Here is a 461373-nt window from a genome sequence, read left to right on the forward strand (position 1 = left end):
AGAAACCCTCGACTGTGCGTTCGCCGGTGCAGAACGTGCGGTCGTTGGGATCGATGTCGCTGGTGAGCAGGTCGGCGGCCTCGGCGTCGGTCCGCGCCACGATCAGGGTCGGCACGCCCATCACGTCGGCGGCCAGGCGCGCGGCCGTGAGCTTTTCGATCGCCTCGCGCGTGGGCACCAGCACCTTGCCGCCCATGTGTCCGCACTTCTTGACCGAGGCGAGCTGGTCCTCGAAGTGCACGCCGGCCGCGCCGGCCTCGATCATCGCCTTCATCAGTTCGAAGGCGTTGAGCACGCCGCCGAAGCCGGCTTCGGCATCGGCCACGATCGGCTGCAGGTAATCGATGCTGTCGTCGCCCTCGGCATGGCTGAGCTGGTCGGCGCGCAGCAGGGTGTTGTTGATGCGCTTGACCACCTGCGGCACCGAGTTGGCCGGATACAGCGACTGGTCGGGATACATCTCGCCGGCCAGGTTGGCATCGGCGGCGACCTGCCAGCCGCTGAGATAGATCGCCTTCAATCCGGCCTTGACCTGCTGCATCGCCTGGTTGCCGGTGAGCGCGCCGAGCGCGTTGACGAAGGTCTCGCCGTGCAGCGACTTCCACAGCTTTTCCGCGCCCTGGCGGGCGATGGAATGCTCGACTGCAATCGTGCCGCGCAGCCGCACCACTTCCTCGGCGGAGTAGCTGCGGGTAACGCCGGCCCAGCGTGGGTTGTTGGTCCAGTCCATGCGCAGCTGTTCGGCGGTGGGGAGCGTGGTTTTCATGGCATGAATCCTTGGTTGGCACAGCGATGGGTTTGTAGGAGCGCCGCTTCGGCGCGACAACGACTCGGCTCCATCCGATTCCAAGGCCGCTGCGGCGGCCTGGGAGCAGTCGCGACGGCAGTGGTGTCGCGGCGCGGTCAATCGATGAGGTCGTACGCGGGCAGGGTGAGGAAGTCCTCGAGGGTGTCGCTCACGGTCAGCCGTTCGAGTAGGGCGATCGCCTGCGGCACCTGGTCCGCGCCGGGCATCGCCTCGCCGGCCAGCTTCGAAGGCAGGTTCAGCAGCGCGCGATCGAGCAGCACGCCATCGATCGGCGTGCCGTCGTCCAGCTGCAGGCTCCCGTGGTGGAGCCATTGCCATAGCTGGGTGCGCGCGATCTCCGCGGTCGCCGCGTCCTCCATCAGCCAGTGGATCGGGACGCAGCCGTTGCCCGCCAGCCACGCGGCCAGGTAGCGCACGCAGACCTCGATGTTGTTCTCGAAACCGGCGCGGGTGATCGTGCCCAGCGACGGGCGCAGCAGGTCGTCGCGGGTGACCGACACGTCCTCGCGCAGCACCGCGTGCTGGTTCGGTTGCGGCATGTGCGCATCGAACACCTCGCGCGCGATCGGGATCAGCGCCGGATGCGCGACCCAGGTGCCGTCATGACCCGCACCGACTTCGCGCAGCTTGTCGGCACGGACGCGTTCGAGCGCCGCCGCGTTCGCTTCCGGGTCGCCCGCGATCGGGATCTGCGCGGCCATTCCACCCATCGCGTGCGCGCCGCGACGGTGGCAGGTGCGCACCAGCAGTTCCGAGTACGCCTTGAGAAACGGCTGGGTCATCGTCACCTGCCCGCGTTCTGGCAGCACCCGGTCGCGGTGCGCGCGCAGGGTCTTGAGGTAGGAAAAGATGTAGTCCCAGCGTCCGCAGTTCAGCCCCACGATCCGCGTGCGCAGCGCGTGCAGGATCTCGTCCATCTCGAACGCGGCCGGCAGCGTCTCGATCAGCACGGTCACCTTGATCTGCCCGACCGGCAGCCCCAGCGCCGCTTCGATGTGCGCCAGCACGTCCTGCCACAGCGCCGCCTCTTCCATCGACTGCAGCTTGGGCAGGTAGAAGTACGGTCCGCGATCCTTCGCCGCGAGCGCATGCGCATTGTGGAAACAGAACAGACCCGCATCGAACAGCGCGCCGGACAGGCGTTCGCCATCGACCAGCACGTGCTTCTCGTCCAGGTGCCAGCCGCGCGGGCGCACGATCAGCACCGCCTGCTCGGCCTCCGGGCGCAGCGCGTAATGCCTGTTTGAAGCCGGCTTGTTTGAAGCCGGCTTGCCCGCCTCGCTGGCGAAGGTGAGGGTTCCGGCGATGGCCTCGCGCAGCGCCTGCTGGCCGGCGACGAGGTTGGCCCAGGTCGGCGAGGTCGAATCCTCGAAGTCGGCCATGTAGCAGTTGGCGCCGGAGTTGAGCGCGTTGATGACCATCTTCGGATCGACCGGCCCGGTGATCTCGACCCGACGGTCCTGCAGCGCCGCCGGAATCGGGGCCACCCGCCACTCGCCGGCGCGGATGGCGGCGGTGTCGGTCCGGAAGTCGGGCAGCGCGCCGGCATCGAACGCCTGCTGCCGGCGACGGCGCTCGGCCAGCAGCTCGCGCCGCCTGGCGTCGAAGGCCTGGTGCAGGGCGGCGAGGAAGCCGGTCGCGGCCGGGGTCAGGAGCGGAGCCTGGTACGGGGCGATTCCCGAGACGGTGACCTGTGGCGCGGGCGTTTGCAGGACTGCCGACATTCCGTGCTGCTCCGTATTGTTGCGGAGCAGCACCATCCTCCCCAATGACAGTATTTGACAAGACAGAGTTATCAATACATATCATTAATTTGCCAAATATAAATTGGTTATCATGGCCAAATCGCCCTCCCAGCCCCGTTTTTCCTACAAGGGGAGCCGCCTCAAGCCGCTGCGGGCGTTTTGCCAGGTCGCTCGCCTGGGGTCGGTTTCGCGCGCGGCCGAGGCGCTGTACCTGAGCCAGCCGGCCGTGACCCTGCAGCTGCAGGCGCTGGAACGCGAGGTCGGCCAGCGCCTGCTGGAACGCAATGGGCGGCGCCTGGCCCTGACCCGCGAGGGCGAAATCCTGTACGAGCTGGCGCGGCCGCTGGTCGAGGGCATGGACGGGCTGGAGGCCACGTTCCGCGAGCGCCTGCAGGGGCTCGACGCCGGCGATCTCAATGTCGCCGCCGGCAGCTCGACCATCCTCTACCTGCTGCCGCAGATCGTGGCCCGCTTCCGCCAGGCCCATTCCGACGTACGCCTGTCGCTGCACAACGTCACCGGCGCGGGCGGCCTGGACCTGCTGCGCTCGGATGCGGTCGACCTGGCGGTGGGCTCGATGCTCGACGTCCCCAGCGATCTCGACTACCTGCCGGTCTATCGCTTCGAGCCGATGCTGATCATGCCGCCGGGGCATCCGCTGGCGGACAAGGCGGAGATCGCACTGTCCGACCTGTCGCCCTATGGCCTGATCCTGCCGCCGCAGCGCCTGACCACCTACCGGATGGTCGACCTGGTGTTCCAGCAGGCGCGCGTGCCCTACACCGTGGCGCTGGAAGTGGGCGGCTGGGAGGTGATCAAACAGTACGTCGCCATGGGCATGGGCATCTCCATCGTCACCGCGATCTGCCTGACCGAGGCCGATCGCGCGCGGCTGGTCTCGCGTTCGCTGGCGAATTTCTTCCCCGCCCGCAGCTACGGCGTGGTGATGCGCAAGGGCAAGTTCCTCTCGCCGCAGGCGCGCGCATTCGTCTCGCTGATCAAACCCGAGCTGTTCACCCCGCGCGATGCCTATGCCGGTGGTCCGTCGGAACGCTGAGGCGCCGCGCTGAAGCCCGGCCACGGCCGCTCAGGCGTCCGCGTTGCGTTGTTGGATGGAACAGGGGGATCACCGATGAAGAACCACAATCCGGCCGGCGGCCACATCAGGTTCGCCAGCCTTACGCAACGGCTGCTGTCAGGCGTAGTCCTGCTGACGCTGGCTGCACTGATCTGGCTCGCGTGGAGCGGGCGCTACGACCGCGAAGTCAACCGGCTGGCGGCCTGGATCAGCCAGCAATACCACGCGATCGTTCGCTGAGTACCCGGATCGCCGCCCTTATGGGCAGCGATCCGCGCGCAGTTCGCAGAAGCGGTAGCGCAGGGCCAGGCCGAAGTTGCGGCCCTCGTAGCGACCGAACTCGTTGAGCCGTTCGCTGTAGCCCGCGCGCGCCACCAGCTGCCAGCGGGTGAAGATGCCGAGGGTCAGCTCCGCGCTGACGTCGCTGGCGCGCTTCCAGCTGTCGAAGGTGTCGTCGCGCTGCACGCCCACCGCGGCGGCCAGATACAAGCCGGCTTCCTCCGAGAGCTTGATGTAGCTCGACGCCATCGGCGCCAGCCGCACGTAACGGTCGGGACTGTAGTAGCCGTTGCCGGTATCGCGGGAATTGCCCTGCCACTCCAGCTGCGCGCCCAGATCCAGATTGGCGCGCGGGCCGCGATGGAACGCGCGACGGTATTCGGCGTCCAGCGTATGGCGGCGGTTGCCGTCGTTGAAGTCGTCGAAACCCAGGCGCGTGGTGACCGCGTCGCGCAGGCTGGGCTGCCATTGCAGGTTGGCGGCGGCCCCCGTGCGCATCACGCCGAGCGAAAGCGCACGCGGCGAGGCCGCGACACGATCGCGATCCACCGACAGCGCGTACCCGAAGGTATCGCTGGCCTGGTGGCTCAGGGCCAGCTGGCCGATGGTGTCGTCGTCGTCGAAGCCGTTGTCGCCGTCCAGCGCCGAACGCCCCAGCCACAGATCCACGGCCACGTCCGGCGTGGCGGAATAGCGCACACCGACCTGGGCACGGGTCTCGTCCAGGGAATCGCCGCCATTGACCGGCGCGAACGGGCCGGTCACCGGCGCGGAATGATCGCGTCTGGCACCCGCGGCCATCACACGCCAGGCATCGGACAGGCGCAGATTGCCTTCCAGGCCGACGCTGCGGATCTCGATGTCGTCCGAATCCTCGTACACCGAGGCCGGCAGCCCGACCGACGAGAACAGCGGAAGCCGGACCGACTTGGTCAGCGACCGGCTGTCGGGCCCATCGGGCTGCAGCCGGCGCACGGTCTCGAGCGGCGGCAGCGCGGTTTCCGGCCGATGCCCCAGACGCTCGGCCAGCGCCTGGGTCCAGGCGTAGTCGTATTCGTCCGGCGCGGCTTCGTACAGGGGCGTGTTGAGTGCGAGCGCGGCGTCGCGACGCCCGGCCCAGGCCATCACCCGTGCCCGCACGGCGCGCGCGTCGTCGTCGTCGGCGCCCAGTGCATCGAGCGCCTCGATCGCCGCGGCGTAATCGCCGTTCCAGGACAGGTAACGCGCACGGTCCAGTCGCGCCGCGCGGTCGTCGGGATAGGCCGCAAGGTGCTGGTCCATCAGCCGCAATGCTTCGGTGGTGCGCCCGGCCCATGCGGCCTCGCGCGCCTGCTGCGCGATGTCGGCTTCCTGCGCGCCGGCGGGCGCAAGGCACAGGGCCAGTGCACAGGCGGTTGCGGAAACCAGAATGCGCCGGCGGAACGGGCTGCGTTGGAGCTGGCTTACTTGCGCCATTTGCGGTTCCCCGTGATCCACAGATCGATTGCGAAGCGGCTGATGGTGATGGTGTCGGCCAGGATCATCGCGTAGCGCACCGGGGTCATCACGATGCCCTTGAGCACCATCTCCAGACGGCGACCCGTGCCGACCGTGAACAGCACGGCCAGCGACACGATGACCTCGGCAATGAGCGTCACCGCCAACGGTTCCCACATCCGCAGGATGGTCATGACGATCAGCGCGGTGGGAAAACCGATCTTCTCGATCGCCGACAGCAGCATCGCCCAGCCCACCGGACGGCCGTATTCCTTCGTGTACTGGTCGCCGAACGGCTGCCGGTACTGTTCCTTGATCAGCCGCAGCTCCTCGATCCCGCGCTGCTTGTCCTTGCGCCTCTTGCGCCAGCGCTTGAACGACTTGAACGGCGAGCGCAGCAGCGGGTCGAAGTAGTAGCAGCTCTGCAGGAACGAGGACGACCACAGATACACCTGGCGCGGCAGGCGCTGCACTTCCGGCTCTTCCGAGCGAGCCTGCACGTCCTGCAGCTGGATGTTGCGGTAGCCCTCGTTGTTGAGGGCGAAGCCGATGAAGATGTCCTCGGAGTTGGTCAGGTCATCGCCGAAGATCGGTTCGTACCGATCGAACAGGTCCTTGATGTACTTGCGGCGATAGGCGACCGCGCAGCCCACCGGGTTGGTGATGCTGCCGAAGAACACCATCTGGCCCTTGTAGACGAACCTCTGCAGGAACATGTACAGGCATTCGCGGTAGGCGTTGGTGATCCACCACCACAACGAATGCAGCAGGCCGCGACGGCGGTGCGGGTCGTCGTAGGTCGGCGCGCCGTGCCAGCGCTGGAACTCCTCGCTCTGCGCCAGCTCGTGCCGGTCCTTCGGCCGCATCGGCAGGACGACGCCGCAGGCGCTGGCGATGCCGATGCCCTGGTAGAGCTCCTGCACGCAGCGCTCGATGTAGTCGGGCGATTCGAGGAAGGTGTCGCCGTCGAGGATGAACTCGACGTCGGAATCGAATTCGCGCGCCTGGCGCTTGATCGTGGGCGTCTTGCCGATGGACGAGTTGCGCTCGATCACGACCAGATCCAGGCCTGCCGCCTGCGCGTATTCGCGCGCACGCGGCACCGTCTGGTCCTTGGAGCCGTCCTCGACCAGGATGATCTGGCGCGGGCGCACCGTCTGGCGCGCGAGCGACGCCAAGCAGTGGATGATGTTGTCTTCTTCCTTGTACGCAGGCACGACAACATCCACCACCGCAGTCCGCCAATCCTCGGCGGGCGTCGGGATGGTCTTGTCGGGCCCGCGCAGCAGGCCGATCGCGCTAAGCAGCGCGTTCGGACTTAGTACGAACCAGGGTGCAGTGGCCATCTTTTTCCCCCGCCATGTTGCGGCGTTCTGTGGCGATCAAATCGTCGATCGTGTCTTCAAGCTTGTGGCGGTGATGGAACCCGGTGAGCGTGCGCAGCCGCGCCAGGTCGGGACGACGACGACGGATGTCTTCGAAATCTTCGCCATAGGCTTCGCGCAGCGGTACGTCCTTGATCACCGAGTTGCTCTGTGCGCGCTCGATCACCAGCTTGGCCAGGTCACGAATGCTGATCTCGCGGTCGTTGCCGACGTTGGCGGTGACCGTCTGCCGGCCCGCATGGGTGGCCAGCGAATCGAGCGCGACCACGGTATCACGCACGTCGCAGAACGAGCGGGTCTGCAACCCACCACCGAACACGGTGATCGGCTCGTTGCGCACCGCCTGGGCGACGAAGCGCGGCACGACCATGCCGTAACGCCCGACCTGGCGTGGACCGATGGTGTTGAAGAAGCGCGACACGACCGCGGGGATGCCGAAGCGCTGCGCATAGGACAGGCCCAGCGCCTCGTCGGCGATCTTGCTGACCGAATAGCCCCAGCGCGTGCCCGCGCGAGTGCTGACGGTCAGGTCCTGGTCTTCGTGCAGGATGTGTTCGTCGTTGTGGCCGTACACCTCGGAACTCGAGGCGATGACCACCTGCGGCTTCCAGCCACCGTCGTGGGCGGCGCGCAGCAGGCGCTCGGTACCGGCGATGTTGGTCGCCAGGACCTTGGTCGGCTCGGCGATGACGCGATACACGCCCACGACCGCAGCCAGGTGATAGACACGGTCCGCCCAGCCCACGACGTGGCCCAGGCGGTCCCAGGTCAGCACGTCGGCCTGTTCGAACCGGAACAGCGGATTGTCTTCGTGCGCGATCAGGTTGGCGCGCACGCCAGTGGACAGGTCGTCCACGACCATGACCTGGTCGCCACGCGCCAGATGGAGGTCCACCAGGTGTGAACCGATGAAACCGGCGCCGCCGGTAATCAGGATATGCATTGCGCCCCCAAGGAAGGTGTGCCCGGGTCGCAGCGCGACCGGCCCGAGCAATGACGCAAGCTTTGTGCCAATCCGGTCACAGTCCCTGGATGGGCACATGGGCGCGGCCCGCGGCGGGCAGTCGCCTGGACCGCGAACCGGGGTTCTGCCGGGCGCTTGCGGGTGAACTGGGTCACAAATTGACCCTGGGCGACTAACGCTCGACCGCGATCTCGACGTTCCGGGCATCGACCCGGCCGTGGTCGTCGACCACCGAGAGCTTGAACCGCCCCTCGCGTTCAGGAATCCACTGGGCACTGCCGCCGCGCGTGGTCGTGGCGATATAGCTATTGCCGGCGAACCAGAACGCCCGCGACACGTCGGCATCGAGCGTGGCCCGCAACTCGATTGCCGATTCTCGCGGTCGCGAGAGCCGCAGCAGGTAGCGCGTCGCGCGCAGCGGCGACTGGATACGCGGGGCGTCGCCGACGCCGACGTCGGCCACATCGGCGCAGTCCGCATTGACCGGAGGCGCGCGGCGCGGAATGCCGGCCTGGGCGAAGGCCTGCATCAGGTCCGATGGCCAGAACTCGAACACCTGCATGCGCATCCGCGCCGGATCGAACGGGCCGCAGGCGGCCTGGCCGGTGACGCTGTCGACCGCGATCGCGCGGTGCACGGTGCTGGTGCGGATCGGCGACTTGCCCGGGATGAACCAGGTCCAGCCGCGCTGCGGGCACCAGGCATTCGGCAGGTCGCCGCTGGCCCGGCACACCTCGACCCGCTTCAGGTTCAGCGGCCAGCGTCGCGGCGGCTCGGCAAAGTCCACCCGCGCGGCGCGCAGCCCGTCGACGATCGAGAAGAACAGCGGCGCGGCCATGTCCACGCCGACCAGGGCCGGGTTCGGCGCGCCGTCGAAATTGCCCAGCCACACCGCCAGCACGTAAGGGCCGACCACGCCCACGCTCCAGGCGTCGCGGAATCCCCAGGAGGTTCCGGTCTTCCACGCGATCGGCTGCTCGCGCAGGCCGCTGGTCGCGTGCGCGTCGGGGCGAGGACCGCGCCGCAGCATGTCGCGCACGATGTAAGCGGCCTCGGCGCTGAGCAGCGCGGTGCCGCCTGCCTGCGCGTCTTCCTTGCGCAGGCGCAATGGCTTGAGCAGGCCGTCGTTGCCGAGCATGGCGTACAGCCGCGCGAGTTCTTCCATGGTCACCTCGCCGCCACCGAGCACCAGCGCCAGGCCGTAATGGCCCTCGCTGGCCATGCGCGCGATGCCGGCGTCGCGCAGGAACTGGTAGAAGCCGGGTTGCTGCAGCTGGGCGGCGACCGTCACCGCGGGGATGTTGCGGCTGCGCACCAACGCGTCGGCCGCCGTGACCGGGCCGAGGAATCTGCCGTCGAAGTTCTCCGGCGTATACGGGCCGAACGCGCTGGGCACGTCGCGCAGCACCGTGGCCGGGTGCAGCACGCCCTGGTCCAGCGCCAGCGCGTAGATGAAAGGCTTCAGCGTGGAACCCGGCGAACGCTTGCCCGTCGTGCCGTTCACCTGGCCGTGGAGACTGTCGTCGAAGTAATCGGCCGAGCCGACCAGTGCGCGCACACCCATATCGCGGGTGTCGACCAGCATTGCCACGGCGTTGTGTACGCCGCGCGCGCGCGCGCGCTGGATGTGGCTGCGCACCCGGCTTTCCAGCAGGCGTTGCAGGCGCAGGTCCAGGGTGGTGTCGATGCGCGGGCCGGCCTGCGCGTGCAGGAAGCGCTCGCCCAATACCTGCTCCACGAAATGCGGCGCGGCAAACGGCAGGCCGCGCGGCGTGCGCAGGGTGATCGGCAGCGCCATCGAGGCGTCCTGCGCGGCATCAGTGGCGTGCTCCTGCTGCCAGCGCGCGTAGAGCCGGGCCCGCGCGGCGGCCAGGCCGGCCCCGGCATAGCTATCGCCACGTTCGGCATCGCGCCGCAGCCGCCCGCGCCGGGTCGGCGCCTGCGGCAGCACCGCCAAGGTCAGGGTTTCCGGCAGGGTCAGCGCGGAGGCCGGCTTGTCGAAATAGATCAGGCTGGCCGCGCCCACGCCCTCGATGTTGCCGCCGTACGGCGCCAGGTTGAGGTAAGCCTCGAGGATGTCGTCCTTCGAATAGCTGGCCTCCAGCTGCAACGCCCGCGCGATCTGCACCAGCTTGCCGCCGGGCGTGCGGGTCTGCAGCCTCCAGCGCAGGCGCGCCAGCTGCATGGTGATGGTCGAGCCGCCCACGCGCGCGCCGCCGCCGGCATACGTGGTCCACGCCGCGCGCAGCAGGCTGGCCGGATTCACGCCCGGATGCCGGTAGAACCACGCGTCCTCGTGCAGCAGCACCGCATCGCGCAACGTCTGCGGCATCTCCTGCAAAGGCAGCCACAGCCGATAGCGCTGGTCGTCGGCCAGCACCAGACGCAGCAGCCGGCCGTTGTGGTCATAGACCGCGACCGATTCGGGCTGCCCCGCGGAGAGGGATGGGTGCGACCAGAGGCGGATCGCGAGCATGGCCACGACTGCGAGCGAGACAGCCACGCCGGCGAACTTCAGCCAACGACGAAGCCTTTCCCTGCCGCGGGAGCGACGTCTGGATTCATCGGCGGGAGTGCTAGGTGTCGACACACGTGAATCTTAGGGCGTCGAGGGAGTTGAGGATCTAGGCCCGAATCTAGGTATCAGATCGCGACAGCTTCAGAACCGAACAACGCCTCCATCCGTGTCCGATCGCCATCACCAACATGGGCCACGATGAGCTTGTCCTTGGCCCGCGAACAGCAGACGTAAAAAAGATTCCTCGTGCGCTTCAGCCGAGCGTCGCTAGTGTCGACTCCGGCCAAGAGATTGCCGAATGAGTACTGGTTCCAGTTGGCCCCGGCGTCGTCCAGAATTACTAAGACATTTTGGAACTCGTCACCCTTAACGCCGTGCTTGGTGGAGTAAGGCAGATGATTTTTCAGAACTGCGTGATAGTTGCTGAACTCCCGGTACGGACGAGCAAGCAGGGTCGCCATAAAGGTTTGATGCTTCGCTTCGGGCGTTTCGGGTTCCGCGGGTTTAGCTTCGCCGGACAGTGCTATTTCGAGGTCGTCCAGAAGAATCAGCAGTCTGGTCTCCCGGACATGTTGCAAGACTTGCCCGATGGTCACGTCACCTTCCGCCATAGCCGCCAGCTTATCTAGCGCAGCCGTTGTGCGGGCCTTTTCGTCGGCGGATGCAAGGCTTTTTCCTGACTTGGCAAGAAGCGCGACCGTCGCCCCAACCTTACCAGCCCGCCACCGCTCGATGACGGTATCGATATCTGACGCGAGAAACTGCGCAATAGGGTCTTCGCCCGCTTGGAAGCGCTCCTTCGCGAAGCCTCCACGATCGTTATACGCCGACCAGAGACCCTCATAGTCAGCCTTCCGGGCGATGAGCCTGTGGGTGAGAAACAACACCTTCAACTCCCCTTCAATTTCCCAGCCGAAGGTCTCTCGAATTTTCGCAAGAGCTGCGTCCGTGATGTCTGTGGCTGAGTCGATCCCGGCTAAGTTGACGTACACAGCGACGCCATCGGCATTGTCGCCAGCCGGAACCTGCTGGATATCGGTTCTCACCTTATTGAGAATCCCAATGACCGCTTTGGAGCAGCGATAGTTCTCTTCCTTCTTGATGATCACAAGCTGCGCTTGCCGGGCGTCGGATAGTTCGCCAACGCCGTCCGGGTAGATGCTCTGAACCTTGTCACCAAAGAATCCAATCAAGGGACGCGGATTGGCCGCCATGAGGTAGTCGAGAAGGATCTCGATCACGTCTATATGCGTGTCCTGATACTCGTCGACGAAAATGAATGGATAGCGCGCTGCGACGACTCTGGAGAGCATTGGGTGAGAGCGGAACATGACTTTGGCAACGCCGAGGAGATCATCGTGGTAGATGCGACCCTCCAAGAAGTTCGCGCCGCGATCCGAATAGGTGACGCTGGGAACGCCCTTTAGCGCTTCTTCCAGTTCCGCTTGATCCTGCTTTCGCCGGCTCTTGTCTGGCAGCTCCGCATTGAATGTCAGGAGCGCGGGCTTCAGTTCCTTTCTGAAAGGCTTGATGGCTCCCCAGAGGAAGTCGTGGATCGTCGAGACCTCAAAGAGCGGGTCGTGATCTGTCCGTTCGATGATCTCGTTCTTGGCGACGTTCGTGAAGGTGATACAGGCTACGCGTTGGCCGTCTTTGACCAGCTTCTTTCGCTCGGGTCCGCGAATGTAATCGAGCGCACGGACGAGGGAGGATGTTTTACCCGAGCCTGCCCCGGCGTCGATCAGAAAGCTCTGACGCCCTTCTAGACATTCGAAGATCTTCTTATCCGCCTCAGTCATACGTTGGCTCGATACTGAGCGAGCCAGACTAGGCCATCTTGGATGTATTTCGGGGTCGACCAGCCAGGGGTAGAGATCAGGTCGAGCGCAAAATCGACCTTTCCGAGCTTTCCGCTCAGTTCCCATGCGTCTGCCAGAAGATCCCTGTCTACCGACTTCTTAAGTGGTGTGGCGGTGGCCGTGAGCGTCGCATGATTATCCGTCAACCATTGGAAGTTGGCATAGATGAAGGCTTCCTCAAATGAGCGTCCGCAATGCCCACCTTCTTCGACCTGATAGGCGACCCGGATGGCTCCTTGCATCTTCGCGGCATCATCGCAGGCGAGCAGATCGGCGACCGCGGTCTTTCCAGGCAGCCAGTCCCGAAGACCGATATTGCTCGTGCGCTTCCCGTCGGAAACCTTGCACTTCTCGGAGTTGTCATCGACCGAGTCCAGGTCGGTGATGATCAGCGTTGGAATGCCGAGGAAGTCGATCAATGGCTTGAACTTGTGCGCGTAAGCCCCGCCTATCTCCGAAATGCTGATGTATTGGCTGGAGAAGTCGCCGCAGCCTTCGAGCTTGGAACAAGCCTCCACCATAAGTGGCATGAGGAGACGCTCCACCTGCCCTTCGATGAAGATGGCCTTGTCCGCGAAGAACAGGTCGCAATGCGTGAGCCGGATGTAGCGGCGCAGGAAGTCGAGGACGCCCGGCATGGTCGCCGGCAGTGGCAACTTCGACAGGTCTTTTACAATGACCTCCCTCCCTGCGCGCCTGAAGTGCCGCACCGGCTCGAACTCGGATTGAGCGATCATGTGAGAGGAATGGGTGGAAAGGATAACTTGCGCTGTCGTGCCCCCGTCGCCTTCCAGCGCCTTGGAAATCTCGCTGATGAAGACCGTCTGCATTTGCGGGTGGAGGTGAGCCTCCGGCTCCTCGATCGCAATAATGTGAACTCGTGGCTTCTCATCGGACGCGGTTTCCAGTGCGGCCCGAAAGGATTCCAGTTGTAAGACGATGTAGATGAGGTTCTTGTAGCCGAGTCCGTTGTACTTCTCCGGCAGCTCGAACTCCTCGATCACCCCTTCACGCCCGGCGTGCTGGCTGGCATAGAAGATGCGGGCATTGTCGCGATAGATTGTTTCGGCGCTCATTTGGGCACGAACACGGAGGTCAGGAGCCGACTGACCTTGCGGATAGCCAAAGCTCTGGAGACGAGTTGTAAGACGACCGAAGGCCGTGCCGTACTTTTGAGTGAGGTCATCCGCGCTAACCATGAGTGCATTCTCGATCGCCTGATACCCGGCCGCGTCATCTACCTTGTAGAAGCGCGTGTAGTGATCGTGCAGTAGCTTTGAGAGTTTTGCCGATCGACTCGTTTCGTCGTCGTCCACGTGCCGTTGCGCCGGCACGACATCGATCTTCAAAATTCTCCTGAGTGGACCGATGTCGTCGAGCTCGACGACCTCCGAACCGTCAGCAGACACCTTGTAGTAGGTGCGCTCGTAGTAGTGGCTGAAAGACCCTTTCAGGAAATCGCGAAGGGATTGCTCCGGGACCGCTCGGGCTTCAAATTCGTCTACGAGCTGCTTGGCCTTCTTGACACCATAGTCGATACGCAAACGAACCTGGTTGGTCCCCGCTGTGAGATCCATAAGCAGGTCCGTCGCGGCGATCAAGTCGGCGGCGTCATCTGTATAAGAGAAGGTCAGATCGATCCGCATGCGGGGCGCGAGCCTTCTGACGATCTCAGCTTTTACTGTGCCGTCAGCCGCCTTCGCAAGGAGCGCCTCGATCCTCTTGAAGTCTTTGTGGCGGAGCTGGGACAGATCATGGAACGACACGTCCGGCGCCTTCGCGCCTGTCATGCCAAACAACCGCAAGGCGTCCATGACCGATGTCTTACCGCTGTTGTTCGGACCCACAAGGATCGTGGTCGTCTTCTCTTTCGCCAAGTCGATCGAGAGCCGTCTCAGGAGCCGAAAATTCCGGATCGAGATTGTTTCAAGCCGCATGACGCCGCCCCATGAACGCGCTCCATCCCGTGCCAAGCACGGCCGTAAGATTGGTCACAAAATTTGTGAGCGGACAACAGCAGTCAGATTACCAATTCAAGATCTGTACTTTGACTACGGTTCCCACTCATGAATGTGTTAAACGACATCGCTTCTGGCAACTGAAGCGTTGGGGTGGCCACTTGGAAATATTTGATCTAGTCGAGCATTCAGATTGGTAACGTACTCTTTAACGTCATGATCCTTTGGACTTCCGTTCTTGCTGAGCTCCCAGATGATCCACGTTGCAATGTTTGAGACTTGCTCAGCGTTTGATGCTCTAAAGAATGCAAATCTCCACTCTACGCCTACATCCAGTTCCGGATGGTAGGTAGGAGCTTCAATCTTTCCGGATGGATGTACAGCCAAGTCTCTAAATCTGTAAATTTCCTTTAGATTGCCCCGAATCGCTTTTACAGCTTGAGGTTTAAGATTGAACGCGCGGCGCAAGACTTCCGTGACCTGCGAGTAGCGCGAAGTCCTTGTGGTGCGCCACTTCTTCAGCATGGAAGGAGGTATCAAGACGTGCTGCACAAGAATGGAATAAAACGCATCCAAAGCGATCGCCGAAGCCATGACTGCTTGCATGGAGAATTCAAATTCTCGCTCTAAAGCGGCCGCCTTTGCGTCTTCATCGGACTCCTTCCATACTTTCTCGCGATTCTTTCTCGCTTCCACTGATTTATCTGTGTGCTGTAAAGCCAGCTCCATCCATGTCGGACAAACGTCAAAACGAACATGCAGGGTCAAACTCTTTATCGTAAATCGCTCTTCTTCTGTGCCTATAACCATTCCACCAATAGGCACTCGAAGTGTCATTCCGCGAGAGATGAAGATGCCCGGCACGATGATTCACTCGCGATAAAACGAATAAAGTTCGCTATAACAGGCTAGACCAAGGACGCAAACTGTTTTGTCATCTTGTTGTCTCACCGACCTCGATGGTTTGACCGCCTTCACCTTGCGCATACACCCCCCGCTCATACATCGCCTCCGCATACACCGGCGGCACGGCGAACTTGCCGGCGTTGCCGGCGCGGATCCTGTACTTGAACTCCTGCATGCCGCTGCCGACGTTGCCGTAGAGCAACACGCGGTCCTCGCGCGGTTCGACGTGTTCGGGAACGAAGCTGCTGCCGGGTAGCGCGAGGGTGGGGGCGACCGGTTCGTCGCCGCAGTCTTCGCAGTCGGCGTCGTTGGCCGGCGGCGGGGTCTGCATCACCACTTCGAAACCGCCGGGCAGCAGGTCGACGATGGCGACGTCGCTGTAGGCGCGGTTGCCCAGCGCGCGCACGCGCAGGCGCACGGTGACTTCGCCGCCGATGGGCAGCTGCGTGACCGGCTTGCCGGCGGCGTCCAGGTACTCGCGCACCAGTTCGATGCCCTGGTCCTGCACCGCGGGCGACGGGGTGCGGTCGAAGCCGTTCTGGGTCAACGCGTACCAGGCGGTGGTGTTCTGCGCCGGCAGCACGCGCAGCGCGCGGTCGCCTGCGTTGAATGCACCTGCGCGCAGCAGGCCCGACACTTCGCCGATGGCGCGCGCCTTGTTGGCGGCGTCGGTGGCCTGCAATCCGGGCATGGTGCCCGGCCTGCCGCCGCGCGCTTCCAGCGCCAGCAGGGTCAGCGCGGACGACAGCGTGTTGTAGCGGTCGCTGCGCAGCGGTTCGAGCAGGCGCGCGATGGCGGTGCCGGTGATGCGCGCGGCGAGCTGCGGGAAGTGCTTGTGCAGCAGGTACACGCTCCAGCCCTGCGCGATGTCGGCGTCGTAGTACTCGACGAAGCCGGGCGCCACCGCCGACGCCTTCGCATTCGCGCGTTTCAGCGCGGCCTCGGCCAGCGGCGCCGCGGCAGCGTCCTGCTGCAGCAGCTGGTAGCTGGCGGCGATGAACAGCGCGGTGGCATCGTCCTGCTTCCAGGTCTTGGGATGGCTGGCCTCTAGCTGTTCGCGCACGGCGCTGAGCAGGTTGCCGGCGCTGCGGCCCTGGCGGACCAACAGGTACACCGCCATGGCGCGCGCACGCAGCTGCGGCAGCGTGGTCAGCGCGCGGTCGCCAGCCAGCGATTGCAGCCAGGCGTTCGCCGCATCCAGCGTATTCGACGGCACCGCGACGCCGCGCTCGCGCGCTTCGACCAGGTACAGCGCGCCGTAGGCCGACACGAACGGATCGACCTCGGGCGTGGAGCTCCAGCTGCCGAAGCCGCCTTCGCCGTTCTGCCGCGTGCGCAGCGCGTCCAGCGCGCGCGCGCTGCCCTGGGCGCCAGCCCCACGCAGCAGCCCGAACTCGGGATGCGAGGCGTCGACCAGCGCCGGGATGCCGGCGCTCACCAGCTGCTCGGTGCACAGGTGCGGATAGTCGGCCAGATACGCCGCGATTCCGTCGATCGCCACCAGCGGCGAGGACGATGCGGCGATCCGGCGCTTGGCCAGTTCCGGGAACATCGCGCGCAGCGGCTCGATCGCGTATGGCTTCGACGTGAAGCCGACGCGCAGGTCCTGGCGCAGGTGCACGGCCGGGCGGATCGAAACCTCGATCCTGCGCTGCGCGGCGTAGCGGCCAGACCTGGCGCTGATGCCGACGGCGAATGCACCAAGCCGCTGGCCCGCGCGCAGGCGCAGGCGTGCGGTGGCTTCGCGCCCCGGTGCGAGCTGCAGCGTGGCGTTCGCCGGGCCGACCAGGCTCAACCCCCGCGGCAACGACAGCGCCACGGTCACCGGCAGCGTCGCCTTGCCGCCGGCCACCGTGTTGGCGACGCCGATCGGCAGCTCGAACTCGTCGCCCGGCGCCAGGTGCGTGGGCAACGTGGGCGTGAGCACGAAGTCGCCGCGCGCGATCGCCGTGGTCTGGGCGATGCCTACGCGCGCGGGCGTCACCGCGATCGCGACCACGCGATAGCTGCCGTTGAAGTGGTCGGGCAGGCGGAAGCGCACGGTGCGTTCGCCGTCGATGTCCATCGGTCCGGACCACCAGACCGCCGGCTTCTCTGCCTTGCGCTTGAACGGGTTGAGGTTCTTCGCAAGATCGCCGCTGCCGTCGCCGCCCGGCGCGGAGCGGCCGACCAGGCGGCTGAACTCGGGCAGGATCAGGTCGAGGATCTGCGCGGTGTCCACCTGCAGCATCTTCTTGGCGAAGAAGGTGTCCAGCGGATCGGCCACCTTGTAGCGCGCGACCTGCAGGATGCCCTCGTCCACCGCAAACGCGACCACGCGCGCCTTGCCCTGGGTGGTGATGGTGAGCGGGACCTCGGCACCGGGTTTTGAAACCTTCGGCAGGCGGATCGACAGCGGCTGCTTGCGCGCGCTGCGGTCGATCCAGAACGGCGCCACGCCGTAGGACAGCGGGCTCATGAACACTTCGTCCGAATCCGGGTTGCGGACGAACTGCACGTTGACGTAGGCGTTGCCTTCCAGGCCCTCGGGCACGCGGATCTTCTGCACCGAGCTGTTGCTGTCCGCCTTGAACCAGGCGTGGGCATAGACCTTGTCGCGCTCGATCGTGATCAGTCCGGCGCCCGGATACGGGGCGCGCACGCTGATCTCGATCTCCTCGCCCGGCTTGTAGTTGTCCTTCGACAGCGACAGGGTCAGTTCCGCGTTGCGTTCCAGGTCGCGGGTCAGGTTGGCCTGCCCGGCCACGCTGTAGTCGACCCGGTTGAGTGCGAGGCCCTTGCCATCGCGGATTTCCAGGCGCCAGTCGCCGGGCTTGTCGGTCGGCAGCGTGTAGCTGCGCGGTTTACCGGCGAAGTCGAACGCGGTTTCGCTGCGGTCGTCCAGGCGCAATTGCGAGACGTATTTGTAAAGCCCGGAGTTCTGCTTGGTCAGCACCGAGACGTGGCGCCGCTCCACCAGCACCGCGCGCAGCCCCTGCGTCCGGATCGGTTTCGCGTCCGGACCGATGGCCACCAGCTGTGCGCTGCGCTGACTGCCGCGCTTGACGTAGCCCAGCTCATCGTCGCGCTTGATGCCGATGAGATAGGGGTTGTCGGACACCAGCGTGGTCGCGCTGGCGGCCACGTTGCGGCCGCTGCTCGGCTCGAACGTGCGCACCAACAGGCTGAGCTGGTAGGTGGCGCGGTCGTACTTCTCCAGGCCCAGCGGAATTTCGGCATCGCCCTGCGCATTGGTCTTGGCATCGGGCAGGCTGTCGTCGTAACCGTCCTTGGCGCGCTGCGGATCGTAGAAGTCCCAGCCCTTCCAGCTGGCGAAGTCGGGGAAGGCGGGGCGCAGCACCACGCTGGCTTCGACCTTGCGGTCCTGCGCGGGCGTGCCGAATAGGTTCTCGGCGTGGACCAGCGCCTTCAGCCCGGCCGGCTTGACCCAGCCTTCGGCCACCTGCTGGGAGAAGCGCGCCTGCACGCGCATCGTATCCGGCGCGAACTCGCGCACCTGGACCGTGGTGCTGCCGATCTCGGTGCGTTCGTCGTTCTTGCCGATCAAGTACAGCTGCGCGGTCCAGGTGCCGCTGGGGGCGGCGTCGGAAGGCGTGTAATCGAAAGTCTCGAAGCCGACATCGCCCAGCGAAAGCCGCTCGCGCCGCGCGATGGTGCCGCGCGGGTCGGTGATCAGCAGTTCCAGCGGCAGGCCCGCCAGCGGACGGCTCCAGTCGGCGGCGCGCACGATCATGCCCAGGTGCACGGTGTCGCCGGGCCGGTACAGGCCGCGGTCGGAGAACAGCGAGGCCTTGAGCTCGCCGGATTCGAGCGCGTTGTCCTCGCCGCCGATGTCGAAGCGCGAGTAGTCGAGCACCCGGCCTTCGGCATCCAGCGGCAGGAACGACAGGTCGCCGCCCTGCTCCACGGTGAGCATCACCGCCTGCTTCTCGCGCTTGAACGGCTGCAGCGTGGGCAGGCGGGCGCGGCCGTCGGTGTCGGTGGTGGCGGTGACCAGGGTCGAGCCGTTGCGGCCCACCGCGCGCACCGTAGCGCCCGACACCGGCGTGCCCGTGGCGATGGACTGCACGAACACGTCGCGGCTGCCATCCAGGGCGCGCTTGGCCAGCACGCCCAGGTCGGTGAGCACCACCAGGCGGCGGTCGTACTCGGAGCCCGCGTCGTCGGCGAGGGTTTCGCTCGCGGGCTTGGCGGCATCGTAGTCGCTCAGATCGCGCAGGCTCAGCAGGAACACGCCGCGCCGGCCCTCGGCCAGGAACGGGCCCAGGTCGATGCCTTCGTAGCGGGTCTTGGCCGGATCGCCCGGCGGGAAACGCAGCCGCGTTTCCTCGCGCTCGACCAGGCTGTCCTCGGACAGGTAATCGAAGCTGGGTTTGGCGTAGTCGCCACCGTTGTTCTGCACCAGCTGATGCAGCGCGCCGGGCAGCACGCGCGCCACTTCCAGGCGCATGCCGGACACGTTGCGTGCGGCCACGCTGACCCGGCGCTCGCCGCGCAGCGACAGCAGCGCGCCTTCGCCGACGAAGCGCAGCAGCTCCGGATACGGCGGCACCCGCAGCACTTCGAACTTGTTCTGGCCGAGGATGAAACCGCCGAAGGACTTCAGCCCCTTGGCCACGCGCACATGCACGAAACGGTTCGGCGGTGCCTTGTAGCGGAAGCCGTGGGTCTCGATGAACTCGCGCTCGGACGGCACCGCCGTGAGCGGGAGCAGCGGCGATTGCGCGAGCACGGTCTCGTCCACGTCGGCCGTCGACCAGTAGTGGCCGGGGCGACGCTCGGCGGGCGGCTTGCGCGGGTCGGCGTCGGGCAGCAGGCGCACTTCGATCGCGCGCGCCACGTCGCTGTCGCGCATGGCCTGGTTGAAGCCGAACACCAGGACCTGCTCGGGTTCGTAGCGGTCGTTCTCGGCCAGCGTGGCCTCGATGCTGTCGACGCTGACGCTATAGAGCGTGGGCAGGGCGACCGTGGCGGTCAGCGGGTCCTGCGTGCCCTCGCCGCCGAGCGTGCTGCGTACGCCTTCGTCCACCTCCAGCACCAGCTTGCCGCCGTTCTCCGGCAACTCGAGCGGGGCCGAATGGACCCAGGCCTTGAGCCGGTGCTCGTCGAAGGTGAGCGTCTTGCCTGGCGCCGGCAGCGCGCGGCCACCACCGTCGGCATAGGCGAAGCCCAGCTGCGCTTCGAGCGATGCGGCGTCGACCGGATGCGAGAAGCCCAGCGCGTAGACGGCCTTCTTGAGATTGGGATCCTGAGGGTCCTGGTAGAACTCGGCGCTGGCGACTTCGGCCTTGAACGGCGCGGTGCTGAATTCGAATTCGTCCTGCGCCAGCTTCACCTTCGGCGCGATCGCGGCCCTGGCATCGAGCGCGATGGTGAACGCGGTGCCGATCGGCCAATCCTTGGCGGGCGTGAACACCAGAGTGCGGTCGTCGCTCCACAGCCACTGGCCCGGATGTGCCGGTGCGAGCGTGACGCCCTTCGGCGCCTTGCCCACCAGCGCGATCGGCGCGACCGGCCCGGCGAAACGCAGGCGCAGCGGCGAGAACACGGGCGGGGTCTTGGTGTAGTCGGTGATCTCCGGGGCCGAGACCTCGGCCGTGACCGCATCCGGATCGATCACCTTCGGCCGGTTGGCCCACCACAGGCCGAGCAACAGCAGCAGCGAGATCGCCAGCGCGCCGCCCCACCAGCGCATCGGTTGCGCCTGCACCCGCGTGCGCAGCGCGCCGGTCCATGCCGGCGGCTGCCAGTCGATGCTGCCGAAGACCGCATGCGCACCTGCGGACGCGCGCTGGCGCCAGCGGCGTGCGCCGGCCGAGTCGGATCCTTGTGACTCCCCGTGTTCCATTGCATCCCCGCGCGATCCGGACCGAGCCCGCACCGCGGCCCCATGGGCCGTGATGCGCTCGCCAGCATCACGTCAAGCTTCGCACAAACCGGACACGGCAGTCGGCCGCCGGTCCGGGCCTAGACGTCGTGGTTGCGGCCCTGCGACACCTCGCGATACCAAGCCTGGATGCGGGCGATGTCGGCCTGCATGTCGTCCCCGGCGTGGAACAGCGGGCCGATGCCGACCACGCGCTGGCCGTAGTGGAAGTAGGCGGGCAGGATCGGCACGTCGGCGGCCTTGGCGATCTTCCAGAACCCGGTCTTCCAGCGCTCGACCTGTTTGCGCGTGCCTTCCGGTGCCAGGCCGTACCAGAACCGGGGGTTGCTGCGGATCAGCGCCACCGACTGCTCGACCACGCCGCGCGCCTTGCTGCGGTCGACCGGGATGATGCCCATGCGCCGCAGCACCGTGCCCAGCAAGGGAATGCGGAATAGCGAGTCCTTGCCCAGGATGCGGATGTCGAGCCCCAGGGCGAGCTTCGCGCACAGCCCCCATACCCCATCCCAGTTCGAGGAATGCGGCGCGCCGATCAGCACCAGTTTCGGGATGTCGGGGAAGCTGCCCACCATGCGCCAGCCGCCCAGGCGCAAGACCGTGCGCCCCAGCCAGCGCGTGAACGCATTCGGGCGCACGCGCGGGGCGTTGGGCGGCAACTGCAGCACCACGTCTGTTGCTTCGGCCATGCCGTGTCCTTCAGTCCCAGTCGCGGCTCGCGCGGCCGCGCTTGATCGTACTGCTGCGGCGCTTGGCATCCAGCCGGCGTTCCTTGGATGCGCGCGAGGGACGCGTCGCGACGCGCGGCTTGGGCGCGTGCAGGCCGGCTTCGATGAACGCATGCAGGCGCTCGCGCGCGTCCTGGCGGTTGCGCTCCTGGGTGCGGAAGCGCTGGGCGTTGATCACGAACACGCCATCGTCGGTCATGCGCCGGTCGCGCTTCGCCAGCAGCCGCTCGCGCACCGCCTCGGGCAGGGACGGCGAGCGCGCCACATCGAAGCGCAGCTCCACCGCGGTCGCGACCTTGTTCACGTTCTGCCCGCCCGGACCGGAGGCACGCACGAAACGCTCGATCAGTTCGGCGTCTGGAATGGTGAGGGATGGGGGCATCGACGACTCCTGACACCAGTGTACGGGCTGGATTGACGCTCCCGCTGGCGCGCGGGATCATGCCAGCACGACTCAAGGAGGATTCGTCATGCCGAGCACGCACCCACGCGCTCGCCGCCGCAGGGCCGCCCGGCGCGCCATCCCGGCTTTGCTGGCGATCCTGGCGACGGCCCAGGTCGCGATCGCACAGGATCCCGCCTATGTCGACAGCCCTGCAGGCCGTGTGCTCGATCCGGCGCGCGCGGATGGCGGTTCTATTCCGCCCGCGGATCCGCAGATGCCGCGGCCCGGAACTGGCGCCGGAACCGGGAGCGAGCAGGCTGCGTTGCTCCAGATGCAGATCGAGTTGACGCAACAGGCGATGGCCAGCGCGCGCGAGCAGGAGGCATCCGATGCCGCGCAGATGCAGGCAGCTGCCGCGGCGACCGGTCAGCCTGGCACGTCTCCCACGCCGATGCAGCAGGTCGGCAGCGGGCTGCTCCAGGATGCGGGCGGCCTGATCGACTCGGGGATACAACGGCAGATCGATGGATCGAACGGGAGCGCGATCGTGGCGCCGCCCTACCCGCAGTCGGGACTGTCGGGGCCAGGCCAGTTCGATCCGCTGGCCCCTCCTGCAACCGGCACCTGGTAGGGGCTCCCCTGTAGCTGATCCAGCCCCGGACCGGTTGCGTCCCGGGTTTCGAACAGGGCCAATGCCAGCGCGAGCTGCACGTCGAGCGGCGCGATCGCGCAAACCCGCGAGCCGGTCACCGGATGCACAAAGGCCAGCCGCTCGGCATGCAGCAGCATCCGATGGATCCCGAGCATACGGAAACTGCGGTTGTGGCGCCCGTCGCCGTGGCTGGTGTCGCCGATCAGATGGTGCGACATGTGTTTCAGGTGCCTGCGGATCTGGCGGAAGCGGCCGGTGTGCGGACGCGCGCGCAGCAGGGCGTAGCGCGACGTCGCGAACCCCTGCGACGCGATCGCAAGCTCGGTCGTTGCCAGACACTCGAACTCGGTGATCGCCGGTTTCTTGACCGGCTTGCCCGGGCCGCCGTCGAGCGGATGGTCGACGACGAAATGAGGTTCCGGCCATCCGCGGCAGACGGCCAGATAGTCCTTCTCGAAGATCCGCGCGGATTGCGCCTCTTCATCAACCCCCGAATCGAGGCCGTTGGCCATCACCATCCGCCCCAACGCGGACGCGGTGTCACGATCGAACGCCAGCAGCAGGCAGCCGCTGGTGGCGCGATCGAGGCGGTGGACGAGGAAGATCGGGCAGCCGAACTGTTCACGCAGACGGTCGGCGGCGAAATCGGTTTCGCCGCGCGCAAGTGCGCTGTCGTGGACCATCAGTCCTGCGGGCTTGTCGACAATGGCAAGGAACGCGTCGCGATAGAGGACCGACAGGTCCATGGCCTGCGTCCCACCAGCCGAACTGGCGGCTGGACTGCGATCGTTCTCGAACGGCCGGCCGCGCGTGTCCATGGCGCGCTGCGGCGCGGCGTGCATCATCGCCTGCGCGTTTTGTCGCGGCGCGGCCATGCCGCCAGCAGCGCCCACAGTCCACCGATGCCGGCGATCCAGGCCGAGACCGGCAGCGACAGCAGCCGGGGTCCGGCGGCTTCGAGCGCATACAGCACTGCCGCCGCGATCAGCAGCCCGGTGCCCAGCACCGCGGCGACCACGCGCTTCTGGCCTTCGCGCGCCACCCGCGCCAGCTCGGCGAGGTCGCGCGAACGCATCTGCAGTTCGTGCCGGCCTTCGACCTGCTGGGTGAGCCAGGCATGCAGCAGCCGCGGCATGTCCGGCGCATGCGTGATCAGTTCCGGCAGGCGCTTGCGGAACTCGGCGGCCAGGCGCTGCGGGCTGTAGCGCTCCACCAGGATGCGCTCGAGCACCGGCCGCGCCACCGCCCAGATGTCGAGCTTCGGATCCAGCTGCCGGCCCACGCCCTCGATGTTGAGCAGCGTCTTCTGCAGCAGGATCAGTTGCGGCTGCAGGGTCAGCTCGTAGCGCTGCGCGGTGCGGAACAGTTTCATCAGCACTTCGGCCAGCGAGATCTCGCTCAGCGGCCGGGTGAAGTACGGCTCGCAGACGCCGCGCGTCGCCGCTTCCAGCTCGTCGATGCGGATGTGCGAGGGCATCCATCCTGCCTGCACGTGCAGTTCGGCGATGCGCCGGTAGTCGCGGTTGAAGATCGCCATGAAGTTCTCGGCGAGGTAGTACTGATCCTCGCTCGAGAGCTGGCCCATGATGCCGAAATCCAGGGCGATGAAGCGCGGATTGTCCTTGCGCGTCGCATCGACCCAGATGTTGCCGGCGTGGGCGTCGGCGTGGAAGAAATTGTCGCGGAACACCTGGGTGTAGAACACACGCACGCCCTTGGCCGCAAGCGCCTTGCGGTCGATCCCGGCGGCGTCCAGCGCCACGATGTCGTCGCTGGGGATGCCATGCACGCGCTCCATGGTCAGCGCGCGCTCGGCGGTATGCGACCAGATGACTTCTGGCACGTACAGATCGGGCGAGTCCAGCCAGAAACGCCGCAGCACCGAAGCGTTGGCGCCTTCGCGCTGCAGGTCGAGTTCGGCGGCCAGCGTGTGCCGGATCTCGGCCACGATCTCGCGCGGACGGATCTTGTCGGCGCTGGGATGGGTGCGATCGACGATGCCGGCGATGTTGCTCAGCAAGGCGATGTCGGCGGCGACCTGGCGCTCGATGCCGGGCCGCAGCACCTTGACCACGACCTCGCGTGCCGGCGCGCCGTCCGTCGCCGCCAACACCGCTGCGTGTACCTGTGCGATCGAGGCCGACGCCAGCGGCGTGGTGTCGAAGGCCGTGAACGCTTCGCTGACCGGACGCCCAAGCGCCTGTTCCACGATTCTGCGTGCGGCTTCGCCATCGAATGGGGCTACCCGATCCTGCAGCAGCGCGAGCTCGTCGGCCACGTCCGGCGGCACCAGGTCGCGCCGGGTGGACAGGATCTGGCCGAACTTGACGAAGATCGGGCCCAGTTCCTGCAGCGCCATGCGCAAGCGCACGCCGCGTGGCATCGCCTCGACCTCGGCCGAAGCGCGCGGCACGAACGGCCGCATCAGCCTCAGCCAGCGCTCGGCCGGCGTATCGTCCAGCAGCGCATCCAGCCGATACCGCAACAGCACCCGGCCGATGCGCGCTGCGCGCAGCAGGGAACTCACTTGCCAGCCCCGAGTCGGGCAACGCGTGCGGCCATGCGTTCGACATCGTCGCGAAGCGCGTCCACATCGTCGTGGAACGCTTCGAGCTCGGCCTTCGGCACGATGTCGCGCGATTCCTCGGTCAGGTATTCGGCCGCCACTTCGGCGCTGTTGCCGGCGAACGTCCTGGCCTGCCGCAACGCTGCGGCGAAGGCATTGGCGACCTGCACCCCGATCACGTCGCCGAGCACCGCCGCGAACGGCCGCTGCCAGTCGGGGTCGAAATTCGCGGCCAGCTTCTGCAGCCGCCGCGCGAGCTCCGCATCGCCTTCGATCCGCAGCTTGCCCACCGGCGGCGCGGCGTCGTTGCGAAAGAACGGCAGCTGCGAGAGCAGGCCGCCGAGCGTGCTGCGCACCGACAGGTCGGGTTCGCCTTGCGTGGCGACCGGGCCGACCGCCAGGCGTTCATCCTCGACCGTCACCTGCAGTGCCATCGCGGGCGATTCGAGCCGGATCGCGATCCGCTGCCCTTCCAGCGCAGCCACCGCGCGCTGCGCTTCCTCGTCCAGCGACACGGCCCGGTTGAGCGCGGCTTCCAGCGCGCGACCGGCAAGGGGCTTCCAGCTGAGTGGCGCGGTATTCATGCGGGCATTGTAGGGCGCCGCGATCGGCCCCGACTGCCGTGCCGCTCCAACGCGCCGCAGCGCGCCAGGAGACCCATCAACCGCGCGATGTTCTCCCCCGGAAAGTTTCCGCCAGGCGCCCCAGCCCCTCCGCCATCGACACCCACGGCACATAGCCGAAATCACGCGTTGCAGGGGCCATGTCGTACCAATGCGCAGTACTCAACTGCTCCGCCAGGAAGCGCGTCATCGGCGGTTCGCCGCGCAGGCGCAGCAGCGGCCACAGCGTTTCGCAGGCCGCCCCGATCGCGTAAGCCACACCGAAGGGCAGGGTCTTGTGCACCTCGGGTGCACCGGCGGCACGCAGCAGGGCGTTGAGCAGCTCGCGCATCGGCATCGGTTCGCCGTTGCTGATGAAGTAGGCACGGCCCGCACAGGATGCGCCGGGAGCAAGGTGCTCGAAGGCGTCGAAGTGGGCCTGCGCGGCATTGTCGATATAGGTGCAGTCGACCAGGTTGTCGCCGCTGCCGACGATCCGCAGCCGCCCGCTGCGCGCGCGCTCGACCAGGCGCGGCAGGATCTGGTTGTCGCCCGGACCCCAGATCAGGCGCGGGCGCAGCGCGATGGTCGCCAGCGACGCATCATTGGCGGCCAGCACCGCCTGCTCGGCGATCAGCTTGGTGATCGCATACGGCGCCTTGAACCCCGATCCGTAGGGCACGCTGTCGGCCGTGCCGCCTTCGACCGGATGGGTCGCGCGATGGGTCACGCTCGGCGTCGAGGTGTAGACGAGCCTGCCGATACGGCGTGCGCGGCAGGCATCGAGCACGTTCTGCGTGCCGAGCACATTGGCCCGGTGATAGTCCTCGTACGCGCCCCATGCGCCCGCCTTTGCGGCATTGTGGAAGACCGCTTCGGCGCCGTCCGTCGCCGCCATCACGGCGTCGCGATCGGCCAGATCGCCGCGCAGCTGGCGCACGCCCAGCGCCTCGAGTTCCGGGTAATGGCCGCGATTGAAGCTGGCGACTTCGTGGCCGCGCGCGACCAGCCCGCGACACAGGGCCTGGCCGAGGAAACCGCCTCCTCCGGTGACCAGGATCTTCAAGCGCCCCCTCCCCCGGCCAAGGACTGTTTCGCCGCCCATGCCGCCAGCTTCTCGCGGCCGATCTTGGCGTTGTGGCGGATATCGACGGGAAACGGCTTCGGATAGCGCAGGAAACGCGCGACCTTCGCGGTGTGTACCTGGCCGTCGGCGAGGTGCCGCAGCTCCGAGGCGATGCGCGGCCACTGCGCGGCATCGACGCCCGATTCCAGTTCGACGCACAGCACCGGCAGCTGCGCACCTGGTTGCCCCACGCCCACCAGCGCAGTACGCCGGACGTGCGGATGGGTGTTGAACACCGGCTCCACCTGCTCGGTGCACAGCGTCGTCGATCCATCCACGACCACGCGCTGCGACTTGCGTCCGCAGAACCACAGCCGGCCTTCGCCATCGATCCAGCCCAGGTCGCCCATGCGGTGGACGATGCGGCCGCCGCCATTGGAGCGCTCGCGGATCTTAGCCAGGCGCGTCTGCGCGTCGCGATGGAAGTAGCTGTCGGTCGCCGTCGGTCCGGCCACGGTGATCTCGCCGACCTGTCCAGGCTTCAACTCGACGGCGTCGCCCCAGGTTTCGATGGGGGCATCGGTGATCGCGATGATCCGCACCTCGTTCGGCGGCACCGGCCTGCCGACGCAGGTGCCGCGACCGCGCTCGGTGTCTTCGCGCGTCCGGCTCAACTCACGGCCCTCGATGACCGCGACCGGCAGGCATTCGGTCGCACCGTAGGGCGTCCAGAATTGCGCGTCGTCAGGCAGCAGCGACTGCATCCTTGCCACCACGTCGGCCGGTACCGGCGCGCCGGCGGAGGTGATGCGCCTGACCGTGGGCAACGGCGCGCCATGCTCGGCCAGCACCCGCATCAGCGCGGGCGAGCCGAACAGCTGATCCACGCCGAAACGGGCGATGGCCGCGTGCAGCTTGCGCGGATCGGCCTTCGCGGGTCGGGTGGGATCCATGTCGGGGATGATCGAAGTCAACCCCAGCGCTGGGTCGAACAGCGCGAACGGCGGGAAGGTCGGCAGGTCGACCCCGCCGGGCGCGAAGCCGAACGCGCTGCGCATCATGTCGATCTGGGCGACGAAATGGCGATGGCGATAGACCACGCCCTTGGGCACCCCGGTCGAGCCGCTGGTGAACAGGATCGCGGCCACTTCGTCCGGCGCGGTGTCGGCGAGCTGCGCCGTTGCGCCGGCGCCACTGCGCTCGACTTCGGCCAACGTGGTGTCGGCCAGCCAGGCGCGTGCGCCGGTGGTAACGCGGATCCGCGCCGAGCGCGCCCATCTCAAAAGCATGCGCGCGAGGTGCGCCAGCGGAATGCCGATGAACGCCTCCGGCTGCGCCTCGTCTAGGCACTGCTTGAGCGCCCGTTTGTCGATGCCCGGGTCCACCAGCACCGGCACCGCACCGGCCTTGAACAGCGCGAACATCAGCAGGAAGAACTCTGGCGTCGGCCGCACCATCACCACTGCGCGCGTGCCACGCACGATGCCGGATCTGATCAGGCCTGCGGCAATGGCGTCGCTGCGCGCATCCAGCTGCGCGTAGGTGAGCGCGATGTCGTAGCGCCCGCCGCGCCCTGGGCAGCGCATCGCCACCTGGTCGGGGCGTTCGCGCGCCAGCCGCGGCAGCGCGGCGGCGATGTTGCACGGCTCGCTCATGTATTCATTGTAGGTCGGGCCTACGTGGCTGACGCTTGATTGCCGCGCATGCGCGTCGGGGACGTAGCCCCCACCTACAGCGGATTCGCATCGAGGAATGCCCGGATCGCCGGCACCAGCACTGAGTGCTTGTCCTCCAGGACGTAATGGTTCGCGTCCTCGAACGCGTGGACTTCGGCGCGCGGCAAGGCACGGGCGAAACCTTCCAGGAAGTGCCGGTCGAACACGAAGTCGCGCAATCCCCAGCCGATGAAGGCCGGTCGGTCGGCGAATTCGGGCAGCCGGCGCCCCGCCTGCTCCACCAGATCCCACGCACGATCGCCGGCAGCCAGCGGGATGTCCTGCATGAAACGCAGGGTCGCGATCCGGTGCGCCCAGTTGTCGTATGGCGCCACGTAGGCGCGTCGCACGGCGCGCGGCATCCGCCGCTCCACGCCGACGAACGAAGCCCCCGACGAGAACGCATTGAACGCACGGATGATGAAGCCGCCGAACCTCGAATCGCGGCCCAGCGACAGCTGCCACGGCATCGGCTTCGCCGCCGGCAGGGGGAACGCGGCGGTATTGGTGATGACCAGTCGCCGCACCTGGGCGGCGTGCGCCAACGCCCAGCCGAAGCCGATCATCCCGCCCCAGTCGTGTACCGCCAGCGTCACCGGCGTTGCATCGTCGATGCCTGCGTGCCGCAGCAATGCTTCCAGGTCGTCGATCCGCGACTGCAGCGTGTAGTCGTAGCGCGGCGATGCGGTGTTCGCATCGTCCGGCTTGTCGCTCAGCCCCATCCCGACATGGTCCGGCACGATGCAGCGGTACCTGTCGGACAGCCCGGACACCAGATGCCGCCAGTAATAGCTCCACGACGGATTGCCATGCAGCATGACAACCACCTCACCCGCGCGCGGGCCTTCGTCGAGGTACGACATCGCGATGCCGGGCCGCACTTCGAAACGCCGCGGCGTGAATGGATAGTCCGGGAGAAGCGGTGGGTTCATCGAGACGGGCTTAAAGACACGGACGGGCATCGGGCAGGACCGCAAAGGATACGGCAGGCGAACATCCGCATTGGCAGCGTGTCAGCTCAGGCCGCTGCCTGCGAACTCCGCCCACAGCGCATCGAAGCGTCCGGCGAACCAGCCCACCAGCTTCGCGTCGTCGGTGACCACCAGGTTCTCCTCGTTGCGGTCGGTGGCGCTACGAGTCCAGTTGAAGCTGCCGTTGGCCAGCAGACGGCCGTCGAACAGGGCGAACTTGTGGTGCATGTGGAAGGGAGTGTCATCCAGACGCACGGCGATCCCGGCGCGGTGCAGGCGAGCGACGTCGCTGCCTTCGTCGAAGCGCTTTTCGTTGTCGGTGAGTACACGCACCAGGACCCCACGCGCATGACAGTCCAGGATCTCCTGGGCCAGGCGGTCGTCGGAAATGGTGAACACGCAGATGTCCAGGCTGCGCCGTGCAGAGCGACACAGCTCGCGCAGCTTGCGCAGGCAGGCATCGCCGGGGGCGAAATAGGCTTGCGAAACCGTGGGCGACGGGGTCGCGGCGGCATCGAGCGTCTTCACCACCTGTTCCAGCCAGTGGAGCGCCTCGAGCGTACGTGCGGGCTGTTCGAGCATCAGCTCGCGGGCAAGGTCAAAGGCGCGGTTGCGCAGGTAGCGCACCCTGTCGATACCGGCGCCGGCGCCGATCTCGCGCAGTCCGAATTTCTCGCCATTGTCCAGCGACAGGTCGGCGAAGGTTTCACGAAGCCTGCGATCGAGTTCGACGAATTCCATGGAGAATGCCAGCCTGGTCGCAACCCGCGCTACCGCGCCAGTCGGCCTTCCAGCCGATCGGCGAACTCGTTGAGCGCACGCTGCAGTTCGCGCTGCTGCTCGGTCATCGCGGCGCGCGTGGGCGCATCGGCGACGTCGCGCTCGCCGAATTTGCGGAACAGGTCCACCAGCGCCTCGTTGAGCCGCACCTGACGTTCGGCATTGTCCTGCAGCCGCCCGACCAGTGGATCGAAGGCCTGCCGCAGCGAGGGACCGAGTTCTTCCAGCAGCGGGCCGAAATCGGTCGCAGCTGCTTTTGCCACCGGCTTGGCTTGCGCCTTGGCGACGCGTTCGAGCAGGACCAGCAGTTCTTCCCACGGTGCTGGCGCGGGCGCGACCTCCTTCTGCAGCGCCGATCGGCTGGCGGCCGCATCCAGGCCACGCACGCTTTCCACCAGATCGTTGAGCTGCGCGACCACGCGCGTGCCCACGTCGGCATCGCCCGCACCCATGGCCTTGTTGCGGGCGAAGTCGCGCTTGATCTGCGTCCAGCGCGCCTGCTCGGCCTCGGTCATGGTGCCGCGCAACTCGCCCAGCTTCAGCAGGTTTTCTTCCGCCCCGCTGGTGAGCAACTGCGCCTCGCCCAGGTAGTGGTCGGTCAGCAGTTGCTGCAGCTCATCCGCGTTCATCACCGGCGAGATCTTCTCGGCCAGCTTGTTCATGTTGCGATAGCTGCCCTGCAGCTTGAACGGCGGCTCGATGCGGTAGTCGTTGGCCTGCGCCGCGCTTGCGATGTACTGCTGGTTGACCTTGTAGACCACCTCGCGCACCTGCAGCAGGCGTTCGAGCGTGGCCACGATCTCGTTCACCTCCGCCCCGCTGTAGGCATGGCCAAGCGCATTGGCGGAGAACGACTTGCCCTGGGCCTTGTCGACCAGCTTGTACAGGTCGCCCATGTCGCGCGTGGCCAATGGCGCCAGCACCGGGTTGGAGGTCAGGCTGTTTTCGATGTAGCTGAGCTTGAACGCATCCTCCATGCCGCCGAGTACGTCGCCAAGATTGTAGATGTCGGCGCGGTTGGCGAGCATGTCGGGAATCTTGAACACCTCGCCGGACTCGGTGTAGGGGTTGCCCGCCATCACCACGCAGAACTTCCTGCCGCGCAGGTCGTAGGTGCAGGTACGGCCGTTCCACACGCCCTCGATCCGGCGCGTGCCGTCGCACAGCGAAATGAACTTCTGCAGAAACTCCGGATGCGTATGCTGGATGTCGTCCACGTACAGCATCACGTTGTTGCCCATCTCCAGCGCCAGGTTGAGCTTTTCCAGCTCCTGGCGCGAGGTGGCGTCGGGTGCCTGTGCAGGATCGAGCGATCGCACTTCGTGGCCCAGCGCGGGACCGTTGATCTTCATGAAAACCAGGCCCAAGCGGTGCGCCACGTATTCCATCAACGTGGTCTTGCCGTAGCCGGGCGGTGAGATCAGCATCAGCAGGCCCATCAGGTCGCTGCGCTTGCCTTCGCCGGCCGTGCCCATCTGCTTGGCGAGGTTGTCGCCGATGACGCCCAGATAGACGTCGTTGATCAGCTTGTTGCGCACGAACGAGCTCAAGGGTCGCGGCTTGAACTCCTCCAGCCGCAGGCGCCTGCGCTCGCGCGCGATGATCTGCTGCCGCAGCGCCTGGTAGCGCTGGAAACCGGGTACGAACGATTCGCGATGACGGCGCACGCGCGCCGACCAGTCGTCCACGGACAATTGCATGCGCCCTTCGACGATGCGCGGATGCTCGCCAAGCAGGCCTGTCACATGCGCATCCAGGTCGCTCTCGGTCGCCTTCGACGCGAAACGCGTATCGAGCACCAGCCATGCGGCGGCCTCGGCGGCATAGGGGGCGTGCCTGGCGAATTCGGACCGGCGTGCCAACGCCTCGACCCAGTGCATGGCCAGCGCCCAGCGTGCACCGATGCGCCCGTCGAGTCCCTCCAGCGCGGCGGAAAGGCCTTTCCACATGTGCGCAGCATCCAGTTTTTCCCGCAGTGCACTCGCAAGTTGGCTGGCGTAGCGGCTGAACACGAATTGTGGATGTTCCGCGGACAGCACCTGCACCAGATACTCGGCTGCACGCGGCATGAGCGATGGATCGATTGCCACCGCATGTCCGCTCGCGAAGGTTTCCATGGCCACCGCGACTTCCGCGCGCAACGCGCGCAGGCCATCGTCGCCGCCCAGCAGGTGTTGGATGTCGGCAGAGGTCCGGGCGCGTTCCGGCCACAACCCTGCGTCCTTCTCTTCAGCGACCTGTGACCAGTAGAGCGCCGCCCACGCCCGCGCAACTGGTTCGAATACCAGCGGTCCCGCGCTTGCGCGCAACGGCAGTAGCGCCTGCAGGATCAGCGCCGCATCGTGATCGTGAATGCCCTTTTCGTAGCCTTCGCGGTAGCGCGGCGCGGCGAAGTCCCGGAGCGTGCGTACCAGCGCTTCGGGCTGTGCGAGCTGCTGATGCAGCAGATCCAGGGTCAGGCCATCGCGATTCGCCTCTGCCGCTTCGATGATCAGTCCGGCCAGGTACTCGCCACGGTAGAGCTGCGGCGATTCCGAATCCAGCGATACCCCCCAGTACCCGCGCGCGGCATCGAGTTGGGGATCGTGCAGCGGCTCGAAGAAGTCGGTGCCGGTCAGGTGCAGGTTCAGCGCCTCGCCGCGCGGCAACAGCGTGAGGTCGAGCTCCTGCGAGTTGACGCTGAAGCGGTGGCGCGGGCCGAGCTTGATGACCTGGCCGCCTTCCTCGAAAAGCTCGCTGCGGTCGCGCAACGAGCGCACCGCCTGGTCCCGCGCGCCCTTCAAGCGCGCTTCGACGTCGTCGGCCTTGACGCTGTCCTTGAGCGCGCGCAGGCGATCGGCCAGTTCGCGCAACTTGAGGATGAGCGGGTCGCCGGCGAAGAAGGCATTGAGTTCGTCGGCGTTGGCCAAGCGCGCGGTGCGGCGGCCCAGGCCATCGAGGATGCGGGTGGCTGCATCCATCACCGCCTGCGCCTTGCGCTGGCGCTCATCGAGCAGGGCCTGCTTGTGACTATCGAAGGTTTCGAGCAGTTCCTCGCGCTTGGACAGGATGTCGCCGAGGAACGCCTCGTGCTCGCCGAACTGGCTCTCCAGCTCCTCCAGCTGCACCATCAGGCGTGAGAGCTGCTCGTCGGCCTTCTCCGGGTCACTGGCCAGCGCGAGCGCGTTGGCGATGCCCTGACCGAACAGGGTGAACTGCGCGCCGAATTGGGCCACGGATTCGGCCGAACCCAGTTGCCTGCGGCGCTGGTCGGCACGCGCCTTGGCCTGGTTGAGCTTGGCGTAGATCTCCGAGATCGCCTCGACCACGCGGGTGCGCTGGGTGGCGTCGTCCACCTTCAGCGTCGCCATCAGGCCGGAAAGCATGTCCAGGTCGGTCGACAACCGCTGCATCCGCGCCAATGGGTCTGCGAGCTGCGTCACGCTGCTGGCGGCCTGCGCCAGCGCATCGAGCGCCTGCAGCGTCTCCGATAGCGGCGCCAACGCCTTCGGATTCGCCAGGAATGCCCCGGTGGCGGCACCGATGCGTTCGTGCGCCGCAACCAGCGCCTGTTCCATCGCATCGATGGCGGAGGTATCGATATAACGGTACTCGCGGATGGTCAGCAGGTGGCCACGTTGCGCGGTCAGTGCGTTCAGCGCCTCGACGAAGGGCTGGACGGTGTCCCAGTTCTCCGGTTGCAGGCCGTGGAGCAGCGCTTTTTGCCGCACCTGCGCCTCACGCATGGCTGCGTCGGACTGGACCCGGATGCCTTCGACCTTCTCGTACTCGTCCAGCACAGCCTCGGCGGTCGATGCGATCTCGTGCAGGAGCGGCGCCACCCCGCCCGCCTCCGCGTCGCCGAACCAGTGGTGCGCGTCGAACAGCCGCCGGGTGTCTTGCGTCAGCAAGCCGTAACGCTGCGCCGATATTTCGCTGGACTCGATCTGCCGGCTCAGGCTGATCAGTTCCGACACGCCACGCACCAACTCGGCGTTGCCGATGCGGCCCATGAAGCTGTTGCCAGGCGGTTGCGCGGCCGCATGCTCCTCGCTCGCGTACGGCGTCTGCCACACCTGCATCGGATGGACACGGGTGGGCTCGTCGCTCTCGCTGGCGAAGATCACCATGCGCCCATCCGCGAGCCGCGCATAACCGTGACCCAATACCGGCGTCTGCAGGCGCCGTTCGATCAGGTTGTAGGTGAACAGCGCCACACGGCCCTGCTCGGGCTCGTAGAACACGTACAAAACGTCTTCGCCGTTGGGCGAGCGCAGGCTACGCTTGAAGCGCATGCCGTCCATCGCCTGGTCGAAGCGCTTGTGTTCGCCATTCTGCAGGTAGTAGCCGCCCGGGAAGACGATGCCGTGGTCCTCTGGCAACTGCAGGCAGGCCAGGCCAATCTCGTCGACGCGCAACACCTTGCGGGTGAGCGTGTTGTAGACGAGATACCGCCACTGTTCCTCACGGTAGGGCAAGACCTTGAGCAGAACCAGGCTGCCCACGCGCGCGAACTCCAGCTGCGCGTCGTCCAGCGATTGGGTCTTGTCCACCACCGGTTCGCGATAGATGCCATGCCCGTCCTCGGTGTTGTTCTCGACCTTGATCGTCAGGTCGCCGCCGAGGGTTTCGACGAAGACTGCGTCGAGAATGTTCAGATGAGGGTGGCGACCGTGGACCACCATCTCGCGGGTGGCCCGGCTCCACTCGAAGTCGTACTTCGCAGGCAGCGCGATGTCACGCTCGCCGCGGTTGTCGATGTAGTTCACCTCGCCTTCCGACGAAACCGACCAGCGGAATACGCGCAAGTCGGTGATGCGCTCACCGATCTGGAAAGCCGCCAGCAGCTGGCCGTCCTTGACCATCAGCTGGAGCAGGCGGGTGTGCTTGTAGTAGGCGTAAAGTTCGCGGAAGTCCTGTATGAAACCGGGCGCATCAAGGAAGGTTCCCTCAGGGTCAATCGGAGTAACGTCATAGCCCTCCGATCCCCGCACCAGGCGATAAAGGGAGAACACGTCGGTGGTTGCGGTTTCCTTCTTCAGCCCCAGAAACACGTTGTATCCGAAAAGCAGCAGGTCGCCGACCTGGACGATGTCACGTGCGACGCAATTGTTCTCGGTACGGATTCGGAAGCGACCGACCACTTCCATCCGGCTGCTGCCGAACTCGGCCAGACGGCGTTCGTTGAGCGACTTGGCGAGAGACCGCAGGCGCCGTCCCTGCTCACCCAGGCGTTTGCTGAGCACCTCGTAGGCGCCGCCCTGGGCGACGGCCTGGTCCAGGACCTGCATCGCCGGCGTGCTCTCGGGATCCTGCGTCGCTCCCCCCGGACTGACCGGGGCTGAGTCGGCGCCTGGCTTGTTCTCCACCATCCTTGACTCCGTGCCTGACTATTGCGCTGGTGCGCGCCGGATCGTTACGGCTTCAGCGCCGCCGTGTCGGATGCGTTGCCGTCGGTCCTTGCCAGGAACCGCTGCAGCAGCTCCTGCACGATCGGACTCTTGCCGGCCACCCCCTCGATGGCCTTGCCCACCGACAACGCCTTGGCGAAGTTGTCGAAGAACGCGCCTTCTCCGCCGACGATGTCGATATTGGCCTTGGACAACGCGGTCGCCAGCACGTCGGCCTGCTCGCGTGCGATTTCCTTGCCCGCCTCGATGCCGGCGATGGCCTGCTCGAAGCTCTTCTCCAGCTGCATGCGGAACTCCTCGTGCGCGCGCGCGGTATCGCTGAGCGCGTCCAGGGCTCCGAACTTTTCCGACAAACCCTCGGCTTCGCTGCGATATTTCTCGCGCATCACCTCGGCTTCCGACAGGCCCACGTCCTTGGCAGCCTTCGCCTTGGCCGCACCCATCTGCTCCTCGCCGCGGGCCTGCGCCAACATGCGCTCTTCCAACACCTTCGCTTCGGCCATGCCCTTGTCCTGCGCACCTTTGGCTTCGGCGCCCATGGTTTCGGCGACCACGCGCGCCTTGGCCAGACCTTCCTTTTCGATCGCCGCGGCGGTGACTTCGCGCACGCGCGCATCCGCCAGTCCCGGTGCGGCGCGCTCGGCTTCGATGCCCTCGGCGAGTTTCTTCTTTGCCTCGGCGGTTTTCGCCGCGGCTTCCAGTTCCGCCTGCGCCAGCACCACGCGCTCGCCGGCCTTGTGCTTGGCGGCGGTTTCCTCGGCCTCGGCCTGCTTGACCTGGCGCACCAGTTCCTCTTCGGCCAGCGCCTGCGCGGTCAAAACGGTGACCTGCTTCTGGCGGTCGGCCTCGGAGACCGCGCGCACTTCCTTGATCCGTTCCTCTTCCTGGGCGACGGTCTTCTCGACCGCGATGCGCTCACGGATGACGTTGGCGATGTCCTTGCGCTGTTCCTCCAGCGCCTTCTCCTTCTCGATCCGGTTGAGTTCCACATCGCGCTCGCGCGCCACGACCTCCAGTTCGCGGGCTCGGCTGACCTTCTCCACCTCGATCACGACGGCGCGCTGGCGGTTCTGTTCGGCGACTTCCAGTTCGCGCATGCGGTTCTGCTCGCGGACGTCCAGCTGTTCCTGCACTCCGATGCGCGTCTGCTCGGCCTTCAACCGCTCTTCTTCCTGGACTTTGAGCGTTTCGGCCTGTTCGCGCGCCTGGATGGTGGCGATCTCGCGCTTCTGCCGTGCTTCTGCGTCGGCCTGCTGCCGCTCCAGCGCAAGCATCGCTTCGCGGGTTTCAGTATTCTTCTTGGTGATGGCCAACTGTTCGTTTCGCTCGAGCTCGTTAGTGATCACGTTCTGCGCTGCGGTGAGCTCCGTGATCTTGCGGATGCCTTCGGCATCCATGATGTTGTTGGGATCGAGCGACGACTTGGGGGTCTGCTCGAGGTAGTCGATGGCTACGTCCTCGAGCACGTACCCATTGAGGTCGTTGCCGATCACCTCGATGATGCGGTCGCGGAATTCCTGCCGGTTCTCGAACAGCTTGACGAACTCGACCTGCTTACCGACCGTCTTGAGCGCTTCCGAGAACTTGGCGTTGAACAGCTCGTTGACCGCCGAACGATCGGATGCCCGCTCGGTGCCGACGGCCTTGGCCACCTTGAGCACATCCTGCTGGGTCTCGTTGACGCGCAGGTAGAAGGCCACGGTGATGTCCGCACGCATGTTGTCGCGGCAGATCAGCCCATCCTTGCCGCGCCGGTCGACTTCCAGCGTGATCAGGGAGATCTGCATCAGCTCCTTCTTGTAGATCACCGGGTAGACCAGCGCGCCGGTGAAATGGACCTTCGGCGTGGCCGACAGGTCGTTCACGATCAGCGCAGTGCCCTGCGGCACCTTGATGTAGAACGCCTTGAACAGGCCGAAGAAGCCCAGGATCAGGACGAACAGGACGCCGGCTCCGACCAGGAACGGCAGGATCTGGGCAAGGATCATCGGTGCATCTCCATGGCAAAACGACGAGGATTGGAAGCGAAACTGGTGTAGCTAAAGGCCGCCGAATTCGCTTTCGCTGACCACGCGATAGGCGTTGCGTTCGGCGAGATACTCGATCAGGACGACCCGGTCGCCGCGCCGGAAGCGGCCTGGCGTGTCATCGCGGGCCTGCAGGATCAGACCCGCACCCCCGTCCTCGACGCTGACCGTGCCTTGGGTGGCGGTGAGGTCCGGGCTGCGCACGACGGCGGACATACCCAACAGCGAGCGCAAGGGCGCTGGTTTGAGCTTGGCGAAGAACCTGCGCACCGGGCGCAATGCAATTGCGGTGAGCGGCACGGCGGCGATGAAGGCACCAGCCAGCACCAGCAGCCCGACACCCCAGCGCAACGTGGCGAACGGCAGGTGGCGCAGCAGCAGGTAATCGGCGAAGTAGCTGATCAGCCAGGCGATGAGGATCAGCACGGTGAATACCAGCGTGAGCGGCACGCCGCCCAGGCCGAAGCGCATCAGCGGGCCGGTGATGCCGCCCGGTTCGCCGGCGAAATCCTCCCCGCTGTCGGCACCTAGCCAGCCGTCAAGAGCGTCGATCTCTACCAGGCCGGTCGCAGCCAGCAGCCAGTACAGCACTGCCACCGCCAGCAGCATGCCGAAGATCACCGTCGGAAACGACAGTGCTATCTCGAGGAATGTCAACATTCGGCCCCCTTCTTGAACTCCTGCGCGGAGCGATCCCCTCGTCCGCAACGACGCCGGCCGCAGCAATATGGCTGCGTATCGCGGCGCGTACCTTCCTTACGCCGACGCCTTCTGCTTCAGCCGCTCCAGCACCGCATCGGCGCTGCGGTCGTCCGCGATGATGCCGGCTTCGCGCAGCTTCGAATCCACCGCGTCCTGGCCTTCGTCCTTGGCCAGTTCGGCTGCGGCATCCATGCGTGCGCCGCGTTCGGCCTGGCGCTGCTTGATGCGATCGAGCGATTCCACCGCGGTCTGCAGGCGCGACTGCGACCCGCTGTAGCGGTGCGCCACGGTGGCCTGCGCGCGCTGCACGCTCTCGGTAGCCTTCACCGTGTCGACCTGCTGCTTGAGTCGCCGGATGTTGCCCTCGGCCTGTGCGATGGCGCGGCGCAGATCGGCAATGCTCGCCGCGAACTGGGTCACCTGCTCCCGCTCGCCGTCGCGCAAGGTTTCGAGCGCGGCGATCTTGCCGGCCACTTCCCGCGCCAGCGCCTCATCACCCGACTCGAGAGACTTGATCGCATAACCCTCGTACTCGGCCACCTTTTCGTTGGAGGACTTCAACTTCTCTTCGGCCAGTTTGTGCTTGGCCATGATCTCGGCGAGCGCTTCTTTCGAACGTCGCAGCTCGAGGTCAGCGTCGCGGATCTCCTGGTCGAGGATGCGCAGCGCCTGGTTATCCACGACCGACTCGCCCACTTCGGCGGCGCCGCCGCGCAGGGCGGTCAACAGCTTGCTCCAGATGTTCATGCGATGCTCCGGCGCCGTCAGGCGGCGAGTTGCAGATGGGGTTCGTAGGCCTCGGTGGCCTTGATCACGTTGTCGGCCAGCATCTCGATCTCGAAGACGATGTCCGACAGCGTGGATGCACCGCTGAGCGATCCGAACATGATGTAGTGCTCGCCGCCTTCGACACCGGCCTGGATGCCGATCATCGACAGCGGGAACAGCTTGTGGGTGCGCAGCACTTCGCGGTTGAAGCGATCGGGGTCTAGCACCTGCTCCACCGGCCACAGCAGCGCCTCCACCACGATCTGCTCGCCGCCCACCGCCAGGAATAGCGGCAAGTCGCCGTATTCGTGCATGGTGATCAGCAGGCTGGGTTCCACGCCTTCCAGCAGCTCCAGGCCGATTCCTCCGGCTGCGGCCTGCTCGGTGGCCGATAGGGCTTCATACAAGCCCGTTGCGGTCCACAGCTTGGCTTCGTTCACGTCCGACCTCCCCAGGTTGTGCGCCGGCAGACTGACCGCACCGCGCGGCTGGCGCATGCGCCGCTCGGTGACCGCGAGTTCCTCCGCGTATTCGGGCAGCACCCAGACCTCTTTTTTGACCAGCCCCTTCTCCCGCAGTCGCTCGCGGTGCCGGCGTTGGTAGTAGGCAGAGGACTTGGCTTCCACAGCGCAAACTTTAGTTATCACATGTAACGTTCGCAAGAATCACATGTGATATGCCGACGAACGGTCAATCGCCCATTCAGGTCATAAAAAAGCCGCGCTAGGCGCGGCTTTCGACGGGAGTGGGCTGAGCCCTACAGCCCATGCAGCTGCCGGACTTCCCCGATCCGGGCCTGCACCTCAGCATCCACCCCATCCTTTTCGGCCCGGGCCAGGACGTTGGCCAGAACCCGCTTCTCCTCCGGATCGACGACTTGATCCTCGAGCGCGACGGCCAGCAGCCGGTCGAGCTCGGCCAGGTCCATACGGCCGTCGTCGGTGAACACCGGGATCGACGCCAGCGCAAGCTTCAGATGGCTGTCGAGTTTGGAAAGGGACATGCGCGGCTTCCTTGAGGTTGGAGCGCGAGTTTTACCAGACGACCTCGGCCATCGAACAGTTCAACCCCGAGCCGATGCCCAGCAGTGCGACGCGGTCGCCCTTCTTCAGGCGGCCCATCTCGCGCAGCTTGCTGAGCACGATCGGCACCGAGGCCGGGCCGATGTTGCCGTGCTCGCCGAAGATGGTCATCACCTTCTTGGGGTCGATGCCGAAGGCCTTGATGAAGGCCGCGGTGTGGGCCTTGCTGACCTGGTGGATCACGAACTCGTCCATTTCCTCCACCACCCAGCCGAGCGCGAGCTTGGCGGCGATGAAGGTCTTTTGCGCCAGCTTGAGGCCTTCGATCAGCAACATGCGGGTATCGGTGACCATGCGATCGAGGTTGCCGCGGCACAGCGAGTTCCACTCGGTCGCAGCGCGGGTCACGCCGCCGCGGTAGCGCGGGGCGCCCGGCGCCAGTTCGGCACGGGCCAGGACCATGCCCGCGGCGCCGCAGCCCAAGGTCAGCGTGGCCAGCTCGTTGCGGAACTGCTCTTCGGTGACTTCCGGCGAGAGCAGGCGTTCCATGGTCTTGTCGTAGGCCAGATTGGCGGTCTCGCCGTCCACGACCAGGGCGTAGTCGATCTCGCCGCGCTCGATCATCCGGCTGGCGATGTCCATGCCGTTGAGGAAGGCCAGGCAGGCGTTGGCCACATCGAAGTTCTGGCAGGTGTCGGACAGGCCCAGGTTGCCGCTGACGATGCTGGCGGTGGACGGTTCGAGGAAGTCGCGGCTGACCGAAGTGTTCACCAGCAGGCCGATGCGTGCCGGGTCGATGCCGGCGTCGGCCAGCGCCTTGACGCCGGCCAGGGTGGCCGCATCGGAGGCCTGCACGTTGTCGTCCCACAGGCGCCGGGCATGGATGCCGGCGATGTCCTGGAGCACGTCGGTCTTGATGTTGAGCCGGTCCAGGGTGGGCTTGAGCCGGGCATTGATCTCATCGCTCGACAGACGGCGCGGGGCGTCGATATGGGCGAGACCGGCAATGGCGACGTGCTGGAAGAGCATGGGCGATCCGGGCCGTCGTGCGGCCATCACGGGACAAAAGGGCGCATAGCGTAGCGGCTTCCCCGCCCCCACGCATGAAAATCAGCGTCTTGACCAGATCGCTTCAGGTTCGGCCTTTCCGGGGGCGCGGCGCCGGAGGCAGACGCATTCGCAGGAACGGCTGGGACTGCCAGCTCGGGTGCCGCGGAATACGGCCGCGACGGCGCGGGTCGCGAACCGGCGGTCAGCGCCCGCCACACCGCCAGGCGGCATAGCGCTGGCTGCCGTTGCTGGGCGGGCCCAGTGGTTGCACGGTATCGGCATTGATCCCGGGGGCCTCGTTGCGGGCGAGGGTTTCCAGTTCGTCGCGCACCTTGCGCTGGTTGCGGTCGTAGAAGGCCAGGTTGTGCCTTACCGACACCTCGATCTCGCCGCGGTTCTCGCAGCCTGCAGGCGGACCTTCGACCACCCGCACCGCGCTGGCGCCGGGGGCCATGTGCACCCAGGTGCAGGAGGTGGCGAGGGTTAGGGCGACAAGAAGCAATGGGATACGCATGTCCGATTCCTGGTGGTGGGTCGTGAAAAGGCGGCTGCCGGCCCGCACGACGCGGCGCACGGCCAACTTACCGCGGGCAAGCTGAAGGCCGCCGCCTGCAGCGATTGCGGCGGCAACAGGCACCTACGGGGTAGCCGCCACCGGCTTGCCATCGGCATCGACCACCGTCACCTCGCCCAGGTTGAGTGCGCGCACCTGCGATTCGATCTTGGACAGGTCGCCGACGATCACCCAGGTGAGCTGGTCCGGATCCAGGCCCCTGGCCGCAGCATTGGCCTGTGTCGGGGTGAACGCGGCCACTTCGGCGTTGCGCACCTGCACCCAGTCATCCGGGCGTCCGTAGCGGACGATGCCACCTATCGTGCCCATGACCGCGGCCGCGGTTTCGTAGGCGCCGGGCTGGCTGCGCAGCTCATTGGCCACGACCTTGTCCACTTCGGCCTGCGTCGCGGGCGTCTGGCCAGTGGCGTACTCGGCGACCTCGCGCTGGATCTCGGCCACCGATTCGGCGGTTTTGTCGATCTGCACCGGCGCCACCGCCAGGAACGGCCGCTGACCGAGCGCGCCCATCAGCATGGTGCGGGCGCCGTACGACCAGTGCTTCGTCTCGCGCAGGTTCATGTTGAGGCGCGAGGTGAACGACCCGCCCAGCACTTCGTTGGCCATTTCCAGCGAGACCGCTCCCGGGTCCTTGCTCGACGGGACCAGCTCGCCGGCATAGATATTGGCCTGGACCGCGCCAGGCTGGTCAATCAGGAACACGCGCGGCTTGGCCGGACGCGCGACGGTCGGAACCGGCACGCCTGCCTTGGCGGTGCCCTCGCCCGTCCAGTCGCCGAAATGCCTGTCCAGCAGCGGCACGATTTCCGCCAGCGTGGTATCGCCGACCACGATCACCGTGGCCTGTTCGGGGCGCAGCCACTGCGCCTGGTAGGCCAGCAGCTGCTCGCGGGTCAGCGCGCCGATCGCAGCTTCGGTGCCGCTGCCGGTGAACGGGATGCCATAAGGATGGCCATCGCCGTACAACAGCGGCGGCAGCACCCGCAGCGCCGCGGTCTGGGGCCGCGCCTTTTCCTGCGCGATGCCTGCGATCCACTGCGCCTTGACCCGCTCGATTTCGGCCTGGTCGAAGCGCGGCTGGCGCAGCATGGTCGCGAACAGCGCGATCGATGGGTCGAGCGTTTCCTTAAGCGCCGAGAGCGATGCGCTGGCGCCGTCGAGCGACGCGCCCGCACCAAGCTCGGCACCCAGCTCTTCCTTGCGCGACGCGAACGTCAGCGCGTCCATCTCGCCCGCGCCTTCGTCGAGCATTTCGGTGGCGAAGCCGGCCGTGCCGGCCTGCGCTGCCGGATCGCTGGCGTATCCGCCGTCGAATTCATAGCTGATGTTCACCACCGGGACCGCATGGCGTTCGGCCAGCACCACGGTGCTGCCGTTCTTCAGCCTGCCCCGCTGCAGCGCCGGGAACTTGAGCGACGGGAAGGTTTCGACTTGCGGGACTCCGGCCTTGCGGTCGATGGTGCTGGCGCTGGTGGTGTATTTCGGATCGGCCTTGGGCAGCGCGAACGGCGCCGGCTTGCTCGAGGCTTGTTCTGCCAACTCCTTGCGCACGCCGGGCTTGACCAGGAAGGTATGGCTTGGATGACCCAGCCATTTCGCACCGGCGGCGCGGACCTGCTCCGGCGTCGCCTCCGCCACCGCGCGCAGCGAATCGCGGAAGCAACCAGGGTCTCCTTCGTAGATCGCGCACGCCGCCAGCGCGTCGGCCTTGCCGCCGAAGCCGCCGATCCGTTCGATGCCGCGAATGAAGCCGGCGCGGTAGCTGGTCTTGGCCCGCGCCAGTTCCTCGGCGGTCGGGCCTTCGGCGATCAGCCGCTGCAGCTCCTCGTCGATGATCGCCTCGACCCTGGCCGGATCCACACCCTGCTTGACCATGGCGTTGATCAGAAAATTGCCGGACAGCTGCGCGCCGTAGTTGGCGGTGCCGACGCTGTCGACCAGCCGGTCGCGGTGGACCAGACGGGTATCCAGGCGCGAGCTGGCGCTGCCGCCGAGCACGTCGGAGAACAGGTCCAGCATGTCCGCCTCGCGCGTGCCCGCCTGCGGCACGTTCCACATCCGCCGCACCAGCACCTGCGGCACCTTGTCCTCGAGTTCGGTGCGGCCGGATTCGCGCAGCACGGCCAGGGCCACCTGCGGCTGGGCCATCGTGGGCGTCGCGGGGATGTCGCCGAAGTATTTCGCGACCTTGTCCTTCGCGGTGGCCAGATCGATGTCGCCAGCCAGCACCAGCACCGCGTTGTTGGGCCCGTACCAGGTGCGGAACCAGGTCTTGACGTCCTCGAGCGATGCGGCGTTGAGATCATTCATCGAGCCGATGGTGGTGTGGTGGTACGGATGCCCCTGCGGATACATCGTGGCACTGACCACTTCGCGCAGCTGCCCGTAGGGCTGGTTCATACCCTGGCGCTTTTCGTTCTGGACCACGCCGCGCTGCTCGTCGAGGGTCTTCTGGTCGATCGCGCCCAGCAGATGGCCCATGCGGTCGGATTCCATCCACAGCGCCATGTCCAGCGCCGTGGTCGGCACGTTCTGGAAATAATTGGTGCGGTCGGTGTTGGTCGTGCCGTTCATGTCGGTGGCACCGGCCTGCTCGAACGGCGTGAAATATTCGCCCGGCGCGTTTTCCGAGCCGTTGAACATCAGATGCTCGAACAGATGGGCGAAGCCGCTGCGTCCGACCGGCTCGTCCTTGCTGCCCACGTGGTACCACAGGTTCACCGCCACGATCGGCGCCTTGCGGTCGGTATGCACGATGACGCGCAAGCCGTTGGGCAGGGTGAATTCCTCGTAGGGGATGTCGACCGCGGCGCGCGCAGCGTCTCCGGATCCAGTCCGGGGCAGCTTCTGGGCGTAGGCATCGAAGGCCGGCCCGCAGCTGGTTGCGAGGGCGAGCGTGAGCAGGACGACACGGGAACGAGCAAAGGACATGAGACTCCTTGCGTAGCGATAGGGCAGACAGTCCCTCATGCTAGCCGGACATCGTGCGCCCTACACTTGCCAGAGGTCATCGCAAGGAGATTCACATGCCCAACGCCCTGGTCACCGGCGCCAATCGCGGTTTAGGTCTGGCCCTGGTGCGCGCGCTGCTCACCCGCGGCGATCGCGTCATTGCAGCCTGCCGCCATCCGGGCAAGGCAAACGATCTCAACCGATTGACGGGCGAGCATCCCGGGCGCCTGCACGTGCTGCCGCTGGACCTGACCGATCCCAAATCGCACCACGAACTGGCGCGCGAACTTCCGCTGGTGCTCGGGAACGATGCGGGCGAAGGCCGGATCGATCTGCTGATCAACAACGCCGGCGTGCTGCATTCGGGCGAGCGATTCGGCAAGGTCACGGCGGCGAACCTGGAGGACAGCTTCCGCACCAATGCGATGGGGCCGTTCCTGCTGACCCAGGCGTTGGCGCCGCTGCTGGCCGACGACGCCAAGGTGGCCAACATCACCTCGGAACTCGGCTCGATCGCCGGGGTGACCCGGTTCGGCACGCCCAGCTACAACATCAGCAAGGCGGCCTTGAACATGGCAAGCGTTTTGCTGAAGCATGCGCTGGCCGATCGCCGCATCACGGTGCTGGCATTGCATCCGGGCTGGGTGCGCACCGAGATGGGCGGCAACGAGGCGACGCTGCCGCCGGCACAGTCCGCCGAGAGCCTGTTGCGCGTGATCGACGGCGCCTCACTCGCCGATTCCGGAAAGTACCTCGACTGGAACGGCGAGCCGTTGCCCTGGTAGCTGCTGGATTCGCCGAGTCCATCTGCGCGTTGGCGAGGGCGCAATGCCCGTTTCCGCGAACGTTCATCGCGACAAAGCCATGCTGTCGCGCTAATGCTGCGCGGTGACGCGTGCATGCTGTTCGAACCCACGTCGTCGTCCAGACCATGGAGATCGCATGAAATCCCGCCTACTGCTGGCGGCCGCCATGTTGCTGTCGCTCCCCGCCCTTGCCGGCCGTCTCACCGATGCCGACAAGCTCAACCAGCTCAAGCCGGGCAAGACCACGGCCGCCCAGACAGTCGAACTGCTCGGCAAACCGAATCAGGAAAACCGCAGTCCGGACGGGCGCTACGCCTACATGTACGAATTCGACCTCCCCAACCAGGCCGATCCATCGCAGCCCAGCCTGCAGGGCGTGGCCGCACTGCTGTTCTCGACCGGCAACGTGCTGGAGGACGTGCAGATGTTCAAGAAGGCCGGTGCCGCGAAGAAGTAGATTGCCGTGGGGATTGACCGCGGCTGCGCGCCGCGGCGCAATGCACGGATGTTCGACGTCATCCTCCACCAGCCGGAGATACCACCCAACACCGGCAACGTGATCCGGCTGTGCGCCAATACCGGCGCGCGCCTGCATCTGGTCGAACCATTGGGGTTCTCGCTGGAGGATCGCCTGCTGCGGCGCGCCGGCCTGGATTACCACGAATACGCCGCGCTGCAGGTGCACAGCTCGCTGGAGGAGGCGATTGCGGCGATCGCGCTGGCCAACGGCGCGACACTTCGCCTGTTCGCGCTCAGCACCCGCAATGCAGTGCGCTACGACGCACCGGCCTATGCGCGCAACGATGCGTTCCTGTTTGGAAGCGAAACCCGCGGGCTTCCGGACGAAGTGCTGGCGCAGATCCCCCCGCAACAGCGGCTGCGGCTGCCGATGCAGCCGGGAAATCGCAGCCTCAACCTGTCCAATGCGGTCGCGGTGACCGTGTTCGAGGCCTGGCGCCAGCTCGGCTTTTCGGGCGCGACCTGAACCGCGCGCAAAAGTTCCTGTACTTGATAGTTCAGGATTCAGCCCCAGTTGATCGCCGCGACGCAGAATCCGCCGCCGAGGGGTGCTGTTAACGCAACCCTTCGAAAAAACAATCAGAAAGGAACAACCCATGAAGCGTCATTTGCTTGCCCCTACCCTGCTCGGTGCGACCCTGTTCGCCGCACTGCCTCTCGCCGCGTCGGCGCAGAACGCCAGCGGCCTGAACTACAACTATGTCGAAGGCGGCTATGTCGCCACCAACCTGGACAACGACAACGGCGACATCGATGCCGATGGTTTCGGCGTGAACGCCTCGGCCGCACTGTCCGACAACTTCCACATCTTCGGCGGCTACGCCTCGCAGGACACCGACACCTTCGAACTGGTCGATGGCGGCGAGCGGGTGAACACCGACGCCAACCAGTGGCGGATCGGCCTGGGCTACAACCTGCCGATCGCAGCCAGCACCGATCTGGTCGCACGCGCGGCCTATGAGAAGTTCGAGATCGACGACGTGACCGTGGATGGCGAGACCTTCGACATCAACGAAGGCGACGACGGCTACAGCGCCGAGGTCGGCGTGCGCACCGCGTTCACCGACAACCTGGAAGGTCACGCCTTCGCCGGCTACGAGGACTACGGCAACGACGCCGACGACTTCTACGGTAGGGTCGGCGCGCAGGTGAAGTTCAACCCCCGCTGGGGCATCAGCGGCGACGTGAAGTTCGCCGATGGCGATACCCAGTGGTTCGTCGGTCCGAGGTTCAGCTGGTAAAGGGACCCGCCCGCTACCGGGCACCGACGACAGCGTCATTCGCGACTGATTGTCTCTCTCCCCCTGACGTCGCGAGTTCACCCCGGCCTTTCGAGGCCGGGGTTTTTTATGCATGTGACGCAGAGCCGCGAACGTGGGCGTGGCCTAGCGCGATCGCCCTAACTTTCGACCGGATGCGGCGCGAGAGACATTCGCGGCCAGGGCCGCTCCCACAGTGCGCCGGCGCGGTAAAACGTTCCGATGATGCGAGTGTCCCGGGCCGCTGCGGCGGCGCGTAGGCAACGGCTGCGGAACGTCAGTCGCGACGCGGAAACAGTTCGACCGGATACTCGGCTTTCTGCTCGCGCGCGAGCAGCCGGGCCAGGCCCTCGGCCGGGGTGATATCGCCATGCAGCACGTCGCGGACATTGCTGGCGATGGGCAGTTCCACTCCGAACCGGTCGGCCAGCCGCATGACTTCATCGGCGGTCTGGATCGATTCGACCACCTGGCCGATCTCGCGCACCGCCTCGTCGATCGACTGCCCGCGCCCCAGCGCAAGGCCGAGTCGCCGATTGCGCGACAGGTCGCCGGTGCAGGTCAGCACCAGGTCGCCCAGCCCGGCCAGGCCCATCAGGGTTTCCGGACGCCCGCCGATGGCGATATTCAGACGCAGCATCTCGTTGAGTCCGCGCGTGATCAGTCCGGCGCGCGCATTGAGGCCCAGGTCCATGCCATCCGCGACGCCGGTGGCGACCGCGAGCACGTTCTTCATCGCCCCGCCGAGCTCGGCGCCGCGCATGTCGTTACCGGTATAGGCGCGGAACGCCGGGCCGTGCAGGGCATCGGCCACCGCCTGGCAGAAGCCCTCGTCCTCGCCATGCACCGTGAGCGCAGTAGGCAGGCCCGCCGCGACCTCCCTGGCGAAGGACGGGCCGGTGACCACGGCCAAGGGGACGTCCTCACCAAGCAGATCGCCGGCGACTTCGTGCAAAAAACGCCCGCTGCCGGGCTCGAAGCCCTTGGTGGCCCAGGCGACCCCCGCATGCGCCGCCCGCAACGGTGCGAGCGCGCGCAAGGTCTCGGCAAACGCGTGCGAGGGCACGACTACCAGCACCAGGTCGCAACCGGCCAGCGCGGCGTGCAGCTCGGTGCTCGCGGCGAGCGCCTCGGGCAGCGCGATGCCGGGCAGGTAGCGCGGATTCTCCCGGCGCGCCCGGATCGCGTCGATCACGGTGGCATCCCGCCCCCACAGCACCACCTCGTAGCCGTGGCGCGCGATCAGCGCGGCGAGCGCGGTACCCCAGGAGCCCGCGCCAAGGACGGCGATCGCCGGTTTGTGCTCAGCATCCACGCGTGAGCGCCGATGCCGGTTCAGGCGTTGCCGGCGGGCTCGGACGTGGCGAGGTCGCCGTTGCCCTGGGCGGCGCGCTGGCGCAGGCCTTCGGCGTACAGCGCCTCGAAGTTGATCGGCTGCAGCAGGAACGGCGGGAAGCCACCGGCCTGGATCAGCTCGCTGATGGTCTGGCGCGCGTAGGGATACAGCACGTTCGGGCAGTGCGTGCCGAGCATGCCGTCCAGCGTCGCCTCGTCGAACCCGGCCAGACCGAAGATCCCGGCCTGTTGCACTTCGGCCAGGTACGCGGTCTTCTCACCCGCGGTGCAGGTCAGGGTGATCCCCAGCACCACCTCATAGGCGTTGTCGCCCACGCGCTGCACGCGCTGGTTCAGATTCATCTGCAGCTGCGGCTGGGCCGGCTCGCTGAACACCTGCGGGGCATTGGGCACCTCGAACGAGACGTCCTTGACGTAGATCTTTTCCACCGTGAACTGCGGGCCATTGGTCTCGGCCGGACCGGCGGCACCGTCATTCATGCCATTCAGGGCTTCATCGGACATCGTTCAACTCCAACGCTGTGCGTCTATGCGAAAAAGAGGGCGATTATGGCATGGGCCGGATACGCAGGCAGGCGCCCGCCATGCCGCGGGCACGTCGGTCAGGGGCCAGGCAGCGCGTACACACAGCGCATCCCGATCGGTCAGCCGCGACCCTTGACCAGAGGCAGATCGGCCTGTTGCCAACCGGCGATGCCGCCGTCGAGCGCGTAGACATGTTCGAAGCCGGCCTTCTTCAGCCGCCGCGCGGCGCCGCTGGAAGCCTGCCCGTCCTTGCATACCACCACCACCGGTAGCGCCTTGGCGCCTGCGAGCTTCTTGTTCTCCGGATCGAACTGGCTCATCAGCACATTTTTCGCGCCTGGAATATGTCCCTTCTCGAAGTCGGCGGCCGGACGCAGGTCCACGACCAGCGCGTTCTCGCGATTGATCAGCGCGGTCAGCGCGGCCGGGCGCAGCAGCTTGAAACCGCGGAACAGCTGCGCGATCTCGTTGCCAATGATCGCCAGGGTGAGCACGGCCAGGCCGATGGACAGCAGGGGGTGACGGCCGGCGAAGGCCATCAATTCTTCAAGGTTCACGGGGGCCATGCGCTCCGGGTCGGGCCGGCATTGTCGCCTGCGCCGCCCGAGGCTGGCAAAAAACTACATTCCGGCCCAGAAATCCGGCAGGCCGGAGGTGATCCACCAGGTCTTGGTCGCCGGGTCGAAGCGCCACACCTCGGTGTAACGGATGCTGCGCTCGGTCATGGTGTGCTTGTTGATCACGCCGATCTGGATCTCACGCCGCGCGTGCAGCTTGTCTGCAGAAACCTCCGCGGCCAGATCGGTGTAGCCGGATATCTGGATCTGCTTGTAGCGTTCGAACTCGAGCGCGGTCTTGGGATATTTTGCGCGGATCTCTGGGTCGACTACCGACCAGGCGCCCTCGAAATCGCCCCAGCGGATCGCGGCTGAGTAGTCGTACTGGCGCTGCTCCAGCTCGCTGCGCTTGTCGCCGCCGGTCGCGCAACCGGCCAGCGCCAGCACCAACCATATCAGTACGCCCCAGTTTGCCGTCCGCATGTCCGCTCTCCCCGCAGTCGCGGCCATCCTACCCTTTGGCGATCGCCACGTAACGCCCCTCGGCGCGAACCGCGTCTCCGCCGGCGGGCATGAGCACGCAGGCGGCAATAATCACCGAGACGCGACCATGGGCACGCAGTGCGGCGGCGATGTCGGGCCACGCTTGCCCGGTCGCCAACCATGCGCGGGCTTCCAGATCGGCGTACAGCGGCGCGCGATAGCGCACCCGGGTGTCGGCGACGAAGACATCGGCGGAAAGCCCGGCTTCGCGCAGCTTGAGAGTGACCAGCCCCCAGCCTGCCAGGGTCATCAGCGACACCAGGCTCCCACCGAATGCGCAGTCCTTGTCGTTGACGTGCGCCGCCAACGGCGCGCGCAGCCGCAGCGTCTCGCCGTCGCAGGCCGCCGGCTGCAGCTGCAGCGCGGCCACGGGGGGCATCGCGCGGTAGTGCGCATCCAGCCAGCTCAAATCCGCTTGTGATTCCATCTATGCTCCTCGTATGCCACGCACTCCGGGTCATCGCCTGCAAGGATGCCATGTCGTCTCTCTACGTCCGGTAGGCGACCACGAGGCATTGCGGCGCGCAGCCGCGCGCGAAGGCGCGCGGCTGCTGGCCCTGTCGCCATGGCGCATCGAGCCGCGTGACGACGCGACGACCCGCGACCAGCTTCGAAAGGCGCTGCAGGCATCGCGCGTTGTGTTCACCAGCCCATCCGCGGTGCGCGCCGCGCTTGCGCTGCGGCCGCTGCGCACCCGACGTGGCCAGCTTTGGTGCGCCGTCGGCGACGGGACCGCCCTGGCGTTGCGGCGTGCGGGAATCGCGCGGGTGGAAGCGCCGCGACGGATGGACAGCGAAGGCCTGCTGGACCTGCCCGTTCTGACCGACGTGCGGGGCACCGATATCGGCCTGATCACCGCACCGGGCGGGCGCGACCGCATCGCGGCAGGCCTGCTCGGGCGCGGTGCCCGGATCCTGCGCGCGGACGTGTATGCGCGTGTGCCCGTCGCGCCATCGACAGCCGCACTGGCCCGGCTGCGCGCGCTGCGACGGCGTCCGTGGCTGGCGTTGAGCAGCGGGCAGGCGTTGCACCAGATTCTGGCGCAGCTGCCAGCGGCGGCGTGCGATCGCTTGCTGCGCGCACGCGTGGCGGCTGCAAGCACTCGCCTGGCGGCGCTCGCGCGGGAAGCTGGCTTCGACGACATCCGCGTCGCTGCCAGTGCCCGCCCGCGCGATCTGATCGCAGCCATGGCAGGCACTACCGGCTGACCGCGACCTCGATGCCATGCCGATCTTCGGCGCGTAGCCTTGCTGGCCGCATTTCCGGAACCGGTCCCTGCGTGCAGCTGCGACCCTCGCTCCGGTTCCGTTCAGCCAGTTCGACACGAACGCAACGCCCGGCAGGCTAACGTCGGGGCGGACAAGGAGATCGACATGAAACTCTTCGGCAACGTGCTGTTCTGGATCGTGCTGGTGCTGCTCGGCGCCCTGGCCGCCCAGTTCGTGCTGCAGGATCCGGGTTACGTGCTGGTGCGCTACCGCGGCATGGACTACACAACCACGGTGGCCATGGCACTGGCCACGCTGCTCGGCGCCCTGATCGCGCTGGTCGTGCTATGGAAGCTCGTCACCTTGCCGTTTCGCGCGTGGCGCGAACACGGCGACCGTCGCAGTCGCGCGCGCCTGGGCGAAGGCCTCGATGCCCTGCATTACGGCCAGTACGATCGGGCCGAGAAGCTGCTCGCGCAGGCTGCCGCTGACGATGACAGCATCGCCGCAAGCGCAAGGATTGCTGCCGCGCGCGCGGCCATGCGTCGTGGCGACCCGGATGCGGCCCGCGCGCAGCTTGATGCGCTGGGAGAACGCCATGCCGCTGCACGCGCGATCGCGATAGCGGAACAGGCGCTACGCGAGCAGCGCCCCACCGATGCGCTGGTGGCGCTGGATGCGCCCGCTGCGCAGCCGCTCCCGCCGCGCGGTCTCGTCTTGCGCGCAGAAGCGCTCGCCGCGTCCGGCCAGTCGGCCGAGGCCTATGGGCTGCTCGGTTCGCTGCGCAAGCAGAACGCAATGCCCACCGCGCGGCTGGACGAATACCAGGAACGCTGGGCCGCGGCATCGTTGCGCGAGGCGCCCGACACCAATGCGCTGGCCGATCGCTGGCAAGCGCTGCCGAAACCGTTGAAGACCGATCCGGCCGTAGTCTCGGCCTACGCGGATCGGGCACACGCGCTCGGCTGGGACGATGCTGCGATCAAGGCGGTCGAACAGGCGCTGGATGCGCGCTGGGACGAAGGCCTGGCCGCGCGCTACGGCGGTCTGCCACCGGCACATGCGCAAGCCAGACAGATCGTGCTCGAGCGCTGGCTGCGCGCGCATCCTGCCAGCCCCACGCTGCTGCTGTCGCTCGCACGTTCGCATCGCGAACAGGGCCGATGGGCCGAATCGGAGGATTACCTGCAGCGCGCTCTGGCCCAAGGCGCCGGCAGCGCTGCCTGGGAAGAGCTGGGACATGGTTATGCGTCCGCCGGCGACCAAGCGCGCGCTCGCATCGCCTATGCGAACGCGTTGCGTACCGCGCGCGGCGAAAGCGCAGCAGAACTACCAAGCGACAACAGGTTCCGGGCGGTCGCGCCGGTCGTTGCCGAAGAACGCGACGAACATGGGATGCCGCGCCTGCGTCAGTAGCCGATCCGCGCAGGGGCGGTCGCGGTCGACGCATCGAGCGCGCCGCAGCGCATGGTTTCTTCCGCGTATGCCGCGCGCGCAGTCCGCGCGCAGTCAGCGTTCCAGGATCGCCACCACGCCCATTCCGCCCGCGGTGCAGATCGACACCAGGCAGCGGCCACCGCCGCGTTCGGCGAGCTGCTTGGCGGCGGTGGCGACAATTCGCGCGCCGGTGGCGGCGAAGGGGTGTCCGGCGGCGAGCGACGAGCCGAGCGGGTTGATTCTGGCGGGGTCGATCCGACCCAAGGGCGCATCCAGATCAAGGCGCGTGCGGCAGTAGTCCTCGCTCTCCCAGGCGCGCAGCGTGCACAGCACCTGCGCCGCGAAGGCTTCGTGGATCTCGTAGATGTCGAAGTCCTGCAATGCGAGGCGGTTGCGCTTCAACATTTCCGAAACCGCCACGGTCGGCGCCATCAGCAGGCCCTCGCCGTGGACGAAATCGACCGCGGACACATGCGCGTCGCGGATCCGGCACAGCACTTCGTGGCCGTGCGCGCTGGCCCAGTCCTCGGACGCCACCAGGCAGGCCGAGGCACCGTCGGTCAGCGGGGTCGAATTGCCCGCGGTGAGGGTGCCGCGACCGGAGGTCCTGTCGAACGCGGGCTTGAGGGTGGCCAGCTTTTCGATGCTGGTGTCGGGCCGCAGGATGTTGTCGCGCGAAACGCCGCGGAAACTGACCACCAGATCCTCGAAGAAGCCGCGCTCGTAGGCGGCGGCCAACTTGTGGTGCGAAGCGGCAGCGAGCTCATCCTGCGAGTCGCGCGAGATGTTCCACTGCTTGGCCATGTCCTCGCAGTGGTCGCCCATCGATTTGCCGGTGCGCGGCTCGGCCACACCGGGGAAGTCCGGCTTCAACTCGCGCAACGAGAACCCTTTGAACGCGGCAATCTTGTCCCTGGTCGATTTCGCCGCCGCGGCTGCGAGCAGGCGCTGGCGCAGCGCCTTGCCATAGACGATCGGCACATCCGAGGTGGTGTCCGAGCCACCCCCGATGCCGACCTCGATCTGGCCGACGGCGATCTTGTTGGCGATGGTAATGATGCTGTCCAGACCGGTGCCGCAGGCCCGCTGCAGGGTGATGCCGGGGGTCAGCGGCGACAGGCCGGAGGAGAGCGTGGCTTCGCGCGCGAGATTCCAGTCCGACGAGTGCTTGATCACCGCGCCCATCGCCACTTCGCCCAGCTGCTGGCCGTGCAGTCCGAACTTCTCGACCAGCGCGCCCAGCGTACGCACCGACATGCCCAGGTTGCCGACGTCGGAGTACGCGGTGTTCTGGCGGCAGAACGGGATGCGGACGCCGCCGAGGACGGCGACAGGACGGCCTTGCAGCATCGTGCGGATTCCTTGTGCGAAGCGTGTAGCGAGCGGCCTGTCGGGCCGCTGCGGGCATAATCGCAGTGTAGCGCCAATCAACCGACCCTTCTCTCACGATGCAGTCTCCAGACGCCCGGCTTTTCCAGGCATTCACGCAGGCGCGCGGCGTACTGGCGCTGGAGCTTTCGCCTGGCAGCACGATCGCGCACGAAGCGCTGCAGCAGGCAGATGCCGGCCGCCTCGCCGGCCTGGTGGGTCGTGACGTGGGTACGCTGGTGCCGGAGGCGAGCGAGCTCGACCTGGTCTTCGCCGCCGCGCATTTCGATCCGGCCGAAGTACTGCGGCCGGGCTGGCCCTTGCATCGGCGGCTGGACGAATTGCACCAGCGCGCGCCGAAAGCCGGCCACGGTCCGCGCGTCATCGCTTTCGGCGCCGATCGCGACGGGCAGATCCCGCAGCCGTTGCGCGCAGAGGACGAACTGCGCGGCGGCAGTCTGCGGGTGCTTCCGTTCCTGTTCGCCGGCGAAGCCGCCGTGGCTGGCGCGGCCGCCGAACGCATGGAGACGCTGCTGATGGATCGCGGCATGGCCCAGGCCGACACCGCCCTGTGCGCGCAGGAGGCCTTCGGCGCGCGCATCGAACACGCGCGCTACCTCACCGTGCACGACCTGGCGGCGATGACCGCCCTGCAGTACCACAATCTGGGTCTGGACGCGCTATGGCGCGTTGTCGAAGCCGCGCTGCTCACGCCCGACCGGGAAGCCGTACTCGACGCGGCGCCGGAGCCGCTGCTGCGCTATGCCGACGGCGAAGCGCGCATCGCCCTGTTTTCGCCCGACGCGTGGCGACGACGCTACATGCCGGAAAGCGAGGACGATGCGACCAGGCTCGAACGCCGCTTCGAACTGTTCCAGGCGCGCCAGCGCCAGTTCGCCGCGGTCCTGCAGGCGCATGGCATCGACGTGACGTTCGCGCATTGCGACGAAGCCGGCGAACTGTAGGAGCGTCGCCCGGCGCGAGCCCGCCGCGATCATCGTTCCGCTGCGACCGCTTGCAAGCCGCCGCAGCGGCCTTGGACATGGGTTCGGTCCGGAGAATCCTGGATCGCTGGCTGCTTCTGTCGCGCCGAAGCGATGTGCCTACAGAAGTGCTTCGTAGATCTCGTACCCGGCATCGCGCATGCCCAGCGCGGTGTAGGTCGCCCGTGCCGCGGCATTGTCGCGTTCCATGTACAGACGCAGGCCGATCGCGCCCGGCGTGGTGCGCGCCAGCGCCTCGACGTGGCGATACAGCGCTGCGAATACGCCCCGGCGTCGAAACCGGGGCAGGACATAGACGCTCTGGATCCACCACCAGTCGCCATTGCGCCAGTCGCTCCACTCGTGGGTGAGCATCAGCGTGCCCGCGGGCGCGCCGATGGTGTCGCTGCCGGCCAGGTCGTCATGCATCGCCACGAAGTAGCGGGCCTTGGCGGGATCGGACAGGCCGGCCTCGATCCCGGCCCGCACTGTGGGCGGATCGAGCGCCTTGCCTTCGGTTTCCTGCGCCATGGCGATGGCGCACTCGGCCAGCCAGGCGGCGTCGGCCGCGACCGCGGCGCGCACGCGCAGCGGCTGCACGCTCGCCATGCCTTGCTTCATCGCGGGATCTCAGCCGGCGTTGATCACGCCGCAGGCGATGCGCGAACCCGCATTGCCCGCCGGCTGGCTGGTGTAGTCGTCCGGATCGGCGTGCACGACCACGGCCTTGCCGACCACGTCATTCGCACCGCCGCCGCCGAGCACCACGCCGGAGAAATGCGCGTTGACCGTCGCGACGCCTTCGGCGTTGGCGACCAGGTTGTCGTTGTCGCCCGCATGATGCTGCGGATTGGTCATGCGTCCGTGAGGTTTGGCGGCGGGATTGAAATGGCCGCCTGCGCTGGAGGCGTCGACCGCGCTGCAATCGCCCTTCTCGTGGATGTGGAAGCCGTGGGTGCCATTGGGCTTGAGTCCGCCGATGGTGCCGGTGACGTGCACTCCGTCGCTCATGGGCATCAGCTTGAGCTGACCGCTGGCCAGGCTGCCCGACGCGGCGGCCAGATTGACGCTGGCCGATGCAACGGTGCTGGTGCTGGTGCTGGTGCTGGCTGGCGCCGGTGCGTCCTGCGCGGCGACCGGCGAACCCGTGCGGTGCTCGCCGGTTCCTGCGCAACCTGCAAGCACGAGCATCGTGGCGATGGTGGAAAGCGAAAAGGTTTTGCGCATCTGGATCTCCGTGTCGACCGGTGGATGCCGACCCTATCCGAAATCAAGTTGAAACCCCATGAAGCCGCTGCGATAACCCTGTCAGCGACGCTTGCGACCCGGCCCCAACTTGCGGGTCAGGGTATTGCGACCCATGCCCAGGCGCGCGGCGGCTTCGCCGCGGTGGCCTGCGGTCTGTTCCAGCGCCGCATCCAGCAGGATCCGGTCCAGCGCCGCGCGCGCCTGTGCATGCAGCCCCGTATCGCCTTCGGACAGGCGGACCCGCGCCCAGTCGGCCAATGCCAGCTCCCAGGCATCGGCGGACGCGGCTGCGCCTGCTTCGTGCAGCGACGACACCGCCTGCAGGTCCGCGATGCCGATCGCATCGCCCGGCGCCAATGCGGCCAGGCGCCAGCACAGATTTTCGAGTTCGCGCACGTTGCCAGGCCAGTCGTGCGCCTGCATCCGGGCGATCGCCGGCCGGGTCAGGGTCTTGGGCACGGTGCCCAGCCGGCGTGCCGCGGCGGCAAGGAAGCGCGCGGCGAGCAGCGGAATGTCTTCGCTGCGCTCGCGTAGGGGCGGCAACATCAGCCGCACCACGTCGAGCCGGTGCAGCAGATCGGCGCGGAAGCGGCCCTCGGCCACCAGGGATTCGAGCGGCTGGTGGGTGGCGGCCACGACCCGCACGTCCACGCGGATCAGTTCGCGACCGCCGACCCGGAAGAACTCGCCTTCGGCCAGCACCCGCAACAGCCGGGTCTGCAGGGCGAGCGGCATATCGCCGATTTCGTCCAGGAACAGCGTGCCGTGGTCGGATTGCTCGAAGCGTCCGACGTGACGTTTGCTGGCGCCGGTGAACGCTCCGGCTTCATGGCCGAACAGCTCGCTTTCGAGCAGCTCGGAAGGAATCGCGGCGGTATTGAGCGCGATGAAGGGCGCGCGGGCGCGTGGCGATTCCCGGTGCAGCGCGCGCGCGACCAGTTCCTTGCCGGTCCCGGTCTCGCCGGTGATCAGCACATTCAACGGCGCCTGTGCGACCCGGCCGATGTTGCGGAACAGCGCCTGCATCCGCGCCGATTCGCCGACCAGAACCGCCTCCTGCAGGACTTCGCTCGCCTGCGCAGGTATCGGGGCCGGGAGTGCATCGCGCTCGCGCGATGCCGGCAGCGCGCGCGCCGCGAGCGCCACGGCCGCGTCCAGATCGAAGGGCTTGGACAGGAATTCGTAGGCGCCGCCGCGGAAGGCGCCTGCGGTGCTGGCGATGTCGGTGTAGGCGCTCATCACGATCACCGGCAGATCCGGATGTGCCGCCTTGAGTTTGTCCAGCAGCACCAGGCCGTCGTCGCCGGGCATGCGCACGTCGGTGAACAACAGGTCGGGCGGGTGATCGCCCAGCGCGGCAAGCGCATCGGCGGCGTTCTCGAAGCCCTCCACCGCATGACCCGCCTCGCGCAGTGCGGTGGCCAGGACGAAACGCACCGCGCGCTCGTCGTCCACCACCCAGATGCGCGCGCTCATGGCGCGGCCTCACGCAGGGTTGCCCGCGGTGTCGCCACACGGGCAGCGGCGTTCATGTCTGCACCTCCGCCATCGGCAGCAGCAGCGTGAACACGGTATGTCCTGGCCGCGAGCGGTAGGCGAGCGAACCGCGGTGCTCGCGCGCCACCTGCTGCGCCAGCGCCAGACCAAGCCCACTGCCCTCCGCACGCCCGGATACCAGTGGCAGGAACAGACGTTCGGTCAGGTCCTCGGGCACGCCGCGGCCGTCGTCGATGATGTCCAGGCGCAGCGCCAGGGCGTGCAGTTCATCGCCGATGCGTACGCTGTACTCGGCGCGGGTGCGCAGTTGCACGCTGGCGGCGCCGGCTTCGATCGCATTGCGCACCAGGTTCCAGGTCGCCTGGGTCAGGCGGTCGACATCGCCCAGCACGTCCGGCAGGCTCGGGTCGTAATCGCGCACCAGCTTCACCGCCCAGCCCGCATCGGTCTCGGCCAGCCGCAGCACGCGCTCGAGCACGACGTGGACGTTGAGCGCCGCGTGCGGCTGCGCCGGTTGCGGCGAAAGCAGGCGATCGAGCAGCAGGGTCAGGCGTCCGACCTCGGCTTCGATCAGGCTGGTGAGTTCGGCCGACTCGGGATCGTCGCGATGGCGTCTTGCGAGCAGCTGCGCCGCGCCCTTGAGCCCGGCCAGGGGATTGCGCAGTTCGTGCGCCAGCCCCCTGAGCGCGGCCGACAGCGCCGAAGGCAGGGTGAGCGCGGGGTCCTCGCCGGGGAACTCGTCGACCGGGTGCGCCTCCAGCAGCCAGCCGCCGAACTCGGTCCGGGTGAGCCAGGCGTCGGCGAAGCGCGCCTCGCCGCCCAGGTAGGCCAGCGAAACCCGGCGCAACCGGAGCGGGTCGTCGCCTCCGGAGCCGGAAATCGCGCGGCGCAGCAGTTCGCCGCCGTGCTCCAGCGCGGCCAAGGGCTGGCCGGGCAGCCGGCGCGGGCTGACCCCGAGCCAGCGTGCGAAGGCGGTATTACTCCCCTCGATATGGCCATGGGCATCCGCCCACACCACAGGGGTGGTCAGCTGGTCGAGTTCCGGGAGGCGATTCATGGTCATTGCACCAAATTAGTGCAATCCCCGTGCCGTCGCCAGCTCAACGGCCATCGGGATCGGTCAGTGCATGCAGGACCCGCAGGTCCTGCGCATCGAAGGCCGCCTGCGGATCGTCGCCGTCATCGCGCCCGCGGTAGTGGCGATGGAAGGCGCGCACGGCCGCCGCCCGGTCGTCCAGCGGGTAGCCCAGCGCGCGCATGGCGAGCCAGGGATCGAATCCGGCCGGCGGGTCGATAGTCGCCTCCGCGGGCCAGCGGCCGAAGCCGGCGTCGGCCAGGCGCTTCCAGGGAAAGCGCGCGCCCGGATCGCGTTTGCGCGTCGGCGCCAGGTCGGCATGGGCGATGACCTGGGTCTTCGGGATGTCCAGCCGTTCGCACAGGTCCTGCAGCAGCACCAGCAACGCGGCGAGCTGCGGCTCGGTGAACGGCTCGACGCCATCGTTGTCGAGCTCGATGCCGATCGACGCGGAATTCAGATCGGTGATCGCGCCCCAGCGACCACCGCCCGCATGCCAGGCGCGCTCTGCATCGGCGACCAGTTGGTAGAGACGGCCATCTTCGCCGATCAGATAGTGCGCGCTGACCTTGCCGCCGCTGTTCCGGGTGCGCAATGTGTCCAGGCTTTCCTGTGCCGACTCCTGCTCGGTCGCATGCAGCACGATGATCACCGGCCTGCGCGTGTCGTAATTCGGCGATGGCACCCAGGCGGCCAGTGGATTGCGCACCGGCGCCTGCGCGCAGGCGGCAAGCAGCAGACATGCCAGCACGAGGTTTGGACGGAGCTTGACGAGGTGCGGGCGCACGCCGGGATTATGCCGAATCGCGCAGCAGCAGCTGCCAGTACGCGACGTCGACCCACTGCCCGAACTTGTATCCGGTTTCGCGGAAATGCGCGACCTGTTCGAAGCCGAGCGCCGCGTGCAGGGCCACGCTCGCCGGATTGGGCAATGCCGCGCCGCCAATCACCGCATGCACATCGAGCCCGCGCAATTCGGCGATCAGGCCTGCGTAAAGCGCGCGCCCGACCCCGCGACCGACGACGTCCGGCGCCAGGTAGATCGACGATTCGACGCTGTGCCGGTAGGCGGCCCGCGCGCGCCACTGGCTCGCATAGGCATAGCCGACCACCGCATTGTCCGATTCCGCCACCAGCCATGGCAGTCCCTGCGCGTTGATCTCGGCGACACGCGCCGCCATCTCCTCGACCGGCACCGGGTCGAGTTCGAAGGTGATCACCGTGTCGGCGACGTAATGGTTGTAGATGGCCGCGATGCGCGCGGCGTCTTCGGTGCCGGCGCGCCGCAGTTGCAGCGGCGTCAGGGAATTCATCGGACAGGCCTTCGGTAAAAAAGGACGCCGACGCGCATGCGAACATGCGCGCCGGCATCTGGCATCGCGCGGCGGACGTGGGGAGGGACAGCACCCGCCGCGGCGCCTCAAGCTTCGTATGCAGTTTCTCCGTGCGAAGTGATGTCCAGTCCTTCCCGTTCGGCATCCTCGGCAACGCGCAGGCCGACGGTGTACTTGACGATCAGGAACGCGATCAGCGCTACCACGCCCGACAGCACCAGCGTGACCAGCACGCCCTGCGCCTGGATCCAGACCTGGCTGGCGATGCTGTAGTCGGGCAGCGCGGTCTCGGTGACGTAGTCCCAGATCCCTGCGCCGCCCAGCGAGGGCGCGGCGAATACGCCGGTCAGCAGTGCGCCGGTGATGCCGCCGATTCCGTGTACGCCGAACACATCCAGGCTGTCATCCGCGCGCAGCAGCTTCTTCAGGCCGCTCACGCCCCACAGGCACAGCACGCCGGCGATCGCGCCGATCGCGAGCGCGCCGTTGAGCCCGACGAAGCCCGCTGCCGGGGTGATCGCCACCAAGCCGGCCACCGCGCCGGAAGCCGCCCCCAGCAACGAAGGCTTGCCCTTGATCAGCCACTCGGCCACGGTCCAGGCCACCACCGCCGCCGCCGTAGCGAGGAAGGTATTGACGAAGGCGATCGCCGCCACGCCGCCGGCTTCGAGCGCCGAGCCTGCGTTGAAGCCGAACCAGCCGACCCACAGGATCGAGGCGCCGACCATGGTCAGGGTCAGGTTGTGCGGCTTGATCGCCTCACGCCCGTAGCCGGTGCGCTTGCCGATCACATACGCACCCACCAGGCCGGCGATCGCCGCATTGATGTGCACCACCGTGCCACCGGCGAAATCCAGCGCGCCCTTGGCGAACAGGAATCCGGATTTTGCGAGCACGCCGTCGACCGCGTCGGTATCGGTGAACGCATCCGGGCCGGGGAAGAACCAGACCATGTGCGCCATCGGCAGGTAGGCGAAGGTGAACCACAGCACCGTGAACAGCAGGACCCCGGCGAACTTCACGCGCTCGGCGAACGCGCCCAGGATCAGCGCGCAGGTGATGCATGCAAATGCGCCCTGGAACACGAAGAACGCCAGCTCCGGGATGTACACGCCCTTGGTGAACGTGGCACCGATGGAGGCGGCGTCGAGTCCGTTGGCGAACAGGCGATCGGTGCCGCCGATGAAGGCGCTGCCTTCGGTGAAGGCGAAGCTGTATCCATACAGCGCCCACAGCACCGCCACCAGCGAGAACACCACCAGGTTCTGGATCAGGATCGACAGCACGTTCTTCGAGCGCACCAGGCCGCCGTAGAACAGCGCCAGTCCCGGCAGGGTCATGAAGATCACCAGGGCCGTGGATACCAGTACCCAGACCGTGTCCGGTTTGCTGATGGCCGGCGCCGGCGCGGCTTCCTCCGCAGGCGCGGCGGCCGCAGCCTCCGCGGGCGCCGTTTCCGACGCGGACGGCGGCGCAGCGTCGGCCGGCGCTTCCGCCACTGGAGTTGCGGGCGTTTCCGTCGCCGGATCCTGGGCCAGAGCCTGGCCTGTCAGCATCAAGCCGCACAGCGCCGCCAAGCAGAGCGCGTGTACGCGGGTACGCCACCCGGAAAGCAATCGCGTGTTCATGGGGACCTCCGAGGACGGGTTAGAGCGCATCGGCGTCGATCTCGCCGGTGCGGATGCGGACGACCTGTTCGATCGCGCTGACGAAGATCTTTCCGTCGCCGACCTTGCCGGTGGCGGCGGACTTCTGCACGGCTTCGAGCGCCGCCTCGAGCATGTCGTCGGTGACGGCGCATTCGATCTTCAGTTTCGGCAGGAAGTCGACGACGTATTCCGCGCCGCGATACAGCTCGGTGTGGCCCTTCTGGCGACCGAAGCCCTTGACTTCGGTCACGGTGACCCCGGACACGCCGACTTCGGTGAGCGCCTCGCGCACCTCGTCGAGCTTGAACGGGCGGATGATGGCGGTGATCAGTTTCATCTGCTTCCTCCGTTGTGGTGCGATGCGGTCGCGGCCATCAGAACGCCTTGGCGAGGGTGAGCGCGAAGCGTCCGTCGGCGATGCGGGTGCCAAGCGCGTTGGTGTACAACGCCTCCTCGGCGTCGGTGTCGGTATAGGCTGCGGCCACCGAGAAGCCGTTCTCGAAGGCCTTGGTGACGCCGAGCTTCCAGTCGGTGTACTCGAAGTCCTCGTTGTCCTCGATCCACTGCTTGCCGCCGTGCACGTTTAGCGTCCAGCCGGGGGTGAAGGTCCAGTTGAGCGAAGCGTCGAGATAGCCGCTGCCTTCCGAACCGACATAACCGAACAGTTCGGTGAGGGCGTGGGAATACTTCAGGCCCAAGGACAGGGTTTCGATCGGGGCGACGGTCGCACCGACATAGATTTCCGTGGTGTCTGCACGGCTGAAGCCGTCGGGGAAATCGCCGGGGTAGTAGTAGGTCAGCACACCGACGTCATAGCCAAAGATGTCGCCTGCCTTGCCGCGGTAGCCGACATAGCCGTCGAGCTCCAGGCTGCTGGAGATGTCGCCGGGAATATCCGACAGCCAGCTGATGTTGCTGCCCCAGGCACCGGCATAGAAGCCGCTGTCGTGGGCGTACTCGACGCCGGCCTGCACGGCCGGATCCTCGTTGGTCTGCGATACGCCGCGGAAGACGTAGTCGCTGGTCAATGCAGCCGAACCGGAAACACCGGCCTGTGCGGCGCCCGCGGCAGCGAGGCCGAGCATCGCGGCGAGGGCGGTGGCGATCTTTTTGTTGCTGAACGACATGATGGGCTCCACTGCAAGGGAAGCCCTCCCCGGATGTTGCGTGTTGTTGCGTGCGGGCACTCTGTCGGCGCCCTGCACGTACTGCCTGCTCCTGTCGTGGATCGTTCCGATCCGTGGGCCCGATATCGCCGGACCCCGTCCCTGCCTTCGTGCGAATCCTGCTTCGGTCGAGCGGGGCTTGCCCCGCCCGACCAGGCCGGGCCGCGACGGAACACCCTCCGCCGCGACCGTACTGATCAAATCGCGTAATACATCTGGTTTTCGAGCTGCGGCGCGCCGGACATCCGCCCTTCCGAAGCTGCAGCAACTCGCATCCGGTCCTCCATCAGATGGTGTAGTACATCTGGTATTCGAGCGGGTGCGGAGTGGGCGTTTGCGCGGCACTGCCGCGCGCCCGCTCCGAACGCCCGCCGCGCTGCGGCGGGCCGGACATCCGCCAGCCCGAAGCCTGCGACCTTGGTGTCCTCATGCAGCATCAGATGGTGTAGTACATCTGGTATTCCAGCGGATGCGTCGCCGCGCGGAAGCGGGTGACCTCCTGCATCTTCAACGCGATGTAGCCGTCGATGAAGTCGTCGCTGAACACGCCGCCGGCCTTGAGGAACTCGCGATCCTTGTCCAGCGCCTCCAGTGCCTGGTCGAGCGAGTGGCACACGGTCGGGATGTTCTTCTCTTCCTCCGGCGGCAGGTCGTACAGGTCCTTGTCGCTGGGGCCGCCCGGATCGATCTGGTTCTTGATGCCGTCCAGTCCGGCCATCAGCAGCGCGGCGAAGGTCAGGTAGCCGGAGTTCATCGGATCGGGGAAGCGGATCTCGATGCGGCGCGCCTTCGGGTTGGCAACGTACGGAATGCGGCACGACGCCGAACGGTTGCGCGCCGAATAGGCGAGCATGACCGGCGCCTCGAAGCCCGGCACCAGGCGCTTGTAGGAATTGGTGGTCGAGTTGGCGAACGCGTTGATCGCACGCGCGTGCTTGAAGATGCCGCCGATGTACCACAGCGCGGTCTGCGACAGGCCGCCATAGCCGTCGCCGCTGAACAGGTTCTGCCCGCCCTTGGCCAGCGACTGGTGCACGTGCATGCCGCTGCCGTTGTCGCCGACGATCGGCTTGGGCATGAAGGTCGCGGTCTTGCCGTTGCGGTGGGCGACGTTCTTGATGATGTACTTCATGGTCAGCAGTTCGTCGCCCTTCTGCACCAGGGTGTTGAACTTGGTGCCGATCTCGCACTGGCCGGCGTTGGCGACCTCGTGGTGGTGCACTTCGACCTCGATGCCGACCTGCTCGAGCGTCTTGCACATCTCAGCGCGCAGGTCGTGCAGCGAATCCAGCGGCGCGACCGGGAAATAGCCGCCCTTGATCATCGGCCGGTAGCCGGTGTTGCCGCCTTCGTACTCGCGTCCGGAGTTCCAGTGCGCTTCCTCCGAGTCGATGTGGAAGAAGGTGTGCCCCATGTCGTTGGCGAAGCGGACGGCATCGAAGATGAAGAATTCCGGCTCCGGGCCGAAGAAGGCCTGGTCGGCGATGCCGCTGGACTTGAGATGCGCCTCGGCGCGCTTGGCCACGCCGCGCGGATCGCGCGAATAGGCCTGCATCGTGGCCGGATCCAGGATGTCGCAGGTCAGGATCAGGGTCGGATCGGCGGTGAACGGGTCGATGAACGCGGTGCCCGGATCGGGCAGCAGCACCATGTCCGACTCGTTGATGCCCTTCCAGCCGCTGATCGACGAACCGTCGAACATCTTGCCGTCCTCGAACAGCCCGGGCTCGACGATCGACTTGGGAAAGGTGACGTGATGCTGCACGCCACGCATATCGGCGAAGCGCAGGTCGACGAATTCGACCTTGTGGTCCTTGATCAGCTTTTCGACGTGTTCGATGGACATCGGGGTGGTTCCGTGATGATGGGCAGGGTTGCGGGGTATCCAGCAAGGGGTGTGCCAACCCGGAACGCACGCCAACTAGTTGATTTTCATGCAATGTTGCGAGCAGGTATCGCCTGTATGCACCAAGATGGACGTGCTCGATTTAGCGTTTGCACTGGTATGGTGCATAAGTCCGCGCCGCCCGCCCTCCGTGCAGCGCCCTTGCCGATCGGCACCCGAGCAGGGCCAGGGCCGGCTTCCGGTACCCTGCCTCGTTTTTACCCGTCCCCCGACCAGACCTCCGGCCCATGACCGATCTGCTCGCCGCGCTGCTGCTCGGCATCATCGAAGGCATCACCGAATTCCTGCCCATTTCCAGCACCGGGCATCTGCTGATCGCCGAGCGCTGGCTGGGCCACCGCAGCGACCTGTTCAACATCTCGATCCAGGCCGGGGCGATCCTGGCGGTGGTCCTGATCTACCGGCAACGCCTGTGGGATCTGGCGATGGGCTTCATCGGCCGCGGCGCACCAGCCGGTCACGATCCGGCCGGTCTTGCGCTGACGCCGGCGCAAGCGCGCGATTACGCGTTCAAGCTGCTGGTCGCCTTCGCGGTAACGGCGATCGGCGGACTGCTGGTCAAGGCGCTGGGATGGGAGCTGCCGGAACGGATCACGCCAATCGCCTGGGCCCTGATCCTCGGTGGCGTGTGGATGATCGCAGCCGAGCAGCTGGCGGCCAGACGCGCGGCGGCCCTGGGCGAACGCGTGCAGATCTCCTGGCTGGCCGCGATCCTGGTCGGGATCGCGCAGGTGGTGGCCGGTGTGTTTCCCGGCACCTCGCGCTCGGGCGCCACGATCTTCGTCGCGCTGCTTGCAGGCACGACCAATCGCGCGGCCGCCACCGAGTTCGCCTTTCTGGTCGGCATTCCGACCATGTTCGCCGCCACCGCCTACGAGCTGCTCGACGTGATCGGGAGCGGCGCGGCCGCGCACGAGGACTGGAGCGCATTGGCGATCGCGTTCACAGCCTCGGCGATCACCGCCTTCGTCGCGGTGAAGTGGCTGCTGCGCTACATCCAGAGCCACCGCTTCACGCTGTTCGCGGTGTATCGCTTCGTGATCGGTGCGGCGCTGCTGCTGCTCATTCCCAACGGCGCGTGACGGTTGGTTTCGCGCATCGCGCTAGCGCAGCCACCACCACCACACGCCCAGGCCCAGCAGCAGTACCCACAGCAGCACGATCGCGGCCGCCGCCATGCGGCTGGTGGGCAGCTGCGCGGCGCGTTCGGCCCGCGCGCGGGCGCGTTCGACGATCTCGGGCGGCGTGAGCCGGATCAGCAGGGCGATGGCCAGCGGGATCAGGACCAGATCGTCGAGCAGGCCCAGCACCGGAATGAAGTCCGGGATCAGGTCGATCGGGCTGAACGCGTAGGCAGCGACCGCCAGCGCGAGCACGCGCTGTGGCCACGGCAGCGCCGGATCGCGCGCGGCGAACCACACCGTCAGCGCCTGCCGCTTCAGCGCGCGGGCACGGGCGCGCCAGTGGCTAATGGGGCAGATGCAGCGAATAGGTGCCGTAGGTCGATGCCTCGCCCAGCACGTGACCGTGCATGGCGCGGAACACGTCCGCAGCCGTGAACCGGTCCGCAACGTCGAGCCGCTCCACGTCCAGCGCGAACACGCGGAAGAAATACCGGTGTTCGCGCAGGTCGTTGGGCGGTGGGTACGGACCGTCGTAACCGAAGTAGTCGCCCGCCATGTCGGCATCGCCGGCGAACCATCCGGTGTAGTCGTTCAGGCCCTGGCGTGCGCCGGCCGGGCCGTGCGGCGCGGCCTTGCCCCTCTTGTCGATGCCGTCGCTGCAGCTGCCCGCGTGGATCTCGCGTACGTCGCCTGGAATGTCGACCATCGCCCAGTGCACGAAGTCTCCGCGCGGATGTGCGACCGGGATTTCCACACCCGCCTGGCCCACCAGGGCGGCGTCGGTAGGCGCATCGGTATCGATGCACAGCAGCGCGAACGAACGCGTGCCCTCGGGTACGTCGTTCCATGCGAGCTGCGGATTGCGGTTGCCGCCGAAGCCGTCCTGCGCGCCCATGGCGAACTCGGGCGGGATGCGGTGGCCGTGTTCGAAGCTGTCGCTGCGGATCTTCATTGTCTGCTCCTGTGCCGGCGAGTATCGCCTAGGGCCTGTTAACCCTAGACCTGCGTCAACGCCTGTGACAGGCGATCGCTCACCCAGCCTTCGGCGAATCCGTCCAGGCGCGCGTTCTGCAGAAAGCCGCAATGTCCGCCCCATCGCGCGATATCCAGGTGCGCGGTGGCGGGCAGGCGCAGGGCGCGGAATTCGGCCACCGGGATCACCGGATCGTCCTCGGCCATGAGGATGTCGGCCGGCACGGTCAGCGCGGACAGCCGTTCGCCGGCGATGGAATAGCCTTCGAAGTAGCGGTCCAGGGTGCCGAAGTCCGTATGCCGCTCCACCATCCAGGTGGTCAGCTCGCGCATGCCCAGCTTCAGAGTGGCATCGTCGAAATCGTGGTACTGCGGAAACAGTGCGCGTTTGCGCACCAGTGAAGCGCGCCACTTGCGTTCGAAATAGCGCAGGTACAACCACAGGCCGCGTTCCATCTGTTCCATCGTCAGGGCCGGATCGAGCACCGGGCACACTGCGGCAACGCGCGCCAGCGGCAACCCGGCTGCAGGCGCGCGCAGGGCGACGCGCAGGATGAAGTTTCCGCCCAGCGAGTAGCCCGCACCCACCATCGGCAGGCCCGGCGCCAGGAAACGCCGCGCGATGTCGGCAGCGGCATGCACGACCTCATCGATCCGGTTGGAATGGAACAACGCCTCGTTGAGGTGGTGGCTGTCGCCGTGGTCGCGGAAATTGAGCCGAAACGTTGCGAAGCCTTTGGCCAGCAGCCTCGCCGCGGTGAGGCGCATGTAGCTGGATTCGGCGCTGCCCTCCCAGCCGTGCAGTAGCAGTGCCAGCCCGCGCGGCTCGACTCCGGGAACATGGCTGTAGAGTCCGTGCAGGCGCACACCGTCGCCGCCGTCCACCAGTTGCTCGACCGAGATCGCGCCACTGCCCTGGATCGCCTTCGCCCCGCGTCGGCGGCGCAGCGGGCTGGAGCCCAGCACCGATTGCACGTGCGGACTGCGCAGCCAGTGCGGTGGTCGGTAGTCGGCTGCGCTGAGCATCTGCTGACGCCTCGGAAAGTCTCCGCTAGTCACGCGTGCCTTCGGTCATCGCCGCCACGATCCGCTCGCGCGCGAGTTCTGCGATCCGCCGTCGCCCTTCGCCGCCATCGGAGGGGATGGGTTCCAGGAAGATCGCCTGCGCGTCGCGCATCGGCTCGCCGAGCAGGCGCAGGAAATTGGCGAAGAAGCTTTCGTTCGGCGCAAACGCGATGACGGTCTGCGCGCTGCCGTGCTCGCCGTAGCGCAGCGCCACCGGCTGCACCGGCACGCCGGCTTCCACCGCGGCCAGGAAGATGCGGGCGTGGAACGGGCCAACCGCGTGCCCATCGCGGGTGCGCCCTTCCGGAAAGACTCCGACCGAGCGCCCGGCGCGCAGCCGCGCCAGCATCTCGTGCAGCACCCCGCCCAGCGATTCGGTGCTGCCACGCTGGTGGAAGATGGTCTCGCCGCGCGTGGCCAGCCAACCCACGAACGGCCAGCCCGCGATCTCGCGCTTGGCCACGAATCCCATCATCCGCTGGCTGTGCAGGGCGACGATGTCGATCCAGCTGACATGGTTGGCGACGAAGACGGTTGCTCCCGGAAGCGGCGCGCCGACCCTGCGCATGCGCAGCCCGAACACGCGCATGAGCCCGGACTGCCAGGCCCGGATCAGTCGGTAATCCAGGCGCTCGCCGTCGCGCAGGCGGACGTGATGGATAGGCAGGGCAGTCGCCAGCAGGGTGAGCGGCAGGTCGATCAGCAGATGCCATACCAGCAAGGGCACGCGGTAGAGGTAGCGCAGCTGGCGCAGGGGATCGGAGGCCGGGTTCACCTGCGCACGATACCGAAGCCGAATGGAGCCGGGCACCCAATCGCGCCGCGACCTGCGTTCCGACGCGATCGGGCCCGGGCCGCCGCGGCGGGCCAGGGCGCGCGCCGACCCGGAACGAAGGCTCACGCGCGTTGCGTCCCATCCGCAAGGCCGCCGGTTTACGTCCGCTACGGGGACGGGATCGAAAGATGGTCAGGGCAAGGGTTTGCCTGGCAGGGCGATCACCGCCACGGTCAGGCGCGAAATGCACACCAGCTTGCCGGCCGGATCCTCGATCCGGATTTCCCAGACCTGGGTGCTGCGCCCGGTATGCAGCGCACGCACGGTGCCGGTGACCAGGCCCTCATGCACGCCGCGCAGGTGATTGGCATTGATCTCGATCCCCACCACGCCCTGGCCTTCGTCGACACTGAGCATGCCGGCGGTGCTGCCGAGGGTTTCGGCCAGCAGTACCGAAGCTCCGCCGTGCAGCAGTCCATAGGGCTGGTGGGTGCGCGCATCGACCGGCATGGTCGCGCGCAGGAAGTCGGGGCCGATCTCGGTGAAGACGATGCCCAGCGGCTCCATCGCGGTGCCATGGGACATGGCGTTGAGGGCTTCGAGCGAGGTGGTGCGCCGGAAGGCGCCGGTGCGAAGCTGATTCATGCCGGCACCATAGCGGCCGGCGTCCCTCCATAAAAGTCAGCCGCCCGGGGAAGGCGGCTGCAAAAACCGGCGGCGGCGACGCAGAGGGGAGAGAGGAGGGACTGCGCCGGCCGCGCCGGGGGAGCTCGAGATTACGCGCAGCGGAAGCGGGTCAGGCCCCAGTCGTTCACGTAGCGACGGTCGCTGGCATAGCCGCTGCTGCTGCCGTAGCCGATGCCGAAATCGCGCTCGCGGCGCTCACGGCGGGCCGGCAGGGCCTCCACTGGAGTGGCGGGACGGCGGTTCGGGGTTGGGGCGGTCATCAGGGCGTTCATGGCGGTTTTCCTGGGTGGCTTGGTAAGCCGAGGTGAATCAGGTGACGTGGGAGAGGCGAGGTGGGTCAGGCGCAACGGAAGCGGGTCAGGCCCCAGTCGTTCACGTAGCGCTTGGCGCTGGCGTAGCCGCTGCTGCTGCCGTAGCCGATGCCGAAATCGCGCTCGCGGCGCTCACGGCGGGCCTGCAGAGCCACCACGTTGTCGGCGTGGTCGCGGTTCGGGGTCGGGGTACGGGGGGTCGGGGCGTTCATGGCAAGGGTCCGTGGTGGTCCAGCGGGGGCTGGTGGTGCGAATGGAGGGGTCAGGCGCAACGGAAGCGGGTCAGGCCCCAGTCGTTGGTGTAGCGCTTGGAACTGGCATAGCCGCTGCTGTTGCCGTAGCCGATGCCGAAGTCGCGTTCGCGGCGCTCACGGCGGGCATTCAGGGCGATGACGTTGGAAGAAGCGTTGGCGGGGGTCTGGGTCTTGGCGTTCATGGTGGTCTCCGTGGGTGTCTTGCTGTCTTGGTGAAATGGTGTGTTGGTAAAGTACAACACCAGTTCCTCAGTTGTATGTGCCAGAAGTCATGGGTCTGACGTCATGGGTCTTGCGGGGGGTGTGCCGGCCGGCGATGTCGCGCCGCGCCGGCTCCCTCATTGAGATGGGCGGACGGCGCAAACCGTTGCCATGACTGACGACCTAGACGCAGGCCTGGCCTCGCAACGGTTGCCGTTAGCCAGTGGGACTTTCCAGGGGGATCCGTGAATGAAGCGACTGGTCTGCAGCTTGCTGTTCTCCATTCCGCTGGCGGGCGTCGCCGCTGGACGGCCCGCCGTGCAGCCCGTGATCGACATGCATCTGCATGCCTACCCGATGGACGAACTGCCGCCCGGCACCCCGGCCTGCCCTGGCGACCAGCAGGTATTGATCCCGACCATCGATCCGGGCGAAGCGCTGGACTTCGCCAAGTTCATGACCTGCGACAAGCCGATATTCGCGGCCGCGGACGATGCGGGCCTGCGCGACGGCACCATTGCCGCGCTGCGTCGGCACGACGTGCGGCGTGCGATGACCGAAGGACCGGTCGAACTGGTCGCCGATTGGCGCAAGGCCGCGCCGGACCTGATCCTCCCCGGCGTCGCCTTCGGGAAGCGCAAGGAAAAATCGATCGCCGAGTTGCGCGCGCTGCATGCGGCCGGCCAGCTGTCGGTGCTGGGCGAGGTCTACATCCAGTACCGCGGGCATCGGCCCGACGATCCGCGCTACGCACCCTACTTCGCGCTGGCCGAGGAGCTGGACATTCCGGTCGGCATCCACCTGGGCGAGGGCCCCCCGGCGGCGGCGCGTTTCCCAGGTTACGAGGACTATCGCGCCAGCATGGGCTCACCGTTCCTGCTGGAAGATGTGCTGCGCAAGCATCCGAAGCTGCGCATCTACGTGATGCACTACGGCTCGCCGCTGGTGGACGAGATGATCGCGATGATGTTCACCCACCCCAACCTGTACGTGGACGTGTCCGGCAACAACTGGAGCCTGCCACGCGCGCAGTTCCACGATGCGCTCAGGCGCATGGTCGATGCGGGGCTGGAGAAGCGGATCATGTTCGGCTCCGACCAGATGTACTGGCCCGACGCGATCGGCGAGGCGATCAAGACAATCGAGACCGCGCCGTTCCTGGACGCGGAGCAGAAGCGCGACATCCTCTACAACAACGCTGCGCGGTTCCTGCGCCTGAGCGAGGCGCAGATCGCGGCGGACCATGCGCCGCTGCGCGACTAGCGTGCCAAGGCGGGCCCGGGCCCGCCCTACAGTATCGGAGCCAGTCCCGCCCCGAATGCCGTGAAGATGCGCGTGAGCAGGCTCTTGAACCCGAGCGCGACCTCGGGGAAATCGCCTACCGGTTCGTAGCACAGGCGGAAACGTGGATCGTCCGGCGGCAAAGGCATCGGGCACTCGGGTCCCGGCTTGAACTCGTAGCTGGTGGCGTAGCGCATCGGCCACAGGTCGAACACCGGCAGGTGCTCGGACACCTTGGCCAGCGAATACTCCAGGCCTGAGAACACCGGTGGCTTGTCGCGCCGGGCGATGGTCCAGGCATTCTGCGGGGCCATGTCGCGGCGGATGCTGGCGGCCAACTGCTGCGCGAACGCAGGGTCGTCGATCACCACCGCGCTCTCGGTGTTGTAACTGTCGCCGCGCGGGTCGAAGTTGTGGGTGCCGACCACGCCGATCCGCTCGTCGATCACCATCGACTTCGCATGCAGGCCCACGCGCACGCCGGCGCGCTTGAGCGGCACCCGGTCGTTGACGTTGTAGCCGGCAAAGCGCAGCGCCGAATACTCGCGCGTGAGCGGACGCGGCGCGCCGTTGGCATCGCCATTGGGCCCATGGCGCCGCTCGCTCTCCAGCACCGGCGCGCCGTCGATGAGCGGGGTGCCGTCGTCCTGCCAGCCGATGTCCACCGCGCCGGTGGCATCGACGTCGATCGGCGCGTCCTCGGGAAATGGCTTGAATTCGTAGATGTCGAAGCCGAAATCGCGCAGGTAGCGCCGCTTGTACTTGTACGAGAGCGCGTAGGTGATGAACGAATCGGTCGCAGCCAGGCTGTTGGTCGACACCCTGACCTTGGGCGCATCCGCGCGATCGTGCAGGTCGCGGAACATCTGCTGCGCGGGCTTCGACAGCACCAGGTACGGCGTCTGCAACAGCACTTCGTCCTGCGCCGATTCGATCAGCTCGCGCAGTCCGCCGGTGGAAGGCGCGAGCGCGTCCTGTTCGTCGCGTCCATGCTTTTCCGGCAGGTCGCCGAGGAACTGGACGTCACCGACCGGCAATGCCGCCCCGGTCAGGCGCTCGGTGATCAGCGCCGCGTCGTCGGCCTCGCGCGACACCGCCGCCACGCGCGCGGGGTCTTCGTACTCCGGCGCGTTCCACTCGCGCACGCCATTGCGTAGCAGGAAAGTGCCGACGTCCGCCAGTTGCTCGATCGGCACGCTGCGCCGGCTGCCCCAGAACGTGTCGAAGTTCGCCTGCATCGCCGCGACTTCGGGACCGGCCAGCAGCAGGTCGCGGTCGCGGAAGTTGTACTCGTCACTCCAGTCGTAGTAATCGTCCTGGTAGTTGCGGCCGCCGGTGATCGCGACCTGGCCGTCGATCACCAGCAGCTTGCTGTGCATGCGCTGGTTCAGGCGCCGCCAGCAGCAGGCCGCAGCCAGCAGGTACTGCGGGTAGTTGATGCGTGCGCGCCCCAGCACCGGGTTGTAGATGCGTACCTCGAAATTGCGGTGCACGCCGGCCAAGGCCGCAAGCGTGTCGACCTTCTTCAGTGCCGACAGCTGGTCGATCAGCACCCGCACCTGTACGCCGCGGCGCGCGGCTGCGAGCAGTTCCTCCAGCGCCAGCCGGCCGGCGTCGTCCTCGTCGAAGATGTAGGTCTGCAGATCGATCCGGGTGCGCGCCGCGCGCAACAGATTGATCCGCGAGATCAGGGCATCCTGTCCGTAATCCAGGATCAGCGCATAGTGTCGCGGCGCCGCCGGGCCGCTCTCGGTCAGCGCGCGCGCGCCAAGATCGCGCAGCGATGAATCCTGGGCGCAGGCGTCGGCCTGCGCGCAGGTGAGCTCGCTCGATCGCGCGGCGTGCGCCACCTGCGCAGCACGCGCGCGTTCGACCGGGGAGAGCGTGGCACAGGCGCCGGATGCCGCCGCCAACAGCAGCACTGCCGCGCGCAACCAGCGCGGCATCGCCCCTTGCCGGGTCACGGCAAGGCCCCGGATTGCAGCCGCAACCGCAGTTCGAAACTCACCCGCGCACGCACGGCCACCTTCCAGTCGTCCATGCCGTAGTCCTCCCGGCGCACGCTGCCGCGTGCCACCAGGTCGCAGCCGATGCCCGGCTGCGCGCACACTGCCGGCTCCACGGTGAAGATCTCCTGCTGGGCCACCCCATGGATGTGCAGGGTGCCGGTGAGCCTGCCACCCTCCCTGAGCAGGCTGGGCAGGTAGGGATCGGAGGTGAAGCTGACCCAGGGATACCGCTGGGAGTCGAAGAATTTGCGGCCGCGCGCGAATTCGGTGTAGCGCGGATAGCCGACGATTTCCACGTCGGCGGTGGCCAGGCGCATCGTCACCTGCTGATAGCCGTCGGGCAGGGCACGCACGGCACCCTCGTATCGCGGGAACCGGCCTTCCAGCTGCTGGCCCCAGCGCGTGTGCAGCACGAAGCCGATGTGGGTATGCGCGGAGTCGAACGCCTGCGCAGCTGCCGCGAACGGGAGGCAGGCGAGGCAGGCCGCACCGATCGCGCGCAGGACGCGCGTCCGGGCTGGATTCATGGCCACCAGAAGGCGACGAGGCTTGCGATGCCCGGTTCGATCGCCGCGTCCACCGGCAGCCGCAGGACCGCGATCCCGCCGGGCGGCATGCCGCGATAATCGCCGGACTGGCCGCTGTGCATCAGCGCGGCCAGCTGCTCGAACCCGGGGTTGTGGCCGACCATCAGCAGCCGGGTCGCATCGCGGTTCTGGTCGGCCAGCCCCGCCAGGTCGCCTGGCGAGGCCTCGTAGATCGCGGCTTCTTCCCGGGTCGGGACCGGACCCAATTCGGCAACGACGGCCTCGGCCGTCTCGCGGGCGCGTTGCGTGGGCGACACCAGCATTCGGTCCGGCACCAGGTCCTGCGCCTTCAGCCAGCGCGCCGCGGCCTGGGCCTCGCTCCGTCCTTCGTCGGAAAGCGGTCTGTCGGCGTCAATCTGCCCGGTCGCGACCGCATCGGCATGGGCGTGACGCAGCAGGATCAGTTCGCGCATGACGCAACTCGACTGTCGGGGGAGGACGACAAGCGTAGCCGACCGCACGCACGGGGGCGTGAGCCGGCGATGAAGCCTCTCACCGCGTTGCGTTGCCGCTCAGGCCTTGCGTACCCAGCGCAGCAGCGGCTGCCAGTCTTCCTGGTGTTCGCGCACCTGCTGCGAGTGATAGTCGAACAGGCTTTTGCCCAGGCCGGTGAGCATCACGTAGGCCTGGCTGTCGCGCAGCTGCGCCACCAGTGGATAGGGCCACGCCTTGAACAGGTCCAGCGCCTGCTGCGAGGCGTTGGTCCACGGCTTGAGCCGGTTGCCCACCAGACCGACGCGCAGATCGCCCCTGCGCACCCGCGGCAGCTTGGCCAGCGTATTGAGGAAGGGCACGGTGGCTTCGATATCCAGCGCCGAAGGCAGCACCGGCACCACCACTGCGTCCACCTTGTCGAGGAACCGCTCCAGATCGCCGGCCATCGCGCCGGCCGGGGCATCGATCACCACCTGCTGGGTGTCGTCAGGGACCTTCTTGCGCCAATCCTTGCGGCCGCCGTCGAGCGGCAGCACCGCGCTCTCCAGCCCGGCCCGGCGCTCGGCCCAGCGGGTCGAGGAGCCTTGCGGATCGGCATCGACCAGCACCGTGCGCTGCCCGGCCAGCGCCGCCTGCGCGGCAAGATGGGTCGCGATGGTGGTCTTGCCCACCCCACCCTTGGAACTGGCCACCAGAACCGTCTTCATCGACACCTCCGACCGGGCACAAGAGCGGCGAGGGTACACCGGCGCGGCGTCGGCATGGGCCGGCAATGCGTGGAGCTGCGCCCCGCAGCCGCTGGTCGCAGCCAACCGGGGCTAGTGCGACCGCGCCACCGGGGCAACGCCCAGGTTGGCCCGCAGGAAGGCAGCCACGGCTTCCCACAGTTTTTTCTGGTTTGCCTGGTCTTCCACACCGTGGGCCTCGCCCTCCAGGGTTACCAGGATGGGCGGGCGACCGGCGGCGCCCAGCATCCGCGCCAGCCGGCGCGTGTGCTCGTAATCGACGCGGAAATCTTCGGTGCCATGCGCCAGCAATACCGGCACCGTGAGGTCGCGATAGCGATACAGGGGCGAATACGCCTGCATGGATTCGGTTTCGGTGTGGGGGTCGCCAATGGCTTCCTCCAGCTCCTTGCGGCCTTCCTTGCTGCGCCCGGAATCGCTGGCGGTGAAGAACAGCGTCCGGTCGCTGACTCCGGCCATCGATACCACGCAGCGGAACCGCTCTGGCCAGCGGATGGCGGACACCAGCGCCGAATAGCCGCCATAGCTCGATCCCATCGCGCACATGCGCTCGCGGTCGAGGGCGTGGGCGGCAAGCGCCGCGGCAAGCGCGGCATCAATGTCATCCTCTATCAGGGTGCCGTAGCTGCGCTTGCCAGCCGCCCGGAACTTGCTGCCGTAACCCTCCGAACCGCGGAAGTTGACCTGCAGCACCGCATAGCCCAACGCGGCGAGGAACTGCACTTCGGGATCGAAGTAGCGCGAATCGCGCACGCCGATCGGACCGCCGTGCGCCAGTACCACCAGCGGCACGGGCTCCTGCGCCTTGGGGAGTGTGAGGTAGGCCTCGATCGGGAATCCGTCTTTACTTGTGGCACGGACGATGCGGGACGGCGCGAAACTGCGCCCATTCAACCAGGGCCGCGTCTGCAGCAGCAGCGCCGCACGCTTCGCGTCTGCGTCGAGGTGGTAGATCTCGCTCGGCTGATCGCTGCTGCCAACCAGCAGCAGAAACTGGCGGGATGCGGCATCGCGGTCGAGTATGCGTACGGTCCTACCCGGAAAGGCGCGTTGCAGCCGTTCGTCCAGTGCCTTGCTGGCCGCGTCGAAATATTCGCTGACCAGCTGGCCGTCCTCGTAGTAGGTCGCGCCTATCAAGTTGCGCTGACCGTCGAACAGCGCACCCTGCACGTCCACCCCGCGGCGCGAGAACAACGTGCGTCCGATCCTGCCGGTCGCCGGATCGACTTCAACCAGGTCGCGCTGCTCGCGATCCTTTTCGCTCCATCCATAGATCAGGTTACCGTCGGTTGAAAGCCCAAAAGGAGAGAACGTCTCTCCGTCGTCGAGCGTCATCACGTCGCGGAACTGGCCATCGCGCCCGTGCACCAGCACCCGGCTCTCTTCGCGTACAACGATGGCGGCGCGCAGATTGCCGGCCGCATCCGTGAACCACTGCCGGTCGTCCTTGAGGCCCCTGTCCAACGCGCTGGTGCGGCCGTACTCGAACCGGTTGAGAAAGTATTGCGTCGAGACGTCGAGCCGATGCACCTGGACGTCCGCACCTAGCGGGCCAATGTAGAGGCTGGCGAACAGGATGTGGTCCGGATCGTTAGGCAACGGATCCACCAGCAAGCCCTTCACCGGCACCTTCACCCGCTCGTAGGTACGTTGAGCCGCTTCTCCCCGGACATGCAGCACAAACACCGCGTCGATCTGATGCTGCTCGCCGCAACTGACGATCAGTGCGCGGTTGCCTGACCAGTCGATACGCGAAATCTCCACCGGGGATTCAAGCGCCAACACCGACGTCTCACTGCGCAAATCGATCATCCTGATCGTCCAATGCCACTTCGTGCCCCTCTTCTCGCGATCAACCACGGCAACCAGATCACCGCCCGGATTGATGCTGATCAGGTCTACAGCGGTGGGCTTCCACAGATTTTCGACTGTTTCCGGCAAGGGCGTCGTGGTGGCCTCTGCGGGCGCGGCAGCACGCTCGCCATCGGCATCAGTGCCGCCGCCGTGTTGGCGGTAGAACGCAGGAAACGGATCGGGGTAATGCCCCATGTAGGTCAATACGTGCCGCTCCGACAGCTCCGGATACGTCTGATCCATCCAGTCCATCGCCAGCAGGCCGCGGTTGGCGACATGGACCATGGCGTTGAACTCGTCGATATCCCGGTAGATGAGGTCACCCGGATAATTGAGGATCCCCTGCTTCACCTCAAAGGAATATTCCTCGTTCTCCCCGAGTTCGAAGCTTCGCAGGGGCTTCCTCACGGTATCCCAGCGATATCTCCCGGCAGGCACCACGTACAGGCGCGTGGTTCTGCCCTTCCCGATATCCTTGATCGATTCGGCATCGAAAAGTGTACCGTTGCGCTTGATCCGCAAAGCCTGCAGCGGAATGTCGGTATCCACCGCGACCAGCAGCAGACCACTGCCGGCCGGCAACTGGAGATCCTCGCCCGGACGCACTTCCCGCACTTCGGCGTGCAAGGGCCAGACCAGGCTCACGGCCAGCCACAACAAGGCCGAGCCGAACCGCTTGCGAAAGCGGCGATCGTGACGCTGCATGTAGTCCCCATCCCCGCGCGGCGGCCCGCGTCGCACCCCGGCGCGCGATCGCCGCCGGCCCTCGCGACCGAGCATAGCCGGTTCGGCTGCGGCGCGGACCGTGTCCGGTGCTCAGTACCCCGCCGCCTGACCGTCCTTGCGCGATTCGCTGGCGCCGATGTAGCCGCCGTGCGGGTTGACCCGGATCGCCTGGTAGCCGCCGTAGGGGCCGTCGGCGAAGCGCACGCTGTGGCCCTTGCGCATCAGTGCGCGCACGGTCTCATAAGGGAAGCCGGATTCCAGGTCGACCTCGCCGCTCCCCTCGGGGGTAGCGTTCTGGCCGGTGGGTTCGGTATCGCCATCGTGCTGGATGCGCGGCGCGTCGCCGGCTTCCTGCAGGTTCATGCCGAAGTCGATCAGGTTCATCACGATCTGGGCATGGCCCTGCGGCTGCATCGCCCCGCCCATCACGCCGAAGCTCATCCACGGCTTGCCGTCCTTGGTGATGAAGGCCGGGATGATGGTCTGGAACGGCCGCTTGCCCGGGGCATAGCTGTTGGGATGGCCTTCCTTGAGCACGAACATCTCGCCGCGATCCTGGAAGATGAAGCCCAGCCCCGGCGGCGCCATGCCGCTGCCCATGCCGCGGTAGTTGGACTGGATCAGCGACACCATCATCCCGTCGGCGTCGGCGACGGTGAGATAGATGGTGTCGCCCTGGTTGAGTTCGGGGATCACGCCCGCCTCGACCGCGCTCGCGGCGCGCTCCATCGAGATCGCCTTGCCGCGCTGCTTCGCGTACGCCTTGGACACCAGCCTGGACACCGGCGTCCTGTAGAAATCCGGATCCGCGTACAGCGCGGCGCGGTCGGCGAAGGCGAGCTTCTTGGCTTCCACGAACAGATGCACGTGCTCGGGGCTGCCGAAGCCGTAACGCTTCAGGTCGTAGGGCTCGAGCAGGTTGAGGATCTGCAGCGCGGCGATGCCCTGGCTGTTGGGCGGCAGTTCCCACACATCGAAGCCGCGGTAGTTGGTGCTGACCGGTTCGACCCATTCGCCCTGGTGCGCGGCCAGGTCGTCGTAGCTGAGGAAGCCGTCGTTGGCCTTGAAGTAGGCGTCGATGGTGCGCGCGATCTCGCCCTTGTAGAACGCATCGCGCCCGCCCTGCGCGATCTGCTCCAGGGTGCCGGCGAGATTGGGGTTCTTCCAGGTCTCGCCGGTGCGCGGCGCGCGGCGTTCACCTTTGCCGTCGACGACGGTGAATTGCTCGGCGTAGCCGGGCCATTTCGACAGGCGGGGGACCGAGAGACTCCAGTAGTGGGCGATCGTCTCGTGCACTGGATGGCCCTCGCGCGCGTAGCGGATCGCCGGCGCCAGGTTTTCGGCCATGGGTTTGCGGCCGAACTTGCCGTGCAGGGCGAACCAGGCATCGACCGTCCCGGGCACGCTTACCGGCAGCGGGCCGTGCGGCGGAACGTCGGTGAGGCCGCGCCTGCGGAATTCGGCCAGGGACAGCGATTTCGGCGAACGACCCGAGCCGTTGTAGCCGTGCAGCTTGCCGGTCTGCGGATCCCAGACGATCGCGAACAGGTCGCCGCCGATGCCGTTGCCGGTCGGCTCCATCAGCCCCAGCGCGGCATTGGCCGCGATCGCCGCATCCACCGCACTACCGCCGGACTGCATCACGTCCAGCGCGATCTGGGTGGCGAGCGGATGCGAGGTCGCCGCCATCGCATGCGGGGCGTAGACCTCGCTGCGGGTGGCGAACTCGCGGCCGGTGATGCGGTCGGCAGCCAGCGCCGCGGGACTGCTCGCAAGGCAGACGATGCTCAGGCACAGGCGGAAGCGGGACATGAACACTCCGGTGGCGAGGTACGAAGTTGGGGAGGGACGGATCACGCTGGCGACTCCGCCCCTAAGGTAACCCCCTGGCGTTGCGGCGGCAGAGCGCCTCGAAGCGCGGCTGGCGTAGCGCCAATGCCTGCCCGGCCTTCGATCTGCTGCGGCGGGCGCCAATCACCGGTACAACGACGGCAGCCTGTCGTCATCGCCATCGAGCGGCCGCGGCCCTCTCCCCTCTAGGGCGCGCCCTAGCTGTTCCCGGCCCCGCATCGCGCTAGGGTCGCCATGCGAACCGGTATGGAGCGGGCCATGGGCGGCAGCGTTGTTTCTCCCTCGAGCGATTCCAGCCTGAGCAGCTGGTACCGGCCCGAGCCGGTCCTGCCTGCGACGACGACACAGTTGCCGGCCACCACCGGCTACCGGCCCGAGCCGACCTACCATCCGCAGCTGGCCGGGCTGACCTCGGGCGCCGAACCGCAGGGCGGGCCTTCCGGCCCATACGCCCTGCCCGCCGGCAGCACCCTGGCCCAGACCGCCGGCGGCACCCAGGCGCAGCCCTTCGACGTGACCCTGTCGCAGCTGGCCACCGCCGTCTACGGCACCCGCGGCGATCCGCCGCCGGGCTGGAGCGCGATCAGTGACCAGATGCTGGCCGAACGCGGCATCGCCGATCCCACCGCCTGGCGCGAGCAGTTCCTGGGCGGCGGCACCCAGACCACGGAGCAGGAATTCAAGGCCGAGATCTATACCGACGGCAACGGCAACTTCGTGCTGTCCTACCGGGGTACCGCCGAGGGCGCGGCGGACTGGGAGAACAACTTCGAGCAGGGCCTGGGCTTCCAGACCGATCCGGTCGACAAGTTCAGCGGCACCGCGGTGAACACGGCGATGGAATTCGCGCGGGTGTTCGGCGACCCCGACGGCGATCCGACCAACCTCGCCCTGACCGGCCATTCCCAGGGCGGCGGCCTGGCCTCGGTGGGCTCGCTGGCGTCGGGCATCCCAGCGGTCACGTTCGATGCCTCGGGCATCCATCCCAACACGCTCGATCGCATGGGCTTCGCCCCGGATCAGGCGCGCAGCTACGCCGAGAACGGCGGCATCCGCGCCTATTCGCTCGACAGCGACATGCTCAGCCAGGCCCAGGAGAGCTGGGTCACCGGGCTGGTCGCGCCCGACGCGCTGGGCACCCGGATCGTGGTCTCGCCGGGCCCGGTCGCCGAACACACCCTGTTCGGCCGCGGTGCGGCGGACGAATTCCGGGACATGTCGGCCGGGGAGCGTGCAGTCTGGAACAGCGTGGTCGAGGCCGCGCGCCATAGCGGCATTCCGCTGGTCGACGGCGTCGGCGACCTGGCCTACGCGGCCATGAGCCACAACCCGAACGTGCTGACCGCGGCGATGATCGAACGCGAGCCCTGGCAAGCCGGTTACGAGAATCCGTCCGACCTCGGCCGCGACCTGCAGGACCTGCTGCCCGAACCGCTGAAGGACGATTACGCGCGCAATACCCACGATTTCGTGTCCGACATCGGCGAGGTGGTCGACACCGACTTCCGCAACGGCGACTACGTGCAGGGCGGGTTCCGGATCCTGGGCGACCTGAGCGAAGGCGTGTTCAATTCCACCGGCGACACCGTCAACCGCGGCACCGAAAGCGCGGCCAGCTTCGTCGACGAGCATGTCGGTGGCCTGCCCGGCGATCTGCTTGCCGGGGCGATTACCGGCAGCGGCGACCTGACCCAGGGTGCGATCGACCTGGCCGGCCAGGGGACCGAGCTGCTGGCCGATGGGGCCGGGGCCGTCGCCCAGGGCGCCAGCGATTTCGTCGGCTGGCTCAGCGGGCGCTGAGCCCCCTACGCTATCCCGGATGCGCTTGCGCCGCGGTCGCGGCAGCGCCGACACTGCCCGCATGCGCCTGAAAGTGGCCGCCCTCCTCCTCGCTTCCGCCTGTAGCGCCCCGGGGTGCGCGCGCCCGCCCATGAGCAACGACCGCTTCACCAACCCCGATATCGCGCCGCTGGCCGACGCGGTGGCCCGCGGCGATGCCACGGAAATCCGTCGCCAGGCCGCGAACGTCGACCCCGATACGCCAGGCACGGACGGCGCGAGCCTGCTGGTCGAGGCCATCGGTCAGGGACGCCTGGAAAGCGTGCAGGCACTGCTGGAGGCGGGCGCCGACCCGAACCGCCCCGGCATGGGCGGCGAAACCCCGGTGCATGCCGCCGCGTTCGCGAAGGATCCGCAACTGCTGCGCGCCGTGCTGGCCCATGGCGGCGATCCGGACGTGCGCAACCCGCAGACCGGCGCGACGCCGCTGATGCAGGCGCTGCTGGCCGGCAATCCGCAGCAGCTGCATCTGCTGCTGGATGCCGGCGCCGATCCCAATCTGCCCGACCGCAACGACGACACGCCATTGCACGTGGCCGCGCGCACCAATGCCGGCGCGGCGATCCTGCAGCTGCTCGACAAGGGCGCTCAGCCGCAGGCCCGGAACTCGGGTGGGGCGACGTTCCAGGACTACTACTTCGCCGTCCAGCGCGGGGTGCTCAACGAGCGTGCGTTGGCTGAGCGCCGCGAGATCGTGGCCTGGCTCAAGGCGCACAACGTGCCGCTGGGGCCGAAGGTCGAGGCGGTTTACTAGGACGCAGACCGGCGCCGCCCGCCGGCGTTCGGGCCTGCGCGGCGCCCGCGATCGGCCCGCGGCAACCGACGGGAATTCCCGCCAGCCAGGCCGGCCGGAAGCCCACTGCTACACTTTTTGGCTCACTTCCGCCTCCGCTGCCGCCTCCCGGCGGCGCGCCGCCGTGCCAGCCAGCGACCCTCGCGTCGCCTGCCAGAGACGTCCATGACCAGCACCGCCGAACTTACCTCGCCGGCTTCGGCCAATACCGCGCTCACCCATTCCGGGGTCCAGGCCGGCACCGTGGACCGCGACTACACGCTCGAGGACAAGTTCACCCGTACCCGCGGGCGCATCTACCTCAGCGGCGTGCAGGCCCTGGTCCGGCTGCCGCTGATGCAGCGGCTGCGCGATGCGCGCGACGGGCTGAACACGGGCGGCTTCATCTCCGGCTATCGCGGCTCGCCGCTGGGCGGTTTTGACCTGGAACTGTGGCGGGCGAAGAAACACCTGGCCGAAGCGGGCGTGAAGTTCCAGCCCGGTCTCAATGAGGACCTGGGCGCGACCATGGTCTGGGGCACGCAGCAGACCAACCTGTTTCCCGGCGCCAAGGTCGATGGCGTGTACGCGATGTGGTACGGCAAGGGCCCGGGCGTGGATCGCTGCGGCGACGTGTTCAAGCACGGCAACGCCGCGGGGACCAGCCGCCACGGCGGCGTGCTGGCGCTCGCGGCCGACGACCATGCCTGCCGTTCCTCGACCCTGCCGCACGGCTCCGAGGGCGAGTTCACCAGCGCGATGATGCCGATCCTCAACCCGGCCGGGGTGCAGGACATCCTCGACCTGGGGCTGGTGGGCTGGGCGATGTCGCGCTTCACCGGACGCTGGGTGGGCTTCAAGACCATCGCCGAGACCGTGGAATCCTCCGCCTCGGTCGACGTCGATCCGTTCGCGCTGCAGATCGTCACGCCTGAGGATTTCGAGCTGCCGCCGGGCGGGCTCAACATCCGCTGGCCGGACCCGCCGCTGGACCAGGAAATGCGTCTGCATCGCTACGCGGTGCGGGCGGCGCAGGCGTTCGCCCGCGCCAACGGCATCGACCGCACGGTGCTCGATTCGCCCAACGCGCGCTTAGGCATCGTCACCACGGGCAAGAGCTATCTCGACGTGCTGCAGGCGTTGGAAGTGCTGGGGCTGGACGCGCATGCCTGCGCCGAGATCGGCATCCGCGTCTACAAGGTCGGCATGACCTGGCCGCTGGAGCCGGTCGGCATCGCGAACTTCGCGCGCGGGCTCGAGGACATCCTCGTGGTGGAGGAGAAGCACGCCTTCATCGAAAGCCAGATGAAGGAGCAGTTCTACAACTTCGACGGCGGGCGCGACGGCAGCCGTCCCTCGATCGTCGGCAAGTACGACGAATCGGGCGAATGGATCCTGCCCAGCACCAACGAGCTCACTCCGGCGCGCATCGCGCGGGTGATCGCGGCGCGTCTGGAACGTTTCCACCGCAGCGAACACATCACCCGGCAGCTGGCCTTCCTCACCGCCAAGGAAGCCGAGCTCGCCCTGCCGCGCGCGCAGTTCCCGCGCGTGCCGCACTACTGCTCGGGCTGCCCGCACAACACCAGCACCAAGGTGCCGGAAGGCTCGCGCGCCATGGCCGGCATTGGCTGCCATTACATGGTGACGTGGATGGATCGCGACACCGACACCTTCACCCAGATGGGCGGCGAAGGCGTGACCTGGTGCGGCCAGGCGGCCTTCACCGAAACACCGCACGTGTTCCAGAACCTCGGCGACGGCACCTATTTCCACAGCGGCTCGCTGGCGGTGCGCCAGGCGGTGTCGGCCGGTGTCAACATCACCTACAAGATCCTCTACAACGACGCGGTGGCGATGACCGGCGGCCAGCCGGTGGACGGCACGCTCACCGTGCCGCAGATCGCGCACCAGATGCGCGCGGAAGGGGTGCAGGACATCGTGGTGCTCAGCGACGAGATCGAAAAGTGGAGCGATCCGTCCATCTTCCCGACCGGCGTCGCTTTCCACGACCGCCGCGAGCTCGAAGACGTGCAAAAGCGCCTGCGCGAAGTGAAAGGCGTGAGCATCCTGATCTTCGACCAGACCTGCGCGACGGAAAAGCGCCGCCGCCGCAAGCGCGGCAAGATGCTCGATCCGGCCAAGCGCGTGTTCGTCAACACCCTGGTATGCGAAGGCTGCGGCGATTGCGGGGTGAAGTCGTTCTGCGTCTCGGTACTGCCCAAGGACACCGAGTTCGGGCGCAAGCGCGAGATCGACCAGAGCAACTGCAACAAGGACTACAGCTGCGTCGAGGGCTTCTGCCCCAGCTTCGTCACCGTGCACGGCGGGACGCCGCGCAAAGGCAAGAAGGTCAGCGCGGCGGAAAAGCTGGCGAACCTGCCGACGCCCGAGTTCAAGGGCGACCTGTCGCAGCCCTGGAACATCCTGATCACCGGCGTCGGTGGCACCGGCGTGGTGACGATCGGGGCGCTGTTGGGCATGGCCGGGCACCTGGAGGGCCGCGGCTCGACCGTGCTCGACCAGACCGGACTGGCGCAGAAGGGCGGCGCGGTCACCACCCATATCCGCATCGCGCAATCGCCCGAGCACATCCACGCGGTGCGCATCGCCGCGGGCGAGGCCGACCTGGTCCTGGGTTGCGACATGGTGGTGGTCAACGACTACTGGGCGCTGTCCAAGGTGCGCGCCGGTCGCACCTCGGTGGTGCTCAACACCTACGAGGCGATGCCTGGCACCTTCACCACGCGCCCGGACCTGCAGTTCCCTGCGGCCGAGATTGTGTCCGCGGTCCGCGCCGCGCTGGGCGGCGCGGATGCACCGGCTTCATCGCTGCATGTCGTGGATGCCACCCAACTCGCCACCGCGCTGATGGGCGATGCCATCGCGGCCAACCTGTTCATGCTCGGCTATGCCTGGCAGCAGGGGCTGGTGCCGCTGTCGCTGGACGCGATCATGCGCGCGGTGGAGCTCAATGCTGCCGCGGTCGAAATGAACAAGACCGCGTTCGCCTGGGGGCGGCTGGCGGTGGTCGAACCGGCAGCGGTCGCCGAGGCCGCCGGCGTGATCCGCAACGCGCCCACGCGCGCCGAAGCCACGCCGCGGGAACTGCCGCTGCTGCCGCCGACGCCGTCCGAGGGCCACGAATCGGGCCTGTCGCCGCGCGATGCGGACCTGCGCGCGGAAGACGAGCTGCGGCACGTGCCCGCATCGGCCGCAGGCGACGTCGCATTCCTGCCGCTCGACGACCTGCGCCTGTCGCGTTCGCTGGACGAACTGGTCTCCCGCCGCGTCGCCTTCCTCACCGATTACCAGAACGCAGCCTATGCGCGGCGTTATGCGGACTTCGTCGCCAAGGTGCGCGCGGCCGAACACGCCGCCGCGCCCGGAGCTACCGATCTGTCCGAAGCCGTGGCCCGCTACTTCTTCAAGCTGATGGCCTACAAGGACGAGTACGAAGTGGCGCGGCTGTACACCTCCGGCGAATTCCGTCGCCGCCTGGAGCAGCAGTTCGACGGCGACTACAAAGTGCACTTCCATCTCGCGCCGCCGCTGCTGGCGAAGAAGAACGCCAAGGGCGAACTGATCAAGCGCGAATACGGCCCGTGGGTGTTCACCGCGTTCCGGCTGCTGGCCCGGCTGCGGGGCCTGCGCGGCACGATGCTCGACGTGTTCGGCTACACCGCCGAGCGCAGGGGCGAACGCCAGCTCATCGCCCGGTACCAGGCCACGATCGAGGGCCTGCTCGACCGGCTCGACGGGGAAAACGTAGGCCTGGCGGCCGAGATCGCCAGCATTCCCGAACAGATCCGCGGCTACGGGCACGTCAAGGAAGCGCACCTGCACAAAGCCAGGGCGCGCGAGGCGCAGCTGCTGGCCCAGTGGAGTGCGCGCAACCGCCCGGTTGCGGCCGCGGCGTAAGCGGCAGGGGCGTCCGGGCATCGGCCCGCGGCTGAGGGCAAGGGCGGGCCCGGTCGGGGTGCCCCCATCGAGTCGACCGCTGCCTTGGGCCCGGCTTCCGACGGGCCTGCGCAGCCGCCCCGACCGACGGGTGTCCGCTTTCCCCGGCTTTTACGGTTACCTCCGGTAGCGATCGCCCGGCGATCGGTCCCCCGGGGTGCGCGCCGATGGTCTTCAATTCGCTCACCTTCGTGGTGTTCTTCGCCCTGGTGCTGTTGCTGCACGCGATGCCGCTGCGCTGGACCACGAAGAAATTCAACCTGCTGATCGCCAGCTATCTGTTCTACGCCGCGTGGAACCCACCGTTCGTGATCCTGCTGTGGGTCTCGACCGTGGTCGACTGGTGGGCGGCGAAAAAGCTGGTGAGCGCGCAAGGACCGACCGCGCGGCGCGCGTGGATGCTGCTGTCGGTGGTGGTCAACCTCGGCATGCTCGGCTACTTCAAGTACGGCGGCTTCCTGCTGGAGAACTTCAGCGCGCTGATGGCCGCCGCCGGCGTCGTCTACCAGCCGCCGGCGCTCGACATCGTGCTGCCGGTGGGCATCTCGTTCTACACCTTCGCCACGCTTAGCTACACGCTCGATATCTACCTGCGCCGCGCGAAGCCGGCCAACAGCTTCCTCGACTACGCGCTGTTCGTGACCTTCTTTCCGCACCTGGTCGCCGGCCCGATCATGCGCCCGACCGAACTGGTGCCGCAGTTCGCGCACGAGCGCCGTGCCAGCGGCGACCAGCTGCGCTTCGGCCTGGCGCTGATGACACTGGGCTTGTTCCAGAAGGTCGTGCTGGCCGACGGCTTCCTCGGCCCGGTCGCCGAGGCCGTATTCGATGCGCGGCCGGGTACCGTGGTCGGTGCGCTCGATGCGTGGACCGGCACGCTCGCCTTCAGCGGGCAGATCTTCTGCGACTTCGCCGGCTATTCGACCACCGCGATCGGCGCGGCGATGTGCCTGGGTTTCGCGATGCCGGACAACTTCCGTTTCCCCTACGCGGCGATCGGATTTTCCGACTTCTGGCGGCGCTGGCATATCACCCTGTCGGCGTGGCTGCGCGATTACCTGTACATCCCGCTCGGCGGCAACCGCCACGGACCGGCGCGCACCTATTTCGCGCTGATGGCGACGATGCTGCTCGGCGGCCTGTGGCACGGCGCGAGCTGGACCTTCGTGGTCTGGGGCGGACTGCACGGGCTGTACCTGTCGGCGGAGCGGATGCTGCGCGCGCGGTTCTCCGGCTACCGGCCGGGGCCGCTGGCGCTGGTCGCGCTGGCGCTGCTGACCTACACCCTGATCAACGTGACCTGGGTGTTCTTCCGCGCCGACAGCTTCGGCGAGGCCTGGTCGCTGCTGCGCGGTATGGTCGGGCTGAATGCCGGCGCGGCGCCGATCCTGGCGATCGCGGACCTGGTGCCGGTGCTGGCGATCGTGGCCGGGATCGTCACCGCGCACTGGCTGATGCGGCTGCAGACGCTGGAAACCTTCATCGCCCGGCGACGGCCGCTGGTGCTGTCGGGCGCATGGGCGCTGATGCTGTTCGCCGTGATCGCAACACAGGGGACGGGCAATGCCTTCATCTATTTCCAGTTCTGAAGCCGCCGGTTCTGAAGCCGCCAGTTCTGATTCCCTCGGCGCCGTAACCGCGACAGGCATGGAACACGTGCTGGAGCGCTTCGCTCGGCCCGGCTTCGTGCGCCAGACCGCTTCGGACCGACCCGGCGTCGCCCAGCCCGTGCCCGAACGCGAGGTACCCGCGCAGCCGTGGAAAAGGATCTTCGTCGGCGCCATGCTCGGCGCAGCGCTGCTGCTGGTCGGTTGGGAAGCGTACTGGCGGGCCTGGGATCCCACGCCCGGCTACCGCAACAGCGCCGGCGCCTGGGCCGAGCAGCGTGCGCGGATCGACGCAGGCGAAGGCGATGCGACCGTGCTGGTCGGCACGTCGCGGCTGCTGTTCGACGTGCAGTTGCCGGTATGGGAGCGTCTGGCAGGCGAACGCCCGATCCAGCTGGCACTGGAGGGCACTTCGCCACTGCCGATATTGGAGGACCTCGCCGCGGATCCGGATTTCACCGGGCGCGTGGTGGTCGATGTCACGCCGGACCTGTTCTTCAGCGGCTACGCGTACCGCGGCGCGGTGGTGAAGCATTACCACGAACGCGGACCCTCGCAGCGCATCGGCCACTGGCTGAGCAGGCACCTGCTCGAATCGCGGTTCGCCTTCTACGAGCCGGATTTTGCACTACCGACGGTACTGCGCCGGCAGGCCTGGCCACTACGGCCTGGCATGACGCCTGACACGCGTGTGCGCAAGCTGATGGTGATGCCCGGCCTGGACCGCAATACACATCTGTGGTCGCGGGTCGAATCCGATCCCGCATATCGCGCGCTGGCACGAAGCATCTGGGCCGAGAGATTCGGCGCGCGGCCCACCGGGCGGATCGGCGTGGACGACCCTGCGAAGAAGCAGGCCGCGATCGACGCGCAGATCGCACGCGCGCTCAAGGCAGTGAAGCAACTGCAGGCGCGTGGCGTACGGATCGTGTTCGTGCGCCCTCCCAGCGCCGGCCGCTACTACGCCTTCGAACAGTCGCAGATGCCGCGCGCCCAGACCTGGGACTTACTGTTGGCGCGCACTGGCCTGCCAGGCGTGCACTTCGAGGATTATCCGGCGATGCAGGGGCTGGACCTGCCGGAGTGGTCGCATCTTTCCCGCGTCGATGCCGAGCGCTATACCGCGGCGCTGGTGCCGCTGCTCGAGAACGCGTTCGAGCGACAGGAACGCGGCGAGGCAGTCGCCTCGCGCTGAGCCCTCACGCGCGCACGAGTCACGCCGCGCCAGACAACCGCCCACGCATTGGCTTTCGCGCTTTTCCAGAACCGCGTCGCGTACGATGGCGCGCCGCGGCGCCTTGCCGACGGCGCGGACCGACATCGGCCCACGGAGTCAGACGATGGTGCGAATGCAGTGCAGAATCCGGACGATGATATTGGGCACCGCGCTGTGCTGCACGACGACGTGGGCCGAGGCGGAGCAATCCCCACTGCGCACCTACGCCAATCCGCTCGACATCGACTACCGCTACAACTTCGAACAGATCAACGAAAAGATTTCCTACCGCACCGGTGCCGATCCGGTGTTCGTGCCTCATGGCGATGCGTATTACCTGTTCCAGACCCTCGCCGACGGCTACTGGAGATCCACGGACCTGCTGCACTGGACCTTCATCACGCCCAGCCGCTGGCCGTTCGAAAGCATCGTGGCGCCGGCGGCGATCTCCGACGGCAAGCGCCTGATCCTGATGCCGTCGATGATGGACCAGCGCGCGGTGCTGGTGACCACGCGCCCGGACACCGGGCAGTTCGAGTTCCTCACCCGGCGCATGCCCAAACTCCCGAACGCGGTGCCGCCGGGGCAGGACATCTACGCCCTGCCCAAGGGCAAGATTCCGCCCGGCCCCTGGGACCCGGGGCTGTTCGCGGACGACGACGGGCGCTGGTACATGTACTGGAACTCATCGAATATCTACCCGATCTACGGCATCGAGATCGAACCGAAAAGCTTCACCTACATCGGCGAGCCGAAGGTGCTGTTCAAGCTCGATCCGAAGCGCCACGGCTGGGAGCGCTTCGGCCAGGACCACCGCGACGAGGCCACGCTGCCCTTCATGGAAGGCGCATGGATGAACAAGGTCGGTGGCCGTTATTACCTGCAGTACGGCGCGCCCGGCACCGAGTACAACGCCTACGCGAACGGGACCTATGTCGGCGATTCGCCGCTCGGTCCATTCACCTACGCGCCGTGGAACCCGGTGGCCTACAAGCCCGGCGGTTTCGTCATCGGCGCCGGCCACGGCTCGACGTTCCAGGACGCGCACGGCAACTGGTGGAACAGCGGCACACCGTGGGTGGGTCACAACTGGAATTTCGAGCGCCGCATCGGCCTGTGGCCGGCTGCGTTCTACAGCGACGGGCAGATGCGCGTGTCGACCCGCTTCGGCGACTTCCCGCACTGGATGCCCGATGGCGCGGTCGACGATCCGCAGCGCCTGTTCACCGGCTGGATGCTGCTTTCGTACCGCAAAACCGCGGCTGCATCCTCGACTTTGGAGACGTTCGATCCGGCAAGTGCCGCGGACGAGAACCCGCGCACCTTCTGGGTCGCGGCGCGCAATGCCAAAGGCGAAACACTGACGCTCGACCTCGGTGCGGTGAAGACGGTACGCGCGGTGCAGGTCAACTACGCGGACTATGCGTCTGGCGTGTTCGCGGACGGGCCGCAGATCTACACCGAATTCACCCTGCAGCAGTCGGACGATGGCCGCCACTGGCGCACTCTGGCCGAGGTCGGAAACGCGCGCGACCGTCGCGACCGGCCCAACGCCTATGTGCCGTTGCCCGAGCCTGTGCGCGCCCGCTACGTGCGCTATGTGCACGGGCATGTGGGCGCGAAGCACCTGGCGATCTCGGATCTTCGCGTGTTCGGCAATGCCGATGGCGCCGCGCCCGCGAAGCCGTCCGCGCCGACGGTGCGACGCGATCGCGACCGCCGCAACGGCTTCGTGCGCTGGCAGGCGCAGCCGGGCGCGGTCGGCTACAACGTGTGCTGGGGCCTGCGGCCCGATCGCCTGACCCTGTGCTACCAGGTCTTTTCCGATGCGGCGACGACGCTGGAACTGCGCGCGCTCAATCGCGATGAGCATTACCACGTGGCGGTGGAAGCGTTCAACGAAACCGGCGTGTCGCCGCTGAGCGACGCGGTGCCGCTGCCGTAGGCTAGAGCGTCAGGCCTTCGTGTAGGAGCGCCGCTTCGAAGCGACGCGGACTCCGGGACACGGCGCTCCTACAGGTTTCGCCTATTTCCGGGCGCTGAGGATCGGCGTCAGATAATCGGTCGTGCCCACGATGCGCTGCAGGTGCGGGAAACGCAGCCCCTGGTGGTAATCCACGCTGATCGTGCGGTAGCGATCGAACTCCTTGACCAGCAGCCGGATCGGCGCGGTGCCGGTCTTCGCCGCCTTGATCGCGTCCTCCATCGCTTCGGGCGAATACTCGATGTCGTTGACCGCGACCAGGCTCATGCCGGTGCCGACGCCGGCATTGAAGGCCGGTCCGTCCCAGCGCACTTCGTTGATCCTGCCGTCCTTGCCGGCGACAAGGCCGATCGAATACGTATAGTCGGCGCCGCCATCGCCTTCCTTGGCCCGCGCCTTGGCCAGCGCGCTGGGCTCGTCCTTGTAGACCAGGCGCCAGCCGCTCGCCTCCAGGCCGCCGGTCAGGCCGACCTTGCCGTCCAGGCGCTCGCGCAGGAACACCGCCCAGTCGCTCTCGACCACGCCGTTGAGCGTGGCCACCACGTCGTCGAAGGTGTAGGTGTTCTGGGTCTTCCACACGCCGTCGTCGACGCCGAAGAACGCGCGCGCGAAGTCGTCGAGCGACTTGCGGTTGTTGGTGAGCTTGCGGATGCGCGCATCGGCTTCCAGCCACATCAGCTGCGCGCCGGAGTAGTAGTCCTCGCTCATCTGCCAGTTGCGATAGGGCTTGCCGCCGCGCGGGGTGATGATCGGGTCGTTGGTGGTGTCCTGCACGCTGCGCCACTGCAGGCCGGGGCGATTGTCGGCATAGGTGGCCGCCGTCAGCGCGAGCGCGTCGCGTGCGGCATCGATCGGTCGCAGTCCGGCGCGCGCGTTGAGCACGGCACCCCAGTACTGGGTCTGGCCTTCGTAGACCCAGAGCAGGCTGTCCTGCATCGGCACGTTGTAGTTCGGCGTCCACAGGTCGGCAGGACGGCGGTACTTGCCGTTCCACGAATGGGTGTACTCGTGCGCGAGCAGATCTGTACTGCCGATCTTCTTGTCCCAGCCGCTGAAATAGTCGGCGTCCACCCCGTTCTCGCTGGAGCGCTGGTGTTCCAGACCGATGCCGGACATCTGCTTGCTCAGCGAGAGCAGGAAGTCGTAGTGGTCGTAATGCTGCGCGCCATACAGTTTCAGCGCCTGGCGCACCAGCGCACGATGCTGCTCGAGATGATCGGGCTTGGCTTCGAGCTGCTTGGCCGCATCGGCGACCACGTTCAGGCGCACCGGCTTATCCCCAGCCGCGCCGAGATCGATGGTCTTGAAGTAGCGACCGGCGAACACCGGCGAATCGGCCAGGATGTCGAGCGGTACGGTCTGGTAGTCCACGGCATCGCCGAGTTTGCGCTCCACGTCCAGCGCGGTTGCGGCCTGCCAGCCTGCCGGATAGGTCACCCGCGCGTCGTAGTCGATGCGGCTGGCGTAGTGCCCGGCCGGGTACAGCACCACGGTGTTGAACTGCAGGTTGAGCATGTTCGGCGTCATCACCACGCGCCCCTGCGTGGTATCGGCCGGCGTGAGCGTCTGGTATTCGGTCGTGATCGACGTCACGCCTTGCGGGACTTCCAGATGGAAGGCGTAGACGTCGGCAGGATCGCGTTTCCAGGCGAGCTTCTGGCCATTGCCGGCGCTGATGACCAGGCCGGCGAGCTTGTCGATCGGTCCGCGCGGCCCGTGATTGCCGGGCAGCCACTGCGGATACAGCAGGGTCAGCGGGCCGGGCGCGACCGGGATCGTCTGCTTGACCCGGAAGATGCGCTGCGCGGTATCGGTGGCATCGACCTCGAGCACGATCGTGCCCGGCGCGTATGGCGTGTCCTGCGGAGCGGGCACTTCGGCGCGGGCAACGCCGGCGGTGGCGAGCAGCAGGGCGCTGGCGAGCAGGGAACGACAGATCACGGCAGGCTCCAGAACGGATCGATCCCCATCCTAAGCAATCCGGCGTGCACTCACGGGCTGCCGGAAGTCATGCCGCAGCGCGCGTCCACACCACGCAGCGATTGTTGGCCGGCATCGCCGCGTCTTCCACAAGGCGCAGACCGATGCCGCGCGCCAGCGCGTCGACCGCCTCGAAATCACGAATTCCCGAATGCGGATCGCGCGCCCGGAGCCAGCCATCGAACTCGCGGTTGCTGGCGCTGATGTAGTCGCCCCGATAGTTGAAGGGTCCGTAGACCGCAAACACGGCATCGGCGCCCAGCACCCGGTCCAGGCCGGCGAACAGCGCCTCGACATCCGGCCAGCCCATGATGTGCAGGGTGTTGGCGGTAAAGGCGGCATCGAAACGGGCGGCCGGCCACGGTCCGCGCGCGACGTCGAGCGCCAGCGGCGCGGGCGTATTCGGCAGCGCGGCTTCGTCCAGCCACGCGCGGATGCCGGGCAGATGCTCCGTGCGGTCGCTGGCCTGCCATTGCAGCTGCGGCATCGCGGCGGCGAAATGGACCGCGTGCTGGCCGGTACCGCTGCCGATCTCCAGCACCTGGTTCCGATCCGCGAACCAGCGCTGCAGCACCGACAGGATCGGCGCGCGGTTGCGCTCGCAGGCGGGGGCGAAGGGCTTGTCGGTGGAGGGCTGCATGCGCTGCATTTATCCCGCACACACGCGGCCGCGGCAATACTTCCGCGGCCGAACACTTTCCCGACAAGGAGAACTCTCACATGTCCATCGCAATCCGCGGCGTCTCATTGGCTTCGATCCTGTCGCTGTCGCTCGCCGCCTGCGCCGCGACGCCGAACGATGATGATGCTGCCAGCCTGCCGCCCGGTAGTACCGAAGGCTGCAACGCCGACGCCGCGCAGTCCGCGGTCGGCAAACAGGCCACGGCCGAGGTGGTCGAACAGGCGCGCAAGGACGCCGGCGCGCAGGTCGCGCGCACGCTCAAGCCCGGTCAGATGGTGACGATGGAGTTCCGCGAAGGCCGGCTCAACCTGCAGGTGGACGACAACAACGTCGTGACCGAAGTGCGCTGCGGCTGAGGGTGCGGCGCGATGCGCATGGCATGATCGCGCCATGCCGCGTCGCACCGCCTGGATCCTGCTCGCGCTGGCGCTGTTCGCCGCCTGGAACTGGTGGCGGACCGCGCCAGCGCCTGCGGACGGGCCGCCGCCCGTCGCAACGCCGGATGCGCGCACGCCGCGTGCCCCCGCGTCCGCATCGCTGACGGTCGAGGCCGTCGACACGCTGCAGCGCATCCGCGCCGGCGGCCCGTTCCATTATCGGCAGGACGGCGGCGTCTTCCACAACCGCGAGCATCTGCTGCCGCAGCGCCCGAGTGGCTACTATCGCGAGTACACCGTCGACACGCCCGGCGAGCGCGATCGCGGTGCGCGCCGCATCGTCACCGGCGGACATCCACCCGCCGAATTCTTCTACACCACCGATCATTACCGCAGCTTCCGGCGGATCGATGCTGATGCAGAGGCTGTGCGATGAACACAGTCGACCTGAGCGCCATGCTGGCCGACCACACGGCTTCGGGCGCCTATTACGTGGATGCCGGCGGAGGCGACGCGCTGGCCGAAGCGGCCGAACGGCTCGAGTTCGCCTTCGTGCGCATCGACCTGCAGGGCTGCGAAGACAAGGAGGCGGTGCTGGCGCGGATCGCGCAGGCGCTGGACTTCCCCGACTGGTTCGGCCGCAACTGGGATGCGCTGGCCGATTGCCTGGACGATCTGTCGTGGCTGCCCGCACCGGGTTACGTGCTGCTGCTCGACCACACCCATGACTGGAAGCAGGCCGATCCGGTCGGCTTCGACGTGCTGCTCGAGATCGGCACCGAAGTCGCGACCCGATGGGCCCAACACGGAGTCGCATTCTGGCTGTTGATACCGGTGCCGCCGGGGCAGCTTTAGCGCCCACCTGTCGGCCGCACGCGAGTGCGTACGCCCGATGATCCGCCGCGATCGCGCCCTAGACGCGGTCGTCGATGCCCTTCACGCCGTCATGCCGGGCACAGTGCGCGCAGCAGTAGTAGGTGCCGTCGTGCTCGGCGCCGTGGCCGATCACCTTGCAGCCACAGTGCGCACAGCTGGGCGCCATGGCATGGATCGCGCATTCGAACGAATCGAAGGTACCGGACCGGTCACCCTGGGTGATGGTAAAGGCCTTGTCGTAGTCGTTGCCGCACACGTCGCATCTGGACATTGGCTTGCTCCACGCAGGATGTGCCGCGGATTCTCGTGCTGGCGGCAAGAAGGGGGGGTGAAGCCGCCGGTATATTTTTAGCGCGTCATCCCCGCGGAGGCGGCAAGCGCTTTTCAACAGCGCGAAGCGCTGGTCTCCAGGACGCTGCTGTTGCTTTTGGAGTCAATAGCCTTCGCCCTTCGGCCGTAGAGCTTTCGCCTGAAGGCGACCTACTTTCTTTGCTGGTGCAAAGAAAGTAGGCAAAGAAAGCACCTTCCTCGACAAGTCGCTCAAGAAGTGTGGGCGGCGAAGGAATTTTCGGACTCGCCATCCATGGCTCGATCCGAAAACGGCGGCCATCCATGGCCGCCGCCCCTCCGGGGTTTCCGACTGCGTTTGACTGCTGCAGGATTTCGAAAGTCAGAGGCCGGTATAACTGGAGCCGCCAGATAGCCCTAGCTCACGGAACTTTGGCCTTTGGCTTGACTCTCTCGAACCTGTACTCGCGGCCCGCATCCGGACACCCGGAGGGCGGCCGGCATGGATGCCGGCCGTTTTCGGAGCGGACAAGGATGTCCGCTGCGAAAATGGCGACGACACTGCACATACCCTGAGCGGTGTTGACTTCACGAGCAGGTGCTTTCTTTGGTTACTTTCTTTGCACCAGCAAAGAAAGTAACTCGCCGAAAGGCGAAAGCTCTGCGCCCGTAGGGTGAATGGCGTTGACCTCAGAAGAACAACAGCAACGTCCTTGGGTCGCCGGCTGCGCGGGGATGAAGATCTGAAATTTTCGACGCAAACGCGCCGCGCATTCATCCTGAGACAGATCCCGATCGGCTCGGCACCCTAGCCGGCTCGATGCGCGTGCGCCAGGAATCGCAGCGCCGTCTGTTCCCATTGGCGTGCGCCCGTGGGCTTGCCTGCCGCCTGCGCCAGCGTCCCCGCGCGCCAGGCCTCGAACACCGCCGGATCGATATAGGCCTTGCGGCACACCGCGGGCGTGTTGCCCAACGCGTCGGCGACCTGGCGCACGACCTCCTTCTCCGCGGCGGCGAACGCGCTTTCGCCCGGCGCACGTCCGCGGCGGCCGACAGGGTGCGGCGTACGCGCGAGCAGCTGGAACGCGGCCAGCGTGCCGGCGTAGGTGCGGAAATCCTTGGTGGTGAAGTTTTCGCCCATGGCATCGCGCAGGTAGGCATTGACCAGGGTCGAGCCCATTGGCTGGCGCTTGCCCGTATCGTCGCGGTACTGGAACAGCACCTGACCCGGCAGCTGCTGGCAGCTACGCACCAGCGACACCAGCCGCCTGTCGTCGAGCACGACCTCGTGGTCCTGCCCGCTCTTGCCACGGAAGCGGAAACGCGCGCGCCCACCACGCAGGAACTCCACATGACGGTCGCGCAGGGTGGTCAGGCCGAACGAACCGTTGCTGCGCGCGTATTCGTCGTTGCCCACCCGGATCATGGTCTCGGCCAGCACCGACAGCACGATCGCGGCCACCTTGTCGCGCGGAAAGCCCGGCAGCTTCAGGTCGGCTCGCACCCGCCGGCGGAGTTTCGGCATCGCCCTGCCGAACGCGACGATGCGGTCGAACTTGCCGCTGCCGCGCTCTGCGTTCCAGTCGGGGTGATAGCGGTACTGCTTGCGTCCGCGCGCATCGCGTCCGGTCGCCTGCAGGTGTCCGCGCGGATCGGTGCTGATCCACACGTCGGTATAGGCCGGTGGAATCGCCAGCTTGCGGATGCGCGCAAGCGTGCGCGCGTCGCGCACCACCCCACCGCGCGGCTTGCGATAGGTGAACCCGCGCCCGCTGCGTACCCGGCGGATGCCCGGCGCCTGGTCGCTGACATAACGCAGACCTGCGCGCCGGGCCGCTTTCGCGGCGGTGCGGGTCGAAGCGGCGGCCCCGCTCATCGCCTTCCTCTGGATCCGGACATTTCGCGACCATGCCAGGCAGACGGGCTTGCGCGCGGCTCCATGGAGCCACGCGATAGGCACCCGATACCCATGGCAGGTCCCAGCGCGCGGCGGTGCGCGTTCGTCGCGGTGGGCGGCACACAGGCGGATTCGTAACGCGCCGGTCCGCTGGGCGCGATGTGCAGATCGGTCATGTCCGTTCACCTGGCCGGGAACGGTCGACCTTAGGTGGCTGCGCGTCTGCCTTCCGTCAATGCACGCAGCATTGCTGAAGGCTTCACCTACCGATCATGCCGGCTGCGACGCCGCCACAGTCGCGGTGCGTGGTGCAAAGCGCCATGCCACGAATGCGGCCGCCAGCAGCAGACCGCCCGCGATGTAGAACGGCGCGCCAGGCAGGTGCACCGGCGTCGCGTCGCCGATGAACCAGCCGAAGCTGCCGGCAAAGATCGCCGGGCCGACGATGCCGGCCATCGACACCAGGCTCATCAACGCGCCCTGGATCCGGCCCTGCACGTCCGGCCCGACCTGGCGCGTGATCAGGGCCTGTGTCGCCGGCGCCGCGATCGCCCACAGCGCGCTGATCGGCAGGCCCACCAGGAACATCCAGCCCACGTACGCATACCCGTAGATGGTGAATCCCGCCGCCCCGCACAGCAGCGCGCACAGCAAGGCGCGGCGCTCGCCCAGCCACTGCACCGCCTTGCCGATGAGCAACACGTTGACGATCACGCTGAGCACGCCGACCAGGGCCAGCACGTAGCCCACTTCCTTCTGTCCCCACTGATAGCGGTAGTCCGCATACAGCACGAAGATGCTGGGGTACACGTAGTGCGCCAGATTGGCGATGAACACCACCGCGGCGAGGCCGAACACCTGCGGATAACGCGCGAGCAACTTCATCGAACCGAATGGATTGGCGTGCGACCAGTCGAACTTCGGCGCACGGTGCTCCGGCGCCAGCGATTCGGGCAGCACGAACAGGCCGTAGCCGAAGTTGAGCAGCGCCAGCCCCGCAGAGAACCAGAACGGCAGCCGCAGATCGATGTCGCCGAGGAAACCGCCGATCAACGGACCGATGATGAAGCCCACGCCGAACGCCGCGCCGATCATGCCGAAACTCTTCGCCCGCCGTTCGGGCGGAGTGACGTCGGCGACGTAGGCATTGGCCGTGGTGAAGCTGGCCGAGGTCATCGCCGAGATGATCCGGCCGACGAACAGCCACGCCAACGAGGGCGCAAGCGCCATGAAGATGAAGTCCAGCCCGAGCCCCAGGCAGGACAGCAGGATCACCGGCCGCCGGCCGTAGCGATCCGACAGCGCGCCCTGCACCGGCGAGGTCACGAACTGGATCGCGGCGAACACGAAGCCGAACGCGCCGATCCAGTAGGCCGCGGTATCGGTACGTCCGCCCACGAATTGCTGCACCAGATGCGGCAGCACCGGGATGATCACGCCGAAGGCGAGCACGTCGATCAGCACGGTGACGAAGATGAAGGCAAGCGCAGCCTTGCGCGCGCCGTTGGCGAGGGGAGGTGAAGTCATGGCGTTGTCTTGATGAAGGATGCTTGCGCGAAGGGCGTTCGCGCTCAATCTCGCAGCGCGTCTGCCGCCAACAGCGCGGCATGATCGCGCACATCGTCCGGCCATGCACCGATGCGTTCCTCGAACGCCGATGCGTCGCCCGCGAACAGCGCGCGCGTCGCCTCCTCGAAGCCGGGTGCATCGCCCGCCATCGTGGCCATGAACCGGTACGCGGATTCCTGCGCGGCGCGCTTGCGGTCGTTGCCGGCATTGGCCCGGCGCGCATCCTCCACCAGCTTGCGTAACGCGACCGAGGCGCCGCCGGGTTGCGCGGCCAGCCACTGCCAGTGGCGCGGCAGCAAGGTCACCTCGCGCGCGACCACACCCAGCCTGGGCCGGCCGGGGCCCTTGCGCGGCTCCGGCAGGTCTTCGACGTCCGCACGCACCGCCACGTCGGACTCCGCCAGCCGTTTGAGCAGGTCCGCGGAGCTGCCGCGCAGGTCGACTTCGATGAGGTGGCTGGTGCGCTCGTCGAAGATCAGGATCGGCTCGCTGCCGGCCTGCGGGTCGTTGGACTGGAGCTCGCGCTGCGCGACCAGCGCAACGTGGCGCAGGGCGCCGGAGGCGATGCGGCGGGTACCGGCGAAGGCGGTACAGCGGGTATCCGGGGTGGCTTGCATGGCGAAATCGACATTTATGGGAGCGGTAATATGACCCGGGTAGATTTGAATTGCAATATCGCCCGGGTGAATTGGATTGGTTACGCCTGGAACATTTGCGGCAGCGCACAAACGTGTGCTTTATTCGGGGTAGCCCCGAGGACGGATGGCCGGAGCACAGCAACCGCTGCGCACCGCGGCATGCCGTCGCCGGGCGAAACCCGCCGCGGAGTCCAATGCCCTCTCACCAGCCACCCACCGCTCTTTACGACCCGTCCTGCGAGCGCGACGCCTGCGGCTTCGGCCTGATCGCGCAGCTGGACGACCGGCCGACGCACGCCCTGATCGAACGCGCGCTCGAAGCGCTGGCCCGGATGAGCCATCGCGGCGGGATCGCGGCCGATGGTGAGAGCGGGGACGGCTGTGGGCTGCTGATCCGCTCGCCGGAACCCTGGCTGCGCGCGCTGGCCAACGAGGCCGGGATCGCGCTGGCTGCGCGGTTCGCCGCCGGGCTGGTGTTCCTGCCGCATGACGATGACGCGTGCGCACGGGTGCGGACGATCTTGGCGCAGGCGCTCGAGGGCGCCGGTGTGCAGATCGCCGGCTGGCGCGCGGTGCCGATTGATGCCGATGCCTGCGGCCCGCTTGCGCGCCGCTCGCTGCCGCGGATCGAGCAGGTGTTCGTCGATGCGCCGGTCGACATGGATCCGGTGGCCTTCGAGCGCGCGCTGTTCCTGGGCCGCCGCCGCGCCGAACAGCGCCTGCGCGAATTGTCCAGATCGGAACCATCCGCCGGCTCGCTGCAGGATGCCTATGTAGTCAGCCTGTCCGCGCACAGCATCGGCTACAAGGGCATGGTGCTGCCGGTCAAGCTGGCGCGCTTCTATCCCGACCTGCAGCGCAGCGACCTGACCAGCAGCGCGGTGGTGTTCCACCAGCGCTTTTCCACCAACACCCAGCCGCGCTGGCCGTTGGCGCAGCCGTTCCGCCGGCTCGCCCACAACGGCGAGATCAACACCATCGCCGGCAACCGCGCCTGGGCGCAGGCGCGCACGCACGCGTGGCGCGCGCCGGGACTGGATCTGCGCGAGTTCGATCCGCTGGTGCGCAACGACGGCTCGGATTCGCAGAGCCTGGACGAGATGCTGGAAGTGCTGCAGGCCGGGGGCATGGATCTGCTGCAGGCGATGCGCATCCTGGTGCCGCCGGCGACCCAGTCGCTGGAATACCGCGACACCGAGCTGGCCGCGTTCTACGAGTACTACGCGCTCAACAGCGAGCCCTGGGACGGGCCTGCCGGCATCGTGCTGTGCGATGGGCGCTACGCGGCCTGCTCGCTGGACCGCAACGGGCTGCGACCGGCGCGCTGGCTGCGCACCCGCGACCGGCACGTGCTGATCGCCTCGGAAGCCGGGGTGTGGCCGATGCCGGCGGACGAGATCGAAGCCAAGGGCAAGCTCGGACCGGGCGAGATGATCGCGATCGACCTGCATGCTGGCACCCTGCTGGACTCGGAAGCGATCGACGCGATCAACCGCGCACGCGCGCCGTACAAGCGCTGGCTGCAGCGCGGCATGACCTATCTGCACAGCGAACTGATCGATCCGGCGCTGGCCAATGCGCCATTCGACGCGTCCACCCTGGCCGGCTTCCAGAAGCTGTTCCAGCTGACCCGCGAAGAGCGCGAGTACGTGCTGCGCCCGCTGGCCGAGACCGAGCAGGAAGCCACCGGCTCGATGGGCGACGACACCCCGCCGGCCGCGCTGTCGCGTCACGACCGCCCGCTGTACGACCGCTTCCGCCAGGCCTTCGCCCAGGTCACCAATCCGCCGATCGATCCATTGCGCGAGGACTGCGTGATGTCGCTGGCCACGCAGTTGGGCCGCGAAGGCAATATCTTCGACGACGGCCCGCACGCGGTGCGCCACGTCAACCTCAACTCGCCGGTGCTCTCGCAGCGCAAGCTGCGCGAGCTGCTGGCGCGCGCACCCGAGCTGTTCGGCACCGCGCCGGACGCGTCCTATCGCTACCTCGACCTCAACTTCGATCCGGCCGAGGGCATGCGCGCGGCGCTCGAGCGCCTGAACCGCGAAGCCGAAGCCGCCGCGCGCAGCGGTGTGTTGCTGCTGATCGTGAGCGATCGCCGTCCGCGCCGCGATGCGCTGATGCTGCATGCGCTGCTGGCCACCGGCGCGGTCCACCAGCACCTGGTCCGCGCCGGGCTGCGCTGCGCAGTGAACCTGATCGTGGAAACCGGAACCGCGCGCGACCCGCACCACATCGCCTGCCTGCTCGGCTTCGGCGCCACCGCGGTGTATCCGTATCTGGCCTACCAGACCCTGCACGACCTGGGCGTGCGCGGGATCCTCAAGACCAAGTCCGGCGAAACCGCACAGATCGGCCGCAGCTACCGGCGCGGGGTCAAGAAGGGCCTGCTCAAGATCCTGTCGAAGATGGGCATCAGCACCATCGGCAGCTATCGCGGCGCGCAGCTGTTCGAGATCGTCGGCCTCGACCGCGAGGTGGTCGACCTGTGCTTCGCCGGCGCGGCCAGCCGCATCGGCGGCCTGGGCTTCGAGGCATTGCAGGCCCAGACCGCGGAGCGTGCGCGCTTCGCCTGGAACAACAACACGCTGCCCGCGATCGGCGGCGTGCTGCGCTACATGCCCGACGGCGAGGACCACCAGTTCAACCCGGAGGTGGTGATCGCGCTGCAGCGCGCCACCCAAAGCGGCGATGCGCAGGACTGGCGCGCCTACGCCGATGCGGTGAACACGCGCCAGCCGGCGGCGCTGCGCGACCTGCTGGCGCTGCGCGCGGCGGCGACGCCGGTGGCGCTCGATCAGGTGGAGCCGGTCGAGGCGATCGTGCGCCGCTTCGACTCGGCCGCGATGAGCCTGGGCGCGCTCTCGCCAGAGGCGCACGAAGCGCTGGCGATCGCGATGAACCGCCTGGGCGGGCGCAGCAATTCCGGCGAGGGCGGCGAGGATCCCGCGCGCAACGGCAGCGAACGCCGTTCGAAGATCAAGCAGGTCGCGTCCGGCCGCTTCGGCGTCACACCCGAATACCTGGTCAATGCCGAAGTCCTGCAGATCAAGGTCGCGCAGGGCGCCAAGCCGGGCGAGGGCGGACAGCTACCCGGACACAAGGTCAATGCGCTGATCGCACGCCTGCGCCACGCCACCCCCGGCATCGGCCTGATCTCGCCGCCGCCGCACCACGACATCTATTCGATCGAGGACCTGGCCCAGCTGATCCACGACCTGCGCCAGGTCAATCCCGAGGCGCTGATCTCGGTGAAGCTGGTCTCGCATGCCGGCGTCGGCACGATCGCCTCGGGCGTGGTGAAGGCCGGCGCGGACCTGGTCACGATTTCCGGCCACGACGGCGGGACCGGCGCGAGCCCGCTGTCCTCGATCCGCTACGCCGGCACGCCCTGGGAACTGGGCCTGTCCGAAGCGCGCCAGGCGCTGCTGGCCAACGAGCTGCGCGAGCGGGTGATCGTGCAGGCCGACGGCGGACTCAAGACCGGGCTGGATGTGGTCAAGGCCGCGTTGCTGGGCGCGGAAAGCTTCGGCTTCGGCACCGCGCCGATGATCGCGCTGGGCTGCAAGTACCTGCGCATCTGCCATCTCAACAACTGCGCCACGGGCGTGGCCACCCAGGACGAACGCCTGCGCCGCGATCATTTCACCGGCCTGCCCGAGAAGGTCGAAAACTTCTTCCGCGGCGTGGCCGGCGAAGTGCGCGAATGGCTGGCGCTTTTGGGCGCGCGCAGCCTGGGCGAGATCGTGGGCCGCACCGACCTGCTGCAGATCATTGACGATTCCGCCAGCTACGGCCTGGATCTGGCGCCGCTGCTGGCGTCCACCGGCCTGGCCCAGGGTGGCCATTGCGGCGCACCCGCGCTGCATCCCGCCCCGACCGGGTTGTCCGCCCGGCTCGACGCGGAGCTCGCCAGCGCGATCGAGCACAAGCAGGGCGGCACGTTCGCGTTCGACATCGAAAACACCGATCGCAGCATCGGCGCGCGTCTGTCCGGCCGCATCGCGCGGCTGCACGGCGATCTGGGCATGGCCGATGCACCGATCGACCTGCACTTCAGCGGCAGCGCCGGGCAGAGCTTCGGCGCGTTTCTCGCCGGCGGCCTGCACCTGCAGCTGCATGGCGAAGCCAACGACTACGTCGGCAAGGGCATGGCCGGCGGGCGGATCGTGCTGCGGCCGCCGCAGGGCGCGCGCTGGGAAGCGCGCAGTGCGCCGATCATGGGCAACACCTGCCTGTACGGCGCTACCGGCGGCGAGCTGTATGCGGCCGGACGCGCGGGCGAACGCTTCGCGGTGCGCAACTCCGGTGCGATCGCGGTGGTGGAAGGCGCCGGCGATCATTGCTGCGAATACATGACCGGCGGGGTGGTGGCCGTGCTCGGACGTACCGGACTGAATTTCGGCGCCGGCTTCACCGGCGGCATGGCCTATGTGCTCGACCTCGACCGCGATTTCGTCGACCGCTACAACCACGAGCTGGTCGACATCCTGCGGATCAACTCCGAGGGCTTCGGCGCGCATCGCTCGCACCTGCTCGATCTGCTCGAGGCGCATGTGCGCCATACCGGCAGCGTGTGGGCAGCGCGCATCGCCGGGGAGATGCGCGATTTCCTCGGCAAGTTCTGGCTGGTCAAGCCGAAGGCGGCGAGCCTGGAATCGCTGAGCGAGAATCTGAGGCGCGCGGCATGAACATGCTGAGGGTCTCGTGGGAGCGACCTTGGTCGCGATTGCCTTTGGCTCTCGTGTCTTCGGCTTTCGGATCTTTGGCGTCTGGCGCAAAAGCCAACGCGTTCGCGACCAAGGTCGCTCCCACAGGATGGGCGAACCCCACCCCTTCTGTGCGCCCCCTTACCAAGGGGGCTTTCCTCCAGAAAATTCCTAGCCACTTGGGGCTCGGGCCATGAGCCGCAAGCCGTTATTCGATTTCCTCGACCGCCCGCGGGAAATGCCGGCGCGCATTCCGCTGGAACTGCGGCGCGAAGGCGACTGGCGCGAGCTGTACGGGCGCTTCGGCGAAGCCGAGGCGCAGCACCAGGCCGGACGCTGCCTGGACTGCGGCATCGCCTACTGCGCGCACGGCTGCCCGCTGCACAACCGCATCCCGCAATGGCTGGAACTGGCGCGCGAGGGACGCATCGTCGAAGCGGCCGCGCTCTGCCACGAAACCAATCCGCTGCCGGAGATCTGTGGCCGCGTCTGCCCACAGGACCGGCTGTGCGAAGGCAGCTGCACCCTGCACGACGGCGGCTTCGGCGCGGTGAGCATCGGCGCGATGGAAAAGTACATCGTCGACACCGCGCTCGCGCAGGGCTGGCGGCCAGACCTGTCGCAGGCCCCCGCGACCGGTAAGCGCGTCGCCATCGTCGGCGCCGGACCCGCCGGACTGTCCTGCGCCGACCGGCTCGCCCGCGCTGGCGTGCAGGCCACCGTGTTCGACCGCTACGAGCAGATCGGCGGACTGCTGCATTTCGGGATTCCCACCTTCAAGCTCGAACGTTCCGTGCTGCAGATGCGGCGCGAGGTGCTCGAAGGCATGGGCGTGGAATTCCGGCTCGGCGTGGAGATCGGTCGCGACATCGCCATCGATACGCTGCTGACGGATTTCGAGGCCGTGTTCCTGGGCTTGGGCACCTATCGCTATACCGATGGCGGGCTGCCGGGCCAGGATCTGCAGGGCGTGCTGCCGGCGCTGCCTTTCCTGGTCCACAACGGTCGCATCGTGCACGGCAGCGACGGCGCGCAATCGCGTCCGATCGCCGGCTGGGAAGACGAGGTGCAGTTGCCCGAGCTGCGCGGCCAGCGGGTCGTGGTGCTGGGCGGCGGCGACACCGGCATGGACTGCGTGCGCAGCGCGGTGCGTCTGGGCGCCGCCCAGGTGACCTGCGTCTACCGGCGCGACGAGGCCAACATGCCCGGCTCCGCGCGCGAGGTGGCGAACGCGCGCGAGGAAGGAGTCGCGTTCCTGTTCAACCGCCAGCCGCTGGCCCTGCTGGGCGAAGACGCCGTATGCGGCGTGCGCGTGGTGGAAACGCGCCTGGGCGCGGCTGACGCGCGCGGTCGCCAGAGCGTGGAGAACGTGCCCGGCAGCGAATCCGAGCTGCCGGCCGATGTGGTGATCATCGCCTTCGGCTTCCAGCCCGATCCCCCGCAGTGGCTGCACGCCCACGGCATCGAGCTGCACGCGAATGGCCGCATCCGGGTCGGTGCTCCGACTTCGGGCCTGCGGCCCTCCGCCCAGGATGCCCAGGACATGTCGTTGCCGTTCCAGACCACCCATCCGCGCATCTTCGCCGGTGGCGACGGGGTGCGTGGTGCCGACCTGGTGGTGACCGCGGCCTACGAAGGTCGCGAGGCGGCGGCTTCGATCCTGCGCACGTTCGGTTGAGCTCAGCGCAGGTTGACGGGTAGCCGGTTGTGCACGGCGGTCGCCGCGATCGCCGCATGGCCCACCGCCACGCTGATCTGGTTGAGCGCGCTGACCATGTCGCCGCAGGCGTACAGGCCATCGACGCTGGTCTGCTGCTCTCGGTCCGTGACCAGTTCGCCGTTGTCGTCGCAGCGCGCGCCCAGGGCCAGGGCCAGTCCGGTCTGGGCATCGCTGCCGAGCACCGGATAGAGCGTGTCGAACGCATGCCGCTCGCCGTTTGCCAGGGTCGCAATGCAGCGCCCGGTGTCTATCCGGATCGAATCCGGACGCGGCAACAGCACCACACCCGCGTCCCGCGCCTGCGCAACCTTGTCCTCGGAGAGCGCGTCGGTATCGCTGGCCACCACGGTCACGCTGCGCGAGAACGTGCGCAGGAACACCGCGTGGCCGACGGCTTCGTTCGCTGGTCCATACACGCCGATCCGTTCGTCGCGCGCTTCATAGCCATCGCAGATCGCGCACAGGCGCACCGCACCGGTATCGATCGCCGCTTCCACGCCGTCGATCTCCGGCAGTTTGTCCACCACGCCGCAGGCCAGGATCACGAGTCGCGCGTGCCAGCATGCGTCGCCCGCGCCAGCGACGAACCTGTCGGCTTCGCGCCGCAGCGAATCGATGCGGGCCGGCACGGCCTGAACGCCATAGGTCTCGGCCTGCGCGCGCAGCCTGGCGAGCAGTTCGTTGCCGCCCACCCCTGAGGGAAAGCCGGGACAGTTGTGGCTGGTCGGGATCCAGCGCGCGCGGCTGGCGCCAGCGTCGACCAGCACGATGTCGCGGCGGAAGCGGGCGAGATAGTTCGCGGCGGTCAGGCCTGCGGGGCCTGCGCCGATGATCAGGCAGTCGTATACGCGCATGGCATCGGGTCCGGTCACGCGCTAGTCCGACGCAGGGCGCGAATACAGGTCGATGATGTCGGCGATCGCGTCCTGGCACACCTGGCAGAAGCGCTCGCTGCGGCTGAACATGGTGCACTGCATCTCCGAGCGGTAGTACCCCGTCGCCTGGTAGTTGGCGCCTTCGAACGCGCCGATCGCGTCGCGATAAGGCGCGCGTGAGACCAGCTCCTCCGTGAAGCGGCGTTCGGCCTCGAACAACGCGCTCATCTCCGACTCGGGCCGGTTCTGTTTGCGCAACTCGACGCGCCTGGCCTGGTTGTCGCGCTGGTAGGCCTCGAACTCCGCCTTGGGCCAGGGCGTGGGCAAAGGCGTATCCGCACCGACGTGGCGTTTCCATTTCAGCCGCGCCGGATCGCGCAACGCGGTCACATTGGGCTCCCACGGCTCCGGTCGTTCCTCGCCGGATACGTAGGCCACCGGTGAGGTGTAGTACTCGTCCGCCAGCGCGGCGAAGTGGTGGCCGAACTCATGCACGAACAGGTAGTTCGCCCAGTCGTTGCTGGCCGCGGCGGTGCTGAACTGGCCGAAGATGCCGCCGCCGCCATAGGTCTGGTTGTTGACCAGGATCTCGATGAACTCGTTGGGCGCGTACTGGGCCAGCTCGCGCAGCGCGCGGTTGTCCAGGGTCAGCACGTAGCGCTCGCTGCCGAAGATGTCGTAGCGCGTGCCCAGCGCGGAGTCGTGGTGGATGCCGGTGGACGGTCGCGACACGCCCGATTCGCGCGTGGGCACCGCCAGCGCCCACACATTGAAGTCGCGTGCACGCTCGCGGAACGGCGACACGCTGAACAGGTGATCGGCCAGGCGGTGCGCATCGGCCTCGAACTTCGCCAGTTCCGCCTGGGTGTAGCCATCGCCGAGGATCAGCAGATCGACCTTCTCCGGCGAGGGGCCGTTGTTGCGGATCGCGATCGGCTCGGCCGGTGCCGGACGTTTCTCCAGGACCACGTCGAGCGCGGCCGGGTCCACATCGATGCGCCACACTTCGACGAAGGCGTTGCCCTCGTCACGTTGCAGCACCCTGACCTGCACCGGTCGGTCCGGCTTCGGGAAGCGCAGCGATTCCTGGAATCCGCGGCTGCTCTGCTTGGCCTCGTCGGTGGTCCGCCACTCGCCGAAGATCGTGCTGTAGCCGCGCGAATACAGCAGCTTGCCGGTCTGCGGATCGATCACCTCGAAGCGGTTGAGCCCGCGGTCGGTATGGTCGACCGGGCGCGCGGGATTGCCGGGCCACGGCAGCGGCTCCACCACCACGCGATCGAGCGCGTAGTGCTGCTGTTTCGCATCGCCGCTGTGCATGAGGTCGACGCGCAGGGTGAGCGGCGGCGCTGCATCGGACACCTGCGCAGGTACCGCTCCCGCGGCGCATAGCAGCCAGCAGGCGCCGAGCAGACGGAGCAGCAAATTCATCGGGGGCTTCTCCCAGCTCGGGTCACGGCGTGGCGTGGCGCACTTCTCGCCCTCGCTCGGTCAGCGACCCGGCCCGACGTCGATGAACTGCAGGAATTCGGCGCGGGTGCGGGCATCGTCGCGGAAGCTGCCCAGCATCTTCGAGGTGACCATGCTCACGCCGCGCTTGTGGATGCCGCGGGTGGTCATGCATTCGTGCGCGGCCTCGACGACTACGCCCACGCCGCGAGGATTGAGCACGTCCTGGATCGCGGTGGCGATCTCGGCGGTCAGCTTTTCCTGCACCTGGAAACGGCGCGCATAGGTTTCGACCACGCGTGCCAGCTTGCTGATGCCCACCACCTTGCCGTCGGGCAGGTAGCCGACATGGGCCTTGCCGATGATCGGCGCCATGTGGTGCTCGCAGTGGCTTTCGAACTCGATGTCGCGCAGCACGATCAGTTCGTCGTAGCCGGCCACTTCCTCGAAGGTGCGTTGCAGGTAGTCGCGCGGATCGTCGTTGTAGCCGCTGAACCAGTCGTTGTAGGCCTTGACCACGCGCGACGGCGTGTCGAGCAGGCCCTCGCGCGCCGGATCCTCGCCGGCCCAGCGCAGCAGGACGCGCACGGCCTCCTCGGCCAGCTCACGACTGGGTTTGTCGTTGGGTGCGGGACTCACGTCGAATACTCGTGATTCGGGACTGGGCATCCTACTCCACCGCGCCCCTAGCCCTGGCGCCGACCCGGCTGCGGGCCGGTCGGACCGAAACAGTCGCTTCACCGCTTCGGATGCGCAGGGCTCTATGCGGAATTCCGCACGAAAGCGCAATGCCGCCGACAAGACATCGTAGATGGCCTGCTGCAGCATGGCCGGATAGCGCAATACGGGCAGGAGCGCCGGCCGTGGACAGAAGACAATTCCTGCAAAGCGGCCTGGCCGCCACCGCGGCGGCGGGCGCCGGTTTCGCCGGCAACGGCATGGCGACGCCGGCCACGGCCGTCGCTTCCGCAGGGCGCGCCGGGCCCGTGCTGCAGCCGTTGGCGGACGACAGCCTGGCCGGCCATACCCGCCTTTGCGCCTTCCGCGAGGACGGTGTCGACTGGACCGTTCATGAAGACCTGCGCACGCCCGATGGCGCGATCAGCTTCGTTTGCGCCGCGGGCATGCTGGTGCTGGGCAAGCGTACCGAAGCCGCGTTTCCCAGCGACAAGCCGCCCTACTTCGGCATGAAGCTCGCCGATGTCGCCCTGGCCGATGCCGATCTGCTCGCCGACCACCTGCTGCGCAACGGCGATCCGTCGGAACAGGAAGTGCGCGACGCCGCGCCGCCGCCGGCCTCGCTGCTGGACCCCAAGGACCACGACGGACGCTGGCCGTGGACCACCTTCGTTGGCACCCGCGAAGCGATCGACACGATGCCGATCCTGCCCAATGGCCGCAGCCGTACCTGGCGGCCCGAGCAGGCCTTCGCCGAACTGGGCGATGTCGCCCTGATCAAGCGTCGGCACGAGGGGCTGCTCGGCGGCTGGATGCCAGCGGTGCACAAGATGCTGCCGACCTCGCCGAGCCGCCATTACGACCTGCTGGTGTTCGCCGACGTGCGCGCCACGGATCGCTTCGTCGTGCAGACCTGGCACCGCAGCGTGCTGGTGGAGAACGGCAAGGCGACGAAGACGGTCTATACGCACAGCTATCCCGACTATCCGCCGCGCCGCGGAAGCGCCACCGCCGAGGACTTCTATCGCGGCCTGCTGGCCTTCGCCGGGTACTGGCAGGATCTGTTGCGCGGCACCATCGAGGCCGAGCTGCCGGACCCGAGCTGGAACGACATGGCGCGCTTCGCCTTCGCGCGCGAACTGGTGGTGCGCCCCGGCGGCACCTATCCCAAGTACGGCGCGGTGGAACGCGACTACTACGGCAACGAGTACGACGGCTTCCAGGACATCTTCACCAGTTCGCTGTACGCCAACCTGGAATGGGGCCGCTTCGAGCAGGCCGCGGCGGTGCTGGATGGCTACTTCACCGATTTCGTGCAGGCCGACGGCATGCCCAACATGCGCGGACCGGAGACCGGCCAGTTCGGCCTGATCCTGTCGCTGATGGCGCGCTATCTGCAGTACACCGGCGACACCGCGCTGCTGCGCAAGCATCGCGGCAAGATCGAAGCCACCGCGCAGATCCTGGAAGAACTGCACGACCAAAGTCTGAAGCTGCCCGCCGGCGCACCGGGCCATGGCCTGATCCATGGCTGGAACGAATCCGACGCCTGCCTGTTCCCCGATCCCACGCTGTGGTGGAAGCCGTACTACGCCAACAGCGCCCTGGCCGCACGCGGTTTCGCGGATATCGCGGCGGTGTGGCCGTATATCGGCGGTACCGGCGCATCGGCCGCGGCGGCGCGCTGGCGCGAACGCGCGCAGCAGCTGCGTGCACAGACCGAACGCAGCCTGCGGGCCAACGTCCGCCACGACCTGAAGCCGCCCTATGTCGGCCCGCTGCCCGGCATGAGGTTGACCTTCCGCCAGTCGCTGCTGCAGGAAACTCCCAGCGAACAGGGATGGCCGCACCGCGTCTATGCCGAACTGCTGCAGGCCGATGTGCTGCCGGACGATCTGGCCAATCTGGTCATCGACTGCGTGCGCGGCCACGGCGGCACCAGCCTGGGCGTGGTCGCCAACATCGCGCCGCCCAGCAAGGACGCGCGCGACCTGCTCGGTTTCATTTCCTATGGCTATGCGCAGCAATTGCTGCGGCTGGACCGGATCGAGGAATACCTGCTGTTCCTGTACGCGCACCGCTACCACGTGCACACGCGCGGCGGCTGGACGGCGGGCGAGGTCAGCGGCATCACCGGCGGCATGCCGTTGTTCTGCATGCCGGCACAGCTGACCATTCCACTGCTGCTGCGCTGGATGCTGGTGTTCGAGGACAGCGCGGGCGCACAGCTGCATCTGGCGCGCGCGGTGCCGCGCGAGTGGCTGGTCAGCGGCCAGGACATCGCCATCGCCGATGCGCCCACCCGCTGGGGCAGGGTCGGTTTCAGCCTGCGTGCCGATCCGCAGGCGCAGCGCATCGAGGGCCATGTCGATCTGCCGTCCACCACCCCCGATGGCATCTGGCTCAGCCTGCGCCTGCCGAAAGGACGGCGCCTGGTCCAGGCCACGGTGGACGGCAGGCCCGTGACGGCGGGAGGAAAGCACGGTGACGCGCTGCGCATCGCGGGACGCGCCGGAACGCGGGTTGCGGTGCAGGCGAGCTATGCCTGATTTCGCCCACGCGTCCGTCAACGGAGAGGCGGATGCGATGGCGCACGATGGTGTTCGATCCACGAGAAGACGAGGAGGCACTGCATGACCCTCAACCTGTCCAGACGGCGTTTCCTCGCCTGGAGCGCCATGGCATCGGCGGCCGGTTTCGTGGGCTTTCCGCGCGAGGTGGCCGCCTCCGCACCGCAGCGGGTGCGGCCCGTGCCGCTGCGCAGCGTGCGGCTGAAGCCGTCGATGTTCCTGGAGTCCCTGCAGACCAACCGGGACTATCTGTTCCGGTTGGAACCCGATCGCCTGCTGCACAACTTCCGCCAGTACGCCGGCCTGACACCGAAGGCGCCGGCCTATGGCGGCTGGGAGGCGGACACCATCGCCGGGCATACCCTCGGCCACTATCTCAGCGCGCTGGCGCTGATGCACGCGCAGACCGGCGACACGGAATGCCGGTCGCGCGCGGATTACATCGTCGCCGAGCTGGCGGCGTGCCAGGCGCAGTCCAGCGATGGTTACGTGGCCGGTTTCACCCGCAAGACTCCGGATGGCAAGATCGAAAGCGGGCGCGCGATCTTCGACGAGCTCCGGCAGGGGAAGATCGATACCCAGCCCTTCAGCCTCAACGGCAGCTGGGCCCCGCTGTACACCTGGCACAAGCTGTTCGCGGGCCTGCTGGACGCGCATGCGCATTGCGGCAACGCACGCGCGCTGGAGGTGGCGGTGCGTCTGGGTGGCTACCTCGATGCGGTGTTCGCGCAGCTGGACGACGCGCAGATGCAGAAGATGCTGTCCTGCGAGTTCGGCGGGCTCAACGAGTCGTTCGCCGAACTCCATGGCCGCACCGGCGAAGCCCGCTGGCTGCGCACGGCCGAGCGCCTGCGCCACCGCGAAGTCATGGATCCGCTGGTGGCGCAGCACGACAGGCTGGACCGCCTGCACGCCAACACCCAGATCCCGAAACTGATCGGCATGGCGCGCCAGTTCGAACTGACCGGCGATCCGGAGCCCGCAGCCGCGGCGCGCTTCTTCTGGCACGCGGTGACCGCGCACCACACCTATGTGATCGGCGGCAATTCCGATCGCGAGTACTTCCAGGCGCCGGATACCATCGCCAAGTTCGTCACCGACCAGACCTGCGAACACTGCAACAGCTACAACATGCTGAAGCTGACCCGGCACCTTTATCAATGGACGCCGCAAGCCAGCTATTTCGACTACTACGAACGCACCTTGCTCAATCACATCATGGCGCAGCAGCACCCGGGCACCGGCATGTTCGCCTACATGATGCCGCTGATGGCCGGGACCAAGCGCGATTTCTCCTCGCCGTTCGACGATTTCTGGTGCTGCGTCGGCTCCGGCATGGAAAGCCACGCCCAGTTCGGCGATTCGATCTACTGGCGTGACGGCGAAGACGGCACCTTGTTCGTCAATCTCTATATTCCCTCGCGCATGGACGACGAGGTTTCCGGCCTGCGGCTGGAACTGGACAGCGATCTGCCCCTGGGCGGCGAGGCGCGGCTGCAGGTGACGGCCGCGCCGAAGGCTGCGCAGCGCATCGCGCTGCGGCTCCCCGGCTGGGCGCCTTCGTGGCGATTGACGCTCAACGGCAAGCGCGTCCGCGCCGAGGTCGCCGACGGCTATGCGCGTGTGCATCGCCGCTGGCGGACAGGCGACACGCTGACGCTGGAACTGCCGATGGCCTTGCGCCTGGAACCCAGCGACGATCCCGCCGTGGTCTCGGTGATGCGCGGTCCGTTGGTACTGGCGGCGGATCTGGGCCCCGCCGAACAACCCTACGGCACGCAGGCCGATCCGGTGCTGGTGGCCGAGGGCGACGTGCTGTCGGGATTCGCATCGCAACAAGCGCCGGCACATTATCTGGCGACCGGCGTCGTGCATCCCGGGCCGCTCACCTTCGCACCGTTCCATGCGCAGCACGACCGGCGCAGCGCAGTCTATTTCGAACGTCTCGATCCGCCGGCATGGCGGGCGAAGCAGGCGCGGCAGGCCGCGGAGGCGGCAGCCATGGCGCGGCTAGACGCCGAAGCGATCGACCGGATCGCGCTGGGCGAGGAAACTTCGGAAAAGGCGCACGGCCTGCGCAGCGAGTCGTCCTACGGCGTCGAGTACCGGCGACGCAAAGGACGCGACGCCCGCAGCGGCGGCTTCGTCGAATTCGACCTGCGCAGCCGGCCCGGTCCGCTGACGTTGCGCCTGCGCTACTGGGGCAGCGAGCACCGGCGCCGCTTCCGCATCCTCGCCAACGGGCACCCGGTGGCCGACGAGGTGCTGACCGGCGATCGCGGCATCCGTTTCGTCGATGTCGACTACCCGGTCCCCGCCGCCGCCACGCGGGGCGACACCCTACGCGTGCGCATCGAACCGGAAACCGGCTTCAGCGCCGGCCCCGTATTCGGCTGCTGGCTATTGGCCGGCGTGGAGGCCTGAGGTGGTCCGGCTTCGGCCACCGGAGGAAGCCGTTACACCCGCTTTTGCACCGGCGTAATTCATACGCCACGATTTCGCGCGGATATCACCGAATCGTGGCGCGTTAGCCGCGGTAACAAAAACGCCAACTGCCTGATTTCTGGAAAGAAAGCCAGATTTGCGCGCCCAGATCGTTCATGCATACTCCGCGCAACACCCCGATCTAGGGGTCGAATAGGCGTTATGTTGCAAGTCCGGCACTACCAGCCCGTTGAAGGAATGCCCACGCAGCTGGCTCAGCTTTCGGGGCCGTGCGGACCTGCGTCTGTTTGGCTTGTTTTATCGCGGCACGGAATCTCCGCGGATCCCGAAGAAATCATTAGCCTCTGCCGTTACACAGACGAGTTCGGGGCATTTGCAGTGCAAATGGTGGTGGCTCTGCGGCATTTTGGGCTGCAGGTCCGGCTCCACTCCGACCCGGATCCCGCTCCGCACATCCTCGAGCAGGAGGCTTATGGCAGGGTCTGCGCCCAGCCTGCTGTATCTCTATCAACTCTGCTCAAAGATGTAGGCTCTGGTGCTAGCGTTATTGTCAGCTACCTGGCGTATGGCGGTGATGGCCACTTTTCGCCATTGGCCGGTGCCAAGGCAAACAAGCTGCTGCTGCCGTATAGCATTGAGGGAGAGATGTTGCGGTCCGAGTTCCGCAAGCGCTGGAGAGCCGGCGGCATTCTCCGACAGGCTATCGTTGCAACATAACAATTCATTCAAGCCGAAGCCGCTTCGCGGCTCGGCTTAATTCAGGCGTTAGGCGGCTATGGAAGCAATCGAGCTCTTTGGACCAAAGCTGGGTGCAATGATCATTGCGCTCGCTTCGGTCTACTTCGTAATTTCGTTCGCGCCTGTCTGGCTGCCTGCGATCAAGGCTTTCCGGCACAAATCGCGACTTCCTCGCCCATTCCTTTTTGTCGGCACTGTTGCGGCCTTGGTCTATGGCGTCTTCTCATTCTTGGTCTTTGCTGTTCTGCTGCCGGTAGAGGCGTACGGTATTTTCATCGCGCCGCAACTTGAGGCTGCGGGGATGGCCGCTGGTGCAGGTCTACTCCGCGTCTCTCGCTTTTTCGTCAACTACTGGTGGGTGTTCGTTCCTCCAGTTCAGTTGGCTCTGACGTGGTACATCACATCGCAGGTCGGGAGGCGGTGGGCGTACATCTGTGCGGCGCCGCCTAACAATTCATTCAAGCCGAACCCGCTTCGCGGGTCGGCTTAATTCAGGCGTTAGGCCCGGAGAGACACATGTCCGCGACTCGACAATGGGTTATCGCGGTGCTCGCCATCCTGGGGGCATTCTTTGTAGCCGGCATTCTCGGGGGCTTTGCTGCCGGCAGGCTTGGCTTCTGGCATCTACCCGGCTCCGGCTTTTGTGCTGCCTTGGCTGTAGTTCTGTCCACTTACTTTGCCGTCCCTAGTCACAAGTTTCTTATGGCGCTTTGTGCATTAGGTGTCGGCGCATTGGTTGCCTGGCCCCTCCTTGAGCCCTCCTCCTACCCCGAGAGCTACGGGGCGCAGGCGTATCAACAAACCCATCTACCGGTGATTTCAACGTACATCGGCGGCGCTATTGGGTTGCTAGTCGCGGGCGTCCTCAGACTCTGGTCCGGGCCTAACAATTCGTTCAAGCCGAGGCCGCTTCGCGGCCCGGCTTAACTCAGGCGTTAGGGCCATATGCGGCTTCGTCCAAAAACAGCACTTCTACTCTTGCCTGCTGTCTTCGGCATTGCCGTTGTCTATTTCTGGCTCACGCCTTTGGCCATTTCTGGGGTTGGGGTGGCGACAGACGTCTGCGATCAGTCTCAGTCCTTGGAGACTTCGGCCCAGGGCAACTGGGTTGGTCCCGTGTACCAGCTTGCGATTGATCAGCCGGAGAACTGCGGTGTGGCCCTACATAGCGCCTCGGTCCAGCGTCTCGGCAGTCACCTATTCGTGCGTACCAAATACCGCTCGCCCTCGGGCATGTACACGTCGTGCCATTGCCGGCATCGGACCAACCTCAGTATTCCTGGCCTCCCACGCCAGGCATTTCGGGCTCACGTATATTCGTGGCCCTAACAATTCATTCAAGCCGAAGCCGCTTCGCGGCTCGGCTTAATTCAGGCGTTATGCCCGGCCGGAGCAAAGCATTGAGCTGGGTTCTGGCGACTGCCAGCTTCGCGCCCTCCGCAGCTCTGCCGCATTCAACCGCCCGCTTCGGTTTGCACCCGGTTCGCCGGCTTGCACCTTGCGTCCTATTTCTTCGGCCGGGCGCCGCTCGCATCGGGTCGGGCCGTGGCGCCCGGTGGGCGGCGCAGGTGATTGGGCATCAGGCCTTCGGTGGGCGGCGTTCTCGGCCGCGGGCGGCTTTTGTCCACGCCGCTCACTATCCAGGCTGCGCCAGGTCGTTGCCCGCCTCCCGATTGCCTGCGCCCGTTGCGGCTTGCCGTTCCGCTGGACTACCTTGGTGCATAACAATTCGTTCAAGCCGAGGCCGCTTCGCGGCCCGGCTTAACTCAGGCGTTAGGCCTCATAAGAACCACTGCGATGACTGACAGCACGGACGATTCGGTACTCGACCTTGGCGATCTGCTCGCTATTGCGACACTCAGCCAGGGTGACATCCAGGCGATCGATCTTGCACTCGTCACAAACAGCGTCGCCCAATGGCGCAAGGTCGCCTACGTCGTTGGCATGGCCATGGAGGCCTACCCAGATCGGTTCCATGACATACCAGACATCTACTACGCTGAGCGCGTTAAGGTACTGGTGTCGCAAGGCATGCTTGAGTCACAAGGCAATCTCTCGCGTATGCGCTTCAGCGAGATTCGGCTTCCCAACCAAGGCTTGTCGCAATGAGGCCTAACAGTTCGTTCAAGCCGACGCCGCTTCGTTCCGGCCACAGGCATGGCAGTGAGAGCTTGCCATGCCTGCAGCCTCCACTACGCAGCGCGACTTAACTCACGCGTTATGCCCCTATGAGAGAGTTCCGTCAGCACCTAGACAAAGCATCGTTTGATGCGCTCAACGTGCTGCTCGGGAGCAAGATCCAGTCGCTCTTTAGTCCCGACTGCGACGTTGATGCCGGTAGCGCGTTGATCACCGTTCCGTCGGTCTCAATCCCGATTGGGTTGGAGCGCTTCGTCGTGCTAGACAATGATTGGGCAGATACCCCGGAAGAGTGGATCAACTACTTTTTCTTGTCTGCCCGCATTGCTAACACGCCGAAAGACATCTTCTACAACCCCAATCCAGGCCCGGGCGGCACCAACTACAAGTCTGATCATCTCAGCCTTCATTTGGGCCCAACTGCAAGCGTCGAGACAATCGATGTGCTGTGTGCAGCTGAGACGGGCTCGGAAGAGTCTGTGAGCTACGACGCCGGGCTCCTCATTGCGAGGCGCGATGGCCTTAGGGTCGCGATCGTCCGCCAGCAGTCCATTGCTGCGTTCTTGCAGTTCGCACACACAGAGCAAGATATTGCTCAGGTTACGGCTGGCCTAGACGTTCGGTGTACCGTGGCGGGGCATAACAATTCGTTCAAGCCGAGGCCGCTTCGCGGCCCGGCTTAACTCAGGCGTTAGGCCTCTCAATGACCGAGCCGGATTACATTGCAGAGCTAGAGCAGATTCGCTCTGCTTACGTTTGCTCCCTTCCTCGGCAGCGGCTTCACGTCATTTCCCAGCGCTTAGACAATCCGGCGCACGGACCCAACCTGCTAGTAACGTACGTCTCAGCGGTAGAGGCACTTGCCCGCTCCCTGGCCATGCACTTCAAGCGCCCTAGCAAGGCGCAACTCAAACAGCTCTACGGAAAGTACAGGGACCGTGAGGCAAAGAGCCTAGTCATTGAGTACCTAGCAAGCCAAGGCCACGATAGCCCTAGTGATTTCTTCGGCGCAGACACTTGGCGCAAGTTTGGGTACGCTGTTAGCTATCGCAACATGCTGGTCCACGAGTGCACTTACCTTGGTCAAGACAAGTACCCGCACCTACGCCAAGCTTGCCAAGAGGTGCTCCAAAAGCTCTCGGGTCTCGCCGGTTTGTCGGTCGAGGCCTAACAATTCATTCAAGCCGAACCCGCTTCGCGGGTCGGCTTAATTCAGGCGTTAGGCGTCACATGAGACCGTCTTGTCCATCTTGTACGAAGTCCACGTTTCGCTACCGGGCGCTACTGGCGGTCCATCCCTATCCTGGCGAATTCAGCCCGGCAAGCATCCGCTGCCCCTCCTGTGGCGTAGAGCTGCGCGTCACTGCTAGATCACGGCTCTATGCGGCGGGCGCATTAATGGGCGCTTTCATTGGAGTTGTGTTTCTCCTCTGGCGATCAACTATTTCCCTGCGCGAGTGGCAAGTTACTTTTCTGGCATTTAGCACCATTGCCGTCTACTACTTCGCAGTCTGGCCAGCTATTGTTCGGCTCAAGCCATGGACTCCGTTTCAATACTGGCTCCCCAAGAGTCGCTTTATTGGGTACTTCGTATATCTTCTGTTACCGCTGGGAATTCTGGTTTTGCTCTTCTTCTTGGCCGTCAAGTTCAAGGTGGGGCTGTGACGCCTAACAGTTCCTTCAAGCCGACGCCGCTTCGCGGCGCGGCTTAAGTCAGGCGTTAGGCGGCATGGAAGGCATACACGTAGTCTTCGTAGAGGCAGCCCCACTTCCGGGGTCTGATGCGTTCGCGATCGTCGGCGGCGCATACATCAAGGTACTTACCACCGCTCTAAATGAGACGGACGCACTCGCCATTGCCAACCATGAGGTCTCGGAGGCTGGTTGGTCTATCCGGACCGTTGAGGACGTCTCATGGGTGACACGTGACGACTATACGGACGGCCAAGAAGGAATAGAGTACTTTGAGCAGGCGCTCATAGACGGTGTGGTCCTGCTGGTCCACACATATCCACCAGGGCCGGAGGACGGTGATGCGTTGCACTAGGGGGCTGCCGCCTAACAAGTCCTTCAAGCCGACGCCGCTTCGCGGCGCGGCTTAAGTCCAGCGTTAGGCCTGCTTGGGGAGCTCAAGGGGACTTATGGCAAAGCAAGAAAGCTGGCTCAAGGCCCACGCGGCTGAGCTCCTAGTTGGGGCGATTGCAGTCCCATCATTGCTCTACGCGGTTCCAACCGCATACAAGACTGAGCAAGCTTTGGCTGCTCAGTCCGAGGAGTTGCGTTCGGTTCGTGCTGAGCTGCGAGACATTAAGCAATCCTTTGTCGCCGTACTTCTCGACAAGAATCCTGACAAAACAAAGATTATTGAGCGGCTAGTGAGTGACGTCCGAGCCATACAAGGGGCACAGCTCTTCGAGCAAGGTCAGTATCAGGCCGCCTATGCGATTTGGGTGCCAGCGGCCAAACAAGGCAGCAAGGACTCTGCTCTTGCGCTACAAGTCGCCACCGCGGCCCTTAAGCAAAAAGCTGCTGACCCGTCATTGCCTGAGAGCGAGCGCCAAAAGGCGGCGGCGGCAATGGCCGGCTTCGGAGTTGAGTTAGATTTCAAGCCTGCGCCCAAGTGATTACGGGGCGCAGGCCTAACAATTCATTCAAGCCGAACCCGCTTCGCGGGTCGGCTTAATTCAGGCGTTAGGCCCCTTGTTGAGCAGAATCGCCAACTTTGTAGATAGCAGACTCATTCGGGGCGCGTTCGTGGCGGTGTTGGCCGTCGCATGCGTCTTACTTGGGCCATTGGCGGCATTACTTGTCGCTGTCGGACCGCGAGAGCCTGCGCTTATGGCATTGGGACTCGCCGCCCTTGCTGGCCTTGTGGGTGCATGTGTCCGCCTTTGGCTTGGTCCACGCTTCTTCCGCGCATCTCGCCACTGCAGATCCTTGGTAGCAAGTTCTCTGGCGCTCGGTTCGGGCGCAGCCCTCCTCGCTGCGTTCGTCCTTCCTTGGCATGTTTATCTCGCTACTCTTATGCCAATAGTCGCAGTGTTGGGCATAGTGCTTCTTGCGGGCTCCATCAGGCCGGGCCCTAACAATTCATTCAAGCCGAACCCGCTTCGCGGGTCGGCTTAATTCAGGCGTTAGGCATGCATGGAAAGAGCGTCGTTTGACCAACTAGTAGCCCAGTTCGCTGACGGAGTCCGGGCTGCGGACATATGGCGTTCCTTTTCCTCGGTTGAGCCGCATGCCGCCTTCTGCGACCACTTCGCTCGCCACGTCGGGGAAAGGTATCTAGCTTGCTCCCTGACTTACGAGGTTGCCGATCGCGCGATGAATGGCTTGTACGTCTACTGCTATCACCTGGATGTGGATCGAGGTATGCCCGACTACGCCTTCCGAATGTTCAACGCATTTGAGGAGGGCGAGTACGTCCATGACGGAGACACGCCGGAAACCATTCAACACGAGAGGTATGTAAAGCCCCTTGTCGTTGGCCTTGTCAGCGGGCAGCATGCCTAACAATTCATTCAAGCCGAAGCCGCTTCGCGGCTCGGCTTAATTCAGGCGTTAGGGGGCAAATGAAGACTTTCTCAGCTCGTCTTGGGTTCGGATCATTCCTCAAGCTGATGGTTATCGGCTGTTTCTGCGGCGCTGTGGTCATGACACCTATCAATGCGTTCCTGTCCGCCATGTCCGGGGAGGGAGCTAGACCTGGCTACTTTTTTCTCTTAGCACCAATTGGTGGTTTACTCGTTGGCACCATCTTTGGCGTTGCGGGCTACCCGGTCTACGCTTGGCTATCACGCAAGTTCCCTAGCCTCACTACATTTAAGGGAGAGCTATCTGATGCGTCGGAAAGCGCGCGAATTGCCCCCTAACAGTTCGTTCAAGCCGACGCCGCTTCGTTCCGGCCACAGGCATGGCAGAGAAAGCTTGCCATGCCTGCAGCCTCCACTACGCAGCGCGGCTTAACTCAGGCGTTAGGGCGCAAATGAGAATTCACCTTCTGCTTGTTGTTTTCTTCTCATTTCCTAGCATTGCGCAGGCCAACGGGCTCTGCGAACGCTTGCCATTGGACCCGGATGTTCCGGCGGGCCTTTCCGGCGCCTACGAGGTTATCGGAAAAAACCCAAGGACAAGCGCGCCGTACGTTGGAACCATTGTTTTAGCAAACGGAAAGTCGAGTTATGCCATTACTCGTACCATCGGTAAGGATGCTGTCCATGGCGACGCCTGGATAGAAGAATGCGGCGGCGACAAGATCCGGTTCCTTGTCGCTCGGTACTACACCAAACCAATCACTCAGCTCAGTTGCAGGCTTGGCGCAGATGGCGATAACTACTACCGCACTACATGCCGCACAGACACAGACACAGGCACGGGACGTTGGCGTGGGCTTGAGTCGTGGTTCCAAGTTCCATGACTTTGCGCCCTAACAATTCGTTCAAGCCGACGCCGCTTCGTTCCGGCCACAGGCATGGCAGAGAAAGCCTGCCATGCCTGCAGCCTCCACTACGCAGCGCGGCTTAACTCAGGCGTTAGGCCGCTCATGACACACATTCAGCAGCTGCGGCAAATTGCTAGCCAGCTCCGCGAGCTGCAGCGCACCTCGCCGACCAGCATGACCGATCTCGTTGCTTGGGACGCTTCAGCCCGCAAGTTCACTCAGATGCTGCATTCTCAGCATCCCGAGGTGCGTCTGCCGGCTCAAGTCATGCATTACCTGCATGACGCTGATATTCGGGTCAAAGATCCCGAGCGCCGTCTTGCTCAGGATGAGATGCTCAACGGCATCATCGCAGACCTTGAGCAGGGCAATGCCCCCTTGTCCGCGGGTACAACCCTATCCTTCCACCCCCGCTGGCTGGGCGCTGCCGCACTCGTAGTACTTGTATTGCTTTACTGGGTCGTCGTCCTGTGACGCGGCCTAACAGTTCGTTCAAGCCGAACCCGCTTCGCGGGTCGGCTTAACTCAGGCGTTAGGCCGCACGTAGAACCAACATGGAGTGGTCAATTCGCGCCATGCCGCCAATCGTTCTCCGGTTTCTGTCCGACCTGGCTCGCCTTGGCGCCCGAGTGCTCTCGCGGCATCGGGGCATCGGTGCTTGGTCGACCCATGTTGCGTTTCCAGCGGCATTCTTGGGCTGCGCCCTGCCGTGGTCGGCTGCCGGCCACATGGGGCGGCGGTCCATCGCCTCCTCACTGTTCCCGGGCCGCGCTACAGTGCGGCCTAACAGTTCGTTCAAGCCGAGGCCGCTTCGCGGCCCGGCTTAACTCAGGCGTTAGGCCCCGCAATGAACATCTCCCAGTACGACGTAGTTCGCGTGATCGCAGAGATCCCTACGGACCGGGTTGACACCACTGCTAGCGAAGGGCGCATGCCTCACGTTGGCGATCTTGGTGCGGTCGTGACGGTTCTCGCCCCAGTGCCTCACCGAGAGCCCGCATTCGTCGTCGAGTGCGTCGGGCCGGATGGTCACACCGTCTGGCTTGCGGATATATTTGCCTCAGAGCTTGAGCGGGCTCCGTCCAGCTCGGGCGGGCCCTAACAATTCATTCAAGCCGAAGCCGCTTCGCGGCTCGGCTTAATTCAGGCGTTAGGCCTCATGCCCGAATTTCCCTCTCCTTTTGAGCTAGATCTCGTTCGTACGTGCGTGACTCACCTGCCGCGCTACCACTCACTCATTGATGGTTTGCGGGTGATTTCGCGCGAGCACAATGGCTCTGGCTACTTAGTCCGTTTTGCCTGCGCCGAGAACGCTGAGGAATGTAGTTTCACGATGGACGATGATGTCGAGGTGGGAACTGGCACGTGGCTCGACGTAGAACTGTGGATAACTGAGAACGAGATCCGCAAACTGCGTATCTGGAACCCACGCGGGCCTTGGAACGGTGACGTGTCAGCGGGCTACCGAATCCATGAGGCCTAACAAGTCGTTCAAGCCGAGGCCGCTTCGCGGCCCGGCTTAACTCTAGCGTTAGGCCTCATGAGCAAGGTCGTAGATCGTTCTGGTGGTTGGATGGCAATTGTCCTGGGGACGATCTTGGTCGTGTGGGCGGCGCCCAGTCTGATTTCTTTCGCTTCCGGCGAGACACCAATCCTCACCGTTAGATCTGTACGCATCGCTGGCGACAACGCTGCTCTGGCAGCTGGGATCATGGCTGCCGCTGGTCTTGGCATGCTACTAGCTGGGTTACGCTACTTGGGGCGGCGCCGGCAATGAGGCCTAACAATTCGTTCAAGCCGACGCCGCTTCGTTCCGGCACCAGGCATGGCAGAGAAAGCTTGCCATGCCTGGCACCTGCACTACGCAGCGCGGCTTAACTCAGGCGTTATGCCCGGCCGGAGCAAAGCATTGAGCTGGGTTCTGGCGACTGCCAGCTTCGCGCCCTCCGCAGCTCTGCCGCATTCAACCGCCCGCTTCGGTTTGCACCCGGTTCGCCGGCTTGCACCTTGCGTCCTATTTCTTCGGCCGGGCGCCGCTCGCATCGGGTCGGGCCGTGGCGCCCGGTGGGCGGCGCAGGTGATTGGGCATCAGGCCTTCGGTGGGCGGCGTTCTCGGCCGCGGGCGGCTTTTGTCCACGCCGCTCACTATCCAGGCTGCGCCAGGTCGTTGCCCGCCTCCCGATTGCCTGCGCCCGTTGCGGCTTGCCGTTCCGCTGGACTACCTTGGTGCATAACAATTCGTTCAAGCCGAGGCCGCTTCGCGGCCCGGCTTAACTCAGGCGTTAGGGGGCAAATGAAGACTTTCTCAGCTCGTCTTGGGTTCGGATCATTCCTCAAGCTGATGGTTATCGGCTGTTTCTGCGGCGCTGTGGTCATGACACCTATCAATGCGTTCCTGTCCGCCATGTCCGGGGAGGGAGCTAGACCTGGCTACTTTTTTCTCTTAGCACCAATTGGTGGTTTACTCGTTGGCACCATCTTTGGCGTTGCGGGCTACCCGGTCTACGCTTGGCTATCACGCAAGTTCCCTAGCCTCACTACATTTAAGGGAGAGCTATCTGATGCGTCGGAAAGCGCGCGAATTGCCCCCTAACAGTTCGTTCAAGCCGACGCCGCTTCGTTCCGGCCACAGGCATGGCAGAGAAAGCTTGCCATGCCTGCAGCCTCCACTACGCAGCGCGGCTTAACTCAGGCGTTAGCGCCCTTGAGAACAAGATCAACGCCAATCTGGATCACGGGCCTTGCGGCACTGACGGCGTTTGGGGCCGTCGGTTACATGTTCCTTTCCGCGATAACCACTGCTTCGTTGCGCTTCTGGTACTGCGGCCAAAGCTCCTTGGAGCATCCCGAGCCTGCGTGTCGGATCGCCACAAAGCTCGCGCTCGCCTCGTATGGCACGGGCCTTTTAGGTATTGTCTTGGCGATTTTGACTTTGTGGCTGTATGTTCGCCGGCTCAAGGGCTCTAACAGTTCGTTCAAGCCGAGGCCGCTTCGCGGCCCGGCTTAACTCAGGCGTTAGGCCGCACACATGCAGTATCAGCTTGTCCTACAGTTCAACGGCGACTCGCTCGGGGACTATGACGCCATGGTCGCGCTCGAAGATGATTTGATCCAAGAGCTTGGTGACACAGCTGACATAGATGGTCACGATATTGGCGCTAGGGAAACAAACATCTTCATTGTCACTTCGGAGCCTGAGCTCACGTTTCACCTTGCAAAGGCGGTGCTAGACCGCTCTCAGTTGCTCGGTGCGGTAACCGCAGCTTATCGTCCAGTTGCCGGCCAAACGTTTACGGTGCTGTGGCCGGCTCACCGGCAAGAGTTCTCGGTCGCATGACACGGGTGCGGCCTAACAATTCATTCAAGCCGACGCCGCTTCGTTCCGGCCGCAGGCATGGCAAAGAAAGCTTGCCATGCCTACAGCCTCCACTACGCAGCGCGGCTTAACTCAGGCGTTAGGCGCCACCATGGAAACAGCCTTCCGAGTACTTGGCGCGTCGCATTTGATCTACGGTTGGCTGCTCTTCGGGGTGCTGACCAATGCCTTGAAAGAGAGCTCCGGTATTGAGCTTCCACGGGCACAGTGGGGTATCAAAACTATGCTGCTGCTAGCCGATATTTCGCTGCTAGCCATCTGTGGTTCCGCCGCTTTATTGCTTGAGCCAAGTGCGTTCGTCTATGCGTGTTTGGCCTTGGTCGTCTCTCTATTGATCGCCTTCTCAGACACAGTCGCGCTGCGTGGACCATCCGCGCTTGCGGACATTTCAGTATCGTTCTACCTTCAAATAGCCGTCAGGGGCGCTGCTGCATTTACACTCTTTATACTTAGGCCATCGGCTGGTGGCGCCTAACAATGCGTTCAAGCCGAAACCGCTTCGTTACGCGGTTCGGCTTAACTTAGGCGTTAGGGCTCACATGGGAGTAGTCGTGCAGGCCGTGACCAGTGATCTCGGTGATCGAATCATCAAGGTCAATCATGCCGGCGAGCACGGAGCCATAAGCATCTACACTGGCCAGATCCTTGTGGCCCGGCTCACCGCTCCAAGAATGGTCACGGAGCTCATTGAGTTCCGCTCCCACGAACAACGGCACAGGGCCATCTTTGGCGCAGAGTTGCAGCGTCGTGGCCGCCCGCGCTGCCGCAGCTACTGGCTATGTGGCATCGGTGGTTTCGTGCTCGGGGCCATAACCGGCCTACTTGGCACCGGCGCTATTGCGGCTACTACCGCAGCAGTTGAGAGTGTCGTGCTCCGACACTTGGAGCACCAGATTTCCTGGCTTCAAGGCCATGACCCTTCCGCTGTGTCGGCAATCTCCGCCATTATCGCTGAGGAGCAACAGCACCATGACCAATCGCTGGGCCACGTCCGGACTGGTACATTCTGGTCCAGGGTTCTCACGCCTATTGTGTCTGCCTCAACAGAGGCCGTCATTTGGCTAGGCATGCGACTGTGAGCCCTAACAATTCGTTCAAGCCGAAGCCGCTTCGCGGCTCGGCTTAACTCAGACGTTAGGCCTTGATGGAAACTTTCCTCGCAACCATTTTTGCTCTCTCAGCGATCGTCGCCATCCCGACGTTCATTGTGTCCGCGTACTACTCCCGTGCCTTTGATCGTTACCTGCGGAACAGTCATCCGGACATATGGGCCAAGATCGCTCCGCCGCCGGGGACTGAGCCTTCAGCGTCCGCTCCAAGCGTTCGGTTCATAACGCAACGCAGTTACAGGGCCATTGGGGATGCACACCTCAGCGCCCTAGGTGATCGGTGCTTCCGCTCAGGGTATTGGGCTGCCTCAACATTCCTCGTATTGGTACTGTCGGGCGTCGCGTATGCCACACTCAAGGCCTAACAATTCATTCAAGCCGAAGCCGCTTCGCGGCTCGGCTTAATTCAGGCGTTAGGCCTCATGAAAGGCATGCTCGAAATCTCGGATCTCGGCACCTTCGATTCCGCAGAACCATTCCCTTCTCTCTATACGGTAGAGCTACTCAACCGCGTGCAACGGGCAGGGCGTCGCTTGGAAAAGCTAACCGGGACACGTTGGGACATCCCTAGCCCCTCGTCGTTTCAAGACGGGGCTCTCTTCACACACACCTCAACCGGTAGTCCTAGCTCGCCAACCTCGATCTTGTTCTCAAAGTTCGGCGACCTAATTACTACCGGCAGGTTTGGTAGCCCGCCATACACTCACTCTTCTGATCAGATTCTGTCGTTCATCCAAATACTTGAGAGCGACTACAAGTTCCGGTTTGTCCAGCCTAGCATCCTAAACCTGGACTATTCAGGGGTCCTCTCACGTTACAAAGTAGGCACTTGGTTTCAGCGGTTTTTCTGCGACGTGTACTGGACCGCAGGCAAAGCGCATGAGGGCTTGCTGCGGTGGCCATGAGGCGTAACAATTCATTCAAGCCGAACCCGCTTCGCGGGTCGGCTTAATTCTGGCGTTGGGTGGCCAAGCAAACAATGTCGCTGCCCAGAATCTACGCTGACTTCAACGGACTCGTCCGCGGCGTCAAGAACTCCGACCGAACCGCTGTCGTTCTTGACACGTTCGGCTCTCTCCGCGATCTAGCCAATGCCGGCCTAATACTGCGCGAGGGGCTGCCCCTTGTCGCATTCGACTGGTCAGATGACGATGAGGATCTTGAGGGTCACGGAACGGCCCAATACGACCAAGCCAATGGTTGGTGGGTGGTCGAGTTTGATGAGAAGGGCGTTAGGTACGTCCCTGCCAGTGACCGGAACCCCGTCAATCAATTCTTGTGCGTACAGTGCCGGGCAAATCTGCCGCAAGACTTTGCGCAGGCGGCTTTCCAGCCAGATGCTGTATGTCCGTCCTGTGGCGCAAAGGTGGTTCTGCCAATTGCACGTCCCGGGTTGGCCACCTAACAATTCATTCAAGCCGAAACCGCTTCGCGGTTCGGCTTAATTCAGGCGTTAGGCAACACCAAGGACCCCCCATGCGAAGTCTGCTGCTATCGCTCTTATTGGTACCGCTTTGCGCGTCTGCCGTTGAAAGCACGCCTAAGGCGGCGGTTTCCACGCTGTGGAGCGCTTTGTCCAACGATCCTGGCACCAGTGCGGATCTCGCCGCACTCAAGCGGATTTTCCATGAGGATGCCGTGATCTTCGGCGGGCGGTACCAGGCGGGTGTCCCCGTCATGCGCCGCTCCACAGCCGAAGATTTCCTCAAGCACTACGAGCGCGCCGGGGAGAAAGGCTTCTATGAGTGCGAGGTCTCACGAGTCATACAGACCTACGACCGCTTCGCGGTGGCGTATAGCGTCGTGGAGTCGAGGACCGACAAGACCTCAACCGCCCCCGATTTCGTCGGCGTCAACAGCGTCCATCTGTACAAGGTGGGGTCGCAATGGCAGGTCCTGTCGCTGTACTACCATGTGGAAAAGCAAGGGCTGCCCATTCCTCTAGGCGGTGGAAGCTCAGGCAAGTGCGTTGACTAGCAATTCGTTCAAGCCGAACCCGCTTCGCGGCTCGGCTTAATTCAGGCGTTAAGGCCCACATGAAGTATCTCGCGCTCGTTGCCTTGATGATCCTCGTTACTCCTACCATCGCCGGTACCGCCCCAGTGAAGGACTCGCCTAGCAGACTCGCTCAGAATGCGCCGCTCGCTTTGGCATCCCGCCAAGTGATCGGGCCAGATCGGCAGCCCGTTCTCTTTGCATTTCGGCTCACGCCCAATAACGAGCATGATTCTGGCTGGGTATTCTGGAGCGGCAATGAGGATCAAGAGTTTGTGAATGACAACGCCAATACCGTTGTCACTCCGCTCTCGGCGTTCCTACAAATGGACCCAACTTTGTCAGACCTCATCAACCGTCCTGCTGGTACTGCGTGGGAGCGAGACGCTCCCGGCGCTCCGTGGCAGGAGGTTCCGGGGTACCTGGATGGGCCCTAACAATTCATTCAAGCCGAACCCCCTTCGCGGGTCGGCCTAATTCTGACGCTGGACGCCATGAGATACGGTGCCGCCACACTGGTAACGGCATTTGTGTTATTCGCCGGCATCGCGCTCGCCGGCGCAGGCCATGGCTGGGTGTCGGGAGGGTTCGGATGCTTTGCCCTTGCTCCCATATCTTTTGCCGCCTGGGCAAATGCACTCAGCCGCAAGCCATCGCTCCATAGCGCCATCGCAACTTTGATCTTGGGGCTTGCCGTGTCCCTGGTCGTGGTTGTTGCCACGAAATCTGAAGGCTTCGAATATTTCTTCGGCTATTGGCGCACTTCCGGCATCACGGGCATATTGGTAGGGAGTTTCGCGTATCTCAACTGGGTGCTCATGTCGGTACTGGCAGTGTTCCGTGCGCAACGGGCCCTGCCGCCTGGCACCTAACAGCTCATTCAAGCCGAAGTCGCTTCGCAGCGCGACTTGGTTGACGCGCCAGGCCACGCAACGGAGGACGCAGGATATCGATGATGGCCATGCCCGATCACGATCCGTCGAACGGCTATGAGTCTGTCGCCTCCGAGTTCGTGGCGCGCCGCGGGCAGTCAGGCATCGGCGCCGCAACGATCCGGGCGTGGGCCAGATCGCTCAGCCCCGGGGCATCGATTCTCGATCTCGGTTGCGGTCATGGCGCGCCGATTTCGGCGGCATTGATGGACGACGGATTCGACGTCTATGGCGTGGATTCCTCGCCGACTCTGGCCGCCATGTTTCGTGACCGTTTTCCTCGCGCGCACGTGGTTTGTGAAGCGGTCGAGGACTCAAGTTTCTTCGGTCGAAAATTCGACGCCATCGTTGCGGTTGGGTTGATGTTTCTGCTGCCGGCCGACGTGCAGGACAGGCTCATTCGTCGGATCGCTCAGACATTGAGCTCCGGTGGACGTTTTCTGTTCACATCACCGGCAGAAGCCTGTATCTGGAAGGACGTACTGACCGGCCAGCAGTCGTTGTCGTTAGGAGCGGATACCTACAAAGATCTCATTTCGAATGCAGGGCTCGTCTTGGTCGACGAGTACCTGGATGGGGGAGATAATCATTATTACGACAGCCGCAAGCGGTAAGGTCAGGCTTGCAGACTGGTCGCGTACGCCGAACAGTTTCCCGAGCCGGAACCGCTTCGCAGTGGGTGCGAGAAACCTATGTCACAGGTCGCAGATCCGGAGAGCATCGCGCTCATACCCGTCGATCTTCCCAACTTGCGCCGCCTTGCCGCGTCCGAGGCTGTCGACCTTGGCGCGATGGCGATTCCAGACGGCGCGCTGCCGCCTGCCAAGGTGGCGACTCGCGCGCTGACCCAGCTGGAACTCGGCACACCGCCCTTCTGGTGTGTCCCGTTCCTGGTGGTGTCCGAGGCCCGTCAGTCGGTTCTAGGCGGGTGCGGATTCAAGACTGCGCCGGTCAATGGCACGGTGGAGATCAGTTACGGCGTTGCCCGGAGCGAGAGAGGCCGAGGGGTTGCGACCGCGGCTGTCGAGCGCTTGCTGCAGCTGGCAGCCTCGACTGGGCTCGTACAACAGGTGGTTGCCCATATACTCCCTGACAACGTGGCGTCTTCCAGGGTGGTATCGCGTCTGGGTTTCTCGAGCGGCCAGGCGTTGGTCGACAGCGACGGTGAGACGGTCGTGCCGTGGGTGCGGCGGATCGCACCCTGACGCCTCCACTCAAGCCGGAGCCACTTCAGGGCGCGGCGCAATCAGGCATCAGGCATCTTCGGACGGAGCATCGCGCATGGCGTATTCGGGTGGATGTCTTTGCGGCAACGTGCGCTATGCAACGGATGCCGACGCTGCATTCGGCGGGAACTGCCATTGCACGGATTGTCAGCGCGCTTCTGGCGGTCCCTACGCGCCGGTCATGATGTTCCCAATGGGCACCGTGAGCATCACCGGCACGCCCAAGTTCTTCGTCTCGAAAGGGGACAGCGGCAACGCTATCGAGCGTGGCTTCTGCCAGAACTGCGGGACGCAACTCTTCTTGAAACTCGAGGCAATCCCCGGCTTGTTCGGGATACGTCCCGGTTCGCTGGACGACCCGTCCTTGTACCAACCCAGCCTCGACTTCTACGTATCCAGCGCCCAACCCTGGGATCATATGGATCCGGGCCTTCCAAAACGCCCCCTGTCGCCGCGCGGGTAAGCTGCCGCCGGCAATCCAGTCGAGCCGAAGCCGCTTCGTGGCCCGGATTGGTTCGGGCGATTGACCGCATGCCAATTGCTCGTCCCCAAATTCCCCATTTCGTCTGCCGTTCGGGCCATTTCGTCGCGGTGGGATAGCCAGGCAGGGTTGGTTGGATTTAGGTTTTCCCGACCTTACGCCAAGCCAGGCCTAGCTGATGAAGCGCGCGCTGTTTTTCCTTTTCACCGGCGTCACTCCGGCTTGGTTCTGAGGTTAACCGCATAAACCACCACTGGGTTCCGGAGGAAAGACCATGAAGAAGCTTGGCTCTGCATGTCTCGTCGCTGCTGGCGCCGCGTTGGCCGCTGCGACCCTTTACGATGCTTCCGTGCTGACCCGGGCGCTCGGGCTGCCCGTCGAGGGAAGCGAGGCCACCGTTACCTTGGCGTCCCTGTCGTTGTCTGCCATCGTATTGCTGCTGGGCGTTCTTGGCTTCCGCACGCAACGCCGAGAGGATGCGTTGCGCGGTACAGGCTGACAAATCATTCAAGCCGATGCCGCCTTGCGGCCCGACTTGATCCGGGATCGGAGGGCTGAGGAATCATGCAACCTGAGGCTCAAGCAATCCTGTGGTTCGCGGGCCGCCTGCTATTGGGCGGCCTGTTCGTGGTTGCCGGTGTTCGCCACTTCTTCATCCTTGCGCCGGTCACCCAGGCAATCGCCGCGCGCGGTGTCCCTGCGGCCAGACTCGTGCTGCTTTCCGGTACGGCGTTCGAGATCGTGGCAGGCCTGGCACTGATCTTCGGCTTTCGTCCGGCTTGGGCCGCCCTGGGGTTAGCCGCCTTCACCATCGCGGCTTCGGTGCTGCTGCTCAACTTCTGGGACATGGAGGAACCGGCGCGTGCCAACGCGACCGGCACCTGGCAATCCAATCTCGCCATCATTGGCGGGCTGCTTGTCACAGCGGCGCACTCGCTCTAACCCTGCGAGTGCTCCAACGATTCGTTCAAGCCGGCAAAGTCACCAAACTCTCAGCGAACGATCAGCCGCCTGCCGCACCAGGCGGCAAGCCGCTCCGGCTGAGCGCGTAGATGTACGCATCCACCACCGTGCCGTCCTTGCGCTTCGCCGTGGTCAACACGCGCTCATAGCCTTCACCCTCGAACGCGTCGAGCCTGGCCCAGTGTCCGGACAGGTGCTGCGAGCTGAAGAGGAAACCCTCGACTGCTTCGCCCTGTTGATCGAGGACGATCCCCGGATAGCCCGCGGCCGCGCCCCAGCCTTGCTGGAACAATCTTCCGGCCACGGTCGCTGCTTCCCATTCGCCCAGGACATTCGCCAACACGTGTGCATTGGGCCGGCCCGGCGCCAGCGTGCCGTAAACGAACAGTCGGTGCGTCATCGATCCCCGCTCGGCCCAGACGTTGGCGTGCAACGGGTGCGATTATCGAGCCGTCTGCAGTTCCTGACCAGCTAGCGGCCGCTTCCACCGGGCGGCTGCGATCCGGCGGATTCGAGCCCCGTGATCTTGTGGCGTGGAAGTGCGATCGAAACGATTGCCGCAGCAGCCACCAGGGCTGCCGAAATCGTGAGGCAGGCGCCGAGGCCCGCCACCTGGAAGATCCAGCCCGACAGGATCGTGCCCAGCAGGCGACCCAGCGCATTGGCCATGTAGTAGAAGCCGACATCCAGCGAGACGCCGTCCTCCGCCGCATAGCTCACGATCAGATAGCTGTGCAGCGACGAGTTGACGGCGAACAGCACGCCGAAGACGGCCAACCCTGCGATGAGCACGTACTGCGGTGACTGTCCCTGCACCAGCGCACTGGCCATTGCGGCCGGAATCACCGCCAACGCCACCGCCCACAGGAAGGCGGTGCGGCCGTCCGGCACCCTGCCGCTGCGCCGACCGGTGAAGTACGGCGCAATCGACTGCACGAGGCCGTAGCCGATGACCCATGCGGCGAGAAAGCCGCCCACCTGCCAGAAGTCCCAGCCCAGCGACTGCGCCAGGAACACGGGCAGCGCCACGACGAACCAGACATCGCGGGCGCCGAACAGGAACAGCCGCGCCGCCGAAAGCAGATTGATGGCGCGGCTCTTGGACAGCAGGTCGCGAAACTTCGGCTTGTTCCTGGCCTTGCCGAGATCGCGCTTCAGCAACAGCAGGCTGAGGAGCCAGACGAGCGCCAGCCCGATCGCCATCGCAGCCACCGACCACCTGAACCCGATCGCCGTCAGCAACGCACCGCCGAGGAAGAAGCCCACGCCCTTCAACGCATTCTTGGAGCCGGTCAGCGCCGCCACCCAGCGATACAGGGCACTCTGCCGGTCCCCCGGCACCAGCAGCTTGATGCTGCTCTTGGCGCTCATCTTGTTGAGGTCCTTGGCGACGCCCGACAACGCCTGCGCCGACATCACCCAGGGCACTGTCAGCCATGCCGTCGGCACCAGCAGCATCGACAGCGCGGCCACCTGCAGCCCCAGGCCGATGTTCATGGTCCGGTTGAGCCCGATGCGCGCTCCCAGCCAGCCGCCGACGAGATTGGTGATGACCCCGAAGATCTCGTAGAACAGGAAGAGCAAGGCGACCTGCAGCGGGCTGTATCCGAGCTCGTGGAAGTGCAGCACCACGAGCATGCGCAGCGCGCCGTCGGTCAGGGTGAACGCCCAGTAGTTGCCGGTGATGACCAGGTACTGGCGGACGTCCGGCGACAGGCGCGCGAGCATGACGGTGTTACCGGGGTGCGTTGCCGACCAGCTGCACGAGTTCGGCGGTGCGGTTCACGTAGCCCCACTCGTTGTCGTACCAGGCGTAGAGCTTGACCTGGGTGCCGTTGATCACCAACGTGGACAGTGCATCGATGATGCTGGAGCGCGGGTCGTGCAGGAAGTCGATCGACACCAGCGGGCGCGTCTCATAGCCCAGGATGCCATCGAGTTCGCCTTCGGCGGCGGCCCGCAGCAGGCTGTTAACCTCTTCGACGGTGGTGGCGCGCTCGACTTCGAACACGCAATCGGTCAGCGAGGCGTTGGTGAGCGGCACCCGGACGGCGTGGCCGTTCAGCCGCCCCCTGAGTTCCGGGAAGATTTCGGCGATCGCTGTGGCCGATCCGGTCGAGGTCGGAATCAGGCTGCTGCCGCAGGACCGCGCGCGGCGTAGATCCTTGTGCGGCGCATCCACGATCACCTGGGTGTTGGTCAGGCTATGGATCGTGGTCAGGCTGCCGTGGCGGATGCCGAGCTTCTCGTGGATGACCTTGACCAGCGGCGCGAAGCAGTTGGTGGTGCACGATGCCGCCGAGACGATCCGGTGCTGCGCGGGATCGAAGCGCCGGTGGTTCACGCCCATCACGATATCGAGCGCGCCTTGCGACTTGACCGGCGCCGTCACCACGACCCGCCCGACCCCCTGATCCAGGTACGGCTGCAGCACATCGGGCTTGCGGAACTTGCCCGAGGCTTCCACCACGACATCGCAGCCCGACCAGTCGGTTGCCACGATGTCCTTGTTGCGCGTCACCGGAATGCGCTGACCGTCGATCACCAGGGCATCGCCGTCGGCGGTTGCCTCATGTTCCCAGCGGCCGTGCACCGAATCGAAGTTCAGCAGATGCGCGAGCATGGCGGCATCGCCGGCCGGATCGTTGATCTGCACGAACTGTATATCGGGATTGCCCCAGGCCGCACGCAGGGTGAGACGGCCCATGCGGCCGAAGCCGTTGATGCCAACTCGGATGGTCATGTGGTGTGTCCGTGGAGAATACCGAGAGGATCGGACGGCGGAACTTTCATTGATCCACCGGCGCGAGCGAGACGGATGCCGATGAACATGGATCAACGGGCTCGCGCGGATCTGGTGCGCATGCCCGCGGTCGTCAGCCGCTTGCCGGACGCGGGCACGCATCTGGACAGGTCGCCGCCGCAGCAGTTCTTGGTCAGGAAATCGACCAGATCCTGCATCTGCGCGAAGTTCGCCCGGTAGCGGATGTTGCGGCCCTGCGGCTCGGCCTCGATCAGGCCGGCATGCAGCAGCGTCTTCAGATGGAAGGACAGGGTCGCCCCGGGAAGATCGAATGTCCCGGCGACGTCACTGGGGAAGGCCCCTTCCGGGCCCAGTGCGATCAGGTGTCGGAACACCGACAGCCGGGAGCCATTGGCCAAGGCCCCGAGTGCGGTCACAGCGTGGGTCGTATCCATATTTCGATTATGTTGGAACAATCGAATCGATGCAATCGCCCGGCCCATTGCGGCATCCTCAGTGCATCGTGTGTCAGTCGTGGCGGTCGCGGATCGGCGCGGGTTCGAATGAAGCGTCGGGCTTCCCCGCCCTGAGTTCCATGTCCACACGATGCATGCCGGGCCCCCATCCATCGTGGGTCGTCGCTGTCGCAACCGCCCCGAACTTCGCGAAGAATGACGCGGACTTGTGGCTGGCGGCGATATCGACGACGTGGATTCCCGCAGCCATCGCCAGGGTCGTGATCCGGCCCATGATGGCCGAGCCGATGCCTAGCCCCTGGAACTTCGGATCGAGCAGGATCCAGTTCAGATGCATGCGCCGCGCATTGCCGGCAATGAGGCCGAAAGCCCCTGCAATCCGGTCGCCGACGATGCATGCTTCATACCCTTCCGGCTCGGCATCGAGGAAGTTCGCGTAGTCATCGCGTTCGTTCGGCGCAAAGAACTCAGGACAGTTTTCATCGAACAGCTCGAGACAGGCCTCCCGATCGGCGTGCGTGTACGGCCTGAAGGCGATAGTCGTGTTCATGCTGGTCAGTGAGATGGAGCGGCCGGCCGGAATTGTGCGCGATCCGCTGCAGGCGCTATTGCGATTGGGGCCAGGCGTCGCTGATCTGGTGCCACACCGCCTTGGATCCGACGAAGATATGGCGCTCGACCGGTGGGCGGAATGGAGTGTCCAGGCTGCCGAGGGGGAAAGACGCGATCCCGGGGAACTCGACCGGGTTGCGCCAAAGCATGGGCGAACCGCACACGGAGCAGAAGACCCGCTCCGTATGGCCGGATGAATTGAACACCCGCAACCGTTCCCCGCCCTGCACGAAACGATGCGCGGCCGCCGGCACGTTGGCGTAGGTGGCGAAGGCCGCGCCATGCGCCTTGCGACACATCGAGCAATGACAGTGGGAGACGTCCTCGATCGGGCCGGCGACCAAATAGCGGACCTGGCCGCACAGGCAGCTGCCCTTGTATTCGGTCGACATGATCTGCTCCTCGATGGTCACGGGTCGCGGACGCGATCTCCCGCGCCTACACCGGCGGCGGCGTGCGTTCGGAAAACTGGCCGTTCCAGTACGGGTAGTACGGGTACGGCGGCGTGACCCGGCTGGCTTCGTCGAGCATCGCCAGCTGCGCCGGGTCCAGCGCCCAGCCGGCCGCTTCCAGGTTCTGCCGCAGCTGCGCCTCGTCGCGCGCACCGATGAGTACGGTCGACACCGTCGGCCGTTGCAGCAGCCAGTTCAATGCGATCTGGGGCACGCTCTTGCCGGTCTGGGCGGCGACGACATCCAGCGCGTCGACCACCCGGTACAGGCGCTCCTCATCCACCGGCGGCGCGAAGCCGGCGGTTTCGTGCAGGCGGCTGCCTGCGGGCAGCGGCTGGCCGCGACGCAGCTTTCCCGTCAACCGGCCCCAACCAAGCGGACTCCAGACGACGGCGCCGATGCCCTGATCGAGGGCGAGCGGCATCAGCTCCCATTCGTAATCGCGGCCGATCAGCGAATAGTAGGCCTGGTGCGCGACGAAGCGCGCGGTGCCGCGGTACGCGGCGACGGCCTGCGATTTCATCAGCTGCCAGCCGGAGAAGTTGGACGCGCCCAGGTAACGCACCTTGCCGGCGCGCACCAGATCGTCGAGCGTCGACATCACATCCTCGACCGGGGTGCGCGCATCGAAGTGGTGCAGCTGCAGCAGGTCGATGTAGTCGGTGCGCAGCCGGCGCAGCGCGCGCTCCACGCCGGCGATCAGGTGATGGCGCGAAGCGCCGATGTCGTTGGGGCCGTCGCCGGCACGCAGCGTGAGCTTGGTCGACACGATCACCGCATCGCGCCGGCCCTCGATCGCCGCACCAAGGATCTCCTCGGACGCGCCGTCGGAATACACATCGGCCGTGTCGAACAGGTTGGCGCCGGCGTCCAGGCACAGATCGACCAGGCGCCGCGCCTGCGCGATACCGGTATCGCCCCATGCGCTGAACAGCGGCCCTTTGCCACCAAAGGTACCGGCGCCAAAACCAAGCACCGGCACCTTGAATCCCGAGTTTCCGAGAAAGCGGTATTCCATGATGTCTCCAGGATTGAGGAACGGGGGTGGAAGGAGCGGCTACGCAAGCGCGGCGCGCTCGCCACGATTACGCATCCAGCAGCCGCAGCCCCGCGATGCCCGCCACGATCAGGGCGATGCACAGCAGCCGCAGCGGCGAGGCGCTGTCGCCGAAGACGAAGATGCCGAGCACCGCCACGCCCACGCCGCCGATGCCGGTCCACACTGCATACGCGGTGCCGGCGGGCAGGTGGCGCATGGCCTGGGTCAGCAGCAACAGACTGGCGATCGCCGCGATCAGTCCGATCGCGCTGGGCCACGGGCGGGTCCACCCCTGGGAAGCCTTCAGCGCCAGCGCCATCACGATTTCCAGCGCACCGGCGGCACCGAGCAGCCACCACGCGTTCATGGCTGGCGTTCCGCGTGTGTTGCAGAGGCCGGCGTCACGTCGCCGTGCGAGTTCGCGCTTTCAATCATCGGACACCCGCACCACGAGCTTGCCGAAGTTGCGGCCTTCGAGCAGGCCGATGAACGCGCCCGGTGCGTTCTCAAGCCCGTCGACGCGGTCCTCGCGCAGCTGCACGCACCCGGTGCGCAGCCACTCGCCCATCTCGCGGCGGAATGCGTCGAAGCGCTCGCCGTAGTGGTCGAGGATGATGAAGCCCTGCATACGGATCCGTTTCTGCAGGAGCGTGGCCTGCAGCAGCGGCAGGCGGTCCGGGCCGGGCGGCAGGCGCTGGTCGTTGTAGTGCGCGATGATCCCGCACACCGGCACGCGCGCGCCGATGTTGAGTAGCGGCAGCACCGCATCGAACACCGCGCCGCCGACGTTCTCGAAATAGACATCGATCCCCTGCGGGCAGGCCTCGGCGAGACGTTCCGCCAGGTCGGCGGCGTTGCGGTCGAGGCAGACATCGAACCCGAGCGACTCGACCGCGTAACGGCATTTGTCGGCGCCGCCGGCGATGCCGACCGCGCGCGCGCCTTTGAGCCTGGCGATCTGGCCGACCACTGCACCGACCGCGCCGGTGGCGGCAGCCACCACCACCGTCTCGCCCGCCTTCGGCTGACCGATGTCGAGCAGACCCACGTGCGCGGTGAACCCCGGCATCCCGAGTCCGCCCAGCACGAACGACGGCGGGTCGATGCCTTCAACGGACATCAAGTCGCTGCCGTCCGACAGTGCGTAGTCCTGCCAGCCGGCGTTGCCGAGCACCAGGTCGCCTTCGCGAAAGCGCGGATGCCGCGAGGCGACGACACGCCCGACGGTGCCGCCGACCATCGGTGAGCCCACCTCCATCCGGCGCGCGTAGACCGGCGCGACCTCGTCCATCAGGTTGCGCATGTAGGGATCGAGCGAAAGGAACAGCGTGCGCAGCAGCACCTGCCCCTCGCCGGGTTCGGGTACGTCGGCCTGTTCCAGGCGGAAGTCCGCGGGCGTGGGCAGTCCGCGCGGCCGCCTGGCGAGGACGATGCGGCGGTTGACGCCATCGTTCGCGACGTGGGATGTACTCATGCTGCTGCTGCCATGTCAGATCGCCCGGAAGCATTGAAAAGATTGCGTCCAATGGCGCGAGCGGCGTCCAGATGAGCAACAGGATCTTGGGTCTGCGAATCGAACATGAGTTCGGAGGTCACGACGCGCGCACCGCAGTAATCGAAGATCCCGTGGTCGATCTGCGTCTTCATCGCGCCAAAATAGCCATGTCGCGCATACGTCCGCACATCGGCGCCTGCGACGGCGACGAGATGAACCCGCAGGTGGTGGAGTTTCTTCACCAGTTTCGTATCCGGGCCTTCGTCGTAAGCCCAACCATTGGCAAACACACGATCGATCCATCCCTTCAAGAGACCCGGCATCGACCACCAGTAGACGGGATAGACCAGCACGAGGGCGTCGGCGCGGTCGATCCTCGCCTGCTCGGCCGCGACATCGGCGGAGGGCGGAGCCAGCGTGCGATGAACGGCAATGTCGGACGCGGTGAACCTCGGGTCGAAACCTTCCGACATGAGGTCCGCGAATTCGAAGGTATTGTCATGACCGGACAGGGACACGCCCTCGGCAACATGCGCAGCAACGCTGTGGCTGAGCGAATCGGGATCGGGATGCGCGACAACGATGAGCGCGTGCATGTCGAGTACTCCTTGATGTTTGCTTTTGCGATTTGTGTGCCGGGCCTGGCAGGTCGGCTCTGCAGGAATCCGGATGCTGGCGGCGCCTCAACCGTGGCCGGGTCGCCGCGTTGCATCGAAGGTCTGCTGCACCCGCCAGCGGCCGTTGTCGAGAACCTCGTTGCGCCAACGGAAAGCATCGGCCTGGATGTCGAAGAAGATCCAGCGCATCGGCGGCGGCGCTTCGTCTTCGAGCGTTTCGAGCACCACTTCGTCGCCCGCGCGCCGTGCAGTGAAGCGACGCAGGTAGCGATGGAAAGGTCCGATCCAGGTGGAACGCCAGGCGTCGATGTCACGGTCGTAGAAGCGCAGGCTGGTGCCGTACTCCCCGGCCTCCGGACGTACCGCGCGCTCATCGCGCTGCGGCACGATCCACACGTCCTGGATCGCGCGGCCTTCCAGCACCCAGGCGAAATGCCATTCGCCACGCTCCTCGCGCGCGCGCTCGCCTTGCGCATCGAACCAGCGCACGATCAGGTCCCAGCTGCCGATGAACGGGGCGAAGATCCGCTGCGCTTCAGGCAGCGCCGGATGCGGTCCATCACTGCACAGCACGGCGGCGAAGTTCAGGGCGGGCGAGTCTTGCATCGACTGATCGGGTCTTAGGTCATACGGGGATGAAGGGGGGGGGGCGGCGTCTTGGTGGCGTCTTGGGGGCGTTCTGGTTTTCATCGCGCATCGGCCAGCTTTTCGCGTACCGGCATGCGCTGCGGCCAGCCGCCCGCGAGCGCCTTGTATACGCCGATCGCGCCAGCTACGCTGCGGGTGCGTGCATCGGCGAACGCATCCTGTGCCTGCAGCTGGGTGCGTTCGGCGTCCAGCACTTCCAGCAGGTCGGCGGCGCCGGCGTCGAAGCGCAGACGGGCCAGACGCGCGGCCTGCGCGCTGTCGATCGCGGCGCGCTCGAGATGTCCGTCCTCGCGGCGCGCGCGGGCGTAACGCACCAGCGCGTTCTCGGTGTCCTCCAGCGCCAGCAATACCGACTGCCGGTAGCTGGCGAGCTCGCCTTCGGCATCGGCGTCGGCTGCGGCGATGCGCGCTCGCACACGGCCGATGTCGAGGAATGACCAGTCGATGCCCAGCGCCACGAATCGCGTCTCGCTGCCGCCTTCGAACAGGTCGCCGCTGTCGATCGCCTGGCTGCCGAGCAACCCGCCCAGGGTGAAGCGCGGGAACAGGTCTGCGGTGGCCACGCCGATGCGCGCGGTGGCCGCGTGCAGACGCTGTTCGGCCACAGCGATGTCGGGCCGGCGGCGCAGCAGATCGCCCGGGGTGCCGGGATCGAGCTTCGTCGGCAATGCAGGCAGGGGCTGCAGCGGCTCCAGCTGCGCGACCAGCGCATCGGGCGTGCGGCCGGTCAGTACCGCGAGCCGGTGCATGGCCACCGCGACCGCCGCTTCCAGCGCGGGTACCCGCGATTGGGTGCTTTCCAGCTGGGCGCGTGCGCGCGCGCTGTCGAATTCGGTGCCGCGGCCGGCGTCCAGACGCGCCTGCACCAGGCGTAGGGTTTCGCGCTGGTTCTCGGCGTTCTCGCGCGCTACGCGCAGGCGTTCCTGCAGGCCGCGCAGTTCCACGTAGGTGCGCGCGACTTCGCCTACCACCGCGACCTGCAGCGCCTGCAGGTCGGCGGCACTGGCCGCGGCTTCGGCGCGATTGGCTTCCACGCCACGGCGGATGCGGCCGAACAGATCCAGTTCCCACACCGCATCGATGCCGGCGCTGTAGCTTTCGCCATCCCGCGGTCCGCCGGCCGCCTGGTCGGTGGACAGGCGCGAATCGCTGGCTTCGCCGCTAGCGGTGATGGTGGGGAAGTAGTCGTACTTCGCGCCGCGCAGCAGCGCATTGGCGCGGTCGTAACGGGCCAACGCGATCTTCAGATCGTGGTTGTAGGACAGCGCGTCCTCGACCAGGCCGGTCAGCTGCGCGTCGCCGAAGCCGCGCCAGAATTCGGCGTCGCCTGCGGTCACATCGGCGGTACCTGCCGGGGTCGTGGCCGGAGTCGCGGCCGCCGGGGTCGATGCCGTCGCCTCGGCACGCACGAAATTCTCCGGCGCGTACGGCATGGGCCGCACGTAGTCCGGCCCGACCGCGCACGCGGCCAGCGCGGCGGCCAGCGTGCTGATCGCCAGTGTCCGAATCACCATGGCAGCGCTTCTCCGAGGTGGGTGAAACTGCCGTTGGCATGATCGCCATCGTGCAGCGCCATCTGCACGCTGCTGCGTGCGCCGTCGGCCACTTCCAGTTCGCCTTCGCCCTTGTTCATGTCGGTGCGCACATAGCCCGGGTGTACGGCATTGACCGTGATCGGAGTGCCGCGCAGCTCGTGGGCCAGGTTCACGGTCCAGGCATTGAGCGCGCTCTTGGAGGCGTTGTAGGCCGGAATCTTGAAATCGTAAATCGGCGAGGCCGGATCGCTGTGCAGCGCCAGCGAGCCGAGGATGCTGGACACGTTGACGATGCGCGCGGCCGGCGCCTTGCCCAGCAGCGGCAGGAACGCCTGGGTGGTGGCGACCACACCGAACAGATTGGTGTCGAAGGTCTCGCGCCAGGTGTCGAGCAGCTGCTCCGAGGGCTTCTTGCCGATCTCGTCGCGCGCGATCCCCGCGTTGTTGATCAGGATGTCGAGCCGACCGTGGCGGCGTGCGACCTCGTCCGCGGCCGCGGCGATGCTGGCGCCGTCGGTTACGTCCAGCGTCAGCGCCTCGACCGGCAAGCCCTCGTCCTGCAGTTCCTGCGCGGCCTTTGCGGTGCGTTCGCCATCGCGACCGGCCAGCAGGGTGCGCACGCCTTCCTGCGCCAGCTGGCGCACGGTTTCCAGGCCGATGCCGCGGGTGGCGCCGGTGACCAGCGCGATCTTCTCTTGGGGTTGGTTCATGGGGGATTCCTGTAGGGGGGACGAGGCGGAAGGTTCCGGCGTGGCGCGGCCGTGTCCGGTCGCGCCGCCGCCGATCGCCCTGCGGATATCCTCGTGTGTGGGAATGCGGGGTGCGGACTCAGGCATGCACCGTCTCCGCTGCGTGGTCGTCGTGCCGCACCAGCGGGCGCTTGGCCAGCTTGCGCAGGGCGACGTAGAACACCGGCGTCAGGAACAGGCCGAACAGGGTGACGCCGAGCATCCCCGAGAACACGGTGATGCCGGTCGCCTGGCGGATCTCGGCGCCGGCGCCGTGCGAGAGAACCAGCGGCACGGTGCCGGCGATGAACGCGATCGAGGTCATCACGATCGGGCGCAGGCGCAGGCGGCAGGCTTCCAGCGCCGCTTCCACGGTGCTCTTGCCCTGCAGTTCCAGTTCGCGCGCGAATTCCACGATCAGGATCGCGTTCTTGCACGCCAGGCCCATCAGCACCACCAAACCGACCTGCACGAACACGTTGTTGTCGCCGGTCAGGTTCACGCCGATCAAGGCGGCCAGCATGCACATCGGCACGATCAGGATCACCGCCAGCGGCAGGGTCCAGCTTTCGTACAGCGCCGCCAGCACCAGGAAGGCCAGCAGCACCGCCAGCGGGAAGACCACCAGCGCCGCATTGCCCTGGGTCGCCTGCTGGTAGCTCAGGTCGGTCCACTCGATCTCCATGCCGTTGGGCAGCACCTGCTGCGCGATCTCCTCGATCTTCTCCATCGCCTGCGCCGAAGACAGCACGTTCGGGTCGGCCTCGCCGAGCAGATCCGCGGCCGTGTAACCGTTGTAGCGGATCACCGGATCGGGCCCGAACGCCTCGGTCACCTTCACCATGCTGCCGATCGGCACCATCTCGCCGTTGAGGTTGCGGGTGCGCAGGTTGGCGATGTCCTCGACGTTGTCGCGGAACGGCCCGTCGGCCTGGGCGATCACCTGCCAGGTGCGGCCGAACAGGTTGAAGTCGTTGACGTAGGACGATCCCAGATAGGTCTGCAGCGTGTCGAACAGCTCGGTCAGCGGCACGCCCTGGGCCTTGGCTTTGGTGCGGTCGACCTCGGCATCGAGCTGCGGCATGTTGGCCTGGTAGCTGGAGTTGATGAAGCCCAACCCCGGCGTCTGCGCGCCCGCACCCTGGAAGGCCTGCACCGCGCTCTGCAGCGCGCCGTAACCAAGGTTGCCGCGGTCCTCGATGAAGGCCGAATAGCCCGAACCGTTGCCCAGCCCCTGGATCGGTGGTGGCAGCAGCGAGAACGCGAAGCCTTCCTGGATGCCGTGGATCTTGCCCGCCAGCTCGGCGTTGATCTCGGTCGCGCTGCGGTCGCGCTCGCCGAATGGCTTGAGGTTGATGAAGGTGACGCCGTAGTTGGGCGTGTTGATGAATTGCAGCGGGTTGAAACCGGGGAACGCGACATCGTTCTGGGTCCCCTCGATCTCCATCGCCATCGCGCCGATCTTCTTCAACGCCGCGTCGGTGCGCTCGATCGACGCGCCTTCGGGCATCTTGACGCCGGCGATGATGTATCCCTTGTCCTGCACCGGGATGAAGCCGCGCGGCACCACCTGGAACATCAGCCCGGTGGCCAGCAGCAGGCCGGCATAGATCGCGAACACGAAGCCACGACGGCCCAGCGATTTCGACACACCGCGCTCGTAGCGCTGCGCGTTGCGATTGAAGAACCGGTTGAACGGGCGGAACAGCCAACCGAAGCCGCGGTCGATCATTCTGGTCAGACGGTCCTTGGGCGCGTCGTGCGGCTTGAGCAGCCGCGCCGCCAGCGCCGGGGAGAGCGTCAGCGAATTGATCGCCGAAATCACGGTGGAGATGGCGATGGTCACCGCGAACTGCTTGTAGAACTGGCCGGTCACACCGGACAGGAACGCCATCGGCACGAACACCGCGCACAGCACCAGAGCGATGGCGATGATCGGCCCGGAGACTTCCTTCATCGCCAGGTGCGAGGCCTGCAGCGGCGTGGCGCCCTGCTCGATGTGACGCTCGACGTTCTCGACCACCACGATCGCATCGTCGACCACGATGCCGATGGCCAGCACCAGTCCGAACAGGGTCAGGGTGTTGATCGAGAAGCCGAGCAGGTACAGCGCGGCGAACGTGCCGATCACCGACACCGGTACCGCGATCAGGGGAATGATCGACGCCCGCCAGGTCTGCAGGAACAGGATCACGACCAGCACCACCAGCAAGGTGGCCTCCAGCAGCGTGGTGATCACCGATTTGATCGAATCGCGCACGAAGACCGTGGTGTCGTAGATCGACTTGTACTCGATGCCGGGCGGGAAACGCTTGGCAGCCTCGTCCATGCGCCGGATCACCTCGTCGCGGATCTCCAGCGCATTGGCGCCGGGCGCCTGGAAGATACCGATCGCCGCGGCGTTCTCGCCGTCCAGTCGCGCGCGCATGGTGTAGTCGCCGGCGGCCAGCTCGATGCGCGCCACGTCGGACAGGCGCACCACTTCTCCGCCTTCGCCGCTCTTGAGCACGATGTTGCCGAATTCCTCGGTGGTCGCCAGCCGGCCGCGGGCGTTGATCGGGGTCAGGAAATCGCTGCCGCCCGGCATCGGCTCGGCGCCGAGCTGGCCGGCCGACACCTGGATGTTCTGCTCGCGCACTGCGCGCACCACGTCGCCGGCGGTCATGCCGCGCGCGGCGACCTTGTCCGGGTCGAGCCACAGCCGCATCGCGTAGTCGCCGCCGCCGAAGGGCTGCGCGTCGCCCACGCCGGGAATGCCGGCCAGCTGGTCCTTGATGTGCAGGCGCAGGTAGTTGCGCAGGTACAGCGTGTCGTACTTGCCCGAGGGCGAGACCAGATGCACCACCATCAGGAACACCGGCGATTGCTTCTGCGTGGTCACGCCCTGGCGGCGCACGTCCTCGGGAAGGCGCGCCAGCGCCTGGCTGACCCGGTTCTGCACCCGCACCGTGGCCTCGTCGGCGTCGACATCCGCGGCGAAGGTGACCGTGGTGGTGAGCACGCCGTCGGAACTCGCCACCGACTTCATGTACATCAGGCCTTCCACGCCGCGGATCGATTCCTCCAGCGGCGTGGCCACGGTCTCGGCGATCACCTTGGGGTTGGCGCCGGGGTAGACCGTGCGCACCACCACCGAAGGCGGCACGACGTCGGGGTATTCGCCGACCGGCAGCAGCGGGATCGAGATCAGGCCGGCGGCGAAGATCACGATCGACAGCACCGCGGCGAAGATCGGCCGGTCGATGAAGAATTTGGAGAAGTCCATCGCGTGCATCCTTGGGTGGTGGGCGCGCCTTGACCGCGCCGGAACCGGAAGAAGAAAAAGCCGCGCCGGCCCCTATGGGAGAGGGGGGTCGAGGGACCGGCGACGGCGGAAAACGGAGAGCGGTTACTTCGCTCCAGCCACGGCCACGGGCGTGCCGGGCTTGGCCGGGCGCATCGCGACCTGTTTCGGCGTCACCGGCATGCCGGGGAAGAACACCTTCTGCACGCCGCCGACGACCACCTTGTCGCCCGGCTTGAGCCCCGACTGCACCACGCGCAGGCCGTCGATGCTGGCGCCGAGCACCACGTCGCGCCGCTCGGCCTTGTTGCCGGCGCCCACGATGTAGACGTATTTGCGGTCCTGGTCGGTGAGCACCGCCTTTTCGTCGACCATCAGCGCGCGGAACTCGCCGCTGCCCTCGAGCTCCACCCGCGCGAACAGGCCGGGCGTGAACGCGCGGTCCGGATTGCGCAACACGGCGCGCGCGCGGATGGTGCCGGTGGCAGGGTCGACCTGGTTGTCGACGAAGTCGAGCGTGCCCGCGTGCGGATAGCCGGTTTCGTTGGCCAGGCCCACCCGCACCGGGTTGCGCGAGCCGTTGCGCTCGCCCTTGCGCGCGAGATCCTGATAGCGCAGGTAGGTCTGCTCGTCGGTTTCGAAGTACACGAACACCGGATCCTGCGACACCAGCGTGGTCAGCAGGGTCGCATCGGCCTGAGCAAGATTGCCCTCGGTCACGGCGGCGCGTCCGGCGCGTCCGTCGATCGGCGCGCGCACCTCGGTGAACTGCAGGTCCAGGCGCGCGGCGGCGACCGCGGCCTCGGCGGCACGCACCGCGGCATTGCCCTGCGCGGTGGCGGAGCGGCGGGTCTCGAACTCTTCGCGCGAGATCGCTTTCGCCTCGACCAGCGACTGCGCGCGCTTGTCCTGGGTCTGCGCCAGCCGCGCTTCGGCGCGGGCGCGTTCGAGCTGGGCCTGCGCCTGGTCCAGCGCGGCGCGGTAGGGACGCGGATCGATCACGAACAGCAGATCGCCCTTCTTGACCTCCTGACCTTCCTTGTAAGCCACGCGCTGCACATAGCCGCTCACGCGCGGACGCAACTCCACCGTTTCCACCGCGCTGACGCGGCCGGTGAAGGCATCCCACTGCCGGACCGGCTCGGCGGCGATGGCGGCCACGCTGACTTCCGGCGGCGGCGGCGCCGCGGGTGCGGCCTCGCTGCTGCATGCGGCGATCAGCACCGCGGCCAGTATGGACAGCGCGAGCGCCGGGAGCGCTGTGCCGCGGCCCGGACGGGCAATGGATGGATTCGGAACGTTCATGGGGGCGGGTCCTTGTTGCATTCGATGTAGGGGATGCGCCGGTTGCAGCGTGCGCCTGCGATGCCGACAGCGTGGTGTCAGTGGTCCTGTCTCGCTATCCGTTTCCTGTGCGAGGCACGACGTCGCTGGTCGAAAGGGTGGCGACGCCGCTCACGACGGCACTTCCTGGCGTCGCAAATGCGTCGCCGCGTCGAGCAGGCGGCGCGCGGACTGCAGGTTGTGCGACGCGCCGTCGGGCGATGACGCCTCGGGCATGCGTGGAAGGTCGGCGAATTCGACGACTGCGTCGGTGGGCCCGCCCGGCACGAGCAAGCGGATCGCGTGCTGGCCGATCTCCAGCGCACTGGGCCAGTGCGCGCGCGGCGGACCGGCGTGCAGACCCCAGGTGGGCGTATCGACCGAAAGCAATTGCAGTCGCACGCCGATCGCGCGCGCCTCGCAGTGGAGCACGCGCGCGACCATGCGCAGCGCGGCCTCGGCCACCGAGCGCTGACCGTAGCCGGCCCAGGGATGACGGCCACCCGGACCACCGATCAGCACGAAGCTGCCGCCGCGTCCGCCTTCGGCCAGCAGCGGCAGCAGATGGCGCACCACCGCGAGCCCGGGCTCCAGCGAAGCATTCAGCGCAGCACAGGTGGTGGCGGCCGTCTGGTCGAGCAGGCGTCCACGCAGCTTGCCGGCGTCGAACGTGGCGAGGACCGCGGCCAGCGGCCGGCCCGTCTCGCGCAATACCGTGGCCAGGGCCTGTGCCTGGGGTTCGTCCTGCGCCGATCCGGTCAGCAGGGTCAATGACGCCTGCGGGTGCAGCCCTGCCAGCGTGGCCAGTGCTGTCGGGCTGCGATCGACCGCCAGCACGTGGGCGCCGGCGTCGAGCGCGGCCGCGACCAGGCCGCGACCGATCACGCCGGCCGCGTCCAACACGACGACCGCACTACCGATTGTCCCGATCACGGGATTTTTCCTCCCGAAAACGTACCGATTCCACCCTCACCAGGGGGGGCCAGCAGATAGTCGGCCAGCTTGGTCAGCATCGGCAAGGCGGCCAGCACCAGCACCCCGGACATCACCCAGAGGTAGGGGGTTTCGACGCTAAACAGTTGATCGTAAAGGAGAGCGACCAGCCCCAGCAGGTCCAGCGCCAGGAAGGCGACCAGGGCGCCGCGGAGCAGGTGATGGCGGAGGGAGGGACGCATGGTGCAGCTCACGTGTGGGGTGGCACATACGGTAAGCGCTTCCAGGGCACTTGATTAGCCGCTGAATCGGGGAATAATTGTCCACGAGATGGGCTAATCCCCATCGGCGCTTCATCTCCTCACCTTCCGCCCGCGCACTGCCGCGTGCACGAGTCCGTTGATGGGTTGCCGCCGGCATGCGCCGCGCGACCACGCCGGGGTTCCAGACCGACGACCTGCCAGCGCTCCACGCACGGCATTGCCGGGCCCAGCCGGACGCCCCCGCCATGTCCCGCGATCTCAACGACACCCTGGTTTTCGTCAAAGTCGCCGAACTGGGCAGCTTTATCGCCGCCGCGCGCTCGCTGCGCCTGCCCAAGACGACCGTCAGCCGCAAGGTGCAGGATCTGGAAACCCGTCTGGGTGCCCAGCTCCTGCATCGCACTACCCGCAAGCTCGGCCTGACCGAAGCGGGCAACATCTACTTCGAGCATTGCCAGCGCATCGCACGCGAACTCGACGAAGCAGAAAGCGCGGTCGGCCAGCTGCAGGGCGGCCCGCGCGGCTGGCTGCGCCTGACCACCCCTTACTCGCTGGGCATCGAGCGGATCGCGCCGCTGCTGGGCGAGTTCCACGCGCGCCACCCGGAAGTGCGGGTGGAGATGCTGCTCACCAACGAGAACCTGGACATCATCGACAAGGAACTCGACATCGCCCTGCGCGTCGGCCCGCTGTCCGATTCCACCTTCATCGCGCGCAAGCTCGCCACGCTGCGCACCCAGGTCTTCGCCAGCGTGGACTATCTGGACAAGCACGGCGAACCGCTGCATCCGGACGACCTGCAGCATCACCGCTCGCTGGCGATGAGCAAGCAGCGGCGCAACGGCAGCTTCGTTTGGTCGCTCAACGACGGCAACGGCCTGGTCGACTACCGGATCGACCCGGTGTTCGTCGCCAACGATCCGGCCGGCCTGCGCGGGGCGCTGCTATGTGGCGAAGGGCTGATGCTGGCCAACGACGTGATGGTCAAGCCGTTCGTCGAGCGCGGCTACCTGCGCCGCGTGCTGCCGGCGTGGACCGGTCCGGAATACGAGCTCAATGCAGTGTTCCCGCGCGGCCGCGTGCAGTCGCCCAAGGTCCGCGCCTTCATCGACTTCCTGGTCGATCGCTTCGACTACGACGCCGACTACATGCAGATCCAGTGCCCGGACAAGCGCAACGCCTGCCTGCAGGCCAAGGAACGCGCCGCGGCCGCGACCACGGCCGAACTGGCGAAAGCCGCGCAGTGGCCGGCGGACGAACCGGGTAAGGAAGAAGTCGAACCCGAACTGGTTTGATCCGGGCTGGTGGGACGGTTGCGGCCAGCGCGCCCGTCCCATCGGCGCCGCACGCTCAGATGCCTTTCGCGTGCAAGGTTTCGTCGAGCGAACGCCAGGCGTGCTCCACCGCGCTGCGTGCCTGCAGCCAGGTGAGCCGGGACACGTCGCGCGCGCGGCCCCAGCCCTGCTCGAGTTCCGGCTCGGCCTCGGCGAACGGCTGCGCGCCACGGGTGCGGTACGTTTCCAGGCCGTAGCGATACGCCGGGGCGTAGTCGTCCCATTTCATGCCGTCGATGAAATACGGCATCTCGCGATGGATCTGTTGGAAATGGCCCAGATCCAGGCGGGTGTCGGCTGCTTCGGCCGCGCGATTGCCCAACACCGCGCCGAGCGCGCCGCCCGCCACCGCGCCGACCGCCAGGCCAGCCGGTCCCGCTATCACGGCACCGATCGCCGCACCGGTCGCGCCGCCCGCTACCGCGGCGCTGCCCGCGCCGAGGATGTGGTCTTTCTTCAGGGTGCTCATCGGCTACCTCCAGATGCGCAGGGCCTGACTGGCACGCTAGGCCCGGCGCCGTTCAAGGGTAGTGAATGGGCAGGAAAAACGGGCCGCTTGCGCGGCCCGTTCGTGTTGCAAGGGTACTAACGAGCGCGAAGCTGCGCTTCGCAAGCAGTCCCTCATCGGTCCGGCCGGCCCAAGCAGGGCCGGCGCTCTTCGGGACGCGAAGCTGCGCTTCGCAAGCAGTCCCTCATCGGTCCGGCCGGCCCAAGCAGGGCCGGCGCTCTTCGGGACGCGAAGCTGCGCTTCGCAAGCAGTCCCTCATCGCCCATCGCGGTCCGCGTCGCCCGGCATCGCGCGCTCGATGTGGTGCCAGCCGTCGCGCACCGCATCCTTGGCTTCCGCCCATCCCAGGCGCGAATTGGCCTTCGCTTCGTTCCAGTTGCGTTCCAGCGTGCCCTCGACGTCCTCGAAGCGCTGGCCGCGATACTGGCCGTAGGTGTCGTAGCCGTAGCGGTAGGCCGGCTGGTAGTCGCTCCACTCGCGTCCGGCCGAGTAGTACGGCGCGGTGCGGTAGTTCTTCTCGAAATGGCTCACGTATTCAGTCGGGTTGACGGCTTCGGCGATGGCATCGCCAGCTTTCGCGCCCATCACGCCGCCGGCAACCGCACCGACCACGCTACCCACCGGGCCTGCGACCGAACCCACTGCCGCGCCTGCCACTGCGCCACCGACGGCGCCCGTGCCTGCACCGATGCTGTGATCTTTCTTGATGTCGCTCATTGCTTTGCTCCTGGGGTGAGGGAACGCTGGGCCGGCTGCAGCTCAGAACACCGCAGGCCAGCCCAGACGCAGCCACGCTACGCAGTGCGCGATGTCAGCGGAGTGAAACTCCGCGTGCGCAGACGTGTCGGTTCAACGGCGATTGCGCAACATCGCGCTGCAGTGAAGACGACTGCGGAAATCGACGCGCGAACTGAACACGTTCAGCGCACGCCGCGCGCATTCTGAATTGCGGCGCGCGTTGCGGCTGCCTTGATGCGCGTCGCGCGAACGTCCACTCACGCGCCCGCGTCTGCCGAAGGCTGCCACCGTTCCGTACAAAGCAACCTTCCCACACGCGGCTTCCGGACGCAGATCCGCTGCCTCGCCTCCGACGATTTCCGCCCTGACGGCACCCGTGGCGCCTGTATCCACTTGCCCGGGCCGTCAACCTGCGACCATGGGCGCATGAACGAAGCCCTCGACTTCTCCACCCTGCCGCTTTCGCCCGCCCTGCTGCAGGGCGTCGACGCGCACGGCTACGCGCGGATGACGCCGATCCAGGCGCAGGCGCTACCGGCGATCCTGGAGGGGCGTGACGTGATCGCGCAGGCCCCCACCGGCAGCGGCAAGACCGCGGCGTTCGGGCTCGGCCTGCTGCACCGGCTGGATCCGGCGCGCAGCGGACCGCAGGCGCTGGTGCTGTGCCCCACGCGCGAGCTGGCCGACCAGGTCGGCAAACACATCCGCAAGCTCGCCGTCGGCATGCCCAACCTCAAACTTTCGATCCTGTGCGGCGGCATCCCGCTGGGGCCGCAGCTGGCCTCGCTCACCCATGCGCCGCATGTGGTGGTGGGCACGCCCGGCCGGATCCAGGAACTGGTGGCCCAGGACGCGCTGTCGCTGAAGGGCGTGCGCACCCTGGTGCTGGACGAGGCCGACCGGATGCTCGACATGGGCTTCGAGGAGGCGATCCGCGACCTGGTCAAGCGCACGCCGAAAGACCGGCAGGGCCTGCTGTTCTCGGCCACGTTTCCCGATGCGATCCGCAAGCTGGGCAACGCGATGCTGCGCAACGCGCTGGAAGTGAGCATCGACGGCGGCGAAAGCCCGGCGACGATCGAGGAGTTCTTCTACGAAGCCGATCCGGCGCGCCGCGGACCTCTGCTGGCCGCACTGCTGCTGCGCCATCGGCCCGAATCGGCGGTGGTGTTCTGCAATACCCGCGCCGACACCATGGAGGTCGTGGGTTCGCTCGCGCATTACGGCTTCTCCGCGCTGGCCCTGCACGGCGACATGGAGCAGCGCGACCGCGACGAGGTGCTGGTGCAGTTCGCCAACCGCAGCTGCAGCGTGCTGGTGGCCAGTGACGTCGCCGCGCGCGGGCTCGATGTGGAGAACATCGGCGCGGTGGTGAACTACGAACTGCCCACCGATCCGGACACCTATCTGCACCGCATCGGCCGCACCGGCCGTGCCGGTCGCGCGGGCCTGGCGCTGAGCCTGTGCACCCCGCGTGAGCGCCCGCGCGCGGACGCCATCGCCGAGCGCCAGGGCGAGCCGCTGCGCTGGGACAGGATGCTGCCGCTCTCGGGCAAGGCGGACAATGTGCCCCCCGCGGCGATGTCGACGCTACGCATCGACGCCGGACGCAGCGACAAGCTGCGGCCCGGCGACATCGTCGGCGCGCTCACGGGCGAGGCCGGGTTGCACAAGGACGCGATCGGCAAGATCGACGTGTTCGCCACGCGCAGCTATGTCGCCATCGCGCGGGCGCAAGCCGGGCCGGCACTCTCCCGTCTGCGCGAAGGCAAGATCAAGGGGCGCAAGTTCCGGGTCAACCGGTTGTAGCGGGAACCACGCCTGCAACTTGCAGATGCAACCACCGAAAGGTCGACGCTGCTTTCCGTGCAAGGGTTCCTGTCTTCGCGTTGGTCACGTTTTTCGCCAACCTGATCGCGCAATCGACATCGCATGAACGAACCGCACGGCAAGCTGTCGGTTTCGCCGCAACCAGGGTAATGCGATGTCGACGCTGGATTGGCAGCAACTGGGTGCAATCGCCTGGCCGCTGCTGGTGGCGCTGGTGCTGGGCCTGCTGGTGCGTCGCGCGCTGCTGGCGATCGCGCGACGCGCGCAGGCGCATGCGTCCACGCGCACCCGCGCCCGCGTCGTCCAGGTAATCGCGATCCCGGCGGCGGTGGCGCTGCCGCTGCTGTTCCTGGCCGTCGCCGCAGCCGCGACGCCCCTGGCGCCGGACACGATCGGCCGCATCCAGCACTGGCTCGGCATCGGCGTGCTGCTCAGCGCGACCTGGCTGGCGGTGCGCGCCGTGGGCGCGGTGGAGCTGCGCATCCTGCGCGAGCATCCGGTCGACGTCGAAGACAACCTGGCCGCGCGTCGCGTGCAGACCCAGACGCGGGTGATCGCCGGCGTGGTCCAGGGCGCCCTCATCCTGGTCGGCGTGTCGCTGGCGCTGATGACCTTTCCCGCGATCCGCCAGATCGGCGCCACCCTGCTAGCCTCGGCCGGCATCATCGGCCTGGTCGCCGGCATCGCCGCACGGCCGGTGTTCGGCAACCTCATCGCCGGTCTGCAGATCGCCCTGGCGCAGCCGATCCGCCTGGACGACGTTGTCATCGTCGAAGGCGAGTGGGGCCGCATCGAGGAGATCACCAGTACCTACGTGGTGGTGCGCGTCTGGGACGAACGGCGGCTGATCGTGCCGCTGCAGTGGTTCATCGAACATCCGTTCCAGAACTGGACGCGCACCAGCGCGCAGCTGCTGGGCACTGCCTTCCTGTGGCTGGACTACCGCACGCCGATGGCCGAGGTGCGCGCGGAACTGCAGCGCATCTGCAACGACGATCCGCGCTGGGACGGCCGCGTGTGCGTGGCGCAGGTCACCGAGACCACCGAGCGCAGCATCGAGGTGCGGCTGCTGGTGAGCGCGCGCAACTCGGGCGATCTGTTCGACCTGCGCTGCGCGCTGCGCGAACGCATGCTGGAATTCCTCAATGCCCGCCATCCGCAGGCCCTGCCACGCCTGCGCGCCGATCTCGCGCGTGAGGGCGGTGGCGCGGCGACGGACCAGCCCACTGCGCCGGCACCGAGCAACCCGGCCGATACCGCTTCTCCCGGCGCCGAGGATGTCGCCGGCTCGGTCGCTGCGTCGGCGCACAGGTCGGGGTAAGCGCAGCGAACTCCAACCGATGCCGCTTCAGTCCAGCGCCGCCAGCACCGCGGCGACGAAGGCCGCCTCGTCGAATTTCTTGCCCGCCGGATCCTCGCCACGGCGCACGATCACGATCTTGCGCGACGGCACCACCGCCACGATCTGTCCGCGGTTGCCGAGCGCGGCGAAAGCGTCGGCCGGCACGCCGGGCGAGCGCTGCAGCAGCCATAGCGTCGCGCCGTAACCGAAGTCGCGATCGGCCGGCTGCGGCCCCGACGGCGTGGTCACGGCGCGCACCCAGCCTTCGGGCAGCAGGCGGTGTCCTGCAAACACGCCGTCGTCCTGCAACAGCAGGCCGAAGCGCGCGAGATCGCGTGCGGTCGACCACACCTGGCTCGACAGCACGAAGCCGCCCTGCCAGTCGGTCTCGGCATGGGTGCGGGTCATGCCCAGCGGCCAGAACAGATCGGTGTACGGACGCGCGAGTGCGCGCGCATCGTCGCCGCTGCGCGCGCGCAGCGCGTGGATCGCCAGCACGATGTCGTTGTTCGCATAACGGAAGTGCGTGCCGGGCGTCGCCTGCAGCGGCCATCCAGTCGCGGCTTCGGCCACCGTTGCGCCGCCGAAGTACAGCGCGTCGGTGCGGTTGCCGGCGGTGTCGCTGTACAGGCCGCTGGACATACGCAGCAGTTGCTCGAGCGTGATCGCCGAGCGCGGATCGCCCGGCCGCTGCCACTCCGGCACGGGCGCCGGCTGCGCTGGATCGATCACGCCTTCGCGCACGGCCACACCGATCACTGCGCCGGCCAGGCTCTTCGCCACCGACCAGGTGCGCTGCGCCACGTGCGGGCCGAAGCCGTCGCGATAGCGCTCGGCGACGATCCTGCCGTCCTGCAGCACCACCACGCCGGTGGTCGCAGTGCCATCGCCAAACTTCGGCGAATCGAAGGCCACCGCGACCGCTTGCTGCAAGGCAGCCGCATCGCCGCGTGCCGTCCCGAGCGCATCGCGTTCGCCCCGTGGCCAAGGTTCGCCATCGAGATCCGGCGTGCGCGTGTCGAAATGCGGCAACGCGGCGATGGCCTTCGTGTCCGCGCCGACCGGCAGCTGCGCGCAACCCAGGTTCGGTCGCCACGCCGCAATGCGCGGCGGCAGCGCGGGATCGAACGCCACCGACACCGTGCGGGCTTGCGCGTCCACGCTGGCCCGCAACGCGTGCACCTGCGCTTCGTAATCCGGATAGATCCCGCGCAACTCCAGCGCCTCCACCTGCGCAGGACTGCGCCCGGCGTTGAAGTGCGCGCTGCACAGCGTCAGCGCCTTGTAGCCGGCGGCAATGGCTCGGGTTCTACCATCGTCCAGCGCCGGCGCCTGGGCGAACGCGGGGACGACGGCGAGCAGCATGAACAGCGGCAACAGGCGCATGAGGTGTCCGATCGTTCGGATGCGAGGTTGCAGTGTAGAAGGACCAAAGGTGCCGCTGCCGTGCGCCACGAACCCGTTTGCAGCAGCACATGCCGGCATGCCCGCAAAAAGAGTACGAGCCGTTTGCGCACCTGACGGCGTGGAGCAGGATCGATTTTGGTGAGCAGCGTCACATCCGCCACAATCGGGCGACCGGTTCGTCCCCGATTCCGCGTGTTGTTGGAAAGATGTCTCAAGGAGCGGTGCGCATGGCCCTGGCGTTGCGGTTGTCCTTCCTGCTCCTCCTGGCCGCATGTTTCGCCGCCAGCGCCGCCGACCCGCCGGAACCCAAGGTGTTCCGCCTTGAGCCGAAGAAGATGGCCGGCATCGACCACGGCAAGGCGGTGGTGGTCAAGGGCGAGGCCGGCCAGCAGCCGCATCGCTTCCTGATCGACAACCTCACCAGCCTGATGCCGGTCACCGTGCTGCTGCGCCCGGTACGCGACGGCGACCAGGTCGGCATCAAGCTCACCAAGTACGGCTGGAACCAGCCGCTGCGCAGCGGCGAGACCCGCAACGAGCCGGTGAGTTTCAAGATCCGTACCGAAGGCGAATTCCAGATCTCGGTGGACGCCGCACAGGACAAGACGCCCTACCGGCTGCTGGTCTGGGTCGGCGACGAGGTCAAGCCCGAACTCGTCCCGGTCGTGGTCAAGGCCAGCGAATACGGCGGCGCGAAGAAGGAAGGCGGCTCGCTGCTGCCATGGTTCATCGTCGGCGCGCTGGTGGTGGTGATCGGCGTGCTTGCCGCCGTGTTCCTGCGGAGGAAATCGTCATGATGCGAGTCCTGCTCGGCACGGTGCTGGCACTGGCGGCGATGCCCGCGGCCGCCCAGACCATGGGCATGCTCAACGACTGGTACGACCGCGAGAACGAGCGGCGCGAGCAGCGTAACGAAGAACGCGACGCACGCGATGCGGGCGGCCGCAGCGGCGCCGACCAGGGCGTGCAGCTGGCCAACTGGGGCGTCGGCGTGGTCCAGACCGGGGGCGAATTCCTGCGCAACTGGCAGGCGCTCGACGACGAAGCCGCCGAGTGCGGCGCCGCCTACAGCGACAGCTCCGCGCCCACCATTCCCTCCACCTGCGCCGAAAAACCGGACTGCGAAGCCTGCTACGCCGAGGCGACCCGCAAGATCGACTTCAACCGCTTCTACATCGAACGCGCGCGCTGCATCACGGTCACCAACGTCAAGATGGCCAATTCGGCGATGGCCTTCGGCGACAGCACGTCGGGCATCCACGGCGTGGCGGGCTTGTCGTGGCAGCTGCAGGGCAAACCGCAGATCAAGGAAGCCGTCGAGGGGCTGCAGCGCACCTACGTCAACAAGGCCGGACAGTACCTGTCCAATCTCGACGAGGCCCTGCGCGAGCTGGGCCAGTGCGAGGCGAAATACTATTCGGAAGACGACTGGTTCGAGCGCTACGGCTGGATCTATCTCAACTTCATGAAGTCCAAGTACGCATCCAAACCGGAATGACGCCGTAGGCGGGATGCGTTCTTCTCGGAGCACACGGTTTCGGGACTCCTGGAACCGGCTCCGGCATCCGCGCGCGTCGGCTTGCGCGATGAAACAACAATGCGTATGCAGGTCGAGTCCCATGCGCCCGGCGGGTCATCGGCCATCGCCTGATTCGCGCATCGCACGGGACGAAGCGTGTCGCCGCATCGTCTTGTTGACCGACAGCGCCGTGCATAAGCTCGGTGGCACCCGAGGCGCGCCCGACGCGCCGTTGCATTCTCCCTTCCCCTGAGGCTTCCATGACCCGCACTTCGCTTGCCGTCCTGATGACCACCCTGCTGGCTTGCGCGCTGCTGTCCGGATGCTCGGAACCGCAACCCGCTGCCACTGCGACAACCACGCCCGCGCCGCCTGCATCCGGGGCAACGCCGGCAGCCAGCCATCCGGATGTCTTCCGCTTCCGCATCGGCACGCTCGATGCGGCGGCGCTGAAAGACGGCGACATCGATGCGGCCAATGACGGCAAGACCTTCGGCGTCGGCCAGCCAACCGAGCAGGTGGCCGCACTGCTGGCGGCTGCCGGACAGCCTAGCGACGTGCTGCACCTGAGCATCCAGCCGCTGCTGGTCCGCAGCGGGACGCGGATCCTGCTGTTCGATACCGGCGCGGCGGATGCGTCCTTCGCACGCGCCGGCCGTCTGCCGGCCACGCTGCGCGCCGCCGGCGTCGAACCTTCGCAGGTCAGCGACGTGTTCATTTCGCACCGGCATCCGGATCACGTCGGCGGCCTGCTGACGCGCGAAGGCGCGCTCGCCTTCCCCAACGCCACCATCCATCTCACCGCACCCGAATGGGAAGCCCTCAAGCAGGATCGCGATGCAGCCGCGCTGGTCGCCGCGATCACGCCGAAGGTCGCGGCTTTCCAGCCCGGCGCGGCACTCCTGCCCGGCGTGGTCACCGCGGTGCCCGTGGATGGGCACACCCCGGGGCATAGCGCCTACGAGATCGCGTCGGGCGACGAACGCCTGCTGTACATCGGCGATAGCGCGCACCACTTCGTGGTCTCGGTACAGCGCCCCGAATGGACCGTGCAGTACGACGAGAACGCGCCGCTGGCGCAGCCCAGTCGGCGTGCGCTGCTGCAGCGTGCCGCCGACGACAACCTGCGCATCTACGCCGTGCATTTCCCCTTCCCTGGCCTGGGACACATCAATCCCCAGGGCGACAGCTTCGTGTGGCAGCCCGAGCGTTGAGCGAATCGCCGCCGTCGCGGCGCGGCACGCTTCGCCCGTGCGCTGCGCGAAGCGAGCGCGCTAGTTCGTAGCCGCCAGCGCAACGGCGTCCGCGCCCGCGGGGAAATGCAGCCGCCCCGTGCTGTCGTTGGCTGCGCGCCACACGGCTTCGGCCACGTCGGACTCGTGCGTCACTTCGGCCACCTGGGTCAGCGCTGCGAACACGCGCTGCGCATAGGGCGCGTACGCCTCGGGAACCAGGCCGCGCATCCGCTCCTCGCCGTTGGCGGCGAAGCGCGTGCTCGGCGCGTAACCGGGTTCGACCAGCTTCACCGCCACGCCGAACGCACCCAGCTCGTGCGCGAGCGACGCGGTGAATCCCTCGATCGCGGTTTTGCTGGCGGTGTAGGCGGCCACCAGCGGCATTGGTGCCAGCGTGGCGCTGGAGGTGACGTTGACGATGGTGCCCGTGCCGCGCGCGCGCAGCTGCGGAATCGCCGCCTGGGTCATGGCCATCGTGCCGAAGGTGTTGGTCTCGAACACCTCGCGCACGGTCGCCATGGGCGTGGCCTCGAACGCGCCGAACAGCCCGACGCCGGCGTTGTTGACCAGCACGTCGATCGGGCCGGCGACTTCGATCGCGGCGGCGACGCTGTCGGTACGGGTGACGTCGAGCGCCAGCAGCTGGATGCGCTCGTCGGCGGGTAGCAGCCCCGCGCGCGGCTTGCGCATGGTGGCGACGACGCGCCAGCCGCGGGCGTGGAAGTGGCGGGCGGTCTCCAGGCCATAGCCGGAGGAGCAGCCGGTGATCAGGACGGTCTTCATTCTGGTGGGTCTCGGGTGGTTGAAACGGGACCCACGATAGGCAGGGATATCCGGACGATCTATGCCGCAAAGTCCGTAATTTGTTGGCTATAGTCCTGATTGCCTTCCACGCCGCGCGAGCCGTCCTGATGAGCGATCCCCTGTCCGAGGTGGTCCGCCTGCTGCGCCCGCGCGCGGTGTTCTCCAAGGGCATCAGCGGCGCCGGCGCGTGGGCGGTGCGCTACTCGGAGTTCGGCGAACCCAGCTTCTGCGTGGTGCTGGAGGGCGGCTGTCGGCTCGAGGTCGACGGCCATGCCCCGCTCGTCCTGCAGGCCGGCGATTTCGTGCTGCTGCCGGCAACGCCGGGCTTCACCATGTCCGGTTTCGAGACCGCGACGCCCACGCGGATCGACCCGAAGCAGGCGCCCGCGCCGGAAGGCGAGGTGCGCCATGGCCGCCAGCACGGATCGCCCGACGTGCGCCTGCTCGGCGGATGGTTCCTGTTCGACGCGCCCGACCCCGCACTGCTGGTGTCGCTGCTGCCCGCGGTGGTGCATGTGCGCGGGGTGGCGCGGCTGTCGCTGCTGGTGGGGCTGCTGGGCGAGGAAGCGGTCGAAGACCGTCCGGGTCGCGATGTCGTGCTCGCGCGGCTGGTGGAGCTGCTGCTGGTCGAGACCCTGCGTGCGACTGCGGGCCGCGACGCGCCGCCCGGGCTGCTGCGTGGCCTGGCCGATGCGCGCCTGGCGGCGTCGCTGCGGCAGCTGCACGCGCGCCCCGCGCATGCGTGGACCATCGCGCAGCTGGCCGACACCGCCGCGCTGTCTCGTTCGGCGTTCTTCGACCGTTTCGCGCGCACCGTGGGCGTGCCGCCGATGGAATATCTGCAGGCCTGGCGCATGGCCGTCGCCAAGGATCTGCTGCGCAACGAGCAGATCGGCATTGCCCAAGCCGCCGAGCGCGTGGGCTACGCCTCGGCCAGCACCTTCAGCACCGCGTTCCGCCGGCACGTGGGCCGCTCGCCGGGGCGTTATGCGCGCGACGGTGGCAAGACGATGGCGGTGGGCTGAACGCCTGGCCTGGGTAAGGCCGCAAATCGCAAGTTCTGCCGCGCCGTGGGTTTCGAAAAGCTGCCCGCCATAACGGAGCCGTGACGCTTCATTGACGATCGACGCAGCATCTTCCGGAGAAACCGACCAGGGAGCTGTTTTGGATACCCGCGTTCGTCACCGCCGTATCAGCGTCGGCAAAGTCGAGGTCTTCTACCGCGAGGCAGGCGCGGACGGCGCGCCGGTGGTCCTGCTTCCGCATGGTTATCCATGCTCGTCGTACGAGTTTCGTAACCTGATGCCACGGCTGGCCGACCGCTGGCGACTGATTGCGCCGGACTTTCCCGGCGCCGGGTATAGCGAAACGCCGGACGACTTCGACTACAGCTTCGATGGTTATGCCGGATTCCTCGACAGCTTCGTCGAAGCGCTCGACATCGCCCGTTTCGCGCTGTATCTGCACGATTTCGGATCGCCGATCGGCGCCCGGCTGGCGATCAGGGCGCCCGCGCGCATCGCGGCGCTGATCATCCAGAACGGCGATATCCCCTATGAGGACGCGCTGGGGCCGAAATACGCCGACATCGAAAAGACCTGGAGCCTGCCCGTCCCAGAGATGCGGAAACAGCTCGCCGAAGCGATCAACGAGGAGACGTTCAAGGAAGAATTCCTGAACGACGTGCGCCCGGAACTTGCCGCATGCATTCCGCCCGATCTGTGGAAGCTGCACTGGTCGCTGATGACGCCCAGACGCAAGGAGGTCGCGATCGATCTGATCGCGGGTCTGAAGCAAAACCGCGCCTGGTTTCCACAGCATCGCGAATACCTGCGCGAACACCGGCCACCGACGCTGATCGTATGGGGGCCGCACGACCACTACATGCCGGAGAAGTCGGCACGCGCCTATCTTCGCGACCTGCCCGACGCCGAGCTGCACCTGCTCGACGGCGGCCACTGGCTACTGGAAACCAATCTCGACGAGGTAGTGGCACTGGTCCGCGACTTCCTGGGGCGGGTGCACGCGCACGCCGGCTGACCGCACGCTCCGGCCTGGCCGCCCGAAGCGGCGCACAACGCCGTAGCCGGTCAGGCCGCGAGCCGCACCCGGAAGCCCTGATGCGTCGTGTCGGAAAGCCCCGGGTGCGCTTTGCTTGCCCGGGCGACGCCGGCTCAGGCCATCGCACCCGCGGGCCGCGGCCGCCCGCCGAGCAGGCGCGCGGGCAGCATCAGCAAGGCTTGCAGGAAGGCGAACAGCGCCGAGAAGGTGATGCCGACCAGGCGGAAGGGCAGCGACAGCAGCCAGACCAGCGGCCACAGCACCAGGGCCAGCAACGCCAGCGGCCAGCACAGCACCAGCAGCAGGCACCACACCAGCAGGGCGATCAGGGTCTTCATGGCGATCGAGCCTCACGTTGAACGACATCGCTGCACACGCAGCAGTCGGCAGCATGCGATGTGATCGCTCCATCCTCAAGCGGCATGCGACGAAACGCCGGATGCCGCGATGAATCCACGTCTGACGGGGTCGGTGCCACGCGCCGGCCGCCTCGTCCTTCCTAGGGTGATGCCGTCGGGTGCGGCGACGGGGCAGCGTTCTCCTACTACGCCACGCGCTCCTCCTCGCCGCCGAACTCGGGCGGCAATCTCGCCTAGTGCGGCAGCGCGTCGTGCACTGTCCAGGTGACGACGCAAGCCAGTCGCGCACGCTGTCCTTGAATCGCGCCAGGGCGATGAATCACACCCCGTTCCGGATTCCGATTGCCCTGAGCGTAGCGCCGACGGCGCGAAGCCGAAGGGCCAGGAAGCCACGATGTGGGATCTCGATTCCGTGCAGCTGCGCTTCACGCAGCGCGTCGTGCACCTGCCGAACGGCCCGGCATCGACAGCTTCGAAACCGGTGCTACTCCGCCGCCTCGGGCGGGCCCATGTTGCCCTTGCTGTACATGCCAGAGCGGTCGAAGCAGCAGGCGCGTCGGTTCCCGCAGGCGAGCTTGTCGCAGGCCACGTCGATGCGTTTCACACGGGTCTCGGCCTTCTTGCCCGAGGTGATCCAGTGGATCCAGTCGCGCCGCGCCACCGGCGTGATGTCATCCCAGGTCGCCTTCGCTTCGGCATTGGCCGCCAGCGCGTTGCGCAGGTCGTCCGGCACCTTGGGCTCGGGTTCCACTGCCACGGGCGCGACCTCTAGCGCGACAGTGTCGCCCGCGGCGACACCGGCCTTCTCGCTCAGGGCCTGTTCGATCTTGAGCCAGTGGCTGCCCTGGCCATCGGGTTCCAGAGTGGCCTGGAAGGACTGGCCTTCCAGGCTGCCGTCGACGGTGACCATGCTCCGCGTCGGCAGCTTCGCGCTGACCGCCGCGGGTAGCACCAGGAAGGTCCACGCCACGCCCTTCGGCGCCGCGGGTCGCGACAGCTTCGCCTTGAACTTGATCGTGCCGGTCGATTTGGCCATGTCGGAAAAGGTAGCACTGGTCGCCATCGCCCATCTATCGAACGAAAACGTGGGGGCGAACGTCCTCGGGTAGCGGTTTTAGACAGCGCGGCTGGTGTTCCGCCACCCCGCCGCCTTTAGCGCTGCGCGCATGGCCGAACAGCGACGCTGCAACCACTCATGCGATCACGCTTCGGATGCGATCGCGATGCCGCGCGCGGCCAGGACCTTGGCCGCCTCCATGTCTCCGGCCATGCGATGCATCAGGGACTGGCAGCGTTCGATGCCGGCCAGGGTCAGCGCCAACACGCCGTCGGCGGAATCGACCAGGCCGGCGTCGACCAGACGCACGAGCATGTCATCCGCGCGCGGATCCAGGGCCTGGCCGCGATCGATGCGAACCAGGCACTCGAGCAGATCCAGCTCCTGCTGCCCCATGTTTCCGACACTCATGGAATAGCGGCCCTGGTCGGCCATGCGCGCACCCTCCGGCGAACGGGAAGGCCGCGGATTCTAAAACCTGAAAATCGCGGATTTCCAGCCCCAACCAGCGGACTGCTTTGGGCTTTAAGCCTTGGTTTAATCCGTACCGGATTTTCTGCATCGACACCGCGCGTCGCGCGTTTTTTCACGACAGGCTCACGCCCGGGGCGCTATCGCACCGCTGTATCGGTGCATATCGAAGGGCCTCAATCCCACCCTGCGTGCGCTTCGATAAGGCGCAGAAACATCTCCGCCCTTGGCCATGCATGAGTCTCCGGAAGCATCACCACTCGGGTAAGGCCGCAGACCGCACCCGATCCGGCCGTGGGGCTCCTGGCCGAATACGACACGTGCCCAGCAACAACACAGGCAGCAAATCAATGCGATGGCGCACGGGTCGAGTGCCCGGACTTCGCTTGCCGACCTACGGCCTCATCGCGACGCCTGCGTTGCGCTAGCACGGCTAGCCTCGGCGATGGCACGGTTGGCCGAGATCTCGTCGTACGCGCCGGTGGTCAAACGCCAGCCTTCTGCGGGCACGTGATCGGCATCCGGTTTGCCGCAATCGAGTTCGAGCACTTTTGCGAGGCCTCTGGCGGAGCCAGGACCCGCTTCGCGGACGATGATGTCGGTGAAAGGCGAGCTGCGGCCCAGAACCTGCAACTCCTCGCCCGGATGCAGGACCTCGTCGCCATCCACCACCAGGCGCACGGGATAACGTACATCGCACATGTCGACGGTCTTGTCACCGCGTTCCGGCTCGCCGACCTCGACGATCCGCGCTTCCACCGCCTGCAGGCGGATACGGACCCGATCAGGCTCGGGTAGGCCGGGCAGGCCCGATACAGGCTTGAGTTCGCCGCCCTCGGCCAGCAGGAACTGCCCATGGACCTGGGTGCGCGGCTCGGAGCCCGCGTGGATCGCGGCTACGAAACCCGCGGTATCGCTGGGCCTGATCAGGTAGCGTCGCGCGCCCCACCGCACCGGCACAACGCGATCGGGGAATCCTCCGAAGCGCGCTTCGTTCGGCTGCTCGAACTGGAGCTGCAGGCTTCCATCCCGTTCCGGAATAACGGCGCCGAGGTTGGCGCCGTACAGCCCCAGGCATCCATGCCAGGTTGCGGCCACTCCCGACTTCGGTGCGATGCTGAGGAAGATGTTGGCGCCCAGCCCGTCGCCTTCGTAGTAGTCCGCGGCCCATGGATGCGCGGGCGTGTGTCCGATCTCATGATCGATGGTCTCGCGGCGCGCTTCGACCGTGGCCTCGATGGATTCTTCGGCCAATTGCTGCGATTCGGCTGCGTCATTCGCACCGATCGCGTAGCCGACCGCGACCGGCGCCAGCATGCCGATCGCGCACAAGACGCCCAGTATCGAAGTGGCGCGCACGATGTACCGCATCTCCAGACGCCGCATAGCGCCTCCCCGACGGCCGCCAACGCGGATCCAGCGTCCGCCGCCACCTGACCCCTGTCAAGTATCCGGGGCGGTTGCGCTTTCGCACGCAGTTTCCCAGGCATGGGGTCATGAAACCTTCCCGGCACGCCGCTGCGGCGGTACCGCCCACCACAGCAGCAGCACCAACGCGGCGAAGCCGGAATACGCGGCGACGAAGATCCACCACGGCGCCTCGAAGAAGATCAGCCTTGAGAGCCAGTATTCGATGAAGGATTCGCGGTACACCGCTTCGCCCGCGCGCCGGCGCAGCGCCTGTTCCCATACCGTCAACGGGCACAGTGCGCCGAGCCAGGCCTGCAGCGCGATCACGCCCATCAGTACCAGATGCGTCAGACGCCAGCGGAAGCCGCGCACCCAGCGCCAACGTCGCCACGCGCCGATCGGCACGGCGAGCGCGCCCAGCAGCACGAATACGACCACGGCCACGTGCGATACCAGGATCGCGTCGGCGAGCCAGCTGGCCAGGGCGGGTGACAGGGCTTGCATGGGCCCACTCTAGGCGTTCCGAAGCGGCGGGACCGTGCGTCGGGCTTGCGCGGGTGTGTTTCGCCATGCATGGCACACCCTTGCGCCCGCGCGTGCCGCACACTGCGCGGCGCCGGCCCCGCACCGCGGCCGCTCCGGAGCACCCTCGCCGTGAACGTCGAACACCCGCGCCTGATCGACCTCAGCCATACCATCGAAGCCGGCATGACGACCTACAAAGACCTGCCGGGCCCGGTCCTGTGCGATTACTGGACGCGCGAGGCCTCGCGCGCGAACTACGACGATGGCAGCACGTTCCAGATCGGCCGCATCGACCTGGTCGCCAACACCGGCACCTATGTCGACAGCCCGTTCCACCGCTTCGAACACGGCTGCGATCTGGCCGGCCTGCCGCTCGCCTCGCTCGCCGACCTGCCCGCCGTCGTGGTCAGGCAACCCTGGCAGGATGGGCTGGCCGTGGAAGCCAGCGCCTTCGACGGCGTCCCGCTGCAAGGCATGGCGGTGCTGGTCCACACCGGCTGGGACCGCCATTGGCGGACCGAGCGCTACTTCAGCGAGCACCCGTTCCTGACCGCCGCCGCTGCCGAACGTCTGGTCGCGGCGGGCGCGGCCTTCGTGGGCATCGACTCGTACAACATCGACGACACCCGCGTGCGTGCGCGTCCGGTCCACACGCTGCTGCTCGGCGCCGACATTCCCATCGGCGAGCACCTCACCCGCCTCGACGCCGTGCCCGATCGCGGTTGTCGCTTCCACGCCGTGCCGCCGAAGATCGTCGGCATGGGCACGTTTCCGGTGCGCGCCTACGCGATCCAGGCGTGAGCCGCAGGAAGGATGGAGCCGCTCACGCCTCCGGCGCGGGCGCGTCCCAGTCCTTCATGTCCTCGAGGAACACCGGCACGTCGGTGTGCTCGATCAGCAGTTCGAAACGACGCTGCTCCTCGCGCTCGAAGGTTTTCTTGTCGGGATACAGATCGGCGATGATCGCCTTGTCGACCGCCGGGTCCGGCAAAGACGCGTTGGCGTCGCGAAACGTCACGGTCACCCGCATGTCCCAGCGGTCGGCTTCGCCCGCGTGGTTGACCGGATAGGCCACCCCGATGTCGCGGACATATCCGAGCTGTTTCAGCCGCTGCAGCACGGGGTAATGGTTCTTCTTGAACAGCGAGATGAACTCGTCCAGGTGGCCCCACTCGACCTTGTAGGTGTACTCCACCACGAACGGCTCGCCCGCCGTAGTCGATTGCGCGAGCGCCGGCGGTGCTGACCATCCCGCGCAGGCCAGCACCAGCGCGCAGGCGCCCGTCTTCAACCTATCGATCATCTTCGCCACTGTCGGCCCCTTCGGCGCGCGTGTTTCGTAAAGGCAACGGCGGCGGCGGGCTTGTACGGCCATTGGGGCGACCAGAGATGAACTGCCGGGGTGCTGGTCGCCCAATCCGTTTTGCGTTGTCAGCACAGCGCCGACTCCGCTGCAACTGTTCGCCCGTTGCTCAGGATCGCGAAATGCGCGGAGCCACGGGAATGACCTGGTTCCTTCGTTCCCGCTACTACCTATCTCCTGTCCCGCCAACTCAAGGGGAAGCAGCGATCGCCTGTCTTGGGCTCGCCAGTCGCAGGTCGCTCTCACTGAGCACCCTGTTCGCAAGGATGAGTTCGGTGGCGTCGGGTGCAACATCGAGCCCCACGATCTGGAGCGATGGCGTCAGCGCCACGACATCCCTCACCGATCCGCTGGCGTCGAGCATCGACAGGCGCGGCGGACCCGCCGTGGGCCTGCGGACGAAATAGATCCCGCCGTCCGCCGGGGCCCAGTTGTCGCCGTCCTCGGGCGCAAGGTCTGCGGTCAGTCGCGTTTCCGGGGCGGCCGCGCCCGTTTCGCGCCACGCGCGCCTGGCCTGGCGCCACAGGCCCGGTGCCTCTGGTTTGCTGTACAGCAGCCATGCGCCATCGGTCGACTCGACCGGATTGGCGCCGCCGTTCGCAGTGATCCTCACCGCTTCCCCGCCACCTGCCGGTCGTGCGTAGAGTTGCCAGTCGCCGCTGCGGTTGGATTCGAAATAGATCCACCGGCCATCGCGGGACCAGGCCGGATTACGACTGTCGCCCGGGCCTTGCGTGATCCGCTGCGGCGATCCGCCTTGCGACGCGACGGTATAGACGGCGGTGCGCCCGTCGGGGCTGGCATCGAACGCGATCGTCGCGCCATCGGGCGACCAGGCGGGATGGTCGACGAACACGCCGCCGAACGATGCGATCTGCACCGCATCGCGCCCGTCGCGATCGCTCACCCAGATGCCTTGCGGGCCGGCCCGGTTGGAGTTGAAGGCGATGCGCCTGCCATCGGGTGCATAGGCCGGGCTGGAATCCCAACGTGTCGAGCGGACCGAGGGCCCGGTCGCGATGGGCGCCTGCCGCGCAAGATCGATCCTCTGCAACTGCGCACGATGCGTCCATCGCTCATAGGCCACCCGGCCGACCGCGGGCGCCGCCGAAGGTTGGTGCACGTCTTCGTCGCCCAGGGCCAGCTGCTGGGGATCGCCGCCGGCCGGATCCACGGACCACACCCCGTACACGCCCGAACGGGTCGAGGTGAGCAGCAGCCGCGTGCCATCCGGCGACCAGGTGAGGCCGTTGATCTTGCGATTGTCGAAGGTCAGCCGCGTCGGTTCGCCACCGCCGGACGGTGCTGCGTAGAGGTCCTTGGTGACCTCGTTCACGGCGCGGACGAAGTACACCGTGCGCCCATCGCGCGCGAACAGCGGATCGATGTCGCCCAGCGTGCCTGCTTCCGGGCGGGTGACGGCCTGCGTGCGCCCGGTGTCGATCGAGGCCAGGACGATTCGGTAGGGCGAGGCGGCATCGTCCCGGCGTGCGTAGGCGATCGACGCGCCATCGGGTGCCAGGCTCATGCCGCGGATGTCGGCGGCGGCCTCGTCGCGCACCACCAGCGTGGCGCCGCCGCCCAGCGCGGACACCCGCATGATCGCCACCCCGCTGCGCTGCGGGCGGACGAACAGGACTGCGCCTCCGTCGGCCGACCACACGGGGTGGTTTTCCGCGCTGTCGCTGTGGGTCAGATTGAGCGTGGATTCGCTGCCGACGGTTTTCACATGGATATCGGGTACGCCATCGGCGTCATCGTCCCAGACGAAGGCGACGCGGCTGCCGTCCGGGGACAGGGCCGGTTCGAGTTCGCTGCCGACGAAGCTCGTCAGGGGAAGCGTTTCGAAGGTGGTGGCGATGCCGGGCGGCGCCTGCCTGGATCCGGCCGTCCACACCAGCGCTACCGCAACCGCCACCAGCGTCGCGCCCGCGATCCCGGCCAGGGCCAGTACGTAACGCAACGGCACGGCGCGCACCGGCACGCCGTCCTGGTTCGCTTTTGCGACAGTGGCCTGGTCGGGTGGCGTCGCGGACTCGGCATCCGCGGCCGGGTGTGGCGTCCCTGCGTCGGGACCGGGCGCCGTCGCGGGGACCACCTCGGCGACCCGCGCCGGCGCGATCGGCGCGATCAGGCGGTAGCCGGTCTTGCGGATGGTTTCGATATAGCGCGGCGATTGCGCGTCGTCGCCGAAGATCTTGCGCAGTTCCGACACGCTGCGATTGAGCAGGTAGTCGTCGCCGGCTCTGGGCCACACCTGCTCGAGGAACGCCTCCCTCGGGACCACGGCGCCCGGCCGCGCCGCCATCAGGGTCAGCACCTGCATCACCTTCGGCTCGACCTGGGTCACCTGCCCGTGCACGGAGATCCGGTTGAGCGCGGGTTGCACCAGCGCGCTGCCGACCAGGAAATCCTGTGGATTCCCGGGCGCCGGCGGCGCGCCGAACTTGTTTCTGATGACGACGTGGTCGTTCATCCTGCCGGGCCTGCCTCGTCTCGGGCGGTCATCACGTCACCTGCGACCGTAGCGTAGGCCCCTAGTTTCGCGCATCGGTACGGGCGCAACCGCAACTGTTCCGAATCTGCAGGAAAACCCTAGCTCCCCTACATGGAGGAACCGCAGGCCCCGGCCTCAAATCGGGTGCGTGGCGCTGGCCACGCACGAGAACCCGTCAAGGAGGTCACCTCATGTTCACCACATACGCACGCTCACGACTGCCTGCAACCGCCCTGGGCCTGGTTGCCCTGGTGTTCACGGCCACCACGCCGGCGCTGGCACAGACCGCCTGGGACTGGCAGGACCAGGCCGACATGCTGGGACGGCTGACGGCGCAGGGTGTGGTCAGGTCGATGGATTCGGTCCGCGCACGGGGCGACGAACGGGATCGCACGCCGGCTCCGGCCCGATTGCGCGAGGCCGATCGCGACAATGCGGCCGTTGTCGATCCTCGCCGCAGCTTCGGCCACGAGATCGGGGCGCGGACGCCACCGGCCGCTGGCGCCACCGTGTTGTCCGACGTCGAGGCGACGACGAACGCTACGCCTCCGCCCGCACGTGAACGGCGTGCGCGCGAGCTTTGACGCGAGCACAGACCCGTGCGCATGTCCTTGCGCAGTCGCGCGGCCGCGTCCGCCGGCGCCTCGTCGGATCGAGCGGCAGCGAACGCCGGTGCCGGTGCGTACACGAGGCGCAGTTGAACGTCCGGCACATGGAATAACCGTGCACAGCAACGCTGCGACGCTTGAACTTCAGCGGCCACTGCTCGACCGGCGCGCCGAAGTTGGCAACCGGTGGATCGCGCTGCTGCATACCGGGCGACAGCTCGCGCAAGGATCCAGCCCATAGCAAGCCAGCGCACCCGCGCGTTGTCGCAGCGCAGCATTGCAAAACCTGGATGGATCGCGCCGCACAAGTCATTGGTCGGGCATTGCACCGGCCTTCTATGCTGCGCGACGCACGCCTGCGACCGGCGCGCGTCCGCCGCATCGGAAGGAGCGTCCATGGCAGCACCCACCTTGCAGGCGTCGGCCCAGGCGTTGCGCTCCGGCGTGCCCGCCTATCGTTCGGCGCTGACGCTGCTGGCCTCGCTGTTCTTCATGTGGGGCTTCATCACCGTCATCAACAACACCCTGCTGCCGCACCTGCGCAGCGTGTTCGAGCTGGACTACACGCGGACCACGCTGATCGAATCGGTCTGGTTCATCGCCTACTTCGTCGCATCGCTGCCATCGGCGTGGCTGATCGAACGGATCGGTTACCAGCGCGCGCTGGTCACCGGGCTGGCGATCATGGCGGTGGGGGCGCTGGGCATGGTGCCTGCGGCGCAGATGCCTTCCTATGCGATCACCGTGGCCTCGCTGTTCGTCATCGCCAGCGGCATCACCCTGCTGCAGGTGGCGGCCAATCCCTACGTGGCGGTGATCGGCCCGCCGGAGACCGCCTCGTCGCGGCTCAACTTCGTGCAGGCATTCAATTCCTTCGGCACCACGCTGGCGCCGCTGTTCGGGGGCTATCTGATCCTCGGCCGCACCACCGCCGGCACCGCCAGCGCCGACACCGTGCTGACCCCGGCCGAGCGCCTGGCCGATGCGCAATCGGTGCAGTTGCCGTACCTGATCGTCGCGGCGGTGCTGGTGGTGCTGGCGATCGTGATCGCGCGCTACCGGCTGCCGGCGCTCGGCGGCGCCACGCAGCGCCATGCGCGCGAAGAGCGCGCGCGCCATTCGCTGTGGTCGCACCGCAACCTGGTGCTCGGCATCCCCGCGATCTTCATCTACCTCATCGCCGAGATCGGCGTCTCCAACCTGTTCATCAATTTCGTGGCGCAGCCGGACATCGGCAACCTCACCCACGAGCAGGCATCGCGCTACCTGTTCCTGCTATGGGGCGGGATGATGGTGGGGCGCTTCGCCGGCAGCTTCCTGATGCGCAGCATCGCGCCGGAGAAGGTGTTGGCGCTGTTCTCGATCGGCGCGTTCGTGGCGATGCTGGTGACGGTGTTCGCGTCGGGTCCCTTGGCGATGTGGTCGCTGATCTCGGTGGGCCTGTTCCACTCGATCATGTTCCCGACCATCTTCACCCTGGGCATCCGCGGCCTGGGCCCGCTGACCGAGGAAGGCTCGGGCCTGCTGGTGATGGCGATCGCCGGCGGCGCGCTGGTGGTGGTGCAGGGCTGGCTGGCGGATCGCTACGGCCTGCAGCTCTCGTTCCTGCTCACCGCGGCCTGCGAGCTGTACGTGCTGTTCTATGCACTGTGGGGCGCGAAGCCGTCGCCCGCCGCTGCAGCGGTGGCTGCGCAGCACGCGTAGAACTGGCGCGGAACCGGGATGCGCGGGCTTTCCACGCCGTCATCCCCGCGCAGGCGGGGACCCATGGACTCTAATCGATTGAAATCAACGTCCATGGGTTCCCGCCTTCGCGGGAATGATGAGCAAAAGCGTAGGTTCCGACCACTTTGCTGCCAGCAGCTTTGTGGCTACGCCGAAGGCGCCTTGTCGTGGCGGATCAACTGCCTCCGTTCCATTGATCGGGAATGACGAACGAATGTTAGGTAGCATCCGGAGCGATCGCCGCATCAGGAAGATCCGATGACATCGTCGCTGACATCTTTCCCGTCGTGCTGACGCCTTTGCTGCAGTCTTCCCCGCTCGTGCTCATGGCCGCCGCCGGTCCGGCGGCGGATGCCGCGCGCGCCGTCGTGCCCGGCGACCAGCTCGTCGCCGCCGCACTCATCGGCATCGTGTTGATCGTGGTGCTGATCAGCTGGGCGAAGCTGCATCCGTTCCTGTCGCTAGCCATCGGCGCGCTGGCCACCGGTGCGATCGCGGGGCTGGACGTGGCCGCTGCCAGCACCAGCTTCGCCAGCGGTTTCGGTACGACCATGGGCGGGGTCGGCATCCTCATCGCGCTCGGCGCGATCTACGGCAAGCTGCTCGCCGACTCCGGCGGCGCCGACCGCATCGTCGAGACCCTGGTGGCGCGCGCCACGCCGCGCAGCCTGCCGTGGGTGATGGGCCTGATCGGCGCGATCATCGGCCTGCCGATGTTCTTCGAAGTCGGGCTGGTGCTGCTGGTTCCCGTGATCATCCTGGTCGCACGCCGCTCGGGCGCGCCGTTGATGCGCATCGCACTGCCGACACTGGCCGGGCTGTCGGCCATGCACGGCCTGGTGCCGCCGCATCCCGGTCCGCTGGCCGCGATCGGCATGCTCGGCGCCGACCTGGGCCTGACGCTCGCGCTCGGCGTGCTGGTCGCGATTCCGGCGGTGGTGATCGCCGGCCCGCTGTTCGCGCGCTTCGCCGAGCGCTGGGTGCCCGCGCCGGTGCCGCTGCTGTTCATTGCATCGGGCGAAGCGGCGCTCGCACGCCGCCCGTCGTTCGTCGCCACGCTGGCGAGCATCCTGCTGCCGGTGGTGCTGATGCTGGCCAAGGCCATCGCCGACATCGCCGCGCCCGACTCCGGCGCTGCATGGAAGGCGGTGATCGACTTCCTCGGCCTGCCGATGATCGCGCTCGGCATCGCGGTCGTCGCCGGGTTCTTCGTGCTCGGCCGCGGCGCGGGCTTCGGGCGCGACAAGCTGCAGGAAGTGGTCGGGTCATCGCTTGGCCCGGTAGCGGGCATCCTGCTGATCGTCGGCGCGGGCGGCGGCTTCAAGCAGGTGCTGGTCGATACCGGCATCGGCGGTTTCATCGCCGCACAGGTCGATGGCTCGTCGGTCTCGGTGCTGCTGCTTGCCTGGCTGATCGCGGTGGTCATCCGCATCGCCACCGGCTCGGCCACCGTCGCCACCATCACAGCAGCCGGCATCCTGCAGCCGCTGGTCGCCGGTCTGGACCAGGCCACCGCCGCGCTGCTGGTGCTGGCCATCGGCTCGGGCTCGGTATTCCTCTCGCACCTCAACGACGCCGGCTTCTGGCTGATCAAGGAATACTTCGGCCTGGACATCGGGCAGACGCTCAAGTCCTGGACCGTGCTCGAATGCCTGATCTCCGTGGTCGGCCTGGTGGGCGTACTGCTGTTGGGCCTGGTGCTCTGATGCCGCCGCGCAAGCCTGGGCCTGTGCTCGTGGTCATGGGCGTGGCCGGTTCCGGCAAGTCCACGCTGGCGGCGCTGCTGGCAGAGCGCCTGGGCTGGCCGCTGCAGGAAGGCGACGTGCTGCACCCGCAGGCCAACGTCGACAAGATGGCGGCCGGACAGCCGCTCAACGATGCCGACCGCCAGCCGTGGCTGCGCTTGGTGGCTGCATGGATCGATGCGCGCATCGCGGCCGGCGCGCCGGGCATCGTCACCTGCTCCGCGCTCAGGCGTGCCTATCGCGACGTCCTCCGGCGCGATGGCGTGCGCTTCGTGCACCTCACCGGCGAGCGCTACCTGCTAGCGCAACGCATGCAAGAGCGCAGCGGCCACTTCATGCCGCCATCGCTTCTCGACTCGCAGCTGGCCACGCTCGAAGCGCCGGGCGCGGACGAGGACGCCATCACCGTCGACATCGCACTGGCACCCGACGCGCAGGCGGCTGCAGTGCTCGCGTGGCTCGGTATCGACGGTGGCGACGAAGCGGCTTCGGGCGGTTGATGCACGATGCACGGAGGCGCGATGTCGGCCTTGATCGACGTTGATGTTTGCGGCGCGGCAGCGGGAGGCCCGGCGTCGACTGCGACAGGATGAATTGCCCTGCAGAGGTGGGATAGGGACGTGCTGGTCAATGCGTTGCGTGAAAATCGTGGCGCTCAATTCCCTGCGCCGCCTGCCGACGGATCAAACTCCAGGAACGCCTGCAGTCGATCGGCGGTAGCAGCCGGTTGCACTTCCGGAAAGAAGTGGCCTCCGGGAACCGCTTCGCCACGCACGTCGCCAGCCCATCGCCGCCAGATCCCGAGCGGCCCGCCTGTATCTGCGTACCAGTCATCCAGTGCCGTGTCCCGGCTCCACAGGGCCAGCACTGGGCAGCGGATGGTGTGGCCACGCTCGCGGTCGGCCGCATCGTGGCGGCAATCGATGGTCGCGCCGGCACGGTACTCCTCGCAGATCGCATGCACGTGCGCGGGGTCGCGCAGGGCGTCCACATACGCCTGGCGGACCTCGCCAGGGAACGCATCCCCACGCGAGCCCCATTGCGACAGGGCATCGTCGACGCAGGCTTCCGGTGCAGCCGCGAGCAGACGCTCGGGCAGCGGCGCGGGCTGCGCCAGCAGGCTCCACGGCCAGAACGATTGCGCGAATCGGGCGTCAGCGCGCTCCCAGGCAACGAGCGTCGGGATCGCGTCGAGCACGGCCAGGCGCACGATGCGCTCCGGCGTATCCAGCGCCATGCGATACGCCACGCGCGCACCGCGGTCGTGTCCCACGACCGCGTAGCGCTCGAACCCCAATGCCTGCATCGCCTCGACCAATGACGAGGCCATCGCGCGCTTGGAGTGTGGCGCGTGGTCGGGCGCCGGTTCGGGACATCCGCTCTGGCCATAGCCGGGCAGGTCCGCGCAGACCACCGTGAATCGCTGCGAAAGTGCCGGCGCGATGTCGCGCCACATCAGGTGCGTCTGCGGGAAGCCATGCAGCAGCAGCACCGCCGGCCCATGCCCCGCGACGCGGACGTGGATCCGCGCGCTTCCGACGATACGCTTTGCAAAGGAATCGAAGTGCAGCATCTGACTCCTGGCAGCCCTGCAGGGCGGCGCGCCTGCGCAGGCGGCGTTCCTGCTACAACGCCCAACCCTCGCGATACTCGCGACGCAGGAACTGGTTGGCTGCTGGCGCGTTGGTGATGCGCATGTTCTGCGCGTCGTACTCGATCCGGCCGCCGGCGCGCAGGGACACGACGCCCAGCAGCATGACCTCGGTCAGGCGCGCGGCGTAGGCGAAGGGCGACGACGCTTCGCCCTGCCCCTTGCAGGCCTGCACCCAGTTCATCTCGTGCGAGGTCGTGACGCGCGGGAACTTCTGCGCAGGCGTGCCCACCGCATCGTGCAGCGACTGCGGCAGCAGGCGCGGGTTGGCGCCGTAGGTGTCGTGGATCAGCTTGCCTTTGTCGCCCACGTAGAGCACGCCGCCATCGTCGTTCAACTCGCCGGCGCCCAGCGTCTGCAGCCCGGGAGGCAGCAATCCGCCGTCGTACCAGGTGAGCTTCACCGGCGGCATGCTGCCGCGTGCGGGGAAGTCGTAGTGGGTCATGGTCGCCATGGGGTAGGACGCCTGGTTGAACGGCGTCGACACGGTTTCCACCGAGGTCGGGAAGCCCAGGTCCAGCGCCCAGAACGGGTGGTCGATCAGGTGCGCGCCCATGTCGCCGATCGCGCCCACACCCCAGTCCACCCACCCGCGCCAGTTGAACGGGTGATACACCGGGTGGTAGCCGACGACGGGACCGGGGCCGAGGAACAGATCCCAGGCCAACCCTTCCGGCTTCGGGTAGTTGCCGGTCATGGCATTGGCGAGGCGGTCCATCACCGCCTTCAGGTTCCAGCGCGCGGCGTCCGGTTCCGGCAGGGCCTGCGGACGCGGTATGCCCTGCGGCCAGTAGGCCAGCGGGCGGTTGGTCCAGACGTGGACCTCGCGCACGTCGCCGATCGCGCCGGCCGCGATGTACTCGTTGATCAGCCGGGCATCGTCGGTGGAGTGGCCCTGGTTGCCCATCTGGGTGATGAGCCTGGGGTTGTCCTGCGCCTTCTTCGACAGCGCGCGCGCTTCGTGGATCGACCAGGTGAGCGGCTTCTGCAGGTACACGTGCTTGCCCAGGCTCATCGCCGCGCTGGCGATCACCGCATGCAGGTGGTCGGGCGTGGCGATGACCACCGCGTCGATGTCCTTCTGCTCCTCCAGCATCCGGCGGTAATCGGTGTAGCGCTTGATCGAGGGGTACTTGGGCGCGAGCAGCTGCGCCTGCGCGATCTGTTCCTCCACCTCCTGGCGCTCTTCCGCGTTCTCGGCCTTGTCGAGGCGCTCCTGCGCCCTGCCCGGGTCGAACATCGCGCGAAAGCCCTTGTCGGTGTACCCCCAGTCCACGTCGCACAGGGCCACGATGTTCTCGCTCGCCATCGCGCGGATGTTGTTCTTGCCCATGCCGCCCACGCCGATGCCGGCGATGTTCAGCCGGTCGCTGGGCGCCGTATGTCCTTGCCCGCCCAGCACGTGGCGGGGAACGATCATCAAACCGGCCGCGGCCAGCGCGGTGCCCGCGAGAAAGTCGCGGCGCGGGATCCTGCCGCTCGCGCCCGTGTCCGTGGAGGTTGCTGCAGCGCCGTGGCCCTGCTGCTCTTTCCCGATCTTCGATTCATCCGTCATGGGCGCATCAATCCCCGGTTGGATATCGATATCCGATGCGCCGCATTCTGGTCGCAAGGAGATCAGGGGATCAAGGCGACACGTTCACAGAGCTGCAATCTCGAAAGCTAGCTGCCGCGCATGGATGTCACGGCCCGCGCTTCGTCATGCGCCAAAGGCAATCCTGAAGGCGCTGGCGTGGCGGGTCGGCATTCGCGCTGGCAGGTCGATGAGGAGCGCCGCGTCCGTCTGCTGGAACTGCAGCGGCTCCGCCACGCCCAGCAGCCGCACGCTTTGCACCGCGCGCCTCTCGTGCCCGGCGTTGCGGCCGAGCGCAGCGATGGTCACGCGCCCGCGTGGCTCGCCCAGCGTGATGGCATAGAGCGCGTCGTCCTTGGTGGTGAAACGGATGTCCTGGGCGGTATATGCGGCGCTTTCCTTGAAGGCGCCGGCCGTGGTCTCGGTCGGGCCTTCGCCATGGACGGCCCATGGGCGGGTCCCGTGGATCGCCTCGGCGTTGGTGCCCATCCAGTGCGCCAGCTCGGACAGCAGGGTCTGCGATTCCGGCGGCAGGTTTCCCTCCGGATAGAGCGCGACGTTGAGAAGCAGGTTGCCGTTCTTGCTGACGATGTCTGCGAGCATGCGGATCACGTCGGGTGCGGTCTTGTAGGTATCACCGTCGGTGAAGAACCAGTCGCCGTTCGAGGTATCGGTTTGCCAGGGCAGCGGATTGATCCCGCTCATGACGCCGCGTTCGACATCCTGCACGCAGGCTTCCGGATAGAACTCACCGGAGCCCAGGGCCTTGCAGTTGTAGACCACGTCGACGCCACCGTGCTTGGCGATGCTGCTGTTGTAGTAGTGCGCGACGAGCGAGCGCCCGACTTCTCCGAATGGAAGGCCGCCATCGGAATAGAGCAGGTCCGGCTCGTAGGAGTCGATCAGGTCGCGAATGCGGTTGAACCAAACCTTGTGGAACGCAGGATCCGTCGTGTACCAGGTATCCGGATTTCCCTTGAACGGCTCGTCGTGTTTCGGATGGTAGAGATCGGCGTATTGGGGATCGGCGCCGTCGTAGTCGACACCCATCTTGGGCCAGAACTGGTCGTATTGGTGGCTCGGGTAGAACCAGTTGTGGCTGGCGCCCAGATGCTCGGACACACCGAAGCGCAGGCCGCGCCGGCGCGCCGCATCGCGCCATGCGCCGACGATATCCCGCCTGGGGCCCATCGCGAGCGCATTCCAGCGGTGGTGGCGCGACTTCCACAAATCGAAATTGTCGTGGTGCACGCCCATGCTGACGAAGTATTTCGCACCGGCCGCGACATACAGATCCATCAAGGCGTCCGGATCGAACTTCTCCGCCTTCCATAGCGGAAGGATGTCCTTGTAGCCGCGCTCGGACGGATGCCCGTAATGCTTGAGATGGTGGGCGTAGTGCGGGTGACCGGGCACGTACATCCAGCGCGCGTACCAATCGCCGGAACGCGGCACGGCCTGCGGCCCCCAGTGCGCCCAGATGCCGAACTTGGCGTCGCGGAACCACGCCGGCGTCTGGTAGGTCTTCAGCGAGTCTGCCGTCGGCTTGAAGGTACCGCCGGTGATGGGAAGTGGATCGGCAGGCGCCAGCGCCTGGCTGCCTTGACCTGCACCCTCTTGCGCATGTGCGACGGCATGCATGCCGGCCGCAGCCCACAACGGTGCTCCCAACAAGGATCGCCTGCTTACCATGATGTTCCCTCCTCACCCTTTGCTCGTTGCATGCGGTTGCGGCGAAGGCCGTTTGTAATGGCCCGCAAGGCACTTGTCGCGCATCGGATCCGGCCGCGGCGGATCGTGCGTTGGTGGTGTCGCCGCGACGCCCGCTGCGCGAGCGCAAGCGCGATGTCGATCGTGATGGCTGCCTCGTCCGGACCCATTAATGCGGCGGAGGCACCAACTGTCCAATGAAAGATTTCCCACCAGCTATGCCGCTACCGTTATGGTTGTTGCAGTGCAGGAAGAATGAACACGCGCTTCGTAGGGATCAGGCGTGATTGAAGCAACGCTTGCCCCGCCCTTCTCCCTGATGCGGCCCGGATTCCAGCCAGCGGTGCCGGCGCCGGAAGCGCAGGTAGCCAGGGTGCTGGCTTGGCTCGGCATCGATGCGGAGCGGGCGGGCAGGGCTTCGGCCAATTGATCGCCTCCGTCCCTTTGTTGTTCGAACGAATGCAGGGCGGGCTCAAGCCCGCCGCCTTGCAAGGGTGCCCCGGGCCAGCACAACAAAGACGACAAGGAACACCGGCCCCAAGGTGAGCGCCCACAGCGGCTTGACGGGGATCAGGAGCGTCGTCACCAGCATCACGGCAATTGCCAGCAGGTGTGAAGGGCGAATGTCGATCGGCCGAATCGTCGCAAGCGCCTGGCGAATCCATGCCAGCAACGCTTTCCGCCAGATGGCGCCTGCGACTGTCAGCGCCGTCGCAACCCCGAGCGCCACCCCTGTCGACATCGGCAGGTTGATCAGCGCGTGCACGAGGATGGAGGGCAAGAGCGAACCGGTTTGCCGATAAAGGACGCCGAGCACCATCGACAAGCCGAACAGCATTGCGGTTGTCGCGAGGCTGAATGCATCAACGCCCAGGTACTGGCTGTGCAGGAAAGTGAATAGAACCGACGTCAGCACCAACGGCATCCAGGACGAACGAAAGGTCGCCTGAAGCCGGCCCTGCACGTAGCCACGGTAAAGCGCCTCCTCCAGGACAGGCACAACGCCGAAGCTCAGGACGGCCATAAAAAGATAGAAGTCACCGGTCAACGGGGCGGATAGAAGCGCCTCGCGCCACGGTGGGCCGGCGGGCGCCAGGTCCCAGACCCGTCCCGCTTCCATAAGGATGCGAACCGGCGGAAATGCCACGATCGCCGCCAAGGACGCCAGCAGGACGAGGCGCGGAGTGCTCTTGCTGTCGCGCCTGAGTCCGTCTGCAGGCCTGATCCACCAACGTCCGACGATCAGCACGATTGCGATGACCAGGAATTGTGCGCCGTACTGGACCAGCAGCAACTGCAGCATGGGAAGCACGAGCGGCAGCCAGGACGACGGCAACGATCCCGGAGTGAGCGTGGCCAGTGGGTTGGAAAGCTGAAGACCGAGCAGTGCTGGCCCAAAGCCTGCCAGCGCCAGCCCCAGCAGAATGACTGCCAGCACTTCCAGCAGTCCCGCCCATTCGAGTCGACGCATCGCGGGTATCCGGTTCCGAGAGGGAACCCACGATGCAGCCATGGACGGGTTCGATCGACCGGACCGGCCGAATCGCACCTGTTCCGGGGTCAGACCCGGCCGAAAAGGACTTCCGCCGTCAGGACGTGTTGCCAGCGCGTCGGAAGGCACTGGGTGTCTGGCCGGTATGGTCTTTGAAGACCTTGTTGAAGGTCGACTTGTTGCTGAAACCCGCTTCGAGCGCGAGATCGAGCACCGAGCGAGAACCCTCCAGCAGGTCGCGCTTGACTGCCTCGATCCGGTGCAGGTTCACGAACTCATAGAACGTGCAGCCCAGTGTCGTGTTGAGAACTTCCGAGACCTGATGGGGCGTCGCTCCAACCGCACGGGCCAGACGCGCCAGGGACAGGTCATGGTCCCGATACAGGTGTCCTACTTGCATCTCCTGCTCGAGCTTCTCCCGCAGAGCCGCAGCCTGATCCGCGCTCACATTCCGTGGCCGCGGCGATTCCATGATCGGCATTTCGGCGTCCAAGGCAGCAGCAGCAGCCCGGAGCGCGCCCGTACGGCCACTCGAGGCGCCGTCACTTTTGTCGTCTTCAGGCGATCGGCTGGTGGAGAAAAGAGCCGGTTGCCGCAGGCCCGCCACGCCGACGGCAAGCGCGAATGCCACCATGGCGATGCTGATGGCCGAGTCCGCCGGAATGGGGGCGCGAGGCCCGGCGGCCACCATCGCCAGTACCAGAACTGCGACTGCGGCGAAGAGCATCAGCACGAAGGAAAGCCAGCTCAGGCTGACGCGTTCATCGTTGGCGACCTGATCGTGCAACGCCCGACGCCAGCATCCAAGGCGATGCACCGCAAAGGCGGTATACGCCGCCAGTGACAGGCAGCGAGCGATATTGATGACGCCAACGCCGACCTCGCCCCGCTGATAGGACCGCATCGACTCGTCGATGAGCCCGACCAGTTCCGTGTCGGGCCGGACGAGGACAGGACCCAGGAGCAGCAGGTTGGCTGCCCATGGCAACAAATGGAGCGCGGAGGCAGGTGACAGCGCCAGATGCGGCGCCGTTGCCTGGCGCACATACATCAGAAGCAACGGGCCGAAGAGGAAGACGACGGTCGAAGCAACGACCAGAAGCTTGGGCACGGCGATCCAGAACCCACTGAGGTACAGCCAGTGGGACAGCAGCCCAACCCCGATGGCACCCAGCAATAGCGCAAGCCACCGGTTCGCCAAGCGAGGTCCCCGTGGCTGGAACCACAACGCGGCAGCCAGCAGAAAGGCTTGGGTAATGCCAATTGCGAGCAGCGTGACCACGGGACTGCGTCCAGGTAGCGGGACCACTATTGTGGGCAACGTGCGTGAAGCCCGCAGAGCGCGTGCACGAGACGCTGGCTACCGAGGGAGCGCAGGTGGCTGATGTCCTCGCGTGGCTTGGCATCGACGACGGCGGCGGGGCGGTTTCGGCCTGCTGAAACACGCGTCCAGGGGCGTGCGCTGCGCCTACCGGCCTGCGCTGGCGCAGAGCCCCCCACGCGCAGCCAAATTGGACAATTTTTGTCCAACGGTCGGGTTATTTGCTCGGCGCTCGGACTTATTTAGGCGGCGTGCCGGCTTATTTGGGCGGAGCGCCGGCTTATTTGGGCGGCGTTTCGGCTTATTCGGGCGAAGCGTCGGCTTATTTGGGCGGCGTTCCAGGCAAATCGGGTGGAGCGCCGGCCTTTTCGGGCGGCGTCCCGAGCAAATCGGGCGGAGCGTGGGCCTTTTCGGGCGGCGTTCGGGTTTCCGACAGCGGCGTGCAGCGGAAAGAAAATGAACCTGACCCCGTTTTCCTCGGTCACACCGGTCTCACCTAGCGGTTACGGACGGCCTCGCTGAAGGCAGAAGCCAGTATTCCTGTTGGCATAGCAATCAATCCGATCCCAGCGATTGCGACGACGCCAGCAATCATCTTGCCCACAGCCGTGATCGGGTAAACATCTCCATAGCCAATCGTGGTGAGGGTGATTACGGCCCACCACAATGACCGAGGAATGCTACCGAATTTGTCTGGCTGCAAGTCGCCTTCGACCCAATACAGAGCCGATGCACCGAAAATCAAAACCGTAGCGGCCAGAGCTAACGTCACGAACAACTCGTATCGTCGGCTCTTGATGACGTTAACAAGGAGCGTCAAAGCTGCAGACATTCGTCCCAGCTTGCCCAATCGGAGAATCCTCAAGAGGCGAACGAGCCTCAGTGCCATCACATTGATACCGAAGAACGGCACTAAGGTAACCAGCACTGCAACTAAGTCTACGACCGCCGCGGGACTAGCGATGAACCGCAAACGCCGTCCAAACGCTGTTTCGCCTGGGGGTCGCTCTTCTACGATAGACCAGAGGCGTGCAAGGTACTCTGCGGCAAAGACAGAGCCTAGCCAGAACTCGACCGCCGCAAACATAGCTTGGTAGGGTTGAGCAAGTAATGGTTCAGTCTCAAGAATCGCGTTGACCGTACCCAGAAGAATGGCAGCGGTCAGCAACTTGTTGATCGGGGACAAACCGCGAGTGGGCCACGCGGTGGGATCCAATTGAATGTGGAAGGCTTGGCGGAGCTTGGCGGTATGACTTCGCATTACTCGCCCTTAGCTCGCGCTGCTGTAATCAGCCCGTTCGCGGCTGTGAGAGCAGCAGATTGGAGCAGGATTTCAATCCGGTCTTCAATCAAGGCTCGTAGCTGGGCGCTTGTGCTGCGATAGCCCAGCTGCCGCGACACATGGAGCACGAGCTCCTGCGTCGTCGCGCCAAGGTTAACTTCAACAATCCTGACGACTGCCGCATCGATCTCCTCGGGCGGCAATTAGTCGGGCCTCCGGAGAGTCGGAGAGAGAGCTTCGCTGCGATCGCGAACACGCACGGATTGCTCTGGCAAAGAGAGAAAATGCTGGTTCGATCTGACAATCAATCGCTGCCCTAGCGCTGTGGCAATTCCCGCATCAATCGCAGACTGTATTCGCCCACCGGCGCGCTGCAGGCCCCACAAACCACGAATGCGAGCGACGACCTCGTCACGATGCACGGGACCCTCCACGCCAACGACATCACTGACGATCTTCGCCATTATGTCAGCTGGGACCATGTGCAACTCGAAATTACGGTTGGGAACCGGAAAACTTGCCTCTTCGTAGAGATCTGCGGAGGAGGGCCCATCGATCTCGGTCAATCCGACCTCGACAAACTCCCCGCGCTCCACCGTCTGAACTTCAACAGGAACCGCGCGACTGGAGCCCGTGCCAACAACTGTTTCGTGACTGACGTCAGACTTGGCCTTTTCGATTGCAGCGATGAGCCTGTCGAGTTCGGCCTGTGGGCGCTGGAACCACTCCGAACTCCACACCCGATAGATTGTCCATCCCTTGTCCCGCAGCGCGGCCTCGCGCAGTCGTTCGCGATCGCGTGCGCTGCGCGCATCGCGATACCACCCACCATCACATTCGATCCCGAGAATGTAGCGACCGGGAAGTTTCGGATCGAAGACCGCGATATCGACGAAGAGCCCTGCCTCGCCAACATGTGAGTGAACATGGTGGCCGCTCGCCTTCAGGGCATTCTCGACTTCCTGTTCGAACACCCTGGCTTCTACCTCCTTGTTCCTACCATTTATGGCAAGTCGGCCTGTTCTGGCATAGTGCAAGAAGAGCTTGAACGCAACGGTGCCTTTACCCTTTGCCCGCTCGATATCAATATCCTCGTCGGTGATGGACGAGAACACCTCACAGCGCGATTTGGCGCGACTGATCAGCACATTTAGTCGACGCTCGCCGCCCTGTGCGCTCAAAGGGCCGAAATTCATAGTGAGGTTGTGCATCGCATCGCGCCCATACCCCACCGATATGAAGATTACGTCGCGCTCGTCACCTTGGATGTTCTCCAGGCTTTTAACGAAGAATGGTTCACTCTCGTGCGAGGCGAAGAACCCTTCGGTTTCAGGGTGGAGCCTGCGCAGCACTTCCAAATGGTCAACGATCGCCCTTCGTTGCTGGGTGGAAAAGGTAGCGACGCCTAAGGACAGGTTAGGTGACTTACGCGCGTGTTCAATCACCGCTTCGGCTACCGCCTTTGCCTCGACAGGATTAGTGCGAGTGTTGCCGCGATCGTATATGGCGTCCGTCAGGTGGTTGAATCGCAAACCCATCCCGCCCTCGCTTGTGTATGGGCTCGGGACGATTAACAACTGGTCTTCGTAGAACTCGCGGTTGGAGACAGCGATTAGCGACTGGTGGCGACTCCGGTAGTGCCAACGCAGCATGCGCTCGGGTAACCCTCGCGCCCGGCAGAGCCCAAGGATGCTCTCAACATCGGCAGGCGGCGCGCCCTCGTCATCGTCGTTCTGGTTGTCGCCGAGAACTTTGGCGAAGAAACGTGTTGGCGGCAGCTGCCGTTCGTCTCCGACAATCACCAGCTGCTTAGCGCGAGCCACCGCTCCCAGGGCGTCCACGGGCTGAACCTGACTCGCCTCGTCGATCACTAGCAGGTCGAACTCCAAGACGCCCGGCGGTAGAAACTGCGCGATCGACAGCGGACTCATCATGAAGACAGGCTTAAGAGCTTGAATTGCCGGCGCGCACCTCTCCACGAGCTGCCTAATCGGCATATGCCGGCGCTGCCTGGACATTTCAGCAAGCAGGATCGCGGTCGGACCTGTCGCGCCTCCTCGCTGCGGCACCTGGTCATGGTGGGCACGCACGACCTGGCGACGGGCTAGGAGCATCCGGTTCCAGTCGAGCTGTGAGAAGTGCGCGACCTTCTGTGACTGCTTCTGACCGTCGAAGCTGCCCAGCTCCGGCTCCGCTTTCACCATCTTCGCCAGCACATCTTCGTAGTAGGCGAGCTGGAAGGCCCCGATCGCGTGCTCGGTAGCCAGGTGCCCAGATGCCAGCGCTCGGACCACGGCTTTGAGCCCCTTGTTCTCAGCCTCCTTGGCTTGCGCCATATAGGCGACCCATTGTGGCAGTCCCTCTGGATTTGCCCGCCAGCGTTCCAGCCGCGTCGACAGCATCGACAGATCAGCGTCCCTCAGGTTCTTCGCGCCGTCCGCACTCTCGAACTCAAGCGAGGAGAAGAGCGCGGCAGTACGCTCCATGAGCGCGTGCGCCTCACCATCGAGTGCCGAGCATGCCGCAAGCCACTCGGTAGCATCGGGAGTGCGGGCGGCCAAACCGCGCAGAGCTTCGTTCTCGTGAATCCATGCTGTGGCGGCATCCAGCGCCACGAGATCAGATCCCACGCCGCTCCACAGTAGGCCAAATGCAGACTCTCCCTGTTCCGACTTCGTGGCCAGCAATTGAAGGGCATGCTGGGCTTGAACAAGGCGTAGAATGTCAGCAGCCGCACCTTTGATGGTGAGCGTGTCTGACTTGGCAAGATATCGGCACTTCTCTAAAGCGGCTCTCCAGATCGCCGTCTTGGCCTTAGCCGCGGTGAGCGGAACGCGCCGGAGCACGGTCTCCTCACCCCACGGCCGCCGCTCGGCGGCGATCAAGGCCTCGCTGATGGGTGTGAGCCTGACTTTCACCTCATCCAGTACCGGCAGCACACGGGCGGCCAACTCGCTCGCCAACTGGCGATCGGCAACGTCGGCCAAGCGTTCGCGCACCCCACTTCCTAGAGGGCGGAGCGAGCGCATCCAGTTCGCCACGCCACGAAGAAACGACGTGTCGGATCGCTCGCGCTGCCAGCCCGTCCCGAAGGCCTCTGCGCCTTGCCCATCACGCTCCGCGATCTTGCGCTGTGCGGCCTGCGCATCGATCAGCCCGTCCAGTGATCGAAGAATGTGATCCGCTGGAAGTTTTGGGTTGACCAAGAAGGATCGTACGAGGCGATTGGAACGGCGCCAGTGGCCATTGAATACACGTAGCCAACTCGTCCCGACGGTCGCCATGTAGGACCGCGACTCCTCGAGTTCCTGACTCCACGCCGCCTCACGAAATACGCCCGACAGCGATCGCTTGCCGGCCTGTACCCGATCGACCGCTTCGATTAGATCCTCAATGGAGTCCACACCCCGATCCCAGATGTGAGCCACCAGCGAGGCGCGCTCAATCTCTGGAATGGTGGCCGCGCGCTCGCCGATCGCCGCCAGTCGAATCGCCGTATCGAGGGTAAGGACATCGCGCTCGCCCAAAAGTTGGGCAAGGCGCGTCAGGTCAGGCAGGATGCGATCGACGGCACGATTGATGTCAGCTAGCGCCGCGCCTTCGCGGCCCAGCTCGAACTCAGGCGACAGCTCGGCGAGCGCCGCCTGCGTTTCGGACCAGTTGATTTCCAAGGCATCTGCAGAGGCGAGCGTGAGAGCCTCCGCATGCAATTTCTGCGCGAGCGCAAGCTCCTCGATTAGCGCATCGACCGCACCTGTCTGATCCCATACGGGTGCAAGGAATGCCCGGCCACCCATCTGAGGGGCGGCAACCAATCGCTCGCTGCGTTTTCGCGCCTCCTCAGTCTCAACGAATTGCTGGGGCGCGTCGAGCTCCAACGCGCGGAACAGCGCGACAGCACGATCACGCCAGGTATCCAGGTCGTGAGCAAGCGAGCCGACCAATTCAAGGATGCGATCGCGTCCATTGGGCAGCAGGCCACGGATACCCACGCCGGCCCAGCTGTGATCCGCCGGCCGCCCCATCTCGTCAATGCGGATGACAAGATCTCGTAGCAGTTCCTCACGCGCTTCTTTTTCGTGTGGTGCCCAAGAGAGAGAACCGTCAAGCTCGACTCGCCTTGTAGTGTAGCCCTCTCGGCGCAATCGCAAGAGGTGGCCGAATACCTCAAATGGCGTCAACTTGGCAGGCTCATAGACCCGATGCAGCCGGATCGCGTGCTCGTTGAGCTCGTCCCGAGCCTCGGTAAGCTGTTGAACAATCGGTCGACCATCGTCTACTCGCGGCTGACCGAGTTGCCATGTGCGGCGCAGATCGTCCAGCACTGCTCGTTTGTTGGCCTTGCTGCTATGCAGCTCCAGGCAGGCAACGCCGATGTCTGCCTGATCGAGCCGCCGTTTGACGACGTCCAATGCGGCCATTTTCTCCGCAACGAAGAGCACCTTCTTCTTGTCGGCGACGGCCGTAGCGATAATGTTGGCGATCGTCTGCGACTTGCCCGTGCCTGGCGGTCCTTGGACCAAGATGCTTGTACCTCGCCGAACATCGTGCACAACCAGTGCCTGTGAACTATCGCAATCCACTACGTGGACCATCTGGCCAGGCGGGATCACCGGATCGATGTTGATGTTGTCGTTAGAGAGTATTGATCCGGGGAAGCCATCCGAAACCACGCCCCGCAGCGACGATCGCGACTCAAATCCCCCGCTCGCCCGCCATTGGGCCGGATCGAGGTCGCGATACATCATGAATTTAGCAAACGAGAAGAGGCCGAGAACCGCCTCGTTGGGAAGCACCTCCCAGTGCGCCTTCCCCGACACCATTTGGCTCACTTGCTCGAGATATGCGTCGATGTCGAGTGTCTCGAAATCGACGATATCAGGCAGCCTCAGCTCGAATTGGCGATGCAAGTAAAGTTGTAATGACAGATTCGCCTGGATGTCTTCGCCAGCCCAGCGGAGGTGGAATTTCTCGCCAGCATTGCTGCGTTCCAAATGCACTGGGACGAGAACCAGTGGCGCGAAACGATCGTCATTGGGCGTGGAAGGGGCGCGCCACTTCAAATAACCGATAGCTAAGAACAGGATGTTGACGCCTTGCTCTTCTTCGAGCGTGCGCGCATCAATGTAGAGATCGAGTAGTCGCTTTTGCAGACCGGACGAGGTCATCCGGGTCTGTAGTTGGTCATCCCAATGCTTTGCGACCCTGCCTGACTCGTCCAGCTCGAAATCTGGCTGGGCAATGAGCTCTTGGTCCACGGAGGCATCGACCGTGTTGATCTCGATAACTTCTGTATCCGCGAGGGGATCAGAGACAAGCTCAGCTACAGGATCAGCTCGGCCCGCGGAGAATGTAAATCTCTTGCCTGACACGACCAGCGTGTCATACATCGGCTTGGCCAACTCATTGACCACCTCGACGATTTTTGCCCGACCGCCCCGAGGCGTATGCAAGAGCCGATTGCGAGTCGAGAGGTCCAGCAGCTCGAGTCTGGCCCGCTCGATCTTCTCCAGCAGCGTGCCCGATCCCCGAAGTGCGGCGACCTCTTCCTGTTGAACCCCGACCTCATCGTTCATCCTGCCGCCCTCCCCTGGGCCAGAATACGACCTTCCGCCCATGAACTAGCCTGGTGCGGCGCCGCTATAGTGCGCCGAATGGACTGGGTGATCTAGACATGGCCATCGGATTGAACGATACCCGCGCAGGGCGGCTTGCCAGCAGCGAGATTCACTGGCTCGTGTCGTCCTACATTGGCGTGTCAGAGGGATACCTGGGGGACTTTAGCTACCGGACCCATCGGGAGTTTTATTCGTCCTTTTGTGATCTGAACATCGATCCTGATACCTATCCCGGCAAAACGACGCGAGAGAAGTTCATCAGTGTTGTCTCCGGTAGCAACGCTGCAGTGCAAGCGGCCATCCTGCGAGGCATCGCAAAGCGATATCCTCCTGACTCCGAACCGCACCGAACAAAGGCTAGCTATGCGCAACTAATTGCGCTGATCAAGAAGTGTTCGTCTGATCTCTCCGTAGATCAATCTGATCCAAGGATCACGAGCGATGTTGTGCGCCGGGCTCTCGCAGACGCAGCGCTGCTAATCGAACGAAGCGGCCCCACCAGCGCTGTTGATCGCGTTCACACGGCGCTACATGCGTATTTGAAGGCCGCCTGTGCCCGGTACTCCATTTCAATTCCAGAAGACGCCAAGATCACCCTGCTCTTCAAGGGGTTACAGCAGCACCATCCTCGGCTGCGGGAGAGTGCACACAGCGACACCATGTCGAGGATATTGAATTCGCTTGGGAACATCATCGACGCACTCAACCCTGCGAGGAACCGCGGAAGCCTGGCGCATGCTAATGAGAATCTGCTAGATCGGAATGACGCCGCACTTGCAATCAACGCCGCGCGAGCAGTAATCCAATATATCGATGCAAAGCTGGCAGAAGAATAGAGTTAATCGATGGGCACTGACTTCTAGCCCCTGATCTCTATGCGTAAATCTCGGGATCTGCGTTCACACTCCTATGGGAACCTAGACGCCACCCCAACCCCGACCACCACCCCACATGCCGCGCTAGTGCGGCTTCGATCACTTCCGCACTCCCCGCTACATGCAGGTCGCGCCGGGCGCAGAATGGTGCCGGGCAGCCCGCCTCTTCCGGCCCTTGCCGTCGGCGGCCGCCCCGGGTTTGATCTGTCCCTGGACTTGCCTACCCAGCAGAGTGCGCGATGAGCGACGGCCTCACCATCCACGAATACAGCGGCGACCTTGCGATCCACTTCCGCGACATCAACGCCGAGTGGATCACTGCGATGTTCCGGCTCGAAGACACCGACCGGGAGGTGCTGGACAACCCGCGCGCGAAGATCATCGATGCCGGTGGGGTGATCCTGTTCGTCGAGGCGCCCGGGCTGGGCATCGTGGGCACGTGCGCGCTGCAGAAGACCGGGCCCACGGCGTACGAGCTGACCAAGATGGGCGTGCGCGAATCCGCGCGCGGATTGAAGGCCGGCGAGTTCCTGCTGGCAGCCGTCATCGAACGCGCCATGGCGCTGGGCGCCGACCCGCTGTACCTGCTCACCAACGCCAAGTGCGCCGCGGCCATTCACCTGTACGAGAAGCTGGGCTTCCAGCACGATGCGGACATCATGGCCCGCTACGGCGCGCGATACGAACGCTGCGATGTGGCGATGCGCTATCGCGGAGAGTCATCGCAGTGAGCAGCGTGGAGAACGGGGTCAGGATCACTTTTCAAGCTCGCCCCAGCGGATGAGCAACGACCGTTATCGACCAATAGCAGACATCCATGTGCTCAACCGTTGAGAGCCGAACTCAGATCCACCCAAAGGTCATCGACGTTTTCGACGCCCACGCTGAGCCTGAGCAAAGACGGCGGAAGATGTTCCTGCCCTGGGATAGCTGCCCGACGCTCCATCGTGGATTCCACGGCACCAAGGCTTGTTGCGTGGTGGATGAGTTCTGTCTCGCGGCAAACGGCGTCCGCCGATGCGGCATCGCCGGCAACATCGAAAGAGATGATGGTGCCGAAACCCTTGAGCACCCGCTTTGCAGTCGCATGCGTAGGGTGGCTCGCAAGCCCCGGGTAGCGCACGCAACTCACTCGTGGATGGGATGCAAGCCGTTCGGCAAGGATGGCGGCTGAAGCCTGTGCACGCTCAAGCCGAAGGGCCAAAGTCCGTGCACCCCGCGCGGCAAGAAATGCTTCGAGGGTGCCTGGCGTTGCGCCAGTGAGTTCACGAGTCTTTTTGAGCTGGTGCCAGAGCGACTCGTCCCGAGCCGTGGCAAGTCCAGCCAACAAGTCCGAGTGTCCGCCAATGAACTTGGTAGCGGACTGGATCGAGATCGTCGCGCCGAAGGCCAGGGGCTGTTGATTGAGTGGAGTCGCGAAGGTGTTATCGACCGCAACGATCGCCCCCTGCTTCCTGGGTGCCGCGCATATCGCCTCGAGGTCCGCGACGGCGAGCAGCGGATTGGAAGGCGACTCCAGCCAGACGAGATCGGCCGACCTGCATGCCTCGACCCATGCAACGGTGTCGTCCATCGCCAAGCGGGTGACGGTCCATCGCCCTCGCACCGCCCCGTCCATCGCCAAACCAGCGACACCCTGATAGCAGTCATCTGGCAGGACAACCTCGGAACCGACCGCCAGCGAATCGAACACAGCGGCGATGGCGGCCATTCCCGAGCTGAACGCAATGGCCATGCCGCCTTCTAGACCTCCAACAATGCTCTCCAGGGCTTCCCATGTGGGAGTACCGTCATCCCGGGAATACTCGCGCCCTTGCCCGATGATGAAGTTGGATGCGGGAACCAGAGGCACATTGAGCGGTGAACCTGGTTCGGTATGGCGCCCTGCGTGCACCAGCCAGGAATCGTGATGCCATTGGGTGCGGTCATTCATGGCTTTCACCCATCGAAATCCGGCTGCGCCTCATCGCGGCAGCCAGTGATGCATGGCCGCGCTCGTCAAGGGTGCTGACTGTGCCGTTGAAGTCCCGGGCGTCCCGGTTCTGGCTGAGCTTGCGCTTGCCTTCAACGCGATCGAGCTCAACCTCGATGCCGACGATCTGGCTGAGCTGGTCGGTCAGGTAATCCGCAGGGGCGTCACCCATCTTCCACGGTTTTGGTTCCCCAGCCTCGCTCTGTCGGGTCAGCTTCGCGACCATGCCCCGGACGAACTTCTCGTCGTCGAAGACGTTTATGCGTCCGTGGGCATGGACGATCTCGTAATTCCACGTGGGCACGTGCCGATGCGTCTCATGCTTGCTGGGATACCAGTTCGGCGAGATATAGCCTTGAACCCCGCGGAAGACGACCAAAACGCGGTCGCCGTTCCGTACTTCCTGCCAAATGGGGTTTGCCCGGGCCACGTGTGCCAGCAAGGTTCCCGAGGGTCCGCGGTTGGCGTCGAGGACGAACGGCAGGTGATTGGCCTCAAGTCCGTCGCCCGTGTGGGTCACGAGCACACCCAGCGGATGCTCGCAGATGATGCGATGCAGCTCCTCGGGATGAGATTCAGTGAAAAGTTGCGGGAGATACATGGAGACTCCGGTTCAAGACTGAGCTATCAATCAATCGGGCGCAGGAGGAGCAACAGGGAAAGGGCCAGCATGAATACGGCAACGAAACCGTCTAGCACTTGCCAGGCACGCGGACTTTTGAACATCGGCAAGAGAAGACGCGAGCCGTAACCGAGGGCCGAGAACCACGCGACACTCGCCACGCAGGCACCGACGGCGAATGCCCACTGCGCCGGGCCCACATAGCGGGTCGATATGCCCCCGAGCAGAATCATTGTGTCCAGATAGACGTGCGGATTGAGGAACGTGAAGGCGAGGCATGCGAACAGAATGCGGCGCGCGCTTGAGCTGCCTGCATCAGGTGCCAGGCCGCCTGAACCGTTCCATGCGCGTCGGGCGGCCATCGCGCCATAGACAGCGAGGAATGCCGCCCCGCCGAATCGCAGGACCTGCAGCAGTGCGGGCCATTCGCGGACTACGGCACCGACACCGAGGACACCACAAAGGATCAGTGTAATGTCGCCGAAGGTGCAGGTTGCCACGACCAACCCAACATTCCGCTGCAGCAGCCCCTGTCGAAGCACGAAGGCGTTTTGAGAACCAATGGCAATGATCAGACCTGCGCTTGCAGCGAAGCCAACGAGTGCGGCTGTGAAGTACATGAAATGGGCTCCTACCAAATCCATAGGACGAGGTTGCCGCGCCCGCCTACTTCAGACCAGCTAATAATTCTTTATCATCATTAGGTTTTCTAACCTTGGCAAACTTTCTATGGATCTTCTGCATCCCCAGCTCGCTGCCTTTGCGGCTGTCCTGGAAGAAGGCAGCTTTGAAGGAGCAGCCCGGCGTCTTTCGGTGACGTCGTCCGCCATCTCCCAACGCCTCAAGGCCTTGGAGGACCGCCTGGGGCAGGCCCTCGTGGTGCGTCAACTGCCGTGCCGGCCGACGCCAGCAGGGGAACGCTTGTTGCGACGAGTCCGTCCCATGCAGGTTCTAGAAGCCGAAGCAATGACTGACTTCCTACCGGCCAATGACACCGCAGCTCGGGCAATCCCGATCGCCATCAATGCAGACTCGCTCCAGACTTGGTTTCTAGAAGGATTGGCGCGGCTCCATCACGCTCACGGCTACCTGTTCGATGTGCGGGTGGACGACCAAGACCACACTCACGAAATGCTCCGCAACGGTACGGTGCTCGGCGCCGTTACTGGTCAATCCAAGCCAATCCAGGGCTGCAATGTGGAGGCCTTGGGAAAGATGCGTTATCACGCCATTGCCTCGCCAGCCCTCACCGACAAGTATTTCAGCGATGGTGTGACTGCCCAGGCATTGGCTGATGCGCCCCTCATCGTCTTCGACCGAAAGGATGACCTGCAATGGAGATTCATTCGACGAATCTCCAAGGCACGCATCAATCCACCAGTGCACTACTTGCCGACGTCAACCGGTTTCGTTGAAGCCGCTGCTCTTGGCCTCGGCTGGTGCCTTGCACCGGAAACGCTCATCAGCTCGGCAGTTGGGTCGAAGCAAGTGGTCACATTGGAGACTGGGCGCTGGCTGGACGTGCCTCTCTACTGGCAATACGCGGCTGTTCGTTCAGAGACGCTCGAAAATGTCGGCCGTATTTTGTATGAAGCGGCGGGCAACGCATTGAGGCGCTAGGCGTCTGCTTTGGGTCGGAAGCGGCCACACATCAAATTGAGTTCAACCGCCACCCCAACCCCGACCACCGCCCCACGTGCCGCGCCAGCGCGGCTTCGATCACTTCCACACCACCCGCCACGTGCAGCTCGCGCCGCGCGCGGGTGATGCCGGTGTAGGTGAGCTCGCGCGAGAGCACGCGGTTGGAGCGGGTGGGGAGCAGCAACCACACCGCGTCGAATTCCGAACCCTGGGCCTTGTGCACGATCATGGCGAAGGCGACCTCGTGCGCGGGCGGGGTGTCCTAATCGTTCGCGCCAAACGCCACCGTAAGCACCGCCCGCACGGTGCGCGGCGAGACCGGCGACAGCAGCCCGGACGAGGCGACGAGGTAGCCCTCCTCGCCGAGCAGGTTGGAACCCAGGATCCGCAGGTCGGCGCGGTGGCCGCCGAGCATGAAGCCATGGCGCAGGCCCAGGCTCAGCGTGGTCACGGCTGGCGCCTTGAAGCTGTTGGCGGTGTCGGCCCAGCGCTCGCCCATGTAGCTGAGCGTTGCGTCCAGCGCCCAGTCCTTGCCGAACCGGCGCACCAGGGTGGCGTTGGCCACGCGCTGGGAGACGCCCACGTCGTGCGATCCGGCCAGGCCCGCATCCACCAGCGTGCCGGTGAGTTCGGACTCGAACGCGACCACGCCCGCCAGCAGGCTGGTGTCGGCGCCGAGCTCGCCCGCGATCGAGGCCTCGAAGCCGCGATGGCGCACCTGCCCGACGACGCCGAAGCTGCGGTCGAGCCGAAACCCCTGGCTGGGCTTGGACACGTCGAACAGCGCGCCGATCAAAGTCAGCCGCGGCGACAGCGCGTAGCGCGCGCCCAGCTCGAACTGCTCGGCTTCCACCGGCGGCAGCACTTCCTCGCGGTTGATCGCGGAGGCGGGCGCCGAGCCGCTTTCTTCCAGGCCCGTCACCCAGCTGCCGAACAGTGCGGCGCGGTCGCTCAGGTTGACCACGGCGGACAGGTTGTAGTGCGGCGTCCGGCTGGTGCGCTCGCTCGTCGCGCCGCTCGTGGAGTGCACGGTCTTGTGATAGCGCGTGCGGTGCGCGGCGAGGCGCAGTTGCACCCGGTCGCGCCAGGCCAGGCCATAACCGGCCGAGGCGGTGGTCTGGGTGACGGTGTCTTCGCCGCGGGTGCCGGACCACGGGCGTTCCGGCACGTCCGGCGGATCGCCCGTGGCGAGGTCGAATTCGCCCAGCGCAACGGCGAGGCTGGAGGCGAGCCCGGTGGTGGTGCGCCGGCCGCGCAGCGCCAGGGTGACGCGGTGTTCGAGATCGCCCGCAGCGAACGCGCGCTCCAGCCGGGTTTCGCCGGTATCGGCGAGCTTGTAGTCGCGCTTCGGGGTGCGCAGCGTGGTGGCGGTGGCGTTGCCCTGCGCGTCCGACGCGATCAGGGTCATGTCCGCATTGTCGATGTCGAAGATCGAGCGGAATGCCGACGCATCGATGGTGAAGCCGCGCAGCTCGCCGCGGTAGAGCAGGCCGAGGTTGGTGGTCCTGGCGGCGGTGTGCGCCCAGTCCGGCGAGTATTGATGCAGCTTGCGCAGGTTGGGCGGGATCGCACCCGCGCTGGCGATCACCGCAAAGTCGCCGTCGTAGTGGCGCTGGTTGACCGAGCCGAACGCCCGCAGCCGGTGACCGGGCGCGAGGTCCCAGCCGGCCACCAGGCCATAGTTGGTTGCTTGTCCTTCCTCCCCCTTCGGCAGACGCCACAGCGGGCGCCGCGAGAAGCCGCCGGCAAGGCTGAGCGCGCCGGCGCGCCACGAGACATCGCCCTGCACGACGCGCGTGCCGAAGTCGCGAAAGCCCGCGCCCAGCCGCAGTTCGTTGGCCGGCCCGGCTTCGCGCAGCCGGTAGTTCACCACGCCCGAGGGCGACGGATAGGCGAGCCTGGCGGCGTTGACGCCCACGCGCACGCCCACCCCCGACAGCACCGTGTCGTCCGGCGGACCGGCGCGGCTGAAATAGGCGTCGTCGATGCGATAGGCGCCGCTGTCGTTGAGGTCGAAGCCGCGCACCTGGCTTTCGGTATACAGACCCGATTGCTCGATCCCGGCGCGCTCGCCGAAGGCGTCGGCGGCGCTGCTGACCGCGTTGTCCTGGGCAGCGGCCGGTGCGGTGGCGGCACATGCCAGCACGATGATTGCGATCCGTGTCGGTGGTGCACAGGCATTGACGCGCATGGCACACCGCGCGCACCACCGCGAAGGCATCCGCGCAGACAACCGGGCGCGCGCGTCGTGCATGCAGTGCTCCTCTCGCCGTGACCGCGCCCAGCCTAGGGGCGCCGATCGCGTCGGCGAAGGCAGCTCGCTGCAGGCATCTGGCGGTTCGCTGCATCGGCGCGGCGCCCGCCTGGTCCTGGACTAAGATCGCCGCCATGGACCACGCCGCTGCTCCGTCCGCGCAGACCATCAGCTGGCGATGGATCGCCGTGTTCTGGTTTGCCGGCGCGGTGTTCGAGGCCACGCAGTCGGTCTTCATCCTGCATGCGCTGGGCAAGCGCGGCGGAGAGTGGCTGCTGTTCGCGACCGAGGTGGCCGCGTGGCTGCCCTGGGCGCTGGCCACCCCGTTCGTCATCGGCCTGGCCCGGCGCCAACCGCTGGTTCCGGCGCCCACGGCGCGCGGCATCGCGGCCCATCTGTCTGCGCTGCTCGCGATCACCGTGATCGCGGAGGCGTGGTCGGCGGCGATCCAGATGCTGTTCAACCCCTGGACCCATCGCCAGGCGCCGGAGTTTTTCGACACCCTGGGCGCAACGCTGATCTTTCACGGGCTGATCTGCGTGTTCGCCTATGCGCTGATCCTGACCATCACCTACCTGGTGGACTCGCGCGACAAGGTGGCGCGCAAGGTGACCGAGGCCGCGCAGCTCAACGCGGAGCTGTCGAAAGCGCAGCTGGCGGCGCTGTCGCGCCAGATGGAGCCGCACTTCATGTTCAACACGCTCAATTCCATCGCCGGGCTGGTGCGCGATGGGCGCAATCCGGCGGCGGTGAGCATGATCGTGGGCCTGAGCGAAATCCTGCGGCGCGCGTCGCAGGACTTCCACCGGCCGGAGGTGACGCTCGCCGAGGAGGTCGAGTACCTGCAGCGCTACATCGACATCCAGAAGGTGCGCTTTGGCGAGCGCCTTGCCTACAGCATGGAGATTCCGGAAGCGCTGATGGGCACGCGGGTGCCGAGCCTGCTGCTGCAGCCGCTGGTGGAGAACGCGATCAAGCATGGGATCGCCGAGCGGGTGGCGGGCGGCGCGGTGCAGGTTGCGGCAGCGAGGGAAGACGCGGCGCTGCGTCTGAGCGTCTACAACGACGGCGCGGCGGTCGCGGACGACTGGGATTCGAAGGGCGCCGGCGTCGGCCTGGCGAACCTGCGCAGGCGGCTGCAGATCATGCACGGCGATGCGGCCAGCCTGCGCGTCGGGAACGTGGCGGGCGGCGTGGAAGTGGTGGTGACGCTGCCGTTGGCGGCAGGCGCATGACGGCGTCCGAACGCGGCGGCGGCACGATCAGCACGCTCGTCGTCGACGACGAGCCGCTGGCCCGGCGCAATCTCACGCTCCTGCTGCGCAATGACTCCGACATCGGAGCGATCGAGGAATGCGCCTCGGGCGCAGAGGCCATCGCGGCCATTCGCCAGCGCAAACCCGATCTGGTGTTCCTGGACGTGCAGATGCCCGAGTGCGGCGGCTTCGATGTGCTGGAATCGCTGGGCACCGACCTGCCGCGCACGATCATCTTCGTGACCGCCCACGACGAACATGCGCTGCGTGCGTTCGAGGCCGGCGCGCTCGACTATCTGCTCAAGCCCTTCGACGATGCGCGCTTCATGCGGGCGTTGGCCCGCGCGAAGGAAAAGATCGCGCACTACGCCGCACATCGGCAGGCGCCGCGCCGGATCGCGGTCAAATCGCCGGGCCGGCTGCTGTTCGTCGATGTGGCGGACATCGACTGGGTGGAAGCCGCGAGCTACTACGCCTGCCTGCACATCGGACGCGAGACGCACGTGATCCGCCGCACACTGTCGGAACTCGAACGCGACCTGGGCGAGAGCTTCATCCGCATCCACCGCTCGACCATCGTCAACTTCGAGCGGATCCGCGGTCTCGAGCTGCAAAGCTCGGGGGAATATGCGGTGGTGCTGCGCAGCGGGGTCGAGCTGCCGGTGAGCCGAGGCTACAGAAAACCGCTGCACGAGCGTTTGACTTCGGCATCGGCGCCGGCATAGCGGGGCCCGGTGCGGGTGCAGCTGACAGCCAGGTCTTCAAGAAGAGAGGCGCCACCCCAACCCCGACCACCGACCCACGTGCCACGCCAGCGCGGCTTCGATCACTTCCGCGCTGCCGGCCACGTGCAGCTCGCGCCGGGCGCGGGTGATGCCTGTGTAGATGAGCTCGCGCGAGAGCACACGGTTGGGGCGGGTGGGGAGCAGCAGCCACACCGCGTCGAATTCCGAGCCCTGGGCCTTGTGCACGGTCATGGCGAAGGCGCCCTCGTGCGCGGGCAGGGTACCGGGGTGGAAGCCGCGCACATCCGTGCCGTTGGCGAACCAGGCCACCAGCGCGCCGCCGGCGTCGCGCAGGCACACGCCGATGTCGCCGTTGAACAGGCCGTGGCGGTAGCTGTTTTCGGTGACCAGCAGCAGGCGGCCGTGGAAGTAGCGGTCACGCTGGGTGCCGGCGAGTGCCTCCTCGATGCGCGCATTGAGCTGCACCGCGCCCTGCGGGCCGGCGCGCACGGCGGTGAGCAGGCGCAGGCGTGCGGCCTGGTCGAGCGCGGCGCGCGGGTCGTGTGCATCGGCGAGCGCGCGCCAGGTGGCGAGCAGCGGTTCGCGGGTGGCAGCGGCCAGCGGATCGGTGAGGCCGGGGTGGAAGGTGACGCCGCGCAGAGACTGGTCCTGCAGCAGGGCGAGTGCGCGTGCGCTGTTACCCGCGCGGACGGCATCAGCGAGCGGGGCAAGGTCGAGGGCTTCGGACTGGCGCCAGCCGCGGCGGAGGTGGACGCGGTGGTGGGCGAAGGGTGTGGCGGGTGGTTCGGTTGCGTGGTCGCGGCCAAGGGCCGCTCCTACAAGGGCACTATCGCCGAGCAGGGGGCGCAGGGCTTCGGCGTCTGCGGGGGCGAGGTGGGTGCCGTCGCCGGCGGCCTGGACGATGGAGGCGAGCACGTCGCCGGCTTCGACCGAGGGCAACTGGTCCGGGTCGCCGACCAGCACCAGCAGGGCGCCGTCGGGCACGGCTTCGACCAGCTTGCACATCAGCGGCAGGTCGACCATCGAAGCTTCGTCCACCACCACCACGTCGTAGGCGAGTGGATGTGCGGCGTCGTGGCGGAAGCGCGGCCGGTCGGGGATGGGGCCGAGCAGGCGGTGCAGGGTGCGCGCCTGGGTGGGCAGCGCGTCGAGCAGGGCCGCGTCGACGCCGGCCGCATGCAGCGCGTCGCGCGCCTGGGCCATGCTCTGGGCCATGCGTTCGGCCGCGCGCCCGGTGGGCGCGGCCAGCGCGATGCGCGGCGGTGCGTCGTCGAGCGCGCGGTGCTGGGCGATGAGCAGCACTAGCATCCGCGCGAGCGTGGTGGTCTTGCCGGTGCCGGGGCCGCCGGTGATGAGCAGCAGGTTGCGGACCAGGGCGAGGGCGGCGGCGCGGGGTTGGTCGTTGTCGGGAAGGGCGCCCTCACCCGCGCCTGCGGCGCGACCTCTCCCGTGAACGGGAGAGGTGGATTCGCGCGCTGCTTTGCTTCCACGCGCGGGCGAGGCGGGTTTGCCGCTTTCTGCGGCTGGCAGCGGAAAGAGTTCGAGGTTGCGCGGTTCGGGCGTTTCCGCCGCGTGCGCCGGCGCGGTTGCGGCAGCGGTGGGAAACAGCTGCACGAACAGCGGTGCGAGTGCGGCGAGATCGCTGGCGGTGAGCGGCTGCGCGGCGATGCGGCGCAGGCCGAGTGCGAGGCGGCGTTCGTACTCGCGGTAGCGGCGCAGGTAGAGCAGGTCGCGTTCGAGCACCAGCGGTGCGTCGGGCGCTGCGGCTGCGTCGACATCGGGCGTGTCGACCCAGCGCGAGGCCTGTAGCGCGCGGCGCCAGGGTTCGAGGGCATCGGGGCCGCTCGCGCCGTCACGTGGTTCGCGCGCGAGTTCGTGCAGGTCGAGCGCGGCGTGCCCCTGCGCCACCGCCTGCATCGCACGGCGCGCGGCATGCAGCACGCGCGGGTCGGTGGCGGGGTCGAGCCGCTGCAACAGCGCGGCGAAGGCCTCGTCGACCGCGCGCGGTGCGTCGGATTCGATCGGCGGGCGGCTCATGCGGCGCCTCCTGCGAACAGCGCGTCCACGCCTTCCACCAGCGCGCGCGGGAACGCGAGCGTGGCAATGCCCTGCGTGCTGTCCGGCGCCAGGCCGCGGCAGAACAGGTACAGCGCGCCGCCGATGTCGCGCTCGTAGTCGTAGCCCGCGCCGCGGCGCAGGCGCAGCCAGCGGTGCAGGGCCACGACGTAGAGCAGTGCTTGCAGCTCGTATTCGCTGGCGACCATGGCCTGGGCCAGGCTGGCCTGGTCAAACGCCGGCAGGCGGTTGGACTTGTAGTCGAGCACCCAGGCGCGGCCACCGATGCGGCAGGTGAGGTCGATCTTGCCGTTCATCAGGCCCGACAGCCGCGGCCACGCGCCGAAGTCGCGGCGGTCGCGGGCGATGCCGTGCGCGTGCAGCAGTGCGAGCAGGGCGCGGGTGTCGGTGCCGGCGAGGGTGAAATGGAATTCGAGTTCGGCGATGCGGTCGTGCGACGGGATATCGCACAGCCGTACGGGGCGCCTGGATTCTGTCCCTGCACCCCGTTCGTCCTGAGCGTAGGCGCGCAGCGCCGGAGTCGAAGGATGCTCCTGGCCAGAAGCGTCCTTCGACTCCGCGCCTTTGGCGCTACGCTCAGGACGAACGGATTCGAGAGACGCTGGGAGCGGCGAGGGAGCGGCAGTTACCGGCAACGTCGCGTTGAGCGTGCGCGCGACGAGGTTTGCCAGTTCGCGCACGCCGTCGGCGAGGTCGCCGTCGGGGTAGTCCTGGTCGCGCAGGGCCTGTTCGAGGTGGCGCGATTCGCCTTCGGGTACGGGCTCACCGTCGCAGTCGCGCCAGCGCGCGAAGTCGACGTGTTCCAGCGCCTGGTGCAGCGCGTTGCCGAAGCGGGTGCCGCCGAAGCGGGTCGGTGCGAGTTCGAGCACGGCCAGCGGGCGCTCGTCGTCGGCCGGGGCCTCGTCGACCGGGACCAGGGTGCCGTGCGCGCGCTGCCGGTGCAGCTGGCTGAAGCTGTGGATCCACCAGTCGCGGCGCAGCGTGCGCGTTGGCGTGCGCGGCGCAGGCACCGGTGGCGCGGGCTGCGGCGGCAGGCGTGCGGGGCGTGGCGGCGGCAGGCCTGCGTGCAGGTCGAGCAGGCCGTCGAGCGCGCGCTGCAGGTCGGCATCGGGCACGTTGCTGCGGCCGAGCAGGCGGAACAGCGCGGTGTTGCGATGGTTGGCGAACGCGCCGCCGCACAGCCACAGCGCGTCGCGCGCGCGGGTCAGGCCGACGTAGAGCAGGCGCATGTCCTCGGCGTCGGCTTCGATCTTCGAACGCTCGCAGGCGTCTTTCCATGCGGGCTCGCTGCCGTGCACGTCCTCGGTCTTCCACTGGCGCACGCGCGTGCCATCGCCTGCGTGGTAATCGACCACGTTGCCGCGCACGCCGTCCATGCGGCCGATGCCCACGAACGGCAGGAACACCAGCGGGAACTCCAGGCCCTTGCTGGCGTGCAGGGTGAGGATCTGCACGCGGCCGGCATCGGATTCCAGCCGCGGCCACTGGGTTTCGTCGCCCGGATCGGCATGCGCGATCGCCGCCTGCAGCCAGTCGATCTGCCCGCGCGGGCCGAGGCCACGGGTGTCGAAGGCCGAGGCGCGCGCTTCCTGCATCAGTTCGCCCAGCTGCAGCAGGTAGGTCAGTTCGCGTTCGCCCTCGGCCTGGGCCAGCAGCCGCGGTGCCTGCTGCGCCAGCACGTCGGCCAGCATCGCCTGCGGGCCGTGCTGCTCCCAGCGCAGGCGCCAGCGCATGACGTCATCCTGCCAGCGGCGCAGCGCGGCGCCGTCGTCTTCCAGCGCGCACAGCGCGGCGGCGTCGAAACCGAACAGCGGCGTGGCCAGCGCCGCGCGCAGGCGGCGCTCGTCGCCCGGTGCGGCCAGCGCAAGCAGCAGCGCGAGCAGGCTGCGCGCCTGTGGACCGGCGTACAGGCTGCCGCGGCCGGCACTGACCGCAGGCACGCCGACCTCCGCCAGCGCCTGGCGCACGGCGGCGGCTTCGTCGTGCACCCGCACCAGCACCGCCATGTCGCGCGGCAGCAGCGGGCGCAGCGCGGCGCCGTCGAAGCGCGAGGCGCGGCCGCCCTGCGCGTCGCGCAGCAGGCCGGCGATGGCCTGCGCGCACAAGCGCGCGGCGATGCGGGTGGACTCGGGTTTGTCCCAATCCTTCGTTTCGGGTTTGCCGTTCTTTTCCACCACGCGCGGCGGCACGGCGTGGAAGGTGAGCGCAGGCATGGGCGCATCGTCGCGCAGCAGGTGCGCATCGCATTCGGCGGCGCGGCCGGGTTCGCTGGGCGTGTAACCGATGCCCTTGCCGAGGAGATCCTGGCCGAAACGCTCCGCGTCGAACAGCGCGTTGACCGCGGCCAGCACGCATGGCCGCGCGCGGAAGTTGCGCAGCAGTGGGTCGGCGCGGTGCGCGCCCTGCCCGGCCAGCAGATAGGTTTCCACGTCGCCGCCGCGGAAGCGGTAGATCGCCTGCTTGGGGTCGCCGACCAGGAGCAGGCCGCCACCGTCGGCGTCGCCATTTGGATCGGCATCGAACAGGCGCTCGAAGATCGTCCACTGGCGCGCGTCGGTGTCCTGGAATTCGTCCACCAGCACCAGCGGGAACTGCCCGCGCAGCGCGGCGGCGAGTGCGTCGGCGACGTCCGGGTCCTGGGTGGCCGCGTGCACGGCGGCGACCAGGTCGTCGTAATCGCGATAGTGGAACGCCTGCTTGTCGGCAGCATCGCGCGCGCGCGCATCGGCGCGCAGGGCGTGCAGGCGCTGCAGGTCGCAGCGTTCCATCGCCTGCAGCCAGTCGGCGATGCGTTCACCCAACGCCGGGCGCGGCACGGCGGCGCGCGAGCTCTTGAGGTAGGCGGCTTCGATCGCCTCCGGCGTCAGCCGCCACAGTTCCGCATGTGGATGCAGCGGCGAGGATTCCGCCTGCGCGGCAAGCCAGTCGCACAACACATCGACGGGAATGCGCTTGTCCTTGGCTCCGCTCAGCACGCGAGTGCGCAGCGCGGCCAACATTTCCTCGCGCACGGCCTCGCCGTTGGCAGTGAACTCGGCACGCAACGCGCCCCACGCCGCATCGCGGCGGGCACAGCCATCCGCAGGCGCTTCCGGCAGCAGCGGTTCGGGCGCCAGCAGGGTGCGCAGCGCGTCGGCGAGACCTGCGATGTCGCCGAACCAGCGCTGCAGGAAATCGGCCTCGGCCGGATCGCGCGACCATGCCCGCCACAGCGCCACCGCGAGCGCGGTGCGCTGTGCATCGTTGCCCGGAATCAGTTCCGCGGCGAGCAGTGGCTGGCCGGTGGCGAGTGCGTGTTCGGCCAGCACCCGCTGGCAGAAGCCGTGGATGGTGGTGATCGCGGCCAGGTCCATTTCGCGCGCGGCGCGCGACAGGCGCAGGCGCAAGGCTTCCGGCGACTCGCCGGCCTGCACCGCACTGTGGATCAGGCGGCGCAGCAGCGCGGTGTCGGGCGCATCGTCTTCAACTTCGTCCGGATCCCCCGCCTGCCAGCCGCGGGCGAGCGCGGCCGCCTGCTGCAGGCGCAGGCGCACGCGCTCGTGCAGTTCCTGGGTGGCGGCGACGGTGTAGGTGACCGCAAGGATCTGCGGCACGCGCAGCTTGCCGACGATCACCGCGCGCGCGAACAATCCGGCCAGCGCCCAGGTCTTGCCGGTGCCGGCGCTGGCCTCGATCAGGCTGCGCGCGCGCAGCGGCGTGTCGAACACGGTGGCGCTCATCGCAGCGCCTCCGGGTCGACGGCGCCGTGGCCTTCGAGCGCATCGAAGACGGCGACCGCAGTGGCGGCGAAGCGGGCTTCGGCCGCCTCGCGCGTGGCGTCATCGAGCGCGTCGTCGAACGGCGCGCGGCCGCGCAGCGCGAGCGCGGTCGCATCGCCGGCTTCGGCGCGGCTAGCGTTCCAGCCCTGCCCGCTCCAGCATTCGCGCGCGGCCTTGAGCGCGGCCTCCTCGCTGCGCTTGTCCTCCAGCGTGCGCACATAGCGCCAGCCCGCCTTGGGCAGGAACACCAATGGCGCGCGCAACGCGTCCGCGCGCAGGGCCAGTAGCGAGGCGAGCATCGCCTTGGCCGTATCCGGATCCGGCATGACGTACGGCTCGACTCGTGGTTTGGCGCCCTTCTCCGCCACCGCCAGCTCGTGCAGTTCCAGCCCGAGCAGCGCGGCGCACAGGCGGTCGAGCCCGTGCCGCACCGCGTGGCCGCCGTGCACGCCGCCGGGATTGAGCACCACCCGCAGCACGCGTTGGCCGTGGACGCCGTCGAGGGCGCCGTCGATGCCGAAGGGCCCGAGTCCGGTGCGGAACGACACGCGCGCACCCTCCGCGCCGAAGCCCGCGTGCAGGGCCGCATCCGCGAACGGCGCCAGGTCGTCGACCAGCGCCGCCACGGTGGCGCGGCCGTCCGCGCCCGGCGCCACCTGCGCGCGCGCCAGCAACCGCGCATGCAGCGCCTGCAGTGGCGGGCGCCCACGCGCGCGCAGCCAGGCCTCGAACACGGCATGGCGCAGGCCGTAGTTCTGCAGCGCGTCGGGCGCGCCGAGCGGCTCGTGTTCCGGCAGCGGCGGTTCGTCCTCTGGCAGGCGCATGCCCAGGCCGTCCTGCAGGTACACCGCATGCGGGCGCAGCAGCGCACGGCGCAGCCGGTCGAGGGCGACGAACGCACCGTCTTCGTGCGCGCGTTGCGGCAGCTGCAGTGCGGGCGGCGCGAACACCGGTGCCGGCTCACCGGCCGCTCCCACAGGTCGATCACCAAGCGCCCCTGTCGCCGCCGGATGCCAGCGCGCGTCGAAGCTGAAGCGGCGCGGCTCGTGCACGATGCCTTCGGGCAGCGCTTCGCCCTCGTGCGCGGCGCCGAATGCAGCCGGCGCGAACGGCTGCAGCGCATGCCGGACCACCAGCGCCTCGCGTACCGCCGCGGCGTCGGTGTCGTCTTCAGGCGCGTGGCAGGCCGTGGCGGCATCGAGCAGATCGCTCAGCACCGCGGACGGTTCGCGGCGCGCGTTGTCGCGTGGATCCATGCCGCACCAGCTCAGGTACAGCACGCGACCGGCGGAGGCGAACAGCTGCAGGAACAGGTAACGGTCGGCATCGCGGCGCGACGGATCGCCAACCCGGCGCTCGCGCGTGTCCAATGCCGCGGCGATGCGGTTGAGCGGATCGCGCGCGTCGCGGCCGGGGAAGGCGCTTTCCTCCAGCCCCAGCACGCACACCACCTGGAACGGGATCAGCCGCATCGGCACCATGCGCCCGAAGCACACGCCGCCGGACAGGAACGGCGCGCGCGCATCGCTGGACGACAGTTCCGCGCGCAGCTGTTCGAGCACCACCGCGTGCTCGACCGGCAGGTCGAAGCCGGCCTCGCGCGCGCCCTGCGCGAAGCCGGCGATCGCCCTGCGCAGGCGCTTGAGCACGGCGGCATCGGCGCTGTCGCGCTCGGGCGCGAACGCGCGTTCGAGCAGGTCTTCGAGCAGCTGCTGCCAGCGCGCCGGCGTCTGTTCGCCGGCGAGCCGGTCGCGCGCCTCGCGCAGCAGCGCGAGCAGGCACAGCGCGGCGTCGAGCGCGTCGGCGGCCTGGCCTTCCAGCTCCGGCCAGGGCGCCACCGCATCGGCGCCTGGGCCGACATCCTCTTCCGCGCCCGTCGCGTAACCCAATAGCAGGCGATCGAGCGCGAATTCCACCGTGTAGGCGTTGCCGCCCCCGGCCTGCGCGGCGGTGCGGTCGGCGGCGTCCAGGCCGAAGCGCGCGCCGGCCGATTCCAGCCAATCCTGCAGCGCGCCGCGGCCGGCATCGTCCACGTCGAAGCGCGCGGCCACCGCCGGCACCGCCAGCAGATCGATCACGTCGCCGACCGAGAGCGGACGCAGCGGCGCTTCGAGCAGGCGCAGGAAGGCTTCGGCCAGCGGCGCGCTCGCCAGCGGGCTGGTGTCGGCGATGGTGTAGGGGATCTCGCGCGGCGTGCCGAGCGCGCCGCCGAACACGGCTTCGATATGCGGCGCGTACAGATCGATGTCCGGCGCCAGCACCGCGATGTCGCGCGACTGCAGCTGTGGGCGTTCCGGCGTGCCCGGCGCCTCCAGCAGCGCGCGCAGCTGGTCGTGCAGTACTTGCACCTCGCGCAGCCGGGTGTGGCAGGCGTGGAACTGCAGACTCGCATCCGTGCGATCCACCTGCGCGCGCGGCCAGCCGGCATCGCGGTGCGCGCGCGGGTCGAACTCGACGTTGTCGAGCACGTCGGCCTGCAGCCTGCCGAGCAGGGTGTCGCGCGGCGGTTCGGCGAATGGCACCAGCTCGAAGTCCGGGCGCACCAGCTCGCCGCCGCCGAGCGCGGCGACGAAGTCGCGGCCGGACAGGCCCCAGGCCGCGAGCAGTGGATTGGGATTGGCCGCGCCGAGGAAGGCATCGTCGTCGGCGGGCGCGTAGTGCGCGCCATAGCGCGACAGATCGCCCCAGTAGGCGCGCGCGGGCGTGTGCAGATAGAAGTGCTGTTCCCCCGCGCGCGCCTGGCTGGCGATGAGCTGCAGCACGTCGGGCGAGACGTTCTGGCAGGCGAACACGAACAGCCGCGGCGGCAGGCCCGCGGGCACCGCGCCGGCGCCGAGCGCGCGCAGGTAGTCGTCGATCCGGCGCGCGCGGTGCGCACGATCCTTCGCGATGCGTCGCCACAGCGTGGCCTGCCAGTCGTCGCGCGCGGCGCCGTGGCTGGAACGGGACTCCCAGGCCAGCAGCCAGTCGCGGCGCCAGGCCTGGTATTTCTCGAAGGTGTCGGCCAGCGCGCGCGCCAGCGACCAGGCCTTGCGCCCGCCTTCGAACGGGTTGGCTGCGTCGCCCAGGAAACCGGCCAACGCCGCAGGCGGACGCTGCCGCAGCTCGCGCAGGATGTGCCAGCGCAGCACCTCGGGCGCCAGGCGCTGGTCGGCGCCGGCTGCGCCCAGCTGCGCGTCGAGCGCACGTTCGACGAATTCGCCGGGGGTCAGGAACTCCAGGTTGGCGCAGATCCCCGAATGCTCGGCCAGCGCCTGCTGCAGCCAGCGGCGCATCGAGAACTGCGGCACCAGCACCACGTCCGGGCGCAGCCAGTCGCCATCGGCATGCGGCTGCGCCACCTGCGCCGCCAGCAGGCCCGCGAGCACGTCCAGCGCATTGGAGTGATAGAGATGGAACCCGGGCCGCGCCTGCATGCGGGCATCATGCCGGAGCCGGGTCGCACACGATGGGACTGGGGGCCGCGAGCTGGAGAATCAGCTCTCTCGCCCGGCGACGATCACAGGCCGGGCGCCTGGTGCGCGCCACGGTGGGCGCCCTTTGGCCAAAGCACGACCGGCCGCAAGGGCAGCCGCCTACTTCTCGAGCAAATCGACACCGAAGGGTGGAAGCTGCAGCGTGCCCGTCCAGCGCTTGCCCGAGAGCACGCCCGACATCGTGCCGTCGATCGGTACATCCCTGGGTTCGCCCGCGGCGTTGACGTACAGCACCCTGCCTTCGACCACGCGCGCGTACACGCCGTCCGGCGTCTTGGGCCCCGGCTCGATCCCCAGGCTTGCGTAAAGCTGCCGGTACAGGGGCCGCATGATCTGCGGCTGGGCCGGCGTGGCGACGTAGATCGCACGCCCCTTGCCGAACCGGTTCAGCGTGATCGACGGCGTATTGCCTTCCATGTTGGTGAAGCGCGCCAGCACCTGCGCCGTCGAGGGCTCCAGCACCTCGTAATGACCGATGTCGCCCTTGACCTGTTCGCCGTCGATCTCGGTCGCGACCGCGCCGGCGTTGTAGAACTCGTTGGTGCGCAGACCGAAGACATCGGTCAGCCGCCCCGGCAGCGGCGTGTCGTACCACTGGTTGTGCTCGTTCACCTTGGCCGAATACGCGGTCATGATGACCGTGCCGCCTTCGGCGACGAACTTGCGCAGGTTCTCTGCCGCCGCCTTGTCCAGCAGGTAAAGGCCCGGCACGACGACTAGCGTGTACCGGCTCAGATCCTCGTGGCCGATGTTGACGACGGCAACGTCGATGTTTTCCTTGAACAGCGGCTCGAAGGCGTTGTGCGCCTGCTTCTGGTACGGCGTGCCGATGTACTGCTTGACGGTGTTCGACGGCCCTCTCGGGTCGGAGGCAACGACATTGTCGAACGAATAGGCGATCGCGACCTTCGGTTGGGTCATGCGCGGGAAGCCGAGCTGCTCCAGCTGCGAGAACTCCCGCGCGATGGTGGCGAATTCATCGAGCTTCCACGACGGCCGGTCGTCGTGGTCGATCAGGCCGAACAGGGCCTGCTCCTCGCCGCCGTGGTGGCTGTGCCAGGTCCATGCCAGCGCCGCCTGCGCGCCGATCAGCAGCCCGAAATGCGCCCACATGCGCGCGCGTCCCCTGGTGCCGTAGTAGCCGCCGCCGCCGGCGGTGAATTCGTTGAACCAGATCGGCGTCGACAGGCCGCCCTTGATCATCGTCGCGTCGAAGGCGGCGCCAAGCGGCTCGCCGGGATAGAAGCCCATCGCGCCGTAGCTCACGTAGTCGCGGTAGGTCGCCAGGTAATCGAAACCCTTGCGCCCGGAGGTGTCCCAGAGATTGGAGATGGCCGGCTTGTCGGGCGTGTTCTGCTTGCGGATCGCTTCCAGGTCCCTGAGCGTGGCGATGGTCACGTCGGACCAGTAGCGGCGCAGGTCGAGCTGGCGTTCGAAGGCTCCGGGGCCGTCGAAGTACGGCAGCCGGACCTCGTCCCAGGTGTTGATGTGGCGCGACCAGCGCTGCGTGGCCCAGGCCTTGTTCAGGGCTTCGGTGCTGCCGTACTTTTCTTTCAGCCAGTCGATGAAACGCAGGCGGTCGGCTTCCGAGTACGAGACGAAGCCGTTGCCGATTTCGTTGTTGTAGCCGATCGCGAACAGCGCCGGGTGCTTCGCATAGCGCCTGGTCAGCGTGTCGGCCATGCGCGCGAGCAGGCGCCTGTAATCCGGATCGCTGATGTTGTCCATGTAGCGCTCGGCCGCATCGAGCTGCACCCCGTTCTGGGTGACGATGTCGACGCCCGGGTACTTGTGGTGCAGCCAGATCGGCGCCGGCTGGCCGGGGATGTCGAGGATGACCTTGAGGCCGGCGGCATGCAGCTCGTCCATCATCCAGTCGAAGGTCTTGAAATCGAACTTGCCTTCGGCGGGCTCGAAATGATCCCAGGACAGGTCGCCCACGCGCACGACCTTGAAGCCGGCCTGCTTCATCCGCGCGATGTCGCGCCTGATCTGCTCGTCGCTGCGATCCACGGACTGGTAGTTGGTGCCGACGAAGAGCTGGCCTGGACCCGGCCAGTCGCTATGGCCTTCCGCGCTCTGCGCCCGCACCGGGCCATGGCAGAAGAAGGCCCCGGCGACAACGCATGTGGCGGTCAGCTTTGCGAGTTTCGATCCCATTCGTTCCCACCTTGTGCGGCATCGACGCGCATGAACGTGCTCCTTCAAGCTGGCCAATGGGCTATCGCGGCTCGCCTATGGCATGCGGGGCCGGAAGCGCCCACTGAGCTCGGGGCGCAGTCCAATGTCCCAACGCTTGTGACCGCAGATGCTGCCATCGGTCGGGTGACCGCCGACGCCCTGAAGCGATCGCCCGCGTCCCGGTCATGGACGGTATGCGTACGGACCAAACGTGGCGCCGATGAAGCCGCCGGCGGTATCGGTGCTCAGGATGCTGGCATCGAGATCGCTCGCGACCGGTTTCCACGCGCCCGGCTGCAATGCGTAGAACACGTCCAGGCGCGGGCCGTCGAGCTGGAAGCGCAGCGACACCGGCTGCTGCGACGACGGCAGTGCGATGCGGGCGATGCGCTCTCCGGTCGCGGCGCCGTCCTTGCCGGCGCGGCGGTACAGCGCGACTGCGGCCCCGTCTCGATCGCCTTCCACGCCGACGATGTAGTGGTAACCCTCGCTCTGGAATACCGCCAGCCCGGCCAGTTCGCCCGGTTCCGGCTTGTAGGGCGCCAGTGTCGCGGACAGCGTCGCATGGTGGTGCTGCAGGCGATGCGCCAGATACGCCGGCTGCCCGCCGCTGCCGTGTCCGCCCAGCGGGGTCGGGGAAGGGGTGAGCTTCAGGCCGTCGCGGCCGGTGTCGAACCACGCCTGCTTCGGCGGATGGATCGTCATCCATTGCGGCGGCAGTTTTTCGGCGCCGAAACGTTCGCTCCATTCGATCGGTCCGCTGGTCGGCACCGGCTGCGGACTCCGCGGCAATGCGGGTCGTTCCAGCACCATCGGCACGCGCTCGCCGCGCGGCAGGACCATCGGCCAGCCGTCGCGCCAGGTCACCGGCAGCAGGAAGGTTTCGCGCCCCAGGTTGTACTGGTTGCCGCGATACGGGCGCGTGGCGAGGAACACCGCCCACCACGAGCCGTCCTTCAGATCGACGAACTGCGCGTGTCCGGTGGAGGTGACCGGATCGGGCCGCTTCGGATCCAGATCGCGCTGGGTCAGCGACGGATTGCCGGACCATGGCTCGTAGGGACCGGTGATCTTGCGGCTGCGCCAGATCATCTGCGCATGCTGCTCGCCGGTGCCGCCTTCGGCCGCGGTCAGGTAATACCAGCCGTCGCGCTTGAACAGGTGCGGGCCTTCGACGTGCTCCGGCTTGGCTGCAGGGTCGACGCCGCCGTCGACCAGCACCGTGCGCGGGCCGATCATCTTCTTGCTGGCGACGTCGAACTGCTGCAGCCAGATCGCACGATGCCCCTCGTAGCGCAGCTTGGCCTGGGGCATGCCGTTGTTGACCATCCATGCGCTGCCGTCGTCGTCGAAGAACAGCGACGGATCGATGCCCTCGAACCCCAGCCACACCGGATCGGACCACGGCCCGGCCGGGTCCTTCGCGGTGATGACGAAGTTGCCGCCGTCGCAGTAGAAGCAGGTGTTGGCGATGTAGAACGTGCCGTCGTGGTAGCTGATCGTGGGCGCGAACAGCCCGCGCGTCAGCTCGTCGTCGCCGTAGTCGAGCTGGTCGGCGCGATCGATGGCATTGCCGATCTGCCGCCACGACACCAGGTCGCGGCTGTGGAAGATCGGCAGGCCCGGGAAATAGCCGAACGTGGAGGTGACCAGATAGAAGTCGTCGCCGACGCGGATCGCGGAGGGATCCGGATAGAAGCCGGCGACGACCGGATTGCGGTACTGCGTCGGACCGACGGCCGGGCCGCCGTCATCGCCGGCATAGTGGACTTCGGTGAACGTGACGTCGCCGGCCCAGGCCGGCAGCACGGCGATACAGGCGGCAAGCGCCAGTGCGAATCGTTTCATTCTGGTGGCCATCGGCAGGACGGAGTGTCGGGTCGTATCGGATCGGCGACGCATTCGGCCGCGTGATGCGATCAGCGGAATGGAAGCGGCGATGTTCGCGTGCACGGAGCTTCGCCCAATCCCCCCGGCACGACCAATGAAGGATTGGTCGCCGTCTATTCCAGAAACGATATGGATGGAGTGACGCGGGTGCGGTTGGCGCCCTGACTCGCGCGCAACAAAGTCTTTTTCGCTGCGGGTTCAACCGATCGCTGCACGCGTCGGTGTCGGCTTCCAACCGGGTCATGCATCTGGCCGAACGATCGCCGCGTCTTCGAAGCCACAGGCCGGCGTCAGCGTTGAGACTTGCCCCGCCGCAATGACCAACCCGTTGCTCCATCAGGGCCGGAGCGGAGCTTTTCATCGCCGGATGCATCCGGACTCCGGGGTTCCACGCATCCCAGCCTGACTTGCGTCACGGGCGCGTCCGGGGAGATTCCTGTACCGTTCGGTTCAGTCACTCCGGCGCGATTCAGCGGGCTCCGTCCAAGCTGCGCGCCTTCGTGGCCCAGGCCGGGTGCTGTCGCATCCGGTCGCACCGCCCACCCGAACGACGACCCCATGCCCGCCGATCCCGTGCCTGCGCAAGACATCGCCGTCCGCCTGTCCGGAGTGCGCCTCGACCGCGGCGGGCGGACGATCCTGTCCGGCATCGACCTCGATGTGCCGCGCGGCAGCATCACGGCAGTGCTCGGCCCCTCGGGCAGCGGCAAGTCGACCCTGCTCGCGGCGCTGACCGGCGAGCTGGAACAGACCGCAGGCACGGTCGAAGTACTCGGCACCCAGGTGCCGCGCCGCCAGCGCGAGCTGCTGGAGCTGCGCAAGGGCATCGGCGTGCTGCTGCAGGGCAACGGCCTGCTCACCGACCTGACCGTCGCCGAAAACATCGCGCTGCCGCTGCGCACGCACACCGCGTTGCCGAAGCCGGTGATCGAACGCCTGGTGCTGATGAAGCTGCATGCGGTGGGGCTGCGCACCGCGGGCGATCTGTATCCGCGCGAGCTCTCGGGCGGCATGGCCCGGCGCGTGGCGCTGGCGCGCGCGCTGGCCCTGGATCCGCCGCTGATGATCTACGACGAGCCGCTGACCGGGCTGGACCCGATCGCTTCGGGCGTGATCATGAGCCTGATTTCGCGGCTCAACGACAGCCTGGGTATGACCAGCATCATTGTGACCCACCACGTGCACGAAACCCTGCCGGTGGCCGACCGCGCGATCGTGATCGCCAACGGCCGCATCGTGTTCTCCGGCACGCCGGCGGAGCTGGAAGCGACCACCGATCCGCTGGTGCTGCAGTTCCTGCGCGGCGAACCGGATGGACCGATCCGTTTCGACAGCGCACCGCGCGCGGAGGCGGCGTGATGGAGCCGGGATTGGGGATTGGGGATTGGGGATTCGCCCGCGCAAAAGCACGCGAACCGGTGCGATCGCGCACTTTCACCAATCCCGAATCCCGAATCCCGAATCCCGCCGCCGGAGGCGGCCGCTGATGCCCTTCATCGCCGCCACCCGCTCGCTTGGCCGCGCCGGGCTGTTCTCGCTGTCGGTGCTGCGCGCATCGAAGCCGACGGCCGACTTCTTCGCCGAGCTGATTCGCGAGATCTACAAGGTCGGCGCGCGCTCCCTGCCGATCATCGCGGTCGGCGGCGCCTTCGTCGGCCTGTCGGTGACCCTGCTGGGCTATCGCGCGCTGGAAACCTACGGCGCGTCCAACCAGATCAGCGCGCTGGTGGGACTGGGCCTGTACCGCGAACTGGCGCCGGTGCTGACCGCGCTGCTGTTCATCGGCCGCGCCGGCAGCTCGATCGCCGCCGAGCTCGGGCTGATGCGCGCCACCGACCAGATCACCGCGCTCGGATTGATGGCGATCGACCCGGTGGCCAAGGCCGTGGCGCCGCGCTTCTGGGCGGCGGTGCTGACCGTGCCGCTGCTGGTGGCGTTCTTCTGCAGCTTCGCGATCTCGGCCAGCTACTTCGAGGCGGTGCACGTGATCGGCATCGACGGCGGCACCTTCTGGCAGGTGATGAAGGACGCGGTCGATTTCGACAAGGATTTCGTGTTCGCCTTCGTCAAGGCGGCGGTGTTCGGCGGCACCTCGGCACTGGTGGCCTCGTACGTGGGCTATCACGCCGAGCCGACCATCGAAGGCACCTCGATCGCGACCACGCGCGCGGTGGTGAATGCCTCGCTGCTGGTGCTGATGTTCAACTTCGTGCTGTCGGCGATGTGGAACCCATGACTGCCGCTCATTCCCCATTCCCTTCGATCGTCGTCCCCGCGAACGCGGGAATGACGAAGTGACCCACCTGAGGTAATCCCATGTCCCGTGGCCCCCGTCTCGAGTTCGCCGTCGGCGCCTTCCTGCTGCTGGCGCTCGCCTCGCTGCTGGTCCTGGCGCTCGCGTCCACCAATGGCAAGTTCTCCTTCGGCAACGCCGGTACCTATGAGCTGAAGGCGCGCTTCACCAATATCGGCCAGCTGCGCGCATCGGCCCCGGTGCGCATCGGCGGGGTCAACATCGGCCGGGTCACCGAGGTGACCCTGGACCCGCAGAAACTCGATTCGGTGCTGACCCTGGCCATCGACGATCGCTACAAGGACCTGCCCGCCGACACTTCGGCCGGCATTCAGACCGCCGGCCTGCTGGGCGAGAGTTACATCGGCCTGCAGCCGGGCGGCGATATCGAGGTGCTCAAGCCGGGTGATGAAATCGCCTTCACCACCCCTGCCGTCGACCTGATGCAGATGGTCGGCAAGTACATGTTCAGCGGGCCCGGGTCATCCTCCGCGCCCGACTCGCCCGAGGACGCCGCACCGGCGCCAGAGGCCGAATCCCCCGCTCCCACGGAAACGACACCATGATGACCCGCAACCTCCTTGCCCTGGCCCTGGCCATCGGGCTCGCCGCTGTGGCCACGCCGGGCGTCGGCCTCGCGCAGCAGCAGTCTGCTGCCGCTACCATGCAGGGCTCGCCCAGCAAGCTGGTGCTGGACAACAGCACCCGGATCCTGACCACGCTGGAGAGCCGCCGCGCGGAGTTCACCGCCGACCGCGGCAAACTGCGCCAGTTCGTGTCGGGCGAGTTCAATACCATGTTCGACCGCGACTACGCGGCGCGCCAGGTGCTGGGCCGCCATGGTCGCGGCGCCTCCGACGCCGACGTGAAGCTGTTCGCCGACGCGCTGGCCGACAACCTGATGGCGCGCTACGGCGCCTCGCTGCTGGACTTCAACACCCGGCTCAAGGTGCGGGTGAAATCCGAGACCGCGCTGCCGCGCGGCCTGGGGGTGAAGGTGGCGAGCGAACTGCTGCGCAGCGGCGGCGAGGCGATCCCGGTCGATTACCTGATGCGCAAGTCCGGCAGCCAGTGGAAGGTGTTCGATGTGATGGTCGAAGGCGTGTCCTTCGTCCAGACCTTCCGCCAGCAGTTCGATGCCGAGTTGCAGCGCAAGTCGATCAAGCAGGTCGCCTCCGATCTGCGCAGCGGCCAGCTCAAGGCCGATGCCAGCACCAATTGACGCCAACTCCAGCGTGACCCGCGCCGGCGAAGCCTTGCGCTTCGCCGGCGTTCTGTTGCGCGCGCAGGTGCCGGCGCTGTGGAAGCAGCTGCCTGCGATCGACGGCGTCCGGGTGCTGGACCTGGGCGCGGTGGCCTCCATCGACAGCGCCGGGCTGGCCTTGCTGGCCGAGGTGGCCTCGAAGCTGGACGGCGTCGCACTGCTGGGCGACCCGCCTGGCCTGGCCGAACTGCGCAGCGCGTATCGACTGGACGACCAGCTGGGGTTCGCTGCCGGCTGAGGACATTTCCGCACCAGCCGGTACACTATCCTTCATGACCCCCCTGCGACTTACGCGAGCCGCCGCGCCGCTCGTGCTCCTGCTGCTGGCGGCCTGCGCCGGTGGTACGGCTGCGCGCAAGGCCGATGCCCCCGTCGCTGCGGCCGTTGCCGCGGAGGCGGCAACGCCGTCGGAAGCGGCGACCGTCACCGTCCCGACGCCTGCGGGCAGCGAGCCCGCCGCGGCGTCCGCGCCCGATCCCGCTGCTGCCGAAGCCGCCGCACAGTCCCCAGCTGCGGCAACGACCGACGAGGCCGCCGCTGCGGGCGATCCGCTGGCGCCTACCCAGGCCGAGCAGGACTATGCCGCCCTCTACGGCAACGGCCAGGATCCCTACAACCCGGTCGCCGATCCTTCCCTGCCGTCGCCCGCGGACCTGCCGTCCAGTTACGACCCGTGGGAGCCGCTCAACCGACGCGTGCACGCGTTCAACAATGTGGTCGACCGGACCATCGCCAGGCCGCTGGCGCAGGCCTATGTCGCGGTGGTACCGCGTCCGGTGCGCCTGGGCGTGGGCAATTTCTTCAACAACCTTGGCCAGCCGGTCAGCGCGCTCAACGCGCTGCTGCAGGGCCGTCCCGGCCAGGCCGGGCTATCGCTGGCGCGGTTCACGGTGAACTCCACCCTCGGCCTGGCCGGCATCTTCGACCCGGCGACCAAGTTCAACATCCCCAACCGCAGCGAGGACTTCGGCCAGACCCTGGGGGTCTGGGGCTGGAAGAAGTCGCGCTACGTGGAGCTGCCGCTGTTCGGCCCGCGCACCGTGCGCGACGTGTTCGGCCTGGTCGGCGATTCGCCGATGGCGCCGCTGCAATACGTGGAACAGGACAAGACCCGGGTCTTCCTGCAGGGCCTGCAGCTGGTCGATGTGCGCACCCAGCTGATGGCCGTGGACAGCATGCGCGAAGGCGCGGCCGACGAATACGCGCTGTTCCGCGACGCCTGGATGCAGCGTCGCGCCTACCAGATCTTCGGCGACCGCGAACGCTCCGACGAGGAGCTGCCCGACTATCTGCAGGACGACACCGACCCCTATGTCCCGGTCGACGTGATGCCCGTAGTGCCGGGCGGGCCAGGCGGACCGGGCGGCTAGTCGCGCGCCGCCGGCGCGTCGACCTCGATCACGCTGTTGCCTTCGGGCAATTCGCCGCTGCGCAGTGCGGTCGCCGCGGGGGCGCGCGGTGTCCATGGCGCGCTGCCCAGATGCGAGAGGTCCTCGTAGCGCCCCAACGCCCGGAATCGCTCCAGCGCGAACGGCCGGCCCTCGGCACGCACCGGCGATGGCCCATCGGCGACGTGGAAATGCAGGTGCGGGCCGGTGCTGTCGCCGCTGAAGCCGAGTTCTCCCAGAACCTGGCCGCGTTGGACCCGCTGCCCGACCGCAACGCGAACGCTGCCCGGCCGCAGATGCTCGTAGATCGCATAGCGGCTGCTGCCCAGGTCGAGCACCACATGGTTGCCGCTGGCGTCGTCGATCGCATGCTTGGGATTGGCGGATACGCGCTCGCTTTCGGGGAAGTCGTTGCGGATCGCGACGACCGTAGCGTCGGCCACCGCGATGGCCGCCTCGCCATAGCCCAATGCGTTGCGCGCGAGGTCCGCATCGCCGCGCGCGCTGCGGCCCTGCGCATCCACGCGGACCCAGTCGATGGCGAAGCGCCCCGGCAGCCGCGCGCGACCGTCGACCGCCAGCAACATGCGTCGATGACCGCGCGGCCACGACGGATCGTAGATGACGACCCAGGGGCCGCCGCGCACGGGTGGGCCCAGCGACGGCAGCGGCATTGCGTCCAGCTCGACGCGCGGCCCGGAGATGGTGTCCTCGCCATCGTCGGCCCGCACATACGAGTGCCGATGCACCAGCGCGGCCGGCACCGCGTCGGGCGCCAGATTCATTTCCACATAAAGCACCGCGCGACGCCCGCCCGGGATGGCACCTTGCAGCTGCGCCTCGTCGGCCGGCCCGATCAGCGTAATGCGCGTGGCAAGTGCGTCGCCCTCGAAGCGCGCAAGCGGGAATCCGCTGGCGCCGTCGCCGATCTCGATCGCGGTCGGCCGTAGCGGGGAATCGGTGAAGTTGGTCAGGTGCAGTTCGTACTGCAGCCGCGCGCGGCCTTCGACCGTCACCGGGGTCGGCGCCACTGGAACTTGCAGGTCGAAGGATTCGCGCGATGTGGCGTCCCGCGCGCCGGCGAACTGCGCGAACTGCACAGTGACCAGCAACAGCAGGAGCCAACCCTTGTGCATGTACGCCATGGCGATGCCCTTCCTCTCTGAGCGAGTCACCGTATCGGCACCCCGCGCTGCCAGCCAGTGATGGTGGCCATCGGCGCTTGAGCTCGCAGTCGCCATGGTCGCAGGGGACTGTCAGGAAGCCTGCGGCTCGATTCCGCACGCCTAAAGTTTTAGGGCATAACAACAGGGCTAGTCTTGGTGCCGGGTATCAGCCTCGTCCGGCTCCACCGCACCCAGCAGCCGCTCCGTCTCGACACCCGGCAGCGATTCCACGCCCTTGAGCTGGCGCTCGATCTTGCGGGTGCGCACGCCGGCAAGCTTGAGGCTGTTCTGCACGGTATCCAGCTGGCCGTGGGCCTTTTCCAGCACGGTGGCGAATTTGCCGAACTCGCTCTTGACCGCGCCGAGCAGCTGCCAGACTTCGCTCGAGCGCTTCTCGATGGCCAGGGTACGGAATCCCATCTGCAGGCTGTTGAGCAGCGCGGCGAAGGTGGTCGGGCCGGCGATCACCACCCGATGTTCGCGCTGCAGGGCATCGATCAGGCCGGGACGGCGGATGGTTTCCGCGTACAGGCCTTCGGTCGGCAGGAACAGCAGGGCGAAGTCGGTGGTATGTGGCGGCACCACGTATTTTTCGTTGATCGACTTGGCCTGGAGGCGGATCGCGCGTTCCAGCTGCACGCCTGCGCTGCGCACGACTTCGATCTCGCCGCGCTCGTGCGCATCGAGCAGGCGGTCGTAGTCCTCGCGCGGGAACTTGGCGTCGATCGGCAGCCACACCTGGGCATCGCCTTCGCCGCGGCCGGGCAGGCGCACGGCGAAATCGACCGCCTCGTTGCTGCCGGGCCGTACCCGCACGCCGCGCGCGAACTGCTCGGCGGTGAGGACCTGCTCAAGCAGGCCCTGCAGCTGCACCTCTCCCCAGCCGCCGCGGTCCTTGACGTTGGTCAACACGCGCTTGAGGTCGCCCACGCCTACCGCCAGCGCCTGCATCTCGCCCAGGCCACGTTGCACCGCTTCCAGCCGCTCTGATACCAGCTTGAAGCTCTGGCCGAGCCGCGCCTCCAGCGTGGTCTGCAGTTTCTCGTCGACGGTGGCGCGCATCTGCTCCAGCTTCTGCGCGTTGTCGGCCTGCAGCGATTTGAGCTGGGTCTCCAGGGTGGCGCGCAGTTCGCCCAGCCGGTGCTCGTTGCGATCGGCGAGCTCGCGTACGCGTTGTCCGAGCACGTCGGCGAACTGCTGCTGCCGTACAGCGGCTTCCTGCCGCGCCTTGAGCGCATCCTCGGTCAGCGCGGTGCGCAGCACGTCCAGGCGCGCATCGGTGCGCTCGGTCAGGTCGTTGAGCCGCAGCCCGAAGTTCTCGATGCGCTGCTCCTGGGCCGCGGACAGGCTGTCGAGCTGCTGACGCAGCTCGCCGCGGCCGTCGCGCTGTTCCTCGCGCAGGGCCTGCTGCAGGCGCGCGCCATGGGTTTCCAGCAGCGTGTCGGGCTTGCGCAACAGCAGCACGACCAGCAGCGCGATCGCCGCCAGCACGGCGATCAGCAGCAAGGACAGCAGGAGGGTGGTGAATGCCATGCACCCAGTGTATCGACGCGCGTCTCAGGGGGTGAGGCGGCGTGCCGAGTGTCGGTTTTCATGGCCGCGCCATCGCTAACCGGCCATTCGGCCCGGGTCGACCGCATGCGAAAATACGTTGCACACTCCGGGGATGGACATGCCGATGCGCCGGACCCTGCTAGGCACCCTGTTGCTGGTTGCGATCCCGATGGCGGGCGCCGCGACCGGGCAGGACGCGATGCCGCCTGCCCCGGCGCCCGCCGTGCCGGTCATCGACACCCCCGCCGACGCCGCAGGCTCGCCCTGCCCGGCACGCCCCGACGCCGCAGCCGTGCCAGACGACCCGCAAGCCAGCACGCCGCGGGCGGTGAACCGGATCGCGGTGACGTTCGACGACCTGCCCTGGGTGATGGACCGGAACCAGGCGCCCCCGGATCTGGCCGAGCACCACGCCAGGCTGCTGTCCGCGCTGAAGCAGGCCTGCGTTCCGGTGATCGGATTCGTCAACGACGGCAAACTGTACGCGCACGACACGCTGCGCAGCGAGCGGCTGCGCATGCTCGAAGACTGGCTGGATGCGGGATTCGAACTGGGCAACCACACCGCGTGGCATAGCGACCTGCACGCGGTCGGACTGGCTGCTTTCCAGGCCGACATCCTCGACGGCGAGCGCCACCTGCGGCCGCTGCTGGCCGAGCGCGGGCTCGAGCCCCGCTGGTTCCGGCATCCGTTCCTGCGCACCGGCCGCTCGCCGCAGGACAAGGCAGCCATGGACGCGTTCCTGGGCGCGCATGGTTATCGCACTGCGCCGGTCACCATCAACAGTTCCGAATGGATCTACGCGCTGGCATATCGCAACGTGCTCAACGATGGCGCCGATGCCGCCACGCTGGCGAAGATCCGCCAGGCCTACGTCGACTACATGGTGAGCAAAGTCGGCTACTACGAGCGGCGCTCCATGCAGCTGCTCGGATATCGGGTGCCGCAGGTCCTGTTGCTGCATGTCAACGAGCTCAACGCTGCGGCCTTCAGCGAACTGGTCGCACGCATCCGCGCGCGTGACTATCGATTCGTCGGCCTCGATGAAGCCACCTCGGACCCTGCCTTCCTGCGCCGCGACGACTTTGCCGGCGAGCTGGGGACGAGCTGGATCCATCGCTGGGCCAAGACCGAGAACCGGCCCGAAACCTTCTTCTTCGGTGAAACCGCGACCCCGCGCTGGGTCAAGCAGCTGGCCGGCGTCGCCGCCGGGGTCGAGTAGCCGTCAGCGGTTCGCGCCACGCGTCGATGCGACCGTGAAATCGCGGATGGATGACGCGATGCCGTGTCGCAGCCGGCGAGATGCGGACCGGGCACAATCCGCTCTCTTTCCCACCCTCCGGCTCCGCCCATGAGCGATCAGACCAACCACGATTACCTCGTCATCTCCCGCGGCCAGTGGGACGCGGAGGCCTCGCCCGAGACCGTGCAGAAGGCGATCGACGATTTCTACGGATGGCTCGACGGCCACATCGCCGCCGGCACCATGCACGGCGGATCGCGGCTGAAGGCCGAGGGCGCAACGGTATCGCGCAAGACCGTGGTGACCGACGGGCCCTTCGGCGAGACCAAGGAGCTCATCGGCGGCTACTGGTTCGTCGTCGCGCCATCGCTGGAGCAGGCCGCGCGCCTGCTTGCCGACAGTCCCACGGTGCGGCTGGGTCTGTTCTACGAGGTGCGGCCGCTGGATCCGGAGCCCGCCACCGCGACCACCATCGCCACCGAAAACCTGCGCGCGTAACCGTCGCCCACTTGCGCTGAACGGCGAGCGCGTTGCTTCCCGGTATAGCGGATGTGCGATGCGCCAGGCGGTGCAGGCCAACTGCGTCGACCGGTCGGCCCATCCGTCAGTTGTTCGGGTCCGGTTCGGCGGCCTCGGCCGGGGGCGGCGGCGTCTCGGTGGCGGCCGCTGCAGGCTGGGTCGCGGCATTGGTATCGGCCGGCGCCTCGGCTGGAGCTTCCGAGGCCGCGCCTTCACCCGACGGAAGGGCGGAATGGCCGTCGGTCTGCCGGCGGTCGCAGCCCTGCAGGCCCAGGGAGGCCAGCAAGGCGAGCATGGCTAAGGCGGATTTCATCGCGCGTTCCTCGCGGAGTCGGGACGCAGCGATGATGTGGCGCGACTCGTGAGCGCCGTGTGTCGTGCTGCATTCGCCAGCAGCGGTCGTCTGCGCGATGCGGTGCGTGCGCCGCGTCGCAACCGCCGCTCCCTTCCAGGTATCCCTGTTGGCAACAACCAGGAGAAAACACCACCGATGCACCGATCGATCCTGCTGATGCTGTGTCTGCTGTGCTCCGCAGCCGCGTTCGCGCAAGCCCCCGACATCGATGCCTACGCCCCCGGCCGCAAAGTCGTGGCCGAACTGCAGCGGATCGTGACGCCCAACGGGGTGCAGGAGGAGTTCGAAGCGGTGCTCGGCGGCGCGCGCCAGGCGGTGAGCGTGCGTGGCGCGGACCGGGACAACCCGATCCTGTTGTTCGTGCACGGTGGCCCCGGTTCGGTGGAAATGCCGATGGCCTGGAGCTTCCAGCGCCCGTGGGAGGACTACTTCACCGTGGTCCAGTGGGACCAGCGTGGCGCCGGCAAGTCGTATCCGCTCAACGACCCGAAGACTCTGACTTCGACGATGACGCTGGAACGCTACCGCGACGATGCGATCGAGCTGATCGAGCTGCTGTGTCGCAAATACGGCAAACGCCAAATCGTGCTGATGGGCCACAGCTGGGGTTCGGCCGTGGGCCTGGCGGTGGCCGCGAAGCGCCCCGACCTGCTGCACGCCTATGTCGGCATGGGCCAGGCGATTTCCTTCCGAGACAACGAGCGGGTGGGTCTGGCCTGGACGATCGAACGCGCCCGACGCGAGGGCAATGCGCAGGCGCTGCGCGAGCTCGAGGCACTGCGCCCGTATCCGGACCTGGGCCCCTTCACCATCGACAAGGCCGACGCCTGGCGCAAATGGTCGATCGGCTGGGGCGCACTGGCCGCGTACCGGCCCGACGCCGATTTCTATTTCGAATCCACGCGCCTGTCGCCGGAATACACGCCGGCCGACCGCAAGGCCTGGGGCGAGGGCAGCGCGTTCTCGGTGACCACGTTATGGCCGAAGCTCGCCGACGTGTCGTTCCAGACGCTGGACAAGCTCGACGTGCCGGTGGTGTTCTTCCTCGGCCGCCACGACTACACCGTACCCGCGCCGATCGCCGCGGAATGGATGGAACGCCTGCAGGCGCCGAAGAAGCAGCTGGTGTGGTTCGAACATTCGGCGCACCTGCCGATGGTCGAGGAACCCGGACGCGTGTTCGCTGCCTTGCTCGAACACGTGCGGCCGTTGACGCGAGACGTTCCCTAGCGACGCCCGCGCCGCACTGCTCGACCCCACGCGCCGGCGGGCTCGGTGCGTCCGCACGCAGGCATCGCATACCCTGTTGCTCCGCCTCCGGAGGTCAGCGGATGTCCTGTATCCCTTATGTCACGACGATGGCCGCGTACAACGCGTGGATGAACGAGAAGGTCTATACGGCGACCGCCAGGCTGCCGGAGGACGAGGTGATGCGCGAGCGCGGCGCGTTCTTCGGTTCGATCTTCGGCACGCTCAGCCACCTCGTGGTGGCCGATACCGTCTGGCTGCGCCGCTTCGCCACCGATCCGATGCACGCGGACGCGCTGGCGCCGGTGCGTGCGATGCCGGCACCTGCGCGCCTGGACGAGCGACCCTGCGCCGACCTGGCCGCATTGGCGCGCCGGCGAAGCGAACTGGATGCGGTGCTGGTCGCCTGGACCGACGGACTGACCGACGCAGCGCTGCGCGGCACGTTGCGCTACGCCGACATGCGTGGCAATCCACATGCGCGGGATGTATTCGCGTTGCTCATGCACCTGTTCAACCACCAGACCCACCACCGCGGGCAGGCCACCACCCTGCTCAGCCAGGCCGGCCAGGACGTCGGCGTCACCGATCTGGTGGCAATGCCCACGCACTGACGCGAGCCGACGCAGCGCACGTCGCCGCGAACCGTCGGCAGCGGGCAGTGGCAATGCTGCAGCGCGTTCGGCGACACTGCGCGCCCCGACCCTTCCAGCAAGGCCGTCCATGTCCCTGTTCCGGCGCAAATCCCTCGACCGCGTGACCGAGCATGAGGAAGGACGGCGGCTGGTGCCGACCCTGGGCTGGCCGCACCTGGTGGCGCTGGGCATCGGCGCCATCGTCGGCACCGGCATCTATACCCTGATCGGCGTCGGCGCGAACCTGGCCGGACCCGCGGTGCTGCTGTCCTTCCTGGTGGCTGGGATCGTGTGCGCCTGCGCCGCCCTGGCCTACGCCGAGATGGCCACGATGATGCCGGCGGCGGGCAGCGCGTACACCTACAGCTACATCGTGCTGGGCGAGGTGCTGGCATGGATCGTCGGCTGGAGCCTGATCCTGGAATATTCGCTGGTGGTCAGCGCGGTCGCCGTAGGCTGGTCGGGCTATGCGGTCGGCTTCCTGCAAGGCGTGGGCATCGACCTGCCCACGGCGCTGACCGTGGGGCCGCACGCCGGCGGCGCGCTCAACCTGCCGGCGGTGCTGATCGTGTTCGCGGTGGCCGGCCTGCTGATCGCCGGTACGCGCGAGAGCGCCACGCTCAACGCTGCGCTGGTGGTGGTGAAGATCCTCGCGCTGGGCGTGTTCGTGGCGATCGCTTTGCCGCATTTCGATGCGACGCGGCTGGATCCGTTCATGCCCTTCGGCTTCGCCAAGACCATGGGCGCAGACGGCGTGGAGCGCGGCGTGATGGCCGCCGCGGCGATCATCTTCTTCGCCTTCTATGGCTTCGATGCGATTTCGACCGCGGCGGAGGAAACCAAGAATCCGGCCCGCGACCTGTCGATCGGCATCGTCGGCTCCATGATCGGCTGCACCGTGATCTACATGCTGGTGGCGCTGGCCGCGGTCGGTGCGATGAACTACACGGTGTTCGCGCAGAGCCCGGAGCCGCTGGCGCTGATCATGCGCGAGCTGGGCCAGGGCACCGCGGCGAAGATCGTGGCAGGCGCGGCGGTGGTGGCGCTTCCCACCGTGCTGTTGGCCTTCCTCTATGGTCAGAGCCGGGTCTTCTTCGTCATGTCGCGCGACGGGCTATTGCCGCGCGGGCTGTCGACCGTGAGCCCGCGCACCGGCACGCCGATCCGCACGACCCTGTTCACCGCGGTGTTTGTGGCTGCCCTGGCGGGCGTGGCGCGACTGGACGAGATCGCGGCACTGGCCAATGCCGGCACGCTGGCCGCGTTCGTGGCGGTGGCCGCCTGCATGCTGATCCTGCGTCGGCGCGAGCCCAATCGCGCGCGCATCTTCCGCACGCCGATGGCGTGGCTGGTCGGGCCGGTGGCGATCGGCGGCTGCCTGTACCTGTTCGTCAGCCTGCCGGTGCGCACCCAGCTGTGGTTCGCGCTGTGGAACGTGATCGGCCTGCTCGCCTACTTCGCCTACGCACGGCGCAACAGCGTGCTGGCCAAGGCGCAGGACGCGTAACGGGCGGGATACGCCCGGCGCGTGCGGGTCGAACCGGCAACCGTCAGTCCAGCACCCGGCAGAACGCCGCCTTGAGATAGCGCGATTCGGGCACGTCGGCGCGCCAGGGATGGTCCGCGCCTGCGCCCGACACCTTCAGCACCTGCAGCGTGCGCCCGGCGTAGTAACCAGCCCGGCGCAGCATGTCGAGAAACTGTTCCTCGCTGACCAGGCCGGTGCAGGAGAACGTGGCGAACAGGCCGCCCGGCTTCACCGTAGCCAGCGCCAGCTTGTTCATGTCCAGGTACTTCTTCAGCGCAGGAATCACCTGCTCGCGGTCGCGGGTCATCTTGGCCGGATCGAGGATCACCACGTCGAACTGTTCGCCCTGCGCAGCGGCATCGCGCAACCACGGGAAGATGTCGGCCTGCACGAAGCGGATCCTGGCGTCGTTGAGCTTCGCGTTGCCGCGCGCGATCTCCAGTACGTCGTTGTCGATGTCGATGCCGACCACCTCGCTTGCGCCGCGCACGGCCGCATACACGCCGAAGCCGCCCGTGTTGCAGCACAGGTCGAGAACGCGCTTGCCCGCGCACTGGCGCGAGAGCCACTCCCGGTTCTCGCGCTGGTCGGCGAAGAAGCCGGTCTTGTGCGCGCCCGCGGGATCGGCGCGAAAGCGGATGCCATGCTCGGTGATGATTGCAGGCGCTGCCGCTCCGGAGCCGGCGCTGTTCCAGGGTTTGAAGTCGAAGCTTTCCTGCTTCTGCACGTGCTCGTCGGCGAAGGCGTGCAAGCGGCACCCCGGGAACTGCGCGCGCAGCGCTTCGTAGATCCATTCACGGTGGCGGTACATACCGGCGCTGAAGAACTCGACCACCAGCAGATCGGCGTAGCGGTCCACGACCAGGCCGCTCAGGTTATCGCCCTCGCTGTGGACCACGCGCCAGGCGTCGGAGACTTCATCCAGCTTCAGCAGTTCGCGCCGCAGCCGAACGGCCTCGCCGATCTTCGCCGCGAACCAGGCGGCGTCGATCGCCACGTCCGGATCGTGTTCGAGCACGCGCAGCGCGATGCGCGAATGCCCGTTGTAGAAGCCGCGGCCGATCCAGACGCCGTCGCTGCCGGTCACATCGACGATCGAGCCCGGCTTGGGCCGCTGTACCGGCTTGTCGATGAGCTTCTGGAAGATCCACGGATGGGTGGAGCGCCAGGCATTGCGCAGGCGGATGGTGGGAATGACCTCGTTCATGCGGGCATTCTACGTTCCGGGCCGATGGAATCTGACCATAGGGATCTCTCGGTCCTGAGCGTAGGCGCAAAGCGCCGAAGTCGAAGGGCGCTTCTGCGCAGCTCCGTTCGCTGTCGGTTGCCACGACGACCCGGCGAGGGACGCCCTTCGACTTCGCTTCGCTACGCCTCAGGACGAACGGTGCCGTGAACGCCTTTGCAGACCAAACTGCCTTCGCTCCGCTACGTTCCGGGCGAACGGTGCCGCCAAGGCCCTTGCAAACCAATCCGCCGCCGCCACCTCGTCCTGCATGCACCTGGACACGCCCGAGTCTCCCCCTGACACCCCCGAGCAGCGCAAGGCCGACCGCAGGCGCCTGCTGCGTGCGTTCAACGCCAGCCTCGCCTTCGTGCTGTTGCTGTGTGCGGTGTTCACCGCGCAGCATTTCGTCGCCTGGGATGCGCTGGCGATCGCGCCCAAGTCGATGTCCGGCCTGCTCGGCGTACTGACTTCGCCGCTGCTGCATGGCTCGCCCGAGCACCTGATCGCCAATGCGATCGCGCTGCTGATGCTCGGGACCCTGGCGCTGACCGCCTATCCGAAGGCGACGCTGCGCGCGCTGCCGCTGCTGTGGATCGGTTCGGGCCTGGGTGCGTGGCTGCTGGGCGATGCCGGCAGCCGCCATCTGGGCGCCAGCGGGCTCACCCATGGGCTGATGTTCCTGGTGTTCGCGCTGGGCCTGCTGCGCCGCGACCGGCCGGCAATCGCCGCGGCGATGCTGGCCTTCCTGTTTTACGGCGGCATGCTGCTGACCATCCTGCCGCGCGAGCCCGGCGTCTCCTGGCAGGCGCACCTGGGTGGCGCCGTCGCGGGACTGATCGCGGCCTGGCTGTTCCGGCGCGTCGATCCGGCGCCGCCGCGCCGCAAGTACAGCTGGGAGATCGAGGAAGAACTGGCGCGTCAGGCGGCCATTACCGAGCGCGATACCTACGAACCGGCGCGTCCCCAGGACGTGCCGGTGTTGTGGCAGCGCGGCGACGGCGCCGATGCGCGACGCGGAACCGTGCTGGCATTTCCGTCGATCAAGAAAGATCCGCAGTGAGACAGCGTCTGCAGCCGTGGTCCGCGGCGATGCGGTAGGGTTGGGTCGTGGCGAGCGGAGATGCGTGCAGATGCGAAGACGATCGTGGCCGGGATTGCGACGCCTGGTTGTCTGGATGATGCTGGGGTGGTCCGCCGCCACGCTGGCGCCGGCGATCGCCGCCGATGATGCAGCGGCGCAACCCATGCGCATCGTCGGCTACGTCTCTGATCGCGATCCGTTGCCGGCCATCGATGCGAGCAAGCTCGATGCGCTCAATTTCGCCTTCGCCCGCGTCGATCCACGCCATCGGGTGTTCCTGCCGCACGAGGCGACCGCCGCGCGTCTGCGCAGGATCGTTGAACTGCGCAGGCACAATCCGCGGCTGAAGGTGCTGCTCTCGATCGGCGGCTGGGGCGCTGGCAACTTCTCCGAAGCGGCTGCCAGCTCCACCGCGCGCAGGCGTTTCGCCAGGACTGCGGTTGCGCTGTTGCAGCGCTTCGATCTGGATGGCCTGGACATCGACTGGGAATACCCGGCGCATCCGGGCCCCGGCATCAGCCACCGGCCCGAAGACCGGGACACGTTTCCGCTGCTGCTGCAGGCGGTGCGTCGTGCGCTGAATCGCGAGGCCGGCCGCAGCGGCCGCCATTACCTGCTCACCATCGCCGCGGCGGACGGCGAAGGCGCGCGCGGGCTGGACATCGACCGGATCGTGCCGCTGCTGGACTGGATCAACCTGATGACCTACGACTTCTACGGCAGCCAGAGCACGCACACCGGCCATCACGCCGGGCTGCATCGCGCCGCATCCGCGGCGCCCGGCAGCCGCAATACCGAACAGGCGGTGGACGAGTTCCTGGCGGCCGGAATGCCTGCGCGCAAGCTGCATGTGGGCGCGGCGTTCTACGGAAAGATCTTCACCGACGTCGAGCCCGCCAACAGCGGTCTGGGCCAGCCCTATCGCGGCGACGTGGAATTCGTGGCCTGGCACCGGATCCGCAATGAATTCCTTGCCGACGCGGGCTTCGAGCGCCACTGGGACGACACCGCGCAGGCGGCCTGGCTCTGGGACGCGTCGGCGCGGCGCATGGTCAGTTACGAAGACCCACAGGCGCTGCGCGCCAAGGTGCGTTTCGCCAAGGCGCGTGGCCTGGGCGGCGTGATGTACTGGGAGCACGACCAGGACGATGGCGAAATGCTCCTCGACATCGTGCGGGAAACGCTGGCCGAACCCTGAGCACCACTGCCGCACAGCGATTGATCGCGCGCCGCTAGAATCCGCGGCTTCTGGCGCACAGGCAGGCGGAGCATGCGGATTCTCGTCACCGGCAGTGCGGGTCATCTGGGCGAAGCGCTGGTCCGCACCTTGCGGGCCGCCGCGCACGAGGTGGTCGCCCTCGACATCACAGCCTCGCCCTATACCGATGTGGTCGGCTCGGTTGCCGACCGCGCGCTGGTGGCACGCCACATGCGCGGTGTGGAGGGTGTGCTGCACGCGGCGACCCTGCACAAGCCGCACGTGGCCACGCACGCGCGCCAGGATTTCGTCGACACCAACATCAGCGGCACCCTGAACCTGCTGGAAGAGGCCGCGGCGAACGGTGTCGGCGCATTCGTCTTCACCAGCACCACCAGTGCGTTCGGCGATGCGCTGGTGCCGCCTGACGGCGAACCCGCGGCCTGGATCACCGAGGCGGTAACGCCGGTGGCCAAGAACATCTACGGCGCCACCAAGACCGCGGCCGAAGACCTGTGCCGGCTGTTCCACCGCAAGCAGCGGTTGCCCTGCGTGGTGCTGCGCACCTCACGCTTCTTCCCCGAGCCCGACGACGATCCCACGCTGCGTGCGGCCTACGCCGACGGCAACATCAAGGCCAACGAACTGCTGTACCGCCGGGTGGACGTGCAGGACGTGGCCGACGCGCATCTGCTGGCGCTGGCGCACGCCCCCGAGATCGGCTTCGGCCGTTACATCGTCAGCGCCACCACGCCGTTCGAATACGAGGACCGCGCCGAGCTGCGCCACGACGCGCCCACCGTGGTCGCGCGCCGCGTGCCCGGCTACGAGGCCGAATATGCCCGCCGCGGCTGGCGGATGTTCCCTGGGATCGAGCGGGTGTACGTCAATGCGCTGGCGCGCAAGGAACTGGGTTGGAGGCCGCGCTACGACTTCGCCCATGCGCTCGAGCGCCTGCGCGCGGGCGAGGATCCGCGCAGCCCGCTGGCGCAGGCGATCGGCATCAAGGGCTATCACCCCCGCGCCTACGAGGACGGTCTGTACCCGGTCGAATGAACCGGCGAAGGGCGGGACCTGCCCGCCCTCCGGAGCTGGTCAGAACCGGGCCTTGAACTCCGCACCCCACATGCGCGGCTCGTTGATGAAGCCGGTGAGGTTGTTGAAGTCGATGCCGCCCACCGCGCGGATCTGGTTGGTGATGTTGCGGCCGAACAGCGCCACTTCGTAATCGCCCAGGCCCCAGGAATATCCCACCCGCACGCCGCCCTCGAGCAGCGACTTGCCGGTGAATTCCTCCGATTCGTACAGGAAGAAGTTGACCTCGCTGCGGTAGACCCAGTCGGTGAACACGTAGAACTCGGCGTCGGCGCCGGCGGGCATGCCCCAGCGCGCGGTCAGGTTGTGGTTCCACTTGGGCGCCTGCGGCAGTGGGTTGCCGTCGATGAGGCGACCACCATTGGGACCGAGGGGGTCGAGCGGTGTGCAAAGGGCACCGCACTGGGCCACTTCCAGATCGCTATCCTGGATCTCGGTGTCGTTGTAGCTGCTGCCCAGGGTGACCAGCAGGCTGTCGGTCAGATAGGCCTCGAGATCGAACTCGATGCCCTGACCGATCGACTTCTCGGCATTGAGCAGGATGTTGGCGTTTCCGCTGCCGCCGACCGCGGTCAGCTGCTGGTCCTTTACCCGGTAATGGAACACACCGGCGCTCAGGCGCGCGCGCTTGTCGAACAGATCGGCCTTGATGCCGGCTTCGAACGAGAGCACGGTCTCGGGTCCAGCCACCGACTTGCTGTTGAATGCGCTGGCGCTCTGGATGCTGCTGCCGCGGAAGCCGGTGGCGACGCGTCCGTAGAAGTTCACGTCCTCGTTGAGCGCGTAGACCGCCGACAGGTCCCAGTTGAACTTCTTGTCCTCGGTGGAGGCCGACAGGCTCCCGCCCGCGCCTTCGGCTGCGAGGAGCTGCGCCAGCGTGCACTTGGGCGGGCCCGGGATGATGCCCAGGGTCGGCCCGATGCACGGCGCGAAGCCGGTATTCCAGTATTCCTCGACGTCCAGGTCCTTGTCGTCGACCGTGTAGCGCATGCCCGCGCGCAGCTCCAGCTTATCGGTAGCCTGCCAGGTGAGCGCACCGAACACCGCCCAGGCGTCGTTGGTCTGGTTGATCCGCTGGTAGCCGTCCTGCGCGCCGCCGGCCAGCGAGTCGTAACTGAAGCTCTCGACGTCGTAGTCTTCCTTGAAATAGAACAAGCCCGCCTGCCAGTTCAGCGGACCGCTCGACTGCGATTCCAGACGGAACTCCTGGGTCCACTGCGAATGCTCGGGGATACCGTCGGCAGTCTCGGAGGCGAACGGAACCTGCGCCGTGAAGTACGGGCCGGCGCTGCCGTCAATATCGCCGCGGCTATAGGTTTCCACCGACTCGTAGCCGGTGATCGAATACAGCTTGACTCCGCCCAGGTCCCAGCTCAGGCGCGCATTCGCGCCCTGGCTGTCGAGTTCGGAATGGTTGTAGCCGTCCACCGCCACTTCGTCCTCGTCGAAGCCGTCGACGAAATCGTTCGTGCCCGGTTCGAAGATGTTGGCGCGGAACAGGCGCGCGGTGCCGTTGAGGTGGCGCGCGTGCGCGCCGAACAGCGCCTCGAAGCTCTCGCCCTCGTACAGGAACTGCACGCGTCCTGCGGATTCGTCGTAGCCCTCGAAGCCGTCGTTCGGACCCTCAAAGGTGTTCTCGACCCAGTCGTCGCGGCGCTGGAACAGCACCGATGCACGCGCGGACACCGTATCGGTCAGGCCGCCGCCGACGGCGCCTTCCACGTTCCACAGGTTGTCGCTGCCGATGCCGACCTTGGCGTAGCCGTCGAACTCCTGCGACGGGCGCACCGAATCGAACTTGACCACGCCGGCCGGGGTGTTGCGCCCGAACAGCGAGCCCTGCGGGCCGCGCAGCACTTCCACGCGCGCGATGTCGAACAGGGGGAAGCCCTTGAGGATCGGGTTTTCCTGCACGATGTCGTCGTACACCAGCGACACCGGCTGCGAGGTGTTGAGGCGGAAGTCGGTGTTGCCGTAGCCGCGGATGTAGAAGCGCGGGAAGGCACGGCCGAACGAGGACTCGATGTTGAGGCTGGGCACGCGCCCGGACAGGAAACGCACGTCGGTGCCGCCGGAGGCGAGCACGTCGAGCTTCTCGCCGCTGACCGTGCTGATCGAGACCGGCACGTCCTGGATGTTCTCGACCCTGCGCTGCGCGGTCACCTGCACCGTATCGAGCGTGGCCGCGCGCTCCTGCGTGTCGGCGGGCTGGTCGACGGTCTGCGGCACGGCGGCGTCGGTGGACTCCGGCGTGGTCTGGGCGACCGCCATCAGTGGCAGCAGGGCGAGTACGGCAACGGCGAGCGGACGCGGCGTGGCGCGCAGGCGGCGTGCGGACATGCTTGGATTCCCCGGGACGGCGCAGCGGATGCTGCGATGCCGCATTGTTGCAGATCGATGACGCGCGCGGGAGGTCCGGTGCACGGCATAGAATCCGCTCCGATGCGCGGCGCCGCCCTCCTCCTCCCGCTGCTGTTGGGCGCCTGCGCCGCCGGAGTTCCGTCGATGCCCGCTGCGCCCGGCCCGGATCCGCTCGACGCGTTGATGCAGGACTACGCCGGCCGCGTGCCCGGCGCGGCGGTGCTGGTCCTGCGCGACGGCGAGCCGGTGGCGCGGCGCGGCTACGGCCTGGCCGACCTCGAATCCGGGACCGCGGTCGGACCCGGCACCCGCTTCCGCCTGGCTTCGGTCAGCAAGCAGTTCACCGCCGCCGCGATCCTGCTGCTGGCGCAGGACGGCCGGCTGGCGCTCGAGGATCCGGTGGCGAAATGGCTGCCGTCGCTGCCACCGGCGGCTCGCGGCGTGACGCTGCGCCACCTGCTCACCCACACCTCGGGTCTGGTCGACTACGAGGGCCTGATGGCGGCGGACACAACGGTGCAGGTGCACGACGCCGACGTACTGCGCCTGCTCGAAGGGGCGGACCGGCTGTACTTCGCACCGGGCAGCGACTACCGCTACAGCAACAGCGGTTACGCGCTGCTCGCGCTGGTGGTCGGCCGGGCGTCGGGGCGGGATTTCGCCAGCTTCCTGCGCGAGCGGATCTTCGCGCCGCTGGGGATGCGTGGCGCGGTGGCGTTCGAGGACGGCGTGTCGCAGGTGGCCGAACGCGCGTATGGCTACAGCTTCGAAGACGGCCGCTGGCTGCGGACCGACCAGAGTTCCACCAGCGCGGTGCTCGGCGACGGCGGCATCTACGCCTCGATCGACGAGCTGGCGAAGTGGGACGCCGCGCTGTACGACGACCGCCTGCTTTCGGATGCCTCGCGCAGCGCGGCGTTCTCGGTGCAAACCCCGGTCCGTGACGAAGCCGATGTCGAGGGTTATGGCTACGGTTGGCGCATCCATGGCGATGCGCTCTGGCACTCCGGAGAGACCATCGGCTTCCGCAATGTGATCGTGCGCTGGCCGAAGGAACGGCTTGCGGTGGTGGTGCTCAGCAACCGCAACGATCCAGAACCCTACGGATTGGCGCTGAAGATTGCGGCTCTGTACCGCTGATCGTTATCATGCCCCTTGCCGTGCCGCGCCGTCGTGGCGCCTCGCTCACAGCGGCATGAAGCGGCCGCGTGCACACTCGGAGGCCCGCGCGGAACGACGCCATGATCCGCAAGCTCAAGAGCGGCGAATACCGTCTGTATTCACGCAGGCCCAACCCCAAGACCGGCAAGCGACGCAACCTGGGCACGTTCCCCAACCGTGCCGCAGCGGAGCAGCACGAGCGTGAGGTGCAGTACTTCAAGCGTCATTGAATGCGCAACGCGCGGGGCCGCGATTGTGGGCGTGCGCTACGTTCCGAGCTGGCGGTCGTGCAGGCGCGAAAACAGCAGCAGCGACACGATCGCGCCGGCCAGGCACAGGAACATGTCCCACTGCGTGTCCCACACATCGCCCTGGGTGGCGAGGAAGGCATCGGCGTCGGCGCCGAACGCCAGTGCGGCCCACCACTCGATCAATTCGAAGAATGCGGAGAAGCTCAGACAGGCCGCCAGCACCAGGTAGACGAGCCAGCCGCCGCGCCGCAGCGGAGTGAGGCGCAGCAGCAATTCGCGCGCCAGGATCGCGGGCGCGAAGCCCTGCATCCAGTGGCCGACGCGATCCCAGGGATTGCGCTCGATCTCCAGGCCGGCGCCCACCGCCATATCGCGCAGCCAGAAGCCGGCGGGCGTTTCGGCGTAGGTGTACGCGCCGCCATGGATCAGCACCAGCGCGTGCGCCACCAGCAGCCAGCACAACAGGCGGGTGAGCGGGAAGCGGCGCCAGTTCAACGCGATGACCGGAATCGCGACGATCACCCATACCGTTTCCAGCAGCCAGGTCATGCGGTCCTTCGGTGCGACCGCCGAGACGAGCAAGGCCCCGATCACGAGCATCAGCAGCGCGATGCGCTCGGGCCGCGACGGCGGCAGTGCGATCGGCATCGCGGTCATCGTGGTCCCCTGTGGCGGCGCGCCCAACGCAGCATACGACGGGGTGCACGCATCGCACATTGTCGGCGGAGACCTCGCCGTGTAGCGTCTCACCCGCACTGTTTCTGGAACTCTCCATGCGCCGTATCGCCCTGGCTGTCGCCGCCCCTGTACTGCTCACGCTGCTGGGGGCCGCCTGTGCGCGCGAGGCGCCGTCGGGGGGACCCGCGGCCGCGGGTCCCGCTGCGGCGGACAGCGCCCAGGCCCGCATCGAAGCCGATGTGCGCGCCCTCGCGGACGATGCGATGCAGGGGCGCGAAGCCGGAACCCCGGGCTACGACAAGGCCGCCGAATACGTGGCCGGGCGGATGCGCGCGATCGGCCTGCAGCCGGCTGGCGACGGCGAGTCGTTCTTCCAGACCGTACCGCTGCTCCAGGCCCGGCGCGAACAGGCCGGTGCGCGCCTGGCGATCGTCCATCCCGATCGCACGGTCGCGCTGCGCTTCAAGGACCAGTTCCTGCCGGCGCTGAACTTCGAGCAGGCCCGCGCCGAGGTTTCCGCGCCTGCGATCTTCGTGGGCTTCGGCGTGCATGCGCCGGAACTGCGGCACGACGATTTCGCCGGGCTGGACGTGAAGGGCAAGGTGGCTGTGCTGTTCAACGGCGCGCCGGCGCGCTTCGATCACGACCGCCGCGCCTACTACAGTTCCACCCGCGAGAAGCTGCGTGCGCTGGCCGAGCGCGGCGCGGTGGGCGCGGTGTTCGTCAATACCGCGCAGGAAGAGGCACGCACCCCGTGGGCGCGCAGCGCGGACAACTGGCGCAAGCCCGGCATGCGCCTGCGCGGCAAAGACGGCAAGGGCATCGACACCTTTCCCCAGCTTGCGGTCGTGGCGAGCGTGCCGGCCACAGCGGCCGACCTGCTTTTCGACGGCAGCGACCACCTGTCCGCGGAACTGTTCCAAGCCGCCATCGACGGCACGCTGCGCGGCTTCAAGCTGCCGGTGACGCTGGAGCTGGCCGCGCACACGACCATCGAGCCCGCGCAGTCGCGCAATGTGGTCGGCAAGCTGTCCGGTCGCGATCCTGCGCTGGCCGGCGAACATATCGTCTACACCGCGCACCTGGATCACCTCGGCGTCGGCGCGCCGGTCAACGGCGATCCGATCTACAACGGCGCGCTGGACAATGCGCTGGGCGTGGCGATCATGCTGGAAGCCGCGCGCGAACTGGTATCGGCGGCGGACAAACCCAGGCGCTCGTTGCTGTTCGTCGCGGTGACCGCAGAGGAGAAAGGCCTGCTGGGGGCCGAGTGGTTCGCCACCCATCCCACGGTGGCCTCGGATTCGCTGGTGGCCAACATCAACCTGGACATGCCGGTGCTGCTGGCGCCGAGCACCGACGTGGTGCCGATCGGGGTGGAACATTCCTCGTTGAAGGGTACGCTGGAGACGGCGGCGAAAGAGGTCGGCGTTCTGTTGACGCCAGATCCGTTCCCCGAGGAAACCATCTTCGTGCGCAGCGATCAGTATCCCTTCATCCGCGCCGGGATTCCTGCCGTGTATCTGCTCGGCGGCACCATCAGCGCCGACGGCACACGCCACCCCAGGCTGGCCTTCACCAAGTTCCTGCGCGAGCACTACCACCAGCCCAGCGACCAGGCAGACCTGCCGATCGCCTATCGCGACGCGGCGCGCCTGGCCCGGCTCAATGCGCGCATCGGGCGCATCGTCGGCGACGCCGCGGCGCGGCCGACCTGGAATCGCGGAGATTTCTTCGGTGACAAATTTGCGAAGTAGCGCGCCCGTGGGAGCGGCTTTAGCCGCGAATGTTTTTCGGCTGTCTGGTTGGTTCAGGCACGAAGGCAATCGCGGCTAAAGCCGCTCCCACAGCAGGATGCGGGGATGGGATGGTCACTGCGGCAGCGGCATGCCGCCGAAGGCCTTGACCGTGCGCAGCACGAAGCTGGAATTGACGTCGGCCACGCCCGACTGGCCCAGCAGGCGGTCGAGCAGGAAGCGCGAAAAATGGTCCAGATCGCGCACGACGACCTGCAGCAGGTAGTCCATGTCGCCGGTCAGCGCATGGCAGGCGACCACCTCGTCCCATTCGTTGACGAAGCGCGCGAACGCGGCCACCGCCTCGGCGTCGTGCCGGCTGAGCTGCACGCGGACGAAGGCCTGTAGCCCCAGGCCCAGACGCTCGGCGTCGACCTCGGCGCGGTAGCCGGCAATGATCCCGTCGCGCTCCATCCGCTGGACCCGGCGCAGGCAGGCCGAAGGCGACAGGTGCACGCGCTCGGCCAGCTCCGCATTGGTCAGGCGGCCATTGCGCTGCAGCTGCGCCAGCAGCAACAAGTCGGTGCGATCCAGCGTCGATTCGGCCATGTCGGGCGGGTTTCCATGGTTACGCGCAAGAATGTTGCGCCACAAGCGGCATAAAGCGCAATCTTGCAACCATGTTGTGCCGGCGGCGCGCTAGATTGCAGTTATCTCCGGGAGCACGTCCATGAACCAGCCGCGCCGCGTCGAGAACCTGCAGACCGACAAGGGCAAGGTGCCGGTGTACGCCACCGGCGTCATCGAACAACCGTGGGGCGACTACAGCGCCACCGATCACGATGTCTGGCGCCGGCTCTACCAGCGTCAGCGCGAGGTCCTGGTCGGCCGCGCCTGCGATGAGTTCCTGCAGGCGCAGGACACGATGGGCATGACCCCCGACCGGATCCCGAAATTCTCCGACATGAACCGGGTGCTTGGCGACGCGACCGGATGGCGGCTGATCGGGGTGGAAGGCCTGCTGCCGGAACTGGATTTCTTCGACCATCTGGCCAATCGGCGCTTCCCGGTGACCTGGTGGATCCGCCGCCCCGACCAGATCGACTACATCGAGGAACCGGATCTGTTCCACGATCTGTTCGGTCACGTGCCGCTGCTGATGAACCCGCTGTTCGCCGATTACATGGCGGCCTACGGGCGCGGCGGGGTGAAGGCGCACGGGATCGGCGCCGATGCGCTGCAAGCCCTGACCCGGCTGTACTGGTACACGGTCGAGTTCGGGCTGATCCGCCAAGCCGACGGGCTGCGCATCTATGGCAGCGGCATCGTCTCCTCCAAGAGCGAATCGATCCACGCGCTGGAAAGCGATGCGCCCAACCGGATCGGTTTCGACCTGGAACGGATCATGCGCACGCGCTACCGCATCGACACGTTCCAGAAGACCTATTTCGTCATCGACAGCTTCCAGCAGCTGATGGAAGCCACCGCGCCGGACTTCACCCCGATCTACGCGCGGCTGGCCGAGCAGGGGTCCGTGCCCGCGGGCGAGGTGCTCGCGAGCGACACCGTGCTTCATCGCGGCAGTGGCGAAGGCTGGGCGACGGACGGGGACGTCTAGCGGATTTCCCGCCGCGTCCTCGCCCCAGCGACAGCTGAACGGCGGTCGCGGCCGGTCACCGGGCAGTCACGCCGGGCTTCCGAACATGCCCTTCCCGCCTTCTGCGAGCGCCGCCATGTTTCCCGACGCCACTCCGGTTCCCCATGCGGACGAGCTGCTGCATGCGCTGGCGCTGCTGGACGAGACCCTGTCGCAGGTCCGCCGCGCGGCCGGCGGGGGCAGTTCACCGGAATTCGACAAGCTGCTGCTCGGGCACCTGCGCAGCCTGCGCGCGCTGCTGGGCGGCGAGTCGGTGACCTTGGTGGAAGACGTGGTGGAGGCGGCGCAACGCGTGCTCGACGCCGCCGAGCCGTCCGCGCCGCTGATGATGCTCGACATGAGCCAACGCACCCTCACCGCCACGTTGCAACGTATGGCGACCACGCAGCTGCAATCGAGCGCGGCCTGAGGCCGCCGGCACCGGGAACCGCGCGCCTAGCGTTCGTCCGGCTCCGCGCCGACCGATCTCAGATACGCCTCCAGCCCCCGCGTCCTGTCGTCCTCGAAGCTCTGCCCGGTCTCGGCCAGGGTCGCGATGCGGTCGGGCCGAAAACTGCGGAAGTCCGCGCGCAGGCGGCACCAGCCGCCCAGGGTCCAGCTGCCGCCCCAGAACGCGAGGCATAGCGGCTCGACCTCGCGGCGCGTGACCGCCTCGTGCTGGTCGCGATAGTCGAGCAGCAGCACTGTGCGCGCCTGGATCGCGCCATGCAGCCGGTCGATCAGGCCGGTCGCTTCGATGCGATTGGGCAGTTCCGGCGCGAAGATCCGCGTGCGCCGGCCGCGCTCGCGCAGGTCCGGCGGTAGCACCGCATTGATCTTCAGCAGGGCCGCGCGGGCCCCCCTGCCCAATCGCTCGCCGCCGAACGCGCGCACGAAGCGCGTGCCCACGACCAGCGCTTCGAGTTCATCGGCGTTGAACATCAGCGGCGGGATGTCCGCGCCCTTGCGCAACACGTAGCCCACGCCGGCCTCGCCCTCGATCGGCACGCCCGACAGCTGCAGGTCGGCGATGTCGCGGTACACCGTTCGCAGCGACACGCCCAACGTCTCGGCGATCCGGCGCGCGGGCTGTGCGGACCGGCGTCCACGCAGTGCGTGGATGATCAGGAATAGGCGGTCGGCTCGGCGCATGCGGCATGATCGGATGGCTCCGCTGCAGGTTCAATCGACTTTCGCATTGCCGCCAGCCGGTCATGCCTGCTCCAATCATGCCTGTTCCGATCATGCCGGCTCAACGCGGTTCCGAGCGCGCGGTCGGCACCAGCCGCAACATCTGTGGTGGCGCGGTCAGGCCATCGCCCAGCGCCTGGGCCCAGGCCGGGCTCGCACGCAGCGCCTGCAGATGCGTATCCATCTGCGCCACGTCGTCGAAGCGTGCGATCCAGACGAACACGCGCACGTCTTCGCGCACCGGCAGGCGGGGGAACGTATTGGCGCTTGCGTCGGTGACGTAGCGGGCGATGAGGTTGGCGCCATGCTGCTGCAGCAGCGGTGCGAGCTGGCGATCGAACCGCAGGGCGAAGCCCAGTTCCGCCGACGCGTCCAGCGAGCATATCCCCAGGCACAGCGCGCCGGCCGACGCGGCAGCACCGATGGCAGGGCGAGGCGCCGCCGTCGGCATCAGGCCCGCGTCGGCAGCGGCCGCGCGCAACAGCAGCACATTGTCGCTGTCGATCATCGTGGCATTGGCCTGCTCGCGATGGCGTTGCCACACCGGGCCGAAGTAGAACGCCTGCAGCGCTTCGCGCCGCGCGTCCATCGATGCAAAGCCGCGCAGCCAGACAAACCGGTCCGGATCGTCCAGGTCACGGAACTGGCCGATGACGTGCATTCCGACCGCTTCCTGGGTCTCGACGAATTCGCGCTCGAACAGCTCGATCAACACCTCGCGCTGGCCCGGCTGGAGCGCGTACTGGCGCAGCTCGATCACGTTGTCCTCGTGCACCAGGCGCCCGTCGTCGCCCAGGAGCCGGAACCACATATGCCAGTTGGTTTCCCAGGTGGCGCCGTCATCCACCGAGAACGCCTGTTGCCAGTGCGCACCGTGGGTGCTCGCGTGGCTCCACTCGAAGCGCACGCGCACCGGCTGTCCCTGGTGCACATCGTTTCCATAAAACGTGCCCACGCCGTTCTCGAAGCGTCCGGCGACCGGTGGATCGAGCCTGCCGCTGCGGTTGCTGGCCCAGTGGATGCGCCATTCGGACGCGGCGGGGTCGTACAGCCGCAGGGCCAATCCTTCGTAGCCGCCGTCCCAGTCCGTGTGGAACTCCTCCAGGTTGCCGACCCCGCCCAGCAGCGGGCGGCATTCGTCCTGCGCCTCGAACAGCTCCCAGTCGCTGCTGCCGGCCAACCGTTGCCGCAGGCGCTGGTTGTGGACCTGCCAGCGGCCATGGATGAAATCGAAGTCGTGGCGTCCGTCGCGTGCGGGCATGGATCGGTTCCGGAATTGATTGGGGACGGGGCCGGCCAGGGCCGGGATCGCAGCGTGCGCCCGGGCTGCTGCCAACCTGCTGTCAGCAGCCGGCTGGCTTCGGCGAGAATGTCCGCTTTCCCGCACAGGAGTGCCGATGCCCACGCCGGCGCCGAGTTCCCCGAGCCGCGATCCCAGCCCGAGCCTGGCGGACTTCATCGAGGTCTATCCGCGTGCGCTGGATGCGCAGACCTGCGCGGCGATCGTGGCGCGCATGCGCCAACGCAGTGACGCCCTGCAGCCGGGGCGCGTCGGAGGCGGCGTGTTTCCGGAACTCAAGCACAGCCGCGACGTGCAGATCACCGGCAATGCGGACTGGCGCGACGTGGACCAGTCGCTCAACGTGGCGGTGTATGCCGGCCTGCTGGCCTATCTGCGCAAGTATCCGCAGGCGCTGATCGCGCCGCTGATGCTGCAGAAGCCGGGCGTGGACGGCGCGCCCCGACGCCTGTCGGCCGAAGACGTGTCCGCGATGGACGACGCCGGCCTGGGCGAACTGGTGCGCACATGCCTGCGCCCGGGCGCGATCAATCTGCAGTGGTACCAGGCCGACGAAGGCGGCTATCCCTACTGGCACTGCGAGCTGTATCCCCGCGATGCCAGCGGCGAAACCCTGCATCGGCACCTGCTATGGACGATCTACCTCAACGACGCGTTCGACGCGGGCGAAACCGAATTCCTGTTCCAGCAGCGCAGGATCAAGCCGGCGGTGGGCGACCTGCTGATCGCGCCGACCGCCTTCACCCATACCCATCGCGGCAACCGTCCCGGCGGCGGAGACAAGTTCATCGCCACCAGCTGGATCCTGTTCCAGCGCGCCGAGCAGCTGTTCGCGCCGCCGCGCTGACCTCAGGCGGGGCGGGCTCGGCTTTTCGCCAGTGGCTACTCGGGCGGATGGTTCAGCACCAGCCAATACAGCCCCACCTGCTTGACCGCCCATACGAACTGTTCGAAATCGACCGGTTTGCGGATGTAGCTGTTGGCGCCGAGCGCGTAGCTGGCATCCACGTCGAAGGGTTCGGTGCTGGTGGTGAGCACCACCACCGGCAGGCTGCGCGTGGCTTCGTTGGCCCGGATCGCCTGCAGCACCTCGCGACCGTCGACCTTGGGCAGGTTGAGGTCGAGCAGCACGATCGAGGGCAGCTTGGCCGGATCCCGGCCGGCATGCGCACCGCGCGCGAACAGGTAGTCCAGTGCCTCGACGCCGTCGCGTACCACCTCCAGGCGCGAGTCCAGCTTGGCTTCGGAGAAAGCGATCCGGGTCAGTTCGACATCGTCCGGATTGTCTTCCACCAACAGAATGTCCTTATCCACCGCTGGGCGCTCCTTCCTGCATGACCGGCAGTTCGACATGGAACACGCTGCCCGCGTCAACCGCCGACTCGGCGCGGATGCGTCCGCCGTGCCGCTGCGCGATGCACTGGGCGATCACGAGACCGAGGCCCGCGCCGGACCCTTCATCGACCCCGTGCAGCCGCTGAAAGGGCTCGAACAGCTTGCCGGCGTACTGCATGTCGAAGCCGACGCCGCGGTCGCGCACCCGCAGCTGCACGATCTCGCCGATCCGTTCGCCCTCGACGTCGATCTCCACCCGCTCGCGTGGCGCAGAGAACTTCCATGCGTTATCCATCAGCTGGGCCAGCATGCGCTTGAGGTAGTGCTCGTCGCCCTGCACGGACAGGCCAGGGCGCACCTGGATCTGCGCGGCGCGTCCTGGGTGGGCGTCCTGCAGCTCGGCGCCGACCCAGTCGGCGAGCATGCTCAGGTCCACCTGCTCGAACCGGAGCGGTGCGCGACCGGCCGAGGAAAGTTCCTGCAGCGAGTCCAGCATCGCGCCCATGCGCGCGGCCGAATCGCGGATGCGCTTCAGGTAATCGCGCCCGGCATCGTCGATGCCGCTGGCGTGCTGCCCGGCCAGGACCGCGAAGCTGTCGATCGCGCGCAGCGGGGCGCGCAGATCGTGCGCCAGACCCTGCGAAAGCGCGTGCTGCTGATGGAGCTGCGCTTCGAGAGCGGCTTCGGCCGCGCTCGCACGCGCTTCGGCGTCCGGCAGCGTGCCGGCGGCGGCCTGGTTGTGGGTGGGGTTGCGCATGACTCGAGGGTCCGGGGTTACCCCGCGTGCCGGCCAGTGTCCAAAGCCATGTGTGTAGGTCAGGTGGACGCAGGGTCAAGCGCCTGCCCCCCTGTTCACGCACAATGCGGCGATGGACTGGCAGCAGCTCGCATTCTTGTTGATCCTCGCCGGCGGACTGTACCTGTTCGTCAGCGAGCGGCTGCGGGTGGACGTGACCGCGATGCTGATCCTGCTGGCGCTGGTGCTGACCCGGGTGCTGGACGCGAAACAGGCGCTGTCGGGCTTCGCCAGCGAGCCTGCGATCATCGTCGCGGCGGTGTTCGTGATCTCGGGGGCACTGGCCGCCACCGGTATCACCGAGCGGCTGGGCCTGTGGATCGGACGCGCGGCCGGGGCCAGCGAGGCGCGCGGGGTGGCGGTGGTGATGCCAGCGGTGGCGGCGCTGTCGGCCTTCACCCACCACGTGATGGTCACCGCGATGATGCTGCCGATCGTGCTGCGCCACGCGCGCGAGGCCGGCCTGCCGGCTTCGCGCCTGCTCATGCCGATGTCGCTCGCGGCCTCGCTCGGCACCACGCTGACCCTGGTGAGCGCGCCGGCGTTCCTGCTGGCCGACAATCTGATCGAGCGCACCGGGGCCGAGGGCCTGGGCATCTTTTCGATCACGCCCATCGGCATCGCCCTGGTGCTGGTCGGTATCGCCTACATGCTGCTGGCCAAGTGGGTCCTGCCCAAGCACAGCGGCGAGCACGACGACGGCGGCTACCTGCGCCTGGACCGCTACCGCACCGAGCTGCTGGTGGTGAGGGAATCGCGCTGGAACACGCGCACGCTGGGCGAGCTGCAGAAGGCGTTCGGCGATACCTTCCGCCTGATCGGCTGGGTACGCGAAGGCGAACTGCGCAAGGACCTGGGCGCGACCAGCCCGCTGCTGGCGGGCGACATCCTGCTGGTGGAAGCCGCCGCAGACGATCTGATGACCCTGCACAAGGATCCGGGCCTGGACCTCAATGCGGTCGCGCGCTTCGGCGATACCGTCACCGGCGAGGGCGAAGCCCAGCTGGTGCAGGCGGTGGTGGCGCCAGGTTCGGAATTCATCGGCCGCAGCGTACGTGAGCTGGACTTCTCGCGACGCTTCCACGCGGTGATCGCCGGCCTGTGGCGGCGCGACGGCTCGATGGGCCTGCGCCTGTCGGATGCGCGCCTGCGCGAAGGCGACCTGCTGGTGCTCTGGGGCAAGACCGCGCGCTTCGCCGAACTCGCCGCGCACCATGGGTTCCTGATGCTGGTGCCGTTTGCCGGCGAGGTGCAGCGGCGGGTGCGCGCACCGCTGGCGCTGGTGATCCTGGGCGCAACGATCCTGGCCGCGGCCACCGAATGGCTGTCGCCTCCGCTGGCCTTCCTGCTGGGCGCGGTGGCGATGGTGGCCACGCGCTGTCTCGACATCGAGCAGGCGTATCGCGGAATCGATGTGCGCATTTTCGTGATGATCGCCGGCGTGATTCCGCTCGGCATCGCGATGGAGCAGACCGGCACCGCCGACCTGCTCGCGAGCGGGCTGCTGCAGGTCGTGGCGGGCTGGAGCCCGCTGGCGGTGTTGCTGGTGATGTTCAGCGTGGCCGCGCTGCTGACCCAGGTGATGTCGGATGCCGCCACCACGGTGCTGCTGGGGCCGATCGCGATCTCGCTGGCGCAGTCGCTGGGCCTGCCGCCCACGCCATTCGTGGTGTGCACGGCGCTGGGCGCGGTCGCGTCCTTCCTGACCCCGATCGGCCATCACGGCAACCTGCTCATCCTCGGGCCGGGGCAGTACCGCTTCGGCGATTTCCTGCGCATCGGCCTGCCGCTGACGGTCCTGATCGGCCTGGTCAGCGCCTGGATGGCGCGCTGGCTGTGGCTGGGCGAGTCGTTGCTGCCGACGCTGTGGGGTGGCGTCTAGCCGTTCGCGCGCAGCCGTCAGCTGCGCCCGACCTCGTAGAACGCCCGGTGACGCAGCAGCGCGCGCAGGGCCAGACCCGCGACCACGGTGCCGACCGGGAAGAGCAGCAGCATCGGCACGCTCGACACGATCGCGAGCTGCTGCGCCCAGGGGCGGCGCACGAATGCGTGCAGCGCGACGAACACCACCGCTGCAGCGGTGGCGTAGTAGCCGAGCGCGATCCGCGTTACGGCGCCCTGATCGAACCCGCGCTGCAACTCGCCGATCGCCAGCAACAGCAGCGCGAACAGCAGCCACAGCCCCGCCGTGGCCGCAACCCAGCCCCAGCCGGGATACGCGCGGCCGGGCACGATCCAGATCTGCCTGCGTGGCGCCGGTTGGCCGGACATGCCGCGCGTCAGCGGCCGGTCTGTGCCGCGTCCAATCGCCGCGGCACATCCGATGCAGGCAAGCCCAGCTGCAGGGCCAGGTTTACCCATCCGTCCCCGCTGGCGACATACAGATAGGCGAGGTCGACGGGCGCGTCGTTGAGATAGACCTGCCAATAGGTCTTGCCATCCGACGCCTGGTAAGGCTCGGCACTCTGGCCTTCCCAGATCCGCCCGATCTCCACCCGTTCAACGCGCGAGGGTTGCGAAGCCTGGTCTCCGCACGGCGCACAGAACCCATGCACGACCTGGTTGCGCGCCAGCACCTGCATGGCCTGCGCCGCCTGCTGCACCGTGACGTACGAGTACTGATCTGCCCGTGCCGGCAGCGCGAGACATGCCGTGGCGAACACCATCGTCGGCAGGGCCTTGCGCATGGCGCCGCTCCACGTGAAGTCGGCGGCCATCATGCCAAGCGCGTGTCGCCGGAGCCACCGCTTTCGGCCACCGCGCCGCGCGGGTGCGGTCAGGGTTGTGGGCGCTTGCGGTAGACCACGATGATCACTAGATCCTCCTCGCCTCGCTGGAACAGCGCGTGCGTGCTGCCATCACGGGTCAGCACAGCGTCGCCCACCGCGACTTCGCGGCGCTGGCCATCGAGCAGCAGCTCGCCGCGTCCGGACAGGACGTAGTAGATCTCGTCCTTGTCGTTGCGGTGCTCGCCGATGCTGGCCCCGGGATGCAGCGCGCGCTGGCGGAAGACGATGTCGAAGCCGCTGGCGTTCTCGAAGAACGGATACGCGGTGGTGGTGCCACTGCCTTCGTGCGGGCCAGGTTGTTCGATGGCGATGTCGCGCGCCTGCTGCACGTACGAATCGCTGCGCTCGCCGCTTGGCGGAACAGCGGGCGCCTGCGCCGCCGATGCGGCCGAGCCTACGGAAAACGCCGCGATCGCGAGGATCGTGGCTGCGAGAAACGGCCGACTCCGGGAAGGGTTCATCGTCCACATCTCTGCGATCTGCCGGCAGGTCAGCGCGCGAGCCAGCCGCCGTCGACCGGGATGATCGCGCCGTTGACGTAGTCCGACGCGGGCGAGGCCAGAAACACCGCTGCGCCGCCGAGGTCGCGTGGCTCACCCCAGCGTCCGGCGGGGATGCGGTCGAGGATGGCCTGGTTGCGCGCCTCGTCGGCGCGCAGCTGCGCGGTGTTGTCGGTGCTCATATAGCCCGGCGCAATGGCGTTGACATTGACGCCCTTCGATGCCCATTCGTTGGCCAGCAGGCGGGTGATGCCGGCGAGCCCGCTCTTGCTGGCCGTATACGACGGCACGCGGATGCCGCCCTGGAACGAGAGCATCGAGGCGATGTTGATGATCTTGCCGCGACCGGCCGCGATCATCTTCCGGCCTGCCGCCTGGGCCAGGAAAAACGCGCTCTTGAGGTTGACGTCGATGACCTCGTCCCAGTCCTGCTCGGTGAAGTCCACCGCATCTGCGCGCCGGATCAGACCGGCGTTGTTGACCAGGATGTCGATCGCGCCGAGTTCGGCGACGGCATCCTCGACGATGCGCGCGATCGGCTCGAGGGTCGACAGATCGGCCCGCAGTGCGAGGAAACGACGGCCCAGCGCCCGCACCTGTTCGGCGGTGGCGGCGGACTCGCCGGTGCTGACCGCGGCAATGTCGGCGCCCGCTTCGGCCAGCGCGAGCGCGATCGCCTGGCCGAGGCCGCGGCTGGCGCCGGTGACGAGGGCGACCGTGCCGTCGAGATTGAACGGATTGTCGGTCATGGCGTCACTTCAGCTGGCAGATGTCGAGCACGTGCATGTCGGTGTAATCGAGGTTCTCGCCGCCCATCGCCCAGATGAAGCAGTAGTTGCGCGTCCCCGAGCCCATGTGGATCGACCATGGCGGCGACACCACCGCCTCGCCGTCGGCGACGACGATATGGCGCTGCGCATCGGGCTGGCCCATGAAGTGGTAGACGCGGTCGTTTTCGCCCAGGTCGAAGTAGAAATAAACCTCGGAGCGGCGGTCGTGCAGGTGCGGCGGCATCGTGTTCCAGACGCTGCCCGGCTTGAGGATGGTCAGCCCGAGCAGCAGCTGCGAGGACTGGCAGGTCGCGGGCACGATGTACTGGTAGATCGTGCGCTCGTTGCTGGTTTCCAGCGCGCCGCGTTCCAGCGGCACGGCGCTGTCGATCGAGATGTGCTTGACCTCGAAGCGCGCGTGCGCGGGCGTCGACGCGAGGTAGAACTTCGCGGGAGTGCCGGCATCGTCGGAAGCGAAGCTCACTTCCTCGCTGCCCATCGGCACGTACAGGCCGTCCTTCGGTGCCAGCGCGTGCGCGGTGCCGTCGACGGTCACGGTGCCGCGGCCGGCGCCGACGTTGACGATGCCCAGTTCGCGACGCTCCAGGAACGGACGGCCCTTGGCCGATTCCGGCTCGCTCTGGCGCGGCAACGCCACCGCCTTGGTCACCGGCGCGACCCCGCCGATCACGAACCGCTCGTAATGGGTATAGCTGAGGCGGATGGCGTCTTCGGCGAACAGCCCGTCGAGCAGGTACAGGTCGCGCAACTCGTCGTTGCTGACGTCCTGCATCACACCGGGATGGGTGGCGTGGTAGGTCTTCTGGTACACGCAGGGGTCTCCCGGTCGCTGCCGCACCGACGCGTCGTCGGGCCGCTTTTCGTTGTCAATGCCGGCCATTCTACGCGCGCTGGTAACCGGTGTCATTTCGCACTGCGCAATACCCGCGGCACCCCGCTCCTGATCGCATTTCAAGGCCGTCCCAGCCGTCCGGCTCAGCTGGCCGGCGGCTGGCACGAGTCGCGGATGACCAGATGCGGACGCACGCTCGCCGCCGGGCGCGAAGCGGCGCCCTCGGCCGACTGGATCAGCATCGCGGCCGCGATCCGGCCGGTATCGCGGGTGTCGCGGCGCACCGAGGTCAGCGGCGGCCACAGCCGGGACGCCAGCGGACTGTCGTCGTAGCCGATTACCGACAGCTCGCGCGGGATGCTGATGCCGTCGCGCAGCGCGACCCGGTACACCCCGGCGGCCATTTCGTCGTTGCCGCAGAAAATCGCACTGGGACGGCGTTTGCCGCCGAGCAGCTTTTCCGCGGCGGCAACGCCGGACTCGAAGGTGTAGCCGGCCTCGACGATGCGCGCCTTCGGCAGTTCGATGCCGCGCCTGGACAGGGCGTCGATGAAACCGCCGGTGCGCTCGATCGCGGAGCGGTAGCTGGCCGGCCCGGTGATCAGGGCGATGTCGCGGTGGCCGAGCGTCTGCAGGTAGTCGGCGGCTTCGGCCGCGCCGTCGCGGTCGTGGGTGATGACCATGCGCGAAGGCTCGTCCAGCGCCACCGCGGCGATCCGCGTGTAGCGGCAGCCGATCTCCTGCAACATGTCCGCCAGCGCCTGGTCCTCGGACACGCGCGGCACCAGCATCACCCCGTGCAGCTTCTGCTGCTGGACGAAGCGGCGCACACCGTCGATATAGCCGGGGCTACGGCTGTCGCAGGGATGCACCACCAGTTCGAAGCCGGAATCGCGCAGCGCATCGAGCGCGCCGTATTGCATGTTGACGATGAACTGCGCGGTCGGGTTGTCGTAGACCATGCCGATCAGGAACGAGCGCCGGAACGCCAGCCCGCGCGCCATCGGATCGGGCACGTAGCCGAGCTCGCGCATCAGCAGCTCGACCTTGTCGCGCGTATCCGGCCGCACCAGCGGCGAATGGTTGATGATCCGCGAAACGGTCTTCTTCGACACGCCGGCGAGCCGGGCGATGTCGTTGATGGTGGCGACCTTGCCATCGGGCATGCGGCCCGACGCGACGCGGGCGCGGGGGCTGGAAGAAACAGGCTTCTTGCGTGCGGCCATGGCGATCGTGGCGACCGGTGTCAGGCGCCGATTCTACCGGTCCGGCGGCGGGAAACCGGCATCGAAGCGCGTGCGCACTCGAAGCGCGCAGGCCACGTCAGTCCAGCGCCCGGTAGCGGAAGTCCAGGAAGCGCACCCGGCCCCGGCCGCTGGCGTACAGGCCAGGGCGCAGCGACAGGAACTTGCCGGCGACGTTGTGGTGGTAGCCGGAGACTTCCATCTGCACGCCGTACTTTTCCCAGTGGCGCCCATCGCGGCTGTGATGGAGGGTGACGATGTGGCGATCGTTGCGCAGCCGCAGCCACAGTTTGCCGCCCTTGCCCGGCGCCAGTCCTTCCGCCGGACGCTCCTCGCCGTAGCGGTGCATCACAAACGCCTCGCCGTTGGATCCCAGGCCGGCATAGAGGCGGTCGCTGTAGAACAGCACCAGGCCGCCGATGGCACCTGCGCCGATCTCCATTTCGACCTCGACCTCATAGGCGCGGTCGCCGGGGATCAGCGTCAGCGGCGAACTGTCGCGCGGCGCGCTGCCCTTGCCCTGCAGCACCAGCGCCTCGCCATCCAGCGTGGCCCTCTGCATTTCCCCGGGTGCCGGATCGAAAAACGCCCATTGCGCGCCCAGCTGGCGGCCGTCGAAGCGGTCGGACAAGGCCATGCCATGCGCGCCTGTCGCCTCGCCCGCCGGCTTGCGCAGAGGCCGGCTCAGGTCGCCGCCCTTGGCCGCGAACCAGCCGTCGTCGGTCCATTCCACGGGATCCAGCAGCGCCTGTCGGCCCAGGGTCCAGAAATTCTTCTCGTAGCCGTGATACATCACCCACCATTGGCCGGCCACGTCCTCGACCAGGGTGGCATGGCCACGCGACCACCAGTGCTCGTCGGCCGAGCGGGTGCGCACCACGGGATTGTTGGGTGCGTTCTGCCAAGGCCCGTGGATCGAGCGCGAGCGCGCCACGATCACCATGTGTCCGGTCGGGGGACCGGCGGTGCCGCCGACCGCGGTGATCATGTAGTACCAGTCGCCGCGGCGGGTGATCTTGGGCCCTTCCTGCGAATAGCTCTCGACCACCCAGTCCTCGGGATAGCGCCAGCCGTCGTAGGCATGCTTCACCGCGCCGATCGTGCGCAGGCCGTCGTCGCTGAGCTGTACGTAGTCGCCATCGGACAGGAACAGGTAGCGCTTGCCGTCCTCGCCGACCGCATGCCCGGGGTCGATGTGATCGGGCAGCTTCAGATCGACCGGCTCGCTCCACGGCCCGCGGATGTCGTCGGCCCAGACCACGTAATTGCTGCGGCCGGCATCGGTCCGCCCGGGAAAGTAGATGTAGTAGCGGCCGCCGTGGTGGACCAGATCCGGCGCCCAGATCGAACCGACGCTGGTGGTTATGGCATGGCCGATCGGCTGCCAGTTGACCAGGTCGCGCGAGTGCCACAGCGGCAGCCCGGGATAGGCATCGAACGACGACAGCGTGAGGTAGTAGTCCTCGCCCACGCGCAGCACCGATGGGTCGGGGTGGTCGCCGGCCAGGATCGGATTGAGGAAGCTGCCATCGCCCAGGTCGGCCTGGCGCTGGCCTTCGATGCCGCGCGCCCAGCCGCCCGCATCGCGCGGCGGCGCGGCGCTGGCGGTGAGCATCGACCCGAGCAGCCAAATCCCGATCGCGGGAAGCAATCCTTGCAATGCTCTTGTTTGCATAAGCGTCCTACGCCTTCAACAGTGCCGGCAGCCACAGCGACAGCTCCGGCACGCCCGCGACCACCAGCAACACCGCCACCGCCGCCAGCCAGAACGGCCAGATCGACTTCAGGCTCTCACCGATGCCGATTCCGCCGATGGCGGTGCCGACGAACAGCACCGAGCCCACCGGCGGCGTGACCAGGCCGATGCCGCCGGCCAGCACCAGCACCGTGCCGAACTGCAGCGGATCGACACCGAACGCCTTCGCCACCGGCAGGAAAATCGGCGTGCAGATCAGGATCATCGGCGCCAGATCCATGAAGGTGCCCAGCAGCAGCAGGATCAGCACGATCAGGAGCAAGACCGTATAGCGGCTGTCGGCGACCGCGCTGAGCAGCTCCACCGCCGCCGCTGGAACTTCCAGGTAGGCGAGCAGCCATCCGAACAGCGCCGCGGTCGCGATCACGAACAGGATCACGCCGGTGGTGCGTGTCGCGTGCGCCACGGCCTGCACGAACCCACGCAGGTCGAGCGCGCGGTACACCGCCACGGTCACCAGCAGCGCGTACACCACCGCAACCGCGGCGCTCTCCACCGCGGTGAATACGCCGGCGCGGATGCCGACGAAGATCAGCGCCACCAGGCCGAGCCCGGGCAGCGCCGACAGCAGCCGCAGCAGGACCGCGCGCAGGCCGGGGAACGGCTCGACGCCATAGCCGCGGCGGCGCGCGACCACATAGCCGGTGACCATCAGTGCGAATGTCATCAGCAGCGCCGGAACGATGCCTGCGGCGAACAGGTCGGCAATCGAGATGCCACCGCCGACCGCGGCCGAGTACAGGATCAGGTTGTGCGAAGGCGGCACCAGCAGCGCCACCAGCGCAGCGGTGATGCTGACGTTGACCGCGAAGTCGCGGTCGTAGCCGCGGCGGACCATCTGCGGAATCATGGTGCCACCGACCGCGGACACATCGGCGATCGCCGAGCCGGACACACCGCCGAAGAACAGCGACGAGAGGATGCTGACCTGGCCGAGCCCGCCGCGGACCCGCCCGACCAGCGCCGCGGCCAGGCTGATCAATCGCTCGGAGATCCCGCCGCGCATCATGATTTCGCCGGCGAAGATGAACAGCGGGATCGCGATCAGCGACGCGCTGCCGATACCGGCGCCGACCTGCTGCACCAGCACCACCGAAGGCAGGTCGAGGAAGAACAGGAGCAGCAGCGAGGACGCGGCCAGCGAAAAGGCGACCGGTACGCCCAACAGCAGCAGCAGAACGAAGACTCCGAACAGCAGCGCGATCGCCATCCTCAGCTCCCGTCCTGGGTGCGCTCGCCGGTGCATGCGAGTACGCAGTGCAGCAGCGCGAACACCACCATCAGCAGCCCGCCCAGCGCCAGCGGCAGGTAGCCGATGCTCTGCGGCAGCGCGGCGCCGGCCATGCGCACGTCCAGGCCGTCGAGCAGCAGGCGCGTGCCCCACCATGCCAGGGTGGCACCGATCGCCGCGATCACCGCGGCGCCCAACACATCGCAGGCGCGATGCAGCGCGGGCGGCAGTCTTCGTGCGAGCAGATCGAAGCGGAAATGGCGCTGCTCGAGCACGCCGGCCGCGGCACCGAAGCTCATCGCGGTACTCAACAGCAGCAGGGTCACCGGTTCGGTCCAGCTCGGCGAATCATTGAGCACGTAGCGGGCGATGACCTGCCAGGCCTGCACCGCGACCAGGCCGAGCAGGGCGATGCCGGCGATGGCCACGGCGAACGACGCCAGGCGTGTCAGCGCGCGCTGACATCGTGTCAGGTTGGATTCGCGTGCTTCTGGGCTCATGTCTCTCTCAGGCGAATGCGCGGATGCGGCGATACAGCGGGGCGATCTCCGGCCGGCGCAGGTAATCCTCAAGCAGCGGTGCCGCCGCGCTGCGGAAGGCGGGGACGTCGACGTTGTTGAATGCGACGCCATGCGCGGCCACCGCCGCGCGCGCGCTGCGCTCCGAGGCATCCCACAACCGCCGCATCACCGCCACCGAGCCGCGTGCGATGTCCAGTAGCAGCGCGCGATCGGCCGGCGTCATTGCATCCAGGCAGCGGCGCGAGATCAGCAACACGTCGGGGGCGTATGAATGCTCACTCTGCGACCAGTAGCCCGCGGCTTCGAAGTGACGGCTGGAATGAAAGCTGCGCATGTTGTTCTCCGCGCCGTCGATCAGGCGGGTTTCCAGCGCCGAGAAAACCTCGCCATAGGCCAATGGCGTCGGGTTGGCGCCGAACTGGCGCAGCAGTTGGAGGAAGATGTCCGACGGCGGCACCCGGAACTTCAGCCCCCGCAGGTCGGCGGGCGTATGCAGTGGCCGTCGGGTGTTGTAGAAGCAGCGCGCACCACTGTCGTAGATCGCCAGCCCGACCAGGCCACGCGCCTCGAACCCGCGCAACACCGCCGCGCCGACATTGCCATCGAGCGCACGGCGCTGGTGCGCGACGGACTCGAACACGTACGGCAGGCACAGCGCTTGGGTGAGCGGAAATGCATTGTTGAGCGCGCCGCTGTAGACGCGGGTGATGTCGATGGCGCCGAAACGCGCCATGTCGATGGCTTCCGATTCCCGCCCGAGCTGACCGGAGTGGTACAGGCGGATGCGCAGGCGGCCACCAGTCTCGCGCGCGAGCGTTTCGCCGATCCACTGCACTGCTTCGACCGTGGGGTATCCGTCGACATGCACGTCGGTGGCGGTGAGCACGCCGGTGCCGCGCGCCAGCGCCGCAGGTAGCGGGGCGGCGCAGGCCAGGCCGAATCCGGCGGCGAAGAGGCGGCGGCGATCAATCACCCGGAGCCACCCACAGCCGCGGCCGCGACTGCCCGGCCTTGGATCTCGCCATGCCCGTCGAAACGCACCAGCGCGGTCTGGCCCACGGCGATATCGTGGATACCGGTGGCATTCCCGGTCGCGACCAGATCGCCGGCGCGCAGCGGCCGGCCGCGCTGGGCTGAGCGCGCCAACGCGAAGGCATAGGCAGCGCGCAGGCCGCCCGGCAGGATCGTGGCCCCGCCGCTGCCGACGCGCTCGCCGTCGATCCAGGTTTCCGCGCGCAGACCATGCTCGTCCAGGCGCGTCCATTCGGGGATCTCGCTGCCGATGAGCAGGCCGTTGTTGTTGCCGAAGTCCGACACCACGACGCACGGTCCCAGCGCGTTGATCGTCGCCAACGGGCTGCTCGCAATCTCGATGCCGATGTGCAACGCAGCCGGAAGCGCTTCGGCTTCCTGCGCGCTCCACTCGGACTTGTCCGCGGGCGCATCGGCCAGCAGGCGCAATACGTACTCTGCCTCGACCGCGCCGAAACCGCCGGCGAACACCGGCAGCTCGACGCGACCGTCGGCCTGCCATACCTGACGGCGGAAGATCGGCCCGAGCAGGCGCTCGTCGCCGGAGGCATCGCGCCGCTGCGGCTGGATATAGCCAACCTTCCATCCGACGACCTGGTCGGGCCAGCGCGCGATCGCATGGTCCTGGACCCGGTAGGCGGCGACCAGGTCGGCAGGAATCGCGCCGGGAAATTCCGCCAGCGCGCGGCCTTGCAGGCGCGCGGCAACGAAATGCGCAGCGATCGCGGCCTCCTCCGCGTCCATCGCGTCGACGCCCCTGTCCTGGTTGTTGCTCAAGCTGGCACCTCCTGATCGCCCGGCCAGATGCTGCGGTGCACATCGCGGCACCGCCGGTGTTTCGTATATGGTAAACCGGTGTCATTTTCAATGTGCAGTGCGGCATGCCGGCGCCTGCATCACGCTTTGCGGATGCCAATCAGGAGAAACCATCGATGATGCGCAGGGCGCCATTCCCGACGGCGATATGCCGGCTTGTCGTCTGCCTGCTGGCCCTGCTGTCAGGGGTGGGTCTCGCGTTGGCCGCATCCCCCGCCGCGACCCCGGCGTTCCCCAGCGCCCAGGGCTGGGCCGCGCACACGCCCGGCGGCCGCGGCGGTAGGCTGATTCGGGTGACCACGCTGGCGGCCGAGGGGCCGGGCTCGTTCGCCGAAGCGGTGAAAGCATCCGGGCCGCGCATCATCGTGTTCGAGGTCGGCGGCGTCATCGACCTGGGGCTCAAGGAGCTGCGCATCGCCGAGCCGTACCTGACCATCGCCGGCCAGACCGCGCCACAACCCGGGATCACCCTGATCAAGGGCGGGCTGACCATCGCCACCCACGACGTGATCGTTCGCCACATCCGGGTGCGTCCGGGCGACGGCGGCCTGGCGAAGATGTCCGGCCACGACATCGATGCGATCACCACCGTGCGCGGCGCGCGCGATGTGATCGTCGACCATTGCTCGCTGAGCTGGGCGACCGACGAGAATCTGTCGGCTTCGAGCACCCGCTTTGCCGGTGAGGACGAGCGGCAGTGGATGGAGGCCGCATCGCGCCGCATCACTTTCAGCAACAACATCATCGCCGAAGGCCTGGCCCACGCGACCCACGCCAAGGGCGAGCACTCCAAGGGCTCGTTGATCCACGACCACGTCAACGACATCCTGATCGTCGGCAACCTGTATGCGCACAACTACGAGCGCAATCCGCTGTTCAAGGGCGGCGCACGCGGCCAGGTGATCAACAACCTGATCTACAACCCGGGACAGCGCGCGATGCACTACAACCTGATCGCGGAGGAATGGGTCGGCCATCCGTACTCGCGCGGACAGGTGACCGCGCGCGGCAACGTGATGCGCGCCGGCATTTCCACCGGCGATCTGGCGTTGTTCACCGTCGGCGGTTCCGGCGATCTGGACCTGTTCCTGGATGACAACCTCGCCGTCGACCGCATCGGCCGGCCGCTGCCGCAGCAGGGCCGCTATACCACCGCCCCGATCGAGGTCGATGCGCCGCAACGCGCGCCGGCGCTGCCGTTCGGCGTGACGCTGCGGCCGGCGGTTGAAGTACAGGACGCGGTGATCGCAGAAGCCGGCGCCACGCCATGGGCGCGCGACGCCGTCGACCGCCGCCTCGTCGCCGACACGATCGAAGGCCGCGGCGTGATCATCGACAGCCAGGACCAGGTTGGCGGTTACCCCAAACCCGAGCCGACCCGACGGCCGTTCGTCGAATCGGAATGGAACCTGGACACGATGGAGCCGCTGCAGCCCTACGAGCGCGGCGAGCCGCTGCGCTGAGGACCGGTATCGTGGATTCGGGAATGCGCAACCGGATGTGCGCGGCCGCGGAAAAACGATGGCGGCCACTGATGTACGCGGCGGCCCTGGGCCTGATGCTCGTTGGCACTGCCGACGCCGCGACGCCTTCGTCCGACACGCCAGAGGAAGTGGCTTCGCGTGTCTGGCTGTGGCCGGGCCGGGTCGCACCGGGGTCCGAACGGGTCGCGGCCCAGCAAGCCATCGTCGAACGCAGCAGCGACCCCGCGTTGCCCGATCGCATCATCACCGGTGTGACCCAGCCATACCTGGTCGTCCATCGGCCCAGGCGTCCCAACGGCGCCGCGCTGCTGGTCGTACCGGGCGGCAGCTATCGGCGCGTGGTGCTCGACAAGGAAGGCTCGGCGCTGGTGCCGGCGTTCGCCGACGCCGGCGGCGTAACCCTGTTCGTGCTGCGCTACCGGCTGCCCGGCGATGGCCATGCGCTCGCGCGCGAAGCATCGCTCGCGGACGCGCAGCGCGCGCTGCGATTGATCCGCGCGCGCGCCAGTGAGTGGGGCGTGGATGCGCATCGGATCGGCGTGATGGGCTTTTCCGCCGGTGGCCACGTGGCCGCCAGCCTCGGTACGCGCCATGCCGAGGCGGCGTACGCGCCGTTGGATGCCATCGACCGCGCCAGCGCGCGGCCGGACTACATGCTGCTGGTCTATCCCGTGATCGACATGGGCACGCATGCGCATCCCGAATCGCGCGCACGGCTGCTCGGCACGGCGCCGACGCCTGCACAGATCGCGGCGTACTCGCTGCAGCATCGGGTCGGCGCGGATACCCCACCCACCTTTCTCCTGCATGCCGCGGACGATCCATCGGTGACGGTGGACAACGGCCTGCTGTTCTTCGATGCGCTGCGCCGCGCCGGCGTGCCCGCCGAACTGCATGTGTATCCACACGGGGGCCACGGCTTCGGCACCCGCGGGATCGCCGGCACGCCGCTGGCGGCATGGCCGCGACTGGCACTGGACTGGATCCGGTCACAACCCGGGAAGATGCGATGACGCCCGCCGATCACGTTGCCAATCGTCGACGCCGCGCACTGCTGCAGGGCGCTGCCGCGCTGGGCGCGAGCATCGTCTTGCCGCGCTGGGCACACGCCGCCGTCGAAGCGGAAAGTCCCGTCGCGGCGACTCGCAGCGGCCGCGTGCGCGGTTATATCGACCGCGGGGTGCGGGTGTTCAAGGGTCTTCCTTACGGTGCCGATACCGCACCACGCCGCTTCCTGCCGGCATTGCCGGAACCCGCCTGGAAGGGAATGCGTGACGCTGTGGCGTACGGCGCGGCATCGCCACAGACGGGCGCCGGCGAACCCACGTCGGAGGACTGCCTGTATCTGAATGTCTGGACCCCGGCCCTGCGCGACGGCGGCAAGCGGCCGGTCCTGGTCTACATCCACGGCGGCGGCTACAACAACGGGTCCGGCAGCGACCCGCTCTACGACGGCGGCAATCTGTGCCGTCGCGGCAATGTGGTGGTGATCACCGTCAATCATCGCCTCAATGCCTTGGGCTATCTGTACCTGGGCAGGCTCGGCGGCGCGCAGTTCGCGGCCTCGGGCAATGTCGGCCAGCTCGATCTGGTGCAGGCGCTGCAATGGGTGCGCGAGCACGCGGCCGAGTTCGGTGGCGATGCCGGCAACGTGACCGTGTTCGGCCAATCCGGAGGCGGGGCCAAGATCGCGACCCTGATGGCGATGCCCACGGCGAAGGGCCTGTTCCACCGCGCATGGACGATGAGCGGTCAGCAGGTCACCGCCGCCGGCCCCCGTGCCGCCACCCAGCGCGCCGAACGCTTCATCGAAGCCGCAGGTCTTGCGCCGGGCGACATCGATAGCCTGCTGCGGCTACCGGTCGGGCGTCTGGTGGAAGCCACACGGGTGCGCGACTTGTCCCGGGTCGAGGAAACCAGCCTGTACTTCGGTCCGGTGATGGACAGCGGCAGCCTGCCGGTGCATCCGTTCTGGCCGCAGGCGCCGGCGCAATCAGCCCACATCCCGATGGTGATCGGCAATACCCGCGACGAAACCCGCGCGTTCCTCGGCAACGATCCACGACACTTCGAACTGAGTTGGGAAGAGCTGCCGGCAAACATCGAGCGGCATCAGTTTGTCGACATCGATCCGCGCACGGTCGTGGCCGAGTACCGGCGCATGTATCCGCAGTACACGCCGTCGGAGGTGTTCTTCGCCGCGACGACCGCAGGCCGCTCCTGGCGCGGCGCGGTGGAGGAGGCCGAGGCGCGGGCCCGTCAGGCTGCTCCGGGTCGCGCGTCTACGTGGGCCTACCAGCTCGACTGGTATCCGCGCGGTGGCGACGGCGATAAATTGCGCGCCTCCCATACCCTCGACATTCCGCTGGTATTCGACAACATCGATCAGCCGGGCGGGCGCACCGGCTCGGGCGACGGCGCGCAACGCATGGCGCGCTGGATGAGCGATGCCCTGCTGGCCTTCGCCCGCACCGGCAATCCGAACCACGCCGCGCTGCCCGCGTGGAAGCCGTACTCGCTGGAGCGTCGCGAAACCATGGTGTTCGACGATCCCAGCCGGCTCGAGAACGATCCGCGCGGCGACGAGCGCCGGCTGTACCAGCGCGTGCCGTTCGTACAGCGCGGAACGATGTGAACCCATGACTGTGAGGAAAGCCGATCGATGAGGTTGGTAAGCGCAACTCTCGCCGCCGCCCTGCTTGCTGCCGTCGGCCTTGCGTCTGCGCAGCAGACGCCACCTGCTGCCGCGCCCATTCGCGCCGACAAGATCATCCTGGTCGGCGATTCGACCACTGCGGTGCAGAGCGGCTGGGGATCGTCGTTCTGCTCGCACCACGTCAGCTCGTTCGTCGCCTGCGTGAATCTTGCACGCGGCGGGCGCAGCACGCTGAGCTACCGCGCCGAGGGTTCGTGGGACATCGCGCTGGCGGAGATGAAGGTCGGCCGCTACGACGGTGTCTGGGTGCTGGTGCAGCTGGGGCACAACGACCAGCCCGGCAAGCCGGGCCGCTCGACCGACATCGCCACCGAGTTCCCGGCCAACCTGCGACGCTATGTCGAGGAGATCCGTGCTGCCGGCGCGCATCCGGTCCTGCTCACTCCGCTGACCCGGCGCGCTTTCAAGGACGGCCGCCTGCTCGACGACCTCAGGCCCTGGGCCGACGTGATCCGCGGAATTGCGAACGACATGCAGGTACCACTGGTCGACCTGCACGCCCGAAGCGTCGCTGCCGTGCAGGCGCTCGGACCTGCGCAGTCGATGCGCTTCGCGCAGGCCCCAGCTTGGTCCTGGATGTACGCCGCCGCGCAGACCGGCACCACCGTGGATCACGATGCGCCTGCGCTGCCCGTAGCTTCGCCGGACCCCACTGGCCGGCCTCTGCTCGGCCAGCCGAAGCGGCAATTCGACTACACCCACCTCGGTCCGGAAGGCGCGGATTTCTTCGCGGCGATCGTCGCCGACGAGCTCAGCCACGCCGTCCCCGAACTGCGTGAGCGGATCTATCCGTAATACCGGAGCCGATCATCCACTAAAGCGGCAGCCACGAATGCAACCGCAGATTCCTCGCTGCTGGCCCCGTGCCGTCTGCACGCCGGGCCAGCACGCGCAGACGGATCAGAACTTGTAGCGGAATCCGAGCTTGTACACGCGACCGGTGTGATCCCACTCGTACCGGCGCATGGCGTCGATATCGGTCCACCGATCCTGGTAATCGTCGGTCAGGTTGAGCGCTTCGAAGGTCACATCGAAATTGTCGGTGAGCTTGTAGCCCATCGACATGTCGACGTTGAAGGTGTCGCCGAATCCTTCGAAGCGGTTGCGCGTGCCGCTGGTCCCGGTCAGATAGTCGTCGCGATAGGCCACCGAGACGCGTGCGTCGAAGCGGTCGTTTTCGTAGTACGCCGTGAAGTTGTACGAACGCTTCGACAGGCCGAACAGGCGTTCGGTGACGATTTCGTCGCCGAAGGTGTAGTCCACTTCCGAATCGACCCAGGTGTAGTTGCCGGTGAATCCCAGGTTGCGGAGGAACGGTGTGTCCGGCGCAAACACCGACATTGGCAGCTGGAATCCCAACTCGGCACCGCGCAGGCTGCCACCGGGGCCGTTGTCGATCGTGCGGATCTCCCAGAGCCGGCCTTCCGGATCCTGTCCGGCCGGCGAGGTCGGATTCAACAGCGACAGCGGCAGGCCGGTGGAGGCATAGGTGCCCTCGCGCTCGGTGGCGATCGGGCGCGATTCGATGTCCTTGTGGAACAGCGCCAGCGACAGCAGCGCGCCATCGGCGAAATACCACTCCAGCGAGGTGTCCAGCGCGGTGGCGCGGGTCGGGTCCAGGAACGGGTTCTGGTAGGAAATGCGGTAGTTGAATGCATCGACGGCGCCGCCGGGCGACAGATTGCCCAGCCCCGGACGGGTCATCACTTTGGCCGCCGAGAAGCGCCAGGTCAGCTCGGGGGTGATCGAGAACGCGACGTTCAGCGACGGCAGGAAGTCGGAGTACGACGGACGTCGCACGGTCACGAACTCGCCGGAGTTGTAACCACGCGAGGTCTGCTTGGTCTCGACGTACCGCGCGCCGATGTTCCAGCGCAGGTCGTGCCCGCCGAGCTCGTTGTAACCGTTGAGCTGCACGAAAGCGCCGGTATCGGCTTCGGCCACGCTGCGGATGTTGCCCTGGTCCGGGGTCAACGGCTGGCCGGCCAGGTCGATGAAGTCGGCCCAGGCATCCAGGTCCGGGATGGTCCATATGGTGGTGGAGCCGCCGCCGACATCGTCGTCGAAGTGGTAACTCTCCGAGAGATCGCCCGTGGCGGGAATGCCATAGACGCCGTCGTCGTCCTCGCCATCGTTGTCGAGATCGCAGTCGTAGAGGCCGGCCTCGCACACGCCCGCATCGCGGCTGGCGCCAGAGGTCTCGAAGGTGAACTTGCGGTAGCTCAGGCCCGCTTCGAGCGAGTAGTTGGTGTTGAAGGTCCACTCGATGTCGGCATTGAGGGTGCCGAGCTTGTGGCTGGTGTCGGTCGGCCGGTCGCGGAACTCCGACATCTGGAAGTTGGCGGGATCGTTCACGTCGGGGCCTTTGTAGGCCAGCAGCGGCTGCTTGTCGTCGCTGTAGTCGTAGACGAAGCCGTCGTAATCGCGATCGTCATACATGAAGGTGATCTCGTGCGGAAACTCCAGCCGCGACGACGCACTGCCGGCGAGCACATGGCCGACGACCGAGTCGTTGAAGTTGTGCTCGACATCGAGCGTCCACTGGTTGAACGTGGTCGTCCAGACCTTCTCGAAGTTCTCGGTGCGCACCCAGGCGTTGTCCACCGTCATGCCGGTGATGTTGTTGGTGGCCGGGTCGTAGGTGTAGTCGACCACGTCCATGTCGTCTTCGTTGCCGCGAAACAGTACTTCCAGATACTTCTCGCCGCGCGCGGCCTCGAGCCTGGAATGCAGCACGTCCAGCTTCATGCGGGTGTCGGCGCTTGGACGGAACTCCAGGCTCCCGGTCACGCCGATACGCTCGCGATCCACCTTGATCTCACCGTAACGGGGAATGCGCGGATGAAAGCCGTCAGCGACCTGGACGCATCCCGCGTCGGTCGGGTTGGTGCCGCAGTCGACGCCACGCACGGAGCGGAAGTCCGCTGCCTGCCAGCGCACCGTGTTCTGGCCCAGTTCCAGGGTCGTGTCGTCCGAGTACGCCGCGGACAGCGACACTGCCCAGACATCTTCAGGATCATGATAGGCGTACAGCGCGGCCACGCGTGGAGCGACCTCATCGACCAGATCGTTGTACTGCGCCTGCCCCGAGACCACGAACGTGGAGCCGCGCTTGTAACCGAACGGCTGCCCGGTGTTGAGGTCGACCACGGCGCCGAGCGAGCCTTCGTCGAGGTTCGCCTGCGCGGTCTTCTGCACTACGACCGAGTTGAACAGCTCCGAGGCGAATACGTTGTAGTCGAAGTCGCGCCCGCGATTCGGCCCGCCCTCGCCACCGGTCGCGGCGATCGCTTCGATGCCGTTGATGCGCACGCGGGTGAATTCGCCCGACAGACCGCGCACCGAGATGTTGCGGCCCTCGCCCGACTCGCGCGTGATGGTGATGCCGGGGATGCGCTGCAGGGACTCGGCGATGTTCTGGTCGGGAAAGTCGGCGATATCTTCCGCAACGATCGCGTCGATCGCGTTCACGGCGTCGCGCTTGAGTTCCACTGCCTTGTTGAGGCTCGCGCGGAAGCCGGTGACCACCACTGTGTCCAGCTCGGTGGGGTCTTGCGGCTGTGTGCCCGCCTGCGCGGCAGCCGGAGCGGCGTCTTGTGCGGCCGGTTGGCTGGGGGCGGCCGGGTCCTGGGCCAACCCGGCGAATGCCGTCATCTGCAAGGCCAGGCCGATCGCGGCGGCCAGCAAGGTAACCGGTGTCTTTTTTGCTGAGAGCTGGTGATGCATCAGGATCCCCTCCCGTATGAACAGCTGCTTGTATCGTGCGGTGTTGACTGACCCGCGGCGCTTGCTATCGTGTCAGAACGCTCAATGACACCGATGGTCAAAACCCTAGCAAAAGGAATGCGCGAAGGCATGCTGCGCTGCGCCATCAGCCCCTTGCGCACACTGGCGCGGGGTCAGGGCCGCGGTGGCCGCGGGTCGCCAGGTGAGGAGATGCTGTGAAGCGACGGGTCGTATGTTTCGGAGAACTGCTGCTGCGCCTCTCGGCGCCCGGACGCGAGCGCTTGCTGCAGACGCCCGGGCTTGAGGTCCACGTCGGCGGCGCGGAAGCCAATGTCGCGGTTTCGCTCGCCCGCTTCGGCCACGAGGCGGCGATGGTGAGCACCGTCCCCGGCAATGCGCTGGGCGAAGCTGCGGTAGGCGAACTGCGCCGCCATGGCGTGGATACCGGCCACGTGCGCGCCGGCGCGGGTCGCATGGGCCTGTACTTCCTCTCGCACGGTGCGCTGCACCGTCCCAGTGAAGTCCTGTACGACCGTGCCGACTCGGCATTCGGCCGCTCGGCCGACTACGACTGGGAGCGCCTGCTCGAAGGCGCGCACTGGCTGCATCTGTCCGGCGTCACTCCCGCGCTGGGCGAGGCCACGGCGCAGGCGACCCTGGCTGCGACGCGCGCCGCGCGCCGGCGCGGGGTCATGGTGTCGTTCGACGGCAACTTCCGCCGCAAGCTATGGCAGGCCTGGGACGGCGACGCAGCCACGCTCCTGCGCCAGATCTTTGCCGAATGCGACCTGCTGTTCGCCGATCACCGCGACATCGCGGTCGTGCTCGGGACGCACGCGGGCAGTGAAGGCGAAGCCGCCGTCGCCGAAGCGGCCGCCCAGGCGTTTTCCGCGTTTCCACATCTGCGCTGGCTGGCCAGCACGCTGCGCACCCAGCACAGCGTGGACTGGCATTCGCTGTCGGCACTGATGTTCGGACGCGGAGGTGAGCGATATCGCGGCCCGGATTACGAATTGCGCGCGATCGTCGACCGCATCGGCACCGGCGACGCGTTCGCGGCCGGTGTTCTGCACGGCCTGTTGAGCGAGATGGAGCCGCTCGGGGGGCTCCGCTTCGGCCTGGGCGCGGCCTGCCTCAAGCATTCGCTGCCGGGCGACTTCAATCTGTCGACGCGCGAGGACGTGGAGGCATTCGTCGCCGAGGCCGGGTTCCACGTGCGACGCTGAAACCCGTTGCTTACGCCTCAGCCGCCGAACAGATCCGCCTGCGGCGATGGCATGCGCGGGGCGATAAAACGGCCCGCATCCAACGGCGGCAGCCGCGCGTAGGCAAGTTTGCGATAGACCCGCGCAAAACGTGCCGCGATCAGATCGGCGAACGGACCTTCTCCGCGCATGCGCGTGCCGAAGCGGCTGTCGTAATCCTTGCCGCCGCGCATCTGCCGGATCAGGCTCATCACGTGCGCGGCGCGCTCGGGGAAGTGCAGCTGCAGCCACTCGCGCCAGACCTCCTTGAGTTCGTGCGGCAGGCGCAGCAGCACGTAGCCGGCATCGCGCGCACCCGCCTCGCGTGCGGCCTCGAGGATGTGTTCCAGGTGCCGGTCGCTGATCATCGGGATCACCGGCGCCACCAGCACGCCGACTGGAACCCCGGCTTCATGCAGCGTGCGGATCGTCTTGAGCCGGGTATGCGGCGCGGCGGCGCGCGGCTCCAGCTTGGACGAAAGGCCGTTGTCGAGCGTGGTCACCGACACATGCACGCTGACCAGGTTCTGCGCGGCCATCGGCGCGAGCAGGTCGAGATCGCGGGTGATCAGCGCCGACTTGGTGACGAAGGACACTGGATGCCGGCACTCGGCCAGCACCTCCAGGCACTCGCGAGTGACCCGGTAGCGGCGCTCGATCGGCTGGTAGGCGTCGGTATTGATGCCCAGGGTGATGGTGCTGGGTACGTAGCCGGGCTTGGCCAGCTCATGCCGCAGGCGCTCGGCGGCATTGGTCTTGGCGAACAGACGCGTCTCGAAATCCAGCCCCGGCGACAGGTCCAGGTAAGCGTGCGACGGACGCGCGAAGCAATAGACGCAGCCATGTTCGCAGCCGCGATAGGGATTGACCGATTGCGAGAAGCCGATATCCGGCGAATCGTTGCGGCTGATGATGCTGCGTGCGCGTTCCTCGGTGACCAGGGTGGCGAGCGGCGGCAGCAGATCGGTCTCATCCTGCGCGTACAGCGAGCCCCAGCCGTCGTCCTCGCCGCGACTCACGGTTTTCTCGAAGCGCCCGCTGACATGCGACGCGGCGCCGCGCCCCTTGATCGCGGACGCACCAGGCATCCGCACCCGGCGAGCGCCGAATTTGCTTTCCCCGGCCATCGGGCTAGCCTACGCCGGCCGCGTCGCAAACAGCGCGACGACGACAGGACCGACGCAAATGCTGGAAACGATCCGGGAGCTGTGGGGCGCGTTCTGGACGATCCCCCACATTCGTCTTTACCTCACCGCTGGCTGGCTCAGCTACCTGATCGGCCTTGGGTTCTGGATCGTGCTGCAGAAGCGCGAGCCGGCCGCGACCCTGAGCTGGCTGATCAGCCTGGCGGCCCTGCCCTATCTGGGCTTCCTGATCTATTACGTGTTCGGCCCGCAGAAGATCACCCGGCATCGCGCCCGGCGTCGCCGGCACCGCGTCGCGCTGCCGCGATACGCCGGTGCGGAGGGAAATGACGAGGCCCAGGAACTGCGCAGCCTCGCCCAGGCCACGACCGGGATCGCACCCACCACCGCGCGCGCCGTGCGCCTGCTGGTGGACGGCGGCGCGAAGTATCCGGCGTTGCTGGGCGACATTGCCCAGGCGCAGGATCACGTGCACCTGGAGTACTACATCTACAACCCCGACCGCAGCGGCACCGCGCTGCGCGACGCACTGATCGAACGCGCGCGTGCCGGCGTGCGGGTGCGGCTGCTGCTGGACGCGATGGGCTCGAAACAGGCCAGCCGCCGGTTCTTCGCCCCGCTGCAGGAGGCCGGCGGCGAGATCGCGTGGTTCCATCCGGCGCGTCCATGGCTGCTGTGGAAGCGTCCGTGGTTGAACCTGCGCACGCATCGCAAGATCGTGGTGATCGACGGTCGCATCGCCTACACCGGCGGCATCAACATCACCGACGAGCAGGACGAGCGTCTGCGCAAGGATGCGTATCGGGACCTGCATCTGCGCATCGAAGGCGACGCGGTGCGCGCGCTGCAGGAAGTGTTCGTCGAGGACTGGGCCTACGCCACGGAGCGGCGCGATTTCGTCGGAGATGTCGCACGTGCGACGCCCGAGCCGCAGGGCGGGCCGATCGATACCCAGGTGCTCACCTCCGGCCCGGATTCGTCGTGGGAAGCGATCCATCGCCTGCACGTGGGCGCGATCCACGCCGCCAGCCAGCGGATATGGCTGGTGACGCCCTATTTCGTGCCGGGCGAGGCGGCGATGATGGCCCTTACCTCGGCGGCCCTATCCGGACTGGACGTGCGCCTGCTGGTGCCAAAGATGAGCGACAGCAGACTGGTCACCTGGTGCGTGCGTTCCTACTACGACGACCTGCTGGCGGCCGGCGTCAAGGTTTACGAGTACGGCCCGCGCATGCTGCACAGCAAGGCCCTGCTGGTCGACGACAGGATCGCGTTGATCGGCAGCGCCAATTTCGACCATCGCAGCTTCCGCCTGAATTTCGAGGTGTCCTTGCTGTTCGACGATCCAGGCATCGCCGCGGAGCTGGCGCAGCTGATCGAAACCGAATTCGCGCACGCCCCGCGCGTGCGCGAGGACCGCAACCGCCCGCTGCTGACGGCGCGCCTGCCCGAGGCGCTGGCCCGGCTGATGTCGCCGCTGCTCTAGGGGCGCCGCGAGCAGCCTGCCCGCCGCAACTTTCCTTCGCGCCGCCGCGGCGGCGGAGGACCTCCGTTCGGTTGCAGCCCCACGCTCATTCCATGGCGCGTCCACCCTGCGTCTCGCGCTAGACTTCGCCTACCCGACCCGGAGCCCGTGCCATGCCCTGGCTGCTGATCCTGCTGGCGGCCGCCGCGTTCGCGGTCGCCTTCGTGACCACGTCGATGGCGCTGGCCGTCGTCTGCCTGCTCGCCTCGCTGATACTGGTCGTGGCCGGGGTCATGGCACTGCTGGCCCAGCGCCTGGGCAGCCGCTCGCGCGACGAGGTGGCGATGATCGATCCGGCCGAACTGCGGCGCCTTCGCGAGCAAGCCGACGCACGCCGCAATGCCGCGCAATCCGGTGGCGATGCGCCATCGGCGTGATGCCGGTGCGATGACCCAAATCAGCGTCAACGTCAACAAGATCGCCGTGCTGCGCAACTCGCGCGGCGGCGCGCTGCCCGACGTGGTCGAAGCCGCACGCGCCTGCCTCGATGCCGGTGCGCACGGGATCACCGTGCATCCGCGGCCCGACGCGCGCCACATCCGCGCCGACGACGTGCTGGCGCTGGCGCAGCTCACCCGTGCGTACGGCGTGGAATTCAACCTCGAAGGCAATCCGTTCGCGCCGCCGCGCGCGGGCTATCCGGGCTTTCTGGCCCTGTGCGAACAGGCGCGGCCGGCGCAGGCGACCCTGGTACCGGACGGCGATGGACAGCTGACCTCGGACCACGGTTTCGACTTCGCCCGCGATGCCGATGCGCTGCAACCGCTGGTCGACGCGCTCAAGGCGCTCGACTGCCGGGTCAGCCTGTTCGCCGATGCCGGAAGCGCGGTGGAGCGCGCGGCGCAGATCGGCGCGGATCGCATCGAGTTGTACACCGGTCCGTATGCCGAGGCCTTTGCGCAGGGGGATGCCGGCGCCGTGATCGCCGCATGCGCCGACACCGCGCGCCGGGCCCAGGCGGTCGGGCTCGGCGTCAACGCCGGGCACGATCTCGACCAGCACAACCTCGCTGCCTTCCTAGCCGGCGTGCCGGAGGTGCTGGAGGTCTCGATCGGTCATGCCCTGATCGGCGAAGCGCTCTACGCCGGACTCGATGCCACCGTGCGCGCCTACCTGCGGATCGTCAGCGGTGCTTTGAGTTCCTGACCCAGCGGGCGATTGCGCCGCTCGAACGCCGGAGACGCGTCGCTAGTGGCGCAGGAAACCGATGCGCTCGACCTCGGCATTGCGTGCCGCCGCCAACACCTTGGCCACGATTCCGTAATCGGTCTCGTCGCTGGCGTCGATCTGCAGCGTTATGCGTGCCTGCGCATCGCGCGCGACCTCGGCCTGCAGCATCGCGCGCAGCGTCGGCAGTGGCGTCGCATCGCCGTTCCAGTACACCTGCCCGGCAGCGTCGATGCGCAGCACGATGGGCGCGTCCGCCTTGACCGGCGGGGGCGGTGACGTTCCAGGCAGGTCCAGGCGGATCGGCTGGCTGACCACCGGTGCGGCGATCATGAAGATCACTAGCAGGACCAGCATCACATCGACCAGCGGGGTGATGTTGATCTGGGCGACGCTGTGCTGTGTGGACGGCATCGAATAAGCGGCCATATCGTTCCCCTGGCGAGGCGGGACCGTCTCCCGCAGCCATGGCGATACCCCCGCGCACGTGTGCGGCGCGTGAGGGCGGCGCTCCTCACAAAGCGGACAAAAGAAAACGCCGCCCGGACGGGCGGCGCAAAGGACTTGCTGGTCAGGTAAGCGTCGGTCCGGCGCGCTGCAGTGCGCTGGACCATGCCTGTCTTGCGGGTCTACTTCTTGACGAAACCGATCTTCTGCATCTGCGCATTGCGCGCGCTGGCCAGGACTTTGGCCAGGATGCCGTAGTCGGCGTCGTCCGCGGTATCGATCTCCAGCGTGGGCTGGTTGTTCGGATCGCGTTCGACCTCGGCTTCCATCATGTTGCGCAGGGCGGACAGCGGCGTCGGGCTGTCGTTCCAGAACACCTGCCCCGCGCTGTCGATGCGCAGCCGGATCGGGTCGGGCGGATCCTGGGTGGTCGGAGGCGGGTTGAGTGAGCGCTGCGGAAGGTCGATGTCGATCGGGTACGACATGATCGGCGCCGTCACCATGAAGATGATCAGCAGCACCAACATCACGTCCACCAGGGGCGTGACGTTGATGTCAGCCATCGGCCCGCCGCCACCACCTGTTGAGAATGCCATCTTCTATCTCTCCTCAGTTGGGACGTTCGCGGGTGGCGACGTAGCCGACCTTGCGCATGCCCTGGGCCTGGGCGATGTCGACCACCTCACGGATCGTGCGGTACTTGGTGGTCTGGTCGCCGCGCAGGTTGATCGCCGGTTGCGGCGTCTTCTGCGCTTCCACCGACAGCTGGCTTTCCAGCAGGCCCTTGTCGATCGGCTGGTCGTTCCAGTAGATCTTCCCGTCGTCGGTCACGGCGATGGTGATCGGCGGCACCGGCGGCACCGTGTCGTCCTTCTTGTCCAGGTTGGCCTGCGGAAGCTCCACCTTGACCTTATGCGACATCAGCGGTGCCGTGATCATGAAGATGATGAGCAGCACCAACATCACGTCCACGAGGGGCGTGACGTTGATCTCGGACATCGGTGCACCGCTTTCGGTGCCGCTACTGAAGGCCATGTCGGGACTCCGTCAGTTCGTCAGGCTCAGCGCTTGACCGCGACTTCGCCCACGCGTGCACCGGTGGCGAAGAAGTCGTGCAGGTCGTGCGCGAAGGTGTCGAACTTGTTGTTGGTGACGCGGTTCAGGCGCACGAAGAAGTTGTACGCCAGCACCGCCGGGATCGCCACGAACAGACCGAGCGCGGTCATGATCAGGGCCTCGCCCACCGGTCCTGCAACCGCATCGATCGAAGCCTGGCCGGTGGCGCCGATGCGGATCAGCGCACCGTAAATGCCCCACACGGTACCGAGCAGGCCGACGAACGGCGCGGTCGAACCCACGGTGGCGAGCACGGTCAGGCCGCTTTCCAGGTTCATCGATTCACGGGTCACGGCCTGGCGCAGGGCGCGGTCCACGAATTCCGAGCGGTTCAGTGACTCGACCAGGCGCGAGCCTTCATGACGCTGATGGTGCGCGGCGGCCTGGGCGGCATCGAGCGCGATCTTCGAGAACGGTTCGCGACGCGGCTGCTCTTCCATGTAGCGGATCGCGTCCTGCGCGTTCGGCGTCTCCCAGAACGTGCTGACCACGCGGTCGGCACTCCGGCGCAAGGCCAGGTTCTTGAAGAAATTGATCACGATCCAGTAGATCGAGGAGGCGGACATGATCAGCAGCGTGATCAGCACCGCCCAGGACACCGCATAGGCACCTGGGTCGGCGGTCATCTCCGCCAGCAGATGGTCGACACCCATCTGCGTCAGAGCCTGTGCGGCATTGCCTCCGGCCGGGGCCGCGGCGTTAGTGGTTTCCTGCAGCATGACGCTTACCTTTGATGTTGTGGTGTGGAGAAGACAGCTGATGCGATGGAACGTGGAGCGAGGTGAAATCCGCAGAACCCGGCACGCGCCGGTGCGGCGTTACTGAAGCCGGTCTACTGCAACTTGAAGTCCACCGGAACGCGGACGCGACCGGCAGCCTTCTGGCCATTCTTGATCGACGGGTTGAATCGCCATTTGCGCGCGGCGTCCATCGCGGCGCGATCCAGATCGCGGTTGCGGCTGGATTTCTCCACCGACACGTTGGTGACGTTGCCGTTGGCGTCCACGTCGACGATCAGGATGACGGTGCCTTCCACGCCCTGCTGGTAGGCGCGCGGCGGGTACTTGGGCGGATTCATGTTCTTGGACGAAATGTCCACGCTCGCGCCGATGTCCGGCTGCGGCGCCGGGGGTGCCGGCGGTGCGGGCGGCGGCGCCTGGATGTCCACGGCGGCTGGCTCGTCGAACACCACCGGCGGCTCCTCCGGCGGCGGCGGGATCGGCGAAGGCTGCGGCGGCGCCAGCTGCTTGATTTCCTGCGGCTTGGGCGGTTCCGGGGGCGGCGGGGGCGGCGGCGGCGGCGGCGGCGGCGGCTCGATGATCACCACGCGGGTGACATCTTCTTCCTGCTGTTGCTGTCCCGGTGGCGCCACCGGTGCGAGCAGCAGCAGCAGCGCGGCAAGGTGCACGGCGACCACGAAGGAATAGCCAGCGATGCGCGGCCAGTTCAGGCCGACATCGTCATCATTTTTATCGGTCGTCCGCAGGCGTTGGGTCATGCGAGGGAAGCTCGGGTGGGGCCCGGTGCCGAGGCGCCGGAGGAGGTGAAGGTCCCGTCACGTGAAGGCGGCGGGAACCTCGAAGCTTATAACAAACCTGTAATCGGTTACCAATGCCGCAACCGAGTAATTACTTGGTACCGATGATCCGTTTGGCGTCTTCGGGCTTCTTCACGCCCTTGGCGAGCGCCTGTTTCGCGGCCTCCCTGGCCTCGGCGGTGTGGCCCTCGTTGCTGAGCGCGCGCGCCAGGTTGAGATAGGCCTCACCGTTGGGCGCAATCGGCGCCGCTTTCTTGAAGGCCTCGATCGCGGGGCCGGCCTGGTCGGAAAACCAATAGGCCTGTGCCAACGCGGTATAGACCTGGTGATCCGGCTTCAGGATGCCCTTGGACATGCCTTCGTTGATGACGGCGATGACCTCCTTGTCCTTGCCACCTGCATTGCTGTACATGGCGAACAGGTTGCGGTAGTCCTGTTCCTCGGTCAGCTGTCCGCTGCTGCGCAGCTTTTCCAGGATCGCCGCGGCCTTGTCGTCCTGTCCGGACTGCATGTAGGTCGCGGCCAAGTTCAGCTGTGCCTGCTTGTCGTCAGGGTTGCCGGCCCCCAGCTGTTCGGCGAGCTTGCTGGCCTCCTCGGGCTGGCCCATGTCGGCGTACGCGCCCATAAGCAGCTGGGTCCAGTCCGCGCGCGGCTGCGGCGCCCCGGCCAGCGCCAGCTTCAGTGCTTCGACCGCTTCGGGATAGCGCTTGAGGCGGTACAGGGCATTGCCCTTGAGCGCCAATGCGTCGGGCGTCTGGTTCTTGGTCTGGGTCAGGAACTGATCGACCGTCGCCAGGCTCTGCGCGTACTGCTTTTCCTGCATCTGCAGTTGCGCGATCAGGAACATCGCTTCGAAATGCTCGTTGTTGTTCAATCCGTTGAACTCGATCGCCTTTTGCAGGTAGGCCATCGCCTTGGCGTTATCCGCATTGAGCTGGCTCGCGCCTGCCAGGCGCGCCGCCACCGACTTCTCGTAGGGGTTGGTTTCCGGATCGGCGATCAGTTCATCGGCCAGTGTCAGTACTGTGGTGTTGTCCTTGGAGTTGAAGGCGTCGAACTGCTGCTTCAGCTTGGGCACGTGTTTCGGTGTGGCCTTGCCTTCTGGCTCGATGCGATCGGCTTGGGGGTAGCGCGCGGCGACTTCCGCCTGCTCCGGCGTCTTTTCCGTGGAATCGGACTCTTTCTGGGCCTCGCGCTCCTTCTGTGCTCGCTGTTCCTCAAGCGAGCGAGGCGCTTGCGGAGCGGCGGTTGCCACCCCGCACAGGGACAGGGCGGCGAGCAGAGCGAGGACCAATTGACGGGTTTGCGGTTGGGACATTGTTCACCTGTGGAGACGTACGCCGCCGGGCAGGCCCGGTTGGGGGCGTGCACGCTAGCAGATTGGCGCGGATCGATTGCTAGACCCGCGTTATGTGAAACGTTTTCAGCCGCATTTCGGGCGCCGGCCTGCCGCCTGTGCCTGCTGGTAGGCCGGGACCAGGCTCGCGGCACGCGACTGCAGTTCGCCGATGCGCGCCTGAGGGTCGGGGTGGGTGGACAGCCATTGCGGTGGGCGGCTGCCGCCGGCCGCGATCATGTTCTGCCACAGGCTGACCGCGCCGCGCGGATCGAAACCAGCCCGTGCCATGAGCTGCTGGCCGACCACGTCGGCTTCGCTCTCCTGGGCGCGTGAGCCGGGCAGCAGGAAGCCGGTCTGCGCCAGCACGCCACCGCCCTGCATCGCCGCATTGCCGACGCCTTCGCCATAGCGGGATCCGAGGATCGCGCCGACTACCTGCAGCGCCCCGGAGGCGCCCGCCTGGCGGGTTAGGCGCTCATCATGATGGCGGGAGACGACGTGGCCGATCTCGTGCGCGATCACGCCGGCGAGCTGGTCCTGGTTCTTCGCGACACTGAAGATGCCCGTGTAAATGCCCACCTTGCCGCCGGGCAGGGCGAACGCGTTGGGGTCGTTGTCGACGAACACTGCACTTTCCCAACCGCCGCTGCGCCACTCGGCAGGCAGCTGGCTGACGATAGCGTTGGTTACGCAGGACACGTAGCTGCGCTGGGCGCTGTTGCTGGTCTGCGGCTTTTGCGACTTGAGCTGCGCGAAGGCCTGCGCGCCGAGTTGGTTGAGCTGCTGCTGGGAGACGGCGCCGACGTACTGCTTGCGCCCGGTCGGCGAGGTCGTGGTGGCGCAGCCGGCGACGGTGGCTGAAACGGCGGCGGCCAGGACTAGGGCCGGTAGCTGCGGCTTCATGGGCATTCCTCGGCGAATCGGGGCCGCTAGGCTAGTCCCGCATGCGGTGAAGTCCGCGTTGGCGCGCGGGCGGGCGTTCAGCCACCCGCCACGATCGGCGCTGAAACGCGCCGTCGCACGCCGCCAACGCGGCCGCGTTCTACACGTCCAGATTCGCGACCTTGAGCGCGTTGTCCTCGATGAACTCGCGCCGCGGCTCGACGACATCGCCCATCAACGTGCTGAATATCTGGTCGGCCGCGACCGCATCCTCGATCCGCACCTGCAACAGACGGCGGGTATCCGGGTTCACTGTGGTGTCCCAGAGCTGCTCGGGGTTCATTTCGCCCAGGCCCTTGAAGCGCTGGATCTGGCGGCCCTTGCGGGCTTCGTCCAGCAGCCAGGCCTGGGCCTGGGCGAAGCTGGCGACGGGCTGGGTCTTGTTGCCGCGCACGATCTGCGCGCCTTCGCGGACCAGGCCATGCAGGGCCGCGGCGGCATCGCGCAGCGGGCGCAGTTCGCCATGTTCGAAAATCGACAGCGGCAGCACCTGCGTCAGTTCCTCGCCCATGTGCCGACGGATGATCAGCAGCGCGACCGGGCGCGATTCGTTGGCCGCCTGCAGCACCAGCCGGTACCGGGGCTGGCCCAGGCCGCCGCGATTGAGCCTGGCCTCCAGCGCGGTGAGTTCATGCGCCTCGTCGGTGTTGAGCGCCAGGCTTTGCGCGTCGAGCGGAGTGAAGTCGATCAGCGATTCGAGCACGATCGGGTCGAAGCGGTGCGCATTGCGGGCGATCGCGGCGCGCGCGCCGGCATAGGCCAGCAGCAGCTGCTCCAGGGCCATGCCTTCGATCGCAGGCTCGTCCGTCGCCGGGATCAACCCGGCCCCTTCGACCGCGTTGCCGGCCAGGTAGGCGTCCAGCGCCGCATCGTCCTTCAGGTAGAGCTCCTGCTTGCCCTGCTTGAGCTTGTACAGCGGCGGCAGGCCGATATAGATGTGGCCGCGCTCGATCAGGTCGGGCATCTGCCGGTAGAAGAAGGTCAGCAGCAGGGTGCGGATGTGCGAACCGTCCACGTCCGCGTCGGTCATGATGATGATGCGGTGGTAGCGCAGCTTGTCGGGGTTGTATTCGTCGCGGCCGATGCCGGTGCCCAGTGCGGTGATCAGGGTGCCGACCTCGGCGCTGGCGAGCATGCGGTCGAAGCGCGCGCGCTCGACGTTGAGGATCTTGCCGCGCAGCGGCAACACCGCCTGGTTCTTGCGATTGCGGCCCTGCTTGGCCGAACCGCCGGCCGAGTCGCCCTCGACGATGAACAGTTCCGACAGCGCCGGATCCTTTTCCTGGCAGTCGGCGAGCTTGCCCGGGAGCCCTGCGATGTCCAGCGCGCCCTTGCGCCGGGTAAGGTCGCGCGCCTTGCGCGCGGCTTCGCGCGCACGCGCGGCGTCGACGATCTTGCCGGCGATCGCGCGCGCTTCGTTGGGATGCTCCTGCAGGAACTCCTCGAGCCGTTGGCCGAAGGTGGATTCCACCACCGGGCGCACGTCGGAGGAGACCAGCTTTTCCTTGGTCTGCGACGAGAAGCTGGGGTCGGGCACCTTCACCGACAGCACGGCGATCATGCCCTCGCGCATGTCGTCGCCTGACAGCGAGACCTTGGCCTGCTTGGCGATCCCGTTCTGTTCGATGTAGTTGCTCAGGGTACGGGTGAGCGCGGCGCGGAAGCCGATCAGGTGGGTACCGCCGTCCTTCTGCGGAATGTTGTTGGTGAAGCAGAACATCGTTTCCTGGTAGGCGTCGGTCCATTGCAGGGCGACGTCCACGGTGATCCCGTTCTGCTCGCCGGTCACCGAGATCACGTTGGGATGCAGCGGCGTCTTCAGCTGCGCCAGATGCTCGACGAAGGAGCGGATGCCGCCTTCGTACTGGAACACGTCGCGTTCGCCCTCGCCGCGCTCGTCGAGCAGCGTGATCTTGACGCCGGAGTTGAGGAACGAGAGTTCGCGCAGGCGGCGCGCGAGGATGTCGTAGTGGAATAGGGTGTCTGTAAAGATCGCGTTCGAGGGCCAGAAGCGCAGCAGCGTGCCGCGCTTGTCGGAAGCCTCGAGCTGGCGCAGCGGATACACCGGCTCGCCGAGCGCGTATTCCTGCTGGTGGTGGAAGCCGTCGCGCCAGATGTCCAGGGTGAGCTTTTCGCTGAGCGCATTGACCACCGACACGCCAACGCCGTGCAGGCCGCCGGAGACCTTGTAGCTGTTGTCGTCGAACTTTCCGCCGGCATGCAGCACGGTCATGATGACCTCGGCCGCGGATACGCCCTCTTCCTTGTGGGTGTCCACCGGAATGCCGCGTCCGTTGTCCCAGACCGATACCGAGCCGTCCTCGTGGATGGTCACCACGATGTCATCGGCATGACCAGCCAAGGCTTCATCGATGGCGTTGTCGACCACCTCGAACACCATGTGGTGCAGCCCGGTGCCGTCGTGCACGTCGCCGATGTACATGCCCGGGCGCTTGCGCACGGCCTCCAGGCCGCGCAGCACGGTGATCTTGCTGGAGTCGTAACCGGTCTGGCCCGCAGTGGTCTGGCCAGGATTTTCGGGTGTGTTGTTTTCCGTCATGCGCTCTGTTCGGCGCGGAACCGCGCTGCAGCGGGCCGCGACACATTAGCTATAGGGATTGAAGCGGGAAATTATACCAGTGGGGCCGGCTCAGCGGGCCCAACCTCCTGGATATTTCGCATAAAACGTTAATGCTGTAGCGAGCCGCCCTCCGCGTGTAACACTTTTCCTTGTTCCACGTGGAACAAATCGAAACCGGTGCCGGCGAGCGCGAGCGGGACTTCGGTGCCGGTGATGAATACCTGCGCATCGCTGGCGCGTAACCGCTGCAACAGGCGCCGCTGGTGTGGCAGATCCAGCTCCGAGGCAAGGTCGTCCAGCAGGACCAGGGGCCATTGTCCGCGACGGGCGGCGAAATCCTCCGCCTGCGCCAGCAGCGCCGCCAGCGCAGTGAGCTTGCCCTGCCCTCGCGAAAGCGCTTCCTGATCGGGACGCTGCGCGTGCGTAATCCGCCAGTCGGCCCGGTGCGGTCCGACCGATGTGAAGCCGGTGACCAAGTCGCGCTCCCGCGCGAGCAGCAGAGCATCGGCGAGAGACAGCTGCTCGCGCCGCCACCCCGGCTGGAACGCGAACGCCGCCTCCCCCAGCCCAGGCGCCAGTTCACCCGACGCCGCGCGCAGCCGGGGTTGCAGGCCATCCAGGTAGAGCTCACGCCGCGCTGTCAGCGCTTCGCCCATTTCGGCCAGCTCCTGATCCCAGACCTGGAACTGATCCACCCCGGCGCGCAGCTTCAATAGCGCGTTGCGCTGCTTGAGGGCCCGGCCATAGCGCCGCCAGAGCCCCAGAAAGTCCGGTTCCACGTGGAACAAACCCCAATCCAGATACCGGCGTCGGGTTTCGCCGCCCCCGCTGATCAGCGCATGGCTGCCCGGTTCGAAGGTGAGCGCCGCCAGCGCCGCGCACAGCTCTCCAAGCTGGCTCACCGACGCCCCGTCGAGTCGGCCGCTCCAGGTCTGTCCCGCATGCCGCAGCCCGGCCCGACGGATACGTCCTCCGGGCTCGTCCCATTCGGCAAAGACCTCCAGCGCGTCCCGGCCGGTCCGCACCAGCCCGTCCCGAACCCGCCCCCGGAAACTGCGTCCATAGGCCAGCAGGTGCAGGGCTTCGAGCACGCTGGTCTTGCCTGCGCCGTTTGGTCCGACCAGCACGTTGAGCCCTGGTCCCGGCCGCAGATCGGTCGGTTGCAGGTTCCGCAAGCCCGCTATCGTCAGGCGAGTGATTCGCATCAGGCTACAGCCGGTCCATCGCTAACCGCCCATACCCGGTGCGCTTGGCTCCGGCATGGAGCCGAGGGTGGGCTCCAAACGACTTCGCCCGGCGCGGACCGGGCGAAGCAGGTTGGTTCCACGTGGAACGCGGTGCGCATCAGAGCCGCAGCGGCATCACCACATGCCGGCTGCGCTCATTGCCGGCTTCCCGGACCAGCGCCGAGGAATTGGCGTCGCGCAGCTGCAGGATCACGTGCTCGTCGCGCAGGGCAGTGAGGGCATCGAGCAGGTAATTGACGTTGAAGCCGATCGCTAGCCCGTCGACCTTGGTTTCGGCCTCGACCTCTTCCTGCGCTTCTTCCTGCTCGGGATTGTGGGCGCTGATCTTCAGCTGCCCGGGCGAGACCTCGATCCGCACCCCACGATACTTTTCGTTGGACAGGATCGCCGCGCGTTGCAGGGCCGCACGCAGGGTTTCGCGGTCGATCTTGACCTCGCGGTCGGCGCCGATCGGAATCACCGCCTCGTAATCGGGGAACTTGCCGTCGATCAGCTTGCTGGTGAAAGTCACATCGTCGCGCTTCACCCGCAGGTGGTTGCGGCCGACCTCCAGCTCTAGGCTGCGATCGCCGCCCTCGAGCAGGCGTTGCAGCTCCTGCACGCCCTTGCGCGGCAGGATGATCTGGCGCTTGCCGGCGCCTTCCAGCGCGGCCTCGCACAGCGCAAGCCGGTGTCCGTCGGTGGCCACGCAGCGCAACGAGCTGTCACGCAGATCGAACAGCAGGCCGTTGAGGTAATAGCGCACATCCTGCTGGGCCATGGCGAAGGCGGTGCGTTCGATCAATTCCTTGAGCGCAGCCTCGGGCACGGAAACGCGTTCGGTGGCCTCGACTTCGTCGATCGAAGGAAAATCGTTGGCCGGCAGGCTGGCCAGGCTGAAGCGCGAGCGCCCGGTCTGGACCGTGATCTTGTCGCCCACCTGGTTGACCGCGATCTTGCTGCCGTCGGGCAGGGCCCGGACGATGTCGAACAGCTTGCGCGCCGGAATCGTGGTCTCGCCATCCTGCGCATCGTCGACCGGGCTGCGCGCCACCATCTCCACCTCCAGGTCGGTGCCGGTCAGCGAGAGCTGGCCGCCCTTGACCTGGACCAACAGATTCGCCAGCACCGGCAGAGTCTGTCGCCGCTCAACGACATTGACGACCTGGGCCAGGGGCTTGAGCAAGGCTTCGCGCTGCAGGCTGAAACGCATCGGATGGATCCCCGGCTGTTGCTGTTGGGAAGAGTGAAAATCAAAGACGGTGGTAGTGCTTGGGCCGGTCCGCAGCCGGTATAACTCTGTTAACTCGTTGATTATTATGCATTAATTCTACCGGCAACCATGCGGATAAGGGGCTGCGCGGGGCCTGCACAAGCTGTGGATGGTTTTCGGCAGCGGGGCCAGGACCCGACTTGTCCACAACTTGTCCCGCTGCGCAACCCGGGACTGTCCACAAGATCTGCCGACGCGCCCGCAATGGCGCACAGCATCTTGAGATCGACCGCGGGAAACCCGTCGCCATGCTAGTGCAAGGGCAGGGCGGTGGCTAGCTGATGGCGGGGGCAGGGATGCCTCTGGACGGGCGCAGACGCGGGCATCCGATCGGCACGTTATTCGCTCAATTTGCGATTGAGCTTTTCCCAGTCTTCCTTGAGCTTGCCGTCGGTCTCCATCAGCGTGCGGATCGTGCGGCAGGCATGCAGTACGGTGGTGTGGTCGCGACCGCCGAAGGCATCGCCGATCTCGGGCAGCGAATGCTCGGTCAGGTCCTTGGCCAGGGCCATGGCCATCTGTCGCGGACGCGCCAGCGAGCGGGTGCGCTTGGCGCCGAGCATTTCCTTGATCTGCAGCCCGTAGTAATCGGCCACGACCTTCTGGATGTTGCCGATGCCGATCGCCTGCTGCTGCGCGCGCAGCAGATCGCGCAGGGTTTCCTGGGCGAAGTCGGGGGTGATCGCGCGGCCGGTGAAGTTGGCGCGCGCGGCCAGGGTATTGAGCGCGCCTTCCAGGTCGCGCACGTTGCTGCGCATCTTCTTCGCGATCAGGTGGGCGACGTCCTCGGGAATCTGCGCGCCGCGCTCGCGCGCCTTGGACAGCACGATCTGGGCGCGGGTCTCGAAATCGGGCGGGTCGATCGCCACCGACAGACCCCAGCCCAGGCGCGACTTCAGGCGCGGCTCGAGCCCCTCTACCTCGCGCGGGTAACGATCGCAGGTGAGGATGATCTGCTGGCGTCCGTCGAACAGCGCGTTGAAGGTGTGGAAGAATTCTTCCTGGGTGCGGTCCTTGCCGGCGAAGAACTGGATGTCGTCGATCAGCAGGGCTTCGATCCCCTGGAACTGGCGCTTGAACGCCTCCATGCCGCCGCTGGACTTGTCGTACAGCGCCTTGGTGAAGGCATTCATGAACTGCTCGCTGCGCAGGTACATCACCCGCATCGCCGGATTGGCCGCACGCATGGCGTTGCCGGCGGCGAACATCAGATGGGTCTTGCCCAGGCCCGTGCCGCCGTAAAGCAGCAATGGGTTGTGGGCGCGATCGCCGGGGGTCTGCGCCGCCTGCCACGCAGCTGCGCGCCCGAGCTGGTTGCTGCGGCCTTCCACGAAGTTGTCGAACGTGTAGTGGCTGTCGAGATTGCCGTGGAACGCGGGTTCGACCACCCGCGGCTGCGGGACCATGCTCGCCACGATGGGCGCCGCGGCACGCCGCAGCGATCCGATTTCCAGGCTCACATCCGGCGAACCGGAGAAATGGGCCAGCAGCTCGCGGATCCGTGCCAGATAGCGGGTGCGGACCTCCTCCATGACGAAGGCATTGGGCGCATACAGGACGAAGCCGTCATCGCGGCGACCGGGCTGCAGCGGCTTGAGCCAGGTGTGCACATCCTCGGTCGGGAATTCGGCTTCCAGGCGTTCGAGGCAACGGGGCCAGGCATCCATCAGGCGGGCGATACCGAAAAGAAGGCCGCGCGATGCGGGCATCGCGGAGCGGAAACTAGGGATGCGGCAGGGTAGCACCGGGGCGGGCGGAGTGGGAAGTTATCCACAGGACGGACAAGGGTGCAGGGCGCCCCGCACCTTGACCGCCCACGCATCGGAGCCTAAACTTTCTGGTTCTCTACGTCCGCATTACCTAAAAGAGTCGCCGCCATGGCCACCAAGCGCACCTATCAGCCGAGCAACCTCAAGCGCAAGCGCGACCACGGCTTCCGTGCCCGCATGAAGACCGCCGACGGGCGCAAGATTCTTGCGCGTCGCCGCGCCAAGGGCCGCAAGCGCCTCACTGCCTGACGGCAGCATCGCGCCGGCCCGGACGCGGCCGCCGATTTCGTGAGCCCCGGTTTGCAAGGCACCCGGCAAGACAGCCCGCAAGCCACCCCGACCCGCGCCGCAAACGCGGGTTTTTCTGCGTCCGCGCGCGTGCGCGCCAAGACCGAGTTCGCTCGCACCTTCGCCCAGGGCCGGCGCATCGCGCATCCGCTGCTGGTGCTGCACGTCCTGCATGACGCGGAGCACCCCGGTCCCGGCGCGCGCCTGGGCCTGGCGGTGTCGCGCAAAGTCGACCCGCACGCCACCGGACGCAACCGGATCAAGCGGGTCCTGCGCGATGAATTCCGCCGTAGTCGCGGCGCGCTGCCGCCGGGAGCCTATGTCGTGGTGGCGCGCGCGGCGGCGCGTGCAGTGGACAATGCTGTGCTGCGCGAGGCGTTCGCTTCGCTCCTGCAACGCGCCGCCGCGTTGCCGCTTTCCGCCGTGACCGGCACAATGCCGGCCCAATCCCCGAGCGCGGACTGATCGCGTGTCCTACGTGATCGCGTTGGCCTGTCCGTCCGCCACCCCTTCGGCGTCTTCCGTTGCGACGCGCCCCCCGCCTTTCCCGACCCCTTTCGCATGAACCAGACCCGCACGTTCCTGATCTTCGCCTGGCTGATGGTGGCCGCCATGCTGTGGATGGCGTGGGGACAGGACAAGGCGGCGCAGCGCGCGACCACGTCCGCCGCTCCGGCACCTACCGCTTCCGCCACCGGCTCGGTGCCGCAGGCGCCCAGCGCAGCGCAGATACCGCAGGCCCCAGGCGCACCGACCCCGCAACCGGGAGCGCGCGCCGCGACCACCGCGCAGACCGTCACGGTCACGACCGATGCCCTGCGCCTGACGATCGACGGCGGCCGAGTGCGCAGCGCCGAACTGCTGCGATATCCGCAGACGACCGAGAAGAACAGCCCGCCGGTGAAGCTGTTCGACGACAACCCCGCGAGCCACTTCGCCGCCGAGAGCGGCTGGGTCAGCAGTGCCAACGCCGCGCCCTCGCACGAGCGCGGCTTCGTGCCCGAGCAGCCCCGTACCAATTACGTATTGCCGCGCGGCGTCGACAGCATCGCCGTGCCGTTCGTCTGGCATGGTCCGAACGGCGTGACGATCCGCCGCGTGTACACGCTCCAGCGCAACGATTTCGCGATCCGCGTACGCGACGAGGTCGTCAACGCCGGCGACGCGCCATGGCAGGGTTATGTCTACCGCCAGCTGGTACGCGTGCCGCCGGTGGTGAAGTCTGGCTTCACCCATCCGGAGTCCTACAGCTTCCACGGCGCGGCCTGGTACAGCAATGCGGACAAACTTGAGAAGCGTAAGTTCGACGACTTCGGCGACGGGGTCCTGAGCAAGGAAGTCACCGGCGGCTGGGTGGCGATGCTGCAGCACCATTTCTTCAGCGCCTGGATTCCGGCGGCGAACGATGTCGCTACCTACTCCCTGGATACCACGCGCGCAACCGACGGCACCCAGTATCTGATCCGCGAAGTCGGTCCAGGCGTGAGCGTCGCGCCGGGCGCCAGGGCCGCGACCGAGGCGCGTCTGTGGGTCGGGCCGAAGCTGGTCAAGGGGATCCAGGCGCAGGACGTGCCGGGGCTGGAGCGCGCGGTCGACTTCAGCAGCTACGGCTGGCTGGCCTGGATCGCGGAACTGCTGTTCTCGGTGTTGTCCTGGCTGCACGGCATCTTCGGCAACTGGGGCTGGGCGATCGTCGGTCTGGTGGTGATCGTCAAGGCGCTGCTGTTCCCTCTCTCGGCGGCGCAGTACAAGTCGGCGGCGAAGATGCGCAAGTTCCAGCCGCGCGTGCAGCAACTGAAAGAGCGCTACGGCGACGACAAGCAGAAATTCCAGCTGGCGCTGATGGAGCTGTACAAGAAGGAGAAGATCAACCCGGTCGGCGGCTGCCTGCCGGTGCTGATCCAGATGCCGATCTTCCTGGCGCTGTACTGGACCCTGCTCGAGGCGGTCGAGCTGCGGCATGCGCCGTGGATCGGCTGGATCCAGAACCTCACCGCACCCGATCCGTATTTCATCCTGCCGGTGATCAACATCAGCGTGATGTGGCTCACCCAGAAGCTCACGCCGATGGTCGGCATGGACCCGATGCAGCAGCGCATGATGCAGCTGATGCCGCTGGTGTTCGGGGTGATGATGATCTTCTTCCCGGCCGGCCTGGTGCTGTACTGGGTCACCAACGGATCGCTCGGCCTGCTGCAGCAGTGGTGGATGCTGCGCAAGTACGGCGACAAGTCCGGACCGGCGCCCGAGGGTGGCAAGGCCAAGGCCGCCGCCACGAAGTGATGCAAACGAACCGCCGCAAGGCGGCTTCGTCGTCCCGGCCCGGCTCTGCGACCATGGCGCCATGAGCACCACCATCAGCCCGGTCACCGACACCATCGTGGCCATCGCCACGCCGGCAGGCAGCGGCGGCGTCGGCATCGTGCGCCTGTCGGGGCCGCGCGCGGTGCAGATTGGCGAAACCGTGTGCGCACGAGCGCTGACGCCGCGTCGCGCGTATCACGCGCGGTTTCGTGGTGCGCAGGCCGAAACGATCGACGACGGCATCGCCCTGTATTTCGCCGCACCAGCCAGCTACACCGGCGAGGACGTGGTCGAGCTGCAGGCGCATGGCAGTCCGGCGGTGCTGCGGGCGCTGGTCGCAGCCTGCTGCGCGCTCGGCGCGCGGATGGCGCGGCCAGGCGAATTCAGCGAACGCGCCTACCTCAACGGCAAGCTCGACCTTGCCCAGGCCGAGGCGGTCGCCGACCTGATTGCGGCGGGCGATGCACGCGCCGCGCGCGCGGCGCGGCGCGCACTCGACGGCGAGTTCTCCCGACGCGTCGATACGCTCGCCGACAGCCTGCTCGCGATCCGGGTGCACGTGGAGGCGGCGATCGACTTCGCCGACGAGCCGCTCGACACCCTAGGCGGCCAGGCCCTGCATGGTCGTCTGGAGGACGCGAGCCATCAGCTCGATGCCCTGTTGCAGGCCGCCGAGCGCGGGCAGAAGCTGCGCGACGGCCTGCATGCGGTGATCGTCGGCCCGCCCAATGCGGGCAAGAGCTCGCTGCTCAATGCATTGGCCGGCAGTGAGCGCGCGATCGTCACCGACATCGCCGGGACCACCCGCGACCTGTTGCGCGAAACCGTGCGCGTGGACGGGGTGGAGCTGACCTTGGTGGACACCGCAGGGCTGCGCGAAGGCGGCGATGCGATCGAACGCGAAGGCATGCGCCGGGCCCGGGACGAGCTGCAGCGCGCGGATCTGGCAGTGGTCGTTCTGGATGCGTGCGATCCCGAGGCCGGATGGGAAGCGGTGCGCGCGGCCGTCGCCGATGTGCCGCGTCTGCTCGTGGTGCACAACAAGGCGGATCTCGTGCCCGCGGCGGCTACGGCGGACTCCGGCATCCGGGTCTCGGCGCTGACCGGATTCGGACTCGAAGCGTTGCACGCCCAGCTGCGCGAAGCATCGACGGGTGGCGGCGAGTCGGCGGAGGAGGGCGCATTCACCGCGCGCGCCCGCCACGTCGAGGCCTTGCGCGCCGCCGCGCTCGCGCTCGTCCAGGCGCGGACCGCACTCGCCACCGAGACGCTCGACCTCGCGGCCGAGGCGCTGCGCAGCGCCCACGATGCGCTCGGCGACATCACCGGCCGGACCCTGCCGGACGACCTGCTCGGCCGGATCTTCGCCACGTTCTGCATCGGCAAATAGGTTGGACATCCTGTAACGCGAGCTTGCGTCGCAAGCACCCAGGCATCCGCAGACGGCGAGCGATCCGTTCCCACGCGGGCCGGCAAGGCACCGGGATGTGCGATCGAACAACCGCAACCGAAGAATGGCGAGGAAGCTAACGCGCCAGCGGCGACGCGCCATACCAGTGCAGGCGCTGGGCGTTAGCGGCCGTCGGACCGAGGATCAGCAGCGCCGGCGATTGCACCGCGTGTCGTGCAGCCAGTTCCGGTAGCTCCGACAGCACGCCGCAGATCGTGCGTTGCTGCGGCAGGCTGCCATTCTCGACCAGGGCAAACGAGGTATCCGGCGGCATGCCGTGAGTCAGCAGCTGCTCGCGCAACGTGGGCAGCTCACGCACACCCATGTAGATCGCAAGCGTCTGCCGGCCGGCGGCGAGCGCAGTCCACTCTTCATCGCTGAAGCGGATCTTGCAGTGCGCGGTGAGCAGCCGCAGCGACTGCGCTTGATCGCGATGGGTCAGGGGGATGCCGGCATAGGCGGCGCAGGCCAGCGCGGCGGTGATGCCCGGAATCACGCGGTACGGCACACCGTGCGCGCGCAGGAACTCGATTTCCTCGCCCCCGCGGCCGAATACGAACGGGTCGCCGCCCTTGAGCCGCACCACGTGCGAACCGTTGCGTGCGTGTTCGAGCAACAGTTCGTGCGTGCGCTCCTGCGGCACGTGCAGGCCGCCGCCTTGCTTGCCGACGTCGATCATCTCCGCGTCGCGTCGCGCCATGGCCAGAACACCGGGAGACACCAGGCGATCGAACAGGATCACGTCGGCCGTGTTCAGCGCGCGCAGCGCGGCTAACGTCAGCAACTCCGGATTGCCTGGGCCGGCCCCGACCAGGGTCACGCTGCCGACACCGGAAGCAATGGTGTCGGCAGCCTCCAGCGCATCGCTCAATACCTGGCCGGCGTCGGTGACCCGCGCCTGTTCGACCAGGCGCGGGACCTCGCCGCCCAGTATCTCCTCGTAGAAGCGGCGTCGCCGCGACAGAGTGGGGAAGCGCTCGCGAATCCGCGAACGAAACCCTTCCAGCAGCCGGGCCAGCGGCCCCAGGGACTGTTCCAGCGACGCTTCCAGCCGCTCGCGTACCCGCCGCGCAAGCATCGGCGCCGCGCCGCCCGAGGAAATCGCAATCACCAACGGTGTGCGGTGGACCGTCGCCGGAACCTGGAAGCTGGAAAGCTCCACGCTGTCGACGACATTGACGAAGACGTTGTGCGCTTCGGCAGCGGCGGCCACCTGCCGGTTGACGGCGACATCATCCGTGGCGGCAATCACCAGGCGCTGGCCCGACATCCAGCCGGGTTGAAACGGACCGGGCAGATGCGCGATGCGTCCGGCGCTGCACCATGCCTGCAGCGTCGCGGTGAGCGTCGGCGCACCCACGCTGAGTCGCGCTCCCGCGTCCAGCAACAGCTGCGCCTTGCGTTCGGCGATCTCCCCGCCACCGACCAGCAGGACCGGACGGTCGTGCAGGTCGGCGAAGAGCGGAAACAACGTCCTGCTCATCGGGCGCTAGACCGTTTCGGTCGCGCCGCCCAGGGACAGGGCCGTGTCGTCTTCCACCTCTTCTTCCTCGGGCAGCGCCCAGGCCAGCCATTCCCGGCGCAGCGCGGCCAGCATCAGCCACGCAGCGGCCGAAATGCCGCCGAAGACCGCGAAGCCGACCCAGTAGCTGCCCAGATTCTCCTTGGCGGTGCCCAGCGCCATCGGCAGATAGAAACCGCCGATGCCGCCCGCGGCGCCGATCACGCCCGACATCAATCCGGCCTTGCCGACCCAGCGCTGCGACACCAGCTGAAACGATGCGCCATTGCCCAGGCCGAAGGCCACGTACAGGGCCACCAGCAGCGCAATGCCGCCCTGCACGCCGGGCTTGAACACGGCGAAACCCACATCGCACACGGCGATCGCTGCCAGCAGCACCAGCAAGGCGCGCACACCGGACACCTTGTCGGCGATCCAGCCGCCGACCGGCCGCAGCATCGCCCCGGTGAATGCCAGCGCTGCCATCCACAGTCCGGCGTGCACCTGCGAAAGACCGTACATGTCGATCAGCAGCGGGCTGACGTAGGACGACATACCGACAAAGCCGCCGAACGTGATCGAGTAGATCAACATCATCGCCCAGGTGTCGCGTTCGGCGAACACGCTCCGGTAGCGCCGCGGCAGCACCGCGACCACGAACAGGGAGCCGATCACCGGCAACAGCAGCATGCCGGGCTTGCCGCCCAATCCGAACAGCCCGGCATTGACGATCAATACCAGCACGACCAGTACCCCCAGCGTGGCGGCGAACCCCGTGGCGGCACGCGGCACGCTACCGGATTTGGGCGCACGATCCTGCGCCCATAGCAGCAAGGCCCCGGCGGAAAGCGCCAGCAGCGGCAACGCCGCCGCCATCGAGTGTTGCCAACCCACACGCTCGGCCAGGGTCGGAAACAGGAAGCCATCGACCACTGCGCCGATATTGCCGGCCGCGGCCAGGCCCAGCACCAGTCCCTGCACATTCGGCGGATAGCCACTGCCGGCCATCGGCAAGGCCACGGCGAAACTGGCCCCACCCATGCCCAGCAGCACGCCCAGCACCAGCAGCAGGGTCAACGAAGGCATCGTTGGCAGAAACAGCAGCACCGCCGACGGAATCGCCGACAGCACGATGCCGAGCAACGCCAATCGCCGGCCATCCATGGCCTGGTACAGGTTGCCGAAGGTCACCCGCAACAACGCGGCCGACAGCACCGGCACCGCGGTCAGGAACGCCTTCTGCGACGGCGACAGTCCCAGGTCGCCGCTGATCGATTGCGCCAGCGGGCCGTACATCACCCACACGGTGAAACCGGTATCGAAATACAGGAAGCAGGCAAGCAGCGACTTCCAGTCGCCACCGCGCACATGGCTCAGTACATGTTTCATTTTACGACCTCCTCACCCAGTGATTCCGCGCCAATGCGACCCGTCCGCTTCACGGTGGCGGATGCCGTGAAGCGCGCTCCCACTGCCGGGTGCGTAGCCGCGATGTCCCGCCTGGCGTCATCGACACCGGGACGTCGACTGCAGGCGACGATGACCTCGATCTGCCGTTGCAACGTCGCGGGCATGGCGGCTTCGCCGGCGAGCACGCGCGCGGTCCAGCCTGCAGTGCCGATGGCGTCTGGTGCCGGGAGCGCAACGGTGCCGCCGGCTTCGCCGTTGGAAGCGATTACGGTTTGCGCCGAACCATCGGCCAGCCATTCGACCGCGACCTGGCGCCGTGGGTCCGCCGTGGCTTCTCCCTCGGTGCCGCGCGCGAGCAGCACGCCGGGCGCGGGCGGCGGCGCGACCACGTTGAACAGCTCGAACAGGATGTCGCGATACGGCGGATGCGTGTAATTGACCAGGCGTAATGCGGGCGCTGCGAACGGGTTGAGCAGCTTGACCACCGTATGCGCCGAGTTGCGCTGGGCGATGCGCTCGCGCAGGGCGAGCAGGCGGGCCAGTGGCGGCGACAGCACCTCGATCGGGACGAATGCGGGCCGCTGCGAGGCGAGCGCCGCTGCCACCTCCGCCTGCGATGCGCAGGCGCCGATGCCGAGTTCGGCAAATACCGAGGCGCTGCTGACGCGGCCATAGCCGTCCGCCCCGTCGCCATGCACCAGCACCGGCACGCAGCGCGCGGCCAGCGACATGGCCAGCAGCGGCACCATGTTCGGCAACCGGCGCGCGCCGTTGTAGCTGGCGATCACGACGGGCGTGCTGGTCGTCGCGGCAGGCGGCGCAAGCCGCATCGGCGCCAGGGTGGCGTGCGCGGCGTCGAGCATGCCGCTAAGTTCTTCGGCGGTTTCGCCCTTGATGCGATACGCGATCAGCAACGCGCCCAGGCGCAGCGGATCGATTTCGCCGGCCAGCATGGCGGCGAACACGCCGCGCGCCTGTTCGCGCGACAGCGCACGCGCTGCGCGCGCGCCACGGCCGAGTTCGCGCAGCATGGCGGTGATGTCCAAAGCGGCGCCGGTCATGTGACGGGCTCCGCGTGCTCGCGGATCATCCGCCTGAGCTCCGGCACGCACGAACCGCATTGGGTTCCGCAGCGCAATGCGGCCTGCAATCCCGGGAGCATGTCGGCGACCCGGCCGCGGGGCGCGGCCAGCCACTCATGGATGGCCTGCTCGGTGACGCCGATGCAGTTGCAGATCGTGCGGCCACGCGGTCGGTGCGCCGCCGGAGGGGACCGCGAGGGCAGCAGCAGCAGGCGGCCAAGCGCGGAAATCGGCTCGCCGCTGGCCAGCATGTCCCTCAGCCAGCCATAGGCCGAGACGTCGCCGGCGAGCGACACGGCGGTCAGGCGCCCGTCGTCGATGCGCAGGCGGCGCGTCGAGCCGCGCCGCGCATCGTTGTAGCTGAGTACCCGTGCACGATCGTCGAGGCCGAACAGACGCTCCACTTCCTGCATCTGCACCGCGGAGGCAGGTTCGTGCGCAGCCACTCGCCACACCAGCCCATTGCGTTCGCGTCCGAACGGAACGCAGCTGGCGTAGGCGTAGTCCGCATAGCCGGCTCGCAGACGCTGCTGCGATGTCAGCCAATCCTCGTCGGGGAGATAGCCCGCCACCACCCATTGCCACGGCAGATCGGCCTTCAGCAGCTTCACCGCGGCGTGCTTGAGTTCTGGCTGCCTGGACGTCGGATCGAGCGCGGGCGTCGTCAGCCCGTTGACGCCCAGCGCCGAGGCGCGGCTGGAGCGACCCCCCACCCATTCGCCGCCCCAATGCATCGCGACGAACGTGCTGCCCGGTTGCAGGCTGTCGTCCAGGCGCACGCGCATGACCTGGCTGGCACGTCGCGAGGTGACATAGACGAAATCGTGTTCGCCGACGCCGATGCGTGCGGCATCGTCCGGATGCACGTCGATCGCCGGTTCCGGCGCATGTCCGAACGATTGCGTCACCGTGCCGGTGCGGCTCATGCCGTGCCATTGATCGCGCAGGCGGCCGCTGCCCAGGGCAAAGGGATAGCGACGATCGGCCGGTTCGGCCAGCGCGCGCGGGCCCGCGGCGACGAAGCGCGCGCGGCCGTCGGGCGTGGCGAAGACGCCGTCGCCGTACAGACGCGGCTTGCCGGTGGTCTCGCCCTGCGGCAACGGCCACTGCTGCGGGCCTTGCGTGTCCAGCATCGCGTACGACAGGCCGGTGATGTCGAGATCGCGGCCGCGGGTACTCTCGCGGTGTTCGTTCCAGACGTCTTCGGGCGTGTCGTACGCAAACAGGCTTGGTCGTCCCGGGCGCAACCGTGGCTCCAGTCGCTGCGCGATGTCGCGTGCGATCTGCCAGTCCGCGCGCGACTGCGCATACGCGGGCACCGCGGCGCGTACGCGCGAGATGCGGCGTTCCGAATTCGTCACCGAGCCGTCCTTCTCGCCCCAGGTGCTGGCCGGCAGCAGCACATCGGCGTAGGGCGCGGTTGCGGTGCTGGCATAGGCATCCTGCAGCACGACGAACTCTGCCCGCTCCAGCGCGCGGCGGACCATGCGCTGGTCGGGCAGCGACTGGGCCGGATTGGTGCAGGCAATCCACAGCGCACGGATCGCGCCGTCGGCGGCCGCTTCGAACATTTCCACGGCGGTCCTGCCCGGCTGCTCCGGAACCGAGGGCACGCCCCACAGCGCGGCGACTTCCGCGCGATGCACCGGATTGGCCAGGTCGCGATGGCCGCCGAGCAGATTGGCCATGCCGCCGACCTCGCGCCCGCCCATCGCATTGGGCTGGCCGGTAAGCGAGAACGGACCGGCGCCGGGCTTGCCGATCTGGCCGGTGGCCAGGTGCAGCTGGATCAACGCGGCGTTCTTGTCCGTACCGGAAGTGGACTGGTTCAGACCCTGGCAGTAGAGCGACAGCGACGGGCCATCGGCGAACCAGCGCGCGGCGGTCACGATGTCCGCCTGCGGCAATGCGCAGGCGGACGCCGCGCGCGCCGGCGTCCATTCGCGCGCCAGCGATTCCAGGTCGGCAAAGCCGTCGGTGTGCGCGGCGATGTAGTCGCGATCGATCAACGATTCGTCGATCAGCACGTGCAGCATGCCGAGGAACAGGGCCACGTCGCTGCCCGGCGCCAGCGGCAAGTGCAGGTCGGCGGCTTCGGCGGTATCGGTGCGGCGCGGATCGGCCACGATCAGCCGCACCGCCGGATTGCGCGCGCGCGCATCTTCGAACCGGCGGAACAGGATCGGGTGCGCGAACGCGGGATTGGCGCCGGCGACGAACACCGTGCGGGCGTGGTCGAGATCCTCGTAACTGCACGGCGGCGCATCCGCACCCAGCGTGCGCTTGTAGCCGGCGACGGCCGAGCTCATGCACAGCCGCGAATTGGTATCGATGTTGTTGGTGCCGACCAGCCCCTTCGCCAGCTTGTTGAAGACGTAATAGTCCTCGGTCAGCAGCTGGCCGGAGATGTAGAAGCCCAACGCGTCCGGGCCGTGTGTCTGGACGATGTCGCCGAGCCGCGCGGCGACGTAATCGAGCGTGTCGTCCCAGCTTGCCGCGATGCGCGGCTGGCCGCGCTGGCGGCGGAACTCGGGCCGCAGCGCGCGCACCTGTGCGTAGACATCCGGGGCGGCGGTGAGATGCAGCGTCGATCCCTTGGAGCACAGGCGGCCGAAGTTGGCCGGGTGCGTTTCATCGCCACGCACGCCGACGATGCGCGCATGGCCGTCGACGCCGGTTTCGCTTTCGATCACCACCCCGCAACCGACCCCGCAGTAGCAGCAGGTCGAGCGCGTCTCGCGTCGCGGCGGCGGGATGTAGGAGGCCGCGACCTTCATACTCAGGCGCTACAGGCCAGCGCCACGGGCGAGTCCTGCGCGAACAGCTCGTCGCGCCGCAGATACACATCGCCATCGTGTTCGCGCACCTGGAACACCCGCGCGCAGCCGACGTCGGGCGCGACCGCCTGGCCATCGTCCAGGCCGATGTTCCAGCCATGCAGGGGACAGGTCACGCTACGGCCGTGCACGATGCCTTGCGACAACGGCCCGCCGCGATGCGGGCAGCGGTCGACGACCGCGAACACATGATCGTCCTGGGTCCGGAACAGGGCGACATCGTCGCGGCCTTCGCGCCTCACGATGCGCGCGCCGAGCACGGGGATATCCTCGCGTGCGCACACGCGCAACCAATCGTGGCGGTCAGTCATGGCAAGCCCTGCACAGGCAGCTAGTCCGCATAAGCCAGGTCCTCGAGGCGGATGGGAATCGGCTTGAACTGGCGCAGGTCGACCTGCGCCTTGGCCGGCTCGTGCCAGGGGTCCGGCTCGTCGCGCAGGGCGTCGCGCAGGCGCGCGTACAGCGCTCGGCGGCCTTCGGCGTCCTCGAGCACGCGGCGCTTGCAGTAGTCCAGTCCGACGCGGCCGATGTAGTGCACCGTGCGCTCGAGGTAGAACCCTTCCTCGCGGTATAACTGCAGGAACGCGCCGGCATACTCGAGCACTTCCTCGTGCGTCTTGAGCTTGCAGAAGAACTGCGCGACCTCGGTCTTGATGCCGCCGTTGCCGCCGACATAGATCTCCCAGCCGGAATCCACGCCGATCACGCCGACGTCCTTGATTCCGGATTCGGCGCAGTTGCGCGGACAGCCCGACACCGCCAGCTTGACCTTGTGCGGCGCGTACATGCGCCACAACGCCCGCTCCAGCTCGATGCCCATGCGGGTGGAATCCTGGGTGCCGAAGCGGCACCACTCCGAACCCACGCAGGTCTTCACCGTGCGCAGCGCCTTGGCGTAGGCATGGCCGCTGGGCATGTCCAGGTCGCGCCAGACGCCCTGCAGATCCTCTTTCCTGACCCCGAGCAGGTCGATGCGCTGGCCGCCGGTGACCTTGACCGTGGGGATCTGGTACTTGTCGACGACATCGGCGATGCGGCGCAGCTCGCTCGCGCTGGTGATGCCGCCCCACATGCGCGGCACCACCGAATAGGTGCCATCGCGCTGGATGTTGGCATGCGCGCGTTCGTTGATGAAGCGCGACTGCGGCTGGTCGCGCGCCTCGTGCGGCCAGGTACTGGTCAGGTAGTAGTTGAGCGCGGGGCGGCAGCTCGCGCAGCCGTTGGGCGTCTTCCAGCCCAGGTACTGCATCGTCGCCGTCATTTCGGTGAGATGTTCCTCACGGATCGCAGCGCGCACTTCCTCGTGGCTGTGCTCGGTGCACGGGCACATCGGCTTCTTCTTCGGCGCGGCCGAATATTCCCCGCCCAGCGTGCTGGCCAGGATCTGTTCGACCAGGCCGGTGCACGAACCGCACGAACTCGATGCCTTCGTGTGCTTGCGCACGTCGTCGACCGTGAACAGGCCCTTGCTCCTGACCGCCGAAACGATCGTGCCCTTGCACACGCCGTTGCAGCCGCAGACCTCGGCATCGTCCGCCATCGCCATGGCGCGGTCTGCGCCGCCGTGTCCGGTGTCGCCGAGATTGTTTTCCCCGAACATCAGCGAATCGCGGATGTCGGCAACGTTGCGGCCATCGCGCAACAGCTTGAAATACCACGAGCTGTCGGCCGTATCGCCATACAGGCAGGCGCCGATGAGCTTGTCTTCCTTCAGGACGAGTTTCCGGTACACGCCGCCGATCGGGTCCGAGAGGATGATTTCCTCGGTTCCTTCGCCGCCCATGAAATCGCCGGCGGAGAACAGGTCGATGCCGGTGACCTTGAGCTTGGTCGACAGGATCGATCCCGCGTAACGGCCGATGCCGAAGCGTGCCAGGTGGTTGGCGCAGACCTTGGCCTGCTCGAACAGCGGCGCCACCAGTCCGTAGGCGACGCCGCGATGGCTGGCGCACTCACCGATGGCGTAGACGCGCGGATCGTAGGTCATCATCGTGTCGTCGACGACGATGCCGCGATTGCAGTGAAGCCCGCACTGCTCGGCCAGTTCGGCATTGGGGCGGATGCCGATCGCCATGACCACCAGCTCGGCGGGGATTTCCTCTCCATCGGCGAAGCGCACGGCACGCACGCGGTTGTTTTCGTCGCCGAGCAGGGCTTCGGTCTTGCGCGCCATCGCAAAGGCGATGCCGCGTTGTTCCAGCGAGATCCTGAGCAGGTTGGCTGCGGTCGGGTCGAGTTGCCGCTCCATCAGGTGATCGAGCAGATGCACCACGGTGACGTCCATGCCGCGATGCTTGAGCCCGTTGGCCGCCTCCAGCCCCAGCAGGCCGCCGCCGATCACGACCGCGCGTTGATGTTTCGCCGCCGCGGCGATCATCGCCTCGGTGTCGGCGATGTCTCGATAGGCGAGCACGCCGCCCAGCTCGCGCCCCGGGATCGGCAGGATGAAAGGCGTCGAACCGGTGGCCAGCAAAAGGCGGTCATACTCGGCCTCGGTGCCGTCCTCCGCGATGACACGACGCGTCGCCCGATCGATGCGGGCGACTTTCTTTCCGGCGTGCAGGGTGATGCCGTGCTCCCGGTACCAGGCCCAGTCGTTGAGGACGATCTGTTCCAGCGTCTGTTCGCCAGCCAGCACTGGCGAAAGCAGGATCCGGTTGTAGTTGGGATGCGGTTCTGCACCGAAGACGGTGATGTCGTAAAGATCTGGCGCGAGTTTCAGCAACTCTTCCAGGGCGCGGACGCCGGCCATGCCGTTGCCGACCAGCACCAATTTTGGTTTTTTCTGGGTACTCATACGCTATGCCCTGTTTGCCGAAACCCGCCCCGTGACCTGAAGGGCAGGCCCGACGATGGCTTCAGTAAGACCACTCGACCTGCAACCACGTCTTGCGCGTGTCGGTGGAGAATCGGTCGGCGCGGTAATCGGCGTACTTGGCCAGCAGGTTGAACTTGCCGACCTTGGCGGTTGCGATCAAATCCAGTTCATCGCCGTAATCCTGCGACAGGCGATCGCTGTCGAACCGGTGCCAGACGGCGTTCACGCCGACGTTGCTGAGCTTTCCGAGCTGCTTGCGATTCCAGCCGAGCGAAAAATACGCATCGTGCAAACCATCGGGAGGCGTGGTCAGGAATTGGTCGGCCCAGCCGTGGAATTTGTGCCCGGTGGCCAGCGGCGTCTGGAAGCTGGTCAGTGCCAGACCCGTGTCCGCTCCCAGCACCTCGTAGCCGGCACCCAGCCGGACCATGCCGATATCCACCCCGCCATCGGCCAGCCAGTACTCTGCGGAATAATGGTTTGGGTTGTTGTGATAGTCGCTTTGCGCGGCGTAACTGAGCGCGTAGTTCAGTTTGACGGCGGCGAACGGACGCACGCCCGCAAAGCGCAGGCCATAGGTCTGGCTGGACAATCGCCGCCCGGACACCGCGACTTCGTCCTGGTCGATCAGATAGGTGAACGTGCTCAGCGTTCCCCACGGCGTCGGGTAGGAAAGGTTGGCCAGAAAGTTGTCGCCATCGACCGCCTGCTGGCGCGCTCCGGTCCCATCTTTCCCCCAGATCGTGCGCACGCTCCAGACGTAGCTGGCATCCAGCTTCAACTTGCCCGGGCCGATCCATTCCACCCGCGCCGCGTCGAACGTCTGCTCGTTGTCGCGCCAGCCAACCGCGCCGACAAAACGCTGGTCATCCAGATTGATGCGCTGACGGCCCACGGTCAGCACGGTGTTGCTGAATCCCTTGTACTGGACCTGCACCCGATTCAATTCAACATTCTCGGGGTCGGCCACCAGCGGGTAGGCCGTCTTGCCGTTGAGCCCGCTGTTGTAGTGCTCGTCGATCGCTATTGTCCCTTCGGCTTCGGCCAGGAACGCGAATGCCCCGTTGCTGATCTCCGCGCCTACGCGTCCACGCAAGGTGATCGCCTCCGCATCGTGAGCAAGACCCGCTTGCTCCACGCTCTCCTGGCGCAGACGCAGATCGACGATGGGCACGATCGTGGTTTCGGCCGCGAATGCGGGGGTGGATAGCAGCAGACCACTGGCGATGAAGACGAATTTGCTGCGCATGAAAGCCTCGCGTCGTGAAGAACGTCTGCTGGAAACAAAAAAACGGCGTGCCCCCAGCTTTCGCTAGGAAAGACGCCGTTGTCTGTGCAGTAAGCAGGCCGCCGTTGGCCGCGCTACGAGATTCGGATTGTGGCGGGCACGCCGTTGTGCCCACACGGAACTACAGAGCAATCAACGTGCCAATTGCCCGCTGCGCCGGACGCACCGATGCATCCGCAAGGAATTCAAGCGCTTGCGCGTCAAACGTGGGGTGGCTGCCAGGCGCAGAATCGGCCTGCGCATTGCCTTTTGCACCATCTAGGCGCCTGCGATGCACTGTTGTTGTGCACTGCAGCATCCGCTGTTCTCCGAAACGAAGGAAGAAAGCGCCGCGCACTGCACTCGTAATCCCCTGACCCCAACCCCTCTCCCGTTGGAAGAGGGGCTTCAAAACCGGCTGCGGCAAAGATCAACTCCAGCGCGCCCCGTCGAACAATGCGCTGTGCCGCGTGTCGCCGGTCGGAACCGGCACCTCCAGCCACGTTGCCGCCTGGCGATAGGTCTCGACGCGGCGCACATTGTCCAGCAGTGCGGCGTCGGCCTCGTGGCTGGCGGCCGGCAGCCAGCCCCAGCGGCGAAACTGGTGCAAGAACCAGAGGCCGTCCGAGCGCCAGGGGAAATTGACCTCGCCGTCTGCATGGAAGCGCAGCGATTGCGCCGGGTCGTCGCGATCGGAAGGCAGCAGGCAGGCTGCGATGCGTTCGGCCGGCAGGCCGATCACGTCCGGGTCGGCGAGCCAGTCCACCGCCTGCTGCCTGTTTGCCGATACGTCCAGCCAGCGGCAGGCCTCCAGCAGCGTGGCGGTCAAGGCGGCCGCCGTCTCCGGCTGCAGGGCCGCGAACTCGCGGCGGCAGGCCAGCACCTTTTCCGGGTGCCCCGGCCAGAGTTGTCCGCTGCGAATCACCCGTCGACCGGCGCCGAGCACCTCGGCCTGCGCCGCCCAGGGCTCGCCCGCGCAGTAACCATCCAGTTCGCCGCGTGCCAGCGCTGCGGGCATCTGTGGCGGCGGCAGGGTCACGCTTTGAATGGATGCCATCGGGTCCACGCCTTGCGCGGCCAGCCAGTAGTACAGCCACATGGCATGGGTGCCGGTGGGGAAGGTTTGCGCGAATACCGGCCGCCGCGGCAGCGCGGCCAGCAGTTCGTGCAGCGGCATGCCTTGTTCCAACCCCCGCGCCAGCGACGGCGACAGGGTGATGGCCTGGCCGTTCTGGTTGAGGGTGAGCAGGATGGCCAGGTCGGCGCGCGGACCGCCGATGCCGGTTTCGACGCCGTAGACCAGGCCCGTCAGTGCGTGCACCGCGTCCAGCTCTCCCGACAGCAGCTTGTCGCGGATGGCCGCCCATGAGGCCTGCCGCTGCAGTTGCAGCCGCAGGCCGTACTTGCGATCCAGTTCCAGCCGCACGGCCGCGACCAGCGGCGCGCAATCGATCAGCGGGATGTAACCCACCTGCAGGATCCGGGATCCGGTGTCGTCGTGAACAGTCATGCGTGCCTCATCCCAACAAATCGGCCAAGGCGATGATCCGGCGGGCCACGTCCGCCAGCTTCAGACCGTGCTTCATCGCCTGCTGGCGCAGCGCGGCGTACGCCTCGCTCTCGCTCATGCCGCGCTTGTCCATCAGCAGACCCTTGGCGCGCTCGATCAGCTTGCGGTCGCCAAGCTGCTGCTGCACTTCATCCAGCCTGCGGCGCACCTGCGACTGCTGCTCGAAGCGCGCCAGCGCCACCTGGATGATCGGTGTCAGCCGCGCCGGCGCCAGTCCGTCCACGACATAGGCGGTGACCCCGGCTCCGACTACCGCGCGGATCAACTGGTCGTCGCCGTCGGCCGAGAACATCACCACCGGCCGCGGCGCGTGGTGGTGCACCACTGCCAGCTGTTCCAGCGTGTCGCGCGAAGGCGAATCGACGTCGATGATGATCACGTCCGGCTGCTGCAATTCCACCGCCTTGAGCAGCGCCCCGGCCGCTGCCACTTCTTCCAATACTTCGTAGCCTGCAGCCAGCAGCGCGTCGCGCAACTCGCCAATCGGCTTCTCGGTATCGTTGACCAGCAGAATGCGCAGCATCGCAGGCGAGGTCGGGGTCGGGAATCGACCCCATGTTGCCATGCAGCATAAGCGCTCGCGAGCCCTCTTTTCCGGCGGGAGATCCCATGCCGCTGTTCCCGCTGTTCGCCGATCTTTCGGACCGCGAGGTGCTGGTGGTGGGCGGCGGCGAGGTCGCCACGCACTAGGTGGAGGCACTGCTGTAGGCCAGGGCGCAGGTGCAGCCAAGCCTATGTGCTCGACGTTGCGCTGTCGCAGTGGCTGGCGCAGATCCCGCCGCGGCGCCGCGAGGGCGATTTCGCGCCGGCCTGGCTGGACGAGGTCTGGCTGGTCGTGGCCGCCACCGACGACCGCGCCTTCAATGCCCGGCGGGCGGCCGAAGCCGGCCGGCGCCGGCGCCTGGCCAATCTCGTCGATGATGCGGAGCTGTCGACGTTCCAGGCCCCGCGATCATGGATCGCGTGCGCGTGCTGAGCGCGTTTTGCATCGGCAAGTGGCGAAGTGCCCGTGGCTGCCAGACACGGATCGGCACTTCCGGACGCGCGCCGTCACGCCAACGCGAACAGAAATGGCGTGACCTTCGTCACGTATTTTGCCCTCTACAGGGCGCTGAAGGGCCGCAACACCGGGCAGTCGGGGCGAAGAGTTGACAAACGCCGCGGCCTGTCGCGTCCTTGGCACACATGCGCGCAGATGCATGGATTTGGGGGAGACACCATATGTCGTGGGTAATGAATTCCGGTTCCCGGCGCGCAGTACGCGCCTCGGTGCTGGTGCTGGCCTTGTGCGCGATCGGTGCGTGCAAGAAGGAACAGGCGGCAGATCAGCCCGGTGCCGAGCAGGCGCCTGCCGCGCAACAGCAACAGGCGCCGCCACAGCAGGCGGTTTCCTCGCAGGTGGCGGCGATGGGCGTCGATCAGCTGCGCGAGGCGGCCAACAAGGCGCTCAGCGAGCAGCGCCTGTACGCGCCGGCCGGCGACAACGCCATGGAGTACTACGTGGCCCTGCGTGACAAGGCGCCCACGGATGCCGCGGTCGCCAGCGCCCTGACCGATCTGATGCCCTACGCGCTGATTGCAGCCGAGCAGAGCATCGCCCGGGACGATCTCGGCGAAGCCCAGCGCCTGCATGCGCTGATGGAGAAGGTCGATCCGCAGGCCCCGGCCCTGCCGCGCCTGAAGCAGGGCATCGCCGACGCCCAGACGACGCTGGCCCAGCGCACCGCCGCAGCCGAAGCTCAAACCGAGGAGGAGGCCAAGCGCCAGGCCGACCTCGAACGCGAACGCCTGGCCGAGCAGCAGCGGGCGCAGCAGCAGGCCGCGCAGCAGCTCGCCGCGCAGCAGGCTGCCGAGCAGACCGCTGCCACCCAGCGTGCCGCCGAACAGCGCGCGGCCGAGCAACGTGCCGCCGAACAGCGCGCGGCCGAACAGCGCCAGGCGCAGCAGCCTGCCGCTCCGGCAAGCCCGCCACCCGCGGCATCGGCGCCGGCATCCACGTCGACCGCATTGCGCGCCATCAGTACCCCCGCGCCCGTGTACCCGCCCAGCGCCCTGAGGCTGGAGCAATCCGGCGAGGTGCTGGTGGAGTTCACGGTGGATACCGACGGCACCGTCACCAATGCCCGCGTCGTGCGCGCGACGCCGCCGCGTGTTTTCGATCGCGCTGCGATCAGCGCCGTGAACAAGTGGCGATTCCAGCCGGTCGCCAGTTCGGTGACCACGCGCCGGACGATCGCTTTCAACCCTGGCGGCTGACGGACTCGACGGTGAGCAAGAGCCCGGCAACGCCGGGCTCTTGCTTTCTGCCATCCTTCAGGCGGAGATCGCCAGTTTCTCCTGCCGGTAACGCCATACCGCCGCCAGCCACAGCAGTGCGGCCAGCGCCAACGAGGCGGCCAGGTACACCGCCCACTGCTCCGGCACAGCCGATTCGCCGCGGGTGACCTTCTGGATCAGCTGGTTCTGCGACAGGAACGGCACCGCGTACTGCCACAGCGCCATGTCCTTGATCGGGTAGGCCATCAGCGCGTAGGCCGGCAGCATCGGCAGCATCATCAGCCAGATGATGTGGCTCTGTGCCTCCTTCATGCTTTTGGCCGCCGCGGCCAGGCAGGTCAGCAGGGCGGTGCCGATCAGCACCAGCGGTAGCAGGATCAGCAGCAGCTTGCCCATCGCTGCGAAGCTCACGTCCAGCGAGACCGTCGCGCCGGTGGCCAGGCTGGCACTGGCCTTGAACGAGAGCAGGATCAGCAGCATCGAGACGACGCCCAGCAGCACCGCCGCGGCCATCTTGCCGCTGACCAGCGCGCCGCGCGATGCCGGGGTGGCCAGCAGCGGCTCCAGCGACTGCCGCTCGCGCTCGCCCGCGGTGGTGTCCATCGCCAGGTGCGAGCCGCCGATGAAGGCGAAGATGGTCAGGATCATCGGCAGCAGGATGGTCATGAACATGCCGCTCTTGGCTTCGGGCGTGGCCAGGTCGCGGGTGCCGGTATTGAGCGGCGCAGCGACCATCGGGTTGATCCCCCGCGCCAGCAGGCGCAGCGAGCCCACGGTTTGCCCGTACTGGTTCAACGCCTCGCGCACGCGTGCGGCGGGCACGTCGGCATTGCGACGGGTGGTGTCGGTCACGATCTCGACCTTGGCCGGCTTGCCGGCGCGCCAGTCGCGGGCGAACTCCGGATCGATCGCCAGTGCCACGTCTTCCTGCTGCGAACGGATGCGGGCCTCGATGTCGGTAGGCGCGGCTTTGGCATTGATGCCGTTGCCGGCGAGGTAGGCGATCAGATTGGGTGCGCGTTCGATGCCGACCACGGGAAGCTCCAGCGGCTTGTCCAGCTGGGTTTCCTTGCGCAGTTCCGAGAGCTTGCCCATGCCCAGGAAGATCACCGGGTACAGCAGCGGCGCCACCAGCAGGGTGAGCAGCAAGGTGCGCCGATCGCGGGTGAAGTCGCGCAGTTCCTTGCGCATCACCGTCAGCATGGTGCCGAGGAAGGAAACCTTGTTCATGCGTGCAGTCCCTCTTCGCTGCCGATCAGTTTGACGAAGGCGTCCTCGAGGTTGTCCTCGCCGGCGGCGGCGCGCAGTTCGTCGGTGCTGCCCTGGGCCACGACCCGGCCGTGCGCGATCACCACGATGCGATCGCATAGCGCGGCGACCTCCTGCATGATGTGGCTGGAGAAGATCACGCAGCGCCCTTCGGCGCGCAGTTCCTTCAGGAATCCACGCAGGCCGCGCGTGGTCATCACGTCCAGGCCGTTGGTGGGCTCGTCCAGGATCACGTTCTTCGGGTCGTGCACCAGCGCGCGCGCGATCGCGGTCTTGGTGCGCTGGCCCTGACTGAAGCCTTCCGTGGCGCGATCGAGAAAGTCCTCCATCTGCAATGCGCTGGCCAGCTTCGTTGTGCGTTGCGCAATCTCGCTCGCCGACATGCCGTGCAATTCGCCGAAGTAGGTGATGTTCTCGCGCGCGCTCAGGCGCTTGTACACGCCGCGCGCATCCGGCAATACGCCCAGGTTACGGCGTACCGTGTTTGGATCGGCAGCCACGTCCACGCCATCCACCAGCACGCGTCCATGCTCGGGCGTCATCAGCGTGTAGAGCATGCGCAAGGTGGTGGTCTTGCCGGCGCCGTTGGGACCGAGCAGGCCGGTGATCTGGCCGTCGAATGCGGTGAAGCCGACGTCGTCCACCGCGACGACCCTGTGTTTGTCCTTGCCCCGGCCGGGGAAGGTCTTGCGTAGAGATTCTGCGACGATCATCGGATCAGTCCTGTTCGTATGGGGTGGCAATCCCGCGGCGCGGCGCGCTCACGGTTCCCAGCCGTTGAAGCTGGTGAACGGCGCCACGTAATTGAGTTGCTCCAGGCATTTGCCATCCAGTGCCCTGGCATCGGCCTTTTCGACGAACTGCGCGAACAACTTGGGCATGCAGCCGGCGCCGATCACGTTATGACCCTGGCCGCGGAGCACGAACAGGCGCCCGTTCGGCAGGGTCTTCACCACTTCCCGGCCATAGCGCGGCGGGGTGACCGGGTCGAATTCGCCGGCCAGCACCAGGGCCGGCACCTTGGTCGCCAGCGCGGAATGGAAATCGCTAGGCATATCGCCCCTGGGCCAGGGCTTGCACATCGCCGCCATGACGACCGGCATCTGGTTGCCGAGCACGGTATTGGCGTCTTCGGCGCGCACGACCATGCTCTTGCCATCTTCGCTGCAGATCACCGATAGCTGCATGCCTGCGGCGATGCTTTCCTGCATATCCCCCTGCATCAGCTGGGCCAGTGCCATCAGCCCCGCGTGGCGGCCGTTGTTGGCCTCGTGGATCAGCTTGGGCAACAGCGCACCCGCCGCCGGCATGTAGGCGTACATCCTGACCAGGCCGGCCACGGTCTCGGCACGCAGCACGCCCTCGACCTGTTCGCCGCTGGATGCGTCGCGATACTGCACGGTCACGGGCGCGGCGCGCAGCTGGGCGAGCAGCGCATCGAGTTCGGCGCGCGGGTCGCCGAGCCGGCCCTTGCACGCCGGTGCCTTGCTGCACAGCGCGAACTGCAGGGCCAGCGCGTCGTCCAGGTTGCGGGCGAAGATGTTGCCCAGCTGCAGCGTGTTGGGCACGGGCGCATCCAGCACGATGCTGCGGATGGCCTGCGGATGCCGCATCGCATACTGCTGCGCCACGCGGGTGCCGTAACTCACGCCGACCAGGTTGACCTGGTCAACGCCGATGGCCGTGCGCACGGTTTCCAGATCGGCCACTGCGTCGGTCGTGGTGTAGCGGCGCAGGTCGGCCTTTGCGGACAGCTTGGCCACGCACGCCGAGGCCAGGGCCTCCAGCCTCGCGGGCGAGGTGTCTGCATCGTCGTCCACGGCGCACTCGAGCGGATTGGACTGGCCGGTGCCGCGCTGGTCGACCAGGATCACGTGCCGGTGCTTGCGCACTTCGGCGAATGCCCGGTCGAGCATGGGATAGCTCTCCACCGCCGACTGGCCGGGCCCGCCCGCGAGGAAGAACACCGGGTCAGGGGCAATGTCGGTTTCGCTGCTGGGCGGCAGCCAGGCGATGTTGAGCGCGATCTTGCGGCCATCAGGCCGGCGCGGATCCTCGGGCACGGTCAGGCGGGTGCACTGGGCTTCCAGCGCGTTCCGGGTCCAGGGCGAGCTGAGGCTGCACGCCTGGAAGGCGAGCCGGCCCAGCGTGCGCGGCTTGACGGGCGCCGCGACATGCACTGCCGGTTCGGACTCCGGAGCCGCGCGGCTCGCGTCGGCGTCCGGTTTCCACATCCTGTAGCCGATCACCGCGGCCACCGCGGTCAGGGCGAGGAATGTTCTGGTCTTGCGCGACATCATGGAGCGGGCCTCTTCGGGTTCGAACAATGGTGGTAGAGGACAACAGTCGTCCGGTGTTCGGACGGGTGGGTCAGCCCTCGTCGGGCAGGAACAGGTCCTCGATGCGCTTGCGGAACAGGCGTGCGATCCGGAACGCCAGCGGCAGGCTCGGGTCGTACTTGCCCGTTTCCAGGGCGTTGATGGTCTGCCGCGACACGTCCAGCCGCTCGGCCAGCTCGCCCTGCGACCAGCCATGCAGTTCGCGCAGTTCGCGCAGGCGGTTGTTCATCCGTAGCGGCGCCGCAGCCACAACCGCGCCAGCATGTAGCTGCCGACCTGCACCAGCAGGACTGCGACCAGCGACGTTTCCGCGCGCGGCGCGATGCCGGATTCCTCACCCAACAACAGTGCGCCGAGCCCGACCAGCATCGTGGCGATTGCCGACAGCGCCAGCGCCTCGACTTCCACCTTGCGCTCGAGTTCGTCGGATTCGCGCAGGTAGCGCAGGTACAACAGATAGATGAAGGCCATCGGCACCAGCGGCAGCAGGCGCAAGGCGATGCGTACCGCGTCGGGCCCTCCGGTCGGCAGCCAGCGTGGCAACAGCATCAGCACGATCACCAGCAACAGCGGCGGGACGGAACGCAGGTGATAGCGAACGTTGGCGGGACGCATACGGGACCTCAGCGATAACGCCGCGCCACCAGCACCTTGGCGATGCCGTAGCACAGGCAGATCAGCGGAAACACCCAGATCATGGCGATGTCGGCGGGCACGGCGATGAGCTTGGCCAACTGCAGGAAACCTGCGGCCAGGTAGGCCAGGGACACCAGTGCGGTCGCGATCGACACCGCTTCCAGTTCGATCCGCTGCTGCAGCTCGTCGATCTCGCGGATGTAGCGCACGACCGCGCGCAGGGCCAGGACGATCGGCACCACTGGCGTCAGTGCGATCAGCGCACGCAGCCAGACCGGGTCGTCGATCCGCCTGAGCAGCCAGACGGAGGCGAACAGCACCACCACATAGGCCGCCATGGCCGGCAGGAAGGCGTGCAGATAACGCTGGCGTTGCGCCGGCGTCGCACTGTCGCAGGCTTCGGGCGACCACCATGCCAGCAGTCCAGCCAGAACGCAGGCTGCCCCGGCGCCGCTCACCACCCGCAACCCAGTCGCACCGATCGGCGCTCCCAGGCCACGGGCGGCCCAGGCGCCCGCAACCAGGGCAAGGCCGGTCAGGCACAGGGCGAGGGCGATACGGCGCTGGCGGGTCATGGGACAGGGCTGTCAAGCGTGCTTGACAGGAAGCCTAGAGGGCCGTCCATGGCCTTGTCAAGCACCCTTGACAGGGCTGGTGGCGGAGCGCTGTCCTGCTGTTGACGTAATTTCTGGCGGTGGGCGAGTCCGGCGGTGCTTGCGAAGCACGGGTTCGCCCGCTGGTGAGCGCCACGCGCGCTGCGCATGGCGGGAGATCCGCTGCGAATCCTATTTGCTGCTGACGTATTTCTCGCGGCGGATCTGCGGCACCGGCAGGCCGCGGCCCTTGAGGTGCTCGAAACAGGCATCGACCATGTTCGGGTTGCCGCACAGGTAGGCGATGTCGCCTTCCGCATTCGGTGCGAATTCGTCAAGGAAGTTCTGCACGTAGCCGTGGCGTACATCCGGGTGCGCCTGCGGAGAGCCTGGCGCCGGCAATTCGCGCGAGAAACAGGGAACGAAGCGGAAGCCCGGGTGGACCTGGGCGAAGGCGCGGAACTCGTCGCCGTACAGCAGCTCGCCCGGATTGCGGGCGCCGAACAACAGGACCACTTCCACGCCGCGCTCGCCGATCAGCTTCTCAATCGAAGGCAGCATCGCGCGATACGGCGTGACGCCGGTGCCGGTGCCGACCAGCAGGTAGCGGCGGTTGGTATCGGCGGGCATCAGGCAGAAGCGCCCATAGGGCCCGCTGGCATCGACGGTTCCGCCGAACTCGAGCCCTTCGAACAGGGCGGTCGCCGCCCCGCCGGCAACGTAACTCACCGCGATCTCCACCGACTCGCCCGGTCCCAGGGCGTGATCGTGTACGGTCGCCAGCGAGTAGGACCGCTTGGTCGGGGTGCCGTCGGCATAGTGGAAATGCACCTGGACGAACTGGCCGGGAATGAAATCCAGCGGCAGGCCGTCGGCTCGGACGAATCCAAGATGGGCCACGCTCGGGGCCAGCATGCGCCGCGACACCAGCTGCAAAGGGAAATGGACAATAGCCAAATGCGGTTTCCGCTTCGGGGCCCGCACCAGGGCAGGCGGTGCAACGCACCGTGGCCGGAGCGTCGCGAACGAGCCGCCTATACTACCGGCCCCGCCGCACGTGCTGCGGCCCAGGTGATACATGAGCTCCGGAAATTCCATGGAAACGGCGCCCGCGGCGCTGCCGGTGCCAGCTCTTCGGGTGCATGAGCTGCGCAAGACCTACGACAACGGCGTCCACGCGCTCAAGGGCGTCTCGCTCGAAGTGGCCCCCGGCGACTTCTACGCCCTGCTCGGGCCCAACGGCGCGGGCAAATCGACCCTGATCGGGATCGTCTCCTCGCTGGTCAACAAGAGCTCGGGCGATGTGTCGGTGTTCGGCGTGGACATCGCCCGCCAGCGCGACGCGGCCATGCGCCTGCTCGGCCTGGTGCCGCAGGAACTGAACTTCAACATGTTCGAAAAGCCGCGCGACATCCTGGTCAACTACGCCGGCTTCTACGGCATTCCGCGCGCCCGGGCGCTGGTGCGCGCGGAGGAAGAGCTCAAGCGCGCGCAGCTGTGGGACAAGGCCGACAAGATGAGCCGCACGCTTTCTGGGGGAATGAAACGGCGGCTGATGATCGCGCGCGCCATGATGACCCGGCCCCGGCTGCTGATCCTCGACGAGCCCACTGCCGGCGTGGACATCGAGATCCGGCGCGGCATGTGGAAGACCCTGCGCGAGATCAACGCCGCCGGCACCACCATCATCCTCACCACCCATTACCTGGAGGAGGCCGAAAGCCTGTGCCGCAACCTGGCGATCATCGACAAGGGCGTGATCGTGGACCAGGGGCCGATGAAGTCGCTGCTGGCCAAGCTCGATGTGGAGGGCTTCCTGTTCGACATCGAAGGCGCACTGCCGCAGACATTGCCGGCGATCGACGGTGCCACGCTGGTGGCGGTGGACGACCACACGCTGGACCTGGACATGCCGCGGGCCATGGACCTCAACCGTGTGTTCGCCGCGCTCAACGAAGCCGGCATCCGCGTGCGCTCGATGCGGACCAAGTCCAACCGGCTGGAAGAGCTGTTCGTGCGCCTGACCGGTCAGCACGTCGATGCGGAGGCCGCGGCGTGAACGCATCGCAGGTTCCCGTGACCGAAGGCGGCAGCACCGCCAGCCGCAACTGGGTCGCGCTGCTCACCATCATGCGCCGCGAGGTGATGCGCATCCTGCGCATCTGGGGCCAGACCCTGGTGCCGCCGGCGATCACCATGACCCTGTACTTCCTGATCTTCGGCGGCCTGATCGGCTCGCGCGTAGGGGAGATGGACGGCATCCGCTACATGGATTTCATCGTCCCCGGGCTGGTGATGATGAGCGTGATCCAGAACAGCTACGGCAACATTTCCTCCAGCTTTTTCGGCGCCAAGTTCGGCCGCCACGTCGAGGAACTGCTGGTCAGCCCGATGCCCAGCTGGGTGGTGCTCGGTGGCTATGTCGCCGGTGCGGTGCTGCGCGGGCTGATGGTCGGGATCATCGTGCTGTGCATCGCCATGTTCTTCACCAAGGTGCGGCTGCCGCACCCGCTGGTGACCCTCTCGACGGTACTGCTCGGCGCCACCATCTTTTCGCTGGCCGGTTTCGTCAACGCGGTCTACGCCAAGAAGTTCGACGACGTGGCGATCGTGCCGATCTTCATCCTCACGCCGCTGACCTACCTGGGTGGCGTGTTCTATTCGGTCAAGCTGCTGCCCGACTGGGCCCAGACCCTGACCCTGGCCAACCCGATCTTCTACATGGTCAACGCCTTCCGCTACGGCCTGCTCGGCGTGTCCGACGTGCCGCTGTGGATCGCGTATGCGCTGATGCTGGGCTTCGTGGTCGGGCTGGCGACATTGGGACTTTGGTTGCTCAAGCGCGGGGTTGGTTTGCGGAGCTGAACGCGGCGCGGCACACTAATGCCCGGGCGTGGGGACGCCCGTCACTCCAAGGGGACACCGACATGACGTTGGCGAAGGGATGGCTGCTCGGCCTGTTGGCCGTCGGCCTGGGCGCGATCGCGCACGGCGCTGCGGCGCAGGGACAGGAAGAAGCACAAAAACAGGCGCAGGCGCTGGTGGCCTCGCTGAAGTTCCGCGATGGCGAGGTCGCGGTGCCGGGTGCGGAGGCGCGCTTCCGGCTGGACCAGAATTTCCGCTATCTCGAGGCGGCCGATGCACGCAAGGTGCTGGAGCAGCTCTGGGGCAATCCGCCCGACGACAGCGTGCTGGGCCTGGTGGTGCCGCGCGGACGCGGCGTGCTGGACGAGCAGGGCTGGGCGGTAGTGGTGACTTATTCCGACGACGGCTACGTGTCCGACGACGACGCGGCCGAGATCGACTACGCCGAGTTGCTGCAGGAGATGAAGGACGGCACCAGTGAAGAGAACGCTGCGCGCAAGGAGGCCGGCTATGGCGGCATCGAGCTGATCGGCTGGGCCGAGCCGCCGCACTACGATGCCACCACCAAGAAGCTGTACTGGGCCAAGGAGCTGGCATTCGAGGGCAGCGAAGGCCGCACGCTCAATTACGACATCCGCGTGCTCGGGCGCCGCGGTTACCTCAGCCTCAATGCCATTTCGGGCATGGAAGGCCTGAAGGACGTGCAGGCAGGCATGCAGCGGCTGTTGCCGCAGGTCGAGTTCGACCAGGGCGCGCGCTACGCCGACTACGACAGCAAGACCGACAAGGTGGCCGCCTATGGCATCGCCGCGCTGATCGGCGGCGGCCTGGCGGCGAAGGCAGGGCTGTTTGCCAAGCTGGGCGTGCTGCTGCTCGGGCTCAAGAAGCTGCTGATTCCGCTGGCGTTGGTCGCCGTGGCCTTCGGCAAGAAGATCTTCGGGCTGTTCAAACGCGACCGGACGAAAACCGCGACGGTCAGCTGAAGGCCAGTACTCGAGAAAGGAACGCTACGGCCCGCCCATGCGCGGGCCGTTTGCGTTCAGGGCAGGCGGAAGAACGCGCGCGCGCTGGCCACGGTGGCCGATGCGGTGACCTCGAGATCCTCGCCGCGGTCGCGAGCCAGTTCCTCGACGATATGCGCCAGGTACATCGGTTCGTTGCGGCGGTGCGAAGGCTGCGGCTTGACGGTGCGCGGAAGCAGATAGGGCGCGTCGGTTTCGACCATCAGCCTGTTCGCCGGGATGTGCTTCACCAGCTCGCGCAGGTGCAGGCCGCGGCGCTCGTCGCACAGCCAGCCGGTGATGCCGACGTACCAGTCCTGGTCGAGGTAGTCGAACAGCTCTTTGCGGGTGCCGGTGAAGCAATGCACCACGGTTGGGCCCAGCCTGCCGTCGAAGTTCTTCATCACCGCCATGAAGTCGGCGTGCGCGTCGCGCTGGTGCAGGAACAGCGGCTTGCCGCGGCCGTTGGCGGACAGATCCGCGCCGATCTGCAACTGGCGTTCGAAGGCCTTGCGCTGCGCCGGCCGCGGCGAGAAGTCGCGGAAATAATCCAGGCCGGTTTCGCCCACCGCGACCACCTGCGGATGCGCGAGCAGCGCGCGCATCTCGGCGTCGCATTCGTCGGTGTATTCGATCGCGTGGTGCGGATGCACGCCGGCGGTGGCAGACAGGAAGTCTGGATGCTGCAGCGCCAGCGCCAACGCCTTGGGCGAGTGTTCGCGGCTCGCGCCGGTGACCACGATCCGGTCCACGCCCGCATCGCGGGCGCGTTGCAGCACCGCATCGCGGTCGTGATCGAAGCTGTCGTGGGTGAGGTTGGCGCCAATGTCGATCAGTTGCATCGGGCAAGTCTAGCAATGCAGTCAACGACTAAAACGAGATGAGAGCGACCCCGGATCGGGTCCGGGGCAGGCTCTCGGTCGCGAATGCTCCGTGCCTTCTCGCTCTAATCGGTGGAAGCATCGCGGCCGAGGCCGCTCCCACAGGCGTAAGCAGTCAGTTCAACTGACAGCTCGAAGGTTGGCTCGAAGTGAACAGCGCGCTGCTCGCCCATTCGGGATGATCGATGAAGGGATTGCGATTGCCCTGGAATTCGTAGATCACTTCGTTGCGCTCGCGTTCGGCTGCGTCGGGCGGATCGGTCTGGTGCCAGGCCAGCAGAGTCGAGAGCAGGCCCATGTAGGCAGGCGAGGCCGAGGTCATGACGATCCTGCTGCGGTCGTTGGTCAGCTCCAGATCGGGTTCGGATTGTCCGGTGTTCGAATCGTCGCCGCCTTCGTAGCGGATCGCCATGTACATCACCGCGCGTGCCATGTCGCCCTTGCGGTGGCCCCAGACCTCGAACGAGCCGCCGTTGCCGTCGGGGCCTTGCACCCAGTTGGAATTGCCCGGATACACGCCGCTACCGCCGCCGTAGCCGTTGTTGGCCTCGGTCGCGCGCTCGCCGCAGCCGCCGGACTGGGTGCATGCCGCATACGGCTTGTTGCCGCGGTCGGAGTTGAAGCTGGTGTCGCTCAGATACAGCATGTGGGTATCGGTATACGGCGCGTACGGCAGGCCCTTGTCGCCGGTGGCGCTGCCGAAGCCGAGCGAGTTCGGCCAGGTGTGCTCGCGGTTGTAGGTGATGCCAGTGCCGGTGCCCGCGCGCTCGCTGCCCTTGAGATAGCTGCGGTTGCGGTAGACGTCGAGGATGCGGCCGGCGTTGTTCGGATCCTCGTCGGCGAGCTCCAGGATGTCCCAGGTGTCGGTGCCGCTGGCGCTGTAGGGGTAGACGGTGTGGTTGCGGATCGTCTCGTGCAGCGAGCAGCGCAGCTGCGACGCGCTGGAGGTGTTGACCCGCGCGTAGTAGTCGCCGGGCGTGCTTCCAGACGCGATGTCGAAATCGATCGCGGTGTCCTGCACCGGATGCGTGCCACCGCTGTCGCTGACCTTGCTCGCGACCACGGTGAACAGACATCTCTCGCCAGCCGTGAGCGTGGCTGCGGGATCAATCGAAAACGTGCTGCCGCTGCTGGCATGCGACAGCGCGACGTTCCCGGACGTGGCGCAGGCCAGGGTGAAGGCGCCGCTGACCAGCGACACGCTTTCGCTGAAGCTCACCGAGAGATTGCCCGTGGCCGGAAAATCGGTGGCGCCCTGAACGGGCGTGGTCGCGGTGACTGCCGGCGGCGTGTTGCTGGCGGAACTGAAGCTCTGGCCGTTGTTGCAGCGGCCGAAGGTCTGGATGGCCGAGCTGCGCCAGCTGAAGTTGCCGTAGCTGCTGCCGCTGCCGCCCAGCTGCAGCGAAGTGCCGGCCGCGGTGGAGCCGCTCTCGGCGACCGGCAGGTTGCTGCTGGTGCGGCCGGCGGCGGGGCCGTTACTGGCGGTGATCTGGCCTTCGTAGCTCAGGAACTGCACCACTTGCCCGCTGGCGTTGACCAGGGCGAAACCGTCGTTGGCCCCGTTCTGGATGCCGTTGCTGGGATAGCTCAGCGTGGCGATGCGCACGCTGGCGCCGCAGGTCACGAGGCTGCCGGCCGGGACCGCATCGTTGTCGTAGGTGGTCGCGGCCGAAGGCGTGGAGCCGTTGTACAGATAGATGCGGTACCCGCTGAGCGACTCGCCCGCGGTAGCCACCACTTCGATGCGCTCGCCGGTGTCGCCGCTGGAGGTGGCGTCGTCGTAGTGGAATTCGTTGATGAACACCGCCGCGTGCGCGGGCTGGCCGATGAGCAGTGCGGCAAGCGCGCAACAGGCGAGAAGGGCATGCCGGTGGAAGGGCGCGGGACGGCGCATACGAAGTCCTTTTCGTCAGGGGAACCCGGAATCTAGCCGCGATGTATGACCATCGTCATCTTGCCCTGCAACAGAACTGCGCGCGTCGGCGCGCATCCCGAGGCGACCGATTGCACAATGCGCTGCCCGGGAGCCGCCCTACGGCGGCGCAGATTCGTTCCAGCGCATATGGCGGCTTCCGCAGACCTCTTTCCCATCTCGTCACTGTTGCCGCAGGTCCGTTCATCGCTGGCCTCGCATCCGCGTCTGGTGCTGGAAGCGCCGCCCGGTGCCGGCAAGACCACGCAGGTGCCGCTGGCGCTGCTCGACGCGGATTGGCTGCAGGGCAGGAAGATCGTGATGCTGGAGCCGCGCCGCGTGGCCGCGCGCGCCGCGGCCGCGTTCATGGCCCGCCAGCTTGGTGAGGACATCGGTGACACGGTCGGCTACCGGATCCGTTTCGAGAACCGGATTTCGGCCCGCACCCGGATCGAGGTCGTGACCGAAGGCATCCTGACCCGGATGCTGCAGGACGATCCCGAGCTTGGCGGCACCGGTCCCGGCAGCATCGGCGCGCTGCTGTTCGACGAATTCCATGAGCGCCATCTCGCCGGCGACCTGGGGCTGGCGCTGGCCCTGGACGTGCAGGCAGGCTTGCGCGAAGACCTGCGCATCGTGGTGATGTCGGCCACGCTCGACGGCGAACGCATGGCGCGATGGCTGGACGCCCCGCGCCTGTCGAGCGCGGGACGCAGCTTTCCGGTCGAGATCGCCTCGTTTCCCGCGCGGCGCGAGGAAGCACTGGAAGCGCAGACTGTTCGTGCCGTGGTGCACGCGCTCGCTGTCCATCCGGGCGACGTGCTGGTGTTCCTGCCCGGGCAGCGCGAGATCGCACGCGTGGAGGCGGCGCTGACGCAACGCGAGGCCGGAAGCGGTGAGCACCCGCAAGCGGACGTGCTTGCGCTGCATGGCGAACTGCCAGTGGAACAGCAGTCGCGCGTTCTGCAGCCCGCGCCCGACGGCGTGCGCCGCGTGGTGCTCGCGACCAACGTGGCCGAATCCAGCGTCACCCTGCCGGGCGTGCGCGTGGTCATCGATACGGGTCTTGCGCGTGAACCGCGCTTCGATCCGAACAGCGGCTTTTCGCGGCTCGACATGGTGACGATCTCGCAGGCCTCGGCCGACCAGCGCGCCGGCCGCGCCGGACGTGTCGCGGACGGCTGGGCGTACCGGCTGTGGCCCGCGTCGCAGCGGCTGGAACCGCAGCGGCGCGCGGAAATCGCGCAGGTCGAACTCGCCGCCCTGGCGCTCGAACTCGCCGCCTGGGGTAGCGATGCCGTGCGCTTCCTTGATCCACCGCCGGCCGGCGCGCTGGCCGCGGCGCGCGACCTGCTGCTGCGGCTCGGTGCGCTGTCCCCGCATGGCGAGGACGAGGCACGGCGCTGGGACATCACTTCGGCCGGCCGGCGCATGCTGACGCTCGGTACGCATCCGCGGCTGGCGGCGATGCTGCTCGCGCCGGCAACGCCGGCGGAGTCCGCGCTGGCCTGCGATCTGGCCGCGCTGGTCGAGGCGCGCGATCCCCTGCTCTCGGGAAGCGGAGGTCCCCGATCCGATGCGCTGGCCCACCGTTGGCAGGCCCTGGCCGGGTATCGCGAATCTCGCGTCCCCGCCGGCGCCAGCCGCAGCGCCCTGGCCGCGATCGACGCGGCCGCCGGGCAATGGCGTCGCCGCTTGCGCATCGATGCGCGTTCGCCGCGCGATGTGCCCGCGCATGCGATCGGCGACCGCCTGCTGCACGCCTTCCCGGATCGCATCGCCCATCGGCACGCGGCTGATCCACTGCGCTACCAGCTCGCGAACGGACGCATGGCGCGCCTGTTCGAAGACAGCGCCCTGTATGGTGAAGCGTGGATCGTCGCCGGCGAGCTGCGCTTCGAGCGCAGCCGCGATGCGTTGATCCTGCGCGGCGCGCCGTTGGATGAAGCCGAACTGCGCCGCGCCTTCCCCGGGCGCTTCGTCGAACAGGACGTGGTGCGGTGGGACCCGGTGGCGCGCGCGCTGGTGGCACAGCGCGAGCGGCGCTATGACGGGATCGTGCTCGATACCCGGCCCGCCGGGCAGGTCGATCCCGCGCAGGCGGCGCAGGCGCTGACCGATGCGGTCGTCGAACTGGGCATTGAGGTGCTGCCATGGAGCCCGGAACTTGCGCAGTGGCGCGCGCGCATCCGCTGCCTGCGCGCATGGATGCCGCAGCTTGGCCTGCCGGACCTGTCGGATGACGCGCTGCTGACGGCGCGCGACGCCTGGCTGCGTCCGGCCTTCGCCGGCAAGCGTCGCCTGGACGCGTTGAGCGAAGGCGAGCTGGCGCTGGCGTTGAAGGGACTGCTCGACGGGTTGCTCCGCAGGCAGGTGGATACGCTCGCACCCATCCAGATCGGCGTGCCTTCAGGCATGCAGCGGCGTATCGAATACGGGTGGCAAACGGCCGAGGAAGCGCCGGTGGCGCCGGTGCTGGCGGTCAAGCTGCAGGAGCTGTTCGGATGGACCGACACGCCGCGCATCGCCGAGGGTCGGATCCCGCTCACCTTGCACCTGCTTTCACCGGCCGGCCGGCCGCTGCAGGTCACGCAGGACCTGCGGGGTTTCTGGGAACGGACGTATCCGGAGGTGCGCAGGGAAATGAAGGGGCGCTATCCGAAGCATCCGTGGCCTGAGGATCCGTGGAACGCAGTGGCGACCCACCGCGCCAAACCACGATGAACAGGAAAAGCGTCGCTCTCAATAGGTTTTCTCCCCCGCTGCGGCGGGATGTGGAAAGTCGTTTCGGATGGTTTCTCGCGGCGCGGCATGTGAGCGCGTTGCGTGCATTCAGGCTGCCGAATGCATCGCGGCCGTGCGCTCACGTCGCTTGAACGGCGATCCGACGAGACTGAACCCCGGTATGGACTCGCGGGAACCCAAGTCATGAGCATGATGAACGATCTGCCCGGCCGTGCGCTGGAACTGGCGACGCAAGTCGGCGAAACCATCCGCGACCGGGTGCCGGACAAGGCGATCAAGTGGGTCGAAACCGGTGCGGCACTCGGTGCGCTGAGAACCGGTACGCGCGTGGCCACGAAGTTCGTGCGCCGCAATCCGGTGATCGCAGTGGCCGCCGCCGCAGGTGCCGGCCTGCTGTGGTATGCCGCGCGCCGTCGCGCGAAGCAGGCACAGGAAGGCCCGATCGAGGGCAGCGCCACACGCATCGAGGCCAAGCGCGCGAATGGCGCTGCGCGCAAGCGGCGCACCAGCGCAGGCAAGCGCACTACGCGACCTGCTTCGACCTGAGCGCCAGTCGATGCGAACGACGCCGGTCGCAAGGCCGGCGTCTTGTTGTGCTTCGGACAGACACGCTGCGCGGGTAGCGAAGTGGCGCGCACCCCGCGTCGCGGAGCCGCCATGCCGGGCATCCGCGCCGCGTCAGCCAACCGCCCGGATGGAAGTCTCGGATGCGGCCGGTACTTCGACCACGAACCGGGCGCCGCCGCCATCGCGATCCTCGTACCACAGGCTGCCGCCCGCACCCTCCAGGATCTGTCGGGCCAGCGACAGACCCAGGCCGCTCGAGAGCGGGTCGTCGCCTTCCTGCAGCCGCATGAAGGGCATGAACAGCTGGGTGCGGTGCGCGGCCGGGATCCCCGGGCCGCGGTCCTCGACATGCAATTGCCAGTACCCCGGCGAGCCGTTGCGCAGGCTCAGGTCGACATCGCTGCCTGGCGCGTACTTCATCGCATTGGTGACCAGGTTCTCCACGACTTGACGCAGCACCACGCCGTCCATGGCGGCGCTCGCGTCCGTCTCGGGCGCGGCGATATTGAGCTGCAGGCCGCGCGCTTCGAGCTGCAGCGCGTAACGGTCATGAAGCCAGTCGAGCAGTTCCCGCCAGGCCACGCACGTGCCGTCATCCTGGCGGCCGTCGGTGCCGCGTGCCTGCGCCGCCTGGGTTTCCAGATAACGGCGGATATAGCCCAGCGCATCCTGGGCGCTCTCGTGGATCATCTGCAGGTAGCGCGGCACGCGCTCGGGACGCGCACCGCCGCTGCGCAGTACGTCGCTGGCGAACAGCACGCTGGTCAGGGGATTCTTCAGGTCGTGCGCGACCAGGGTGACCAGCTCCTGGCGTTCGCGCGCGACGCGCTCAAGGCGGTCGCGGGTCTGCTTGAGTCCGACCTGCGCCGACACCCGCGCGAGCAGCTCCTCCGGCATGAACGGCTTGGTGACATAGTCCACCGCCCCGGCGTCGAACGCGCGCACCAGCAGCTCGCGATCGTGTGCGGCGGTCAGGAACACGACGGGCAGGCGTCGCAACGCGGCGTCCTGCTTGATCTGCGCCAGCAGCGCGAAGCCGTCCATGCCCGGCATCACCATGTCCAGCAGCATCAGGTCGGCCTGGCATTCACGCGCCAGCGCCATCGCCTGCGCGCCGGAGTCGGCGGTGCGGACGTCATAGCCGTGGCGGGCGAGCAGGGTGCTCACCGCGCGCAGATTGGCCGCCTGGTCGTCGACGACCAGGATCCTTCCCAGGGTTGTGGACGGCTTGGCCGTCATCGGGAAACTCCGGGAGCGTGCATGGCTACCCCACCGTGCCGCGGGCCGAAACGGTAGCAGGATAGCAACGCCAGATGCGAGCCCATCCGGACATCGCGCCTGCATTTACCCCGATTCTGCGCTTAACGATTCAGCGTCGCCGGATGCGACCCAGCGCCACTGCCCCGGTGTGAGTTCGCCCAGGCGCTGTGTGCCCACCGCCACCCGCACCAGCCGCAGGGTGGGCAGACCGACCGCTGCGGTCATGCGCCGCACTTGGCGATTGCGGCCTTCGCGCAGCACCAGTTCGATCCAGGCATCGGGGACGGTCTTGCGGAAGCGCACGGGCGGATCGCGCGGCCACAGGTCCGGTGGCGCGATGCGGCGCGCGCGCGCCGGCAGGGTCTTCCCGTCGCCGAGCTCGAGGCCCGCCCGCAAGGCGCGCAGCTGGTCTTCTTCCGGTTGGCCCTCGACCTGGACCCAATAGGTCTTGGGCAGCTTGTGGCGCGGCGCGGTCAGCCGGTGCGCCAGCGCGCCGTCATCGGTCAGTAGCAACAGGCCTTCGCTGTCGTGGTCCAGGCGGCCCGCAGGATAGACGTCCGGCGGCAGCCCGAACCCGGCCAGCGTCGGCCGGGGTGGGGTACTGCGGTCGGTGAATTGGCACAGCACGCCATAGGGTTTGTTGAAGGCGATGAGCATGCGGGTGCTGTCCGCCGCTGCGGCGGCACACGTGGTTTCGCGCGTGCGGTTACTCGCGGCGCGGTTTCACGAACCGCAGCGTCATCCGGTCGCTCTCGCCGATGGCCTTGTACTTGGGGTCGTCTTCGGGGTCGTGACGGTTCGCCGGCGGCAGGGTCCACACGCCGTTGGGGTGGTCCTTGGTGTCCTTCGGATTGGCGTTGATCTCGCTCTTCTCCTCGAGCTGGAAGCCCGCCGCCTGGGCCAGCGCGATCACCTGCGCTTCGCTCACGTAGCCGCTGTCATCGTCCGCGGGAACGTCGGCTGCGGCGCGATGCTCGACCACACCCAGCACGCCGCCTGGCTTGAGCACCTGGAAGAAGCCCCGGAACATGGCTTCGGCCACGCCGTCCATGCGCCAGTTGTGGACGTTGCGGAAGGTCAGCACGCGATCGGCCGAATCCGGCGCGCCGAACGCGGGCGCCTTCGGGTCGTAAGCCACGACCTGCGCCTTGTCGAACTGCGCGGGGGCGGCGGCGAACTTGGCTTCCAGCCCGGTCTTGCTTCTGTTCTGGTAGTCGCGGTCCTTGCCTTCGGCCACCGCCATGGGGTCGACCACGGCCGCGACATAGGTGCCCGAGTCGCGCAGATACTTCGCCAGGATCTCGGCATACCAGCCACCGCCCGGGGTGATTTCCACCACGGTCTGGTCGGGCTGCAGACCGAAGAACTGCAGGGTCTCGCGCGGGTGGCGGTAGACGTCGCGGGCCACATTGGCCGGAGTGCGCCAGCTGCCGGCGACGGCCGCGAGCAATGGATCGCTCTGGCGTGCGCTGTCCGCGGCGGGCTCGGGCGCGGTCGCGGCAGCAGGTTCCGGGCCGGCAGTTTCAGCGGTCTGGGCGCAGGCGACGAGGGCGAGGCTGGCGGCAAGCGCGGCAATGCGGAGCATGTCTGGACACCGGTTTGGGGAAGAACCCCGATTCTCGGCGATGCGCATGCCCACCGCCATCGCTGCCTCAGCGCACCGGCCGCGACGCCGCCTCGGCATGTTCGCGCGCCTGCTCCAGCAGCCAGGTGCGGAACCGCTGCAGCCCGCCATGCGCCGCCGAGCGCGGCGGGTAGACCAGGTAGTGACCGTAGCTGGCCGGCGTGGGTTGTGCGGCCAACGCGACCAGCTGCCCGGACTCGAGCAGCAGCCGCGCCCGGGTCAGCCGTCCCAGCGCCACACCCACCCCGTCGCGGGCGGCGCGATTCTGGGCCTCGGAGTCGTTGAACGTCGCCACGTAGCGCTTCGCCGGCGGCAGGCCGTGCTGGGCGAACCAGTGATCCCATTCGTCGTCCGGATCGCCCAGCAGCGGCCAGTCGCGCAGACCCTCGAGCGTGGGCAGGCCGCCCTGGCGTTCGATCAGGGCAGGACTGGCCACCGGCAGCAGCCACTCGTCGAACAGCAGCTCCACCTGCAGGCCGGCCCAGTCGCCCAGGCCGATGCGCAGGGCCGCATCGATATGGGTGTCGCGGGCGAAGTCGACCAAGGCGGTATCGGAGAGCACGCTGACTTCGATTTCCGGGTGCGCGGCCAGGAAGCCGCCCAGTCGCGGCACCAGCCAGGCCGAGGCCACCGACGGCGTCACGCTGATCGTGAGCACGTCGTCGCGGCGCGCGGCATAGGGGCGCAGCGCGTCTTCGATGGCGTCGAAGTGCGGGCCGATCCTCTCCAGCAGCCGGCGCCCGTCCTCGGTCAGCGCGATCCCGCGCGCCCCGCGCACGAACAAGGTGCGATTGAGCCGTTCCTCCAGGGCCTTGATCTGATGGCTTAGGGCGCTGACGGTCAGATGCATCGATTCGGCCGCGCGCGAAAGGTTGCCGGCACGGGCGGCGGCGACAAAACCGGGCAGGGCGTGCAGGGGCAGGCGGCTCATGACTTGAATTTCATTCAAATCTTCCTTGCAAAAGCATCGCTTTAAGGGCCGACGGGATGGGTTTACCTTCTACTACGTTCAAGAAACAGAGGCAATCCCGCATCTGCGAACGCCCAAGGAGCGCACCATGAATCTGTTCAAGGGCCTGATGTTCCTGGAAGGCCATTTCACCCGTCCGGACGACCTGGACGCCGATTTCGCACCGCTCGGCAACCGCACCGCCGGCGAACGCTGGCACGCGCGGGCCGCGTCCGCCTCTGAGCCAGCCGGTTCCGGCCTTGGCCTGCTGCAGCATCTGCAGTTCCTCGGCGGACGGCCGATGCACGCGGGCCACAACCTGGACCTGGAAGAGCCGTTCGAACAACTCGCCGCGAACGACGAACTGCAGCTGCGCGACTGCGTGGCCTGCGGTTAGGCCCACCGCGATGATCGCCAGGCTCTGGCGCGGCGAGACCCGCACCGAGGATGCGGACGCCTACGAACAGCTGCTGCAGGCCACCGGCGTGCGCGACTATCGCGCCACGCCCGGCAACCTGGGCGTGTGGCTGCTGCGTCAGAGGCATAACGGCCGCACCGAGTTCGCATTGCTGACCCTGTGGGACCGGCGTGAATCGATCGAAGCCTTCGCCGGCAAGCAGATCGAACTGGCGCGTTATTACGACGAGGATAAGGACTACCTGCTCGACTTCCGCAAGACCGTCGAGCATTTCGACGTCGCCGGCGTATGGGACGCGGCGTCCAAGCCTGCGCAGGCGCTGTGAACGCGCCGACGCCCGAGGTCCGGCCCTGGCAATACACCTGGAGGCTGACATGAATGCATGCATCCAACCGCTGTCGGGCCTGGCTCGCAATTGCGACCCGCGCTCACCGAGCCCGGCGATGGGCGCGCACAGGCGGAATCCATCGAAGTCCAGCCGGTATCACGCCGACCACGCACAGGCCGTGGACCGAGCACAGCACGGACCAGGGTGGGTCGCAGTCGATTCGATCGCACTCTCGGCGTTCCGCTGATCCGCTAGGGCAGATCGCGTCGTGCTATCCCGGGAATGGAAGCGGATGAAGCAAGGGGCGCCCGCGCGCCCCTTCGAGGATGGCGTCGCAGCCTATGGACGCTGCGCTAGCGCGACCCCAGCGTGGCCAACGCCGTATTGAGCGTCGGGCTCGGCCGCATCGCCTGCGACAGCTTGGCCATGTCGGGTCGGTAGTAGCCCCCGATGTCCACGGGCGTGCCCTGCACGGCGATCAGTTCGGCGACGATCTGCGCTTCGTTTTCGGCGAGTGCCTTCGCAACAGGCTGGAAGCGCGCCTTCAGTTCCGCGTCGGCATCCTGAGCCGCCAGCGCCTGCGCCCAGTACAGGGCGAGGTAGTAGTGGCTGCCGCGATTGTCGATGCCGCCGAGCTTGCGGCTGGGCGACTTGTCGTTGTCGAGGAATTGCGCGTTGGCGGCATCCAGCGCGTCGGCCAGCACTTTTGCGCGGGCGTTGCCGGTGGTGTCGGCCAGGTGTTCCAGCGATGCGGCCAGGGCCAGGAATTCGCCCAGCGAATCCCAGCGCAGATAGTTTTCGGCGATGAACTGCTGCACATGCTTGGGCGCACTGCCGCCGGCGCCGGTCTCGAACAGACCGCCACCGGCCATCAACGGCACCACCGACAGCATCTTGGCGCTGGTACCCAGCTCCATGATCGGGAACAGATCGGTGAGGTAGTCGCGCAGCACGTTGCCGGTGACCGAGATCGTGTCCTTGCCGGCGCGGATGCGCGCGAGCGAAAGCGCCATCGCGTCGAACGGCGCGAGGATGCGGATATCCAGGCCCGAGGTGTCGTGTTCGCCGAGGTAGGTCTCGACCTTGGCGATCAGGTTGGCATCGTGCGCGCGCGCCTTGTCCAGCCAGAACACCGCGGGTGTGTTGCTCAGGCGCGCGCGGGTCACCGCCAGCTTGACCCAGTCGCGGATCGGCGCGTCCTTGGTCTGGCACATGCGCCAGATGTCGCCGGCACCCACGCGGTGTTCCATCAGCACCTTGCCCGCCTCGTCGACCACGCGCACGGTGCCCGCGCCGGGCATCTGGAAGGTCTTGTCGTGGCTGCCGTATTCCTCGGCCTTCTGCGCCATCAGGCCGACATTGGGCACGCTGCCCATGGTGGCCGGGTCGAAGGCGCCGTGCGCCTTGCAGTCGTCGATCACCGCCTGGTAGATCAATGCGTAGCAGCGGTCGGGCAGCACCGCCTTGGTGTCCTGCAGTTCGCCTTGCGCGTTCCACATGCGGCCGCCGTCGCGGATCATCGCCGGCATCGACGCGTCCACGATCACGTCGCTGGGCACGTGCAGGTTGGTGATGCCCTTGTCCGAATTGACCATCGCCAGACCCGGGCGCTGCGTGTACACCGCGGCGAGGTCGGCCTCGATCTGCGCGCGCGCGGCTTCGGGTAGCCCGGGCAGGCGCGCGTACAGGTCGCCGATGCCGTTGCCCGGATCGAAGCCCAACTGTTCGAGCGCGTCGGCATGCTTTTCCAGCGCTTCGCGGTAGAAGCGCGAGACCACGATCCCGAACATGATCGGGTCGCTGATCTTCATCATCGTCGCCTTCAGGTGCAGCGAAAACAGCACGCCCTGCGCCTTGGCGTCCTGGAGCTGCGCATCGATGAAACCAGCGAGCCCGGCCGCGCTCATCGACGCCGCGTCGATCACCTCACCGGCCTGCAGCTGCAGCGGCGCGCGCAGCGGGAAGCAGCTGCCGTTGTCGGCGGTGAATTCGATCCGCACGCTGCAGGCCTGCGGCACGACGACCGACTGTTCGCTGCCGAAGAAATCGCCGGCTTCCATATGCGCGACGTGGGTCCTGCTGTCGGCGCTCCACTTGCCCATGCGGTGCGGATGCTTGCGCGCGTAAGCCTTGACCGAGGCCGGCGCGCGACGGTCGGAATTGCCCTCGCGCAGCACCGGGTTGACCGCGCTGCCCTTGACCCGGTCGTAGCGGGCCTTGATGTCCTTGTCGTGGTCGGTCTTCGCGTCTTCGGGATAGTCCGGGATCGCGTAACCCTGCTGCTGCAGTTCGGCGATCGCAGCCTTGAGCTGCGGCTCGGACGCGCTGATGTTGGGCAGCTTGATGATGTTGGCCTCCGGCGTGGTGGCCAGTTGGCCGAGTTCGGCCAGGTCGTCGGTGGCGCGCTGTGCGTCGCCGAGCACATCGCCGAATTGCGCCAGGATCCGCGCCGCCAGGGATATGTCGCGCGATTCCACCGTGATGCCCGCCGGGGCGGTGAAGGCCTGCACGATCGGCAGCAGCGAGGCGGTGGCCAGGAACGGCGCCTCGTCGGTCAGTGTGTACAGGATCTTGGGCGTCTCGGTCATCGGGATATGTGTCCGGGGGAAAGGAAGCGGATTCGAGCGCAAGGCGCCGGGCCGGCCATTTTCGCGTTTTGCGGGGTCGGCCGAAAGCGTCGTCGCCACGCTTACTGCGCCGCGCCCTGGCGTAGGCTAGGCGCAGGCCTTCCACAAGGGTCGCACCATGCAGCGTTTTTCGCGCCTGTTCCTGTTCCCCAGCATGTTCATGGTCTCGTCCGCCGCAGCCCAGGCGCCCGCGGCAGCGCCGGCGCCGTGTGCGACGCCCGCGCACCGCCAGTTCGATTTCTGGGTTGGCGAGTGGGACGTCCACAAACGCGATGGGACCAAGGCGGGGCAGAGCCGGGTGGAACGGATCCTCGAGGCCTGCGTGATCTTCGAGAACTGGACCGGCGCCACCGGCTTCGCGGGCAAGAGCTTCAACCTCTACAACGCGACCACCGGTCGTTGGGAGCAATTCTGGGTCGACCAGTCCGGCGTCCGCCTGCATCTGCAAGGTGGCCTGGAAGGCGAGCGCATGGTCCTGGCCGGCACCCGCGAAAAGACGGACCCATCAACCGGCCCGGCCCAACGTGAGCGCATCAGCTGGACGCCCAATGCCGATGGCAGCGTGCGTCAGCTGTGGGAAACCTCCAAGGACGACGGCCAGACCTGGACCACGAGCTTCGACGGTCTCTACCGGCGTGCGGGGAAATAAAAAAAGGGCGCGACTCGCGTCGCGCCCGGCTTGCCGCCTTCGCGGAAAATTGTTCGAAGCTTGATCCCTGCCCCGCTTTTGCTGGGGGCAGGCTCTGCGCGGGGATGGTCGCGCCTGGTTCTGGATCCCGCCTGCGCGGGGATGACCTCACGCTTTGCGCGAGGTCACTTGACCTCGTATTCGCGGGTCTGGACCACGGCGCCGTCCAGCGAGACTTCCAGCTTGTACTTGCCGGCCGGCCAGCCGTCCGGCTTGCTGATTTCGAACTGGGTCACCTGCGGACCGGCGGGAATGTCCTTGCTTTCCTCGTGTACCGTCTGGTTGCTGTCGATATGGGTCCACTTGGCCGAGAGCTTGCCGGCATTGGGGCCGTCGCTGGCGACCGAGGCATAGATCTTGTCGCTGGTGGCGAATGTGCTGATCGGCGAGGCGATCTTGTTGTCCGCGCCGATGGCATTGCCCAGGTCGACGCTGCTCACGGTGGTGGTCGCTGCCGGAGCAGGCGCCGGTTCGGTCGGCGCGGGCGCCGGAGTCTCGGCGGCCGGCGGGGTAATGACCGGCTCTTCCTTCTTCTTGCAGCCGACCAGGGCGATGCTGCCCGCCAGTGCGGTGGCCAGGACCAGGGAAAGGCGATTGCGGTTCATGCGGAAAACTCCTTTGAGAGGGGTGGAATGCGGATGCAGCCGGCCGATTCAGTCGCCGCTGTCGCCATCGCCGTCGGTATCGATCGCCGGCAGCTTGATCGTCTGGCCCGGATAGATCAGGTCGGGATTCTCGATGGTGTCGCGGTTGGCCTCGTAGATCTGCTTCCAGTATTTCGATTTGCCGTAGAACCGCTTGGAGATGGCGGACAAGTTGTCGCCTTTCTCCACGGTGTAGCTTTGCTGGCCGCCACCGCCGCCGGTATCGGCCACGGTGTCGGAGCCGCCCTGCACGTTGGAAAAATCGGGCTTGCCGCTACCGCCGCCGCCGCTGGTGTCGCGCACGGTGTCGGAGCCGCCCTTCACGTTGGAGAAGTCCGGCTTGTTGCGGGGGGCGCTGCTGCCGGCGAGCGACAGCGACTCGGGATCTTTCGGGTTTGCCATGGGGGACTCCTCGTGCCTCGAAATCGGCACGGAAGCGTCCCATGGCGGATGTTAAGAAAGCATAGGTATGGCGTGAGCTTCGCGGGCGCGATTCATTGCCGCGAGTCGCGCTGCGATGCGGGCGCGGGGACGTCCGGCGTGGCCCGCCACGGATTGATGTCCAATCCGCCGCGACGGGTGTAGCGCGCTTCCACCGACAGCGACCGCGGCGCGCAGCGGGTCAGGAGGTCGCTGAAGATGCGCTCCACGCACTGTTCGTGGAAGTCGGCGTGATCGCGGAAGCTCACCAGGTAGCGCAGCAGCCCTGCGCGATCGATGCATGGACCGCGGTAGGCGATGCGTACGCTGGCCCAGTCCGGCTGTCCGGTCACCGGGCAGTTCGACTTGAGCAGGCCGGACACCAGCACTTCGGTCACCTCCTCGCCCCCGCTGTGCAGCTGAGACGGATCGGGTGGGCCGTAACGATCGATGTCGAGTTCGATCGCGTCGATCGACCGGTCGTCGCCGGAGCCTGTGTCGATGGGTGGCAGGCCGAAGTCGAACCGCACCGGCGCACCGGCCGCGCGCGACAGGTCGGCGACGATGAGGTCGCGCAGCCCCAGCTCGTTGGCCACGCGGTGCGCATTGAACGAGTTGAGATAGAGCTTGAGCGACTTGGATTCGATCAGGCTGGGCGAATCGAACGGCACGGTGAACGTCGCGGTCGCCACCCGTGGCTTGCCGCGCGCATCCAGCCACGACAGCTCGTAGGCATGCCAGCGGTCCACACCGATGAACGGCAGCGAGCCTGCGAGGCCCAGGGCGCTTCGACCGATGCTGCGCGCGATCGGAAACAGCAGGCCAGGGTCGTAGTGGGTCGGGTACGCGACGTCGCGGCCGAGCGGGAGTTCTGCGGCGGTCATGCCGCGATTATCCAGCCTTTCGTGGGGAGGCTTCAGTCGCGCACTGGTGATCGAAAGCCAGGATGCGCAAAGTGCTCGCGGCTGACGCCGCTCCTATAGGGGCAGCATGTCAGCCAGCGGGGGGCGGGTTGGTGCCGTGCAGGTAGTCCAGGCTCACCTGCAGCAGCGCGCGCAGGCCCAGATCCAGCGCCGACTCGTCGAGGAAGAACTCGGGCGAGTGGTTGCTCGGTGCCTTCATCGGATCCTGGCCCTTGGGTGTGGCGCCCACAAAGAAGAACAGCCCCGGCACTTCCTTGGCGTAGAACGAGAAATCCTCCGCGCCCATGGTCAGGCCGGGATCGACGACATTGCCCTGGCCTGCCACCTTCTCCAGGCTCGGCAGCATGCGCGCGGTCAGTGCGGGGTCGTTGACCGTGACCGGATTGCCCTTGGTGTCGGGCACCTTGGCGTCGACCGTGGCCCCGTGCGCGGCCGAGACGTGTTCGGCCACGTTTTTCAGGTCGGCGAACACCGCCTGGCGCATGCCCTCGTCGAAGCTGCGGATGGTGCCGACCAGCTCGACGCTGTCGGGAATGATGTTGTAGCGGATGCCGCCCTTGATCGCGCCGAAGCTCACCACCACCGGCAGCTTGGAGATGTTCTGGCGCCGGCTGACGATGCTTTGCGCGCTGCCGATCAGGTCGGCGGCGGCCACCACTGGATCGATCCCGCCCCAGGGGCGCGAGCCGTGGGTCTGGCGGCCCTTGACCACGATGTTGAAGCGGTCCGACGCGGCCATGGTCGGGCCGCTGTGCACCGCGATCTGACCGGCCTGCACGGTGCTGAACACATGCAGGCCGAACACCGCCTCGGGCTTGAAGTCGCGGAAGATGCCCTCTACGAGCATCTGCTCGGCGCCGCCTTCCTCGCCGTCGGGCGGGCCTTCCTCGGCCGGCTGGAACACGAGCAGCACCTCGCCCGGCAGTTCGTCCTTCATCGCCACCAGCGCCTCGGCCACGCCCATCAGGATGCTGGTATGCGCATCGTGGCCGCAGGCATGCATCACGCCGGTGGTCTCGCCGCGGAACGTGGCGGTGGCCTTGGAAGCGAACGGCACATCGGTGCGCTCGGTCACCGGCAGCGCATCCATGTCCGCGCGCAGCGCGATGCGCGGGCCGGGCTTTCCGCCCTTGAGTATCGCGGTGACGCCGGTGGTGGCGATGCCGGTCTTCGGCTCCAGGCCGAGCTCGCGCAAATGGTCGGCGACGAGCCTGGACGTGCGCACCTCGCGGTTGCCGAGTTCCGGATGCTGGTGGATGTCGCGACGCCAGGCCAGGACTTCGGGCTGCAGCTTCTGCGCGGCGCTGGCGACTTCAGCGCGTTCCTGGGCGAAGACGGGCGTGCTCAGCAGCGCGGCGACGAGGGCGACAACACGGAGACGATGCATGCGGATTCCTTTGGGCGGACCACCGCATCCTAATCGAGGCACGTGCGTTCCCGCGCGCGCAGCGGCTTCAGGGCGTGTTTTCGACCAGCTGCTGCAGCCGCAGCAGCGCATCGTCCCATTGCCCTGCGATGCGTTCGAGCGAGGCGCGCGCCAGTTGCAGCTGCGTGGGTTCGAGCCGCCAGCGGCGTTCGCGCCCGACTTTCACGTCATGCACCAGGCCCGCATTTGCCAGGACCTGCAGATGTTTGGTCACGCCCTGGCGGGTCAGGTCAGTGGCGGCGGTGAGCTGGGCGATCGACAGCGCGCCGCCGGCGCACAGCAGCGCCACCAGCTTTAGCCGGGTGGCATCGCCGAGCGCGGCGAAGACCGGCGCGTGTTCGGCGAGTCCGGACGCCGCGCTCAGTTCAGGTTGAGTTGCCATGACACGCCGTAGCGGTCGTTGCACCAGCCGAAGCGCTGGCTGAAGCCGTAGTTATCCACGGGCATCAGTACCTGGCCGCCGTCGGCCAGCTGCGCGAACACGCGGTCGAGCTCGTCGGCGCCGTCGCAGTCGATGAACAGCGAGAGCGCAGGCGTGAAGCCGAAGGCGTGCCGTACCGGACTGTCGCTGCACAGCAGGCGGTGGCCGGCCAGTTCGAATTCGGCCAGCTTGATCGTGCCTTCGGCGCCGGGTTCGCCCGCGACCCAGCGTTCGAGCCGGTTGATGCGCGCACCCTCGAACAGCGACACGTAGAACCGCATCGCCGTTTCGGAGTCGCCGTTCTGGAACATCAGGAAAGTGGCGGCGCGGCGGGCCATCCTTACGCCTCCTCGTGCAAGTGGGACGCGATGTTGCGCATCTGTTCCTCCCAGCCGCCGCTGTTCATGCGATAGGCCTCGTCGCGGCGATGGGATGGGATGGCATCGAAGCCGGATTCGACTACGGTCAGCAGGGTGCCGCCGGCATCGGTGTCCTGCAGCCTGAACTCGACCAGGGTCGTGGGTTCGGCCGAGTAATCCACGCCGGGCTCCACCGCATAGGGATGCCAGCGAAACGAGAACAGATGCTCGGGCTCCATCTTCTCGACGGTCACCTCCATGGTGAGGTGCTCGTAGCCGGGATAGGCGATCGCGCCGCGTGCTTGGCGGCCGGGCACGAACACCTGGTCGTCCAGATGGGCACGGAACCAGGTTCCGAATTCCGGCGCGTGGGTCAGGGCCTGCCAGACCCGGCTGCGCGGGGCCTTGAGCACGATGCTGCGTTCGATGCGGTCGGTCGCGGTCATGTGCCGCCTCCAGGTTGGGTACCGACAGCCTAGGCGGGACGCCGAAAAATGCAACCATACGGTTGCAGTTAACCGTCGATCTCGCCCGCCCCGGCGGCCTCCACGCGCAGCCAATCGATGAAGGCGACCACCCGCGGCAGCTCGCGCGCCGCATCCGCATAGTGCAGCCGATAGCCATAGCCGGCCGGCAACGCCCGCGAGGGCACCCGCTGCAACCGTCCCTGCGCGATGTCCTCACCCGCCAGCGCCAGTGGCACCAGCGCCAGCCCCAGACCGGCCACGGCGGCCTGCACCAGCAGCCCGCCGTGGCTGTAGCCGCGGGCGAAGTCGTAGCGCCGCACCGGCAGGTGATTGGCCTGCAGCCATGCCAGCCAGCGGGCTGGGCTTTCCTCGTACAGCAGCGGCAGCTGCAGCAGCGTGGCCAACCCGACCGTGCCGCCGTCCGGTGCCCGGGTCCCCGGCAATCCGGGCGCATGGACCAGCACCAACTGTTCGCGCAGCAGCAATTCCGCGGGGTCGTGCGCATCGAGGCGCGCATAGCGGATCGCCAGATCGCAGCGCCCCGGTTCCAGCGGCACCACCGCGTCAGTGGCTTCCAGGCGCAGGTCCAGCGCGGGATGCCGCGCCGAAAACCGGTGCAGACGCGGCACCAGCCACTTCATCGCGAACGAGTGGGTGGTCGACACCCGCAGCACCGCTTCGGCCCCGACTTCCTGCAGCGCCCCGACCCGACCGCGCAGCTCGACGAGCAGGCGCGCGACGGTCGCGGCCAGCTCGCGGCCCTTGTCGGTCAGCTCGATCTGACGCGGATGACGCTGGAACAGGGCGAAGCCCAGCGCCTGCTCGAGTTGTCGCACCTGCTGGCTGACCGCGGCCGCGGTCTTGTGCAGTTCCACCGCAGCCAGCCGGAAGCTGCCCCAGCGGGCCGCGGCATCGAAATCGATCAGGCCGGAGAGCGAACGAAGCGGGGTCGGCATGGCCTGAGCATAAGTAATTCTTAGCCTTATAGCTCGAAATTCTCGTTTGTCGCGCCCTGAAAGCACCCGGATCATGCCACCAGCGCAAACGGAGATTTCTCATGAGCAAGCGGATTCTGGTCATCGGGGGCACCCGATTCTTTGGCCTGCGACTGGTCGAGGGCCTGCTCGAGGCGGGTCATGCGGTCACCCTGGCCACCCGTGGCCGGGCCGCCGATCCGTTCGGCGGTCGCGTCCAGCGGATCCGGATCGACCGGCGCGACCGGAAGGCGATGGCGGCCGCATTCGAGCGCACCGCCTGGGATCTGGTCTACGACCAGATGTGCTACAGCCCGCGCGATGCCGCGATTTCCACTGCCGTGTTCGCCGGCCGGGTGGATCGTTATCTGATGGCCTCGACGATCGAGGTCTACCGCCCGCTGCGCGCCGCCGGGCGCGCTGCCTTCGGCGAGGACGACCTGGACCTGTCGACGGTGGAGATCGGCCTCGATCATCCCTGGGACGACCCGGCGCGGGCCGAGGTCGATTACGACCTGGGCAAACGCCAGGCCGAGGCCTGGTTCCACCGCCATCCGGCGCTGCCCGTGGTTGCGGTACGGATCGGGCATGTGCTGTCCGGGCTGGACGATTTCACCGGCCGCCTGGCCGGCTACGTGGCGCGGGTGCGGCGCGGCGAGGTGCTGCGGCATTCGCAGCCGCCCGGGGCCAGTTCCTTCATCCACGCCCAGGGCATTGCCGATTTCCTGCGCTGGGCGGGCGAAGCCGGATTCACCGGGCCGATCAATGCCGCGGATACGGGAGCGCTGTCTGCGCTGGACCTGCATCGGCGCGTTGGCGCCGTGATCGGCCGGCCGGTGCGTTGCGAACCGGTTCCCGGCGCGCATCCGCCAGCGGCGCTCAGCGCATTCGACTTCGCAACACCCTATGTGCTGGACACCACGCGCGCCCGCGCGCTGGGCTATCGCTTCGCACATACCGGCGATTGGCTGGACGCGCAGATCCGTCTGCATGCAGATGCCGCCAATCAGACGCAGTCCGCGGCATGAGCGGCGCGGCGCAGTTCGCCTCGTTCCTGTTCGCCTCGGCGCTGGTGATCGTGGTGCCCGGACCGGCGACGCTGTTCGTGGCCGGCCGGGCCCATGCCTCGACCCGCGCGGCCGTCGCCGCGGTGGCGGGGATCGTGGCCGGCGACGTGGTGCTGATCGTGCTCTCCGGTCTGGGCGTGGCTGTGTTGGTGGAGCGCTGGCCGAACCTGCTCGATGCGGTCCGGATCGTCGGCGCGCTCTACGTGGCCTGGCTCGGCATCGGCCTGCTGCGCGCGGCCGGCGCGCCCGCCGCCGCCGCGACCGCCGCGCAGCGGGCGCATGCCGGCGACGCGCTGCGCGGCCTGTTGCTGACCCTGTCCAACCCCAAGCCAATCCTGTTCTTCGCTGCGTTCTTTCCGCTGTTCCTCGATCCGGCCGCAGTCCCGGCGATGCAGGGCTATTACCGGCTGGGCGCATGGTTCGAGCTGCTCAACCTGACCTGGTTCGCCCTGCTGGTGCTGGCCGTGCGACGGTTGCGTCACAGCGACGCACTGGCTGGATTACCGCGCGGCCTCGTGCACCGGCTCGCTGGTGGCGGCTTGCTGTTGTGCGCGGCGCTGGTATGGGTTCGCGGCGCCGGCTAGCGTTGCGCTCCCTCGCGGCGATCCGCTCGCCGCCTATGGCCGGTGCTCGCGCGCCAGGTACTCGGCCGACTGCATCTCGATCAGGCGCGAGGCAGTGCGCTCGAAGGCGGCCGCCAGCTTCGACCCCGCATACAGCTGCATAGGCGCGGCTTCGGCGGTGCACACCAGGTTGACGTGGCGGTCGTACAGCTCGTCGACCAGGGTGACGAAGCGGCGGGTGGCGTCGTTGCGGGTGTCGTCCAGCACCGGAATGCCACCAAGCAGCACGGTATGGAACTCCTGCGCGATCTCGATGTAGTCGCTGGCCGAGCGCGGGCCTTCGCACAGCGCCTGGAAATCGAACCAGGTCAAGCCGCGGCTGCGCGCCCGCACCGGGATGCGCCGACCCTCGATCAGGATGCCGGCGTCGCGATGCTCCGCCCCGGTGAGGCTGTCGCCGCCGAGATCGTGCCAGCGCTGCTCCAGCCAGGCCTCCGACTGCGGATCCAGCGGCGCGCGGTACACCGGCGAGCGGGTCAGCGCGCGCAGGCGGTAGTCGGTATCGCTGATGAGTTCGAGCACCCGACAATGGCGTTCGATCAGGGCGATCGCCGGCTCGAAGCGGGCGCGCTGCAGGCCGTCCCGGTACAACTCGCGCGGCGGCGTGTTGGAGGTCGTCACCAGCACCACGCCCTGCTCGAACAGCTTGTCCAGCAATCGCCCCAGCAGCATCGCATCGCCGATGTCGCTGACGAAGAATTCGTCCAGCACCAGGACGCGCAGGCGCTGGCGCCATTCCTTGGCGATGCGCGCCAGCGGATCGCGCTCGCCCGCATGCGCGCGCAGGCGCTCGTGCACCTCGCGCATGAAACGGTGGAAATGGGTGCGCTGTTTCTCCGCCATCGTCAGGCTGGCGTAGAACAGGTCGACCAGGAAGGTCTTGCCGCGGCCCACACCGCCCCAGAGATACAGCCCCTGGATCGCATCGTCATCCGACGCCGATCCGAACAGGCGCCCGAACAGGCCGCCACGCATCGGCCCGCCCTGGAGCGCGGCATGGATGCGGTCGAGGTCGGCGAGCGCCAGGTGCTGCGCGGGGTCGTCCTGCCAGTCGCCGCGGGCTACGCCGGCGGCGTACGCGGCCGAAGGGCTTTGGACGGGCGCGCGTGCAGGCGCCGGTTCAGTCGCCATGCGCACCCGTTTTCAGGATCGGCATTCCCCGGCTCTGCACCGGGTGCAGCGATGGGCGATACACAGCCCGCGTCATGCGCCGTTTCGCGATGGCAGGGGCAGGTAGGGCTTGACCCCGTGCTTGATCGCGCCGCGCAGGTCCATCAGCTTGCGATGGAAGAAATGCGATGTGTCGGGCATGCGCACCAGCTGGGCATCCGATTTCAGCGCTGCCAGCCAGGCGTAGACGGCTTCCGGATCCACGATCTCGTCGGCCTCGCCCTGGATCACCAGCCAGGGCATGGTCGGCACCGCGATCCCGTCGAAGTCCCAGCGTCCCGCGGGCGGGGCAATCGAGATCAGCAGGTCGGGCCGCAGCTCCGCGGCCGCGAGCAGCGAGATGTAGGCGCCGAAGCTGAAACCGGCCAGCCACAGCGCATCGTCCGGGCGCCGGCTGCGCACCCATGCGGCCACGGCCTTGAGATCCTCCACCTCGCCCGCGCCTTCATCGAAGCGGCCTTCGGAGGCGCCGGTGCCGCGGAAGTTGAACCGCACCGTGGTCGCGCCGAGCTCGCGCAGCGAGCGCGCGACCATGGTCACGACCTTGTTGTGCATCGTGCCGCCCTCGGTCGGCAGCGGATGGCAGACGATCGCCACCAGCGGCAGGGTGGCGACGTCGGGCTCGGGCAGGTCGACCGCAGCCTCCAGCGCGCCGGCGGGGCCGGCGAGCGTGATGGCGCTCGACGAGTCGGGAAAGACGGGGAGGGACATGCGCGCCGGATCATACCCGGCGTGGTGACGAAGTCGTTCGCGATCCAGCCGCGGCGCGCCGGGAGCGCGGTCGCGGACGTGTGCGACATCGCATCGTGCGGCGATCAGGGGTCCCGGCTGCGGGGCGGCGGAGATGCCGGCCGCAAGCGACAACGCCGCCCGGAGGCGGCGTTGCGGAGCCAATGCGGTCGAAAACCGGACTACTTCAGGTTCTCGAGCATCCAGTCGACCGTGGCGATCACCTGCTCGTCGGTCAGCGCCGGATTACCGCCCTTGGGCGGCATCACGCCTGCGCTGCCGGTGTAACCCTCGATGGCGTGCTTGTGCAGCGTGTCCTTGCCCTGGGCGATGCGGCTGGCCCACTGTGCCGCCGCCATGGTCGGCGCACCGCCGGCCCCCGAGGTATGGCAGCCGGTGCACAGGTTGCCGAAGATGACCGAACCGTCGGTGGTGCCGCCGTAGGCCACCTGGGCGGCTGCCTTGGCGGCGGACGCGGCCACCGCGGCCGCCTGCTGCGCCGCACCGGTGGCACCGGCATAGACCGCGCCGACCGGCGCGATCCGCTCCTGCTGGCGCTTGGCCGCCGCCGCCGACACTTCCTGCGGCAGCACGCCTTGCAGCTGGTGCGCTAGCAGGATCAGGCCCAGCGTCACCGCCGACAGGAAGGCGATGACCAGCGAGAATTTCTTCAGGAAGTCCAGGTCGTAGTTCCGCACGATCCACCTTGGACGGCCGTGGGGCCGCTTTCATTGAGGTTTGGCCACGAAGACCGTTGGCGCGCCCGGAGGGATTCGAACCCCCGACCAATGGCTTCGGAAGCCACTACTCTATCCGGCTGAGCTACGGGCGCGGACCGCGCATTCTAGCGAAAACCGCGCGCCCGGCGTGGGCCGGTGCGCGGAGCTCGGCGAATGTTGCCCGACGCAATCACGGCGTGGGCTGCAGCAGTTCGACCTCCGCAAGCGCCATCGACCCTGATTCCAGCGGACGCAGGCGGTACTCGCGCCAGCTGCCGGGCTGCGCGATCCGGAACGGGCGCAGCTGGCGAGGCCAGTGGAAGCGCTCGTTCTGGCGGCGATCCAGTTCGGTCCACGCGCCTTCGCCGCTGCGCGCTTCCAGTACCCAGCTCGCCGACGGCAGCGCGGTCTCGCCCGAAGTCAGGGAGTAGTAGATGGGCCGCGCCTCGGCCCCGGGCTTGAGCCGAACCGATGCGTCCGGCCCTGCCAGCACGGACGTGGTCATCGCATCGTCGTCCACCAGCGCCGGCATCGCCTTGCCGCCGGCGTCCACCGCCGATGCCGTGCGGGCGAGCGTGTCGACCAGGCCGGACGGAGCTTGGCCGTCTGCGGTCAGCGAACCGGGCAGGTCAGCCGCAGCGCTGCCCCAGTCCGACGGCTGCGGGCCCATCTGGAATTCCAGCGTGCCACCGCCCGCGATTTCCGCATGCGGCAGCCATGCACGCGTCCACTCCCTGCCGTTGACCTTGAGCGACTGCACGTACATGTTCTGCGGACCGTTGTCGCGCGCGATCACGGTCAGTCGCCTGCCGTTGTCCATGGTCACGCTGGCGCGTTCGAACAGCGGCGAGCCGATCGCGTATTCCGGCGCGCCCATGCGCAGCGGGTACAGGCCGAGCATCGCGAACAGGTACCAGGCCGACATCTCGCCGTTGTCTTCGTCGCCCGGATAGCCCTGGCCGATCTCGCTGCCCAGGTACAGCCGCTGCAGGATCTCGCGGGTGAGCGCCTGGGTCTTCCACGGCTGCCCGGCGTCGACATAGAGCCAGGGGATGTGGTGCGAAGGCTGGTTGCTGTGCGCATACATGCCCATGCGCACGTCGCGCGCCTCGGTCATCTCATGGATCACCTGCCCGTAGCTGCCGGCATAGGCGGGCAGGGCGGTTTCCGGCGTGGCGAAGAACGCGTCGAGCTTGCGCGCCAGGCCGTCGCGGCCGCCGTACAGCGACGCCAGCCCGGCGCCGTCGTGGGCGGCGGTGAAGGCGAACGTCCAGGCGTTGGCTTCGGTGTAGTCGCCGCCCCACACGCGCGGGTCGAACTTCGCGGCTGGCCCGCTCCACGCCCCGTCGGGATTGCGGCCCCGGAAGAAGCCGGTGGCCGGGTCGAACATGACCGCGTAGCCGGCGGCGCGGGCGCGGAAGTAGCCGGCTTCGTCGCGGTAACGCTGTGCCTGCGCCGGATCCTGGCTTTCGGCCGCCAGCGCCTCGCCCAGCTGCGCCAGGCCGAAGTCGTTGAGCGCGCCCTCCAGCGTCCACGACAGGCCTTCGTGCACGTCGGTGTCGGCATAGCCGCGATACATCGAACGCGCCAGGCCCTTGCGGCCGACGTTGTCGACCGGCGGCACCGCGGTCGCGTTGCGCAGCGCCGCGGTGTAGGCCTGGTGCGGATCGAAACCGCGCACGCCCTTGAGCCAGGCATCGGCGAAGGCCACGTCCGAACTGGTGCCCACCATCAGGTCGGCATAGCCTGGCGAGGACCAGCGCGCGACCCAGCCGCCGTCGCGGTACTGCTGCACGAAGCCATCCACCATTTCGCCGGCACGCTCGGGCACGAACAGCGCGTATGCCGGCCAGGTGGTGCGGAAGGTGTCCCAGAAACCGTTGTTGACGTAGACCTTGCCGGGCTTCACCTGCGCCGAGGTGCGCTGCGCATCGCCGCCGGCGGCCTCCTTCGACCAGCTGTTCTGGTCGGCGTGGCGCCAGTCGGGCTGCTCCGACGTGCCGACGTTCTCGTGCGCGATGTTCGGATACAGGAACAGGCGATAGAGGTTGGAATAGACGGTGGTGAGCTGGTCCTCGCTGGCACTGTCGATCCGCACCCGTCCGAGCAGCGTGTCCCAGGCGGCCTGCGCGCGTTCGCGCACGGCGTCGAAGCCGGTATCGCCGACCTCCATCTCCAGGTTGCGCCGCGCCTGTTCCACCGAGATCAGCGAGGTGGCGATGCGCATGCGCACCTCGCCATCGGCGCCGGGCTTGAACTTGACGTAGCCGGTGGGCCGGCCAGTGTCGATCGCGCCGCTCGCGGCCCAGGGCTGGTCGAAACGCGCGTACACGAACATCCGGGTCGCGCCGTTGGACAGGCCGCTGCGGGTGTCGCTATAGCCGGACAGGGTCTGGGTCGTCGCGTCCAGGGTCAGGCCGCCGCGTTCGTCCACGTTGTCGAACAGCAGGTTGGCTTCGGCGTCCGCGGGGAAACGGAAGCGGAAGATCGCCGCCCGTTCGCTGGGCGCGATCTCGGCGCGGATACCGTTGTCGAAATCGACGCGATAGGTATGCGGGCGCGCCAACTCGTTGGCGTGCGAGAACGCCAGCGCCCTGCGTTCCCGGTCGGCATCGGGGACGCCGCGCATCGCCGAGGGCATCACCTGGAACGTCTGGCGGTCGCCCATCCATGGGCTGGGCTGGTGGCTGATCGCCAGCGCCTGCAGCCGCGGCCGGTTGTCGGGGCCGTTGTGCTCGTTCCAGCGGTACAGCCAGTTCAGCACGCCCGCATCGGTGACCGGCACCCAGAAGTTGAAGCCATGCGGCATCGCCGTGGCGGCGATGTTGTTGCCGCGCGAGAACGTGCCGTTGGCCTGGGTGCCGCGTGTGGTCAGCACGTAATCGGAGGGGCGCTGCGCCTGCGCGCGCGGCTGCGCGGCGATGGCGATGTCGTCGATCCAGCCGGACGCCGGTTGCGCCCCCACCGGCGCCACTTCCAGTTCGACCGCGCGGACCCGCCGGCCGCGCAGGGCGGCGATGTCGCCCAGGCGCACCGATTTGCGCGCCCATTGCTGCGGGTACAGGGTCTTCGACGCCGCCTGCGCCGCGGCACCGAGCCGCACGCCGTGCTGGTCGTGCGCCTCCAGCTGCGACAGGCGCTGGCCATCGTCGAACAGCAGGTCGAGCGAGACCCCGGTGGATGCGGCGACGTCGCCTTCGACGATCTCGGGCAGCACCAGCCACGACAGCGTGGTGTCGGCCTGGACCGGAATGTCCACTTCGAACAGTCGCTGCCGGCCGCCGGTGCGCTCCGTGCGATACCGCAGCGCGTGCAGGCCGCTGTAGCCCACGCCTTTCTTCGCCGCGTACGGCGCCGCGGGGCCGTTGCCGGTCTCCACCTGCACGCCGCCGCTGGCGCCAATGGCAGCAGGGCGTGGGTCGCCGCCTTCGAACGAGGTCGTGAAGTCGGCTTCGCCGGCATGCGCTGCGCCTGCCGCCGCCGCGCATAGCACCAGCAGCGCGATCGGGCGCCGATACAGGAACTCAGACATGGGAGCGCAGCACCGCCAGCACGTCGTGGCAGGCGCCCATGGTGTGGTAGTCGGTCTTGCCGGCCGGGCTCTTCTCGTCGCTGTACTTGCGGTTCTGGCGGTCGAGGAGGCGATACCAGGCGCCGTATCGGTGATCGATCATGTGTTTCCAGGCGTACTCCCACAGACGTGCATACCACTGCCAGTAGCTGTCGTCGCCGGTGGCCTTGGCCAGGCGCGCAGCGGTGGCGATGGACTCGGCCTGCACCCAGAAGTATTTGTCCTCGTCGCAGACGAAGGTCTCGCCGTCGGCGAGCGTGCGCCCTTCCACGCCGGGCGCGCGCAGGCGTTCGGGCGCGAAGCCGTAGACCATGCCGCCGAACTCTTCGTCCCAGGACTTGGCCAGGGCTTCGTCGAACAGGGCACGCGCTTTGGGCACCAGCCAGTCCCGCGGTTCGCCAGCCGCGCGCAGATGGCCGTCGAGGATCAGCAGCAGCTTGGCCCATTCGGTCTGGTGGCCGGGCTGGTAGCCCCAGGGCTTGAACAGGTGCCGCGGATCGTCGCGATGGAAATCCCAGTCCACGTTCCAGTCGCGGTCGTAGTGCTCCCAGACCAGGCCGTCGGCGAGGTCGGCCTGGCGCCGGGTCATGTGGTCGGCCAGCAGCAGCGCGCGGTCCAGGTAGCGGCGCTCGCCGCTGGCCTCGTACGCGGCGAGCATCGCCTCGCACATGTGCATGTTGGCGTTCTGGCCGCGATAGTCTGAGAACACCCAGTCGCGCGTGGCTTCGTCGCGGTACAGGCCGTGCGGCGGTTCCCAGTAGCGTGCTTCCAGCAGGTCCCAGACTTCACCCATCCACGCGCGCGCCTGCTGGATGCCTGCCTTCAGTCCGGTGGAATAGGCCAACAGCACGAAGGCGGCGCCATAGCATTGCTGGCTGGTGTCTTCCGGTACGCCGTCGCGGATCGTCCACACATAGCCGCCGCTGACCGGGTCGTAATGCTTCTCGCGCAGATAGGCCAGGCCGTGGCGGGCCGCTTGCAGGTACTCGTTGCGCAGCGCGGGGTCGTCGGCGAACTCGCTGGCTGCCATCGCATAGTTGAAGACGAAGCGCGTGCTGCTGACCAGGTGCCGGTGGCTGGCGTCGTAGACCGTGCCGTCGTCCTTGAAGTAGTGGAAGAACCCGCCGGCCGGATCGATGCAGCGCGGATGATAGAAGGCCATGGTCCGGCGGATGTGCGCGCGCAGGGTCTCGGGGTTGCGGAAATCGGGGAGGGCGGGGGTATCGGTCATCGGTGCAGCACCTGTGGGCGGAGTTGGACCGTAGGAGCGGCGTGAGCCGCGAGTTCTTTTGCTAAACCGCTTGGGTTCAAAGGCTCGCGGCGCACGCCGCTCCTACAGGGGTTCATTGGTCGCGGGACAGCGTGTCGGCGAGTGAGCGCACGCGCAGCGCCTTGCGCAGGTCGGCAAGCGAAGCGCTCGCGTCGACGCGCAGCGACACGGTTTCGCCCGGCACCAGGCTCAGGGCGTTGTCCTGCAGGGCCGCGTCGAGCTCGCCGAAGTCGATCCACACCGCGCGCGCGAACGCCTTCGCCGACAGATCGAGGCGGTAATGGTCGTCCCCCGCCTGCGCGGGGGCAGGCTCGCGGCGCAACGCGGTTTGCAGCTGCGGATCCGGCCAGGCGATGTCCTTGGCGGCGGCGAAATAGACGACATCGCGCGAGGCCGGTTCGCCCGCAACGGTCAGGTCGAACACGGCTACGGTGCGCCTGGGATCGGCATCGCCGAGCAGCTCGGCATCGCCCTGCTGCAGCACGGCGGTGGCGGTGAGCGCCGGCAGGTCGACCGGCGTGCGGCGTTCGCGCAGCAGCCTGCCGTCGAGGTCGAAGATCCGCATGCGCAGTTCGCCGCGGGTGGCCTGGGTGCGGTCGGAGAGCAGCGATACCGTCGTCTTCCCGTCCTTGCGCAGCGCGGCCACCGCCACCGGTGCGAAGAAGCGCCGTGCATGGAACTGCAGCGCCTTGGGCCGCCCGTACCAGTCGATGCCCGACCACGACGCGCCGGGCCAGACATCGTTGAGCTGCCAGTACAGCGAACCCATCGTCACCGGCCGGCTGGCGCGGTGGTGCAGCGCGGCCAGCTCGATGCCTTCGGCCTGCATCACCTGGCTCAGGTAGACGAAGTCGTCGAAGTCGCGCGCTTCCTGCAATGACCGGTCGCCGTACTGCATGCGGATGTAATCGAGGATCCGTTCGTTGCCCTTGCCGGCCAGGAACTTCTGGTGCGCGACTACCACCGCGCTGTCCACCGCCAGCGGCGCATCGCCCGCGTAGTCGCGGACCGTGCGCAGCGACGGCCAGGCCTGCAGGCCGAACTCGGACATGAAGCGCGGGGTTACGTTGATGTATTCCTCGACCGGCTGCTTCTCTACCCACACGCTCCAGTAGTGCATGTCGCCGGCTTCGGGCGTGTTGGCCTGCTCGGCCAGGTCGTTGCTGGGCGAACTGGCCCAGTACGCGATGCCGCCGGCTTCCTGCGCCACCACCTTGCGCAGGTCGCGACCGAACAGCTGCACGTAGCCGTCCCACACGCGCCTGGCGAAGTCCGGGTCGGCTTCGATCAACTGCTTGCCCTGGCCCCAATTCTTCCAGGCGATCTCTTCCTCGTTGTTGCCGCACCACAGCACGATGCTCGGATGGTCGCGCAGGCGCCGAACCTGGTCGCGCGCTTCGGCCACCACGCTGGCGCGGAACGCCGGCTCGTAGGCCGGCTGCATACCGCCGCCGAACATGAAGTCCTGCCAGATCATCAGCCCGAGTTCGTCGGCGATGGCGTAGAACGCGTCGCGTTCGTAGTGGCCGCCGCCCCAGACGCGCAGCATGTTCATGTTGGCGTCGCGCGCGGCGGTCAGGATCCGGCGGATCTGCGCGTCGCTGGTGCGCGCGGGGAACATGTCGAACGGGATCGAGTTCGCGCCCTTGGCGAACACCGGCACGCCGTTGATCACGAAGCCGAAGCCTTGCCCGTTCGCATCCTGGTCGCGCCGCAGTTCGACGCTGCGCAAGCCGGTGCGTTCGCTGGCCTGGGCCAGGATCTCACCGTCGCCCACGATCTGCGCATCGAAGCGATAGAGCGGCTGCGCGCCATAGCCGGCCGGATACCAGCGCCGCGGATTGGCGATGCGCAGCGCCGCTTCCAGCGTGCGCTGCCCAGGCTTGGCATCGAAGGCCTGCTCGGCCGCCTGCGTACGTGTGCCATCGGGCGCGATCTGCCACAGGCGCAGGGCATAGCGGCCGGCGCGGGCGACATCGATCGCGATCCGGGCCTGCACGTTGGCGAGTTTCGCGGTCACGCTGTCCTGGCGCAGCTGCATGTCGTCGATCCGCACCGCGTCCCAGCTCTCCAGCCGGACCGGTTTCCAGATGCCGGCGGTGACGTAGCGCGGACCCCAGTCCCAGCCGTAGTGATAACCGGGCTTGCGCACGAAGTTGCCGGTCATCGCGTGCTTCGGCTCGTCGCCCCAGGGGGAAGGGTAGTTGCCGGCGATCTTGTGCGGCATCGCCAGTACCTGCGGCAGCACCCGCCGGATCGGCGAATGCAGCACCACCCGCAGTTCGTTGCCCTGCGCTTTCAACCGGCCCTGCACCGGTACGCGCCAGGTGCGGTGGAAATTGTCGGCTTCGAGCAGTTTCTCGCCGTTGAGGTACACGCCGGCGAAGGTATCCAGGCCCTCGAACACCAGATCGCTACGCGCGTCGTCAAGCCTCTCGGACGTGACATCGAACGTGCGCCGGTATTCCCAGTCGGCCAGGCCGATCCACTGCAGGCCGCCTTCGGCCATGCCCGTGTACGGATCCGGGATCGCGCCTAGCGCCAGCAGGTCGGTATGCACTGTGCCGGGCACACTCGCCGCGCGCCACGCGCGCGCGCGTGGATCCTTGCCGTGCTGGTCGCTGGAATCGGCCTGGCGGAACTGCCAGCCGCCATCGAGCTCGAGGCCGACGGACGCCTGGGCGGCTGCCGGCAGCGCTACCGCGGCAAGCATCAGGCCGGCGAGCGTAAGCAGCGGCCGTCTGCGGCGGATAGAAGAAGCCATGCCGGTCATCGTGGACTGTCGTTGGAAGAGATCGCGATTGTGGTGGGCTTGCGGGAATGCGGGGATAGGGGCCTTGGTCACGGGCCGCGTGGCGAGCACGGCGCGCGGAGCAGACGGAATGTGGAAATGCCGTGTTACATCTTTGCTGCCTTGCAGTATCGGTCGATATAGGCCTGGTGCGCGGGCATCGCGTCGGCACTGGCCGCGAGCACCCGGCGCACGCGATCGACGAACTCGACCAGCTCGGCCTCGGGCATCCGGTCCACGATCGGGTGGTAGGCGCGCGGAACGATGCCCTGGCCGAGCATCACCTGGACCCAGCTCGGTAATGCGAAGAATTCCTCCGCATCGCGGAAGAAGCGCCCGCTGCTGCGGAACAGGTCGATACTCTCCTGCAGCGACTCCGGAATCGACATCGTGCGGCAGTCATTCCAGAACGGCGTGTCGTCGCGCTGCGTCGCCTTGTAGTGCAGGATCAGGAAATCGCGGGTCTTTTCCCATTCGAACGCCGACTGCCGGTTGAAGCGTTCGGCCAGGATCGGGTCGAAGTCGCGATCGGGGAACAGGCCCAGCAGCCGCTGGATGCCCGACTGGATCAGATGGATGCTGGTGGATTCGAGCGGCTCCATGAAGCCGCTGGCCAGGCCCAGCGCAACGACATTCCGGTTCCAGAATTTCCTGCGCACGCCGGTGGTGAAGCGCAACGGGCGCGGGTCGGCGAGCGCGCGGCCGTCCAGGTTCGCGAGCAGGGTTGCGGCCGCTTCGTCGTCGCCGATGTGCCTGCTCGCATACACGTAACCGTTGCCGGTGCGGTGCTGCAGCGGAATCCGCCACTGCCAGCCCGCCGTACGTGCGGTCGAGCGTGTGTACGGCGTCGGCGGACCCACGTTTTCGCAGGGCACTGCCATCGCCCGGTCGCAGGGCAGCCAGTGGGTCCAGTCTTCGTAGCCGGTTTCCAGCGCCTGCTCGATCAGCAGACCGCGGAAACCCGAGCAGTCGACGAACAGTTCCCCCTCGATGCGCTCGCCGTTCTCCATCACGATCGCCTCGATGAACCCGTCTTCGCTGCGCTGGCTGACTTCGACGACCTTGCCTTCGATGCGCCGCACGCCCTTGCGTTCGGAAAGGTCGCGTAGATAGCGCGCGTACAGGCCCGCATCGAAGTGATAGGCGTAGGCGATGTCGGCGAGCGGCGAACCCGCGGGCGCATCGCTGGCGCTAGGCATGAATTTGCCCAGCGGGGCCGCCACGGTCTGCAGTGAATAGGCGCCAATCTCCGGCGCGCGCCCTGCCAGGAACAGCTTCAGCCAGAACTGGTGGAACGGCAGCGGCCCGAGTGCGCGACCGATCTTGCCGAAGCCGTGGATGTAGCTGTCGCCGATGCGGCCCCAGTCGTTGAACTGGATCCCGAGCTTGAAGGTGCCCTGGGTCCGGACGACGAACTCGGTTTCGTCGATGCCCAGCACATCCCGGTTGAAGAGCTTCATGTGCGGGACGCTGGCTTCGCCCACGCCGACGATGCCGATTTCCTCGGACTCGACCAGGCGGATGGAAACGGCCGCGTCGAGATAGGTGGACAGCGCCGCCGCCGCCATCCAGCCGGCGCTGCCGCCGCCGACGATGACGACGCTCCTGATCCGGTTGTCGTGAGACGTCACTGCAAAACCCTCACTGGCGAGAGCCGCCCATCAAACGATCGGCAGCTGCCTGGGCAGCTGCCGTCGAAAGGCCCATCGCGCCGCCATCGCACGAAGGGGCCGCGGTTCAGAACTTGTAGGTCAGCCCCAGGTAGAGCTGTCGACCGGAGTAGGAGTTCGTGTACAGGCGATCCTTGGTGTCGTTGCCCAGGTGCTGCCTTTGTTCCGACTCGGTCAGGTTCAGCACCGAACCGGTCAGCGTCAGCTGGTCGGTGAAGTTGTAGGACGCATTCAGGTCGATCTGTTCGTAGGGTTCCTCGTACACGCTCAGGCCGGATACCAGGCCGTGCACCACTTCGCCGCGGCGGTTGTACGAGGCGCGCGCCAGGAATCGGTCGTTCTCGTAGAACACGGTGAAATTGGCCTGGTTCTCCGCACTGCCGACCAGCGGCGACTCGCCGATTTGCTCACCGTTGAGCACGACGGCGGCCAGGTTGGTGTCGTTGTAGGTGTAGTTGGCCTGGATGCCGATGCCGAAGTCGAACGTGTGCTGCGCATACAGCTCCACGCCCTGCGACACGCCGTCCTGGCCGTTGGCCCGGGTCGAGAAGCCGTTGACCGTGACCGTCTCGCCGTTGAGGGTCAACTCCGTATCCTGGACCACGGGCAGGATGAAGTTCTTGACGTTCTTGCGGAACAGGCCGACGCCCACGACCGAGCCGGGGTGGAAGTACCACTCCAGCCCGAGGTCGAACTGGGTCGCCTCGTACGGCTCCAGCTCCTTGTTGCCGCCGCTGCCATACCAGCCGGGCACGGGCGCGCCGAACTGGCCGCGGTCGTCGTAGTACTCCTGGGTGTAAAAATCGAGGCTGCCGAGCTGGCCCAGGTCGCCATAGCCGGTGCGGGCGATGACCTTGGAGGCCGCGCCGCGCAGCACCAGGTCCTCGGTCAGGTCGTAGGCGATGTTGAAGCTCGGGAGGATGTCGGTGAAGGTCTTGTCCTCCACGTTGAGCACGAAGATCTCCTCGCGCGACAGGTCGTCGGGCAGGTACACGGCATCGCCGGGCGTGCAGTTGATCCCGTCGTAGACGCCGCTCGCCGGGCAGCGCACCGGGTTGCCGTTGGCGTCGTCCGGATGGGCGTCGATCCAGCGCGTGACCCGATCGGTGGTGTCGATGTGCTGCGAGGTGTGGGCGATGCGCACGCCGACATTGCCGCGCAGACGATCGGTCCTGAAATTGGCCTGGATGTAGCCGGACCAGAGGTCTTCGTCGACGTTGTAGACAAAGTTTTCCTCCTCGCGGCGGCGCGAACCGTCGAAGCGCTGGTTCAGATAGTCGACATAAGCCGGGAAATCGATGCCCGGGAAGAGGTTGGCGCCGAAGCCGCCGGGAAGGTTGCCGATCGGCTCGTCCAGGAAGAAGTCCGGCTGCGCGGCGCCCGCCTGCTGGTCGCAGATCTGGTACCGGTTCTCGTAGTCCTCCTCCATCCCCGGGCACAGCCAGTAGGTGTTGCCGGTCTTGCGGTGGGCGCTACCGCCACGGTATTTCACCCCGAACTGGAGCGTGTCGAGCCAGCCGGCGTTCTCGAAGTACTTGGTGAAATCGCCTTGCACGAAGGTCTGTTCGATGCGGGTCTCGACCCAGGACGAGTCGGTCGAGCCGACGTCGATCTCGGCGTTGCCCGCCATCAGCATGTCCTGCAGGTCGGGCGAGAACGTCATCGACGGCGTTCCGGTCAGGTCCCATTCGCTCAGGTGGTTGCCGTTCTGGTACTGGTTCGTCGCCGGATTGAACCAGCGCGGCTTGGCCGACATGCGGAAATTCATCGAAGGTCCACCCTCCGACCAGGTGCGGCCGCCCTTGAACGAGGCGTCGAAGCTGTCGCTGATGAACTCGATCGCGAAGTCGGCGGTCTGCGACAGCGCCTTCTCCTTGCTGTAGTAGCCCGACAGCTGCGGGGTCTCCATTGCGCAAGGCGTCCTGGGCTCGCCGGTCACCGGGTTCACCGGCAGCGAGCAGCCGCCGGTGGGGACCTCGAACCGCGCCCCGGTCACGATCGTGCCGCTGGGATCGAAGGTCAGGCCGTTCGGGGCCAGCAGCCGGCCTTGGTCGTTCGCCCAGTTGTCGCTGTATCCCCATTCCGGGATCTTGTTGAGGTTGAGCGTGTAGTCGCCGTTGAGCTCGAAGCGGAAGTAGTTGGCCGTTAACGTGATCTGGTCGGTCGGCCGGAACTGCAGGGTCAGCTGGGCGCCCTTGCGCTCGCGCTCCTCGTCGCGGACGCCGAAGTTGACCGACTGCGGCACCCAGTAGCCCGAGTAGTGGTTGCCGGCCTGGTCGTCCACGCCGCGGCCCCACCAGTAGGCGATGGCGTCGTCGTTGGCGAAGGGCTCGCCGTTGACGTCGGTGGCCGGCTGCGCGGCGGTGTCGTCGGCCCACCAGCGCCAGCTCTCGGTGCTGACCTCCATGCTGCGGTTGGTGCGCTTCTGCGAACTCGCGCCGACGAGGACGCCGAAGCGGTCGTCATCGCTATGCCAGGAATACATGCCCGATAGCTGCGGGTCGGTCGTCTCGCTGGTATCGGAATAGGTACCTTCGATCGAGCCGTAGCCGGTGTTGGCCGGCAGATCCAGCGGGCGGCGGGTGTGCAGGATCACGGTGCCGCCGATGCCGCCTTCGTCGATCCGCGCTTCCGGCGATTTGAACAGCTCCGCGCTGGACAGCATGTTGGCCGGCAGCAGCGTGTAGTTGAACGAGCGCGAGGGATCGGCATTGGTCTCCGAGGTCGCGACGTAGTTGCCGTTCAACTGGGTCAGGGTCAGGTCCGACGCCAGGCCGCGGACGCTGACGGTTTTGCCCTCGCCGCCGCTGCGATCGATGATCACGCCCGGCACGCGCTGCAGCGCATCGGCCACGTTCTTGTCGGGGAACTTGCTGACGTCCTCGGCGGTGATGACTTCGACGATCGCGTTGGCGTTGCGCTTCTGGTCCAGGCTCTTCTCGATCGAATAGCGATAGCCGGTGACCGTGACCGCGTCGAGGTTGGTGGCATCGGTTGACGCGCCCGGTTCCGCCGACGCGCCCGCGTCCTGGGCGGGCGCCGCCTCCGCCGGCGCAGCTTCGGCAGGCGGCTGCTGCGGATCGGCGGAAGTGTCGGCCTGCTGGGCGAGGGCGGGCGCCTGGTACAGAAGCAGACTGAGCGAAGCGGCCAGGAGCGAGGGCGTCAGCGGGCGGGGACGGGTCATGGCGGGTCTCGGTCGGGTTGGGCGGGAGGGTGAAGCGGTTTGGATCGATCCAATTTCGGTATGCGGGGGAACCGGCAGCGTCGGCGGAGCGGTTACGGGTTATGGGTGCAGGAGGCGACGTCGGCGCCGGACGAGGGCGCGCCTGCGATTTCGGGCTGATCGTGGCGAGAGATGCAGGTGCGGCGGCCAGTGACTGCGGGCCGTTGCTGGGGTGGCCGAGGCCGGTGCATCTCGCTGTGTGGAACCAAGACGTGATTCCCTTCCATATCGCCCCTCCTCGACGAAGCACGCGTACCAGCTGGATACGGGGCGCCCCTGCCACGCCGGATCGCATCCGCCCCGGCGATCGAATTAGATCGATCTAAACCGGAACCGGTCGCTGTTTAACACACCCGCTACACGAAGGCATGCTGCTGCGCAGCATGCCGGCCGGAGTGACGGACGCTCACGGCTGGTGATGAAGCCAGGTGCCGGGAAGCGCAGTCGGCGGTGTGCCGTCGATGCCGACCTCCAGCCGCAGCAGCTTGTCGCCGCCGCCCTGGAAGTAGCGCAGCTCGAAAGCGTGCAGTCCCTTCGCCAGCCCGACGCTGCCCACGCTACCGCCCGGCGACTGCGGGCCGTCGCGGTCCACCACCAGGGTGTCGTCGACATACAGGCGTGCGCCGTCGTCGGAGCCGAGCGCGAAGCGGTACACGCCATCGGCCGGCACGTCGAGCCAGCCGCGCCAGCGCAGGCCGAAGCCTTCGGGACGCGCGTCGTCGGGAATCCCGATGCGGTCGGATACGTCGCTGCGGGTGGGCGTCGCCTCGAGCAGGTCGTCGGTCTTCTGCGGCGAGGTCTCGAAGTAGTCGCGCCGCAGCCCGGGCCGCAGCGCGGCGCGATCCATCGCGCGCGCCGGCTGCAGCCGGCCCTGGATGTAGCGCGCGCGGGACACCGGGCCCAGCCGGCCGTCCGCCAGCTGCAGGCGCGCGGACAGCACCACCGGGCCATCGTCGAGCGCGATCGGGACCGGACCGGTGGCATGCGGCGAATCCGCCTGCGGGGTGCTGCCGTCGGTGGTGTAGACGACCCTGGCCCCGGATAGCGGCGAAGCCAGGCGCGCTTCGGCACGCGGCTGCAGCGAGAGCACGTCGCCATCGATGCCCTGGACCTCGGGAATGCGGAAATTCACCTGCATGCGTTCGAGTGCGGCCAGCTGCGGGCCGAGACGTTCACCGAAGCCTTGCCAGTCGCGTGCCGCCTGCGGCGACCACAGCGCTTCGGCCATGGCCAGCGCACGCGGCCACAGCATGTACTCCGCGGCCTCGTGCGTGCGGATGTGCTCGGTCCACAGATTGGCCTGGCCGCCAATGACATGCCGCGCCTGTTGCGCGGTGAGTTGCGGCGGTACCGGATCGAACGCGTAGACCTGCTGCAGCGTCAGCAGGCCGGGGCACCAGGGCTCCTCGCTGCTGCGCGACTGGCAGTAGTCGAAATAGGCGTACGACACCGGCGTCATCACCACGTCGTGTCCGCGCTGCGCGGCCTTGATGCCTTCGTCCACGCTGCGCCAGGCCATGATCGTGGTGCTCTGCGCCGGATCCCCGGCCAGCATCTCGTCCCACGCCAGCATGCGTCGCCCGTGCTGCTGCAGGTAGGCTTCGATCCGGCGCATGAACCAGCCTTGCAGCGCGTGTTCGTCCTTCAGGCCCTCGCGCTTGATGATGGCCTGCGCCAACGGGCTCTGCTGCCAGCGCACGATCGGCGCCTCGTCGCCGCCGACGTGGATGTAGGTGGAAGGGAAGATCGCCAGCACCTCGTCGAGCACGTTCTCGATGAAGTCGAAGCTCTCCTCGCTGGGGCAGAGCACGTTCTCGTCCACGCCCCAGTCCACCCGCACTTCGAACGGACCGGGCGTGCACGCAAGCTGCGGGTACGCCGCCAGCGCGGCGACGGTGTGGCCGGGCATCTCGATCTCCGGCACCACCGTGATGTGCAGCTTGCGGGCGTACTCGACGATTTCGCGCGCCTGCGCCTGCGTGTAGTAGCCGCCATAGCGCTTGCCGTCGTAGCGGGTGGTCCCGTCGTGCTGGAAGATCGCGGTCTGCTTGCGCCAGGCGCCGACCTCGGTCAGCTTCGGATAGCGCTTGATCTGCAGCCGCCATCCCTGGTCCTCGGTCAGATGCCAGTGCAGGGTGTTGAATTTGTAACGCGCCATCAGATCGAGCTGACGCTTGATGTATTCGACCGGAAACAGGTGCCGGCCCACGTCGAGGTGGACGCCGCGCCAGGCGAAGCGCGGCGCGTCCTCGATGGTGACGAAGCCGATGCCCTCGCCACCGGATTGCTCGAGCAGCTGGCGCAGCGTCTGCAGCCCGTAGAACAGGCCGGCCGCGGACGCCGCCTGCAGGCGGATGCCTTGCGCATCCACGCGCAGGGTGTACGCCTCTGGGCCGGTCGTCGCGATCTCTGGCGCAAGTCGCAGGGTGAGGTCGGCGCGCGCGCCATCGCCCACCATCTCCGATGGCGTCCGCCACGTCGCCTGCACGATGTCCGCGGCCAGGGCCGCGAGCGCTTCGAGTTCGCGCGCGTCGCCTTCCAGCGCGATCCGCACTGCGGCCGTGGGCTGGTAGCGTCCGGCTTGCGTTTCGATCTTGGCCGGAAGCGGCATCAGGCCGGGTGTCGCGGGCTGCGGCGTCTGCGCCGCCTGCGTTGCCGATGCCCAGGCCAGCAGCACGGAGCATGCCAGGGCGTGAAGCGGGGACAGGGGTCGTGCGGTCTTGATCATGAAGCGCCTCTGCTTGCGGTTCCGGGAGTCTTGCCCCTGGCTGGCCTCGCGGTGAAATCGAATCCAGCGTGTTGATGGAATCTGTCTGGCATTCGGATCGGACAGCAATCGAGCGCCGCGCGGCTACGAACGCTGCTCGCGGTCGCCCAGCGTCCGGAGTTCCACCCGGTCCAGCCATTGCGCCGCGACGCCGGGCGGCACATAGCCCGGTTCCTCGCGCGCGGCGTTGGCCGCGCCACAGGCGACCGCCAGACGCAGCGCCTGGCCGTCATCCATGCCGCGCTGGAGCGCGGTCGCGAATCCCGCGAGCAGGCAATCGCCCGATCCGATGGTATGGACCGGTGCGGCGACAGGCGCATGCGCATGCCAGGTGCCATGGTCGGTCGCCAACAGCGCGCCCGCGTCGCCAAGCGACAGCAACGGCGCGGCGATGCCGGCATTGCGCAGCACCGCGAGCGCATCGACGCCGTCCTCCAGGGTTGCGATATGCATTCCGGTCAGCCCTTCGAGTTCGTCGCGGTTGGGCTTGAGCGCGTAGGGTCTCGCGGCCATGCCGTGTCGTAGTGCTGCGCCGCTCGCATCCAGCAGGCAGCGCATGCCGCGCGCCTGCAGGCGCTCCACGAGTCCGGCATACAGGTCATCGTCGCAGCCAGGCGGCAGCGAACCGGAGAGCACCACCAGCGTTGCGTCCTGCGTGGCCCGCAACAGCGCTTCGCACAGCGCCTGCACCTGGGTGCGATCCAGGATCGGCCCGGGTTGGAGCAATTCGGTGGTGCGCCCGTCGCATTCGCGGATCGCCCAGCACTCGCGCAAGGGGCCGGCTTCGATGGCGTGGAAATCGACGTCGCGCTCGCGCAGCGCCTGCCCGAGCCGGGCGCGATGCGTGGCATCGGTCAGTCCCACCAGCCGCACCGGTTCACCCAGCGCGGCGATCGTCTGGGCCACGTGCAGGCCCTTGCCGCCGAACGCGCGCCGCGCGGCCGAGCTGCGCTGGACTCGGCCGGGCTGCAAGATGTCGACGTCGATCTGCACGTCGATCGCCGTATTGAAGCCGGCCACGACGATCACGCCGGCATGGGCTCGGGATGGATGCGGAACGGCTGCACCACGCGGGTGAGCACGCCCTGGGAGGGAGCGTCGGGCTGCTGGCCCAGGGCGAGGCAGCCGAACAGGGCGAGCAGCTGGCCGGCCACGACATCGATCAGGGTGGCGTCGTCGTCGTCCAGGCCGCAGCCGATGCGCACGTCGCTTTCGCCCGCGGTAACGTCCGGACCGGCGCCGATCAGGATCCGACGCATCCCCAGCCCCTTGGCGGTCAATTCCGCGAGCAGGTCCAGTTCGTATGCGCGCACCCGCGGATCGCGCGCGAGCATCGCCACCAGCACCGTATCCGCGCGCAGCGCCGACATCGGCCCATGGCGTAGGCCGAGGAAGGTCTCGGCCATCACCTGCACCCGGCCGCCGCTCATTTCCAGCATCTTCAGCGCGCTTTCGCGCGCGCCGCCGTAGCGGCCGCCGCTGGCCAGATACAGCACCGAATCGAAGCCTGCGTCGGCCAGGTCCGCCAGCGCCTGGGCCGGACCGGCGAACAGTTCCCGCGCCTCGCCGCCAGCCTGCAGGGCCAGCGCCTGCCAGCGCGCGCGGTTCGCGGGCCCCGCCAGCATCCGTCCCGCTAGAAACAGGCTGGTGAAGCTGCTGGTCATCACCAGGCTGCGGTCGTTGCTGCGCGGATCGAGCAGCGCCACCGCGGCGCGGGGCGCGGCGTGATATCGCGTCGCCAGCCCGCCCTGCGTATTGCAGGTCACGAACAGATGCCTGCACCGCGGCGCCAGCGCCAGCAGCGCATCCACCACACCGAGGCTTTCCGGGCTGTCGCCCGAGCGCGCAAACGACAGCAGCAAGGTGTCGCCCGGCGGCAGGGTCTGGCGCCAGTGGGTGAGCAGGGTGCCGGCCGGAATGGCGGTCACCGGCACGCCGAGGGCGGCCTGCAGGCCGGGCGCCAGGGCTTCGCCGATGTAGCCGGAACTGCCCGAGCCGGTCAGCACCACGGCCTGCGGCTTCGGCTCGAGCGCGCCGGCCAGCGCGGCGCTCAAGGCCCCGTTGCCCGCCGTCATCGCCCAGAGCAACGGCTGCTGCAGGATCTCGGCCACGGTATGGGCGAAGCCGCGCTGTTCCTGTTCAACCGGGGTAGCTTCGGCCAGCGCCTGCAGGGCGGGGGCGAGGGGAAATGCACTTTGCATGGGCAGGCGTGCCTTGACAGGCGTGCTCCGAAGCCGAAAATGAAAGAAATCGCAAGTTTTCGAAGGCTAACGAAATGACCGCGCCGGTACAACCCGCCACCTCTGCCCCCGTGCTGTCACGCCTGCGCCTGCCGCAGGGCAAGCGCGCACGGCTGCACCGGCTGCTCTACGGCAATGGGCCCGGCAACGGCACGCTGGTGGTCCTGCCCCTGGACCAGGGGCTCGAGCATGGCCCGACCGACTTCTTCCCGCATCCGCCGGCGGCCGATCCCCAGTACCAGTTCAATCTTGCGATCGAAGGCAGGTATTCGGCGATCGCGCTCGGCATCGGCCTGGCCGAGAAATACATGGACGATCACGCCGGGCGGCTCCCGCTAATCCTCAAGCTCAACGGCAAGACCAATATCCCCGACGATGGTGAAGCCACCTCGGCGCTGTTCGCCTCGGTCGAGGATGCGGTGCGGATCGGCGCCGATGCGGTGGGCTACACGATGTACGTGGGCTCGCCGCGCCAGGACCAGGAGATCCGCCAGTACGCCCAGGTCCGCCAGGACTGCGAACGCTACGGCATGCCGCTGGTGCTGTGGTCGTACCCACGTGGTGCGGCGATCGACGCCAGGGGCGGCAGGAACACGCTGTACGCGCAGGACTACGCCGCGCGCGCAGCGCTGGAGTTCGGCGCCGACATCGTCAAGCTGCACGAGCCGCAGCCCGACACGGCGGCATCGCCCGAACCCTATCGCTCGCTGCAGGAAGATCCCGCCCAGCGCAGCGCGCGCGTGGTGCGCTCGGCCGGCCGCACCATGGTCCTGTTTTCCGGCGGCGAAAAGAACGACGACGACGATGCGGTACTGCGCAAGGTGCGCCTGTACATGCAGTCGGGTGCGACGGGGGTGATGTTCGGCCGCAACATGTGGCTGCGCGGCTTCGACGACGCGGTCAGGCTCTCGCGCGACGTGCACGCGATCATGGCGGAGTACCCACGTTGAATCCGGCCCCTTCCGCGCCCTCCGCAGCGCCCATGCAGCGCCGCTTCGGCCAGGCGCGACGCCGCGGCATCGCCGACTACGTGCGCGCGCAGGGCAGCGCCAGCGTGGACGAACTGGCCGGGCATTTCGGCGTATCCGCGGTGACCGTCCGCACCGACCTGGACGCGCTGGCGCGCACCGGCGCGATCGAGCGCACCCATGGCGGCGCGCTGGCTCCGCGCGAGGGCGACGCCGCCGCGATTCCGTTCGCGTTGCGCGCGGGCCAGCGGCACGAAGAGAAGGTCCGTATCGCGCGCGCCGCAGCGGCGATGATTCGCGACGGCGATACCGTACTGCTCGATTCGGGCACCACCACGGCCGAACTGGCGCGCGAGATCCGGCAACTGCCGCTGTCCTCGCTCACCGTGATCAGCAATGCGATCAACGTCGCAGCCGAGCTGGCCGACAGCGCGCACGTGCGCGTGATCATGCTCGGCGGCGTGCTCCAGTCGCTGTCGCAGTCGCTGGTGGGCCCGCAGGCGGAGGCGGCGCTGTCGCGGGTGCGCGCGGACCTGTGTTTCATCGGTGCGGACGGGATCGACCTGGAATTCGGGATCAGCACCTGCGATCCGCTGGAAGCGCAGTTGAACCGGCGCATGCTCGACGTGGCGGCGCGCACGGTGGCATTGGCCGACGCCAGCAAGCTCGAGCGCCGCAGCCTGGCGCGGATCGCGCCGGTCGCGGAGCTGGACTGCATCCTGACCGATATCTCGGCGCCGCCCGATACGTTGGCGCGCTATCGCGCCGCCGGCGTCGATGTGCGCCTCGTCTGAAGCGTACCGGCCCAAGGCGCCCGCGCCACACGGCCCCGCCACGACCACACCCGCCAGAGGAATGATGCGATGAAGCCGATCACACGGGCACGGCTCCTACTCTGGGTGGCGTTGGCCGCCGGCGCGGCGCAAGCAGCGCCGCCGCATGCACCGAACGTGGTGCTGGTCACGCTCGACGGGGTCCGGATCGAAGAGATCTTCGGCGGGCTCGATGCGGCAGTGCTGCAGAGCCAGTTGCAGGCGGCGACGGGGCCAGACGCGGAGCTGCCTTACCAGCGTTACCGTGCGGATACCGCGCAGGCGCGCCGCGAACGGCTGATGCCGTTCTTCTGGGGCACGCTGATGCGCGAGCACGGCTGGGTCGCCGGCAACCCTGCGCTCGGTAGCCGGGTGCAGTTGGGCAACGGGCTGCGTTTTTCCTATCCCGGCTATGCCGAGATGCTCACCGGACGCGCGCGCGACGCCACGGTGACCAGCAACGACGCCTACCAGAGTCCGCACGTGACCGTGCTCGAATTCGTGCGCGAACAGTTGCGCCTGCCACGTGCGAAGGTCGCTGCGTTCGGTTCCTGGGATCGCTTCGAGCAGATCCCGGAGCACACGCCGGGCAGCATCACGGTGAATGCGGGATTCATGCCGTTCCACGACACCGATCCGGGCATCGCCCGGCTCAATGCGATCCAGGCCGACGCCCGAACCTGGCGGGAGGAACGTTTTGACGCCTTCACTGCCGCCTTTGCGCTGCGCTACCTGGAGCGCGAGCGGCCGCGCCTGCTCTACGTCGCCCTGGGCGATACCGACGAATGGGCGCACGCGCGGCGTTACGACGACATGCTCGATGGGATCGCGCTCGCCGACCGCTTCCTGCGGTCGCTGTGGAGCTGGCTGCAGGCACAGCCGGAGTATCGCGACAACACCCTGCTCATCGTCACCACCGATCATGGCCGCGGGCGCACGCCGGCGGACTGGACCGAGCACAGCAGCGATGTCGAAGGTGCGCAGGACATCTGGCTAGCGCTTGCCGGCCAGGGCCAGTCCGCTCGCGGCGAACTGCGCGATGCGCCGACGCTGCGCCAGGGACAGGTCGCCGCGACCATTGCCGCGGCGTTCGGCCTGGACTTCTCACGGCTCGAACCCGAAGCCGAAGCGCCGATCCGGGTCACCGCCGCGCGACCCTGAGTACGCGATCGGCTGTCCTATACTGGCCCGGTTCCCAGCGAGCCGGCCGTTCCGGCAACGCGCACGCATGCCGGTCAAGAGCATCCACAACCGCAGGCTGTACCAGCAGATCGCCGACCAGCTGCGCGGCATGATCAATCGTGGCGAATACCCGCCGGGCAGCTACCTGCCGCCGGAGCGCGAGCTCTCGCAGCAGTTCGGCGTCAGCCGCACCTCGCTGCGCGAAGCCCTCATCGCACTCGAAGTGATCGGTCTGGTCCGGGTGCGGGTGGGCGACGGCGTGAGCGTGGTCGGCCCCGAGCCGGTCGGCGACGATGCCGTCGCGGCTGGATCGGAGCGCGTGCTCGACCGCGCCAGGCACCGCAATCCGTGGGTGCTGGACCCCGAGCTCGGCATCGTGGCCGATTTCGACGCGGAGATCCCGCCGTATTCGCTGCTGCGCGCGCGGCGCCTGATCGAACCGGAAACCGCGGCGCTCGCGGCCAAGCACGCCACCGATGCGGAAATCGAAGGCATCGAGGAGGCCTTGCAGCGCAACATCGCCGACAACCGCAATGGATCGAGCACACACCCCGGCGACCGGCTGTTGCACATCCGCATCGCCGATGCGAGCGGCAATCCTGCCTATGCGCTGCTGATCCGGCACCTGCTCGGGCACAAGTACGGCGCGATGTTCCAGCGCGTGCAGGAGCTCTATACCATTGCCGACATGCCGCATCGCTCCGAGAGCGAGCACGCCGCCATCGTCGCCGCGATCCGCGCACGCGATCCCGACGACGCGCGCGCGACCATGGCCCAGCACATGGATTCAGTGATCCGGATCTTCTCCGGCGGAGAGCGCTGAGTCCGACAAGCCACGCCGTAGGTCGGCCCTACGCGGCCGACGTCGATATCCGTGGCATTCCGTCGGGGAGGTTGCCCAGACCTACAAATTCCACAACACCTGCGGACCGATCTCCTGCACGCTGCGGGTGCCGGTGAGCGCCATGCTCACGTCGAGTTCCTTGCGGATGAGTTCCAGCGCGGTCGTCACGCCCGCCTGTCCCATCGCGCCCAGCCCATAAAGGAAGGCCTTGCCGACCAGCGTCGCCTGCGCGCCCCGGGCCATGGCCTTGAGCACGTCCTGGCCGCTGCGCACGCCGCTGTCGAGCCAGATCTCGCTGCGAGCGCCGATCGCCTCGGCCACGCGCGGCAGCGCGGCGATGGCCGAGGGCGCGCCGTCGAGCTGGCGTCCACCGTGGTTCGAGACGATCACCGCGTCGGCACCGGCGTCCACGGCGCAGCGCGCGTCCTCGGGATCGAGCACGCCCTTGACGATCAGCTTGCCCGGCCACAGCGAGCGCACCCATTCCACATCCTTCCAGCTCAGGGTCGGATCGAACTGGCTGGCGATCCATTGCGAGAGCGTGCGCAGCCCGCCGCCGCCCTTGGGCAATGCGTCGGCCAGGTTGCCGAAGCCCTTGTGCCTTGTTCCCAGCATGCCCAGTGCCCAGCGCGGCTTGGTCGCGATGTCCAGCGCATTGGCCAGGGTGAGCTTCGGCGGCACGGTCAGGCCGTTCTTGATGTCGAGGTGGCGCTGGCCCTGGATCTGCAGGTCGGCGGTGAGCATCAGGGCCGAACAGTTGGCCGCCTTCGCGCGTTCGATCAGCGACGCGGAGAAACCGCGGTCGCGCATCACGTAGAGCTGGAACCAGAACGGCCTGTCCACCGCGGCGGCGACGGCCTCGATCGAGCAGATCGACATGGTGCTCAGGGTGAACGGCACCCCGAAGGCCTGCGCCGCGCGCGCGGCCAGGATCTCGCCGTCCGGATGCATGATTCCGGTGAGCCCGGTCGGCGCCAGCCCCACCGGCATCGCCACCGCCTCGCCGAGCATCATGGTCGCGGTCGAGCGCTTGTCGACGTCGATCATCACCCGCTGGCGTAGCTTGAGCGCGTCGAAATCGGCGCGATTGGCGCGGATCGTGGCCTCGTCGTAGGAGCCGCGATCGACGTAGTCGAAGATCGCGCGCGGCGCGCGCCGCATCGCGAGCTGGCGCAGGTCCTGGTTGTTGGTAATGACAGGCATGGCTGCTCCGCGTTACGTGCTCGTCGCCACCAAGGCCAAGGGATGGCGTCGAACGTACCAAGCGGGCTTCGCAATGCTGGTCTCGCCGACGCAGGTCGACGGCATGGAGGTCCCAAGTACGTTGAATGCCATTACCCGTTGCCCGCTGCGGTCGGGATCGGCCCGCGCCGGCGTACTTGCATGGCGAACCAGAAAATTACGATAAAGCACAAAGTCGGCACCGCGAACGCCCAGTGAATACCCATCCAGTCAGAGGTGGCGCCCATGGCGATGGTCAGCAGCGCGCCGCCGACGATGGCCATGACCAGGAACGGTGACCCTAGTTTGCGGTCGTCATCGCCGAGGTCATCGAGGCCGAGAGAGAAGATCGTCGGGAACATTACCGACATGAAGAAGCTCGTTGCGACCAGCGCATATGCGCCGAAGGCGCCGGGCACGAGAACCGCGAACGCAGTCAATGCAATGTTTGTCGCAGCGAACACGCCGAGTAGCCGCACGGGTGCGATGCGCCGCATCAGTGCCGTGCCGGCGAAGCGGCCGACCATGAAAACGACCAGCGACGCAGTCAGGAAGTTCGCGGCGCTCTTTTCCGGCGTCCCCGGCATGGTGCTCTGCACGTAGCGGATCAAGTAGCTCCACACACCGACCTGAGCGCCGACGTAGAAGAACTGGGCAAGCACCGCAAACATGAATCGCGAATTGCGCAAAAGCCGACCGATGTGCGCGCTACCGCTCTTTGCGTCGTGACTGGTGTCTTCCGCCAACGCCGGGAAGCGCACGAATGCGATCAGCACGGCCCAGGCCACGACGATGGCGCCGATGACGAGATAGGGCATTTGCACTGCCGCCGACTCTGCCGCGTAGTAGGCATTTCGTGCAGCCGGGGTCATTGCAGCGAGCTCGGCTTGGGTATGTTCGACACCGGAGAAGATGAAATGCTGGCCGACGAGGATGCCGGCGATCGAGCCGAGCGGGTTGAACGACTGCGCGAAATTCAGTCGCTGCGTGGCGCTCTCGGCCGGGCCCAGTACGGTGACGAGTGGATTGGCCGATGTTTCGAGAAAGGCCAGGCCGCTGGCAATTACGAAGAGCGCAAGCAGGAACAGGCCATAGGTGTGTACCGCCGCGGCCGGATAGAACAGGAAGGCACCGGCGGCATAGAGCCCAAGGCCGATCAGCAATGTGCCCTTGTAGCCGAAGCGACGCATGCAGACGCCGGCCGGCATCGCGAGCAGGAAGTAGCCCATATAGAACGCGCTCTGTACAAGGCCGGCCTGGAAATCCGACAGCTCAAACGCCTTCTTGAATTGCTTGATCAGAATGTCGTTGAGATTGTTGGCCATGCCCCAGAGGAAGAACAGGCTGACGATCAGCGCGAATGCGAGCGTCGCCGTGTGCGCCAACGGCGAGGTGGACGGGGAGGCAGGATTTGTAGAGGTTGTGATGGGCATGGCAGGGCTCGCGGTTCTGAAACGGGAACGGCGCTGGACGCCGCGATCAGGTATCGCTAATGCTTGTTCAGCACGTCCAGCAGGCCGCACGAGAGCCACCACAGGAAGAGCAGGCTGGTGACCAGGGCGAAGGCGAGGCGGTAGTTGCCGCTGCCGGCCGTTTCGGTTGCGCTGGAGGCGCTGGTGCTCATCGATTTCCCTCCCAGGAAATGTTGCTTGTCGATCGCCCCACAGTTACGGGATGGTGTTATGGTCGGTTTCGGTCAGGCGGAAGAGCTGTTGCATCGGCGTCCATTTCTGTCCGTCGGGCGTCCATGGCGTGGGCGCCTGGAAGCGCCACATCAGGGCTTCCCATTCGGCGATACGCGGGTTGGCGCGCTCGGCCGCGGCCATCTTCGCCGCGTCGAACACCGCATCGTCCGTCTCCATCAGCATCACCATGCGCGTGCCGAGGCGATAGATATCGAGCTCGCGGATGCCGTGCGCGCGCAGGTGCGAGAGCACCTCGGGCCATACGTCGCGGTGATATGCCTCGTACTCGGCGATCAACGCCGGGTCGTCTTTCAGGTCCAGGGCTAGGCAGTGGCGCATGGTTGGATTCCTAGGCAGCCGGCCGGGCCCGCTCAGGTCAGCGCGCGGTCGAGATGGGTGTAGCCGCCGTCGACGAAGATCCATTGCCCGGTGACATGGCTGGCGCGCGCGGACAGCAGGAACACGGTTGTGTCCGCGATCTCCTCGGAGGTGGTCATGCGATGGCCCAGCGGGATCAGGCGCTCGATGCCGGCCAGCTTTGCTTCCGGGTCGTCGAAGCCGGCGATCCATTTCCGGTACAGCGGAGTCATGACCTCGGCCGGGATCACCGCATTCACGCGTACGCCGTCGCCGGCCAGCGAGGCCGCCCACTCGCGGGTCAGCGCCAGCTGCGCACCCTTGGATGCGCAATAGCCGCTGGTGCCGCCCTGACCGGTGAGCGCGGTTTTCGAGGAGATGTTGACGATCGCGCCGCGCGCCGTCTTCAACGCCTCCACGCACAGGTGCGCCATCACGTAGTAGTGGATCAGGTTGCGTTCCAGCGACTGCACGAATGCATCGCGTCCTGCCTCCAGGCCGACGCCGTCGTTGATGCCGGCGTTGTTGACCAGTCCATGCAGGCCACCGAACTCGTCCAGCGTCGCAGTGACCGCGCGTGCACAGGCGTCGGCGTCGCCGAGCTCGACCTGGTGGAAGCGAAAGCGCGGTTGCGCCTGGCGCAGCGCCCGTTCGAAATCGGCGTCGAGCGGGCTGCGTCCGAACACCACCGGAATCGCGCCCTCGTGCGCCAGGGCCAGGCTGATCGCGCCGCCGATGCCGGCGCCGCCACCGGTCACGATCACCACCTTGCCCTGCAGGTTCAGATCCATCGGTATGGGTTCCGCGGATTCACGGCTGCAGACCATAGCAGCGCATGGCGGTGCCGCCCCACAGCTGCGCCTGCTCGGCTGCGGACAGGCGCGACGTCCAGTCGCGCACCAGTGCCGCGACCTCGGGGTAATCGGCACGCAACAGGCACACCGGCCAGTCGGAACCGAACATCAGGCGTTCGGCCCCGAACGCGTCCAGAGCGGCATCCATATGGCGATGCAGGGCATCCGCGTCGAGCTGCGGGGTGACGACCTCGGTCACCAGGCCCGACAGCTTGCACAGGACGTGCGGCTGCGCGGCGAGCGTGCGCAGATGGCCGCGCCATTCGGCCTCGCCTTCGCCACCGATCGCCGGCTTGCCGAGGTGGTCGAGCACCAGCCAGTGCCGGTCGTGGCGCGCGCAGAACGCCGGCACCAGGGACAGCTGGGCCGGCCCGCGGACCAGCACCTCGTAGACCAGCTCCTGCGCCTGCACCGCACCGATGCCACGGCCGAAGCGCGGATCTGCCAGCGTCGCCGCCACGTCCGGATCGTCCTGCAGCAGGTGGCGCACGCCCTTGAACCGCGGCGCTTCGCGCCATGAGGCAAGGCGCTCGGGCGCGTCGTCCGCCAGCAGATCGACCCAGCCGACCACGGCCGCGATCCACGGATGCGCCGCAGCCTGTTCCAGCAGGAAGGCGTTCTCCCCCTCGTCGGCGCGCGCCTGCACCGCGATGCACAGGTCGATCTGCTGCGCGTCCAGCAATGGGCGAAGATCCTGCGGCAGCCAGTCGCGCCGCAGCGCGGGCATGTGCGCACCGATCCACGGATAGTCGGCGGCGGAATAGCGCCAGAAATGCTGATGCGCGTCGACCCGCGTGGCGGGGGCAGCGGTCATGCGATGCGGCGACCAGGAAGCATGCGGCGAACCTTCAGGCGATCGCGGCGCGGGGCGGAGTCTCAGCGGCGCCGAACAGGTACCGGCGGCGGCTGTCTTCGCGCATGGTGATCGAAAATCCGGCCGCCTGCGGCGGCAGGTAGGCCGCGTCGCGGATCACGCAGGGATCGACGAAGTGCTCGTGCAGGTGGTCGACGTACTCCACCACGCGGCCCTCGCGGGTTCCGGCGATGCAGACGTAATCGATCATCGCCAGATGCTGCACGTATTCGCACAGGCCCACGCCCCCGGCATGCGGGCATACCGGCAGGCCGTACTTGGCCGCCATCAGCAGGATCGCCAGCACCTCGTTCACCCCGCCCACGCGGCAGGCATCGATCTGGACCACGTCGATCGCGCCGCCAACGATGAACTGCTTGAACATCACCCGGTTCTGGCACATCTCGCCGGTGGCGACCTGCACCGGCGCCACCGCTTCGCGGATCGCGCGATGCCCGGCCACGTCGTCCGGGCTGGTGGGCTCCTCGATGAACCACGGCTGCGCGAAGGCCAGCGCGCGCACCCAGTCGATCGCCTGGCCGACGTCCCAGATCTGGTTGGCGTCGATCATCAGCCGGCGATCCGGTCCCAGCACCTCGCGCGCGATGCGCAGGCGGCGGATGTCGTCCTGCAGGTCGCGTCCGACCTTCAGCTTCACGTATTCGAAGCCGGCGTCGACGGCTTCCTGGCACAGCCGGCGCAGCTTGTCGTCGGGATAGCCGAGCCAGCCGGCGGACGTGGTGTAGCAGGGGTAGCCTTCCCGCTCGAGCGTGGCGATACGCGCAGCCTTGCCGGCTTCGCGTTCGCGCAGCAGCGCCAGCGCTTCGTCCGGGGTGATGGCATCGCTCAGATAGCGGAAGTCGATGCAGCGGACCAGCTCTTCGGGCGTCATGTCCGCGACCAGCCGCCATACCGGCTTGCCCATCGACTTGGCCCACAGGTCCCAGACCGCATTGACCACCGCACCGGTCGCCAGATGCATCGCGCCCTTGTCCGGGCCGATCCAGCGCAGCTGGCTGTCCCCGGTGATGCGCCGCCAGAAGCGGCCCATGTCGGCCGCGATCCAGTCCAGTTCCAGCCCGACGACGAGATGCCGCAGCGCCTCGATCGCCGCGCAGCAGACCTCGTTGCCGCGGCCGATCGTGAACGTGAGGCCGTGGCCCTCGAGGCCCGGCCGCGAAGCTTCCAGGATCACGTAGGCCGCCGAATAATCCGGATCGGGATTCATCGCATCCGAACCGTCTAGCTGCTGCGAGGTGGGAAAGCGCAGGTCTTCGACCCGCATGCCGGTGATGCGCAGGGGATGGGAGGCGCTCATGCCTGCACCAGCTTCTGGCGCTGCTCGCCCAGTCCGTCGATGCCCAGCCGCATCACCTGGCCCGCGCGCAGGTAGACCGGTTCGGGCTTCTGTCCCAGGCCCACCCCGGGCGGGGTGCCGGTGGAAATCACGTCGCCCGGCTGCAGGCTCATGTGCCGGCTGAGATAGCTCACCAGGTAAGGCACGCGAAACACCATCGTGCGGGTGTTGCCGTCCTGGTAGCGATGGCCGTCCACTTCCAGCCACAGCCGCAAGGCATGCGGGTCGGGCACCTCGTCCGCGGTCACCAGCCACGGACCCAGCGGACCGAACGTGTCGCAGCCCTTGCCCTTGTCCCAGGTACCGGTGCCCTCGAGCTGGTAGGCGCGCTCGGACACGTCGTTGATCACGCAGTAGCCGGCGACATGCGCCATTGCATCGGCTTCATCGATGTAGCGGCCGCCGCGGCCGATCACCACGCCCAGCTCCACTTCCCAGTCGGTCTTGCGCGAGCCGCGCGGGATCTCGACGTCGTCATCCGGTCCGCAGATCGCGCTGGTCCATTTGTTGAACACCACCGGCTCGGCCGGCACCTGGGCGCCGGTTTCGGCGGCGTGGTCGGAATAGTTCAGTCCGATGCAGACGAACTTGCCGACCCGACCGACGCAGGCGCCGAGGCGCGGATCGCCTTCCACCCGTGGCAGCGTGGCGACGTCCAGAGCGCGCAGGCGCTGCAGTCCTTCGGGCGTCAACGCCTCCCCGGCGATGTCGTCCACCACGGCGGAGAGGTCGCGGATGCGGCCTTCGGCATCGAGGAGTCCGGGTTTTTCGGCGCCGCGCGGGCCGTAACGCAACAGTTTCATTCGATTGAATCCAGACTAGAAACTAGTGAAGAGGAACTAGGAACTAGGAACTAGCGGACGGCACTGGTATGGCGGAGAAATTCCCCAATGCTCCTAGTTCCGATCCACTAGTTCCTGCTTCAATTTGCCCAACCGCCGTCGATCACCTGCGCGGTGCCGGTGGTGAAGGCGGATTCGTCGCTGGCCAGGTACACCGCCAGCGCGGCGATCTCCTCGGGGCGGCCCAGCCGCCCCATCGGCTGGCGCGCGACGAAGCCCGCGCGCACCGCGTCCGAGGTCACTCCCTGCTCGCGCGCCTGAGCGGCGATGCGCGCATCGAGCGACGGGGATTCCACGGTGCCCGGGCAGATCGCGTTGCAGCGGATGCCGCGACCGACGAAGTCGGCGGCGACCGCCTTGGTCAGGCCGATCACCGCGGCCTTGGTGGTGCTGTAGACGAAACGGTTGGGCACGCCCTTGATGCTGGACGCCACCGAGGAGACGTTGACGATCGATCCGCCGCCATGCGCGAGCATGCCCGGCAGCAGGGCCCGGATCAGCTGGAACATCGAGCCGACGTTAAGCCGCCAGGCGAATTCCCAGTCCTCGTCGGAGGCCTCGAGGATGCTGCCGCCGTGGACCACGCCGGCGCAGTTGACCAGCACGTCGAACGCCTCGCCGGCATCCTGGTGAAGTGCGGCGAAGGCTGCGATCGCGGCGCTGTCGGTCACGTCCAGGCGCAGTGGCGTCAGTGCATCGCCGGCTTCGGCCTGCAGCGTCTCCAGCGCGTGGGCATTGATATCGGCGGCGATCACCCGCGCGCCCTCGCGGACGAAGGCCAGCGCGGTGGCGCGGCCGATGCCCTGCGCGGCGGCGGTGACCAGGGCGTGCTTGCCTTGCAGGCGCATGATGGGCTCCGGCCGAAAGTGGTCCAGCGGTTGGACCAATGCTATCGTGCCCCTCGCCCGTTGCAAACCGAGTCCGTCCCGGCAGCGCCGGAGGCGGGTGAGGGCCCTTACCCCGGTGCAATGCCGGAGAAGGGTCGGCCGGGTGCGTGGGACCCTCTCGCCAGCCCCGTCCCGACCCTCCCCGCGGGCGGGGCTGGGCGAGAATCCCGATCACCATGCACGGGCGAGGCGGATATGCGGCGAGCAAGCGGATCGAACACTGGCGGCTTCAAGACCTGGGCGCTGCTGCTGCTCGCGACCCTGGCCGCCGGCTGTGGCGACGCGCCTGGCCCACAGGCGGCCGATGCCAAGCAAACGCCCGCGGTGCAGCCCGCCACGGCTGTCCCGGCGCTGCCGCTGATTCCCATGCCGGCCAGTACGGCGCGCGGCGAGGGCGGGTTTCCGGTCCGCGCCGACACGCCCGTGATCGCCGCCGCCAACGACCCCGCCGCGCGCCAGGCAGCGCAACAGTTCGCGCGGCTGCTGGAAGAGAGCTTCGGTGCAGCGCCCAGGGTGTCCGATGCCGGCGACGCCGGTCATGCGATCGCCTTCATCACCGACCCGCAGCTCAAGGCGTCGGCCGAAGGCTATGTGCTGGAAGTCTCGTCCGACGGTGTCCGCATCCGGGCGCGCGGTGCGGCCGGGCTGTTCTACGGTGGCGTGTCGTTGTGGCAGCTGCTCTCAGCCGATGGCGAAAATCAGCTGCCGGTGACGCTGCCGGCCGTGCGCATCGATGATGCGCCGCGCTTCGCCTGGCGCGGTTTCATGCTCGACTCCGCGCGCCACCTGCAGAGCGTCGGAGAGATCAAGCGCCTGCTCGATCAGATGGCGCGGCACAAGCTCAACGTCTTCCACTGGCACCTGACCGACGACCAGGGCTGGCGCCTGGAGATCAAGCGTTACCCCAAGCTCACGCAAGTCGGCGCCTGGCGCGTACCCGCCGGCAAGGCCGGGCGCGACAGTGTCGGCAAGCCGGTGCGCTATGGCGGTTTCTACACCCAGGCCCAGGCGCGCGAGATCGTCGAATACGCCAGGCAGCTGCACATCACCGTGGTCCCGGAGATCGAACTGCCCGGCCATGCGCAGGCGGCGATCGCGTCCTATCCGGAACTTGGCGTCACCGGCAAGGCGCCGCCGGTCTCGCCGGACTGGGGCGTGCATACCTGGCTGTTCAATGTGGAGGATCCGACCTTCACCTTCCTCGAAAACGTACTGAACGAGGTGATGGCGGTCTTCCCCGGCCAGTACATCCACATCGGCGGCGACGAGGCCGACAAATACCAGTGGCAGCACTCGCCGCAGGTGCAGGCCCGGCGCAAGGCGCTGGGGCTGGCCGACGACATGCAGCTGCAGAGCTGGTTCATCAAGCGGATCGAGAAGTTCCTGGTCGCGCACGAGCGGCGCCTGATCGGCTGGGACGAGATCCTGGAGGGCGGCCTGCCGCCCGAGGCCACAGTGATGTCCTGGCGCGGTACCAAGGGCGCGGTGGAAGCGGCCCGGCAGGGGCACGACGTGGTGCTCACACCAAGCGATGTGACCTACCTCAACCGCATGCAGTCGGAGGAAGTCGACGAACCGCCGGCCCACGATTACCCGACGCCGTTGAAGGCGGTGTACGACTTCGAACCAGTGCCGCCCGAGCTGGATGCGGAGCAGGCCAAACATGTCATGGGTACCCAGGCCAACCTGTGGACCGAGCACGTGCGCACCGAGGCGCGCGTGGAACACATGGCCTTCCCGCGCCTGAGCGCGCTGGCCGAAGTCGCCTGGTCGCCGAAGGCATCGCGCGACTGGAATGGTTTCCTGCAGCGCCTCGCGCCGCAGATGCGACGCTTCGCGCGCGCCGGGATCCGCGCCGCCGACAGTGCTTTCGCGGTGCGGATCGACGCGCAGCCGCAGGGCGACGGCGCAAAGGTCGCGCTCGCCAACCAGGCAGGCTTCGGCGAGCTGCGCTACACCACCGACGGCACGGAGCCGAACGCACGATCGGCGCGGTACGCGCAACCGCTGCAGCTCAAACTGCCTGCAACCCTCGCCGGCAATGCCTTCCTCGACGGCAAGCCGCTGGCGCGGACGCGCAACCAGCGCATCGACGCAGCGCTGCTGCGCAGCCGCGATGCCGAGCAACTCGCGCCCTGCCGCAAGCAAGGCTACGTGTTGCGGGTCGAGGACGACGAACCGCTGCAGGGCGAGCGCGCGGTCGTGCCGGTCGACATCGCCGGCCCGTGCTGGCTGTGGAAACAGGCACCGCTCGAGGGCGCGGCGTCGCTGCGCGCGGAGATCGTCGACCTGCCATACAACTTCCAGTTCGGCGGCGAGTCCGCGGCGGCAGCGCCGCCGAACCAGGCGAACGCACCGGCCGCACTGCAGGTGTTCGGCAACACCTGCGAAGGCAGGCCGTTGGCATCGGCAAAAGTCGCGCAGACCGACGCGGCGACCGAACAGCTCGAGATCGCGCTACCGTCGCCGATGGCGACACGCGACCTGTGCCTGAAGTTCAGCGGCGACTATCGCCACACGCTGTGGGCGATCGACCGGGTCGAGCTGGTGCCGGCCGCACGCTGAGGGGCGACGTGTCCATGCGCGCGATGCCCCGCGCATGCCGTACTCGGGTCAGTCGGCGTCGCTGTGATCGTCCGGCCGCGCGATCGGCGCGACGGCGCCCGGATCGCGGAACAGGCTGACCTGGGCGATGCGCGGAGCCTCGTAGGCGAAGTCGATGAGCAGGCGCAGGCGCTGGCCGAGCACGGGCGCGATCCGCGCGAGCCGGCAGTAGCCCAGGGTGTTGCCCCAGGACAGGGTGCGCCAGGCGCTGCCGGTATGCAGCTGCACGCGCCAGGCGGCGATGTGCTGGCCATGGGCGATCGCCTCGGCGACGCGTATCACGTCGAAGCGCACCGGCGCGGGCAGGTAGAACTCGAGCCAACCGCTGCGCGCATCCGGATCCGCCTGCCAGTTGCGGTCGGGATCGGGATCGAGCACGGCTTCGGCATCACGTCCGCCACTGGCGCGCACCCGTGCGCCGCGCAGCAGGTCGTGCGCGAACAGCGCGGATTTGCGCGCGTGGAAGCCCTGCAGCGCCGCCACGTCAGGCGCATCGAGCAGGCCGTCGCGATTGGGCGGCACGTTCAGCAGCAGCTTGCTGTTGCGGCCGACCGAATTGAAATACAGGCCGAGCAGGTTCTCGGGCGTGCGCACCTTGTCGGATTCATGCGCGTGCCAGAACCAGCCCGGGCGGATCGACACGTCGGTCTCGGCAGGACGCCAGACCGCGCCGTCGGGGTCACCCTGCTGCAGCGCCTCGATCGTCCACGGATCGCCCGCCCCCGGCGCCGGCACACGCGCCGGATCCACCGGGCTCCAGTTGGTCGCGCCGGCGCTGCCGCTCTCGTTGCCCACCCAGCGCACGTCCGGGCCGGCGTCGGAAAACATCACCGCGTCCGGCTGCAGCCGGCGCACGGTGGCATGGATCCGCGGCCAGTCGTAGGTCTGGCGCTTGCCGTTCGGACCCTCGCCGTTGGCGCCGTCGAACCACACCTCCGAAAGCGGCCCGTAGTGGCCGAGCAGTTCGGTGAGCTGGGCGATGTAGATGTCGTTGTAGGCGCGGCCCTGGCCGTAGCTGGGGTGGTTGCGGTCCCAGGGCGAGAGGTAGAGGCCGGCGCGCAGGCCGGCGTCGCGGCAGGCGTCGACGAACTCGCGCACCAGGTCGCCTTTGCCATCGCGCCACGGGCTGGACGCCACCGAATGCGTGGTGGTCGCGCTGGGCCACAGGCAGAAGCCGTCGTGATGTTTCGCGGTGAGGACCAGGCTGCGGAATCCCGCGGCCTTCGCGACCTGCACCCATTGCCGCGCATCGAGCGCCGCGGGCGCGAACAGCTTGGGGTCCTCTTCGCCGGTGCCCCATTCGCGGTCGGTGAACGTGTTGATTCCGAAATGCACGAACAGCGAGAGTTCCTCGCGCTGCCAGGCCAGCTGCGCGGGCGACGGGCGCGGACGCGATCCGGCTTCCGCCGCGACCAGGGCACCGGCAGGCAGCGCGGACAGCGCCGTGGCCGACCCCGCCGCGCCCAGCGAAGCCAGGAAACGTCGCCGGTCGAGGACAAAACCGCTGCGGCTGGAATGATTCATGGGCAGTGTCTCTCGACAGCGTGGGTGGGCGTGGGGACGTGACGTCGCTCGCACGGCAGTTCCATGGTGCAGGACGCGCCGCCGCATGACAGCAACGCGCCGGCGCGCAGGCGCGCGCTCATGGCGCCGCCTGCATCGCGCCCGGCAGGCGGATCGCCCAGGCGTAGGCGCCTGCGGTGTCCTTGCGCACGTCTTCGGGCACATCGAGCACGGTCTTGTCGTTGTCGCGACGCCATGCCAGCGCGGCGTCGCTGCCCAGCACTGCGAGCTGCGTCCCTGCGCGCGGTGCCGGGCCGGGGATTTCGAGCTTCGCCGGCAGGCGTTTCTCCTTTGCATCCGGCAGGTAGATGGCATACACGTCGCCATTCTTCAGCCGCGTGTAGCGGAACTTGCCGGCGCGATAGGGCGCGACCGCGCGGCTGGCGTAGATCGCCTCGCCATTGACCTGCATCCACGCGCCGATCTCGCGCAGCCGCTGCACCGCTTCGTCAGGCAGCTGGCCATCGGGCTGCGGGCCCACGTTGAGCAGGTAGTTGCCGCCCTTGGCCACCACGTCGACCAGCATCTGCACCACCTGGCGTGCGGGCTTGTAGTTGTCGTTGGGGGTGTAGCTCCACGAGTCGCCCAGGGTCATGCAGGTTTCCCACGGGTACGGCAGCGGCTCGTCGGGGATCTTCTGCTCGGGCGTGCGGTAGTTTTCGTAGCGGCCGCCGACCGCGCGGTCGACCACGATCAGTCCGGGCTGGTTCCTGCGCGCCAACGCCGCCATGCCGGGCATGTCGATGTCCTGCGGCCACGGCACGCCGGCCGTGCCCTGCGCGATGTCGTCCATGGTGTCGCGTGCGCGCACCCAGCCGCCGTCCAGCCACAGGATGTCCAGCGCGCCGTAATCGCGGGTCAATTCGCCGATCTGCGCATGGGTGAACTTCACGAAGCGCTTCCACAGGTCCGGATGCTTGCGGGTGTCGTAGTTGTTGTGCCGATTGGGGGTGGCCCAGCGCGGCGACCAGTAGGCGTCGCTGTGCCAGTCGGGTTTGGAGAAATAGGCGCCGATGCCGAAACCCTGTGCACGGAAGGCATCGAACACTTCCTTGGCGACGTTCGCGCGCGGGTTGGTGTGGAACGGCACGTTCGGCGCGGTGATCCGGTAGTCGGTCTGGCGCGTGTCGAACATGGAAAATCCGTCGTGGTGCTTGGTGGTGAACACGACGTACTTCGTGCCAGCGTCCTTGGCGACGCGCGCCCAGGCGTCCGGGTCGAACTTCACGGGGTCGAACGTGGTCGGCAGTTGTTCGTATGCCTTGACGTAGCCGACGTAGTCGTCGACGTACCTGGCGGTGTGCTTGTTGCCCTTGGGCGGTCCGCACCAGCCCACGTCCTCGGAGCAGATCGACCACGACTCGACGATGCCCCACTGGCTGTACGGGCCCCAGTGCATCATGAAACCGAACTTCCAGTCCTGCCATTGCTCCAGCTTGCGCACGACCAGTGGATCGGTCTCGGGGACGTAGGGATGTTCTTCGTGCTGGGCGCGGGCGGGGTTGGCCGCCAGCAGCCCGAGCAGCAGTGTGGAAATACCCAACATCGTCTTCATCGTGGTCTCCGATTGCGTAGGAGCGGCGTCAGCCGCGAGCTTTCTGGCTTTCGTGCAGCGGGTCCGGTAAGGGTTCGCGACTGACGCCGCTCCTGCACGGGCGCGATGCGCGCTACTCGTTGCTTTCGATCGCCTTGACCTCTTCTTCGAACAGCGAGGCCGGGCGATCGAGCTCCAGCGCCACCACGGTCATGTCCGGATCCCAGGCGCGATCTGGCACGCGCAGGTAGAGCAGTCCCGGGACCTTGCTCCAGTCGTGCTTGCCGAGCACGCGGTGGCCGACCTCGGCATCGCCGCCCACCACGCGCGCGCGCAGCACCTTGTTGTCCAGGCCCTTGACCAGCAGTTCGCCGCTCGGGCGGCCGTCGACGAACAGGTACACGGTCCGGCGGTCCTTGGAGAGCGTGCTAGGCCCGTGGAAATGCGGCAGGCCGATGCCGGCCACGCTGCCGTAGATCGCCTCGGCATGCTTGTTGGTCCAGCGCCCCATCTTCTCCAGGATCTCGACCTGGCGTGGGTCGATGGTGCCGTCGGGTCTGGGGCCGATGTCGAGCAGCAGGTTGCCGCCCATGCCGATGGTATCGGCCAGGATGTGGATCAGCTGGTTGGCGTCCTTGTACTCGGTATCGCGCGGCTGGTACCCCCAGGACCGGTTCATGGTCAGGCACAGTTCCCACCAGCGCTCGGCCGGACGCAGCACCGGGACGCCCTGTTCGGGGGTGGCGTAATCGCCATGACCTTGCAGGCGCGAGTTGATGATCGCGGCCGGGTTGCGCGTCAGGATGTCGTGGCGCACCTGGTCCGCCTGCCATTCGGCCGCGCTGTGCTCCCAGTCGCCGTCGAACCAGTACAGGTCGGGGCGGTAGCGGGTGCCCAGATCGTCGATCTGCTCGCGCATGTAGCCAAGGTAGCGCTGCCAGCGTTGCGGTTCGCGCCTGAAGTCGTAGCGTTTGCGCTGGCGGGTGAACACGTCGTAATCGGCATACGACCAGTCCGGCAGCGAGTAATACAGCCCGACCTTGAGGCCGTCGGCGCGCAGCGCGTCGACGAAGGGGCCGACCAGGTCGCGCCCGGCCGGCGTATCGCGCACCACGTTGAGCCCCTGCCTGGAATCCCACAGCGCCACGCCGTCGTGGTGGCGCGTGGTCAGCACCGCATAGCGCGCGCCGGCGCGTTTGATCAGGTCCGCCCAGGCCCCGGGGTCGTAGCGGTCGGCGCGGAAGCCCTGCAGCTGTTTGAGATAGTCGGCGTGCGAGATCTTGCCGTTGAAGAACGACCAGGACTCATCGATCCCGTCCACCGCATAGATGCCCCAGTGGATGAACACGCCGAACTTGGCGTCGGCGAACCACTGCATGCGCTGGGCCCTGGCCTGCGCGGACTCGGCGGCGGTGGAGGAGGCGTCCGCAGTCCGGGCCGCCACCGGCGTGGGACCGCCCAGGGCGAGCAGCCCCGCCAGCAGGAGCGGAATGGGGCTCGGGATTGGGCGCGGGATCCGGAATGGGCGGCCTGGCATGCTTTCCCCTGTTTGGACTCTGGCCCATTGGTTGGACCAATGCTAACGTCCTCCCCGGCGCATGCAAGCCGTCGCGTCCCCCGGTTGCCCCCCGATTCCCCCTACGTCCCTCAGGAACCCCGAATGCCACAGCCCGCCCTGCGCCTGCTCGCCCTCGGACTGCTGGCCGCTGCAGTGGGCCTGGCCTGCAGCCGGACGCCGGAGCCGGAAGCCGAGCCTGCGCCCGTACCGGCATCGCCCGCAGCGTCCCCCGGTTCCACGGCCGCGGCGCACGGGAAGGAAACCTCCGCGCAGAAGGCCGAACGCCTGGCCTGGTGGACCGATGCCCGCTTCGGCCTGTTCATCCACTGGGGCCTGTACGCGGTGCCCGCGGGCGAATGGCAGGGCAAGCGCGGCTACGGGGAATGGATCATGGAGGAGGCGGACATCCCCAAGGCCGAATACGAACGGTTGGCGGAGCGCTTCAATCCGGTGAAGTACGACCCCGAGGCTTGGGCGCGCGCGGCGAAGGACGCCGGCATGAAATACGTGATCCTCACCAGCAAGCACCACGAAGGCTTCGCCATGTGGGACACGCAGGGCACCGACTACAACATCGCCCGGCGTACGCCGTACGGCAAGGGCGTGATCGAGCCGTTGGCCGAGGCCGCGCGCCGCCAGGGCCTGCACTTCGGCGTGTATTACTCGATCATGGACTGGCACGATCCGTCGCAGCGCGAGAGCAAGCCCGGTGCGCTCAATCCGACCCTGATCGATCCGGCGCAGAAGGCGCGTTACGTGCGCGACATGAAGACCGAACTGAGGGAACTGGTGGAACGGGCCGACGTCGACGTGCTGTGGTTCGACGGCGAATGGGTCGACTGGTGGACGCAGGAAGACGCGCGCGACCTCGAAGCCTTCCTGCGCGGGCTCAAGCCGGACATCATCATCAACAACCGCATCTTCAACTCGCGCGAAGGCAGCATGGCCGGCATCAGCCCGACCGGCATGCCGGGCGACTTCCACACTCCCGAGCAGGAAGTGCCGGCCAAGGGCCTCGGTCCCGGTAATTACTGGGAAAGCTGCATGACGATGAACCAGAAGTGGGGATTCGTGAACGACAGCGAGGCGGACTGGAAATCGACCGGCGTGCTGCTGCGGCACCTGATCGACAGCGCCAGCAAGGGTGGCAATTTCCTGCTCAACGTCGGGCCGACCGCTGAAGGAGAGTTCCCGCAGCGTGCTCTCCAGCGGATGGCGGGCATCGGCCGCTGGATGCAAATCAACGGGGAGGCCATCCATGGCACCTCGGCGACCCCGCTGGAACAGACGCCGGCCTGGGGCCGGATCACCCGCAAGCCGGCCGAAGGCGGCGCAGCGGAGCGGCTGTACCTGCACGTCTTCGACTGGCCGCGGGACGATGTGTTGCGGTTGCCGTTGGCGCAGGCGGTTTCCAGCGCCCGCCTGCTGGCGGATCCGGATGCGCGTATCGGGATCGATCAGGGCGACGGCGAGCTGCGCCTGCGCCTGCCGGCTGCGGCACCGGATCCCGAGGTCAGCGTCGTCCGCTTGGACCTGTCGCCATGAGCGATGCGCCGGATGAGGCGCCGCGCCCGGGGATGCGCCCGCTGCTCGAAATCGCAGCCAACTCGCTGGATTCGGCGCTCGCCGCGCAGGCGGGAGGCGCCGACCGGATCGAACTGTGCGCAGCGCTGGAAGTGGGCGGGCTGACCCCGTCGCCGGCCCTGGTCCTGCAGGTCCGCGAGCGGCTGCAGATCCCGGTCTACGTGCTGATCCGGCCGCGCGCCGGCGATTTCGCCTACAGCCCGTCCGAGCACGCGACCATGCTCGGCGACATCGCCTGGTGCCGCGCGGCCGGCTGCGACGGCGTGGTGACCGGCGCGCTGACCCCCGACGGGGATGTCGACACCGCGCGCTGCGGCGAGCTGGTCGCGGCGGCCGCTGGCCTGGGTGTCACCTTCCACCGCGCCATCGATGTCTGCCGCGATCCGGCGCAGGCGCTGGAAGCCATCATCGCGCTGGGCTGCGAACGCGTGCTCAGTTCCGGCGGCGCAGCCAGCGCGCCGGAGGGCGCGGCCAGGCTGCGCGCGCTGGTGGAGCAGGCCGGCGATCGCATCGTGCTGATGCCCGGCGCCGGGATCGACGAGAGCAACATCGCGCAACTCCTTCGCCTGACCGGTGCGCGCGAATTCCACGCGTCGGCCAAGCGCGTGCTGGCGTCGGCCATGCGCCATAGCAGCGCGGCCAGCCTCGGCATGGCAGCGGGCGAACTGCGCAGCGACGAGGACCAGGTGCGGCGCCTGGTCGCGGCATTGCGGCACGACGCGGTTGCGTAGACTGCGAATGGACACGACCCACGACACGATGAACAAGGCAATCCGCGAGCCCTTCCTGGCCACCGACATCGGCGGCACCCATGCCCGTCTGGCGCTGGTGCGCGCACGTGGAGATGGCGGCATCGAGATCGTCGACCAGCACAAATATCTGTGCGCCGACTTCCCGGGACTGGCGCCGATCCTGGCCGATTTCCTCGCCGGGCGTGGCGCGGTGGACGATGCGGCGATCGGCTGCGCCGGCATGCGCCGCGGCGACACCATCATCAGCCTCAACCTGCCCTGGCCGGTGTCGCTGCCGGAGGTCCGCGCGCTGGGCATCGCACGCGCCTGCGCGGTCAACGACTTCGTCGCCGTGGCCTATGCCACGCAGTGCATGGGCCCGGAGGACGGCGTCGCGCTGATGCCCGGAACGCTGTCCGCCGAGCCCGGGCCGGTGCTCGTGGTCGGTCCGGGCACTGGTTTCGGGGCGGCGCTACGGGTCCCGGTCGGCGACGGCTGGAAGGTGCTGCCCAGCGAAGCCGGGCAGGTATCGCTGGCGCCCGGTACCGCGCGCGAGCGTCAGGTGCTCGCGCGACTGCAGGGCGATGCCGGCTATGTCAGCGTCGAGCAGGCGGTGAGCGGGCCGGGCCTGTTGCGCCTGTACCGGACGCTGTGCGCGATCGAAGGCGTGGTGACGCGCTGCGCCACGCCGGCGGAAGTCGCCGACGCCGCGGGAGCGGGCAGCGACCCGCAGGCGGTCGAGGCCGTCGCACTGTTCTGCGCGCAGTTCGGCAGCCTGCTGGCCGACACGGTGCTGGTGACCGGTGCGACCCGGGTGTTCGTCGCCGGCGGGATCGTGACCAAGATCCAGGGCCTGCTGGAGCGCAGCGATTTCGCCGCACGCTTTCTCCACAAGGGCGAGATGCGGCGGGTGCTCGAACGGGTCCCGGTGCGGCTGATCGACCACCCACACAAGGGCGTGATCGGCGCGGCCAGCTGGTACCTGCAGCAGCGCGCGGCGTAACGCGCGCGGCGCAGGCCGCCGTCAGGCGGCCGCGCTGGTGCCGAGCAGGACCATCGCTTCCTCGTGCGTGGGCAATGCCGCGAACGAACCGTAGCGGGTCACCGCCAGCGCGCCGCAGGCCGACGCGTAGCGCAGCGCCTCCATGAGCCTGCCGGTATCGCCCAGGAAGGCGTCGAAGCCGTGCGCATCGACGGCTTCGCGCTGCAGCTGCACGAGCAGTCCGCCGATGAAGGCGTCGCCGGCCGCGGTGGTGTCCACGGCCTCGACCCGAACCGTCGGCAGTTGCCCGCGCTGGGCGCGCGTATACCAGCGGACCGGCGCCGCACCATCGGTGACCAGTACCAGCCGCGCGTGCTGCAGCAGCCGCGCGACGACGGCATCGGCCATCAGCCCGCCTTCGGCCTGCAGGAACTCCAGCTCCTCGCGCGCCAGCTTGACCAGGTCGGCGCCTTCGAGCGCCTGCCACAGCCGCGCCGGCACCGGCGCGGCGTCCGCCCACAGCGCCGGTCGCAGATTGAGGTCGATGCTGACCAGCGCACCGGCCGCGCGCGCGCGCCGCATCCCGGCCAGGGTCGCCGCGGCGATGCCCGGCTCGGTGAGACTGTTGCTGCACACGTGGAAGACGCCGGCTGCGGCAAAACAGGCTGGGTCGAAATCTGATTCTGAAAACAGCAGATCCGCCGCCGGCGGACGATAGAAGCTGAAGCTGCGCTCGCCATTGGCATCGAGCGATACGAACGCCAGCGCCGTGCGCGCACGGTCGGTGCGCCGCACGTAACGCGTGCCCGCGCCGGCTTCGCGCAGGCTATGCAGCAGGAAGTCGCCGAACATGTCCTCGCCGAGCATGCCGACGAATTCGCAGGTACCGCCCAGGCGCGCGACTGCGACCGCGGCGTTGGCCGGCGCGCCGCCTGCGAACTGGCGGAACACGCGCGCCTGTGTCGGATCCGGCACGGGCGCGGCCAGGAAATCGATCAATGCTTCGCCAAAGCAGACGATGGTGTTCATCCGTGAGCGTCCTGTTTGCTGCGGGTTTCGTGTTGGTATCGGGGCATGTCCGTGTAGGGCAGATCGGGATCAATCGGGACGTCAGCGAAAATCGGCATGGCAGCTGCTCTCGCGTTCGACCAGGCGCACCGGTGCGATCACCGGCGCGTGCGAGACGGCGCCGCCCGGTGCGACCTGCGCCAGCACGATCTGCGCAGCCTGCCGCCCGCGTTCGCGCGGGTCGGCGCACAACGTGGTGAGGGGCGGCATGCTGACCGCCGCCTCGGGGATGTCGTCGAAACCGGTCAGGGCGAAGTCGACCCCAGGCCGGCGGCCGTGGTGGGCCAGTCCGAGCATCAGGCCCAGGGCGACCGCGTCGTTGTAGCAGACCGCGGCGGTTGCGTCGGGCACCGCCGCGAACAGCGCCGCGGTGCGGGCGCAGGCGTCCAGGCGCGTGGGCGCGGATTCGATCATCCAGGCCGGATCAAGCGCGATGCCGGCAGCGGCCAACGCATCCTGATAGCCCAGACGCCGTTCGCGGCAGGAGCTCGAGTCCGCATGGCCGCCGAAAAACACGATCCTCCGGTGGCCACGCGCGAGCAGGTGTTCGGTGGCCAGGCGGGCGCCGCTGCGGTTGGCCAGGCCGAGGAAGTCGAACTGGAATCCGGTCGGAGCGGTGCCGCCCAGCGCCCGGTTGAACACCAGCAAGGGCGTGCGCGGGCCGAGCGCCGCAGCCACGCCGGCCGCGGTGCTGTCCTCGGCCGGCGACAGGATGATCGCGGCCGGGTGCTGCTGCACCAGTGACCCGAGCACGATCCGCTCCCGCTCCGCCGATTCGTTGCTGCAGCCGAGCAGGGTGACGTAGCCGCGCTCGCCGAGCGCTTCGTCCACGCCCGCGGCGAATTCGGCGAAGAACGGGTTCGACAGATCGTTGATCACCAGGGCCACGGTCGACGACACCCGCTGCCGCAGGTTGGCGGCGGCGCGGTTGTAGACGTAGCCCTGGCGCAGCATTTCCGCCTCGACCCGTGCGCGGGTCTCGGCGTGCACCAGCGGGCTGCCGCGCAGCACCAGCGAGACGGTCGCGCGCGACACGCCGCAGGCCTGGGCGACGTCGGTCAGCGTGACCCGGCGCGACCTGTGCAACGGCATTTCCCCGCTCCCCATTGCGCCCGTGTTGCACGGACGCTGTTGTCTGGCGCGCTCGCGGATCGCTTCATGTCAGGCTCGGCGCCGTGACGTGGCGCGTGCCGCCGGCGTCGGTGACGGCGTAGCTGAAGCCCTGCTGCAGCGCGTAGCCGCCGTAGCGCCCGTCTTGATGCAGGGCGATGAAAGCCATCTGCAGATCCTTGCGCGGCGGTCGATAGCGGCGCGCGATGCGCTCGACCGCTTCGCGGCAGGCGCCCTCGGGCGTGCGTCCCTGACGCATCAGTTCGACCACCGTGTGCGAGCCGCATATGCGCAGGCATTCCTCCCCCACGCCGGTGGCGGTGGCGGCGCCGACCTCGCCGTCGACGAACAGGCCTGCGCCGGAGATCGGCGAATCGCCCACGCGGCCACGCAGCTTGAAGGCCATGCCGCTGGTGGTGCAGGCACCGGCCAGATGGCGCGCGTGGTCCAGCGCCAGGATGCCGATGGTGTCGTGGTTGGCCTCGCCGGCGCCGGGCATGCGGTCGTGCGCGGGGGGGCGTTTGCCCATCTGCTCGATGTTCGGCTGCGGCTGGTACTCGGCGGTCTTGAGCCATTCGCGCCAGGCCTGCTCGGCGGCGGGCGTCAGCAGGTTCTGGCGCTCGAAGCCCTGGGCCAGGGCGAACTGCAGCGCGCCTTCGCCCACCAGCAGCACGTGCGGAGTGCGTTCCATCACCCGCCGCGCCACCGACACCGCATGCACGATGTCCTCCAGACAGGCGACCGATCCCAGGTTGCCCAGGTGGTCCATGACGCAGGCGTCCAGGGTCACGTGGCCATCGCGGTCCGGATAGCCGCCCAGGCCCACCGAATGGTTCTCGGGGTCGGCCTCGGGCACGCGCGCACCGGCCTCGACCGCGTCGAGCGCGCTGCCGCGCCGTTCCAGGATCTGCCAGGCAGCGGCATTGGCCGCTTCGCCGAAGTCCCAGGTGGACAGGACCATGGGTGCACCAGTCCCGCCCGCGCCTGCGTTTTTTTCCCCCGCGGGCAGGGTCGCGGCCGGGAGCCGTTCCGGCGCGATCCCGAGCGCGGCGGCGGAGAGCGCCAGCAGGCGCAGGAATTCGCGGCGAGGGTGCAAGGCGGGGTCTCCTCAAGACGGGCCGTGGTCCGACCAACTGCCCGTTCGCGCACGGTCGCGCCAGTCGGCGGACGGGTCAATCGATGTAAGCGATTTCATCACATTCGGCGGTTTAGATCGTTCTAATTTGCAAAGTGAATCACATTTTCATGAGATTTTAGCGATTAAGGTCTTCATCCAAGGAGGGCAGGCCCAGGCTATGCGGGCACGCCAATCGCATCACAGGCTGGACCTTTAAACCGATAGCCCTTGGGAGAGGACTCGACATGACCCGTTGCACGACGCCCAGCCGCAGCATTCTGGCGGCCGCCCTGGCCTTCGCGCTGAGCACGCCACTCATCGCCGCGGCGCAGGACCCGCAGACCCCGCCGGACGCCTCGACAGAAGAGGCCGATGCAGACCAGACCCCGGCCCCCGCCGAGGAGGCCACGACCCTCGACAACGTGGTGGTCACCGGTTCGCGCATCAAGCGCTCGGAAGTCGAAGGCCCGGCGCCGGTGACAGTGATCACCGGCGAGCAGATCCGCAAGGAGGGCTTCACCACGGTGTACGAGGCGCTGGGCTCGCTCACCGAGGTCACCGGCAACGTGCAGAACGACTACGACTGGGGCCAGAGCTCGGTCAACGCCAGCCCGCTCAACCTGCGCAACCTCGGCCCCGGCCGCAGCCTGCTGCTGATCAACGGCCATCGCGTGGCCGACTACCCGCTGCCCTACCAGGGCAAGAGCAACTTCGCCAACTACAACAACATCCCTACCGGGATCGTCGACCGCATCGAAGTGCTCTCCGGCGGCGCCTCGGCGATCTACGGTTCCGACGCGGTCGCCGGCGTGGTCAACATCATCCTGAAGAAGGACATCGAGGGCGACACCTTCCGCGCGCGCTGGGGCACCACCACCGAGGGCGGCCGCACCGTGCGCGATGCTTCCTGGTCCGGCGGCAAGAGCGGCGAGGACTGGAGCGTGACCTACAGCATGCAGTACTTCGACCGCGAGCCGTTGTGGGCGCACGACCGGCCTTGGATGGATTCGGAATTCGATGCGCCGCGGCGCACATGGGGTTACGGCGGCGTGCAGCAGGGCGTTGCGACCAACCTGCCCAGCACCGCCATCCGCCTGGTCGATGTCAATACCGGCGAGCGGCTTGCGCCGCCGCTGGATGCGTGCGAGCAGCACGACAACGACTTCTTCTACCAGCCCCGGATCCAGTACGACGACTTCACCGGCGCGGCGACCGATACCGGCGTGCAGTGCGGCCACCGCGCCGTGTTCGAGCATTGGACCCTGCGCAACGGCAGCGAGGACTTCTCGTTCTACCTGTACGGAACCAAGCAGTTCGGCAACGTCGAGGCCTGGGCGACCTATGGCTACTGGACCTCCACCGGCGAGAGCAACACCTTCATGCCTGCCTGGGGCAGCAACACGTTCTACGACCCGAACCTGGGCCGTTCGCTGTCGATGGTGCGCTATTTCTCGCCGAGCCAGATCGGCGGCGTCGACTACGCGCTAACCAAGTCGGAAGAGGTCAACTTCGACTTCCAGACCGGACTGCGTGGCACGATCTTCAACGACCGCTTCGATTGGGACCTGGCGGTCGGCCATGCCGAGTACTCGCTGCGCGAGCGCTTCCCGACCGCGCATGAAGCGCGCACCGCCGACTTCTTCCTCGGCCCGTCGCTCGGCACCGACCCGGGTACAGGTCTTTCGATCCATACTCCCGACTACGATCGGCTCTGGTATCCGATCACGCCCGAAGACTACCGCAGCTTCTTCGTGATGGGCGACAAGAAGGCGAAGACCTGGCTGACCCAGGCCAGCGCGGTGATCAGCGGCGATCTGTTCGAGGGCTGGGCGGGCCCGATCGGCTTCGCCGGCAGCCTGGAAGCGGCGAAGCAGGGTTACCGCCTCACACCCGACCCGAACACCTTGGGCACCAATCCGGCGTACTTCACTCCCTTTGGCAACATCGAGCAGGGCGGTGGCGAGCGCAAGCGCTATGCGGCGGGCGTGGAGTTCAAGATCCCGCTGCTGAAGAACCTGACCCTGTCCACCGCTGGTCGCTACGACCGCTACGACGCGGTCGCCGACGATGCGGCCACCACCTGGAACGCAGGCCTGGAATACCGTCCGTTCTCCAATCTGCTGCTGCGTGCCAGCTACGCCACCAGCTTCCGTGCGCCTGACATGCACTTCGTCTACGCCCAGCCCAGCGAAAGTGTGTTCGACCTGGTCGATTACCGGGCCTGCCTGTCGGATCCCAACCGGCAAAACCAGAGCATCTGCCAGGGCGGCGACGGCGATCCCTACCACGTCGACAACCCGACCATCGCGCGGCAAGGTACCGAGGATCTGCTATATGAGACCGGCGACTCGTTCACCTACGGCTTCGTCTGGGATGCGTTCGAGGGTTTCTCGCTCAGCGCCGATTACTGGCGCATCAACATCGAGAACGCGATCGACGACGTCAGCGCCGACGACGTGCTGCTGGACGAGGCTCTGTGCCTGGTGGACGGTGCCGAACGGCCCTCCGACAAGCCGGACCGCGCACCACCCAGCGACGCGCTGTGCGCACTGCAGATCGGCCGGGTGACGCGCGACGGGCCTGATCCGGACGGCGCGGGGCCGTTGCCACCGATGGTCACCCGGGTCGAGATCGGGCCGATCAACCGCGCCCAACAGGAGGTCAGCGGTTTCGACGTGGCCTCACGCTATCACTGGGAGACGGCCAACTGGGGCAGCTTCGACTTCGCGCTGAACTACACCCGGCAGTTGAGTAAAAAGGTCGCGCAGTTCCCGGGCGATCCCTTCGAGAACACCATCGACCAGGACGGGGACATCCGCTACCGCGGCCGCGCCAGCGCCACCTGGAATATCGACAAGTGGACCACGGTGCTGTACGCGGACTGGACCGCGGGCAAGCGCAGCGACCGCTACAACCAGTGCGCCGCGTTGCCCAGCGGCTTCCGTCCGGACGTGGGGACCGACTGCACGGACCTGCGCGTCAATGCGGACGGCGAGCGCAGCATCACCTACGGCCAGCAGAGCGAACTGGTGAAGTTCTACAACCAGGACCGGATTTACTGGAACGCCAGCGTCGGCTATCAGGCCAGCGACGCGCTGCGCCTGAACCTCTACGTCAACAACATCCTGGACGATCACTTCCAGGACAAGTGGTGCGGCGGGTTCGCCTACTGCGTCGCCAATCCAGTGGGCCGCGAAGTCGCGGCGGAGATCGTGTACAAGTTCGACTGAGGTTGCCACCGCTCGGTGGTCTGCGGCACAACACGAGCCCGGTGCAAGCCGGGCTCGTTCGCTTCCGGCACCGTGATGTGTGCCCAGAGGGCGATGGGGCAGATGGCCCGACCGCCAGCATGAATTGGAGACAGCACGACAATGGGTAGAGCGCGGCTTGGGCGACAGACGGTCTTCGGATCCACGCGGGCTGGTCTTCGCAGCTTGGCGGCACGCAATGCGACGGCGCGTTTCGGTGCGCTGCTGTGCGCGGTCACCGCGCTGCTCGGCTCCGCGGTGGTGCAGGCCGTGCCGGTTACGCCGCAGGCCCCCGGCCGGCTGGTCGAGAGCGTGAACACCTTCATCGGCAGCAAGGACGACGGCAACACCTTTCCCGGTGCCTCGGCGCCGTTCGGCCTGATCCAGGTCAGCCCGATCGGCACCCACTATTCGGGCTGGCGCTACGACGACGAGAAGATCTACGGCTTCGGACACTCCTTCATCTCCGGCGCCGGCTGCTGGGAGCAGGGCGGCCAGGTCGCGGTGCTGCCGGTCACCGGTACGATCGGGCCGGGCGGCGATTTCGACACCAGGGACGCGAAGAGCTTCGACTACAAGCGCTACGGCTCGCGCTACACGCACGAGGGCGAGGCCGGGCAGGCGGGCTACTACAAGGTGCGCCTGACAGATCATGGCGGGATCGACGCCGAAGCCACCGCGCTGACCCGCGCCGCGGCCGAGCGCTACACCTTCCCCGCCAACGCGCGCACCGGACATGTCCTGGTCAACGTCAGCCAGGCGAATGCAAGACACCGCGTGATCGGCAGTCAGGTGCGCGTGGTCGGCGATCGGGCGGTGGAAGGCAAGCTGACCACGGTGAGTTTCTGCGGCGGACGCAGCTACACCACCTGGTACCGGCTCGAGTTCGACCGGCCGTTCAAGTCGTTCGGCACCTGGGGCCAGGCCGGCGGCACGCCCGGCGCGCGCTTCTCGATGGAAAGCGAGCACGACCCGTACAACGGCGCCTGGCTCAGCTTCGATCTGGGCAAGGACCGCTCGGTGACCGCGGTCAGCGCGATCTCGCATGTCGATGCAAACGGTGCGCGCAACAATCTGCGCAGCGGCGGCATGCACGACGGCAAGCTGCTGCCCTTCGACGCCATGCGCGAACGCGCACAAGACGCGTGGGAACAGGAACTGGCGAGCGTGCAGGTCCAGGGTGGCAGTGCCGACGACCGCACCGTGTTCTATACCGCGCTCTACCACGCATTGCTGCAGCCGCTGACCGGCAGCGACGCCGATGGCCGCTACCGCGGCTACGACAACGCCATCCACGAGGCCAAGGGCTGGACCTATTACGAGTACTTCTCGCTCTGGGATACCTATCGCTCGCAGAACCAGCTGCTGGCGCTGCTGCGGCCCCAGCGCGCGCGCGACATCGCGCGTTCGGTGCTGGCGATCGATGCGCAGGGCGGCTGGCTGCCGCGCTGGGGCTATGCGAATTTCGAGACCAATGTGATGACCGGCGATCCGGTCACGCCGTTCATGGCCGACCTGTGGCGCTACGGTGCGCTCGAAGGCCGCGAGCAGGAGGCATGGAAGGCGCTGCGCAGGAATGCGTGGGAGCTGCCGCCGCAGGCCTCGCGCTTCGACGGCCGCGCCGGCAATCCTTCGTATCTGCAACAGGGATTCGTCGCGTTCGACCGCACCTTCGCCGGCAAGGGCATGGACGGCGATCCGCACCAGGGCGGTTCGGCCACCCTGGAATACGCGCTGGCGGATTGCTCGATCGCGCCGCTGGCCGAAGCGATGGGCGCGAAGGACGACGCGATGGCATTGCGCGCGCGCGCCGGCAACTGGCGCAGGATCTGGGATGCGGACCTGAAGGAGTCGGAGTCGGGCTTCAGCGGCTTTCCGCGTCCGCGCATGGAGGATGGCGAGTGGTTCACGCCGCCGGCGGGGCGCTACAGCCCGCGTTCGCACTACGGCTTCCATGAAGGCACCAGCTGGCAGTACCAGTGGCTGGTGCCGCAGGACCTGCCCGGGCTGGTCCAGGCGATGGGAGGGCGCGCACGCATGGGCCAGCGGCTCGATGCCTTCTTCGCCTATGACGAACTGCTGGGCGATCCGCAGCACGCCGCGCGCAAGGCCTGGGTGTCGGGTGCGTACTCCTATTACGGTCAGTACCGCTTCAATCCCAACAACGAACCGACCATGCACGTGCCGGGGCTGTACAGCTTGATCGGACAGCCGTGGAAGACCGCGACGGTGCTGCATGCGGCGCAGACGCTGTTCACCAATGCGCCCAACGGGGTCACCGGCAACGACGATCTGGGCACGATGTCGGCCTGGTACCTGTTCAGCGCGCTCGGCTTCTCGCCGCTGATGCCCGGCAGCGGCCAGCTGCTGCTGCATCCGCCCCGGTTCGACCGCATCGAGATCGCACTGGGCGATGGCAAGCGCCTGACCGTCGAGGCGCCCGGTGCCAATGCGCCGGCACCGCGTTACATTGCCCAGGCCGCGTTCGACGGACAGGCACAACAGGCGGTTTGGCTGGACGTGGATCGCCTGCGCCAGGGCGGGACGCTGGCCTATACGCTGGAAGACAAGCCCGACCCGGCCGGCTGGGGCACGCAGGCGCAGGATGCACCGCCGCCGCTGTGTCCGGCCGCAGAGCCCCGGCCTTGAGTCGCCCACGCATCAGGAAAATCCTGCACATGTTTTCGATCTCCGCCGCCGCACCTGCCTTGCCACTTGCCGGCGTGCACGCGGCGCGCCCCGCGGCAACGCAGGCATGAGCGTGTCCGCGCCCGAGCAGACCCTGATGTTCGGCGAGGCGCAGGAGGCCGCCGATGTCGTGGCGGCGCAGTTCGCGCGCAATCGCGACACGGTCGTGGCCCTGGCCGCGCAGCTGCGCGCGACGCCGCCGCCGTTCGTGGCCACCTGCGCGCGTGGCAGTTCCGACCACGCCGCGACCTACGGCAAATACCTGTTCGAGACCCAGCTGGGCCTGCCCACGGTTTCGATGTCGCCTTCGGTCAGCTCGGTGTATGGCGTGCGTCAGCGCCTCGATGGCGCGCTGTACATCGCGATCTCGCAGTCGGGGCGCAGTCCGGATCTGCTGCGCAGCGTGGAGGACGCGAAGGCGGCCGGTGCGCGCGTGGTGGTGCTGGTCAACGATGAGACCTCGCCATTGGCGGCGCTGGCCGATACGGTCCTGCCGCTGTGCGCGGGGCCCGAACGTAGCGTGGCGGCGACCAAGAGTTATCTGGCCGCGCTGGCCGCGTTGCTGCAGCTGACCGCGCACTGGAGCGGGCAGCCGGCCCTGCTCGATGCGGTGCCACGGGTGCCTGATGCCCTGCGCGCGGCGTGGCAGGCCGACTGGTCGCCGCTGGTCGAGGGCCTGGCGCAGGCGCACAACCTGTTCGTGCTCGGGCGCGGACTCGGTCTGGGCATTGCCCAGGAGGCGGCGCTCAAGTTCAAGGAAACCTGCGGCCTGCATGCAGAAGCCTTCAGTTCGGCCGAGGTGAAGCACGGGCCGATGGCGCTGGTGGGACCCGACTTCCCGCTGCTGTGCTTCACCCAGCCCGATGCGACCGAAGCCGGCACGTTGGCGCTGGCGGACGAATTCCGCAGCCGCGGCGCGCGCGTGTGGACGGCGTCGGCCAACACCGGCGTACGCGACGCGCTGCCGCTGCCGGCTGCGCCGCATCCTGCCTGCGCGCCGCTGCTGGCCGTGCAGGCCTTCTACCGCGCGGTCAACGCGCTGGCGCTGCGCCGGGGCCACAATCCCGACGTGCCGCCGCATCTGAACAAGGTGACCGAAACCGTATGAGCGCGGATGCCAGCGACACGGTCGCACTGGTCAACGGACCGGTATTGGCGGGCGAGGACTTCGTGTCCGGCCTGGCGGTGCTGGTGCGCGATGGCCGCATCGACGCGCTGCTGGACGAAGCCGAGTTGCCGAACGGCATCCAGCGCCATGACCTGGGCGGCGACTATCTGTTGCCCGGCTTCATCGATGCGCAGGTCAACGGCGGCGGCGGGGTGCTGTTCAACAATTCGCCCACGGTCGAGGGCGTGCGCCGGATCGCGCAGGCGCACCGGCGCTTCGGCACCACCGGCCTGCTGCCGACTCTGATCACCGACGATCTGGACGTCATGCGCGCCGGGATCGAGGCGGTGCGCGAGGCGATGGCACAGGGCACCCCGGGCATCCTGGGCATTCATCTCGAGGGACCGTGGCTGGCCGAAGCGCGCAAGGGCACCCACGATGCGGCCAAATTCCGCGTGCCCGACGCCATCGAAATCGCACTCGCCACCTCGCTGGGTCGCGGCGTCACCCTGGTGACCCTGGCGCCAGAGCACGTGACGGCCCAGACCGTGCGCGCGCTGGTGGCGCATGGCGTGATCGTCGCCGGCGGCCACACCGACGCCAGCTACGAGCAGACGCGTGTGGCCATCGAAGCCGGCATCACCGGCTTCACCCATCTGTACAACGCGATGTCGCCGCTGCAGGGCCGCGCGCCGGGCGTGGTCGGCGCTGCGCTGGAGGATCGCGGCAGCTGGCTGGGCATCATCGTCGACGGCGTGCATGTGCACGCGGCAAGCCTGCGGGTGGCCCTGGCGGCGAAACCGCGCGGCAAGGTCTTCCTGGTCACCGATGCGATGCCGCCGGTTGGCAGCGAAGATCCGAGCTACGTCCTGTACGGGGAAACCATCACGGTCCGCGACGGCGTGGTCCGCAACGCCGCCGGTGCGCTTGCCGGTTCGGCACTGGACATGCTGACCGCGGTGCGCAATGCAGTGAGCCTGCTCGACGTGCCGCTGGCCGAAGCTACACGCATGGCGTCGCAGTATCCGGCCGACTTCCTCGGCCTGTCGCGCACGCATGGCCGGATCGCACCGGGATTCCAGGCCGACCTGGTGCAGCTCGATCCGCAGCTGCAGCTGCGCGGCACATGGATCGCGGGCCGGCACGAGTCGCATTGATTGGCGGTGGGAGCGAGCTTGCTCGCAGATGTTCTTCGTCCCGCCGTGACCGGGTGAAAGGCATTCGCGGCCGAGGCCGCTCCCACGGAATTGCCGCACCGGATCGATCAGCCGCGCGTATCATCCGCGGCGCATGACCTACGAGCGATACGAAGCGCCCGCACCCGCACCCGTACGTGTCGCGCGCTGGCGCGAGCGCCTGAGGCAATACTGGGCGCTGGTGCGCGGCGACCGCCCGATCGGCTGGCTGCTGTTGCTGTGGCCGACCTGGTGGGCGTTGTGGATGGCGGCGGAAGGCCGGCCGCCGCTGTGGCCGTGGTTCGTATTCACGGCGGGCGTGTGGCTGACGCGCTCGGCCGGCTGCGTGATCAACGATTACGCCGACCGCTGGCTGGATCCGCAGGTCGAACGCACGCGCGGCCGCCCGCTGGCGACCGGCGCGGTCTCGGGCCGGGAGGCGTTGGCGCTGTTCGCGGTGCTGATGTTGGGCGCGTTCTTCCTGGTGCTCACGCTCAACCGGCTGACCGTGCTGCTCAGCGTGGTCGGCGTGTTCCTGGCCGCGAGCTATCCCTACCTCAAGCGCTACACCTACCTGCCGCAGGTGTACCTGGGCATGGCCTTCGGCTGGGGCATCCCGATGGCGTTCGCGGCGCTGACCGGCAGCGTGCCGCCGCTGGCCTGGGTGCTGTACGTGTCCAACATCTTCTGGGCCACCGCCTATGACACCTGGTACGCGATGGTCGACCGCGAGGACGACCTGCGCATGGGCGCCAAGTCCACCGCGATCCTGTTCGGTGAACTGGATCTGCTGGTGATCGGGGTGCTGTACGCGCTGATGTTCGGCGCGCTGGCGCTGGTCGGCTGGCAGGCGCGGTTGGGCGGGTATTTCTGGGGCGGCCTCGGCCTGGCCGTGCTGCTGGTGGGTTACGAATTCCTCATCGCCAGGCACCGGGACCGGGCCGCCTGCTTCCGCGCCTTCCTGCACAACCACTGGGTGGGCGCGGCGATCTTCGCCGGCATCGCGTTCGATTACGCGATGGCATAGCCCCGAGCCGCGGTTGTGGGAGCGCGCTTGCGCGCTAATGCCTTTGCCCAGAGACATCGACGGGAGTATTCGCGCGCGAGCGCGCTCCCACAGGGGTTTGGGCACAATGGGGCTTCACCACAGGAGTAGCGCAATGGCCGCGTCAGCCGATGCCCGTACTGCCTGGCCGGTGCGCGCTGCCCTCCGCTGCTCGGCATTCGCCGAGCGCTGGTTCCCGGATGCCTATGTGTTCGCCGTGCTCGGCGTGGTGGTGGTGGCGGGCAGTGCCATCGCCTTCGGTGCGTCGCCGCAGGCCACGGCCACGCAGTTCGGCGAAGGGTTCTGGAGCCTGATTCCCTTCACCATGCAGATGGCCTTCGTGGTCATCGGCGGCTATGTGGCTGCGACGGCGCCGGTGGTGGCGCGCTGCATCGAATGGCTGGCGCGGGCGCCGAAGACCGGCCGCGGCGCGGTCTGCTTCGTGGGCCTGGTGAGCATGCTCACCTCGCTGCTGAGCTGGGGCTTCTCGCTGGTGTTCGCCGGCCTGCTGGTGCGCGCGCTGGCGAGGCGTGAAGCATTGCACATGGACTACCGTGCCGCAGGCGCGGCGGCGTACCTGGGCCTGGGTGCGGTGTGGGCCATGGGCCTGTCCTCGTCGGCCGCCCAGCTGCAGGCCAATCCGGCGAGCATGCCGCCGGGGTTGCTGGAGATCAGCGGCGTGCTGCCGTTTTCGCAGACCATCTTCCTGTGGCAGTCGCTGCTGTTGACCGCGCTGCTGATCGTGGTGTCGCTGGCGGTGTGCTGGTTCACCGCACCCACCGGCGAAGGCGTGCGCACTGCGCGCGATTTCCTGCCGGTCGCGCCCGCGATCGATAGCCCTGCGATCCACAAGCCCACGCGTCCGGGCGAATGGCTCGAATACAGTCCGCTGCTGACCGTGCTGCTGTCGCTGCTGGCGTTTGGCTGGCTCGCCGGCGAGTTCGCATCGAAGCCGGCCAGCAGCGCGATCGCCAACCTCAACACCTACAACCTGCTGTTCCTCTCGCTCGGGTTGCTGCTGCACTGGCGGCCGCGCAGCTTTCTCGATGCGGCGGCGCGCGCGGTGCCGGCCACCACCGGCGTGCTGATCCAGTTCCCGCTCTACGGCGGTATCGCGATGATCCTGACCAAGGCCGCGGGTGCGGGTGGAGTCACGCTGTCGCAGCGGCTTTCGGACCTGTTCGTGCAGGTGGCGACCACCGACACCTTTGCCATCGTGATAGGACTCTATTCGGCCGTGCTCGGTTTCTTCGTGCCCTCGGGCGGCGGCAAATGGATCATCGAGGCGCCCTACGTGATGCAGGCGGCCAACGAGCTGCAGGTGCACCTGGGATGGGCGGTGCAGATCTACAACGCGGCCGAAGCCTTGCCCAATCTGATCAACCCGTTCTGGATGCTGCCGCTGCTGGGCGTGCTGGGGTTGAAGGCGCGCGACATCGTCGGGTTCACCTTCCTGCAATTGGTGGTGCACATCCCGCTCGTGCTGGGACTGCTGTGGCTGCTCGGCCTGACCCTGAGCTACGTGCCGCCGACGATGCCGTAGGCGAGCAGAGCCTGCACAGGCAGCGCTCGCGACCGGTCCGTGTGTGTCGGCGGGACGGACCGCACGCCCTTGATTCCCGTACACTCGCCTCGCCCGCGGGGAGCGGGTATTCATTGGGGAGCGTTATGAAGTCATTCGGCGGATTGCTGTTCTTGCTGGGACTGGGCTCGTTCGTGCTCCATTACATGAACATGGAGTTCAAGCTGTTGATGTGGGTGGACAACTGGGGGCCGACGGTCGGCACCCTGATCCGGGTCGGCCTGGTGGTGATCGGCGGTGCGCTGTGGCTCGTGGGCAACCGGCGCGAGAAGGTCGCGGCGCCCGCGGCCACCTGATTGCGACAGGGGCACGCGTCGTATCGAGGCGCCGGCCAAGCCGGCGCCTTTTTCATCTTCGCTATTTACGGGACGCGCGCGCAGACCCATGCGTCCACGCGCTCGATCCCGGCCCTGCGCAGTGCGCTGGCCGCGGCATGCAGGGTGGCGCCGGTGGTCATGACGTCGTCGAACAGGACCACATGCGCCGGCATGGCCTGGCGCGGGACGACGTCGAAGGCCCGGCGCAGATTGCGTCTGCGCGCAGTCGCGTCCAGCCGCGACTGCTGCGCGGTGGCCTTGCGCCGCCGCAGCAGGTCATCGCGCAGCGGTAGCTCCAGCGCGCGCGCCAGCGGACGGGCCAGTTCCAAAGCCTGGTCGTAGCCGCGCTCACGCAAACGCGCGCGGTGCAAGGGGATCGGCACGATCGCCTCGGGCCGCGGCGCCGCGGCAAAGGCCTCGGCCGCCAGCTGCGACATCAGGCGCCCGGCCGCCAGTCCCTGGTGGAACTTCAGCCGCGGCAGCAGGCGGTCGACCGGAAAGGCGTACACGAACGCGGCATGGGTGGCGGCCAACGGTGGCGGCCTGCGCAGGCACGCGCCGCAAAGCCGGCCGGGTAGTCGATCCGGCGCAGCCGTTGCTGCCGGCAATGGCAGGGCGCAGGTGGCGCAGGCGCTGTGGTTCCAGGGCAGGGCGCCCGCGCACGCCGCGCACAGGTCGCGTCCGCCAGCCCCCGAGTTGCCGCACACCAGGCAACGCGCGGGCCAGAGCAGGCGCACGCATCCGTCAACCAAAGTGCGCGCAGCGAAGTTGACAGACCATGGCATGCTTTCCAGACTGCCGGCCTCTCCCAGCCGCCGCCATCGGACATCTGCCATGCCTGCCGTCAGAAAACTCTCAGCCGCGCCAGGGCTGCGCCACGACTGGTCGCGCGACGAGATCCAGGTCCTGTTCGACCTGCCGTTCCCCGAACTGCTGTATCGCGCGGCCAGCGTGCACCGTGCGCATTTCGACCCCGCCCAGGTGCAGGTCAGCACCCTGCTGTCGATCAAGACCGGCGGCTGCCCGGAAGACTGCGCCTACTGCCCGCAGGCGCAGCGCTATCACACCGGCGTCGAAGCGACCAAGCTGATGAGCACTGAGGCGGTGCTGGAGAAGGCCAGGCAGGCCAAGGCTGCCGGTGCCTCGCGCTTCTGCATGGGCGCGGCCTGGCGTTCGCCCAAGGATCGCGACATCCCCAAGGTCGCGGCGATGATCCGCGAGGTGAAGGCGCTGGGTCTCGAGACCTGCGCCACGCTGGGCATGCTCAGCGGCGAACAGGCGCATGCGCTGCGCGATGCCGGTCTGGACTACTACAACCACAACCTGGACACCGCGCCGGAGTTCTACGGCGAGATCGTCCACACCCGCGAATTCCAGGACCGCCTGGACACGCTGGCGCACGTGCGCGGCGCCGGCATGAAGACCTGCTGCGGTGGCATCGTCGGCATGGGTGAAACCCGCGCCCAGCGCGCCGGACTGCTGCAGGCGCTGGCCAACCTGCCGGCGCATCCGGATTCGGTGCCGATCAATCGCTTGGTGCAGGTCGAAGGCACGCCGCTGGCGCATACCGCCGAGCTCGACCCGTTCGAGTTCGTGCGCACGATCGCGGTCGCCCGCATCCTGATGCCGAAATCGATGGTGCGGCTCTCGGCCGGACGCGAATCGATGAGCGACGAGCTGCAGGCGCTGTGCTTCGCTGCCGGCGCGAACTCGATCTTCTACGGCGAGAAGCTGCTCACCACCGGAAACCCCGACGTGGAACGCGACCAGGCGCTGTTCGCCCGGCTGGGGCTGCGGCCGATGGAAGTGGAGGTCGATGCGCAGCATCACGACCGGCCAGGGACCGTGCATGCCGACATCGTAGAATCCGTCGAGTCCGACGAATCCGTTTGCGCTGCATGAAGTGTCGAATCCGGCGCCCAGGCGCGGGCCGCCATGCAGGTTGATCGTGCACTGCGGACCGCAGTGGCACCGAAGTCGACGAACCGCCCGCCTTGCGCCGGAATGACCGAGCCCGCAGTCGATCCCATGCCGCGCACCAGCCTCCACGACCGCATCGCCCATCTGCGTGCGCAACGCATCGCGCAGCAGCGCCAGCGCGTGCGCCGCACGGTGCTGCGCCGCGACGGCGCGCGCAGCGAGGTCGGCGACGGCGAAGGCGGCGAGCGCTGGCTGCTCAACTTCTGCAGCAACGATTATCTGGGCCTGTCGCAGGATCCGGCGGTTGCCGCGGCGGCGGCCGATGCGCTGTCCCGCGACGGCGCCGGCAGCACCGCTTCGCACCTGGTCTGCGGCCATGGTGCGATCCACGCGGCGCTGGAACGCGAGGTCGCCGACTGGCTGCAGGCGCCGCGCGCGCTGCTGTTCGGCAGCGGCTATCTGGCCAACCTCGCGGTGGTGCAGGCATTAATGGGAGAAGGCGATGTCTGCGTGCAGGACAAACTCAATCACGCCAGCCTGATCGATGCGGCGCGCCTGGCCGGGTGCCGGCTGCGCCGCTATCGGCATGGAGATGCGGAAGGCGCGCTGCGGCAGTTGCAGGCAGCGCCCGATGGCGCGGCGATGCTCGCCACCGACGGGGTGTTCAGCATGGACGGGGATGTCGCGCCCCTGCGCGCCCTGGCCGAAATCGCGCAGGCGCAGTCGGCGTTGCTGTATGTCGACGATGCGCATGGCATCGGCGTGCTCGGCCCGCAAGGACGCGGCAGCGTCGCCGACGCGGGACTGGGGGTGAATGCGGTGCCGCTGCGGCTGCTCACCCTCGGCAAGGCGCTGGGCAGCTACGGTGCACTGGTGGTCGGCGAAGAAGCGCTGGTCGAACACCTGGCGCAGAGCGCACGCCCCTACATCTACACCACGGCGCTGTCGCCGATGCAGGCCGCGGCCTCGCTCGCCGCGGTGCGGCTGGCGCGCAAGGACGACTGGCGGCGCGAAGCGCTGGCCGCTGCGATCGCGCGGTTCCGCGCGCTGGCCGCGGAGTACGGCCTCGCGCTGCTGCCGTCGACCACCCCGATCCAGCCGCTGCCCTGCGGCAGCGAGCAGCGGGCGCTGGCAATGGCCGCCGCGCTGGAACGGGAGGGCCATTGGGTCGGTGCAATCCGCCCGCCTACGGTGCCGGAAGGCGGATCGCGCCTGCGCATCACCCTGTCGGCGCTGCATACGCAGCGGGACATCGATGCGCTGGCGCGGGCGCTGGCGCGCGCTCGGGATGCGGTGGACGCGGGGGACGCCGCATGAGCCCGGGTTCCGACGTCCCCGCGCGCCGCGCGCTGGCGGCCGTGGGCATCGCGCTGCTGTCGGCGCTCTTTTTCACCTTCACCTATGTGCTCAACCGCGCCAGCGCCAGCACCGATGCGCACTGGGCCTGGATCGCCGCGCTGCGCTACCTGATCACGCTGCCGCTGATGCTGCCGATCATGGCCTGGCATGGCGGCGGCTCGGCGGTGCGTTCGGCGATCCGCGCCCATCCCTGGCGCTGGCTGGCGTATGCCGCCATCGCCTTCGTTCTGTTCTACACGCTGCTCAGCTATGCCGCCGCCAGTGGACCCTCGTGGCTGGTGGCCGGCAGCTTCCAGTTCACCGTGATCGCGGGCATGTTGTGCGCGCCCTTCCTGTACCGCGATGCGCGCCGGCGGATCCCGCGCGCCGCGCTGGCGGTGGGCGCGGTGATCGTCGCTGGCGTGCTGCTCATGCAATTCGGACATGCCGATGGCGCACTCGACCGCGCCGGCTGGATCGCGCTGGTATGCGTGCTGGCATCGGCGGTCGCCTATCCGCTCGGCAACCGTCTGCTATTGCTGCACCTGGAGCGCACCGGCGAGCAGCTCGATGCGACCCAGCGCGTGTTCGGCCTGGTCCTGGTGAGCCAGCCGGTCTGGCTGGCGCTGGCGGTCTACGCCTGGCTGCAGGCCGGGCCGCCTACTGCCGCCCAGGTCTGGCTGGCGGCCGGGGTGGCGCTCAGCGCCGGCATCATCGCCACGATCCTGTTCTTCCAGGCCACCGGCATGGTGCGCGACAACCCGGTCGGGTTGGGCGCGGCCGAGGCGATGCAGGCGGCAGAACTGCTCTTCGCCACCCTGCTCGGGGTTGCGCTGCTCGGCGAGCAGTGGCCACGCGGCATTGCGCTGTGGGGCGCGTTGCTGGTGATGGCCGGTATCGCGCTGTTCGGGTGGATCGCGGCGCGCCCGAGCGCGCGCGATCCGCGCAGCGTGGATGCCCTGCGTTCGGACCACGGCGCATGAGCCGGCTGCATGTGGACGTGCAGGGCGACGGTCCAGCCCTGGTGCTGCTGCACGGCTGGGCCATGCATGGCGGCGTGTTCGAACCGCTCGTGCAGCGCATGGGCGCGCGTTACACCCTGCATGTGGTCGACCTGCCCGGGCATGGGTTCAGTCGCGACAGCCATGTTGCGCTGGAACTGGAGGCCACCGTCGACGCCATCGCCGCGCAGGTGCCGGACGCGCCGTGGTGCGCATGGTCGCTCGGCGGCCTGTTCGCGCTGCATGCGGCGTTGCGCGATCCGGCACGCGTGCCGGCGCTGGTGATGCTGTGCGCCAGCCCGCGCTTCGTGCGCGGCGACGACTGGCGCCATGGCGTTTCGCCCGAGATCTTCCAGGACTTCGCCCACGGCCTGCGCAGCGACTACCGCGGCACGCTCGACCGTTTCGTGGCCCTGGAGGCGTTTGGTGCTGATCACGCGCGCGAGGCTGTGCGTGCGCTGCGGCACCAGCTGTTCGCGCGCGGCGAGCCACCGGCACAGATCCTGGCGCGCGGACTGGAGCTGCTCGAAACCGTGGACCTGCGAGACGGACTTGCGCAGCTGCGCGTGCCCAGCCTGTGGATCGCGGGGCGCCGCGACCGGCTGGTGGATCCGCGTGCGATGCGCGAAGCCGCGGCGCGCGCGCCCGATGCGCAGTTCGTCCAGATCGAGCATGGCGGGCATGCGCCGTTCCTGACCCATACCGAAGACGTTGCCGCCGCGTTCGAAGCATTCCTCGCGGCCAATTCTGGTTCGCGCACGCCGATCTCATCCCAACCTTCCCCCGCCGATGAGGGAACGGGCATCGAGCGATGACCGACACCTTCGACACGCGCCAGGTCCGTCGCGCGTTCTCGCGAGCCGCAGGCCAGTACGAACGCGCGGCGCGGCTACAGCGCGAAATCGAGGCGCGCCTGCTCGAATCGCTCGATTACCTGGATGATCCTGCGCGTGGTGAGCGCCCGCCGGAGCTGGTCGTCGACCTGGGCTGCGGGCCCGCCCATGCGGCCGCGGCCATGCACAAGCGCTGGCCGCACGCACGGGTGCTCGCGCTGGACCAGGCGCTGCTCATGCTGCGCGAGGCGGGCCGCAAGGGTCGCGGTTGGCGGCTGGGGCTGCGCAAGCCGTTCGACCGGATCTGCGCCGATGCGCGCGCCCTGCCGCTGGTGGAGGGCAGCGTCGACGTGCTGTTCTCCAACCTGTGCCTGCAGTGGATCGACGATCTGCCGGCGGTGTTCGCCGGCTTCCGGCGCGTGCTCCGGCCGGGCGGTCTGCTGCTGGTCTCGACGTTCGGCCCCGATACGCTGGCCGAGCTGCGCAGCGCGTTCTCGCAAGCCGACGACGCACCGCATGTCAGCCCGTTTCCCTCGATCGCGCGTTTCGGCGATGCGCTGGTGCATGCCGGATTCCGCGATCCGGTGCTCGACCGCGACCTGTTCGTGCATGGCCATCGCGACCTGCCCGAATTGATGCGCGAACTGCGCACCCTCGGGGCGACCAATGCGCTGCAGGGGCGCCGGCATACGCTCACCGGCAAGGCCCGTTTCGCCGCCGCGGCCGCAGCGTACGAGCGCGAGCGCCGGGCGGATGGGCTGTTGCCCGTCACCTGGGAAGCGATCTACGCGCAGGCCTGGGCGCCGCAGGCAGGCGCACCGATCCGTGAAGGCGGGGTCGAGGTGACCAGCGTGCCGGTGTCGCAGATTCCGATCCGCCGCCGCTAGTGCCCCCGCGCTTCATCGCCGATTTCACCGGGTTTCCTACACTGCCCAGCATGTCATGCCGGTTCCGCACGCTCGTTGTACTGCTCGGGCTGCTGCCCTGCGCCGTCGGCGCGGAAGAGCGTGCGAGCTGGACCTTCGATCCCCAGCTGCTGCTGGCGCGCAGCGAAACGGTGATCGAGCGCGCGCCGGATGCGAGCCTGGACCAGCTGTTCCAGTCGGTGGCCGAGGCCGCGCGCAGTCCGCAGGAACTCTCGGCGATGTGCGCCCTGTTCGATCCGCAGGCGCGTCGCGATCTGGTCGCGATCAACCGCACCGCGCTGCGCTTCGGTGACGCCAGCCAGCGCCGCTTCCAGCAGGCGACCGATGCGCTGCTGCAGACAGCGCAGGCCGCGCGGCCGCAGCCCTACGACCCGCTACTCGCCCAGCGCGCCCTGCGTCAGGCGGCCGTGACCGCGGCGATGCTGTACGACGGCTTCGTCGCGGGCCTCAATGGCCAGGGCAGCGACGCGGCGAGCCAGCAGGCGCGCTGCCGCGCGCTGCGCCAATTGCTGGACACCGTTTCGATGCGGCCACTCAACGAGCGCGCGATGATCACCCGGCTGTTGATGCGCGAGGGGCTGCAGCGTATCGAGCGGTGATGCATGCGCTGGCGGCGGGTTTCGCCTGTGCGCCGCAGCGTCGCTCGCGATTCAGACCCCGGCACCTAGACTGCCGGCTTCCCGTCACCCGGACCTGCGCCCATGCGTCTGCTCCACCTCGCGCTGCTTGCCGTTGCGGTGGCCCTGCCGGCTGCTGGCCACGCCCAGCAAGGCCTAGACGGTTTCGACCCCGGCGCGCTGATGGGCGAAGTGCAGGACGTGCTGGTGCGCACGCCGGACGCCCAGATCGACGGCCTGTTCCATGCGCTGCACGGGTCGATGCGCCAGCCGCAGGAAGCCGAGGCGATCTGCGGCCTGTTCGACGCCGAGGCGGACCGCGGGATCAACGCCCTGAACGAGGTGGCGACGCGCCTGAGCGGCGCCAGCCGCCAGCGCTTCGTCGATTCGATCGCCAACGCGTTGGTCGCCGGCCTGCAGGGACAGCCGCAGGCGTACGACCAGGCCGCCGCGGCGCAGGCGCTCAGGGCCAACGGCGCGCGTGCGGCGATGCTGCACGACGGATTCAGCGCCGGCCTGTCGACGGGGGCACCGCGCGATGCACGCTGCCGATCGCTGGGGCAGATGCTGGACGTGCTGGCGGACCGCCCGCAGCCGGAGCGGGCGATGGTGACGCGGCTGCTGCTGGACCAGGGGCTGCGGCAGATTCCGCTGCAGTAGCGTCGTAGGCATCGGCGCTCAAGACCGATGCGATCGGATCTTTGCGCCGAACCGCCGAAGTCAGCCCTCGACCTGCGCGATCCAGTCCTGCAGGTTGTAGTAGTTGGTCACGCGCGCGATGCGCCCGTCGCGCAGCTCGAAGAAGGCGCCACCGGGCAGCACATAGGTCTGTCCGTCCGCAGGCGGCAGGCCCTCGTCGCTGCGCAGATAGCGGCCATGCACCACGTATTCGGCGGCGGCGCGGCCGCCATCGTCGGTTGCCATCACCACGATGTCGCGCAGCTGCTCCTGGTAGCTGGCGTCCATGCGCTGCAGGAATGCGGCGAAGGCCTCGCGTCCGGTTTCGCGCGCACCCTGGTTGAGGTCGTGCACGACGTCCGCGTGCAGGCAATCGAGCATCGCTGTCCAGTCGCCGCGGTTGAAGGCGTCGTAGTAGCGCTGGATCTGCTCGATCGCGGATTGGCGGTCGTGATTCATGGTGGATTCTCACGGTAGGTCGGGCGCAATCAGCGCCAGGGCAGGGCATCCAGATCCACATTGCCGCCGCTCAGGATCACGCCGACGCGCAGCCCGGCGAAGCGCGCCGGCTGGGTGAGCACCGCGGCCAGCGCGATTGCCGACGAGGGTTCCACCAGCTGTTTGCCGCGTTGCCAGAACAGGCGCATGGCCGCGATCGTGTCGGCGTCGTCGACTGCGATCACTTCGACGTCATGGCTGCGCAGCAGCGCGAAGTTGGGCGCGCCCAAGGTGCCGCGCAGGCCGTCGCAGAGCGTCTCAGGGGTGAATTCGGTGACGCGTTCGCCCCGCGCCAGCGACGCGATCGTATCGGCCGCTCCGCTGGGCTCGGCTCCGACCACGCGGGTGCCCGGGGATAGCGCCGCCGCCGCGATCGCCGTGCCCGAGGCCAGGCCGCCGCCGCCCACCGGCACCACCACCACGTCGAGCGCGGGGACGGCAGTAAGCAGCTCCAGCGTCGCCGTGCCCTGGCCGGCGATCACCCTGGCATCGGCATACGGGTGGACCAGTTCGGCGCCGGTGCGCGCCTGGACGCGCGCGGCTTCGGCTTCGCGCGCGGCGATGCTGGGCGCGCAGCGGTGCAGCGTCGCGCCATAGGCTTCGATCGCGGCCAGCTTGCTGGCCACGGCGCCTTCGGGCACCACGACGTGGCAAGGAATCCCACGGGTGCGCGCGGCCAGGGCCAGCGCGGCGCCGTGGTTGCCCGAGGAGTGGGTCACCACGCCGCGTGCGGCATGGGCTTCGTCGAGGGAAAACACCGCGTTGCAGGCGCCGCGGAACTTGAACGCGCCCGCGCGCTGCAGGTGTTCGGCCTTGAAATACAGCTGGCAGCCGGCCTGCTGGTCGATCGAGGCCATGCGCAAGACGGGGGTGACGTGCGCATGCGGCGCGATCCGGGCGGCCGCGGACAGGACGTCGGCCGCGTCGGGCAGGGACTCGTGGGACACGGAGACAGTGGCTGGCGAACGCGACATGCCCTCAGCCTAGCCGATCCCGATAAACGCGTTCAGGCATGATGTCGATCGACCGCCGGAATTAAGCACGCATTCAATGCATCGGGCCGAAGCTGCAGTGAGTTATCCACAGGGGCGATCGACATGATCCGCAAACTTCTTCTGCCCGCCATGTGCGCGGCGCTGCTTGGCGGCTGCGTGACGGCCGGCTATGGCTATAGCGACGGCTACAACGACGGCGGCTATTACTACGGTCGTCCCGCGGCTCGGTACTACGGCGGTGCGAGCTACGGCTACGGATATCCCTACAGCCGCTACTACGGCGGCGCCTACGGCTATCCGTACGGCTACGGGTACGGCGGTTATTACGGCGGCTATCCCTATTACTACTACCCGCGCGGCCACTATCACGGCGACGGCCACAACCATGGGCACGGCGATCACGACGACGATGACGACCACCATGGCGGCAACGACAACGACAACGACAACGGCGATGGCGACAACAACGGCGGCAAGCCACCGTGGCGGCGTTGGGCCGACGATGGTGGCGACATGCTGCGCCGCCGGCAGGAGACCCAGCCGGGCGCGGTCGGCCGGCTGGCGACGCCCAGCCCGCGCCAGGGCGTGATCCAGCGACCTACCCCGCGCATCGCAGCGCCGCCAAGAAACGTAACGCCGCGCGTGGATGCCCCGTCCAGAAATGTCGAGCGCCGCGCCGTCCCGCAGCGGCCGGCGCGGGCGCCAGCGCCACGCGCGCGCTCGGAACGAGAACTGCGTCGCGCTCAGGAGCCCTGATCGGTCTTGCGCAGCGGGCGCGATCCCCGCACCCTAGCGACCGTTGACCGGTTGCGTCGCATTCCGACGTACATCGGGTAGAGTTCACCCTATGTCGACACCCGGCGGGGATTCCCGGATCCCCCCTGTTCCGCTCCCCGTCGGGCGTCGGCGCCTAAACCTCCAGCGGCTGGCTGGACGATTTCGCGGCTTCAGGCCGCCAGCGACCGGACAACGGGCAAAAAAAGGGGCCGGACGTCCCCCGACATCCGGCCCCTTGGCTCCCCCGACGTGCGCTCGACCGGTCCCTGTTCCATACCCGGCCCTAGCGCCCCCGCGCTTGCCACATCGGGTGCCCTGAGGATTACGCACGGACCGTGCCAACTGTCCTGCCCCCGTCGCCCGCCATGGCATTCTTCGCAGCATGAACCACGCATTCCACCGCTACGACGTGATCGTGATCGGCGGCGGCCACGCCGGCACCGAGGCGGCGCTGGCGTCCGCGCGCGCCGGTGCCCGCACCCTGCTGCTGACCCATAGCATCGAAACGGTCGGTGCGATGAGCTGCAACCCGGCCATCGGCGGCATCGGCAAGGGACATCTGGTCAGGGAAATCGACGCGCTGGGCGGGGTGATGGCGCGGGCAGCCGATGCTGCAGGCATCCAGTGGCGCACGCTCAACGCTTCGAAGGGTCCCGCGGTACGCGCTACGCGTTGCCAGGCCGATCGCACCCTGTATCGCGCCTACATCCGCCGTGCAGTGGAGCAGCAGCCCGGGCTGACCGTGTTCCAGGGCGCGGTCGACGATCTCCTCATCCACAACGACGCCGTGCACGGCGCCATCACCCAGACCGGGCTGCGCTTCGAGGCGCCGGCGGTGGTGCTCACCGCCGGAACCTTTCTGGCCGGCAAGATCCACGTCGGCGAAACCCAGTACGCGGCCGGCCGCGCCGGCGACCCGCCCGCGACCACGCTGGCGCGGAACCTGCGCGAACGCCCCTTCGTGATCGATCGGCTCAAGACCGGCACGCCGCCGCGCATCGACGGCCGTTCGCTGGATTATTCGGTGATGGAGGAACAGCCCGGCGACGATCCGAGACCGGTGTTCTCGTTCACCGGTTCGCAGGCGGACCACCCGCGCCAGGTCTCGTGCTGGATCACGCACACCAGCGAACGCACCCACGAAATCATCCGCGGCGCGCTGCATCGCTCGCCGCTGTACTCGGGCCAGATCGAAGGCACGGGACCGCGCTATTGCCCGTCGATCGAGGACAAGGTGGTGCGGTTCGCGGAGAAGGCGAGTCACCAGATCTTCGTCGAGCCCGAAGGCCTGGAAGTCATGGAGATCTACCCCAACGGCATTTCCACCTCGCTGCCGTTCGATGTGCAGCTGGACCTGGTGCGCAGCATCCGCGGGTTCGAGCGGGCGCATATCACGCGCCCCGGTTACGCGATCGAATACGACTTCTTCGACCCGCGCGGACTCAAGGCCTCGCTGGAAACCAAGGCGGTGTCGGGGCTGTTCTTCGCCGGCCAGATCAACGGCACCACCGGTTACGAAGAGGCTGCGGCGCAGGGCCTGCTGGCCGGGCTCAACGCCGCGCTCTACACCCGGCAGCAGGACGCCTGGTCGCCGCGCCGCGACCAGGCCTACCTGGGCGTGCTGGTCGATGACCTGATCACCCATGGCACCAGCGAGCCCTACCGCATGTTCACCAGCCGCGCCGAATACCGGCTGCAGCTGCGCGAGGACAACGCCGACCTGCGGTTGACCGGTATCGGGCGCGAACTGGGATTGGTCGAGGACGCGCGCTGGTCGGCGTTCGCGCGCAAGCGCGACGCCATCGCCGCCGAAACCGCGCGCCTGCGCGGGCTGTGGGCGGCACCGAACAATGCGCTGGGCCGCGCCATCGAAGCCGCCACGGGCATCGCCGTATCGCGCGAGAACAACGCGCTCGATCTGCTCAAGCGACCCGAGTTCGATTACGCGCGGCTCGTCTCGGTGCTCACGCTGGGGCCAGGCGTCGACGATGCGAAAGTGGCCGAGCAGGTCGAGATCGAAGCGAAGTACTCGGGCTATCTCGATCGCCAGCGCGAGGAGATCGCAAGGCAACAGCGCAACGAGGGTACCGCGATCCCGAAAGCTTTCGACTTCGCCGCCGTGCGCGGGCTGTCCATGGAAGTCAGGCAGAAGCTCGAACGCGTGCGCCCGCAAACGGTAGGCCAGGCTCAGCGCATCCCCGGCATGACGCCGGCCGCTATTTCGCTACTGTTGGTGCACCTGACCCGCAGGAAGCAGGCTCAGGTGGCGTAAGGCGGTAGAGATCTCATGCCTCGCGCACGGCATCGTCGTTGTTGCGCCGGCGCCACGGCAGCGGAATGTTGAACAGCATCAACGCGACCCAGGCGATGCGGCTGGAGAGCGACTCGCGTTCGGGCAGCTGCAGCGCGCGCTCGCCCGCGGCATCCACATCGAGTGCGAACCCGCCAGCGTCGAGTTCACGCAGCACGGACCGCGCGCGTTCGGCATCGGTGTCGGCCACCCGCAGCCGCGTGCCGCCGACCGCCAGCCGCCATTCCCAGTTCGCCACCGCCATCTGGTCGTCGGCCACGTGCGCGTCGATGCCCTCGGCGCGCAGCCGGCCGCAGGCGATATGCGCCTCGATCGGATCGTGATAGCTGGCGATGGTGGTGAACATGGGCGGCGTGGAATCCGGTGCAGCCCGGAACGGCGACTGCGGTAACCTGCGCCGATGAAGACGATCCTGCAACTGACGGTGCTCGTTGCCACCCTGGCTGCGGCGAGCTGTTCGCGTGACGAAGCCCCCGCGACGGCCGGCGACTCGACCCAGCCGGGCCTGCAGGCCTGGACGCTGCCCGCTGCGCCCGGCGCCGCCCAGCCCGATCTGGTCACCGCGCCGGACGGCCGGCTGCTGCTCAGCTGGCTGGACACCCAGCCTGGCCGCCGCACCCGCCTGCAATACGCCGAGTTCAGCCCTGCCGGGCACTGGCAGGGTCCGAAGACGATCGCGATCGGTGCCTCTTTCGTGGTCAATTGGGCCGACACGCCGCATATCCTGGCCACGCCCGATGGCGCTCTCTGGGTGCAATGGCTGCAGAAGTCGGCCGAAGCCGGTGCGTCCTACGACGTGCTGCTGAGCACCTCGCGCAACGACGGCATGAACTGGAGCGAGCCGCTGCGCCCGCACGCCGACGGCACGGTAAGCGAACACGGCTTCGTCTCGATGTGGCCGCAGGGCAACGACCGGCTCGGCATCGCCTGGCTCGACGGACGCAACATGGTGGCCGCCGCTGGACATGCGCAGACCGGGCACGACGGCCATGGCGCGGGTGCGATGACCCTGCGCAGCGCGGTGTTCGACGGCTCGCTGCGCACCGACGGCGAGGTCGAGCTGGATGCGTCGGTCTGCGACTGCTGCCAGACGGACGCCGCGCTCACCGCGAAAGGCCCGCTGCTGGTCTATCGCGACCGCACCGAGGACGAGATCCGCGACATCCACGTCGCCCGCTTCGATGGCAAGGCATGGAGTCCGTCGAAGCCGGTCTTCGCCGACCAGTGGAAGATGCCGGCCTGCCCGGTCAACGGCCCGTCGGTGGCGGCGCGTGGCGATGAGGTCGTCGTGGCCTGGTACACCGGCGCCGGCGATCAGCCGACGGTCAAGCTCGCGCGCAGCACCGATGCGGGCGACAGCTTCTCCGCGCCGCTGGTGCTGGAGCAGGACGACACCGTGCAGGGCCGGGTCGACGTGGCCCTGGATGCCGGCAATGCCTGGGTGCTGTGGCTGCGCGAGGGCGATGCCGGCCAGTCGCTGTGGTTGGCGCGCTATGCACCGGACCTGTCGAAACAGATCGAAAAGGTCGAAGTGGCCAGGTTGCAGGGCCGCGGCCGCGGCACCGGTTTCCCGCAGCTGGCCTTGCGCGAAGGCAAGGCGTATCTCGTCTGGACCGATGTTGCCGGCGGCACGGCGAGCCTGCACGGCGCGGTGTACACGCCCAAAGTCCTGTAGGAGCGCCCGTGGGCGCGACCTGATCTGTGCTGTGCGGTCGCGCCCAGAGGCGCTCCTACAGCAGCTTCTTGCCGATGAACGCGGCGTAGCGCTTCATCGCGCGCTTCAGCGGCGCCTGCTCGCCACGTCGCAGCGCGCGAAACGGCGCGACATCGATCGATACGCCGTCCCTGCCCAGGACACGTTTCCAGGTGCCGACCACCTTGCCGTCGACCAGCACGGAGGCATTGACCAGGCCGTTGATGCCGATCACCTGTCGGCTCAGCGCAGGTTCCACGGCCGCGCGGCGGTCGCGGTAGCCGACCAGGTATTCGTCGAACGGCGCGAGCAGATGCACGCCGCCCGCAGGCATCGGTTCGGCCGTGTCGCCGTGCAGGTAGCGCTTCCCGGCGACCTCCAGCACCTGCAGCTCGGGTTCTGCCAGTGCGGCCGCCAGTTGCGCGTCCCTGACCGTCAACCCGGACCACCAGGCCAGGTCCTGCGCGGTCGCCGGCCCGTGCGAATGGAAGTAGCGCAAGGCAAGCGTATGCAGCGCCTCGTCACGGGTCTTTGGCGTCGTGGGTGCGACCCAGGCGTCGAGCAGGACGAAGGTCGGCTGCCGGCCGACGCGCGGCCCGCCGCAGATCACGCCGTGGTGCGCCAGCCAGCCGGTGACATGGATGCCGCGCATGCGTTCGGTGCCGATGCCGCCGGCGTCGAGCGCGGCGTACAGATCGGTGCGCGCGATTGGCTGGCCTACACCCAGCACCTTTTCCACGATCCTGCGGCTGCGCTTGAGCGTGGACTCGTCAAGACCGAAGTCGCGTTCGATCCGCGCGCGATTGGCGGCAACCACCCGGGGTGCGAGCAGCTGCAGCATCCAGCGCACGTCGGCCGGCGCCACGAAATGCAATGTGCCGCGCATCGGCCAGGTGCGCACGATGCTGCCGTCCGCGATCGCCTGTTCGATCGTCGACTCGCTCGCCGCGCGCATGCGCGAGCCCACTGCCCATAGCGAGCCGTACCAGTCCTGCGCCTGCACTGCGCCGAGCCAGGAAACCACGGCTTCTGGCGTATCGAAGACGGGTTCGGCCAAGCCCAACCGCTGCAAGCGATGTGCCGTGAGATCCGGGCTGGGTTCCGGCGAAGACATCGATGCCACGGCAGATCTCAGCGAAGCAGCTCGAACACCGCGCTGACACTCGCCGCATATTCGACCGTGGGTTGCAGATACCTGCCGCCGGCTGCGCGGGAACCAGTCACCACGATGCTATCCAGCGTCGTGGCGCCGTAACCGCTGGCGAGATGCGAGCCCACGCTGTCGATGCTGTAGACCGACCCGATGCCTGCGCCGAAGGCCTTGGCCATGTCCGCGGCCTTGGCTCTGGCCTCCGCCACCGCTTCGAGCTTTGCCTGTTCGCGCAGATCCTCCGCCCGACGCGATTCGAACACGATCGTGCCGATCTCGCGGGCACCGGACCGAAGTCCGTCGTCGAGAAGCTCGTTCAACCGGTCGATCTCCTTCAGCACGACGGTGACGCTCCGTGTCGCCTCGTAGCCATTGGACACGCGCTTTCCCGAATCCGTGTACTCGACGTCTTCGGCTGCGTTGAGATCGGATGCGGAGATGTCGGCGTCTGCGATGCCATAGCCCTGCAACACTGCCAGCAGCGTATTGACTGAGGAGTCGACGGATTGCTTCGCCGGCAGTGGGCTTTGCGCACGGTGCTCGAAATCGAAACGGATGCGCGCCGAATCGGGTTTCACCGAAACCTTCGCTTCGCCCGACACGACGATATGCGGCCCGTCGGGTAACGGCGTGCCTGCCTGCACGTTCCAGCTCGCTGCCAATCCAAGCAGCCACCACCAGCCCTTCATGCGCATCCCCTTGCCGAAACCGGGCCCAGCTTACTTCTCCTTGCGCCAGTTGACCGAGCCGCGGTTCTCCACGCTGGAGGACTCGATCTGGATGTCGAAGCCCTTGCGCAGCAGGTACTTGAGCATGACCACCTGGCCGGTGCCCAGCAGCGAGACGCCGTAGCCGACGTAGACGCGCGGCGAGAGGTATTTGCCGACGCCAAACACGCTGCCGGCGGTGCGCGACTGCAGCACGCCGGCGTCGTCCAGGCCGATGCTGGCGCCGAGCTGCGAGGCGAGCACGCTGCCGCCGGCGGTGAGCGCGGCGGAGGCGGCGCTGACGTCGCGCGATTCCTCGCCGGACAGCCCGGACAGCGGGCGGCCCAGGGTGAGGTAAGCCAGCGCATCGGACTGGCTGCCGGCCTGGTTGCTGTAGACGTTGGCTTCCGGGGCCGAGGCGCGCCCAGTGACCGCGATCCCGGCGGTGACCTCGCCGACCTCGCGCTCCGCTCGCACGTCCAGGATCGGATCGGAGATCGCGGTATTGCTCCACAGCAGCCGGCCGCGGGTGATGTCGAGCTTCTGCCCGTAGGCGGTGTAGCGGCCGTCGACCTCGAGCGCGCCGCTGCCGGTCATCTCGCGCCCGGGCACCGCGCGCACCCGCAACCGCCCGCCGAGCTGGCCGTCGAGGCCGAAGCCCTTGAGCCGCACGTCCTCGCCCATCGCCAGGGTCAGGTCCAGCGCCAGCGGCGTGGCTGGCGTCGCTTCGGGATCGGCCGGATCGAGCACCACGACATCGTCGGACGCCGACACCCCTTCATCCAGATGCTCGAGCTCGAGCATCGCCTCGGGCACGGTCACGGTGCCGGTGACCGTCAGCGGTTGCCCGGCCTGATAGCGCACAACGAGATCCGGATCGATCACCGCGCGCACGTCGCGGGTGTCGGAGGCGAGCACGTTCTCACCGCGAAGATTGAGCACCAGCGGTGCGTCGCCGCTGCGCCAGTTGAGGCCGCCATCGATGCTGAGCACGCCTTCGCCCGAGCGCACCGCGCCCACGATCCGCGCGCTGCCGTCGGGTTGCGCGACCAGGCGCACGTCGCCATTGGTCAGGACGATGTTGAGCGCGGGCAGCTCGGTGCGGAAGCCGGTCAGCCGCGCCTGCCCGCCCAGCGACGGCGTGCCGCGGGTGCCGCCCAGGGTGATGCGCCCGGCAAGGCGGCCGGTGGGATCGACGATGTCCGGCGAGAACAGTTCCATCCAGGTCAGCTCGCTGGTATCGACCGCGATCTGGCCCGACAGGGGCGCCAGGTCGTCCCAGCCGGTGGCCACGCGCGCATCGACGCGGCCGCCGTCGGACAGGCCGGTGCCGAGCGTGCCGGTGATCCGCTGCGGATCGAACTCGGCGTCCAGGGTCAGATCGCGATAGCCGATCAGGTCGTTGCGCGCGCGTTCGCTCATGCGGATCCCGCCCTGCGCCGAACGCAGCTGCGCGCGCCCGGTCCAGGCATTGCCGTCGGGCCGCAACGATGCCGTCAATGCAACGTCGCCATTGAGCAGCCACGGCCTGCGATCCTCGCGTTCGGGCAGGTAGGGCGTCAGCAGGGCGAGCGGCAAGCCGTCTCCGTTGAGATTCAGGCCGCGACCGGGCCACTGTGCATCGGCGCACAGCGAGCCGCCGGCGCTGGAGGCGAAGCAGCTGCGCGAGAGCGACCAGCTGTTTGCGTTCTGCGCATAGCGCGCGGGCGCGGTGAGTCGCCAGTTGGCGCCGCGCGTCGGATCCAGCTGCAGGCTCTGCAGGGTCCCGCTCCAGCTGGCGCCGCGCTTGAGCGCGCTGCCGGCCAGCGCGATCCGTCCCAGTTCGCTCTGTGCGTCGCCATCGAGCTGCAGGTTTTCGATCGCACCGCGCGCATCCAGGCGCAGGCTGTCGAAGGCCAGGCCGGCGTTGAGTCCCTGCGCCCGCACTTCCAGATGGCCGTCGCCGCCGCGCCAGGGCAGGCGGCCCCGGGCGGTCAGCGCATCGGCCCGGTAGTCGCCGTAGTGCAGCGCCTCGCCGGTGAGGTCGGCGTCGATATCGGGCGCGGCGCGTGCGCCGGTCAGACGCAGCGTGCCGCGCAGACTGCCGCCGATCCCGGGCCCGATGCTGGAAGGCATGACATCGTCCAGCTGCAGCGGGCTGAGCGTCGCGTCCACGTCCAGCGTGTCGGCCACCCGACCCTTGGCATCGACCCGGCTCGCACCCATGCCGATGGCGATGTCGCCGCTGCCGGACAGCGCGCCCTGCGCGGGCAGCACCAGGTCCACGTTGCCGCGCCCGCTGAGCCGGCGCCCGCGCAGGGTGCCGCCGAGACGTTCGGCATCCACCGCGATGTCGAGCGCGCCGTCCGCGCGGCGCTTGCCGGTGGTCGACAGATCGCCGTCGACCGCGCCGCTCCAGTCGTCGAGGAACAGCCCGGGGTCGAAGCCGCGCAGCGTGGCGTCCGCCTGCCACTGCGTGTCGGCGCCGGCCACATAGCTGCCCTTGCCCTGCAGCCGGCCGTCGCCCACGCCCAGCAGCACGTTGCCGTTGTAGCGTTCACCTTCGACAACGACATCGGCATTGCCGATGAGCGCGCGGCCGCGCAGGGTGCCACCCAGGCCGGTGAGCCCGGCGGTGGCGTCGAAGCCGCCCCCGTCGCGCGCCTTGCCTTGCGTCGCCAGCGTGCCGTTGATCGCACCATTCCAGCCGGCGGCGAAATAGCCCGGATCGAAGCCGGCCAACTGCGCATCGAGCTTCCAGTTCGTGGCCGGCGACCAGCCGAGCACGCCGGTGGCATCCAATCGGCCGGTCGGCATCTGCGCACTGAGCGTGCGCAATGTCAGGCGTTCGCCATCGCCGCGACCGTCGAGTTGCACGGTGGCGCGTTCGCCGTCGCGGACGATGCGCGCATTGCCGATCGCCGCCCATGACGCGCGCGTGCCGGCGATGCCGAAATCGGCATCGGCCACGATTTCTGGCGCGGGCTCGGGCAGTGGATCTGTCGGCGTCGGCGTTGGCGTGCCTCCGAACCGCAGTCCGCGCGCATTGACCGCGTAACGCAGACGGGCCGCATTCCCGCGGTCGCCGAAGTCGCCGCTGCCGCGCACCATGACGCGACCGGCGAACACGTCCACGATCAGCGGCTCGAACGCCAGCACCTGGTCCCGCAGCTTCAGCCGCGAAGGCTGCACCACCGCGCGCAGCGTGCCCTGCTCGAAACGACCTTGCAGCCGCGCGCTGCCGCCGATGCCGTCGGCGCGCAGCTCGAACAGGATCGGTGCCGGTGACGGGTCGTCGCCGGCCAGCATGGCCGGGTCCAGGCCCTGCGTGTTCGCACGCAACGACCAGGTGGGTGTGTCCGCGCCGCGCAGGCTCAACGTGGCACGCAGCGGCTTGGGCACCGCGCCGGCGATGCCGACATCCATCCTGGCCAGGTCGCCGCGCGCCACCAGCCCGATGCGCGGCGGCGTGGCGCGCAGTGGCGATAACCCCGGCTTGCGCGGGAAAACCGCGGTGACGGTGAGGTCGGTGCGGTAGTTGTCCTTCGGCGCGTAGTCGCCGTGTGCACTGAAGCGACCCAGGTCGCTGTCCACGGCCAGGTGTTCGACGTGCACGCGGCCGGTGCTGGCATCCAGCCCGCCGCGCACGCTGCGCAGGTCGATCAGGTGTTCGCGCTGGCGGGTCAGCCTGAGCCGGTCGATGCGGATGGTGTCGGCCTGCAGCGCCAGCGGCGGCGCGATCTGCGGCAGCGCGTCGGGCCACTTGGGCAACTCGAACGGCTCGTCGGCATCGGGCAGATCGAGCGTGGCGTCGCTCAAGTCCAGCGCATCGAGCCGCAGGCGCTTGCCGAACAGCGGCCGAATCGCGGGATCCAGCACCACGCGTTTGGCGACGAAGGTAGTCACGCGCGGATGTTGGCAGTCCGGGTAGGCGACCGGCTCTTCGTTCACCGCCGGACAGCCGCGGGCCACGAGACGCACGTCGTGCAGCACCATCGGACCGCGTGCCGGACCTTCGGCGCGCGACCACGACAGCTCCGTGCCCTCGGGCAGGCGCGCCTTGACCTGGGCCAGCAGGAAATCGCGCCCGCCCAGCGTGCTCAACAGCCACCAACCCAGCACCGCGGCGAGCACGATCACCGCCACCGAACCCAGCGCGCTGCGGATCGCCAGCATCCGCATGCGTGCCTTGCGCCGCGCGCGCAGTTCGGCGATGCGGGCTTCCCGCTCCTCGGGCGTCAGGTCGTCGGGAAGTCGGCGGCGGCGCCAGCGCAAGGCCATCAGAGATCCGTTCCGATGTTGAGGTGCAAGGTGAAAGGCGAATCCGGATCGTCGAGACCACGCGCGATGTCGATGCGGATCGGTCCCACCGGCGATTTCCAGCGCAGGCCGATGCCCACGCCGGTGTGCATGTCGGGGCTGCCGCCATCGAAGGCGTCGCCGGTGTCGACGAAAGCCGCGGCGCCCCAGGGTCCGGCGAAATAGCGTTCGTACTCGACGCTCGCGGTGATCACATTCCTGGCGCCCAGCGCGAAGGCCACGTCGCCTTCGTCGTCGAACACGCGCGGCCCGACCTCGCGCCAGTTGTAGCCACGGATGCTGCGGTCGCCGCCGGCGTAGAAACGCAGGCTCGGCGGCAGGTCGTTGAGCGCGTCGGTGAAGGTATGGCCCAGTTCGCCGCGCACGATCAGCCGATCGCTCGGCCCCAGGCCCTTGAACCAGCTGGCGCGCACGTGCGCCTGGGCAAACATCGCATCGCCACCGGAGTCGTCGCCCTTGCCGCTGCCGGCACGGACCATCACGGTGCCGCCGATGCCGCGCCGCGGGGCGAAGCGATCGTCGATATCGGCGTACTCGGCGCGCAGTGCAGGGAAGAAGTAGTTCGCGTAGCGGTAGACGACGGGCGTATCCGGATCGCCGTCGCTCTCGTACTCGTAGGCCCAGCGCTCTCGCAGGGCATGGATCGAAGCGATCAGGTTGAGCTTGCGGTTGTACTGGCCGCTGCGGCTGCCGACCAGCTCGACCCGGCGCGTATCGATGTAGTCGGTCTGCTCGTCGGCGAACTGCGCGCTGGCGGTGTACCAGCCGTCGAGCCAGGCGAAGGCCGGTATCCGGTACTGCAGGGTCGCGGTCTTGCGGTTCTGCGCCCAGTCCACCTGCGCCAGCGCCTTGTGCCCGCGCGAATTCACGTAGCGCCGCTCCACGCCAAAGCTCACGCCAGGTCCACTGTCGGTGCCGTAGCTCACGCCGGCGGTGTAGATGCTGCGCTTGGCCGGCGTCAGGGTGACGGTGACCGGGACCCGGCGGCTGGTGCTGCCGTCTTCCTCGGCCACGGTCACCGCCTCATCCGGCCGCGGCTCGATGTCGATCGCGCTGAAGTAATCGAGCTTCAGCAGCGAATCGCGCAGCCGGTCCAGGCGTCCCTGGTGGTAGTACTCGCCTTCGTTCCAGTACACGAGCTTGTCGAGCAGCTGCGGGCGGACGATCTGCCTGGGCGTCTGCGCGAAACTGACCGGGCCCATGTCGTAGCGATCGCCGCTGCTCCAGCGCAGGTCGATGTCCGCCGCGTTCTGCGCGCGTGTGACCTCGACCCGGTGGGCGATGAAGTCGGCATCGAAATAGCCGCGCTCGGCCAGGCGCCGGGTGATGCGCGCCTTGCTGGCTTCGTACTGCACGTGGTCGAGCACCGCGCCGGGCTGCGGCAGGAACGCGTCGATTTCCTCGTTGAGGTAACGGTCGTCGCTGGCGTCGCCTTCGATCGCCACGGTTTCGTTGCGCACCTTCACCGGCTCGCCGGGCCGGACCGTGATGGTGATGCTGACCGGGCGGTTGGGGTCCGGTTCGCGGGACGCAGGCGCCGCGCCAGTTGCCTGCGCGCGTGGGGCTACGCCGGCCGTATCGCTTTCCGGCGCGCTGCGGTCGCTGCGCTGGATGGTGATGCTGGGCGAGTAATAGCCGAACGGCTCCAGCGCCTCGCGCGTCTCGTCCTCGGCCACGCGCACCAGATAGGCCATGCGTCGCCCCGACACCACCTTGCCGATCGAATCCTGCAGCGACAGGCTGACCCGCACGTTCTCGGTCATGGCCTCGTCCAGGCCCTGGATCTGGATCCGCTCGATCTTCACCGCCATCGCCGGCATCGCGGCAATCGACAGCGCCGCGAAGGCAAGGAGACGGGGGAGGGCGCGCATCGGCCGAGGATACCCGGGCGACGTCAAGATCGGATTAACCGCGAATGCGGATCGCAGCCTGTGGTTCCGGGACATCCGCTCCTCCATGAGCATGGGCTGTTGCTTGGAACAAAACCTTGCGATCTTGGCGACTCGCTCTTGTGCGCCTCTCTGGCGTTGCAGGCGCGAAACAAATCCGTTCGCCCTGAGCGTAGGCGCGTAGCGCCGAAGTCGAAGGGCGTCGGCCGCTCATCTCTGGTGGCGATGCCTGCCTCGCGCTGCGACGCGGAGTCGAAGGACGCTCCACGCGCCTTACGTGGACAGGTGCTCGATCGCGGCCACGCTGCCGAGGCGGTCGGCCAGGCGCTTGAGCAGGGCGAGACGGTTGTGGCGGAGTTTCTCGTCGTCGACGTTGACCATCACCTGATCGAAGAATGCATCCACCTGCGGCCGCAGCCGCGCGAGGTGGGCCAGGGCATCGACGTAATCGCCGTGCGCCAGCGCGTGTCCGGTTTCGGCATACACCGCTTCCACCGATTCGGCCAGCGCACGCTCGGCCGGCTCGGTCAACAGGTCGTGGTCGACGGTCTCGGCCACGACCACATCGGATTTCTTCAGGATGTTGCCGATCCGCTTGTTGGCCGCCGCCAGCGCTTCGGCCTCGGGCAGCTGCGCGAACGTACCGATGGCGTCGATGCGGCGGTCGAAGTCGTAGAGCGAGGCGTTTGCAATCGACCGGATTCTTGTTGCCACTGCTTCGAAATGCTGCACTGGAACATCCGTGTCGGCGTAGTACCCCCGCAGTCGATCGAGGATGAAATCGAACAGATCCTGTCCCATTGTCTCGGTGTTTCGATCGGCATGGGGTTGCATTGCGTCGGGAAGACCGACAATCGCTTGATGGATCAGACCGCGTGCGTCGAGATCGAAGCCACTCTCAATGATCGTCCGCGCCAACCCCAGCGCATTGCGCCGCAGCGCAAACGGATCCTTGTTGCCGGTCGGCTTCAACCCCGCCGCGAATCCACCCGCCAGCGTGTCCAGGCGTTCGGCGATCGCCAGCACCTTGCCCAGCGGCGAGAGCGCGATGTCGTCGCCGGCGTAGCGCGGCTGGTAGGCCTCGTCGATCGCGAGCGCGATCTCGGGCGCTTCGCCCGCGGCGGCGGCATAGTGCCGCCCGGCGATGCCCTGCAGTTCCGGGAACTCATTGACCATGCGCGACTGCAGGTCGTTCTTGGACAGTTCCGCCGCGCGGCGCGCCAGCCGCGGATCGACACCGGCCTGCGGTGCGATGGCTTGCGCCAGCGCGGCTACGCGCGCCACTTTGTCGGCCACGGTGCCGAGCTTGGCCTGGTAGGTAACCGTGGCCAGGCCCGCGCCCATCGCGGCGAGCCCCTGCTTCAGGTCCTCGTCGAAGAAGAATTTCGCATCCGCGAAGCGCGGGCGGATCACGCGTTCGTAGCCCTGGCGCACCGCGGCCACGTCCTTCGACTCGATGTTGGCGATGCCGATGAAATGCGCGGTCAGGCGGCCGCTGTCGCTGAGCACCGGGAAAAATTTCTGGTTGGTCTCCATGGTGGCGATCAGCGCTTCCTGCGGTACGGCCAGGAAGTCGCTTTCGAACGAGCAGGTCACCGCGCTCGGCCATTCCACCAGACAGTTGACCTGTTCGAGGTTGCCGGCGTCGACGCGGGCGACGCCGCCGACCGTCTGCGCCGCCGCGTGCACCTGGTGCTCGATGCGCGTGCGCCGTTCGTCCGGATCGACCAGCACCTTGGCCGCACGCAGCGCGTCGACGTAATCGCCGGCCGCGGACACCCACACGGTCTTGTCGTGCAGGAAGCGGTGGCCGCGGCTCATGCGGTCGGCGCTGACGCCGAACAGACCGCCTTCGACCACGTCGCGACCCAGCAGCATGACCAGCCAGTGCACCGGGCGCGCGAACGCGTAATCGTGGTCGCCCCAGCGCATCGGCTTGGGGATCGGCATCGAGGCCACCGCTTCGCGCAGCAGCTCCGGCAGCAGGCTGGCGGTGCTGGCTCCGGCCTGCACCGAGCGGTGCACGAAGCGCTCGCCCTTGGCGTCGGTGACGCGGTCGAGCCGGGTCCAGTCGACGCCGGCCTTGGCGGCGAAGCCCTGCAGGGCCTTGGTTGGCTGCCCGTCGGCATCGAGCGCGATGTTGAGGTAGGGACCCGGGACTTCGGAGGCCTGCTCCGGCTGCTCGGTCGCGACGCCCGGCAGCATCACCGCCAGCCGGCGCGGGCTGTACAGCGGTTTGGCATTGCCGCGTTCGAAGCCGATGCCGCGCTTGCCCAGTCCCTCGAGCACGCCATCGAACAGCGCCTGCGCCAGGCCGGGCAGGGCCTTGACCGGGAGCTCTTCGGTGCCCAGTTCGATCAGCAGCGGCTGCATGCTCATGCGGCCTCCTGCGGGGCGCGCTTCAGGCCGGGGAAGCCGAGCTTCTCGCGCTGCGCGTGGTAGGCCTCCGCCACTGCCTGCGCGAGTTTGCGTACGCGCAGGATGTAGCGCTGGCGTTCGGTCACGCTGATCGCGCGGCGCGCATCGAGCAGGTTGAAGCTGTGGCTGGCCTTGCACACCTGGTCGTAGGCCGGCAGCGGCAGGCCCAGTCCGACCAGCTTCAGCGCCTCGGCTTCGCAGGCGTCGAAGCGGTGGAACAGTTCGGCCACGTCCGCGTGTTCGAAGTTGTACGCGCTCTGCTCCACCTCGTTCTGGTGGTAGACGTCGCGATAGGTCACCGGCGTACCGTCCGGGCCGTGGGTCCAGACCAGGTCGAAGACGTTGTCCACGTTCTGCAGGTACATGCACAGGCGTTCGAGGCCATAGGTGATCTCGCCCAGCACCGGCCGGCACTCGAGGCCGCCGGCCTGTTGGAAGTAGGTGAACTGGGTGACTTCCATCCCGTTCAACCACACCTCCCAGCCCAGCCCCCAGGCGCCGAGCGTGGGCGATTCCCAGTTGTCCTCGACCAGGCGCAGGTCGTGCACCTGCGGATCGATGCCCAGCGCCTTCAACGAGTCGAAGTACAGCTCGACGATGTTGTCGGGATTGGGCTTCATCGCCACCTGGTACTGGTAATAGCGCTGCAGGCGGTTGGGGTTCTCGCCGTAGCGGCCGTCGGTGGGGCGGCGGCAGGGCTGCACGTAGGCCGCGTTCCACGGCTCTGGGCCGAGCGCGCGCAGGAAGGTGGCGGGGTGGAAGGTGCCGGCGCCGACTTCCAGGTCCAGCGGCTGGATCAGCACGCAGCCCTGCGCCGCCCAGTACGCGTTGAGCTTGAGGATGAGGTCCTGGAAAGTGATGCCCTGGAACGTGGATCCGGCCATGCGTCGCAAGCGCCTGCGCAAAGGCCCGCTAGTATACGGAGGCGGCTGCTTTCGGCCGGATTTCAAGGGCTCACGCGTGCGGTCACCGCTTTTGATCGTCGAAACCGGACAGCCGGTCGCCTCGATGCGCCGCCATGGCCGCTTCCCCCACTGGATCCGAGTAGCCGCAGGGATACCGCGCGACGAAGCCGTTGTGGTCGACGTGGCCGGCGGCGGCGGCGAAGGCCTGCCGTCGGTGGCGGGTTTCGCCGGGGTCATCGTCACCGGCTCGGCCGCGATGGTGACCGAACGTCACGACTGGAGCGAGCGCAGCGCGCAGTGGCTGCGCGACGCCGTGCATGCGGGCATGCCGGTGTTCGGCATCTGCTACGGACACCAGCTGCTGGCGCATGCGCTGGGCGGGGAGGTGGGCGACAACCCGGCCGGACGCGAGATGGGCACGGTGGAGATCGCGCTGGACGCGTCGGCCACGGACGACCCGCTGTTTGCTGGCCTGCCCGCCCGCCTGCGCGCGCAGACCACGCACCTGCAGACCGTACTGCGGCCGCCGCCCCAGGCCACCGTCCTGGCCACCTCGGAACAGGACCCCTGTCATGCGTTCCGTTGGGGCGGGCATGCCTGGGGCGTGCAGTTCCATCCCGAATTCAGCACCACGCACATGCGCGGCTATGTGCACGCGCGGCGCGAGGCGCTGGCCGGCGAGGGCCGATGCGCGCGCGAGCTATCGCGTAAGATCGGCGCAACGCCGCATGCGCGGCGTGTGCTGCGGCGCTTCGTGCGGCATGCGCACGCGCTGGCCGGCTGATTCGACTTCAACCGGACCTCGGAAGGAACGAGATGGTACAGATGCGCAAGGTGCGGCCTTCGGCCGGTGCGGAATGGCTGATGGGCGGATTCGGGCTGCTGCGGCGTTCGCCATTCGGGCTGGGGCTGCTGGGCGCGCTGTTCGGCCTGATCGCGGTCGCCTTGGGATTCGCGGCCATGTCCAGCCCGGCGCTGCTGCTGATCGAGCAGCTGATCATGATGCTGCTGGGGCCGCTGCTGGTCGCCGGCATGATCTGGGCCGCGCGCGAGGTCGACCAGGGCCGCAGCGCCAACCCCGGACACCTGCTGCGCGGCGTGCAGGACGGCAAGACCGGGCGCCTGTGGGCGACCCTGCTGCCGCAGATCGCAGCGGGCCTGCTGGCGGTGCTGCTGCTGTTCGTAGTGGTCGGGCCAACCCATCTGCAGTCGCTGGTGAGCGCGGTCGAGCAGGCCCAGGGCCAGACGAAGCCGGATCCGTCGCTGTTCGCGGGCATCCCGATGGGCCGGCTGTTCCTGTGGCTGCTGGTCGTGATCGCCGTGGGCATCGTCGCCGGCTTTTTCACCTTCACCGCGATCCCGGACATGATGTTCAGCGACATCGGCGCGATCGAGGCGATGAAGCGCAGCTTCCGCGCCTGCATGGCCAACCTCGGCGCGATCGTCCTGTTCTTCGTGCTGCTGGTGATCGCGGCGATCGCGATCACGATCGCGGTGCAGATCGTCGGCTTCATCGTGCGCCTGATCGCGGGCGAAACCGCGATGCTGTTCGTGGTGCAGATCCTGATGATGGCCGTGCTCATGCCGGTGGTGACCGGGGCGATGTATTTCGCATGGAAGCAGCTGATCGCCGGCTCGGATGTTTCGGCACCCAGCAGCCGCGACAGCATCGTGGAAGCGTAGGTCGGGGCGACGTCCCCGACGCAGGTCCCTCGCGCGTCGGCCGCTCGGGACCGACCCGCGCAGCGATCAGTCCGCCGCGACCGTCTTCGGCGCCAGCAGGCGCGAGGCCAGGATCCCGGCCTCGTACAGCAGGCACATCGGCACCGCCAGCAGCAGCATGGAAATCGCATCGGGCGGGGTGATCAGCGCGGCGATGACGAAGATGCCCACCACCGCGTAGCCGCGCCATTCGCGCAGCTGCGCCGGCGTGACCCAGCCCAGCTGGACCAGGATCACCAGCGCCACCGGCAGTTCGAAGCAGGCGCCGAAGGCCAGGAACAACACCAGCACGAAGTCCAGGTACTTGCCCGGGTCCGGGGCGATGGTGACCACCTCGGGGGTGAACATCGTCAAGGCGTGGAACACCGAGGGCAGCACCACGAAATAGGCGAACAGGCAGCCGGCGTAGAACAGCAGCACGGCCGATACCAACAGCGGCATGGCCAGGCGCTTTTCGCGCCGGTACAGGCCCGGCGCCACGAAGCCCCAGGCCTGGTACAGCAGCCACGGCGCACACACGAACACCGCGGCGCAGAACGCCAGCTTGATCGGTGCGAAGAAGCCGGAGGTGGGCTCGCTGGCGATCATCTTCGCCACCTGGCCCGCGGGCAGATTGCTCACCAGCGGCAGCGCGATCCGGTCGTAGAGCGTGCGCACGAACGGCATCAGCGCGACGAGCACCACCACGATCGCAATGACCGAGCGCATCAGGCGCACGCGCAGTTCGAGCAGGTGTTCGAGCAGGCTGCTCTCGGCCAGGTCCTCGGCCACGGACTCCCCGGCCCGGTCGCGATCAGCGGGCGTCATCGCGATCATCCTGGGCTTGTCGGGGGACGCGTTCGGTGGGATCCGCTGGCGCGTCGGCATCGGCAGGCATCGGCGCCGGAATGGGTGCTTCTGGGTGGAAGGCTTCTGTCTGGGGCGTGCCCGTGGCCGTCACCTGGTCGCGCACCGCATCGAATTCCCGCTCCACGTCGCTGCCGGTGCGGCGCACCGAATCCCCGAAGCCGCGCATCGCTTCCTCGGTGTCGTGCAGGCTCTTGCGCAGCTCCTCGGCGGCCAGGTCGCGCTCGAGCTCGGACTTGACCGAATACCACTGCGCACGCGCGCGCCGCACCCACAGTCCGGCGAAGCGCGCGGCCTTGGGCAGGCGCTCGGGGCCGAGCACCACCAGGGCCACGACCGCGATGATCAGCAGTTCGCTGAAGCCGATGTCAAACATGGGAACGGACCGCCTGCGGCGGTATCAACGCGAGATGGTGTCGTCCTGGCGTGGTTTGCCGGACACGGTGCCTTCGCCTTCGTGCTGCTGCGACTGGTCGCTGAGTTCGCCCGACGGCTTGTCGTCCGACATGCCCTGCTTGAACCCCTTCACCGCCTCGCCCACGTCCTTGCCGACGTTCTTCAGGCGCTTGGTGCCGAACACCAGCACCACGATCACCAGCACGATCAGCCAGTGCCAGATGCTCAAACCGCCCATGAGGATTACCTGGAAGTGGGAAAGACGACAGGATAGCGCACGACTTGTTGCGGTGCGGTGTCGATGTCCGGCGCCGTCACGGGCTCAGGGCGTGGCGGGCAGCGTTTCCACCTGCGCGGGGTTGTCGACTGTCTCGAACGGCTGCGGGCTGGTTTCAGCGGCGCCCTCGACCGTGCCTTGGGCCTGCGCCGGACTGGCGGCCGCTGGCGGTACGGAGGCCGCCGAACCCGGTGCGCGCCCCTGCGCGATCACGCCCTCGGTGCCGCGGCGCGCGCGCGCGGTGGCGGTGGCCTCTTCGAGCAGATCGCGGAAATCGACCACGGCGCTCGAGGGCTGACCTTGGGTGCGCCCCTCGAACACCATGCGCGGCGTGGTATCGCGTCCGTAGACCGCTTCGTTGGCGGCGTCGTCGATCGAGAGCACGGCGCCATCCAGCGCCACGCCGGCGAACAGGCCGCGTGCGCGCGACCACGACCAGATCTCGGCCTTGAACTCACCGTCGGTGGCGGTGGCGGCGTTGCGGCCCATCGGCCCGGCCGCGACACCGGCATCGGCGCCGAGGGTGAACTTGCCGTTGACGATGGATTCCAGCCCGCGGTCGCTGCGGAAGGCCAGGACGACGTCGGAGGACTGCACGCCCGCCTGCAGGCCGATGCTGCCGCCGGTGAGCTTGACGAACACCGGATTGGACCAGGTGCCCTCGGGCGTCTTCACCGACATCAGGCCGTGGCCGCGGCGGCCGCCGAATACCAACCCCGCCTTGATCGTGTCGGGCACCACCACGATCGCCTTGGCTTCGTCGAGCAGCTTGTCGGGAATCGCCGATTCCGGGATCGCCTGGATGTCGGTCATGACCCGGATGGCGTTCTGGGCACGCGCATCCTCGTCACGACCGGCCCAGGCCAGCGCACTGGCGCCCATCAGGCAGGCGCAGACCACGGCGCGGAACAGGGGGCGACGGGCGCGGGGCAGGCCGGGCATGGTGACTCTCCGAAGTTCAATGCGTTACGGGGGGAAGCTCAAGCGCAATCTAGTCCCGCGCGGGTGAATCGGCAATAAGCCGACCGTTTCCAGTGGGAGCGCCTTCAGCGGCGAATGCGGTTTCGGATGGTTCGGAAGGAACGGCCAAGGCATTCGCGGCCAAGGCCGCTCCCACAGGCCTGCCAGACTATGGGCATGCCAGCCGATGTCGCCCGCAGTCCCGCCGCCGAACTACGCACGGCGCTCATCCTCGTCAACCTGGGCACGCCCGATGCGCCCACGCCCGCTGCGGTGCGCCGCTACCTCGCCGAATTCCTGTCCGACCGCCGCGTGGTCCAGATTCCACCGCTGCTGTGGCAGCCGTTGCTGCGTGGGCTGATCCTGCCGCTGCGCTGCAAACCGGTGGCGGCCAAGTACGCGGAGATCTGGATGGATGACGGCTCGCCGCTGGGCGTGCTGACCCGGCGGCTGGCCGAGGCGGTGCAGCCGTTGCTGCCCGGGGTGCGGGTGGTGCATGCCATGCGCTACGGCGCGCCGTCACTGGCCACGACGCTGGAGGCGCTGCGCGCCCAAGGCATCGCGCGAATGCTGGTGCTGCCGCTGTATCCGCAGTACTCGACCACCACCACGGCCTCGGTCGGCGACGTGGTGGCGCGCGGCCCGTCGGACGGCGCAGTCCGGATGCTGGACGACTACCACCTCGATCCGGGCTGGGTCGCCGCCGTCGCCGGCTCGATCCGTGCGCACTGGGCGGCACACGGACGCGGCGATCGCCTGATGTTGTCCTTCCATGGCATTCCACAGCGGGTCGTCGATGGCGGCGACCCGTATGCGCGCCAGTGCGAGGCCAGCACCGCGGCGATCGCGCAGGCCCTGGACATGGCCCGCGAGGAGGTGTTGCTGACCTACCAATCGCGCTTCGGCCGCGAGCGCTGGCTGCAGCCCTACACCATGCAGACCCTGCAGGCACTCGGCGCGCAGGGCGTTGGCACGGTGGATGTCGCCTGCCCGGGCTTCGCTGTCGACTGCCTGGAAACGCTGGAGGAGATCGCGATGCAGAACGCGGCCGCGTTCACCGCCGCCGGCGGCCAGGCACTGCGCTACATCCCGTGCCTCAATGACGCCCCGTCCCATGCCAACGCCCTGGCGGATCTGGCGCGACGCGAGTTCGCAACTTGGCCAGCGCAGGAGCACCGATGAGCCAGGGACGCGAAACCGCAATCGACATCGCACTGGGCCGGATCGCCGCGCTGCGCTGGGGCGAGCCGGGCATGCCGCGCGTGCTGGCGCTGCACGGCTGGCTCGACAACGCGGCCAGCTTCGTGCCGCTGGCCCCGCACCTGCCCGGCATCGATCTGGTCGCGATCGACCTGCCCGGGCACGGGCACAGCGCGCACCTGCCGCCGGGCGCGGACTATTCGTTCGCCCTGGCCATGCACAACGTGCTCGACGTGGCCGACGCGCTCGGCTGGGAGCGTTTCGCCCTGCTCGGGCATTCGATGGGTGCCGGCATCGCCAGCCTGCTGGCGGCCGCGTGCCCGCAGCGGATCGCGCGCCTGCTCGCGATCGAGGCGCTCGGCGCGCTGCCCGAATCGGTGGAGAACACGGTGCCGCGCCTGCGCGATGCGGTGGCCGCGACCCGGGCGCTTGGCGGCAAACGGCTGCGCACTTTCGCCGATCTGGAACCGGCGATCCGCGCCCGGGTCAACGGCAACGTGATCCAGGTCGGCGAGGACGCTGCACGCCTGCTGGTGGAACGCGGCGTGCGCAAGGTAGAGACCGGCGGCTGGGAATGGAGCAGCGATCCGCGCCTGACCCTACCCACCATGGTGCGCATGACCGAGGAACAGGTTCGCGCGCTGATCGCGGGCATCGAATGCCCAACACGCGTGATCTACGCCGATCCGCCGCAGCCCTACCTGCCAGAGCCGCGCCGCAGCGAACACGCGGCCCTGTTGCCGCGCGGCGAGATGATCGTGCTGTCGGGCAGCCACCATCTGCACATGGAGCATCCGGCCGAGGTTGCCGCGGCAATCGGGGACTTCTTCCACGCCGCGCCTTGACCGGCTTGCGCCACCGCAACTGCGCCGGTCAGCCGACCAGGACTCGCAGCATCGCCTTGAGACGCCGGCCTTCCGCGTGGAAGTAATCCCGTTCGTCGCGCCACGCGGGGAACCGCGCTTCCACCTCGCGCCAGAACGCACGCGAATGGTCGGCGCGGATCAGATGGCACAGCTCGTGCACCAGCACGTATTCGAACGCCGATGGCCGCGCCAGCACCAGCGACAGGTCCAGTGCGAGGGTCGCATCCGGTGCCAGCGAGCCCCATTGCGAAGAGGTGCGCTTGAATACGATCCGCGCAGGTGGCCGCGGTAGCGCGGCCAGGTACTGGGGCATCCAGCGGCCGAGCGCGGCCCGCCCCTGCGCCTCGTAGAAGTCGCGCAGCGCACGCGCGCTCGCGGCGGCGCTGGCGCGGACCGGGGTTTCGAACCACGCACCGGACTCGTCCACTCCCGCACGATGCACCCGGCCTTCGGTCCAGCGCAGCGGCAACATCGCGCCGTGCAGCGGCAGCACGGCGGTGATGCCCGGCGCCAGCGGTTCGATCCCGGGTTGCGTGAATCCGGCGAACTGCGCGGTCAGCCAGCTGCGATGTTCGTACAGGAAGCGCTCGCCCGACACCAGGCTGGCCCGCCACGGCAGGGTCAGGCGCGCGCCGCGTTCGTCCACCGAAAGCTTCAGCCGTTTCGCACGTGGATCGCGCACCCGCAATACGTCGATGCGGCGACCGTCCTCGAGCACGAACGGAACCGCTTCGCGCAAAAGCTGCGGCTTGACGGCGACGGATTTGGGCGCGAACAGACGAAGCATGCGTGACATGGCACTCAGTGTAGGAGCGCCGCTTCAGCGCGACCAGCATTAGCTGCGGATGGGCGTCGCCGATCGCCGCGCGGACGAGGTTGCAATGAAATCGAATGGCACCGCGCACATCGGGCACGGCGGCCCGACCGGTATCATTCGGCCTTGCTGAGCCTGAGCGCGGGTTCGAGTACCTCGAACAGGCGCTTGAGTTCAGCCGACATCAGGGCGAAGCGCGCATCGAGTTCGGCACGCACGTCCTCGCGTTCGCCCGATTCGAGCTGATCGACCGCACCGTCGAGAAACTTCAGCTTGCGCACGACCAGGTCCTCGCCGAGCACGAACGAGAGGTGGTCGTCCAGGGTCAGGGCAAGGCGCGCGACCTGCTTGCCCGACTCCAGGTGCTTGGCGATCTCGTCGCCCTGCAGTTCCTGGCGCTGGCACTTGACCACCGCGCCGCCGTCGGCCGCATCGCGCAATTCGCATTCGTCGCCCAGCGACAACCCGCCCGGCAGCGGATCGCCGGCGATCCAGCCGGTCAGCACCGCGCGCGGCGCGACCTCCGCATTTAGCGGCAGCGCCGGAAAGCTGCCCAGCGCGTTGCGGATCTCGCTGACCACGGCTTCGGCGGCCTTGCGCGAGGACGCGTCCACGATGCATAGGCCGTGTTCGAGGTCGAGCATGGCGTCGGTCCGGGTGGGGCGCACGAAAGCGCGCGGCAGCAGCTCGTGCACCAGGTCCTCCTTGAGCCGCTTGCGCGCGCGGCTGCCGAGCCTGCGGCCCTCCTTCTCCTCGAGCTCGGCCAGCTTCTTCTGCAGCAGGTCGTTGACCACCGCCGCCGGCAGCAGCTTGTCCTCGCCGCCGACGGTGAGCCAGATGGCGTCGCCGATCCGATGCGAGAGGGCTTCGGCGTCGCGTCCGAATGGCGAGACGAACCCGCGCGAGAACAGCTCCAGACCGCCTACCGGCTTGAGCACGTGCTCGGCCAGCCGGGTGTCGAGGTCGGCGAAGTCCAGCGAGCCGGGAAAACGGAACAGGGTGAGGTTGCGAAAGAACATGGAGCTCCGGGGGAATCCGTGATTGTGGGTGTGGTTGCGATATTCGGATCGGTTGCGGCGATCAGGACGACGCTGCGTGCAGCGCGGGCAGCAAGCCAGGCGTGGTTGAGCGGTGCAGCCCGAAACGGGCGCAGTGCCTAGGAGTTCCTGCTTGCGCAGGAAGGAAGAGAGCTGGGGACATGCTGGAGGTTCAGTCTTCCGTGCTGTCCTGCGGCGCGCCGGCCAGCCAGGCGTGTGCATCCGGCGGCGGGGTATCGCCGCGCCTGCCCAGGATGCGGAAGTCGAACAGCTTCGGATCGCTCAGCTGCGAGGGGCGGATGTCGCCCAGCGCGCGCGCCATGTTCTCGATCCGTCCGGGCGTGTCGCGCTCCCATTGCTCGAGCATGCGCTTGACCTGCTTGCGCTGCAGGTTCTCCTGCGAGCCGCACAGGTTGCACGGGATGATCGGGAAGCGCCTGGCCTGCGCATACGCCTCGATATCGCTTTCGCGCACGTAGGCCAGCGGCCGGATCACGACATGCTTGCCGTCGTCCGAGAGCAGCTTGGGCGGCATGCCGCTGAGCTTGGCGTGGAAGAACAGGTTGAGGAAGAAGGTGTTGACCAGATCGTCGCGATGGTGGCCCAGTGCGATCTTGGTGAAGCCTTCCGCTTCCGCGTACGCGTACAGCGCGCCGCGCCGCAGCCGCGAACACAGCGAACACAGGGTCTTGCCCTCGGGCACGACCCGGGTCACCACCGAATAGGTGTCCTGTTCGAGGATCCGGTAATCCACGCCGATCGATTCGAGGTACTGCGGCAGCACGTGTTCGGGAAACTCCGGCTGCTTCTGGTCCAGGTTCACCGCGGTGATCGAGAACGCGACCGGCGCCTTGCGCTGCAGCTGCAGCAGGATGTCGAGCATCGTGTAGCTGTCCTTGCCGCCGGACAGGCAGACCATGACCTTGTCGCCGTCCTCGATCATGCCGAAATCGGCGATCGCGCGGCCGACCTGGTGGCGCAGGCGCTTGGCGAGCTTGTCGGCTTCGCGCTTGTCGCGCTGGGCAAGCGGTGCGGGTTCGGCGAGGGGCAGGACGGCGTGCATTGGCCGACTAGTTTAACGGCCGCGCCGGATGCGGCGCAGGGCGCCTGGCCGCGTTAAAGTCGCCAGATGCACAGCGACCCCGCCGAGCAGTCACGCATCAGCCAACGCCTGGTCGAGCTCAAGCTCGAACACCGCGACCTGGATGTGGCGATCGCGCGGCTGCAGGCCGGCATCGAGGCCGATGACCTGGCGGTGAAGCGGCTGAAGAAGCGCAAGCTGCAGCTGAAGGATGCGATCGCGCGGCTGGAGAGTGCGCTCATCCCCGACCTGGATGCTTGATTGGCAGACCCGAGCGCGGGCTGTGTATGCTCCGCCGCATGTCGTCGCCCGATAAGGATATCGCCGGGACCCTGCGCCACCCCTGGGTGCGTGCATTGATCGTCGTCGCGATGCTTGCGCTGCTGGCGACGGCGGCACTGGGCGGCTTCCGCAAGGCGGAGTCGCACAAGGACTGGCCCGTGTTCGGTGCCGGCCAGCAGGCCGGGAGCGGCGCGCTGCTGATCACGCCGCTATGCGCCTGGACCACGGCGCAAAAGCCAGGCAGACAGAGCCCGGATGCGGACAAGCGTTACCTGGTGCTGCGGGTACGTGCGGAAAACCTCACCGAACGCGATGGGTCGCGCTACCTCGGCCAGGATGTGGTCTGGCTGCCGGATGGACGCACGGGCGAACAGCGGGCCGGTTCGAGCCAGCGCGCCGACGACCACAGCTACTTCGTGCAGCTGCAACCGCGCCTGCCGGGCACCGTCGACCTGGTGTGGGAGCTGCCCGGAGCGGCGGCGCCCAGGCAACCGGTCACCTGGGGCGTGTACAGGCGCAGATTCGAGCCGCGGACCTATCTGTCTGGCGAGGCGATGTGGGTGCAGGACGGGCCGGCCGCGAAACTGGTGCTGCAGGCCCGCGGGTCGTGCACCGCGGCGGGGCAGGCATGAACACTAGCGCCGCCAACGCGAGCGGAACCGGGCAGGGACGCCGCCTGCCGGTGCGCTGGTCCCTGGTGATCGCGACGGTCGCGGTGCTGGCGGCGATCGTCCTGCTGCGCAAGGCCGAGCCAGGCTACGAGCAGAAGATCGCGCCGATCCCGGTGCAGGGCCATGTCGGGGTCAGGGTGGTGGCGCGCAATTTCGCGGTCACCGTGAAACGGGTCAAGCTTGCACGCGGCTACCAGGTGGCGCCGGGGTTGTTCGAGACCGCCCCGCGCATCCTGAAGCCGGACGGGATCTGGATGTCGGCGCTGATGGAAGTCGAGGCCCTGTCCGCCCCGGGCACCATCAACGCGCAGCTGCGCACGCGCGACGGACTGCTCTATGTCGCCAGTGGGCCGGACCGCCCGGACATCGACGAATTCAACCTGAGCCAGAAGCAGCTGGCCACGGCACTGCCGGCGAGTGGCGCCTATTTCTTCGATGTACCCCCCGACCGCCTGGAAGGCGCGCGCCTGCAGTTCCACTGGGGCGCAGTCGGTGGCTATCCGGAAGGCATGGACCATCTGGTCGACATCGACCTGGGGCTGGATGCCGCCGCGGCACGCAAGCTGCAGGCGGAAGCCCAGCCGGTGATCGACCTGCGATGAACGCGCCGCCGATCCAGGGCCCCGGCGCTCCCGTCGCCGGCTGGGCGCGACGCAACCGCTGGTGGCTGGCGGGCGCGGTGGTCATGGGCATGCTTGCCTTCGTGCTGCCCTACCGCAGCGCCCAGCACGAGTGGGGACGTCGCGGCTACAGCCATCCGGTCGAGGCTCGCGCGCAAGGCTGGACCAACTACCATGGCTCGCGCTGGCGCCTGGTGGAGGTCCTGCGGGACGACGCGGTCGGCAAGGTCGCCGGCGGCTATGTGCATGCCGACGCCTCGTTGCTGCTGCTGGTGTACGAGGTCATTCCCGGCAAGGGCGTGGATGCCGGGACGCTCGACCGGTGCCGGGGACGCCTGAGCGACGCCCGTGGCCGGGTCTGGGGCGGCCCGCCCTGGGGCGTGGACGTCGCGTTCCCCGGCGACGGCTCGATCGCCTGGAAAACCAAGAGCCGGGTCGCCAGGGCGCTTGGACTGGAAACCGGCTGCGGCTCGCGTGCCGGCGCCGATGTCCTGCCGGTCAAGGCGCGGCCGACCCGTCCGTTCCGGTTCTTCCACATGTTCCTGGTCCCACGCCAACTGGCTGCGCAGGGTCTGTACGGCGAGATCGTCGTCGACCCTTACCGGACCACGCCTCCGGGCAGCTACGTGCGCTTCAAGCTCGGCGCGTCGCGCCCGTTGCCGCAAGGCGCGACATCGCGCAACTGAAGGTCGCTGCCAGCAGCACCACCCGCAACAGTTCCGTGAACAGGCCCGCACGCAGCGCCAGCGGCGTGCTGAACAGCAACGCGAACGGCTGGTAGAGCACCTCCTGTTCCGGTTTGCTGTGCGCGCCCACCAGCTTCACTACCCCGAACCAGGCCACGGCATCGACGAACGCGAGCAACTGCCAGCACAGGCACAGGGTCAGCAGCGCCGGCAGCCCGGCGCGCAGCACCAGCCGCAGGCTGTTGACCAGCGGCACGCCCTTGCTGCTCCATCCGGCGCTCATCTTGTCGGCGAGCAGGTGCCAGGCGAACGACAGCCGCCGGTAGCGATGCACGGCATAACGCAGACGGGCGTCGGCGCGATCCAGCCGCTGCCGGCGGCGCAAATCCAGGCCGTAGATCAGCGCGGTGATCGCCAGCCAGACCAGCGGCATGGCCACCGCACCTGCTGCGGTTGAAATCAGATCCCAGACTGGATCCACCGCGCGCTTGAGCGGCTCCAGCGAGACCAGCCCGACGAACGGGTTCTGCCACCACGCCGCCACCGCCACGTACACCGCACGCGCGTGCCACCAGTCGAGGACCCAGGCCATCGCGCTGCTGATCGCGGCGACCCCGACGAAGACCCAGTAGGCCTCGCACAAGGTGGTGACGACGGACCACGCGCCATGTCCGGTGGCCGCCATCCGGCGTTTGGCGATTTCCCTCACCGCCCATGCCACCAGCAGGGCCAACCACAATCCTTTCAGGCTCAGGATGTCGTTCAGATTCTCGCGGTTCTCGAACGACACGCTCAGCGAATACGAGATCCGGAAGTCGCGCTTGATGCCATCCAGCAGCCCCCAGCCCGCGTAGTAGGCGAAGAACGGCAGCAGCGCCACCGCCAGCGCCGTCAGCCAGGGTTCGATCGGGCGTACGGAAGCGGCGCTCGGCGCGGGCAGCGACAACGATGGCCGCAGCGCCAGGAACATGCCGATGGTGGCGACCAGCTGGGTCACGATCAGCAATGCGATCGCCGCGTACGACAGCAGCGCGCTGCGCTCGGCCAGACGGATCGCGAGGTCCATCAGCAGGCCGTAGGCCACACGCTGGGCGAAGAACCAGAACAGCAGTGCCGGCCAGTGCCGCCACAGCAACATCGCCGCGAGCTTCGGAATCTCGAGCCAGACCGGTTCCGGCGCGGGTCGCGTGGAATCGGCGGCGATCGTTTGAATGGCGGACACGTGCTCTTCCTTGGGCATCGGCGGGCGCGTACGCGCTCGAGGTTAGCGCAGCGCGCCCTTGCGCGACCGCGGCGGCGCGGTGGCCGGCTTATTCGGGTAGCGCGCCGGGTTCGGGCTCGCGGCGCGCCAGTTCGGGGCTCACTTTTTCGATCGTGTGCCGGAGCTCGCGGCCCAGGATCACCTTGGCATCCTTGGCCAGCGTATCCAGGCGCTGGTCGAACACCAGCTTGCTGTCCTCGTTGGGCCATACCAGCCGCAGTTCGCGCAGCTTCTGGATGAAGCCGCGGAACAGCGCCTTGTCGAAGAACTCCGGCGCGGCCTCGGCGTAGAGCAGGCTCAGACGCTGCGCGGCCAGCTGGCACAGGCTTTCCAGCTCGCCGGCGCCGAGCGTGCCGGGGCCATTCTTGGCCAGCACCGAAATGGCGATGTAATAGCGCTCGAACGCCTGCTGCAACGGATGGCCCAGCCCGCGCAGACGGAAGACCTCGTCGCTCTGTCCGGCGTTGCGGCCGAGGATGCCGCCATCGTCATGGCTGACTTCTTCCAGCAGGCCTTCGCGCACGAACACCTGGATCGTGCGTTCGATCCGATCGGCGAAACCATCCTCGTCCCAGGGCAGGAACAGCTCGGCGTGCAGGAACGGATAGAGATTGCGGCCCAGGCGCTGCAGGGTGTGGCGCGACATCCGCCGGTTGTGCAGGAAGCAGCAGGCGATCCAGGCCGACGCCGTGAACAGGTGCAGCACGTTGTTGCGGAAATAGCTCAGTAGCACTGCGTTGTCGTCGTCGACGCTGAGTACGTCGCCGAGCGGATGCGGGGTGCGCTGCAGCACCGCGATTTCCTCACCATGGGCAACGATCTGCTCCGGCGTGTGCGGGGTGACGGTGACGCGTCCGGAATAGGGCACTTCCTGGAGCAGGGTCTTGGACAGCGCGATTTGCGCGAGCAGGTCGGCCTCGCCCATCGCATGCTTGGGCGTGGACAGCAGGGCCAGGGCGAGCAGATTGATCGGATTGACGTCCGCGGCCCGGTTGACGTTGACCTGGATCTTCTGCGCCAGCGCGTCGATGGTGTTGGACAGCCACTGCGGGCGGTCGTCGTCGGCGACCGGCTGGCCGTCCCATTTGGGTGCCAGCTCGGCCAGCACCTCGCCCAGCGGGATGGCTTCGCCGAAATTCACCACCACTTGGCCGTAGTTCCGGCGCAGTACCCGGGGTATGCCGGCGAGCAGCTGCCAGATCGATTCCTTCTGCTTGGGTTTGCCGGTGAGCTCGTCGGAGTAGCTGTCGCCTTCCATCAGCTTTTCGTAGCCGATGTACACCGGCTGGAACAGCACCGGTCGCGTGGGCTGGCGCAGGAATGCACGCACGGTCATCGCCAGCATGCCGCCCTTGGGCTGCAGCAGGCGGCCAGTGCGCGAGCGCCCGCCTTCGATGAAATATTCCAGCGAATAGCCGCCGGCGACCAGCTGGGCGACGTATTCGGCCAGCACGGTGGAGTACAGCGCGCTGCCGCGGATCGAGCGGCGGATGTAGAAGGCGCCGCCGCGGCGCAGGAAGCTGCCGAGCACCGGCAGGTCGAGATTGATCCCGGCCACGATATGCGGCGGCACGATGCCCTTGGTGTAAAGCAGATAGCTCAGCAGCAGGTAATCCATGTGGCTGCGGTGGCTGGGCACGTAGACGATTTCATTGCCCGGCGCGATCGCCTTGAGCTCGTCCAGGTGGTGCACCAGCACGCCGCGGTAGATGCGGTTCCAAACGCTGGTCAGCAGGAAGCTGGCCGAGCGCACCACCGGATGCGAATAGTCGGCGGCGATCTCGTAGGCCATCGCATGCGCCTTGCGCCAGGCGGCTTCGGGCTTGGAGTTGTCGCGGCGCGCCTGGTCGGCGATGGCGTCCTTGACCGACTGCGACGCGAGCACCTTGTCGATCAGCAGCCGCCGGGTGGACAGGTCCGGCCCGATCACCGCCTCGCGGATGCGGTGGAAGTGGGTGCGCAGCACGCGCGATAGCTTGCGTACGGTGCGCTCGGGATCCAGGCCTTCGTCGATGATGTCGCGCAGCCCCACCGGCGGGGCGAACCGGACCAGGGTGTCGCGCCCGTTGAGCAGGATCGCCAGCAGCCGGCGGAAGCGCCCGACGATCGCCCAGTTTTCCGAGAACAGCACCGAGAACCAGCCCGAACTCTTGTCCGGCGCGCGGCCGACGAAGATCGATACCGGCACCAGTTGCACATCCAGGGCCGGATCGGCGCGGTGCGCTTCCAGCAGCCGCGCGAGCGACTCCGAATGCGATTTGTTGCCGCCTGCCGGTTCCCCGGTCAGGGTGCGCGCCATCAGCTGGGCGATGGTCTGGTTGCGCCGCGACAGGGCGACATAGGCGCGCTTGCGCGCCAGCGGATCGCCGGGCAGCGGCCGCAGCGGCGAGGGCAGGCCGGCCTCGCGGCAGGCGCGGTCCAGGATCAGGGCGTTGGACAGCCCGTAATCCTCCAGTACATAGCAGACCGGACGGTGGTTGACGTATTCGCTCGGCGCGGGCGGTTCGATCTTCAGCGTGAGCCAGGGAGAGATCAGGCCACCCAGCAGCCGGGCCCACCACGGCCGGCGCCCGCGCAAGGCGGCCACCTGCGGCGGCACCGGCACAGCCTCCGCCGGTTCGCGTTCATCCGGCGGGGTCATCGCATCGCCCAGGGTCATGTCCGGCGGCGGCGCGAAGCGCGGTTCTTCGGCCGACGGCCCCGAGGGGGCGGAGCCGAACAGGCCGGGCTGGTCGGGGAGCTGGGGGCGGTTGGGCATCGGCGGCATTATGCCGCGCCGCCTGAGAACCCTCGGCGGCCGCTGCAACGCGCGGGGCCGCTCATCGAAGAGCAATTAGCTCCGCGTGGTTCTCGCGGTCGTGCAATGGCAGCGAGGCGCTTGTGCTTCGCTGCGCGCGCGCAACCGGCGCGCCGCATGGCTTCAACGCGCCGCCACCGCCTGGCGCGCGTGCCGCAGGTAGTCGCTGAGGTACCAGCGATCGCCGATGCGCTCGACCTCGACCACCGCTTCCACCGGGCTGCCGCCCAGGGTGTAGCGCATCCGCACCTTTGCCTGGGTGCCGCGGCTTTCGACCACCTCCGCCTGCAGCGCGGCCAGGCTGTCGTTAAGCGCCAGTCCGTAGCCGGCCAGGACCTGCTTGAGCGTGCGCAGGAACCCGGACAGCCGGCGCAGGCTGCCCTCCATGCCCGTGCGGGCGAAATCAGCTTCCGAGCGCAGGCCGGTCGCGCGCGCGGCAGCGGCGAGTAGCGGAATCGCAGCCCGGGCGCGGACCGGATCCGCCAGCGGCGCGGAGGCGCCCCATCGGCTGAGCGCCTGCACGAATTGCAGGTAATGCGCGCGTTCGCCGGCGCTGAAATCGCTGCCCTGGCGCACGTACTGGGCGCCGAACAGACCCAAAGTGGTGGCGGCTGCCTTGAGCGCAGTGGTTTCGCCGGCGAACTGGCGGTCGAAGACCCGCTGCAGCCGGGCCTCCGCCTTCGGCTCGGCCAGCGCGCCCAGCAGTCGCGGCAGGCGCTCGTCGAAGGGCAGCTCGTCCAGCGGCCAGCGGGTCTGACCCCGGCGCCAGGCTGCCTCGAGCTGCCGGTGCAGCGCAGGCGGCACCGCGTCCCGGGCAAATGCAGCCAGATCGTTGTCGTGCAGGTGCCGGGTCAGCAACAGCACGGCCTGGGCCGGCTCGCGCGCGCCGGCAGCCGGCGCGGGCCCGGCGCCCGATTCCCGCCGACAGCCGCACAGCACCGCGACCGCCAGCCACAGCAGCCAGAACCATCGCATGCCTGTCCTCCCCTGAGGTCGGCTGCATCTTGTGCGCAGCGCGCGGGCCCGGCAAGGGCGGGACCGCTGTTCTCCGCGCGCAGACGCCGGTTCGTGGCGACCGCGGCGGCGAGCCGCCCGGATCAGAGGTCGCGCACCAGCCAGCCCGACGGATGGTCCGGCGCGGCCGCTACGGCGGCGGCCTGGGCGACCTGTTCGGGCGACTTCCCGGCCCGCCACGCCGCGGCGATCGCCGCCAGGCTATCGCGCGTGACCCGGGTATAGGCGCCTTCGAGCTCGTTGACCGCGTCAGCGGCCAGCTTCTGCGGGTACAGGAGCCGGGCCTCGTCGCTGTGGTTGAACAGCTCGATCAGCCTGGTCAGCGTGTCGCGGTAGCTGTCCGCGCCCAGCACGATCCGCTGGGTGCGCTGCAGGTGCCAGACGGTCAGGTACTCGACCGGTCCCAGCAGCCGGCGCGGAGTGGCGCCGAAGAACTGGCCGGAGAGGGTGTTGAAGTCCAGGGTGCCGGTCTCGGGCAGGCGGGTGGCCCCCCAGGAACTCAAGGCCCCGCCGGGCATGTCCATCCGCCGCAATGCGGCACCGAAAGTGCCCGCGACCAGGGCCTTGGCCGCGTCGTCGTCGCTTTCGGCGACCACCGTCAACAGACGCAGGAACAGCGGATAGCGCTCTTCGCCCAGGCGCCGCGCCAGCCGCCGGAGCACGGTCAGCCGATATTCGTCGTCGTCGTGCGCGGCCAGGGTGGCGACCAGCCGCGCGGCGGCGGTGCGCAGGGCTTCGGGACTGGGGGCGGCATTGGTCATGGCATCGCCGGGCCGATGCGGCAAGAAAGGGGCGGACGACAGGCTAGCTCACGCGGGGCGGCGTACGGGAATGTTGCCGCTGGCGGGTGGCAGGGGACCGACGGCTCAGGCCAGCGGCGCGACCATGCTGTCGACGCCGGCGTCGAGATCCTGGCCGCGGTCGCTGCCGGCCAGCTGGAAATCGCCGGTGGCGAGCAGCCGCGGGCCGGGCTCGTCCCAGGCGGGCGCGTTGAGTGCCAGTTCGCCGTCGTCGACCGCAGGCGACCGCAGCGCTTCCTCGAGCCCGACGTCCGCGACGGCAGGCGCCTGTACGCCACCCTCGAGCTGGGTCTGGCGGCCTTCCAGCCCCTGCCGGTCGAGCGCGGCGAGCGCGTCGAGGTTGGCGAGATTCGGGTTGAGGCGGGTATCGACGGACATGCGCGGACGGCGTGAGTGCCAGACAGGCTGGAGGGAGACGACGCCGACTCTAGCGCCGCGCGCATGGGTCCACCACCTCGGGCCAACCCTAGGTCGGCGTGCCCATTCATGCGGGCCATTCACGCAGGTAAGGGCGACGCCAGCCTCGCGCGGTCGCATGCTAGCCTCGGGCGGGAACGGAGCAAGAGGCACCAGGTCATGGCGTCGAAGGACCAGGGCGCGGACAAGACCGAAAGACCTACCCCCAAACGCATCCGCGATGCGCGCAAGGAAGGCAACGTCAGCAAGAGTCGCGAACTGACCGCGACCGTGCTCACGCTCGGCTGGTTGGTCGGTGGCTGGCTGCTGATGGGCTTCATGTACTCCCGCCTCCAGGAGCTGTTCGACCAGAGCCTCAAGGCGATGCAGCTGCCGTTCCGGCAGGCGCTGCTGGAGACCTCCGCGATCGCCTTCCAGACCCTGCTCTGGCTCAGCCTTCCACTGCTGGGCCTGGCCGTGTTCCTGGGCCTGATCGTGGAATTCCTCCAGGTCGGTCCGATCGCGACCATGAAGAAGCTCACCCCCGACCTGGACAAGCTCAATCCGGTCGAAGGCATCAAGAAGATGTTCTCGCTCGACAACCTGGTCGAACTGGTCAAGTCGATCCTCAAGAGCGTCGCCCTGATCGGGATCGGCTGGTACGTGCTGTTGAAGATGATGCCCGACCTGCTGCTGCTGCCCTATGGCGCGCCTGCGCAGATGGGCAGCGCGATCTGGCACGCGCTCACCCGCATCACCCTGTGGACCATCGTGGTGTTCTTCTTCGTGTCGGCGCTGGACGTGTGGTACCAGAAGTTCTCCTACACCAAGCAGCTGCGCATGAGCCGGCGCGACATCCGGCAGGAAGTGAAGGAGAACGAAGGCGATCCCTACATCAAGTCGCGCCGCCGCCAGCTGCACCAGGAATGGGCCCAGCAGAACATGCTCAGCGCGGTGCGCGGCTCGAGCGTGGTGGTGACCAACCCCACCCACATCGCGGTGGCGCTGCAGTACGAACTCGGCGTCACCGACCTGCCGGTGGTGGTGGCCAAGGGCGAGGGCGACCTGGCCGAGCAGATCAAGCGCGCCGCCGAGGAAGCCGGCGTGCCGATCCTGCAGAACATCCCGCTGGCGCGCGGCCTCAACGAGAAGGTCGGGTTAGACGACTACGTCGACAGCGAGTTCTTCGACGCCGTGGCCGAGGTGCTGTACTGGGCCGAGAGCGTACGCCGCGAGCGCATCGACGGCTGATCGCGCCGCGGCGTCAGGAGAATGCTTTCTGCATGAGCTGCAGCAGGCCGCGATTGGTGTCGAGGCGATCGAGCAGGATCTCCGCGTAAACGCCGAGCAGCAGCAGGATCACGCCGGTCGCGATCCAGGCCTTGATCGGCAGGGTCAGCGCGAACACGTTGAGCTGCGGCGCATAGCGATTCACCAGTCCGAACGACAGGTCGACGATCAGCAGCAGCACCATCGCCGGCGCGGCCATGACCAGGACCGCGGTCATCATGTAGCTGAAATGGCCGACGAACAGCGCCATGCCCTGCGCATGCAGGGTCGGCCACCACTGGGTCACCGGCCACAGCGAGTAGCTCGACAGCAGCAGGTCCAGGAACACCAGGAACGCGCCGCTGGCCATGAACAGCCACATCGCGGCGCGCGAGAGGAAATCGCCGTGCACCGAGGTCTGGTGGCCCTGGATCGGGTCGAACACCGCGGCCATGCCCAGTCCGACCTGGGTATCGAGCACATTGCCGACCGCGCCGATCGCCCAGAACACGATGCCGAAACAGAATCCGATCGAGATGCCGATGAACAGTTCCTTCAGCACCACCGGCACCCATTGCAGCGCGTTGAGCGCATCGACCGGGATTCCGGCCATCGAGATCGGCAGCGCGACGATTGCCAGGCTCACCATGAAGCTGTTGCGCACCATCGCCGGCACGGTTTCGGCGGTCAGCAACGGCAGCATCAGGAACGCGCCGGCGATCCGGGGCAGGGTCAGCCCCAGCGCCATCATCACGTCGCCGACGGTGTCGAACGGCATCAGCGCGCGCCTATCGCCGGATCAGGCCGGGGAATTCGACGAAGATCTTGTCGGCGTAGGTGTACAACGTTCCGCCGATCAGCGCGCCGGTGACGAACAGGGTGATCACGATCACCGTGAACTTGATCGCATAGGCGAACGTCTGCTCCTGCAGCTGGGTCGCGGCCTGCAGGAAGGCGACCGCCAGTCCCACCAGCGCGGCGGCCGCGATCGGCGGCCCCGACAGGATTAGGGTCAGCATCAGCGCCTGCTTGGTGAGTTCGAGTACGGTTTCCATGCGCCAGCCCTCAGGTTCCGTACGTCAGCACCAGGCCGTGCACCAGCTTGGCCCAGCCGTCGATCAGCACGAACAACAGCAGCTTGAACGGCAGCGACACCGTGGTCGGCGACATCATCATCATGCCCAGCGCCAGCAGGATGTTGGACACCACCAGGTCGATGATCAGGAACGGCAGATAGATCAAAAAGCCGATCTGGAACGCGGCCGTCAGCTCGCTCACGGTGAATGCGGGCACGACCACGATGAAGTCGTTGACCGTGATCTCGCCGCGCGAGGCCGGCGGCAGCAGGCGCTGCGCGCTGCGCAGGAAGAACGCGCGCTCGGCATCGCTGGAATGCTGGATCAGGAACTTGCGCAGCGGCTCCTTGCCGGCTTCGACCATGGCCATCAGCCGGTTCATGTCGAACTTGCCGCCGCCGGTGAGCGAGAGCTGGCTGATCGGCGTGGTGCGCGCCGGCACCATTACCGTGGTGCGTGCGGCGGTGGATCCGGGCACCGGAGCCGGCGATGCCGTCACCGGTGTCGCGTCGGGCGAGCCCTGCACGTTCGCGAACAGCGGTCCACGCGCGGTCGGCGCGGCGGGTGCAGCCGGGGCAGCGCCCTGTGCGGCGGCTTCGGCCGCCTGTGCGTCGGCCGCCGCTGGCGAGGCAGGCGCCGGATCGTCGGGCGCACGCGTGGGCGAGGGTGGCGGGCCGGGCGGTTGCTGCGACGTTCCGGTCGCAGGCGCCGGCTGTGCCGCCACCGCTGCGCCCGCGCCCGCTGCCGGCAGCGTGGCGCCCTGGGTTCCGGAGGCCGAGGTCGTTACCGGCGGCAGACCGTTCACCGCCGCGGTGGTGTCCAGGATCACCGGATACATCACGTAGATCGACAGCACGATCGCCAGGCCGTTGATCACCACGTTCGGCGGCACCTGCTGCAGGCCCAGCGCGTTGCGCAGCAGGCTCAGCACGACCACGATCTTGGTGAACGAGGTCACCATCACTGCCACGAACGGCGCCAGCGCGAGCGCGACGACGGTGACGAGAACCAGGGCGGGCGAGAAGTTGCTGAAGTCCATGTCGGGTTCTCAGCTCCAGGAAACCAGGCGCACGCCCAGGGTGTCGCCCACCGCGACCAGTTCGCCGCGTCCGCTGGCCCGCCCGTTGGCACGGATGGTGACGTTGGCGCCTTCGACGAAGGCCGGCAGCGGGAACACATAGCCCGGTTGCAGGCCCGCCAGTTCGCCGACCGTCAGTTCCAGTCGGCCGAGCTCGAACTCCACCAGCACCGGCAGGCTGCGGGTCGCTGCGTCACCGGCATCCTGCGGGGTGGCGCCGTCGGCGGCTGCGTCATCGTGTTCGGTCATGGCGGATCTCTCCAGCAAAGTGGGTAGGGTCTGCATCGGGCCAGTGACCCGGCAGCCATCGTGGTTGGAGGCCAGCGGCCAGCGGCGCCCGTTGGTGTCTGCGTATAGCGGCGGCGGCTGCGTGCGGCTGCCCAGCACGATCACGTCGCCCGGGCGCAGACCGGTCCAATCGGCCGCAGTCAGGCGCGGCCCGGGGCAGGTCACCGAGACGGGGGCGGGCAGGTCGCGCCAAAGCGCGAGCGGAGGCTGCGGGTTGTCCGGATCGAGCGGCTCGGCGCGCCCAAGCAACCGGGTCAGCCATGCCACCGGCACGAGCAGTTCGCCGGCCTGGTAATGGGCGGTTGCGCCCGCTTCGGGTTCGTACATGTCTTCGATGCTGAAGCTCAGCCACACCGCATCGTCGCTGGCAGTCAGCGGCGCCTGCTCGGTCAGCTCGGCCACCGGGAGCAAAGGTGCCCCAAGGGCTTCGCTCAGCTGCACCAGGGTCTGCTCGTGTGTGAGACTCCAGGCGAGCAGGCGCGAACGCCCGCTGTAGTCGCTCCATTGGGGCGATGTGCCGGTGCTGGCCTGGCTGCGGTCCAGACGCACCGCCAGGCGCGTGCCGTCTGCGTCGAGTTCGAACACCCCGCCCGCGCCGCCGGGCCTGCGCAGCGGTGCCAGTGCCAGCATCCGCTCGCTCTGCAGCGGCCAGCACATCTGGCTGGCGAACAGCTGGCGTAGCGCCTCCGCCTGGGACCCACGCAGCGAGGGAATGCGTCCGCGCAGGGAAGCGCCCGCAGGCGCGGCGACGGCGCCAGAGCGCTGCTTACCCATTCAAGGCCACCTTCATCAGCTCGGGAACCGAGCGCACCCCCAGCTTGTGCATCATGTTGGCGCGGTGCAGTTCCACCGTCTTGATGCTGATGCCGAGGATGTCGGCGATGATCTTGTTCGGCTTGCTCGCCACCACCAGGTCGAGCACCTGCTTCTCGCGTGGACTCAGCTTGGCCAGCAGCGCCGCACCGCCACTGCCGCCGTTGCGCGCGTTCGCCAGTGCGACCTCGACCGCTTCGGTCAGCGCCTCGTCACTGAAGGGCTTTTCGAGGAAGTTGGAAGCGCCCTTGCGCATGGCCTCCACGGCCAGCGGAACGTCCCCGTGCGCGGTCACGAACACCAGTGGAATCCGGATCCCGCGCCGGAGCAGTTCTTCCTGCAGCTGCAACCCGCTCATCTGTGGCATGCGGATGTCGGAAACCAGGCAGTGTTCGCCCTCATGGCGCGCCGCGGAATACGCGTCCAGGAATTCGGACCCGGATGGGAACGGGCGGACCGCATAGCCAGCGGTTTCCAGCAGCCAAGCGGTGGAATCGCGAAAACCATCGTTGTCGTCCACCAGAAACACGGTTGCTTTTTCGGCCATGGCTCATGCCCTCCCTTGCGCCAGCGGCAGCGTGAACCCGAACACGCTGCCGCCGCCATCGCGTGGCTCGAAAAACAGGCGGCCTTCGTGATATTCGATGATCGAACGGCAGATCGCCAGTCCGATGCCCAGGCCATCGCTCTTGGTGGTGAAGAATGGCGAGAATACCTGCCCCTGCTGTTCCGGACTCAATCCGGCACCGCGATCGAGCACGCGCAGTTCCACTTCGCCATCGAGGGTGCGCCGCCCCTCGATGCGCAGCGCGCGCTTGGTCGCGGGGATCTCGCGCATCGCTTCGATCGCGTTCTTGACCAGGTTCAGCAACACCTGTTCCACCATCACCTTGTCGGCGTACACCGCCGGCAGGCCTGCTGCCAGCGCGACCTCGATGCGCAGTTGCAGGCGCTCGGCTTCCAGGCGCAACAGTTCGACCACGGTCGCGACGATCGCGGCGATGTCCTGCGCGTCGCGTCGCGGTTCGCGCGCGCGCACGAATTCGCGCACCCGCGAAATCACCGCCGCGGCGTGCTCGGCCTGGGTGCGCGCCGCGCCCAGCGCGCGCGCCACCTGCGCCGGCCCGCCGGCCTGGTCGACCAGGCGCAGGCTGCCGTTGAGGTAATTCATGATCGCCGCCAACGGCTGGTTGAGTTCGTGGGCCAGGGTCGCGGCCATCTCGCCCACGGACATCATCCGCGAGGTGAACAACAGCTTCTCCTGCTGGTGGGTGCGCGAATCCAGCGCCTCGATCCGCTCGCTGATGTCGGTGGCGGTCAACACGTCGGCGTCCGCTGTCCGACCCCAGTGCAGGCTGTACCAGCGCCCGTTGCGGGGGGAGCGCACCTCGCTGGAGGCCACCGGATCGGCTGCGGGCAGCGCCGCCAGCAGGGCGGCGCGATCGGCATAGGGCAGGCCGTCGAACTCGGCCTGGAAGCGGGCGTTGGCGGCGAGCAGCGCGCCGGTGGCGGTGGCGTAGGCGGCGGTGGCCGAGGGCAGCGCCTCGAGCAGCCCGGTCAGCGCATCGGACCCGGTGCGGGCCGTCGCTGCATCGGTGGGCCGGGTTGCCGGCATCAGCGCCCGCCTGCCGGTCGTCTGCCGACCATGCGCCGGCTGTTAACGTGGCACCGCCTCCGTTCCCCAGACCCGGTCATGTCGAAGCCCCCCTTCTCCGCCATTGCATTGTTCATTGGTTCTGTGACCGCGCCAGTCGCCGCCCAGACACAATCCACCGTCGCGGAACCCGTGTCCTTTGTCGGCGAACTGGTATCGATCGTGGTGCCATTGGCGTTCATCATCCTTGTATTGATCACGGTCTTGCATCTAGCCCGGCGCCGTTACGGGATCAGCGGTCAGGACGCGCCGCTGTCGGTGGTGCAGGTCCTGGCGCTGGGCCCGCGTGAGCGGATCGTACTGGTCAGGACCCGCACCGGCCGGGTGTTTGCCGTCGGCGTCGGCGCCCAGTCCGTCACCCTATTGACCGACCTGGACCCTGCCGAGCTGACCCCGAAGAGCCCGCCCGAAAGCGATCCGGATGCAGCCACCGCCCGGCCAAAGGTGTTCGGCCGCTCGTTAATCCCCCGTGACCTGTTCGGCAGCCAGCGTCGGGGACCAGGGGCGCCACCCTGACGCTGTCACAAACTTTTTGCGTCGCACCAACACCATCTTCACCGTTGCCATGGTTGGCTTTTGTATCGTAATTTGCCACTTTGTGACGCATGAGGTCAGGGGGCCGTGCCACAATCCACGCCAGTTTGGGGTACCGACCCCTCCGCAGTTTCACTGGCTCCCTGCCTTAACCCGTTGAATCCGTTCGCTGGCGCTGCCCCGATGGGCGGTGCTTCCGCCCGCCGAGGTCGCCTGGATGCGTGAATTGATCGGCTCGCTGCTCGCGCCCCCGACGGGCGCCGCCCCGCGCCCGCGGGTGGGCTACAACGACATCGTCCTGGCGGTGGGCGCGGTGCTGATCATCGGCGTGATGATCCTGCCGCTGCCAATGGTGGTGCTCGACGCCCTGGTGGCGATGAACATCGCGATTGGCTTCGGCCTGCTGATGCTGTCGATCTACATCCCCACGCCGGTGGCGTTCTCCAGTTTCCCCAGCGTGCTCCTGCTGACCACGCTGTTCCGGCTCTCGATCTCGATCGCGATCACCCGCTCGATCCTGCTCCACGCCGAAGCTGGGCATATCGTCGAGACCTTCGGCAAGATGGTTGCCGGCGGCAACCTGGTGGTCGGCCTGGTGGTGTTCCTGATCATCACCGTGGTCCAGTTCATCGTCATCGCCAAGGGCGCCGAGCGCGTGGCCGAGGTCGCGGCGCGCTTCACCCTCGACGCGATGCCCGGCAAGCAGCTGTCGATCGACTCGGACCTGCGCGCCAACCTGATCGACAAGGACGAGGCGCGGCGCAAGCGCCGGCTGCTGGAAACCGAGAGCCAGCTGCACGGCAGCCTGGACGGTGCGATGAAGTTCGTGAAGGGCGACGCCATCGCCGGCATCGTGATCATCCTGGTCAACCTGCTCGGCGGCCTGGCGATCGGCGTGCTGCAGAAGGACATGTCGCCGGCGGATGCGACCCATACCTACAGCATCCTGACCATCGGCGACGGCCTGGTGTCGCAGATTCCGGCGATCCTCAGCACCATCGCCGCCGGCCTGGTGGTCACGCGCACCACCGGCGAGATCGACGACCGCCATCTGGGCGATGCGATCGGGCGACAGATCTCCGGCCAGCCCCGGGTGGTGCTGATCGTCGGCATCCTGGCGGTGCTGCTGGCCTTCGTGCGCGGCTTCCCGACCATGGTGTTCCTGGTGCTCGGCGGCGGCCTGCTGACCCTGGCCGCCTGGCGTTATCGACATCAGTTCGATTCGCTGCGCAGGGTGTTCCGGGTCAGTGCCGCGGAAATGACCGAAGCGCACAAGCCCGTCGATGCCGACGACCTTGCGCCGCCGGCGCCGCTGCGCCTGGAGCTTTCCCCGGCGCTGGCCGCAGCGCTTGGCGAAGTTCCACTGCAGGCGCGGATCAAGGACGTGGTCACCGCCCTGCGCGAGGAATACGGCGTGCCGGTGGCCCTGCCGGTCACCAAGATCGTGTCCGGACTGGCGGACGACGAGTACCGCCTGACCGCGTTCGGTGCGCGCATCGCCTCCGGGCGCCTGCGCACCGATGCGCAGCTACGCCCCGCGCGCGTGACCGCCGCGGGCAACAAGCTGCCCGGATTCTTCCCGCCGCTGACCGGCGACTGGGTGGCCGAAGCCGGCCCGGACACGCTGGATGCGGGCGAGACCCTGGCCGCGCACACGCGCGCCGCATTGCAGCGCAGGCTCGGCAGCTTCATCGGCATCCAGGAAACCGCCAACCTGTTCGGACGCATGCAGCGCGACTATCCGGACCTGGTCAAGGAGATGCTGCGCGTGGTGGCGCCGCAGCGCGTCGCGGACGTATTGCGACGGCTCGCGGAGGAAGGCATCCCGGTGCGCAACCTGCGCGACGCGTTCGAGGCGATCACCGACGTCGGCGGGCGCGAGAAGGACGTAGTCCTGCTCACCGAATATGTGCGCGTGGCGCTCAAGCGCGAGATCGCCGACCGCTATGCCGATGCCGAGCGCAGCCTGCACGTGCTGCTCATCCATCCGGAACTGGAGGACAAGCTGCGCCAGTCGGTACGCGTGGCCGGCGGCGCCAGCCAGCTGGCGATCGCGCCCGAACTCGCCGCGCGGCTCAGCGCCGAAGTGCGTTCGCACCTGGCGCGCCAGCCCGAAGGCGTGCACCCGGTGCTGCTGTGTTCGCTCGACGTGCGCCGCCACCTGCGCAAGCTGCTGGAAGTGGATTTCTTCGACCTGCCGGTGCTGTCCTACCAGGAACTCGCGCCGGACCTGCGCATCGTCCAGGCGGGGCAGATCAATGCTTGAACACGAGAACGCGAGCGCGCCTTCCGGAGACTCGAGCCACATGAATGCTCCGCATGCGAACCCAGCCGGACCAGCCGCGCCCAAGGTGCTGCGCATCGTCGCCGGGCTGCACGCCGGCGCGAGCCGCAGCCTGGGCGAGCAGGAAATGCTGGTCGTCGGCAGCGGCGACGATTGCGACATCGTGCTCGCCGATACCGGCGTGGCCGCACACCACGCGCTGATCACCCTGGTCGGCGGCAGCTTCACCCTGCGCGCACTCGACGCGCCGGTCCGGATCGAAGGCAAACCCCTGCACCCGGGGGATCCGGCTGAAATCCGCCCAATGCAGCGCATCGATCTGGGCGAAGCCGCGATCGCCTTTGGCGGCAACGACGAAGCCGCGTGGGATGCGCTGTTCCCCGCCATCGCCGATCCCGCACGTAAGCAACGCGCACGCCCGTTCCTGCGCCGGCTGCCGATGATCGCAGCGGTCGCGGTGCTGGCGCTGGCGGCGGTGGCGGTCATCGCGTCCCTGCTTCCGCGCAGCAACGATCAGGTCGACGTGCAGGCGTATCTGCAGGCGCTGATTCCGCAGTACCAGATCTCGCAGGCCAGGGTCGGAAGCGACGTCAACGGTGTCCCGGTGCTGTCGGGCACCGTCGACAGCGACGCGGCGCGCAGCCGGGTCCAGCAGCAGCTGCGCGACGCGGGCATCAACGCCAGCCTCGCGCTGCGCACTGGCGAAGACTTGGCGCGCGACGTGCGCGAGGTGTTCCGCATGGCGGGCATCGCCGTCGGCACGCGTTACATCGGCGAGAACACCGTGCAGATCGAAGGCACGGTCGACCAGGCGCAGTTCGAGAAAGTGCTCGCATCGCGCGCGCTGGCCGACGTCGGCGTCAAGGTGGTGCCCGGGGAACAGCTGGCCGCCGCCTCGCCCGATGGCAAGGCCGACGATGAAAAGGCCGCGGTCGCAGCGCTCCCGCCGGTTGACATCGTCGCGGTCGTGCGCGGACGCGAACCATACGTGGTCGATGCCAACGGCGAGCAATATCCCGATGGCACGGTGATCCCGGGCCACGGCAAGCTGATTGGCATCGGCAGCAAGATCTATGTGGAAGGCCCGGGCGGCGAGATCAAGCAGATCCGGCCGATCACGGCTGCCGAACTGGCCGCGCGCGCGGCGGCTTCGGATTTCAGCAATGTCGTCGGCAGTCCGGATGCGACATCGAACATGAATACGGACGCGCCGCAACAGGCGGTTAACAGATCGCAGGAGAAGATCCCTGCACCGGTCTCGAGCAAGCAGTAGTACGCCGCTTCAGCATGAGCGGTTTCATTCGCAACTTTCTTGTAGTAAGCAACGAGTAAGACTAGCGGTAAGACGGACGCGGTAAGGTGCCAACACGGCGGCGGTAGCCGCCTCACTAATCCAGGAAAGGAGTAGGGGTCATGAGCAATGTCAACAACGACGGCGTGCTGAGCTACATCGGTGCGGTGGGCGCCGGTAGCACCATGAATTCGGGTTCGTCGCGCTCGGGATCGTCCTCGGGCAGCAGCAACAGCTGGTTCGAAGCCATGTCGCGCGCCTGGGGTTCGCGTCTCGACGCACAGGCCTCGCGCATCACCGAGTTGTCCGATGCGATCGGATCGAGCGGCAACGACCAGCCTTCCAACATGGTCGCGCTCACCGCCGAAAGCCTGCGCATGCAGTTCCTGTCGCAGAACGCAGCCACCTCGCAGAACTCCGTCGCCCAGGCGCTCGAATCCCTGAGCAAGCGCCAGTAAGGACAGGAACCGGGTGCCTGCCTCGCGCCGCTGTCGTGGCGCGTCGCAGGCCAGGGTGACCCACGCCGGCGCAGCCGCGCTGGTACAAGGAGTTAGGTCATGATCGAAGCCATTACCGCCGCGGGGCTCGAACCCGCGCAGGCAGCCACCACCTCGTCCGCGGCCAGTTCGCCGCAGGCCTCGCACAACGACATCCGCGATTTCGCTGCTGCGATGGAGCGCAATGGCGCGGTGCAGGCCAATGCGCCAACCGAAGCCGGGGCGATCCAGGCTGCGCAGAAGCCGTCGGAAGGAATGCGCAATGTGCTCGCCGCGTTCGACCGCCTCAATGGCGGCGCCGACGGGATCCGCGCGCTGGCCGACAAGCTGGCCGCGAACCCGGCCGATGCATCGCCGAGTCAGATCATCCAGATGACCATGCAGTGCCATCAGTTCATGTTCCAGTGCGAACTGACCTCGAACGTGGCCAACCGCACGTCCGATGGCATCCAGCAGCTGTTCCGTCAGCAATCCTGACGGCGGCCGCGGCATTGATGGGATCAGGGGAGAAGTTCGCATGCGAGGGTTGAAGGATCGACGCGCGGCAACACCAACGTGGTGGCGCGCAGCGCTGTCCGGTGCGCTGGTGTGCTTGTTGTTGGCCGCCTGCGGCCGCACCGCGCTGTACAGCAATCTGGACGAGCAGCAGGCCAACGAACTGATGGCGGCCCTGCTCGGCGCCGGCATCGGTGCGGAGAAGAGCCAGACCTCGCTGCAGTCCGGCACCGGCTGGGAGATTCGAGTCGGCCAGGGCGACTTCCCCAGGGCCATGCAGGTGCTCGCCGCGCACCGCCTGCCGCGCGAACGCTACGTGTCGATGTGCGAAACCTTCAAGAAGGAAGGTTTCGCTTCGTCGGCGATCGAGGAACGCGCGCGCTACCAGTGCAGCCTGCAACAGGAAATCGCGCGCACCCTGTCGGGAATCCCGGGCGTCGCCGAAGCGCGCGTGCATATCGCGTTGCCGGAACGCGACCCGCTGGGTAACGAAACCAACGATTCCTCGGCGGCGGTCACCATCTACGAGCAGCCCGGCGCCAATGTGCGCGACCGCGAGACCGACATCAAGGTCACGGTCAAGGACAGCGTCGAAGGCCTGGACGACCCCAACAAGGTCACGGTGAAGTTCTACACGCTCGGCGGTCCGCAGGCCTCGCGTGCGCCGGCGGATGCGCGCATGTCCGTCGCCGGCTTCAGTCCGCTGGCGATCGGCATCGCCGCCGGGGTGGTCGCGGTGCTCACGCTGGTACTCGCCCTGTTCGGACGGATGCGTTCGCGCACGGCGGCTGCCGCCGCGCAAGCCGCCAGCGGACGGGTCTGGAACGGATAGGGTCGCCTTGCGGTGTCGTTGCCGACTGTTCTTGCCGAGATCGACCCCGGCTGGTTTGGCGCGGGCACCGATGACGCCGTCGACCCGGGACTGATTGCGCGTGCGCGTGCAAGCGCACTGGGTGAACGGATATTGGGTCGCTGGCTGGCGTCGGGTCCTGGGGCGGCCTTGCTGGCCCCCACCCCACAACGCGAGATCGGCCGGGTGTCGGTGCGTTGGCCGCGCGGGCGCCTGGGTCCGTTCCTGCGCGACCTGGGGGTGCTGGCGATGGCGCCGGTGATCCGCGCCGAAGTCGGGCGCGATGCGGTGCGCCGCCTCAAGCAGGCGCTGGGCAACAGCTATCTGCTGGCGCTGGACCGCACGGTGTGGGATGGCCGTGCTCCGCTCGACGCCGTCACGGCCATGGGCGGACGATTGAAGACCGCGCTCTCCGGCGATGCGGCGGGTCACGCGCTGTTGTACGCGCTGTTCGACCGGCAGGGCCGCAGCGAGCTGTGGGCCTGGGCGCAGGACAACGATCGCGCCCTGGGCGAGTGGGCTGCCCTGCTGCACCCGCGCGAGGACCGGCTTGCCGTGGTCCTGCCGCCTGCGCAGGTGCAGATGCTGCACGACCACCATCTCAAGCGCGAAGCCAGCGCGTGAAATCTCCCGACACAGGCAGCCGCATGCCCGAGCCCAGCGCCCCCGCTGTCCCGCCTGCATCCGCTTCCGCCCGTAACATGGGCGGAGTCGCGGTGTTCGAACGTCGTCAGTTCGAACGCGCCGCCGCCGGCAAGATCATCCGCGCGCGCGAATGGGAACGGCTCGGCCAGCTGGACGCGCTGCTCGCGCGTGCAAATGCGCTCTACACCGAAGCCGGGGCCGAGATCGCGCAGGCGCGCGAACGCGGCCACGCCGCCGGATTCGCCGAAGGCTTCGCCCGGGCGCAGCAGCAGATGGCCGAACAGCTGGCTGCACTCAACGAACGGCGCGCGCGGGTACTGGGCGAGGCCAGCGGGCGCATCAGCGAGCTGGCCTGCGCCATCGTCGCGCGGATCGCGCCCGGGTTCGACGCGCAGACGGTGGTGCCGCCGCTGGTGATGCAGGCGGTGGAGGCCGCGCAGGCCGAGCAGTTCCTGCTGATTCGCGTGCATCCTTCGGTACGCGACGAAGTGGGCGCGGGCCTGTCCGCCGTGCGCCAGGCGCACCCGGGCGTGGGCGTGATCGAGCTGGTCGACGATGAAAGCCTCGATCCGCTGAGCTGCGTGGTGATGTCCGAAGCGGGCGAAGTCCGCGCCGGCGTCGCCCAGCAGATCGAAGCGATCCGCCAGGCGTTGGCCGCCGCCAGTTCGAGCACGGCTCCGGTCGCGCGCGCATGAGCAAGCCAACGGCGCTTCCCGACGTGGACCTGCCGCCGCCCGCCGATGCAGCGCCCGATCCGCTGCTGGCCGCGCTTGGCAGGGTGCGCAGGATCGAGCGCATCGGCAAGGTGGTCGAGGCCTACGGCACCCTGATCCGCGCGACCGGGCTGAAGGCCGCGATCGGCGAGTTGTGCGAGCTGCGCAATCCCGCCGACAGCGGCGATCCGCATTTCCGGCTGGCGGCCGAAGTCGTGGGTGTGTCGCGCCAGCACGCCGTGCTCACCCCGCTGGGCGCGCTCGACGGGGTTTCGCCCGCGACCGAGGTGTACGCCACCGGCCGCCAGGCGACGGTGCGCGCCGGCGATGGCCTGCTCGGCCGCGTCCTGGATGCGCATGGCGAGCCGATCGACGGCAAGGGGCCGATCGCGGTGCCCGGCGGCCCGCCCGTGGAGGACATGCCGATCTATGCGGCCTCGCCCCACCCGCTGTCGCGCAACCTGATCGATGCGCCCTTCGCCACCGGCGTGCGCGCCATCGACACGGTGATGACCGCCGGCGTCGGCCAGCGCATCGGCATCTTCGCGGTGGCCGGCGGTGGCAAGAGCACCCTGCTGGGCATGCTCGCGCGCGGCGCCTCGGCCGACGTCAACGTGATCGCCCTGGTCGGAGAGCGCGGACGTGAGGTCAACGAATTCATCCGCGACAACCTGGGCGAAAAGGGCATGGCGAAGTCGGTGATCGTGGTCGCCACTTCCGATCGCCCTGCGCTCGAGCGCAGCCGCGCGGCCTGGGTCGCCACCGCCATCGCCGAACATTTCCGCGACCGCGGCAAGCGGGTCATGCTGCTGGTCGATTCGGTGACCCGCTTCGCGCGCGCGTTGCGCGACGTGGGCCTGGCGGTCGGCGAGCCGCCGGCGCGGCGCGGTTTCCCTCCTTCGGTCTTCACCGCGCTGCCGCGGCTGTTCGAGCGAGCCGGCAACAACGACAAGGGCTCGATCACCGCGTTCTACACCGTGCTGATGGAAGGCGAGGAGGGCGATGATCCGATCGTCGAGGAAGTACGCTCGATCCTCGACGGCCACATCGTGCTGTCGCGCAAGCTCGCCGCGGCCTACCACTACCCCGCCATCGATGTGCTCACGTCCTTGAGCCGCACCATGCCGCGCGTGATCGAGGAGCCGCAGCTGCGCGCCGCCGGTCAGCTGCGCAAATACCTGGCCAAGCATCAGGACATCGAATTGTTGCTGCAGTTGGGCGAGTACAAGAAGGGCAGCGATCCCGAAGCGGATATCGCGATCCAGAAAATCGAGCCCATCCGCAAGCTGCTGCAGCAACCCTCTGGCGACATCGCCGACTTCGGCGAGTCCGTCGCCGCCTTACGCAAGCTCTTCGCATGAGCCTGCGCAAGCGCTTTCCGCTGGAAACCCTGGTCCGGCTGCGCGAGCACCGCACCGAGTCCGCGCGCCTGGTGCTGATGGAGAAACAGCGCCAGACCCAGGCGTGCCGCGACCAGTGCACCCGGATCGACGGCGAGATCCAGACCCTGCAGCGCGACCGCGCCCACCAGCGCGCGCAGCTGCTCGCGCCGCCGCCACCGGGCATGGCATGGCCGGCTGCGCTGGAACAGCGCGAGCGTCATGTCGACCATCTGGCCGAACTCGCCGTGGCGGCGCAGGAACGATTGAAACAGGCGCAATTCGCGCTGCGACAGGCCGAACAGGCCCAGGACGAGGCGCGCACCGCCTACTTCCGTGCCCGCGCCCGGCAAGAGGCGCTGGAGCAGCGGCGCGAGGTCTGGCGCAGGGAACAGCGCGGTTACGAAGCCCGTCGCGAGGAAGCCGCCGCCGAGGACCTGCTGATCGGTAGGCGCCCATCCCTCATCCATTCGTAATGTTTCGCAGGCCATGATCGGCCGCGGCAGGAAGCCGTCGAAGGAGCAGTCCCATGAGCATCCAGCGCACCCAGTCAACCCAGGCCGAAAACGCCATGCGCGAAGTCGACAAGCCGCGCGATCAGGTGCGCGATCAGGTGCGCGAGCAACCCAAGACCGAGCTGGTCGACCGCTTCCAGACCCTGATGCAGAACCGCGCCGAGGGTAGGGAGCCACGCGTGCAAACAGGACTCGAGAGCGGCGAAGCGGCGCAACCCGACGCGCAGGCCGATACCAGCCAGGTCACGACCGACCAGGCCGTGCTGCGCAAGGGCGAGCATGAGGACGGGGGCCAGCAACAGGCCGGGGGAGACAGCCTGCAGCCCGCGGAACTGGCCGCGCTCTACCAGGCCCAGGTCATGGCCCGGGAAGTTACTGTTGCCCTGCCACCCGCCGCCCCGCAGGCCCATGCCAACCCGCAGGCGTTGGCCGACCTGCTCGAACGCCATGTCCGCCAGCTCGCCGTCAGCCCCAACGGGGTCGATCACGAGCGCGGTCAGGTCCTGCTGCGCCTGAACGACAACACCCTGCCCGGCACAGATCTGCTGCTCAGCCGCACCGACCGCGGCTGGCTGCTGCGCGCCGACGTCCGTTCCCGCGGCAGCTTCGACGCCATCCAGCAGGCCGCGCCGCAGCTGGCAGAGCGGTTCGCCTCGCGCAACCTCGGCACCCTGGAAATCGACCCGCATTTCCATGGATGAGGCGTCCGGCGCGCGCAATGGACATCACATGCAAACCCTAGGGCGCGCCCTAGTGTTGCGCGCGCAGAGCGCCACCTACACTCGTTTGCAACGATGCGCCGGTGCCAGGCCATCGGCCCACACAGGGGAATAACGGCCACTCATGTCCACGCGCCGCACACCGCTACGCAAGCGACCTTCGGACCAGGCTGCTATCGCCGCCCAGCCACCAGCGGCTGCGGCTCCGTCCGGGGCGGATGAGGCCGAGGGCGCGATTGAGCGAGAAGTGCGGGCCAAGCTGCTCGGCATGTTCGAGGACGCGCTGCGCGAAGAATCGGACATGGATCGCGATGGCGTCGAGTTCCTGCTGGGCCATTTCCGCGAAGCGGTCGAACAGGCATCGCTGGCGCCGACGCTGGACCAACCCAAGCCCGACCGTGCCGAATGGATCCGCACGCTCGATGCCTTGATTGGCCAGAACGTGCTCAGCGAGGACGAACGCAATGCACTGGTCAGGCAGCTGGATGCGGCGATCGATCCGCTGCAGCAGCCCGACGCGCAGGTCGCGATGGAGTTCGCCCGGCGCGTGCAGCGCGATGGCGAAACCAAGGCCCTGGAGTGGCTGCGCGAACAGCGCGCGGCCTCGGCTGCGGATGCGGTCGATCCGGCCAAGTCCAAGGCACCGCTGCTGCCAGGGCGCGAGTCGATTACCCGTTCACGCTCGCGCAGGTTGCGCGGCCCTCCACAGTAATCCTGAAGTCCCGGAAACAAGCGCTTTTCAAACGGAACGACAGAGCATTCACTACGGAGAACAGCCATGAGCGAGATCAATTGGAACCAGGTCATTTCCGACATCCAGCTGCGCGATGCGCGCGAGAACAGCGGTACCGAGGATGCACGCGCAGCCAAGCGCGGCGCGGGCTGGCTGGAAGCCTTCGCGATTGCGATGGGCAAGCTGATCGAGAAGCAGGGCAATGCGCTGATGCGCACGGCGGAGAGCATCGGCGACAAGCCGTCCGCCGCGGATTCGACCAAGCTGACGGTCGAGAGCCAGATGTATTCGATGTTTATCCAGGCAGTCAGCACTGCACTGAAGTCGATGGGCGAGGGCCAGACCGCGATGGCTCGCAAGAGCGGCTGACCGTGCAGGAAGGGCGCTCCGCCTGCGGGCGGGGCGCCATGCTGCAAGCAAGCACAGACGACCCCGGGAACGGGGTCGTCTTTTTGTGGCCCTTGCGCTCGTTATTCGATACGGCGATAGCGGTTGCGCAGCTCGGCTACCCGACTCCGCAACCAGGCATCGGCCTGGATCTGACCGTCACGCACGACACGCTGGCGGTATTCGAGCCGGAGACCGGCCATCAAGCGGTCGAAGTCCTGCTGCGAGATCGTGCCGGATTCGACCGGCTTGCGGTCCTGCCGCGTGCGCTCGTCCCCCTCCCGCTGCTCGCCGCGATGGCGCATGACATTGGCCTGGTGGTAGGCGCCGACGGCATCGACCATCGGTGCTTCCTGCGAATTGGCAGCCGGCAGCCACGCCGCGAGGAGCAGGCATACGATCAGTCGCGGCAGGCGCATGGTCGGCGAAGCCATCACGACGTCACCGATCGTTTGGCCAGGTAGCGTCCCAGCCACCACGATGCGACTACCGCCACAGCACCTACGAGCAGGGCATAGGCGCCTACGGCTGGCGCGCCGGCGTCGTCGAACAGCCTCCCCCGGCTGGGGATCATCGCGATGATTGCGATGGCGAGCGCTCCGTAGGCCACAACGGTCAAGGTCCAGAACACCCATTGCAACGACATGGCGTCGGGTCGACTTTCCGCGCGGCGCTTGCGGGCGCCGGGAACCAAAGCGAGCAGCCAGCTCAACGGCTGCTCCGCGCCACGCTTGGCGCCGCGATGGTGCCGACGCAGAAAGCCGGCCAGCGTGTGACCAGCGGGCGCCAGCAGCGCATCCCCACGCACCTGCGACGCATTTTCGGCACCGGAAGCGACGGGAACGACGTTCTGGCCCGGTTGCGCACCGACCGCAGGGATCAGCGGGTTGGCGACCATGGTCAAGCCGGCGAGCTGCGGCATGACCTGGTTGGCCGCCAGTTCCGGGCGCGCCTGCGCAGGCTGCACGGCTTGCGATGGAAGCGACTGTTGCGGCGTGAACCCGCGCGGGTCCGCCGCAGCGAGCGCAGGACGCGCATCCTGCACGCGGTGGCTACCGACGGTCGCCTCCGCCGCGCGCGGGTTGAGCTGCTGCTGGGGGGCCTGTTCACCCATCTGCCGGTTTCCCGCCTGCTGCGATGCAAACTGCGCGGTCGCCTGCTGGGTGGAGAAGCCTGTCGCATGTGCGGCGCCCTGGGGCGCGGCTTGTGCCATCGCATGCTGCGTCGTGAGGCCGCCATGGGCCGCAAGACTGGTGGTCTGCTGCGATGTCGGCCCATCGCTGCGCGACTGCATGGGGTTGGAGGCGTTCTGCGCGCCTTGAGCTTCGCCGCCGCGCTGCAGGGGGCCGCTGGGCACCGGATTGGATTGCGTTCGCTCCGCGCGATGGGCGTCGCCATGGCTCTCGCGCGGCATGGCAACGCCCTGGGTCGTGTCGGCACGAAGGGTTTCCCCGCCCGTGGTCCGAGGCATGGCGTTCGTGCTGTTGGCCGGCTCCATGCGCGCGCCTTCGCCGCTGAAGACACGTTGGATCATCGGACTATGGGTGCTGTCGGCGGGCGCCAGGTTTTGCACGTTGCGCGCCGCGGGCTCCAGGCTCGGGCCAACGCCGTGGCCATAAGCATGGCCCGGTGGGATGCCGCCGTGCCCGACGGCGTTGCCCATCGATGCGTTGCCGGACTGTCCGTAGGTGCTCAGCGGCGCGGAGCTGTCGGTCGTCGCGGCTCCGGGTCCAGGCGACGCGGACATCGTGGCGCTGCTGCGATCGAGGGCCGGGGAATTGGGGGTAGCGGTCGCCCATTGTTCCACGCGGGCCTGCACATCGGACGGCTGGTTGCGGACGATGTCGTTCATTACCGACTGCGGGATGTTCGACAGGTCCACATCGACCTGTTGCAGGGCTTCGCCCAGCGTGACACGCGGGTCGTTCTTCATCAGGTCGAATGCGGATTCCAGCCGCTGCGCGTCGAGCTGGCTTTGCCAGCCTCCTTTGTGGGGTCCGTTTTCCAGCAGCTTCCCGATCGGCGAATTGTGCGGTCCGAAGCCCATCGTCAACTCCTGTTGTGTGCTTGCTTCGCGGCGCCGGACAGGCGCCTGCCTACCCACCACGATGCTGCCGCGGCGAGTGCGCCGATGATCAGGGCATAGGCACCGTAGCCGGGTCTGCCGGCGCCGTCGCTCAACCCGCCCCCGCTGGGGATCATGGCGACGATCGCCACCGCGAGCGCGCCGTACGCGATGACGGTCAGGATCCAGAACAGCCACTGGAAGGAAGTGCTGCTGTCTTCGCCTTCGGCGCGACGTCTGCGCCGGCCAGGCAGCAGGGCCAGCAATGCATCGGCAGGATGCTGGCGGGGCAGGCCTGCGCCACGCTTGCCGGTATCGCGTCGGAGACTGCCGGCCAGGGTATGGCCAGCGGGGGCAAGCTGGTTTTCCCGTGCCTGGGCGCCGTCGGCACCGCGCGCCAGCGGGGCCTGCGCATTCGGTGCGACGACGGTGCCTTGTGGCGCCGACAGGATGGTTGCTCCCGCAGCTTGCGGAAGGACCTGGGCAGGAAGCGCGTCGGCGCGGCCCTGCGGAGCCAGGATGGCCTGCTGCGGGAGGGCCTGGAGCATCGGTCCCTGCGGGCGTTCGGGATTCAGGACGGGACCGGCTGCATCCATGCGCACCGCGGCCGAAGCCTCGCCGACGCGCGCGCCCTGAAGCACCTGGCCGTCGAACTGCGCCCTGTCGCCGGCGACTGGCACCGCACCCGGTTGCGCGGCGATCGTGCCGCTGGCCCGGACGACAGCAGAGGGAACCGTCGCATCGCCCCTGGCCAAGGCCTGCGCAGCGCTTGCCTGTTCGCCGCGCAGCGCCGCATTGCCCTGCGGCATGGCGGTGCTGTCGGCCCGAAGTCCTGCCGGGTCGGCACCGGGGCCAGGACCATCGGCCTTGGTCCGGTCCACGCCGAACTGGTCCAGGACCTCGCGCAGGGCGGGCGGCAGACCTTCGGTCGTTCCGGCCAGCTGGCGCTGATGACCGGGCGACAGGTCTGCGATTTGTTCGGCCAGACGGCCCGGGTCGAGATCCGAGGCAGACAGGTCGCCGGCATCGATGGCGTCCTGCACCGCCTGTTCGAAACTCACTCCAGGAAGCATGCGATCCAGGATCGCTTCCAGAGCGGAGCCGTCGACACGTCCGAGCGCAAGCCCATGGCCCTGCGCGGTCGGCGGCAGGCTGCTGTTGCTGATGGGATCGGCCATGGCCGCGCTCCGGACGCACCTGATCGAAGCCTAGTGCCGTCCGGACTCGTTCGCATCTGGGGCGTGCCCTAGGGGGCGCGTGCCGCAGGCAAAAAAAGGAGGCCGTCAGGCCTCCTTCAAGAGTCCGGCTCGCGCCGGATGGACAGTGCACACATGGGGTGCGGTTGTGGCATGGCTCCGGCGAGGCCGGACGCCAACAGGCTAGCGAAGACCAGAACTTAAAGCAATACGCGAAATGAGCGTATTTAAGTGTTTGATTTTTGGAGTCGCTGGAAACCTGCAAACCGAAACTTTGTGATGGTTTAGCAGAAGTTGGCAGGTTTTGACTGCGATTTCGCTGCTAGTTGGCGAGATTCAGCGCTTCCCGCTTGGCCTGCCGCCGGGCTGCACGCGGCTGGGTCCAGTCGTTGTTGAAGATCGCAGGCTCCCACGAGCCGTAGGTGGGGTTGGGCAGCATCCACCAGCGTTCTCCGAACCAGTCGCGATATTCGTCCAAGAGTTGCTGGCGGCCGGCCGGGGTATTGGCCAGGATCTCGGCGAAATCGCCCAGCTGATCGCCGAACTGCATCAGCACCCGGTAATGCTGGCCGGCCAGGCGTCGGCGGCAGTTCTTTTCGCTGCCGTTCTGCTCGCAACCGGGCACGACCGTTCCCAGCCCCAGGAACACGCTGTCGTCCTTCACCGGCAGGCCCGCGGTGCGCAGGTTTTCCAAGGTTGCTGCCTGCAGGTGCTCGGCGCGGTTGGAGAGATAGAGCAGGGTAATGCCCTGTGCGGTCGCAGCCTTGGCGAAGTCGACCACCCCGGGGACCGGCTTGGCCTTCTTCTCGGCGACCCAGCGGTCCCAGCTGACTTCGTTGTACTCGCGGCCTTCGCGCACCAGGCGCGCCTGGTAGGGAGAGTTGTCGAGCACGGTTTCATCCACATCCAGGATCACCGCAGGCGGCAGGCCGCTCGCGGGATTGCCGCGCTCGCCCGGCACCAGCGCGTCCCAGTGCGGCTCGGCCAGGGCCACATCGAGCTTGTCGGCGGCGGCGCGATACAGGGTCTGGGTCACGGCCCGGTATTCGGCCGAACCCTGGACCCAGAGCACGGCGTTGAGGTTGTCGTCGGGCGCGGCGGCGTCGGCGGTGGTCGCGGCGCCGGTGGGAACTGCCACGGCTGGTGCCGGCGCGGGATCGCTGCGCCTGCAACCGACCGATGCCAACGTCAATGCCGCGACCAACAGCAACGGCGTGGATGCCAACCGACGCATCATGCGCTCCCGACTTGAAGTGGCGGCGAGTGTATCGGACGCTAATCGGCCGCCGATGACAGGATCGCTTCCAATGCATACCGATGCACACAGTCCGGCGGAGCTGCCGCAGCTGAGCGCGCAGCAGGCGCGCGTGCTGGGCTGCCTGATCGAGAAGGAAGCCACCACGCCCGAGGCCTATCCGCTCACGGTCAACGCGGCGCAGGCGGCCGCGAACCAGAAAACCGCGCGCGAACCGCTGATGGCGCTCGATCCGGGCGAAGTGCAGCACGCGCTGCGCCGGCTCGAGGAGCTCGGCCTGGCGAAACAGACCTTCTCCTCGCGCGCCGATCGTTATGCACAACTGGCGATGCCGGCGCTCGGACTCACCCGGCAGCAGACCGCCCTGCTCGGACTGCTGCTGTTGCGCGGACCGCAGACGGCGCACGAACTGCTCGCGCGCAGCGAGCGCATGGCCCCGTTCGAGAGTGTCGAGGATGTGCGGCATCACCTCGGCCGCCTGGCCCAGCGCGAGCCCGCGCTGGTCGTGCAGCTCGCGCGCGCCAGTGGCCAGCGCGAGGAACGCTATATGCATCTGCTGTGCGGGCCGGTGGCGGCCGATGCCCATGGATCGCGCGCGGTCCATCCCGTCGCCACCGCGGCTGCAGAGCAGACGCAATCGCTCGCGCAACGCGTGCAGGCGCTCGAGCAGGAAGTCGCAGCGCTGCGCGACCGGCTTGCCCGGCTGGAAGAATCGTCGGGCGAGACTTAAGGTCTCCGCGCCGCTATGCGTCGAGCAGTGCCTTGATCGCCGCGAAACCGGCGCTCGCACGCTCCTGCTTGCGTTCGGCGTCGGCCGCCGGATCGGCGCCGTCGCGCTGCAGTTCCGCAGCCGGAAGTTCATCCAGGAACCGGGACGGTTTCAGCCGCAGCTTGTTGCCCCAGCGGTTGGCTTCGCGCGCATAGGACAGCCACAGCTGTTCCTTGGCGCGGGTCATGCCGACGTAGAGCAGGCGGCGCTCCTCGTCGAGTCGTCCCTCGTCGACGCTGGCCTCGTGCGGCAGGGTGTTGTCGTCCATGCCGACGATGAACACGAAGCGGAATTCCAGACCCTTGGCCGCATGCAGGCTCATCAGCCGCACCTGGTTGCCGGCATCGCCCTTGTCGGCATGCGAGAGCAGGGCGAGCGAGGCGGCGAGCTCGCCCGGGCCGGCGCCACGGGCACGGTTGTCGTGCGCATGTTCGAACCAGTCGGCCAGCTCGTCGAGGTTACCGCGGCGCAGTGCGAACAGCGCATCGCTCTTGCATTCGGCGCGCAGCGCGGCCACCAGCCCGCTGCGCTCGTTGAGCTGGCGCACGAGTTCGGCCGCTGGCAGGCGCGACGCGTCGCTGCGCAGGCCGCGCACGATGTCGATGAATCCACTCAGCCCGTTCGCCGCGCGTGGCGGCAGCTGCTTGAGCACGCCCATCGATTCGGCGGCGCGCGACAGCGGCAGGTGCAGAGCCTGGGCGATCTCGGCGAGCCTGGCCAGGGTGGTCGCACCCACTTCGCGGCGCGGAGATTGCACCGCGCGCAGGAAGGCGGTGTCGTCCTCCGGATTGGCGAGCAGGCGCAGCCAGGACAGCGCATCCTTCACCTCGCCGCGGTCGAGGAAGGCGGTGCCGCCGCTGAGGTGGTAGGGCACGCGCAGCAGCTGCAGCGCCTTCTCCAGCGCGCGGCTCTGATGGTTGCCGCGGAACAGCACGCAGAAGTCGCTCCATGGCGCGGCATGCTTCTGCTGCAGGAAATGGATCTCGGACGCGACTTTCTCAGCTTCGTGGGTCGCTTCGTTGCATTCCCACACCCGGATGCGCGCGCCGTCGGCGTTGGCGCTCCACAGCTGCTTGGGATGTTCGTGCGGGTTGTGCGCGATCAGGGCATTGGCCGCGCGCAGCACCCGGTTGCTGCAGCGGTAGTTCTGTTCGAGCTTGACGACCTTCAGCGCCGGATAGTCCCGCGCAAGCTGCGACAGGTTTTCCGGATTGGCGCCGCGCCAGGCGTAGATGCTCTGGTCGTCGTCGCCCACGCAGGTGAAGTTGCCCGCCGGTCCGGCGATCGCCCTGAGCATCCGGTACTGCGCGTCGTTGGTGTCCTGGCACTCGTCCACCAGCAGGTAGCCGATGCGCTCGCGCCAGGCCAGTGCGCAATCGGCGTCGCGTTCGAGCAGTTCGACGGGCAGGCGGATCAGGTCGTCGAAATCCACCGCATTGAACGCCGCCAGCCGTGCCTGGTAACGGGCGTACAGCGCCGCGGCCTCGCGCTCGCGCGCCGAACGCGCGGCTTCCTGCGCCTGCTCCAGGCCCAGGCAGGCGTTCTTCGCGCGCGAAATCAGCCCCTGCGCGGCCTGGACCGCGTCGGGCTTGGCGCCGGGCATCAGATCCTTGAGCTGGGCGAGCGTGTCGTCGGCGTCGAAGATCGAGAAGCCGCGCCGCAACCCGACCTGGGCGTGTTCGATCTGCAGGAACTTCAGCCCCAGCGCGTGGAAGGTGCAGATCGTCAGGCCTTCGGCCGCGTCGCCGCGGATCCGGCGCGCGACGCGCTCGCGCATTTCCTTGGCGGCCTTGTTGGTGAAGGTGATCGCGGCGATGCGCCTGGCCGGATAGCGTCCCGACCGGATCAGATGCGCGATCTTCTCCACGATCACCCGGGTCTTGCCGCTGCCCGCGCCGGCCAGCACCAGGACGGGGCCATCGATCTGGACAAGTGCGGCGGATTGCTGGGGGTTGAGGCCGTGCATGCGGACTTCCGGAGCGAGGCGCAAGTTTACAGACGTGTCCGGAGTAGTCGGTGGTACTTGCTCGGCTTCATCGGTCGATCGCGCCGCGCACGCTTGTTGCAGCGCGTTGGGTCAGGGCCCACCCTATGGGCCATGGCCAAGCTCTACTTCTACTACTCGGCGATGAACGCGGGGAAGACCACGACCCTGCTGCAGTCCGCGCACAACTATCGCGAGCGCGGGATGCGGGTGATGATCCTGACCCCGCGGCTGGATCATCGCGACGGCGCGGGTACGGTCGCATCGCGCATCGGGCTCAGCGCCGAAGGCCTGGCGTTCGACCAAGGCGACGATCTGCTCGAGCAGGTGCGCCGCGATGTCGACGCGCACGGACCGTTGCATTGCGTCCTCGTGGACGAAGCCCAGTTCCTGACCCGGGCGCAGGTGTGGCAGCTGACCGAAGTGGTGGACGCGCTGCGCATCCCGGTGCTTTGTTACGGCCTGCGCACCGACTTCCGCGGCGAGCTGTTCGAGGGCAGCCAGTGCCTGCTGGCCTGGGCCGACGAACTGGTCGAGATCAAGACCATCTGCCATAGCGGCAGCAAGGCCACCATGACCGTGCGCGTGGACGAACGCGGCTATGCCGTGCAGGACGGACCGCAGGTCGAGATCGGAGGCAACGAGCGCTACGTGTCGGTGTCGCGCGCGGAGTTCAAGAAGATCGTGCGCGGGGACGGGCGGATCGAACCGCTGCAGGGTTCGCTTCCGCTCACCTGATGCGCGCGATGCCGGGCGGCCCGGCCGAACAGGCGGCATGGATCGCGGCGACTTCGCGGCCCAGCTCGCCTCCTTCCGGTTGCGCGCGCGCCAGTTCGGATTGCAGTGCCTGCAAACTGGCGGCTGCCTCGTTCGCCGCCTCTGGTTGCCGGCAACGCGCCTGTGCGGCGTAGGCGCGTGCGCGCCAGCGCAGCTTGGCCGTTTCGGCATCGGTGCCGGGCACACGAGTGATCGCGTCGATGGCACGCAGCGCGGCCGGGTTCACGGAGCTGCCGGCCAGCGCGCGGAACCGGGCCAGCGAGAGCGCCGCCCGATGGGTATGCGGATGGTGTTCGCCATAGCCGGCACGGGTGAGCCTGCTCGCCGAACGCAAACTGGCTTCCGCGGCAGCCGCTTGTCCAAGCGCCGCCTGCACTTCCCCGATCAGGCGGTCGGTATCGCCCACCAGCGGATGATCCGCACTCACCTGTGCGACGCGCAGGCTGCGCGCTTCAACGAGCAGGGGCAGGGCTTCGCGATCGGCACCCGACTCGTGCAGCACCATGGCCTTGTTGAACAACAGCCCAGCCAGATTGTTCGGCGCTGGCGCCTCGCGCAGGATCGCAAGGCCATGGTCGAACAGGGACAGGGCCTCGCGGGTGCGCCCTTGCTCCCAGGCGATGATCGCCAGGCTGTTGTCGTCGCGGGCGACGTCGGTGTGGTGGGCGCCCAGTCGGGCGATGAGCCAATGCCGCGACTGCCGGAATTCCATCTGCGCCGCTCCGAAGCGTCCTTGATCCACGAACAGCGCCGCGAGCTGACGGCGCGCATCCACGGTCGCGCGATGCTGACCGCCATGCAGGTCCATGGCCAGGGCGAGAGCGCCGCGGCAATGGCGCTCGGCCTGACCCAGACGGCCTTCGCTGCGCTCGAGCGCGCAGATAGTGCGTTCCAGTTCGATCGACAGCGGGTGGCGCGTGCCCACGCGTGCGCGCAGATCGCCCAGCGCTTGGCGGTACTCGGCGAGCGCCTGTCCGGCATTGCCGGCATCGGCATGCAGGCTGGCCAGGTCGGCCAGGTTCTCGACCATGCCGACATCGCTATCGGGCAGCGAGCGTCGCAGTTCGAGCGATCGCTGGAACAGCAGTCGCGCAGTCGCGGCACCTCCCGAGGCGCGCTGGCAGCGGCCCAGCTGCGAATAGAACTCCGCGGCCTGGAGCGTGGCCTGGCGCTCGTAGCGGCGGGCGAATTCGCTATGCGTCTGCATCGTGGCGATGCAGTCCTGCGGATCGCCCTGCAGGCGGCGGATACGACCGAGATCCGCGGTGGAGGACAGCACCAGCGCAGGCGGTGGATCGCGCAGGCTGGCGATCAGCGCGGCCTGGCGGCGCAGCAGCGCATCGGCCTGGCGATAGTCGCTCAGCCCTACCCGCAGCTGGGCGATGACGCCGTACAGCTCGGCCCGGGTCTCGGGCTGACGCGCGAGTTCGCGATCGACGCGCTCCAGGCCGGTGTCGAGCAGGCGCGGCAGATCGAGCTGGCCGTTGGCCGAGGCGTTGCCGGCCTGCTCGATCAGGCCGACGACGAAGGCCTGCATGGCCTGGGCGCGCGTGGCCTCGCGGACGGCGTTCTGCGCCTGCCAGGCCACGATGCCCAGCGCGGCCCCCAGCACGATTGCGATGAGGGCGCCGGTCCCCAACGCCCAGCGATGGCGGGCGACATACTTGCGGATCCGATAGCCGATGCCCTGCGGGCGCGCCTGCACCGGCTTGCCGTCGCGAAAGCGCTGCACGTCGAGTGCCAGCGCCTCGGCCGAGGCATAACGCTGCTCGGGGCGCTTGGCCAGCGCCTTGAGCGCGATGTTGTCCAGGTCGCCTGCAACCATGCGCGCCCGCCGCCGCAGGTTCTGCGCGTTCTCGCGGTCGGGTTCCGCCTCCGCGGTGCGCATCAAGGACAGCGAGGCGCGCTGCGGATCGGCGTGCAGGATCGCCTCCTCCCATTCCGCATCGCTCTGGCGCTTGAGGCGGTAGGGACGCGCATCGGCCAGCAGTTCGAACAGCACCATGCCCAGCGCGTAGACGTCGGTCATGGTGGTGACCGGTTCGCCGCGCAGCTGCTCGGGCGCGGCGTAGTGCAGGGTGAACGTGCGCACGCCGGTACGGGTGTGGTCGGGCAGGGCCTCGGGGCTGTCGAGCAGTTTGGCGATGCCGAAGTCGAGCAGGCGCACCTCGCCCAGCGGCGTCACCAGGATGTTGGAAGGCTTGAGATCGCGGTGCACGATCAGGTTGGCGTGCGCATGGCTCAGCGCACGGCAGATTTGCTGGAACAGCCGCAGCCGCGCGTCGATCGTGATCTCGTGCGCGCGGCACCAGTCGGTGATCGGCTCGCCTTCGACGTATTCCAGTGCGAGATACGGCTGCCCGTCGCCGCTGATGCCGGCATCGAGCAGGCGCGCGATGTGCGGGTGTTCCAGCCGCGCCAGGATCTGGCGCTCGCGGGTGAAGCGCAGGCGCAGGTTGGGATCGGCCAGGCCAGGGCGCAGCAGTTTCAGCGCGACCCGGCGCTGGTACAGCCCGTCGTTGCGCTGCGCCAGCCAGACCTGGCCCATGCCGCCCTCGCCGAGCATGCGCTCGAGGCGATACGGGCCGATGATGCTGCCCGAGCCCAGCCCCGGCATCGGCGCCATCACCGGCTCGCTCAGGAAGTCTTCGCTGTCTTCCTCCAGCCGGAGCAGCTCTTCCAGGTCGTCGGCAAGCTGCGGATCATTTTCGCGCAGCGAGGCCAGGCTTTCGGCGCGCACGGGCGCTTCCTGCTCGAGCAACGCATCGAGCAGCGGAGAGAGGCGGCGCCAGCGTTCGGCTTCCATGGTTATGCCGGGCCTGGCCGGGCGTTGGATCGGACCATGGCGATGGCAACGCGGAAAGCGGCATGGCGCGGCACGGCGGCGCGCGGAGCCATGTGCGCGTGCTCAGCGTTCCTGCAGCGAGGCGAGCAGGAACATCCGTGCCTTCTGCCAGTCGCGGCGGATGCTGCGCTCGGAGCGTTTGAGCAGGGCCGCGATCTCGAGCTCGGACAGGCCGGCGAAGTAGCGCAGCTCGACCACGTGGGCCAGGCGTTCGTCGACCTCGGACAGCCGCGTGAGCGCCGTATCCAGCCCCAGCATTTCCTCGTCCAGGCGCAGCCCGCCTTCCACTTCCTCCGGCAGTTCGGTCACCCGGTGCAGGTCGCCGCCGCGCTTTTGCGCCAGGCGCTGGCGCGCGTAGTCGACCACCACGCTGCGCATGGCCGAAGCCGCATAGGCGAAGAAGTGGGCGCGATCCTCGAACTGCGCCTCGCGCCGGCCGACCAGCTTGAGGTAGGCCTCGTGCACGAGCGCGGTCGCATCGAGCGTGTGTCCCTGCTGCCCGGCCAGCTGCCGCCGCGCCATCGCGTGCAGCTCCTGGTAGAGCGTGGACAGAACTTTGCCCATGGCGTCGGCATCGCCCTCGTGGGCAGCGTCCAACCATTGGGTGATGTCGGCGGTATCGGCCATCGCCCTTCCCCGAGACGAACGATGACTATACCGCGAACGCCCTGGACGACGCGGCGCGGCCAGCGCTCAGCGCTGGCAGTTGGGGCACCAGCTGGTGGTGCGCTGGCCAATCGAGGCCTGGCGCAGGGCGCGGCCGCAGCGCGGACATGGCTCCCCGCCGCGGCCGTAGGCGGCCAGTTCCTGTTCGAAATAGCCGGGCGCGCCGTCCGGGGCGAGGAAGTCGCGCAGGGTGGTTCCGCCGCGGGCGATTGCGTGCGCCAGGATGCGCTTCACGGCCTCGGCCAGCGCGGCATAGCGCTCACGGGAGACGCGTCCGGCGGCGCGCAGCGGCGATATGCCGGCAGCGAACAGGGCTTCGGCCGCGTAGATGTTGCCCACCCCGACCACGATCCGTTGATCCATCAGGAAGGTCTTGACCGGAGCCTTGCGTCCGCGGCTGCGTGCGAACAGGTAATCCCCATCGAAAGCTGCCCCATCGAAAGCCGCGCCATCGAAGCCCTCAGACAGCGGCTCAGGGCCCAGCCCCAGCAGCAGCGGGTGCACATCGCCCGGCGCCTGCCATAACAGGCAACCAAAGCGGCGCGGATCGTTGAAGCGCAGCACCCGCCCGGGTCGCGCCCCGCGCCCGGCGAGCGCGATATCCACGTGGTCGTGTTCGCGCACCGGAGTCGCCGCCGGAAGAACCCGCAGGCTGCCGGACATGCCCAGGTGCAGTAGGGCGCTGCCGGCGGCGGTGTCCAGCAGCAGGTACTTGGCCCGGCGACGGACCGCCTCGATCCGCTGCCCGGGCAGCAGTTCGGCGATCTCGGCCGGGATCGGCCAGCGCAGGTCCGGCCGGCGCAGGGTGACCGCAGCGATCCGGCGGCCCTCGAGGTGGGGGGCCAGGCCGCGGCGGGTCGTCTCGACTTCGGGAAGCTCGGGCATCGGCCGATCTTGGGGTGGGCGGGCACGGAAACCAACACCTGCGGTGTCCGCCGACGGACGGCGAATGGGTGCGCGCGAGCATTGCGGCAGCCCGAATGCGGCCGGCGGGGCTGGTCGGAGCGCAGCGCCTCCCCAGGCCGGGATGGCGACCTGAACACCGTACGCGGGCGACGGGTGACGTGGGGCGCCGCAGGCCCCATCATGCTCCAGGGCGCGACCGATCCTGGGCGCATCTTGTTTGCTGGCGAGTGCCAGTTGGAGTTTCATAATGCCCGTTTCCCTGCTCGACTTCCTCGCCGGCGGCCTGCTGCAGACCGGCTTCTGGGGCCTGGCGCTGTATCTGCTGGTTGCAACCCAGCTGACGATCTTCTCCGTGACTTTGTACCTGCACCGCAGCCAGGCGCACCGCGGCGTCGATTTCCATCCGGTCCTGGCGCATTTCTTCCGATTCTGGACCTGGCTGACCACGTCCATGATCACCAAGGAGTGGGCGGCGATCCATCGCAAGCACCACGCCAAGTGCGAGACCGAAGAAGATCCGCACAGCCCGATGTACAAGGGCATCAAGACCGTGTTCTGGCGCGGCGTCGAGCTGTACCGCGAAGCCCGCAGCGATCGCGCGTCAATCGAGCAGTACGGCAAGGGCTGCCCGGACGACTGGATCGAACGCAAGCTCTACACCCCGCACGCCACCCTGGGTCCGACCCTACTGCTGTTCGTCAGCTTCGCCCTGTTCGGCTTCGCCGGCGTGGCCGTGTGGGCGATCCAGATGGCGTGGATTCCGTTCTGGGCGGCGGGCGTGGTCAACGGCCTTGGCCACTGGTGGGGCTATCGCAACTTCGAGACCACCGACACCGCGACCAACCTCACGCCCTGGGGGGTGTGGATCGGCGGCGAGGAACTGCACAACAACCACCATGCATTCCCGTCGTCGGCGAAGTTCGCGCTGCGCAAGTGGGAGTTCGACATCGGCTGGGCCGCGATCAAGGGGCTGGAGACGCTGGGGCTGGCCAAGGTGCTGCGGGTCGCGCCTTCGCTGGACGTGCGGCCCAACATCAATGTGCCCGATGCCGACACCATGAAGGCGTTGCTGGCACACCGCTTCCAGGCGATGACAGATTATCAGCGCAACGTGCTCACGCCCGCCCTGCGCGAGGAAGCCGCCGCTGCGGGCGCCAAACTGCGGGCGCTGCTGCCGCGGCCGCTGCGCAAGGGCATTGTCGACGATGGCCGCTGGCTCAACCCCGAGGCGCGCGAGCAGTTGCAGACCTGGGTCGCACAGCGTCCGCGCATCCGCACGCTGGTCGAGTATCGCGCGCGCCTGAGCGAGGTGCTCGAAGCGCGCAGCAACGACGCCGCCGAGCGGCTGCGCCAGCTGCAGGCCTGGTGCCACGAAGCCGAAGCAAGCGGCATCCGCGTGCTGCAGGAGTATTCGGCGCGGCTCAAGGGCTATTCGCTGCAGTCCGCGCGCGCCTGAACCTGCATCGTTGCGAGATCGACCCCACCCGCCGGAGCGATCCGGCGGGTTTTTCGTTTTGGGCGCGTGCGCAGCGTGTGCGGTCGATCGATTCATGCCCCACGTGAGAACCCGTTTGGCCTAGAATCCGGCGCATGCGTTTCCAGCTGTTCTTCCTGGTCCTGGCGGGGCTCCCTTTGGTCCTGCATGCGCAACTACGCGGCACCGGCGAGTATCTCGCGCGAATGGATGCCAATCGCGACGCCCGCGTCTCGCCGGGTGAATACCAGGACTGGCTGAGCTATGCCTTCGATGCCATGGACCGCAACCGCGACGCGGTGCTGACGGCCGATGAACTTCCCGGTCGCAAGGGCAAGCCGATCACGCGCGCGCAACACCGCGAGCGCCTGGCGGCGACCTTCAAGAAGCAGGACAGCAATCAAGACGGCTTCCTCAGCGCGAAGGAGCTTGCCGCGCCACCGCGCTAACGGCAAAGCGCGCAAGATTGGCCTGGGGGCCACTGCGCGGGAGCGGAGCGCCCACAAATCCCTCGCCGCGTGAGTCCTTACGCGATCCTTACGCGCCGGCCTGCACAATGCCCGGATGCCGGATGCACTCGTTCCCCGTGCAGCCCCGCCCGCACTGGACCCGCGGACGATGGCGCTGTTTCTTGACGTCGATGGTGCGCTGATCGATTTCGCCGACGCGCCGGATCTTGTGGCGGTCGACGCCGCGCTCGTGGCCCGGTTGCAGTCGCTGCAACGCGGTTTTGAGGGCGCGCTGGCGCTCGTCAGCGGCCGCAGGATCGAAACCCTGGATGCGCTGTTCGCGCCGTTGCAGCTGCCCTGCGCCGGACTGCATGGCCTGCAGCGCCGCCATGGCGATGTGGTCGAACAGGCGCCCAGCGCCTCGGTCGAGGCGCTGGCGCGCGTGCGCGAGGCTGGCCTGCAGATCGCGGCGAAATACGACGGCGCGATCGTCGAGGACAAGGGTGTGGCGCTGGCCTTCCACTGGCGTGCCGATCCGCTGGCCGCGGCCGATTTCGAGGCCCTTGCCGCCACGGCGGCGATGGAACTGAGCGGATATCACCTGCAGCACGGCGACCACGTCGTCGAACTGCGGCCGCAGGGCGCGGACAAGGGCACGGCCATCGAGGCGTTCCTGCGCGAGCCGCCGTTCGCCGGGCGCACACCGGTGTTCGCCGGCGACGACCTGACCGACGAGCACGGATTCGAAGTAGTGAACCTGCGCAGCGGGATCAGCGTGCTGGTCGGCTCGCGGGAGCCCAGCGTGGCGCGCTATGCGCTGCACGATGTCGCAGCCGTGCACGCATGGCTGGGTGTACACAAGGAACCGATCGCGTGAGGGAAGCGGGTCTGGAAGCCAGCCTCGATCTGGGCCTGGTCGGCAACGGCAGCTTCGCGGCATTGATCGACGCGCGCGGGCGCGTGGTCTGGGCCTGCGTGCCGGCCTTCGACGGCGAGCCGGTGTTCTGCAGCCTGCTGTCGCCGCAGGCAGAAGGCGGCGACTACGCAGTGGAACTGGAGGATTTCTCCCACGCCGAACAGCATTACGTCAGCAATACCGCGATCCTGCGCACGGTGCTGCACGATGCACGTGGCGGTGCGGTGGAGGTCACCGACTTCGCACCGCGCTGGCACCAGTACGGGCGGTTCTACCGGCCGGTGATGCTGGCGCGCAGGATCCGGCCCCTGGCCGGCACGCCGCGGGTGCGCATCGTCCTGCGTCCATTGTGCGACTACGGCGCGCGCGCGCCGCAGCGCAAGTGGGGCAGCAACCACGTGCGCTACGAGGTGCCGGGCCATCCCCTGCGCTTCACCAGCGACGTGCCGGTGCGGCTGCTGCGTGAGGCGCAACCGTTCGTGCTCGATCGGGACATGCACTGCGTGCTGGGCGCGGACGAACCGCTGCGCCGCGGCGTGGCCGATTTCGTGCGCCAGGCCGAAGAGCGTACCCACGCCTACTGGCGCGAATGGACGCGCTACCTGTCGATCCCGCTGGACTGGCAGGAAGCGGTCATCCGTAGTGCGATCACCCTCAAGTTGTGCCAGTACGAGGATACCGGCGCGATCGTCGCCGCGATGACCACCTCCATCCCCGAAGCGCCGCACAGCTCGCGCAACTGGGACTACCGCTATTGCTGGTTGCGCGACGCGACCTTCGTGGTGCGCGCGCTCAACCGGCTGGGCGCCACGCGCAGCATGGAGGATTACCTGGGCTATATCTTCAACCTGGCGGTGGGCGAGGACGGTGCCCTGCAGCCGCTGTACGGAATCGCTTACGAGACCGAACTGACCGAGGACGAGCTGGAATCGCTCGCCGGCTATCGCGGCATGGGCCCGGTCCGGCGCGGCAACCTGGCCTGGGTGCAGAAGCAGCACGACGTCTACGGCAGCGTGGTCCTGGCCTCGTCGCAGCTGTTCTTCGATCTGCGGCTCGAGCACCCGGGCGACGAGGCCACTTTCCGCCGGCTGGAACCGCTAGGCGAGCGCGCCTACGCGCTGTACGACCAGCCCGACGCCGGCCTGTGGGAATTCCGCGGCCGCGAGGAAGTGCATACCTATTCGAGCGTGATGTGCTGGGCCGCCTGCGACCGGCTGGCGAAGATCGCGACGCAGCTCGGCTTGCACGAGCGCACGCGCTTCTGGCGCGAACGCGCCGATGCCATGCATGCGCGCATCGCGGCGCACGCCTGGGACGAGGCGGCGGGGCATTTCGTCGAATCCTGGGACAGCCGCCGGCTGGATGCCAGCCTGCTGCTGCTGGCCGATGTCGGGTTCGTGCAGGCGGACGATCCCCGCTTCGTGGCCACGGTCGAGGCGATCGGACGCGAGCTCAAGCGCGGCGATGCGCTGTTCCGCTATGTCGAGGCCGACGATTTCGGCTTGCCGGAGACCAGCTTCACCATCTGCACGTTCTGGTACATCGATGCGCTGGCGGCGATCGGCAGGATCGACGAGGCGCGCGCACTGTTCGAGCGCATCCTCGCGCGGCGCAATCCACTCGGTCTGCTGTCGGAAGATCTGGCGTTCGAAACCGACGGCGAAGCCTGGGGCAACTTCCCGCAGACCTATTCGCATGTCGGGCTGATCATTGCCGCGATGCGGCTGTCGCGGCCATGGCGGGAGGCCGGATGAACGCGGCATCGCGCCTGGTCGTGGTGTCCAACCGCGTCGCCCTGCCCGACGAGGAGCGGCCCGGAGGACTCGCGGTGGCGCTGCGCGCGGCGCTGGCCGAACGTGGCGGGCTGTGGTTCGGCTGGAGCGGACATCGTGCGCCGGCGCCGGCGGGGGAGGTGCACGCGCAGCGCGCCGGCCGCATCACCTATGCGACCACGGACCTGACTCGGGCCGAATATGACGGCTATTACGCCGGCTTTTCCAACCGGACGCTATGGCCGCTGCTGCACTTCCGGCTGGACCTGGTGGAATACAGCCGCGAGAACCTGGACGCCTACCTGCGCGTCAATGCGCGTTTCGCCGATGCGCTGATGCCCAGGCTGCGGGACGGCGACACCGTATGGGTGCACGACTACCACCTGCTGCCGCTCGGCGCGCTGCTGCGCGAACGCGGGTTCGGCGGCCGCATCGGCTTCTTCCTGCATGTGCCGATGCCCTCGTCCGATCTGCTCGCCGCACTGCCCGGGCACGAGGCGCTGTTCGGCAACCTGTCGGCCTACGATCTGGTGGGGCTGCAGACGCGCCGCGACGTCGAGCGTCTGCAGGATTACATGCGCCTGTATCGCGGCGCGGACGTGCGCAACGAGCAGGGCCAGGTCCTGATGGCCGATGGCCACCGCTTCCGCGTGGGTGCGTTTCCGATCAGCATCGACACCGCCGCGATCGAGGCGCAGGCGGCCGACGCCATGCGCCGGGCCACGGTGCGGCGTCTGCGCGCCAGCCTGAGCGTGCGCAAGCTCGCCATCGGCGTCGACCGGCTCGACTATTCCAAGGGATTGACGCGCAGGTTCCGGGCGTTCGAACGCTATCTGGAAACCCATCGCGTACACACCGGCAAGGTCACCTTCCTGCAGATCGCGCCGCCCTCGCGCACGGACGTTGCCGTGTATCAGCGGCTGCGCAGCACGCTCGAGGGGCTGGCGGGCAGCATCAACGGTCGCCAGGCCGATCCGGACTGGACTCCGGTGCGTTACGTCAACCGTAACTTCAGCCACGACGTGCTGACCGGCTTCTACCGGGTGGCCGATATCGGCCTGGTCACGCCACTGCGCGACGGGATGAACCTGGTGGCGAAGGAATACGTCGCCTCCCAGGCCGCCGAGGATCCGGGCGTGCTGGTGCTGTCGCGCTTCGCAGGCGCGGCGTACGAGCTGCACGAGGCGCTGCTGGTCAATCCCTACGATATCGACGGCGTGGCCGAGGCGATCGCGCAGGCGGCGACGATGTCCCTGGCCGAGCGGCGCGAACGCCATGCCGCGATGCTGGCGACCCTGCGCCGGCACGACATCAACGCGTGGCGACGCGGGTTCCTCGAGGTACTGGGCGGGGCTTAGGGCAGCGGCCCATCGCCAGAACGAAGACGCCGGCCAGCGGCCGGCGTCTTTTTCCGCTAAGCGGCCGCGGCTACTTCGTGATATCCACGTCCTTGGTCTCGCGCAGGAACAGCGTGCCGATCACGAAGGTCATCACCGCGATCACGATCGGATACCACAGGCCGTAATAGATGTTGCCGGTCGCCGCGACCAGGGCGAACGCGATGGTCGGCAGGAAGCCGCCGAACCAGCCGTTGCCGATGTGGTACGGCAGCGACATCGAGGTGTAGCGGATGCGGGTCGGGAACAGCTCCACCAGCCAGGCCGCGATCGGGCCGTACACCATGGTCACGTAGATCACGAGCACCCACAGGATCAGCAGCACCATCGGCTTGTTGATCCGCGCCGGGTCGGCCTTCTCCGGGTAACCGCCCGCGGTGAGCGCGGTCTTGAGCTCGGCGCCGAAGGCATCGGCCTTG

Annotated in this window: 399 protein-coding genes, 1 tRNA gene and 4 pseudogenes (2 of these 404 cut by a window edge); 160 read left to right on the top strand and 244 right to left on the bottom strand. The window is 67.5% G+C overall.

Annotation, left to right across the window (positions count from 1 at the left end):
• Positions 1 to 766 carry the 5' portion of an isocitrate lyase gene (aceA, locus tag MC375_RS03525; protein ID WP_242101922.1) on the bottom strand. It extends 533 nt beyond the left edge of the window, so 766 of the gene's 1299 nt are visible here — the first part of the coding sequence; its start codon is at positions 764 to 766; its stop codon lies beyond the left edge, outside the window.
• 137 nt (positions 767 to 903) lie between these two features.
• The gene (gene aceB / locus MC375_RS03530; protein WP_242101923.1) at positions 904 to 2532 is read right to left on the bottom strand and encodes a malate synthase A; all 1629 of its coding nucleotides are present in this window, start codon (positions 2530 to 2532) and stop codon (positions 904 to 906) included.
• Between the two features lie 112 nt (positions 2533 to 2644).
• Here aceB and MC375_RS03535 point away from each other — a divergent pair, with 112 nt between their 5' ends.
• Both MC375_RS03535 and MC375_RS03540 read left to right on the top strand, forming a co-directional pair.
• Complete coding sequence (locus MC375_RS03535; protein ID WP_242101924.1) at positions 2645 to 3610, top strand: LysR family transcriptional regulator; 966 nt, start codon at positions 2645 to 2647, stop codon at positions 3608 to 3610.
• Positions 3611 to 3685: 75 nt separating this feature from the next.
• Positions 3686 to 3871 (top strand): hypothetical protein, encoded by a 186-nt coding sequence (locus tag MC375_RS03540; protein WP_242101925.1) that lies wholly within the window; start codon positions 3686 to 3688, stop codon positions 3869 to 3871.
• 18 nt (positions 3872 to 3889) lie between these two features.
• Here the strand turns inward: MC375_RS03540 and MC375_RS03545 are convergent, their stop codons facing one another.
• The 10 genes from MC375_RS03545 to arfB form a co-directional block, all read right to left on the bottom strand.
• Positions 3890 to 5365: a tetratricopeptide repeat protein gene (locus MC375_RS03545; RefSeq protein WP_242101926.1), complete on the bottom strand. Its 1476-nt coding sequence runs from the start codon at positions 5363 to 5365 to the stop codon at positions 3890 to 3892.
• Positions 5353 to 6732 (bottom strand): glycosyltransferase family 2 protein, encoded by a 1380-nt coding sequence (locus MC375_RS03550; RefSeq protein ID WP_242101927.1) that lies wholly within the window; start codon positions 6730 to 6732, stop codon positions 5353 to 5355. Before MC375_RS03550 ends, MC375_RS03545 begins: the two co-directional genes overlap by 13 nt.
• Positions 6686 to 7714, bottom strand: coding sequence for an NAD-dependent epimerase/dehydratase family protein (locus tag MC375_RS03555; protein ID WP_242101928.1), 1029 nt, complete (start codon positions 7712 to 7714; stop codon positions 6686 to 6688). Before MC375_RS03555 ends, MC375_RS03550 begins: the two co-directional genes overlap by 47 nt.
• Before the next feature lie 193 nt (positions 7715 to 7907).
• Positions 7908 to 10211, bottom strand: a complete 2304-nt coding sequence (gene pbpC / locus MC375_RS03560; protein ID WP_242101929.1) for a penicillin-binding protein 1C — start codon at positions 10209 to 10211, stop codon at positions 7908 to 7910.
• Between the two features lie 167 nt (positions 10212 to 10378).
• Positions 10379 to 12052, bottom strand: a complete 1674-nt coding sequence (locus MC375_RS03565; RefSeq protein WP_242101930.1) for a UvrD-helicase domain-containing protein — start codon at positions 12050 to 12052, stop codon at positions 10379 to 10381.
• Complete coding sequence (locus tag MC375_RS03570; RefSeq protein ID WP_242101931.1) at positions 12049 to 14049, bottom strand: AAA family ATPase; 2001 nt, start codon at positions 14047 to 14049, stop codon at positions 12049 to 12051. The genes MC375_RS03565 and MC375_RS03570 overlap by 4 nt, the downstream gene beginning before the upstream one ends.
• Positions 14050 to 14187: 138 nt before the next feature.
• The gene (locus MC375_RS03575) at positions 14188 to 14934 is read right to left on the bottom strand and encodes a hypothetical protein (protein ID WP_242101932.1); all 747 of its coding nucleotides are present in this window, start codon (positions 14932 to 14934) and stop codon (positions 14188 to 14190) included.
• A 70-nt stretch (positions 14935 to 15004) separates the two neighbouring features.
• Positions 15005 to 20824, bottom strand: coding sequence for an alpha-2-macroglobulin (locus MC375_RS03580; protein ID WP_242101933.1), 5820 nt, complete (start codon positions 20822 to 20824; stop codon positions 15005 to 15007).
• Positions 20825 to 20943: 119 nt separating this feature from the next.
• Positions 20944 to 21549, bottom strand: a complete 606-nt coding sequence (locus tag MC375_RS03585; protein ID WP_242101934.1) for a lysophospholipid acyltransferase family protein — start codon at positions 21547 to 21549, stop codon at positions 20944 to 20946.
• 10 nt (positions 21550 to 21559) lie between these two features.
• Entirely contained in the window at positions 21560 to 21970 is a 411-nt protein-coding gene (gene arfB, locus MC375_RS03590; RefSeq protein ID WP_242101935.1) for an alternative ribosome rescue aminoacyl-tRNA hydrolase ArfB, read from the bottom strand.
• An 88-nt stretch (positions 21971 to 22058) separates the two neighbouring features.
• Between arfB and MC375_RS03595 the strand changes: the two genes are divergently transcribed.
• Positions 22059 to 22604 (top strand): hypothetical protein, encoded by a 546-nt coding sequence (locus MC375_RS03595; protein ID WP_242101936.1) that lies wholly within the window; start codon positions 22059 to 22061, stop codon positions 22602 to 22604.
• Positions 22605 to 22651: 47 nt separating this feature from the next.
• Here the strand turns inward: MC375_RS03595 and MC375_RS03600 are convergent.
• From MC375_RS03600 to MC375_RS03675, 16 genes and pseudogenes are all read right to left on the bottom strand, one after another.
• Positions 22652 to 23371 (bottom strand): annotated as a pseudogene (locus tag MC375_RS03600) (pseudouridine synthase); the annotation flags it as partial.
• Positions 23372 to 23466: 95 nt separating this feature from the next.
• On the bottom strand, positions 23467 to 25152 hold the full coding sequence (gene ubiB, locus MC375_RS03605) for a ubiquinone biosynthesis regulatory protein kinase UbiB (RefSeq protein WP_242101937.1): 1686 nt from the start codon (positions 25150 to 25152) through the stop codon (positions 23467 to 23469).
• The gene (locus tag MC375_RS03610) at positions 25149 to 25775 is read right to left on the bottom strand and encodes an SCP2 sterol-binding domain-containing protein (RefSeq protein WP_242101938.1); all 627 of its coding nucleotides are present in this window, start codon (positions 25773 to 25775) and stop codon (positions 25149 to 25151) included. Before MC375_RS03610 ends, ubiB begins: the two co-directional genes overlap by 4 nt.
• 76 nt (positions 25776 to 25851) lie before the next feature.
• A complete protein-coding gene (gene oleD / locus MC375_RS03615) occupies positions 25852 to 26859 on the bottom strand; it encodes a 2-alkyl-3-oxoalkanoate reductase (RefSeq protein ID WP_242101939.1) in 1008 nt (335 codons plus the stop codon).
• A complete protein-coding gene (gene oleC, locus MC375_RS03620; protein WP_242101940.1) occupies positions 26856 to 28514 on the bottom strand; it encodes an olefin beta-lactone synthetase in 1659 nt (552 codons plus the stop codon). The genes oleD and oleC overlap by 4 nt, the downstream gene beginning before the upstream one ends.
• A 74-nt stretch (positions 28515 to 28588) precedes the next feature.
• Positions 28589 to 29506 (bottom strand): alpha/beta fold hydrolase, encoded by a 918-nt coding sequence (locus tag MC375_RS03625; RefSeq protein ID WP_242101941.1) that lies wholly within the window; start codon positions 29504 to 29506, stop codon positions 28589 to 28591.
• Between the two features lie 81 nt (positions 29507 to 29587).
• Positions 29588 to 30286 carry a phospholipase D-like domain-containing protein gene (locus MC375_RS03630; RefSeq protein ID WP_242101942.1) on the bottom strand — a complete coding sequence of 233 codons (699 nt, stop codon included), beginning with the start codon at positions 30284 to 30286 and terminating at the stop codon, positions 29588 to 29590.
• A gap of 29 nt (positions 30287 to 30315) precedes the next feature.
• Positions 30316 to 35676, bottom strand: coding sequence for a DNA repair ATPase (locus MC375_RS03635; protein ID WP_242101943.1), 5361 nt, complete (start codon positions 35674 to 35676; stop codon positions 30316 to 30318).
• Positions 35677 to 35720: 44 nt separating this feature from the next.
• Positions 35721 to 37703 (bottom strand): hypothetical protein, encoded by a 1983-nt coding sequence (locus MC375_RS03640; RefSeq protein ID WP_242101944.1) that lies wholly within the window; start codon positions 37701 to 37703, stop codon positions 35721 to 35723.
• Positions 37704 to 37754: 51 nt separating this feature from the next.
• Entirely contained in the window at positions 37755 to 38402 is a 648-nt protein-coding gene (locus MC375_RS03645; RefSeq protein ID WP_242101945.1) for a hypothetical protein, read from the bottom strand.
• 96 nt (positions 38403 to 38498) lie between these two features.
• Positions 38499 to 39191 carry a PspA/IM30 family protein gene (locus MC375_RS03650; RefSeq protein ID WP_242101946.1) on the bottom strand — a complete coding sequence of 231 codons (693 nt, stop codon included), beginning with the start codon at positions 39189 to 39191 and terminating at the stop codon, positions 38499 to 38501.
• A gap of 17 nt (positions 39192 to 39208) precedes the next feature.
• On the bottom strand, positions 39209 to 39838 hold the full coding sequence (locus MC375_RS03655; RefSeq protein ID WP_242101947.1) for a DUF2170 family protein: 630 nt from the start codon (positions 39836 to 39838) through the stop codon (positions 39209 to 39211).
• A 131-nt stretch (positions 39839 to 39969) separates the two neighbouring features.
• Positions 39970 to 40215: a hypothetical protein gene (locus tag MC375_RS03660; RefSeq protein ID WP_242101948.1), complete on the bottom strand. Its 246-nt coding sequence runs from the start codon at positions 40213 to 40215 to the stop codon at positions 39970 to 39972.
• Between the two features lie 31 nt (positions 40216 to 40246).
• Entirely contained in the window at positions 40247 to 41263 is a 1017-nt protein-coding gene (locus MC375_RS03665) for a 3-oxoacyl-ACP synthase III (RefSeq protein WP_242101949.1), read from the bottom strand.
• 223 nt (positions 41264 to 41486) lie between these two features.
• Complete coding sequence (locus tag MC375_RS03670; protein WP_242101950.1) at positions 41487 to 41798, bottom strand: DUF4156 domain-containing protein; 312 nt, start codon at positions 41796 to 41798, stop codon at positions 41487 to 41489.
• A 123-nt stretch (positions 41799 to 41921) separates the two neighbouring features.
• Positions 41922 to 44789, bottom strand: a complete 2868-nt coding sequence (locus tag MC375_RS03675) for a pitrilysin family protein (RefSeq protein WP_242101951.1) — start codon at positions 44787 to 44789, stop codon at positions 41922 to 41924.
• A 95-nt stretch (positions 44790 to 44884) separates the two neighbouring features.
• On the opposite strand from MC375_RS03675, the gene MC375_RS03680 reads away from it, so the two are divergent.
• The 4 genes from MC375_RS03680 (at position 44885) to MC375_RS03695 (ending at position 47376) form a co-directional block, all read left to right on the top strand.
• Entirely contained in the window at positions 44885 to 45595 is a 711-nt protein-coding gene (locus tag MC375_RS03680; RefSeq protein WP_242101952.1) for an SDR family oxidoreductase, read from the top strand.
• 157 nt (positions 45596 to 45752) lie between these two features.
• Positions 45753 to 46073, top strand: a complete 321-nt coding sequence (gene bamE / locus MC375_RS03685) for an outer membrane protein assembly factor BamE (protein ID WP_242101953.1) — start codon at positions 45753 to 45755, stop codon at positions 46071 to 46073.
• Between the two features lie 48 nt (positions 46074 to 46121).
• The gene (locus MC375_RS03690; protein WP_242101954.1) at positions 46122 to 46601 is read left to right on the top strand and encodes a tRNA (cytidine(34)-2'-O)-methyltransferase; all 480 of its coding nucleotides are present in this window, start codon (positions 46122 to 46124) and stop codon (positions 46599 to 46601) included.
• 130 nt (positions 46602 to 46731) lie between these two features.
• Positions 46732 to 47376: a diffusible signal factor-reguated Ax21 faimly protein gene (locus MC375_RS03695; protein ID WP_242101955.1), complete on the top strand. Its 645-nt coding sequence runs from the start codon at positions 46732 to 46734 to the stop codon at positions 47374 to 47376.
• A gap of 295 nt (positions 47377 to 47671) precedes the next feature.
• Here the strand turns inward: MC375_RS03695 and MC375_RS03700 are convergent, their stop codons facing one another.
• The 5 genes from MC375_RS03700 to MC375_RS03720 all read right to left on the bottom strand — a co-directional run bounded on the left by MC375_RS03700 (position 47672) and on the right by MC375_RS03720 (position 50802).
• Positions 47672 to 48709, bottom strand: coding sequence for an NAD(P)H-dependent glycerol-3-phosphate dehydrogenase (locus MC375_RS03700; protein WP_242101956.1), 1038 nt, complete (start codon positions 48707 to 48709; stop codon positions 47672 to 47674).
• A gap of 20 nt (positions 48710 to 48729) precedes the next feature.
• A complete protein-coding gene (gene secB / locus MC375_RS03705) occupies positions 48730 to 49254 on the bottom strand; it encodes a protein-export chaperone SecB (protein ID WP_242101957.1) in 525 nt (174 codons plus the stop codon).
• Positions 49255 to 49394: 140 nt separating this feature from the next.
• A complete protein-coding gene (locus MC375_RS03710) occupies positions 49395 to 49832 on the bottom strand; it encodes a rhodanese-like domain-containing protein (protein WP_242101958.1) in 438 nt (145 codons plus the stop codon).
• Positions 49833 to 49895: 63 nt separating this feature from the next.
• Positions 49896 to 50315, bottom strand: a complete 420-nt coding sequence (locus MC375_RS03715) for a hypothetical protein (protein WP_242101959.1) — start codon at positions 50313 to 50315, stop codon at positions 49896 to 49898.
• A gap of 28 nt (positions 50316 to 50343) precedes the next feature.
• Positions 50344 to 50802 carry a YiiD C-terminal domain-containing protein gene (locus tag MC375_RS03720; RefSeq protein ID WP_242101960.1) on the bottom strand — a complete coding sequence of 153 codons (459 nt, stop codon included), beginning with the start codon at positions 50800 to 50802 and terminating at the stop codon, positions 50344 to 50346.
• A 13-nt stretch (positions 50803 to 50815) separates the two neighbouring features.
• On the opposite strand from MC375_RS03720, the gene MC375_RS03725 reads away from it, so the two are divergent.
• Positions 50816 to 51583 (top strand): uroporphyrinogen-III synthase, encoded by a 768-nt coding sequence (locus tag MC375_RS03725; RefSeq protein WP_242101961.1) that lies wholly within the window; start codon positions 50816 to 50818, stop codon positions 51581 to 51583.
• Between the two features lie 165 nt (positions 51584 to 51748).
• On the top strand, positions 51749 to 52999 hold the full coding sequence (locus tag MC375_RS03730; RefSeq protein ID WP_242101962.1) for a heme biosynthesis HemY N-terminal domain-containing protein: 1251 nt from the start codon (positions 51749 to 51751) through the stop codon (positions 52997 to 52999).
• Between the two features lie 93 nt (positions 53000 to 53092).
• Here the strand turns inward: MC375_RS03730 and MC375_RS03735 are convergent, their stop codons facing one another.
• Positions 53093 to 54370 carry an acetyl-CoA C-acetyltransferase gene (locus tag MC375_RS03735; RefSeq protein WP_242101963.1) on the bottom strand — a complete coding sequence of 426 codons (1278 nt, stop codon included), beginning with the start codon at positions 54368 to 54370 and terminating at the stop codon, positions 53093 to 53095.
• A 98-nt stretch (positions 54371 to 54468) separates the two neighbouring features.
• On the opposite strand from MC375_RS03735, the gene MC375_RS03740 reads away from it, so the two are divergent.
• Positions 54469 to 55353 carry a hypothetical protein gene (locus MC375_RS03740; RefSeq protein ID WP_242101964.1) on the top strand — a complete coding sequence of 295 codons (885 nt, stop codon included), beginning with the start codon at positions 54469 to 54471 and terminating at the stop codon, positions 55351 to 55353.
• A gap of 138 nt (positions 55354 to 55491) precedes the next feature.
• On the opposite strand, the gene MC375_RS03745 is transcribed toward MC375_RS03740, so the two are convergent.
• The 11 genes from MC375_RS03745 to glnA all read right to left on the bottom strand — a co-directional run bounded on the left by MC375_RS03745 (position 55492) and on the right by glnA (position 65186).
• Positions 55492 to 55992 (bottom strand): GNAT family N-acetyltransferase, encoded by a 501-nt coding sequence (locus MC375_RS03745; protein ID WP_242101965.1) that lies wholly within the window; start codon positions 55990 to 55992, stop codon positions 55492 to 55494.
• A 9-nt stretch (positions 55993 to 56001) separates the two neighbouring features.
• Entirely contained in the window at positions 56002 to 56598 is a 597-nt protein-coding gene (locus tag MC375_RS03750; protein ID WP_343223583.1) for a superoxide dismutase family protein, read from the bottom strand.
• An 81-nt stretch (positions 56599 to 56679) separates the two neighbouring features.
• Complete coding sequence (gene ntrC / locus MC375_RS03755) at positions 56680 to 58095, bottom strand: nitrogen regulation protein NR(I) (RefSeq protein WP_242101966.1); 1416 nt, start codon at positions 58093 to 58095, stop codon at positions 56680 to 56682.
• 52 nt (positions 58096 to 58147) lie between these two features.
• The gene (locus MC375_RS03760) at positions 58148 to 59179 is read right to left on the bottom strand and encodes an ATP-binding protein (RefSeq protein ID WP_242101967.1); all 1032 of its coding nucleotides are present in this window, start codon (positions 59177 to 59179) and stop codon (positions 58148 to 58150) included.
• A 37-nt stretch (positions 59180 to 59216) separates the two neighbouring features.
• Positions 59217 to 59978, bottom strand: coding sequence for an N-acetylmuramoyl-L-alanine amidase (locus tag MC375_RS03765; RefSeq protein ID WP_242101968.1), 762 nt, complete (start codon positions 59976 to 59978; stop codon positions 59217 to 59219).
• Positions 59979 to 59985: 7 nt separating this feature from the next.
• Entirely contained in the window at positions 59986 to 60504 is a 519-nt protein-coding gene (locus MC375_RS03770; protein WP_242101969.1) for an arsinothricin resistance N-acetyltransferase ArsN1 family B, read from the bottom strand.
• Positions 60505 to 60611: 107 nt separating this feature from the next.
• Entirely contained in the window at positions 60612 to 62153 is a 1542-nt protein-coding gene (gene amt, locus MC375_RS03775) for an ammonium transporter (protein ID WP_242101970.1), read from the bottom strand.
• A gap of 19 nt (positions 62154 to 62172) precedes the next feature.
• A complete protein-coding gene (locus MC375_RS03780; RefSeq protein ID WP_242101971.1) occupies positions 62173 to 62511 on the bottom strand; it encodes a P-II family nitrogen regulator in 339 nt (112 codons plus the stop codon).
• A 37-nt stretch (positions 62512 to 62548) separates the two neighbouring features.
• Positions 62549 to 63301: a TorF family putative porin gene (locus MC375_RS03785; RefSeq protein ID WP_242101972.1), complete on the bottom strand. Its 753-nt coding sequence runs from the start codon at positions 63299 to 63301 to the stop codon at positions 62549 to 62551.
• A gap of 325 nt (positions 63302 to 63626) precedes the next feature.
• The gene (locus tag MC375_RS03790) at positions 63627 to 63770 is read right to left on the bottom strand and encodes a hypothetical protein (RefSeq protein WP_242101973.1); all 144 of its coding nucleotides are present in this window, start codon (positions 63768 to 63770) and stop codon (positions 63627 to 63629) included.
• Between the two features lie 6 nt (positions 63771 to 63776).
• A complete protein-coding gene (glnA, locus tag MC375_RS03795) occupies positions 63777 to 65186 on the bottom strand; it encodes a type I glutamate--ammonia ligase (protein ID WP_242101974.1) in 1410 nt (469 codons plus the stop codon).
• A gap of 287 nt (positions 65187 to 65473) precedes the next feature.
• Between glnA and MC375_RS03800 the strand changes: the two genes are divergently transcribed.
• A complete protein-coding gene (locus tag MC375_RS03800; RefSeq protein ID WP_242101975.1) occupies positions 65474 to 66328 on the top strand; it encodes an undecaprenyl-diphosphate phosphatase in 855 nt (284 codons plus the stop codon).
• Between the two features lie 21 nt (positions 66329 to 66349).
• On the opposite strand, the gene MC375_RS03805 is transcribed toward MC375_RS03800, so the two are convergent.
• The 8 genes from MC375_RS03805 to MC375_RS03840 all read right to left on the bottom strand — a co-directional run bounded on the left by MC375_RS03805 (position 66350) and on the right by MC375_RS03840 (position 70616).
• Positions 66350 to 66667 (bottom strand): DUF1232 domain-containing protein, encoded by a 318-nt coding sequence (locus tag MC375_RS03805; protein WP_242101976.1) that lies wholly within the window; start codon positions 66665 to 66667, stop codon positions 66350 to 66352.
• 46 nt (positions 66668 to 66713) lie between these two features.
• On the bottom strand, positions 66714 to 67322 hold the full coding sequence (locus MC375_RS03810; RefSeq protein ID WP_242101977.1) for a YbhB/YbcL family Raf kinase inhibitor-like protein: 609 nt from the start codon (positions 67320 to 67322) through the stop codon (positions 66714 to 66716).
• Positions 67323 to 67366: 44 nt separating this feature from the next.
• Positions 67367 to 68368, bottom strand: a complete 1002-nt coding sequence (locus tag MC375_RS03815; protein WP_242101978.1) for an alpha/beta fold hydrolase — start codon at positions 68366 to 68368, stop codon at positions 67367 to 67369.
• A gap of 25 nt (positions 68369 to 68393) precedes the next feature.
• Positions 68394 to 69182, bottom strand: coding sequence for a lysophospholipid acyltransferase family protein (locus MC375_RS03820; RefSeq protein WP_242101979.1), 789 nt, complete (start codon positions 69180 to 69182; stop codon positions 68394 to 68396).
• 192 nt (positions 69183 to 69374) lie between these two features.
• The gene (locus MC375_RS03825) at positions 69375 to 69827 is read right to left on the bottom strand and encodes a hotdog fold thioesterase (protein ID WP_242101980.1); all 453 of its coding nucleotides are present in this window, start codon (positions 69825 to 69827) and stop codon (positions 69375 to 69377) included.
• A 131-nt stretch (positions 69828 to 69958) separates the two neighbouring features.
• A complete protein-coding gene (locus tag MC375_RS03830) occupies positions 69959 to 70141 on the bottom strand; it encodes a hypothetical protein (RefSeq protein WP_242101981.1) in 183 nt (60 codons plus the stop codon).
• A gap of 65 nt (positions 70142 to 70206) precedes the next feature.
• Positions 70207 to 70392 carry a hypothetical protein gene (locus tag MC375_RS03835; RefSeq protein ID WP_242101982.1) on the bottom strand — a complete coding sequence of 62 codons (186 nt, stop codon included), beginning with the start codon at positions 70390 to 70392 and terminating at the stop codon, positions 70207 to 70209.
• Positions 70393 to 70442: 50 nt separating this feature from the next.
• Entirely contained in the window at positions 70443 to 70616 is a 174-nt protein-coding gene (locus tag MC375_RS03840) for a hypothetical protein (protein WP_242101983.1), read from the bottom strand.
• A 268-nt stretch (positions 70617 to 70884) separates the two neighbouring features.
• Between MC375_RS03840 and MC375_RS03845 the strand changes: the two genes are divergently transcribed.
• On the top strand, positions 70885 to 71898 hold the full coding sequence (locus tag MC375_RS03845) for an amidohydrolase family protein (RefSeq protein ID WP_242101984.1): 1014 nt from the start codon (positions 70885 to 70887) through the stop codon (positions 71896 to 71898).
• A 26-nt stretch (positions 71899 to 71924) separates the two neighbouring features.
• Here the strand turns inward: MC375_RS03845 and MC375_RS03850 are convergent, their stop codons facing one another.
• The 6 genes from MC375_RS03850 to ggt all read right to left on the bottom strand — a co-directional run bounded on the left by MC375_RS03850 (position 71925) and on the right by ggt (position 80085).
• Positions 71925 to 73862 (bottom strand): phospholipase D family protein, encoded by a 1938-nt coding sequence (locus MC375_RS03850; protein WP_242101985.1) that lies wholly within the window; start codon positions 73860 to 73862, stop codon positions 71925 to 71927.
• Between the two features lie 14 nt (positions 73863 to 73876).
• Positions 73877 to 74452 carry a YceI family protein gene (locus tag MC375_RS03855; RefSeq protein WP_242101986.1) on the bottom strand — a complete coding sequence of 192 codons (576 nt, stop codon included), beginning with the start codon at positions 74450 to 74452 and terminating at the stop codon, positions 73877 to 73879.
• The gene (locus MC375_RS03860; RefSeq protein WP_242101987.1) at positions 74449 to 74925 is read right to left on the bottom strand and encodes a histidine phosphatase family protein; all 477 of its coding nucleotides are present in this window, start codon (positions 74923 to 74925) and stop codon (positions 74449 to 74451) included. The genes MC375_RS03855 and MC375_RS03860 overlap by 4 nt, the downstream gene beginning before the upstream one ends.
• 99 nt (positions 74926 to 75024) lie before the next feature.
• Positions 75025 to 75654 (bottom strand): ParA family protein, encoded by a 630-nt coding sequence (locus MC375_RS03865; protein WP_242101988.1) that lies wholly within the window; start codon positions 75652 to 75654, stop codon positions 75025 to 75027.
• Positions 75655 to 75765: 111 nt separating this feature from the next.
• Positions 75766 to 78192, bottom strand: coding sequence for a prolyl oligopeptidase family serine peptidase (locus MC375_RS03870; protein ID WP_242101989.1), 2427 nt, complete (start codon positions 78190 to 78192; stop codon positions 75766 to 75768).
• Positions 78193 to 78363: 171 nt separating this feature from the next.
• Positions 78364 to 80085: a gamma-glutamyltransferase gene (gene ggt / locus MC375_RS03875; RefSeq protein ID WP_242101990.1), complete on the bottom strand. Its 1722-nt coding sequence runs from the start codon at positions 80083 to 80085 to the stop codon at positions 78364 to 78366.
• Positions 80086 to 80382: 297 nt separating this feature from the next.
• Between ggt and MC375_RS03880 the strand changes: the two genes are divergently transcribed.
• The 6 genes from MC375_RS03880 to MC375_RS03905 all read left to right on the top strand — a co-directional run bounded on the left by MC375_RS03880 (position 80383) and on the right by MC375_RS03905 (position 91463).
• Positions 80383 to 81924 (top strand): Mbeg1-like protein, encoded by a 1542-nt coding sequence (locus MC375_RS03880; RefSeq protein ID WP_242101991.1) that lies wholly within the window; start codon positions 80383 to 80385, stop codon positions 81922 to 81924.
• Positions 81925 to 82054: 130 nt separating this feature from the next.
• Positions 82055 to 82717: an ankyrin repeat domain-containing protein gene (locus MC375_RS03885; protein ID WP_242101992.1), complete on the top strand. Its 663-nt coding sequence runs from the start codon at positions 82055 to 82057 to the stop codon at positions 82715 to 82717.
• 204 nt (positions 82718 to 82921) lie between these two features.
• Entirely contained in the window at positions 82922 to 86656 is a 3735-nt protein-coding gene (locus MC375_RS03890; RefSeq protein ID WP_242101993.1) for an indolepyruvate ferredoxin oxidoreductase family protein, read from the top strand.
• Positions 86657 to 86862: 206 nt separating this feature from the next.
• On the top strand, positions 86863 to 88284 hold the full coding sequence (locus MC375_RS03895; RefSeq protein ID WP_242101994.1) for an MBOAT family O-acyltransferase: 1422 nt from the start codon (positions 86863 to 86865) through the stop codon (positions 88282 to 88284).
• A 58-nt stretch (positions 88285 to 88342) separates the two neighbouring features.
• The gene (locus MC375_RS03900) at positions 88343 to 89497 is read left to right on the top strand and encodes a hypothetical protein (RefSeq protein ID WP_242101995.1); all 1155 of its coding nucleotides are present in this window, start codon (positions 88343 to 88345) and stop codon (positions 89495 to 89497) included.
• A 175-nt stretch (positions 89498 to 89672) separates the two neighbouring features.
• Positions 89673 to 91463 carry a family 43 glycosylhydrolase gene (locus MC375_RS03905; protein ID WP_242101996.1) on the top strand — a complete coding sequence of 597 codons (1791 nt, stop codon included), beginning with the start codon at positions 89673 to 89675 and terminating at the stop codon, positions 91461 to 91463.
• Positions 91464 to 91544: 81 nt separating this feature from the next.
• Here the strand turns inward: MC375_RS03905 and MC375_RS03910 are convergent, their stop codons facing one another.
• Positions 91545 to 93443: a hypothetical protein gene (locus MC375_RS03910; protein ID WP_242101997.1), complete on the bottom strand. Its 1899-nt coding sequence runs from the start codon at positions 93441 to 93443 to the stop codon at positions 91545 to 91547.
• Between the two features lie 67 nt (positions 93444 to 93510).
• Positions 93511 to 94122: a DUF938 domain-containing protein gene (locus MC375_RS03915; RefSeq protein ID WP_242101998.1), complete on the bottom strand. Its 612-nt coding sequence runs from the start codon at positions 94120 to 94122 to the stop codon at positions 93511 to 93513.
• A gap of 80 nt (positions 94123 to 94202) precedes the next feature.
• Between MC375_RS03915 and MC375_RS17775 the strand changes: the two genes are divergently transcribed.
• From MC375_RS17775 to MC375_RS03930, 3 genes are read left to right on the top strand one after another with little or no spacing between them, the layout of a single operon-like run.
• On the top strand, positions 94203 to 94520 hold the full coding sequence (locus MC375_RS17775) for an I78 family peptidase inhibitor (RefSeq protein WP_345779249.1): 318 nt from the start codon (positions 94203 to 94205) through the stop codon (positions 94518 to 94520).
• A 34-nt stretch (positions 94521 to 94554) separates the two neighbouring features.
• Complete coding sequence (locus MC375_RS17780; protein WP_345779250.1) at positions 94555 to 94977, top strand: ribonuclease domain-containing protein; 423 nt, start codon at positions 94555 to 94557, stop codon at positions 94975 to 94977.
• Complete coding sequence (locus MC375_RS03930; RefSeq protein ID WP_242101999.1) at positions 94974 to 95396, top strand: barstar family protein; 423 nt, start codon at positions 94974 to 94976, stop codon at positions 95394 to 95396. Before MC375_RS17780 ends, MC375_RS03930 begins: the two co-directional genes overlap by 4 nt.
• 58 nt (positions 95397 to 95454) lie before the next feature.
• On the opposite strand, the gene MC375_RS03935 is transcribed toward MC375_RS03930, so the two are convergent.
• From MC375_RS03935 to MC375_RS03950, 4 genes are all read right to left on the bottom strand, one after another.
• Positions 95455 to 95688 carry a hypothetical protein gene (locus MC375_RS03935; RefSeq protein WP_242102000.1) on the bottom strand — a complete coding sequence of 78 codons (234 nt, stop codon included), beginning with the start codon at positions 95686 to 95688 and terminating at the stop codon, positions 95455 to 95457.
• 825 nt (positions 95689 to 96513) lie between these two features.
• Positions 96514 to 97581 (bottom strand): DNA topoisomerase IB, encoded by a 1068-nt coding sequence (locus tag MC375_RS03940; protein ID WP_242102001.1) that lies wholly within the window; start codon positions 97579 to 97581, stop codon positions 96514 to 96516.
• 291 nt (positions 97582 to 97872) lie between these two features.
• The gene (locus tag MC375_RS03945; protein ID WP_242102002.1) at positions 97873 to 99129 is read right to left on the bottom strand and encodes a TCR/Tet family MFS transporter; all 1257 of its coding nucleotides are present in this window, start codon (positions 99127 to 99129) and stop codon (positions 97873 to 97875) included.
• Between the two features lie 44 nt (positions 99130 to 99173).
• The gene (locus tag MC375_RS03950) at positions 99174 to 99788 is read right to left on the bottom strand and encodes a DUF2239 family protein (protein ID WP_242102003.1); all 615 of its coding nucleotides are present in this window, start codon (positions 99786 to 99788) and stop codon (positions 99174 to 99176) included.
• A 215-nt stretch (positions 99789 to 100003) separates the two neighbouring features.
• Between MC375_RS03950 and gltB the strand changes: the two genes are divergently transcribed.
• The gene (gene gltB / locus MC375_RS03955) at positions 100004 to 104503 is read left to right on the top strand and encodes a glutamate synthase large subunit (protein ID WP_242102004.1); all 4500 of its coding nucleotides are present in this window, start codon (positions 100004 to 100006) and stop codon (positions 104501 to 104503) included.
• A 211-nt stretch (positions 104504 to 104714) separates the two neighbouring features.
• Complete coding sequence (locus tag MC375_RS03960; protein ID WP_242102005.1) at positions 104715 to 106199, top strand: FAD-dependent oxidoreductase; 1485 nt, start codon at positions 104715 to 104717, stop codon at positions 106197 to 106199.
• Positions 106200 to 106201: 2 nt separating this feature from the next.
• Here MC375_RS03960 and MC375_RS03965 read toward each other — a convergent pair whose 3' ends face one another.
• From MC375_RS03965 to folE, 3 genes are read right to left on the bottom strand one after another with little or no spacing between them, the layout of a single operon-like run.
• Positions 106202 to 107113, bottom strand: a complete 912-nt coding sequence (locus MC375_RS03965) for an NAD(P)/FAD-dependent oxidoreductase (protein ID WP_242102006.1) — start codon at positions 107111 to 107113, stop codon at positions 106202 to 106204.
• 3 nt (positions 107114 to 107116) lie between these two features.
• Entirely contained in the window at positions 107117 to 108547 is a 1431-nt protein-coding gene (locus tag MC375_RS03970; protein WP_242102007.1) for an IgA Peptidase M64, read from the bottom strand.
• 60 nt (positions 108548 to 108607) lie between these two features.
• Positions 108608 to 109204 carry a GTP cyclohydrolase I FolE gene (gene folE, locus MC375_RS03975; RefSeq protein ID WP_242102008.1) on the bottom strand — a complete coding sequence of 199 codons (597 nt, stop codon included), beginning with the start codon at positions 109202 to 109204 and terminating at the stop codon, positions 108608 to 108610.
• A gap of 224 nt (positions 109205 to 109428) precedes the next feature.
• Here folE and MC375_RS03980 point away from each other — a divergent pair, with 224 nt between their 5' ends.
• The 12 genes from MC375_RS03980 to MC375_RS04035 all read left to right on the top strand — a co-directional run bounded on the left by MC375_RS03980 (position 109429) and on the right by MC375_RS04035 (position 125427).
• Positions 109429 to 111792, top strand: a complete 2364-nt coding sequence (locus MC375_RS03980; RefSeq protein ID WP_242102009.1) for a Tat pathway signal protein — start codon at positions 109429 to 109431, stop codon at positions 111790 to 111792.
• A gap of 84 nt (positions 111793 to 111876) precedes the next feature.
• On the top strand, positions 111877 to 114237 hold the full coding sequence (locus tag MC375_RS03985) for a glycoside hydrolase family 127 protein (RefSeq protein WP_242102010.1): 2361 nt from the start codon (positions 111877 to 111879) through the stop codon (positions 114235 to 114237).
• A 222-nt stretch (positions 114238 to 114459) separates the two neighbouring features.
• Positions 114460 to 114975, top strand: coding sequence for a phytochelatin synthase family protein (locus tag MC375_RS03990; protein WP_242102011.1), 516 nt, complete (start codon positions 114460 to 114462; stop codon positions 114973 to 114975).
• Between the two features lie 58 nt (positions 114976 to 115033).
• Positions 115034 to 115486 (top strand): hypothetical protein, encoded by a 453-nt coding sequence (locus MC375_RS03995; RefSeq protein WP_242102012.1) that lies wholly within the window; start codon positions 115034 to 115036, stop codon positions 115484 to 115486.
• A gap of 1307 nt (positions 115487 to 116793) precedes the next feature.
• Positions 116794 to 117105, top strand: a complete 312-nt coding sequence (locus MC375_RS04000; RefSeq protein WP_242102013.1) for a DUF3658 domain-containing protein — start codon at positions 116794 to 116796, stop codon at positions 117103 to 117105.
• Between the two features lie 119 nt (positions 117106 to 117224).
• Positions 117225 to 117818, top strand: a complete 594-nt coding sequence (locus MC375_RS04005; RefSeq protein ID WP_242102014.1) for a hypothetical protein — start codon at positions 117225 to 117227, stop codon at positions 117816 to 117818.
• A 1046-nt stretch (positions 117819 to 118864) separates the two neighbouring features.
• Positions 118865 to 119182, top strand: coding sequence for a hypothetical protein (locus MC375_RS04010; RefSeq protein WP_242102015.1), 318 nt, complete (start codon positions 118865 to 118867; stop codon positions 119180 to 119182).
• 94 nt (positions 119183 to 119276) lie between these two features.
• Positions 119277 to 119759 (top strand): hypothetical protein, encoded by a 483-nt coding sequence (locus MC375_RS04015; RefSeq protein ID WP_242102016.1) that lies wholly within the window; start codon positions 119277 to 119279, stop codon positions 119757 to 119759.
• Positions 119760 to 121678: 1919 nt separating this feature from the next.
• Positions 121679 to 122050 (top strand): hypothetical protein, encoded by a 372-nt coding sequence (locus tag MC375_RS04020; RefSeq protein ID WP_242102017.1) that lies wholly within the window; start codon positions 121679 to 121681, stop codon positions 122048 to 122050.
• A 685-nt stretch (positions 122051 to 122735) separates the two neighbouring features.
• Entirely contained in the window at positions 122736 to 123059 is a 324-nt protein-coding gene (locus MC375_RS04025) for a hypothetical protein (RefSeq protein WP_242102018.1), read from the top strand.
• A 1545-nt stretch (positions 123060 to 124604) separates the two neighbouring features.
• The gene (locus MC375_RS04030; RefSeq protein WP_242102019.1) at positions 124605 to 124913 is read left to right on the top strand and encodes a hypothetical protein; all 309 of its coding nucleotides are present in this window, start codon (positions 124605 to 124607) and stop codon (positions 124911 to 124913) included.
• A 76-nt stretch (positions 124914 to 124989) separates the two neighbouring features.
• A complete protein-coding gene (locus MC375_RS04035) occupies positions 124990 to 125427 on the top strand; it encodes a hypothetical protein (RefSeq protein ID WP_242102020.1) in 438 nt (145 codons plus the stop codon).
• Between the two features lie 46 nt (positions 125428 to 125473).
• On the opposite strand, the gene MC375_RS04040 is transcribed toward MC375_RS04035, so the two are convergent.
• The gene (locus MC375_RS04040; RefSeq protein WP_242102021.1) at positions 125474 to 125668 is read right to left on the bottom strand and encodes a hypothetical protein; all 195 of its coding nucleotides are present in this window, start codon (positions 125666 to 125668) and stop codon (positions 125474 to 125476) included.
• Between the two features lie 1869 nt (positions 125669 to 127537).
• Here MC375_RS04040 and MC375_RS04045 point away from each other — a divergent pair.
• From MC375_RS04045 to MC375_RS04075, 7 genes are all read left to right on the top strand, one after another.
• Positions 127538 to 128038, top strand: coding sequence for a nuclear transport factor 2 family protein (locus tag MC375_RS04045; RefSeq protein ID WP_242102022.1), 501 nt, complete (start codon positions 127538 to 127540; stop codon positions 128036 to 128038).
• A gap of 512 nt (positions 128039 to 128550) precedes the next feature.
• Positions 128551 to 128928, top strand: a complete 378-nt coding sequence (locus MC375_RS04050) for a hypothetical protein (RefSeq protein WP_242102023.1) — start codon at positions 128551 to 128553, stop codon at positions 128926 to 128928.
• Positions 128929 to 129011: 83 nt separating this feature from the next.
• Entirely contained in the window at positions 129012 to 129602 is a 591-nt protein-coding gene (locus tag MC375_RS04055; RefSeq protein WP_242102024.1) for a class I SAM-dependent methyltransferase, read from the top strand.
• 78 nt (positions 129603 to 129680) lie between these two features.
• On the top strand, positions 129681 to 130193 hold the full coding sequence (locus MC375_RS04060) for a GNAT family N-acetyltransferase (protein ID WP_242102025.1): 513 nt from the start codon (positions 129681 to 129683) through the stop codon (positions 130191 to 130193).
• 76 nt (positions 130194 to 130269) lie between these two features.
• Positions 130270 to 130677, top strand: a complete 408-nt coding sequence (locus MC375_RS04065; RefSeq protein ID WP_242102026.1) for a GFA family protein — start codon at positions 130270 to 130272, stop codon at positions 130675 to 130677.
• Positions 130678 to 130969: 292 nt separating this feature from the next.
• Positions 130970 to 131194: a hypothetical protein gene (locus MC375_RS04070; RefSeq protein ID WP_242102027.1), complete on the top strand. Its 225-nt coding sequence runs from the start codon at positions 130970 to 130972 to the stop codon at positions 131192 to 131194.
• A gap of 65 nt (positions 131195 to 131259) precedes the next feature.
• Positions 131260 to 131637: a DoxX family protein gene (locus tag MC375_RS04075; protein ID WP_242102028.1), complete on the top strand. Its 378-nt coding sequence runs from the start codon at positions 131260 to 131262 to the stop codon at positions 131635 to 131637.
• Positions 131638 to 131698: 61 nt separating this feature from the next.
• Here the strand turns inward: MC375_RS04075 and MC375_RS04080 are convergent, their stop codons facing one another.
• The 17 genes from MC375_RS04080 to MC375_RS04160 all read right to left on the bottom strand — a co-directional run bounded on the left by MC375_RS04080 (position 131699) and on the right by MC375_RS04160 (position 147784).
• A complete protein-coding gene (locus MC375_RS04080) occupies positions 131699 to 132058 on the bottom strand; it encodes a gamma-glutamylcyclotransferase family protein (RefSeq protein WP_242102029.1) in 360 nt (119 codons plus the stop codon).
• A gap of 71 nt (positions 132059 to 132129) precedes the next feature.
• Entirely contained in the window at positions 132130 to 133386 is a 1257-nt protein-coding gene (arsJ, locus tag MC375_RS04085) for an organoarsenical effux MFS transporter ArsJ (protein WP_242102030.1), read from the bottom strand.
• 7 nt (positions 133387 to 133393) lie between these two features.
• A complete protein-coding gene (locus MC375_RS04090; RefSeq protein ID WP_242102031.1) occupies positions 133394 to 134401 on the bottom strand; it encodes an ArsJ-associated glyceraldehyde-3-phosphate dehydrogenase in 1008 nt (335 codons plus the stop codon).
• Positions 134402 to 134493: 92 nt separating this feature from the next.
• On the bottom strand, positions 134494 to 134904 hold the full coding sequence (locus MC375_RS04095; protein ID WP_345779251.1) for a helix-turn-helix domain-containing protein: 411 nt from the start codon (positions 134902 to 134904) through the stop codon (positions 134494 to 134496).
• A 25-nt stretch (positions 134905 to 134929) separates the two neighbouring features.
• Complete coding sequence (locus MC375_RS04100; RefSeq protein WP_242102032.1) at positions 134930 to 135427, bottom strand: GNAT family N-acetyltransferase; 498 nt, start codon at positions 135425 to 135427, stop codon at positions 134930 to 134932.
• 55 nt (positions 135428 to 135482) lie between these two features.
• The gene (locus tag MC375_RS04105) at positions 135483 to 135902 is read right to left on the bottom strand and encodes a GFA family protein (RefSeq protein ID WP_242102033.1); all 420 of its coding nucleotides are present in this window, start codon (positions 135900 to 135902) and stop codon (positions 135483 to 135485) included.
• Positions 135903 to 135927: 25 nt separating this feature from the next.
• Positions 135928 to 136959 carry an aldo/keto reductase gene (locus MC375_RS04110; protein ID WP_242102034.1) on the bottom strand — a complete coding sequence of 344 codons (1032 nt, stop codon included), beginning with the start codon at positions 136957 to 136959 and terminating at the stop codon, positions 135928 to 135930.
• 67 nt (positions 136960 to 137026) lie between these two features.
• Positions 137027 to 137347, bottom strand: a complete 321-nt coding sequence (locus tag MC375_RS04115; protein ID WP_242102035.1) for a multidrug efflux SMR transporter — start codon at positions 137345 to 137347, stop codon at positions 137027 to 137029.
• Positions 137348 to 137407: 60 nt separating this feature from the next.
• On the bottom strand, positions 137408 to 138454 hold the full coding sequence (locus tag MC375_RS04120; RefSeq protein WP_242102036.1) for an NADP-dependent oxidoreductase: 1047 nt from the start codon (positions 138452 to 138454) through the stop codon (positions 137408 to 137410).
• Positions 138451 to 139071 (bottom strand): NAD(P)H-dependent oxidoreductase, encoded by a 621-nt coding sequence (locus MC375_RS04125; protein WP_242102037.1) that lies wholly within the window; start codon positions 139069 to 139071, stop codon positions 138451 to 138453. The genes MC375_RS04120 and MC375_RS04125 overlap by 4 nt, the downstream gene beginning before the upstream one ends.
• A gap of 87 nt (positions 139072 to 139158) precedes the next feature.
• Positions 139159 to 139698 (bottom strand): hypothetical protein, encoded by a 540-nt coding sequence (locus MC375_RS04130; RefSeq protein ID WP_242102038.1) that lies wholly within the window; start codon positions 139696 to 139698, stop codon positions 139159 to 139161.
• Between the two features lie 80 nt (positions 139699 to 139778).
• Positions 139779 to 141254 carry an efflux transporter outer membrane subunit gene (locus MC375_RS04135; RefSeq protein ID WP_242102039.1) on the bottom strand — a complete coding sequence of 492 codons (1476 nt, stop codon included), beginning with the start codon at positions 141252 to 141254 and terminating at the stop codon, positions 139779 to 139781.
• Complete coding sequence (locus MC375_RS04140; RefSeq protein ID WP_242102040.1) at positions 141248 to 141985, bottom strand: SDR family oxidoreductase; 738 nt, start codon at positions 141983 to 141985, stop codon at positions 141248 to 141250. The genes MC375_RS04135 and MC375_RS04140 overlap by 7 nt, the downstream gene beginning before the upstream one ends.
• 118 nt (positions 141986 to 142103) lie before the next feature.
• Positions 142104 to 145268, bottom strand: coding sequence for a multidrug efflux RND transporter permease subunit (locus MC375_RS04145; RefSeq protein ID WP_242102041.1), 3165 nt, complete (start codon positions 145266 to 145268; stop codon positions 142104 to 142106).
• A 123-nt stretch (positions 145269 to 145391) separates the two neighbouring features.
• Positions 145392 to 146591, bottom strand: coding sequence for an efflux RND transporter periplasmic adaptor subunit (locus tag MC375_RS04150; protein WP_242102042.1), 1200 nt, complete (start codon positions 146589 to 146591; stop codon positions 145392 to 145394).
• Positions 146592 to 146741: 150 nt separating this feature from the next.
• Positions 146742 to 147542: an SDR family oxidoreductase gene (locus MC375_RS04155; RefSeq protein ID WP_242102043.1), complete on the bottom strand. Its 801-nt coding sequence runs from the start codon at positions 147540 to 147542 to the stop codon at positions 146742 to 146744.
• Positions 147539 to 147784, bottom strand: coding sequence for a hypothetical protein (locus tag MC375_RS04160; protein ID WP_242102044.1), 246 nt, complete (start codon positions 147782 to 147784; stop codon positions 147539 to 147541). The genes MC375_RS04155 and MC375_RS04160 overlap by 4 nt, the downstream gene beginning before the upstream one ends.
• Positions 147785 to 148050: 266 nt before the next feature.
• On the opposite strand from MC375_RS04160, the gene MC375_RS04165 reads away from it, so the two are divergent.
• A complete protein-coding gene (locus MC375_RS04165) occupies positions 148051 to 149100 on the top strand; it encodes a LysR family transcriptional regulator (protein WP_242102045.1) in 1050 nt (349 codons plus the stop codon).
• 55 nt (positions 149101 to 149155) lie between these two features.
• Here MC375_RS04165 and MC375_RS04170 read toward each other — a convergent pair whose 3' ends face one another.
• Together MC375_RS04170 and MC375_RS04175 are read right to left on the bottom strand one after the other, a co-directional pair.
• Positions 149156 to 149608: a hypothetical protein gene (locus tag MC375_RS04170; RefSeq protein ID WP_242102046.1), complete on the bottom strand. Its 453-nt coding sequence runs from the start codon at positions 149606 to 149608 to the stop codon at positions 149156 to 149158.
• Positions 149609 to 149902: 294 nt separating this feature from the next.
• The gene (locus MC375_RS04175) at positions 149903 to 150364 is read right to left on the bottom strand and encodes a hypothetical protein (RefSeq protein WP_242102047.1); all 462 of its coding nucleotides are present in this window, start codon (positions 150362 to 150364) and stop codon (positions 149903 to 149905) included.
• A 447-nt stretch (positions 150365 to 150811) separates the two neighbouring features.
• Here MC375_RS04175 and dbpA point away from each other — a divergent pair, with 447 nt between their 5' ends.
• Both dbpA and MC375_RS04185 read left to right on the top strand, forming a co-directional pair.
• Entirely contained in the window at positions 150812 to 152194 is a 1383-nt protein-coding gene (dbpA, locus tag MC375_RS04180) for an ATP-dependent RNA helicase DbpA (RefSeq protein WP_242102048.1), read from the top strand.
• A 175-nt stretch (positions 152195 to 152369) separates the two neighbouring features.
• Positions 152370 to 153536, top strand: a complete 1167-nt coding sequence (locus MC375_RS04185) for a mechanosensitive ion channel domain-containing protein (protein WP_242102049.1) — start codon at positions 152370 to 152372, stop codon at positions 153534 to 153536.
• Between the two features lie 27 nt (positions 153537 to 153563).
• Here the strand turns inward: MC375_RS04185 and MC375_RS04190 are convergent, their stop codons facing one another.
• On the bottom strand, positions 153564 to 154943 hold the full coding sequence (locus tag MC375_RS04190; RefSeq protein WP_242102050.1) for a serine hydrolase: 1380 nt from the start codon (positions 154941 to 154943) through the stop codon (positions 153564 to 153566).
• A 248-nt stretch (positions 154944 to 155191) separates the two neighbouring features.
• On the opposite strand from MC375_RS04190, the gene MC375_RS04195 reads away from it, so the two are divergent.
• The 3 genes from MC375_RS04195 (at position 155192) to MC375_RS04205 (ending at position 157697) form a co-directional block, all read left to right on the top strand.
• Positions 155192 to 155761: a hypothetical protein gene (locus MC375_RS04195; protein ID WP_242102051.1), complete on the top strand. Its 570-nt coding sequence runs from the start codon at positions 155192 to 155194 to the stop codon at positions 155759 to 155761.
• Positions 155758 to 156462 carry a hypothetical protein gene (locus MC375_RS04200; RefSeq protein ID WP_242102052.1) on the top strand — a complete coding sequence of 235 codons (705 nt, stop codon included), beginning with the start codon at positions 155758 to 155760 and terminating at the stop codon, positions 156460 to 156462. The genes MC375_RS04195 and MC375_RS04200 overlap by 4 nt, the downstream gene beginning before the upstream one ends.
• Positions 156463 to 156743: 281 nt before the next feature.
• Entirely contained in the window at positions 156744 to 157697 is a 954-nt protein-coding gene (locus tag MC375_RS04205; RefSeq protein ID WP_242102053.1) for an MBL fold metallo-hydrolase, read from the top strand.
• Positions 157698 to 157757: 60 nt separating this feature from the next.
• Here the strand turns inward: MC375_RS04205 and MC375_RS04210 are convergent, their stop codons facing one another.
• Entirely contained in the window at positions 157758 to 158501 is a 744-nt protein-coding gene (locus MC375_RS04210) for an SDR family oxidoreductase (protein ID WP_242102054.1), read from the bottom strand.
• Between the two features lie 128 nt (positions 158502 to 158629).
• Here MC375_RS04210 and MC375_RS04215 point away from each other — a divergent pair, with 128 nt between their 5' ends.
• Entirely contained in the window at positions 158630 to 159547 is a 918-nt protein-coding gene (locus MC375_RS04215; protein ID WP_242102055.1) for an AraC family transcriptional regulator, read from the top strand.
• A gap of 139 nt (positions 159548 to 159686) precedes the next feature.
• A complete protein-coding gene (locus MC375_RS04220; protein ID WP_242102056.1) occupies positions 159687 to 160562 on the top strand; it encodes an alpha/beta hydrolase in 876 nt (291 codons plus the stop codon).
• Positions 160563 to 160696: 134 nt separating this feature from the next.
• Here MC375_RS04220 and MC375_RS04225 read toward each other — a convergent pair whose 3' ends face one another.
• The 5 genes from MC375_RS04225 to MC375_RS04245 form a co-directional block, all read right to left on the bottom strand.
• The gene (locus tag MC375_RS04225) at positions 160697 to 160921 is read right to left on the bottom strand and encodes a hypothetical protein (RefSeq protein WP_242102057.1); all 225 of its coding nucleotides are present in this window, start codon (positions 160919 to 160921) and stop codon (positions 160697 to 160699) included.
• A gap of 505 nt (positions 160922 to 161426) precedes the next feature.
• Entirely contained in the window at positions 161427 to 161978 is a 552-nt protein-coding gene (locus tag MC375_RS04230) for a YdeI/OmpD-associated family protein (protein WP_242102945.1), read from the bottom strand.
• A 165-nt stretch (positions 161979 to 162143) separates the two neighbouring features.
• Positions 162144 to 162434, bottom strand: coding sequence for a hypothetical protein (locus MC375_RS04235; protein WP_242102058.1), 291 nt, complete (start codon positions 162432 to 162434; stop codon positions 162144 to 162146).
• 438 nt (positions 162435 to 162872) lie between these two features.
• Positions 162873 to 163841 (bottom strand): hypothetical protein, encoded by a 969-nt coding sequence (locus tag MC375_RS04240; protein ID WP_242102059.1) that lies wholly within the window; start codon positions 163839 to 163841, stop codon positions 162873 to 162875.
• A 123-nt stretch (positions 163842 to 163964) separates the two neighbouring features.
• Complete coding sequence (locus MC375_RS04245) at positions 163965 to 164384, bottom strand: DUF2784 domain-containing protein (protein ID WP_242102060.1); 420 nt, start codon at positions 164382 to 164384, stop codon at positions 163965 to 163967.
• A 150-nt stretch (positions 164385 to 164534) separates the two neighbouring features.
• Between MC375_RS04245 and MC375_RS04250 the strand changes: the two genes are divergently transcribed.
• Complete coding sequence (locus MC375_RS04250) at positions 164535 to 165206, top strand: cyclase family protein (protein WP_242102061.1); 672 nt, start codon at positions 164535 to 164537, stop codon at positions 165204 to 165206.
• 22 nt (positions 165207 to 165228) lie between these two features.
• On the opposite strand, the gene MC375_RS04255 is transcribed toward MC375_RS04250, so the two are convergent.
• Both MC375_RS04255 and MC375_RS04260 read right to left on the bottom strand, forming a co-directional pair.
• Entirely contained in the window at positions 165229 to 165708 is a 480-nt protein-coding gene (locus MC375_RS04255) for a hypothetical protein (protein WP_242102062.1), read from the bottom strand.
• Positions 165709 to 165958: 250 nt separating this feature from the next.
• Positions 165959 to 168244: a winged helix-turn-helix domain-containing protein gene (locus MC375_RS04260; protein ID WP_242102063.1), complete on the bottom strand. Its 2286-nt coding sequence runs from the start codon at positions 168242 to 168244 to the stop codon at positions 165959 to 165961.
• Positions 168245 to 168456: 212 nt separating this feature from the next.
• On the opposite strand from MC375_RS04260, the gene MC375_RS04265 reads away from it, so the two are divergent.
• From MC375_RS04265 to MC375_RS04280, 4 genes are all read left to right on the top strand, one after another.
• Complete coding sequence (locus MC375_RS04265) at positions 168457 to 168849, top strand: hypothetical protein (RefSeq protein ID WP_242102064.1); 393 nt, start codon at positions 168457 to 168459, stop codon at positions 168847 to 168849.
• 420 nt (positions 168850 to 169269) lie between these two features.
• A complete protein-coding gene (locus tag MC375_RS04270) occupies positions 169270 to 170577 on the top strand; it encodes a sugar MFS transporter (protein ID WP_242102065.1) in 1308 nt (435 codons plus the stop codon).
• A 347-nt stretch (positions 170578 to 170924) separates the two neighbouring features.
• The gene (locus MC375_RS04275) at positions 170925 to 172304 is read left to right on the top strand and encodes a gluconate:H+ symporter (protein WP_242102066.1); all 1380 of its coding nucleotides are present in this window, start codon (positions 170925 to 170927) and stop codon (positions 172302 to 172304) included.
• Positions 172304 to 172843: a gluconokinase gene (locus MC375_RS04280; protein WP_242102067.1), complete on the top strand. Its 540-nt coding sequence runs from the start codon at positions 172304 to 172306 to the stop codon at positions 172841 to 172843. The genes MC375_RS04275 and MC375_RS04280 overlap by 1 nt, the downstream gene beginning before the upstream one ends.
• A gap of 155 nt (positions 172844 to 172998) precedes the next feature.
• Here MC375_RS04280 and MC375_RS04285 read toward each other — a convergent pair whose 3' ends face one another.
• The 7 genes from MC375_RS04285 to MC375_RS04315 form a co-directional block, all read right to left on the bottom strand.
• A complete protein-coding gene (locus MC375_RS04285; RefSeq protein WP_242102068.1) occupies positions 172999 to 173916 on the bottom strand; it encodes an alpha/beta hydrolase in 918 nt (305 codons plus the stop codon).
• Between the two features lie 52 nt (positions 173917 to 173968).
• Positions 173969 to 175549 (bottom strand): Gfo/Idh/MocA family oxidoreductase, encoded by a 1581-nt coding sequence (locus MC375_RS04290; RefSeq protein WP_242102069.1) that lies wholly within the window; start codon positions 175547 to 175549, stop codon positions 173969 to 173971.
• A 144-nt stretch (positions 175550 to 175693) separates the two neighbouring features.
• Positions 175694 to 177208, bottom strand: coding sequence for an alpha-L-fucosidase (locus MC375_RS04295; RefSeq protein ID WP_242102070.1), 1515 nt, complete (start codon positions 177206 to 177208; stop codon positions 175694 to 175696).
• A 541-nt stretch (positions 177209 to 177749) separates the two neighbouring features.
• On the bottom strand, positions 177750 to 178748 hold the full coding sequence (locus MC375_RS04300; protein WP_242102071.1) for a CPBP family intramembrane glutamic endopeptidase: 999 nt from the start codon (positions 178746 to 178748) through the stop codon (positions 177750 to 177752).
• A gap of 118 nt (positions 178749 to 178866) precedes the next feature.
• The gene (locus MC375_RS04305) at positions 178867 to 180051 is read right to left on the bottom strand and encodes a helix-turn-helix domain-containing protein (protein WP_242102072.1); all 1185 of its coding nucleotides are present in this window, start codon (positions 180049 to 180051) and stop codon (positions 178867 to 178869) included.
• Between the two features lie 535 nt (positions 180052 to 180586).
• Positions 180587 to 181258: a potassium channel family protein gene (locus tag MC375_RS04310; RefSeq protein ID WP_242102073.1), complete on the bottom strand. Its 672-nt coding sequence runs from the start codon at positions 181256 to 181258 to the stop codon at positions 180587 to 180589.
• Positions 181259 to 181575: 317 nt separating this feature from the next.
• Positions 181576 to 186948, bottom strand: a complete 5373-nt coding sequence (locus tag MC375_RS04315) for a DUF3320 domain-containing protein (RefSeq protein WP_242102074.1) — start codon at positions 186946 to 186948, stop codon at positions 181576 to 181578.
• Between the two features lie 98 nt (positions 186949 to 187046).
• On the opposite strand from MC375_RS04315, the gene MC375_RS04320 reads away from it, so the two are divergent.
• Both MC375_RS04320 and MC375_RS04325 read left to right on the top strand, forming a co-directional pair.
• The gene (locus MC375_RS04320; protein ID WP_242102075.1) at positions 187047 to 187826 is read left to right on the top strand and encodes an abortive infection family protein; all 780 of its coding nucleotides are present in this window, start codon (positions 187047 to 187049) and stop codon (positions 187824 to 187826) included.
• 278 nt (positions 187827 to 188104) lie between these two features.
• Positions 188105 to 188596 (top strand): GNAT family N-acetyltransferase, encoded by a 492-nt coding sequence (locus tag MC375_RS04325; RefSeq protein WP_242102076.1) that lies wholly within the window; start codon positions 188105 to 188107, stop codon positions 188594 to 188596.
• Positions 188597 to 188688: 92 nt separating this feature from the next.
• On the opposite strand, the gene MC375_RS04330 is transcribed toward MC375_RS04325, so the two are convergent.
• The 3 genes from MC375_RS04330 to MC375_RS04340 are packed head-to-tail and all read right to left on the bottom strand — an operon-like array spanning position 188689 to position 191079.
• A complete protein-coding gene (locus tag MC375_RS04330) occupies positions 188689 to 189798 on the bottom strand; it encodes a PLP-dependent transferase (RefSeq protein ID WP_242102077.1) in 1110 nt (369 codons plus the stop codon).
• On the bottom strand, positions 189791 to 190438 hold the full coding sequence (locus MC375_RS04335; protein WP_242102078.1) for an FMN-binding negative transcriptional regulator: 648 nt from the start codon (positions 190436 to 190438) through the stop codon (positions 189791 to 189793). Before MC375_RS04335 ends, MC375_RS04330 begins: the two co-directional genes overlap by 8 nt.
• A gap of 26 nt (positions 190439 to 190464) precedes the next feature.
• Positions 190465 to 191079, bottom strand: a complete 615-nt coding sequence (locus MC375_RS04340) for a LysE/ArgO family amino acid transporter (RefSeq protein ID WP_242102079.1) — start codon at positions 191077 to 191079, stop codon at positions 190465 to 190467.
• Positions 191080 to 191188: 109 nt separating this feature from the next.
• On the opposite strand from MC375_RS04340, the gene MC375_RS04345 reads away from it, so the two are divergent.
• Positions 191189 to 192079, top strand: a complete 891-nt coding sequence (locus tag MC375_RS04345; RefSeq protein WP_242102080.1) for a LysR family transcriptional regulator ArgP — start codon at positions 191189 to 191191, stop codon at positions 192077 to 192079.
• A gap of 37 nt (positions 192080 to 192116) precedes the next feature.
• On the opposite strand, the pseudogene MC375_RS04350 reads toward MC375_RS04345, so the two are convergent.
• Positions 192117 to 192353: pseudogene (locus tag MC375_RS04350) on the bottom strand (ATP-binding domain-containing protein); the annotation flags it as partial.
• Between the two features lie 9 nt (positions 192354 to 192362).
• Positions 192363 to 194246 (bottom strand): TonB-dependent receptor, encoded by a 1884-nt coding sequence (locus MC375_RS04355; protein WP_242102081.1) that lies wholly within the window; start codon positions 194244 to 194246, stop codon positions 192363 to 192365.
• 242 nt (positions 194247 to 194488) lie between these two features.
• On the opposite strand from MC375_RS04355, the gene MC375_RS04360 reads away from it, so the two are divergent.
• Both MC375_RS04360 and MC375_RS04365 read left to right on the top strand, forming a co-directional pair.
• Positions 194489 to 195589 carry a histidine kinase gene (locus MC375_RS04360; RefSeq protein WP_242102082.1) on the top strand — a complete coding sequence of 367 codons (1101 nt, stop codon included), beginning with the start codon at positions 194489 to 194491 and terminating at the stop codon, positions 195587 to 195589.
• The gene (locus tag MC375_RS04365; protein WP_242102083.1) at positions 195586 to 196335 is read left to right on the top strand and encodes a response regulator; all 750 of its coding nucleotides are present in this window, start codon (positions 195586 to 195588) and stop codon (positions 196333 to 196335) included. The genes MC375_RS04360 and MC375_RS04365 overlap by 4 nt, the downstream gene beginning before the upstream one ends.
• On the opposite strand, the pseudogene recD reads toward MC375_RS04365, so the two are convergent.
• From recD to MC375_RS04390, 5 genes and pseudogenes are all read right to left on the bottom strand, one after another.
• Positions 196289 to 198393, bottom strand: a pseudogene (gene recD, locus MC375_RS04370) (exodeoxyribonuclease V subunit alpha); the annotation flags it as partial. The gene MC375_RS04365 and the pseudogene recD overlap by 47 nt on opposite strands.
• Positions 198390 to 202151, bottom strand: coding sequence for an exodeoxyribonuclease V subunit beta (locus tag MC375_RS04375; protein WP_242102084.1), 3762 nt, complete (start codon positions 202149 to 202151; stop codon positions 198390 to 198392). The gene MC375_RS04375 and the pseudogene recD, both read right to left, overlap by 4 nt.
• Positions 202148 to 205606: an exodeoxyribonuclease V subunit gamma gene (gene recC / locus MC375_RS04380; protein WP_242102085.1), complete on the bottom strand. Its 3459-nt coding sequence runs from the start codon at positions 205604 to 205606 to the stop codon at positions 202148 to 202150. The genes MC375_RS04375 and recC overlap by 4 nt, the downstream gene beginning before the upstream one ends.
• A gap of 159 nt (positions 205607 to 205765) precedes the next feature.
• A complete protein-coding gene (locus tag MC375_RS04385; protein WP_242102086.1) occupies positions 205766 to 207826 on the bottom strand; it encodes a beta-galactosidase in 2061 nt (686 codons plus the stop codon).
• A 204-nt stretch (positions 207827 to 208030) separates the two neighbouring features.
• Positions 208031 to 209695, bottom strand: coding sequence for a glycoside hydrolase family 43 protein (locus MC375_RS04390; protein ID WP_242102087.1), 1665 nt, complete (start codon positions 209693 to 209695; stop codon positions 208031 to 208033).
• Positions 209696 to 210295: 600 nt separating this feature from the next.
• Here MC375_RS04390 and MC375_RS04395 point away from each other — a divergent pair.
• The 6 genes from MC375_RS04395 to MC375_RS04420 all read left to right on the top strand — a co-directional run bounded on the left by MC375_RS04395 (position 210296) and on the right by MC375_RS04420 (position 214664).
• Entirely contained in the window at positions 210296 to 211096 is an 801-nt protein-coding gene (locus tag MC375_RS04395; protein ID WP_242102088.1) for an ATP-binding cassette domain-containing protein, read from the top strand.
• A 127-nt stretch (positions 211097 to 211223) separates the two neighbouring features.
• The gene (locus MC375_RS04400) at positions 211224 to 211973 is read left to right on the top strand and encodes an MlaE family lipid ABC transporter permease subunit (RefSeq protein ID WP_242102089.1); all 750 of its coding nucleotides are present in this window, start codon (positions 211224 to 211226) and stop codon (positions 211971 to 211973) included.
• 80 nt (positions 211974 to 212053) lie between these two features.
• Positions 212054 to 212596, top strand: a complete 543-nt coding sequence (gene mlaD, locus MC375_RS04405) for an outer membrane lipid asymmetry maintenance protein MlaD (RefSeq protein ID WP_242102090.1) — start codon at positions 212054 to 212056, stop codon at positions 212594 to 212596.
• On the top strand, positions 212596 to 213252 hold the full coding sequence (locus tag MC375_RS04410; RefSeq protein WP_242102091.1) for an ABC transporter substrate-binding protein: 657 nt from the start codon (positions 212596 to 212598) through the stop codon (positions 213250 to 213252). The genes mlaD and MC375_RS04410 overlap by 1 nt, the downstream gene beginning before the upstream one ends.
• Positions 213236 to 213532 carry an STAS domain-containing protein gene (locus MC375_RS04415; protein ID WP_242102092.1) on the top strand — a complete coding sequence of 99 codons (297 nt, stop codon included), beginning with the start codon at positions 213236 to 213238 and terminating at the stop codon, positions 213530 to 213532. The genes MC375_RS04410 and MC375_RS04415 overlap by 17 nt, the downstream gene beginning before the upstream one ends.
• A gap of 34 nt (positions 213533 to 213566) precedes the next feature.
• Complete coding sequence (locus tag MC375_RS04420) at positions 213567 to 214664, top strand: VacJ family lipoprotein (protein ID WP_242102093.1); 1098 nt, start codon at positions 213567 to 213569, stop codon at positions 214662 to 214664.
• On the opposite strand, the gene MC375_RS04425 is transcribed toward MC375_RS04420, so the two are convergent.
• A complete protein-coding gene (locus MC375_RS04425; RefSeq protein ID WP_242102094.1) occupies positions 214661 to 215827 on the bottom strand; it encodes a M23 family metallopeptidase in 1167 nt (388 codons plus the stop codon). The genes MC375_RS04420 and MC375_RS04425 overlap by 4 nt on opposite strands.
• Before the next feature lie 168 nt (positions 215828 to 215995).
• Positions 215996 to 217381, bottom strand: a complete 1386-nt coding sequence (gene rmuC / locus MC375_RS04430; RefSeq protein WP_242102095.1) for a DNA recombination protein RmuC — start codon at positions 217379 to 217381, stop codon at positions 215996 to 215998.
• Between the two features lie 145 nt (positions 217382 to 217526).
• Between rmuC and MC375_RS04435 the strand changes: the two genes are divergently transcribed.
• Positions 217527 to 218624, top strand: a complete 1098-nt coding sequence (locus MC375_RS04435) for a polysaccharide deacetylase family protein (RefSeq protein WP_242102096.1) — start codon at positions 217527 to 217529, stop codon at positions 218622 to 218624.
• Positions 218625 to 218753: 129 nt separating this feature from the next.
• Positions 218754 to 219143, top strand: coding sequence for a YciI family protein (locus MC375_RS04440; RefSeq protein ID WP_242102097.1), 390 nt, complete (start codon positions 218754 to 218756; stop codon positions 219141 to 219143).
• A gap of 106 nt (positions 219144 to 219249) precedes the next feature.
• On the opposite strand, the gene MC375_RS04445 is transcribed toward MC375_RS04440, so the two are convergent.
• Positions 219250 to 219477 carry a hypothetical protein gene (locus MC375_RS04445; RefSeq protein ID WP_242102098.1) on the bottom strand — a complete coding sequence of 76 codons (228 nt, stop codon included), beginning with the start codon at positions 219475 to 219477 and terminating at the stop codon, positions 219250 to 219252.
• 177 nt (positions 219478 to 219654) lie between these two features.
• Between MC375_RS04445 and MC375_RS04450 the strand changes: the two genes are divergently transcribed.
• The 3 genes from MC375_RS04450 (at position 219655) to MC375_RS04460 (ending at position 222909) form a co-directional block, all read left to right on the top strand.
• The gene (locus tag MC375_RS04450) at positions 219655 to 220749 is read left to right on the top strand and encodes an alpha/beta hydrolase (protein ID WP_242102099.1); all 1095 of its coding nucleotides are present in this window, start codon (positions 219655 to 219657) and stop codon (positions 220747 to 220749) included.
• 101 nt (positions 220750 to 220850) lie between these two features.
• Positions 220851 to 221381, top strand: a complete 531-nt coding sequence (locus MC375_RS04455) for a DinB family protein (protein WP_242102100.1) — start codon at positions 220851 to 220853, stop codon at positions 221379 to 221381.
• A 109-nt stretch (positions 221382 to 221490) separates the two neighbouring features.
• A complete protein-coding gene (locus tag MC375_RS04460; protein WP_242102101.1) occupies positions 221491 to 222909 on the top strand; it encodes an amino acid permease in 1419 nt (472 codons plus the stop codon).
• Between the two features lie 43 nt (positions 222910 to 222952).
• On the opposite strand, the gene MC375_RS04465 is transcribed toward MC375_RS04460, so the two are convergent.
• Positions 222953 to 224137, bottom strand: a complete 1185-nt coding sequence (locus tag MC375_RS04465; protein ID WP_242102102.1) for a class I SAM-dependent rRNA methyltransferase — start codon at positions 224135 to 224137, stop codon at positions 222953 to 222955.
• Between the two features lie 289 nt (positions 224138 to 224426).
• Here MC375_RS04465 and MC375_RS04470 point away from each other — a divergent pair, with 289 nt between their 5' ends.
• The 3 genes from MC375_RS04470 (at position 224427) to MC375_RS04480 (ending at position 227493) form a co-directional block, all read left to right on the top strand.
• Complete coding sequence (locus MC375_RS04470; protein WP_242102103.1) at positions 224427 to 225218, top strand: rhomboid family intramembrane serine protease; 792 nt, start codon at positions 224427 to 224429, stop codon at positions 225216 to 225218.
• A 115-nt stretch (positions 225219 to 225333) separates the two neighbouring features.
• The gene (locus MC375_RS04475) at positions 225334 to 226437 is read left to right on the top strand and encodes a glycoside hydrolase family 18 protein (protein WP_242102104.1); all 1104 of its coding nucleotides are present in this window, start codon (positions 225334 to 225336) and stop codon (positions 226435 to 226437) included.
• Between the two features lie 72 nt (positions 226438 to 226509).
• Positions 226510 to 227493, top strand: a complete 984-nt coding sequence (locus MC375_RS04480) for an NAD(P)-dependent oxidoreductase (RefSeq protein WP_242102105.1) — start codon at positions 226510 to 226512, stop codon at positions 227491 to 227493.
• 39 nt (positions 227494 to 227532) lie between these two features.
• On the opposite strand, the gene MC375_RS04485 is transcribed toward MC375_RS04480, so the two are convergent.
• Positions 227533 to 229872: a TonB-dependent receptor gene (locus MC375_RS04485; protein WP_242102106.1), complete on the bottom strand. Its 2340-nt coding sequence runs from the start codon at positions 229870 to 229872 to the stop codon at positions 227533 to 227535.
• Between the two features lie 165 nt (positions 229873 to 230037).
• On the opposite strand from MC375_RS04485, the gene MC375_RS04490 reads away from it, so the two are divergent.
• Positions 230038 to 231033, top strand: coding sequence for a serine hydrolase domain-containing protein (locus tag MC375_RS04490; protein WP_242102107.1), 996 nt, complete (start codon positions 230038 to 230040; stop codon positions 231031 to 231033).
• Between the two features lie 101 nt (positions 231034 to 231134).
• Positions 231135 to 231284 carry a hypothetical protein gene (locus tag MC375_RS04495; RefSeq protein ID WP_242102108.1) on the top strand — a complete coding sequence of 50 codons (150 nt, stop codon included), beginning with the start codon at positions 231135 to 231137 and terminating at the stop codon, positions 231282 to 231284.
• 36 nt (positions 231285 to 231320) lie between these two features.
• Here MC375_RS04495 and MC375_RS04500 read toward each other — a convergent pair whose 3' ends face one another.
• Entirely contained in the window at positions 231321 to 231962 is a 642-nt protein-coding gene (locus MC375_RS04500) for a DUF2238 domain-containing protein (protein ID WP_242102109.1), read from the bottom strand.
• A 116-nt stretch (positions 231963 to 232078) separates the two neighbouring features.
• On the opposite strand from MC375_RS04500, the gene MC375_RS04505 reads away from it, so the two are divergent.
• Positions 232079 to 233740: a M28 family metallopeptidase gene (locus MC375_RS04505; RefSeq protein ID WP_242102110.1), complete on the top strand. Its 1662-nt coding sequence runs from the start codon at positions 232079 to 232081 to the stop codon at positions 233738 to 233740.
• 114 nt (positions 233741 to 233854) lie between these two features.
• On the opposite strand, the gene MC375_RS04510 is transcribed toward MC375_RS04505, so the two are convergent.
• Positions 233855 to 234328 (bottom strand): Lrp/AsnC family transcriptional regulator, encoded by a 474-nt coding sequence (locus tag MC375_RS04510; RefSeq protein WP_242102111.1) that lies wholly within the window; start codon positions 234326 to 234328, stop codon positions 233855 to 233857.
• Positions 234329 to 234449: 121 nt separating this feature from the next.
• Between MC375_RS04510 and phhA the strand changes: the two genes are divergently transcribed.
• Both phhA and MC375_RS04520 read left to right on the top strand, forming a co-directional pair.
• On the top strand, positions 234450 to 235337 hold the full coding sequence (gene phhA / locus MC375_RS04515; protein ID WP_242102112.1) for a phenylalanine 4-monooxygenase: 888 nt from the start codon (positions 234450 to 234452) through the stop codon (positions 235335 to 235337).
• A 115-nt stretch (positions 235338 to 235452) separates the two neighbouring features.
• Positions 235453 to 235785, top strand: a complete 333-nt coding sequence (locus MC375_RS04520; RefSeq protein WP_242102113.1) for a hypothetical protein — start codon at positions 235453 to 235455, stop codon at positions 235783 to 235785.
• 26 nt (positions 235786 to 235811) lie between these two features.
• Here the strand turns inward: MC375_RS04520 and MC375_RS04525 are convergent, their stop codons facing one another.
• Positions 235812 to 236507: a YafY family protein gene (locus tag MC375_RS04525; RefSeq protein ID WP_242102114.1), complete on the bottom strand. Its 696-nt coding sequence runs from the start codon at positions 236505 to 236507 to the stop codon at positions 235812 to 235814.
• Between the two features lie 100 nt (positions 236508 to 236607).
• Entirely contained in the window at positions 236608 to 237807 is a 1200-nt protein-coding gene (locus MC375_RS04530) for an NIPSNAP family protein (RefSeq protein WP_242102115.1), read from the bottom strand.
• A gap of 136 nt (positions 237808 to 237943) precedes the next feature.
• On the opposite strand from MC375_RS04530, the gene MC375_RS04535 reads away from it, so the two are divergent.
• Positions 237944 to 238693 carry a 2OG-Fe(II) oxygenase gene (locus MC375_RS04535; protein ID WP_242102116.1) on the top strand — a complete coding sequence of 250 codons (750 nt, stop codon included), beginning with the start codon at positions 237944 to 237946 and terminating at the stop codon, positions 238691 to 238693.
• A 35-nt stretch (positions 238694 to 238728) separates the two neighbouring features.
• Here MC375_RS04535 and MC375_RS04540 read toward each other — a convergent pair whose 3' ends face one another.
• The gene (locus MC375_RS04540) at positions 238729 to 239160 is read right to left on the bottom strand and encodes a response regulator (RefSeq protein WP_242102117.1); all 432 of its coding nucleotides are present in this window, start codon (positions 239158 to 239160) and stop codon (positions 238729 to 238731) included.
• The gene (locus tag MC375_RS04545; RefSeq protein WP_242102118.1) at positions 239153 to 239938 is read right to left on the bottom strand and encodes an ATP-binding protein; all 786 of its coding nucleotides are present in this window, start codon (positions 239936 to 239938) and stop codon (positions 239153 to 239155) included. The genes MC375_RS04540 and MC375_RS04545 overlap by 8 nt, the downstream gene beginning before the upstream one ends.
• A 112-nt stretch (positions 239939 to 240050) precedes the next feature.
• Here MC375_RS04545 and MC375_RS04550 point away from each other — a divergent pair, with 112 nt between their 5' ends.
• Complete coding sequence (locus MC375_RS04550; RefSeq protein ID WP_242102119.1) at positions 240051 to 241859, top strand: SLC13 family permease; 1809 nt, start codon at positions 240051 to 240053, stop codon at positions 241857 to 241859.
• Between the two features lie 17 nt (positions 241860 to 241876).
• On the opposite strand, the gene MC375_RS04555 is transcribed toward MC375_RS04550, so the two are convergent.
• From MC375_RS04555 to MC375_RS04605, 11 genes are all read right to left on the bottom strand, one after another.
• Complete coding sequence (locus tag MC375_RS04555) at positions 241877 to 242248, bottom strand: hypothetical protein (RefSeq protein ID WP_242102120.1); 372 nt, start codon at positions 242246 to 242248, stop codon at positions 241877 to 241879.
• A gap of 8 nt (positions 242249 to 242256) precedes the next feature.
• Complete coding sequence (locus tag MC375_RS04560; RefSeq protein WP_242102121.1) at positions 242257 to 242664, bottom strand: hypothetical protein; 408 nt, start codon at positions 242662 to 242664, stop codon at positions 242257 to 242259.
• Between the two features lie 89 nt (positions 242665 to 242753).
• Positions 242754 to 243227, bottom strand: coding sequence for a cupin domain-containing protein (locus tag MC375_RS04565; protein WP_343223558.1), 474 nt, complete (start codon positions 243225 to 243227; stop codon positions 242754 to 242756).
• A 29-nt stretch (positions 243228 to 243256) separates the two neighbouring features.
• Positions 243257 to 244015, bottom strand: a complete 759-nt coding sequence (gene kduD, locus MC375_RS04570; protein ID WP_242102122.1) for a 2-dehydro-3-deoxy-D-gluconate 5-dehydrogenase KduD — start codon at positions 244013 to 244015, stop codon at positions 243257 to 243259.
• A gap of 4 nt (positions 244016 to 244019) precedes the next feature.
• Complete coding sequence (gene kduI / locus MC375_RS04575) at positions 244020 to 244868, bottom strand: 5-dehydro-4-deoxy-D-glucuronate isomerase (RefSeq protein WP_345779267.1); 849 nt, start codon at positions 244866 to 244868, stop codon at positions 244020 to 244022.
• Positions 244869 to 245032: 164 nt separating this feature from the next.
• Positions 245033 to 246055 carry a LacI family DNA-binding transcriptional regulator gene (locus tag MC375_RS04580; RefSeq protein WP_242102947.1) on the bottom strand — a complete coding sequence of 341 codons (1023 nt, stop codon included), beginning with the start codon at positions 246053 to 246055 and terminating at the stop codon, positions 245033 to 245035.
• 157 nt (positions 246056 to 246212) lie between these two features.
• The gene (locus tag MC375_RS04585) at positions 246213 to 247748 is read right to left on the bottom strand and encodes a family 43 glycosylhydrolase (protein ID WP_242102123.1); all 1536 of its coding nucleotides are present in this window, start codon (positions 247746 to 247748) and stop codon (positions 246213 to 246215) included.
• Between the two features lie 67 nt (positions 247749 to 247815).
• On the bottom strand, positions 247816 to 249099 hold the full coding sequence (locus tag MC375_RS04590) for a TRAP transporter large permease (protein WP_242102124.1): 1284 nt from the start codon (positions 249097 to 249099) through the stop codon (positions 247816 to 247818).
• Between the two features lie 2 nt (positions 249100 to 249101).
• Positions 249102 to 249620: a TRAP transporter small permease gene (locus tag MC375_RS04595; protein WP_242102125.1), complete on the bottom strand. Its 519-nt coding sequence runs from the start codon at positions 249618 to 249620 to the stop codon at positions 249102 to 249104.
• 7 nt (positions 249621 to 249627) lie between these two features.
• Positions 249628 to 250575: a TRAP transporter substrate-binding protein gene (locus tag MC375_RS04600; protein WP_242102948.1), complete on the bottom strand. Its 948-nt coding sequence runs from the start codon at positions 250573 to 250575 to the stop codon at positions 249628 to 249630.
• A gap of 35 nt (positions 250576 to 250610) precedes the next feature.
• Entirely contained in the window at positions 250611 to 251417 is an 807-nt protein-coding gene (locus MC375_RS04605) for a 2-keto-4-pentenoate hydratase (RefSeq protein WP_242102949.1), read from the bottom strand.
• A gap of 188 nt (positions 251418 to 251605) precedes the next feature.
• On the opposite strand from MC375_RS04605, the gene MC375_RS04610 reads away from it, so the two are divergent.
• From MC375_RS04610 to MC375_RS04625, 4 genes are all read left to right on the top strand, one after another.
• Positions 251606 to 252952, top strand: a complete 1347-nt coding sequence (locus MC375_RS04610) for a hypothetical protein (protein WP_242102126.1) — start codon at positions 251606 to 251608, stop codon at positions 252950 to 252952.
• Positions 252953 to 253023: 71 nt separating this feature from the next.
• Positions 253024 to 253986, top strand: a complete 963-nt coding sequence (locus tag MC375_RS04615) for an alpha/beta hydrolase (protein WP_242102950.1) — start codon at positions 253024 to 253026, stop codon at positions 253984 to 253986.
• Positions 253983 to 255608, top strand: coding sequence for a carboxylesterase/lipase family protein (locus MC375_RS04620; RefSeq protein WP_242102127.1), 1626 nt, complete (start codon positions 253983 to 253985; stop codon positions 255606 to 255608). Before MC375_RS04615 ends, MC375_RS04620 begins: the two co-directional genes overlap by 4 nt.
• Positions 255609 to 255635: 27 nt before the next feature.
• The gene (locus MC375_RS04625; protein WP_242102128.1) at positions 255636 to 256484 is read left to right on the top strand and encodes a rhamnogalacturonan acetylesterase; all 849 of its coding nucleotides are present in this window, start codon (positions 255636 to 255638) and stop codon (positions 256482 to 256484) included.
• A gap of 105 nt (positions 256485 to 256589) precedes the next feature.
• Here MC375_RS04625 and MC375_RS04630 read toward each other — a convergent pair whose 3' ends face one another.
• On the bottom strand, positions 256590 to 259415 hold the full coding sequence (locus MC375_RS04630) for a TonB-dependent receptor (RefSeq protein WP_242102129.1): 2826 nt from the start codon (positions 259413 to 259415) through the stop codon (positions 256590 to 256592).
• A gap of 215 nt (positions 259416 to 259630) precedes the next feature.
• Between MC375_RS04630 and MC375_RS04635 the strand changes: the two genes are divergently transcribed.
• Positions 259631 to 260641: a sugar kinase gene (locus MC375_RS04635; protein ID WP_242102130.1), complete on the top strand. Its 1011-nt coding sequence runs from the start codon at positions 259631 to 259633 to the stop codon at positions 260639 to 260641.
• 17 nt (positions 260642 to 260658) lie between these two features.
• Here MC375_RS04635 and MC375_RS04640 read toward each other — a convergent pair whose 3' ends face one another.
• The gene (locus tag MC375_RS04640; RefSeq protein ID WP_242102131.1) at positions 260659 to 261786 is read right to left on the bottom strand and encodes a PA0069 family radical SAM protein; all 1128 of its coding nucleotides are present in this window, start codon (positions 261784 to 261786) and stop codon (positions 260659 to 260661) included.
• Between the two features lie 58 nt (positions 261787 to 261844).
• On the opposite strand from MC375_RS04640, the gene cls reads away from it, so the two are divergent.
• The 3 genes from cls to MC375_RS04655 all read left to right on the top strand — a co-directional run bounded on the left by cls (position 261845) and on the right by MC375_RS04655 (position 264475).
• Positions 261845 to 263290 (top strand): cardiolipin synthase, encoded by a 1446-nt coding sequence (cls, locus tag MC375_RS04645; RefSeq protein WP_242102132.1) that lies wholly within the window; start codon positions 261845 to 261847, stop codon positions 263288 to 263290.
• Positions 263291 to 263442: 152 nt separating this feature from the next.
• Positions 263443 to 263706, top strand: coding sequence for a hypothetical protein (locus tag MC375_RS04650; RefSeq protein ID WP_242102133.1), 264 nt, complete (start codon positions 263443 to 263445; stop codon positions 263704 to 263706).
• A gap of 10 nt (positions 263707 to 263716) precedes the next feature.
• A complete protein-coding gene (locus MC375_RS04655) occupies positions 263717 to 264475 on the top strand; it encodes a pyridoxine 5'-phosphate synthase (protein WP_242102134.1) in 759 nt (252 codons plus the stop codon).
• A gap of 42 nt (positions 264476 to 264517) precedes the next feature.
• Here the strand turns inward: MC375_RS04655 and MC375_RS04660 are convergent, their stop codons facing one another.
• The 11 genes from MC375_RS04660 to dnaA all read right to left on the bottom strand — a co-directional run bounded on the left by MC375_RS04660 (position 264518) and on the right by dnaA (position 276624).
• A complete protein-coding gene (locus tag MC375_RS04660) occupies positions 264518 to 264925 on the bottom strand; it encodes a biopolymer transporter ExbD (RefSeq protein ID WP_242102135.1) in 408 nt (135 codons plus the stop codon).
• A 200-nt stretch (positions 264926 to 265125) separates the two neighbouring features.
• Entirely contained in the window at positions 265126 to 265539 is a 414-nt protein-coding gene (locus MC375_RS04665) for a biopolymer transporter ExbD (RefSeq protein ID WP_242102136.1), read from the bottom strand.
• Positions 265540 to 265552: 13 nt separating this feature from the next.
• Positions 265553 to 265978, bottom strand: a complete 426-nt coding sequence (locus tag MC375_RS04670; protein WP_242102137.1) for a biopolymer transporter ExbD — start codon at positions 265976 to 265978, stop codon at positions 265553 to 265555.
• A gap of 26 nt (positions 265979 to 266004) precedes the next feature.
• Positions 266005 to 266778: a MotA/TolQ/ExbB proton channel family protein gene (locus tag MC375_RS04675; protein WP_242102138.1), complete on the bottom strand. Its 774-nt coding sequence runs from the start codon at positions 266776 to 266778 to the stop codon at positions 266005 to 266007.
• A 113-nt stretch (positions 266779 to 266891) separates the two neighbouring features.
• On the bottom strand, positions 266892 to 267557 hold the full coding sequence (locus MC375_RS04680) for an energy transducer TonB (protein WP_242102139.1): 666 nt from the start codon (positions 267555 to 267557) through the stop codon (positions 266892 to 266894).
• A 130-nt stretch (positions 267558 to 267687) separates the two neighbouring features.
• Positions 267688 to 268914 (bottom strand): tetratricopeptide repeat protein, encoded by a 1227-nt coding sequence (locus MC375_RS04685; RefSeq protein WP_242102140.1) that lies wholly within the window; start codon positions 268912 to 268914, stop codon positions 267688 to 267690.
• Positions 268915 to 269019: 105 nt separating this feature from the next.
• A complete protein-coding gene (locus MC375_RS04690; RefSeq protein WP_242102141.1) occupies positions 269020 to 269838 on the bottom strand; it encodes a M48 family metallopeptidase in 819 nt (272 codons plus the stop codon).
• Between the two features lie 139 nt (positions 269839 to 269977).
• Complete coding sequence (gyrB, locus tag MC375_RS04695) at positions 269978 to 272437, bottom strand: DNA topoisomerase (ATP-hydrolyzing) subunit B (RefSeq protein WP_242102142.1); 2460 nt, start codon at positions 272435 to 272437, stop codon at positions 269978 to 269980.
• Positions 272438 to 272565: 128 nt separating this feature from the next.
• The gene (gene recF / locus MC375_RS04700) at positions 272566 to 273663 is read right to left on the bottom strand and encodes a DNA replication/repair protein RecF (RefSeq protein ID WP_242102143.1); all 1098 of its coding nucleotides are present in this window, start codon (positions 273661 to 273663) and stop codon (positions 272566 to 272568) included.
• 139 nt (positions 273664 to 273802) lie between these two features.
• Positions 273803 to 274897, bottom strand: coding sequence for a DNA polymerase III subunit beta (gene dnaN / locus MC375_RS04705; RefSeq protein ID WP_242102144.1), 1095 nt, complete (start codon positions 274895 to 274897; stop codon positions 273803 to 273805).
• Positions 274898 to 275295: 398 nt separating this feature from the next.
• On the bottom strand, positions 275296 to 276624 hold the full coding sequence (gene dnaA / locus MC375_RS04710; protein WP_242102145.1) for a chromosomal replication initiator protein DnaA: 1329 nt from the start codon (positions 276622 to 276624) through the stop codon (positions 275296 to 275298).
• 210 nt (positions 276625 to 276834) lie between these two features.
• Between dnaA and rpmH the strand changes: the two genes are divergently transcribed.
• The 4 genes from rpmH to mnmE all read left to right on the top strand — a co-directional run bounded on the left by rpmH (position 276835) and on the right by mnmE (position 280708).
• Entirely contained in the window at positions 276835 to 276975 is a 141-nt protein-coding gene (gene rpmH / locus MC375_RS04715; protein WP_013536759.1) for a 50S ribosomal protein L34, read from the top strand.
• A 39-nt stretch (positions 276976 to 277014) separates the two neighbouring features.
• Entirely contained in the window at positions 277015 to 277479 is a 465-nt protein-coding gene (gene rnpA, locus MC375_RS04720; RefSeq protein ID WP_343223557.1) for a ribonuclease P protein component, read from the top strand.
• A gap of 96 nt (positions 277480 to 277575) precedes the next feature.
• Entirely contained in the window at positions 277576 to 279297 is a 1722-nt protein-coding gene (gene yidC, locus MC375_RS04725; protein WP_242102147.1) for a membrane protein insertase YidC, read from the top strand.
• A 61-nt stretch (positions 279298 to 279358) separates the two neighbouring features.
• The gene (mnmE, locus tag MC375_RS04730; RefSeq protein WP_242102148.1) at positions 279359 to 280708 is read left to right on the top strand and encodes a tRNA uridine-5-carboxymethylaminomethyl(34) synthesis GTPase MnmE; all 1350 of its coding nucleotides are present in this window, start codon (positions 279359 to 279361) and stop codon (positions 280706 to 280708) included.
• Between the two features lie 136 nt (positions 280709 to 280844).
• Here mnmE and cysG read toward each other — a convergent pair whose 3' ends face one another.
• The 9 genes from cysG to MC375_RS04775 all read right to left on the bottom strand — a co-directional run bounded on the left by cysG (position 280845) and on the right by MC375_RS04775 (position 293773).
• Positions 280845 to 282251, bottom strand: coding sequence for a siroheme synthase CysG (gene cysG, locus MC375_RS04735; protein WP_242102149.1), 1407 nt, complete (start codon positions 282249 to 282251; stop codon positions 280845 to 280847).
• A gap of 6 nt (positions 282252 to 282257) precedes the next feature.
• Positions 282258 to 283658, bottom strand: coding sequence for an MFS transporter (locus MC375_RS04740; protein ID WP_242102150.1), 1401 nt, complete (start codon positions 283656 to 283658; stop codon positions 282258 to 282260).
• Complete coding sequence (gene ybiB / locus MC375_RS04745) at positions 283655 to 284740, bottom strand: DNA-binding protein YbiB (protein WP_242102151.1); 1086 nt, start codon at positions 284738 to 284740, stop codon at positions 283655 to 283657. The genes MC375_RS04740 and ybiB overlap by 4 nt, the downstream gene beginning before the upstream one ends.
• Positions 284737 to 287538: a nitrate reductase gene (locus MC375_RS04750; RefSeq protein ID WP_242102152.1), complete on the bottom strand. Its 2802-nt coding sequence runs from the start codon at positions 287536 to 287538 to the stop codon at positions 284737 to 284739. Before MC375_RS04750 ends, ybiB begins: the two co-directional genes overlap by 4 nt.
• A 2-nt stretch (positions 287539 to 287540) precedes the next feature.
• Positions 287541 to 287909 carry a nitrite reductase small subunit NirD gene (gene nirD / locus MC375_RS04755; RefSeq protein WP_242102153.1) on the bottom strand — a complete coding sequence of 123 codons (369 nt, stop codon included), beginning with the start codon at positions 287907 to 287909 and terminating at the stop codon, positions 287541 to 287543.
• Positions 287910 to 287929: 20 nt separating this feature from the next.
• Complete coding sequence (gene nirB / locus MC375_RS04760; protein WP_277929284.1) at positions 287930 to 290395, bottom strand: nitrite reductase large subunit NirB; 2466 nt, start codon at positions 290393 to 290395, stop codon at positions 287930 to 287932.
• Between the two features lie 61 nt (positions 290396 to 290456).
• Positions 290457 to 291665: an alginate export family protein gene (locus tag MC375_RS04765; protein ID WP_242102154.1), complete on the bottom strand. Its 1209-nt coding sequence runs from the start codon at positions 291663 to 291665 to the stop codon at positions 290457 to 290459.
• 448 nt (positions 291666 to 292113) lie between these two features.
• Positions 292114 to 293193: a CmpA/NrtA family ABC transporter substrate-binding protein gene (locus MC375_RS04770; RefSeq protein ID WP_242102155.1), complete on the bottom strand. Its 1080-nt coding sequence runs from the start codon at positions 293191 to 293193 to the stop codon at positions 292114 to 292116.
• A 7-nt stretch (positions 293194 to 293200) separates the two neighbouring features.
• The gene (locus MC375_RS04775; protein WP_242102952.1) at positions 293201 to 293773 is read right to left on the bottom strand and encodes an ANTAR domain-containing protein; all 573 of its coding nucleotides are present in this window, start codon (positions 293771 to 293773) and stop codon (positions 293201 to 293203) included.
• Positions 293774 to 293808: 35 nt separating this feature from the next.
• Here MC375_RS04775 and MC375_RS17670 point away from each other — a divergent pair, with 35 nt between their 5' ends.
• The 3 genes from MC375_RS17670 (at position 293809) to MC375_RS04785 (ending at position 295509) form a co-directional block, all read left to right on the top strand.
• On the top strand, positions 293809 to 293943 hold the full coding sequence (locus tag MC375_RS17670) for a hypothetical protein (RefSeq protein ID WP_277929285.1): 135 nt from the start codon (positions 293809 to 293811) through the stop codon (positions 293941 to 293943).
• Between the two features lie 46 nt (positions 293944 to 293989).
• Positions 293990 to 294229: an NAD(P)-dependent oxidoreductase gene (locus MC375_RS17785; RefSeq protein ID WP_242102156.1), complete on the top strand. Its 240-nt coding sequence runs from the start codon at positions 293990 to 293992 to the stop codon at positions 294227 to 294229.
• A gap of 245 nt (positions 294230 to 294474) precedes the next feature.
• Entirely contained in the window at positions 294475 to 295509 is a 1035-nt protein-coding gene (locus tag MC375_RS04785) for an energy transducer TonB (RefSeq protein ID WP_242102157.1), read from the top strand.
• A gap of 57 nt (positions 295510 to 295566) precedes the next feature.
• On the opposite strand, the gene MC375_RS04790 is transcribed toward MC375_RS04785, so the two are convergent.
• The 7 genes from MC375_RS04790 to MC375_RS04820 form a co-directional block, all read right to left on the bottom strand.
• Positions 295567 to 296760, bottom strand: coding sequence for an ABC transporter permease (locus MC375_RS04790; RefSeq protein WP_242102158.1), 1194 nt, complete (start codon positions 296758 to 296760; stop codon positions 295567 to 295569).
• Positions 296757 to 297512, bottom strand: a complete 756-nt coding sequence (locus MC375_RS04795) for an ATP-binding cassette domain-containing protein (RefSeq protein WP_242102159.1) — start codon at positions 297510 to 297512, stop codon at positions 296757 to 296759. The genes MC375_RS04790 and MC375_RS04795 overlap by 4 nt, the downstream gene beginning before the upstream one ends.
• Before the next feature lie 48 nt (positions 297513 to 297560).
• Positions 297561 to 299099, bottom strand: coding sequence for an alpha/beta fold hydrolase (locus MC375_RS04800; protein WP_242102160.1), 1539 nt, complete (start codon positions 299097 to 299099; stop codon positions 297561 to 297563).
• A 70-nt stretch (positions 299100 to 299169) separates the two neighbouring features.
• Entirely contained in the window at positions 299170 to 299367 is a 198-nt protein-coding gene (locus tag MC375_RS04805) for a helix-turn-helix transcriptional regulator (protein WP_242102161.1), read from the bottom strand.
• Positions 299364 to 299753 (bottom strand): hypothetical protein, encoded by a 390-nt coding sequence (locus MC375_RS04810; protein ID WP_242102162.1) that lies wholly within the window; start codon positions 299751 to 299753, stop codon positions 299364 to 299366. The genes MC375_RS04805 and MC375_RS04810 overlap by 4 nt, the downstream gene beginning before the upstream one ends.
• An 8-nt stretch (positions 299754 to 299761) precedes the next feature.
• Positions 299762 to 300349, bottom strand: a complete 588-nt coding sequence (locus MC375_RS04815) for a cytochrome P450 (protein WP_242102163.1) — start codon at positions 300347 to 300349, stop codon at positions 299762 to 299764.
• 210 nt (positions 300350 to 300559) lie between these two features.
• Positions 300560 to 301354 (bottom strand): FAD-binding oxidoreductase, encoded by a 795-nt coding sequence (locus tag MC375_RS04820; RefSeq protein WP_277929361.1) that lies wholly within the window; start codon positions 301352 to 301354, stop codon positions 300560 to 300562.
• A 109-nt stretch (positions 301355 to 301463) separates the two neighbouring features.
• On the opposite strand from MC375_RS04820, the gene MC375_RS04825 reads away from it, so the two are divergent.
• From MC375_RS04825 to MC375_RS04835, 3 genes are all read left to right on the top strand, one after another.
• A complete protein-coding gene (locus MC375_RS04825) occupies positions 301464 to 302426 on the top strand; it encodes an ABC transporter ATP-binding protein (RefSeq protein WP_242102165.1) in 963 nt (320 codons plus the stop codon).
• The gene (locus MC375_RS04830) at positions 302423 to 303232 is read left to right on the top strand and encodes an ABC transporter permease (protein WP_343223555.1); all 810 of its coding nucleotides are present in this window, start codon (positions 302423 to 302425) and stop codon (positions 303230 to 303232) included. The genes MC375_RS04825 and MC375_RS04830 overlap by 4 nt, the downstream gene beginning before the upstream one ends.
• A gap of 62 nt (positions 303233 to 303294) precedes the next feature.
• Positions 303295 to 304215 carry a DUF2167 domain-containing protein gene (locus tag MC375_RS04835; protein ID WP_242102166.1) on the top strand — a complete coding sequence of 307 codons (921 nt, stop codon included), beginning with the start codon at positions 303295 to 303297 and terminating at the stop codon, positions 304213 to 304215.
• 56 nt (positions 304216 to 304271) lie between these two features.
• Here MC375_RS04835 and MC375_RS04840 read toward each other — a convergent pair whose 3' ends face one another.
• Entirely contained in the window at positions 304272 to 305075 is an 804-nt protein-coding gene (locus tag MC375_RS04840; protein WP_242102167.1) for a TatD family hydrolase, read from the bottom strand.
• Between the two features lie 154 nt (positions 305076 to 305229).
• Positions 305230 to 307008, bottom strand: coding sequence for an endonuclease (locus tag MC375_RS04845; protein ID WP_242102168.1), 1779 nt, complete (start codon positions 307006 to 307008; stop codon positions 305230 to 305232).
• Between the two features lie 168 nt (positions 307009 to 307176).
• Here MC375_RS04845 and hrpB point away from each other — a divergent pair, with 168 nt between their 5' ends.
• Both hrpB and MC375_RS04855 read left to right on the top strand, forming a co-directional pair.
• Positions 307177 to 309750 (top strand): ATP-dependent helicase HrpB, encoded by a 2574-nt coding sequence (gene hrpB, locus MC375_RS04850; RefSeq protein WP_242102169.1) that lies wholly within the window; start codon positions 307177 to 307179, stop codon positions 309748 to 309750.
• Positions 309751 to 309954: 204 nt separating this feature from the next.
• On the top strand, positions 309955 to 310317 hold the full coding sequence (locus MC375_RS04855; protein ID WP_242102170.1) for a hypothetical protein: 363 nt from the start codon (positions 309955 to 309957) through the stop codon (positions 310315 to 310317).
• A 132-nt stretch (positions 310318 to 310449) separates the two neighbouring features.
• Here the strand turns inward: MC375_RS04855 and MC375_RS04860 are convergent, their stop codons facing one another.
• The 4 genes and pseudogenes from MC375_RS04860 to MC375_RS04875 all read right to left on the bottom strand — a co-directional run bounded on the left by MC375_RS04860 (position 310450) and on the right by MC375_RS04875 (position 314153).
• Positions 310450 to 311577: a hybrid sensor histidine kinase/response regulator gene (locus MC375_RS04860; RefSeq protein ID WP_242102171.1), complete on the bottom strand. Its 1128-nt coding sequence runs from the start codon at positions 311575 to 311577 to the stop codon at positions 310450 to 310452.
• Positions 311578 to 311682: 105 nt separating this feature from the next.
• On the bottom strand, positions 311683 to 312255 hold the full coding sequence (locus tag MC375_RS04865) for a pseudouridine synthase (RefSeq protein WP_242102172.1): 573 nt from the start codon (positions 312253 to 312255) through the stop codon (positions 311683 to 311685).
• Between the two features lie 49 nt (positions 312256 to 312304).
• A pseudogene (locus tag MC375_RS04870) lies at positions 312305 to 313099 on the bottom strand (methyltransferase); the annotation flags it as partial.
• 151 nt (positions 313100 to 313250) lie between these two features.
• Entirely contained in the window at positions 313251 to 314153 is a 903-nt protein-coding gene (locus MC375_RS04875) for a LysR substrate-binding domain-containing protein (protein ID WP_242102174.1), read from the bottom strand.
• A gap of 127 nt (positions 314154 to 314280) precedes the next feature.
• Here MC375_RS04875 and MC375_RS04880 point away from each other — a divergent pair, with 127 nt between their 5' ends.
• Together MC375_RS04880 and MC375_RS04885 are read left to right on the top strand one after the other, a co-directional pair.
• A complete protein-coding gene (locus tag MC375_RS04880; protein ID WP_242102175.1) occupies positions 314281 to 314568 on the top strand; it encodes a hypothetical protein in 288 nt (95 codons plus the stop codon).
• Positions 314569 to 314578: 10 nt separating this feature from the next.
• Positions 314579 to 314914, top strand: coding sequence for a hypothetical protein (locus MC375_RS04885; protein ID WP_242102176.1), 336 nt, complete (start codon positions 314579 to 314581; stop codon positions 314912 to 314914).
• A gap of 356 nt (positions 314915 to 315270) precedes the next feature.
• Here the strand turns inward: MC375_RS04885 and MC375_RS04890 are convergent, their stop codons facing one another.
• Entirely contained in the window at positions 315271 to 317505 is a 2235-nt protein-coding gene (locus MC375_RS04890; RefSeq protein WP_242102177.1) for an NADP-dependent isocitrate dehydrogenase, read from the bottom strand.
• Positions 317506 to 317662: 157 nt separating this feature from the next.
• On the opposite strand from MC375_RS04890, the gene MC375_RS04895 reads away from it, so the two are divergent.
• Entirely contained in the window at positions 317663 to 318193 is a 531-nt protein-coding gene (locus MC375_RS04895; protein WP_242102178.1) for a hypothetical protein, read from the top strand.
• Positions 318194 to 318357: 164 nt separating this feature from the next.
• Here MC375_RS04895 and MC375_RS04900 read toward each other — a convergent pair whose 3' ends face one another.
• The 8 genes from MC375_RS04900 to MC375_RS04935 form a co-directional block, all read right to left on the bottom strand.
• A complete protein-coding gene (locus tag MC375_RS04900) occupies positions 318358 to 318837 on the bottom strand; it encodes a hypothetical protein (RefSeq protein ID WP_242102179.1) in 480 nt (159 codons plus the stop codon).
• Between the two features lie 48 nt (positions 318838 to 318885).
• Positions 318886 to 319278: a LysM peptidoglycan-binding domain-containing protein gene (locus MC375_RS04905; RefSeq protein ID WP_242102180.1), complete on the bottom strand. Its 393-nt coding sequence runs from the start codon at positions 319276 to 319278 to the stop codon at positions 318886 to 318888.
• Positions 319279 to 319370: 92 nt separating this feature from the next.
• Positions 319371 to 320180, bottom strand: coding sequence for an NADPH-dependent 7-cyano-7-deazaguanine reductase QueF (gene queF / locus MC375_RS04910; RefSeq protein WP_242102181.1), 810 nt, complete (start codon positions 320178 to 320180; stop codon positions 319371 to 319373).
• A 109-nt stretch (positions 320181 to 320289) separates the two neighbouring features.
• Positions 320290 to 321606 (bottom strand): amidohydrolase, encoded by a 1317-nt coding sequence (locus MC375_RS04915; RefSeq protein ID WP_242102182.1) that lies wholly within the window; start codon positions 321604 to 321606, stop codon positions 320290 to 320292.
• A gap of 67 nt (positions 321607 to 321673) precedes the next feature.
• A complete protein-coding gene (locus MC375_RS04920; RefSeq protein ID WP_242102183.1) occupies positions 321674 to 322027 on the bottom strand; it encodes a metalloregulator ArsR/SmtB family transcription factor in 354 nt (117 codons plus the stop codon).
• Positions 322006 to 322404 carry a VOC family protein gene (locus MC375_RS04925; RefSeq protein ID WP_242102184.1) on the bottom strand — a complete coding sequence of 133 codons (399 nt, stop codon included), beginning with the start codon at positions 322402 to 322404 and terminating at the stop codon, positions 322006 to 322008. The genes MC375_RS04920 and MC375_RS04925 overlap by 22 nt, the downstream gene beginning before the upstream one ends.
• 2 nt (positions 322405 to 322406) lie before the next feature.
• On the bottom strand, positions 322407 to 322871 hold the full coding sequence (locus tag MC375_RS04930) for an SRPBCC family protein (protein ID WP_242102185.1): 465 nt from the start codon (positions 322869 to 322871) through the stop codon (positions 322407 to 322409).
• 68 nt (positions 322872 to 322939) lie between these two features.
• On the bottom strand, positions 322940 to 323848 hold the full coding sequence (locus MC375_RS04935) for a LysR substrate-binding domain-containing protein (protein WP_242102186.1): 909 nt from the start codon (positions 323846 to 323848) through the stop codon (positions 322940 to 322942).
• A gap of 101 nt (positions 323849 to 323949) precedes the next feature.
• Between MC375_RS04935 and MC375_RS04940 the strand changes: the two genes are divergently transcribed.
• Positions 323950 to 324894: an NAD-dependent epimerase/dehydratase family protein gene (locus tag MC375_RS04940; protein ID WP_242102187.1), complete on the top strand. Its 945-nt coding sequence runs from the start codon at positions 323950 to 323952 to the stop codon at positions 324892 to 324894.
• The gene (locus tag MC375_RS04945) at positions 324891 to 325517 is read left to right on the top strand and encodes a LysE family transporter (RefSeq protein ID WP_242102188.1); all 627 of its coding nucleotides are present in this window, start codon (positions 324891 to 324893) and stop codon (positions 325515 to 325517) included. The genes MC375_RS04940 and MC375_RS04945 overlap by 4 nt, the downstream gene beginning before the upstream one ends.
• Positions 325518 to 325550: 33 nt before the next feature.
• Here the strand turns inward: MC375_RS04945 and zapE are convergent, their stop codons facing one another.
• From zapE to MC375_RS05005, 12 genes are all read right to left on the bottom strand, one after another.
• Complete coding sequence (zapE, locus tag MC375_RS04950; protein WP_242102189.1) at positions 325551 to 326687, bottom strand: cell division protein ZapE; 1137 nt, start codon at positions 326685 to 326687, stop codon at positions 325551 to 325553.
• Between the two features lie 72 nt (positions 326688 to 326759).
• Positions 326760 to 327437 (bottom strand): alpha/beta fold hydrolase, encoded by a 678-nt coding sequence (locus MC375_RS04955; protein WP_242102190.1) that lies wholly within the window; start codon positions 327435 to 327437, stop codon positions 326760 to 326762.
• Positions 327438 to 327637: 200 nt separating this feature from the next.
• On the bottom strand, positions 327638 to 328153 hold the full coding sequence (locus MC375_RS04960; protein ID WP_242102191.1) for a c-type cytochrome: 516 nt from the start codon (positions 328151 to 328153) through the stop codon (positions 327638 to 327640).
• A gap of 57 nt (positions 328154 to 328210) precedes the next feature.
• Positions 328211 to 328287: transfer RNA gene (locus MC375_RS04965), tRNA-Arg, on the bottom strand.
• 77 nt (positions 328288 to 328364) lie between these two features.
• Positions 328365 to 331706 (bottom strand): GH92 family glycosyl hydrolase, encoded by a 3342-nt coding sequence (locus MC375_RS04970; protein ID WP_242102192.1) that lies wholly within the window; start codon positions 331704 to 331706, stop codon positions 328365 to 328367.
• Positions 331699 to 332976 carry an AGE family epimerase/isomerase gene (locus MC375_RS04975; RefSeq protein WP_242102193.1) on the bottom strand — a complete coding sequence of 426 codons (1278 nt, stop codon included), beginning with the start codon at positions 332974 to 332976 and terminating at the stop codon, positions 331699 to 331701. Before MC375_RS04975 ends, MC375_RS04970 begins: the two co-directional genes overlap by 8 nt.
• A 112-nt stretch (positions 332977 to 333088) precedes the next feature.
• On the bottom strand, positions 333089 to 335779 hold the full coding sequence (locus tag MC375_RS04980) for a glycoside hydrolase family 2 protein (protein WP_242102194.1): 2691 nt from the start codon (positions 335777 to 335779) through the stop codon (positions 333089 to 333091).
• 134 nt (positions 335780 to 335913) lie between these two features.
• Entirely contained in the window at positions 335914 to 337437 is a 1524-nt protein-coding gene (locus MC375_RS04985) for a tryptophan halogenase family protein (protein ID WP_345779254.1), read from the bottom strand.
• A 106-nt stretch (positions 337438 to 337543) separates the two neighbouring features.
• A complete protein-coding gene (locus tag MC375_RS04990; protein ID WP_242102195.1) occupies positions 337544 to 340660 on the bottom strand; it encodes a TonB-dependent receptor in 3117 nt (1038 codons plus the stop codon).
• 445 nt (positions 340661 to 341105) lie between these two features.
• Positions 341106 to 343427, bottom strand: a complete 2322-nt coding sequence (locus MC375_RS04995) for a family 20 glycosylhydrolase (protein ID WP_242102196.1) — start codon at positions 343425 to 343427, stop codon at positions 341106 to 341108.
• 123 nt (positions 343428 to 343550) lie between these two features.
• The gene (locus MC375_RS05000; protein ID WP_242102197.1) at positions 343551 to 344495 is read right to left on the bottom strand and encodes a 1-phosphofructokinase family hexose kinase; all 945 of its coding nucleotides are present in this window, start codon (positions 344493 to 344495) and stop codon (positions 343551 to 343553) included.
• Entirely contained in the window at positions 344492 to 345667 is a 1176-nt protein-coding gene (locus MC375_RS05005; RefSeq protein ID WP_242102198.1) for a tagatose-6-phosphate ketose isomerase, read from the bottom strand. Before MC375_RS05005 ends, MC375_RS05000 begins: the two co-directional genes overlap by 4 nt.
• A gap of 74 nt (positions 345668 to 345741) precedes the next feature.
• On the opposite strand from MC375_RS05005, the gene MC375_RS05010 reads away from it, so the two are divergent.
• From MC375_RS05010 to MC375_RS05025, 4 genes are all read left to right on the top strand, one after another.
• Entirely contained in the window at positions 345742 to 346656 is a 915-nt protein-coding gene (locus MC375_RS05010) for a fructose-bisphosphate aldolase (protein ID WP_242102199.1), read from the top strand.
• Between the two features lie 32 nt (positions 346657 to 346688).
• A complete protein-coding gene (locus MC375_RS05015) occupies positions 346689 to 347468 on the top strand; it encodes a DeoR/GlpR family DNA-binding transcription regulator (protein WP_242102200.1) in 780 nt (259 codons plus the stop codon).
• A gap of 69 nt (positions 347469 to 347537) precedes the next feature.
• Positions 347538 to 348647 carry an alkaline phosphatase family protein gene (locus MC375_RS05020; RefSeq protein WP_242102201.1) on the top strand — a complete coding sequence of 370 codons (1110 nt, stop codon included), beginning with the start codon at positions 347538 to 347540 and terminating at the stop codon, positions 348645 to 348647.
• 67 nt (positions 348648 to 348714) lie between these two features.
• Complete coding sequence (locus MC375_RS05025; protein ID WP_242102202.1) at positions 348715 to 349491, top strand: FadR/GntR family transcriptional regulator; 777 nt, start codon at positions 348715 to 348717, stop codon at positions 349489 to 349491.
• A gap of 81 nt (positions 349492 to 349572) precedes the next feature.
• Here MC375_RS05025 and MC375_RS05030 read toward each other — a convergent pair whose 3' ends face one another.
• The 9 genes from MC375_RS05030 to MC375_RS05065 all read right to left on the bottom strand — a co-directional run bounded on the left by MC375_RS05030 (position 349573) and on the right by MC375_RS05065 (position 357529).
• Positions 349573 to 350715 carry an alpha-hydroxy acid oxidase gene (locus MC375_RS05030; RefSeq protein ID WP_242102203.1) on the bottom strand — a complete coding sequence of 381 codons (1143 nt, stop codon included), beginning with the start codon at positions 350713 to 350715 and terminating at the stop codon, positions 349573 to 349575.
• Between the two features lie 131 nt (positions 350716 to 350846).
• On the bottom strand, positions 350847 to 352166 hold the full coding sequence (fucP, locus tag MC375_RS05035) for an L-fucose:H+ symporter permease (protein WP_242102204.1): 1320 nt from the start codon (positions 352164 to 352166) through the stop codon (positions 350847 to 350849).
• A gap of 56 nt (positions 352167 to 352222) precedes the next feature.
• Positions 352223 to 352357 (bottom strand): hypothetical protein, encoded by a 135-nt coding sequence (locus MC375_RS17680; protein ID WP_277929287.1) that lies wholly within the window; start codon positions 352355 to 352357, stop codon positions 352223 to 352225.
• A gap of 43 nt (positions 352358 to 352400) precedes the next feature.
• Complete coding sequence (locus tag MC375_RS05040; RefSeq protein WP_242102205.1) at positions 352401 to 352757, bottom strand: L-rhamnose mutarotase; 357 nt, start codon at positions 352755 to 352757, stop codon at positions 352401 to 352403.
• Positions 352758 to 352789: 32 nt separating this feature from the next.
• On the bottom strand, positions 352790 to 353566 hold the full coding sequence (locus tag MC375_RS05045; RefSeq protein WP_242102206.1) for an SDR family oxidoreductase: 777 nt from the start codon (positions 353564 to 353566) through the stop codon (positions 352790 to 352792).
• A gap of 19 nt (positions 353567 to 353585) precedes the next feature.
• Entirely contained in the window at positions 353586 to 354443 is an 858-nt protein-coding gene (locus MC375_RS05050; protein WP_242102207.1) for an amidohydrolase family protein, read from the bottom strand.
• Between the two features lie 34 nt (positions 354444 to 354477).
• Entirely contained in the window at positions 354478 to 355800 is a 1323-nt protein-coding gene (locus MC375_RS05055) for an L-fuconate dehydratase (protein ID WP_242102208.1), read from the bottom strand.
• Complete coding sequence (locus MC375_RS05060; protein WP_242102209.1) at positions 355797 to 356642, bottom strand: ureidoglycolate lyase; 846 nt, start codon at positions 356640 to 356642, stop codon at positions 355797 to 355799. Before MC375_RS05060 ends, MC375_RS05055 begins: the two co-directional genes overlap by 4 nt.
• Positions 356643 to 356761: 119 nt before the next feature.
• Positions 356762 to 357529, bottom strand: a complete 768-nt coding sequence (locus MC375_RS05065; RefSeq protein ID WP_242102210.1) for an SDR family oxidoreductase — start codon at positions 357527 to 357529, stop codon at positions 356762 to 356764.
• A 234-nt stretch (positions 357530 to 357763) separates the two neighbouring features.
• Between MC375_RS05065 and MC375_RS05070 the strand changes: the two genes are divergently transcribed.
• Complete coding sequence (locus MC375_RS05070; protein ID WP_242102211.1) at positions 357764 to 360133, top strand: family 20 glycosylhydrolase; 2370 nt, start codon at positions 357764 to 357766, stop codon at positions 360131 to 360133.
• A 48-nt stretch (positions 360134 to 360181) separates the two neighbouring features.
• On the opposite strand, the gene MC375_RS05075 is transcribed toward MC375_RS05070, so the two are convergent.
• The 3 genes from MC375_RS05075 to MC375_RS05085 all read right to left on the bottom strand — a co-directional run bounded on the left by MC375_RS05075 (position 360182) and on the right by MC375_RS05085 (position 364806).
• Entirely contained in the window at positions 360182 to 361696 is a 1515-nt protein-coding gene (locus tag MC375_RS05075; protein ID WP_242102212.1) for an alpha-L-fucosidase, read from the bottom strand.
• Positions 361697 to 361814: 118 nt separating this feature from the next.
• Positions 361815 to 363290 (bottom strand): alpha-L-fucosidase, encoded by a 1476-nt coding sequence (locus MC375_RS05080; RefSeq protein ID WP_242102213.1) that lies wholly within the window; start codon positions 363288 to 363290, stop codon positions 361815 to 361817.
• A gap of 112 nt (positions 363291 to 363402) precedes the next feature.
• A complete protein-coding gene (locus MC375_RS05085; RefSeq protein ID WP_242102214.1) occupies positions 363403 to 364806 on the bottom strand; it encodes an alpha-L-fucosidase in 1404 nt (467 codons plus the stop codon).
• Between the two features lie 123 nt (positions 364807 to 364929).
• On the opposite strand from MC375_RS05085, the gene MC375_RS05090 reads away from it, so the two are divergent.
• From MC375_RS05090 to MC375_RS05100, 3 genes are read left to right on the top strand one after another with little or no spacing between them, the layout of a single operon-like run.
• Positions 364930 to 366372 (top strand): alpha-L-fucosidase, encoded by a 1443-nt coding sequence (locus MC375_RS05090; protein WP_242102215.1) that lies wholly within the window; start codon positions 364930 to 364932, stop codon positions 366370 to 366372.
• Complete coding sequence (locus MC375_RS05095) at positions 366369 to 367142, top strand: copper homeostasis protein CutC (protein WP_242102216.1); 774 nt, start codon at positions 366369 to 366371, stop codon at positions 367140 to 367142. Before MC375_RS05090 ends, MC375_RS05095 begins: the two co-directional genes overlap by 4 nt.
• Before the next feature lie 28 nt (positions 367143 to 367170).
• Positions 367171 to 368145, top strand: coding sequence for a glucokinase (locus MC375_RS05100; RefSeq protein WP_242102217.1), 975 nt, complete (start codon positions 367171 to 367173; stop codon positions 368143 to 368145).
• A 21-nt stretch (positions 368146 to 368166) separates the two neighbouring features.
• Here MC375_RS05100 and MC375_RS05105 read toward each other — a convergent pair whose 3' ends face one another.
• The 3 genes from MC375_RS05105 to MC375_RS05115 form a co-directional block, all read right to left on the bottom strand.
• Positions 368167 to 369153, bottom strand: a complete 987-nt coding sequence (locus MC375_RS05105; protein ID WP_242102218.1) for a carbohydrate kinase — start codon at positions 369151 to 369153, stop codon at positions 368167 to 368169.
• 81 nt (positions 369154 to 369234) lie between these two features.
• Positions 369235 to 370284, bottom strand: coding sequence for a LacI family DNA-binding transcriptional regulator (locus MC375_RS05110; RefSeq protein ID WP_242102219.1), 1050 nt, complete (start codon positions 370282 to 370284; stop codon positions 369235 to 369237).
• Positions 370285 to 370348: 64 nt separating this feature from the next.
• Entirely contained in the window at positions 370349 to 371398 is a 1050-nt protein-coding gene (locus tag MC375_RS05115; protein ID WP_242102220.1) for a N(4)-(beta-N-acetylglucosaminyl)-L-asparaginase, read from the bottom strand.
• Between the two features lie 266 nt (positions 371399 to 371664).
• Here MC375_RS05115 and MC375_RS05120 point away from each other — a divergent pair, with 266 nt between their 5' ends.
• From MC375_RS05120 to MC375_RS05150, 7 genes are all read left to right on the top strand, one after another.
• Positions 371665 to 374649, top strand: coding sequence for a TonB-dependent receptor (locus MC375_RS05120; protein WP_242102221.1), 2985 nt, complete (start codon positions 371665 to 371667; stop codon positions 374647 to 374649).
• 276 nt (positions 374650 to 374925) lie between these two features.
• A complete protein-coding gene (locus MC375_RS05125) occupies positions 374926 to 377316 on the top strand; it encodes a GH92 family glycosyl hydrolase (RefSeq protein WP_343223552.1) in 2391 nt (796 codons plus the stop codon).
• A 106-nt stretch (positions 377317 to 377422) separates the two neighbouring features.
• Entirely contained in the window at positions 377423 to 378463 is a 1041-nt protein-coding gene (locus MC375_RS05130; protein WP_242102222.1) for an SIS domain-containing protein, read from the top strand.
• Positions 378460 to 379620, top strand: coding sequence for an N-acetylglucosamine-6-phosphate deacetylase (gene nagA / locus MC375_RS05135; RefSeq protein WP_242102223.1), 1161 nt, complete (start codon positions 378460 to 378462; stop codon positions 379618 to 379620). The genes MC375_RS05130 and nagA overlap by 4 nt, the downstream gene beginning before the upstream one ends.
• 133 nt (positions 379621 to 379753) lie before the next feature.
• Entirely contained in the window at positions 379754 to 380665 is a 912-nt protein-coding gene (gene ubiA / locus MC375_RS05140; RefSeq protein WP_242102224.1) for a 4-hydroxybenzoate octaprenyltransferase, read from the top strand.
• Positions 380666 to 380798: 133 nt separating this feature from the next.
• Entirely contained in the window at positions 380799 to 382226 is a 1428-nt protein-coding gene (locus MC375_RS05145; RefSeq protein ID WP_242102225.1) for a TIGR00366 family protein, read from the top strand.
• Between the two features lie 125 nt (positions 382227 to 382351).
• On the top strand, positions 382352 to 382561 hold the full coding sequence (locus tag MC375_RS05150; RefSeq protein ID WP_242102226.1) for a hypothetical protein: 210 nt from the start codon (positions 382352 to 382354) through the stop codon (positions 382559 to 382561).
• A gap of 65 nt (positions 382562 to 382626) precedes the next feature.
• Here the strand turns inward: MC375_RS05150 and MC375_RS05155 are convergent, their stop codons facing one another.
• Positions 382627 to 383367 (bottom strand): ComF family protein, encoded by a 741-nt coding sequence (locus MC375_RS05155; RefSeq protein WP_242102227.1) that lies wholly within the window; start codon positions 383365 to 383367, stop codon positions 382627 to 382629.
• A gap of 49 nt (positions 383368 to 383416) precedes the next feature.
• Here MC375_RS05155 and bioB point away from each other — a divergent pair, with 49 nt between their 5' ends.
• The 7 genes from bioB to MC375_RS05190 all read left to right on the top strand — a co-directional run bounded on the left by bioB (position 383417) and on the right by MC375_RS05190 (position 389877).
• Complete coding sequence (gene bioB / locus MC375_RS05160) at positions 383417 to 384484, top strand: biotin synthase BioB (protein WP_242102228.1); 1068 nt, start codon at positions 383417 to 383419, stop codon at positions 384482 to 384484.
• Between the two features lie 126 nt (positions 384485 to 384610).
• On the top strand, positions 384611 to 385819 hold the full coding sequence (gene bioF, locus MC375_RS05165; protein ID WP_242102229.1) for an 8-amino-7-oxononanoate synthase: 1209 nt from the start codon (positions 384611 to 384613) through the stop codon (positions 385817 to 385819).
• Complete coding sequence (locus MC375_RS05170) at positions 385816 to 386823, top strand: multidrug resistance efflux transporter family protein (protein WP_242102230.1); 1008 nt, start codon at positions 385816 to 385818, stop codon at positions 386821 to 386823. The genes bioF and MC375_RS05170 overlap by 4 nt, the downstream gene beginning before the upstream one ends.
• Positions 386824 to 386828: 5 nt before the next feature.
• Positions 386829 to 387656, top strand: coding sequence for a pimeloyl-ACP methyl ester esterase BioH (bioH, locus tag MC375_RS05175; RefSeq protein ID WP_242102955.1), 828 nt, complete (start codon positions 386829 to 386831; stop codon positions 387654 to 387656).
• Positions 387653 to 388561, top strand: coding sequence for a malonyl-ACP O-methyltransferase BioC (gene bioC / locus MC375_RS05180; protein WP_242102231.1), 909 nt, complete (start codon positions 387653 to 387655; stop codon positions 388559 to 388561). The genes bioH and bioC overlap by 4 nt, the downstream gene beginning before the upstream one ends.
• Positions 388561 to 389199, top strand: a complete 639-nt coding sequence (locus tag MC375_RS05185; RefSeq protein WP_242102232.1) for a hypothetical protein — start codon at positions 388561 to 388563, stop codon at positions 389197 to 389199. Before bioC ends, MC375_RS05185 begins: the two co-directional genes overlap by 1 nt.
• A gap of 102 nt (positions 389200 to 389301) precedes the next feature.
• A complete protein-coding gene (locus tag MC375_RS05190) occupies positions 389302 to 389877 on the top strand; it encodes a hypothetical protein (protein WP_242102233.1) in 576 nt (191 codons plus the stop codon).
• A gap of 60 nt (positions 389878 to 389937) precedes the next feature.
• On the opposite strand, the gene MC375_RS05195 is transcribed toward MC375_RS05190, so the two are convergent.
• Positions 389938 to 390354 (bottom strand): ketosteroid isomerase-related protein, encoded by a 417-nt coding sequence (locus MC375_RS05195; RefSeq protein WP_242102234.1) that lies wholly within the window; start codon positions 390352 to 390354, stop codon positions 389938 to 389940.
• A gap of 29 nt (positions 390355 to 390383) precedes the next feature.
• Positions 390384 to 391367 carry a pyridoxal-phosphate dependent enzyme gene (locus tag MC375_RS05200; protein WP_242102235.1) on the bottom strand — a complete coding sequence of 328 codons (984 nt, stop codon included), beginning with the start codon at positions 391365 to 391367 and terminating at the stop codon, positions 390384 to 390386.
• A 123-nt stretch (positions 391368 to 391490) separates the two neighbouring features.
• Between MC375_RS05200 and MC375_RS05205 the strand changes: the two genes are divergently transcribed.
• Together MC375_RS05205 and mnmG are read left to right on the top strand one after the other, a co-directional pair.
• On the top strand, positions 391491 to 392144 hold the full coding sequence (locus MC375_RS05205; protein WP_242102236.1) for a hypothetical protein: 654 nt from the start codon (positions 391491 to 391493) through the stop codon (positions 392142 to 392144).
• Between the two features lie 403 nt (positions 392145 to 392547).
• Positions 392548 to 394437 carry a tRNA uridine-5-carboxymethylaminomethyl(34) synthesis enzyme MnmG gene (gene mnmG, locus MC375_RS05210; RefSeq protein WP_242102237.1) on the top strand — a complete coding sequence of 630 codons (1890 nt, stop codon included), beginning with the start codon at positions 392548 to 392550 and terminating at the stop codon, positions 394435 to 394437.
• Between the two features lie 13 nt (positions 394438 to 394450).
• Here the strand turns inward: mnmG and MC375_RS05215 are convergent, their stop codons facing one another.
• Entirely contained in the window at positions 394451 to 394822 is a 372-nt protein-coding gene (locus MC375_RS05215) for a DUF2007 domain-containing protein (protein WP_242102238.1), read from the bottom strand.
• A 54-nt stretch (positions 394823 to 394876) separates the two neighbouring features.
• Here MC375_RS05215 and MC375_RS05220 point away from each other — a divergent pair, with 54 nt between their 5' ends.
• Positions 394877 to 396151, top strand: a complete 1275-nt coding sequence (locus MC375_RS05220) for a sialidase family protein (RefSeq protein WP_242102239.1) — start codon at positions 394877 to 394879, stop codon at positions 396149 to 396151.
• Positions 396152 to 396206: 55 nt separating this feature from the next.
• Here the strand turns inward: MC375_RS05220 and MC375_RS05225 are convergent, their stop codons facing one another.
• From MC375_RS05225 to glyQ, 6 genes are all read right to left on the bottom strand, one after another.
• Positions 396207 to 397226 carry a winged helix DNA-binding domain-containing protein gene (locus MC375_RS05225; protein WP_242102240.1) on the bottom strand — a complete coding sequence of 340 codons (1020 nt, stop codon included), beginning with the start codon at positions 397224 to 397226 and terminating at the stop codon, positions 396207 to 396209.
• Positions 397227 to 397300: 74 nt separating this feature from the next.
• Entirely contained in the window at positions 397301 to 398008 is a 708-nt protein-coding gene (locus MC375_RS05230; protein ID WP_242102241.1) for an SIMPL domain-containing protein, read from the bottom strand.
• 30 nt (positions 398009 to 398038) lie between these two features.
• Positions 398039 to 402286, bottom strand: a complete 4248-nt coding sequence (locus MC375_RS05235) for a translocation/assembly module TamB domain-containing protein (protein WP_242102242.1) — start codon at positions 402284 to 402286, stop codon at positions 398039 to 398041.
• Entirely contained in the window at positions 402286 to 404145 is a 1860-nt protein-coding gene (locus tag MC375_RS05240; protein WP_345779268.1) for an autotransporter assembly complex family protein, read from the bottom strand. The genes MC375_RS05235 and MC375_RS05240 overlap by 1 nt, the downstream gene beginning before the upstream one ends.
• A 342-nt stretch (positions 404146 to 404487) precedes the next feature.
• Positions 404488 to 406593, bottom strand: a complete 2106-nt coding sequence (glyS, locus tag MC375_RS05245) for a glycine--tRNA ligase subunit beta (RefSeq protein ID WP_242102244.1) — start codon at positions 406591 to 406593, stop codon at positions 404488 to 404490.
• Positions 406590 to 407516 carry a glycine--tRNA ligase subunit alpha gene (gene glyQ, locus MC375_RS05250; protein WP_242102245.1) on the bottom strand — a complete coding sequence of 309 codons (927 nt, stop codon included), beginning with the start codon at positions 407514 to 407516 and terminating at the stop codon, positions 406590 to 406592. The genes glyS and glyQ overlap by 4 nt, the downstream gene beginning before the upstream one ends.
• A 76-nt stretch (positions 407517 to 407592) precedes the next feature.
• Here glyQ and MC375_RS05255 point away from each other — a divergent pair, with 76 nt between their 5' ends.
• Together MC375_RS05255 and MC375_RS05260 are read left to right on the top strand one after the other, a co-directional pair.
• Positions 407593 to 408321 (top strand): glutamine amidotransferase, encoded by a 729-nt coding sequence (locus MC375_RS05255; protein WP_343223549.1) that lies wholly within the window; start codon positions 407593 to 407595, stop codon positions 408319 to 408321.
• A gap of 32 nt (positions 408322 to 408353) precedes the next feature.
• Complete coding sequence (locus MC375_RS05260; RefSeq protein ID WP_242102246.1) at positions 408354 to 409220, top strand: BPSS1780 family membrane protein; 867 nt, start codon at positions 408354 to 408356, stop codon at positions 409218 to 409220.
• Positions 409221 to 409286: 66 nt separating this feature from the next.
• Here MC375_RS05260 and tatC read toward each other — a convergent pair whose 3' ends face one another.
• The 4 genes from tatC to MC375_RS05280 form a co-directional block, all read right to left on the bottom strand.
• A complete protein-coding gene (gene tatC, locus MC375_RS05265; RefSeq protein ID WP_242102247.1) occupies positions 409287 to 410066 on the bottom strand; it encodes a twin-arginine translocase subunit TatC in 780 nt (259 codons plus the stop codon).
• Positions 410053 to 410481: a Sec-independent protein translocase protein TatB gene (gene tatB, locus MC375_RS05270; protein ID WP_242102248.1), complete on the bottom strand. Its 429-nt coding sequence runs from the start codon at positions 410479 to 410481 to the stop codon at positions 410053 to 410055. The genes tatC and tatB overlap by 14 nt, the downstream gene beginning before the upstream one ends.
• A gap of 24 nt (positions 410482 to 410505) precedes the next feature.
• Complete coding sequence (gene tatA / locus MC375_RS05275) at positions 410506 to 410739, bottom strand: Sec-independent protein translocase subunit TatA (RefSeq protein ID WP_242102249.1); 234 nt, start codon at positions 410737 to 410739, stop codon at positions 410506 to 410508.
• Positions 410740 to 410823: 84 nt separating this feature from the next.
• Positions 410824 to 411660, bottom strand: coding sequence for a lipid-binding SYLF domain-containing protein (locus MC375_RS05280; protein ID WP_242102957.1), 837 nt, complete (start codon positions 411658 to 411660; stop codon positions 410824 to 410826).
• 255 nt (positions 411661 to 411915) lie between these two features.
• Here MC375_RS05280 and hemH point away from each other — a divergent pair, with 255 nt between their 5' ends.
• Together hemH and MC375_RS05290 are read left to right on the top strand one after the other, a co-directional pair.
• Positions 411916 to 412920 carry a ferrochelatase gene (gene hemH / locus MC375_RS05285; protein WP_242102250.1) on the top strand — a complete coding sequence of 335 codons (1005 nt, stop codon included), beginning with the start codon at positions 411916 to 411918 and terminating at the stop codon, positions 412918 to 412920.
• Positions 412917 to 413783, top strand: coding sequence for an alpha/beta hydrolase (locus tag MC375_RS05290; protein ID WP_242102251.1), 867 nt, complete (start codon positions 412917 to 412919; stop codon positions 413781 to 413783). The genes hemH and MC375_RS05290 overlap by 4 nt, the downstream gene beginning before the upstream one ends.
• A gap of 28 nt (positions 413784 to 413811) precedes the next feature.
• Here MC375_RS05290 and MC375_RS05295 read toward each other — a convergent pair whose 3' ends face one another.
• The 3 genes from MC375_RS05295 to ttcA form a co-directional block, all read right to left on the bottom strand.
• The gene (locus MC375_RS05295; RefSeq protein WP_242102252.1) at positions 413812 to 414600 is read right to left on the bottom strand and encodes a SprT family zinc-dependent metalloprotease; all 789 of its coding nucleotides are present in this window, start codon (positions 414598 to 414600) and stop codon (positions 413812 to 413814) included.
• Positions 414601 to 414734: 134 nt separating this feature from the next.
• Positions 414735 to 415637, bottom strand: a complete 903-nt coding sequence (locus MC375_RS05300; protein ID WP_242102253.1) for a recombination-associated protein RdgC — start codon at positions 415635 to 415637, stop codon at positions 414735 to 414737.
• Between the two features lie 190 nt (positions 415638 to 415827).
• Positions 415828 to 416718, bottom strand: a complete 891-nt coding sequence (gene ttcA / locus MC375_RS05305) for a tRNA 2-thiocytidine(32) synthetase TtcA (RefSeq protein WP_242102254.1) — start codon at positions 416716 to 416718, stop codon at positions 415828 to 415830.
• Between the two features lie 66 nt (positions 416719 to 416784).
• Between ttcA and MC375_RS05310 the strand changes: the two genes are divergently transcribed.
• From MC375_RS05310 to MC375_RS05325, 4 genes are read left to right on the top strand one after another with little or no spacing between them, the layout of a single operon-like run.
• On the top strand, positions 416785 to 416997 hold the full coding sequence (locus MC375_RS05310; protein ID WP_242102255.1) for a YdcH family protein: 213 nt from the start codon (positions 416785 to 416787) through the stop codon (positions 416995 to 416997).
• A gap of 38 nt (positions 416998 to 417035) precedes the next feature.
• Positions 417036 to 417650 carry a hypothetical protein gene (locus MC375_RS05315; protein ID WP_242102256.1) on the top strand — a complete coding sequence of 205 codons (615 nt, stop codon included), beginning with the start codon at positions 417036 to 417038 and terminating at the stop codon, positions 417648 to 417650.
• Positions 417647 to 418291 (top strand): hypothetical protein, encoded by a 645-nt coding sequence (locus tag MC375_RS05320; RefSeq protein WP_242102257.1) that lies wholly within the window; start codon positions 417647 to 417649, stop codon positions 418289 to 418291. Before MC375_RS05315 ends, MC375_RS05320 begins: the two co-directional genes overlap by 4 nt.
• The gene (locus MC375_RS05325; RefSeq protein ID WP_242102258.1) at positions 418288 to 418995 is read left to right on the top strand and encodes a hypothetical protein; all 708 of its coding nucleotides are present in this window, start codon (positions 418288 to 418290) and stop codon (positions 418993 to 418995) included. Before MC375_RS05320 ends, MC375_RS05325 begins: the two co-directional genes overlap by 4 nt.
• Here the strand turns inward: MC375_RS05325 and MC375_RS05330 are convergent.
• The 5 genes from MC375_RS05330 to MC375_RS05350 all read right to left on the bottom strand — a co-directional run bounded on the left by MC375_RS05330 (position 418943) and on the right by MC375_RS05350 (position 425245).
• Positions 418943 to 420217: a hypothetical protein gene (locus MC375_RS05330; protein WP_242102259.1), complete on the bottom strand. Its 1275-nt coding sequence runs from the start codon at positions 420215 to 420217 to the stop codon at positions 418943 to 418945. The genes MC375_RS05325 and MC375_RS05330 overlap by 53 nt on opposite strands.
• Before the next feature lie 88 nt (positions 420218 to 420305).
• Positions 420306 to 423023 carry a glycerol-3-phosphate 1-O-acyltransferase PlsB gene (plsB, locus tag MC375_RS05335; RefSeq protein WP_242102260.1) on the bottom strand — a complete coding sequence of 906 codons (2718 nt, stop codon included), beginning with the start codon at positions 423021 to 423023 and terminating at the stop codon, positions 420306 to 420308.
• A gap of 153 nt (positions 423024 to 423176) precedes the next feature.
• On the bottom strand, positions 423177 to 424028 hold the full coding sequence (locus MC375_RS05340; RefSeq protein WP_242102261.1) for a hypothetical protein: 852 nt from the start codon (positions 424026 to 424028) through the stop codon (positions 423177 to 423179).
• A 122-nt stretch (positions 424029 to 424150) separates the two neighbouring features.
• Positions 424151 to 424828, bottom strand: a complete 678-nt coding sequence (locus tag MC375_RS05345) for a hypothetical protein (protein WP_242102262.1) — start codon at positions 424826 to 424828, stop codon at positions 424151 to 424153.
• A gap of 105 nt (positions 424829 to 424933) precedes the next feature.
• The gene (locus MC375_RS05350; protein WP_242102263.1) at positions 424934 to 425245 is read right to left on the bottom strand and encodes a hypothetical protein; all 312 of its coding nucleotides are present in this window, start codon (positions 425243 to 425245) and stop codon (positions 424934 to 424936) included.
• A 198-nt stretch (positions 425246 to 425443) separates the two neighbouring features.
• On the opposite strand from MC375_RS05350, the gene sctU reads away from it, so the two are divergent.
• Positions 425444 to 426514 carry a type III secretion system export apparatus subunit SctU gene (sctU, locus tag MC375_RS05355; protein WP_242102264.1) on the top strand — a complete coding sequence of 357 codons (1071 nt, stop codon included), beginning with the start codon at positions 425444 to 425446 and terminating at the stop codon, positions 426512 to 426514.
• A gap of 13 nt (positions 426515 to 426527) precedes the next feature.
• Here the strand turns inward: sctU and sctT are convergent, their stop codons facing one another.
• The 6 genes from sctT to MC375_RS17690 are packed head-to-tail and all read right to left on the bottom strand — an operon-like array spanning position 426528 to position 431402.
• Positions 426528 to 427310: a type III secretion system export apparatus subunit SctT gene (gene sctT, locus MC375_RS05360; protein WP_242102265.1), complete on the bottom strand. Its 783-nt coding sequence runs from the start codon at positions 427308 to 427310 to the stop codon at positions 426528 to 426530.
• A 10-nt stretch (positions 427311 to 427320) separates the two neighbouring features.
• Positions 427321 to 427587 carry a type III secretion system export apparatus subunit SctS gene (gene sctS / locus MC375_RS05365; protein ID WP_242102266.1) on the bottom strand — a complete coding sequence of 89 codons (267 nt, stop codon included), beginning with the start codon at positions 427585 to 427587 and terminating at the stop codon, positions 427321 to 427323.
• A gap of 10 nt (positions 427588 to 427597) precedes the next feature.
• Positions 427598 to 428647 carry an EscR/YscR/HrcR family type III secretion system export apparatus protein gene (locus tag MC375_RS17685; RefSeq protein ID WP_277929288.1) on the bottom strand — a complete coding sequence of 350 codons (1050 nt, stop codon included), beginning with the start codon at positions 428645 to 428647 and terminating at the stop codon, positions 427598 to 427600.
• A 9-nt stretch (positions 428648 to 428656) separates the two neighbouring features.
• On the bottom strand, positions 428657 to 429748 hold the full coding sequence (gene sctQ, locus MC375_RS05380) for a type III secretion system cytoplasmic ring protein SctQ (RefSeq protein ID WP_242102267.1): 1092 nt from the start codon (positions 429746 to 429748) through the stop codon (positions 428657 to 428659).
• Positions 429741 to 430334: a response regulator gene (locus MC375_RS05385; protein ID WP_242102268.1), complete on the bottom strand. Its 594-nt coding sequence runs from the start codon at positions 430332 to 430334 to the stop codon at positions 429741 to 429743. Before MC375_RS05385 ends, sctQ begins: the two co-directional genes overlap by 8 nt.
• A 3-nt stretch (positions 430335 to 430337) precedes the next feature.
• Positions 430338 to 431402, bottom strand: coding sequence for an ATP-binding protein (locus MC375_RS17690; protein ID WP_277929289.1), 1065 nt, complete (start codon positions 431400 to 431402; stop codon positions 430338 to 430340).
• Positions 431403 to 431480: 78 nt separating this feature from the next.
• Here MC375_RS17690 and MC375_RS05395 point away from each other — a divergent pair, with 78 nt between their 5' ends.
• The 13 genes from MC375_RS05395 (at position 431481) to MC375_RS05455 (ending at position 442465) form a co-directional block, all read left to right on the top strand.
• Positions 431481 to 431957 (top strand): flagellar biosynthetic protein FliO, encoded by a 477-nt coding sequence (locus MC375_RS05395; RefSeq protein ID WP_242102269.1) that lies wholly within the window; start codon positions 431481 to 431483, stop codon positions 431955 to 431957.
• A 235-nt stretch (positions 431958 to 432192) separates the two neighbouring features.
• A complete protein-coding gene (sctV, locus tag MC375_RS05400; protein ID WP_242102270.1) occupies positions 432193 to 434241 on the top strand; it encodes a type III secretion system export apparatus subunit SctV in 2049 nt (682 codons plus the stop codon).
• Positions 434242 to 434281: 40 nt separating this feature from the next.
• On the top strand, positions 434282 to 435532 hold the full coding sequence (gene sctD / locus MC375_RS05405; RefSeq protein ID WP_242102271.1) for a type III secretion system inner membrane ring subunit SctD: 1251 nt from the start codon (positions 434282 to 434284) through the stop codon (positions 435530 to 435532).
• Positions 435533 to 435672: 140 nt separating this feature from the next.
• A complete protein-coding gene (locus MC375_RS05410; RefSeq protein ID WP_242102272.1) occupies positions 435673 to 436008 on the top strand; it encodes a hypothetical protein in 336 nt (111 codons plus the stop codon).
• A 99-nt stretch (positions 436009 to 436107) separates the two neighbouring features.
• Positions 436108 to 436524, top strand: a complete 417-nt coding sequence (locus MC375_RS05415; protein WP_242102273.1) for a hypothetical protein — start codon at positions 436108 to 436110, stop codon at positions 436522 to 436524.
• Positions 436525 to 436564: 40 nt separating this feature from the next.
• Positions 436565 to 437374: a type III secretion inner membrane ring lipoprotein SctJ gene (sctJ, locus tag MC375_RS05420; protein ID WP_242102274.1), complete on the top strand. Its 810-nt coding sequence runs from the start codon at positions 436565 to 436567 to the stop codon at positions 437372 to 437374.
• 12 nt (positions 437375 to 437386) lie between these two features.
• Positions 437387 to 438016 carry a hypothetical protein gene (locus MC375_RS05425; protein ID WP_242102275.1) on the top strand — a complete coding sequence of 210 codons (630 nt, stop codon included), beginning with the start codon at positions 437387 to 437389 and terminating at the stop codon, positions 438014 to 438016.
• A 92-nt stretch (positions 438017 to 438108) separates the two neighbouring features.
• On the top strand, positions 438109 to 438732 hold the full coding sequence (locus MC375_RS05430; protein ID WP_242102276.1) for a FliH/SctL family protein: 624 nt from the start codon (positions 438109 to 438111) through the stop codon (positions 438730 to 438732).
• Positions 438729 to 440111 carry a FliI/YscN family ATPase gene (locus tag MC375_RS05435; protein WP_242102277.1) on the top strand — a complete coding sequence of 461 codons (1383 nt, stop codon included), beginning with the start codon at positions 438729 to 438731 and terminating at the stop codon, positions 440109 to 440111. The genes MC375_RS05430 and MC375_RS05435 overlap by 4 nt, the downstream gene beginning before the upstream one ends.
• Positions 440108 to 440605 carry a hypothetical protein gene (locus MC375_RS05440; protein ID WP_242102278.1) on the top strand — a complete coding sequence of 166 codons (498 nt, stop codon included), beginning with the start codon at positions 440108 to 440110 and terminating at the stop codon, positions 440603 to 440605. Before MC375_RS05435 ends, MC375_RS05440 begins: the two co-directional genes overlap by 4 nt.
• A gap of 53 nt (positions 440606 to 440658) precedes the next feature.
• Positions 440659 to 441345 carry a hypothetical protein gene (locus tag MC375_RS05445; RefSeq protein ID WP_242102279.1) on the top strand — a complete coding sequence of 229 codons (687 nt, stop codon included), beginning with the start codon at positions 440659 to 440661 and terminating at the stop codon, positions 441343 to 441345.
• Between the two features lie 265 nt (positions 441346 to 441610).
• Positions 441611 to 442075: a hypothetical protein gene (locus MC375_RS05450; RefSeq protein WP_242102280.1), complete on the top strand. Its 465-nt coding sequence runs from the start codon at positions 441611 to 441613 to the stop codon at positions 442073 to 442075.
• A 66-nt stretch (positions 442076 to 442141) separates the two neighbouring features.
• A complete protein-coding gene (locus MC375_RS05455) occupies positions 442142 to 442465 on the top strand; it encodes a hypothetical protein (protein ID WP_242102281.1) in 324 nt (107 codons plus the stop codon).
• A 101-nt stretch (positions 442466 to 442566) separates the two neighbouring features.
• On the opposite strand, the gene MC375_RS05460 is transcribed toward MC375_RS05455, so the two are convergent.
• From MC375_RS05460 to MC375_RS05475, 4 genes are all read right to left on the bottom strand, one after another.
• Positions 442567 to 442917, bottom strand: coding sequence for a hypothetical protein (locus tag MC375_RS05460; RefSeq protein ID WP_242102282.1), 351 nt, complete (start codon positions 442915 to 442917; stop codon positions 442567 to 442569).
• Entirely contained in the window at positions 442917 to 444530 is a 1614-nt protein-coding gene (locus MC375_RS05465) for a hypothetical protein (RefSeq protein WP_242102283.1), read from the bottom strand. The genes MC375_RS05460 and MC375_RS05465 overlap by 1 nt, the downstream gene beginning before the upstream one ends.
• A gap of 2 nt (positions 444531 to 444532) precedes the next feature.
• A complete protein-coding gene (locus tag MC375_RS05470; RefSeq protein ID WP_242102284.1) occupies positions 444533 to 445726 on the bottom strand; it encodes a hypothetical protein in 1194 nt (397 codons plus the stop codon).
• A 340-nt stretch (positions 445727 to 446066) separates the two neighbouring features.
• Positions 446067 to 446978 (bottom strand): 5'-nucleotidase, lipoprotein e(P4) family, encoded by a 912-nt coding sequence (locus MC375_RS05475; RefSeq protein ID WP_242102285.1) that lies wholly within the window; start codon positions 446976 to 446978, stop codon positions 446067 to 446069.
• Positions 446979 to 447051: 73 nt separating this feature from the next.
• Between MC375_RS05475 and MC375_RS05480 the strand changes: the two genes are divergently transcribed.
• A complete protein-coding gene (locus MC375_RS05480; protein ID WP_242102286.1) occupies positions 447052 to 447729 on the top strand; it encodes a DUF480 domain-containing protein in 678 nt (225 codons plus the stop codon).
• Between the two features lie 13 nt (positions 447730 to 447742).
• On the opposite strand, the gene MC375_RS05485 is transcribed toward MC375_RS05480, so the two are convergent.
• Positions 447743 to 449734: a UvrD-helicase domain-containing protein gene (locus MC375_RS05485; RefSeq protein WP_242102287.1), complete on the bottom strand. Its 1992-nt coding sequence runs from the start codon at positions 449732 to 449734 to the stop codon at positions 447743 to 447745.
• A gap of 132 nt (positions 449735 to 449866) precedes the next feature.
• Here MC375_RS05485 and MC375_RS05490 point away from each other — a divergent pair, with 132 nt between their 5' ends.
• The gene (locus MC375_RS05490) at positions 449867 to 450490 is read left to right on the top strand and encodes a thymidine kinase (RefSeq protein ID WP_242102288.1); all 624 of its coding nucleotides are present in this window, start codon (positions 449867 to 449869) and stop codon (positions 450488 to 450490) included.
• On the opposite strand, the gene MC375_RS05495 is transcribed toward MC375_RS05490, so the two are convergent.
• The 3 genes from MC375_RS05495 to mutM all read right to left on the bottom strand — a co-directional run bounded on the left by MC375_RS05495 (position 450483) and on the right by mutM (position 454925).
• Positions 450483 to 453335, bottom strand: coding sequence for a serine/threonine-protein kinase (locus tag MC375_RS05495; protein ID WP_242102289.1), 2853 nt, complete (start codon positions 453333 to 453335; stop codon positions 450483 to 450485). The genes MC375_RS05490 and MC375_RS05495 overlap by 8 nt on opposite strands.
• Before the next feature lie 102 nt (positions 453336 to 453437).
• Positions 453438 to 454001, bottom strand: coding sequence for an ECF-type sigma factor (locus MC375_RS05500; protein WP_242102290.1), 564 nt, complete (start codon positions 453999 to 454001; stop codon positions 453438 to 453440).
• Positions 454002 to 454067: 66 nt separating this feature from the next.
• A complete protein-coding gene (gene mutM, locus MC375_RS05505; RefSeq protein ID WP_242102291.1) occupies positions 454068 to 454925 on the bottom strand; it encodes a bifunctional DNA-formamidopyrimidine glycosylase/DNA-(apurinic or apyrimidinic site) lyase in 858 nt (285 codons plus the stop codon).
• 268 nt (positions 454926 to 455193) lie between these two features.
• Here mutM and MC375_RS05510 point away from each other — a divergent pair, with 268 nt between their 5' ends.
• The 5 genes from MC375_RS05510 (at position 455194) to otsA (ending at position 460915) form a co-directional block, all read left to right on the top strand.
• Positions 455194 to 456402, top strand: coding sequence for a fatty acid desaturase (locus MC375_RS05510; RefSeq protein WP_242102292.1), 1209 nt, complete (start codon positions 455194 to 455196; stop codon positions 456400 to 456402).
• Positions 456403 to 456527: 125 nt separating this feature from the next.
• Positions 456528 to 456869, top strand: a complete 342-nt coding sequence (locus MC375_RS05515; RefSeq protein WP_343223550.1) for a hypothetical protein — start codon at positions 456528 to 456530, stop codon at positions 456867 to 456869.
• 169 nt (positions 456870 to 457038) lie between these two features.
• Positions 457039 to 457746, top strand: a complete 708-nt coding sequence (otsB, locus tag MC375_RS05520; protein WP_242102294.1) for a trehalose-phosphatase — start codon at positions 457039 to 457041, stop codon at positions 457744 to 457746.
• Positions 457747 to 457757: 11 nt separating this feature from the next.
• Complete coding sequence (locus MC375_RS05525) at positions 457758 to 459539, top strand: glycoside hydrolase family 15 protein (protein WP_277929366.1); 1782 nt, start codon at positions 457758 to 457760, stop codon at positions 459537 to 459539.
• A complete protein-coding gene (gene otsA / locus MC375_RS05530) occupies positions 459536 to 460915 on the top strand; it encodes an alpha,alpha-trehalose-phosphate synthase (UDP-forming) (protein ID WP_242102296.1) in 1380 nt (459 codons plus the stop codon). Before MC375_RS05525 ends, otsA begins: the two co-directional genes overlap by 4 nt.
• Positions 460916 to 460985: 70 nt before the next feature.
• Here otsA and MC375_RS05535 read toward each other — a convergent pair whose 3' ends face one another.
• Positions 460986 to 461373, bottom strand: partial view of an MFS transporter gene (locus MC375_RS05535; protein WP_242102297.1) — the final stretch only. Its footprint extends 1271 nt past the window's final position; only the last 388 of its 1659 coding nucleotides appear in the window; the start codon falls outside the window, past its right edge; the stop codon is at positions 460986 to 460988.

This window comes from Lysobacter sp. M2-1 (genome assembly GCF_022662495.1).
GTDB lineage: Bacteria > Pseudomonadota > Gammaproteobacteria > Xanthomonadales > Xanthomonadaceae > JAKPBU01.

Bases quoted from the DNA above. Each gene is read 5' to 3' on its own strand.
- MC375_RS04275 (WP_242102066.1), top strand. From the start codon at position 170,925: ATGGCCGCCGCCGGTCCGGCGGCGGATGCCGCGCGCGCCGTCGTGCCC.
- MC375_RS03625 (WP_242101941.1), bottom strand. From the start codon at position 29,506: ATGAACCCACCGCTTCTCCCGGACTATCCATTCACGCCGCGGCGTTTC.
- MC375_RS05435 (WP_242102277.1), top strand. From the start codon at position 438,729: ATGAGCAAGCCAACGGCGCTTCCCGACGTGGACCTGCCGCCGCCCGCC.
- MC375_RS05025 (WP_242102202.1), top strand. From the start codon at position 348,715: ATGCCGGTCAAGAGCATCCACAACCGCAGGCTGTACCAGCAGATCGCC.
- MC375_RS03835 (WP_242101982.1), bottom strand. From the start codon at position 70,392: ATGAACGCCCCGACCCCCCGTACCCCGACCCCGAACCGCGACCACGCC.
- MC375_RS03725 (WP_242101961.1), top strand. From the start codon at position 50,816: ATGCCACGCACTCCGGGTCATCGCCTGCAAGGATGCCATGTCGTCTCT.
- MC375_RS04560 (WP_242102121.1), bottom strand. From the start codon at position 242,664: ATGCGCAAGGCCCTGCCGACGATGGTGTTCGCCACGGCATGTCTCGCG.
- bamE (WP_242101953.1), top strand. From the start codon at position 45,753: ATGAAATCCCGCCTACTGCTGGCGGCCGCCATGTTGCTGTCGCTCCCC.
- MC375_RS03930 (WP_242101999.1), top strand. From the start codon at position 94,974: ATGAACACAGTCGACCTGAGCGCCATGCTGGCCGACCACACGGCTTCG.
- MC375_RS05300 (WP_242102253.1), bottom strand. From the start codon at position 415,637: ATGTTCTTTCGCAACCTCACCCTGTTCCGTTTTCCCGGCTCGCTGGAC.
- MC375_RS03670 (WP_242101950.1), bottom strand. From the start codon at position 41,798: ATGCGTATCCCATTGCTTCTTGTCGCCCTAACCCTCGCCACCTCCTGC.
- MC375_RS05455 (WP_242102281.1), top strand. From the start codon at position 442,142: ATGAGCGAGATCAATTGGAACCAGGTCATTTCCGACATCCAGCTGCGC.
- MC375_RS03550 (WP_242101927.1), bottom strand. From the start codon at position 6,732: ATGGCCACTGCACCCTGGTTCGTACTAAGTCCGAACGCGCTGCTTAGC.
- MC375_RS04440 (WP_242102097.1), top strand. From the start codon at position 218,754: ATGAGCGATCAGACCAACCACGATTACCTCGTCATCTCCCGCGGCCAG.
- MC375_RS04090 (WP_242102031.1), bottom strand. From the start codon at position 134,401: ATGACCATCCGAGTTGGCATCAACGGCTTCGGCCGCATGGGCCGTCTC.
- MC375_RS03990 (WP_242102011.1), top strand. From the start codon at position 114,460: ATGTTGCAAGTCCGGCACTACCAGCCCGTTGAAGGAATGCCCACGCAG.
- MC375_RS04535 (WP_242102116.1), top strand. From the start codon at position 237,944: ATGCCCACGCCGGCGCCGAGTTCCCCGAGCCGCGATCCCAGCCCGAGC.
- MC375_RS04610 (WP_242102126.1), top strand. From the start codon at position 251,606: ATGATGCGCAGGGCGCCATTCCCGACGGCGATATGCCGGCTTGTCGTC.
- MC375_RS05320 (WP_242102257.1), top strand. From the start codon at position 417,647: ATGAACACTAGCGCCGCCAACGCGAGCGGAACCGGGCAGGGACGCCGC.
- MC375_RS04800 (WP_242102160.1), bottom strand. From the start codon at position 299,099: ATGATGTCGCGCAAGACCAGAACATTCCTCGCCCTGACCGCGGTGGCC.
- MC375_RS03810 (WP_242101977.1), bottom strand. From the start codon at position 67,322: ATGAAGATCCGCAGCGACAGCTTCGAACACGGCCACCGCATCCCGCCC.
- MC375_RS04525 (WP_242102114.1), bottom strand. From the start codon at position 236,507: ATGCGCCGAGCCGACCGCCTATTCCTGATCATCCACGCACTGCGTGGA.
- MC375_RS03735 (WP_242101963.1), bottom strand. From the start codon at position 54,370: ATGCTGCAAGGCCGTCCTGTCGCCGTCCTCGGCGGCGTCCGCATCCCG.
- MC375_RS03855 (WP_242101986.1), bottom strand. From the start codon at position 74,452: ATGAATCCAGCCCGGACGCGCGTCCTGCGCGCGATCGGTGCGGCCTGC.
- MC375_RS04400 (WP_242102089.1), top strand. From the start codon at position 211,224: ATGCCCTTCATCGCCGCCACCCGCTCGCTTGGCCGCGCCGGGCTGTTC.
- MC375_RS04160 (WP_242102044.1), bottom strand. From the start codon at position 147,784: ATGCGTCCCTCCCTCCGCCATCACCTGCTCCGCGGCGCCCTGGTCGCC.
- MC375_RS05385 (WP_242102268.1), bottom strand. From the start codon at position 430,334: ATGGCCGAAAAAGCAACCGTGTTTCTGGTGGACGACAACGATGGTTTT.
- MC375_RS03945 (WP_242102002.1), bottom strand. From the start codon at position 99,129: ATGACTTCACCTCCCCTCGCCAACGGCGCGCGCAAGGCTGCGCTTGCC.
- rmuC (WP_242102095.1), bottom strand. From the start codon at position 217,381: ATGGCATTCACCACCCTCCTGCTGTCCTTGCTGCTGATCGCCGTGCTG.
- MC375_RS04175 (WP_242102047.1), bottom strand. From the start codon at position 150,364: ATGAGCGACATCAAGAAAGATCACAGCATCGGTGCAGGCACGGGCGCC.
- MC375_RS03840 (WP_242101983.1), bottom strand. From the start codon at position 70,616: ATGAACGCCAAGACCCAGACCCCCGCCAACGCTTCTTCCAACGTCATC.
- bioF (WP_242102229.1), top strand. From the start codon at position 384,611: ATGCCGCGCACCAGCCTCCACGACCGCATCGCCCATCTGCGTGCGCAA.
- MC375_RS05290 (WP_242102251.1), top strand. From the start codon at position 412,917: ATGAGCCAGGGACGCGAAACCGCAATCGACATCGCACTGGGCCGGATC.
- MC375_RS04770 (WP_242102155.1), bottom strand. From the start codon at position 293,193: ATGACTGTTCACGACGACACCGGATCCCGGATCCTGCAGGTGGGTTAC.
- MC375_RS04895 (WP_242102178.1), top strand. From the start codon at position 317,663: ATGCAGCGTTTTTCGCGCCTGTTCCTGTTCCCCAGCATGTTCATGGTC.
- MC375_RS05220 (WP_242102239.1), top strand. From the start codon at position 394,877: ATGAAGACGATCCTGCAACTGACGGTGCTCGTTGCCACCCTGGCTGCG.
- otsA (WP_242102296.1), top strand. From the start codon at position 459,536: ATGAACGCGGCATCGCGCCTGGTCGTGGTGTCCAACCGCGTCGCCCTG.
- MC375_RS04390 (WP_242102087.1), bottom strand. From the start codon at position 209,695: ATGAAACGATTCGCACTGGCGCTTGCCGCCTGTATCGCCGTGCTGCCG.
- MC375_RS04940 (WP_242102187.1), top strand. From the start codon at position 323,950: ATGAGCAAGCGGATTCTGGTCATCGGGGGCACCCGATTCTTTGGCCTG.
- recF (WP_242102143.1), bottom strand. From the start codon at position 273,663: ATGCGAATCACTCGCCTGACGATAGCGGGCTTGCGGAACCTGCAACCG.
- bioB (WP_242102228.1), top strand. From the start codon at position 383,417: ATGCCTGCCGTCAGAAAACTCTCAGCCGCGCCAGGGCTGCGCCACGAC.
- MC375_RS05240 (WP_345779268.1), bottom strand. From the start codon at position 404,145: ATGCCGGCGATGGCGGTGAAGATCGAGCGGATCCAGATCCAGGGCCTG.
- MC375_RS04990 (WP_242102195.1), bottom strand. From the start codon at position 340,660: ATGACCCGTCCCCGCCCGCTGACGCCCTCGCTCCTGGCCGCTTCGCTC.
- ybiB (WP_242102151.1), bottom strand. From the start codon at position 284,740: ATGACCGGCGCCGCTTTGGACATCACCGCCATGCTGCGCGAACTCGGC.
- MC375_RS04590 (WP_242102124.1), bottom strand. From the start codon at position 249,099: ATGGCGATCGCGCTGCTGTTCGGAGTCTTCGTTCTGCTGCTGCTGTTG.
- gltB (WP_242102004.1), top strand. From the start codon at position 100,004: ATGCCCTCTCACCAGCCACCCACCGCTCTTTACGACCCGTCCTGCGAG.
- MC375_RS04240 (WP_242102059.1), bottom strand. From the start codon at position 163,841: ATGCGGTACATCGTGCGCGCCACTTCGATACTGGGCGTCTTGTGCGCG.
- nagA (WP_242102223.1), top strand. From the start codon at position 378,460: ATGAGCGCGGATGCCAGCGACACGGTCGCACTGGTCAACGGACCGGTA.
- MC375_RS04290 (WP_242102069.1), bottom strand. From the start codon at position 175,549: ATGACGGATGAATCGAAGATCGGGAAAGAGCAGCAGGGCCACGGCGCT.
- MC375_RS04555 (WP_242102120.1), bottom strand. From the start codon at position 242,248: ATGTCCGGCCAACCGGCGCCACGCAGGCAGATCTGGATCGTGCCCGGC.
- MC375_RS03630 (WP_242101942.1), bottom strand. From the start codon at position 30,286: ATGGAATTCGTCGAACTCGATCGCAGGCTTCGTGAAACCTTCGCCGAC.
- MC375_RS05020 (WP_242102201.1), top strand. From the start codon at position 347,538: ATGAAGCCGATCACACGGGCACGGCTCCTACTCTGGGTGGCGTTGGCC.
- MC375_RS04930 (WP_242102185.1), bottom strand. From the start codon at position 322,871: ATGACCGCGACCGACCGCATCGAACGCAGCATCGTGCTCAAGGCCCCG.
- MC375_RS04545 (WP_242102118.1), bottom strand. From the start codon at position 239,938: ATGCGCAACCCCACCCACAACCAGGCCGCCGCCGGCACGCTGCCGGAC.
- MC375_RS04455 (WP_242102100.1), top strand. From the start codon at position 220,851: ATGTCCTGTATCCCTTATGTCACGACGATGGCCGCGTACAACGCGTGG.
- MC375_RS04425 (WP_242102094.1), bottom strand. From the start codon at position 215,827: ATGGCGTACATGCACAAGGGTTGGCTCCTGCTGTTGCTGGTCACTGTG.
- MC375_RS03680 (WP_242101952.1), top strand. From the start codon at position 44,885: ATGCCCAACGCCCTGGTCACCGGCGCCAATCGCGGTTTAGGTCTGGCC.
- MC375_RS04995 (WP_242102196.1), bottom strand. From the start codon at position 343,427: ATGATCAAGACCGCACGACCCCTGTCCCCGCTTCACGCCCTGGCATGC.
- MC375_RS04795 (WP_242102159.1), bottom strand. From the start codon at position 297,512: ATGATCGTCGCAGAATCTCTACGCAAGACCTTCCCCGGCCGGGGCAAG.
- MC375_RS04825 (WP_242102165.1), top strand. From the start codon at position 301,464: ATGGAAACGGCGCCCGCGGCGCTGCCGGTGCCAGCTCTTCGGGTGCAT.
- MC375_RS03800 (WP_242101975.1), top strand. From the start codon at position 65,474: ATGACCGATCTGCTCGCCGCGCTGCTGCTCGGCATCATCGAAGGCATC.
- MC375_RS04670 (WP_242102137.1), bottom strand. From the start codon at position 265,978: ATGGCCTTCAGTAGCGGCACCGAAAGCGGTGCACCGATGTCCGAGATC.
- MC375_RS05095 (WP_242102216.1), top strand. From the start codon at position 366,369: ATGAGCGATGCGCCGGATGAGGCGCCGCGCCCGGGGATGCGCCCGCTG.
- MC375_RS03635 (WP_242101943.1), bottom strand. From the start codon at position 35,676: ATGGTGGAGAACAAGCCAGGCGCCGACTCAGCCCCGGTCAGTCCGGGG.
- MC375_RS04880 (WP_242102175.1), top strand. From the start codon at position 314,281: ATGAATCTGTTCAAGGGCCTGATGTTCCTGGAAGGCCATTTCACCCGT.
- queF (WP_242102181.1), bottom strand. From the start codon at position 320,180: ATGACCGCCGCAGAACTCCCGCTCGGCCGCGACGTCGCGTACCCGACC.
- mutM (WP_242102291.1), bottom strand. From the start codon at position 454,925: ATGCCCGAGCTTCCCGAAGTCGAGACGACCCGCCGCGGCCTGGCCCCC.
- MC375_RS03540 (WP_242101925.1), top strand. From the start codon at position 3,686: ATGAAGAACCACAATCCGGCCGGCGGCCACATCAGGTTCGCCAGCCTT.
- MC375_RS04810 (WP_242102162.1), bottom strand. From the start codon at position 299,753: ATGCGTCCCGCCAACGTTCGCTATCACCTGCGTTCCGTCCCGCCGCTG.
- mnmE (WP_242102148.1), top strand. From the start codon at position 279,359: ATGAGCACCACCATCAGCCCGGTCACCGACACCATCGTGGCCATCGCC.
- sctQ (WP_242102267.1), bottom strand. From the start codon at position 429,748: ATGGGTAAGCAGCGCTCTGGCGCCGTCGCCGCGCCTGCGGGCGCTTCC.
- MC375_RS17780 (WP_345779250.1), top strand. From the start codon at position 94,555: ATGCCGCGTCGCACCGCCTGGATCCTGCTCGCGCTGGCGCTGTTCGCC.
- MC375_RS03580 (WP_242101933.1), bottom strand. From the start codon at position 20,824: ATGGAACACGGGGAGTCACAAGGATCCGACTCGGCCGGCGCACGCCGC.
- MC375_RS05295 (WP_242102252.1), bottom strand. From the start codon at position 414,600: ATGTCACGCATGCTTCGTCTGTTCGCGCCCAAATCCGTCGCCGTCAAG.
- zapE (WP_242102189.1), bottom strand. From the start codon at position 326,687: ATGGCGACTGAACCGGCGCCTGCACGCGCGCCCGTCCAAAGCCCTTCG.
- MC375_RS03645 (WP_242101945.1), bottom strand. From the start codon at position 38,402: ATGTTGACATTCCTCGAGATAGCACTGTCGTTTCCGACGGTGATCTTC.
- amt (WP_242101970.1), bottom strand. From the start codon at position 62,153: ATGAACACGCGATTGCTTTCCGGGTGGCGTACCCGCGTACACGCGCTC.
- MC375_RS03565 (WP_242101930.1), bottom strand. From the start codon at position 12,052: ATGACTGAGGCGGATAAGAAGATCTTCGAATGTCTAGAAGGGCGTCAG.
- MC375_RS05445 (WP_242102279.1), top strand. From the start codon at position 440,659: ATGAGCATCCAGCGCACCCAGTCAACCCAGGCCGAAAACGCCATGCGC.
- MC375_RS04630 (WP_242102129.1), bottom strand. From the start codon at position 259,415: ATGCATCACCAGCTCTCAGCAAAAAAGACACCGGTTACCTTGCTGGCC.
- tatA (WP_242102249.1), bottom strand. From the start codon at position 410,739: ATGGGCGGTTTGAGCATCTGGCACTGGCTGATCGTGCTGGTGATCGTG.
- MC375_RS03555 (WP_242101928.1), bottom strand. From the start codon at position 7,714: ATGCATATCCTGATTACCGGCGGCGCCGGTTTCATCGGTTCACACCTG.
- MC375_RS04280 (WP_242102067.1), top strand. From the start codon at position 172,304: ATGCCGCCGCGCAAGCCTGGGCCTGTGCTCGTGGTCATGGGCGTGGCC.
- MC375_RS03745 (WP_242101965.1), bottom strand. From the start codon at position 55,992: ATGAAGCAAGGCATGGCGAGCGTGCAGCCGCTGCGCGTGCGCGCCGCG.
- MC375_RS04315 (WP_242102074.1), bottom strand. From the start codon at position 186,948: ATGAACGATGAGGTCGGGGTTCAACAGGAAGAGGTCGCCGCACTTCGG.
- MC375_RS03665 (WP_242101949.1), bottom strand. From the start codon at position 41,263: ATGCTCTTCCAGCACGTCGCCATTGCCGGTCTCGCCCATATCGACGCC.
- MC375_RS04145 (WP_242102041.1), bottom strand. From the start codon at position 145,268: ATGGACTTCTCCAAATTCTTCATCGACCGGCCGATCTTCGCCGCGGTG.
- arsJ (WP_242102030.1), bottom strand. From the start codon at position 133,386: ATGCTCGCGCGCCTGTCGCCGGACGTCCGCCAGTACCTGGTCATCACC.
- MC375_RS04330 (WP_242102077.1), bottom strand. From the start codon at position 189,798: ATGAATGACCGCACCCAATGGCATCACGATTCCTGGCTGGTGCACGCA.
- MC375_RS05145 (WP_242102225.1), top strand. From the start codon at position 380,799: ATGGCCGCGTCAGCCGATGCCCGTACTGCCTGGCCGGTGCGCGCTGCC.
- MC375_RS04690 (WP_242102141.1), bottom strand. From the start codon at position 269,838: ATGAAGCCGCAGCTACCGGCCCTAGTCCTGGCCGCCGCCGTTTCAGCC.
- MC375_RS05055 (WP_242102208.1), bottom strand. From the start codon at position 355,800: ATGAGCGCCTCCCATCCCCTGCGCATCACCGGCATGCGGGTCGAAGAC.
- MC375_RS04585 (WP_242102123.1), bottom strand. From the start codon at position 247,748: ATGCTCACCGCCAGCGCCGCGCCGCCGCGCGATGCGGGCGGCTGGGCG.
- MC375_RS04150 (WP_242102042.1), bottom strand. From the start codon at position 146,591: ATGAACGTTCCGAATCCATCCATTGCCCGTCCGGGCCGCGGCACAGCG.
- MC375_RS03610 (WP_242101938.1), bottom strand. From the start codon at position 25,775: ATGAATACCGCGCCACTCAGCTGGAAGCCCCTTGCCGGTCGCGCGCTG.
- MC375_RS04750 (WP_242102152.1), bottom strand. From the start codon at position 287,538: ATGAAGGTCGCGGCCTCCTACATCCCGCCGCCGCGACGCGAGACGCGC.
- MC375_RS04260 (WP_242102063.1), bottom strand. From the start codon at position 168,244: ATGAACGACCACGTCGTCATCAGAAACAAGTTCGGCGCGCCGCCGGCG.
- MC375_RS17670 (WP_277929285.1), top strand. From the start codon at position 293,809: ATGTTGCCATGCAGCATAAGCGCTCGCGAGCCCTCTTTTCCGGCGGGA.
- MC375_RS04015 (WP_242102016.1), top strand. From the start codon at position 119,277: ATGGCAAAGCAAGAAAGCTGGCTCAAGGCCCACGCGGCTGAGCTCCTA.
- MC375_RS05235 (WP_242102242.1), bottom strand. From the start codon at position 402,286: ATGGCCTTGCGCTGGCGCCGCCGCCGACTTCCCGACGACCTGACGCCC.
- MC375_RS04955 (WP_242102190.1), bottom strand. From the start codon at position 327,437: ATGTCCCTCCCCGTCTTTCCCGACTCGTCGAGCGCCATCACGCTCGCC.
- MC375_RS04980 (WP_242102194.1), bottom strand. From the start codon at position 335,779: ATGGCTTCTTCTATCCGCCGCAGACGGCCGCTGCTTACGCTCGCCGGC.
- sctV (WP_242102270.1), top strand. From the start codon at position 432,193: ATGCGTGAATTGATCGGCTCGCTGCTCGCGCCCCCGACGGGCGCCGCC.
- MC375_RS04660 (WP_242102135.1), bottom strand. From the start codon at position 264,925: ATGGCCGCTTATTCGATGCCGTCCACACAGCACAGCGTCGCCCAGATC.
- MC375_RS03750 (WP_343223583.1), bottom strand. From the start codon at position 56,598: ATGCGCAAAACCTTTTCGCTTTCCACCATCGCCACGATGCTCGTGCTT.
- MC375_RS04685 (WP_242102140.1), bottom strand. From the start codon at position 268,914: ATGTCCCAACCGCAAACCCGTCAATTGGTCCTCGCTCTGCTCGCCGCC.
- MC375_RS04925 (WP_242102184.1), bottom strand. From the start codon at position 322,404: ATGGCCCGCCGCGCCGCCACTTTCCTGATGTTCCAGAACGGCGACTCC.
- MC375_RS04915 (WP_242102182.1), bottom strand. From the start codon at position 321,606: ATGCATCGTCTCCGTGTTGTCGCCCTCGTCGCCGCGCTGCTGAGCACG.
- MC375_RS03730 (WP_242101962.1), top strand. From the start codon at position 51,749: ATGAAACTCTTCGGCAACGTGCTGTTCTGGATCGTGCTGGTGCTGCTC.
- MC375_RS04495 (WP_242102108.1), top strand. From the start codon at position 231,135: ATGATCCGCAAGCTCAAGAGCGGCGAATACCGTCTGTATTCACGCAGG.
- MC375_RS05190 (WP_242102233.1), top strand. From the start codon at position 389,302: ATGCGTCTGCTCCACCTCGCGCTGCTTGCCGTTGCGGTGGCCCTGCCG.
- MC375_RS03715 (WP_242101959.1), bottom strand. From the start codon at position 50,315: ATGCGGACGGCAAACTGGGGCGTACTGATATGGTTGGTGCTGGCGCTG.
- MC375_RS04855 (WP_242102170.1), top strand. From the start codon at position 309,955: ATGAGCATGATGAACGATCTGCCCGGCCGTGCGCTGGAACTGGCGACG.
- dnaA (WP_242102145.1), bottom strand. From the start codon at position 276,624: ATGGATGCCTGGCCCCGTTGCCTCGAACGCCTGGAAGCCGAATTCCCG.
- MC375_RS05480 (WP_242102286.1), top strand. From the start codon at position 447,052: ATGCATACCGATGCACACAGTCCGGCGGAGCTGCCGCAGCTGAGCGCG.
- MC375_RS05495 (WP_242102289.1), bottom strand. From the start codon at position 453,335: ATGGAAGCCGAACGCTGGCGCCGCCTCTCTCCGCTGCTCGATGCGTTG.
- MC375_RS03845 (WP_242101984.1), top strand. From the start codon at position 70,885: ATGAAGCGACTGGTCTGCAGCTTGCTGTTCTCCATTCCGCTGGCGGGC.
- MC375_RS04655 (WP_242102134.1), top strand. From the start codon at position 263,717: ATGACCCAAATCAGCGTCAACGTCAACAAGATCGCCGTGCTGCGCAAC.
- yidC (WP_242102147.1), top strand. From the start codon at position 277,576: ATGAACCAGACCCGCACGTTCCTGATCTTCGCCTGGCTGATGGTGGCC.
- MC375_RS05090 (WP_242102215.1), top strand. From the start codon at position 364,930: ATGCCACAGCCCGCCCTGCGCCTGCTCGCCCTCGGACTGCTGGCCGCT.
- MC375_RS03815 (WP_242101978.1), bottom strand. From the start codon at position 68,368: ATGCTCAGCGCAGCCGACTACCGACCACCGCACTGGCTGCGCAGTCCG.
- MC375_RS05465 (WP_242102283.1), bottom strand. From the start codon at position 444,530: ATGGGCTTCGGACCGCACAATTCGCCGATCGGGAAGCTGCTGGAAAAC.
- MC375_RS04865 (WP_242102172.1), bottom strand. From the start codon at position 312,255: ATGCTCATCGCCTTCAACAAACCCTATGGCGTGCTGTGCCAATTCACC.
- MC375_RS04130 (WP_242102038.1), bottom strand. From the start codon at position 139,698: ATGCAAGACTCGCCCGCCCTGAACTTCGCCGCCGTGCTGTGCAGTGAT.
- MC375_RS04365 (WP_242102083.1), top strand. From the start codon at position 195,586: ATGACGGCGTCCGAACGCGGCGGCGGCACGATCAGCACGCTCGTCGTC.
- MC375_RS04375 (WP_242102084.1), bottom strand. From the start codon at position 202,151: ATGAGCGCCACCGTGTTCGACACGCCGCTGCGCGCGCGCAGCCTGATC.
- MC375_RS04100 (WP_242102032.1), bottom strand. From the start codon at position 135,427: ATGAACACGACTATCGCCTTCAGGCCGTACACGCACGCCGATCGGGAG.
- MC375_RS04445 (WP_242102098.1), bottom strand. From the start codon at position 219,477: ATGAAATCCGCCTTAGCCATGCTCGCCTTGCTGGCCTCCCTGGGCCTG.
- rpmH (WP_013536759.1), top strand. From the start codon at position 276,835: ATGGCCACCAAGCGCACCTATCAGCCGAGCAACCTCAAGCGCAAGCGC.
- MC375_RS03740 (WP_242101964.1), top strand. From the start codon at position 54,469: ATGCAGTCTCCAGACGCCCGGCTTTTCCAGGCATTCACGCAGGCGCGC.
- MC375_RS04460 (WP_242102101.1), top strand. From the start codon at position 221,491: ATGTCCCTGTTCCGGCGCAAATCCCTCGACCGCGTGACCGAGCATGAG.
- glyS (WP_242102244.1), bottom strand. From the start codon at position 406,593: ATGAGCATGCAGCCGCTGCTGATCGAACTGGGCACCGAAGAGCTCCCG.
- MC375_RS05170 (WP_242102230.1), top strand. From the start codon at position 385,816: ATGAGCCCGGGTTCCGACGTCCCCGCGCGCCGCGCGCTGGCGGCCGTG.
- MC375_RS04020 (WP_242102017.1), top strand. From the start codon at position 121,679: ATGACACACATTCAGCAGCTGCGGCAAATTGCTAGCCAGCTCCGCGAG.
- MC375_RS03895 (WP_242101994.1), top strand. From the start codon at position 86,863: ATGGTCTTCAATTCGCTCACCTTCGTGGTGTTCTTCGCCCTGGTGCTG.
- MC375_RS03595 (WP_242101936.1), top strand. From the start codon at position 22,059: ATGCCGAGCACGCACCCACGCGCTCGCCGCCGCAGGGCCGCCCGGCGC.
- MC375_RS04975 (WP_242102193.1), bottom strand. From the start codon at position 332,976: ATGACCGATACCCCCGCCCTCCCCGATTTCCGCAACCCCGAGACCCTG.
- MC375_RS03640 (WP_242101944.1), bottom strand. From the start codon at position 37,703: ATGATCCTTGCCCAGATCCTGCCGTTCCTGGTCGGAGCCGGCGTCCTG.
- dbpA (WP_242102048.1), top strand. From the start codon at position 150,812: ATGAACGAAGCCCTCGACTTCTCCACCCTGCCGCTTTCGCCCGCCCTG.
- MC375_RS04785 (WP_242102157.1), top strand. From the start codon at position 294,475: ATGTCGTGGGTAATGAATTCCGGTTCCCGGCGCGCAGTACGCGCCTCG.
- fucP (WP_242102204.1), bottom strand. From the start codon at position 352,166: ATGCCCATCACAACCTCTACAAATCCTGCCTCCCCGTCCACCTCGCCG.
- MC375_RS04450 (WP_242102099.1), top strand. From the start codon at position 219,655: ATGCACCGATCGATCCTGCTGATGCTGTGTCTGCTGTGCTCCGCAGCC.
- MC375_RS05475 (WP_242102285.1), bottom strand. From the start codon at position 446,978: ATGCGTCGGTTGGCATCCACGCCGTTGCTGTTGGTCGCGGCATTGACG.
- glyQ (WP_242102245.1), bottom strand. From the start codon at position 407,516: ATGGCCGGATCCACGTTCCAGGGCATCACTTTCCAGGACCTCATCCTC.
- MC375_RS05045 (WP_242102206.1), bottom strand. From the start codon at position 353,566: ATGGATCTGAACCTGCAGGGCAAGGTGGTGATCGTGACCGGTGGCGGC.
- MC375_RS04255 (WP_242102062.1), bottom strand. From the start codon at position 165,708: ATGATCGATAGGTTGAAGACGGGCGCCTGCGCGCTGGTGCTGGCCTGC.
- ggt (WP_242101990.1), bottom strand. From the start codon at position 80,085: ATGTCCCGCTTCCGCCTGTGCCTGAGCATCGTCTGCCTTGCGAGCAGT.
- MC375_RS04900 (WP_242102179.1), bottom strand. From the start codon at position 318,837: ATGAACCGCAATCGCCTTTCCCTGGTCCTGGCCACCGCACTGGCGGGC.
- arfB (WP_242101935.1), bottom strand. From the start codon at position 21,970: ATGCCCCCATCCCTCACCATTCCAGACGCCGAACTGATCGAGCGTTTC.
- MC375_RS04140 (WP_242102040.1), bottom strand. From the start codon at position 141,985: ATGAACCAACCCCAAGAGAAGATCGCGCTGGTCACCGGCGCCACCCGC.
- MC375_RS04050 (WP_242102023.1), top strand. From the start codon at position 128,551: ATGAGATACGGTGCCGCCACACTGGTAACGGCATTTGTGTTATTCGCC.
- hemH (WP_242102250.1), top strand. From the start codon at position 411,916: ATGCCAGCCGATGTCGCCCGCAGTCCCGCCGCCGAACTACGCACGGCG.
- MC375_RS04470 (WP_242102103.1), top strand. From the start codon at position 224,427: ATGCACCTGGACACGCCCGAGTCTCCCCCTGACACCCCCGAGCAGCGC.
- MC375_RS03660 (WP_242101948.1), bottom strand. From the start codon at position 40,215: ATGTCCCTTTCCAAACTCGACAGCCATCTGAAGCTTGCGCTGGCGTCG.
- MC375_RS05065 (WP_242102210.1), bottom strand. From the start codon at position 357,529: ATGCGCCTGCAAGGCAAGCACGCCCTGGTCACCGCCGCCGCGCAGGGC.
- MC375_RS03860 (WP_242101987.1), bottom strand. From the start codon at position 74,925: ATGCGCGAACTGATCCTGCTGCGTCACGCCCATGCCGATGCGGTCGCG.
- phhA (WP_242102112.1), top strand. From the start codon at position 234,450: ATGAACCAGCCGCGCCGCGTCGAGAACCTGCAGACCGACAAGGGCAAG.
- MC375_RS04835 (WP_242102166.1), top strand. From the start codon at position 303,295: ATGACGTTGGCGAAGGGATGGCTGCTCGGCCTGTTGGCCGTCGGCCTG.
- MC375_RS05415 (WP_242102273.1), top strand. From the start codon at position 436,108: ATGATCGAAGCCATTACCGCCGCGGGGCTCGAACCCGCGCAGGCAGCC.
- MC375_RS05230 (WP_242102241.1), bottom strand. From the start codon at position 398,008: ATGAAGGGCTGGTGGTGGCTGCTTGGATTGGCAGCGAGCTGGAACGTG.
- MC375_RS04345 (WP_242102080.1), top strand. From the start codon at position 191,189: ATGGATCTTCTGCATCCCCAGCTCGCTGCCTTTGCGGCTGTCCTGGAA.
- MC375_RS04890 (WP_242102177.1), bottom strand. From the start codon at position 317,505: ATGACCGAGACGCCCAAGATCCTGTACACACTGACCGACGAGGCGCCG.
- MC375_RS17690 (WP_277929289.1), bottom strand. From the start codon at position 431,402: ATGCCGGCAACCCGGCCCACCGATGCAGCGACGGCCCGCACCGGGTCC.
- MC375_RS03570 (WP_242101931.1), bottom strand. From the start codon at position 14,049: ATGCGGCTTGAAACAATCTCGATCCGGAATTTTCGGCTCCTGAGACGG.
- MC375_RS05105 (WP_242102218.1), bottom strand. From the start codon at position 369,153: ATGAACACCATCGTCTGCTTTGGCGAAGCATTGATCGATTTCCTGGCC.
- MC375_RS03695 (WP_242101955.1), top strand. From the start codon at position 46,732: ATGAAGCGTCATTTGCTTGCCCCTACCCTGCTCGGTGCGACCCTGTTC.
- MC375_RS04045 (WP_242102022.1), top strand. From the start codon at position 127,538: ATGCGAAGTCTGCTGCTATCGCTCTTATTGGTACCGCTTTGCGCGTCT.
- MC375_RS03850 (WP_242101985.1), bottom strand. From the start codon at position 73,862: ATGCCGCGCTGGTTGCGCGCGGCAGTGCTGCTGTTGGCGGCGGCATCC.
- MC375_RS04640 (WP_242102131.1), bottom strand. From the start codon at position 261,786: ATGGCCGGGGAAAGCAAATTCGGCGCTCGCCGGGTGCGGATGCCTGGT.
- MC375_RS04385 (WP_242102086.1), bottom strand. From the start codon at position 207,826: ATGGGATCGAAACTCGCAAAGCTGACCGCCACATGCGTTGTCGCCGGG.
- MC375_RS04620 (WP_242102127.1), top strand. From the start codon at position 253,983: ATGACGCCCGCCGATCACGTTGCCAATCGTCGACGCCGCGCACTGCTG.
- MC375_RS03720 (WP_242101960.1), bottom strand. From the start codon at position 50,802: ATGGAATCACAAGCGGATTTGAGCTGGCTGGATGCGCACTACCGCGCG.
- dnaN (WP_242102144.1), bottom strand. From the start codon at position 274,897: ATGCGTTTCAGCCTGCAGCGCGAAGCCTTGCTCAAGCCCCTGGCCCAG.
- MC375_RS05325 (WP_242102258.1), top strand. From the start codon at position 418,288: ATGAACGCGCCGCCGATCCAGGGCCCCGGCGCTCCCGTCGCCGGCTGG.
- MC375_RS04055 (WP_242102024.1), top strand. From the start codon at position 129,012: ATGGCCATGCCCGATCACGATCCGTCGAACGGCTATGAGTCTGTCGCC.
- MC375_RS03890 (WP_242101993.1), top strand. From the start codon at position 82,922: ATGACCAGCACCGCCGAACTTACCTCGCCGGCTTCGGCCAATACCGCG.
- MC375_RS04225 (WP_242102057.1), bottom strand. From the start codon at position 160,921: ATGAAGACCCTGATCGCCCTGCTGGTGTGGTGCCTGCTGCTGGTGCTG.
- tatB (WP_242102248.1), bottom strand. From the start codon at position 410,481: ATGTTTGACATCGGCTTCAGCGAACTGCTGATCATCGCGGTCGTGGCC.
- MC375_RS04860 (WP_242102171.1), bottom strand. From the start codon at position 311,577: ATGACGGCCAAGCCGTCCACAACCCTGGGAAGGATCCTGGTCGTCGAC.
- MC375_RS04005 (WP_242102014.1), top strand. From the start codon at position 117,225: ATGAGAGAGTTCCGTCAGCACCTAGACAAAGCATCGTTTGATGCGCTC.
- MC375_RS04125 (WP_242102037.1), bottom strand. From the start codon at position 139,071: ATGCACGCGCTCATCGTTGTCGCGCATCCCGATCCCGATTCGCTCAGC.
- MC375_RS04195 (WP_242102051.1), top strand. From the start codon at position 155,192: ATGGCCCTGGCGTTGCGGTTGTCCTTCCTGCTCCTCCTGGCCGCATGT.
- MC375_RS05350 (WP_242102263.1), bottom strand. From the start codon at position 425,245: ATGTCCGTCGATACCCGCCTCAACCCGAATCTCGCCAACCTCGACGCG.
- MC375_RS03650 (WP_242101946.1), bottom strand. From the start codon at position 39,191: ATGAACATCTGGAGCAAGCTGTTGACCGCCCTGCGCGGCGGCGCCGCC.
- MC375_RS05110 (WP_242102219.1), bottom strand. From the start codon at position 370,284: ATGCCGTTGCACAGGTCGCGCCGGGTCACGCTGACCGACGTCGCCCAG.
- MC375_RS04675 (WP_242102138.1), bottom strand. From the start codon at position 266,778: ATGCTGCAGGAAACCACTAACGCCGCGGCCCCGGCCGGAGGCAATGCC.
- MC375_RS04165 (WP_242102045.1), top strand. From the start codon at position 148,051: ATGTCCCGCGATCTCAACGACACCCTGGTTTTCGTCAAAGTCGCCGAA.
- MC375_RS04395 (WP_242102088.1), top strand. From the start codon at position 210,296: ATGCCCGCCGATCCCGTGCCTGCGCAAGACATCGCCGTCCGCCTGTCC.
- MC375_RS04335 (WP_242102078.1), bottom strand. From the start codon at position 190,438: ATGTATCTCCCGCAACTTTTCACTGAATCTCATCCCGAGGAGCTGCAT.
- MC375_RS05130 (WP_242102222.1), top strand. From the start codon at position 377,423: ATGAGCGTGTCCGCGCCCGAGCAGACCCTGATGTTCGGCGAGGCGCAG.
- MC375_RS03950 (WP_242102003.1), bottom strand. From the start codon at position 99,788: ATGCAAGCCACCCCGGATACCCGCTGTACCGCCTTCGCCGGTACCCGC.
- MC375_RS05120 (WP_242102221.1), top strand. From the start codon at position 371,665: ATGACCCGTTGCACGACGCCCAGCCGCAGCATTCTGGCGGCCGCCCTG.
- MC375_RS03790 (WP_242101973.1), bottom strand. From the start codon at position 63,770: ATGAGGACACCAAGGTCGCAGGCTTCGGGCTGGCGGATGTCCGGCCCG.
- MC375_RS04845 (WP_242102168.1), bottom strand. From the start codon at position 307,008: ATGCGCCGTCCCGCGCCCTTCCACCGGCATGCCCTTCTCGCCTGTTGC.
- MC375_RS04065 (WP_242102026.1), top strand. From the start codon at position 130,270: ATGGCGTATTCGGGTGGATGTCTTTGCGGCAACGTGCGCTATGCAACG.
- MC375_RS03960 (WP_242102005.1), top strand. From the start codon at position 104,715: ATGAGCCGCAAGCCGTTATTCGATTTCCTCGACCGCCCGCGGGAAATG.
- MC375_RS05150 (WP_242102226.1), top strand. From the start codon at position 382,352: ATGAAGTCATTCGGCGGATTGCTGTTCTTGCTGGGACTGGGCTCGTTC.
- MC375_RS04320 (WP_242102075.1), top strand. From the start codon at position 187,047: ATGGCCATCGGATTGAACGATACCCGCGCAGGGCGGCTTGCCAGCAGC.
- MC375_RS04170 (WP_242102046.1), bottom strand. From the start codon at position 149,608: ATGAGCACCCTGAAGAAAGACCACATCCTCGGCGCGGGCAGCGCCGCG.
- MC375_RS04650 (WP_242102133.1), top strand. From the start codon at position 263,443: ATGCCCTGGCTGCTGATCCTGCTGGCGGCCGCCGCGTTCGCGGTCGCC.
- MC375_RS05510 (WP_242102292.1), top strand. From the start codon at position 455,194: ATGCCCGTTTCCCTGCTCGACTTCCTCGCCGGCGGCCTGCTGCAGACC.
- MC375_RS05040 (WP_242102205.1), bottom strand. From the start codon at position 352,757: ATGCGCCACTGCCTAGCCCTGGACCTGAAAGACGACCCGGCGTTGATC.
- MC375_RS05490 (WP_242102288.1), top strand. From the start codon at position 449,867: ATGGCCAAGCTCTACTTCTACTACTCGGCGATGAACGCGGGGAAGACC.
- MC375_RS04200 (WP_242102052.1), top strand. From the start codon at position 155,758: ATGATGCGAGTCCTGCTCGGCACGGTGCTGGCACTGGCGGCGATGCCC.
- MC375_RS05080 (WP_242102213.1), bottom strand. From the start codon at position 363,290: ATGAAGACGATGTTGGGTATTTCCACACTGCTGCTCGGGCTGCTGGCG.
- MC375_RS04415 (WP_242102092.1), top strand. From the start codon at position 213,236: ATGCCAGCACCAATTGACGCCAACTCCAGCGTGACCCGCGCCGGCGAA.
- otsB (WP_242102294.1), top strand. From the start codon at position 457,039: ATGGCGCTGTTTCTTGACGTCGATGGTGCGCTGATCGATTTCGCCGAC.
- pbpC (WP_242101929.1), bottom strand. From the start codon at position 10,211: ATGCTCGCGATCCGCCTCTGGTCGCACCCATCCCTCTCCGCGGGGCAG.
- MC375_RS04420 (WP_242102093.1), top strand. From the start codon at position 213,567: ATGACCCCCCTGCGACTTACGCGAGCCGCCGCGCCGCTCGTGCTCCTG.
- MC375_RS04080 (WP_242102029.1), bottom strand. From the start codon at position 132,058: ATGACGCACCGACTGTTCGTTTACGGCACGCTGGCGCCGGGCCGGCCC.
- MC375_RS05100 (WP_242102217.1), top strand. From the start codon at position 367,171: ATGAACAAGGCAATCCGCGAGCCCTTCCTGGCCACCGACATCGGCGGC.
- MC375_RS04010 (WP_242102015.1), top strand. From the start codon at position 118,865: ATGGAAGGCATACACGTAGTCTTCGTAGAGGCAGCCCCACTTCCGGGG.
- MC375_RS04625 (WP_242102128.1), top strand. From the start codon at position 255,636: ATGAGGTTGGTAAGCGCAACTCTCGCCGCCGCCCTGCTTGCTGCCGTC.
- mnmG (WP_242102237.1), top strand. From the start codon at position 392,548: ATGAACCACGCATTCCACCGCTACGACGTGATCGTGATCGGCGGCGGC.
- nirB (WP_277929284.1), bottom strand. From the start codon at position 290,395: ATGAGTACCCAGAAAAAACCAAAATTGGTGCTGGTCGGCAACGGCATG.
- sctT (WP_242102265.1), bottom strand. From the start codon at position 427,310: ATGCCGTTCGACACCGTCGGCGACGTGATGATGGCGCTGGGGCTGACC.
- MC375_RS04945 (WP_242102188.1), top strand. From the start codon at position 324,891: ATGAGCGGCGCGGCGCAGTTCGCCTCGTTCCTGTTCGCCTCGGCGCTG.
- MC375_RS03865 (WP_242101988.1), bottom strand. From the start codon at position 75,654: ATGAAGACGGTTCTGGTGGCCAGTTCCAAGGGTGGGGTGGGCAAGACC.
- ntrC (WP_242101966.1), bottom strand. From the start codon at position 58,095: ATGAGCGCGCGCATCTGGGTGGTGGACGACGAGCGCGCGGTGCGTTTC.
- MC375_RS04530 (WP_242102115.1), bottom strand. From the start codon at position 237,807: ATGCCCGCACGCGACGGACGCCACGACTTCGATTTCATCCATGGCCGC.
- MC375_RS04325 (WP_242102076.1), top strand. From the start codon at position 188,105: ATGAGCGACGGCCTCACCATCCACGAATACAGCGGCGACCTTGCGATC.
- nirD (WP_242102153.1), bottom strand. From the start codon at position 287,909: ATGACTGACCGCCACGATTGGTTGCGCGTGTGCGCACGCGAGGATATC.
- MC375_RS05030 (WP_242102203.1), bottom strand. From the start codon at position 350,715: ATGCCTGTCATTACCAACAACCAGGACCTGCGCCAGCTCGCGATGCGG.
- MC375_RS04210 (WP_242102054.1), bottom strand. From the start codon at position 158,501: ATGAAGACCGTCCTGATCACCGGCTGCTCCTCCGGCTATGGCCTGGAG.
- MC375_RS05315 (WP_242102256.1), top strand. From the start codon at position 417,036: ATGTCGTCGCCCGATAAGGATATCGCCGGGACCCTGCGCCACCCCTGG.
- MC375_RS05155 (WP_242102227.1), bottom strand. From the start codon at position 383,367: ATGCCATGGTCTGTCAACTTCGCTGCGCGCACTTTGGTTGACGGATGC.
- MC375_RS04920 (WP_242102183.1), bottom strand. From the start codon at position 322,027: ATGGCAACTCAACCTGAACTGAGCGCGGCGTCCGGACTCGCCGAACAC.
- MC375_RS03585 (WP_242101934.1), bottom strand. From the start codon at position 21,549: ATGGCCGAAGCAACAGACGTGGTGCTGCAGTTGCCGCCCAACGCCCCG.
- MC375_RS04285 (WP_242102068.1), bottom strand. From the start codon at position 173,916: ATGCTGCACTTCGATTCCTTTGCAAAGCGTATCGTCGGAAGCGCGCGG.
- MC375_RS04510 (WP_242102111.1), bottom strand. From the start codon at position 234,328: ATGGCCGAATCGACGCTGGATCGCACCGACTTGTTGCTGCTGGCGCAG.
- MC375_RS05060 (WP_242102209.1), bottom strand. From the start codon at position 356,642: ATGAAACTGTTGCGTTACGGCCCGCGCGGCGCCGAAAAACCCGGACTC.
- MC375_RS04265 (WP_242102064.1), top strand. From the start codon at position 168,457: ATGTTCACCACATACGCACGCTCACGACTGCCTGCAACCGCCCTGGGC.
- MC375_RS04885 (WP_242102176.1), top strand. From the start codon at position 314,579: ATGATCGCCAGGCTCTGGCGCGGCGAGACCCGCACCGAGGATGCGGAC.
- secB (WP_242101957.1), bottom strand. From the start codon at position 49,254: ATGTCCGATGAAGCCCTGAATGGCATGAATGACGGTGCCGCCGGTCCG.
- MC375_RS04605 (WP_242102949.1), bottom strand. From the start codon at position 251,417: ATGGACGCGGAGGAGGCCGCGATCGCTGCGCATTTCGTTGCCGCGCGC.
- MC375_RS04060 (WP_242102025.1), top strand. From the start codon at position 129,681: ATGTCACAGGTCGCAGATCCGGAGAGCATCGCGCTCATACCCGTCGAT.
- MC375_RS03880 (WP_242101991.1), top strand. From the start codon at position 80,383: ATGGGCGGCAGCGTTGTTTCTCCCTCGAGCGATTCCAGCCTGAGCAGC.
- MC375_RS04905 (WP_242102180.1), bottom strand. From the start codon at position 319,278: ATGGCAAACCCGAAAGATCCCGAGTCGCTGTCGCTCGCCGGCAGCAGC.
- MC375_RS05410 (WP_242102272.1), top strand. From the start codon at position 435,673: ATGAGCAATGTCAACAACGACGGCGTGCTGAGCTACATCGGTGCGGTG.
- aceB (WP_242101923.1), bottom strand. From the start codon at position 2,532: ATGTCGGCAGTCCTGCAAACGCCCGCGCCACAGGTCACCGTCTCGGGA.
- mlaD (WP_242102090.1), top strand. From the start codon at position 212,054: ATGTCCCGTGGCCCCCGTCTCGAGTTCGCCGTCGGCGCCTTCCTGCTG.
- MC375_RS04030 (WP_242102019.1), top strand. From the start codon at position 124,605: ATGCAGTATCAGCTTGTCCTACAGTTCAACGGCGACTCGCTCGGGGAC.
- cysG (WP_242102149.1), bottom strand. From the start codon at position 282,251: ATGAGCAGGACGTTGTTTCCGCTCTTCGCCGACCTGCACGACCGTCCG.
- MC375_RS04035 (WP_242102020.1), top strand. From the start codon at position 124,990: ATGCCTACAGCCTCCACTACGCAGCGCGGCTTAACTCAGGCGTTAGGC.
- MC375_RS05310 (WP_242102255.1), top strand. From the start codon at position 416,785: ATGCACAGCGACCCCGCCGAGCAGTCACGCATCAGCCAACGCCTGGTC.
- MC375_RS05500 (WP_242102290.1), bottom strand. From the start codon at position 454,001: ATGGCCGATACCGCCGACATCACCCAATGGTTGGACGCTGCCCACGAG.
- MC375_RS05340 (WP_242102261.1), bottom strand. From the start codon at position 424,028: ATGCGATGGTTCTGGCTGCTGTGGCTGGCGGTCGCGGTGCTGTGCGGC.
- MC375_RS04360 (WP_242102082.1), top strand. From the start codon at position 194,489: ATGGACCACGCCGCTGCTCCGTCCGCGCAGACCATCAGCTGGCGATGG.
- MC375_RS05395 (WP_242102269.1), top strand. From the start codon at position 431,481: ATGTCGAAGCCCCCCTTCTCCGCCATTGCATTGTTCATTGGTTCTGTG.
- MC375_RS04120 (WP_242102036.1), bottom strand. From the start codon at position 138,454: ATGAGTACATCCCACGTCGCGAACGATGGCGTCAACCGCCGCATCGTC.
- MC375_RS03905 (WP_242101996.1), top strand. From the start codon at position 89,673: ATGATATTGGGCACCGCGCTGTGCTGCACGACGACGTGGGCCGAGGCG.
- MC375_RS05460 (WP_242102282.1), bottom strand. From the start codon at position 442,917: ATGGCTTCGCCGACCATGCGCCTGCCGCGACTGATCGTATGCCTGCTC.
- MC375_RS04190 (WP_242102050.1), bottom strand. From the start codon at position 154,943: ATGCGCCTGTTGCCGCTGTTCATGCTGCTCGCCGTCGTCCCCGCGTTC.
- sctS (WP_242102266.1), bottom strand. From the start codon at position 427,587: ATGGAAACCGTACTCGAACTCACCAAGCAGGCGCTGATGCTGACCCTA.
- MC375_RS05075 (WP_242102212.1), bottom strand. From the start codon at position 361,696: ATGAATCATTCCAGCCGCAGCGGTTTTGTCCTCGACCGGCGACGTTTC.
- MC375_RS05070 (WP_242102211.1), top strand. From the start codon at position 357,764: ATGCGGCGAGCAAGCGGATCGAACACTGGCGGCTTCAAGACCTGGGCG.
- MC375_RS04505 (WP_242102110.1), top strand. From the start codon at position 232,079: ATGCGCCGTATCGCCCTGGCTGTCGCCGCCCCTGTACTGCTCACGCTG.
- plsB (WP_242102260.1), bottom strand. From the start codon at position 423,023: ATGCCGCCGATGCCCAACCGCCCCCAGCTCCCCGACCAGCCCGGCCTG.
- MC375_RS05005 (WP_242102198.1), bottom strand. From the start codon at position 345,667: ATGCAAAGTGCATTTCCCCTCGCCCCCGCCCTGCAGGCGCTGGCCGAA.
- MC375_RS04665 (WP_242102136.1), bottom strand. From the start codon at position 265,539: ATGGCATTCTCAACAGGTGGTGGCGGCGGGCCGATGGCTGACATCAAC.
- MC375_RS05280 (WP_242102957.1), bottom strand. From the start codon at position 411,660: ATGGGCGCCAGTGCGCTGGCCTGGGCCGGTCGTGACGAGGATGCGCGT.
- MC375_RS04805 (WP_242102161.1), bottom strand. From the start codon at position 299,367: ATGAACAACCGCCTGCGCGAACTGCGCGAACTGCATGGCTGGTCGCAG.
- cls (WP_242102132.1), top strand. From the start codon at position 261,845: ATGCTGGAAACGATCCGGGAGCTGTGGGGCGCGTTCTGGACGATCCCC.
- MC375_RS03770 (WP_242101969.1), bottom strand. From the start codon at position 60,504: ATGAATTCCCTGACGCCGCTGCAACTGCGGCGCGCCGGCACCGAAGAC.
- MC375_RS04740 (WP_242102150.1), bottom strand. From the start codon at position 283,658: ATGAAACATGTACTGAGCCATGTGCGCGGTGGCGACTGGAAGTCGCTG.
- MC375_RS05440 (WP_242102278.1), top strand. From the start codon at position 440,108: ATGAGCCTGCGCAAGCGCTTTCCGCTGGAAACCCTGGTCCGGCTGCGC.
- MC375_RS04615 (WP_242102950.1), top strand. From the start codon at position 253,024: ATGTACGCGGCGGCCCTGGGCCTGATGCTCGTTGGCACTGCCGACGCC.
- MC375_RS03830 (WP_242101981.1), bottom strand. From the start codon at position 70,141: ATGAACGCCCTGATGACCGCCCCAACCCCGAACCGCCGTCCCGCCACT.
- MC375_RS04095 (WP_345779251.1), bottom strand. From the start codon at position 134,904: ATGGGCCGGGCGATTGCATCGATTCGATTGTTCCAACATAATCGAAAT.
- MC375_RS05085 (WP_242102214.1), bottom strand. From the start codon at position 364,806: ATGCCAGGCCGCCCATTCCGGATCCCGCGCCCAATCCCGAGCCCCATT.
- MC375_RS04205 (WP_242102053.1), top strand. From the start codon at position 156,744: ATGACCCGCACTTCGCTTGCCGTCCTGATGACCACCCTGCTGGCTTGC.
- MC375_RS04765 (WP_242102154.1), bottom strand. From the start codon at position 291,665: ATGCGCAGCAAATTCGTCTTCATCGCCAGTGGTCTGCTGCTATCCACC.
- gyrB (WP_242102142.1), bottom strand. From the start codon at position 272,437: ATGACGGAAAACAACACACCCGAAAATCCTGGCCAGACCACTGCGGGC.
- MC375_RS04340 (WP_242102079.1), bottom strand. From the start codon at position 191,079: ATGTACTTCACAGCCGCACTCGTTGGCTTCGCTGCAAGCGCAGGTCTG.
- MC375_RS04520 (WP_242102113.1), top strand. From the start codon at position 235,453: ATGTTTCCCGACGCCACTCCGGTTCCCCATGCGGACGAGCTGCTGCAT.
- MC375_RS17685 (WP_277929288.1), bottom strand. From the start codon at position 428,647: ATGGACTTCAGCAACTTCTCGCCCGCCCTGGTTCTCGTCACCGTCGTC.
- MC375_RS04295 (WP_242102070.1), bottom strand. From the start codon at position 177,208: ATGCATGCCGTCGCACATGCGCAAGAGGGTGCAGGTCAAGGCAGCCAG.
- MC375_RS03900 (WP_242101995.1), top strand. From the start codon at position 88,343: ATGGAACACGTGCTGGAGCGCTTCGCTCGGCCCGGCTTCGTGCGCCAG.
- MC375_RS03995 (WP_242102012.1), top strand. From the start codon at position 115,034: ATGGAAGCAATCGAGCTCTTTGGACCAAAGCTGGGTGCAATGATCATT.
- MC375_RS03935 (WP_242102000.1), bottom strand. From the start codon at position 95,688: ATGTCCAGATGCGACGTGTGCGGCAACGACTACGACAAGGCCTTTACC.
- MC375_RS04580 (WP_242102947.1), bottom strand. From the start codon at position 246,055: ATGCCCGATGGCAAGGTCGCCACCATCAACGACATCGCCCGGCTCGCC.
- MC375_RS03985 (WP_242102010.1), top strand. From the start codon at position 111,877: ATGACCCTCAACCTGTCCAGACGGCGTTTCCTCGCCTGGAGCGCCATG.
- MC375_RS03785 (WP_242101972.1), bottom strand. From the start codon at position 63,301: ATGTCGTTCAGCAACAAAAAGATCGCCACCGCCCTCGCCGCGATGCTC.
- MC375_RS05195 (WP_242102234.1), bottom strand. From the start codon at position 390,354: ATGAATCACGACCGCCAATCCGCGATCGAGCAGATCCAGCGCTACTAC.
- MC375_RS04235 (WP_242102058.1), bottom strand. From the start codon at position 162,434: ATGGCCGACCAGGGCCGCTATTCCATGAGTGTCGGAAACATGGGGCAG.
- MC375_RS05200 (WP_242102235.1), bottom strand. From the start codon at position 391,367: ATGTCGCGTTCGCCAGCCACTGTCTCCGTGTCCCACGAGTCCCTGCCC.
- MC375_RS04480 (WP_242102105.1), top strand. From the start codon at position 226,510: ATGCGGATTCTCGTCACCGGCAGTGCGGGTCATCTGGGCGAAGCGCTG.
- MC375_RS04435 (WP_242102096.1), top strand. From the start codon at position 217,527: ATGCGCCGGACCCTGCTAGGCACCCTGTTGCTGGTTGCGATCCCGATG.
- sctJ (WP_242102274.1), top strand. From the start codon at position 436,565: ATGCGAGGGTTGAAGGATCGACGCGCGGCAACACCAACGTGGTGGCGC.
- MC375_RS03970 (WP_242102007.1), bottom strand. From the start codon at position 108,547: ATGAATTTGCTGCTCCGTCTGCTCGGCGCCTGCTGGCTGCTATGCGCC.
- MC375_RS17680 (WP_277929287.1), bottom strand. From the start codon at position 352,357: ATGAGCACCAGCGCCTCCAGCGCAACCGAAACGGCCGGCAGCGGCAAC.
- tatC (WP_242102247.1), bottom strand. From the start codon at position 410,066: ATGACGCCCGCTGATCGCGACCGGGCCGGGGAGTCCGTGGCCGAGGAC.
- MC375_RS04565 (WP_343223558.1), bottom strand. From the start codon at position 243,227: ATGAACCCTTCCCGGAGTCGGCCGTTTCTCGCAGCCACGATCCTCGCG.
- MC375_RS04075 (WP_242102028.1), top strand. From the start codon at position 131,260: ATGCAACCTGAGGCTCAAGCAATCCTGTGGTTCGCGGGCCGCCTGCTA.
- MC375_RS04115 (WP_242102035.1), bottom strand. From the start codon at position 137,347: ATGAACGCGTGGTGGCTGCTCGGTGCCGCCGGTGCGCTGGAAATCGTG.
- MC375_RS04135 (WP_242102039.1), bottom strand. From the start codon at position 141,254: ATGGTGATTCGGACACTGGCGATCAGCACGCTGGCCGCCGCGCTGGCC.
- MC375_RS03780 (WP_242101971.1), bottom strand. From the start codon at position 62,511: ATGAAACTGATCACCGCCATCATCCGCCCGTTCAAGCTCGACGAGGTG.
- MC375_RS03675 (WP_242101951.1), bottom strand. From the start codon at position 44,789: ATGTCCTTTGCTCGTTCCCGTGTCGTCCTGCTCACGCTCGCCCTCGCA.
- MC375_RS05470 (WP_242102284.1), bottom strand. From the start codon at position 445,726: ATGGCCGATCCCATCAGCAACAGCAGCCTGCCGCCGACCGCGCAGGGC.
- MC375_RS04815 (WP_242102163.1), bottom strand. From the start codon at position 300,349: ATGACCCGCCAGCGCCGTATCGCCCTCGCCCTGTGCCTGACCGGCCTT.
- MC375_RS05050 (WP_242102207.1), bottom strand. From the start codon at position 354,443: ATGACCGCTGCCCCCGCCACGCGGGTCGACGCGCATCAGCATTTCTGG.
- MC375_RS04230 (WP_242102945.1), bottom strand. From the start codon at position 161,978: ATGGCCAAATCGACCGGCACGATCAAGTTCAAGGCGAAGCTGTCGCGA.
- MC375_RS04000 (WP_242102013.1), top strand. From the start codon at position 116,794: ATGACTGACAGCACGGACGATTCGGTACTCGACCTTGGCGATCTGCTC.
- ubiA (WP_242102224.1), top strand. From the start codon at position 379,754: ATGACCTACGAGCGATACGAAGCGCCCGCACCCGCACCCGTACGTGTC.
- MC375_RS03885 (WP_242101992.1), top strand. From the start codon at position 82,055: ATGAGCAACGACCGCTTCACCAACCCCGATATCGCGCCGCTGGCCGAC.
- MC375_RS04875 (WP_242102174.1), bottom strand. From the start codon at position 314,153: ATGAGCCGCCTGCCCCTGCACGCCCTGCCCGGTTTTGTCGCCGCCGCC.
- MC375_RS05215 (WP_242102238.1), bottom strand. From the start codon at position 394,822: ATGTTCACCACCATCGCCAGCTATCACGATCCGATCGAGGCGCATATC.
- MC375_RS03915 (WP_242101998.1), bottom strand. From the start codon at position 94,122: ATGCAGCCCTCCACCGACAAGCCCTTCGCCCCCGCCTGCGAGCGCAAC.
- MC375_RS04215 (WP_242102055.1), top strand. From the start codon at position 158,630: ATGAGCGATCCCCTGTCCGAGGTGGTCCGCCTGCTGCGCCCGCGCGCG.
- MC375_RS04790 (WP_242102158.1), bottom strand. From the start codon at position 296,760: ATGAACAAGGTTTCCTTCCTCGGCACCATGCTGACGGTGATGCGCAAG.
- MC375_RS04070 (WP_242102027.1), top strand. From the start codon at position 130,970: ATGAAGAAGCTTGGCTCTGCATGTCTCGTCGCTGCTGGCGCCGCGTTG.
- MC375_RS05205 (WP_242102236.1), top strand. From the start codon at position 391,491: ATGATCCGCAAACTTCTTCTGCCCGCCATGTGCGCGGCGCTGCTTGGC.
- MC375_RS04410 (WP_242102091.1), top strand. From the start codon at position 212,596: ATGACCCGCAACCTCCTTGCCCTGGCCCTGGCCATCGGGCTCGCCGCT.
- MC375_RS04680 (WP_242102139.1), bottom strand. From the start codon at position 267,557: ATGACCCAACGCCTGCGGACGACCGATAAAAATGATGACGATGTCGGC.
- MC375_RS04185 (WP_242102049.1), top strand. From the start codon at position 152,370: ATGTCGACGCTGGATTGGCAGCAACTGGGTGCAATCGCCTGGCCGCTG.
- MC375_RS04550 (WP_242102119.1), top strand. From the start codon at position 240,051: ATGGACTGGCAGCAGCTCGCATTCTTGTTGATCCTCGCCGGCGGACTG.
- MC375_RS05260 (WP_242102246.1), top strand. From the start codon at position 408,354: ATGGTACAGATGCGCAAGGTGCGGCCTTCGGCCGGTGCGGAATGGCTG.
- MC375_RS03690 (WP_242101954.1), top strand. From the start codon at position 46,122: ATGTTCGACGTCATCCTCCACCAGCCGGAGATACCACCCAACACCGGC.
- sctD (WP_242102271.1), top strand. From the start codon at position 434,282: ATGAATGCTCCGCATGCGAACCCAGCCGGACCAGCCGCGCCCAAGGTG.
- MC375_RS03825 (WP_242101980.1), bottom strand. From the start codon at position 69,827: ATGAATCAGCTTCGCACCGGCGCCTTCCGGCGCACCACCTCGCTCGAA.
- MC375_RS04490 (WP_242102107.1), top strand. From the start codon at position 230,038: ATGCCCGCTGCGCCCGGCCCGGATCCGCTCGACGCGTTGATGCAGGAC.
- MC375_RS04245 (WP_242102060.1), bottom strand. From the start codon at position 164,384: ATGCAAGCCCTGTCACCCGCCCTGGCCAGCTGGCTCGCCGACGCGATC.
- MC375_RS17775 (WP_345779249.1), top strand. From the start codon at position 94,203: ATGTCCATCGCAATCCGCGGCGTCTCATTGGCTTCGATCCTGTCGCTG.
- MC375_RS04025 (WP_242102018.1), top strand. From the start codon at position 122,736: ATGCCCGAATTTCCCTCTCCTTTTGAGCTAGATCTCGTTCGTACGTGC.
- MC375_RS05015 (WP_242102200.1), top strand. From the start codon at position 346,689: ATGCAGCGCCGCTTCGGCCAGGCGCGACGCCGCGGCATCGCCGACTAC.
- sctU (WP_242102264.1), top strand. From the start codon at position 425,444: ATGGCGTCGAAGGACCAGGGCGCGGACAAGACCGAAAGACCTACCCCC.
- MC375_RS04595 (WP_242102125.1), bottom strand. From the start codon at position 249,620: ATGAGCCCAGAAGCACGCGAATCCAACCTGACACGATGTCAGCGCGCG.
- MC375_RS03545 (WP_242101926.1), bottom strand. From the start codon at position 5,365: ATGGCGCAAGTAAGCCAGCTCCAACGCAGCCCGTTCCGCCGGCGCATT.
- recC (WP_242102085.1), bottom strand. From the start codon at position 205,606: ATGCAGGCGCGGCCCGGGTTCCATCTCTATCACTCCAATGCGCTGGAC.
- oleC (WP_242101940.1), bottom strand. From the start codon at position 28,514: ATGAGCGAGCCGTGCAACATCGCCGCCGCGCTGCCGCGGCTGGCGCGC.
- ttcA (WP_242102254.1), bottom strand. From the start codon at position 416,718: ATGCACGCCGTCCTGCCCCTCGCCGAACCCGCACCGCTTGCCCAGCGC.
- MC375_RS03940 (WP_242102001.1), bottom strand. From the start codon at position 97,581: ATGAGCGGGGCCGCCGCTTCGACCCGCACCGCCGCGAAAGCGGCCCGG.
- MC375_RS04935 (WP_242102186.1), bottom strand. From the start codon at position 323,848: ATGCCGACCCCGCTTCGTTCGCTCTCCGGCCTGATCGATTTCGATGCC.
- bioC (WP_242102231.1), top strand. From the start codon at position 387,653: ATGACCGACACCTTCGACACGCGCCAGGTCCGTCGCGCGTTCTCGCGA.
- MC375_RS04300 (WP_242102071.1), bottom strand. From the start codon at position 178,748: ATGCGTCGACTCGAATGGGCGGGACTGCTGGAAGTGCTGGCAGTCATT.
- MC375_RS04840 (WP_242102167.1), bottom strand. From the start codon at position 305,075: ATGCAACTGATCGACATTGGCGCCAACCTCACCCACGACAGCTTCGAT.
- MC375_RS03535 (WP_242101924.1), top strand. From the start codon at position 2,645: ATGGCCAAATCGCCCTCCCAGCCCCGTTTTTCCTACAAGGGGAGCCGC.
- MC375_RS04500 (WP_242102109.1), bottom strand. From the start codon at position 231,962: ATGACCGCGATGCCGATCGCACTGCCGCCGTCGCGGCCCGAGCGCATC.
- glnA (WP_242101974.1), bottom strand. From the start codon at position 65,186: ATGTCCATCGAACACGTCGAAAAGCTGATCAAGGACCACAAGGTCGAA.
- MC375_RS04970 (WP_242102192.1), bottom strand. From the start codon at position 331,706: ATGTCTGAGTTCCTGTATCGGCGCCCGATCGCGCTGCTGGTGCTATGC.
- MC375_RS04110 (WP_242102034.1), bottom strand. From the start codon at position 136,959: ATGGAATACCGCTTTCTCGGAAACTCGGGATTCAAGGTGCCGGTGCTT.
- MC375_RS05010 (WP_242102199.1), top strand. From the start codon at position 345,742: ATGACCGCGCCGGTACAACCCGCCACCTCTGCCCCCGTGCTGTCACGC.
- MC375_RS04475 (WP_242102104.1), top strand. From the start codon at position 225,334: ATGATGCTGGGGTGGTCCGCCGCCACGCTGGCGCCGGCGATCGCCGCC.
- MC375_RS05345 (WP_242102262.1), bottom strand. From the start codon at position 424,828: ATGACCAATGCCGCCCCCAGTCCCGAAGCCCTGCGCACCGCCGCCGCG.
- kduD (WP_242102122.1), bottom strand. From the start codon at position 244,015: ATGACCGACAATCCGTTCAATCTCGACGGCACGGTCGCCCTCGTCACC.
- MC375_RS04270 (WP_242102065.1), top strand. From the start codon at position 169,270: ATGGCAGCACCCACCTTGCAGGCGTCGGCCCAGGCGTTGCGCTCCGGC.
- MC375_RS04485 (WP_242102106.1), bottom strand. From the start codon at position 229,872: ATGTCCGCACGCCGCCTGCGCGCCACGCCGCGTCCGCTCGCCGTTGCC.
- MC375_RS03760 (WP_242101967.1), bottom strand. From the start codon at position 59,179: ATGACCATGAATCGCCTCCCGGAACTCGACCAGCTGACCACCCCTGTG.
- hrpB (WP_242102169.1), top strand. From the start codon at position 307,177: ATGGCGGCTTCCGCAGACCTCTTTCCCATCTCGTCACTGTTGCCGCAG.
- MC375_RS04465 (WP_242102102.1), bottom strand. From the start codon at position 224,137: ATGAACGAGGTCATTCCCACCATCCGCCTGCGCAATGCCTGGCGCTCC.
- MC375_RS05485 (WP_242102287.1), bottom strand. From the start codon at position 449,734: ATGCACGGCCTCAACCCCCAGCAATCCGCCGCACTTGTCCAGATCGAT.